Annotated in this window: 455 protein-coding genes, 2 pseudogenes, 4 riboswitches and 2 other annotated features; of the genes and pseudogenes, 99 read left to right on the top strand and 358 right to left on the bottom strand. The window is 36.8% G+C overall.

Annotation, left to right across the window (positions count from 1 at the left end; all coding sequences use genetic code 11):
• Positions 1-148: 148 nt before the first annotated feature.
• Positions 149-790: a TetR/AcrR family transcriptional regulator gene (locus FH508_RS07375; RefSeq protein WP_173478365.1), complete on the top strand. Its 642-nt coding sequence runs from the start codon at positions 149-151 to the stop codon at positions 788-790.
• Positions 780-1,448 carry an MBL fold metallo-hydrolase gene (locus FH508_RS07370; protein ID WP_173478364.1) on the top strand — a complete coding sequence of 223 codons (669 nt, stop codon included), beginning with the start codon at positions 780-782 and terminating at the stop codon, positions 1,446-1,448. Before FH508_RS07375 ends, FH508_RS07370 begins: the two co-directional genes overlap by 11 nt.
• Before the next feature lie 62 nt (positions 1,449-1,510).
• On the opposite strand, the gene FH508_RS07365 is transcribed toward FH508_RS07370, so the two are convergent.
• The 11 genes from FH508_RS07365 to FH508_RS07315 form a co-directional block, all read right to left on the bottom strand.
• Entirely contained in the window at positions 1,511-2,632 is a 1,122-nt protein-coding gene (locus tag FH508_RS07365) for an ABC transporter substrate-binding protein (protein WP_173478363.1), read from the bottom strand.
• Positions 2,633-3,002: 370 nt separating this feature from the next.
• Entirely contained in the window at positions 3,003-7,937 is a 4,935-nt protein-coding gene (locus tag FH508_RS07360; protein WP_173478362.1) for an S-layer homology domain-containing protein, read from the bottom strand.
• 47 nt (positions 7,938-7,984) lie between these two features.
• The gene (locus FH508_RS07355) at positions 7,985-8,509 is read right to left on the bottom strand and encodes a phage tail protein (protein ID WP_173478361.1); all 525 of its coding nucleotides are present in this window, start codon (positions 8,507-8,509) and stop codon (positions 7,985-7,987) included.
• A gap of 20 nt (positions 8,510-8,529) precedes the next feature.
• Positions 8,530-9,027 (bottom strand): phage tail protein, encoded by a 498-nt coding sequence (locus FH508_RS07350; RefSeq protein WP_173478360.1) that lies wholly within the window; start codon positions 9,025-9,027, stop codon positions 8,530-8,532.
• Between the two features lie 12 nt (positions 9,028-9,039).
• Positions 9,040-9,549 (bottom strand): phage tail protein, encoded by a 510-nt coding sequence (locus FH508_RS07345; protein WP_173478359.1) that lies wholly within the window; start codon positions 9,547-9,549, stop codon positions 9,040-9,042.
• Between the two features lie 617 nt (positions 9,550-10,166).
• Complete coding sequence (locus tag FH508_RS07340) at positions 10,167-11,471, bottom strand: opine metallophore biosynthesis dehydrogenase (protein ID WP_173478358.1); 1,305 nt, start codon at positions 11,469-11,471, stop codon at positions 10,167-10,169.
• A gap of 23 nt (positions 11,472-11,494) precedes the next feature.
• Complete coding sequence (locus tag FH508_RS07335) at positions 11,495-12,289, bottom strand: nicotianamine synthase family protein (RefSeq protein WP_228134432.1); 795 nt, start codon at positions 12,287-12,289, stop codon at positions 11,495-11,497.
• Positions 12,290-12,800: 511 nt separating this feature from the next.
• On the bottom strand, positions 12,801-15,581 hold the full coding sequence (locus FH508_RS07330; RefSeq protein WP_173478356.1) for an NEAT domain-containing protein: 2,781 nt from the start codon (positions 15,579-15,581) through the stop codon (positions 12,801-12,803).
• Between the two features lie 423 nt (positions 15,582-16,004).
• Entirely contained in the window at positions 16,005-16,319 is a 315-nt protein-coding gene (locus FH508_RS07325) for a hypothetical protein (protein ID WP_173478355.1), read from the bottom strand.
• Between the two features lie 360 nt (positions 16,320-16,679).
• A complete protein-coding gene (locus FH508_RS07320) occupies positions 16,680-18,770 on the bottom strand; it encodes an MMPL family transporter (RefSeq protein ID WP_228134431.1) in 2,091 nt (696 codons plus the stop codon).
• A gap of 199 nt (positions 18,771-18,969) precedes the next feature.
• Positions 18,970-19,569, bottom strand: a complete 600-nt coding sequence (locus FH508_RS07315; RefSeq protein ID WP_173478354.1) for a TetR/AcrR family transcriptional regulator — start codon at positions 19,567-19,569, stop codon at positions 18,970-18,972.
• Positions 19,570-19,979: 410 nt separating this feature from the next.
• Between FH508_RS07315 and FH508_RS07310 the strand changes: the two genes are divergently transcribed.
• Both FH508_RS07310 and FH508_RS07305 read left to right on the top strand, forming a co-directional pair.
• Positions 19,980-21,587, top strand: coding sequence for a glycosyl hydrolase family 18 protein (locus FH508_RS07310; protein ID WP_173478353.1), 1,608 nt, complete (start codon positions 19,980-19,982; stop codon positions 21,585-21,587).
• A gap of 364 nt (positions 21,588-21,951) precedes the next feature.
• Complete coding sequence (locus FH508_RS07305; protein WP_173478352.1) at positions 21,952-23,232, top strand: hypothetical protein; 1,281 nt, start codon at positions 21,952-21,954, stop codon at positions 23,230-23,232.
• 157 nt (positions 23,233-23,389) lie between these two features.
• Here FH508_RS07305 and FH508_RS07300 read toward each other — a convergent pair whose 3' ends face one another.
• The 3 genes from FH508_RS07300 to FH508_RS07295 all read right to left on the bottom strand — a co-directional run bounded on the left by FH508_RS07300 (position 23,390) and on the right by FH508_RS07295 (position 24,973).
• Entirely contained in the window at positions 23,390-23,773 is a 384-nt protein-coding gene (locus tag FH508_RS07300; protein ID WP_173478351.1) for a type II toxin-antitoxin system HicB family antitoxin, read from the bottom strand.
• Positions 23,774-23,869: 96 nt separating this feature from the next.
• Complete coding sequence (locus FH508_RS23920; protein WP_255639689.1) at positions 23,870-23,995, bottom strand: type II toxin-antitoxin system HicA family toxin; 126 nt, start codon at positions 23,993-23,995, stop codon at positions 23,870-23,872.
• A 243-nt stretch (positions 23,996-24,238) separates the two neighbouring features.
• Positions 24,239-24,973: a hypothetical protein gene (locus FH508_RS07295; protein WP_173478350.1), complete on the bottom strand. Its 735-nt coding sequence runs from the start codon at positions 24,971-24,973 to the stop codon at positions 24,239-24,241.
• Between the two features lie 255 nt (positions 24,974-25,228).
• Between FH508_RS07295 and FH508_RS07290 the strand changes: the two genes are divergently transcribed.
• Positions 25,229-25,972 carry an Ltp family lipoprotein gene (locus FH508_RS07290; RefSeq protein WP_370635709.1) on the top strand — a complete coding sequence of 248 codons (744 nt, stop codon included), beginning with the start codon at positions 25,229-25,231 and terminating at the stop codon, positions 25,970-25,972.
• A 322-nt stretch (positions 25,973-26,294) separates the two neighbouring features.
• Here FH508_RS07290 and FH508_RS07285 read toward each other — a convergent pair whose 3' ends face one another.
• Entirely contained in the window at positions 26,295-27,035 is a 741-nt protein-coding gene (locus FH508_RS07285; RefSeq protein WP_173478349.1) for a hypothetical protein, read from the bottom strand.
• Positions 27,036-27,377: 342 nt separating this feature from the next.
• Here FH508_RS07285 and FH508_RS07280 point away from each other — a divergent pair, with 342 nt between their 5' ends.
• Complete coding sequence (locus FH508_RS07280; RefSeq protein WP_173478348.1) at positions 27,378-28,034, top strand: CatB-related O-acetyltransferase; 657 nt, start codon at positions 27,378-27,380, stop codon at positions 28,032-28,034.
• A gap of 234 nt (positions 28,035-28,268) precedes the next feature.
• Here the strand turns inward: FH508_RS07280 and FH508_RS07275 are convergent, their stop codons facing one another.
• Positions 28,269-28,418, bottom strand: coding sequence for a hypothetical protein (locus FH508_RS07275; RefSeq protein WP_173478347.1), 150 nt, complete (start codon positions 28,416-28,418; stop codon positions 28,269-28,271).
• 237 nt (positions 28,419-28,655) lie between these two features.
• On the opposite strand from FH508_RS07275, the gene FH508_RS07270 reads away from it, so the two are divergent.
• The 5 genes from FH508_RS07270 to FH508_RS07250 all read left to right on the top strand — a co-directional run bounded on the left by FH508_RS07270 (position 28,656) and on the right by FH508_RS07250 (position 33,039).
• Positions 28,656-29,291 carry a hypothetical protein gene (locus FH508_RS07270; RefSeq protein ID WP_228134430.1) on the top strand — a complete coding sequence of 212 codons (636 nt, stop codon included), beginning with the start codon at positions 28,656-28,658 and terminating at the stop codon, positions 29,289-29,291.
• A 340-nt stretch (positions 29,292-29,631) separates the two neighbouring features.
• Positions 29,632-31,059, top strand: coding sequence for a recombinase family protein (locus FH508_RS07265; protein WP_173478345.1), 1,428 nt, complete (start codon positions 29,632-29,634; stop codon positions 31,057-31,059).
• A complete protein-coding gene (locus FH508_RS07260; protein WP_228134535.1) occupies positions 31,043-31,216 on the top strand; it encodes a hypothetical protein in 174 nt (57 codons plus the stop codon). The genes FH508_RS07265 and FH508_RS07260 overlap by 17 nt, the downstream gene beginning before the upstream one ends.
• Positions 31,217-31,584: 368 nt before the next feature.
• Positions 31,585-32,121 (top strand): helix-turn-helix domain-containing protein, encoded by a 537-nt coding sequence (locus FH508_RS07255; RefSeq protein WP_139859916.1) that lies wholly within the window; start codon positions 31,585-31,587, stop codon positions 32,119-32,121.
• A 57-nt stretch (positions 32,122-32,178) separates the two neighbouring features.
• Positions 32,179-33,039: a YitT family protein gene (locus FH508_RS07250; RefSeq protein ID WP_139859914.1), complete on the top strand. Its 861-nt coding sequence runs from the start codon at positions 32,179-32,181 to the stop codon at positions 33,037-33,039.
• 44 nt (positions 33,040-33,083) lie between these two features.
• Here the strand turns inward: FH508_RS07250 and FH508_RS07245 are convergent, their stop codons facing one another.
• A complete protein-coding gene (locus FH508_RS07245) occupies positions 33,084-34,271 on the bottom strand; it encodes a YbfB/YjiJ family MFS transporter (RefSeq protein ID WP_139859912.1) in 1,188 nt (395 codons plus the stop codon).
• Positions 34,272-34,376: 105 nt separating this feature from the next.
• On the opposite strand from FH508_RS07245, the gene FH508_RS07240 reads away from it, so the two are divergent.
• The 7 genes from FH508_RS07240 (at position 34,377) to FH508_RS07210 (ending at position 40,531) form a co-directional block, all read left to right on the top strand.
• The gene (locus FH508_RS07240) at positions 34,377-35,255 is read left to right on the top strand and encodes a LysR family transcriptional regulator (RefSeq protein WP_173478344.1); all 879 of its coding nucleotides are present in this window, start codon (positions 34,377-34,379) and stop codon (positions 35,253-35,255) included.
• Positions 35,256-35,404: 149 nt separating this feature from the next.
• Positions 35,405-35,713, top strand: a complete 309-nt coding sequence (locus FH508_RS07235) for a hypothetical protein (protein ID WP_173478343.1) — start codon at positions 35,405-35,407, stop codon at positions 35,711-35,713.
• 372 nt (positions 35,714-36,085) lie between these two features.
• Positions 36,086-36,982: a hypothetical protein gene (locus tag FH508_RS07230; protein ID WP_173478342.1), complete on the top strand. Its 897-nt coding sequence runs from the start codon at positions 36,086-36,088 to the stop codon at positions 36,980-36,982.
• A gap of 56 nt (positions 36,983-37,038) precedes the next feature.
• Positions 37,039-37,767, top strand: a complete 729-nt coding sequence (locus FH508_RS07225; RefSeq protein ID WP_173478341.1) for an ABC transporter ATP-binding protein — start codon at positions 37,039-37,041, stop codon at positions 37,765-37,767.
• The gene (locus FH508_RS07220; RefSeq protein WP_173478340.1) at positions 37,764-38,780 is read left to right on the top strand and encodes an ABC transporter permease; all 1,017 of its coding nucleotides are present in this window, start codon (positions 37,764-37,766) and stop codon (positions 38,778-38,780) included. The genes FH508_RS07225 and FH508_RS07220 overlap by 4 nt, the downstream gene beginning before the upstream one ends.
• A 145-nt stretch (positions 38,781-38,925) precedes the next feature.
• The gene (locus FH508_RS07215) at positions 38,926-39,804 is read left to right on the top strand and encodes an ABC transporter ATP-binding protein (protein WP_173478339.1); all 879 of its coding nucleotides are present in this window, start codon (positions 38,926-38,928) and stop codon (positions 39,802-39,804) included.
• Positions 39,805-39,820: 16 nt separating this feature from the next.
• Entirely contained in the window at positions 39,821-40,531 is a 711-nt protein-coding gene (locus FH508_RS07210) for an ABC transporter permease (protein WP_173478338.1), read from the top strand.
• Between the two features lie 56 nt (positions 40,532-40,587).
• Here FH508_RS07210 and FH508_RS07205 read toward each other — a convergent pair whose 3' ends face one another.
• The 4 genes from FH508_RS07205 to FH508_RS07190 form a co-directional block, all read right to left on the bottom strand.
• Positions 40,588-41,625 carry an Rpn family recombination-promoting nuclease/putative transposase gene (locus FH508_RS07205; protein ID WP_173478337.1) on the bottom strand — a complete coding sequence of 346 codons (1,038 nt, stop codon included), beginning with the start codon at positions 41,623-41,625 and terminating at the stop codon, positions 40,588-40,590.
• Positions 41,626-41,770: 145 nt separating this feature from the next.
• Positions 41,771-42,472: an HAD family hydrolase gene (locus tag FH508_RS07200; RefSeq protein WP_370635708.1), complete on the bottom strand. Its 702-nt coding sequence runs from the start codon at positions 42,470-42,472 to the stop codon at positions 41,771-41,773.
• A 35-nt stretch (positions 42,473-42,507) separates the two neighbouring features.
• Positions 42,508-43,701, bottom strand: coding sequence for a YbfB/YjiJ family MFS transporter (locus FH508_RS07195; protein WP_139860503.1), 1,194 nt, complete (start codon positions 43,699-43,701; stop codon positions 42,508-42,510).
• 231 nt (positions 43,702-43,932) lie between these two features.
• Entirely contained in the window at positions 43,933-44,574 is a 642-nt protein-coding gene (locus tag FH508_RS07190) for a hypothetical protein (RefSeq protein ID WP_173478336.1), read from the bottom strand.
• Positions 44,575-44,963: 389 nt separating this feature from the next.
• Here FH508_RS07190 and guaD point away from each other — a divergent pair, with 389 nt between their 5' ends.
• The 3 genes from guaD to FH508_RS07175 all read left to right on the top strand — a co-directional run bounded on the left by guaD (position 44,964) and on the right by FH508_RS07175 (position 48,377).
• Positions 44,964-46,331 carry a guanine deaminase gene (gene guaD / locus FH508_RS07185; protein WP_173478335.1) on the top strand — a complete coding sequence of 456 codons (1,368 nt, stop codon included), beginning with the start codon at positions 44,964-44,966 and terminating at the stop codon, positions 46,329-46,331.
• A gap of 114 nt (positions 46,332-46,445) precedes the next feature.
• Positions 46,446-47,798, top strand: a complete 1,353-nt coding sequence (locus FH508_RS07180; RefSeq protein ID WP_173478334.1) for a uracil-xanthine permease family protein — start codon at positions 46,446-46,448, stop codon at positions 47,796-47,798.
• 144 nt (positions 47,799-47,942) lie between these two features.
• Positions 47,943-48,377, top strand: a complete 435-nt coding sequence (locus FH508_RS07175) for a hypothetical protein (protein WP_173478333.1) — start codon at positions 47,943-47,945, stop codon at positions 48,375-48,377.
• An 82-nt stretch (positions 48,378-48,459) separates the two neighbouring features.
• Here the strand turns inward: FH508_RS07175 and FH508_RS07170 are convergent, their stop codons facing one another.
• Positions 48,460-48,804, bottom strand: coding sequence for a winged helix-turn-helix transcriptional regulator (locus FH508_RS07170; protein WP_228134429.1), 345 nt, complete (start codon positions 48,802-48,804; stop codon positions 48,460-48,462).
• A gap of 136 nt (positions 48,805-48,940) precedes the next feature.
• Between FH508_RS07170 and FH508_RS07165 the strand changes: the two genes are divergently transcribed.
• Complete coding sequence (locus FH508_RS07165; protein WP_173478572.1) at positions 48,941-49,567, top strand: nitroreductase family protein; 627 nt, start codon at positions 48,941-48,943, stop codon at positions 49,565-49,567.
• A gap of 718 nt (positions 49,568-50,285) precedes the next feature.
• Here FH508_RS07165 and FH508_RS07160 read toward each other — a convergent pair.
• The 11 genes from FH508_RS07160 to FH508_RS07110 form a co-directional block, all read right to left on the bottom strand.
• Positions 50,286-51,122, bottom strand: coding sequence for a class I SAM-dependent methyltransferase (locus FH508_RS07160; protein ID WP_173478331.1), 837 nt, complete (start codon positions 51,120-51,122; stop codon positions 50,286-50,288).
• Between the two features lie 164 nt (positions 51,123-51,286).
• The gene (locus tag FH508_RS07155) at positions 51,287-51,451 is read right to left on the bottom strand and encodes a class III lanthipeptide (RefSeq protein ID WP_228134428.1); all 165 of its coding nucleotides are present in this window, start codon (positions 51,449-51,451) and stop codon (positions 51,287-51,289) included.
• A 46-nt stretch (positions 51,452-51,497) separates the two neighbouring features.
• Positions 51,498-54,089 (bottom strand): class III lanthionine synthetase LanKC, encoded by a 2,592-nt coding sequence (gene lanKC, locus FH508_RS07150; protein WP_173478329.1) that lies wholly within the window; start codon positions 54,087-54,089, stop codon positions 51,498-51,500.
• A 189-nt stretch (positions 54,090-54,278) separates the two neighbouring features.
• Positions 54,279-54,959 carry an ABC-2 transporter permease gene (locus tag FH508_RS07145; protein WP_228134427.1) on the bottom strand — a complete coding sequence of 227 codons (681 nt, stop codon included), beginning with the start codon at positions 54,957-54,959 and terminating at the stop codon, positions 54,279-54,281.
• Positions 54,960-55,001: 42 nt separating this feature from the next.
• Positions 55,002-55,682: an ABC-2 transporter permease gene (locus tag FH508_RS07140; RefSeq protein ID WP_173478328.1), complete on the bottom strand. Its 681-nt coding sequence runs from the start codon at positions 55,680-55,682 to the stop codon at positions 55,002-55,004.
• Positions 55,683-55,715: 33 nt separating this feature from the next.
• Positions 55,716-56,372: an ABC-2 transporter permease gene (locus tag FH508_RS07135; protein ID WP_139860744.1), complete on the bottom strand. Its 657-nt coding sequence runs from the start codon at positions 56,370-56,372 to the stop codon at positions 55,716-55,718.
• Complete coding sequence (locus tag FH508_RS07130) at positions 56,372-57,226, bottom strand: ABC transporter ATP-binding protein (protein ID WP_173478327.1); 855 nt, start codon at positions 57,224-57,226, stop codon at positions 56,372-56,374. Before FH508_RS07130 ends, FH508_RS07135 begins: the two co-directional genes overlap by 1 nt.
• 1,151 nt (positions 57,227-58,377) lie before the next feature.
• Complete coding sequence (locus tag FH508_RS07125; protein ID WP_173478326.1) at positions 58,378-58,941, bottom strand: 5' nucleotidase, NT5C type; 564 nt, start codon at positions 58,939-58,941, stop codon at positions 58,378-58,380.
• Positions 58,942-58,957: 16 nt separating this feature from the next.
• Positions 58,958-60,043 (bottom strand): FAD-dependent monooxygenase, encoded by a 1,086-nt coding sequence (locus FH508_RS07120; protein ID WP_173478325.1) that lies wholly within the window; start codon positions 60,041-60,043, stop codon positions 58,958-58,960.
• Positions 60,040-61,149, bottom strand: coding sequence for a bifunctional diaminohydroxyphosphoribosylaminopyrimidine deaminase/5-amino-6-(5-phosphoribosylamino)uracil reductase RibD (ribD, locus tag FH508_RS07115; RefSeq protein WP_173478324.1), 1,110 nt, complete (start codon positions 61,147-61,149; stop codon positions 60,040-60,042). Before ribD ends, FH508_RS07120 begins: the two co-directional genes overlap by 4 nt.
• A gap of 20 nt (positions 61,150-61,169) precedes the next feature.
• Positions 61,170-61,895 carry a GTP cyclohydrolase II gene (locus FH508_RS07110; RefSeq protein WP_173478323.1) on the bottom strand — a complete coding sequence of 242 codons (726 nt, stop codon included), beginning with the start codon at positions 61,893-61,895 and terminating at the stop codon, positions 61,170-61,172.
• Positions 61,896-62,167: 272 nt separating this feature from the next.
• Between FH508_RS07110 and FH508_RS07105 the strand changes: the two genes are divergently transcribed.
• The 4 genes from FH508_RS07105 to FH508_RS07090 all read left to right on the top strand — a co-directional run bounded on the left by FH508_RS07105 (position 62,168) and on the right by FH508_RS07090 (position 66,090).
• Positions 62,168-62,803, top strand: coding sequence for a GntR family transcriptional regulator (locus tag FH508_RS07105; RefSeq protein ID WP_173478322.1), 636 nt, complete (start codon positions 62,168-62,170; stop codon positions 62,801-62,803).
• Positions 62,804-63,077: 274 nt separating this feature from the next.
• The gene (locus FH508_RS07100) at positions 63,078-64,277 is read left to right on the top strand and encodes a quaternary amine ABC transporter ATP-binding protein (RefSeq protein ID WP_173478321.1); all 1,200 of its coding nucleotides are present in this window, start codon (positions 63,078-63,080) and stop codon (positions 64,275-64,277) included.
• Positions 64,270-65,124 carry an ABC transporter permease gene (locus tag FH508_RS07095; protein WP_217270254.1) on the top strand — a complete coding sequence of 285 codons (855 nt, stop codon included), beginning with the start codon at positions 64,270-64,272 and terminating at the stop codon, positions 65,122-65,124. The genes FH508_RS07100 and FH508_RS07095 overlap by 8 nt, the downstream gene beginning before the upstream one ends.
• A gap of 87 nt (positions 65,125-65,211) precedes the next feature.
• Positions 65,212-66,090 carry a glycine betaine ABC transporter substrate-binding protein gene (locus FH508_RS07090; RefSeq protein WP_217270253.1) on the top strand — a complete coding sequence of 293 codons (879 nt, stop codon included), beginning with the start codon at positions 65,212-65,214 and terminating at the stop codon, positions 66,088-66,090.
• A 224-nt stretch (positions 66,091-66,314) separates the two neighbouring features.
• On the opposite strand, the gene FH508_RS07085 is transcribed toward FH508_RS07090, so the two are convergent.
• From FH508_RS07085 to FH508_RS07050, 8 genes are all read right to left on the bottom strand, one after another.
• Positions 66,315-66,629: a DMT family transporter gene (locus tag FH508_RS07085; protein ID WP_173478320.1), complete on the bottom strand. Its 315-nt coding sequence runs from the start codon at positions 66,627-66,629 to the stop codon at positions 66,315-66,317.
• Entirely contained in the window at positions 66,629-66,970 is a 342-nt protein-coding gene (locus tag FH508_RS07080) for a DMT family transporter (protein ID WP_173478319.1), read from the bottom strand. The genes FH508_RS07085 and FH508_RS07080 overlap by 1 nt, the downstream gene beginning before the upstream one ends.
• 134 nt (positions 66,971-67,104) lie before the next feature.
• A riboswitch (guanidine-I (ykkC/yxkD leader) is annotated at positions 67,105-67,203 on the bottom strand.
• A 31-nt stretch (positions 67,204-67,234) separates the two neighbouring features.
• Positions 67,235-68,380, bottom strand: a complete 1,146-nt coding sequence (locus FH508_RS07075) for a PstS family phosphate ABC transporter substrate-binding protein (protein ID WP_173478318.1) — start codon at positions 68,378-68,380, stop codon at positions 67,235-67,237.
• Positions 68,381-68,569: 189 nt separating this feature from the next.
• The gene (locus FH508_RS07070) at positions 68,570-69,010 is read right to left on the bottom strand and encodes a cell wall hydrolase (protein ID WP_305068711.1); all 441 of its coding nucleotides are present in this window, start codon (positions 69,008-69,010) and stop codon (positions 68,570-68,572) included.
• An 80-nt stretch (positions 69,011-69,090) separates the two neighbouring features.
• Entirely contained in the window at positions 69,091-69,873 is a 783-nt protein-coding gene (locus tag FH508_RS07065) for a GNAT family N-acetyltransferase (protein WP_173478317.1), read from the bottom strand.
• 67 nt (positions 69,874-69,940) lie between these two features.
• On the bottom strand, positions 69,941-70,123 hold the full coding sequence (locus FH508_RS07060; RefSeq protein ID WP_173478316.1) for a hypothetical protein: 183 nt from the start codon (positions 70,121-70,123) through the stop codon (positions 69,941-69,943).
• A gap of 239 nt (positions 70,124-70,362) precedes the next feature.
• A complete protein-coding gene (locus FH508_RS07055; RefSeq protein ID WP_173478315.1) occupies positions 70,363-70,617 on the bottom strand; it encodes a DUF3953 domain-containing protein in 255 nt (84 codons plus the stop codon).
• Between the two features lie 268 nt (positions 70,618-70,885).
• Positions 70,886-71,746: an aminoglycoside phosphotransferase family protein gene (locus FH508_RS07050; RefSeq protein ID WP_173478314.1), complete on the bottom strand. Its 861-nt coding sequence runs from the start codon at positions 71,744-71,746 to the stop codon at positions 70,886-70,888.
• 271 nt (positions 71,747-72,017) lie between these two features.
• On the opposite strand from FH508_RS07050, the pseudogene FH508_RS07045 reads away from it, so the two are divergent.
• A pseudogene (locus tag FH508_RS07045) lies at positions 72,018-72,260 on the top strand (methyl-accepting chemotaxis protein); the annotation flags it as partial.
• A 177-nt stretch (positions 72,261-72,437) separates the two neighbouring features.
• Here FH508_RS07045 and FH508_RS07040 read toward each other — a convergent pair.
• From FH508_RS07040 to FH508_RS07005, 8 genes are all read right to left on the bottom strand, one after another.
• The gene (locus FH508_RS07040) at positions 72,438-72,755 is read right to left on the bottom strand and encodes a hypothetical protein (RefSeq protein WP_173478313.1); all 318 of its coding nucleotides are present in this window, start codon (positions 72,753-72,755) and stop codon (positions 72,438-72,440) included.
• A 171-nt stretch (positions 72,756-72,926) separates the two neighbouring features.
• Positions 72,927-73,580: a hypothetical protein gene (locus FH508_RS07035; RefSeq protein WP_173478312.1), complete on the bottom strand. Its 654-nt coding sequence runs from the start codon at positions 73,578-73,580 to the stop codon at positions 72,927-72,929.
• 247 nt (positions 73,581-73,827) lie between these two features.
• Entirely contained in the window at positions 73,828-74,589 is a 762-nt protein-coding gene (locus FH508_RS07030) for a DUF4085 family protein (protein ID WP_173478311.1), read from the bottom strand.
• 69 nt (positions 74,590-74,658) lie between these two features.
• Positions 74,659-75,288 (bottom strand): class I SAM-dependent methyltransferase, encoded by a 630-nt coding sequence (locus FH508_RS07025; protein ID WP_173478310.1) that lies wholly within the window; start codon positions 75,286-75,288, stop codon positions 74,659-74,661.
• A 93-nt stretch (positions 75,289-75,381) separates the two neighbouring features.
• Positions 75,382-75,522: a hypothetical protein gene (locus tag FH508_RS24090; RefSeq protein WP_370635706.1), complete on the bottom strand. Its 141-nt coding sequence runs from the start codon at positions 75,520-75,522 to the stop codon at positions 75,382-75,384.
• Between the two features lie 202 nt (positions 75,523-75,724).
• Entirely contained in the window at positions 75,725-76,270 is a 546-nt protein-coding gene (locus tag FH508_RS07015) for a hypothetical protein (RefSeq protein ID WP_173478308.1), read from the bottom strand.
• Between the two features lie 19 nt (positions 76,271-76,289).
• Positions 76,290-76,760, bottom strand: a complete 471-nt coding sequence (locus FH508_RS07010; protein WP_173478307.1) for a DinB family protein — start codon at positions 76,758-76,760, stop codon at positions 76,290-76,292.
• Positions 76,761-77,252: a GNAT family N-acetyltransferase gene (locus tag FH508_RS07005; RefSeq protein ID WP_173478306.1), complete on the bottom strand. Its 492-nt coding sequence runs from the start codon at positions 77,250-77,252 to the stop codon at positions 76,761-76,763.
• A 324-nt stretch (positions 77,253-77,576) separates the two neighbouring features.
• Here FH508_RS07005 and FH508_RS07000 point away from each other — a divergent pair, with 324 nt between their 5' ends.
• Positions 77,577-78,449: a DMT family transporter gene (locus FH508_RS07000; protein ID WP_173478305.1), complete on the top strand. Its 873-nt coding sequence runs from the start codon at positions 77,577-77,579 to the stop codon at positions 78,447-78,449.
• A 74-nt stretch (positions 78,450-78,523) separates the two neighbouring features.
• On the opposite strand, the gene FH508_RS06995 is transcribed toward FH508_RS07000, so the two are convergent.
• Complete coding sequence (locus FH508_RS06995; RefSeq protein ID WP_173478569.1) at positions 78,524-79,261, bottom strand: alpha/beta hydrolase; 738 nt, start codon at positions 79,259-79,261, stop codon at positions 78,524-78,526.
• Between the two features lie 220 nt (positions 79,262-79,481).
• On the opposite strand from FH508_RS06995, the gene FH508_RS06990 reads away from it, so the two are divergent.
• Positions 79,482-80,840, top strand: coding sequence for an MFS transporter (locus tag FH508_RS06990; protein ID WP_173478304.1), 1,359 nt, complete (start codon positions 79,482-79,484; stop codon positions 80,838-80,840).
• A gap of 123 nt (positions 80,841-80,963) precedes the next feature.
• On the opposite strand, the gene FH508_RS06985 is transcribed toward FH508_RS06990, so the two are convergent.
• On the bottom strand, positions 80,964-81,371 hold the full coding sequence (locus FH508_RS06985; protein WP_370635705.1) for a cytidine deaminase: 408 nt from the start codon (positions 81,369-81,371) through the stop codon (positions 80,964-80,966).
• Between the two features lie 207 nt (positions 81,372-81,578).
• Positions 81,579-82,490, bottom strand: a complete 912-nt coding sequence (locus tag FH508_RS06980) for a glycine betaine ABC transporter substrate-binding protein (protein WP_173478302.1) — start codon at positions 82,488-82,490, stop codon at positions 81,579-81,581.
• Positions 82,491-82,844: 354 nt separating this feature from the next.
• Between FH508_RS06980 and FH508_RS06975 the strand changes: the two genes are divergently transcribed.
• Positions 82,845-83,039, top strand: a complete 195-nt coding sequence (locus tag FH508_RS06975) for a hypothetical protein (protein ID WP_173478301.1) — start codon at positions 82,845-82,847, stop codon at positions 83,037-83,039.
• Positions 83,040-83,133: 94 nt separating this feature from the next.
• Here FH508_RS06975 and FH508_RS06970 read toward each other — a convergent pair whose 3' ends face one another.
• The 11 genes from FH508_RS06970 to FH508_RS06920 form a co-directional block, all read right to left on the bottom strand.
• Positions 83,134-83,628: a hypothetical protein gene (locus FH508_RS06970; RefSeq protein ID WP_173478300.1), complete on the bottom strand. Its 495-nt coding sequence runs from the start codon at positions 83,626-83,628 to the stop codon at positions 83,134-83,136.
• 18 nt (positions 83,629-83,646) lie between these two features.
• Positions 83,647-84,303: a DUF3885 domain-containing protein gene (locus tag FH508_RS06965; protein ID WP_173478299.1), complete on the bottom strand. Its 657-nt coding sequence runs from the start codon at positions 84,301-84,303 to the stop codon at positions 83,647-83,649.
• Between the two features lie 95 nt (positions 84,304-84,398).
• Positions 84,399-84,854, bottom strand: a complete 456-nt coding sequence (locus FH508_RS06960) for a GNAT family N-acetyltransferase (protein ID WP_173478298.1) — start codon at positions 84,852-84,854, stop codon at positions 84,399-84,401.
• Between the two features lie 220 nt (positions 84,855-85,074).
• Positions 85,075-85,263, bottom strand: a complete 189-nt coding sequence (locus tag FH508_RS06955; RefSeq protein WP_173478297.1) for a DUF4177 domain-containing protein — start codon at positions 85,261-85,263, stop codon at positions 85,075-85,077.
• A 117-nt stretch (positions 85,264-85,380) separates the two neighbouring features.
• On the bottom strand, positions 85,381-85,866 hold the full coding sequence (locus tag FH508_RS06950; RefSeq protein ID WP_173478296.1) for a GyrI-like domain-containing protein: 486 nt from the start codon (positions 85,864-85,866) through the stop codon (positions 85,381-85,383).
• A 1-nt stretch (position 85,867) separates the two neighbouring features.
• The gene (locus FH508_RS06945) at positions 85,868-86,044 is read right to left on the bottom strand and encodes a hypothetical protein (protein ID WP_173478295.1); all 177 of its coding nucleotides are present in this window, start codon (positions 86,042-86,044) and stop codon (positions 85,868-85,870) included.
• A gap of 34 nt (positions 86,045-86,078) precedes the next feature.
• Positions 86,079-86,516, bottom strand: a complete 438-nt coding sequence (locus FH508_RS06940; RefSeq protein ID WP_228134426.1) for a hypothetical protein — start codon at positions 86,514-86,516, stop codon at positions 86,079-86,081.
• A gap of 114 nt (positions 86,517-86,630) precedes the next feature.
• Positions 86,631-87,494 (bottom strand): protein kinase family protein, encoded by an 864-nt coding sequence (locus tag FH508_RS06935; RefSeq protein ID WP_173478294.1) that lies wholly within the window; start codon positions 87,492-87,494, stop codon positions 86,631-86,633.
• A gap of 10 nt (positions 87,495-87,504) precedes the next feature.
• Positions 87,505-88,464, bottom strand: coding sequence for a DUF2268 domain-containing putative Zn-dependent protease (locus FH508_RS06930; protein ID WP_228134425.1), 960 nt, complete (start codon positions 88,462-88,464; stop codon positions 87,505-87,507).
• A 71-nt stretch (positions 88,465-88,535) separates the two neighbouring features.
• Positions 88,536-89,057 (bottom strand): GNAT family N-acetyltransferase, encoded by a 522-nt coding sequence (locus FH508_RS06925; RefSeq protein ID WP_173478293.1) that lies wholly within the window; start codon positions 89,055-89,057, stop codon positions 88,536-88,538.
• A gap of 331 nt (positions 89,058-89,388) precedes the next feature.
• Positions 89,389-89,754: a cupin domain-containing protein gene (locus FH508_RS06920; RefSeq protein WP_173478292.1), complete on the bottom strand. Its 366-nt coding sequence runs from the start codon at positions 89,752-89,754 to the stop codon at positions 89,389-89,391.
• Between the two features lie 153 nt (positions 89,755-89,907).
• On the opposite strand from FH508_RS06920, the gene FH508_RS06915 reads away from it, so the two are divergent.
• Entirely contained in the window at positions 89,908-90,381 is a 474-nt protein-coding gene (locus FH508_RS06915; RefSeq protein WP_173478291.1) for a YbaK/EbsC family protein, read from the top strand.
• 53 nt (positions 90,382-90,434) lie between these two features.
• On the opposite strand, the gene FH508_RS06910 is transcribed toward FH508_RS06915, so the two are convergent.
• The 3 genes from FH508_RS06910 to FH508_RS06900 all read right to left on the bottom strand — a co-directional run bounded on the left by FH508_RS06910 (position 90,435) and on the right by FH508_RS06900 (position 93,669).
• Positions 90,435-91,706, bottom strand: coding sequence for a glutathionylspermidine synthase family protein (locus tag FH508_RS06910; RefSeq protein WP_173478290.1), 1,272 nt, complete (start codon positions 91,704-91,706; stop codon positions 90,435-90,437).
• Positions 91,707-91,729: 23 nt separating this feature from the next.
• Positions 91,730-92,476 carry a hypothetical protein gene (locus tag FH508_RS06905; protein ID WP_173478289.1) on the bottom strand — a complete coding sequence of 249 codons (747 nt, stop codon included), beginning with the start codon at positions 92,474-92,476 and terminating at the stop codon, positions 91,730-91,732.
• A gap of 149 nt (positions 92,477-92,625) precedes the next feature.
• Positions 92,626-93,669: a DUF418 domain-containing protein gene (locus FH508_RS06900; RefSeq protein ID WP_173478288.1), complete on the bottom strand. Its 1,044-nt coding sequence runs from the start codon at positions 93,667-93,669 to the stop codon at positions 92,626-92,628.
• Between the two features lie 345 nt (positions 93,670-94,014).
• Between FH508_RS06900 and FH508_RS06895 the strand changes: the two genes are divergently transcribed.
• Positions 94,015-94,281 (top strand): phospholipase A2 family protein, encoded by a 267-nt coding sequence (locus FH508_RS06895; protein ID WP_173478287.1) that lies wholly within the window; start codon positions 94,015-94,017, stop codon positions 94,279-94,281.
• A 158-nt stretch (positions 94,282-94,439) separates the two neighbouring features.
• Here FH508_RS06895 and FH508_RS06890 read toward each other — a convergent pair whose 3' ends face one another.
• Positions 94,440-95,303, bottom strand: a complete 864-nt coding sequence (locus FH508_RS06890) for an AraC family transcriptional regulator (protein WP_173478566.1) — start codon at positions 95,301-95,303, stop codon at positions 94,440-94,442.
• Positions 95,304-95,714: 411 nt separating this feature from the next.
• Between FH508_RS06890 and FH508_RS06885 the strand changes: the two genes are divergently transcribed.
• Positions 95,715-96,785 carry a branched-chain amino acid aminotransferase gene (locus FH508_RS06885; RefSeq protein ID WP_228134423.1) on the top strand — a complete coding sequence of 357 codons (1,071 nt, stop codon included), beginning with the start codon at positions 95,715-95,717 and terminating at the stop codon, positions 96,783-96,785.
• Between the two features lie 109 nt (positions 96,786-96,894).
• Here FH508_RS06885 and FH508_RS06880 read toward each other — a convergent pair whose 3' ends face one another.
• Together FH508_RS06880 and FH508_RS06875 are read right to left on the bottom strand one after the other, a co-directional pair.
• Positions 96,895-97,251, bottom strand: a complete 357-nt coding sequence (locus FH508_RS06880; protein ID WP_173478285.1) for a hypothetical protein — start codon at positions 97,249-97,251, stop codon at positions 96,895-96,897.
• A gap of 40 nt (positions 97,252-97,291) precedes the next feature.
• Positions 97,292-97,681: a tautomerase family protein gene (locus FH508_RS06875; protein WP_173478284.1), complete on the bottom strand. Its 390-nt coding sequence runs from the start codon at positions 97,679-97,681 to the stop codon at positions 97,292-97,294.
• A 143-nt stretch (positions 97,682-97,824) separates the two neighbouring features.
• Here FH508_RS06875 and FH508_RS06870 point away from each other — a divergent pair, with 143 nt between their 5' ends.
• Together FH508_RS06870 and FH508_RS06865 are read left to right on the top strand one after the other, a co-directional pair.
• Positions 97,825-98,682 carry a PhzF family phenazine biosynthesis protein gene (locus tag FH508_RS06870; protein WP_173478283.1) on the top strand — a complete coding sequence of 286 codons (858 nt, stop codon included), beginning with the start codon at positions 97,825-97,827 and terminating at the stop codon, positions 98,680-98,682.
• A 460-nt stretch (positions 98,683-99,142) separates the two neighbouring features.
• A complete protein-coding gene (locus tag FH508_RS06865; RefSeq protein ID WP_173478282.1) occupies positions 99,143-99,313 on the top strand; it encodes a hypothetical protein in 171 nt (56 codons plus the stop codon).
• A 204-nt stretch (positions 99,314-99,517) separates the two neighbouring features.
• Here the strand turns inward: FH508_RS06865 and glnA (FH508_RS06860) are convergent, their stop codons facing one another.
• A complete protein-coding gene (gene glnA / locus FH508_RS06860) occupies positions 99,518-100,852 on the bottom strand; it encodes a type I glutamate--ammonia ligase (RefSeq protein ID WP_173478281.1) in 1,335 nt (444 codons plus the stop codon).
• Between the two features lie 866 nt (positions 100,853-101,718).
• Between glnA (FH508_RS06860) and FH508_RS06855 the strand changes: the two genes are divergently transcribed.
• Genes FH508_RS06855 through FH508_RS06845 form a run of 3 tightly spaced genes read left to right on the top strand, consistent with a single transcriptional unit; the run spans position 101,719 to position 104,284 of the window.
• A complete protein-coding gene (locus tag FH508_RS06855; protein ID WP_173478280.1) occupies positions 101,719-102,141 on the top strand; it encodes an ATP-binding protein in 423 nt (140 codons plus the stop codon).
• A gap of 29 nt (positions 102,142-102,170) precedes the next feature.
• Complete coding sequence (locus FH508_RS06850; protein WP_173478279.1) at positions 102,171-103,865, top strand: methyl-accepting chemotaxis protein; 1,695 nt, start codon at positions 102,171-102,173, stop codon at positions 103,863-103,865.
• Between the two features lie 32 nt (positions 103,866-103,897).
• Entirely contained in the window at positions 103,898-104,284 is a 387-nt protein-coding gene (locus FH508_RS06845; RefSeq protein ID WP_173478278.1) for an STAS domain-containing protein, read from the top strand.
• A 148-nt stretch (positions 104,285-104,432) separates the two neighbouring features.
• Here FH508_RS06845 and FH508_RS06840 read toward each other — a convergent pair whose 3' ends face one another.
• The 14 genes from FH508_RS06840 to FH508_RS06775 form a co-directional block, all read right to left on the bottom strand.
• On the bottom strand, positions 104,433-105,779 hold the full coding sequence (locus FH508_RS06840) for a sodium-dependent transporter (RefSeq protein WP_173478277.1): 1,347 nt from the start codon (positions 105,777-105,779) through the stop codon (positions 104,433-104,435).
• 146 nt (positions 105,780-105,925) lie between these two features.
• Positions 105,926-106,513 (bottom strand): ECF transporter S component, encoded by a 588-nt coding sequence (locus FH508_RS06835; RefSeq protein ID WP_173478276.1) that lies wholly within the window; start codon positions 106,511-106,513, stop codon positions 105,926-105,928.
• A gap of 226 nt (positions 106,514-106,739) precedes the next feature.
• Positions 106,740-106,935, bottom strand: a riboswitch (FMN riboswitch).
• A gap of 313 nt (positions 106,936-107,248) precedes the next feature.
• Positions 107,249-108,547, bottom strand: a complete 1,299-nt coding sequence (locus tag FH508_RS06830) for an RNA polymerase subunit sigma (protein WP_173478275.1) — start codon at positions 108,545-108,547, stop codon at positions 107,249-107,251.
• Positions 108,544-109,077, bottom strand: a complete 534-nt coding sequence (gene sigX, locus FH508_RS06825; RefSeq protein ID WP_173478274.1) for an RNA polymerase sigma factor SigX — start codon at positions 109,075-109,077, stop codon at positions 108,544-108,546. Before sigX ends, FH508_RS06830 begins: the two co-directional genes overlap by 4 nt.
• A 190-nt stretch (positions 109,078-109,267) precedes the next feature.
• Positions 109,268-111,043, bottom strand: coding sequence for an ATP-binding protein (locus FH508_RS06820; protein WP_173478273.1), 1,776 nt, complete (start codon positions 111,041-111,043; stop codon positions 109,268-109,270).
• Positions 111,036-111,752, bottom strand: coding sequence for a response regulator transcription factor (locus FH508_RS06815; protein ID WP_024361488.1), 717 nt, complete (start codon positions 111,750-111,752; stop codon positions 111,036-111,038). The genes FH508_RS06820 and FH508_RS06815 overlap by 8 nt, the downstream gene beginning before the upstream one ends.
• A gap of 115 nt (positions 111,753-111,867) precedes the next feature.
• Entirely contained in the window at positions 111,868-113,049 is a 1,182-nt protein-coding gene (ccsB, locus tag FH508_RS06810) for a c-type cytochrome biogenesis protein CcsB (RefSeq protein WP_173478272.1), read from the bottom strand.
• Positions 113,046-114,719, bottom strand: coding sequence for a cytochrome c biogenesis protein ResB (locus FH508_RS06805; RefSeq protein ID WP_173478271.1), 1,674 nt, complete (start codon positions 114,717-114,719; stop codon positions 113,046-113,048). Before FH508_RS06805 ends, ccsB begins: the two co-directional genes overlap by 4 nt.
• 13 nt (positions 114,720-114,732) lie before the next feature.
• Positions 114,733-115,266: a thiol-disulfide oxidoreductase ResA gene (gene resA / locus FH508_RS06800; RefSeq protein WP_173478270.1), complete on the bottom strand. Its 534-nt coding sequence runs from the start codon at positions 115,264-115,266 to the stop codon at positions 114,733-114,735.
• 275 nt (positions 115,267-115,541) lie between these two features.
• Positions 115,542-116,273 (bottom strand): pseudouridine synthase, encoded by a 732-nt coding sequence (locus tag FH508_RS06795; protein ID WP_173478269.1) that lies wholly within the window; start codon positions 116,271-116,273, stop codon positions 115,542-115,544.
• A gap of 348 nt (positions 116,274-116,621) precedes the next feature.
• Positions 116,622-117,125: a hypothetical protein gene (locus tag FH508_RS06790; protein WP_228134422.1), complete on the bottom strand. Its 504-nt coding sequence runs from the start codon at positions 117,123-117,125 to the stop codon at positions 116,622-116,624.
• A 214-nt stretch (positions 117,126-117,339) separates the two neighbouring features.
• A complete protein-coding gene (locus FH508_RS06785; protein ID WP_139859744.1) occupies positions 117,340-118,410 on the bottom strand; it encodes a D-alanyl-D-alanine carboxypeptidase family protein in 1,071 nt (356 codons plus the stop codon).
• 78 nt (positions 118,411-118,488) lie between these two features.
• Positions 118,489-119,082, bottom strand: a complete 594-nt coding sequence (scpB, locus tag FH508_RS06780) for an SMC-Scp complex subunit ScpB (RefSeq protein WP_139859748.1) — start codon at positions 119,080-119,082, stop codon at positions 118,489-118,491.
• Positions 119,054-119,833 (bottom strand): segregation/condensation protein A, encoded by a 780-nt coding sequence (locus tag FH508_RS06775; RefSeq protein ID WP_139859742.1) that lies wholly within the window; start codon positions 119,831-119,833, stop codon positions 119,054-119,056. Before FH508_RS06775 ends, scpB begins: the two co-directional genes overlap by 29 nt.
• 55 nt (positions 119,834-119,888) lie before the next feature.
• Here FH508_RS06775 and FH508_RS06770 point away from each other — a divergent pair, with 55 nt between their 5' ends.
• Positions 119,889-120,392, top strand: coding sequence for a DUF309 domain-containing protein (locus tag FH508_RS06770; protein WP_173478267.1), 504 nt, complete (start codon positions 119,889-119,891; stop codon positions 120,390-120,392).
• Here FH508_RS06770 and FH508_RS06765 read toward each other — a convergent pair.
• From FH508_RS06765 to FH508_RS06710, 12 genes are all read right to left on the bottom strand, one after another.
• Positions 120,389-120,760, bottom strand: a complete 372-nt coding sequence (locus FH508_RS06765) for a GNAT family N-acetyltransferase (RefSeq protein WP_139859738.1) — start codon at positions 120,758-120,760, stop codon at positions 120,389-120,391. The genes FH508_RS06770 and FH508_RS06765 overlap by 4 nt on opposite strands.
• Positions 120,761-120,959: 199 nt before the next feature.
• Entirely contained in the window at positions 120,960-122,279 is a 1,320-nt protein-coding gene (gene lysA / locus FH508_RS06760; protein WP_173478266.1) for a diaminopimelate decarboxylase, read from the bottom strand.
• A 209-nt stretch (positions 122,280-122,488) separates the two neighbouring features.
• Positions 122,489-123,931 carry a spore germination protein gene (locus tag FH508_RS06755; protein WP_173478265.1) on the bottom strand — a complete coding sequence of 481 codons (1,443 nt, stop codon included), beginning with the start codon at positions 123,929-123,931 and terminating at the stop codon, positions 122,489-122,491.
• Positions 123,932-123,946: 15 nt separating this feature from the next.
• Positions 123,947-124,735, bottom strand: a complete 789-nt coding sequence (locus tag FH508_RS06750; protein ID WP_173478264.1) for a SigF/SigG family RNA polymerase sporulation sigma factor — start codon at positions 124,733-124,735, stop codon at positions 123,947-123,949.
• Between the two features lie 10 nt (positions 124,736-124,745).
• Positions 124,746-125,186, bottom strand: a complete 441-nt coding sequence (spoIIAB, locus tag FH508_RS06745) for an anti-sigma F factor (protein WP_173478263.1) — start codon at positions 125,184-125,186, stop codon at positions 124,746-124,748.
• Positions 125,179-125,532: an anti-sigma F factor antagonist gene (gene spoIIAA / locus FH508_RS06740; protein ID WP_173478262.1), complete on the bottom strand. Its 354-nt coding sequence runs from the start codon at positions 125,530-125,532 to the stop codon at positions 125,179-125,181. Before spoIIAA ends, spoIIAB begins: the two co-directional genes overlap by 8 nt.
• A gap of 369 nt (positions 125,533-125,901) precedes the next feature.
• A complete protein-coding gene (locus FH508_RS06735; protein ID WP_173478261.1) occupies positions 125,902-127,152 on the bottom strand; it encodes a thymidine phosphorylase in 1,251 nt (416 codons plus the stop codon).
• Positions 127,153-127,165: 13 nt separating this feature from the next.
• The gene (deoB, locus tag FH508_RS06730) at positions 127,166-128,347 is read right to left on the bottom strand and encodes a phosphopentomutase (protein WP_173478260.1); all 1,182 of its coding nucleotides are present in this window, start codon (positions 128,345-128,347) and stop codon (positions 127,166-127,168) included.
• A gap of 132 nt (positions 128,348-128,479) precedes the next feature.
• The gene (gene xerD / locus FH508_RS06725) at positions 128,480-129,382 is read right to left on the bottom strand and encodes a site-specific tyrosine recombinase XerD (RefSeq protein ID WP_173478259.1); all 903 of its coding nucleotides are present in this window, start codon (positions 129,380-129,382) and stop codon (positions 128,480-128,482) included.
• Positions 129,383-129,557: 175 nt separating this feature from the next.
• The gene (locus FH508_RS06720; protein ID WP_069510924.1) at positions 129,558-130,022 is read right to left on the bottom strand and encodes a ferric iron uptake transcriptional regulator; all 465 of its coding nucleotides are present in this window, start codon (positions 130,020-130,022) and stop codon (positions 129,558-129,560) included.
• Between the two features lie 99 nt (positions 130,023-130,121).
• Positions 130,122-130,634, bottom strand: coding sequence for a hypothetical protein (locus FH508_RS06715; protein WP_228134421.1), 513 nt, complete (start codon positions 130,632-130,634; stop codon positions 130,122-130,124).
• 65 nt (positions 130,635-130,699) lie between these two features.
• Entirely contained in the window at positions 130,700-131,245 is a 546-nt protein-coding gene (locus FH508_RS06710) for an NUDIX domain-containing protein (protein WP_173478257.1), read from the bottom strand.
• Positions 131,246-131,322: 77 nt separating this feature from the next.
• On the opposite strand from FH508_RS06710, the gene FH508_RS06705 reads away from it, so the two are divergent.
• Complete coding sequence (locus FH508_RS06705) at positions 131,323-132,222, top strand: aldo/keto reductase (RefSeq protein ID WP_173478256.1); 900 nt, start codon at positions 131,323-131,325, stop codon at positions 132,220-132,222.
• Positions 132,219-132,683 carry a VanZ family protein gene (locus FH508_RS06700; protein ID WP_173478255.1) on the top strand — a complete coding sequence of 155 codons (465 nt, stop codon included), beginning with the start codon at positions 132,219-132,221 and terminating at the stop codon, positions 132,681-132,683. Before FH508_RS06705 ends, FH508_RS06700 begins: the two co-directional genes overlap by 4 nt.
• Positions 132,684-132,888: 205 nt before the next feature.
• Here the strand turns inward: FH508_RS06700 and FH508_RS06695 are convergent, their stop codons facing one another.
• Both FH508_RS06695 and FH508_RS06690 read right to left on the bottom strand, forming a co-directional pair.
• A complete protein-coding gene (locus FH508_RS06695; RefSeq protein WP_173478254.1) occupies positions 132,889-133,155 on the bottom strand; it encodes a YqkE family protein in 267 nt (88 codons plus the stop codon).
• Between the two features lie 22 nt (positions 133,156-133,177).
• Positions 133,178-134,362, bottom strand: coding sequence for an acetyl-CoA C-acetyltransferase (locus tag FH508_RS06690; RefSeq protein WP_173478253.1), 1,185 nt, complete (start codon positions 134,360-134,362; stop codon positions 133,178-133,180).
• Between the two features lie 251 nt (positions 134,363-134,613).
• Here FH508_RS06690 and FH508_RS06685 point away from each other — a divergent pair, with 251 nt between their 5' ends.
• Positions 134,614-135,585, top strand: a complete 972-nt coding sequence (locus FH508_RS06685) for an alpha/beta hydrolase (protein ID WP_173478252.1) — start codon at positions 134,614-134,616, stop codon at positions 135,583-135,585.
• A 68-nt stretch (positions 135,586-135,653) separates the two neighbouring features.
• Here FH508_RS06685 and FH508_RS06680 read toward each other — a convergent pair whose 3' ends face one another.
• Entirely contained in the window at positions 135,654-136,124 is a 471-nt protein-coding gene (locus FH508_RS06680; RefSeq protein WP_173478251.1) for an S-ribosylhomocysteine lyase, read from the bottom strand.
• A gap of 294 nt (positions 136,125-136,418) precedes the next feature.
• A riboswitch (cyclic di-AMP (ydaO/yuaA leader) is annotated at positions 136,419-136,565 on the top strand.
• Between the two features lie 235 nt (positions 136,566-136,800).
• Between FH508_RS06680 and FH508_RS06675 the strand changes: the two genes are divergently transcribed.
• Entirely contained in the window at positions 136,801-138,069 is a 1,269-nt protein-coding gene (locus tag FH508_RS06675) for an MFS transporter (protein ID WP_173478250.1), read from the top strand.
• A 14-nt stretch (positions 138,070-138,083) separates the two neighbouring features.
• Positions 138,084-139,256 (top strand): M20 metallopeptidase family protein, encoded by a 1,173-nt coding sequence (locus tag FH508_RS06670; protein ID WP_173478249.1) that lies wholly within the window; start codon positions 138,084-138,086, stop codon positions 139,254-139,256.
• A 78-nt stretch (positions 139,257-139,334) separates the two neighbouring features.
• On the opposite strand, the gene FH508_RS06665 is transcribed toward FH508_RS06670, so the two are convergent.
• The 6 genes from FH508_RS06665 to FH508_RS06640 all read right to left on the bottom strand — a co-directional run bounded on the left by FH508_RS06665 (position 139,335) and on the right by FH508_RS06640 (position 145,154).
• Entirely contained in the window at positions 139,335-139,523 is a 189-nt protein-coding gene (locus FH508_RS06665) for a hypothetical protein (RefSeq protein ID WP_173478248.1), read from the bottom strand.
• Positions 139,524-139,613: 90 nt separating this feature from the next.
• On the bottom strand, positions 139,614-141,023 hold the full coding sequence (locus FH508_RS06660) for an NCS1 family transporter (protein WP_173478247.1): 1,410 nt from the start codon (positions 141,021-141,023) through the stop codon (positions 139,614-139,616).
• Between the two features lie 23 nt (positions 141,024-141,046).
• A complete protein-coding gene (locus FH508_RS06655) occupies positions 141,047-141,841 on the bottom strand; it encodes a carbon-nitrogen hydrolase family protein (RefSeq protein WP_370635704.1) in 795 nt (264 codons plus the stop codon).
• A gap of 509 nt (positions 141,842-142,350) precedes the next feature.
• Positions 142,351-142,854, bottom strand: a complete 504-nt coding sequence (locus tag FH508_RS06650) for a cysteine hydrolase family protein (RefSeq protein WP_173478245.1) — start codon at positions 142,852-142,854, stop codon at positions 142,351-142,353.
• Positions 142,855-142,968: 114 nt separating this feature from the next.
• Positions 142,969-143,430: a PH domain-containing protein gene (locus FH508_RS06645; protein ID WP_173478244.1), complete on the bottom strand. Its 462-nt coding sequence runs from the start codon at positions 143,428-143,430 to the stop codon at positions 142,969-142,971.
• A 38-nt stretch (positions 143,431-143,468) separates the two neighbouring features.
• Positions 143,469-145,154 carry a sigma-54 interaction domain-containing protein gene (locus FH508_RS06640; RefSeq protein ID WP_173478243.1) on the bottom strand — a complete coding sequence of 562 codons (1,686 nt, stop codon included), beginning with the start codon at positions 145,152-145,154 and terminating at the stop codon, positions 143,469-143,471.
• A 148-nt stretch (positions 145,155-145,302) separates the two neighbouring features.
• Here FH508_RS06640 and FH508_RS06635 point away from each other — a divergent pair, with 148 nt between their 5' ends.
• From FH508_RS06635 to FH508_RS06625, 3 genes are read left to right on the top strand one after another with little or no spacing between them, the layout of a single operon-like run.
• Positions 145,303-146,181 carry a polysaccharide deacetylase family protein gene (locus FH508_RS06635; protein ID WP_173478242.1) on the top strand — a complete coding sequence of 293 codons (879 nt, stop codon included), beginning with the start codon at positions 145,303-145,305 and terminating at the stop codon, positions 146,179-146,181.
• 11 nt (positions 146,182-146,192) lie between these two features.
• Positions 146,193-146,528: a hypothetical protein gene (locus FH508_RS06630; RefSeq protein WP_173478241.1), complete on the top strand. Its 336-nt coding sequence runs from the start codon at positions 146,193-146,195 to the stop codon at positions 146,526-146,528.
• Entirely contained in the window at positions 146,525-147,529 is a 1,005-nt protein-coding gene (locus FH508_RS06625) for a CobW family GTP-binding protein (protein ID WP_173478240.1), read from the top strand. Before FH508_RS06630 ends, FH508_RS06625 begins: the two co-directional genes overlap by 4 nt.
• A 398-nt stretch (positions 147,530-147,927) precedes the next feature.
• Here FH508_RS06625 and FH508_RS06620 read toward each other — a convergent pair whose 3' ends face one another.
• From FH508_RS06620 to sirA, 3 genes are all read right to left on the bottom strand, one after another.
• Entirely contained in the window at positions 147,928-148,077 is a 150-nt protein-coding gene (locus FH508_RS06620) for a hypothetical protein (protein WP_173478239.1), read from the bottom strand.
• 104 nt (positions 148,078-148,181) lie between these two features.
• A complete protein-coding gene (locus tag FH508_RS06615; RefSeq protein ID WP_024361518.1) occupies positions 148,182-148,400 on the bottom strand; it encodes a YneF family protein in 219 nt (72 codons plus the stop codon).
• 100 nt (positions 148,401-148,500) lie between these two features.
• Positions 148,501-148,926 (bottom strand): sporulation inhibitor of replication protein SirA, encoded by a 426-nt coding sequence (gene sirA, locus FH508_RS06610; protein ID WP_173478238.1) that lies wholly within the window; start codon positions 148,924-148,926, stop codon positions 148,501-148,503.
• A 230-nt stretch (positions 148,927-149,156) separates the two neighbouring features.
• Here sirA and FH508_RS06605 point away from each other — a divergent pair, with 230 nt between their 5' ends.
• From FH508_RS06605 to FH508_RS06580, 6 genes are all read left to right on the top strand, one after another.
• Entirely contained in the window at positions 149,157-149,510 is a 354-nt protein-coding gene (locus FH508_RS06605; RefSeq protein ID WP_173478237.1) for a lmo0954 family membrane protein, read from the top strand.
• A gap of 16 nt (positions 149,511-149,526) precedes the next feature.
• On the top strand, positions 149,527-150,165 hold the full coding sequence (locus FH508_RS06600) for a PspA/IM30 family protein (protein ID WP_173478236.1): 639 nt from the start codon (positions 149,527-149,529) through the stop codon (positions 150,163-150,165).
• A 98-nt stretch (positions 150,166-150,263) separates the two neighbouring features.
• The gene (locus FH508_RS06595; protein WP_228134419.1) at positions 150,264-151,391 is read left to right on the top strand and encodes an alpha/beta fold hydrolase; all 1,128 of its coding nucleotides are present in this window, start codon (positions 150,264-150,266) and stop codon (positions 151,389-151,391) included.
• A 50-nt stretch (positions 151,392-151,441) separates the two neighbouring features.
• Positions 151,442-152,122, top strand: a complete 681-nt coding sequence (liaF, locus tag FH508_RS06590) for a cell wall-active antibiotics response protein LiaF (protein WP_173478234.1) — start codon at positions 151,442-151,444, stop codon at positions 152,120-152,122.
• A complete protein-coding gene (locus tag FH508_RS06585; protein ID WP_173478233.1) occupies positions 152,119-153,156 on the top strand; it encodes a sensor histidine kinase in 1,038 nt (345 codons plus the stop codon). Before liaF ends, FH508_RS06585 begins: the two co-directional genes overlap by 4 nt.
• Entirely contained in the window at positions 153,131-153,763 is a 633-nt protein-coding gene (locus FH508_RS06580) for a response regulator transcription factor (protein WP_173478232.1), read from the top strand. The genes FH508_RS06585 and FH508_RS06580 overlap by 26 nt, the downstream gene beginning before the upstream one ends.
• Before the next feature lie 114 nt (positions 153,764-153,877).
• On the opposite strand, the gene FH508_RS06575 is transcribed toward FH508_RS06580, so the two are convergent.
• The gene (locus FH508_RS06575; protein ID WP_173478231.1) at positions 153,878-154,645 is read right to left on the bottom strand and encodes a sulfite exporter TauE/SafE family protein; all 768 of its coding nucleotides are present in this window, start codon (positions 154,643-154,645) and stop codon (positions 153,878-153,880) included.
• 99 nt (positions 154,646-154,744) lie between these two features.
• On the opposite strand from FH508_RS06575, the gene FH508_RS06570 reads away from it, so the two are divergent.
• Entirely contained in the window at positions 154,745-155,626 is an 882-nt protein-coding gene (locus FH508_RS06570; RefSeq protein WP_173478230.1) for a LysR family transcriptional regulator, read from the top strand.
• A 116-nt stretch (positions 155,627-155,742) separates the two neighbouring features.
• Here the strand turns inward: FH508_RS06570 and FH508_RS06565 are convergent, their stop codons facing one another.
• Entirely contained in the window at positions 155,743-156,255 is a 513-nt protein-coding gene (locus FH508_RS06565) for a hypothetical protein (RefSeq protein WP_173478229.1), read from the bottom strand.
• Between the two features lie 254 nt (positions 156,256-156,509).
• Here FH508_RS06565 and FH508_RS06560 point away from each other — a divergent pair, with 254 nt between their 5' ends.
• On the top strand, positions 156,510-156,977 hold the full coding sequence (locus tag FH508_RS06560) for a hypothetical protein (protein WP_173478228.1): 468 nt from the start codon (positions 156,510-156,512) through the stop codon (positions 156,975-156,977).
• Between the two features lie 324 nt (positions 156,978-157,301).
• Here the strand turns inward: FH508_RS06560 and tkt are convergent, their stop codons facing one another.
• Both tkt and FH508_RS06550 read right to left on the bottom strand, forming a co-directional pair.
• Complete coding sequence (tkt, locus tag FH508_RS06555) at positions 157,302-159,296, bottom strand: transketolase (RefSeq protein WP_173478227.1); 1,995 nt, start codon at positions 159,294-159,296, stop codon at positions 157,302-157,304.
• 218 nt (positions 159,297-159,514) lie between these two features.
• Positions 159,515-159,748 (bottom strand): DUF896 domain-containing protein, encoded by a 234-nt coding sequence (locus FH508_RS06550; protein ID WP_173478226.1) that lies wholly within the window; start codon positions 159,746-159,748, stop codon positions 159,515-159,517.
• A 185-nt stretch (positions 159,749-159,933) separates the two neighbouring features.
• Between FH508_RS06550 and FH508_RS06545 the strand changes: the two genes are divergently transcribed.
• Positions 159,934-160,449 carry a GNAT family N-acetyltransferase gene (locus FH508_RS06545; RefSeq protein WP_173478225.1) on the top strand — a complete coding sequence of 172 codons (516 nt, stop codon included), beginning with the start codon at positions 159,934-159,936 and terminating at the stop codon, positions 160,447-160,449.
• Between the two features lie 73 nt (positions 160,450-160,522).
• Here the strand turns inward: FH508_RS06545 and FH508_RS06540 are convergent, their stop codons facing one another.
• Both FH508_RS06540 and FH508_RS06535 read right to left on the bottom strand, forming a co-directional pair.
• Positions 160,523-161,188, bottom strand: coding sequence for a YneB family resolvase-like protein (locus FH508_RS06540; RefSeq protein ID WP_173478224.1), 666 nt, complete (start codon positions 161,186-161,188; stop codon positions 160,523-160,525).
• The gene (locus FH508_RS06535) at positions 161,185-161,499 is read right to left on the bottom strand and encodes a cell division suppressor protein YneA (protein ID WP_173478223.1); all 315 of its coding nucleotides are present in this window, start codon (positions 161,497-161,499) and stop codon (positions 161,185-161,187) included. The genes FH508_RS06540 and FH508_RS06535 overlap by 4 nt, the downstream gene beginning before the upstream one ends.
• Positions 161,500-161,674: 175 nt before the next feature.
• On the opposite strand from FH508_RS06535, the gene lexA reads away from it, so the two are divergent.
• Positions 161,675-162,292, top strand: coding sequence for a transcriptional repressor LexA (lexA, locus tag FH508_RS06530; RefSeq protein WP_173478222.1), 618 nt, complete (start codon positions 161,675-161,677; stop codon positions 162,290-162,292).
• Positions 162,293-162,329: 37 nt separating this feature from the next.
• Here lexA and FH508_RS06525 read toward each other — a convergent pair whose 3' ends face one another.
• From FH508_RS06525 to FH508_RS06480, 10 genes are all read right to left on the bottom strand, one after another.
• Positions 162,330-163,052, bottom strand: coding sequence for a gamma-glutamyl-gamma-aminobutyrate hydrolase family protein (locus FH508_RS06525; protein WP_173478221.1), 723 nt, complete (start codon positions 163,050-163,052; stop codon positions 162,330-162,332).
• Between the two features lie 12 nt (positions 163,053-163,064).
• The gene (locus FH508_RS06520) at positions 163,065-163,817 is read right to left on the bottom strand and encodes a prepilin peptidase (protein ID WP_173478220.1); all 753 of its coding nucleotides are present in this window, start codon (positions 163,815-163,817) and stop codon (positions 163,065-163,067) included.
• Positions 163,818-163,875: 58 nt separating this feature from the next.
• Positions 163,876-164,586, bottom strand: a complete 711-nt coding sequence (locus FH508_RS06515; protein ID WP_173478219.1) for a potassium transporter — start codon at positions 164,584-164,586, stop codon at positions 163,876-163,878.
• A complete protein-coding gene (locus FH508_RS06510; protein WP_173478218.1) occupies positions 164,583-165,176 on the bottom strand; it encodes a PilN domain-containing protein in 594 nt (197 codons plus the stop codon). Before FH508_RS06510 ends, FH508_RS06515 begins: the two co-directional genes overlap by 4 nt.
• Positions 165,176-166,150 carry a type IV pilus biogenesis protein PilM gene (gene pilM, locus FH508_RS06505; RefSeq protein WP_173478217.1) on the bottom strand — a complete coding sequence of 325 codons (975 nt, stop codon included), beginning with the start codon at positions 166,148-166,150 and terminating at the stop codon, positions 165,176-165,178. Before pilM ends, FH508_RS06510 begins: the two co-directional genes overlap by 1 nt.
• 120 nt (positions 166,151-166,270) lie before the next feature.
• Positions 166,271-166,732 carry a prepilin-type N-terminal cleavage/methylation domain-containing protein gene (locus tag FH508_RS06500; RefSeq protein WP_173478216.1) on the bottom strand — a complete coding sequence of 154 codons (462 nt, stop codon included), beginning with the start codon at positions 166,730-166,732 and terminating at the stop codon, positions 166,271-166,273.
• Positions 166,733-166,836: 104 nt separating this feature from the next.
• Positions 166,837-168,042, bottom strand: a complete 1,206-nt coding sequence (locus FH508_RS06495; protein WP_173478215.1) for a type II secretion system F family protein — start codon at positions 168,040-168,042, stop codon at positions 166,837-166,839.
• Entirely contained in the window at positions 168,039-169,088 is a 1,050-nt protein-coding gene (locus FH508_RS06490) for a type IV pilus twitching motility protein PilT (protein WP_173478565.1), read from the bottom strand. The genes FH508_RS06495 and FH508_RS06490 overlap by 4 nt, the downstream gene beginning before the upstream one ends.
• Before the next feature lie 15 nt (positions 169,089-169,103).
• Positions 169,104-170,774, bottom strand: a complete 1,671-nt coding sequence (locus FH508_RS06485) for a GspE/PulE family protein (RefSeq protein WP_173478214.1) — start codon at positions 170,772-170,774, stop codon at positions 169,104-169,106.
• 18 nt (positions 170,775-170,792) lie between these two features.
• The gene (locus FH508_RS06480; protein WP_173478213.1) at positions 170,793-172,133 is read right to left on the bottom strand and encodes a VanW family protein; all 1,341 of its coding nucleotides are present in this window, start codon (positions 172,131-172,133) and stop codon (positions 170,793-170,795) included.
• Positions 172,134-172,424: 291 nt separating this feature from the next.
• On the opposite strand from FH508_RS06480, the gene FH508_RS06475 reads away from it, so the two are divergent.
• The 3 genes from FH508_RS06475 to FH508_RS06465 are packed head-to-tail and all read left to right on the top strand — an operon-like array spanning position 172,425 to position 175,096.
• Positions 172,425-172,877, top strand: coding sequence for a type IV pilus modification PilV family protein (locus FH508_RS06475; protein WP_173478212.1), 453 nt, complete (start codon positions 172,425-172,427; stop codon positions 172,875-172,877).
• The gene (locus tag FH508_RS06470) at positions 172,864-173,439 is read left to right on the top strand and encodes a PulJ/GspJ family protein (RefSeq protein WP_173478211.1); all 576 of its coding nucleotides are present in this window, start codon (positions 172,864-172,866) and stop codon (positions 173,437-173,439) included. Before FH508_RS06475 ends, FH508_RS06470 begins: the two co-directional genes overlap by 14 nt.
• A gap of 16 nt (positions 173,440-173,455) precedes the next feature.
• Positions 173,456-175,096 (top strand): hypothetical protein, encoded by a 1,641-nt coding sequence (locus FH508_RS06465; RefSeq protein WP_173478210.1) that lies wholly within the window; start codon positions 173,456-173,458, stop codon positions 175,094-175,096.
• 61 nt (positions 175,097-175,157) lie between these two features.
• On the opposite strand, the gene FH508_RS06460 is transcribed toward FH508_RS06465, so the two are convergent.
• The 5 genes from FH508_RS06460 to proS all read right to left on the bottom strand — a co-directional run bounded on the left by FH508_RS06460 (position 175,158) and on the right by proS (position 181,252).
• Complete coding sequence (locus tag FH508_RS06460) at positions 175,158-177,245, bottom strand: DUF2339 domain-containing protein (RefSeq protein WP_228134418.1); 2,088 nt, start codon at positions 177,243-177,245, stop codon at positions 175,158-175,160.
• An 80-nt stretch (positions 177,246-177,325) separates the two neighbouring features.
• A complete protein-coding gene (locus tag FH508_RS06455) occupies positions 177,326-177,577 on the bottom strand; it encodes a phage holin (protein ID WP_173478208.1) in 252 nt (83 codons plus the stop codon).
• 663 nt (positions 177,578-178,240) lie between these two features.
• Positions 178,241-178,417 (bottom strand): competence pheromone ComX, encoded by a 177-nt coding sequence (gene comX, locus FH508_RS06450; protein ID WP_173478207.1) that lies wholly within the window; start codon positions 178,415-178,417, stop codon positions 178,241-178,243.
• A 14-nt stretch (positions 178,418-178,431) separates the two neighbouring features.
• On the bottom strand, positions 178,432-179,289 hold the full coding sequence (locus tag FH508_RS06445) for a polyprenyl synthetase family protein (protein WP_228134417.1): 858 nt from the start codon (positions 179,287-179,289) through the stop codon (positions 178,432-178,434).
• Between the two features lie 526 nt (positions 179,290-179,815).
• Entirely contained in the window at positions 179,816-181,252 is a 1,437-nt protein-coding gene (proS, locus tag FH508_RS06440) for a proline--tRNA ligase (RefSeq protein ID WP_173478205.1), read from the bottom strand.
• Positions 181,253-181,302: 50 nt separating this feature from the next.
• Positions 181,303-181,514: a binding site (T-box leader), on the bottom strand.
• Between the two features lie 227 nt (positions 181,515-181,741).
• Here proS and FH508_RS06435 point away from each other — a divergent pair.
• On the top strand, positions 181,742-182,104 hold the full coding sequence (locus tag FH508_RS06435; RefSeq protein WP_173478204.1) for a YbgA family protein: 363 nt from the start codon (positions 181,742-181,744) through the stop codon (positions 182,102-182,104).
• Between the two features lie 24 nt (positions 182,105-182,128).
• Positions 182,129-182,455, top strand: coding sequence for a BRCT domain-containing protein (locus FH508_RS06430; protein ID WP_173478203.1), 327 nt, complete (start codon positions 182,129-182,131; stop codon positions 182,453-182,455).
• An 80-nt stretch (positions 182,456-182,535) separates the two neighbouring features.
• Here FH508_RS06430 and FH508_RS06425 read toward each other — a convergent pair whose 3' ends face one another.
• The 3 genes from FH508_RS06425 to FH508_RS06415 form a co-directional block, all read right to left on the bottom strand.
• Complete coding sequence (locus FH508_RS06425) at positions 182,536-183,147, bottom strand: peptidylprolyl isomerase (RefSeq protein ID WP_173478564.1); 612 nt, start codon at positions 183,145-183,147, stop codon at positions 182,536-182,538.
• 110 nt (positions 183,148-183,257) lie between these two features.
• Complete coding sequence (locus FH508_RS06420; protein ID WP_173478202.1) at positions 183,258-184,091, bottom strand: metallophosphoesterase; 834 nt, start codon at positions 184,089-184,091, stop codon at positions 183,258-183,260.
• Between the two features lie 453 nt (positions 184,092-184,544).
• On the bottom strand, positions 184,545-184,943 hold the full coding sequence (locus tag FH508_RS06415) for a DUF3992 domain-containing protein (protein ID WP_173478201.1): 399 nt from the start codon (positions 184,941-184,943) through the stop codon (positions 184,545-184,547).
• Between the two features lie 267 nt (positions 184,944-185,210).
• On the opposite strand from FH508_RS06415, the gene FH508_RS06410 reads away from it, so the two are divergent.
• The gene (locus FH508_RS06410) at positions 185,211-186,149 is read left to right on the top strand and encodes a BMQ_0737 family morphogenetic spore coat protein (RefSeq protein ID WP_173478200.1); all 939 of its coding nucleotides are present in this window, start codon (positions 185,211-185,213) and stop codon (positions 186,147-186,149) included.
• Between the two features lie 126 nt (positions 186,150-186,275).
• Here FH508_RS06410 and FH508_RS24040 read toward each other — a convergent pair whose 3' ends face one another.
• The 6 genes and pseudogenes from FH508_RS24040 to FH508_RS06380 form a co-directional block, all read right to left on the bottom strand.
• Entirely contained in the window at positions 186,276-186,575 is a 300-nt protein-coding gene (locus tag FH508_RS24040) for an MFS transporter (protein WP_305068715.1), read from the bottom strand.
• Positions 186,576-186,716: 141 nt separating this feature from the next.
• Positions 186,717-187,390, bottom strand: a pseudogene (locus FH508_RS24035) (MFS transporter); the annotation flags it as partial.
• Between the two features lie 1,019 nt (positions 187,391-188,409).
• Positions 188,410-188,871 carry a hypothetical protein gene (locus tag FH508_RS06395; protein ID WP_173478199.1) on the bottom strand — a complete coding sequence of 154 codons (462 nt, stop codon included), beginning with the start codon at positions 188,869-188,871 and terminating at the stop codon, positions 188,410-188,412.
• 464 nt (positions 188,872-189,335) lie between these two features.
• Positions 189,336-189,806, bottom strand: a complete 471-nt coding sequence (locus FH508_RS06390) for a hypothetical protein (protein ID WP_139860389.1) — start codon at positions 189,804-189,806, stop codon at positions 189,336-189,338.
• Between the two features lie 207 nt (positions 189,807-190,013).
• Positions 190,014-190,403, bottom strand: coding sequence for a hypothetical protein (locus tag FH508_RS06385; RefSeq protein ID WP_139860388.1), 390 nt, complete (start codon positions 190,401-190,403; stop codon positions 190,014-190,016).
• A gap of 366 nt (positions 190,404-190,769) precedes the next feature.
• Positions 190,770-191,216 (bottom strand): hypothetical protein, encoded by a 447-nt coding sequence (locus FH508_RS06380; protein WP_139860386.1) that lies wholly within the window; start codon positions 191,214-191,216, stop codon positions 190,770-190,772.
• 286 nt (positions 191,217-191,502) lie between these two features.
• On the opposite strand from FH508_RS06380, the gene FH508_RS06375 reads away from it, so the two are divergent.
• Both FH508_RS06375 and FH508_RS06370 read left to right on the top strand, forming a co-directional pair.
• Positions 191,503-192,507, top strand: coding sequence for a nucleoid-associated protein (locus FH508_RS06375; protein WP_173478197.1), 1,005 nt, complete (start codon positions 191,503-191,505; stop codon positions 192,505-192,507).
• A gap of 256 nt (positions 192,508-192,763) precedes the next feature.
• Positions 192,764-193,186 carry a hypothetical protein gene (locus FH508_RS06370; RefSeq protein WP_173478196.1) on the top strand — a complete coding sequence of 141 codons (423 nt, stop codon included), beginning with the start codon at positions 192,764-192,766 and terminating at the stop codon, positions 193,184-193,186.
• A gap of 245 nt (positions 193,187-193,431) precedes the next feature.
• Here FH508_RS06370 and FH508_RS06365 read toward each other — a convergent pair whose 3' ends face one another.
• The 9 genes from FH508_RS06365 to FH508_RS06325 all read right to left on the bottom strand — a co-directional run bounded on the left by FH508_RS06365 (position 193,432) and on the right by FH508_RS06325 (position 200,324).
• The gene (locus FH508_RS06365) at positions 193,432-193,875 is read right to left on the bottom strand and encodes a hypothetical protein (protein ID WP_173478195.1); all 444 of its coding nucleotides are present in this window, start codon (positions 193,873-193,875) and stop codon (positions 193,432-193,434) included.
• A gap of 194 nt (positions 193,876-194,069) precedes the next feature.
• The gene (locus FH508_RS06360; RefSeq protein ID WP_173478194.1) at positions 194,070-194,543 is read right to left on the bottom strand and encodes a DinB family protein; all 474 of its coding nucleotides are present in this window, start codon (positions 194,541-194,543) and stop codon (positions 194,070-194,072) included.
• A gap of 145 nt (positions 194,544-194,688) precedes the next feature.
• Positions 194,689-195,939, bottom strand: a complete 1,251-nt coding sequence (locus tag FH508_RS06355) for a DUF4179 domain-containing protein (protein ID WP_173478193.1) — start codon at positions 195,937-195,939, stop codon at positions 194,689-194,691.
• On the bottom strand, positions 195,936-196,436 hold the full coding sequence (locus FH508_RS06350; protein WP_173478192.1) for a sigma-70 family RNA polymerase sigma factor: 501 nt from the start codon (positions 196,434-196,436) through the stop codon (positions 195,936-195,938). Before FH508_RS06350 ends, FH508_RS06355 begins: the two co-directional genes overlap by 4 nt.
• 153 nt (positions 196,437-196,589) lie before the next feature.
• Complete coding sequence (locus FH508_RS06345) at positions 196,590-197,627, bottom strand: threonine aldolase family protein (protein WP_173478191.1); 1,038 nt, start codon at positions 197,625-197,627, stop codon at positions 196,590-196,592.
• Between the two features lie 117 nt (positions 197,628-197,744).
• Complete coding sequence (locus tag FH508_RS06340; protein WP_173478190.1) at positions 197,745-198,293, bottom strand: GNAT family N-acetyltransferase; 549 nt, start codon at positions 198,291-198,293, stop codon at positions 197,745-197,747.
• A 94-nt stretch (positions 198,294-198,387) separates the two neighbouring features.
• Entirely contained in the window at positions 198,388-198,786 is a 399-nt protein-coding gene (locus tag FH508_RS06335; RefSeq protein WP_173478189.1) for a DUF5071 domain-containing protein, read from the bottom strand.
• A gap of 83 nt (positions 198,787-198,869) precedes the next feature.
• Entirely contained in the window at positions 198,870-199,784 is a 915-nt protein-coding gene (locus FH508_RS06330) for a DMT family transporter (protein ID WP_173478188.1), read from the bottom strand.
• 27 nt (positions 199,785-199,811) lie between these two features.
• Positions 199,812-200,324, bottom strand: coding sequence for a GNAT family N-acetyltransferase (locus tag FH508_RS06325; protein WP_173478187.1), 513 nt, complete (start codon positions 200,322-200,324; stop codon positions 199,812-199,814).
• A gap of 139 nt (positions 200,325-200,463) precedes the next feature.
• Between FH508_RS06325 and FH508_RS06320 the strand changes: the two genes are divergently transcribed.
• Positions 200,464-201,384 (top strand): LysR family transcriptional regulator, encoded by a 921-nt coding sequence (locus tag FH508_RS06320; protein ID WP_173478186.1) that lies wholly within the window; start codon positions 200,464-200,466, stop codon positions 201,382-201,384.
• Positions 201,385-201,489: 105 nt separating this feature from the next.
• On the opposite strand, the gene FH508_RS06315 is transcribed toward FH508_RS06320, so the two are convergent.
• The 3 genes from FH508_RS06315 to FH508_RS06305 form a co-directional block, all read right to left on the bottom strand.
• On the bottom strand, positions 201,490-202,482 hold the full coding sequence (locus FH508_RS06315; RefSeq protein WP_173478185.1) for a zinc-dependent alcohol dehydrogenase family protein: 993 nt from the start codon (positions 202,480-202,482) through the stop codon (positions 201,490-201,492).
• A gap of 243 nt (positions 202,483-202,725) precedes the next feature.
• Positions 202,726-203,640, bottom strand: a complete 915-nt coding sequence (locus FH508_RS06310; protein ID WP_173478184.1) for an EamA family transporter — start codon at positions 203,638-203,640, stop codon at positions 202,726-202,728.
• A 290-nt stretch (positions 203,641-203,930) separates the two neighbouring features.
• The gene (locus tag FH508_RS06305) at positions 203,931-204,440 is read right to left on the bottom strand and encodes an RrF2 family transcriptional regulator (protein ID WP_173478183.1); all 510 of its coding nucleotides are present in this window, start codon (positions 204,438-204,440) and stop codon (positions 203,931-203,933) included.
• Between the two features lie 177 nt (positions 204,441-204,617).
• Here FH508_RS06305 and FH508_RS06300 point away from each other — a divergent pair, with 177 nt between their 5' ends.
• Positions 204,618-205,259, top strand: coding sequence for an FMN-dependent NADH-azoreductase (locus FH508_RS06300; protein WP_173478182.1), 642 nt, complete (start codon positions 204,618-204,620; stop codon positions 205,257-205,259).
• A gap of 121 nt (positions 205,260-205,380) precedes the next feature.
• On the opposite strand, the gene FH508_RS06295 is transcribed toward FH508_RS06300, so the two are convergent.
• Entirely contained in the window at positions 205,381-205,818 is a 438-nt protein-coding gene (locus FH508_RS06295; protein WP_228134414.1) for a DUF5412 family protein, read from the bottom strand.
• A gap of 340 nt (positions 205,819-206,158) precedes the next feature.
• Between FH508_RS06295 and FH508_RS06290 the strand changes: the two genes are divergently transcribed.
• Positions 206,159-206,578 (top strand): hypothetical protein, encoded by a 420-nt coding sequence (locus tag FH508_RS06290; RefSeq protein ID WP_173478181.1) that lies wholly within the window; start codon positions 206,159-206,161, stop codon positions 206,576-206,578.
• Positions 206,579-206,671: 93 nt separating this feature from the next.
• Here FH508_RS06290 and FH508_RS06285 read toward each other — a convergent pair whose 3' ends face one another.
• The 8 genes from FH508_RS06285 to FH508_RS06250 form a co-directional block, all read right to left on the bottom strand.
• Positions 206,672-207,745, bottom strand: a complete 1,074-nt coding sequence (locus FH508_RS06285; protein WP_173478180.1) for a phosphotransferase enzyme family protein — start codon at positions 207,743-207,745, stop codon at positions 206,672-206,674.
• Positions 207,746-207,967: 222 nt separating this feature from the next.
• On the bottom strand, positions 207,968-208,381 hold the full coding sequence (locus tag FH508_RS06280; RefSeq protein WP_173478179.1) for a GNAT family N-acetyltransferase: 414 nt from the start codon (positions 208,379-208,381) through the stop codon (positions 207,968-207,970).
• Between the two features lie 33 nt (positions 208,382-208,414).
• Complete coding sequence (locus tag FH508_RS06275; RefSeq protein WP_173478178.1) at positions 208,415-209,632, bottom strand: MFS transporter; 1,218 nt, start codon at positions 209,630-209,632, stop codon at positions 208,415-208,417.
• Between the two features lie 64 nt (positions 209,633-209,696).
• Positions 209,697-209,961, bottom strand: a binding site (T-box leader).
• A 63-nt stretch (positions 209,962-210,024) separates the two neighbouring features.
• On the bottom strand, positions 210,025-210,447 hold the full coding sequence (locus FH508_RS06270) for a stage III sporulation protein AH (protein WP_217270264.1): 423 nt from the start codon (positions 210,445-210,447) through the stop codon (positions 210,025-210,027).
• Between the two features lie 230 nt (positions 210,448-210,677).
• Positions 210,678-211,571 carry an SDR family oxidoreductase gene (locus FH508_RS06265; RefSeq protein ID WP_173478177.1) on the bottom strand — a complete coding sequence of 298 codons (894 nt, stop codon included), beginning with the start codon at positions 211,569-211,571 and terminating at the stop codon, positions 210,678-210,680.
• Positions 211,572-211,872: 301 nt separating this feature from the next.
• Entirely contained in the window at positions 211,873-212,814 is a 942-nt protein-coding gene (locus FH508_RS06260; RefSeq protein WP_173478176.1) for an oxygen-dependent tRNA uridine(34) hydroxylase TrhO, read from the bottom strand.
• Between the two features lie 201 nt (positions 212,815-213,015).
• Positions 213,016-213,513 (bottom strand): P-loop nucleotide/nucleoside kinase family protein, encoded by a 498-nt coding sequence (locus FH508_RS06255; protein WP_173478175.1) that lies wholly within the window; start codon positions 213,511-213,513, stop codon positions 213,016-213,018.
• A gap of 224 nt (positions 213,514-213,737) precedes the next feature.
• A complete protein-coding gene (locus FH508_RS06250) occupies positions 213,738-214,643 on the bottom strand; it encodes an NAD(P)/FAD-dependent oxidoreductase (protein ID WP_173478174.1) in 906 nt (301 codons plus the stop codon).
• 378 nt (positions 214,644-215,021) lie between these two features.
• On the opposite strand from FH508_RS06250, the gene FH508_RS06245 reads away from it, so the two are divergent.
• On the top strand, positions 215,022-215,276 hold the full coding sequence (locus tag FH508_RS06245; protein WP_173478173.1) for a GlsB/YeaQ/YmgE family stress response membrane protein: 255 nt from the start codon (positions 215,022-215,024) through the stop codon (positions 215,274-215,276).
• Between the two features lie 183 nt (positions 215,277-215,459).
• Here the strand turns inward: FH508_RS06245 and FH508_RS06240 are convergent, their stop codons facing one another.
• Positions 215,460-216,077, bottom strand: a complete 618-nt coding sequence (locus FH508_RS06240; protein ID WP_173478172.1) for a hypothetical protein — start codon at positions 216,075-216,077, stop codon at positions 215,460-215,462.
• A gap of 157 nt (positions 216,078-216,234) precedes the next feature.
• Positions 216,235-216,441: a DUF6241 domain-containing protein gene (locus tag FH508_RS06235; RefSeq protein WP_173478171.1), complete on the bottom strand. Its 207-nt coding sequence runs from the start codon at positions 216,439-216,441 to the stop codon at positions 216,235-216,237.
• A gap of 125 nt (positions 216,442-216,566) precedes the next feature.
• Here FH508_RS06235 and FH508_RS06230 point away from each other — a divergent pair, with 125 nt between their 5' ends.
• The 4 genes from FH508_RS06230 to FH508_RS06215 all read left to right on the top strand — a co-directional run bounded on the left by FH508_RS06230 (position 216,567) and on the right by FH508_RS06215 (position 219,842).
• A complete protein-coding gene (locus FH508_RS06230) occupies positions 216,567-216,995 on the top strand; it encodes a HEAT repeat domain-containing protein (protein ID WP_173478170.1) in 429 nt (142 codons plus the stop codon).
• 359 nt (positions 216,996-217,354) lie between these two features.
• Positions 217,355-217,984, top strand: coding sequence for a LysE family translocator (locus FH508_RS06225; protein WP_173478169.1), 630 nt, complete (start codon positions 217,355-217,357; stop codon positions 217,982-217,984).
• A gap of 73 nt (positions 217,985-218,057) precedes the next feature.
• Positions 218,058-219,290: an MFS transporter gene (locus FH508_RS06220; protein WP_173478168.1), complete on the top strand. Its 1,233-nt coding sequence runs from the start codon at positions 218,058-218,060 to the stop codon at positions 219,288-219,290.
• 231 nt (positions 219,291-219,521) lie between these two features.
• A complete protein-coding gene (locus tag FH508_RS06215) occupies positions 219,522-219,842 on the top strand; it encodes a YflT domain-containing protein (RefSeq protein WP_173478167.1) in 321 nt (106 codons plus the stop codon).
• A 367-nt stretch (positions 219,843-220,209) separates the two neighbouring features.
• Here the strand turns inward: FH508_RS06215 and FH508_RS06210 are convergent, their stop codons facing one another.
• A complete protein-coding gene (locus FH508_RS06210) occupies positions 220,210-220,785 on the bottom strand; it encodes a dihydrofolate reductase family protein (protein ID WP_173478166.1) in 576 nt (191 codons plus the stop codon).
• A 353-nt stretch (positions 220,786-221,138) separates the two neighbouring features.
• On the opposite strand from FH508_RS06210, the gene FH508_RS06205 reads away from it, so the two are divergent.
• Entirely contained in the window at positions 221,139-222,233 is a 1,095-nt protein-coding gene (locus FH508_RS06205; protein ID WP_173478165.1) for an NADH-dependent flavin oxidoreductase, read from the top strand.
• Between the two features lie 612 nt (positions 222,234-222,845).
• Here FH508_RS06205 and FH508_RS06200 read toward each other — a convergent pair.
• Complete coding sequence (locus tag FH508_RS06200) at positions 222,846-223,175, bottom strand: four-helix bundle copper-binding protein (RefSeq protein WP_173478164.1); 330 nt, start codon at positions 223,173-223,175, stop codon at positions 222,846-222,848.
• 549 nt (positions 223,176-223,724) lie between these two features.
• Here FH508_RS06200 and FH508_RS06195 point away from each other — a divergent pair.
• Positions 223,725-224,045, top strand: a complete 321-nt coding sequence (locus FH508_RS06195; RefSeq protein WP_173478163.1) for a YflT domain-containing protein — start codon at positions 223,725-223,727, stop codon at positions 224,043-224,045.
• A 169-nt stretch (positions 224,046-224,214) separates the two neighbouring features.
• Here FH508_RS06195 and FH508_RS06190 read toward each other — a convergent pair whose 3' ends face one another.
• On the bottom strand, positions 224,215-224,439 hold the full coding sequence (locus FH508_RS06190) for a hypothetical protein (protein ID WP_173478162.1): 225 nt from the start codon (positions 224,437-224,439) through the stop codon (positions 224,215-224,217).
• 396 nt (positions 224,440-224,835) lie between these two features.
• Between FH508_RS06190 and FH508_RS06185 the strand changes: the two genes are divergently transcribed.
• The 4 genes from FH508_RS06185 (at position 224,836) to FH508_RS06170 (ending at position 227,541) form a co-directional block, all read left to right on the top strand.
• Entirely contained in the window at positions 224,836-225,195 is a 360-nt protein-coding gene (locus FH508_RS06185; RefSeq protein WP_173478161.1) for a GntR family transcriptional regulator, read from the top strand.
• 3 nt (positions 225,196-225,198) lie between these two features.
• Positions 225,199-226,065, top strand: coding sequence for an ABC transporter ATP-binding protein (locus tag FH508_RS06180; RefSeq protein ID WP_173478160.1), 867 nt, complete (start codon positions 225,199-225,201; stop codon positions 226,063-226,065).
• Complete coding sequence (locus FH508_RS06175; protein WP_173478159.1) at positions 226,062-226,757, top strand: hypothetical protein; 696 nt, start codon at positions 226,062-226,064, stop codon at positions 226,755-226,757. The genes FH508_RS06180 and FH508_RS06175 overlap by 4 nt, the downstream gene beginning before the upstream one ends.
• A gap of 64 nt (positions 226,758-226,821) precedes the next feature.
• Entirely contained in the window at positions 226,822-227,541 is a 720-nt protein-coding gene (locus FH508_RS06170; RefSeq protein WP_217270248.1) for a CPBP family intramembrane glutamic endopeptidase, read from the top strand.
• 155 nt (positions 227,542-227,696) lie between these two features.
• Here FH508_RS06170 and FH508_RS06165 read toward each other — a convergent pair whose 3' ends face one another.
• From FH508_RS06165 to FH508_RS06150, 4 genes are all read right to left on the bottom strand, one after another.
• On the bottom strand, positions 227,697-228,821 hold the full coding sequence (locus FH508_RS06165; RefSeq protein ID WP_139860578.1) for a Gfo/Idh/MocA family protein: 1,125 nt from the start codon (positions 228,819-228,821) through the stop codon (positions 227,697-227,699).
• Positions 228,822-228,850: 29 nt separating this feature from the next.
• Entirely contained in the window at positions 228,851-229,681 is an 831-nt protein-coding gene (locus FH508_RS06160; RefSeq protein WP_217270247.1) for a carbohydrate ABC transporter permease, read from the bottom strand.
• The gene (locus tag FH508_RS06155; RefSeq protein ID WP_173478158.1) at positions 229,681-230,571 is read right to left on the bottom strand and encodes a carbohydrate ABC transporter permease; all 891 of its coding nucleotides are present in this window, start codon (positions 230,569-230,571) and stop codon (positions 229,681-229,683) included. Before FH508_RS06155 ends, FH508_RS06160 begins: the two co-directional genes overlap by 1 nt.
• 182 nt (positions 230,572-230,753) lie before the next feature.
• Entirely contained in the window at positions 230,754-232,091 is a 1,338-nt protein-coding gene (locus FH508_RS06150) for an ABC transporter substrate-binding protein (protein WP_173478157.1), read from the bottom strand.
• A 968-nt stretch (positions 232,092-233,059) separates the two neighbouring features.
• Between FH508_RS06150 and FH508_RS06145 the strand changes: the two genes are divergently transcribed.
• A complete protein-coding gene (locus FH508_RS06145; protein WP_173478156.1) occupies positions 233,060-235,165 on the top strand; it encodes a sialidase family protein in 2,106 nt (701 codons plus the stop codon).
• A 74-nt stretch (positions 235,166-235,239) separates the two neighbouring features.
• Here the strand turns inward: FH508_RS06145 and FH508_RS06140 are convergent, their stop codons facing one another.
• Together FH508_RS06140 and FH508_RS06135 are read right to left on the bottom strand one after the other, a co-directional pair.
• A complete protein-coding gene (locus FH508_RS06140) occupies positions 235,240-235,548 on the bottom strand; it encodes a hypothetical protein (RefSeq protein ID WP_173478155.1) in 309 nt (102 codons plus the stop codon).
• A gap of 93 nt (positions 235,549-235,641) precedes the next feature.
• A complete protein-coding gene (locus FH508_RS06135; RefSeq protein WP_173478154.1) occupies positions 235,642-236,082 on the bottom strand; it encodes a DUF4362 domain-containing protein in 441 nt (146 codons plus the stop codon).
• Between the two features lie 95 nt (positions 236,083-236,177).
• Here FH508_RS06135 and FH508_RS06130 point away from each other — a divergent pair, with 95 nt between their 5' ends.
• On the top strand, positions 236,178-236,717 hold the full coding sequence (locus FH508_RS06130; RefSeq protein ID WP_173478153.1) for a DJ-1/PfpI family protein: 540 nt from the start codon (positions 236,178-236,180) through the stop codon (positions 236,715-236,717).
• A 285-nt stretch (positions 236,718-237,002) separates the two neighbouring features.
• Positions 237,003-237,335 (top strand): CotD family spore coat protein, encoded by a 333-nt coding sequence (locus FH508_RS06125; RefSeq protein ID WP_173478152.1) that lies wholly within the window; start codon positions 237,003-237,005, stop codon positions 237,333-237,335.
• A 52-nt stretch (positions 237,336-237,387) separates the two neighbouring features.
• On the opposite strand, the gene FH508_RS06120 is transcribed toward FH508_RS06125, so the two are convergent.
• The 4 genes from FH508_RS06120 to fabF form a co-directional block, all read right to left on the bottom strand.
• On the bottom strand, positions 237,388-238,950 hold the full coding sequence (locus FH508_RS06120) for a sensor domain-containing diguanylate cyclase (protein ID WP_173478151.1): 1,563 nt from the start codon (positions 238,948-238,950) through the stop codon (positions 237,388-237,390).
• A gap of 843 nt (positions 238,951-239,793) precedes the next feature.
• Complete coding sequence (locus FH508_RS06115; RefSeq protein ID WP_173478150.1) at positions 239,794-240,333, bottom strand: PadR family transcriptional regulator; 540 nt, start codon at positions 240,331-240,333, stop codon at positions 239,794-239,796.
• 92 nt (positions 240,334-240,425) lie between these two features.
• On the bottom strand, positions 240,426-241,574 hold the full coding sequence (locus FH508_RS06110) for a YhgE/Pip domain-containing protein (protein ID WP_173478149.1): 1,149 nt from the start codon (positions 241,572-241,574) through the stop codon (positions 240,426-240,428).
• A gap of 408 nt (positions 241,575-241,982) precedes the next feature.
• A complete protein-coding gene (gene fabF, locus FH508_RS06105; RefSeq protein WP_173478148.1) occupies positions 241,983-243,218 on the bottom strand; it encodes a beta-ketoacyl-ACP synthase II in 1,236 nt (411 codons plus the stop codon).
• Positions 243,219-243,337: 119 nt separating this feature from the next.
• Between fabF and FH508_RS06100 the strand changes: the two genes are divergently transcribed.
• Positions 243,338-244,189, top strand: a complete 852-nt coding sequence (locus FH508_RS06100) for a helix-turn-helix transcriptional regulator (RefSeq protein WP_173478147.1) — start codon at positions 243,338-243,340, stop codon at positions 244,187-244,189.
• A gap of 281 nt (positions 244,190-244,470) precedes the next feature.
• Here FH508_RS06100 and FH508_RS06095 read toward each other — a convergent pair whose 3' ends face one another.
• Both FH508_RS06095 and FH508_RS06090 read right to left on the bottom strand, forming a co-directional pair.
• Positions 244,471-244,944 (bottom strand): ASCH domain-containing protein, encoded by a 474-nt coding sequence (locus FH508_RS06095; RefSeq protein ID WP_173478146.1) that lies wholly within the window; start codon positions 244,942-244,944, stop codon positions 244,471-244,473.
• Positions 244,945-245,188: 244 nt separating this feature from the next.
• Positions 245,189-246,073 (bottom strand): LysR family transcriptional regulator, encoded by an 885-nt coding sequence (locus FH508_RS06090; protein ID WP_173478145.1) that lies wholly within the window; start codon positions 246,071-246,073, stop codon positions 245,189-245,191.
• Positions 246,074-246,212: 139 nt separating this feature from the next.
• Here FH508_RS06090 and FH508_RS06085 point away from each other — a divergent pair, with 139 nt between their 5' ends.
• Positions 246,213-246,752, top strand: coding sequence for a flavodoxin family protein (locus tag FH508_RS06085; RefSeq protein WP_173478144.1), 540 nt, complete (start codon positions 246,213-246,215; stop codon positions 246,750-246,752).
• Positions 246,753-247,194: 442 nt separating this feature from the next.
• Here FH508_RS06085 and FH508_RS06080 read toward each other — a convergent pair whose 3' ends face one another.
• From FH508_RS06080 to FH508_RS06050, 7 genes are all read right to left on the bottom strand, one after another.
• On the bottom strand, positions 247,195-247,749 hold the full coding sequence (locus FH508_RS06080) for a CPCC family cysteine-rich protein (RefSeq protein WP_228134413.1): 555 nt from the start codon (positions 247,747-247,749) through the stop codon (positions 247,195-247,197).
• 310 nt (positions 247,750-248,059) lie between these two features.
• Positions 248,060-248,392, bottom strand: coding sequence for a hypothetical protein (locus FH508_RS06075; protein WP_173478143.1), 333 nt, complete (start codon positions 248,390-248,392; stop codon positions 248,060-248,062).
• A gap of 261 nt (positions 248,393-248,653) precedes the next feature.
• A complete protein-coding gene (locus FH508_RS06070) occupies positions 248,654-249,175 on the bottom strand; it encodes a GNAT family N-acetyltransferase (protein ID WP_173478142.1) in 522 nt (173 codons plus the stop codon).
• Between the two features lie 623 nt (positions 249,176-249,798).
• Positions 249,799-252,870, bottom strand: a complete 3,072-nt coding sequence (locus tag FH508_RS06065) for an S-layer homology domain-containing protein (RefSeq protein WP_228134412.1) — start codon at positions 252,868-252,870, stop codon at positions 249,799-249,801.
• Between the two features lie 540 nt (positions 252,871-253,410).
• Entirely contained in the window at positions 253,411-254,745 is a 1,335-nt protein-coding gene (glnA, locus tag FH508_RS06060) for a type I glutamate--ammonia ligase (protein ID WP_228134411.1), read from the bottom strand.
• 81 nt (positions 254,746-254,826) lie between these two features.
• A complete protein-coding gene (locus FH508_RS06055) occupies positions 254,827-255,201 on the bottom strand; it encodes a MerR family transcriptional regulator (RefSeq protein ID WP_228134410.1) in 375 nt (124 codons plus the stop codon).
• Between the two features lie 529 nt (positions 255,202-255,730).
• On the bottom strand, positions 255,731-256,981 hold the full coding sequence (locus tag FH508_RS06050) for a methionine gamma-lyase family protein (RefSeq protein ID WP_228134409.1): 1,251 nt from the start codon (positions 256,979-256,981) through the stop codon (positions 255,731-255,733).
• Between the two features lie 147 nt (positions 256,982-257,128).
• On the opposite strand from FH508_RS06050, the gene FH508_RS06045 reads away from it, so the two are divergent.
• Complete coding sequence (locus FH508_RS06045; protein ID WP_228134408.1) at positions 257,129-257,734, top strand: trimeric intracellular cation channel family protein; 606 nt, start codon at positions 257,129-257,131, stop codon at positions 257,732-257,734.
• Between the two features lie 656 nt (positions 257,735-258,390).
• Here the strand turns inward: FH508_RS06045 and cobT are convergent.
• The 55 genes from cobT to FH508_RS05770 form a co-directional block, all read right to left on the bottom strand.
• Entirely contained in the window at positions 258,391-259,449 is a 1,059-nt protein-coding gene (cobT, locus tag FH508_RS06040) for a nicotinate-nucleotide--dimethylbenzimidazole phosphoribosyltransferase (RefSeq protein WP_228134506.1), read from the bottom strand.
• A gap of 104 nt (positions 259,450-259,553) precedes the next feature.
• Positions 259,554-259,731, bottom strand: a riboswitch (cobalamin riboswitch).
• Between the two features lie 143 nt (positions 259,732-259,874).
• On the bottom strand, positions 259,875-260,177 hold the full coding sequence (locus tag FH508_RS06035; RefSeq protein ID WP_228134407.1) for a rhodanese-like domain-containing protein: 303 nt from the start codon (positions 260,175-260,177) through the stop codon (positions 259,875-259,877).
• 95 nt (positions 260,178-260,272) lie between these two features.
• On the bottom strand, positions 260,273-260,503 hold the full coding sequence (gene hfq / locus FH508_RS06030) for an RNA chaperone Hfq (RefSeq protein ID WP_228134406.1): 231 nt from the start codon (positions 260,501-260,503) through the stop codon (positions 260,273-260,275).
• A 98-nt stretch (positions 260,504-260,601) separates the two neighbouring features.
• A complete protein-coding gene (miaA, locus tag FH508_RS06025; RefSeq protein ID WP_305068708.1) occupies positions 260,602-261,495 on the bottom strand; it encodes a tRNA (adenosine(37)-N6)-dimethylallyltransferase MiaA in 894 nt (297 codons plus the stop codon).
• The gene (locus FH508_RS06020; protein WP_228134405.1) at positions 261,482-262,402 is read right to left on the bottom strand and encodes an alpha/beta fold hydrolase; all 921 of its coding nucleotides are present in this window, start codon (positions 262,400-262,402) and stop codon (positions 261,482-261,484) included. Before FH508_RS06020 ends, miaA begins: the two co-directional genes overlap by 14 nt.
• Before the next feature lies 1 nt (position 262,403).
• Positions 262,404-264,050: a glycerol-3-phosphate dehydrogenase/oxidase gene (locus FH508_RS06015; RefSeq protein ID WP_228134404.1), complete on the bottom strand. Its 1,647-nt coding sequence runs from the start codon at positions 264,048-264,050 to the stop codon at positions 262,404-262,406.
• 17 nt (positions 264,051-264,067) lie between these two features.
• The gene (gene glpK, locus FH508_RS06010; protein WP_228134403.1) at positions 264,068-265,561 is read right to left on the bottom strand and encodes a glycerol kinase GlpK; all 1,494 of its coding nucleotides are present in this window, start codon (positions 265,559-265,561) and stop codon (positions 264,068-264,070) included.
• Between the two features lie 85 nt (positions 265,562-265,646).
• Positions 265,647-267,539 carry a DNA mismatch repair endonuclease MutL gene (mutL, locus tag FH508_RS06005; protein ID WP_228134402.1) on the bottom strand — a complete coding sequence of 631 codons (1,893 nt, stop codon included), beginning with the start codon at positions 267,537-267,539 and terminating at the stop codon, positions 265,647-265,649.
• A 14-nt stretch (positions 267,540-267,553) separates the two neighbouring features.
• Positions 267,554-270,121 (bottom strand): DNA mismatch repair protein MutS, encoded by a 2,568-nt coding sequence (gene mutS / locus FH508_RS06000; protein WP_228134401.1) that lies wholly within the window; start codon positions 270,119-270,121, stop codon positions 267,554-267,556.
• A gap of 328 nt (positions 270,122-270,449) precedes the next feature.
• On the bottom strand, positions 270,450-271,070 hold the full coding sequence (gene cotE / locus FH508_RS05995; RefSeq protein WP_228134400.1) for an outer spore coat protein CotE: 621 nt from the start codon (positions 271,068-271,070) through the stop codon (positions 270,450-270,452).
• A gap of 182 nt (positions 271,071-271,252) precedes the next feature.
• Positions 271,253-271,690 carry a YlbF/YmcA family competence regulator gene (locus FH508_RS05990; RefSeq protein WP_228134399.1) on the bottom strand — a complete coding sequence of 146 codons (438 nt, stop codon included), beginning with the start codon at positions 271,688-271,690 and terminating at the stop codon, positions 271,253-271,255.
• Entirely contained in the window at positions 271,691-273,235 is a 1,545-nt protein-coding gene (gene miaB / locus FH508_RS05985) for a tRNA (N6-isopentenyl adenosine(37)-C2)-methylthiotransferase MiaB (protein ID WP_228134398.1), read from the bottom strand. It abuts the gene before it with no gap.
• Positions 273,236-273,685: 450 nt separating this feature from the next.
• Complete coding sequence (locus FH508_RS05980; RefSeq protein ID WP_228134397.1) at positions 273,686-274,699, bottom strand: histidinol phosphate phosphatase domain-containing protein; 1,014 nt, start codon at positions 274,697-274,699, stop codon at positions 273,686-273,688.
• Positions 274,696-275,481: a DeoR/GlpR family DNA-binding transcription regulator gene (locus FH508_RS05975; RefSeq protein WP_228134396.1), complete on the bottom strand. Its 786-nt coding sequence runs from the start codon at positions 275,479-275,481 to the stop codon at positions 274,696-274,698. Before FH508_RS05975 ends, FH508_RS05980 begins: the two co-directional genes overlap by 4 nt.
• Positions 275,478-276,479: an ABC transporter ATP-binding protein gene (locus tag FH508_RS05970; protein WP_228134395.1), complete on the bottom strand. Its 1,002-nt coding sequence runs from the start codon at positions 276,477-276,479 to the stop codon at positions 275,478-275,480. Before FH508_RS05970 ends, FH508_RS05975 begins: the two co-directional genes overlap by 4 nt.
• Entirely contained in the window at positions 276,476-277,261 is a 786-nt protein-coding gene (locus FH508_RS05965) for an ABC transporter permease (RefSeq protein ID WP_228134394.1), read from the bottom strand. The genes FH508_RS05970 and FH508_RS05965 overlap by 4 nt, the downstream gene beginning before the upstream one ends.
• Positions 277,261-278,103: an ABC transporter permease gene (locus FH508_RS05960; protein ID WP_228134393.1), complete on the bottom strand. Its 843-nt coding sequence runs from the start codon at positions 278,101-278,103 to the stop codon at positions 277,261-277,263. Before FH508_RS05960 ends, FH508_RS05965 begins: the two co-directional genes overlap by 1 nt.
• Positions 278,104-278,156: 53 nt before the next feature.
• Positions 278,157-278,996 (bottom strand): alkaline phosphatase family protein, encoded by an 840-nt coding sequence (locus FH508_RS05955; protein ID WP_228134392.1) that lies wholly within the window; start codon positions 278,994-278,996, stop codon positions 278,157-278,159.
• Complete coding sequence (locus FH508_RS05950; protein WP_228134391.1) at positions 278,986-280,074, bottom strand: ABC transporter substrate-binding protein; 1,089 nt, start codon at positions 280,072-280,074, stop codon at positions 278,986-278,988. Before FH508_RS05950 ends, FH508_RS05955 begins: the two co-directional genes overlap by 11 nt.
• A 255-nt stretch (positions 280,075-280,329) precedes the next feature.
• The gene (locus FH508_RS05945; RefSeq protein WP_228134390.1) at positions 280,330-280,704 is read right to left on the bottom strand and encodes a 2-oxoglutarate ferredoxin oxidoreductase subunit beta; all 375 of its coding nucleotides are present in this window, start codon (positions 280,702-280,704) and stop codon (positions 280,330-280,332) included.
• Between the two features lie 365 nt (positions 280,705-281,069).
• Positions 281,070-281,936, bottom strand: coding sequence for a 2-oxoacid:ferredoxin oxidoreductase subunit beta (locus FH508_RS05940; protein WP_228134389.1), 867 nt, complete (start codon positions 281,934-281,936; stop codon positions 281,070-281,072).
• On the bottom strand, positions 281,936-283,675 hold the full coding sequence (locus FH508_RS05935) for a 2-oxoacid:acceptor oxidoreductase subunit alpha (RefSeq protein WP_228134388.1): 1,740 nt from the start codon (positions 283,673-283,675) through the stop codon (positions 281,936-281,938). Before FH508_RS05935 ends, FH508_RS05940 begins: the two co-directional genes overlap by 1 nt.
• 1,046 nt (positions 283,676-284,721) lie before the next feature.
• Positions 284,722-284,988, bottom strand: a complete 267-nt coding sequence (locus FH508_RS05930) for a stage V sporulation protein S (RefSeq protein WP_010858535.1) — start codon at positions 284,986-284,988, stop codon at positions 284,722-284,724.
• 268 nt (positions 284,989-285,256) lie between these two features.
• Entirely contained in the window at positions 285,257-286,054 is a 798-nt protein-coding gene (locus FH508_RS05925; protein ID WP_173477681.1) for a TIGR00282 family metallophosphoesterase, read from the bottom strand.
• A gap of 141 nt (positions 286,055-286,195) precedes the next feature.
• A complete protein-coding gene (locus FH508_RS05920; protein WP_173477682.1) occupies positions 286,196-287,314 on the bottom strand; it encodes an acyltransferase family protein in 1,119 nt (372 codons plus the stop codon).
• A gap of 89 nt (positions 287,315-287,403) precedes the next feature.
• A complete protein-coding gene (locus FH508_RS05915) occupies positions 287,404-288,912 on the bottom strand; it encodes a lipopolysaccharide biosynthesis protein (protein WP_173477683.1) in 1,509 nt (502 codons plus the stop codon).
• Complete coding sequence (locus tag FH508_RS05910) at positions 288,909-289,946, bottom strand: glycosyltransferase family 2 protein (RefSeq protein ID WP_173477684.1); 1,038 nt, start codon at positions 289,944-289,946, stop codon at positions 288,909-288,911. Before FH508_RS05910 ends, FH508_RS05915 begins: the two co-directional genes overlap by 4 nt.
• Positions 289,947-289,950: 4 nt before the next feature.
• The gene (locus tag FH508_RS05905; protein ID WP_139860767.1) at positions 289,951-291,297 is read right to left on the bottom strand and encodes a hypothetical protein; all 1,347 of its coding nucleotides are present in this window, start codon (positions 291,295-291,297) and stop codon (positions 289,951-289,953) included.
• Complete coding sequence (locus FH508_RS05900; RefSeq protein WP_173477685.1) at positions 291,294-292,475, bottom strand: glycosyltransferase; 1,182 nt, start codon at positions 292,473-292,475, stop codon at positions 291,294-291,296. Before FH508_RS05900 ends, FH508_RS05905 begins: the two co-directional genes overlap by 4 nt.
• A 61-nt stretch (positions 292,476-292,536) precedes the next feature.
• Positions 292,537-293,655 carry a glycosyltransferase family 4 protein gene (locus FH508_RS05895; protein ID WP_173477686.1) on the bottom strand — a complete coding sequence of 373 codons (1,119 nt, stop codon included), beginning with the start codon at positions 293,653-293,655 and terminating at the stop codon, positions 292,537-292,539.
• A gap of 79 nt (positions 293,656-293,734) precedes the next feature.
• Positions 293,735-294,490, bottom strand: coding sequence for a tyrosine-protein phosphatase (locus tag FH508_RS05890; RefSeq protein ID WP_217270154.1), 756 nt, complete (start codon positions 294,488-294,490; stop codon positions 293,735-293,737).
• Positions 294,491-294,529: 39 nt separating this feature from the next.
• The gene (locus tag FH508_RS05885; RefSeq protein WP_173478115.1) at positions 294,530-295,192 is read right to left on the bottom strand and encodes a CpsD/CapB family tyrosine-protein kinase; all 663 of its coding nucleotides are present in this window, start codon (positions 295,190-295,192) and stop codon (positions 294,530-294,532) included.
• A 73-nt stretch (positions 295,193-295,265) separates the two neighbouring features.
• Positions 295,266-295,961, bottom strand: a complete 696-nt coding sequence (locus FH508_RS05880) for a YveK family protein (RefSeq protein ID WP_173477688.1) — start codon at positions 295,959-295,961, stop codon at positions 295,266-295,268.
• Between the two features lie 377 nt (positions 295,962-296,338).
• Positions 296,339-297,898 (bottom strand): ribonuclease Y, encoded by a 1,560-nt coding sequence (gene rny, locus FH508_RS05875; RefSeq protein WP_173477689.1) that lies wholly within the window; start codon positions 297,896-297,898, stop codon positions 296,339-296,341.
• Positions 297,899-298,570: 672 nt separating this feature from the next.
• On the bottom strand, positions 298,571-299,635 hold the full coding sequence (gene recA, locus FH508_RS05870) for a recombinase RecA (protein ID WP_173477690.1): 1,065 nt from the start codon (positions 299,633-299,635) through the stop codon (positions 298,571-298,573).
• A 277-nt stretch (positions 299,636-299,912) separates the two neighbouring features.
• Positions 299,913-301,172: a competence/damage-inducible protein A gene (locus FH508_RS05865; RefSeq protein WP_173477691.1), complete on the bottom strand. Its 1,260-nt coding sequence runs from the start codon at positions 301,170-301,172 to the stop codon at positions 299,913-299,915.
• 17 nt (positions 301,173-301,189) lie between these two features.
• The gene (gene pgsA, locus FH508_RS05860) at positions 301,190-301,768 is read right to left on the bottom strand and encodes a CDP-diacylglycerol--glycerol-3-phosphate 3-phosphatidyltransferase (protein ID WP_173477692.1); all 579 of its coding nucleotides are present in this window, start codon (positions 301,766-301,768) and stop codon (positions 301,190-301,192) included.
• 48 nt (positions 301,769-301,816) lie between these two features.
• On the bottom strand, positions 301,817-302,728 hold the full coding sequence (locus FH508_RS05855) for a helix-turn-helix domain-containing protein (RefSeq protein WP_173477693.1): 912 nt from the start codon (positions 302,726-302,728) through the stop codon (positions 301,817-301,819).
• 25 nt (positions 302,729-302,753) lie between these two features.
• Positions 302,754-303,542, bottom strand: a complete 789-nt coding sequence (locus FH508_RS05850; RefSeq protein WP_173477694.1) for a DUF3388 domain-containing protein — start codon at positions 303,540-303,542, stop codon at positions 302,754-302,756.
• 226 nt (positions 303,543-303,768) lie between these two features.
• The gene (locus FH508_RS05845) at positions 303,769-304,026 is read right to left on the bottom strand and encodes a DUF3243 domain-containing protein (RefSeq protein ID WP_173477695.1); all 258 of its coding nucleotides are present in this window, start codon (positions 304,024-304,026) and stop codon (positions 303,769-303,771) included.
• Between the two features lie 45 nt (positions 304,027-304,071).
• Positions 304,072-304,800: an elongation factor P 5-aminopentanone reductase gene (ymfI, locus tag FH508_RS05840; protein WP_173477696.1), complete on the bottom strand. Its 729-nt coding sequence runs from the start codon at positions 304,798-304,800 to the stop codon at positions 304,072-304,074.
• The gene (gene yfmH / locus FH508_RS05835) at positions 304,800-306,098 is read right to left on the bottom strand and encodes an EF-P 5-aminopentanol modification-associated protein YfmH (RefSeq protein WP_173477697.1); all 1,299 of its coding nucleotides are present in this window, start codon (positions 306,096-306,098) and stop codon (positions 304,800-304,802) included. The genes ymfI and yfmH overlap by 1 nt, the downstream gene beginning before the upstream one ends.
• Positions 306,095-307,366 carry an EF-P 5-aminopentanol modification-associated protein YfmF gene (yfmF, locus tag FH508_RS05830; RefSeq protein ID WP_173477698.1) on the bottom strand — a complete coding sequence of 424 codons (1,272 nt, stop codon included), beginning with the start codon at positions 307,364-307,366 and terminating at the stop codon, positions 306,095-306,097. The genes yfmH and yfmF overlap by 4 nt, the downstream gene beginning before the upstream one ends.
• A gap of 233 nt (positions 307,367-307,599) precedes the next feature.
• On the bottom strand, positions 307,600-308,559 hold the full coding sequence (locus FH508_RS05825) for an ABC transporter permease (RefSeq protein WP_173477699.1): 960 nt from the start codon (positions 308,557-308,559) through the stop codon (positions 307,600-307,602).
• Between the two features lies 1 nt (position 308,560).
• The gene (locus FH508_RS05820; protein WP_173477700.1) at positions 308,561-309,607 is read right to left on the bottom strand and encodes an ABC transporter permease; all 1,047 of its coding nucleotides are present in this window, start codon (positions 309,605-309,607) and stop codon (positions 308,561-308,563) included.
• Positions 309,607-311,154, bottom strand: a complete 1,548-nt coding sequence (locus FH508_RS05815; protein WP_173477701.1) for an ABC transporter ATP-binding protein — start codon at positions 311,152-311,154, stop codon at positions 309,607-309,609. Before FH508_RS05815 ends, FH508_RS05820 begins: the two co-directional genes overlap by 1 nt.
• A 397-nt stretch (positions 311,155-311,551) precedes the next feature.
• Entirely contained in the window at positions 311,552-312,631 is a 1,080-nt protein-coding gene (locus FH508_RS05810; RefSeq protein ID WP_173477702.1) for a BMP family lipoprotein, read from the bottom strand.
• Between the two features lie 53 nt (positions 312,632-312,684).
• A complete protein-coding gene (locus tag FH508_RS05805; RefSeq protein ID WP_139860220.1) occupies positions 312,685-313,413 on the bottom strand; it encodes a GntR family transcriptional regulator in 729 nt (242 codons plus the stop codon).
• 198 nt (positions 313,414-313,611) lie between these two features.
• Positions 313,612-315,906, bottom strand: coding sequence for an FtsK/SpoIIIE family DNA translocase (locus FH508_RS05800; protein WP_173477703.1), 2,295 nt, complete (start codon positions 315,904-315,906; stop codon positions 313,612-313,614).
• 309 nt (positions 315,907-316,215) lie between these two features.
• Positions 316,216-317,883, bottom strand: a complete 1,668-nt coding sequence (locus tag FH508_RS05795; protein WP_173477704.1) for a ribonuclease J — start codon at positions 317,881-317,883, stop codon at positions 316,216-316,218.
• Between the two features lie 292 nt (positions 317,884-318,175).
• Complete coding sequence (gene dapA, locus FH508_RS05790) at positions 318,176-319,075, bottom strand: 4-hydroxy-tetrahydrodipicolinate synthase (protein ID WP_173477705.1); 900 nt, start codon at positions 319,073-319,075, stop codon at positions 318,176-318,178.
• 13 nt (positions 319,076-319,088) lie between these two features.
• Entirely contained in the window at positions 319,089-320,126 is a 1,038-nt protein-coding gene (locus tag FH508_RS05785) for an aspartate-semialdehyde dehydrogenase (protein WP_173477706.1), read from the bottom strand.
• Positions 320,127-320,208: 82 nt separating this feature from the next.
• Positions 320,209-320,799, bottom strand: coding sequence for a dipicolinate synthase subunit B (locus FH508_RS05780; protein WP_173477707.1), 591 nt, complete (start codon positions 320,797-320,799; stop codon positions 320,209-320,211).
• A complete protein-coding gene (locus tag FH508_RS05775; RefSeq protein WP_173477708.1) occupies positions 320,793-321,572 on the bottom strand; it encodes a dipicolinate synthase in 780 nt (259 codons plus the stop codon). The genes FH508_RS05780 and FH508_RS05775 overlap by 7 nt, the downstream gene beginning before the upstream one ends.
• Before the next feature lie 9 nt (positions 321,573-321,581).
• A complete protein-coding gene (locus FH508_RS05770) occupies positions 321,582-321,845 on the bottom strand; it encodes a YlmC/YmxH family sporulation protein (protein ID WP_173477709.1) in 264 nt (87 codons plus the stop codon).
• A gap of 150 nt (positions 321,846-321,995) precedes the next feature.
• Here FH508_RS05770 and FH508_RS05765 point away from each other — a divergent pair, with 150 nt between their 5' ends.
• Genes FH508_RS05765 through FH508_RS05750 form a run of 4 tightly spaced genes read left to right on the top strand, consistent with a single transcriptional unit; the run spans position 321,996 to position 324,479 of the window.
• Positions 321,996-322,373 (top strand): GntR family transcriptional regulator, encoded by a 378-nt coding sequence (locus FH508_RS05765; RefSeq protein WP_173477710.1) that lies wholly within the window; start codon positions 321,996-321,998, stop codon positions 322,371-322,373.
• Positions 322,374-323,222, top strand: coding sequence for an ABC transporter ATP-binding protein (locus FH508_RS05760; protein WP_173477711.1), 849 nt, complete (start codon positions 322,374-322,376; stop codon positions 323,220-323,222).
• A complete protein-coding gene (locus FH508_RS05755) occupies positions 323,219-323,845 on the top strand; it encodes an ABC-2 transporter permease (protein WP_173477712.1) in 627 nt (208 codons plus the stop codon). Before FH508_RS05760 ends, FH508_RS05755 begins: the two co-directional genes overlap by 4 nt.
• A 19-nt stretch (positions 323,846-323,864) precedes the next feature.
• Complete coding sequence (locus FH508_RS05750; RefSeq protein ID WP_173477713.1) at positions 323,865-324,479, top strand: ABC-2 transporter permease; 615 nt, start codon at positions 323,865-323,867, stop codon at positions 324,477-324,479.
• 153 nt (positions 324,480-324,632) lie between these two features.
• Here the strand turns inward: FH508_RS05750 and FH508_RS05745 are convergent, their stop codons facing one another.
• From FH508_RS05745 to recG, 91 genes are all read right to left on the bottom strand, one after another.
• Positions 324,633-325,127: a HugZ family pyridoxamine 5'-phosphate oxidase gene (locus tag FH508_RS05745; RefSeq protein ID WP_173477714.1), complete on the bottom strand. Its 495-nt coding sequence runs from the start codon at positions 325,125-325,127 to the stop codon at positions 324,633-324,635.
• An 11-nt stretch (positions 325,128-325,138) separates the two neighbouring features.
• The gene (locus FH508_RS05740; protein WP_173477715.1) at positions 325,139-325,921 is read right to left on the bottom strand and encodes an ABC transporter ATP-binding protein; all 783 of its coding nucleotides are present in this window, start codon (positions 325,919-325,921) and stop codon (positions 325,139-325,141) included.
• Entirely contained in the window at positions 325,922-326,914 is a 993-nt protein-coding gene (locus FH508_RS05735) for a FecCD family ABC transporter permease (protein WP_173477716.1), read from the bottom strand.
• A 15-nt stretch (positions 326,915-326,929) separates the two neighbouring features.
• Complete coding sequence (locus tag FH508_RS05730; protein WP_173477717.1) at positions 326,930-327,919, bottom strand: ABC transporter substrate-binding protein; 990 nt, start codon at positions 327,917-327,919, stop codon at positions 326,930-326,932.
• A gap of 438 nt (positions 327,920-328,357) precedes the next feature.
• Entirely contained in the window at positions 328,358-329,581 is a 1,224-nt protein-coding gene (locus tag FH508_RS05725) for a M16 family metallopeptidase (RefSeq protein WP_173477718.1), read from the bottom strand.
• 71 nt (positions 329,582-329,652) lie between these two features.
• Complete coding sequence (pnp, locus tag FH508_RS05720; RefSeq protein ID WP_173477719.1) at positions 329,653-331,767, bottom strand: polyribonucleotide nucleotidyltransferase; 2,115 nt, start codon at positions 331,765-331,767, stop codon at positions 329,653-329,655.
• A gap of 385 nt (positions 331,768-332,152) precedes the next feature.
• Positions 332,153-332,422, bottom strand: a complete 270-nt coding sequence (gene rpsO / locus FH508_RS05715; RefSeq protein ID WP_008178982.1) for a 30S ribosomal protein S15 — start codon at positions 332,420-332,422, stop codon at positions 332,153-332,155.
• Between the two features lie 163 nt (positions 332,423-332,585).
• The gene (ribF, locus tag FH508_RS05710) at positions 332,586-333,536 is read right to left on the bottom strand and encodes a riboflavin biosynthesis protein RibF (RefSeq protein ID WP_173477720.1); all 951 of its coding nucleotides are present in this window, start codon (positions 333,534-333,536) and stop codon (positions 332,586-332,588) included.
• A 13-nt stretch (positions 333,537-333,549) separates the two neighbouring features.
• Positions 333,550-334,461, bottom strand: a complete 912-nt coding sequence (gene truB / locus FH508_RS05705) for a tRNA pseudouridine(55) synthase TruB (RefSeq protein WP_173477721.1) — start codon at positions 334,459-334,461, stop codon at positions 333,550-333,552.
• 79 nt (positions 334,462-334,540) lie between these two features.
• Positions 334,541-334,882 carry a 30S ribosome-binding factor RbfA gene (gene rbfA / locus FH508_RS05700; protein ID WP_024361990.1) on the bottom strand — a complete coding sequence of 114 codons (342 nt, stop codon included), beginning with the start codon at positions 334,880-334,882 and terminating at the stop codon, positions 334,541-334,543.
• A gap of 105 nt (positions 334,883-334,987) precedes the next feature.
• Positions 334,988-335,266, bottom strand: coding sequence for a DUF503 domain-containing protein (locus FH508_RS05695; protein ID WP_173477722.1), 279 nt, complete (start codon positions 335,264-335,266; stop codon positions 334,988-334,990).
• Entirely contained in the window at positions 335,266-337,557 is a 2,292-nt protein-coding gene (infB, locus tag FH508_RS05690) for a translation initiation factor IF-2 (protein ID WP_173477723.1), read from the bottom strand. Before infB ends, FH508_RS05695 begins: the two co-directional genes overlap by 1 nt.
• Positions 337,558-337,571: 14 nt before the next feature.
• Entirely contained in the window at positions 337,572-337,880 is a 309-nt protein-coding gene (locus FH508_RS05685; protein WP_173477724.1) for a YlxQ family RNA-binding protein, read from the bottom strand.
• Positions 337,877-338,155 (bottom strand): RNase P modulator RnpM, encoded by a 279-nt coding sequence (gene rnpM, locus FH508_RS05680; protein WP_173477725.1) that lies wholly within the window; start codon positions 338,153-338,155, stop codon positions 337,877-337,879. The genes FH508_RS05685 and rnpM overlap by 4 nt, the downstream gene beginning before the upstream one ends.
• 207 nt (positions 338,156-338,362) lie before the next feature.
• Positions 338,363-339,496 carry a transcription termination factor NusA gene (gene nusA, locus FH508_RS05675; protein WP_173477726.1) on the bottom strand — a complete coding sequence of 378 codons (1,134 nt, stop codon included), beginning with the start codon at positions 339,494-339,496 and terminating at the stop codon, positions 338,363-338,365.
• A 24-nt stretch (positions 339,497-339,520) separates the two neighbouring features.
• Positions 339,521-339,997, bottom strand: coding sequence for a ribosome maturation factor RimP (gene rimP / locus FH508_RS05670; protein WP_173477727.1), 477 nt, complete (start codon positions 339,995-339,997; stop codon positions 339,521-339,523).
• A gap of 243 nt (positions 339,998-340,240) precedes the next feature.
• A complete protein-coding gene (locus FH508_RS05665) occupies positions 340,241-344,572 on the bottom strand; it encodes a PolC-type DNA polymerase III (RefSeq protein ID WP_173478116.1) in 4,332 nt (1,443 codons plus the stop codon).
• 274 nt (positions 344,573-344,846) lie between these two features.
• Entirely contained in the window at positions 344,847-346,553 is a 1,707-nt protein-coding gene (locus tag FH508_RS05660; RefSeq protein WP_173477728.1) for a proline--tRNA ligase, read from the bottom strand.
• Between the two features lie 199 nt (positions 346,554-346,752).
• Positions 346,753-348,015 carry an RIP metalloprotease RseP gene (gene rseP, locus FH508_RS05655; protein ID WP_173477729.1) on the bottom strand — a complete coding sequence of 421 codons (1,263 nt, stop codon included), beginning with the start codon at positions 348,013-348,015 and terminating at the stop codon, positions 346,753-346,755.
• Positions 348,016-348,066: 51 nt separating this feature from the next.
• Entirely contained in the window at positions 348,067-349,212 is a 1,146-nt protein-coding gene (gene dxr / locus FH508_RS05650) for a 1-deoxy-D-xylulose-5-phosphate reductoisomerase (protein ID WP_173477730.1), read from the bottom strand.
• Positions 349,213-349,321: 109 nt separating this feature from the next.
• Positions 349,322-350,122 carry a phosphatidate cytidylyltransferase gene (locus tag FH508_RS05645; RefSeq protein WP_173477731.1) on the bottom strand — a complete coding sequence of 267 codons (801 nt, stop codon included), beginning with the start codon at positions 350,120-350,122 and terminating at the stop codon, positions 349,322-349,324.
• Positions 350,119-350,913 (bottom strand): undecaprenyl pyrophosphate synthase, encoded by a 795-nt coding sequence (locus FH508_RS05640; RefSeq protein WP_173477732.1) that lies wholly within the window; start codon positions 350,911-350,913, stop codon positions 350,119-350,121. The genes FH508_RS05645 and FH508_RS05640 overlap by 4 nt, the downstream gene beginning before the upstream one ends.
• 358 nt (positions 350,914-351,271) lie before the next feature.
• Positions 351,272-351,829, bottom strand: a complete 558-nt coding sequence (gene frr / locus FH508_RS05635; protein ID WP_173477733.1) for a ribosome recycling factor — start codon at positions 351,827-351,829, stop codon at positions 351,272-351,274.
• Complete coding sequence (gene pyrH, locus FH508_RS05630; RefSeq protein WP_173477734.1) at positions 351,829-352,554, bottom strand: UMP kinase; 726 nt, start codon at positions 352,552-352,554, stop codon at positions 351,829-351,831. The genes frr and pyrH overlap by 1 nt, the downstream gene beginning before the upstream one ends.
• A 236-nt stretch (positions 352,555-352,790) precedes the next feature.
• The gene (gene tsf, locus FH508_RS05625; protein WP_173477735.1) at positions 352,791-353,678 is read right to left on the bottom strand and encodes a translation elongation factor Ts; all 888 of its coding nucleotides are present in this window, start codon (positions 353,676-353,678) and stop codon (positions 352,791-352,793) included.
• Between the two features lie 100 nt (positions 353,679-353,778).
• Positions 353,779-354,498 (bottom strand): 30S ribosomal protein S2, encoded by a 720-nt coding sequence (rpsB, locus tag FH508_RS05620; protein ID WP_024362006.1) that lies wholly within the window; start codon positions 354,496-354,498, stop codon positions 353,779-353,781.
• Positions 354,499-354,655: 157 nt separating this feature from the next.
• On the bottom strand, positions 354,656-355,222 hold the full coding sequence (locus FH508_RS05615) for a hypothetical protein (protein ID WP_173477736.1): 567 nt from the start codon (positions 355,220-355,222) through the stop codon (positions 354,656-354,658).
• Positions 355,223-355,231: 9 nt separating this feature from the next.
• Positions 355,232-355,540: an RNA polymerase subunit sigma gene (locus FH508_RS05610; protein ID WP_173477737.1), complete on the bottom strand. Its 309-nt coding sequence runs from the start codon at positions 355,538-355,540 to the stop codon at positions 355,232-355,234.
• A 35-nt stretch (positions 355,541-355,575) separates the two neighbouring features.
• Complete coding sequence (locus FH508_RS05605) at positions 355,576-356,346, bottom strand: FliA/WhiG family RNA polymerase sigma factor (protein WP_173477738.1); 771 nt, start codon at positions 356,344-356,346, stop codon at positions 355,576-355,578.
• A gap of 363 nt (positions 356,347-356,709) precedes the next feature.
• The gene (locus tag FH508_RS05600) at positions 356,710-357,081 is read right to left on the bottom strand and encodes a hypothetical protein (RefSeq protein ID WP_173477739.1); all 372 of its coding nucleotides are present in this window, start codon (positions 357,079-357,081) and stop codon (positions 356,710-356,712) included.
• On the bottom strand, positions 357,081-357,587 hold the full coding sequence (locus FH508_RS05595; protein WP_173477740.1) for a chemotaxis protein CheD: 507 nt from the start codon (positions 357,585-357,587) through the stop codon (positions 357,081-357,083). Before FH508_RS05595 ends, FH508_RS05600 begins: the two co-directional genes overlap by 1 nt.
• A gap of 3 nt (positions 357,588-357,590) precedes the next feature.
• On the bottom strand, positions 357,591-358,223 hold the full coding sequence (locus FH508_RS05590) for a chemotaxis protein CheC (RefSeq protein WP_173477741.1): 633 nt from the start codon (positions 358,221-358,223) through the stop codon (positions 357,591-357,593).
• 10 nt (positions 358,224-358,233) lie between these two features.
• On the bottom strand, positions 358,234-358,680 hold the full coding sequence (locus tag FH508_RS05585; protein WP_173477742.1) for a chemotaxis protein CheW: 447 nt from the start codon (positions 358,678-358,680) through the stop codon (positions 358,234-358,236).
• Between the two features lie 27 nt (positions 358,681-358,707).
• Complete coding sequence (locus FH508_RS05580) at positions 358,708-360,777, bottom strand: chemotaxis protein CheA (protein ID WP_173477743.1); 2,070 nt, start codon at positions 360,775-360,777, stop codon at positions 358,708-358,710.
• Positions 360,778-360,793: 16 nt separating this feature from the next.
• The gene (locus tag FH508_RS05575; RefSeq protein WP_173477744.1) at positions 360,794-361,948 is read right to left on the bottom strand and encodes a protein-glutamate methylesterase/protein-glutamine glutaminase; all 1,155 of its coding nucleotides are present in this window, start codon (positions 361,946-361,948) and stop codon (positions 360,794-360,796) included.
• Positions 361,949-362,824: a MinD/ParA family protein gene (locus FH508_RS05570; protein WP_173477745.1), complete on the bottom strand. Its 876-nt coding sequence runs from the start codon at positions 362,822-362,824 to the stop codon at positions 361,949-361,951.
• Positions 362,821-364,017 carry a flagellar biosynthesis GTPase FlhF gene (gene flhF / locus FH508_RS05565; protein ID WP_173477746.1) on the bottom strand — a complete coding sequence of 399 codons (1,197 nt, stop codon included), beginning with the start codon at positions 364,015-364,017 and terminating at the stop codon, positions 362,821-362,823. Before flhF ends, FH508_RS05570 begins: the two co-directional genes overlap by 4 nt.
• A complete protein-coding gene (flhA, locus tag FH508_RS05560) occupies positions 364,014-366,047 on the bottom strand; it encodes a flagellar biosynthesis protein FlhA (RefSeq protein WP_173477747.1) in 2,034 nt (677 codons plus the stop codon). The genes flhF and flhA overlap by 4 nt, the downstream gene beginning before the upstream one ends.
• 24 nt (positions 366,048-366,071) lie before the next feature.
• Positions 366,072-367,160 carry a flagellar biosynthesis protein FlhB gene (gene flhB, locus FH508_RS05555; protein ID WP_173477748.1) on the bottom strand — a complete coding sequence of 363 codons (1,089 nt, stop codon included), beginning with the start codon at positions 367,158-367,160 and terminating at the stop codon, positions 366,072-366,074.
• 1 nt (position 367,161) lies between these two features.
• Positions 367,162-367,938, bottom strand: coding sequence for a flagellar biosynthetic protein FliR (fliR, locus tag FH508_RS05550; RefSeq protein ID WP_173477749.1), 777 nt, complete (start codon positions 367,936-367,938; stop codon positions 367,162-367,164).
• A 4-nt stretch (positions 367,939-367,942) separates the two neighbouring features.
• Positions 367,943-368,212: a flagellar biosynthesis protein FliQ gene (fliQ, locus tag FH508_RS05545; RefSeq protein ID WP_173477750.1), complete on the bottom strand. Its 270-nt coding sequence runs from the start codon at positions 368,210-368,212 to the stop codon at positions 367,943-367,945.
• A gap of 13 nt (positions 368,213-368,225) precedes the next feature.
• Positions 368,226-368,891 (bottom strand): flagellar type III secretion system pore protein FliP, encoded by a 666-nt coding sequence (gene fliP / locus FH508_RS05540; protein ID WP_173477751.1) that lies wholly within the window; start codon positions 368,889-368,891, stop codon positions 368,226-368,228.
• Positions 368,888-369,559 (bottom strand): flagellar biosynthetic protein FliO, encoded by a 672-nt coding sequence (locus FH508_RS05535; protein WP_228134387.1) that lies wholly within the window; start codon positions 369,557-369,559, stop codon positions 368,888-368,890. The genes fliP and FH508_RS05535 overlap by 4 nt, the downstream gene beginning before the upstream one ends.
• Before the next feature lie 10 nt (positions 369,560-369,569).
• Entirely contained in the window at positions 369,570-369,932 is a 363-nt protein-coding gene (locus FH508_RS05530; RefSeq protein ID WP_004269288.1) for a response regulator, read from the bottom strand.
• A 21-nt stretch (positions 369,933-369,953) separates the two neighbouring features.
• Positions 369,954-371,192, bottom strand: a complete 1,239-nt coding sequence (fliY, locus tag FH508_RS05525; RefSeq protein ID WP_173477753.1) for a flagellar motor switch phosphatase FliY — start codon at positions 371,190-371,192, stop codon at positions 369,954-369,956.
• Positions 371,185-372,180 (bottom strand): flagellar motor switch protein FliM, encoded by a 996-nt coding sequence (gene fliM, locus FH508_RS05520; RefSeq protein WP_173477754.1) that lies wholly within the window; start codon positions 372,178-372,180, stop codon positions 371,185-371,187. The genes fliY and fliM overlap by 8 nt, the downstream gene beginning before the upstream one ends.
• A gap of 33 nt (positions 372,181-372,213) precedes the next feature.
• Positions 372,214-372,642, bottom strand: a complete 429-nt coding sequence (gene fliL, locus FH508_RS05515; RefSeq protein WP_173477755.1) for a flagellar basal body-associated protein FliL — start codon at positions 372,640-372,642, stop codon at positions 372,214-372,216.
• A complete protein-coding gene (locus tag FH508_RS05510) occupies positions 372,632-372,853 on the bottom strand; it encodes a flagellar FlbD family protein (RefSeq protein ID WP_173477756.1) in 222 nt (73 codons plus the stop codon). The genes fliL and FH508_RS05510 overlap by 11 nt, the downstream gene beginning before the upstream one ends.
• A gap of 178 nt (positions 372,854-373,031) precedes the next feature.
• A complete protein-coding gene (locus tag FH508_RS05505) occupies positions 373,032-373,979 on the bottom strand; it encodes a flagellar hook-basal body complex protein (protein WP_173477757.1) in 948 nt (315 codons plus the stop codon).
• A gap of 87 nt (positions 373,980-374,066) precedes the next feature.
• The gene (locus FH508_RS05500) at positions 374,067-374,438 is read right to left on the bottom strand and encodes a TIGR02530 family flagellar biosynthesis protein (RefSeq protein ID WP_173477758.1); all 372 of its coding nucleotides are present in this window, start codon (positions 374,436-374,438) and stop codon (positions 374,067-374,069) included.
• Between the two features lie 15 nt (positions 374,439-374,453).
• On the bottom strand, positions 374,454-375,119 hold the full coding sequence (gene flgD, locus FH508_RS05495; protein WP_173477759.1) for a flagellar hook assembly protein FlgD: 666 nt from the start codon (positions 375,117-375,119) through the stop codon (positions 374,454-374,456).
• A gap of 2 nt (positions 375,120-375,121) precedes the next feature.
• On the bottom strand, positions 375,122-376,414 hold the full coding sequence (locus tag FH508_RS05490) for a flagellar hook-length control protein FliK (RefSeq protein ID WP_173477760.1): 1,293 nt from the start codon (positions 376,412-376,414) through the stop codon (positions 375,122-375,124).
• A 29-nt stretch (positions 376,415-376,443) separates the two neighbouring features.
• Positions 376,444-377,052, bottom strand: coding sequence for a MotE family protein (locus FH508_RS05485; RefSeq protein ID WP_173478117.1), 609 nt, complete (start codon positions 377,050-377,052; stop codon positions 376,444-376,446).
• Positions 377,053-377,056: 4 nt separating this feature from the next.
• Positions 377,057-377,506, bottom strand: coding sequence for a flagellar export protein FliJ (gene fliJ / locus FH508_RS05480; protein WP_173477761.1), 450 nt, complete (start codon positions 377,504-377,506; stop codon positions 377,057-377,059).
• Between the two features lies 1 nt (position 377,507).
• Positions 377,508-378,833 carry a flagellar protein export ATPase FliI gene (gene fliI, locus FH508_RS05475; RefSeq protein ID WP_173477762.1) on the bottom strand — a complete coding sequence of 442 codons (1,326 nt, stop codon included), beginning with the start codon at positions 378,831-378,833 and terminating at the stop codon, positions 377,508-377,510.
• A gap of 5 nt (positions 378,834-378,838) precedes the next feature.
• Positions 378,839-379,624 (bottom strand): flagellar assembly protein FliH, encoded by a 786-nt coding sequence (gene fliH / locus FH508_RS05470; RefSeq protein WP_370635701.1) that lies wholly within the window; start codon positions 379,622-379,624, stop codon positions 378,839-378,841.
• On the bottom strand, positions 379,617-380,630 hold the full coding sequence (gene fliG, locus FH508_RS05465) for a flagellar motor switch protein FliG (protein ID WP_173477764.1): 1,014 nt from the start codon (positions 380,628-380,630) through the stop codon (positions 379,617-379,619). The genes fliH and fliG overlap by 8 nt, the downstream gene beginning before the upstream one ends.
• 15 nt (positions 380,631-380,645) lie before the next feature.
• Positions 380,646-382,238, bottom strand: a complete 1,593-nt coding sequence (gene fliF, locus FH508_RS05460; RefSeq protein ID WP_173477765.1) for a flagellar basal-body MS-ring/collar protein FliF — start codon at positions 382,236-382,238, stop codon at positions 380,646-380,648.
• 149 nt (positions 382,239-382,387) lie between these two features.
• A complete protein-coding gene (fliE, locus tag FH508_RS05455) occupies positions 382,388-382,693 on the bottom strand; it encodes a flagellar hook-basal body complex protein FliE (protein ID WP_173477766.1) in 306 nt (101 codons plus the stop codon).
• Between the two features lie 23 nt (positions 382,694-382,716).
• Entirely contained in the window at positions 382,717-383,178 is a 462-nt protein-coding gene (gene flgC / locus FH508_RS05450; protein WP_173477767.1) for a flagellar basal body rod protein FlgC, read from the bottom strand.
• Positions 383,179-383,181: 3 nt separating this feature from the next.
• Complete coding sequence (flgB, locus tag FH508_RS05445; RefSeq protein ID WP_173477768.1) at positions 383,182-383,574, bottom strand: flagellar basal body rod protein FlgB; 393 nt, start codon at positions 383,572-383,574, stop codon at positions 383,182-383,184.
• A gap of 823 nt (positions 383,575-384,397) precedes the next feature.
• The gene (gene codY / locus FH508_RS05440; RefSeq protein WP_024362040.1) at positions 384,398-385,177 is read right to left on the bottom strand and encodes a GTP-sensing pleiotropic transcriptional regulator CodY; all 780 of its coding nucleotides are present in this window, start codon (positions 385,175-385,177) and stop codon (positions 384,398-384,400) included.
• A gap of 86 nt (positions 385,178-385,263) precedes the next feature.
• Complete coding sequence (gene hslU / locus FH508_RS05435; RefSeq protein ID WP_173477769.1) at positions 385,264-386,664, bottom strand: ATP-dependent protease ATPase subunit HslU; 1,401 nt, start codon at positions 386,662-386,664, stop codon at positions 385,264-385,266.
• Positions 386,664-387,209 carry an ATP-dependent protease subunit HslV gene (gene hslV, locus FH508_RS05430; protein ID WP_024362042.1) on the bottom strand — a complete coding sequence of 182 codons (546 nt, stop codon included), beginning with the start codon at positions 387,207-387,209 and terminating at the stop codon, positions 386,664-386,666. Before hslV ends, hslU begins: the two co-directional genes overlap by 1 nt.
• Before the next feature lie 22 nt (positions 387,210-387,231).
• Positions 387,232-388,131, bottom strand: coding sequence for a tyrosine recombinase XerC (xerC, locus tag FH508_RS05425; RefSeq protein ID WP_173477770.1), 900 nt, complete (start codon positions 388,129-388,131; stop codon positions 387,232-387,234).
• A 285-nt stretch (positions 388,132-388,416) separates the two neighbouring features.
• The gene (gene trmFO, locus FH508_RS05420) at positions 388,417-389,730 is read right to left on the bottom strand and encodes an FADH(2)-oxidizing methylenetetrahydrofolate--tRNA-(uracil(54)-C(5))-methyltransferase TrmFO (RefSeq protein WP_173477771.1); all 1,314 of its coding nucleotides are present in this window, start codon (positions 389,728-389,730) and stop codon (positions 388,417-388,419) included.
• Positions 389,731-389,748: 18 nt separating this feature from the next.
• On the bottom strand, positions 389,749-391,827 hold the full coding sequence (topA, locus tag FH508_RS05415; RefSeq protein ID WP_173477772.1) for a type I DNA topoisomerase: 2,079 nt from the start codon (positions 391,825-391,827) through the stop codon (positions 389,749-389,751).
• A 91-nt stretch (positions 391,828-391,918) separates the two neighbouring features.
• Positions 391,919-392,815 carry a DNA-processing protein DprA gene (dprA, locus tag FH508_RS05410; protein ID WP_173477773.1) on the bottom strand — a complete coding sequence of 299 codons (897 nt, stop codon included), beginning with the start codon at positions 392,813-392,815 and terminating at the stop codon, positions 391,919-391,921.
• 253 nt (positions 392,816-393,068) lie between these two features.
• Complete coding sequence (gene sucD, locus FH508_RS05405; RefSeq protein WP_173477774.1) at positions 393,069-393,971, bottom strand: succinate--CoA ligase subunit alpha; 903 nt, start codon at positions 393,969-393,971, stop codon at positions 393,069-393,071.
• Between the two features lie 17 nt (positions 393,972-393,988).
• A complete protein-coding gene (gene sucC / locus FH508_RS05400; RefSeq protein ID WP_173477775.1) occupies positions 393,989-395,149 on the bottom strand; it encodes an ADP-forming succinate--CoA ligase subunit beta in 1,161 nt (386 codons plus the stop codon).
• Positions 395,150-395,304: 155 nt separating this feature from the next.
• Positions 395,305-395,613, bottom strand: coding sequence for an EscU/YscU/HrcU family type III secretion system export apparatus switch protein (locus FH508_RS05395; RefSeq protein ID WP_173477776.1), 309 nt, complete (start codon positions 395,611-395,613; stop codon positions 395,305-395,307).
• Positions 395,610-397,505, bottom strand: a complete 1,896-nt coding sequence (locus tag FH508_RS05390) for a hypothetical protein (RefSeq protein WP_173477777.1) — start codon at positions 397,503-397,505, stop codon at positions 395,610-395,612. Before FH508_RS05390 ends, FH508_RS05395 begins: the two co-directional genes overlap by 4 nt.
• A 15-nt stretch (positions 397,506-397,520) precedes the next feature.
• On the bottom strand, positions 397,521-398,276 hold the full coding sequence (locus FH508_RS05385; RefSeq protein WP_173477778.1) for a ribonuclease HII: 756 nt from the start codon (positions 398,274-398,276) through the stop codon (positions 397,521-397,523).
• 115 nt (positions 398,277-398,391) lie between these two features.
• Entirely contained in the window at positions 398,392-399,267 is an 876-nt protein-coding gene (gene ylqF / locus FH508_RS05380; protein ID WP_173477779.1) for a ribosome biogenesis GTPase YlqF, read from the bottom strand.
• A 137-nt stretch (positions 399,268-399,404) separates the two neighbouring features.
• The gene (gene lepB, locus FH508_RS05375; RefSeq protein WP_173477780.1) at positions 399,405-399,971 is read right to left on the bottom strand and encodes a signal peptidase I; all 567 of its coding nucleotides are present in this window, start codon (positions 399,969-399,971) and stop codon (positions 399,405-399,407) included.
• Positions 399,972-400,083: 112 nt separating this feature from the next.
• Entirely contained in the window at positions 400,084-400,428 is a 345-nt protein-coding gene (gene rplS / locus FH508_RS05370; RefSeq protein ID WP_139860434.1) for a 50S ribosomal protein L19, read from the bottom strand.
• 126 nt (positions 400,429-400,554) lie between these two features.
• Positions 400,555-401,283, bottom strand: a complete 729-nt coding sequence (trmD, locus tag FH508_RS05365; protein ID WP_139860438.1) for a tRNA (guanosine(37)-N1)-methyltransferase TrmD — start codon at positions 401,281-401,283, stop codon at positions 400,555-400,557.
• Complete coding sequence (rimM, locus tag FH508_RS05360; protein WP_139860436.1) at positions 401,283-401,798, bottom strand: ribosome maturation factor RimM; 516 nt, start codon at positions 401,796-401,798, stop codon at positions 401,283-401,285. Before rimM ends, trmD begins: the two co-directional genes overlap by 1 nt.
• A gap of 230 nt (positions 401,799-402,028) precedes the next feature.
• Positions 402,029-402,262: a KH domain-containing protein gene (locus FH508_RS05355; protein ID WP_004269410.1), complete on the bottom strand. Its 234-nt coding sequence runs from the start codon at positions 402,260-402,262 to the stop codon at positions 402,029-402,031.
• A 15-nt stretch (positions 402,263-402,277) separates the two neighbouring features.
• Complete coding sequence (rpsP, locus tag FH508_RS05350; protein WP_024362057.1) at positions 402,278-402,550, bottom strand: 30S ribosomal protein S16; 273 nt, start codon at positions 402,548-402,550, stop codon at positions 402,278-402,280.
• 94 nt (positions 402,551-402,644) lie between these two features.
• Complete coding sequence (ffh, locus tag FH508_RS05345) at positions 402,645-404,003, bottom strand: signal recognition particle protein (protein ID WP_173477781.1); 1,359 nt, start codon at positions 404,001-404,003, stop codon at positions 402,645-402,647.
• 12 nt (positions 404,004-404,015) lie between these two features.
• Complete coding sequence (locus FH508_RS05340; RefSeq protein WP_173477782.1) at positions 404,016-404,351, bottom strand: putative DNA-binding protein; 336 nt, start codon at positions 404,349-404,351, stop codon at positions 404,016-404,018.
• A gap of 197 nt (positions 404,352-404,548) precedes the next feature.
• Positions 404,549-405,796, bottom strand: a complete 1,248-nt coding sequence (ftsY, locus tag FH508_RS05335) for a signal recognition particle-docking protein FtsY (RefSeq protein ID WP_173477783.1) — start codon at positions 405,794-405,796, stop codon at positions 404,549-404,551.
• Positions 405,793-409,374, bottom strand: coding sequence for a chromosome segregation protein SMC (gene smc / locus FH508_RS05330; protein ID WP_173477784.1), 3,582 nt, complete (start codon positions 409,372-409,374; stop codon positions 405,793-405,795). Before smc ends, ftsY begins: the two co-directional genes overlap by 4 nt.
• A gap of 3 nt (positions 409,375-409,377) precedes the next feature.
• Positions 409,378-410,142, bottom strand: coding sequence for a ribonuclease III (gene rnc, locus FH508_RS05325; protein WP_370635700.1), 765 nt, complete (start codon positions 410,140-410,142; stop codon positions 409,378-409,380).
• Between the two features lie 288 nt (positions 410,143-410,430).
• Complete coding sequence (gene acpP, locus FH508_RS05320) at positions 410,431-410,667, bottom strand: acyl carrier protein (protein WP_024362063.1); 237 nt, start codon at positions 410,665-410,667, stop codon at positions 410,431-410,433.
• Positions 410,668-410,727: 60 nt separating this feature from the next.
• Positions 410,728-411,474 (bottom strand): 3-oxoacyl-[acyl-carrier-protein] reductase, encoded by a 747-nt coding sequence (fabG, locus tag FH508_RS05315; protein ID WP_173477785.1) that lies wholly within the window; start codon positions 411,472-411,474, stop codon positions 410,728-410,730.
• The gene (gene fabD, locus FH508_RS05310; protein ID WP_173477786.1) at positions 411,467-412,420 is read right to left on the bottom strand and encodes an ACP S-malonyltransferase; all 954 of its coding nucleotides are present in this window, start codon (positions 412,418-412,420) and stop codon (positions 411,467-411,469) included. Before fabD ends, fabG begins: the two co-directional genes overlap by 8 nt.
• A 19-nt stretch (positions 412,421-412,439) precedes the next feature.
• On the bottom strand, positions 412,440-413,432 hold the full coding sequence (gene plsX / locus FH508_RS05305) for a phosphate acyltransferase PlsX (protein ID WP_173477787.1): 993 nt from the start codon (positions 413,430-413,432) through the stop codon (positions 412,440-412,442).
• A 2-nt stretch (positions 413,433-413,434) separates the two neighbouring features.
• Positions 413,435-414,007, bottom strand: coding sequence for a transcription factor FapR (fapR, locus tag FH508_RS05300; RefSeq protein WP_173477788.1), 573 nt, complete (start codon positions 414,005-414,007; stop codon positions 413,435-413,437).
• Between the two features lie 132 nt (positions 414,008-414,139).
• The gene (gene recG, locus FH508_RS05295) at positions 414,140-416,185 is read right to left on the bottom strand and encodes an ATP-dependent DNA helicase RecG (RefSeq protein WP_173477789.1); all 2,046 of its coding nucleotides are present in this window, start codon (positions 416,183-416,185) and stop codon (positions 414,140-414,142) included.
• 316 nt (positions 416,186-416,501) lie between these two features.
• Here recG and FH508_RS05290 point away from each other — a divergent pair, with 316 nt between their 5' ends.
• Positions 416,502-416,717: a hypothetical protein gene (locus FH508_RS05290; protein WP_173477790.1), complete on the top strand. Its 216-nt coding sequence runs from the start codon at positions 416,502-416,504 to the stop codon at positions 416,715-416,717.
• A 313-nt stretch (positions 416,718-417,030) separates the two neighbouring features.
• On the opposite strand, the gene sdaAA is transcribed toward FH508_RS05290, so the two are convergent.
• From sdaAA to FH508_RS05250, 8 genes are all read right to left on the bottom strand, one after another.
• On the bottom strand, positions 417,031-417,951 hold the full coding sequence (sdaAA, locus tag FH508_RS05285) for an L-serine ammonia-lyase, iron-sulfur-dependent, subunit alpha (RefSeq protein WP_173477791.1): 921 nt from the start codon (positions 417,949-417,951) through the stop codon (positions 417,031-417,033).
• Between the two features lie 12 nt (positions 417,952-417,963).
• A complete protein-coding gene (gene sdaAB / locus FH508_RS05280) occupies positions 417,964-418,626 on the bottom strand; it encodes an L-serine ammonia-lyase, iron-sulfur-dependent subunit beta (protein ID WP_173477792.1) in 663 nt (220 codons plus the stop codon).
• Between the two features lie 351 nt (positions 418,627-418,977).
• Positions 418,978-420,627 carry a DAK2 domain-containing protein gene (locus FH508_RS05275; RefSeq protein ID WP_173477793.1) on the bottom strand — a complete coding sequence of 550 codons (1,650 nt, stop codon included), beginning with the start codon at positions 420,625-420,627 and terminating at the stop codon, positions 418,978-418,980.
• Between the two features lie 18 nt (positions 420,628-420,645).
• Positions 420,646-421,008: an Asp23/Gls24 family envelope stress response protein gene (locus tag FH508_RS05270; protein ID WP_024362072.1), complete on the bottom strand. Its 363-nt coding sequence runs from the start codon at positions 421,006-421,008 to the stop codon at positions 420,646-420,648.
• Between the two features lie 342 nt (positions 421,009-421,350).
• The gene (locus FH508_RS05265) at positions 421,351-422,955 is read right to left on the bottom strand and encodes a M20/M25/M40 family metallo-hydrolase (RefSeq protein ID WP_173477794.1); all 1,605 of its coding nucleotides are present in this window, start codon (positions 422,953-422,955) and stop codon (positions 421,351-421,353) included.
• A gap of 53 nt (positions 422,956-423,008) precedes the next feature.
• Positions 423,009-424,385, bottom strand: coding sequence for an amino acid permease (locus FH508_RS05260; protein ID WP_173477795.1), 1,377 nt, complete (start codon positions 424,383-424,385; stop codon positions 423,009-423,011).
• 158 nt (positions 424,386-424,543) lie between these two features.
• Positions 424,544-425,305 carry a dimethylarginine dimethylaminohydrolase family protein gene (locus FH508_RS05255; RefSeq protein WP_173477796.1) on the bottom strand — a complete coding sequence of 254 codons (762 nt, stop codon included), beginning with the start codon at positions 425,303-425,305 and terminating at the stop codon, positions 424,544-424,546.
• Between the two features lie 18 nt (positions 425,306-425,323).
• The gene (locus FH508_RS05250; RefSeq protein ID WP_173477797.1) at positions 425,324-426,196 is read right to left on the bottom strand and encodes a dimethylarginine dimethylaminohydrolase family protein; all 873 of its coding nucleotides are present in this window, start codon (positions 426,194-426,196) and stop codon (positions 425,324-425,326) included.
• 203 nt (positions 426,197-426,399) lie between these two features.
• Here FH508_RS05250 and FH508_RS05245 point away from each other — a divergent pair, with 203 nt between their 5' ends.
• Entirely contained in the window at positions 426,400-427,140 is a 741-nt protein-coding gene (locus tag FH508_RS05245) for an IclR family transcriptional regulator (protein WP_173477798.1), read from the top strand.
• Between the two features lie 206 nt (positions 427,141-427,346).
• The gene (gene rpmB, locus FH508_RS05240) at positions 427,347-427,535 is read left to right on the top strand and encodes a 50S ribosomal protein L28 (RefSeq protein WP_173477799.1); all 189 of its coding nucleotides are present in this window, start codon (positions 427,347-427,349) and stop codon (positions 427,533-427,535) included.
• 120 nt (positions 427,536-427,655) lie between these two features.
• Here the strand turns inward: rpmB and spoVM are convergent, their stop codons facing one another.
• From spoVM to FH508_RS05165, 15 genes are all read right to left on the bottom strand, one after another.
• Positions 427,656-427,760, bottom strand: coding sequence for a stage V sporulation protein SpoVM (gene spoVM, locus FH508_RS05235; protein ID WP_103977638.1), 105 nt, complete (start codon positions 427,758-427,760; stop codon positions 427,656-427,658).
• An 18-nt stretch (positions 427,761-427,778) separates the two neighbouring features.
• Positions 427,779-428,432, bottom strand: coding sequence for a thiamine diphosphokinase (locus FH508_RS05230; RefSeq protein ID WP_173477800.1), 654 nt, complete (start codon positions 428,430-428,432; stop codon positions 427,779-427,781).
• Positions 428,429-429,097, bottom strand: a complete 669-nt coding sequence (gene rpe, locus FH508_RS05225; RefSeq protein ID WP_173477801.1) for a ribulose-phosphate 3-epimerase — start codon at positions 429,095-429,097, stop codon at positions 428,429-428,431. Before rpe ends, FH508_RS05230 begins: the two co-directional genes overlap by 4 nt.
• A gap of 2 nt (positions 429,098-429,099) precedes the next feature.
• Entirely contained in the window at positions 429,100-429,984 is an 885-nt protein-coding gene (gene rsgA, locus FH508_RS05220; protein WP_173477802.1) for a ribosome small subunit-dependent GTPase A, read from the bottom strand.
• 11 nt (positions 429,985-429,995) lie between these two features.
• Positions 429,996-431,966, bottom strand: a complete 1,971-nt coding sequence (gene pknB, locus FH508_RS05215; protein ID WP_173477803.1) for a Stk1 family PASTA domain-containing Ser/Thr kinase — start codon at positions 431,964-431,966, stop codon at positions 429,996-429,998.
• 2 nt (positions 431,967-431,968) lie between these two features.
• Entirely contained in the window at positions 431,969-432,718 is a 750-nt protein-coding gene (locus FH508_RS05210; RefSeq protein WP_173477804.1) for a Stp1/IreP family PP2C-type Ser/Thr phosphatase, read from the bottom strand.
• A gap of 6 nt (positions 432,719-432,724) precedes the next feature.
• A complete protein-coding gene (gene rlmN, locus FH508_RS05205) occupies positions 432,725-433,867 on the bottom strand; it encodes a dual-specificity RNA methyltransferase RlmN (protein ID WP_173477805.1) in 1,143 nt (380 codons plus the stop codon).
• A complete protein-coding gene (gene rsmB, locus FH508_RS05200; RefSeq protein ID WP_173477806.1) occupies positions 433,867-435,228 on the bottom strand; it encodes a 16S rRNA (cytosine(967)-C(5))-methyltransferase RsmB in 1,362 nt (453 codons plus the stop codon). The genes rlmN and rsmB overlap by 1 nt, the downstream gene beginning before the upstream one ends.
• The gene (fmt, locus tag FH508_RS05195; RefSeq protein ID WP_173477807.1) at positions 435,225-436,166 is read right to left on the bottom strand and encodes a methionyl-tRNA formyltransferase; all 942 of its coding nucleotides are present in this window, start codon (positions 436,164-436,166) and stop codon (positions 435,225-435,227) included. The genes rsmB and fmt overlap by 4 nt, the downstream gene beginning before the upstream one ends.
• 1 nt (position 436,167) lies before the next feature.
• On the bottom strand, positions 436,168-436,662 hold the full coding sequence (def, locus tag FH508_RS05190) for a peptide deformylase (RefSeq protein WP_173477808.1): 495 nt from the start codon (positions 436,660-436,662) through the stop codon (positions 436,168-436,170).
• Between the two features lie 105 nt (positions 436,663-436,767).
• A complete protein-coding gene (gene priA / locus FH508_RS05185) occupies positions 436,768-439,179 on the bottom strand; it encodes a primosomal protein N' (protein WP_173477809.1) in 2,412 nt (803 codons plus the stop codon).
• Positions 439,176-440,189, bottom strand: a complete 1,014-nt coding sequence (gene coaBC, locus FH508_RS05180) for a bifunctional phosphopantothenoylcysteine decarboxylase/phosphopantothenate--cysteine ligase CoaBC (protein ID WP_173477810.1) — start codon at positions 440,187-440,189, stop codon at positions 439,176-439,178. Before coaBC ends, priA begins: the two co-directional genes overlap by 4 nt.
• A gap of 130 nt (positions 440,190-440,319) precedes the next feature.
• Positions 440,320-440,547, bottom strand: a complete 228-nt coding sequence (gene rpoZ, locus FH508_RS05175) for a DNA-directed RNA polymerase subunit omega (RefSeq protein WP_173477811.1) — start codon at positions 440,545-440,547, stop codon at positions 440,320-440,322.
• A 4-nt stretch (positions 440,548-440,551) separates the two neighbouring features.
• Positions 440,552-441,169, bottom strand: a complete 618-nt coding sequence (gene gmk / locus FH508_RS05170; RefSeq protein WP_173477812.1) for a guanylate kinase — start codon at positions 441,167-441,169, stop codon at positions 440,552-440,554.
• 43 nt (positions 441,170-441,212) lie between these two features.
• A complete protein-coding gene (locus FH508_RS05165) occupies positions 441,213-442,088 on the bottom strand; it encodes a YicC/YloC family endoribonuclease (RefSeq protein ID WP_173477813.1) in 876 nt (291 codons plus the stop codon).
• Between the two features lie 317 nt (positions 442,089-442,405).
• Here FH508_RS05165 and FH508_RS05160 point away from each other — a divergent pair, with 317 nt between their 5' ends.
• The 7 genes from FH508_RS05160 (at position 442,406) to FH508_RS05130 (ending at position 452,503) form a co-directional block, all read left to right on the top strand.
• Positions 442,406-444,100 carry an Rqc2 family fibronectin-binding protein gene (locus FH508_RS05160; protein WP_173477814.1) on the top strand — a complete coding sequence of 565 codons (1,695 nt, stop codon included), beginning with the start codon at positions 442,406-442,408 and terminating at the stop codon, positions 444,098-444,100.
• A gap of 251 nt (positions 444,101-444,351) precedes the next feature.
• Entirely contained in the window at positions 444,352-446,037 is a 1,686-nt protein-coding gene (locus FH508_RS05155; RefSeq protein WP_173477815.1) for a methyl-accepting chemotaxis protein, read from the top strand.
• Positions 446,038-446,870: 833 nt separating this feature from the next.
• Positions 446,871-448,526 carry a peptide ABC transporter substrate-binding protein gene (locus FH508_RS05150; protein ID WP_173477816.1) on the top strand — a complete coding sequence of 552 codons (1,656 nt, stop codon included), beginning with the start codon at positions 446,871-446,873 and terminating at the stop codon, positions 448,524-448,526.
• 139 nt (positions 448,527-448,665) lie between these two features.
• Entirely contained in the window at positions 448,666-449,595 is a 930-nt protein-coding gene (locus tag FH508_RS05145) for an ABC transporter permease (RefSeq protein ID WP_173477817.1), read from the top strand.
• Entirely contained in the window at positions 449,595-450,515 is a 921-nt protein-coding gene (locus FH508_RS05140; RefSeq protein WP_305068707.1) for an ABC transporter permease, read from the top strand. Before FH508_RS05145 ends, FH508_RS05140 begins: the two co-directional genes overlap by 1 nt.
• A gap of 13 nt (positions 450,516-450,528) precedes the next feature.
• Entirely contained in the window at positions 450,529-451,584 is a 1,056-nt protein-coding gene (locus FH508_RS05135; RefSeq protein ID WP_173477818.1) for an ABC transporter ATP-binding protein, read from the top strand.
• The gene (locus tag FH508_RS05130; protein ID WP_173477819.1) at positions 451,577-452,503 is read left to right on the top strand and encodes an ABC transporter ATP-binding protein; all 927 of its coding nucleotides are present in this window, start codon (positions 451,577-451,579) and stop codon (positions 452,501-452,503) included. The genes FH508_RS05135 and FH508_RS05130 overlap by 8 nt, the downstream gene beginning before the upstream one ends.
• Before the next feature lie 97 nt (positions 452,504-452,600).
• On the opposite strand, the gene FH508_RS05125 is transcribed toward FH508_RS05130, so the two are convergent.
• From FH508_RS05125 to FH508_RS05100, 6 genes are all read right to left on the bottom strand, one after another.
• Positions 452,601-454,406 (bottom strand): oligopeptide ABC transporter substrate-binding protein, encoded by a 1,806-nt coding sequence (locus FH508_RS05125; RefSeq protein WP_173477820.1) that lies wholly within the window; start codon positions 454,404-454,406, stop codon positions 452,601-452,603.
• Positions 454,407-454,475: 69 nt separating this feature from the next.
• A complete protein-coding gene (locus FH508_RS05120; protein WP_173477821.1) occupies positions 454,476-456,287 on the bottom strand; it encodes an oligopeptide ABC transporter substrate-binding protein in 1,812 nt (603 codons plus the stop codon).
• Between the two features lie 17 nt (positions 456,288-456,304).
• Positions 456,305-457,207: an ABC transporter permease gene (locus FH508_RS05115; RefSeq protein WP_173477822.1), complete on the bottom strand. Its 903-nt coding sequence runs from the start codon at positions 457,205-457,207 to the stop codon at positions 456,305-456,307.
• A gap of 35 nt (positions 457,208-457,242) precedes the next feature.
• Positions 457,243-458,205, bottom strand: coding sequence for an oligopeptide ABC transporter permease (gene opp4B, locus FH508_RS05110; RefSeq protein ID WP_173477823.1), 963 nt, complete (start codon positions 458,203-458,205; stop codon positions 457,243-457,245).
• 1 nt (position 458,206) lies between these two features.
• Entirely contained in the window at positions 458,207-459,154 is a 948-nt protein-coding gene (locus tag FH508_RS05105; RefSeq protein ID WP_173477824.1) for an ATP-binding cassette domain-containing protein, read from the bottom strand.
• Entirely contained in the window at positions 459,151-460,161 is a 1,011-nt protein-coding gene (locus FH508_RS05100; RefSeq protein ID WP_228134386.1) for an ABC transporter ATP-binding protein, read from the bottom strand. Before FH508_RS05100 ends, FH508_RS05105 begins: the two co-directional genes overlap by 4 nt.
• Positions 460,162-461,373: the final 1,212 nt, after the last annotated feature.

The raw sequence follows: 461,373 nt of genomic DNA, 5'->3' as shown, positions 1-461,373 counted from the left end.
GTTGGCTTTTCCATTTAAACGTAAATTTAATCAAATCACATCCCCTTCTTAATAATACTTATCTGGATTTCCATAAATTATTGACAGTTTACTAACCAATGGTTATTATATAACCATTGGTTAGTAAACGTAGAAAGTAGGTCCTATAATGAAAAGTAAACACGCGGAAAGGTCTGAAGAAACAAAAAAGCAGATAGTCGAATCAGCAGGCAGGTTATTTTCCGAAAAAGGATACGATTCAGTGACAATACGAGCAATTGCGAAGGATGCAGGGTGTTCTCATACAACCATTTATCTTTACTTTAAAGATAAGGAAGAGTTATTACATCAGCTCTCTATGCCTCCTTTGCAAGAGCTACACAAACAATTTCTGTATCTTTCGGACGTAAGTACTTTATCTTCAGAAAGCAAATTAAAACAAATCAGTCTTAAATATATTCACTTTTGCCTACAGAATCGAAATTTGTATGATATTTTCTTCAATGCAAAGTCTACAAGAGTAGATCAAGAGGATCCAAAACTTGAGATTAATAGATTGCGAATTGAAATTTTTGAAATAATGAAAAAAATAATTCAGGAATGTCTTGCTATTTCAAATGAAGAACAATTATTAGCTTTTTCACGTATTTATTACTTCAACCTCAATGGCATTTTAAGCACTTATTCGTATCAACACGAAACGCTTAACGTTCTAATGGAAAGATTAACACCAACTTTTGATCTTGCAATTGAAATTCTTCTTTTAGGCTTTAAAGAAAAATTACAAAGGGGAAATGAAAATGAAAGCTGAAAAAATCTCTGAGCATATTTGGAGCCTAAAATCGTGGATGATTGTTCCGATTCATGTGTGGATAGTCATTGAGGAAGATGGGGTCACTTTAGTAGATGCAGGAATGCCGATGATGGCAAAAGGAATTATCAAATTTATAAAGCAATTGAATGCTGGGCCTTTACGTAGGATTCTGTTAACACATGGCCATTCAGATCATGTAGGTGCAATACAGAAAATATTATTGACTCAAAATAATGTACCTGTATACGCACACGATCTAGAAATACCTTATATGGAAGGTACAGTTCTTTATCCAAAAAGAAAGAAACTTGAATACAACTTGCCTAAACAATTAGCCCAACCTCTCACAAAGAGTGCAAATGGAAAGTTACAAACCATTGCGGGGCTAACACCATATTTAACACCTGGTCATTCTCCAGGACACGTTGTTTACTACCATGAAAACGATAAAGTACTGCTAGCAGGTGACCTTTTCAACTCCAAAAAAGGAAAGCTTCATCCACCAATGTTCACCCCCTATATGGATGAAGTATTACAGAGTAGTTTAATTGTAAAAGAATTAAAACCTGAGCGATTAGAAGTGTGTCATGGAAACACGGTATTTCGCCCTGCAGAACAACTAGCAGAATATATTCAAAAGGCGACAAAAAATTAGAGAGCTAGTATTGGAGAGAAGGAAAATGCCTCGAATTAGAGGCATTTTCCTTCTCTTTGTAGCTAATATTTTGCAGCTTCAGAAGATGGATTTAAAATGTCTTTTATTTGTTCTTCTGTCACATTATAATTGTAAAATTTAGTATAGTAATTTTTTATTTCTTCGGTCATATTATAGTCAAATATTTCTGGATGGTTATGCTGAGCCATCCATTTTAACATTAGTGGTGCATCTCCATTTGGTGGATACCAGCGATAAATACCTAGCGGCACTTTATATACTTGTTTATTTTTTACTGCTTTTAGCTGACTCCAATCTTGGCCATCAATCGTATTATTGAATAAGTCTTCTGGCTGTGTTTCAGTAAAGTTCGTTATATAGATAATATCTGGATCCCAGTTATATATTTGTTCCATATTGACTGCCTTAATACCTTGAACATCCGCTTCTGCAACATCTATACCACCCGTAGCTTTAATCCATCGATTGCCATGCATATTCGAGCCTGCTACCGATATTTCTTTATCGTTATGGTATTGAAGAATCATTACTCGAGGCATATCCTCTTTTTGTACATTGGCTAGTTTATCGTTAATTTCTTGTTGATTCTTTTTGCCTTCTTGAATGATTTGGTCGGGGCGATCTGTTGTCCCTGTGATTTCACCCGTTAATGTTAACCAACGATTTAAAATTTCTAATGGATCATCAGAATCTGCTGTTGCTTGAAGGGCAACTGTCGGAATCCCTGCTTCTTCTAATTTATTAATTGATTTTTCATCCGATGCAATCTCAAAATAGACTTCAGGATTCACTTTCATCAATTCTTCAATATTCACTTCCCCATTTTGAATAAAGGATGTATCTGCTTTCAATATATCAGGTGAAATATCTTTTAATATTGAATGAGACGCTGCATTATAAGAGTTTGGATGCATACCAACGATTTCTTGTGTAGAATTCGTTGCAATATACCATGTTGAGAAATATGGTAGGATGCCCCCTACTACAACACGGTCAGGATTCATTGGGATTGTTACTTTTCGATTTAGCTCGTCCTTAATAATTGCCTCTTCTTTCGTTTCCATTGTTTCATTTGATGCAGATTTATTTGCATTTTCTGACTGATTACAGCCGACTAATAACGCAGAAAGGGCTATAGCTGATAATGGGTATTTCCAATTCATTTGTTTACACTCCTAAAATCTTATATTAGACTTAATTGATAATGATTATCAATATCGTTATATACTCTACAGGATAGTAGTTCTAAGAGTCAACACCTTCTACTAATATTATATTTTTCTATTAATGCCCTCACCTAAAATTTTTTCAACATACCTTTAAAAGGAATATAATGGAGTGAAACATTAGTTGGAAAGAGTAAAAGCCCCCCTGTATGATGCATACATGTCAAAATAATTGACTCTACATCAAACAGAAGGACCCTATTTTTAATTTGTCCTATAGACGACTTAAAAGCTCAAAATCCACTGAGTGAAAAGTAGTTCGCAAATGACAATCCCTGTGCACAATCTGCTACTGCCCATTCGGTTTTCATTTCGATGTAGCTGCTTGAATTTCAAAGAAAGCCCAATGTTCTTTAGGAATATCGATAAAGATTTGTTCCTTTTCTTCAGTTGGTATTGGTCGGTTAAAAATTCGATTTAGTACCTTTACTGCCTGCGCACGTGTTAGATTCTCTTCCGGTCTAAATTGACCGTCGCCTGAGCCAACCATAATGCCCGTTGCGCTTATGCGGTCGATTTCTTTTACTGCCCAATGCGTAGACGCGACATCACTGTACGTTTCGCCATTCACCGCTAGCTGACAGTACGGGTTATCTTTAGGTTCTTCTGCACATTGCTTATCGATCCACCTTACAGCAATAACCGCCATTTGGGCTCTCGTCATCATATCATTCGGTGCAAATGTACGATTCGAACGTCCTTGCATAATTCCTTGTGTCCGAATATACTCAATTTCGTTTTTTGCCCAAGTAGCAGCCGTATCCACATAAAAGAGTTGAGATGCTACTGGTACATCATTATCACTCAAATTTCTTGCCAGCATTGCTGCCATTTGCGCACGTGTGACAAATGCATTCGGACGGAAAGTACCATCTGTGTAGCCTTGTATATATGAAGTAAATGTCCTATCTACCTCTTCTGGTTGTTGTTCTTCTTCCTGCCCTTGTTCTACATATAGTAAAGAGAAAGTTGAAAAATGCTGTACATCGAAGACAATACCTGTTTGTCCTTTCGAAAATTCTACAATACGCCCACGAATTAATTCGACTGTTCCGTTGCTATGCTCTACATATACCTTAATTCGTTCTTGTTGAGCTGATGTTAGGTTTGCGGGTAGAGGCAATAACAATGTCACTGTACGATTTTGAAGGTTTGTGTCAATCGTTACTGGTTGACCGATGAGCTTTACATTCGCCCCATGACTTTGTTGTAAAACTAATTCTGCTTGTTTAGCCCGATCTTCGATAGCTTTTTGAAGTAGTGCATTCTTAATCGGCACAATTCGGAAATAAATATCGTCATTGAAATCATTCATTGACGCAAGCGGAACATCTATGTTGATTATTCCCATATCTATACCAAAATTAGATTTGCCTTCTACTAATCGTTTCGCAGCTTCTCGATCAAGTATGACCTTTGTTTCACTAGCTGGTTGTTCCATATCGGGAATTATAAGTCGAGTTCTCTTTTGTTCTTTGTTCGCTAATTTGCGAAGAAACTCGTTTGCGTTGGCAACAGTAAAATTCACTCTGTCTTGGAAACTACCGTTAATATTTACACGTGTTAATACTGTTTGTATGAGTACCTCATCTGGCATACTTGGGTCTATTACATTCACCATGAATTGATTATTTGGTTCAACAGGGTCTGGACTTGAGGTTGAGGTTCCTCCATCTGCTGGTACATCGTTTTTAGACCATATAGCATACAATAGTAGATTTCCTTTGGCCATTTGAAGCGTTTGTCCAGCTTTATACGTAACACCTTTGCCATCAGCCTTCGTATTCCATCCTACAAATGTATAGCCTGTTTTCCTTAAATTATCGGTATTTCCGAGTACTGTAATTGTTTCGTAACCTTTATACTGCTTAGAGTCTGTTGGCACTTTCCCTCCATCAGCTCCGTTACTGTCATACGTAACGGTGTATGTTGGTATTGCACTCGTCGTAAAACGCCAAGTAGTATTATTCGTAATTCCATCATACATATTTCCAGCTAAATCCTTAAATGCTCCTACATCAATTTGAATACTGTAAACGGTGTTATCGTCCAAATCCACTGTAGGATTTATTGTCACAGTTTCATTAGTGATCGAAACGTTTGCTTGTGAAATACCGATTGTTTCGATAATTTGATTAGTTGAAACATTTCGAATGAGAATGTTTTTACTAGCTACAGGTAAGATTTTTTCATTAAACTTTAACACGAGATTACCTGTAGGCAGCGCATTAGTTGCAAGGTGCGCTGGGTAATAGGTTGTTATTTCAGGAGCCTTTTTATCAAACTCCACCACTGCTCCTGTTGAAATCTCTGTAACCTGTGAGCTATCATTCCCCGCTAAATCTTGAACATCAATTGTAAAGTTAATAGGTCCATCTGTATCTACTGACTTTAGTGTATAGTTTGCTTGCCATGTTTTAGCATCGCCATCACCTTTATCACTTACATTTACTGTTTGTCCTAGAATCGTAACATTTGGTGATTGAATGTCCTCACTTGTCTCAATATCAATTGTAATAATATCGCCCACTTTAGCAACGGCATTGTTGGCATTGGTTGAAGTCATTGTCACCTTCTTTACAGTTGGCTTTATACTATCCACTATGACAAAGCTTCCATCCGTTACGTCCGTTACAGTTGTTGCCGAATTGCCTAGTAAATCTTTAAAGTTAATTGTAAAAGGTGCTGTACCTTCAATATCACCATTGGCTATAACATATGTCGCTTGCCAGTTCTTTGCATTTCCGCTTACAGTAGCTGTTTTTCCTGCAATGGTAACTGTTGGTGTTTGGATATTTTTATTTGTTTTTATTGCTAATATGATAGTGTCGCCTGCCTTAGCTTTTGTCGAATCGAAATTAGTCGATTTGATTGTCACCTCTATAGCTTGTGGCAGCGTTTTATCAATCACAAATGAAATCGTTGAGGTATTACCGGCCCTATCTGTTACAACCAACGTATAACTTCCAATTGACGATACAGTGCTGCCACTTGTAAATGAAGATCCATTCAAGGTAGCCGTTCCTTCATTAAAGCTAATGGTTACATCAGTGTTATAAATACCTCCATTTGTAACCCCTGATATGAATGGAGGCGTTGTATCTACCCCAATTGTATCTGAAAATGCATTCGATATATTACCTGCTGCATCTTTTAGTTGCATATATACGGTTTTACTACCATCCCCGCTTGATAATATCCAACTTTTCGTAGACACTTTTGACTCCCAACTGGACCAAGTAAAACCATCATTTGAAAAGCGCATATCTATCGCTTCTCCTTCTGTATCCGTTGCCGTCATGGTTAAAGTAACATTCGAAGAACTTGTATACGCTGCTCCATTATTAATTAGAATAGTACCTATAGGAGCGTGATTTTTAGTAATCTGGATAGTAAACTCCTTATCAGACGAGTTGCCTGCCTGATCCGTTACGCTTATCGTAATCCTATAACTATTTTTCGTATCATAAGTAAAAAGCGCATTTGTCTTTAATACATTGCCATCAATCGTAAAGAAATTTGTATCTCCAGACTTTAATGCATACCTGAATGTTTGTGCACTTCCTGAATCTGTTGCTGTCAATGTCCCTATAGGTGTCCCTATAGGCGCCTTTTCTTGGACTATCGTATTAGTAAGGTCAATATTAGTAGGCGGTGTAGCATCATAGAATATTTGTAATTCATTGGATGCTTTATTGAATGTACCACTACTGTTCGTCACAACCTTTTCAGGAATTTTAATTTTCACCGTTCCATCAGTAAGAGGTGATATTTGTGCCGTATATGTGGTACCACTTCCTGCCACAGACGTAACATTTCCATTTATTACATTTATATTGGAAGTTGTTAAGCCTGTCACTAGCTCACTGAAAACAATAGTTATAGAAATTGGATTGCTATTTGTTGGATTAGTTTGATTTGATGCTATTGTCACGGTTAGATGTGCATTAACGTTTAAAGTCATCGTATAGCTTGGACTAAAATTTAGACCATCACTTACCATAAATGTAAAAGATGATGCGGTGCTATTGTTGGTAATGTATTTCAATTTACCTGCATCTATGTCAACCTTACTAATCGTCATACCATTTGTAATTGCTTCGACAGCATCAAACTGTTCATTAAGATTGCTATCAACAAAGAGCTGCCCGCTATTTGGGATTGTAACGATTTGTATGGCTTGCATCGTATCTCCAGCATCTTCATCAGAAAATGCAAAAGAAGTACTATTAAATGTATACACTTGACCTTCATTTACATTTACGGTTCCATCACTCGATGTTGGAGGTTTATTTAATCCAACGGTTGTTACCTGTTGCATCGAATAAGCACTTTTATTGCCATCAGCATCTTTGACAATGACATTAAAATAATAGGTTGTATTGGCGGTAAGACCTATAACATTTATGGAAGTAATGTCTTTGGTATAACCGCTTCCTAAAACTGTACCATTCGATTCAATAGTACTAACCGTATCAATATTATTACTACTAGATTGATAGACACGGTACTGTAAATCCCCTTGAGTTGTTAGATCGTCAGATGCTTTAGCCCAGTCCAACTGTACGCCTGTTGCAGTAATATTTGAGGCTGTAATCGCATCATTTGTAACGATTGGTGGATTATTTGGGGTAGGAACATCAATTGTAAATTGAGTAAATGTTAAATCCCATATGCCCGCAGAAATAGTAGGTATATATAGTACATTCGCAGTAATGACAAATGAGTTAATGCCCTCTACATTTATCGGGATATCATAAATAGGGTCATGATTAGCAATTGTTTTAAAGGTTACGGGATTTCCCTTTGGATTTCCGGCTATATCATACCCTTGAATCGATAAGCCGAACACATCGTTTTCCGAATGTGTATATATCGTATCAATCGTTAATGATTTTAAATCGAAGATACCACCAGCAAAACCTTCTCCAGCAGAAATTTTAATTGATTTTGGTGGTGAATGTTCATCTGCATCAATATAATAACCTGCTGGATATGATGAACCATCACTATACTTTAATAAATCAAAACCATCATTACTAGGAATACCACTTACAATAAAGCCATTCGTTGTATCATTTAGCCAGGAAGCTTGCGTTAAATCTTGTGTACACTTTGGAAAATTCGGCGTATTGCAAGTTGCCGCCTCCACTTTTAACGGGGACATTAAGCTTATGCCCGTCAATTGGCTAAAAGTAATTAGCATTACACATAGTGTTATAATTAAAATCTTTTTCCCCATTTTTGTACTCCTTTATAGTTGTCTCACATCCTTCGGTCAATGCAGTCTTAGCTCCTAGAAGGCCACTCTCCAACTAAACAAATAATGAAATTTACTCCCAAATACGGTTGCATATTATTATGTGCTTGACTTCCACCTGCTTGCCCAACCGTTAACGCGTTCATTGTTGTATTCCCTGAAACAGAATAGACAGGGCGAGAACCTCTCCCTTGTTGTTCCGTCCATAATGCTCCTGCTGGCTCAATATTGGTTGTTTGGTCATTGTTGCAAGTAGCGCGATGATTATGACTAGGCATTTGTGTTGTTAATAATGTAACAGTAGCCAAACCTCCAGCTGCGCCTATATTCCTTGTCGTTAATCCTGCACCTGTTCCTTGATGAATCGCTGCCCGTCCATTTAAATTTGGTAAAGCAAAGGTTGTCTTTCCATCTCCTCCATATATGGTTCCTAAAATGGCAAATAAGGCGCTGTTCGACGCAATATTAACTAGCTGACCATTACAAAAAGCCCAGTTTTGAGGTGCAAAATTACCACTAAAAATTCTGATTTCTCCAATATACGCTTCTGACATTTTTTTCACTTCCTTTGTTATTAATTTCTTGGAGGATATATGCCTAATAAAGCAATGCAATAATTTGCCACAATAAAGGGCTGCATATTTTGATGTGATTGCCCATTTCCTGCTGGCGATAACGCTTGTGCATTCATAATCGTATTCAATTGATTAGATGCATACATATTAATATCGGTTGAGCCCCATACATTACCAGTAGCCACTTTCGACGTAGCACTTTCCGAGCTAGCAGTCACAATATGGGTATGTGCTGGCATCTCATTACTTGTTAATGCATGTGTCTCTTGTCCAGCTTTTTGTCCGAGTGCCACACTGTTCCCTACATGAACAGGAACCCTTCCTCGTAAATCAGGTAAGGCAAAAGTTGTCCTTCCATCCCCCCCATAAGTTGTGCCCAATAAGGAAAACAAAGCTTGGTTTGTATTAATTGACAATAATTGCCCGTTACATAATGCCCATCCTCTTGGAACGCGTCCAAAGCTAAATAATCTAATTTCACCTACAAATGGATCCATTTTACATTCCTCCTATTCAAATGATGGGTAATTACCAAAAAGCGCGATGATATAACTAATTGTTAAAAACGGCATCACATTGTCATGCGGTATATTTCCTCCAACACTTGAAACGATTGTTGTATCCAATGTGCCTGTTGGTGGTTGCGTCGAGTATTGCATATTTTTTGCCCATACCGCATTTTTTGGACTAGGTGTTGTGCCTTCTAGTGAAGAAGCATTTACTTGATGCGTATGAGCTGGAAGTTGTGATGCATTTAACGTCACAGACTCTACCCCTCCCATTTGGCCTATTACGTAATTAGTGCCAGTTCCTGGATTCTGTCCTTGGTGTACGATGACCCTACTTTGAAAATTAGGCAAGGCAAACGTCGTCTGTCCATTGCCCCCATACGTAGTACCAATTAGTGTAAATAGCACTTCATTATTAGCAATAGATAATATTTGCCCATTGCACAAACTCCATCCTTCAGGAGCATAATCCCCTGCAAACATGCGAATTTCTCCGATGTATTGTTCCATTACTAACACCATCCTTTAAAATTTTTAACTTAAAACATTCCTTACTGTAAAGATAAATTTAGCTACTCATTAAGCGTGTTTTATACAAAAAATACGCTCCTATATGTAGCGTTGACATCAGCCACATTTCACAACTTCATTTTAACTAAAATAGTATCTCTTGACTTTGATTGATATGTTTGTGTACAGTCACTTCCTTAATAGAATCAAAATTTAAAATGTACCTATAAGTAAATGAGTGCTGTAAAATATGTGATTGTCATCACCAATACAAAAAGTATGATTAAATTTCCTTTCAAAAAGTACACTCAAATTAAAAATACTAAAGAAAGATACCGAATAATACTGACAAATGTTAATGGTTTGAGAATTAACAATTTTAAAAATACCCTTCATTATCTATAGGAGGTTCTATCTTCTTTCATTAATAAGAAAAATACAAAAAAGAAGGATTTCCCGCTTTGCCTGGGATTCCTACTAGTAGGTTTCTCGAAAAAATATCAGCAATAGATGTATCAAGAGAGATCAAAGTACCTTTGTAAATTTCAATACTACATTAAAAAAACCAAGTACCCATATTTCATGAGCACCTGGTTTTCAATGTGTATTCCTCCACATTATCTTGTTTTGCAATAATTAATTTCCTTATAAATCATCTCAATTTCTTGTGAAAAAGATTTGACTTGGAAAGCTTCTGAATAAATTCTATTCTCCGATGATGCCACTACTTGTCGCAGTTTTTCTTCATATGTTTGTACAAAATGATCAAGCGTTGGCGTTTTCAATTTTAGTGCATTGGCAATTCCTTGGATGATTTTTACACGATAATAATCCTCTTTTGGCATTCTAGGAATATCCCATTCTCCGTCGTGATTAATAAAAATTTCTCTAAGAGGGACTGCTGAAAAATCAAAGTACCTTCCTTCTTCATTTGGTATAGAAAATGGATCAATTAATAAGGAGGCATAACGAATATAGAGCAAATATTCTTGATGGATGGGCTCAAGATGATTAAAATTCTCTATGTCTTGTCTAGCTATACTTTTTGGATGTAATGGATAATTATCATCTACCATAAACTGTAATAAATTAAGTGGTTCAATATTGAAGTGTTTGACAATTCCCATCATTTCTTTCCAATAATTTAACAAATGCCGAATTGTTGTATAAGTAATAGGACCTTCAGGATAAAGTTTATAAACATACTTTGTGATATTATTGCCATCAAATATTGCTTTTAATGAAAAATCATTCATAAATAAGGGAGGATGGACGTACAAAGAAATATTTCTTGTCTCAGCTTCAAGAGGAGATGCTAATTTTTTTAATTGAATCCCTAAATGACGAAACAGTTTAGTTAATTTAGCCACTCTATTCGATATTGAGTAAGTTGATCCGATATAAACTTTTTTCTTTACGCCTGTGGTCAATACTTCATTTGATGGAATCCCATCTAACCATCTAGTATCTCCATAATAGGTTGAAAAGCTAATTATCTCAGCCTGAGGTGATATTTTTTTTAAGAAATGAGTTATTAAATGACTAGAGCCAAATGTAGGAGAAATCAAGATAAAACAGTTAGCTCTCTTCAATACTATAGGATCGATTTGCGCTAAAACTGATATATACGAATCTGTAGTAATGCTAAGCACAATGGTATCCCAATTACCAGATACTAAATGATAACCTTTAAAAAAAGCATCAATCTTACATTGTCCTGCAACTGACTGATGTTGTTGATTTTGTACATTTACCTTAAATACAAGGTGATGCTGTACGACTGCTTTAAAGAAAGCCTTGGAGCGTAAAGATTCTCTACCGCCAATCGCTACTTTACTATTAAAATAATTTTTGAAATTTACAGCTAATTGAATTGCTGTTGGCCCAGTTCCTAACAGTAAAACATTATTAAAATCAGTCATTGCCTTCACCTCATCTATATAAGTTATGGTACTTTTTGATATAAAATAACATCAAATACACTTTGAGGGTGTATAATTTCCTCAACTATATGCCACTTGGTTTCGTCTACTTTCTGCATTGGATAATTAAAAAGAGACTTAACCCCATTACCATAACGCATAGCAATGAGTACATCTTCGTTCGTTAAATCATACAATTGCTCTAATATGTCATATTTATTGCTAACAGTCGAACTAAATATTATATGGCTAATTTGTTTAATAACTGTTAGTTCCTCTACTGTCTTCTTCTCAATTTGAATTGATAAATGTCTTCCTAATTTATTTACTACATGTCTTCCCAACCGAATCGCTTCATCATCAATATCAATTCCAAAAACGTCTGCACCTGTTCGTTCCGCAACCATCAATAATGTTAAAGGGAAAGCCCCAGAACCTACCATGAGTACTTTCGACTGACTATTAATTTGAAAATCCCCGAATTCCTTTTCAATGCAGTCTTCTATATTACGAAAATAATCGGTTATCTCCTCGTTTTCTAATCCCAATACTAAAGCTCGATATTTTTCTATGATTTGGATACAAATAGAAGAGTTATTTCTAAGATTTTCGATTAATGTTATTATTTCAATCGATTGCTTTATATGATTCCAATGTTTTTCATTGTCACGGTTTGTAATAAACGAAGAATAATTATTGATTAAATCACTCAACTGTATATACTCGACTTTTCGTTGATTACTATGTTGATTGATTATTAACTTAAATGTTTTATCAAAGTAATGTAAGTTCTCTAAAAACAAATCTACATCCTTCACTTGCCCCACTCCTATGTTTGAGGATTAAAGTTCAATATATGCATTATCTTTTCATCCTATTTCATCGCTTCCTTGGAATATGTTTCCTTTCACGATAAAAACGAGCAATAAAATGTTTTCGCTTCGCCAAATGAAAGATGATATATTTTCTCAATATTAATCACTTACATATCTAGTGGAAGTTGCTAAAGCACAGTCTACTTTGAAACAACCATTAGATGTCCAGCCATTGAAATATACACGTTTTTTTAACGAATTGTCAGAAAGAAATAGAAAAGACTATCGATGGGCTACATAGAAAACTAGCATGTCTAAAAAAGATAAAAAATGCAATTCAAGTTAAACTTGAATTGCATTTTTTTCACGATTGCTGAGGCAATTTGCACAAGACTGCATTGCCCGAACAAAATTCTTATAGCACCACAAGCAAGCATGAAACATAATCACCTCACCCAACTGCTAGAAAGCGTTTCGGGATAGTAATAGTACCTAACTTAAAATTATTAATCTTTTAGATTAAATTTACTAACTCTAGTGAACGTTTTAATATTTTCGCCATTTGTGCACGTGTTAAATTACTTTGCGGGTTTAAATAGCCATTGGATCCCGTCATAATGTCTAGTGCTTGTAATTCTGATACTGCTTGCTTTGCGTAGTCAAATACTTTATTAGCATCTTTGTACGTTAAAGCATTTTTATCCACTGTTACTTTATAGCCTTTATATTCAAGCATACGCAATATAATCGCTGCTGCTTGTTGACGTGTAATATTTGCATTTGGATTAAATGTTGTGGCATTGACACCTTTAACAATACCAATCTCTGCAAGTGCTTGTACCTCTTTTTCATACCATTTGCCTTTCACATCCGTAAATGCAGTTTCTTTATTGGATGAAATATTTAAAGCACGAGCTATCATCACTGCAAATTGCGCACGCGTGATATTTCTATTTGGACTAAATGTTGTGGCTGATGTACCTGTTGTAATGCCAGCAGCATATAAAGCTAGAATTTCATCCTTACTAAATACATTGTCGATATCTGTAAATGGATTTTCAACAATAGTACTATTTACAATATTTGTATCTTCTTCTATGATTGTTGCTTCTTCCTCTAAAGCTGGGACATTAAACGTAAAGAATAATGTGTACGCCCCATAGCCTAAGCTTCCAGAATCGACAAATATTTTCGTTACGCCATTTTTATCTTGCACTAATGGTAAACGGACTACGCGCACTTGATCCAATTTTTCACCTTTAGAACTAATAATCTCGATATCTTGTTGCTTACCTTCTGCATCAATATAAGCAAGTGTTTCGAAACCATACGCCTTACCGATTAGTGTCATTTCGATATAACGTTTATCATCAATCGTCACTAATTCTGCTTTCGTGAAGTAAGGTGCTAGATAGTTCGTAATAAAATCAGGTATTTTACCATTTGGATCAGCTTCCATTTTATATGTGATTGGCTGGCGAGTAATCTTTTCATTTGTCATTGTCTTCGTTGCAGTTACATTTGAGGTAATTGTCTTATTAGCAGTTACCGCTTCAAAAACAAGGTTATCAAGTGTCTCCATTTCAAATGAAAGTGTAGCTGTTTTGTCATTTACTATAAGCACTCGTGATGCTGCTTTATTTGACCATTTTGCAATTTCTTTACCATTCTGTTTCACAATAAATTGTTGCAAATTGTTACCTGTATTCAATGTAAGCGTCACTTTATATTTGTTATCTTCAAATACAGTGTTCGCTTTTTGTAAGAATGCCATTAGTTCTTTTGCATTCTGTTGAATCTCAAATTTCACTGCGCCCTCTTGGATAAAGTTTCCTACAGCTTGGTCTATCTTTGTTTCTTTTTTAGGTAAATCTTTATTCATTGGTGGAGTATCAATTGGGCCACTTGTAATTGGGAAGGTTGAACTATCACTTATCTTTGAAAGGGAACCTTCGTTGAATTGTAAATAGATATTATAGTTATGGTGATATTTTATATCCTCAATATCTACTTTTACCCATGCATCATAACGATCTGCTAAATTTGGTAATGTAAATTGAACGACTCTTACATCATTGGCGTCGCTTATCGTAGTAGGTGTTGAACCGTTCACAGTAAACCCAGTAATCCATGAACTATTTTTTAATGTTAATTGAACTTGATAGGAAGAACCACTTTTCACCACATACGCTGGTTTAATCACATACTGGTCCATCATTGAAGTACCAGAACCTAATCCCTTTATAAACGTATAATCCACTGTATACAGCCCATTAGTTGATTGTGTAGAGCCACCCGTTACATCACCTGTAACCGGCACTGTTGTATTATTATTTTTTTTTGAAGCGGAAGCTTCATCTCTCACTGTAGCTGTTACATTCGCAGATATTAATTTATCAGTCGTTACCGCTTCAAAAACAAGGTTATCTAGCGTGTCAGCTTCAAATGATAATGTTGCTGTGTTTGGCATTGCAACAGGTACTACTGATGCTACTTTGTTGGACCATTTTGCAATCTCTTTTTCATTTTGTTTTACAGTGAATTCCTGTAATTTATTTTGTGTATTTAACGAAAGAGTAACTTTATATTTGTTATCTTCAAATACTGTATTTGATGTTTGTAAGAATGTCGTTATTTCTCTTTCATGTTGTGGAAATTCAAATTGAACTACTCCTTCTTGTTTGAAGTTTGCTGTAGTGTTATTGTTCTCACCAGAACCTGATTCACTGCCGTTGGTATTTCCTTTTTCATTATCTTTATTTTGCTCTAATGTTTCTGGTTGCTTTGGTGCTTCTTTACAAACGCGGTTAGTTTCCTTAACATTCGAGAGTACTAGGTAAACAGTATATCTATTATCGTAAAGAAAAGGTACAGGTTGCTCCAATTTAACGTATATATCAACCCATGCTCGGATTGGGTCATCATGTTGGTCTATTGCGAATGTGTAAACCTCATTCTCTTCCGAATCTTTTTCTTTTTTAATAGCTTCTTTTAACTCCCCACCTGACTCGACTTTAAACCCTCTGTACCAAGTAGAAAATTGTCCTGGCACCGTGATATCTACCGTATATTGACCATTCTCTTTTTGTAATGTAGCTTCTTTCTTTACATAGCCACTCTTAATCATTACTGAATCCTCTGATTTGTCCTCTTTTAAAACATTAAAACTTGCTGAATAGTCTATTGTACAGCTAGCTTCGGTATTCTCCGCCGCTTTTACTTCCATGCCAAAGTAAGGTAATACTGCACCAAAAATGAGCAATGTCATTGCTACATATTGTATAAATTTCTTCATACTACTCTGACCTCCTGAAAATTAAAATTATTTTAAATCACTAGGAATCCAGAATTTTTGATTAGTTTAACCTCTCTTGTGCGTTTCAGCCTCCTTTTAAAGCTTTTACTAGTACTACCCCTAAATGATTACCATTCTCAATTAAGAACAAAATAAAGCATCTATGATTTATTACATAAATGTATCAAATTCTTTAATTGATAATGATTCTCACTATAATTTAATTATATATTTCTCATTATTGTTGTCAAGAAAGTTAAAATATTTGATTAAATATCATTTTGTATCAATAGTCCGACGCTTAATGTCCTCCTTAAAATTTAAAAAGATCGGACACTCACTTTTATGGGTGCCCAATCTTTTATATTTAGAGTATTAATGTAACGGAATTGCTAATACATCTTGGTTTGCGTTAGGAATTGGTTAAGGATAGATAACAACGCTTTCTCCAGCAGATTGATTTATATACTTTTCTGCTTCTTTGTATTGTTGTCTTAATCGTTGTTCAAATTCTTGTAGTGTCATATCTTGGACGCTATTTAAAAATTTATCTTTGTTTTTTTCTGGAATATACATTCTTACCCCATATTCATTACTTAAGTTTTCTAATATTTTTTTGTAAGGTATGAGTAATAGGTCAGGATCGTTGTCATATGTTGACTCAGCACGATAATGAGTAGTTGAACAAAAAACAGAAACCATTAGACAAATCAGTGTGATATTTATTACCTTTTTCATTTCTGTTCTCTCCTTTGTGTTCCTCTCTTTAGTTTATCTGTCAAACTTAGTGAAGCCTATCACCTTTTCCATCTTCACTCGCAGAAACATAGGTAATTAATGATAAAGATATACTTAAACATAAAAAAGACGCAACCAATAACTTTGCAATATTTTTCATAGTATTCCCCTATTTTTAATTTTCCTATATTTAGATTTACCTATATTAAACATGAATTATCTAGTTTTCACCTTAAATATCTTACGTAAATTCTTGAATAAGTTATGATTTTTACCTACTTCTATTATGTTATATAGCTAAATACAGGGATATCCCATCTCATTTTCTTGCTACAAAAGAAGCTGCATTATGCAGCTTTCTTAATTTATATTATTTTTTTCTGTATGTGTAATAGATTCTCCTTCTACATCAATATTCGGTAGAATCCTATCTAACCATTTAGGAATATACCACGCAGTTTTCCCCATTAGAGACATGACAGCAGGAACTATGGTCATTCTTACTATAAATGCATCGAAGAATACTCCAAAAGCGAGGGCCATTCCTATTGATTTAATCATCGCATCAGGATTCATCATAAATCCGAAAAATACTGCCATCATGATGAGAGCTGCAGCAGTTACTACTCCGCCACTATCTCTCATGCCATATAAAATAGCTTTCCGACTATCTCCAGAATGGATATAAATTTCTCTCATTTTACTAACTAAGAATATTTCGTAGTCCATCGCTAATCCGAATAATATTCCGATTGTAATAACAGGTAAAAATGCTAGTATTGGAGATTGTGCTGGGAAGCCAAAGAAATTGACGAAATGTCCGTCCTGCACAACGAATACCATAAATCCTAATGTTGCTCCTAAAGAAAGCAAGAAACCTAAAACAGCTTTTAACGGTACTAATAGTGATCTAAAGACCATTACTAAAAGTATATAGGCTAGCCCAACTATCAAGAATGCAAACAATGGTAGCGCATCATTCAATTGTTGTGATATATCAATGTTCATGGCCGTTGTTCCAGTTACCATTAGTTCAATACCATGTTCATTTTTGGTTTCTTTAGATTTGTCTCTTATAAGATTGACCAAATCCTTTGTCTTTATATCATCTGGTCCAGACTGTGGTGTAATTTGTATCATAAAGATTTTACCAGAAGGGCCTGGAATTGGCGGTGAAACCGTTTTTACATCTTTTAATTCACTTAATTCTTGAACTATCTCACCTGCAGCTAGTTGTGTTTCCTCTGTCAATGCATCTACTTTTGCAGCAACAATTAATTGTGCATTAAAGCCTTCTCCGTACGCCTCGGTAAGTAAATCATACGCTCTTCTTTCCGTCATCTCTGTTGATTTAGCTGTCCCATCAGATGGCAGACCCAAATTCATATGGAAGAAAGGAATTGTAAGAATGGCAAGGAATGCAATCGCTAATAACGATAAAACGACAGGGTGTTTAGTAACTAATCTCCCCCACAAGTCGGCTTTCGTTCCAGCCTTTTTCTTGCTATTACCAGTAATCTTGTTCGATAATAAATTTTTCTTCGCAGGTGACAAACGATGGCCAACCATTCCTAAAATGGCTGGTAAAGTGATAATAGAAATCAGAACTGCTGCAAATATACTGATAGCCGCTGAAACACCCATCAGCGTTAAAAATGGTATTTGGGCTACTGATAAACCTAAAAGACCAATTATAACAGTCAACCCAGCAAATACTACAGCACTCCCAGATGTTCCGATGGCTATAGCGATTGAATTGTTTACAGTATGCCCCTTTGCTAATTCTATTTTAAATCGTGTAATTATAAATAGGGAGTAGTCAATCCCTACTGCTAAACCTAGCATTGCTGCTAGAATGATTGAAATAGAATTTAAATCAATAAAATAAGCACCAAACATAATTCCTAATAAGCTAATACCTAAACCTAATACCGCTATAAGAATTGGTAGGCCTGCTGCAATAAAGGATCCAAATGTTATGGCTAAAACAATAAAGGCAACGACTACTCCAATAACTTCATAAATTCCCTCAAACTCTATATCAGAGAAAACTATATCTCCACCTTTTATTTCTGTTTGAATACCTGCATTTCTTGTGAGATTAATACTATCTAAAAGATGTTCTTTCGACTTCTCTGAAACTTTATCCGCTTCTACTGCAAATGTAACTTGTGCGTAACCAATCGTTTTATCTTCATTTAGATTGTTTAGTTCTAGCGGTGATAACACACTTGCTACTTTAGTATCTTCACTTATCTCCTTTAAAAGGTCCGAAATACTGCTTTGAGCATCTTCTGATTCTAATGTTTCATTATCGGGTGCCTTAAATACAATGTTTAGGGTAGATTGTTTGGCAGCACCTGCAAATTCCTCTTTAATTAGTTCAGCTGCTTTGTCAGCTGGCGTATTTGGAATAGTAAGTTCTCCATTAAATGATGGTTTAAAATACAATACTAACGATACTAGTATAATCAGTATCCCTAAAGTACTAAAAAGAACAGATTTTTTATGTGCCGTTGACCAATTTGCTAATTTATAAAGATACTTTGCTATTGTAATCTCCTCCTGTTGAATGTGCTAAAATACGTAAAATTACTATAATGAACAAACATGAACATATGTTCATTTTTGTTCTAAAAAAATACCCACATTAGTAAATGTGAGACATTTCTTTAAATCGTCTTTCAATACTGTGAAATGATAAAAATATTAGCTGGTCAATGAGCATACCAATTTTTTCACCATTTTCTTGTGTCTTCAAAATGGTATATATTCCTTCTATAAAGTTTGCTGAAAGGACATAGAAAATAAATGGTTCTTTCACAACGCTTTTATCTTCAAAACGAGAGAAGGTTTCTTTTTGAAGTATTTTATGTAGTACATCCACAAGTTCGTCCTTAAAATACTCATATTTAGAACCTTTACTTTTACCAAAAAGTATTAATAGATCTTTACTGTGCCCTTTGAAAATGTCTAAAATTTTATTTTTAATCTCAATCAATTTATCATCTGGGTTAACTTCAGTCATTATAATTTTATTAATGGCAGCAAACAAATCATTATAGACGGGCTCTACTATCGAATTAAATAAATCCTCCTTATTTTTAAAATATTTGTATACTGTACCTAATGCAATATCAGCGTTACTAGCTATATTTCTAATGGATGCACTTAAATAACCCTTTTCTTTAAATTCATCCAATGCAGCTAATAAGATTCGATTTTTTATTTCCTCTTTTAAATATTGCATACGTGAACCTCCGTTCATTTTAGGACTTTTTTAGCTTATCATGCGAAAATCTATTTGTAAATTATTTTAATTATTTTTTTCAGTATACTACACAAGCTCGCAATTGCCCTTCTTTCCCCTATCCAAAATGTCTTCCACAACGATTATTATTTAAATGTTAATCATAAATGAAATTTTTCAAATTCATAATATGTAGATTTTTCTATATACAACTACTATTAATAAAACTTTATACGAAGTGCAAATTCTCAACATGTAAAATATTCCCTGCTTGAAAGCTTGATTTTATTAACCACTTAATATCATAAATTTACAAAACAACTCAATGAAACCATATTTTAATAATTGATATCGTTTACGAAATTAATAGATAATAAAGTGGATAAAATCTAATACAAAGGAAGAAAGAAATGAAGAATACATTAAAAAAATATTTGATAATACCAGCTATGCTCACTACATTATTAGCTACTTCATTTAGTGCTAACGCCTCAGCGAATGATATACATATGTCATATTTATATAGCGGGAATACTAGCTCTTTCATAAAAAATATAGATATGACTCATGGTGCGTTAAATACGGCGACACCCAGCTTTTTTGATTTAAATGCAGATGGTAGTTTAAGTGCTACGATTGATAAAAGTTTAGTCGATGCATTACATAATAGAGGTTTAAAAGTTGTACCATTCATTTCTAATCATTGGGACCGTAAATTGGCACAAATCGCAATGACAAATCGAGATATATTGTCTACTCAAATCGTCAATTCTGTTGTAAAAAATAATTTAGATGGCGTCGATATTGATATAGAAAATTTAAACTATACAAATAAAGATGAGTTTACAGATTTCATCCGATTATTACGTGAAAAAATGCCTAATAATAAAACAATTTCCATAGCAGTAGCTGCAAATCCATATGGGTGGACAACTGGGTGGCATGGTTCTTATGATTACATGAAACTAAGTGAGTATAGCGATTATTTAATGGTAATGGCGTATGATGAAAGCTATAATGGTGGTTCAGTTGGTCCTGTCGCAAGTTTATCATTTGTTGAAAATTCGATTAAATATTTATTAGATAAAGGAATTAATCCCAATAAAATAGTATTAGGCCTCCCTTTTTATGGACGAATTTGGAAGGATGATGTGGAAATAGGAGGTGACGGCATTGCTAATAATGAAGTAAAATCTATTGTGAATAACCATAATGGAAAATTTCTTTTTGATTATACTTCAAAATCAGCATTTGCCAAATTTACTGTAAAAAGCAGTGACTCTCCTACTTATATCGGTGGCAAAAAGCTAGTACCAGGAAATTACACGATATGGTACGAAAATGATTTATCTTTAAAATATAAGTTAAGACTTGTAGAGAAATATCATTTAAGAGGAACAGGTAGCTGGGAGTTACCTCAAGCGGATAATGGTATTTGGAAATTTTATTCTTCGTGGGCGAATGGTGAACATAACTTTATAGATACGGAAAATCATTGGGCAGAACAGGATATTATGGCCCTTTACCGAAAAGGCTGGATTAATGGCAAAAACGAATACACTTACGATCCAAATGGTAATTTAACAAGAGCTCAGGCTACTGCTATCGTTATTAGTGCCATCGGTTTAGACAAAACAAACGAAACTGTACCTAATAATTTCAAGGATGTGCCAGCAAATCATTGGGCAAAACCTGCTATTGAAATTGCCTATAAGTATCATATTGTGAATGGAACAAATGAACACATTTTTGATCCGAATGCCTATATCACAAGAGCACAATTAGCAGGTATTTTATCGAGAATATTAAATTATCCATTACCTACGGATGAGTCCAGTTATTATGATGTTTCAAAAGATTTTTGGGCATATGCAGATATTTTAAAATTAAGTAGTAAAGGTATTATTAACGGAAGAGAAGATGGAGGATTTTATCCATTTGATCATGTCACGAGAGGTCAAATGGCAGCGATGGTAAACCGGGCAAGTGCAGATTTAGAAAAGTATGCAGTAAAATAATAAATCCCTTCACCATAGTTAATAATAACTCAGCTAGAAGCAGCTATTCACCAAAAACGAGGCTGTTATTAAACGATTCCATCCTAAACCTTCAAACTAATCTGTAATATTAAAGACAAGAATTTGTACTTAATGGTTTCTTACATCATTACTTGTTTATAATGTTGCACATATTATCAAAATGTACATTGCTAAATTCAATTTTAATAGTGTACATTTTTTTATTTTGTAAACATAATTCTCATAAAATAAATCTACTGTGTATTTTTATCACATCGACTCTCACCTTTTATTTCCGAAACTGAGCACCATCTAAAATTACTCTCATATTCTATAATTAGACCTATTTTGAGGGGGAAAAATTATGGGGATTGAATTGACTGCTCTCCATTGGATTTATGTTGTGTTTATTGTCTTAATCATTGGCTTTATGGTTAAACGTCGGGATACTACCCTCATTTGCATTCTAGGCATATTCCTACTTGCGATTGTCGCTACTGGTGATCTCACTTCTTCTATAAGTGGTGTTTTTAACAGCTTTATTTACGCGATTACCGAACTGTTATCTACCATATTAATTATTTCCATTATTGTTGCGATGAGTCGTGTATTAATGACTTCTGGTATTAATGAGGTCATGGTTGCACCTTTTACAAAATTCATTAAAACACCAACTCTTGCCTATTGGACAATTGGGATTTTAATGATGATTATTTCTTGGTTTTTCTGGCCCTCTCCTGCAGTTGCACTATTAGGAGCTGTTCTTTTACCAGTCGCTATTCGTGCAGGATTACCAGCATTAGGTGTAGCGATGGCAATGAATTTATTTGGTCACGGAATTGCGCTATCGAGTGATTTTGTCATTCAAGGTGCTCCGAAATTGACTGCCGATGCTGCGGGAATTCCAGTTGGAGACGTTGTATCAGCCAGCATTCCACTTGTCATTACGATGGGGCTTGTTACAACAATTGTTGCTTTTTACTTTTTAAAACGTGATATGAAACGAGGCACACTTCATTTTCATACAGCACACGAAACAACTGATGGTATCGAGCAAGTGAAAGATGAACATTTGCTAACATCTGGACAAAAACGATTTTTTGCCATTCTAATTCCGATCACCTTTTTACTCGATGTTATCGCTATGTCCGTATTGAAATTACAAGGCGGTGATGCCACTGCCCTTATTGGTGGAACAGCTGTCTTTATTTTGTTAGTGCTCTGTCTTGTGGCACACAAAAAACAAGGATTTGAGAAATCGACAAGTTACTTAATTCAAGGATTCCAATTTGGATTTAAAGTATTTGGACCCGTTATCCCAATAGCAGCCTTCTTCTACCTTGGTGACTCAGGATTTACCAAAATCATCGGTGACTTTCTCCCTGCCGCTTCTCATGGTATTGTGAATGATTTAGGCGTCGGCTTAGCCGCTGTTGTACCCTTAACGAAGGAAATTGCAGTCATTACCCTTGCCGTTGTAGGTGCCATTACAGGTTTAGACGGCTCGGGCTTCTCTGGCATTTCGTTAGCTGGTTCTGTCGGTAGTTTATTCGGCAATGCTATTGGTGGAGGTACAGCAACCCTTACCGCACTCGGACAAATCACTGGCATTTGGGTGGGTGGCGGTACACTGTCACCAATGTAAGACATATGATAAAGAGGCTTCTAAAACAAGGCAACAATTTAAAGCAATACGGAAAGAATTCGAATAAAATAAAAAAACGGCTTGAAATGATCAAGCCGAAAATAAAAAGAGAGAGGTTAAATTATTAGTTAATTTATTATGCTACTTTGTATATTTATTATACTAATTTATCTTTTAAAGCATCCGTTAAAGTTTGGGAAAAGTTTATACCTTGTTTTATACCTAAATCGTTTAAATAGCTAGGAATAGTTAACGTTTTCTTTACTGGTGTTAAATCTAAAGCTTTCTTATGTGCCTCTATATCAACATCTACAAGTGTTACAATATCTTCTTCTTTTGCCTTGAAAGATACAGTATACGGTTTATTTATTGCTTCATCTGCAAACACTATGGCATTACCTATATAGTCCCTTGCATATTCAATTGCTTCAGCAATAGTTTCCCCTTGAGTAATCCCGTCAATATCAGGAATTGTCACTAAGTGAAAGCCGTCTGCTGATAATGGTGAAATAACCACAGGATAAACGACAACATTTTTCATTTTTACCCTTCTTTCGATTCTATTTTAATGGGCTTTAAACCACCCCTTTTACAGCTTGTGCTTCTTGATTAGCCCTTTTGCTAAATCTTCATTAACTTATCTATACCTTGGGATTTGTTCTTTCTTGCCAGTTGGTGACACCCATATGTCATGTTTGCCACCATGGGTTAAGAATTTCCACCCTTTAGCCGAGAAGCGTTTCTCTAACTCTCTCTTTTTCATTATTTTACCCCTTTCGATTATACGTATATTATACGTATCAATATAAAAGGAGTAAAGTGATTAATACGTATTTTCTACGTATAGATAAAATTTTATGCAGTAGATGATTGATATATGAAATGGATAATTTCACTTAATCCAACCTTTATAAATCAGATGCAACAAAACAAAGCCCAGGCTCAAAATCTCCGAGTACCTGGGCTTTACACAATATATGCTTGTTTTTCCTACTAATTCAGCACGTTAATAAATCGGTTTTAAAATACCTATTGGAAGCCATTTGCATTGTTCGTCTTTTGCTTCTAGGTCTTCTTTTACACATAGAAAAGCATTAATAGAATCACTCACTGAATAAACTATGCTACCTTTTGGCATCGGTTTTTCCGTTTTAGAACCTTCTAATGGATAGGTTTTCGCTTCAGAGTCTTCCGTTACTTCATAACGAACACCAGCTTTTTTAAATATTGTATCAAGAACTTTCATATCTGAACCAGGATAATGCTTTTCGCACTTTAAGCCATTTCCAGTGTCCCTGCAATATCTCAACATTTGATCACCATTCATATCTGAGATGTTAGTATCACGCCATTCCGTAAAGATTTTACCATATTCGCCGCTATTACGATTAATATTGATATACGTTACATTTGGATAGAAAGATGCGCGAATTTTCATCGGTATTTCTTTAAAAACTACTAGATTTGTTGCTTGTACACGATATGGCCCCATTTGATAAAATGTTTTACCATCATATTTTTCAATTTCATACGTTTTAAAATAATTATTGCGCTTCACCACTAACGAATCAAATGTGCCATCTTCATTTTTCTTATAAATCTTAATATCTTTCGTAAACGTCATTTTCCCCGTTTGGTCTTTATGCACCTCGGCTCCATCAAACCTAATAGCCTCTGATTTTGTTGGATTCACTATCGACAATACAAATGCTGCTAATAGTACAATAAATATTTTTTTCATTATGTTCCTCCTAATCATTTTTGTAGCTCATTTCTTTGCCTACTAATATCGTATTATTTTATCAATAGAATACAATAATGTCAAAAATATAACAAAATTAACTCGTTTTCCCACAACTTTTCGTTGCTCATTCTTTAGCAAACATTTGAAAACTAATATCAATAATAGGCTTTAATAATATAAAATTGTTTATTTTTATATATACTTTTTCCAATTTTACCAATAAAATAGTCAATAAGGAGCGTGGATATATTCATGGATAATTTATTTTTAATTGTAGCAGTGTTAAGTTTTTTAGCTATTATAGTTTTTGCTATTATGGCTATTGTTCAATTTATTAAAAAGGATGTTTCAAAAGCTAAAAAACAAATTAAGTTTACTGGAATATCAGTAGCGGTAATGATTGTTTCCTTTATTGGTTTTGGCATGACAGCAGATCCAGCAGAAATTACAGAAAAAGAAGATACACAAAAACAAGTAGAAACTGTAGCAAAAGTGGAAGAAACGCCAGAAGAAAAAGCTACCCGTGAGGCGAAGGAAGCTGAAGAAAAAGCGTTAGCAGAACAAAAAGCTAAAGAGAAAGCAGAAGCACAAGCTAAGGCAGATGCAGAAGCTAAAGCTAAAGCAGAAGCGGAGGCTAAAGCGAAAGCAGAGGCCAAAGCTCAAGCAGAAGCGAAGGCAAAAGAGGCAAGTGTCCCACGTGAGCATAAGTCAGCGTTAAAAAAAGCAGAGCAATATGCTAAAACGATGCATATGTCAAAGGCAGGGATTTACGATCAATTAACATCGGAATATGGGGAAAATTTCCCTGCGGATGCTGCTCAATACGCTATAAATAATATTGTATTTGATTGGAAAGAAAATGCATTGAAAAAAGCAAAATCATACGCAGATATGATGAATATGTCAAATTCGGCTATTTACGAGCAATTAATATCTGAATACGGAGAAAAATTCACCAAAGAAGAAGCTCAATATGCTATTGATAATTTAGAATAAACTCGACCGCATTTAATGTGTAAGACACAATACAAGTCACTCACCCGAGTGGCTTTTTGTAATAAGGAGATGAATCATTGAGATATATTACTGGATTAATTGGACTTATTTTAGTCTTCTTCGGCAATTTATTAATGAGCATAACCGATAGTGACCTAACTACGAATATAACATTAAAGACATTTGGGTTTATTTATTTTATAATCGGATTAAAAATTTTATTTTCTAACATAAACTCTTTAAAGAAAAGCAATAACCAAGATGACGATTAAGCTATCTTGGTTATTTTAAAGCAACTCCTTAAGTTCTTTAAAAGAAAGCTTTATTTATCTCCGACTAACTTTAAGACATTATCAGGTAGCCAAACATAATAGTCTTTTTCCGTTACAAAGACTAATACATACCCGTTAATAATCAACCCACCTGTGACAAAAATGCTTCCCTTTTCATACATGACATCTGGTTGCGATTCTTTTAATGGAGCGTGTTTTCCTATTGTATTTTCTATTAGCTTATAACGCTTTTCTTCTCCTAGTATCGTGTCAGCAATTTTAAGATCTGTACCAAGATAACGTCTACAAGAATCGTAAGTCCCATCATTAATGTCATCGCAATATTCCACTATTTGTCCATTTGGGGTATCCTTAAAATAAATTGAAAAGGATTCTTCTTTTCTGAAGTACCTTCCATAATTTCCATTCTCACGATTTATATTAATATACGATGGATTTTGATAGAAGGAAGCACGAATTTTTAATGGGACTTCTTTGAACACTACTAAATCTGTTGCTTGTACCCGATATTGCCCCATCTGATAAAAAGTTTTACCATCATATTTTTCAATATCATATGTTCTAAAGAAGTTATTTCGCTTTACTACTAGCGAATCAAATGTGCCGTTTGGATTTTTCTTATATACCTTGATATCCTTTGTAAAAGTCATTTTCCCTGTTTGACCTTTGACTACTTCTGCTCCATCATGCATTACTTTTGCTTCTGTTATGGTCGGATGAATTACTGCTACTATTAATGCAGCTAAAAACACCATAATTAATTTTTTCATTATTCTCCTCCTTCACAGCTTTATATTAATTTCTTTATATACGAATATTGTAGTATTTTATCAATAGCAATGAATTACGTCAAAAAAATAACAAATTTAACGTGTTTTTCCACAACTTAATTTCATCCAGCTACCCATTCACTCAAGTTTTTAAACAAAACGGTTCATCCAATCTCAATATCTCGTTTGACATACTAATTTTTATAAGTTACTATTTCCTCATTAAACGTGAGAGGTTGAGGACGATGATACGTCGTTTAAGAAAACTTAAAAACGTCGCTGTGCGATTAAGCTTCTAAGTAGATACATGAAAACTAATTACTTAGAAGCGAGGTACGCATAATGAACAATCAAAAATATAATCATTGGTCAGAAATTAAATATATTAAGGATTTAGTGACAAATCCGCTCATTGAAGTTGGCGACTATTCATACTACTCAGGTTATTATGGAAATCAAAATTTTGAGGACGGGTGTGTCAGATATCTTTGGGGTGACCATAAATCTCGTGAGTTATTTAATCCTATTAATGATTTTGGTTGGCATTTAGATAAACTGATTATCGGAAACTACGTTTGTATTGCCAGTGGTGTCATCATTTTAATGGGTGGTAATCATAATCACCATTCAGAATGGATAACAGTGTATCCGTTTACGGAACAGATTGAACGTTCTTATGAGCCAAAAGGAAATACGGTTATTAAAAGTGATGCCTGGATTGGTATGAATGCAATGATTATGCCTGGGGTTACTATCGGTGAAGGTGCGATTATTGCTGCAGGATCTGTTGTATTAAAAGATGTTCCGCCTTATACGATTGTCGGTGGGAATCCAGCCAAAGAAATACGAAAACGATTTTCAGATTTACAAATAGATAAATTATTAGAAATGCGTTGGTTTGATTGGGAACGTGAGAAAATTGAAAAGGCTATTCCTTTGTTATCAAACGATTCTATCGATCAATTGTATGATTTCTATTTACATGAAATAAAAATATAATAAATATAGAGAACTACTACGAGTTAATTTAAGTATGTGGGAACGCTTTCCACTTGGTTCGTTCTGAGCAAAATTGCCGCGCTTATGTAATCAACTGAATAAAATGCATTTCAGTTAACAACATCTTGCTGCCTTATGGTGATCCATGAAACTACATCTAATTTAGATGTAGTTTTTTTAATGCCCGCTCACTCGTGCTTTGTTCGAGTTTGTCCTTAAAATTATTAGACTGCACTATTTCGCGCAATCGTCTTTATAAACCGTAATGCCCCCCACGGTTAAGTCCTTTAGTGTTACCTGTCTGCCATATTCCCGTGACAGAATACTTTCAATGATTGGCAACAACTTACGTACCTTTTCTTCTGTCATTTTTACAGCCTTCATACGCACACTCCTTTTTATCAGAATATGTCGAATAGGCTTGTCACTTTCGTTAAGACATATTTCAAATTAAATCCTTTGCAAACGCTCCTTCTTTCTTACTCATTTCAGGCTGTTTTTCACAACATACCATTCCCCCAAATACAAATACTGCCCATGGATGCTGCATACCAACTAAATCCAATTTACTATCTCCATTTAAGCCACTTTCTGTTAAAATGATTTTAGAAAGGAAGGTGATTGAAAATAACGACAGTGGAAAAGGAGAAATTGTCTGTCGGTTTAACACAATTCATTGATTTCACAGTTAGGCAAACAATGTTGGCAAAGATGAACAAAATTACTGAAATTAAAAATCAAGGTGATTATCACCCAGTAAAAGATCATTGGAAACAATTAAGAGAACGGATTAAATTTTGCTATGAGAAAAATCAATCTCTAGAAAATTTAGATGCTTTACTGTCTGAAGTTCATGAAAGAAAAATTAATTCCTATACCCAAGCAATAAAGGCATTTAAAAAATTTACTCGTAACAAAGAAATCGAATGGTTTGATCCACCAAAATCGTTATGGACATCTAATAATGGGTTAATTGTTCGTTCGTCTCCCGAATTAGGTTTAGTTATTGATGGCATTCCTCACTTAATAAAATTGTTTTTTAAAGGAAACACTGAAAAAATCAACGAACGAAACATTCAACCAATCCTCACTTTAATGTTAGAAGCACGATGTAACGACCCTATCCCAGAAAACATTGTATATGCTGTATTAAACGTCAAAACAGCTAAATTACATGTAGCTTCTCAAACAAATTCGAAAATCCTTCAAGCACTTCAACTTGAGGCACAAACATACGAAAATATTTGGCGAAATTAAGCGTCCAATTCATTTCCATTTTAAATTTTGTGCACATTGCTCATACGTCCCTCATTACACTCATGACTTCATTTGAACAAATGCAAAATCCACCCTTTTTTCGTGCTTGCTAAAGCTGGCATCCTTACCATACATGTTGATTAATTAACTAAAGGCTAGAGCCTGAACATACAACAGGCTCTTCCCATCATCAAAATAATACCCAGTTATTGAAAAACGGCTCGTTCTTTTTTAATCAAATTTTTTAATCAACATCCAAATCCATCTACATATAAAAGTATTATTTTTATAGTTAGTAAAATATATAAAAGAAAGGAAGTTTAGAAGGAGTGAAATACTGATGAAGTGCGTCATCTATGTTCGAGTCAGCACAGATGAACAGGCTAAACATGGATTTTCGATTGCTGCACAAATCGAAAAATTAGAGGCTTATTGTGTTTCACAAGGATGGGAAATTGTTGAGGAGCCCTACATCGATGATGGCTATTCTGCTAAAGATTTAAATAGACCCCATTTCCAAGCAATGCTACAGCGCATTCAGCAAGGAGGAATCGATGTCCTTCTTGTGTATAAGCTAGATCGCTTAACTCGCTCTGTCCCTGATCTCCACACAATTTTAGCTGAGTTAGATCAATATGAATGTAAATTTAAATCCGCTACAGAAGTTTACGATACGACAAATGCGATGGGTCGTTTATTTATAACACTTGTTGCTGCGATTGCCCAGTGGGAGCGAGAAAATACAGCAGAACGGGTACGTTTAGGAATGGAAAAGAAAGTGAAGTTGGGTTACTGGAAAGGTGGCACGCCCCCTTATGGCTATCACGTAGTGGATGGTGAATTAGCTATCAATAAAGAAGAAGCTCAAATTGTGAAAGACATCTTTACATTAGCCAAGACATTAGGTTTTTTCTCACTTGCCCGCCAATTAACAAATAAAGGAACCCCCACGCGAAAAGGCGGACAATGGCATGTCGATACTGTGCGAGATATTGCTAATAATCCGACATACGCAGGTTACTTAATGTTTAGCTCTAATCCGAAAGACATTAAAAAGCCTCCTCGGGAACGTGTGCTGTTTGAAGGCATTCATGAACGTATTATAGATCGTGAAGAATTTTGGGAGCTACAAGATTTGTTAGAAAAACGCAGAACCTTTGGAGGAAAGCGCGAATCGAGTAATTACTATTTTTCCTCACTTTTAAAATGTGCTCGATGCGGGCATGCAATGTCTGGTCATAAAGCTGGCAAGAAAAAAACATATCGATGTTCTGGCAAGAAAGCTGGAAAAGCTTGTACTAGTCATATGATTTTAGAAAGCAATTTAGTGCAAACCATCTTTGCAAAATGGGATGACTTGGTCGGTGGCCATTTTCAAAGTAACGAAGGCGACGCAATATTCCCAATGGCACAACTGTCGTCATTACAAAAGGAATTAGCTGTTGTGCAAAAGCTTTCACATAAGAAGAAAACCATGTTCGAACATGATATTATCGGCATCGACGAGTTAATAGAAGAAAGTGAAAAGCTTCGTCATCAAGAAAACGAGTTATACGCAAAGCTAAAAACGTTACAGCAGCAGGATCAGCGTCAACATGTGGAAATCCGAACTGTTATCCGCAATATTGATACACTATGGTTGAATGCCGATGATTACGAACGCAAGCAATTAATGACCACCATCTTCGAGCAAATTATCGTTGATACAAAGGATGATTATACGAGCAGTAAACAAGCCAGGGAAATTATAATTGTTGCAGCTAAATAATATGTCTTTTATTGGTGGCGGTACACTTATACCATGGGCACTCATTCCCGCTGCTGCTATTTGTAACGTCAGTCCATTTGAACTTGCACGGCGGAATTTAATACCTGTAGCGATAGGACTTATTGTTACGACAATTGTTGCGTTATTTTTAATTTAAAAACATCTGCTTGTTTATATTTTTTTACACTAGGCATCAAGAAGTACACCTTGATGCCTTTTCATCTGTTAAATGAGAGCTTTGACCTTTAAGAGAATTAGCCCCAAGTTCCGCATCCAAAACAAATTGGCAGCGTGGGAAGCACTGATACTGAATATCAACAACAATTGTCCCTACACATTACACCCTAATAAAACGCAAAGTTTTTTAACAAACGAATAATATTATCATATTCATATAATAATTTCATTAGCTTTTTACTGTACATCTGTTTAAAAATATATTATATTTTTTGATAATGTTCTCACATTGATAACATTTGCGTTTTCCATTAATACCATCTCTTTTCTACAGATAGGGGGCTCATAATGCTTAATAAAGCGGAGGTTTTAATGCATCCAGTGAGAATGAAGATTTTGCAGGCACTGATGCATAATACAGAAGACGGTTTAAGTACGTTAGAGATGATTTCTTTAATTAAAGATGTACCGCAAGCTACATTATATCGCCATATTCAAATATTAATGGATGAAAACATTATTAAAATTGTGAAAGAACGCAAAGTACGTTCTGTCACGGAAAAATTTTATGCTTTAAATGAGGGAGCAGCAAAAATAGATGCGGAGGAGTGGTCCAAGCTTACGAAAAAGCAAAAGCTAAACTATATTTCTTATTATCAATTAGCACTACTGTCTCAATATCAAAATTACTTAAACTTATTTGAAGAAGAATGCGTCGAGGATCAAGCTACTTTTTCATTACTTGACTTATCTTTAACAAAGGAACAGTTTAACAACTTTCAAAATGATTTAAATGATTTATTAACGAGATACTATAATATGTCCGATTCAAGCAATAAAACGGAAACAAAAACGATCGCATTAAATATTATTCCAAAATCTTAAGTAACAATATGTAGGTACGATCACTGGATTTAAATTGTAAAGAAATGGAGAAGATTTATGAAAAAAGGCAAGTCAGTTGAAAATATAAGAAAATTTATTATGATTATTATAGGCGCAGTCATCGCAGCATATGGACTTGAAGCGGTATTAATACCGAACAATGTCATTGATGGTGGCGTAACAGGTATTAGTATTATGGGTGCCCATTTATTCGGAATTCCGTTAGGGGTGCTACTCTTTGTACTTAATATCCCATTTATTTATATTGGCTACAAACAAGTAGGAAAAACTTTTGCATTAATGAGTAGTACTGGGATAGCGGCTTTATCGATTTCCACAGTTCTATTACATGATGTTAAAACAATTTTAGGTCCAAACGATCCTTTATTAATTGTCTTATCAGGTGGTATGTTACTTGGAATTGGAATAGGAATTGTCTTACGTAACGGTGGTGCATTAGATGGCTCTGAAGTGTTAGCCGTACTATTATCACGTAAAATTCCGTTTTCAGTCGGAGATATTATATTATTTATTAATGCCTTTATTTTCTTAGGGGCAAGCTTTATTTTCGGATTAGAAAGCGCATTATATTCAGCTTTAACGTACTATATTGCGAAAAACGTTATTGATATTATTCAAGTAGGTTTAGAAAAATCAAAAGATGTTCGTGTTGTCAGTGCAAAATCTGAGGAAATTGGTGACGCCATTCAAGCTCGTTTAGGACGTGGTGTTACTTATACACAAGGGCGTGGCGGATTTTCAAACGAACCAACTGAAATTTTGAACTGTGTCATTAACCGTATGGAAGAAAATAAGCTTGTGACAATCATTAAAGATATTGATAGCGGTGCTTTTGTTGTTATTTCTGATGTTTCAGAAGTTCGTGGTGGTAATTTCAAAAAACGAGATATTCACTAATATTAGAAGTAAGCAAGTATCATTACTTGCTTACTTCTTTTTATTTACCGTATTTGTTGGAGTTCACTATTATTTTTTTCATATTTTATTCCGTTTATTAGACAGATTGCTCCTACTAGGACAACAGCAGATGCACCTATTAGCGCATATTGATAACTGTTTGTATAGTTGGCCAATATTCCTGCTAGTGAAGGTCCAAGCAATTGCCCTAGTGCATAGCCTGCTGTTAAAACTCCTAATATTTTATGACTATTTAAAGGGACAATTTGCTTTGCTAAAGTAGTTGCAACCGTTGTAATCCCCATAAATGTCGCACCGAATATAAAAGCACTTGTATAAATTGTAAAAGTGTTTGTGGACAATGCTGGTAACACAATCCCTAATGACTGCAATAACATAGCTATAAATAATGTCATTACATAACCCCAACGCTGTGCAAGTTTTGACCAAATAAAACAAGATGGAATGGCTGCAATGCCAACGACAAACCATACAAAGACTGCATCCCCCTGAAAGCTTGTTGATTCATTTGCAATGGATACGATGAAAGTTCCAGTAATAATATAGCCAAGTCCTTCTAGACTATAGGCAAGTACTAGCCATTTAATCCACCTTGTCGGTAGAGCTTTACGCAATATTGGTGTTTCACTAGTTTGCTGTTGTGTTTTAAGTGTGTTTGGCTTTATTAAAATGACAATAAATATTAGTAAGATACTGCTAAATAATGCTAAGGCAAACCATGTGCCATACCAGTTAAATAAAGCATGTATTGGTGAAACAATTAAAGCACTTAATGCAATTCCTATCCCTACACCACTATAAAAAATCCCTGATAAGTGTGATTTCCTGCTCGTAGCTAATTGATCGAGCACTAGACTTGCAGCAATGACAAAAATAAAAGCACTCATTACGCCAGAAATAAACCGAAGCACATACCAAACAAAAATCACCTTAGTGCACCCCATTAAACCAGTAGTTACAATACTTATAACTAATGCTAGTTGTAAGAAGGGAATCCGTTTTTCTTTGAATTGTAGACGTCCAACAATAATGGCACCTACAAAATAGCCTAAATAATTGCTTGTAGCTAAAAAGCCTGCAGTTGCTCGACTAAACGCAAAAGCTTCTTGCATGTAAGGTAAAATGACTGTATAGGCAAAACGACTAATGCCCATTGCAACGATGAATGCAAAAACGCCTCCAATTAAATAATGAACTGTTTGCTTATTCATAGTTCCCCTCCCCTTCACATTTACTATAACTAATATTTAGGTATCACAAATAGAGCCGATTATTTATAATAGATATCAAATAAATTGATAGCAGGAGGGAATATCTTGAATTTTAATGATTTGCTTATTTTTCGGACGGTCGTACAAGCAGGAAGTTTTTCTAAAGCAGCCGCAGAACTTAATTACTCACAATCTAATATTTCAATGAAAATACAAAATCTTGAAGAATTATATAATGTAACCTTTTTTTATCGAGGACATCGCGGAATCCGTTTAACAGCTAAAGGAGAACAATTTTATGAAATCGTATTAAAAATGCTATATTTGCATGAAAAATCCTTTGAAATGCTCCATGATACGGGAGAAAAAAAGGGTGTTCTGCGTATTGGTTCAATGGAAACTACCGCTGCGCTCCATTTACCAACGCTCTTAACTAATTTTCATAAGTCGTATGCACAGATAGAGTTAACAATTTCAACGAGTACATCGACGGAAAATATTGAACGATTAGAAAATTATGAGTTAGATGGTGCTTTTGTTGTAGGGCCTGTTTATAAAGAGCATGTAATAGCAAAGGAATTTATCAATGAGGAGCTAGTAATCATTTCGTCAATCCAGCATAAACCAATTGAAAACTTGCAAGATATAGAAAATTGCACCCTTATTACTTTCCGTCATGGCTGCTCTTATCGGGCAATTTTTGAACACTGGTTACATGAAGACGGTGTGCAACCAAAGAAAAGAATGGAGTTTGGAACACTTGATGGCATTATCGGCTGTGTAGCAGCAGGACTTGGAGTAACGCTCCTGCCACGTGCAATCGCAGAAAAATATATCGCTTCGCAACCACTCGCTATTCATGTATTGGCTACAAAGCAAACGCATATCCCTACTTGGTTCATATATCGTCAAGATGATTTTCAACCACCTGCACTAACATATTTCATTGATTCGATTTTAGCGTACCAACAGCTTCAGAAGTGAACGTCTGTTTTCAATAGGCAAAAGACATACGATGGTTGCAAGCAACACAATATCAACACCTAAGGCTCTTTCACGACATTCTGAGCAGAAAAAGCTATACTTAAAATAGTTATGAGACATCTTGAATTTACAAAATGAAGGAGATCTAAATGGACTTATTTATAGCTAGTGATCGACAATTGCCAATCCGATATTATGTAAATGAAGCGATTTGGATTCGCCGTGGCTGTTTCTCACCACCACAATTAACATTGCCTTTTTTTGTGGAAGTAGAAATTAAAAATAACGACAATTTATCAATTATCACGCAATATATTCGTGAATTCCAATGTCAATATAAGTACACTGAAATGCAGATTCTCGTTAAGGACAACGTTATATATACTGAAATGGAAGTCATGCTCAACGACCAGCTTTTGAGCAATCATACGATTACTATCCATCCACTATCAAAGTAGTTATTTTTAAAAGTTATGTGGATTTCTCGGCTAACTTTTTCAATTTAACTTTTAGTTAATATGAATAATCGTACTAACGTTAGCTATTTTTTAACCTTGAGTAATGGATTATTTCTCCTGTCCTCTACTATTTTTAGGTGCCCACCTTAGTCATTACATCTAGTTCTACATCTCCACAAATTCGGTAGCAGGATAACGATTAATGTAAAAGAGCAGTTTTTGATATTTCAAACTACTTTCTTTAAAGAAACATTAAAATATTAAATTATCCTTGTCTAAATATGCATACAATTGGGTTAAAAAGAATAGAAACCTAATAGAGAGATAATGCAAAATTTAGCAAATGAAAAATAAAGTGGGGGTGTAGAAGGAATGCTTGAAATAAGTGATGCAAAAGAATTAGTACTCGGAATTGTGCAGCATGATCCATTGTTTGTCGTTCTACAACATACACCATTAGAAGAAACACTTTATGGTGATGCCTATTTAACACACATCCATGAAAAAAAATATTATAGTATTTCAGAAGTTGCAGGTTGGTTTGAAATAACGGATGCTATGCTCCGTTACTACATTAAACCTTTTGACCAGTATATTTTTGATAGTGCCTCTAATCATCAAATCACAAATATTCGGTTGGACCTCCCTGCCATTTTACGACTTCGTATGATACTACTTCTAAAGGACGAATACCGTGTAAAGGGCTTAAAACTTCTTCTAGGAATTGATGATAGCAGTCAGCAAATTAAGCACCAAATTACTGCTACCACTCTTGCTTCATCTGATGATTTAGCCAATAAAGTCGATGTTTTAGGTAGTGTCCTACAGCAAATGATACAAACAGGGTTATTTCATATGGAACCTAATGAAAAGCAAGGGACATTGCACATAACGATTAACGAAGATTTTTTAGCTCAAAATGCGCTATCTTCCGAATCGAGTCGCAAAATCGAAGACATCCAAAATGAAACAAATGAACTGAGACATATAAATGAAAATCTCCAAAAGCAAATGCTAGAGTTACAAGAAGGCAGCGTAAAGGATATTGTAAAAAAAATCCGTGAACGCCATATTGAAAATGAAATCGTTTCAACATTACGCACCGAAGCACTGCAACAATTTTCACTCGAAAATAAGTCAGGATTTTTCGCAAAAATTTTTAGATCCTCACAAATTGAGATGGAAAAGGAACAGTTTGTTTTTGGCTATATTTCACAACATTTAGAACAACGCTTGGAAGCAGCACTCAATACGTATTACGGTGCCTGACACGCAAACAATTCTGAATTGTTTGCGTGTCAGGCACCTCATAAGGAGTTGTTTTTTTGGGAGAGCAGGCAATTACATTAAATGCTGTCGAAAAACGTTTTCATCATAAACAAGTTATTGCCCCACTTTCCTTGGGCATTCCAACTGGTCAGTTAATTGGTTTACTTGGCCCATCTGGTTGTGGGAAAACAACATTAATTAAGCTAATCATGGGCATGTTGAAGCCAGATAGTGGCACTATCCATGTATTCAATTACGTTGTTCCTCACAAGCAATTGTTAATGGATATTGGATACATGGCACAATCCGATGCGCTATATACAGATTTAACAGGTGCAGAAAATCTCCATTTTTTTGCAAAGCTTTATCAATTATCAAAAAAAGAACGAATGGAGCGCGTCGCGTACGCTGCACATCTTGTTCGTTTAACCGACGAATTAAATAATAAAGTAATGAATTATTCTGGAGGGATGAAAAGAAGATTGTCCCTCGCAATTGCTCTGATTCAAAATCCAAAACTTTTGATTTTGGATGAACCAACAGTAGGGATAGATCCTGTATTGAAACAAGAAATTTGGCAGGAGCTTATTCGTCTTAAAGAACAAGAGAACAAAACAATTTTAGTGACGACACACGCAATGGATGAAGCAGAGCGTTGTGATCAATTAGCAATACTTCGTAGTGGCCACATTCTTGCACAAGGCACACCGAACGAGTTGAAAACAAAATATCAAGCTAAAGATTTTGATGAAGTGTTTTTAAAAGCTGGAGGAACAATACTATGAGAATTGGCGCCCTAGTTTTAAGAATTATTCAGCAAATGCGACGCGATAAGCGTACACTTGCATTGCTATTTCTTGCCCCCCTCCTCGTGCTTACCTTAATGTATTTTATTTTTAATAGTAATGAGCCTGTAGTAACGTTAGTTGTATCACATAGTCCGGCAGAGCTTATTGAAAAACTAGAAGCAGCCGATTTTGATGTAATTGAAAAAAATGATTTTACTATTGCCAAACTAAAAGAGCAACAATATGACGGTTGGTTAGCACTTCACAACAATCAAGTGAAGCTTACCTTATTAAATGACGATCCTACTACTGCTAGAGCTGTTATGATGAAGTTGTCACAAGTATTACAACCAGAGCAAGTTTCTAATATGGCGATAATGACCGACTATGTATACGGTGACAAAGATACGGCTATTTTTGATACTTTCAGCCCAATGCTTATCGGTTTCTTTGTTTTCTTTTTTGTTTTCTTAATTACTGGTATTGCCTTATTAAAGGAACGTATGTCTGGAACATTAGAGCGATTACTAGCAACACCTATTAAACGTGCCGAAATTGTAGCAGGTTATCTGATTGGTTACGGTTTTTTTGCCCTTATTCAAACCATTATAATTGTTCTATTCGGAATTTATGTTCTTGATATCGTCCATATAGGTTCCATTTGGCTCGTGTTTCTTATTAATATTTTGATTGCACTTGTATCTTTATCATTAGGTGCACTTTTATCTAGCTTCGCCGCTTCAGAGTTTCAAATGATGCAATTTATCCCCATTGTTATTGTGCCACAAGTATTCTTTTCGGGTATTTTCCCACTGGATCATATGGCGGAATGGTTACAATATATTGGTCGTATCATGCCACTATACTATGCGGCGGATGCCTTAAATGGCGTGATGTATAAAGGATTTTCCTTTAATGAAATTCTAGTAAATTTAGTAATTCTAGCTTGCTTTGCTATTGTCTTTATTATGTTAAATATCATTAGCTTAAAAAAATATCGTTCATTGTGACTTTTAAAAGGTTCTGCTCTTTAGTATGAGCAGAGCCTTTTATTTTTGCTAAATTAGAAAATAAAACCATTTTAAGAGGTATTTTGTGTAGGATTAATTTATAATAGAATCATTAGAATTATCACTCACAAAAAGGTGTGTCCTTATGAATACGATAATGGAAGTAAAAAATATTTCTAAACAATATAAAGCCACAAAAGTTTTAGACAACATTTCATTCTCCATTTATAACGCGGAAATTATAGCATTCGTCGGAAAGAATGGCTCAGGAAAGAGTACGCTACTCAAAATTATTGGTGGTATAGTGGATACAGATAGCGGAACAGTGACCAAACATCGACAATCTTTAAAAATCGGCTACGTACCCGAAGTCACTCCATCGCATCTATTATTTTCCCCTGAAGAGTATCTTTTTTATATGGGTAAAATTAGTGGTATCCCCAAAAAACATTTACAGCAAAAAATAGATCAATTACTAAAGATATTTAATATGGAGGCGTCTCGTTCGACAAGAATTACTCATTTTTCAAAAGGCATGAAGCAAAAAATTATGATTATGCAGGCAATGCTTGAAGAAACACATCTTCTCATCTTGGATGAACCTTTATCTGGACTTGATCCTCGCGCCCAAATTGATTTAGAACAAATTCTTTTGTCATTAAAGGAAAAAGGATATAGTATCATTTTAACTTGCCATGAAACAAAATTATTAGAAAATCTTGTAGACCGAGTTTTATTAATTCAAGAGGGCCAAGTGTTACAACTGGAATCATTTAAAGAAAACCATATTCCATACAATCAAATAATTTTTGAGTTATCAAGTCAAAAATCCCTTGATGCACTTTCTTCTCTTATCCAAATCAAAGAAATGCGTACATTAACGAATGGCAATCAAGTGGTGACCGTAAAAGTTAGTAGTCCAGATACTGATAAAATCCTTCTGACATTACTTCAGCACCAAGCGTCCATTAAACAGCTCATACCTCTAAATCCAAAGAAAGATCAATTCCATAGCCATTTCTAGGAGGTTTACAAGGGAAATGATGAGTTTATTGCACTATCAAATAGTTAACTATATAAGAACGTATAAATATATTCCGCCTTTTTTCATTTTCATTTTATGTATGGTAGTCAATTATGCATTTGTGCCAAATCCAATATTAGATAGTTACTCATTTACTTCGACATTTCTTTTTATGTTAATGGGATGGTTTACCGTTACAATATTTCATGGGGAGGATGAAGGACAAAAAGTAATTACTATACTCCATTCTAAGGGAGAAAAAGCTTATTTTAGGGCACTTTATTTGATTTGTATAATGATCGGCTTTAGTTTAAGCTGTGTTGCAGTATTCTATCCGATAATGATTGATGCATTTGGTGAAAGACCAAGGGCCTTACATATAATATTAGGCTTTCTAGCTCACTTTAGCCTTTCGATCCTTAGTATTGCACTCTCTTCCCTTTTTACAAGGGAACTAGTCCAAAACAGACAAAATTCTTGGTGGGGGGTACTTAGTATCCTAATCATTTCTTTAGCTATCGCTTCGTTGAAAAATGTCATCGTGCAAGTACAAGGTCTTATATGGCTTCTACCTCCTGTACATCTTTCTTTAAAAATGATGAGTGCAGATGATAGTATCCAAACAATACCTGCTGTTTTTTATTGGCAATATATATGGATTTTTATTTATAGCATGCTAGTAATTAGTTTGTACTTCTTTATTTCAAATCGTAAAAAGAAAATGTAATAAGTGCCAGGCACCCAAACAATTCTGAAAATTACGAGTGTCTGGCACCTAAAGAATTAATCAAGTAATTCTTTTAGCTGTTCAATTTCAGTAACTGTTAGTCCGGTTAATTCAGCAATTGTTTCAACATCTGTATTTCTTTTTAATAGTTTCAATACGATTTCCTTTTGCATCTTATTTTCTCCCTGTTTGATACCTTGCTCAATACCTTGTTGAATACCTTGTTGAATACCTTGTTGAATACCTTGCTGAATACCTTGCTCCATTCCCCGTTCTATTCCTTTTAATAGCCCTTCCTGCTCAGCTATATATTTTGTATCTTCAAGCTTCGCCGCCTCATCAAGAATATATTTCAAACGAGATTGGTAAGCATAATAATCTTCAGGGGATTGACTTAAATCTTGCCAAACATTGAAAGCATTTAATAACTCCTCATCTTTCATGGCGAGCTCCTCCAATTCCAAATAGATTTCTTCATAGACTTTACCTTTACGACCATCAACCATTGCCAGCAACATTAACCATCTAGCAAGTACATTTTCCCAAGAATTTAATTGCTTTGCGTACCATTGCTTTATAAATTTATTTATTTCGATAAAATGAATTTCAAGTACATCGTCCATTTTAAACTTCTCATCAAAGTCATATAGTTGGAAAAGAGAATGGTAATTATTTGTTTGTTCAAATAAACTAAAATTACAAATATTGATAGTTATTGTAGGTCGAAGTTTATAATAACCCATTCCTTTTCGAAGCTGAGAGGTATAAATTCGAGACCAATAATACAGTGTTCGTTTCATCATGTCGTATTTATTTGTCAGTTGGATTTCAACATTAATAAATAAATCATCTTGTGTTTTCACTAAAATATCCAAGCGTGACTGCTTATCATCTACATGCTCGCTACCGAATTCTTGCCGCATAAAAGAAATCTCTTTTATAGTATTACGGCCAGTACGTTTTAAAATAGCATTTAGAAAAACCACAGTAATATTTTTATTCTGCTCTGTACCAAAAAATTGTTTAAAAACATAATCTACCTTTAAATCGACAAAACTCTCAAGTGGGATTTTACGTAAAGTCTTTACACTCATTCGCATCACTCCAATTGATTGATTTACTATCTATAATTATAACATTTTGTCGATTTAGGGAAAAATGAAATATAGAAATAAATTGTTTAAGGTGCCAGGCACTCGAACAATTCTGAATGTTTTGTGTGCCTGACACCTTTAAACCTTACTTCATACCCTGCTGAACGAGCGATGGAATTTCACTTAATTCATCGATAATATAATCAGCTTTTTCTGTTGGGCTTGCATCGTTTCTTTTCCAAACTGCTACCATTCCCATATTTTTGGCTGCTTCGATATCATTTATTGCATGATCGCCTACAAACATACTAGATACGGCACGTACTTGTAATTTAGCTAAAGCACGGTCAAATATTTCAAGGTTTGGCTTTTTCAACCCCTCGCATTCTGAAATTAAAATGACCTCAAAATTTTGCTCAATACCAAGTGCTCGGATATTATCCAATTGAAATTGTCCAAATCCATTAGTAATCATGCCTAGTTTGATGTGTTGTTGCTTTAATTCACTAAGCATACGATGCAGATGCTGAAAAGGAATACAATAATGCTTGAAGTTGGAAACATAATCATCAAGTAACTCTTGTACTGAACATGCTGTTATATTAAATTCATTTATTAATTGTTTATAAACTTTATCTTTCCATACATATCCATTGTTATCTAATTCGATAAATCGACTAATGTAATCTTCTTTTGGAATACTTGAAAGTTTAGGAGCTAGACGATCATATTGATGTGAAACAAAAGTAATCAATGACTTCTCTCTGTCTAACAATGTACCATCTAAATCAAACAGCACAGCTTCTATAATGGCCTTTCCCTCCTCTTTTTGGTGCCAGGCACCCAAACAATTCTGAATATTTTGAGTGGCAGGCACCCGCACTATGGTGTGGATTGCACGTTTAAATTCGCTACTTTTTCTTGCTGTTTCATGACAATCCATTTACCGCATAACATCACTATTAACGCTAAAAATACGATGACTCCAGCAAAGATGAGTGCTGCTTTATAGCTGCTGTATACTACTACAAGTTGTCCAGCAATTATTGGTCCGATTATTTGGCCAAATGCATAAAATGTCGTTAATACTGAAACGATTGGACCACTTTGGGTTGGAAAGAGCTGTCTGGCATATGCGGTTGTCAATGTTACAATGCCAACGAATGTTAAGCCAAATAAAAATGAAGACAATAAAACACTCCACACTGTTTGTGAAAATACCGGCAACAAAATCCCTAGCACTTGTAATATGTATGCCACAAACAATATTTTAATTGCTGAAAACTTTTCTAATAAAACTGTCCAAACTGGGGCAGATGGGATTGCCGCCACTCCAACAATGACCCAGCTATAGGAAGAATACGCTTGGAGCGAAGGTATGTTGTGAATAATATCTACTAAAAATGTCCCTGTAATAATATAGCCAAGCCCTTCAAGACCATATGCCGCAATTAGCCAAGGCATAAAACCTCGCGACATTTTTGTATCAGACGATTTAGTAACCTTTACGCTATCGTGAACTTGTAAATTTCTCCATAAGATCAATGTAATAATTAATAAAAGTGCTGATAAAATTCCTAAGCCAATCCAAGTACCTTGCCAAGCAAAACGTACTTCAATGAAAGGTACGAACAAGCCAGATATGGCAATACCAAGTCCTATACCGCTAAATAAATAACCTGACCACTTTGTCAGTGATTGTTTAGCTAAATAATCCATAATAATACTGGATGTTAAAACAAATATTAGCCCTCCTGTAATCCCCGCAACTAAGCGCAGGACAAGCCAAACACTATAAATTTCAATTAGCCCCATAAGAACTACAGAAATAACATTTAACACTACACTTAACAGCAAAAAATTTTTCTTTTGGCGATAAATAAATCCAGCCCATAATGCACCAATAAAATAACCAATATAATTACTGGATGCTAAAAAGCCGGCCACATTAAACGAAAAGCCGACATCCTCCCGCATAAATGGCAAAATGGGCGTAAAAGCAAAACGGCTAATCCCCATTGCTACGACAAGTAATAATACTCCACCAAATAAGACCCCCACGTGTTGACGATTCATCACATCCGCTCCCCCTTTTGTTAATAAAAGGATACTTAATACACATTCAGAAAGCAATTATATTTATAAAATTTTACCAATATTCTAAAAACAAGCGTATTACAAGCTACAAAAAAGACTCAAGCAATTATACTTGAGTCTTCTAAATTTTATTTAGCTTCTAAATTCATAATAATAAATAAAATGAGCAAAAAAACGAGCAAACATATTCCTGTTATGACGATAGCCTTTCTACCAAGCATGCCCATTCACATTCCCTCTATAATCAGAATTTAACTCGATGTTAAAGGTTCTTGGACGCACCCCAATAACATTATCTCCTATTTTTGCACCTACAAAAGCTGTAAATGCAGCACTCGCATAAAATTTACCATCACTAACATATGCATCTAACGAAGTTCTTTCAAAACCACTTAAAGGAACAAAGTTCTGAACAATGTAAGCATTTTTATACTGTACAGAGGTTACTCTTTGATTACTATATTCAAATCTACCTTCTAATCTAATTTTCACAAAGGTTATCCCGAATAATCTAAAATCTGCATCAAATGATACTGGTCTAGTTTGTACGGTTGCTCTAGTATATCTATGTTTTTCATTGCTTTGTATACTGTTTTCAGTAAGCTCTACGTCAAAATTACCACCATTTTGTAAAACATCTAAAATTACTTCTTGCTTTTCTTTCGATAATTCACTATATTGCTGAATGAATTCATCGTACGTATCACCAAATGACTTTAGATAGGAAACATATTTTTCTGGGGTTTCAAATGGATTATCTTGCTCATTCTCACGTGCTGCCAAAGCAAAATTAGGGATTACTAGTCCTATAACTACTACAAATAAAATGAATACACTACTTATTTTTTTCATAGTATGCTCCTTTCTCTGTTTAGTAAGTATAGAGATTCTAGCAGTGAACGTTAGAATAACCTAATTACCATTTTTATACCTTGCTAGATTCAAAAGGCCATACTGCCACCTCCCTTTTTTGCGCGAGATTTTTAATTGAAAATAATTCTCAATTATATTTTATTCAAAAATTTTTAAGTTGCCAACCCCCTTTTTTCATTTTTCATTCCTTCAACCACATATTCCCACTGCGTTAAATTGTTGTAAAAAACTTTTCATTTTATGTTAATTTCTCTTATATCTCTATCAAATCCAGCAGCAATTTATTCGTTTTTTTTATAGACTTCACAGTTTTTTTGTCCTATAATATTCCCTACCGATACTAAAATACGAACATTGAGGTGCGAAACGTGTTAGAATATACGCAAATTTTCAAAGGTACTGCTTTTTCGAGTCAGTCTCCAAAAGAAGTACAAATTTTAAAAGATTATCTATTTTGCATTAACGCTGACGGTATGATTGAAAAGGCTGTTGCGCCAGAACATCCTGATTATCAAACATTACTAACTACATACGAAGGAAAAGAAAATTTCCACCAATTATCTGATGGACAGTATTTCTTACCCGGCTTTGTCGATTTGCATGTACATGCACCGCAATGGGCACAAGCTGGAACTGCTTTAGACATTCCTCTTAATGACTGGCTGAACACATATACCTTCCCTATTGAATCGAAGTTCTCGGATTTAGCATTTGCCAAAGAAGTGTATGAAGATTTAGTTAGTACCCTCCTTGCGAATGGCACAACTACATCGTTATACTTTGCAACTGTCCATAAAGAGGCGAGCCTATTATTAGCTGAAATATGTGCTACAAAAGGACAACGTGGTCTAGTGGGGAAAGTTGTCATGGATGACCAAGAACAAAACCCAGATTTTTATCGAGATGCGAACACAGATACAGCGTTAGCAGATACAGAAGAATTTATTTTAGCTGTTAAAGAATTAGCGAAAACTACTAAACAAGGTGTCTATCCTGTTGTAACGCCTCGCTTTATCCCAAGCTGTACAGATGTTGCTTTAAAAGGTTTAGGAGAATTAGCTGCTAAACACGATACGCACATTCAATCTCACTGTAGCGAAAGCGATTGGGAGCATGGTTATGTACAAGACCGCTTTAACAAAAATGATGCCTATGCTTTACATGACTTTGGTCTATTAGGTGATAAGTCTGTTATGGCTCATTGCAATTTTTTAAGCGATGATGATGCAGCTTTATTTGCTGAAACGGGTACAGCAATTGGTCATTGCCCAATCTCAAATGCTTATTTTGCTAACAGTGTTATTCCAATTGCCCATTTCCATTCAAAAGGGGTGGATATTGGTTTAGGATCAGATATTTCGGGTGGCTTCTCTCCGAGTCTTTTTGATAACGCAAGACAAGCTGTTATGTCATCTAGAATGTTAGAAGATGGTGTTGATACGGCGCTTCCTGCAGACAAACGTGGTGTACCAAATTCACGTATTACGATTAATGAAGCATTCTACTTAGCAACAGCAGGTGGTGGCGAAAGTTTAAGCCTTCCAGTAGGTCGCTTACAGGAAAACTATACGTGGGATGTTCAAGTAATCGATACAAAAATAGTCTCTGCCAAACTTCCAATCTATGATAACAATGAAGCATTGATTGATATTTTCCAAAAAATCATGTATCTTGTTCGTCCTGAAAATATTCGTGAAGTGTGGGTGCAAGGCACTAAAGTTCATGAAAGAGCTTAATAATTTAACGCAAACAATGCCCTCCCCTTTGCTGTAGCAGTTGGAGGACACGAACCAATGTAAGATTCAACCTAATCATCATATAAAAACTTAAACTTTGAGGTGTACATCTTAGTGGAAACGCAAAAAAACAATCTAGCAAACGATAAAAGTAATACCACGCATTTAACTGTTTTACCCGATGAAAAAGTGCCATTTAGCCAATCAGTTCTTCTAGGTTTACAGCATGTTATGGCAATGGACGTCTATGTAGTTCCCTTCCTTATTGCGATGTTAATTGGTTTGCAATCAGGTCAATCAAGCGCATTGATACAATCGACTTTTATTGCAGCAGGGATTGCGACAATTGTTCAAACACATTTCTGCATGAAGCTACCGATCGCACAAGGGCCGTCTTATGTACCACTAGGTGCGATTGTAGGTATTTATGCCGCTAGTGGCAGTGGCGAACTTGGTTGGAGCTCTGTGTTAGGAGCAAGCTTAATTGGTGCCATTTTTGTCATTATTTTAGGCTATACAGGTATTTTCAATAAAATTGTTAAAACTTTTATTCCTCCAATTGTAGGAGGTACAATTATTTTCGTTGTTGGATTATCGCTAATGCCTGTTGGTATAAGTAGTAATATTTTTGAAGGCGCTGGTGCGACGATTAACCAAAATATTTATTTAGCGCTTATTTCAGCTATCGTTTTAATTGTGTGTGTAATGCTAGGCTCTGTGTTCCGTCAAAAAGGTCGTGCATTTCGTATTGCATCTGTTATTATCGCGTTACTTATAGGTTGTATCGCTGCTAATATAATGGGTGTATTAGATTTATCAGCAGTTGGAAAAGCAAAGTGGTTTAGCTTACCACAAATTCCTTTTGCAGACTTTGGCTTTACATTTAACTTCTCAGCAATTTTAACAATGATTATTATTTATATTGTTTTACTGGCTGAAACAACAGGTACATGGTTTGCAGTTAGTAATGTTATTGAAAAACCATTGACAGATAAGCAAATTAATCGTGGGGTTATCGGAGAAGGTATCGGCTGCTTCATCGCCTCATTATTAGGTTCTACTCCAGTAACTGGCTATTCAACGAATGCAGGTGTGATTTCCATTACAGGTATTGCAAGTCGTCGTGTCTTTATTGCTGCAGGTGCTTGGTTTATTTTGTTCGGTTTTTCTGGTAAATTAGCTGCATTAATTTCTGCCATTCCTTCTGCAGTTATCGGCGGTGTTTTCGTTATCGTTTGTGGCATCATTGCAATTAGTGGGTTACAAGTAATGAAAAATGAACGTATCGGTGAAAAAGAAATGTACGTTATCGCTGTGCCAATTATTTTAACATTAGCACTAACGTTATTACCGAAAGATTTCTTATATTCTTTACCAACAACGGTTCAATATTTATTTGGTTCTCCAGTAGCGACCGCTGCAATAGTTGCCATTCTTTTAAATAAAATTTTACCGACTGTTAAATAGATTAATAATAATGTGAGAGACTGTAGATAAACTCAATGTGAGTTTGCCTACAGTCTCTTTTTTTTTTGTTCTACTGGTATATAGTAAAATTTTACAAAAAAGGTATAATAGTATTGCCTAATTCATAAAAAGGAGAATAGTCAAATGAATAAAGTAATTATACCAATACTAATTGTCATTATTATGACCGGATGCAATGCATTTCCTAAGGGTGTTTTTAAACAACCAGTGGGCCAAGTTATTTTGGATGGTGCGCAATATAATATGCTTCCAAGTAAATTTGAATGGAAAGAAGACGATGTTGAAATGAGGCTGAAAGGGTCCCCTGATATTAATGAAATAGCAGATAACTTTGAAACATTAGATGTCAAAAAAGGAGAGATACTAAAATTTAATATTGAACAAAGTCCAATCGCCATTACTGCAACTAAAATGAATGAAGATGGCACAATTGAAAATGTTGAAATTAAAGAGGAAAAAATAACGATGCCTTCTAAAGAAGGATATTATATTTATGAACTGGATGCCTTATGGAATAACGGAAAAGAATCATTTATTTTTGATGTTTATGTAGAATAAATAGGATCGCTTCTTACGATTTATAGACAAAAAGACAAAATACCTTAAGAGAGTGGTACTCTCGAGGTACTTTGTCTTTTTTTTAGATTGACTCTTTCGTAGTTTGTTCAAAATCACATAAATCAATCCATTTTTGAATAGACAGGATGACTTCCTGAAACGCTAAGCCGTTCGGTGTTAACGCATATTCTACTTTTTTTATCGATGAATCAATATATTTTTTCTCGATTAGTCCTGCTTGAACAAGCTCATATAGACGTTCTGTTAGCAAACGATCAGAAATGCCAGGGATAGTGGCATGTATTTCATGATACCTTTTTGGACCAGGCAATAACGTATAGATGATCATGCCCATCCAACGTTTTCCTATAAATTCAATTGCCTGATGGTAGCTACTACATATATGTGAACAATTAGATTTAGTCATATAATAACCTCCCATTTTTAAATTCCGTATTTCTATTGTAACACACAAATTTTTTTATTTGACGTATAAACTTACTAATGGTAAGATTCTAATTATCAACTTACCATTAGTAAGTTTTAAGGAGGACATTATGTCAATAACAAATAACAAAGCGAATCTATATACAATTATGGAGGATCGAAAATCAGTGCGTGTTTATGATCCTACTTTTAAAATACCTCAAGCAGAGCTTGAAAAAATCATTCAAGAAGCAACAAGTGCACCGTCATCTAGCAATCTACAAGCATGGAGATTTCTTGTTATTCAAGATGAAGCAGTGAAAACAGAGCTCCGTGCGATTGCCAATAACCAAGAACAAGTTGAAACATCATCAGCAGTTATTGCGGTGTTAGGAAATGCCGAAATGTATCAACAAGTTGAACAAATTTATACACAAAATGTCGCAGAAGGTCATATGGGTGATGCACAGAAGGATTTAATGATTGCGAATACCCTGCGCACTTACCCATCTGCCCCATTAGAAGTACGAAAAAATATTGCTACATTTGATGCAGGTCTTATTTCAATGCAACTTATGCTTATCGCCAAAGAAAAAGGCTATGATACTGTGACAATGGGCGGTTTTGATAAAGCGAAATTTGCTGAACGATTTGAATTACCAGAGCATATTTTCCCTGTAGTCCTTATTGCTATCGGTAAAGGTGCTGCACCTGCTTATGGCTCGTCTCGTTTACCGTTAAAAGATATTGCTCGTTTTATTTAAATAAGTAAATACTTGATCACCCCCGCACATGTATCCCTATGCCAGCTTAGCCGCTGCTTAAATAATAACAACCAAGAGAACATATTGTCTCTTGGTTGTTTTCGTTACACGATAAGATTAAAAATATTACTCTCAGTATGCTAAAGTCCGATTGTTCATGGACTCAAAAAATGTTTGTTGGTGACACCTCCCCGCTTTATACAGTTGCATCATAGGACGATTTGTTCCAAAGAGCAGCTATTAAACGAACTCCAGCAAATTCGCGTGCAGCGTTTTGCCAAAAGTAATAGCGTGCGAATGTGGGCTCATGTTCTGTATCAGCGCCAATTTTTAGCGCTTCTCGTCAAATCATCTTTCTTTACAATCGTTATATCGGGAGTCCGCTACAATGATTACGCTGATTGCCACCATTCAAAATGTCACTACAGACATAGATAAAAATCATGTTAGTTAATTAAAAAGGAATGTTAATACGACTTTCCTTTTCCTTCTACCATTTTTTATTGCTTCAAAAATGCAGATTTTACTTTCTGCCAGGATTCATTTGCTCCTCGAATGCTATGTTTGCATTATCATATTCATGCTTATAAATCCTCTTAGTCTACGCTTTTAAATTGGCTTCTGTATCAGGTCCATTCATTTTTTTAATAAACAACAATAATTTTATTTATAATTCCGTCGAACTTCCCGTGTACATCCACTGAATATTTATGTACCCTCAATAACATTTCTTTAAAACAACTGCAAAGGAATCACTTCCAGCAATATAATCTACACCATTTACATCTGCATAAACCTTTTCAAGTGTAAATCCAGCCTCATTCACTTCTTTTTCTAAACTTTTAATGCTGAAATGCTGATTCCAATAATTATAATTCACAATCTTACCATCCTCAAAAACGAGAACATTTTTCGACAATGACACGTGGTTAGGATATTTTATTGAAGCAAATAAAACTAAATGTTCTTTGTCAGACATTGGACTATCTCCTTGAGATAATGACCACATTAAATTTTCTTCAAAATTTTCATAATTTGTCTCTGATAATACATCCAATAGAATTAATCCACCTGGCTTTAATCCACGGTGGACATTACGAAGTATTCTTCTTCGATTCTCTGGACTAAAGACACAATAAATTTGATAGATGAGTAGTGCTAAATCAAACTCATTCTCAATTTCAATATTCGTAATATCTTCAATTCTATAGTCAATGGATAAATTATGTTTAACAGATTCATTGATGGCATATACAATTGAAGTTTTATTAAAATCTATACCAACAACATCATATCCCTTCTCCGCTAATTTATGGGAATATAAACCTGGGCCACAACCTAAGTCAATTACTTTCTTAAATTTATCCACTGGGGCAAATTGAGTAATAAAATTAACAGTTTCGTCAATAAATTTGCTCTCCCTACTCCCCCCGGGTATAGTCTCGTCAAAATGAGCTTTTAAAACATAATCTGCTATATCTTCATCAAGCCAGAGTTCTTGCGTACCTGGTTCAAAGGGCTGAGGATGTTTTGCTAAAGCTAATAATTTATTCATTTCTATACCCTCCATTAAAAATTTGATAATTTATTATTACGATAAATCAACACCTGACTGCATAGTTGTAGATGGACGATTCAGTCAGGTGTTAATTATTAATTAAGATTGGTCAAAAATTAATACTAAATATAACTTGTTTATTTTAAATAAATCTACTATAGTTATTTCCTATAAGTTATAGGATATTTTTTACAGATAAGACTTACAGACGATCTACCTACAGTTGTTGTAACTGTCGTAATTGTTGTGATGGTTGCATTTAACGCTTGGTCTTTACCTTCTGTGTCAGGTACTAATTTTTGCAAATCTAATACTGTATTCATCATTATCACCTCCTTTACTTTAATTAACCGTATTCAATCATCCATTTCATTAATTTTTAGCTTTTGTTCTTGCTAAAAATTTTTCTGAATTAATCAGCGGTAACCAATAAAGTGGGTTTCCTTTCACTACTCCCATCAATGCTAAAACAATTCCTGAGCTACCCGTATAAACATCATCGGCTAATCTATAAGAAAATTGTCCTGGATATATGTAATAATCATTTTTTTCTATTAAAAAGAGATGAAGTAAATTCAATACATCGTTCAAGATTTCTTGACGATATTCCCCTTCCTTTACCATAGAGGGAATTAACAGAAAGCTTCCAGCACCGTCAAATAAGCTTCCACTAATTGTACAATGTACCTTTGATGTTTTTAGAATCGCATCCATTTCTTGTCGATATAGATTTTGACCACTTACATGATTGAAAAACCAAATTGAAATTGCAACTCCGATAGATCCCCCAGAAAGATAAGGTAATAGCCTATTTTCACTATCCAAAATCTGTAACATTCCAAATACATCGTCTTTTTTTGCTGATTTCAAATCCTCTTTTAGAAGTAACTCAGCTTTTTCTAAATACTTTTTATTATGTGTAGCTGAATAAAGTGCCGAATAAAACAAAGATACACCGGATAATCCATCAATTATACCTTTATCAACCGCCATCCAGTCCGTAACTTTTAACGATTCATTTTGCAATCTATTTATTTCAATCGATTTTTCTAATCCCTTAGAAAAATCTAAATACTCTGTATTTTCAGTCTCTAAGTATAGACTTATTAAAAATATACCTATTCCTGAAAGACCAGACCTCAATGAAATATCTGTTTTATTAATCGTATCTTTTAACATTTTCAGCTCACTCAAAACAATATCTTGATACCCTTGTTCATACAGCAAAGCCAATATACCTGTTTTCCCAGTAAATAATCCATTGTCTTCAATTTGGTGTAAATTATCTAATAAAAAAGTTTTAATCCAATTATCTATTTCTTCCATACTAGAACGATTTTTCATTAGTGTAAATGCAGCACCACTTCCCCCAGTTAAAAAATTAAATTTCCCTCCACTCATTTCATATTGACGAATATCACCATTAATAAATCTTTCATCTTCTGTTAAACCATTTTCAATACCAATTATTAACTTATTTATTATAGAAGCTATATTAAAGTTGCGTATCTGATGATTGAGAATTATTTTTTTTGGTGAATACTCTTGATAAACTTTTATTCTTTCGTCACACTTTTCTTGTAAGTCTAGAAGAAAATGATAAAATTCATACCCGTAAGTATTTTTTATCCAATTAAGGTGATTGCAATGCAAATAACTCTCTAAATCTTCTGAAACTAAAATTGGGAGTGCTAAATAATTTATTAATTTCTTTAATCCATACCAATCTCTTGCTGCACTAATTGTTATGTCCTGTGAAACAAATCCCGGTGTAGCAAGTTTAGGTTTTTCTTTGGATTTTACAGCCATTGCAGTTTCAAAATCTATTATTCTTACAGTTAAGTCTTCAGTTATTATAATATTGGCAGGTTGTATATCTCCCATAGCGACCCCAGCATGATGCATTTTATCTATTAACGTATAAAGTTGTAATAGAATTTTTTTAGCAGCTTTAACATGGCTATGCATATTACTACCTTTATAAAGCGGGAAATTTTGAGCAATCCATTTCTGTAAGTCTATCCCCTCGATAAATTCCTCTACGAGAAAATAATGTTCCCACTCTTGAAAATGCTCAATCAAATTAACAACGTTTGGTATACTCTCTAGTTTTTTCAAAGCATCATACTCAATTTTTTGCCTGGCTAAAGCATCCTGAAATTCACTATCTAAACCAGCATTTGGTCTAGCTTCCTTTATAATGACTTTCTGATAATCTTGCTTTCGAGTCGCAAGATACACCCCACCAGCGTTACTAAAGCTAAGTACCTTTTCAATGTTGTATTGTTCTAAACGCTTGTCTCCTGCTATATCTATATCGCTAACAATATTGATTGTATTTAAATAATCATCGAAATCTTTCACAAAATGAGGCACCTGATAAAATGGATTTCTTTGATCCTCAATCAAATTCCCTTTATTATCTTTAATACAATATTTTCCGTGTTCATTAATAATACTTTTAAATCCTCCATATCTATAAAACACATTGCTATTTTTCCATCTCTTATCACTAAGAATATACGGGCCTTTTTTAAAATCTTGAAGTGTTGTAGAAATCTGTTCTAACAATTCAACAAAGATTTCATTATTCATTGGATAAATCGTTATAAACTTTCCAGATGAAGCACGATTCGCATTTTTTGAATTTAACGCTAACATACTATATTTGTCTTTAAGATGCTTAAACTCAATATTTTTAGCTATGCATAATCGCGCTACCTTTTCTAATATAATATTTGAATCCTCTAATAAGGACGTTACATGAATTTTCCAACCCTGTTCTGGAAGTATTGCGTCTTTCACATGATAAAATTTCCAAATCGAGTCACTATCTGATATAACAGAATAATTATCCGGAATATCACTCAATTGGTATGTATCTTCCTTTTCTTTTATCTCCATTTCACCGTAGTATTCAGAATTGGGCTTCAAATACTTGAAATAGTGCAATAACCCTTCCATTTAAATCCCCTCCATTTAGTTTAATACTACATTGATACATACTCACTATTTAGATTTTTTCATATAAAGTAGATTATGGTGTATTTTTCAATGTGCTAGGATAGAATTTAGGACTATAATTCCTCTGCATAGCACTTTATTATCCATATATAAGGAGCGCAATAAACCCTAAATATTATGTTAAGTAGCTTAAAATTCTTTCTTACGATAGATACAGAGTGATATAAGAGAAGATAGTATAAATAATAAAATACCTACTAGGAACAATAAAAATGGCAGATATATTGATAGATTTAAATTAAGATTTGACAACGGTGGCCGTTCCAGCAAGTAGTGTATCTCGCTTACATTATTTATAGAAATAAACGATCCAAATACCCCTGCTATTATAATAACGTCAGACTTTTCTACTCCATAGTTATAAAGAAGGGGGAATACTATTGCTCCCGCTAAGAGCAAAGCAACAGCATCAACAGCAATCAACTCAACAACGTTATTACTATTAAAGGGAAGCTGGAACAATAGTGTATATATATATACGACGCCATAGGATAGTATGACTCCGATAGTGATGAATAAAAAGTAGAATAGATAATAACTTTGTACAATAGTACTTCTACGCACTGGTAAAGTAAGCACATACTTATCATAACCGGACTTAGCCTCAATTTTTGACAATTCTAATATTGGTAACATCATAAGCAGCATTATAAACCGAATGGCTAACCACTTACCGCCCTCACCCAATACGAAAGACTCTGAGACATCTGAAATCCACAAAGAAATACCAGATAATACTATACTTGTTGCTGCGTACATCAACACACTTCGATAAACCATAAAAAAGTTTGTATATTGAAGACCTAGCATACGCATAATCTCTATTCACACTTCCTTTTTTAAAAGTATGACTTAAAATTCTTTCTTTTTATTGATAGTTACAGAACAATAATAAGAAAGAATATAGATTAATAAACCAATTAAAATAAATATTACAGAAAAACCAATAAGTATATTAAATTTATGTAAATTTATATTCATTAAACCAGCTATATACTGCATTGCCTTACTTATTAAACCAACAACATAATACGAAGCAAAGAAAGTTAACAAAACAAAAATATCTGACTTTGCTGTACCAAACAGATAGATAAGTGGAAATGTTACCGAACCAGTTAAAATAAATATAGTAAACATAGATATCACCTCTTGATATAAAATAATATCCAGCGATATCCAAGAAAGTAGACTGAATATATAAAGAGCACCCAGAGCCACCATTATCCCTACAACTGTAATAAAAGCAAGAAAAATATATTGACTTTTCACAATAGTACCTATTCGAACTGGAAAGGTAAGTACATACTTATCATAACCGGACTTGGCTGCAACTTTTAACACTTCAAATGCAGGAAGTATACTTAACAGAAATATAATCCTAGGAACAAAGAACTCTGCATCAATTCCAAAAAATGTATCATCTCCAATATACATAAAAAGAATAGCGCCTGTTACTATTGCTCCAACCATGTATATTATCAAACTTCGATAAACCATATAAAAGTTTGTCAATACCAAACCTGTCATTTTCATTACTTTAATCACCTCTAATTTAAATAGCATAAGTCAAAATTCTTTTTTACTATAAATAAAGAAAGAAATAAAAAAAGATATAAGAAAAATTAAAATACCTATTAATAAGAATATGAACGGAACTTGTTTTAATGGATTGAGATTAAACTTTAACAACGGTAGTTGATCTAATAGGTAGCCCACTCCCAAGCGGAGTGAATTTACTACTAAACCCATAAATAATAGACTCAGCAGTAGAATAAAATCTGACTTCTCTTCTCCCAGAATAAAAATTAATGGGAATATTATTCCCCCAAGTGTTAACATCGAGAGAATAGTAAAAGCAATAGTTTGAAATAAGCTAAGTTCAATTGAAACCTCTGAAAATAAACCATAGATATAAAGGATACCAACAAATAGTATTACACCTATAACTACTACTAAGAAATAGACTAAATAATAACTTTGTATTATATTTTTTCTACTAACCGGTAAAGTGAGTGAATACTTGTTATACCCGGACTGAGCCTCAACTTTTAGGATTTCCCATACAGGCATTGTTATTACTATACACAACGTAATAGCACTAAAAACTGCGTATGCCCCTCCAGTTAGCTTTAAATAAAAAGCAGTGAGCCCTATTCCTATCAATGTGTACACAAAAATACTTCGATGAACTAAATATAAGTTTGTAAACAATAACCCTTTCATTATTTCGCACTTCCTGTTAAAAATACACTGATTTCTTCCATAGAAACTTTTCGGGCAATCAAGCCACTTGGCAATTTTTTCTTATCTGATATAAGTAACGTGAAAGAAGCACCATGTTTTCTTCGAGCGACAATAATATCCTTATTTATTAGTGTTAGTTGTTCACTATCATTTAAATCTACAAAAGCATATTTCTCAAATACTATGTCTTTCTCTTCATTTAAAGTTATTTTACCTTCACTAATAAAGACAAGATGACTTGCTATTCTCTCAATATCACTCATAATATGAGATGAAAGTACGATACCATGATCCGCTTCTTTCGCAAAATTTTCCAATTCATCTAATACCACTTCTCTTGAAGAAGGATCAAGACCGCCGGTTGCTTCATCTAGGATTAATAATTGCGCATTATGAGATAATGCCACAGCTATTGAAATTTTCATTGACATTCCACGTGAGAATGAACTGACTTTTTTATTTCTAGGTAAAGCGAAAATATCTACTAAGCGATTAAATTCATTTTGATTCCAAGAAGAAAATAACTTAGAAAAAGCTTTTCCTAATTGCTTTATTGTAAGATTAGACGGCAGATTAATCGCGTCAAATACCACCCCTATCTTTTCTTTAAGTTTGACTTCTTTATTTAGATTTTCTTTACCAAATAGCTTTACTGTACCACTCTCTTTATGAACTAATTCCAATACCGCTTTAAATGTTGTCGATTTACCAGCCCCATTATTTCCGATAAATCCAACGATTGCGCCTGGTGGCACATTAAAAGAAACATCGTCTAAAACAACTTTGTCACCATATGACTTTCTAAGATTATTAATTTCTAAAAGATTTGACATTATTTCGTCCTCCTTTATTAATATTAAAATTAGTATGTCAACAGTTATCTACACCTAATAAGTTATAATATTCAGAAAAATATGTCTTTAATTTTTAAAAATGGTATTCCTCCCCATTATTTTCTATATAAATAGAAATAAATCTTAGGTGTTGCACAGAATTACACATTGCTAACATTTTAATCGTTGTCGTCGTTTGATGAATGGTGTTTATTTCCGAATGGGGGTGACGGTGCTGAATAATATAATTGTAATTGCTAAAAAGACTTCAGCTTTATTAAGTGAATTGAGGTATTATTTCATGGAATAAAAGACCTTGACGTTTCCTCCTATTTAGAAAACTATTTAGCCCTTTTTTTCTGCCTAGAAGTATTTTGCAAAAATGCGACGTATGTCGAATCTCGTTCTATTTGTTTCATTGCGTGGATGTTTATATGATGTGGGAGAATCGACTTCTGATATGTAACGGAATAATCGTTGCGTTAACGATTTCTAGAACAGAATCACAGTATTCAAGTCCGTCAGTTTTACAATATTTCAATAAATTATTTTACAAGTGCTCTCGTTTATAGAGAAATATAGCTATTTTGTTTGTATCATAATGATAGGAAACCGCTATATCTCCACTTACTATTTAAAGTTATTACTAGTTTATCATCCCCATAACCGCCATTTCAACCGACATTTTTTCTGTCGGTAACCGTCATTTTGCTGTCGGTTGATGTGTAATTTTTCTCTTCTTGACTGAAAAAAAACTTAGAATAAACGTCTCTTATATTGAAATAGAAAATGACGGTACATCAAAAAAATGTCATACTTTGCAATTAAATAGGGTAGGAAAGCTTTTCTTTAAAAGTTTGTGGGGACAGAATTGATATCTTAAGTCAGAAGTACACAGCTTTGACACCTTTATAAAATAGCTTCATTAAATCTTACAATCAACAATACATCCAATTAGAAAAGCACTACTAAAAATGATACTCGAATAGTAACTAACAATGAATCCACCTTATCCTGAGCTAACTTCATATTTAAAGCCACTTAAACTAACTATCAAACATTTATTTATAACTAGTCTTTAAATTCATACAATTACATTACGAAAATAATTAAAAAAGATTGGTACAACGAAACTCGTTATACCAATCCTTTCAGTCATTAATTATTCTTAAAAACTCATGCCAATGATTTAAACGTGGCAATGCTACAAGCTGATTATACGATTGATTTTTTAATATCACTTTCGTCTTAATACCTTGTAGCGTTTCTAACACTGCTGGTTTGTCATCAACGTAAACATCTAAATCAAGTTCTTTAATAATAGCCACTTTCTCCACATCTTGCATACCACAATAGAAATGCCCTTCTTCCACTGGGAAACCTTGCGCTTTCATCCATTGTTGCGTTTGTTGACAATGTTGTTTTGGACGTGACGTAATATAATAAATTTCATGCCCTTGCTGATGTAATGTTTGCAATGTTTCAAGAGCAGCTTCAAAAATTGGACAATCCGTAAAATATATTTCATCTAAAGAACTGTTCCACATGGCAGAGCCTTCTGCGTCCGTTAAGCCAAATGGTTCGTGAATCTCTACTCTATTCAATGCATGAAATGCTTCAATTGTAATATTTTTGCCTAGTTTTTTATTATAAAGTGAAAAGGCATGTGCACGTAAATCGATCAGCGTATCATCAATATCAAAGCCAAATTTCATCTATATCTTCTTCCTTTCAAGATGCCTGGTCTATAAAGTGAAAGGCAAAAGTTTGTTCTTTTTCAATTTGCTGCGCTAATACATCTTCAATGGCCTGTTCTCGCAGTTGCTGAAAATCTCTCACATTAAATTGTTGTATAGCGTCCTTATTGAGTAATGACGCAAGACAATCAGCATCCTTTAGCGCGCTATTTAAGCCGAATGCGCCAGTAGGTGTCATCGTATGAACGGCATCGCCTAAAAGGACAAGTCCTTGTGTCCCCCAACAGTCACAATGACTACTAAACACATCAAGTAAGACAAAATCTTGCCATGAACGAATATGGTGAGGAACGGTTTCCTCTAATTCAGGAAAAGCCTTTATAAGCTGGCTAATAAACGGAGTAATTGCCTGTTTTCGAAGTTGAGGAAAATCACCCTGTTTAATATTCCAACCAATTTGAATATAGCCCCCTGTCTGTGAGAAAAGAGACAATTGCATACCATCGATTAGCGCCATTTTAATAGCAGGCTCCCAGCCTGGAGGAGCAGGAATTTTTGCCCAGAGTAAATCAAAACCATGTTTCTGTTTTTGAATGGCGATGTGTGCTCGTTTTCGAATAGTTGAGTATCGACCATCCGCTCCTATGATAAGCTGGCTCTTGATTTCAATTACTTCTTCATCCCTTGTTGCAATAACGCCGACATATCGTCCTGCCGTATCCGTGATAAGTGATGTCACCTTTGTATTTAGGAAACACTTAAAATTTTGAAAGTGCGCTGTATGTTGGAGTATTCCTTTAAGCAAATGTGCTTGAGGAACATGAATCCCTAAATGTCCTACAGATGTATCAGGAAAAATCGTTTTAAACGCTTCGCCCTTCGCATAATATTCTAGTTTTTCCATTCGTAATAAGCCAAGTACTTCTATCGCTTCAAAAAGATGATGATTTTTGAGAACAGCTTCGCCTTCTTCATTTAAATGTTCACCACGAAAAGCCTGCCCAAGTGCTGCGCTTTGTTCCAGCAGTATCACAGACAGACCCTTTTTCGCTAGCAAATGCGCGAGAAGTGTACCACTTGGTCCAGCCCCTACTATACATACATCCGCTTGAAAATTCACTTACCTTCACCTTTTTTCGGATAAGCAATAATGCGTAAATCTTGCCCTACCTTATCAACTGAATCAAATACAACATCCCACGCCTCATCCATTGTTGGCGCATTATAGCCCGCAAAAGGTGTTAAAGATAAACTCCCACCTAAAACTTTAGGCGCTACGTAAACAACGTATTTATCGATGGCGGCATTTTGTAAAAATGAAGCATTGATTGTACTTCCACCCTCTACTAAAACATCAGTAATACCAAGTAAATATAGTTTTTCTAACATATCATCAATATGAAGACCTTCATTACCTTTTCGAACAGGTAGGACAGTGACACCTTTAGCCTCAAACGTGTCGATTTGCGCTTGCTTAACATCCTCACTGCAAACAATAATCGTTTTCGCTTCTTCTACATTCAAAACATTGGCATCTGTCGGTGTACGAAGAGAGCTATCCATAATGATGCGTATTGGGTTTTTGCCCTGGCGATCGTGAAGTCTCGTCGTTAAAGATGGATTATCAGCCATTACTGTTCCTACACCAACTAATATTGCATCTACTTCGTGGCGAATATGATGGACATCCTCTCGAGCTTCTGCACCCGTTACCCATTTAGAATGCCCCGTATGCGCTGCGATTTTCCCATCTAATGTCATCGCATATTTGGAAATAACAAAAGGTCGTTTCGTGAGCATATTATGGATAAAGCGCTCGTTTAAACGGCGAGACTTTTCCTCTAATACGCCTACCTCAACTTCAATGCCTGCATCACGCAATAATTGGATACCATTACCCGCTACAGCTGGATTAGGATCTTGCATCGCTACTACAACTCGGCTTACTTCTGATTCCTTAACTAAATTAGCACAAGGAGGCGTTTTACCATAATGTGAACATGGCTCAAGTGTTACATAAAGTGTAGCACCTTTTGCATGCTCTCCTGCCATGCGAAAAGCATGCACTTCCGCATGAGGTTCTCCCGCTTTTCGATGTAAGCCAGTGCCTACGATTACATCATTTTTTACAATAACAGCTCCGACAAGAGGATTGGGGTTCGTATTCCCTCTTGCACTGGCTGCTAAATCTAATGCTAATTGCATATATTTTTCATCTGTCGTCATCTTTGTACCCTCCACCTACTTCACTTCCGTATATGACCAGATTTCTCCACTTTTGTATCTAAATAAAAACGATTTGTTTCCGTTATACCTCCCCATAAAGGGATATGTCCGTCTGCTGCTAAGCCGTGCAACTGCAAAGCAGTAAGCTTCTTCGGATTATTTGTAATCAATGTGACAGGCTTCGCACGAAGAGCTGTTAATACAGTAACCGCATCTTCATAAGAACGCGTATCATCTTGGAAACCTAGTGCAAGATTTGCTTCTACAGTATCTAATCCTTCTTCCTGCAATAAATAAGCAAGCGATTTAGAAAATAGACCGATGCCACGTCCTTCATGATCAGCTAAATAGAAAATCGCTCCACACCCATGTTCGACAATCATTTTCATAGATTCATGTAATTGATAGCCGCAGTCGCAGCGTTGGCTACCGAATATATCGCCAGTATGGCAAATGCTATGCATACGAATTAAAGCATCTTCTTCATTGGCGAAATCACCGTAAACTAGTACGGATGATTGCTGAGAAAAAGCTAAATTTGCCGTTGCTAGCCCATCCATAATTTCTTCTTTCGTTAAATCGCTACCAACCTTTAACCAGTTATACCATTGAAAAGTTGCTGAAAAATCACCTTGCTTAATAGGTAACTTTACTGGACCTACTAGACAAATATTTTCTGTTTCAGATTGCTTAACAATTGTCATTTTGTCCTTCACTATATCCACTACTTTAGTAGTAATTGTCATATTTATCGCCAACTTTCTATTCTAAACATTTAGTTGTATTTTCCAAATTAATGCTTCTACATACATAACTTACTTAACGTAACTTAGTTTATAATAATAACTAAAAACTGTCAAACAACAGCTCTTTTTTATTAAAATATCATATCTCAATAAAAAGCTGTTAAATGATGCTTAAATCATATACTAATAGCTTATGGAGGTGCTATTTTTTCTGTGCAGGCTAGTCTATAATAAGCGAAGGTAGGTTTGTTATGACGAAAGGAAGTTTAAGCATGAACTTAGAAAAAAATGTGCAAGTAAGGCAGCCCAAATACCAGCAAATTGCGGTGGATCTTGCCTCAAAAATTGTAGAAAAAAAATATCAAATTGGTGATAAAATTTATGCAAGATCTTCGTTAGCTAGCCAATACAATGTTTCAGCTGAGACAGCGAGAAGAGCAATAGCCGTTTTGCAAGATTTAGAAATTGTCGAGGCTTCTAAAGGTAGTGGAGTTATCATTAAATCGTATGAAATGGCTGCACGCTTTGTCCGACAATTCCATGATGTCCAATCCGTTCATGAGCTACAAAATGAACTTTTATTAAGTATTCAAAAGCAACAACATGAATTGTTACATTTACAAGAAAAAACGAAACAACTTATTAGTCGTACGGAACATTTCCGCTCGGTCAATCCCTTTATCCCATATCAAATTGAAATGACAGCTGAAAGCCCATGTATTCATCAAACTTTGCAAGCATTAAATTTTTGGCAAAATACATCTAGTACAATTGTTGGTATTCGTCGTGGAAACGAATTATTACTTTCACCAGGCCCATATGCTTCATTTGAAGAAGGAGATATTATTTATTTTATCGGCAATGACGAAAGTTTAGGCCGTGTTCAAAGTTTTTTATATCCAAATTAAAATCCGCATAAGCGCTGATATAACAGCGTTTATGCGGATTTTTTCTAATTTCTCAATTTGACAAAAGTAACAACCTTTTGTTAGTGTTAAGTTGTTACTTGTTTATTTTTGGTATCATTATCCTCACATAGTGTAATAAAAACGAAATAATTGTCATATGGAATTTCTTCATCCATTTGATGTTTCTTTTTAAGAGTAACTAGATTCAGCAACACTATATGAGAGACATCTCACGCTTTTACAAGTGGGATTAGAGCACGAAAGGAGTGGTTCTATGGAAAAAATAAAAGTAGAACATGTTTCTAAAGTATTTGGTAAACATATTCCCCAAGCTTTAGAACTCGTCAAACAACAAAAAAGTAAGACAGATATTTTAAAAGAAACAGGTGCAACAGTTGGTGTATACGATGCCAGCTTTACTGTAAATGAAGGGGAAATTTTCGTCATCATGGGCTTATCAGGTAGTGGTAAATCGACGCTGATTAGACTATTAAATCGACTTATCGAACCTACAAGTGGCAATATTTATATTGATGGAGAAAACATTTCTAAAATGGGGAAAGAAAGCTTACGAACCGCCCGACGAAGTAAAATGAGTATGGTTTTTCAAAACTTCGGTTTATTCCCTCACCGTACACTTCTACAAAATACCGAATACGGCCTTGAAATTAGAGGTATCTCAAAAGAAGAGCGCAAAGCAAAAGCGGAACAAGCTCTTGCAAATGCAGGCTTACTTGCCTATAAAGATCAATATCCAAACCAACTTTCAGGCGGGATGCAACAACGTGTAGGCTTAGCACGTGCACTCGCAAACGACCCAGAGATTTTATTAATGGATGAAGCCTTTTCCGCTCTCGATCCTTTGATTCGTAAAGAAATGCAAGATGAATTGCTAGATTTACAACGAACATTGAAAAAAACGATTTTATTTATTACGCATGATTTAAATGAGGCACTTCGTATTGGTGATCGCATTGCCATTATGAAAGATGGTTCCATTATTCAAATTGGGACTGGGGAAGAAATTTTAACGAACCCAGCTAATGATTACGTAAAAACATTCGTTGAAGATGTCGATCGCTCTAGAGTTTTAACAGCTGAAAACGTGATGGTTCGACCTGTCTATGTCAATGTCGACCTTGACGGACCAACAGTAGCGCTAAAAAGAATGCGCCAAGAAGCTGTCAGTTTACTAATAGCTGTTGACAAAAACCGACATTTAAAAGGGTATATTACCGCTGATGACGCACTAGCGGCTGCTAAAAAACAGGAACAAACGGTACACTCAATCGTTCAATCCGAGATGTTAACCGTTCCACCAGATATGCTTTTACAAGATATTTTAGGTTTAATTCATAATTCCCCTACTCCTATTGCAGTTGTTAAAGATGAACGCTTGCTTGGTGTTCTCATCCGAGGTGTTGTTATCGAAGCACTTTCAACATTCACTGAGGAGGAAGTAACACATGAATAAATTTTTAGACAATATTCCAACCTTACCACTTGCCCCGTGGGTAGAGTCAGCTATGGACTGGTTGACGAGTAATTTTTCAGCATTCTTTGATGTGATTCAAAAATACGGAAAACTACTCATGAACCAGGTCACTGATTTATTAATTAGCATACCGGCTATTATTCTCATTTTGCTTATCGTTATATTAGCGTTTTTCGCTGTAGGCAAAAAATTGGGGCTTGCTAGCTTTACACTAATAGGCCTGTTATTTATCTATAACCAAGGCTTATGGGATCATCTCATGGAAACCACAACGCTTGTTTTATTCTCTAGTGTAATTTCTATCATCATAGGCATACCACTTGGTATTTTAATGTCCAAGTCAAACATTGCCGAAAATATTATTAAACCAATTCTTGATTTCATGCAAACGATGCCTGGCTTCGTTTACTTAATTCCAGCAGTTGCCTTTTTCGGCATCGGCATTGTACCAGGTGTATTTGCTTCCGTTATCTTTGCATTACCCCCTACTGTTCGTATGACAAACCTAGGAATTCGACAAGTACCAAAAGAATTAGTGGAAGCAGCTGATTCATACGGCAGTACTGCAGGACAAAAATTATTTAAAGTAGAAATTCCGCTTGCTAAATCAACAATTATGGCTGGCATTAACCAAACCGTTATGCTATCACTTTCAATGGTTGTTATCGCTTCTATGATTGGGGCACCAGGTCTTGGTCGTGAAGTATTAACAGCATTGCAACGTACACAAGTAGGTAATGGTTTCGTTGCAGGTTTAGGACTCGTGATTTTCGCGATTATTATCGATCGCTTAACTCAAAGCTTTAATAGAAAGAAAGTGCTTTAATTGAGCATTTAAGGATATACATGAACGCACTTCGACGTTTTGTGTATTACTAGAATGCTAAATAACCAGAGAAGAAAGGAAGATTTGATGAAACTGAAAACATTATCTAAATTAGGGATGGCTTTAGGGCTTGGCTTTATGCTAGCTGCATGTAGTGAGAGCGATTCGTCTAAAAGTGAGGACTCGAAAGATGTAAATTTAACCTACGTTGAGTGGGATACAGAAATCGCTTCGACGAACGTTGTCGGCCAAGTTTTAGAGGACTTAGGATATGATGTTACATTAACACCGCTTGATAACGCTATTATGTGGGAAGCTGTTTCTAAAGGAGAAGCAGATGGCATGGTCGCTGCTTGGCTTCCACATACACATGCAACACAATATGAAAAATATAAAAAAGATTTAGATGAGCTAGGTGAAAACCTTGCTGGTGCGAAAATTGGCTTAGTTGTACCGAGCTATATGGATGTCAATTCAATTGAAGATTTAACAAATGAAGCAGACCATACAATTACAGGAATCGAGCCTGGTGCTGGCATTACAGCGGCAACTGAAAAAGCACAAGAAGAATATGATAACCTTTCAGATTGGAATCTATTAACTTCATCTTCAGGTGCTATGACGACTGCTCTTTCAAAAGCAATTAAAAATAAAGAAGACATTATCGTTACTGGCTGGTCTCCACACTGGAAATTTGCTAAATATGATTTAAAATATTTAGAGGATCCAAAAGGTGTTTATGGCGGAGAAGAAACGATTAATACATTTGTTCGTAAAGGCTTAAAAGAAGATCAACCAGATGTATATTCTGTATTAGATAATTTCCACTGGACATCAGAAGATTTAGAAGCAGTTATGTTAGATATTTTAAATGGTGATGATCCTAAAGATGCAGCAAAAGAATGGATTAAAAATAATCCAGATAAAGTTGCTGAATGGACGAAAGATGTAAAAGAACAAAAATAAACAAAATTGTTTGTGTGCCTGACACTTAGTATGTGCACCTAGCAAAATATAAGTTTACTATGTAGTAAAAATCCACTTCGCTTTCAGCGGACACGATACAAGCTGCAACAAGCGCTAGCGCGGTTTGTTGCGACTTGCGGTACGTGCAATCCCGCTGGAGGCTTCGTGGATTTTTACTTTGTTATACATAAAATAATTTACAGAATTGTTTGTGTGCCTGACACCTAAGATAATAATTTCAAACAAATGGCGGCACCTAAAACGAGGGCAATACAAACGATTCGTCGCCAGTCTTTAGACTCGTTGAAAAACAGCATACCTAACAACGCTCCACCTGCTGCCCCTATTCCTGTCCAAATGGCATAGGCCGTCCCCATTGGCAATGTTTCCATTGCGAAGGCAAGCCCTAAAAAACTAACCGTAAATGCTACAATCATTAAAGCTAAATTTTTTATGGATTTTTCATCATTGTATTTACTAATCATAAAAACACCCATCATTTCACAAACTCCTGCAATTACTAATGCTACCCATGCCATTATGCTTTCACCTCTTTATCCTTCGGTTCACCTGTTACAAGCTTCAAACCAACAACACCTGCAAGCAACACGACAATACATAAGATTTTAGCGAGCTTCCATGGTTCTCCGAACAGCAGGCTATCTGCGCAAACCGTACCAGCTGTTCCCAGTCCTACAAATACTGCATAGACCGTCCCAACAGGTAAATGCTCACCAGCTTTAATTAATAAATAGAAACTAATAAAGATGGCAATTGCTGTTCCAAGCCATTCTAATATGCTTGTTGCATGCTTTAAGCCGATTACCCAGCCTACCTCAAAAAAAGCGGCAACTAAGACACTAATCCATTGTTTGTTCATTTGTATTCCTCCATTTCATTTTAGATATGAGACACAAAATAGCTTCAAAGTTCTTTCCTAGTTTGCAGCAAAATCTAGGGCAGTAGCATTGAAGGCAAATAAAAAAAGCCTAAGAAACACTGTTTTTCAACAGTATCTCCCAGGCTTTTATCCTTCCGTGTCACAAAAATGCATTTTGTGGTTTTCTCTCGGACCAGACTAGCTATCGCTACGGAACCCTAGAAAACTATCATATCTAATTGTCATTTTAGTATAGCAAATAATTTAAAAACTTTCTACTGGAACATAGCCCACCTTTTCAACTAATGCCTGCCCCTCTGGTGACACAATCCAATCAATAAAATGCTTAACATTAGGATTGTCTGTCCCCGTCGTCACTGCATAAAATTCCGATGTAAGTGGATATGTACCATTTCGAATATTTTCCTTTGTTGGTGCAATACCATCAATGGACAGTAATTGAATTTCCTTATTGCCGACCATTTCAGTTGAATAGTACCTAAATGTAAAACCAATTGCATTTTTATAATTACGATATTGAGAAACCTCATGGATAATGCCGCCCATTCCAGATGCTACATCTTCTGCTGGCGCCTCCATTAGTGCAGTATCACCCATCATTTTTTCTAGTGTCGTTTGACTACCGCTATCAGCAGGTCGTTGGAATGCACGAATCGAGTCATTAGCTCCTCCAACCTCTCGCCAGTTTGTTATTTCTCCAGCGTAAATTTGTTTAATTTGTTCTAGCGATAAATTTTCAACATTATTTTTATGGTGGACAAAAAAGACAAATGCTTCACGCCCAATCGGTGTCATTTCAAATGTCAGCCCATTGATCTCCGCTATCTTAATTTGTGACTCAGAAGGAGCCGCAGCAAAAATTACATCAACATCTCCTGAAATTAAATTTTGATAAGCCTCTGGCGTTCGACTTACTTTAACCTCACTATCATAGTACGGGTATTCCTTTTTAGGATATGTCGCTTCTACAAAAGCTGCATATAATGGATACATTGCCGTTGCGCCATCTAAGCGCGGTAATGGGTCCTTCAATTGTAATGAAGCTTTTGTATCGTTCTTCACAACTTTATTGTGGTCTACGAATGGTTCGTAGGCATACGCATCGATTTCAGCATCGACAGTAGCCATACTCATTTTATAATGATACTGAATGGGTGCAATAGAAGCGATTAAAACAGCAACCCCAATAATTGTCGAAACCACTACTTTGCGCTTCTTTGTCTTAAACCAATCTAACAATAGAAACGTATAGAGTAAAAAGAAGCTTATCGATAGCACGAAGAGTAGAGTTAAATAATGAATAGCACCATTTAATAATAAAGTAAAAGCAATTATTCCAGTAAAAAATAACACGCCGATGAACACGAATATTAATTGCAAAACTATCATTGCCTTGTCCTCCTCTCATATAAAAGTGTAAAATTACACTATTTATATTTACCTTATAAGATTTTAGAGAAAAAGGCAACAAAATATTGGAAAATTAAGTGAATGCAACAGCAAAATGCACACGCATGGCTTATACATCATGTACAGAAAAAAGGAGCTAATAAAAGCTCCTCGATTCGAAACTGTTGCTTATCCAGTGTAAACCCCTTCACATGTATCTGGTGCTGGTTCATAGAAACAATGATTTTTAAATTGACCAGTGAACGGTTGGCCATACCATGTTGGAGGGCACGGTGCATATGGATTAAAGTACCAGAGGGCAAATTTCGCTGGGTGCTCTCTCCAATAGTCCAAGTTCTGTTTCGCCAATCTTTTCTCGGTTTCCCTTGCTCGTTGATAAAACATATTCCCTTTTTGCACCGCTTCAAAAGAATAATTTCCGCCCTGTACTTGAAAAATTACATCGTCAATCGATCTTAAATCTTTAAAATCTAAACAATTTGATACAAGCCGATTAACAATGACATTTCCAACATACAACATACCTTGTTTACCTTCACCTTCGGCTTCTGCTCTCATCATCCTCGCCATCAAAGCGACATCTGCATCACGGTATTTTGCTCTTGGCAATTTAATCACCCCACGATTATTGTATGACAGGAAGACGAAAATAGTGTCACGGTGAAAAATGAACAATGCTTATTAGCTTATCATTGGACATTGTGACTATTTTTAAAATAAACGTTATATTTGCTCGCATTTGTAAAACCTAATTTACTACCTAAGCGAATGGAAGCACTATTATCAACATCACAATCCCAGCGCGGTTGAATTTGGTTTGCAAGGCAATAATCTATAAACTGTTCAGCCACAATGCTTGCTAAGCCTTTTCCTCTATAATTCAAGTCGGTAACGATATCAATTTCTGCATATCGTGTAGACTTAAATATCGAAACACATTCACTAATTACCTTTCCTTTATCCTTCACACAAAATCCAATGCCATTTTCAATGAAATTATCTATAGAATCCCAATATTCATTGTAGTATTTTTTATCAAACTCCAAACAATGTTGCATATCAAATTGCTCTATTTTTGCTACATCATACTCGCAAGTATCGCTTCTTCTCTTTTTATATTTCATTGCATCAAAAGAAAAAGCATATCTTTGAATTTTCCCTACATTCTTATGAAGGCATTTTTCAATTGCCTGATCCCAACAAGAATTTGCAGAAAATAATGTAAAGCGTTTCGCTTGATTTACAGATGCCTCAAAAAATTTAACAAGGTTCTGTATTAATAGCTCATCTATTGTCTGCCCTGCAATATAGTACAATCCAGAATCTGTTTGAATAAGCAATGATTTATAATCGGTAGAATCAGCATAAACAGTACCTTTAATAGTAAAATCCAAGACACTAAATACAAACGTTGGTGCGTCTTCAAGTTTGTTCTTTATTAAACGATAATGCTCTTTTGGTGCTACAATCATTTTCCTATAACTCCTCTATCTATATGTCAAATTGAATTCATAAACGTACATTTTGAAATGTTGTCTGCTAATATAATGTTAAAAAGAATAATAAAATCGATAATGTAAAGCAAATGCTCCAAAGAGAACCAAGTATTTTTTGATTTTTTATATTTTTATTTAGTTTAAGTTTTTCTAATAACTGAACTAAATTCATAAACCATAAAAAAGAAAATAATAACGGTAATAACATAAAAAATGTATAATCCATTGCCTCCTCCTTTATCCTTTAATTAATAGTTTTCTTTTTTCTTCTATTCCTTAGGAAAAATAAAATAAGCACAATGCACCCTACAATTCCGATAATGTCATATATACCTAAATCAATAACGAAGAAATAGCTATCATGTATCTGATATTGCTCATTCCCTAAATGCATTCAACCACTCCTAAATTTAAACATTCCCTTACCCTCATCGTTGGAGCAAAGCAACCTTAGTTAAACAATCTTTAATTCACAATACCTTGGGCTGCAACGAATAACATGAATAACGCAGTGCCTAAAAAGAAAATTCCCCACCATAAATTTTTTGTTCTTTTATATTCTCGTAGCCCTATTATTAGGAACATAACTCCCATCAAAACAAATAAAAGCGGGAATAATTGATAACTTTCCGTAACATTGACGTAAATACTAATTCCCAAAACGAGGAGTCCAAACATTAAGTGCAATAACAATAAAATATCAAACTTTTTTTCTTTCATTTTTTATACCTCCTGCAAAAGCCATTCCAATTTTCTTTTTAATATTGGAACAATTTGATATCCGTCAGTTGGCAGACGAGTGTAGGGTTTATACAGTTTTAGATACTTAATCAAAACAAACATAGAAAGATGGAAGTTATTAATCCCATTTATAAAATTATGAATAGCAACGGGGCAAGACCTAGCGCCACAGTACTGATAGGCATACCTATTAAAAAAGAATGAATGAAATCATGCACTGGCCCCGTAATGAAAATTGCACATAGCATTATTTTAAAAATTTTTTCAAAATCGCTAAATTCTTTTCAAAAAACAAAGCATTTTTTTCCATACCACGACGTTTACACCATCCGATACTATTGAAGGCATCTGTAAATTGATAAAAAGGTAATACAACTTCTAAATCAATTAATGGTCTAACACTGTTATAGCCCTGTTGATAAGCATGGTACAATGCCGAATCAAAGCGTAGAAAATCACGATACAATTTTGTAAAATCCATTTCTGTTGAACCAAATCGTACGGACTCAAAATCGATGGTGCCTGTCACTGTATGACCATCAACAATGATATTTGCTGGACGAAAATCCATATGTATAAAGCTAGGTCCATCAGGAGAAGGGAGCTGTTGCTTCAATCTTTCAAAATTTTCAATGGCATGTATGTATAAACGTTCATCTAAAACATCTTTTACATCCTCGGCAAAACTATAAAATTGCCGTTGGACAAAACTAGACCAATTAGGAAATTCATTTTGAATACCAGAAAGCTCTTGTGTTGGCGGTTCAATGGAATGCATTGATGCTTGAAGAACTCCTACTTGATACGCTACGGATGGTGAAGCATCCGAAAGTAATGGCTTTCCTTTTAATTCGGATAATACAAATGCACCTGTACATACCTCATCACCTGACCAATAATCCAACATTTCTGGAATCGCTACTTTTCCTTTTAAAATTTCATAAGCTCCTAATTCACGCTGGCACTTTAATTTTGAATAAGGAATCTTCAAAAAAACATTTTCCCCATTAAATAATGTGCATTTATAAACCGTAGAACTATAGGAATCTGCCACCTCATTAACTGATTCTATGGGCAATCTAAATTGTTCAAGAACTCGATTTAACATATATGGCCTCCCTTTTATTAAGGACGTTAGTTTGACTAACTCGAACAACAGCTAAAAGTACGTATGGAAACATTTAACTTTATTCTATTATCTATTAACACATGCTTTATATGCAAATGCATTTGTATACCGAGCAGATGAGCTTAACGTTCCTGATTGATAAGTAAAAACTGCTACCCGAAATGGCTATATCCGAAAGTAATATAAATAAAATCGAAGGTTCAGTGGAAAATTCGATAACAAAGGGGAAAGAGATAGAGAAAAGAACGACAAAATAAATGAAATCATCGTTGTTATTGCTAATATCTCAGTACAAACTAATTTATTGGCGTTAAATGTAGCAGTTGAGGCTGCAAGAGCAGATGAAAATGGAAAAGATTTTGTTGTAGTAGCTGACGAGGGAAAAATGCTTGCAGAAGAGGTGAAATTTATTGTCAATGACATGACAAACATCGTCAACTCTGAACAACAAGCATCTGCCGAAGTCGCCTCATCACTAGGTAAAACAATTTAAAATGGTTCCTCTCAAATAAAAGAAACAGCCGTTAATTTAATAGCCGACCTTTCTTTTTTGTTTATTAAGGGATATCGGCGATTCTTGCTGATTTATCGGCGGTTTTTTTTATTTTAGCGGCGATTCATACGATTCTATTGGCGATTGCTCGTATCTTATCGGCGATTCTTCATTTTTTTATTGACCCCAAGGCTGTTCGCCATATCTTTTAAGTGCTACAACTTCACCCTCATTATTTTTCAAGCGATTATAGACATACTTAATTTTGTATTCGTTGTATTTATCTAATTCGAGTTTATCGTAATACTTCTTCGATAATAGCAACTCGCGATTATCAATGAACAAATAGTGTTCGCCATTTCTTTCTATAATACTTTGCTCATTAAGTTTATAGGTGCTTTCAATTTGTACATCATTAATAGTGTAAAAACCCGCTACAATCAGTCCTCCAAAGATGACTAAGAAAAAGATTGCAAAGATTTTCCTTCTACTCATGTGCCTTCACCCCCATTAACTTCTGTAGTTACTATTTATACGATTCACTTATCACAAAGTTTCAAAAAATAACCAAATATGCATAAATACTGATGAAACTTTAGAGATAACATACCCCTCAAGAAAGCTCTTAATCGCAGTACACACAGTCAATAATCCATCTCAAACGACTTACAGCGTTCGCTTTGTCTCTCCGTCAATTAAATTAACATGCACATTAAAAGATGTTCCACTTTCAATATGTTTAGGAATTCCTGATAAATCGAGTAGTTCCTTTATATAAATTGATTTTTCTTGATTTGCTTCGATTGTTATACTATATGGACCAACTACATTCATAAGTGATTCCATTCGCATACCATCTTCCATGAAATAGGAGTCTAAAAATTCTAATTCAAATGTCACCGCTTCGTTGCTTCGATTATGTAATATCAAGTTACATTCACCATTTATTAAGTCTTCACTTACATTTTCAAAATTACACTGGCCCTCCCCATCGTATGAAATGGCCATAATGCCACTCGCTAATGTTTCTTGGTAAGTCATAATGAGGAAATTTGGTAAAAATGTATAGACAATGACGACTAGTACGATAGTCCAAAAATGATATTTCTTCATGCCTATCACCAGTAATATAATAGCAATTAGAAACATTGCAGAACCGATTATTCCAAGCACTATGTATCCATCTTGATTGCTAATAGGAAACGACATGAATGTAGAATAAGCATCTAACATGTCATTGTTAGGAAACGGGAAATATAAATACATGCATATACCTAAAATAACAATTGAACAAATAAGTACGATTTTATTTCTTATCATCTAATCCCTTCTCTATTTACGTCTTTTAAGCATTTAACTGTTCAGATAATGATTGCAAATCCATTTCTATTGTTACAGGTCTTGTTAACTCCGATTGCCCAAAGGATTTCCGTATTACACATAACCTTTAAATAAATTCATATCCAACCATAAACATACAGTATGCAATTCCCTTTATTTTACCATAGAGCACATTTTATGATTAAAGAAAAGAGCTCTACTCTGGATCAGAGTAAAGCCCTAATTTTTAATCTTCGTTATCGTTACATTTAAAGGAAACGTAATCTGCACAGATGATAAAGTCAATTAATTCCATATCGCTATTTTGAAGTAAAACGTGAAATTCGTATTTGTCATTTTCTTTATATATTTCGTTATACAGCCACCAAGAATCTTCCAACAAACCCTCTTGTTTTATAATCTTATAATTTTCAAAAGTGACTTCCTCTATATTTGTAAAACCCCCTGAATTATCTAGGTATAATGTTAAGGACATGTCATGCTGCACTGATTTTGTAACCGTACAATCATGAAATCCAAAGTGTTCAACTATGTCTTTTTCAAATGAAAGAGAAGCTTCTTTAAAATATTTTCTATACGTGGCACCTGTTGCGGTAACAGACCGTTCATTTTGCTCACAAAATTTCGTTAAAGCGTTTATAACTTTACGCGTTGCTTTATATAAAGCAAAAACTCGTATATCTGCTATCTGTTTCAGTATCATTTCTGGTAAATCGTTTTGTAAACGATGTTGATTATAAATGAAACCATCATGAAATTGTTTAATGGCCAAATTTCTATTAAAAGGTTCATATTCGTTATGATCATCATTTGTTGCCAATATAGAAGAAATTTCTTCTTGTAATTCAAGCCAGTTATTTAATTCGTAATTGAAAAGTTGCTGAAAATATTCTTCAGAGAATGTTTCCGCTTGCTTTTCTTCCTCCAAATTCAAATGAAAGCTTGTTTTTTGACACAGCTCGTACCATTCTTTTGTAAAATATTTCATTGAAACTCGCCTCTCTCAAATGGAATAGGGGTAGATTTTTTATCGACGATTTACAATGTTCCGATGTACTTATAATACTTTCTTACATGTTATCATTATAAATTTTATAGGCGGTTTATTTTCCGCATGCTTCGTTGGCTCGTCCAATTCTGATAACTCTACGAGCCCATATTGTTCAAATTCTTGTTGTATAGAGTTAGCATCATAAAAGAACATTTTAACGCCTTCCATTACCTCGTAATAGTCTTTAGCTAATTGTTTCCCCTTGCCATACATAGGTGCTTTTTGAGAAACTGTTGTAAAAATCATATATCCATTTGGCTTTAGCTGATTATAGCAATCTTGTATAAACTTCGCACGCTCTTGAGGATTCAATAAATGAATTAGCGCATAGCAAAATATCCCATCATATTGTTTATGATTAAAAGGCATATCAGTTACAGAACCATGAAAAATAGTAAAATCTATTCCATTTTGTCTCGCCAAATCAATCGCTGTTTGTGAAATTTCGATTCCTGTTACATCGATCCCATTGTCAGTAAAAACCTTTGCATTTCTACCGTATCCAACACCTGGTATTAGTATCTCCTTAACATTTCTTTCAAGGAAAAAATCCTTTACGATGATTGCTGAGTCAGTCGGTTCAAATCCCCACATCGTTTGCTTTTCTATAAAACTTAATTCCCAAAATTCTGTCATCTTGCATCTCCTAGCTAGTTTCATTTGTAAGATTAAGTTTCCCTCAGCTATCCTGTTAATTCAACTAATTAGCTTTACAGTATTCATATGTATTCAATAGGATAGATTCTTCTTTTTATTATTGATTAGATAAACAGTCCACCAAACAAGTAAATAAAAGAATCCTGTTAGGACATAAATAGTCCAAGTAGAGCCTTGTTGTAAATGTGTAATAAAATGTTCGAACTCATCCACGCCTTTTTCTCTCCCCATGCTATTGATAATACTAATTATCGGTATGGTCATTGTAAGAATTATTGTAATAGTAGATCTAATGATTAATTTCTTTTTTACTATACTAACTATTGCAGTTCCCAATGTTGCTAGTATAAAAGTGTAATAAATAATCCAAACCCAATTAGGAAGGGTTTCCCAATACATGTTGCCACCTCAGCGATTAGTTAAATTTAAGTCTGAATTTAAATAGCTTTGTAACGTATTTAAACGGTAGTTGAATTCTAGCCCAGAGGACAAAAAATACTGCACTTATCGTAAACAGTCCAATCGGGAATACATAAAACCAATCGGGAAAATAGCGATGGACAATATAATAATTTCCTGCTTTAAATCCTTCAATGACATAAAATGATGTAGTTAGCAAATTCGCTTTATTATCCGCATCGAAAGGAAACACATGTTTCGCTTCTTTAAAATCTAAATTTAAATATTGAACATTATCAATGTCGTCTCTTTTGTCGTAAATTGCAATGCTTTCTGACGTATGAAATTGTTCATTCATCGCTTGAAGCGTATGCTCGATATTTATAATATCCTTGTCGCTAAGGTTTTTTCCATTAAACTCATTGATAAAGTGATTACGAGCATCTCTATAGTTCGATTTAGCATAGTCTGCCAAATTCAAGCTTATGAATGCCAAAACTAAAAACAAAATAAACCCATAAAATAAACGTTTTGTTTTCTTATTTATACTAATATATTTCATTTTCATCCCTCCGCTTTTACTATTCAAATAATGAAACCTGTAAATCGATTCTATAACAATGTACAAGCATGGCATGTAGTTGTCCTCTATGATGGTAAAGGTGTGCAACAATTTCTATCAACCATTCATAGCGTGAATAAGTAACACCCCAATAAGAAGTCACTTCCTCTAGCAGTTCTTCCTCAGTAAACCTCTCATATTTTTCTTCTAAAATTTTATAATTTTTTATCAACCCGTCTTTTAATTCATCCAGACTGTTATAGGAGACATTCGTATAATATTCATCCATCTTGGCTTTGGAAGATCCGTCTGAAATAAGAGAATCCGCTTCACAAATCAAAGCAATATGTGTTAATAACTCACCAATAGAATGCTTATTCTCTGTAGGTCTTTTTTGCAAGTCTTGTACTGCTAACCTATCTATCATTTGAACAATTGTCGTGACAGCGACTTTGATTTGATGTAATGTGCTCTTACAATAAATATTCATCTAAACTCCCTTAACTCTATAAATCATTGTCATGGACGTTCCTATTAATTCATAATCCTCAAAACCTAATTTTTTATAAATATGTACCGCCTGTCTATTTTCAAGGTCTACACTTAAAGAAATGGATTTATAACCGTCATTCATTGCTTGCTGAATGATTGCCTTCATCAGCAAAGTTCCTATTCCTTTTCCCCTAACTTCTGGAGTCAATGCTATTCCTAATTCAGGCGTATGATTATCTACATAGCCATATCCTTTATTACTCTCGTTAAACAAGCGATACCAAACAGCGCCTACAGGTTGGTGATTCGTATTTACTGCAATGAATGCCGTATCTCCATTTCGCCCCCAGCCTTCATGATATTTTTTAATATGACTTGAGTTGATTAAATCCTCTTTTTTAGGTTTGTTCTCAAGAATATGGATAGATTCATAAAGCATATCCGTCAAAAAATCCAATTCACTTTTTTCAACATTTTTAATTGTAATCATGCCAATCCCCCTGATACTTTTTATTTTCTTTTATGTACAATTGCTTTTTCCCTCAGCAACTAAAATACACTACGTAAAAATCGAAATATTATAAATAATCCCTTACCTATATTTAGTATAATAAATAAAGAATAAAATTTTAAGTGAAACAGGAGGAATTTTTTATGTCATTATCCAAAACAAATGTTTGCATTTGGAAGCCATTTTCAACTTCACCACCACCGTTTACTCCTGCTGCTCAGGTAGCACTGAATAGGCTTATATACAAAACAGATTAAGAATCTGCGAGATATAAGCTGTTTCGCAGATTCGAAGGAGTAAACAATGCAATCTAAAATTCAGTTTATTTTATCCATGATTATTTTCGGTACAATCGGTTTAGTTGTACGAAATATTGATCTTTCTTCGAGCGAAAGAGCTTTACTAAGCAGTCTTATAGGATGTTTATTTTTAACCGTACTTTTCTTTATGATGAAGAAAAAAATATCATGGCAATTAATGAAATCCAATGCATCCATTTTGTTATTTTCCAGTATTGCATTAGGGGGAAATTGGGTTTTTCTTTACCAATCCTATGACCATACGACCATTGCCAACGCAACACTTGGCTACTATTTTGCACCAGTGTTTGTGATGATTCTTTCTCCAATTATACTGAAAGAACAATTGTCACTGAAAAAAGTAGTTTGTATTTTGGTCGCAATTATGGGGTTAGTTTTAATTGTAGGGGAAGGTGTGAGTGCATCTAAAACGGATGATCTCCTCGGACTTTTTTATGGATTAGTTGCCGCTGCTTTTTACGCTGCTTTATTGCTATTAAATAAATTTATTAAAGGGATGGAGAAACTGGAGCTGACAATTATTCAGCTCGGTACAACTGCAATTTTTCTTATGCCCTATGTTCTCTTAACTTCTGGCTTTGGCATGTTTAACGTATCGAGAGCATCCATTCCTTTTATTTTTATTTTAGGGATTTTTAATACGGGGATTGGATTTTGGTTATTCTTTTCTGGTATGGAGAAACTTAAAGGGCAAAGTATTGCGATGTTAAGCTATGTTGATCCATTTGTAGCTATCCTGATTTCGGCTTTAGTACTGCAGGAGCAAATGACAATGCTTCAAATGCTCGGTGGTGCATTACTATTAGCCTCAACCTTCATGAGCGAAATTAAATCACTTACATTTTTGAAACAATAAATATCGCCCTATACAGTGGGAAGTATTGATTTCCCACTGTATTTTTATTTTCACGCGTTTCTATTGATTAAAAATTACCAAAGTAAATCATTTAAAAATGTCAGAATATCTTCGTTCACGTCGTTTTGGTCTGTGCCTAATGTCATTAAATGCTTAGCGTTCGGATACCCTTTCATCGTTTTATACGGTGTCGCAACGTTTTGAAAAATTACCTCTGCACTGTCTTTATATAACGAATCATCTAATACACCATATAAAATACTAATTGGTGAGGTAATAAGTGCTAATTGTTCCATCGTTCTTTGAATGAGGTGTTGGAATTCAACTAATGAGTTGATAGGCATCTGTTGTAGACGTGTTATTTCTAAATTTATTGCGTCTTCATTTTTTCCTTCGAGCTGTTTATAACCTTTTGCATAATGAAAAACACGCTGTTGAAGAAAAGTTGCTTCTCTATGTATGGGTACAGACATTGTCACAACACCAGTTACCGATAACTCTTGAGCTACTTTTAATGCAAATACACCACCAAGCGAAAGACCAACTACAGCTATTTTTTCATAGCCCTCATTCTTCAAAAATTGATAACCATCTAGTACATCTTGCCACCAATCAGTCGGTCTAAAAGTGAGCAGTTTTTCTGCTGTTAAACCATGTCCTTTGTACAATGGTGCGTAGCAAGTATAATTGTGCTTCTGCAAAAACTTCCCTAACTTTTTCATATCAATCGTATTACTTGTAAAAGAGTGTAATAGTAAAACAGCCTTGTCTCCACCTTTATAGAAAAAAGGCTTAGGGGGTATTATTTTCATCACGTTTTTATACCTCGCTAACATATGCTTTTTCTTCAATTCCATTTCGGAACGTCCAATTTCTTTTAAGGATAATTTTCATGCTTATTTACCAAGTCTATCAGCAATTCCAATTTCATTTCAACCTGCTAAAGGAGATTGAGCAGGCGAGCAATTTAAAACTTTGATATAATTTATGCGTACTATTGGAAATTTCAAATGTTAGAAAGAAGGAATAATAATGTCAGTAAGAAACAACGATAATTTGGTTAAATACCCCAAATTATTAGTTGCTGCTATCGTGTTGGGAGTCGTTTTAAACCCATTAAATACAACTATGATTACGGTAGCTTTGCCAGCCATCCAACATGAATTTCAACTTACAGCACATGATATTTCTTTATTAATATCTTCCTACTTTATTGTAAGTGCCATCTTTTTACCTCTTGCCGGAAAATTTAGTGATCATTATGGTAGGAAAAAAATCTTTCTATCAGGATTAATCCTAGTTTCTATTTCTTCCTTATTAGCACCATTATCCCCTAATCTCATGTTTCTAATAGGAATGAGAACCATCCAAGCCATTGGAACCTCAGCTCTTTTTCCCGCTGGAATAGGGATTGTCCGTTCATATATTGATAAAAATCAAAATAGAGTAATCGCAACTTTAGCTGTATTTTCCACTACTTCAGCTGCACTCGGTCCAACAATTAGTGGATTATTAATTCAGTATGCTGGTTGGTCGGTTATTTTTTATGTTAATTTCCCTATTATCATAACTTCAGCAATATTCGCTTTAGTTTGTATACCAAAAGATAGTAGTATGGCCAGTCAACCTTTCAAATGGGATTTACTTGGCATAATCTTATTTGGCACATTACTGTCATGCTGGATGATGTTTTTCCAATCATTAGAAAATGGTTTCAATGTAGGAATGTTAGTCTTATCGATTTTAACTTCACTTTTGTTTTACTACTACGAAAAAAAGAAAAAAGAACCATTTTTAAATGTGGTGTTTTTAGCAAAAAACCCAAAAATATCATTAGTATATATTCAGTTTATACTAGTAACACTGGTCTTTTTCTCTTTAATTTTATCTATGCCTACTTACTTACAAAATGTGATTATGCTTGACTCCAAATCAGCAGGAATCATGTTGCTCTCTATTTCATTGTTTGCTATGCTGATGACACCTATTGCAACGCGCTGGATTGAGAAAGTAGGATTTAGAATTCCATTAATGTTTGGAGCAATTGTAGGAATTTTAGGTGTTGGATTATTGTTTGCCTTTAATCACACTTCAGATTTACTATGGGTGTTCACCGTGTTATCAATTATAGGGATAAGTAATGGTGCATTATCAATTGGTACACAAAATTCCCTCTATTCGATTGTTTCAAAAGAACAAAGTGGCATTTCTTCAGGTTTACTACAGACCTCCAGATTTATAGGAAATATTCTTGCATCTAGTTTATATGGTGTTATGTTTGCTTCTGGGGTAAATGATGCAAATAAAAATGCTATTTCCTTCGTTTTACTAATTGTTTCTTGTTTGATAATACCCGCTATTCTTTTTATTACAAAGCGAGATAAAGGTTAATCCGATAAATGAATATGTAGAGTAAAAATTTTAAAATAGATCCATCAATACTACTAACTCTAAGCTTCTCTAAATAAAAAACCAATCTCCTGTCTCAGGAAATTGGTCAGTGTATTTCTATTTTTACATTTCTAAATCTGTAAATGCGTATGGTAGTAATTCCTTTAAAGTCAATTCTAAAATATCTTTATTTTCGTTTGTTAAATATACAGGCATGTCAGGTAAACAAAACTCTGCTAAAACTTGTCTGCAAATGCTGCAGGGCGGAAGAAAATCAACCGTATCACCTGCTACAGCAATAGCCTTGAAATCACCTTTTTGATAACCATTTGCTACTGCCGTAAAAATAGCGGTTCTCTCTGCACAGTTAGTTGCACCTAGAGAAACATTTTCTACATTTACTCCATTAATTACAGTATCATCTTTTAGCAATAGTGCTACTCCAACTGGGAATTTGGAATAAGGTACGTAAGCTTTTGCCTTCATCTTGCGCGCACTTTCCATTAATACTTCTTTATTCATAATATCCATCCTTTTTTCTAAGAATGAACTTTTTAAAGTTCCCTTTACGTCAACATATAGTTGACAGGACTATTAATACTATATGTGAAATAGGTATCTGTCAATATAGTAGATGTAACAAAAAATACTTTTAAAATAAACAAATGTTTAAGTAACCTTAAAAGTAAAAATGCCTCGATCAGATAGACAACGAGGCATTTTCTGTGTCAAAATTAATTACTTTTTAGGCTGTAAATCCTCTATGGAGTCTATATCCATATATTCAGGTACTACAAATCCATTTTTTGTCCCTTTTAAGTTCTCACCTAAATCATCTAAGTCATCCTTATATTTTTCATAAAATGAGCTATGTGTTGTTGGTAACCAAGCAGCTACTGTTGCATCAGCTACCCCTGTAGCGATTGCTTGAAACATAATGGCAGGATCTACGGGTGTAATTGTGACAGTGTATCCTAGTTCTTCAAATACTGCCTGTAGTACACTACTTGAAGCTCTTTCTGAATCCCATGGCGTAGAAGCTAATTCAATTTCTGTTCCATCTACTTTTTTCGCATCTTTTGTCCAATCTTTTACCTTGTCTTGGTTTTCTTCTATCCATTTGTCTGCTGCTTCTTCAAATGAACTCGTTTGTGCTTCAAACATTACAGCTTCCATATCTTCTGGTTCCCAATAGAAATTGTCGAGGATTTTATACGCATCAGGTAAATCTTTTTCCAAGTCTTTACGTGCAAGTGTATTAATGTTTTCCTCTCCACCTAATGTCCCTTGAGGATCTTCTAAAAATTTCAAATCATAAGATGAAAACATCCAATGTGGTGTCCATCCAGTAATAATAATTGGATCTTCATTGCGAATAGCCTGTTCTAAAGAACCTAACATCCCAGGTGTTGAACTTTGTTCAAGTTCCCATCCTTTTAAGTTATCATATTTCTCTAAAGTTTTTTCCGCAAGATCAGTCAACCCAGCTCCTGGTTCAATTCCAATAATCTTATAATCTACTTGCTCCCCTATGTTTGGCGCATTGCCTGTTGAATTGCCCTCGTCTTTTTTACTATCTCCATCACCACACCCCGTTAAAAGTAGCATAGTGGCTAATCCTAAAGTGAGTCCTACCGATTTCAATTTCATCTTTTTTCTTCCCCCTAGTTTGAAAACTTAGAGTTTCAGTATCTTCCTAAGAAACCCTTTATTTTAATTTTTTTACTCAGCTACCAAAAGTAACAACTTGATTTTAACAACAGGTTGTTACTTTTGTCAAACGACTCCCTTTCTAGAGATACCCCTCTTTGCGTATTCACTAACATCTTTTCTCAATAAAAAAATAGCCCTTTCTTCAGTTCTCACTATTATCCTTAAAAAATAAAAATCGCATTTTTAAGGCTAATTTTTCTTACTATATTTCCATAATTTATTTAATAAATGAAGTGAATGTATTAAAATTAAGGTAAAAGTTGGTTTGAAGAAAAGTGAGGAGCGGAAGATTTGAATAAAAATTTATTAGCAAATATATTTTTATTTATGGGAATCATTTTGTTGTTATTAAAATTATTCATTGTAATGGGGTATTTAAAAGAAGTTCGCGGAAACTACGGTACGTATATGGATGTATATTTGTTTTTCTTTTTCATTGGGGTCGTCTTGAAGTCATCGAGAAAGGGGAAAGGGAGCAACGCTTAAGGAAATGCCCCGATACAATATATCAAGGCATTTCCATAGCTAAGGAGCCTATCGGTAAAACATTTATTATCTACAGCCATGTCATCCCCCTCCATTAAAATGGACCACCTTCAAAACCAATAGGCCAACCATCTTCTTTGAATTTTACTTTATACTGATATTCTTTCGGATGCTCACTATAAAAAGCTATACTAAAACCTGTGAAAATTCGATCATCAAAATTAATGATCTTGCCAAATGTTATGGTGGATAAATAGAAATCATCCACTTCTTGAGCAGGAAAGAAATTTTTTAAATACATGAAAGCACTGCTAACATGTTGATGAAGTTGATCGATTATTCGTTCCGCCAAGTCAATAAATTTTGCACAAGGCTTATCATTATCTCCTTGTACAAATATTTCAACATCTTCCCATTGAGCTATAGCCAAACTGCAAAACCATTGTTTTGGAAGGAAATTTTCTTCTTCATCTTCTAAATAGGTATTAGAAAGGTTCAATCGTTTTGCATCATTGTTAGTTAATGGTTTAGAAAGAATAAGATTCATATGCAAAAAATCTTTCACATCTTTTATTTCGAAATAATCCACTTTTTCACCTCATAGTTCTTATTTAAAATAGTTGACCATTTTATCTCGTGAATACTCATCGAGCCAATCGCTGTATTTTTCATATATGGGTAATATCGTTTCCTTATTTGTTGCAATGACTTCGCAGCCTCTATCATCATAAATAAAAAAGATAACATTTTTAGTGATGTTTATAAAAAACACATCTGGATAGCTCGCAGCCGATCGAAATTTTGGTTTTAGCGGGAAATCTTCGTTACACGCTGCTTTAATAAGTAATGGATATTTAATGTCTTGTTTATAGCACTTTAAGGAGAATCTGGAAATAAAATAATTATCCGCTTCCTCATCATCAAATACATTGGGCAATGTTTCTTGCCTCAAACTGAGTTTTACATCTTTATTTTTTATATAGTGATGATAAACATTCATTTTCTTAGATTCGAAAGACTTGTGCTGATAAACATTCGTAACAAGAAACAGCTCATCTGAATCAGAGAAAAGTTCATTGAAAATAGCCATCGCCTGACTATATACGTAGTCGAACATCTCAAGATGGAGACGACCATCGTCTTTAAATTGATACATCCCTGCTCCTAGTTCAAAGTGCATACCTATATGCCATTGATGATAAAGACTAGGCACCAATGTTAGTCCTGGAAATGTATTCGTTAAATAATAATCTAAATCTATCATTGTTCACTCCACTCTTTATATCTTTTAGCCCTTCGTCAGGACAATAAGAAAGGACCAATAATTGGTCCTTTCTTGTCGCAAATATTTACAACTTGTTACACTGTAATATGTTTAACTACAGCCATTTCCTTACCGAACCGATGACCTTCATCGATAAAGCCTAGACTCGCGTATAGCTTATGTGCTCCCACATTTTCAGGATGATAACCGACAACAATGTTTTTGAAGTTCGGTAATGTAGCCATCTTCGAAATCATTAACTTAGTTGCAGCTTTACCTATACCTTTGCCTTGGAAGTCCTTATCCACCATAATTCTATATATCCAATAACCATCCAGTTCTTCTTGAACAGAATTGTACATTAAAAAACCGACCACTTTTTCTTCAAAGTAAATAGCATACGGCTTTAAAGTAGGCTCAAACTTTGATTGAGCTATTGATATGGCATTGGGTTCAATGTATTTTTGTTGCTCCATAGAAATCTCTAACGTACAACATTCGTACCAGTTTTCAGCATTTAATTCTACAATTTTTACATTTTCATTCATCATTATTTTCCCCTTTCAAAATACGGGGAAACGCCAGTTAATGAGTCGTTATCCCCTTGTTGCCATTAAGAATATAAAATCTTGTATTTGTCATAATGAACGCCTCCTCTAACAACGATTACCTAAAATAGTATGCGTGCATTTTTAGGCTTTTTAATTATACCATTTTTTTCATAAAAAAACTTTTTGTAGTGAACCTATATTATTAATTCCAAAAAGAAATCTATTCTTCTTCTTCATATTTTTCAAAAACTAAATCATTTGCTTTAATCTGACCATATGACCCGCTACTTTTAGGAATAGCGGCAACAAATCTCCAGCCTTCTTTACTATACTTATCGATTAATTCTCTATGACTCTCCATTGTTAATAAACTAGCAACCTTGGCTTCTACATACTTATATTTATACATTTTTATACACCTCATCTTTTATGTAATTATAAACATGAACAATGTGAACCATAGTTTAATTATTTAGCTCAATACATAAAGAAAGAGCACAATTGTGTATTCGAGAATTGCGCCCATTTATTTTTTTACAATTGGTATATAAATATCAAAATGCGGATGATTCGGGACATGGTCAACTGGGTAGTGTTCGTGTTTAATCGGCATGTTTAGATCATAGTAAACTACTCCAGCTTCTTTGTATGCGGTATAGTCACTATTGAATAACCATTGATGTAAATCCGTATAGGTTTTTTGAACATCTTCCCCTTTGCAATGTGTCGTCTTCACATACGTCCATTCAGGAACTCGTAGTTCAATCATGCCATCAGGAATTTCCTGCTCTTCACTCACTTGATACACCGAGTAATGTACGAACCCATTCTCAATCACATGATAAGATAAACCTAATAGAACATGAGGGTTGATCTTATTCCCTACCTCATCAGCACAGTCTTTAACTTGTTGAATGACGTTTTTTAAATTCGGCACAATTTCAGAAAATGTCCCTTCCCATTTTAATCCTACTGTCCGATAGGCTGGTAATGTTACAATTTCATAACTCAATTTATTTTCTCCCATTTAATTGTTTGGCATTAATAAAAAACGTTGATCCAATTAAAAATAAGCCTAAACAAATGAACATCGATATCCCTGAATATTTATCATCAAATATTGTTGTGCTTACCAAAATAACTAGCATCATTAGTGCAAGCGTTACATATAAGCCTTTCATATATTTCATAAGTAATACCTCCTCATAGTTTTAAAGAGTACACCTATTGTTCATGATTTTTTCTAGTTTGAATAAAGATAATAAATCCGACAATTAAAACCGCAAATGCTCCCAAACCTCTATAGATATAGTAGATGTTACTTTTTTGGTAAGTATACTCGCCTTCTCTAATTGCTTTTATATAAAGACCATTTCCTATGTGGATTGCAATTGCAGTGTCTGTATCTATCCCATCAATTGAATAATATTTCGTCCCTTTTGGATAGACATTTGAAAAGTTGCCTTCATATTGTTCCATATCTGAATACTTCGTGACTTCTCCAATTTCCTTATTAATCTTTTCTACATATTCATCACTAATGACATAAATATAATCGTCCCAAACAACGAAAGGATATGCCCAACTTGTTGCCATTACATGACATGGAAATAATGAAAAAACGACAATTGCAGTAAATAAGAAAAGTCTTGTATACCTCAAGTATGACACTCCCTCAATATATTTACTGATTAGACGATTAAAGTCCAATATAGTTACAAATATTCACATAAATACAATTAAGAGTTATATATCGTAGGTTAAATAACGCAATTATTATAGATATTTTCTCCACTCTTGCCATGCTTCCAAGTAGGCATCTAAGTCGTGCGGATGTACTTTAAAGCAGACGCCAATCCGTGTGTGTAACTGAAAAAGCACTTCATCTATAAGCCGTTCCTTTGAAAAAGAAGAATCGCTGTTCCACAACGCAAACGATGACAATAATGTCTTCATATTTAAGCTATCTGGCGAAGAGCAAAAGGCATAGGTAAAATCATAAATTTTTGGTCCAATTAACGGTGACGGATCAATCACACCGTTGATCTTATTATCCAAAAATACAAAATTGTGAACACCTGTATCTCCATGTAAATAATATTTCTCTTCTTGAATATGATAAGCACTTAATTTTTTTACCAATATCTCTACTCTTTTATGGTCATCGAATGGTAGTATGTCTTCTAAGTTCTTTTGAGCAAATGCTAGACTACTCTCATTAAATTCTGACCAACCATTTCTATGAAGTCCATTGACCCGTCCCCATGGAGTGTCCTGATCCACCCGCTGGTATTGATTGAATAACTCTTTTATGATAATTTCCAGCCATTCCAACTTGGACCCTCTACTAAAATGCGTCTCTCCAGAAATATAAGAGTAGACAATAAATTCTTTGTTTACGTCTGTATAAAGTACATCAGGCAATAACTTTACATCACGATAAGCGGATAGAAAATCGTTAGTGGCAGTAATACTAGCTGGGTTATCAATTTTTATTACAAAGGTTGGCGTATTGTTCATGCAGAGAGTATATAATACGCCACTTGTCGTTCCACTTTTTAACGTTTCTAATGTTAGACGATTGTTACTTATCAAACCTTTATTTATTAGTATTTCAATGACTTCATTTATTTTCTCCATCTTCCATCCCTCATTGATAATGTTCGATGTAATTGCCCTTTTCAAAAATTTCATTTGCGTTTAGGGCGGTCCATTCCTCTGGCGTTACATTCGGGTGTAATTTAAGATAGGATTTAACCATTTTATAGCCCTCACTGTAGCCATATGAATATGGTAGGTCATCCCCTCCAAAATTAATTTCCTGTGACCGCTCTAAGTTAATACTATTTAAATCTCCTACAACTTTTGACCAATTTTCTCTGTTGTATTCAGAGTACATTAAAGTGTCATAATTATTAGGATATTCAGGATAAACTAATTTACTAAACATAACCGCCTTTCCTTCAAAAACTAAGTTATCCAAAATCGTGAATTTCATATCTTTTTTCACATACTTCTCAGCCCAAATACTATGATGATATTCGTGAGATATGCCAATTCTTATATCCTCTTCTGTATAATCTTTATTGTATAGCACTGTGATTTTCCCCGCCCCGACCGTTACCATATAAGCGTTTACATTAGTGGCAGGAAAAACACATACAGTCGTTTCTTTTTCGGATGGAATAAGGTCTGAAGATTTGAAAAGAGCTTCTTTTATAAGCTTTTCTGTTTCTTCCCTATCAATTTTTTCACTCAATAATTGATTTTCTGTTAATTGGTCGGGCGCTACGTTTAGTGCATAATGTGCCATATGAAGATATTCGCCCTTGTCAAAACAATCACTATAGATAGGTTCAATAACCTCATCTTGATAAATTTCTCGTTTTGATTGGTTTTGGTTACTTTCAACCTTATCTTGATAGTTGTCATAAAGTTTAAAGGCATTGATTATTTTATACTTTTGCTTTGATTGAGGGTGTTCAAAAGATGTAACGATACTTTCAACATCTTCTTTTTTATGAGATTCCTCTGTTTGTGTACAGGAAGCAAGCGTTAGAATTGTGCATATTAGTATAAATACAGCTATTATTTTTGGTAATTTTATCAATAAAATACAACCTTCCCAAAACTTATATTTTACCATATTTTTCATATAATTTTATTATTTCTTATGGATAATTAATATATATTCCGAATATCTTCCCAACCATAAACGAGTTCCGCGAGTTTTTTGCCTGCAATCTGAATTTCAACAGTATCTATCATCTTCCCCCCAAGTGTTTCATAAAAATGACGTGAAGGATTATCTTTCAAGACAAGCACAAGCATAGAACGCAATCCCAGCCCTTTCAATTCTTCAACGATTGCTGTAACAAGTGCTCTCCCAACACCTTGTCCTTGGTATTCTCTTAAAAGATAAATGGCATATAATTCACCCTCGAAATCAATATAGTTACCGCTTCTTTCTTTACCGCCAGAAGAAAAACCAATAATTTGCCCTACGTTATTTTCCGCTACAAATACAGCGTCATTTGAAATATTTTTTATCCATAGCTGTTCTCGATTTTCATACGATAAATTTGTTAAGTATTCATTAGGAACGATGTTAGCATATGTTGTTCTCCAACTGTCGACATGTACTTTCGCTATTCCTTTTGCATCTGATGTGACTGCTTCTCTAATTTTAAAATTTTTATCCATACGATACGTTCACTCCAATGGAGGTTGATATAATCTTATAGTAGTGATTTGCACAGATTTTGTGGCGATTTGACCACGGGTATCGGCGATTCTCAGGGGTTTATCGACGTTTTACTCCTAGCTAGCGGCGATTCCCGAGGCTTTATCGGCGTTTTACTCCGAGCTAGCGGCAATTCCCAGGGGTTTATCGGCATTTTACTCCGAGCTAGCGGCGATTCCCGAGGCTTTATCGGCGTTTTACTCCGAGCTAGCGGCGATTCCCGAGGCTTTATCGGCGTTTTACTCCGAGCTAGCGGCGATACACATTAGCCGTTAGCAAAATTTTTTCACTTTAAATCCACACATCATTTTCAGCAGTCATTTCGCTATTTGTATCACCTGTATTGACAACGCCTCTAGGCTCCACTAGCATTATTTGGCATTCCTTTTCAGCAAAAGGCTTATGCTCTACGCCCTTTGGTATGACGTACATTTCTCCTTTTGATAGTTTGACCTCACCATCTCGAAATGCGATTACCATCTCTCCATCCAGTACGATAAATACTTCATCTGTCTCTTGATGTTGATGCCATACAAAATCCCCTTGAATTTTGACTAGCTTAAACTGATAGTCATTCATTTCAGCAATGACTTTAGGAGACCACTGCTCAGTAAACTTTGATAACTTTTCACTTAAATTAATAGGTTGATAATCCATGTAAATACCTCCTTTTTTTCCTTATATTATATTTTATCAGATATTCTCAGTTTTTAATTTCAAATTTTCTATCTTTTCTCATATTAGCAATTAGAGGCCTTAAATTCTGAAAATTATGTTAAAATAGACGAAGACTGCAAGGAGGTTTTACATATGGCAATTGAAAAAGTACGCGAACATTTCGCACAATGGAATTTACAGCATAAAATACAGGAATTGAGCGAAAGCTCTGCAACCGTTGAAATGGCAGCACAGGCACTTGGCTGTGAACCAGAGCGTATCGCTAAAACATTATCTTTTCTAGTGAATGACGGCGCTATTTTAATTGTAGCTGCGGGCGATGCTAAAATTGACAATGCGAAATATAAGGTCGTTTTTGGAACGAAAGCTAAAATGCTGGCTAAGGAAGAAGTCAATGAACGGATTGGTCATGATATCGGGGGAGTTTGCCCGTTTGGTATCAATGAAGGGGTTGCTGTTTACTTAGATGAATCGCTCAAGCGTTTCTCAACGGTATTCCCTGCCTGTGGTAGCAGCAATTCTGCAATTGAACTTACCATTCAGGAACTAGAAGCATATACACCTTACCAGCAATGGATTGATGTTTGTAAAGGGTGGAACGATTAATAAACTAAAAAATCCACTTAGCCTCCTACGTATATGGAAAGCTAAGTGGATTTTTACTTTAAAAGGACAGCTTTATAGCCGACAGCTAGCCAATGGGAATCCCATTCTGTAATTTGATTGCCTACTCTACAAGACAAGCCACATGCACGATTATCTGCAATAAAAGAACCGATTAGCCATTTCTTAGAATGGAAACCATCTGCTTGTTGAATGTTGATTGAGGGCATTTCTACGTATTGCTGGTAAATAAACAAATTATCATCATAATGATTGTACGCAGAACCATTTGTTTTAGAACCATTACTCGCATAAATTTCAACCGTATTTCCTTCACGAGAATAGACTGGCTTTTTTACATAAGGCACTCCATCTGCTAAAAATGGCTCTGCGGATATAAACGTTGGTAACATATATTTAGTAATTGCAGCACGCTCTTCCGCAGTAAATAGTAGCGGATCATTTTTACGCTCCCAAATTAGCCACAACAAAATTTTCGATTGTAGAACATATGCCGCTGGAGCATTTATAATCGCAAGCTGACGATCTTTCACAAGGTCCAGTAATTGCAAACCGATTCTTTCCCCATCAGGTGATAAATCATCTATAATAAATTCTACGGGATGTGCAGGGCGATACAAAATATCAATTCTGTCCATTGAAGGCGTATAGAGCCCTCTCTTTGCGTCGGGCGTATCCTCTGAAAAAATAATTAGCTTGTCGATAGGTACATATTCAATATCAAATGGCACACATGTTTTCAAAAACTGCACCTGACAATACTCCTCATAATCCTGTTGTGCCGTTTTACCTGTAATGACGATTGTAGGCTTTTTCACATCATCTAAATAATGCATAGCAGCAAAAAGTGCACCAGATAATGTTTTATGTAGTGCAGTCACATCATTAGGATTTACTAATTGAAAGTGTTGACAAAGTTGGTCATTCATTTCAAACGTTTCTTGTACAAGAAATGGCGTTTCACCATTCAGTTCAAGACATTTAATGTTGCCATCCTCAGTACAAATAAAATCAAAGCGAGCAAGTATAGACTGCTGTTGTAAATAATCTAACCCAATATACGGTATCATTTCTGAACGAATGCCAAGAGCAACAAGCTGTTCAGCTGTTAAATGTTTAAATTGCTTTCCCACTTTTAAAAATATTTGCCAAAGAATGTTTGAAGCATAATAAATCTCATCAATTTTCTCCTTCGGCAGCTCCATCACATCATATAACGCGTACTCTAAATCTTCAAAATCAGAAAAGAAATTTGGAAATTGGCAATAGAATAATTGCCGTTGTTTACAATAAATATCATGTTCCATCGAGAATTCTCCTTTTTCAATCGTTAAGACGAAGAAGAGCCTCCCCTAGATGCGCCTCCTGATCCAAAACCTGATTTTCCAGATGATGAGCTATTCGAATACGAATTAGATGAACTCGTATTATTTGAAGATGAGCCTGAACTATTCGAATACGAACGCTGACCACTTGAATATGAATTCGTGTTATTCGTATTAGTATTCGTGCCACTAGACGTTGAGCTATTTGATGTCGAACTATTTGTAGTAGATTCCTTAGTAGTAGAACTAGAACCACTTGTTGTTATACCAGTTGAAGTTGAAGAGGAGCCCCCCGTTGTAATGCCATTTGAATCCGCTTTTGGAGTGTTCGACTTATTGGTAGTCGTTGTCGCAGCTCCTGCCGAACCCCTACTATAATCGTCTTTATCCGTTCCATTTTTTAAATTGCGGCTTTTATAAATGGCACTTCCAATCATCGCACCAGCAGTAGCATACATTAAGCCATTAAAGAAATGCTGGGCGTAATACGGTGAATTTTCATCTAAACATTCAAACGAACCATCCTCACCTTCTTGCCATTCATCACACGCATCAGCCATTTCGCTGTTATGTACATTAAGTAAATCCTCATCACTAGTAGGTTGATTATTATTTTCTGACGTATTCGTTGTCTTGACTGGTTCATTAGATTCTTCAATTGCTTGTGATTCCGTGTCGCCACACGCTGCTAATTGCATGACCAGAAATGATGCAGTGGTCACTGCCATATATTTTTTTACTTGTTTTGCCATAATCGTACGCTCCTTATTTTCCAATACCTATTTTACGAATAACCTAACATTTAGTTTCATTTAGCTTACAAATTTATACTATAAAATAATAGCACAATACTATTCCGATTAAAAAACGCCAAAGCAATGGTGCTCTGACGTTAAAATTATTATTTTGTTGGTATGTTTTTTCCGTATGTCATCCATCTCCACATTTTTTCCAATGGTCCTATTTTAAAAAACTTAAACCAAATGACACTAAAGAGGATTTGAATTATAAAAATCATCATGGCTATAATGACAATATAGGAAGTCGAGGGCACTTCAAGCCCCAATAGAGCGATAATAGCTAACCCTATAAAACTTTGAGCAATATAATTTGTGAATGCCATTTGTCCGACACGACCAATCGGCTTTAAAAAAGTTACTATTTTTCTATTTTCTAAAATAAGGAATAAACAAGCTAAATAAAAGTACGTAGTCGGGACTACTCCTAAACCTAATAGTAAATGAAGTTTCGGATCCTCATTTTGAGATGCAATCCAAATCCAACTAGATATAGCGATTACTATAGGAAAAGTTACATAGAGCACCGCTTTTATTTGTTTAGCATGCTGTCTTACGTTGCTTATCCAGTCTGCTTTTGCAACTAGAAAACCTGTTAAAAACATAATAAAAATAGTTAAAATATCATTTCCGAATATATTAAAAATTGATGAAAGGATACGTAAGTTCGGCAAAAACATTTGTCCAAGTATGCTGATAATGTATACAGCAATAATGCCAAAAAGCCAGTTGCGAATTGTAGAAATCTTCGCCCGATAAAATGGTAATAAGAAAAGACCAATGACTGCATATATAGACAAAATGGAGCCCCAGAAAATAAAGATATGAACAACCCCAATAACAAATAGCGCTAGTAAACGTCTTGCAAAACGCAACCGCGGCTTATCACCTCTTGCTTCAGCACGGGAAGCAAAAATATAAAAACCGACACCGAAAAGAAATGAAAAAATGGAAAAGAATTTTTTCTCAATGAAAATATCAATAAGCGTATCAATTATACTATTGAATTTACTATATGGAGGCAACGCTACGCCCTCAACTATCAATTGGTAGGCACCTACATTAATAAATAAAATCCCAAACAATGCTAAACCACGAATAATATCTAAGGCTATAATTCTTTCTTTTTGCGAAACGGATGGATTCATGCTGTACAACTCCTTATTTTTACTACTTTATTTTCATTCGTCTTGGCTATTATAGCTACGCAACCTTACAGCAGTTTTTTGATTAGCTTACAAAAACCTTAACTGCAGGATTTTCATTCATTTTAACGATTTATGTAAAATGGTAGTTTCTTATTCAAAGAATAAAAATGGTCTGTTTTCATTTCCTAGACCTTATACTTATAAGCACAATCGAATACACCAATAGCTAGTTGAATGGGAAAGTCCTTTCATTCTTTTTTGCGTTGTCACTAGTTTTTCATCCCTTTTCAAAAGTTAAGTCAACATAATTTATAGTAGATAAACTATTTCTGAAAAGAGGTGACCATGGTGAAGAGGAATAGAAGATTAAGATTTTGTTATCCTGGCTATAAATATTGCGGACCTGGATGTTCAGGACCTGGTTCACCAACAAATGCTGTTGATTCTTGCTGCAAAAAGCATGATGAATGTTATTCAAAATACGGCAGAACAAAAAACTGCGATGAATTGTTTCAGCAATGTTTATTAGCACATATGAACACAAACAGTAAAATGGGGAGAGATGCTAGACTTTTCCACAAAGTTTTTAATTTACGTAATAATTTTTTATAGGTGTTTTGTTTTCAGAATTGTTTGCGTGCCTGACACTGCTACGGGCACACACGAAAGCCGCAACTCACGCTAATGCGTGGTATGTTGCGGCTTTTGTTTTGTGCTATTTTGTAAAAAGTCTACTAATTGTTTGAGTGCCTGACACTCCACGGGTACTTTTACTTAATCGGGATCCAAATTTCCGAATAAAGATTTTCGCTTGATGGGTCCTCCTCCGTATAAACCTCTAATTCTGCTGTACCAGCAGGCTCATACGGATTGGATGGGAACCATTCAGAGAAAATTTGCTTCCATGCATTTTGCATCGCATCTGGCATCGGACCATGTACTTCAAACACAACCCATTTCGATGCTGGCACTTCCATCGCAAATAAATTTTCTGGTACATCCCCTATGTGATCTGTCCCAATCCAATAATCCATTAAATTATTTTCTTTATAGTTTTCGTCGGGAACACAAACACCAAGTACCCCTTTAATTTGTCCGTCATTCAGTGCAAATAATTGCTCGTCTATTCCTTGACGATTCACTTCATCCCAAAATAGAGGTATGCCCTGCAAATTCTCGCCATTTTGGCAATTATACGTTCTTTTCATTCCTACAACTTGGAACTTCTCTTTTTCTACAATATTATATTTCATTGGTTCTGCTCCCTTCAGACTCACCTGGATTACGAGGCGGTTATATGATTGTAATGGTCCTTGCTGTTTTCGTGCTTCACTCGGTGTTACATTATGTTGCTTTCGAAATGCTTTTGTAAAAGCTTCAGGAGAGTCGTAGCCATATTGGAAGGCGAGATCGATTACTTTGATGTCAGTATTAATTAACTCCTGTGCTGCTAATGTCAACCTTCTTCGTCGAATATAATCTGCAATTGACATATCCGTTAAAATAGAAAATGTTCGTTGAAAATGAAAAACAGATGCATTCACTTCGTTTGCAATTTGCTCCATTGTAATCGTTTCTTGTAAATGCTCTTCTATATAATTTATTGCCTTTTGAATCGACTCAATCCAACTCAAACTCAAATGCTCTCACTCCTTGTTTAAAGAATATCGAATTTTAGTTTTTTCTTCCTGTCTTTTTATGCTATCTTTGGACTGGTTCCCTCGGTTGTATGCATAGTCTACTACATATCACCCATTTTCCAAACCTTTACTTAAAAGTGCTACTGCTTCAATCATAATTTTTTATAAGACCCAATAATATCAAAATTTTAAGTAGAAGGATAAACATTTTAGTGAGCTGAAAGTGACAGCCTATCGCAAATCACTACGGTTTAAAACTTTTCAATGTGGATATTTATTGAGGAAAGTATATAAATGAGCAATTTTATTAATTATTAGTAGATTCTTAGTATTTAATTAATTCCAAATAAACAGTATTATTAAGTATTATAGATATTTCATCTAATGACACAATACGCGGAGGATATGACGATGTTAGAGATAACAAAAGAAATAACAACAAACCCAAAAGAAAAACCAGCAGTAGACCAATTAGGTTTTGGTCAATTTTTTACAGATCATATGTTTATAGTCGATTATACAGAAGGCAAGGGCTGGCATGATCCACGCATTATCCCGTATCAGCCGCTTTCTATAGATCCTTCTGCAGCAGTTTTCCATTATGGACAAGCTGTATTTGAAGGATTAAAAGCATATGCAACAGTGGATAATGAAGTACTTTTATTCCGTCCTGACCGTAATTTTAGCCGCTTAAATCATTCGAATGAGCGTATTGTCATTCCAGCAATTGATGAAGAATTGGCGTTAGAGGCGTTAAAGCAGTTAGTAGCATTGGATCGTGAGTGGGTTCCTAAGGCACCAGGAACATCTCTTTATATCCGTCCATTTATTATTGCTACGGAGCCACACTTAGGCGTACACCCTTCTAATAATTATAAATTTATTATCATTATGTCTCCATCAGGCTCTTATTATAAAGAGGGCATTAATCCAGTAAAAATCATGGTGGAACAACATTTTGTACGTGCTGTTGCTGGTGGAACTGGCGAAGCAAAAACAGCTGGTAACTATGCGAGTGCGCTAAAAGGACAAGAAATTGCCCATAAGGAAGGCTACTCTCAAACATTATGGTTAGACGGTAAAGAACACCGTTACATCGAAGAAGTAGGCAGCATGAATATTTTCTTCAAAATAAATGGAACAGTTATCACACCAGCATTAAACGGGAGCATCTTACCAGGAATTACACGTAATTCAATGCTTCAAGTATTGAAGGCGAAAAACATTCCAGTCGAGGAGCGTCGCATTTCAATCGACGAAGTGGTAGAGGCTTATCATAACGGCACTTTGGAAGAAGCATTTGGTACTGGAACAGCAGCGGTTATTTCGCCAGTCGGAGAATTAAAATGGCAAGATGAAAAAATAGTCATTAATAATGGTGAGATTGGTGAAGTTTCTCAGATGCTTTACGATACATTAACAGGCATCCAAAATGGCACGCTTGAAGATACATTTGGTTGGACGATTAAATTATAAAAATATACAAAAAGTGTTAGATTGGCCGCGGTCAATCTAACACTTTTTTACTGTCGTTTTTGTAGCACAACATAAGCCACTAATATAATCATCTCCCCTTTTTTGACCTTTAATGATATTGAAATAATACCAAAATCGTTGTACCTTTTTCGCTTTCCCAAAGCTCAACAAAAAAGCAATATCCATTTGGGAAATCATTTAAAGATGCCTCATCATCAAGGCAAATGTTATTTTTATACTTAGTATTCCATTCTGACTTAACATCCTGTATGAATAAACGCTCTAATGTACTTTTTCGTTCCGTTTGATAGTTACAGATAAATATGTCTTCTACTACGCCATTAAAAATCATTTGTCCAAGTTCCTGTAACGTAATATTATTAGAGTAGACTTTACTTGCCACTACTACTTCATTGTTATAAATCTGATTTTTTTCCTTGTCTATGAAGTAGCCTTTTCTTAGCACAATGTTCACCTCTTCTAGTTTATTAATCGTCTAAGAAAAATCAAACATTAACTTTATAATTCAATGCTAACTCATCCCCAGGTAGTCCTCTTATCCCCCAGTTATGCTTTGGTGTTTCAAAAATAGTAATTTCTATATCTTGAGGAGCTATACTCAATTGATTGTTAATTTTTTCAAATAGCAATGCGAGTAAATGTTTTTTCGTTTCCATCGTTCGACCTTCGAACATACTAATTTCAATAATGGTATAGGCTTCAGTTCTTTCACTTGGAAAGTAAAAATCTTCTTTGTCCATTGGGAAAAAACGATGAAATTTCTTATCTGCTGGATATGCTAATGCCTCCATCATACAAGAATGAATAATAGTCGATAACGTTTCCTTAATCGGATTTAATTTGTCCTTAACACCATAAATCTTAATTTGTCCCACCCTTATCTCACCTTTCTATTTTAACCTTCTCATTTCTATTCTATAAAAAATTAAGATATTCCTTTATACCCTTTTGCAAGCAATCGTGTACTATTTATTGTTAAAATAAAATTACGAAATAATTATTAAAAGGGGAAATAGATTTGTTATATTATGTAATCGATGCTTTTACTGAAACAATGTTTAGCGGGAATCCTGCTGGTGTCGTTATCCACGAAAATTTAAATGAAGTGTTTATGCAAAAATTCGCGACTGAAGTTCGCTTTTCAGAAACAGCCTTTATTAAAAAAATAGACAATAAAAATTTTGAAATCAAATTTTTCACTCCGACTTCACAGGTGAATCTTTGCGGGCATGCAACAGTTGCCTCCTTCAAAGCACTACTTGATAGCAAAGCAATTGAAGATAACAATACTTACTATATGAAAACACTCGCTGGCACTCTTGCCGTTGAGCTAAAACAATCATTCATTATGATGGAGCAAGCTGAACCTAAGCTTGGAAAAATATTTGATGATTACGATTCCTTATCAGCGCTTTTCAAAATAAATAAAAGCCAAATAGGCGATCAAACGTTTAATTTAGTACCTCAAGCCGCAAGTACAGGACTTTGGGATATTATGCTTCCAATAAAAACAAAAGATGCTTTGCATGCGTTAAATCCTGATTTTAAAGCACTTGCTGATTTTTCAAAAATTAATAACATAGGAGGAGTCCATGCATTTACGCTCGACACAGCAGAAGGAATTGCGGAGAGTCGAAACTTTTGCCCACTCTATGGGATTGATGAAGAAGCTGCCACAGGTACTTCAAATGCTGCATTAACCTATTATCTTTTCCATAACCAAGTATTAAACGAATTTAATCAAGAGTACAAATTCTTGCAAGGGGAAAGCATGGGCAGACCTTCTACGATTATGACTAAATTAATACATAAAAATAATCCACGTGTAATGGTCGGTGGGAATGCAGTTATATTAACAAAAGGTAAGCTATACTAAGCGGGAACTATATGGACTAGAGAACGCCACTAAACTGCGTAATGGAATTTGCAGATCGACTCCATTACGCGTTACTTGGTTGTTTACCCAATCTTGAATAAATCGAGCTTGATGAATGTTTAAATGCGGTAGGTTATTACAATCAAAGAATCGATGCTCGTGACTTTCTTCAGAGCGTTGAATTAATTCCCCTGAAAAACGGCTTGTATGAAAAAATAAGACCTTTTAACCTGTAGAGTTACAAACTGAAGTAGTCATGATTCCTGAGAAAGTGCGAAATTCTATGAAGTAAACAATGGGGCGTTTATCCAAGAAGGATTAACGCTCTTTTTTGTGGTTGACTTCATTAATCCAAGTGCACAGGTTACTTCAGTAACTTTACTTTTTTGATTTTTGCATTGAATATACAGTCATACTTTAGGGCAAGAATAACTTATCAAAATCTATTATGAGGTGAACTATGAAAAAATTAATTATCGGTACTTTTACAGCAATTTTAACAACAGGATTACTGTTCGGTTGTGGTACATCGAAAGAAGACAAAACAGAACCCAACGATACTGAAGCACCTTCAACACATAAAGATCACATGGATGACGAAAATAAAACGGATGACACTTCAAAGGAGTAAGACTTCCTTAAAATTCATTAGCCATAAAAAACCAGCTCAAATAACTAGAGCTGGTTTTAAAACGTTGAAATCATCGTAGTAATCACTGGTTACCTCTTGTCAATCGCCGATAAAACTCAAGAAATCGCCGGTTACCCCGTGTCAATCGCCGATAAAACTCAAGAAGTCGCCGGTTACCCCGTGTCAATCGCCGATAACCCCTTCCTAATACATCGTCAAATATTCATCACGTTCCCAGTCGTGGACGCGTGTGCGGTATTTGTTCCATTCGATTTCCTTCGCTTCTGTGAACTTCTCAAATATATGATTGCCAAGTGCGTCGCGTACAGTATGATCCATCTCTAGTTCAAGTAGGGCGTATTCTAGAGAAGAAGGTAAACTATCTATGCCATTTAATTCACGATCCGCGCGATTCATTTTATAAATATTTCGATCCACAGCATCTGGAGGTGTTAAACCTTTCCGTATCCCATCAAGTCCAGATGCTAAAATAACAGCCATCGCTAAATAGGGGTTCGCCGCGGGGTCAACAGAACGTAATTCGATACGAGTTGAAAGTCCTCGTGCTGCTGGGATGCGAATAAGTGGTGAGCGGTTTTGAGCTGACCAAGCTACATAGCATGGTGCCTCATAGCCTGGGACTAAACGTTTATATGAATTTACTAGAGGGTTTGTCACTGCTGTAAAGCCGTGAACATGCTTCATAATCCCTGCCATAAAGCTGCGAGCCGTCTCGCTTAATTGTAATTCTGCATGTTCATCATAGAAGGCATTTTTATCTCCTTCAAACAATGAAAGATTGAAATGCATCCCTGAGCCATTCACACCAAATAGCGGTTTTGGCATAAAGGTTGCATGTAATCCATGCTGTGCTGCTACTGTCTTTACGACTAGTTTGAACGTTTGAATATTATCGCACGCTTCAATAGCACTTGCATATTTAAAATCAATTTCGTGCTGACCAGGTGCGACTTCGTGGTGAGACGCTTCAATTTCAAAGCCCATGCCCTCTAACTCAAGCACAATATCACGCCGACAGTTCTCGCCTAAATCAGTAGGTGCTAAATCGAAATACCCTCCGCTATCATTTAATTCAAGCGTTGGATGCCCTTTTTCATCCAGTTTGAATAAGAAAAATTCTGGCTCTGGACCAAGGTTAAACGAGCTAAAGCCTAACTCTTCCATTTCCTTTAATACGCGCTTAAGATTGGAGCGTGGATCACCTTCAAACGCTGTACCATCTGGTCGTGCAATATCACAGATAAAGCGCGCTACCTTACCTCTTTCTGCTGTCCAAGGAAAGATAACGAATGTATCTAAGTCAGGGCGTAAATACATATCAGACTCCTCAATACGAACAAACCCTTCAATTGATGATCCATCAAACATGACCTTATTGTCTAATGCTTTCGCTAATTGACTAACTGGTACTTCCACATTTTTTATTGAGCCCAATATATCAGTAAATTGTAGGCGAATAAATTTCACATTTTCTTCTTTCACCATGCGGATAATATCATCTTTTGTATGATGTTTCATTCTTCACCACTCCAATTTGTCATTTTTCTTAACGTGTTTTTTTATAACTGCTTTTAAAGTACACTAAAACAACAAACAAGCGCAATGGGCATGTAAGGTTTTCTTACATACATTTTTTCGAATAAAACTATCTTTATTTTAGATGTATAGATATATTAGATTAGACCTACATTTATCTTTCCGCCAAAATAAAACTTAATGATTAATTAAACAATCCTCATATAGAACATTAGCCTTGCATTATTTATATTTTACTGGTACATTATAAGCGAAATATAATTTAAATAGTACCTTACAGGATATTTTCACTATTTTATATATCAATCCCTATTAAAGTAATTGAATTATTCGAAAGTAGCTTTTATAATAATGACGTCGGTGGATAAAGGCCTTTTGATTCCATCCAGTACCAAACAAAACTCCGTTTCAAATGGTCTAAACTACCAAATTGAAGTAAACTTCGCAAACTCCAGGCAAATGAATGCGCATCGCCTTAAAATTCCACTGTCACCAACATTAAGTATCCATATATTCAGAAGATACATAGACTTACAAGCTTTTTACTGCTATAGGGGTGACACAAACCATAGGGTGAAAACCGTATTAGTCAACGATATTCATTCCTTTATCACACATAACTATTTTTTATAGAAATGACATTAACTCTCAGTTAGTAATCTTAAAATACGTGAATTTCTTAAACACCGCTAATGTATAGAAAACACAATACCTATTATACTGGTTGGGTTTAGACATGCGTTTTCATTCCTATTCTTTCTCAATATAATGGCGATGACCTATTTAACTTTACTTACATCATTTGCGAAAATGTAATGTAATTTCACGTACAAGATAGGTGATTGGTAATGAAATTTACACTGCGAGTTCAAGCAAATCGACAAGCAGTTCATTTTATCGATAAGGTAATGGAAATTTATACAACTCATTATAATTTACCCTTTGGTAGAGAATTACGATTTGTTTTACATGAACTAGTCATTAATGCAGTTGAAGCGACGGAAAAAATCGGTACAACCCCTCTTTTAAACACAATTGAAGTTCATGTTACACATGGTGATGAGGAGATTATGTTAACTGTCACCGATGAAGCGAATGGCATTACCAAACATGATTTAATGAAGGCTTTACAATTCGATTTTAACCAATATAATTACACAGATCGTGGTCGAGGATTATTTTTTGTTAAAAATATGGTCGATCATATTTGGTTTAAACATATTTCGAACACAAAATTTTTAGTCGGTGTTTCAAAGAAAATTCATGGATAAGTACATCTGAAATTTGGAGGGACTTTTAAATGAAATGGACGATACGAAAAAAAATTAATTTACTCATCTTTACCTGTATGTTTCTAATGGTATCCATACTAGCAATCATTAATTATATTGGAGCAAAAAAGAATTTTTTAGAAAGTGCGGATGCGAAAATTTTATCCGACTTGCAGTTAAGCTTTAAGTATTTTGATGTAATCGCACCTGGCGACTGGACTATCAAAAATAACGAATTGTTTAAAGGTGATATTAAAATTAATGATAATTTCGCCATTGTGGATGAAATTGAAGAACTAGCAGACGGTAACATTGTGACCATCTTTCAGCACGATACACGAGTAAATACAACGGTAGTCGAAAATGGTGTGCGACAAGTAAACACAAAGGCTCCTGAAGAACTTATTACTACGGTATTAGAGCAGAAAGGACGTTATATCGGCTCAGCAAATGTATTAGGGATAATGTATCAAATAGCGACCGAACCGATTATGAACAGCAACGGTGAGGTCATTGGGATGTGGTCGACTGGCACACCATCAGCGCCCTATATTAATATCGCTAAAAAATATGTAATGGAAAATATTTCTATTTTAATAGGTATTGCCATTTTAATGTTTGTCAGCATTAGTTGGCTTTTACAGCGCCAAATTATTGCACCAATTAATCAATTAAGTTTGAATGCTAAAGAACTTGCTAATTTAAATTTAAACGTAAAAATAGTAAAGCCTAAAGGAAATGATGAAATCGCCAATTTAGCCCAAGCCTTTCATCATATGAAACAACGTTTAACAGAAACTATAACCATTGTCTCGCATAGTGCAAATCAAATAGCTACATCCTCGCAAACATTAGCCGAATCATCACACCAAACAAGTGCAACTTCAAACCAAATTGCTTTAACAATGAACGACATTTCAAATGGTACCACCATTCAATCTGATCAGGCTGAACGCATTGTCATAATGATGAAAAAAACGATCGAGGAAGTAACCAATAGTTTAAAAAAGGCAGAAACAACTTTAAATAGGGCGATTCAATCTACTTATATCGCTCGAAAAGGAGAAGATGCAATTAATGAAGCAATCAAACATTTAAATACAGTCACTCATACGGTTTCATATGCTACCGATTCGATTCAAAAACTAGGCAAACGCTCTGAAGAAATAGGTGGTATTATAACTGTCATCACTGGTATTGCGGAGCAAACAAATTTATTAGCCTTAAACGCCGCCATCGAAGCTGCTCGAGCTGGAGAGCAAGGAAAGGGCTTTGCTGTAGTCGCCTCTGAAGTTCGTCAGCTCGCTGAGCAGTCAAGTATGGCTTCTGGTCAAATTACAGATTTAATTAAAAACATACAAGCCGAAACCGCTGTGACCGTTCGAACTATGGAAAGTAATTTACTTGCAGTAGAGGAACAAGTGAATATCATTAGCAAAGGTGGACATGCCTTACAAGAAATCGTTGAACATGTTGTTGAAACAGAACAAGGTGTGAACCAAATGAAATCCGCATTCACGCATGTCAGTGACAATTCATTAGCTGTTCAACAGGCAATACAAGATATCTCACGCATTCTTGAAGATTCTGCGGCGGCTTCTGAAGAAATGGCCGCTACGTCTGAAGAGCAACATGCAACTGTAGCTGAAATCTCATTAAAATCAGAGGAATTGGAAGAAATTTCTACAAAACTTCAAAACGAAGTGAATAAATTTAAATTTTAATCGATCACTAAATACTATGGAGGAGCACTAATATGAGTAAGAATAATATGATAAATATTAATTCGAAAGCCGATTACATTTCAATTGCTTTTACAGGTAATTTAGAATATGGATTAATCGATGAGCTAAAAGAAGAGCTTCATGCTATTAGTTTAGAACCAAAGCATGGCTACATAATTGATATGCAAAATGTCACGAATATTGATAGTACTGGTTTTGGTATGATTATTAATTTCGCAAAGAAAGTTATGATTACCGAACGGAAAATCGCCATTATTGTGACAGATGAATTTATTCGAAAACTGTTCGCTATCTCCCAATGTGATAAAGTATTCCCTATTGCAAAAAGTGAACTACAAGCACAGCAAATGATTAAAGAAAAAAGCTGGTCAGGTGAACTCACACTAAGTGAATATTAGATTAGGTGCCAGGCACGCAAACAATTCTCAATTCTTCTAGTCCTCTGCGAGAACCCAAAACAAAGCCGCAACAAATCGCGTGATAGCGAGTGTTGCGGCTTTCGTTGCGCGCACGAGTGCCAGGCACTCACACAATTTTACTCTTCAATTATTTTTGTAAAAGCATATTTAATAAAACAACGATAATAACGATCGGTACGACCACTAACATTAATATGCGATATGTCTTATAAAAACCCTGCCCCATTTGACTTCCCATTAACAATTCCTTTTTCACAAAGCTTTTATCAACTACATAAGCAATAAATATCGCAATCAATAAGTTGCCCATTGGTAACATTAAATTGGACACTAAATAATCAGTAGCATCAAAAATCGACTTCCCGAAAATAGAGACATCTGCTAACAAGCTAGACGATAAAGCCGACGGAATGGCAGCAATAAAGACAATAACTCCTAGTAACAACGTTAAGACTGAACGTGACATATGCCACTTTTCTATAAATGCTGCAACAATAATTTCATATAAACTAAATGATGACGTTAACGTTGCAAATAAAAACAGTAATAAAAACAGCGCTAAAAATACTTCACCAAAAGGCATTTGACTAAATGCAGTCGGTAGCACCATAAATAATAAGCCAGGTCCAGCTTGTGGCTCTAAATCAAAAGCAAACACTACAGGGAAAATAGCTAGTCCTGCTAAAAATGACACAAGCACCGTCAGTATAACTACTGAACCTGCTGAGTTTGGTAAACTAACATCCTTTTTCAAATACGAACTATATGTAACTAAACAAGAGAACCCGACTGCCAAACCAAAGAATGACTGCCCTAATGCTTCTAATAGCGCCTTACCCGTTATATTTGTAAAATCTGGCCATAGGAAGAATTTCACACCTTCCATTGCCCCATCTAATGTTAATGCTCGAATAACAAGAACGATGAACATCACAAATAATAATGGCATCATCCACTTATTTGCTTTTTCAATACCATTTTGCACACCGAGCGAAATGACGAGTACATTTACCAGTGTAAATAACGCTAAACCTAATAACGTAATCCACGGCGTGCTAATAATTTTTCCAAATAGTTCACTCGGATTAACCGTAGAATCAATAACAGCCCCTGATACACCTAGGCCACTATATATAAATATCCAGCCCCCTACAACACTGTAAAAGGTTAATAATAAAAAACAGCCAAGTACACCCATGCGTCCAACCCAAGCCCAAGCAGGTTTCGTTGGAACTACCTTTTTATAGGCTGTAATCGCCTCCGATTGCGTACCACGCCCTAAAATATACTCAGATAATAACATCGGTAGGCCAATTAACAAAGTGAACACCACAAATATAAGGAAAAATGCGCCTCCCCCACTTTGACCTGTGACATAAGGTAGCTTCCAAATAGCCCCTAGCCCAATCGCAGCACCCGCCGATGCTAAAATAAACCCTAACTTACTGGACCATTGTCCATTGTTTTCACTCATCTCTTCAATCTCCTCAAATCTAACTAATCTCACATTAATTGTACATTAAAATAGTAATTTAGACTAGTCAATTCCCAAAGATTTCACATGCTAATGGATCTATAAACAAAAAACCCCGAGTAAGAATAAACTCGAGGCTTAATTTATTATTTTGATAAATACATTGTACGTTGTTGCTCAATCCATCTGCGCATCGTTGTGAACAGTAACGCCATAATCGCTGTTAAGAGCACACCTTTGACGATATTAAATGGCAAAATACCTGCAATAATCATTTTATATAATGAATCGCCAACTACTGGCTCCATGCCTAAGAAATACGTGTACATCGGTAAAAATACTGCGTAATTTAAAACGCTCATACCTACTGCCATAACGATTGTTCCTGTTGCCAAACCTCCAACGAGACCTGCAATTGTTTTAAAACGATTAAACACAAATGATACTGGTAAAATAAATAATATACCCGTTACAAAGTTTGCAATATGACCGACTGGAACCCCTGTAGGCGTACCTGAGAAAATCCAATCCAATATATTTTTAAATAGTTCTACTAAAATACCCGCTACTGGACCCATCGTAATAGCAGCAAGTAAAGCTGGCATATCACTGAAATCCACCTCTAAGAATGCTGGGAACGGCGGAATTGGGAAATTAAATAGCATTAATAAAAACGAGATACTGCTCAGCATACCAATCGTAATAAACGATTGCAGTTTGATATTTTTCTTCATTGAAAACTCTCTCCTCTTTGCTGATTCAATCTTGCAAGAAGAAAGGTTACGACGTAATCGATTGTTTTTTCACGAAAAAACCCTTATGCACATCAGCATAAGGGAGAAAAGGCATGATTAAATAGCGCCATTACTAGCTTTTTTTGTGCAAACAGTGCAATCCATAGACACACTGAAAAAAACGTTCGCACATAGCTTAATTCGTAACAACGAATGACGATCGTACCTTCATCTTCTCCCATCCAGACTATACTGTCGGCCTTGGAATCACACCAAGTCAGCCATGCAAAAAAATCTTTGCACAGGTCGCGGGCTGAAGAGCCATGTAGTAAATCTTACGAGCTAATGTAGTTTGTAATACACTAGCGATTTACAACTCTATTACCGCCGGTCGGGATTTTCACCCTGCCCCGAAGATGAATCAATATTATTTTATAAATTAACTATAATGTTTTATCGCACAAAAGTAAATACTTCTGCTTAAAAAATTCCGATTAAATTTGTATGTTTTAATCTGTGTGCGATGAATTCCGTTTTAGCATAAGGATTCCGCTTTCTAACACTGGAATTCCGCGATTCAGAGCTTGATTTCCGCGTTATAGCACTCGAATTCCGCGCTTCGACATCAAGATTCCGCGTTCCAGCACCCTGATTCCGCGATTCACCCTCCAGCATTATTCCGACACGGAGACACACAAAAGCAGCTATCTCCCAATAGATAGCTGCTGTACTTTGTTACTGCATCGTTTGTTTATTTGCCCCTACAGGCATGGGTAAAAACTTTGTTAAATCAAAGCCTTCCCAACTCTCCTGTACGACGTTATCTAAGCGCAGTTTTTTATCGAAGCTTGAAGCTGTCAGCATCATTGCTTCGATTAATTGCGTAGCTCTTACTGCATCCATTGTCGTCAAATCAAGCGGTGCGTCAAATGTGATGACAACGCCCCCCTCTTCTTCTTTCACTGTATATGTTACATTTTCAGGGACAACGGGTACATAAATATCATCTCTTTTATCACGCATGGCAATAAGTGCCTCTGTAACAGTTGGATACGTTTGGTGGAAGTCGGGCGATAAATATTCAGTCCCATTTTCTTCTGTATATAAATAATAGTTGTAATGATGATCTTTCGTTAACTGAATAGGCTCACTTGGCTCACCAGCCTGTGAGAATTCATAAGGAGTACCATCTGCATTTTTTAACGAAATCGCTTTATATTCTGAGTCGGTAAACGTATCCTTTAACGAGCTTAAATATTTTGTTACGGAAGCTGACGCTACATCGTAATCATTTTTTTCAGGTAAGACGTGAACTAGCGTCTCTCCTTCTTCTTTCAACTCACCTTTGTATGGATGATAATTAGCAAAACCTAGCGCTTCCTCATCAATTTGTGGTGCGTATTTTTCATACATTTGTAGTGTTGTCGGCTTTTTCTTTCCAAAATCAGCCGTTATTTTTTCATTCGGGATAACATAGGTCATAGGTATGCTATCAGCATTGCCACCTGGTAAGCCGATTCTAAATACGACTGCATTTGCTAAATCTTCTTCGTAAACCGATGTACGAAGGGATAGCATTCTTGCATGTTCGGCACCGATATTTGCTTTCATCACACCATCTGCATTTTCACTTTCTGTTACTGCTTGATCCTCTTGCATCGTAGAAAAGTTTTCAGGGGGGGCGTTTGCCTCGTCCTTCACTGGATTATTATTTGATAAAAACACGTACCCTGCTACGGATAGTACAAAAACTGCTGCAATACTGCTAAAAATAGGTAGTTTACTCTTTCTACGCTGCTTCACAGGCTTCATACTTTCATTTTCTTGAACAGCGATAGACTGCTCTTGTTCTTCAAGCACTTTTGAATCTGTCGGTTGTTGCATTGCTTCTTGAAGATGTATATTATCTTGCAGACGGGCATCTGCAAGCAATCGCTTCAGCACTTCTTCTTTCGAACGGTCATCAGTCAGCTTCGGGGCATTCTTCAACATTTGTTCTAGTTGTTCATCGTTGTCAAATTGTTTATGAGTCATTGCCTTTTCGCCTCCTGTTCCCTTACCTGTTGTAGCTGTTGCCTTAAAAACTTAATGGCTCGATGTTGCGTCGTTTTAACCTTCGCTTCTGTCCAATCAAGTATTTGCGCCGTTTCAGCAATCGATAAATCTTGGAAATAGCGCATAATAATAACCATTTTTTGATCTCCTGTACAAATTTCAAGCGCAGACTCTATCTGCATTAATTCATCACTGGCCTGTAGCATTTCTTCTGGTGATGGTGTGGTTGAATGTAATTGTTCCGTTTCCCAGTCAAAAAAATCGAGCGAATGTTTTTTCCGCACTGCCTGCTTTCTAAAATGATCGATTGCGACATTTTTTGCAATGGCAAAAAGCCATGTTTTTTCACTGCTATTTCCTGCAAATTGTTCATAAGAACGCAGAACACGAACGTACACCTCATGTGATAGATCTTCAGCAAGTGTACGATTTTTTACTAGATAAATAAGAAACTGGAACACATCTTGATGGTATGAATCGTATAATCGATGGAACACGGAGTCATTCAAAGCACTCCACCCCCGTTCTCATAGTATTTGTCGTCTAACGCTCGCACAAGTTACATCGTAATTAATGTTTTGCTTTAAAATTTCACTATGTGCCAAATACCTGTATAAACCTCCATGCAAAAAGCTTACAGGCATTGGCATTAAGTCAGCTAATACACTTTTCAAATCAATGGGTTTTTATCGGACAAAGTTAGTCAAAGGGTAAATAGAAAGTAAAGGTTGTGCCTTCTTTTAATACACTGTCGACCATAATATTCCCAGAATGAGCTTTTACAATATTTCGAGCAATGGCAAGCCCTAAACCCGTTCCCCCTTTAGAACGTGTACGCGCTTTATCTGCCTTGTAAAAACGCTCAAAAACATACGGCAAATCTTCCTGTGGAATTCCGTGGCCCGTATCCTGAACAGAGATTTTGGCAAAAGTCGGCTCCTGCTCTACTTTCACAAAGACAGAGCCTTCATCTGTATGACGCAGTGCATTATCTACTAAATTCGTTAACACTTGTTCAATACGATCCTCATCCATGCTTATTACCGCATCTTCATCAAACTCACTATTAAATAGGAGCTGCACATGCTTCTCTTTTGCTACTTGGGCAAATTTTTGTGTAATGCGCTCAAATGTCGCGTTAATCGGCACTTCATCTTTGTATAGTGTCATATGTCCAGATTCCATGCGTGCTAAATCCAATAAGTCTGTAACTAAACGTCCCATACGCTTTGATTCATCATAAATAATTTTTGTAATCTCATTACGCTCTTCTTGATCTTGAATAAAATCATCATCCATTAGTGCTTCTGAGTAGCCCTGAAGCATGGAAATAGGTGTCCGTAACTCATGTGATACATTGGCAATAAAGTCTGAGCGAAGCTTTTCTAGACGATGCTGCTCTGTCATATCACGAATAACAGCAACAGCTCCTCGTATCAATTCCCCACTATAGAGCGGACTAATCGTAAATGTATAATAATTTCCATCCATTTCAATTTCTTCTTCTAGCTTATCCTCAAACATTAATACGTGATCAAGCATATGATATAGCTCAGGTGGAATAGGCTTCGCACTTTGAGAGCCTTTATTAACAAACCATTTTTGCATTAAGCGTTCCGCAGGTGGATTGCTAAGTAAAATAGTACGATCACGATTAAACGTAATAACAGCGTCAGTCATAGAAGTTAAAATATTGGACAATTGCTCATTCTCTTGATTGATTACCTCTAAATTGTGCTTTAATTGGCGTCCCATTTGATTGAATGCAACTGCAAGCTGCCCAATTTCATCGTTTTGCGTTGTCGGCATTTTAGCCTCGAAATTCCCTTTAGCAATTTCGAACGCAAGCTCGCGCATTTTTCGTAACGGCGAAGTAATACGTGATGATAGGAAAAAGGCAAAGAATGTCGTTAACACAAAAGCAATAAACGCCGCTAAAAAGACAATTTTCGTAGTCTCTTTTGACGTTTTATGTAACGCATCTGGACTTTGGTAAATAAAGACCGCACCATGCACTTCATTTTCCACGTTTAGTGGGAAACCTAGCACGACATACGATTCCATTTTTTCTTTATCAGTCGACGATGGCATCATCATTTCCTTAATGATAGGATCATCTGATTTAAATACTTCATGGAATGCTTTATTCGCTAAAATCGCATCTTGTATTTCTTCTTTATTAACGCCTTCTTGCATCGCAAATGTTACTTCCAGATGATTAATCGCAATAAGTGCATTTGTCCCATCAGGTAAAATATCTGTTAATAATTGCGAAGTCGATTCTGCTGTCTCATTGTCGTCCACTATACTCGCTATTGTTGCAGCCGTTTGACGCAATGAAATTTCCGCTTGCTGCATGTGATAGTTTTGAAGAAATTCGAGCATTAAAACCGTGAAAACAAATAATACAAATGAAACGAGAAGCAATATGGTTACCCATAGCTTCCCGACAACACTGTTCCATATTCTATTCATTGACAACCTCAAATTTGTAGCCAACGCCCCAAACAGTGACAATCATTTTTGCAGCGTTTTCTGAAACACGATTAAGCTTCTCACGTAATCGCTTCACATGTGTATCTACTGTACGAAGATCGCCAAAGAAATCGTAATGCCAAACCTCTTTTAGTAATTGTTCACGGTCAAATACTTTGTCTGGAGATTTTGCAAGGAAATACAATAATTCATACTCTTTCGGTGTTAAGTTTACTTCGATTCCCTCTGCAGTTACACGGTGTGCATCATGATCTATCATCAAGTGTTGGAATACCACTAAATCTTTAGATGAAGATGCATTTGTTGTAGGTGAAAATGCTTGTGAGCGACGTAAAATAGCTTTTACACGTAGCACTACCTCGCGAGGACTAAATGGCTTTACAATATAATCATCTGCCCCAAGCTCGAAGCCTTGTACACGGTTTGCTTCCTCACCCTTTGCAGTTAATAAAATAATTGGCGTAGCAGCACGTTCTCTAATTTCTGCACAAACTTCTAGCCCATCTTTTTCAGGCATCATAATATCTAGTAAAATACAGTGATATTCTTTTTCTAAAGATTTCTCGATCGCTTCTTCACCATTCTCTGCTTCGTCGACTTGGTATCCTTCGCGCTCCAAATACATTTTTAATAAGCGGCGAATACGATCCTCATCGTCTACTACTAATACTGAAATATTCTCTGACACTTTCACGATCCCTCTCTTCCAAACTTTCTCTACCCTCTATTGTACATGGTACACAACGTCTTGAAAAGAAAAGAAAGCCCTTTCGCCGCAGCGAAAAGGCTTTTCGTTCCCATTGTTACGCGTAGGAGTGTAAACCCGCAAGAATTAAGTTAACAGCTATTAGGTTAAATAAAATAATACCAAAGCCGATTAATGCTAACCAAGCCGATTTTTCACCTTCCCAGCCCTTAGATAGACGTAGATGTAGGAATGCTGCATAGAATAACCATGTAATAAGAGCCCATACTTCTTTCGGGTCCCATCCCCAGAAACGACTCCATGCAAGTTGTGCCCAAATCATCGCAAAGATGAGTGCGCCTAACGTGAAAACTGGGAAACCGATAATTACAGATCGATAACCAATTTCATCTAATAATTGTAGATTTACACGTTTAACAAGCGGCTGGAATATTGCGCTAATTCGTCGACGTGCAATCAGGCGAATTAATAAGTATAGTAATGACCCTACTAATAATGACCAAACGACTGTTGTTAATTTTTTCGCATTAATGAGTGCAGGCATTTCTACTAATGGCGACATGCCATGTTCCTCAACTGCCTCATAATCGTGCATACCAAAAATCGGTGGCAAATTGTAAGTAATTTGACGAGATACACCTTCTTTATCAAGATACGTGTATTTCGATTCGTAATGCATAGCACTAAATGTAGATGACACAATAACAAACCCAATAACAACAACTAAACAGTACATAACCGCTTCAAGCCAGAAACGTTGCTTTGAAGGTTTCTTTAAATCAACTACTTTTAATAAATAAATTAATCCTGCAACTGCACTAATTGCTAATATTGATTGCCCCATTGCAGCTGTAATTACGTGAATTGTTAACCAATAACTTTGTAATGAAGGTACCAATGGACTTACTTCGCTCGGGAACATCGACGCATATGCAATAATTAAAAGCGCTACAGGTAACGCTACAAATCCTAATGCTGTCAGACGATAAATAAAGTAAATTAAAATGAATGCTGCAACGATAAACATCCCAAAAGCAGTCGTAAATTCAAACATATTACTTACAGGAGCGTGCCCTGTATGAATCCAACGTGTAATAAAATAACCAAGTTGTGCAAGGAAACCAATAATCGTAACTGTGATTGCTAGTTTACCCCATTTATCAGTATTTTTACCTGAAGCATTGGATTGTTTAATTGCACCGCCAAATAATAAGGTTGCTACTAGATAGGCTACAAATGCAACAAATAATAGATTCCCACTTAAGTCAATTAAACTCATAAGGTGTTGTCACCTTCCTTTTCATTTTTGCCACGGCTTGTGGACGCTTCGTCCTCTTCTGCGGTATCTAACTGATCTTGATATTGTGGTAGACCAGCAAATGCAGTCACGGCATCTAAATCTTTTTTCATGCTAAACATGTTTTTGTTTACGTGGGCAGCCATCAGTAATTTACCATCTGGCTCTACTTGTAACCAAAGACGACGGTGATTCCAATATGAACCAATCGCAACGCCAATCATGAAAATAATACCACCAACAAATAAAATAGGGATTGTGCGGTCTTTACGTATCGTAAAGCCTGACAAATCTCGTGTTTCTACACTTGTAAATTTCATTTTGTATTGATTTTCGCCTAGTGGTTCTAGTGTTTGTTTAATCGCAACAAAGCTTGTTTCACCCTCTGGTGTTTCTGGTGTCGTCATTTTAAATAGAAATGCTGGATTATTAGGAACAGACGTCGCAGTTTGCGGTACACCATTTTCAAAACCAGAGAAGTCTGGTGTGTAGACAAGTAGTTTAACAGATGTACCATTTCCTAAATCGTAGTCCTTTTTAGGATTTGTTAAATCGACTTCTACTGTACCCAGTGATTGCTCAGTTGTTTTATTGACTAGTTCAAAATTCATTTGCTTTAATTCATTTAGACGATAATCCATTTGATATAATGCGTAGCCTGCTTCTTTTAACGGATGGTTCACTCGAACAGAATAATCTTTTACCTTCTCTAGATTATCTATATCACCTGCGATGGCATCTTCAGGCTGTTTGTATAACGTGACATTTGTTTGGAAGTTTTTCGCAACGACGTTTACACCTTGTTTTAGCTGTTCGCCTTGTGGTGTATTATCATGTGTTTCTAAAATAAATTCATGATTTTCAATAAAATAACCTTCCATGCCAGTGATTGCACGTTTTTCACCTTCACGCACCCAAATTGATTCATCGACATAAAAACCAGGAACTAAACGCAACATAACCCCTGCTAAAAAGATAATGAGGCCTACATGATTTATGTACGGACCGTAACGAGCGAAACGTCCTTTTTCTGCTAACAAAGCACTTCCATCGCGACGAACTTTATATTTCATCTCAGTCATTTTCTTTTCGACCTTATTAAGCGTCTCTTCAGGGCTTTCCGTCACTTGCCCTTCCGCAATAATACGTTGGCGCTTCATAAAGCTTTCATGGCGCTTTACTCGTTGATTTTTCAATGATTTATAAAGTGGTATACCACGGTCAAGACTTGCAACAATAATCGAAACTGCAAGCATCCCTACTAAAATTTGGAACCACCAAGAGCTATATAAATCAGAAAGACCTAATGTATAATAGATTTTCCCTAAGAAACCATAAACATCCTCGTAATATGCTCCTTTTTCTATGTCAGAAGCTTTTACGTAAAATTCTTGCGGTAGTAACGTACCGATTGAAGCTGCTATTAACGTGATAATAATTAAAGCGATTCCAACTTTAACACTAGAGAAAAAATTCCAAATTTTATCGACAATTGTTTTGTTGTACGTTTTTGAGCGAATAGCCGTACCATCATAGCGCATATCGACAACTTTATTTTGTTTTTCTTCTTCGGTTAAAGGACGACCACATTTCTCACAGAGCTTCGTGCCAAACGGATTACTATGTCCACAAGCACAAATAATATTCTCCATCGTCAATTACCCCTCATTTTGGCTTTATTAATTCCATGTAAGAAGCGATATTCGCCTCTGTCATTTCTCCAGTAGTAATTTTAACTACCTTACCATCTGGATCAATTAAAACAGTTGCAGGTAAATTTCCAACATTATAGGCAGTCATAACACTTTTTGTTTTGTCAATTACTACAGGAAATGTAAGACCGTACTTATCGACAAAATTTTGCACTTCAAAATCTGTTTGTGCAATATTGACAGCTAATGTTTGAACACCTAGGTCTTTAAAGACTTGATATTGATTGTTCATCGCAGGCATTTCCTTCTCACATGGCTTACACCAAGTTCCCCAGAAATTCAAAAATACCCCCTGCCCTCTATAATCAGACAGTTTGTGTTTCTCTCCATTTAAATCTACTAACGTGAAGTTCGGTGCCTCAGAGCCAACTGCTACTAACTCTACCTTATCCTTTGTCGCTGTCCCGTAAACAGTGTACCCTATGGCAAGCGCCAAAATAACTAAAATAATGGTACGGGTTACAAGACGTTTTTTCTTTTTCTCCAAGTTAATAAACCCCCTACTCAAATACGCCTCGAGGTAATTATGTCGATATTTCGCCTTTTTGCAAGAAACATCTGTTATATCTCCCCGAGACTTACTTTGTTCAGCGTCTGCTGGATAAATTTAAAACTGGTGGACTATTCTCACCTATTATAGCAAAATGATACAAATTAACTTAGTTATTAATTATGAATGATTTATGAACGTTTTCACACGAGGAAAGTGAAAAACTCACTATACGGATAACCGTATGTTCACTTTCCATCGCTAATGTCCGTTTAGCCGATTTGTCCCGTTTCAGCTAACACACGCAGTTGCTTGACTTCATGTTTCGACAATTCACGGTATTCTCCTGGTGTTAAGCCATATAAATCTAAAAATGCAAAACGTTCACGTTTCAGTTTAACGACTGGTGTGCCGATTGCCTCAAACATACGACGCACTTGACGATTTCGCCCTTCGTGAATCGTAATTTCACAAATCGCCTTGCCCGCTTGCTCATCAAAAGAAGTCATACTCACTTTTGCTGGTGCTGTTTTACCATCTTCTAGTTTAATACCACGTTGCAGCTTTTTTAGCCCCTCAATTGTAGGTATACCTTTTACTCGTGCAATGTACGTTTTATCAATTTTAAATTTTGGATGCGTCAACATATAAGAAAACTCTCCATCATTTGTCAGTAATAATAATCCAGATGTATCATAATCTAGACGACCAACAGGGAAAATACGTTGCGGAATATGCTTAAATAAATCTGTGACAGTTTTGCGTCCTTTATCGTCTGTTACAGCAGAAATTGTTCCGCGTGGTTTGTATAGTAGGTAGTAGACTTTATCTTCTTTCTCAAGCTTTACACCTTCTACTTCAATTGTATCCGAGTTAGATACTTTTGTTCCTAGCTCTCTTACAACAACACCGTTTACCTTTACTTTACCTTCTACAATTAATTGCTCTGCTTTACGCCTTGAAGCGACACCAGCATAGGCAATAACTTTTTGTAATCTTTCCATTCTTTCACCTCTAGTTAAAAATGTAACCTTTTTAAGATTATTTTTCCCGTCAATCTGTGAAAATTATGTCATACTTTTGTGTAATATAAAAGAGAAACTAATTACGCATTAGTAATACGATAATTCTAAATAGTGTATTATTTGCTAGTTTTTCGATTATTTTTCTGTCCGTAGCCTAAAGATTCTTCGATATACACTATTTATTTCTAATATAGACCAATCAACAAAATGCAAATCGTATTTAGTCCGCATATTAAAAAAAAGTGCCAGGCACTCACACAATTTTTCCGCATATAGTATATTTTATAACCTAATTAAAAAAGCTGCCCTCCTTGGACAGCTTTTTAATTATTCATTTTCACTATATACATTTTCGATGGCCATGCCTTGTTTACTTAATTCATAATTAATATATGTTTTCGCTTTTGATAACTTCGACGATAAAGATTGTTCGATTGAAGAACCATCGTTTACCGTAAAAATAAGCTTATCTGGTTTTGTAACGCCATCTTTTTGCACATTTATTTGTTCGACTTTAACAATCTCATCCCAGCTTGTCGAGTCTTCTTGTAAACTAAAAAATTGATTCATATGTAAGCCTTTTTCGTCAATAATTTGATAATGATTGATACATAAAAATAAGATTACAAGAACGAGCAGCCAAGATGTTCCAACGATCGTTCGTTGTACATATCTTCCCTTTTTCGTAGTTGTAGTAATCAAAATATTTATTAATAGAATTATGGCCATTGCAATTAAGGCAAACATTAAAATAATATATGCTTTAAAAACGGTCTCAAAAAGGTAAAATTCTTGCGGTCGATAAAGTAACTCCTGAATGGGAAATAACAAAATAAAGGGTGCTGTAAAGCTTGAAAGAAATAAAATAATGATGATAGCGATTTGCGTTTGCTTACGATTTTTTTCACTAGTAGCGATAATTGTTTACCTCCTAATGCTTCTCTATTACAACTCTCATTATTTTACACTATTTACAATAAATATAAAATACTTTCAAGTAAACAATTCACCCTATCAGTCATTATAAAAAATCAGCGCATCGCTTTTAACGATCCGCTGATTCTACTTTTACAGGCGTTGCATAAATACGCTCTTCCCCAATAAATATCGAAAGCACTGCTTCCTTTCTTTTTCTGGATACCTGAAGTACTTGCCTAACTATCTTTTTTTCCTCTTTGTTTAATTGCAATTGAATTGGTTGCTCTAGACGGATAGCCAGTTTATTGTTGACATTGTATTTGCCCTTTTTCACAACTGTCTCCATATCATAATTTTGCCAAACCTCATTTGCTAAACCTCGATGGATATTCCAGTCATCCGATGCATTTAAAGTGACTACAATACATGTTTGCCCATCTTTATGAAAAGCGGTTGCCAATGTTCTTCCTGCTACCTTTGTAAATCCAGTTTTTCCAGCAAAAGCCGTACCCGTTGCTGATTTTAATGAACTAACAGGTTGCTCTGTTTCATCATCTATATCTGCCGCGACTCCTGAGCCTTCTCGTAATAAGCGGTGTTTATTTTCCCAAAGCATGCCGTTTTCTGTGTCAGCTCGATAAAGGATAGTAGATGCAATTTTTTCAAACGTTTTGTTTTGAAGTGCTAATCTCAACATCTCAGCTGTATCCCTTGCAGATGATAAATGCTCGTCATGATGCAAGCCAGATGGATTCATAAAAACTGTATTTGTGAGACCAGCAATGACCGCTCGTTCGTTCATTAATTTGACAAAGCCTTCAACTGAACCGCCAGCATGTTCAGCTAATGCTGTTGCAGCATCATTGCCCGATCGCAGCATTAAGCCATAGAGCAAAGTTTCAACTGTTACCGTCTCACCCGCTTGCAGATAAATAGAAGAGCCTTCAGCCATTGCAGCCCTTGGAGAAATTACTACCTCATCTTGTAAATCACTGTTTTCAATAGCAACGAGAGCTGTCCAAATTTTTGTTAAGCTTGCGATTGGGAGCCTTGCATCACTATTAGTACCTGATAATACACGACCTGTGTCGCCGTCTAACACAACATGGCCGCTTCCGCCTCTTGCCAAACCGTTTTGTGGAAAAACTAAAATCCCCACTACAATCATGCACAACAATACTCGTAGTAACCGTAGCAACAAGCCACTCCTTATTATAAGTGATAGATAAGTATAACGATGAACCTAAAAAGGAAAGCGATTAGCACATTTCCTCAATTACTTAACGCCGTTAAAAGTTTCTTGGAATTTGGTCATAAATAAATCCGTTTCTTGCTCTGCATCTCCATTTTCCTCCTCAGGTAATGGAGGCATTTCTTCAATACTATTTAAGCCAAAGTAATTTAAGAACTCTTTCGTTGTACCATATAAAATAGCACGTCCAGTTCCTTCTGAACGGCCAACCTCTTTCACTAGCCCTCTGGAAGCGAGTGTTTGCAGTGGGCGTTCACATTTTACGCCACGTAAATCTTCAATTGCCACCCTTGTAATAGGTTGTTTATACGCCACTATAGCCAACACTTCTAAGGATGCCTGAGATAATGATTGTGCAGTGGGATTCTCAACTAATTTTTGAATCGTATCTGCAAGCTCTTGCTTTGTAATTAACTGATAAACACCAGCCATTTCTTTAATTGTAATTCCTCTATTTTCATCTTTCTCATATGCTGCACATAAAGCATCCATAGCTTGTGCAACTACTTCCTCTGCATCACCAAGTAGCTGTGCTAATTGCTTAATCGTTAAGCCATCGTCACCCACAACAAATAATAAAGCTTCAATTCTACTTTGTAGGATCATTGTTTTCGTCATCATCCCATTCCTCCTTCTGTAATGTGACCGTTAGTTCTTCAAAATTACCATCTTGCTCAACAAGGACAATCTGACGTTTCATCAGTTCCAGCAGTGATAAAAACGTTAAAATCAATGTTGGTTTATCCTCATAGGGAAAAAGCTCGAAAAATGACGCACGTCCACCTGTGGAACGTAAAGAATTCACAACAGAACGCATTTGATCCTTAACGGAGCGCTCCTGTCTCGTGACAGTTGTTTTCAATGGCTTTTTCAATTTTTTTCTGCGCATCAGCTTTTGGAAGGCGCCAAGCATATCATATATATTGACATTCATATCGAACAACGCCATTTGTTCATCTGAAGCCAATCCCGATAAATCTGAAGGTGGTCTTGTAAACACCTGCGCTCTATCCGATTCAAGCTCCTGTAGATTGCCTGCCGCTTCTTTATATTTTTTATATTCTATTAAACGTTGCACCAGTTCCTCACGAGGGTCAGGTCCATCGACTTCAATTTCCGCATCCTCTAGCTCTCCTTCATGTATCGGTAGGAGCATACGGCTTTTAATGGCTAAAAGTGTAGCAGCCATCACTAAATACTCACTCGCCTCATTTAATTCCAGAACCTGCATTGCATGAATATGATCTATATATTGTTGCGTAATTTCTGCCATTGGAATATCATAGATATCAATTTCCAATCTGTGAATTAAGTGCAATAATAGATCAAGAGGTCCTGAAAAGGCTTCTAATTTTACTTCATAAGACATTATTTTACCACCCTGATATTCAATGTTCTTTTAGTATAGTGGAAAGGAGTCCAAAATGCATCCACAGCACCATACTTTATTTATAGATTACTGTGCCTATTTCAATGGCAATGGGGATTTTTTTGAATGCCATGAAGTACTTGAGGAATATTGGAAGGACCTCGCGCCTGGCAATAAAAATCATCCTCTTGTAGGTTATGTTCAATTAGCGACAGGATTATATCATTGGCGTCGCGGCAACGCAACGGGTGCTTTCAAAATCCTACATAAAGCACTCAACAATTTTCAACTTAATAAAGGCAATGTATTTTTTAATGAAATAGACTACACCACTCTTCTCGCACAATTAACGGAAACACTAGACCATATTCAAACAGGCAAGTCCTTTCAAGCGTTTCAATTACCGCTAATGCCTGCTTTACATGATTTAGTGATGGCACGCATATTGCTTTTACCTGAAAGTAGCTCTGACTATCTTCTTCATAAACATATGCTACGTGATCGCTCACATATTCTTGCTGAGCGGCAAGAAAGCAAACAAAGAAAAAGCAGACGTTAATTTTCGTCTGCTTTTTCTTCATTACATTGTATACATTTTTGCACAAATTCACGGGTTTCATCCGTTGCACGTACTTGTTCGTACTGACCAAGATCTGCTACTTCTTGTAGCATCTCTTTAGCCACACCTTCACCTCTATAGGATGGAACTACAGAGACGTGCTGAATAGTTGCCGTGTTATTGTCTACTACAAGCCCGACGATCCCAACATACTCATCGTTCTTTTTCCATAAATATAATACCCAATTCTCATCATTTTCATAAGATTGGATTGTCTCTGTGAGCTTTTTAATGTCTTTTTCGTTAGGCATAAACGAGAGTAGCCCCATCGCTATTTTCTCGAAAGCTTTTTTATATCGAATTAACATAATTGTCTATTCCCTCTTTTTCTAGCTGTACATAATCTTTGACTATCCTACACGATTTGTACTATTACCGCAAGCCAATTTCTGTCTTACGAACCAGGGCCGAGAATACCTTTTGATGCTAACACCCAATAGACAACGCCCCACAATAAAATAAATGTCGTCATGGACGCTAATAAAACCCACTTATTTTTTCTCAAATTCATTCACCCTTTTTTAACGTTAACGGGAGATCATTTTGTACAATATCTTCATAACTTTCACGTTTAATAGCTAATTGGTGCTGTCCATTTTCTACAAATACCACCGCTGGACGTGGTACACGATTGTAGTTGCTCGCCATCGAATAGCCATATGCCCCAGTACAGAAGATTGCTAGTACATCACCTGAAGCTGCTTCTTGTAATTTTGCATCGATAATCAATTTATCGCCCGATTCACAAAGTTTTCCAGCTACAGTGTACGTCTCTTCTTTTGGTGCATTGGCTTTACTTGCAATAACCGCCTCGTATTTCGCATCGTAGAGTGCAGGACGAATATTGTCACTCATTCCGCCATCAACTGCAATGTAGTTACGTACATCTGGTACTGTTTTTTGAGAACCAATTGTATAAAGTGATGTGCCTGCATCGCCAACAAGTGAACGACCTGGTTCAATCCAGATTTCTGGCATCGTTAGACCAAGTACTGTTGCTTTGTTTTTCACAACTGTAATCATATCCTCAACATATACTTGTGGCTCAAGCGGTGCATCTTCTTCTGTATAGCGAATACCAAAGCCCCCACCTAAGTTTAACACAGTACACGTAAAACCGTGAGTCTTGTTCCAACTAGAAATTTTGTCGATTAATTTTTCTCCCGCTAAACCAAAGCCCGCTGTGTCAAAGATTTGAGAACCAATATGGCAGTGTAAGCCTAAAAGTTGTAAGTATTCATGTTTAAATGTTTGCTCAAACGCTTCATCTGCTTGGCCGTTATTTAAATCAAAGCCAAATTTAGAATCTGCTTGCCCTGTCGTAATGAAATCATGTGTATGTGCCTCAACACCTGGTGTGACACGCAACAAAATACGCATGTTTTGCTGACGGCGCTCTGAAATTTCTTTTAAAAGCTTAATTTCATAGAAGTTATCTACTACAATACAACCAATTTTTGAGTCAAAGGCTAGCTCTAATTCTGCAATACTTTTATTATTGCCATGGAAGTGAATGCGCTCTGCTGGGAATCCTGCTTTTAATGCTGTAAATAATTCTCCACCCGAGACAACATCCAATGATAGATTTTCCTCTGCTGCTAATTGGTACACCGCTACACATGCAAATGCTTTTGAAGCATAAGCTACTTCTGCCTTTACACCTAGTTTTTTGAATGTATCGATAAAGCCGCGTGCGCGTTTACGTATAAGCGCTGTATCGTACACAAAAAGTGGTGTACCGTATACTTTTGCAAGCTCTAGTGTGTCTACTTGTCCTATTGTTAAATGTCCATCTTCAGAAATCGCTTGTGTTCCATATAAATGCATTTGCATCTCTCCCTTTTTCACGTTTCCATTTTGTGAATTTGCGCCTCGTGGTATGTTTAAAAACCTAGTTTAAAAACATCTCCATCGAGGCATTATTTTTCATTAGCAAGACCATTACATGTTGGCATGCTAACAAAAGTAATTTTTGCAAAAATCACAAAATACTATAGGTGAACTTTATCACATGAAAAAAGTGAGTGCAACGGCTCCTATGATCTTTTTCGCTGTTTGGAATCGACGATAAATGGTCTTAATGCATCCGACGTCATTGGGAAACGGATAATTACCCGAAGCATTGCTGTCGGGAAAAATGGTACGAGCGGCCATAAATACGGCGCTTGTAACGGACGCAATGAACATAAATACGTAAATAATATAAATATCCCAATGAATAATCCATCCGCCCCCCAAATGCCAGTCATAAGGAGCAAGAAAATCCTAAAGAGCTTAATGGAAATACTTAGCTCATAAGATGGAATAATAAATGTAAATATTGCTCCTACGGCTGTATATAACACAACTTCCGATGAGAAAACACCAACATCGATGGCGATTTGTCCAATGATGACCCCTGCTACTAATCCCATTGCAGTGGATAATGGCGTAGGGGTATGAATGGCGGCCATCCTTAAAAATTCAATTCCTATATCAGCTATTAGGATTTGCAGTAATATTGGAATATGTGATTTTTCCTGACTACCTAAAAAGGACAAGGAATCAGGTAATAACGATTCGTTCGTTACAAATAAATACCATAATGGTAATAATAGTAACCCCATAACCGTTCCGAAATAACGCATAAAACGAACAAATGTCCCAACGATTGGCGCTTGTCTGTATTCTTCAGCATGCTGCAATAAATGAAAAATTGTAATAGGTACTAAAATAACAGAAGGTGACGTGTCCACCATGATGGCCACATGCCCCTCTAATAAATGAGCAGCGACAATGTCAGGTCGTTCTGTATAACGAACAAATGGTATGGGGTGGAACTTTTGCTTAAATAGCCACTCCTCTAGAGATTTATCGGCCATCGTCAAACCATCATGATTAATTTGACCAAGACGCTGTCGCAATTTATCGAGCATTTCCTCATTTGCAATATCCTTCATAAACGCAATTGCGACATCGGTCTGACCGATTTTGGATATTTTATGTAGCTCGAAGCGTAAATTACTGTTGCGAATGCGTCGACGCACTAAAGCTGTATTTTGTGAAATCCCTTCCGTAAAGCCATCCCTTGAACCACGTATTACCTTTTCATTATCAGGCTCCTCAGGTGATCGCCCTGGATAATTTCGGAGCTCAGCAACATAACAGTAACCACTTTTCGTAATAAATGTTACTTGTCCACTTAAAATGGCGAGCAGGTAGGCTTTACGCTCTGTTTCTTCAGAACGGCCATGGAAGTTAAAAAGTGTTTCAAAATATTCTTTCTCATCGTCAATATCGATGTCTTCTTCAGGTAACATACTTGATAGTAACTGTGTTAAGGTTTCCCCATCTACAAGTCCACTAATATATGCACAAAGAACCGGCAAATCTTTGACAAATAAATGCTTAATGCCAACGTCAAATGATTCGCCGTCCCCAAATTGCTCTTTAAGAAAATCTTCGGCTTCTTCTAAGCTGTTAAATAGTTTATTTGTCATGCTGTCACCATTTTCTTAGATGTCTTTTTCTACTCCATGCTCAACTGTGGCACTTGTGGCCATCCAGCTTTTTAACTGCGCTAAAATCTTTTTCTCTAAACGAGATACTTGTACTTGTGAAATACCAAGCCTGTTGGCTATTTCCGTTTGTGTACAATCTGAAAAATAGCGTAAATAAATAATGGATTGCTCTCGAGGATCTAATCTTGTAAGCACTTCTTTGAGCGGAATATATTCAAATGGTTGCTCAGACTTTTCATCCTTCATTTGGTCCATTAACGTAATGGAATCCCCTTCACTTTCATACAATTGCTCATGTAAGGAAGCAGGATCCCTTAATGCATCCGAAGCAGTGACGATTTCCTCCGTCGACACCCCAAGTACTTGTGCTAAATCTTGAATGGTCGGTGGATGCTCATTGTTCTTAATAAATTCGTCAGTTGCATGGCGTATTTTAAAGTTAAGCTCACGAATAGAGCGGCTAACCTTCACCATGCCATCATCTCTTAAGAACCGCTGTATTTCACCGATAATCATCGGCACCGCATATGTGGAAAACTTCACATCGTATGCTAAATCAAACTTATCTACAGATTTCATAAGCCCTATACAGCCAATTTGAAATAAATCTTCGAGCTCCACGCCCCTTGTAGTGAAGCGTTGGACGATGGACCATACAAGTCTCGTATTCCCCTCAATCATTCGTTTACGAGCTTCATGGTCGCCCTGTTGTGAACGCGCAATTAAATCACGCATTTCCTCCTGTGACAAAAGCTTATCGGACGACTGTTCTATCGGCTTCACGATAGCAACCTCACATTACCGCTGTGCGAACCGAGTAAAATTTTTTCGTAAACGTTACTGTTGTGCCTTGTTGCCATTGAGACATGACTGTCAGCTGATCTGAAAAGCTATCCATAATTGTAAAGCCCATTCCCGAACGTTCCATTGCACTTTTCGTTGTAAACAAAGGTTCCATTGCTTGACTTACATCTGCAATACCAACCCCTTTATCCATTACAGATACGGTTACAATATCATCCTCACGTTTTGCATGGACTGTAACAACACCTTTACCATCCTCTTCATAACCGTGGATAATCGCATTGGAAACAGCTTCCGAGACAACTGTTTTAAATTCTGATAGCTCATCAATTGTTGGGTCTAATTGTGCGATAAAGCCTGTAATGGCCACACGTGCCAAAGCTTCATTTTCGCTAATTGCTAAAAAAGTTAATGTCATTTCGTTATCCATTTACAATCCCCCTAACTCGATCAATCGCTTCTTCCTCTGTTGCATCCATCATCCACGGCCCTAAACCAGAAAATTGAAATACTTTTCGCATTGTCGGCGATGGATTTAATAAAATTGTTCGTCCAGCCACTGCTTCTAATTCACGCATTCGACCAAGGACAAGGCCAACACCTGAACTATCCATAAACGATAGTCGTTCAAAATTCCAAATGATGGTCGTTACTGCGCCTTGAAATATTGCTGCAGAAATTTTAGCTCGAATTTGCTCTACTGCATGATGATCGAGCTCCCCAAATAAACGTACAACCACTGTCTCTCTTGTTACCATTTCTAATTGAAAATGCATGAACATCGCCTCCTCCTCGTGCAATTCCACATTCCTTTTGACAAATCCTTGCTGTTGACAGAACTAGTGCCAAGTCTTTCGAAATAGTGTAAAATCGACATTCTTATTGCTTTAAGGTTATGTGCAGTATGGGATAAATAAGAAAGTTTTAAACGTGGTCTACATTTTTTGTAAGTGTAACTGTGAAGGATGCTTTTTTATGTAGTTATTTAGTAAAAAGGCAACCGAAAAACAAAAGAAAAAGTGTTCGATTGACGGCCGTCAATCGAACACTTTTTGCGTTGTCGTTGATGTTTTCTAAAGCGGATGTTCCCGTATAGAGGCCCGCCTTTTCTATCTTCAACTCATGTATTCTTTTTATTTGATTAATTAAGCAATTGTATAAGCTTGCTGTACTTTATCAACTGTTTCCTCGTTGATTTCACTGTTTGAATAAAGATATGCTATCGTTTCGCCAGTTGATACACGGTCACCTTTTTTCGCAACTAGCTGAATGCCCGCATCATAATCAAGAGCAGATTCCTTCGTTAAGCGACCTGCGCCGAGACTTACGCTTGCTTCACCGATCATCAATGCATTAATAGACTCTACAACGCCATCAGAAGCCGCTGTGACAGCAATTTTATGAGCAGTATCATTTTGCACGATATCCGCTAAATCTCCGCCTTGTGCCACAATAAACTCCTCAAACTTAGCAGCTGCTGTGCCATCCTCCAGCACTTTTTTGACTGCCGCATTTGCTGTTGTTTCATCTACTCCTGCTGCAATCTGATACATAAGTGAGGAAATAATGATACACTCCTCTAGTAAATCAGCATGTGTCTCTTCTAAGCGACCACTTAGTAAAGCATAAGCTTCTACTACTTCAAGCTTGTTACCAATCATTTTTCCTAGTGGATTATCCATATCACTAATATGCGCGACTACTTTACGCCCTAGTTTTTCACCAATCGCTGTCATCGCCTCAGCTAATTTTTTAGCTTCTTCTTCCGTTTTCATAAATGCACCAGAGCCACATTTCACATCTAGCACAATGCCATCTGCGCCACTTGCAATTTTTTTACTCATAATAGACGCAGCAATTAACGGAATAGAATCGACCGTACCCGTTACATCACGCAATGCATAAAGTTTTTTGTCCGCTGGCACAAGATTACCCGTTTGACCAGCAACAGCAATTTTATGTTTATTAACATTATCAATAAATTCTTGTGAAGACAGCTCTGTTTTTAAGCCTCGAATCGATTCTAGTTTGTCAATTGTACCACCTGTAATACCAAGGCCTTTACCACTAAACTTCGCCACTGGAATGTCTAGTGAAGCAATGATTGGCGTAACGATTAACGTTACTTTGTCACCGACACCACCTGTTGAATGCTTATCTATTTTAAAGCCTTCAATCGAAGTTAAATCAATGACATCTCCAGATTCAATCATTGCCTTCGTTAAATAAAACGTTTCTTCATCTGTCATACCGATTAAACGAATGGCCATTAATAAAGAGCTAGCTTGATAATCCGGAATAGAACCTTTTGTATAGCCTTCAACAAAGTATTGGATATCTGCCTGCGAAAGCTCCTTACCTTGTTTTTTCTTTTCAAATAGTTGCACCATATTCATCGAAAATTCCTCCTTATTTTAAATCGTTTAAGAAACTTTTACCGAATGGTGGTGCTTCTACATTGAAGTTTTCAGCGACAGTTGCGGCAATATCTGCAAAAGTCTCACGTAGAGCTAGCTCGCTACCACCTTTAAAACGTGGTGAATAGATAATTAATGGTACATATTCACGTGTATGATCTGTGCCAGGGAATGTCGGATCATTTCCGTGGTCAGCCGTAATCATCAGTAAATCATCTTCTGTCATTGCCTCTAAAATTTCAGGAAGGCGTGCATCAAATTCTTGTAATGCATTACCATAGCCAAGTGGATCACGGCGATGGCCAAAGTTTGCATCGAAATCTACTAAATTTAAGAAGCTAATCCCGTGGAAATCACGACGTGCAACTTTTGCAAATTGATCCATACCGTCCATATTATTTTTTGTGCGTACTGCATCCGTAACACCTTCACCATTGAAAATATCAGAAATTTTACCGATTGCAATGACGTCTAACCCTGCATCCTTTAATGCATTCATCGTTGTGCGACCAAATGGCTTTAACGCATAATCATGACGATTTGGCGTACGTGTAAAGTTGCCTGGTGTACCGATAAATGGTCGAGCAATTACGCGTCCTACTAAGTACTCTGGCTGCAATGTTAACTCACGTGCAATTTCGCAAATTTTATATAGCTCTTCAAGTGGAATGATTTCTTCATGTGCTGCAATTTGTAATACAGGGTCAGCAGATGTATAGACAATAATTGCCCCTGTGTCCATATGTTCCTGTCCAAAGTCATCAATCACTTGCGTGCCACTTGCTGGCTTATTACATAGAACTTTTCGTCCTGTACGTTGCTCAAGCTCCGCAATCAGTTCAGCAGGGAATCCTTCAGGATACACTTTAAATGGTTTATCGATGTTAAGACCCATAATCTCCCAGTGCCCTGTCATTGTGTCTTTCCCAACAGATGCTTCCTGCATTTTACCGTAGTATGCTTTTGGTGCATCTACTGCTTGCATTCCTTGAAGTGGCTCAATATTTGCTAAGCCAAACGATTCCATATTGGGCATTGTAAGCCCATTCATTTTTTCAGCGATGTGGCCTAATGTATGAGCGCCTACATCTCCAAATTGAGCTGCGTCTGGTGCCTCACCAATCCCAACTGAATCCATTACAACGACATGGATTTTTTTAAATGGTTTATTCATAATTGTTGCCTCCTAATCTCACGACTCCATTTTACCAAAAACAAGCTAAAGGATAAAGGTCAGACATCCGACTAAGGTAAATATTTATTCTTTTATACGGGGTAGAGACTCTATCCATCACTTATTTTTGCGTTAAGCACGTGGATGGTACTGCTTATATACTTCCGATAGTCTCGTTTTACTAATGTGTGTATAAATTTGGGTTGTAGAAATATCTGCATGACCTAACATCTCTTGTACTGCACGTAAATCTGCCCCATTTTCCACTAAATGGGTAGCAAAGGAATGTCGTAAAGTATGTGGTGTTAGTTCCTGCTGGATGCCTGCCTTTAATGCGTGCTCCTTCATTAATTTCCAACAACCTTGTCTAGTTAAACGTTTTCCACGTTGATTTATAAAAAATGCATCTGTTTTTGGATATTTCCCTTGTAATGTTCCTCTTGCGCAATCTAAATAAACACTTAAAGCAGACAGAGCGCTTTTTCCTAGTGGAATGATACGTTCCTTGCCGCCCTTTCCAAACACACGCACAAAGCCCATTGTCAAATGAATATCAGCTAAATCAAGTGCAATTAGCTCACTAATACGCATACCAGAGCCATATAACAGCTCTAGCATCGCCACATCACGAATACCCTGCGGCTTACTGCGGTTCGGTGCTGCCAGTAAAGCTTCAATTTCTTCAATAGAAAGTACGTTCGGAAGTTTTTGTTCAATCGTTGGCATTTCTAAATGGACTGTAGGATCAGATTCTGTTCGCTTTTCTCGAAGTAAAAATTGGTGAAAACTACGAATGGACGAAATATGGCGTGCAATTGTACGGCTTGTCTTTCCTTGCATGCGTAGTTGCTCTAAATGCCGTAATATAGTTGTCCGTTCTACTTTGCGAAAATCGGACATTCCTTCAGCTTCTTGTAAAAAATGAACATAGTTTTCTAAGTCTCGGCGATAGGATGCTAATGTATTAACGGATAATTGCCGCTCTACCTGGATAAAATGGATATAATCCTCTATTGCATATTGAAATTCATTCATCACAACGCCCCCTAACTGTCAATTATTCTCTATTTTAGCACGCCTATAAAAAAAGTGCGAAAGGGCTCACTTCAATCGAATTGACTAGTTTAATAGAAAGGTACAGCAAACAAACTAAAAAACAAAAAACTGCCTAATGCAATCTATACATAAGATTTCATCAGACAGTTCCTCGTTATTGTTCTTCATTCGTTTCGTCGTTTTTATCATGACAACGCCAGCAAATACCGTGGAAAGTTAGTCGGTGATCTTTTATAATAAAGTTCCAACGTTTCTCAACAACGGCTTCCACATCTTCAAGTAAGTCCTCTTGAATTTCATCTACAGCACCGCACTCGATACAAACTAGATGATGGTGGAAATGTGCAGCTCCTTCTTGGCGCAAATCATAGCGTGATACGCCATCACCAAAGTTGATTTTGTCGACGATTTTAAGCTCTGTTAGTAATTCTAATGTTCTATAAACAGTAGCCAGACCAATTTCAGGTGCCTTATCTTTTACTAAAAGATAGACATCCTCTGCACTTAAGTGGTCCTCTTCGTGCTCTAGCAAAACAGCAACTGTTGCTTCTCGCTGCGGCGTCAGCTTATAACTAGCACTATGCAACTGTTTTTTTATACGATCAATACGGCTTTCCATGTGACGCCCCCCTAAACTCATTTCATTATACCAAAGGAGTAAATCCTATTACAAGATAGTGATTAGATTTCAAGTACATTTATGCTTTTAGCTGTTACATTACTTGAGTACATACGATATTACGATAAACTCAGCAACTATTATGATGAAAAAAGCGATAAAATTCAACAAAATTGTCCGTCCATTCATCTTTTTCCCGATTTTTCGCTTCGACCAGGAGGGTACAAGTAAATTACATAATACTAGCAACAATATACAATAGATAAGCTGAAATGGAAACCACCAAATCGTATATAGCCAAAACGCCTCAAGTTTTTGTAGTAAAAATACGGAGCTAAATCCAAAAAAAGTTGCGCGTATTGCGACTGTAACACGTACTAAAACTTTTAAGACACTATGTGTAGCAAGTAACAATACAATGCCGACTGAAGCGGCGACAGGTAGCACTAAACGGAAAATAGATTGCCTGTCCACATCTGCTAAACGAGGTTCTATAAATAAAATAAAAGGCTCTGCGTTCGCCCCTCCAATAATATGAAAGCAGATGACGCCACAAACGAAGCTCACTGCAACAATTGATGCGTGATAAAATAGAGAAACCGTACGAGACATTAGCATGCTCCTTTTCTATCAAGGTTTTTACAGCTTATGCTCGTCCGCTTCTATTATGCTAAACTTTATTTATCTTGTTGCAAAGCAAACCAAAGTACTGCAAACGCTGTCTTGGCGTCATAAATACGTCCATCCGCGACCATCGCTTGTGCCTCTTCCAACGAAACTTCTAGTAATTCGACAAATTCATCTTCATCGAGTTCTGCTCTATTTTCAATCTGATATAAATCGGTCGCAACAAATAGGTGAATCACTTCATCCGCAAAGCCAGGTGAAGTAGCAAATGCTTGTAAATACTCAAATTGATGTGCGCCATAACCAGTCTCTTCTTCAAGCTCTCGACGTGCAGTATGAATCGGTTCTTCCCCTATTTCAAGTTTACCAGCAGGAATTTCTACAATAGAACGCTCAAGCGCTTTACGGTATTGTTCAACCATTACAAGCTTACCTTCGTTGGTGATGACAATGACAGCTACTGCTCCTGGGTGCTTAATAATTTCACGCTTAGCCGACTTGCCATTTGGTAATGTGACATCATCGACCTGTAACTTTACAATTTTCCCATCATAAATGGATGTCGTTTGTGTCGTTTTTTCTTCAAACTTTTTCATTGCCTATAACCTCGCTTGTTCTTCAGATATGTTCATTGTACCATTACAAGTAGAGAAATCGAAGGAGGGGCATTCGTATGAAAAAAAGACAGCTCGGTTCAAGTAATTTATATATTTCAGAAATTAGTTTAGGAGGTATGTCTCTTTCGACAGACAAACAAAAGGCAGCAGCCATCGTTGATATGGCTTTAGATGCTGGTATTAACTATATTGACACTGCCGATTTATATGATTTTGGTGCCAACGAACAAATTATTGGCTCCATTTTGGGTAAACGTCGACAAGATGTAATTGTAGCAACGAAAGTAGGCAATCGTTGGACAGAAGGTGTGGAAGGCTGGCATTGGGATGCCTCCCCTGCTTACATTCAAGAGGCGGTTTATAAAAGCCTAAAAAGACTCGGTACAGATTACATCGATGTCTATCAACTACATGGCGGCACAATAGAGGACGATTGGGATGGCATTATGGATACTTTTGAAAACTTGAAAAAAGAAGGTGTCATTCGCGAATATGGTATTTCCTCTATTCGACCAAATGTACTTAAACGTTTTCTACCTGCAAGCGCTGCAAAAAGTGTCATGATGCAATATAGTGCGTTAGATCGTCGCCCTGAAGAATGGCTAGATTTTATTGCGGGTGAAGGTGCTTCAGTAGTAACACGCGGTACCGTTGCAAAAGGCTTACTAACAAACACTTGGAAAGAACGCTTGCAACGCGTTGACGGTTATCAAACCTATACAGCAGATGAATTAACAGCGACATTAACTGACTTAGCAAACCACTATGAGGATTTACATGCATTCGGGCTTGCCTTTAATTTGAAGGAACATGCTATTGCTTCCACTGTGATTGGTGCTAGTTCACAGGAACAACTTGCCCAAACACTGACAGCCTATGAAAAAGTCAATGCCATTACCAACTTTGAAGTAGCCAACACGCTGACAAAAGCGGAACAATACGCAGATCACCGATGAAAAAATGGCTCGTTTTATTGCTCCTTTTAGTTATTCTCGCCATTTCCTCTAGCATGAGCTACGAACAACAGTCTATTATTCCTGAGCTAGAGGAACTGTTGGCTAATAAACCTTTTGAGGCACAACTGTCAGTATTAAAAATTCCATATTGGGATACCGTAGTGTCTGTTGAGGAGCGAGGCTACTTTGAATTTGTAGAATTTCTAATTCGAAAATTCACCCATTTTATAGGTTTTGGCTGTATTGCGCTCGGAATCTACTTTGCATGGGGAAAACGACGTTTTGCTGCGGGTGTCGCCATTGCTCTAACGGCAGTAATTGCAATGCTAGATGAATTCCGCCAAAGCTTTACACCTGGACGCACAATGAACGGGCAAGATGTCCTAGTCGATACAGCTGGCGCTATTGTTTTTATTAGCCTCGTCTTAGCCGTAAAGAAAATACGGATGCTTAAAAAATAAATTTCGTTGGGGCTATCGGCGATTTTAAGCATTCTATCGGCGATTCTCACGGGGCTATCGGCGATTCTCACGGGGTTATCGGCGATTCTCACGGGGTTATCGGCGATTCTCACGGGGCTATCGGCGATTCCTGCCATTCTATCAGCGATTAACTAAAAAACAGTGAATCTCCCAAAAGAGATTCACTGTTTTTACTAATCTAAGACTAAAATTTAGAGCCTTTATCACCGTATTCGTTTAATAATTCTTCAAACGATTTGTTTTTCTCACGTTGCTTACGCTCAAAGGCTAGCTGTGCTTGACGCTCTTCCTCCGCTGCCTGTTCTTTTGCAGATAATGCTTGTTTTGCAGCTTTTAACTTCGCTAACACATCGCCACCTAGCTGATCGGCTAATGTAACAGCTTCTTGCTTTGGTAAACTAGCTGTGTGACGATTATCTACATGCTGTTGTTGTTTTCGTTTTTTTCCCATTGCTTTCACCTTCTTACTTACATTAAGGGCGTTGAACAATTGTTGCTACTCCTTGTCCACCACCGATACATAGTGTAGCAAGGCCTGTTTTTACATCACGCTTCTCCATCTCATGAAGAAGTGTAACTAAAATACGCGCCCCACTTGCACCAATTGGGTGACCAAGAGCAATCGCTCCCCCGTTTACATTTAGTTTATCATGATTGAATGCTAGTTCGCGATCTACAGCAATTGACTGTGCTGCAAATGCTTCATTCGCTTCAATTAAATCTACATCTTCTAAAGATACATTTGCCTTTGCTAATGCTTTTTTCACCGCTGTTACTGGACCAGTACCCATAATGGACGGATCGACGCCTGAGCTCGCATTTGCCGAAATTTGGGCCATTGGCTTAAGCCCTAACTCTAATGCCTTTGCTTTTGACATCACTACAACTGCTGCTGCACCATCGTTAATGCCGGAAGCATTAGCTGCCGTTACTGAGCCGTCCTTTTTAAATGCAGGACGGAGCTTTGATAAAGATTCTGCTGTCACGCCTGCACGCGGAAATTCATCTCGATCAAATATAACAGCGTCGCCTTTTCGTTGTGGAATTTCTACAGCAACGATTTCATCATTAAATTTACCAGCAGCAATAGCCGCTTCTGCACGTTGCTGAGAACGTGCTGCAAAAGTATCTTGCTCCTCACGTGTAATTTCATACGCATCACATAAATTTTCCGCCGTAATGCCCATATGATAATCATTAAATGCACACCATAAACCATCATGAATCATCGTATCCACGACTTTTTGATCGCCCATGCGGAAGCCTTCACGTGCATTTTTCAGTACATACGGTGCTTGGCTCATATTTTCAAAACCACCAGCAACAATAATATCAGCATCCCCTGCTACAATTGCTTGTGCTGCTAAATGTACTGCTTTTAAGCCTGAGCCACATACTTTATTAATTGTTAAAGCAGGAACTGTATTTGGTAATCCTGCTGCTATTGATGCTTGACGAGCCGGATTTTGTCCAAGTCCAGCAGATAAAACATTCCCCATAATGACTTCATCGACTTGTTCACCTGCTACGCCAGCGCGCGCTAATGCTTCTTTAATAACGATACTTCCAAGAGTTGTTGCTGGCACATCCTTTAATGTTCCTTGGAATGAACCGATTGCAGTACGCACGGCACTAACAATCACTACCTCGTTTGTCATAATCATTCTCCCCTTTTCCCCGTTCAAAAATCAACACTGCATGCATATGCTACTAGCAGATAACTATATTTTAACAAATGTTTTGACGATTTTCGATAACAGAAATAATCGCAGTATTTCACAAGTTGTTGTAAAATGTTGTCGTGTTTTAAACAAACGTAGTTGGGAACATTACTATTAAGAAACGTGCATTTCCCTTTTAAGGACAAATGCCTAGACATACAAAGAAAGAAGTCGTGGAGGTATTGAAGATGAAAAAGAAAATGCTTTTATTTTCAGGTATTACAACGACGCTCGCCGCTGCTGCAACAGGGTTGTTCGGCTTTGCGCTTTCCAATAAATTAATGTACATTCAACAAAAAGACCCTGAATTTATTCGTGAACGCGAAACAACTGCCAAACGTTTTGACGAAGCTTGGTACAATAAAAATTTTAAATGCGAATTAAATATTGACTCCCCCAATGGTTACTCCATTCGCGGTATTATGTTCCAACCTCTGCAAACCAATAATACAATGATTATTTGTCACGGCGTTACAGAAAATAAAATCAACTCAGTCAAATACGCACGTCTTTTTGAACGACTAGGATACAACTCCGTAATTTTTGACCATCGAAGACATGGGGACTCGGGTGGTAAAACAACAAGCTATGGCTACTATGAAAAAAATGACTTAGATGCTGTTGTAAAAACCGTCAAAGCGATGATTGGTGATAATGCTATCCTTGGTATTCATGGCGAATCAATGGGTGCGGCAACAATGCTGTTGTATGCGGGAACAGTTGAAGATGGGGCAGATTTTTATATTGCTGATTGTGCTTTTTCAGATTTTTCCATGTTACTTAAACAAATTGCCAAGACAGAATTTAAATACGGTTCAATTATCCCGATTCGCTTCGCCGATTTCTTTATACGACTACGTGATGGGTATTCTTTTAAAAGTGTAACGCCTTCTGAAGCTGTATCACACATCGAAAAGCCCGTTCTCTTTATCCATAGTATTCCAGATACATTTATTCCTGCTTCCATGTCACTCGATTTATATAATAAAAAGACGGGACCGAAAAAATTAAAGCTTTTTGACAAAGGTGCACATGCTCAGTCCTTTAATGAAAATATGGCTGAATACGAAGATCTAATACATGACTTTTTAGAAAGTTTTATTTATCAAAAAATTAATTACGATTCTTCCTCTTCCAATGTCATCCCTTTTCATCGTTAAATGAAAAACCTTGCAAAGCAAAATGTCCATCTACATAACGGACATTTTACAATTTGCAAGGTTTTTTATTATTCTGCAAAAACGATATGCCATTCATCACGTTTTGCCAAAAATTCTTTTGCAAGCGCTTTTGCACCTTCAAGACTATGGCTTGCCGCCCAGCCACATTGCACTTCATTACATGCTGGTACAGCCGTTGCATTCGTCACATCAGTAAATGTTTTTTCTAAAATCGTAAGTAAGTCGTCATAATCATTATGATTAATCAACGATACATAAAAGCCTGTTTGACAACCCATTGGACTGAAATCGACAATATGGTCGGAATAATTGCGAATAAGATCTGCCGATAAATGCTCTAAAGAATGGAGTGCTGGCATTTCCATATGCTCCTTATTAGGTTGTTTGAAGCGAATATCGTATTTATAAACTTCATCGCCACTTTGTCCTACTTTTACACCAGCTAAACGTACATAAGGTGCTTTTACCTTCGTATGGTCTAAATCAAAACTTTCCACATTTGTTTTTTCGCGTTCCATTGCTAACAGCTCCTTTTCTTACAATACTAACTATTATAACGGGTTTTCTATGAAATGTGTAAATTTTTAAAATAGAATGATAATTAAATAGAAGTCTTACACCATTTTTCTAATTAATAACAATCTAAATCTTCTCCTTTTTGAAAAAATATTTTCTTTCTTTTATTTATCGTTTATCTAATACCCTATTTATAAAAGGTTTTATTATGTAAAAAAATTTTTCTTCTCATTTGGCAAAAAAATTTTCTGTATTTACTAACTTTTCTTGTAATAGTAGTATCATAGCAGTTTCAACTTTCTAGATCGCTGAAACCAATGGATGCGGGGGAACCAAATTTTTTGGATGAACATTCAATCCAAGGGGTGAATCCTTGTTAAGGTAGGGCTACTCAAAGGCCCGAATCCGTCAGCTAACCTCGTAAGCGTTAAATGAGAAGGAAGATGGAGCTTGTACTATTTGAAAATGATGTATCTACAGGTCTTAGGGCTTTAAAATACTTATGATCAATACAACCTCCAAAACTCCCCATCATTACTTTTTAATGAATTAGAAAGCGTGATGAAACAATCGTCGGTATCGCCATTTATTATGTTAGAGATAATTGAAAACGGATTCAACGTCACTAATCTACTAGCGGAATGCCCCGATTACTAAGTAAAAACGGAGGAAACCGATATGACTACTCAACAAGAGAAAAAAGGCATCTTTTATGGTTGGTGGATTGTAGTGGCATGTGTCATGATTATGACATTTTTATATGCACCAATTATTAATTTAGTGTCACTTTATACTGTCCCAGTAACGGAAGAATTGGGAATTGGACGGACTGAATTTATGACGTATTACACGATCATGGCTTTAGTATCCATGATTTTTTGCCCAATTGCTGGAAAAGTAATGCGGAAAATGGACATTCGTCTTTATTTGACGATATTTACAACGCTCGGCACCCTTTCCTATGTAGGATTTTCATTTGCGACGACTGCGATGCACTTTTACTTATTCGCAGTGCTAATGGGGGCTTCTTTGGCTGGAGCTGCTCTTATTCCAGCACCAGTATTAATTACAAATTGGTTTAACGAAAAACGTGGATTATGTTTAGGGATTGCACTAGCAGGGAGTGGTCTTGGTGGTGTCATTCTTAGCCCTATTCTAAACTGGCTTATTACAGATTACGGTTGGAGAAGTGCTTACCTCATTACAGGCATTTCAATGTTTGTGTTAATCGTACCTATGGCGTTGTTTGTTATTCGACTTAAGCCTGCAGATAAAGGGCTTGTTCCACTAGGGGAAATAAAAAATAGTGCGACTCCTTCACAATTAGTAGATGGGCTTTCACAAAGAGAAGCACTTAAATCTGTATCATTTTGGGCACTTTGTGCGGCAATTGTTGTCGGTGGTGTTGTCGTCAATGGGATGATTATTAACCTTGCGCCTTATTTAAAGGATATTGGTGGCACACCTCAACATGCTGCGTTATTACTCTCTTTAGGTTCAGCAATGGTAATTATCGGAAAGTTATTAGTCGGTCGCTTATACGATAAATTGGGTACCATTACGACATTACTTATTATTTGTGGTTCTGGTTTAGTAAGCTTTTTATTTTTAATGAGAGGTGACCTATTAATACCTGGTATCCTGTATACGATATTTACGGGATTTGGTGCGACGGCCGTTACAGTTACACCTGCTTACTTAACTTCATCACTATTTGGGGAAAAAGAATATAGCGCGAAATTCGGGATTGTGTCGTTATTCTCCTCACTAGGCGCTGCACTGACACCAATTGTTTCAGGGGCCATTTATAATATTAATCATTCCTATGGATTACTGTTAAATGTCTTAATTGTACTTTCAATCGTTTTATTTGGATTGTTTGTCATTGCCATTAAAACAAAACCTAAAGTTAATACGACTTCAGATATAGAATATTCATTAGACTAGAGAGGTGTATTCATATGACGAAACATGAAACATTACTAATGGCGGAACATTTTCAAGAAGAATTCATTCAGCATCGTAGACATCTACATCAACATCCAGAGATTGGATTCGAACTACCGAATACAGTCGCTTACGTTGAAAAAACATTACTTTCTATGGGTCTAACACCTCAAAAAGTTGGGCAAGCGGGGCTTGTTGTGACGATTGGTAATGGCAATGGGAAAACAATTTTACTAAGAGGCGATATGGACGCATTACCGATGGAGGAAAACACGGATTTACCGTTTAAATCGACAAATGGATTTGCTCATACTTGTGGCCATGACATCCATACGACGTTCATGCTCGGCGCTGCGAAGCTTTTAAAAGAGAAAGAAAAAGATATCAAAGGTACTGTCAAAATCATGTTCCAGCCCGCCGAGGAAATTGGTCTTGGTGCAAGGAATATGATAGAAAATGGCTTACTCGAAAATCCAAAAGTCGATGCTGCCCTTGCCCTCCATGTCACGCCAGATTTAGAAGTAGGGAAATTTGGCTACAAACCAGGCATCGCCGCTTCATCATTAGATGGCTTCTTTCTAAAAGTGCAAGGTAAAGGTGGACACAGCTCTGAGCCGCAAAATGCCATTGATCCATTAATGATTGTCAATGCGATTTACAATCAAATGAATACACTAGTTAGCAAGGAAATCGATCCTAAAGAAAGAGCGGTCCTCGTTATTGGTAAAATGGGTGGCGGCACAGTAGCAAATATTATTCCAGATACAGCACAGTTAGAGGCTACATTACGCTCTTTCAAACCAGAAGTTAGGGATCATCTATTTAATCGAGTTCAAGAAATTATAGATGCGACAGTGAAAATGATGCGCGGAACATATGAATTAAAGACTATCTCTACCCCATCACTATATAATAATGAAGCACTGTGCGAACAAATCGTACCTTTTGTACAAGAAATTGTTGGCGAAAATCATTTACAAGTGGACGCTGAACCATTAGCTGGCACAGAAGATTTCTCTTACATTAGCCAGCAAGTGCCAACAATGTTTATGTGGGCAGGCTCCAATGGGTTAGGTGACAACAACTACCCATTACACAACCCTAATATTATTTTAGACGAAGGTGTTATTCCATTAGGGGTAGCAGTCGTTGTGCATAGTGCGATTAGCTGGTTAAATCAAGCTTAAAACTATCAACTTTCAAAAGTGTAGAAGGTAGACAAACTCAAAATATTTGAGTTCATCTACCTTCTTTTTCTAAAATGGTCATTGTATTTCCATAGGATGAATAGATATGTTTAGGAGCAATACGACAACAAAGCTGATTGCGACTAGTATTGTCACCGCCTTCCATTGGATTTTAAAATCACTCTTTTTCAGTAACAACAATTGATTGATAAAATGAAGGAAAAAAACGATTAGCAACACTACAACAAACTGAAATAGATAATTCATTTTTGTCACTCCTATCTTGAAAAACTGTGCGAAACCCTCTAATGTCTAGTCTTTATTTATATCGGACGTTGCTATCTCTTCTCGACAGTTCTATCTAGCAATTTCCCAATCACGGTTCGCAGATGTTCCTAAATATTCATCAGAGTAATTAGATTCTATTTCTTGTTGCGGGAATTTCTTTAAATACCATTGTTTCATTAGCACATAGTAAATAATTGCCGATAGAGGGAAACCAACGAAATACATATAATCAATAAAGACAATCGCGAGTACACTACTAATGAGCCAAGCAAGCATACCTGCCACGTTTACGCCTCTATTGAATGTAAATTGCCCCTCCTGCCTATACAAATCTTTGACATGTAAACGGCGCTTTCGAAGGATATAGTAATCACAAATAATAACACCTGCTACAGCCGACATAATGGCACCGGAGTACCCTAAGAAACGGAATAACTGCTCTAAAATAATCCAAGGTTGAAACAATGTGCCGATAATTCCCGCTAATATGACACCCCATGTATAGGACAAATGAATGCGCGCACCGGCATTGACAAATGTTAACGACGCCGGAATTAAATTAGAAGCAGTATTCGTTGACCATTGCGCCAATATAACGAGCAATAAGATCATCACCATCACCCAACCTGTTGCAATTTGTTGCACGACTTCAATCGGATTCCAGTTGCCAGTGGCTAAAAAACTAACGGCACCAATAATACCGATAAAGGTTTGGACAGTTGGTAACGCTAATAAGTGAGGAATATAATTATTTTTATTGCGCCGGAACCAATTGCGCTCATTGACTGGTGCTTTTACGTAGCGCGTAATATTCGGAATATCTACGGCAAGTAAAGACCAAAAGCCCATATTTGCCGCCATAATGAGCAACCATGTCGTTTCAGCTGTACTTCCTTCATACGTAAAAATATTTAACCCCTCTTCAGTAGCAATGCTCGATATTTTCACAAAAATCCAAATCGAAATTAAAATAATGGAAGGCGCAGCAATAACAGCAAATCGATCGATTGCTTTAATACCAATGGCCGTATTCGCGATTTGCACAGCTGCAAATACAACATACCAGACAAACCAAGAATCAAAGCCTGTTAAATCTGCTACGATATAGTTGATGGCTGTGGCCCCAAGATATGTTTGAATACCAAACCAAATACAAGCAACGATCCCCCTTATTAACGACGGTATATGTACACCTACTGTGCCAAAGGGTGCTCTTAAATAAGCCGCAAACGATAAACCATGTTCAATCCCAATATCCCCGGTTAAACTAGCAACAATGGCGATTAATACATTAGCAACAAAAATAGCGCCTGCTAATTGCCAGAGTGTCATTGATTCAATACCATTAGCGCCAATTTGGAATGTGGCAATAATAACCGCCATCCCCACCCAAATATTAAAAAATCCTAGTCCTGTAATGATGCGATGCCTTCTTAAAGTGGGCACGATATCCTTTGTGATTAATGTGTTACGTTTCATAAATCTTCCCCCTGATTAAAACTTTATTCGCTTGGATGAAAAATGGCTTTATTTAAATCTCTTAAGTAAGGTACTTCTCTTCGTTGTTGAATGACTCGTTGTAAATCAATTGTTGCGACGATGCATTCATCTTCCTGTACAGCTTCGACTAAAACTTTGCCTTGTGGATCAATAATTCTACTTTTCCCACCAAATTGCGTTGATTGTTTTTCAATTCCTGAACGATTGGCTGCAATAACGTAACAGCCGTTTTCGATTGCTCTTGCTTTACTCGCAGTATCCCAGATGTAGTAACGCTGTTCGCCAAATGCCGAAGGGTAGATAAGGACATTGGCGCCTTGTAACGTTAATATTCTTGCGCCTTCTGGAAACCCGATTTCATAGCAAATTTGTAAACCAATCTTCAAATCTTCTTGATGGATAACAGCTAGTGCATCGCCTCTATTAAATCTAAGATTTTCTTGATCCCAAAGATGTGTTTTTCGATATTTGCCCAATATGCCATTTTTCGCTATAACAAAAGCGGTATCAAATATTGTGCCTTCGATTTCACCCCGTTCTAAAATACAGCCAATAATCTTGACTTCGTGTTGAGTCGCCATACGCTGTAAAAACTCGGTCGTTTCCCCTGGAATCGTCTCAGCATATTGCCAATCTTGTTCTTCCACCCGATAACCTGTATTAAATAATTCGGGTAATACAATGAGTGTTGCCTGTTGTTCAAGTGCTTGTGCTATTAATGTTTGCGCTTTTTGTAAATTGCCTTCTTTATTGCCTAGTTCACAATTCATTTGAATAGCTGCTACTACATGCTTCAAAGTCATCACTCCCCTTTAGTAATTTTTAGATTGCCGATATCATTCAATAATCCTCCTTTCCGATATAAAATTTCGAAGCAAAAATCGTGCCAACTTTTCATCAATTGACATATTGTTAAAGATGCACTTATACTGCGAATTTTTTAAAGGGAAAAATGGAAACTTTGTACCGAAGTTATGCATTTTGGCATAGTAGTAATGCAAATTCGTGTTTGTACTGGTAGAATATCTTGAATCGCGGGTAAAACTCGGGGTATCGAGGGTAAAAGCTCCTAAATCGCTGATAAAACTCGTCCTATCGCCGATAGATGCGTCTAAATCGCTGGTAAAACCTGTGATATCGCCGATAGAAGCTCATGAATCGCTGATAAAACTCATCGTATCGCCGATAGAATAACGTATAGCCTGCACTGAGCGGAAAGTGACCGACATAAGGCACACCATCAGCACAACAAAAAAGTGTTAGATTGATCGCAGTCAATCTAACACTTTTCCTCTAACTATAAAATTCAATCTATAAATTTCAAAAATCTGTTATTCCATATATTTTCATAAAAATCAATTGTCTCTTGTGCTGACATAAATGGGTTATTAAGCGTAGAAGTCGCTTTACGTACCATAAAGTTTTCGTATCCTAAGCCATGGGCAAATTTAATCGTTGCATCCATACAGTACTCAGTTTGGGCGCCGCAAAATTCAATACGCTGTACAGCTAATTCGTCTAACATCGTTTTTAAGTTTGTTTTGTAAAATGAATTGGCATGTTCTTTTCTAACCAAATAGTCTTGCTCTTGCACATCTAAGTCGGCATGAATCGCCCAAAGTTCCTCTTCAGGTACGAGTTCTTCATCACAATGCTGCACAAAAATAATCGGTTTTTGCAGTTCCCGGTAGCACGCAATTCGATTATTTACTTTCGTAAGTAAACTTGGTAGTTCAACCAAATGCTCTGCACTAAAACATACACCATTTTGTAAATCGATGACGATTAAAACATCTGCATTAGCTTTCATTATTTTGCCTCTTTCATATTTAATTTATTGTTTAGGGACGTTATTACTAATAAATTTTCAATTGCGCCAAACTCCTTCTTACTCGGTCGTAATCGGCGTAAGTATTTACACATTTTAAACGTCATTACCTGCCCATGCCTTAACGTTTTCAAATTGGGCATGCGGACAGCGTTTTTTTAATTCTTCAATAAACCCCATTTTATTCTCCGTTAAAATCTTAATACGGCCAAAGCTTGTAGATTCCACACATAGCTCAAGTCCAATATCAGATGGTGTAATGCGATAGCCCGTAAATTTATCTTTTGTCGGCGCAACTTTTCTTATCGTGTGATAAGGTACGCGTCTTTTGAAGGGCCCACCTTTTATTAATAAATACTCCTTATAGAAAATACATTGAAGCGAAGTGCCGTACCACCAAACAATACCTCCAGCAACAAGAAAGAGAACAACAATCAACAGTAAAATAGGTAATGGTAATTGTTTATACAATGAAAGCAATGGAATTGAACCCATGATGACAACGACTAAAAAGATACCGATTAACAAAACCATGTTTACCTTTGTGCGAAAAACCATTCGTCCCTCCCCCTTTCTCCTTCCATTATATAGCATGTTTATCGAATATTAAATTTGGCCATTTTCCTACTAATGGTAGATTGATTCACTTCTAATAATTTTGCCATATCAACAGTTGATTGACATGTTGCAAAAGCCATTTGCAATAATTCCATTTCGGCATATTCTACACATTTTTTTAAAGGCATGATGTCCTTTACGAGAACAGACTTCTCCTTTTTATTTTCGTTTAGTGCCATTGCTAGTGTTTCACTTGTTAGATAATCGGAGTCACTCATGACATAACATCGTTCAATGACGTTTTGTAATTCTCTAATATTTCCAGGCCAGTTGTACGTTGTTAACTTATGTGCAAAGCTTGTATTGAATGTTTTGGCTGAATAATATTTGTTATTTAAATTCGTTAAAAAATGACTTGCTAAAGGCAGTATATCTTCTTTGCGATCACGTAACGGCGGTACATGAATGGGGATAACATTTAATCGATAATATAAATCCTCTCTAAAATTTCCTTTTGTCACTTCTTCAGCAAGATTTCGATGGGTTGCTGCGATAAACCGAACATTAATAGGGATTGTTTTGGCGCTACCAATTCGCTGTAGCGTTTTTTCTTGAATGACGCGAAGTAATTTTATTTGGAGTGCAGGTGGCATATCGCCAATTTCATCTAACAACAACGTACCGTTATGTGCTAGTTCAAATAAGCCGATTTTGCCTTCTCTATTTGCGCCAGTAAATGCACCTTTTTCATAGCCAAACAACTCGGATTCTAATAAATTTTCTGGAATAGCACTACAATTGATTTTCAAAAAAGGCTTCGTTTTACGCTCGCTCATGTCATGAATATAATTGGCAAAAACCTCTTTGCCGACACCTGTCTCTCCTAAAATTAAGACGGTCGAATCTACTGCTGCCACTCGTTTGGCAAGCGCTACTACCGCTTCGAGTTGCTTACTTTGATAGATAAGCGGGCTTATTGATTGGCTATCCTGTTGGCTCAGTTCATGTTGATAGTTATGAATTATACTTGTCAAATGATGGATTTCTTGTTGTAAATTTTTTATATTTGTAATGTCTCTAGAAGCATTGATTACCCGCATAATTTCGCCCTGCTTATTTTTAATAGGCGTTCCGACAACTAATAGCCTTTTATTATTTTTTGTTTGTTGGACCGTCGAAATTTTCTTGTTGTTTTCTAACACTAATCTTGTAATCGAAGGTTGGTACACCCCCTCCCTTTCCAACTCTAAAACATTTTTCCCTATTAGCTGTTCTTCACTTACCCCCCATAGTTGTTTACAAGCTGCACTTACCCGTAATGTTTTTCCTTGATGGTCAGATATATAAAGAGCATCATAGGTACACTTAAATATCGCATTTAATCCTTCACTCTCTTCTTTGTAGCGTTCATATTCATGTTGGTACGGCCATGTTAAATTGATAGAAACTAGTATGTAATATTTATCTTTGTCTACAATCCTTGAAAAGAAATATTGATAGCTTTTGCTGGCACAAATAATATATTTCATTAACGGAATATCAGTCGACATGGATTTTCTTAATAACGGAAGTAATTTCCTATGGTTGATTATTTGTCGATTAAATTGAATGGCTTGTTGTGCTTTGGTATTTAGCATTTTAATAGAAAAATTTTCGTCGTAAATAATGGATGCCAATGGCAGCTTTTCGATCGTTTCGGCAGAAATTTTTATATTTCCTAGCATAGTACCTCTCCATTCTTTAATTTTTTCAGCATTATAACATAAGCCCTATGCATTTGTGCATATTTTCTAAATTTTTTAAAAACTATATTACAAGCTTTCTTTTTTTCGTTAGACTAATGATAAAAATTTATAAAGGGATGGATGTAAGATGCGAAAAGAGATTTTAGTTGCCTATGGTATTGACGTGGATGCTGTTGCAGGTTGGTTAGGGTCTTACGGTGGTGAAGATTCCCCTGATGATATTTCACGTGGTTTATTTGCTGGGGAAGTTGGTACGCCAAGACTGTTAGATTTATTCGATAAACATAATATTAAAACGACTTGGTTTATTCCTGGCCATTCAATTGAAACGTTCCCACGGGAAATGAAAGATGTTTTTGAACGAGGGCATGAAATTGGCGCACATGGCTACTCCCATGAAAATCCTATTGCCATGACACCGAAACAAGAAGAACAAGTATTACTTAAATCAATTCAACTTATTGAAGAATTAACAGGAAAAAAACCGACCGGCTATGTGGCACCTTGGTGGGAATTTTCCAATGTAACGAATGAATTATTAATTAAGCATGGCATACAATACGATCACAGTTTAATGCACAATGATTTTACACCGTATTATGTACGTGTCGGTGATAAATGGACAAAAATTGACTATAGTAAACAAGCAGAAGAATGGATGAAGCCGTTAGAACGAGGCAAAGAAACCGATTTAATTGAAATTCCCGCCAACTGGTATTTGGATGATTTACCGCCGATGATGTTTATTAAAAAATCACCAAACAGTCATGGCTTTGTGAATCCGCACGATATCGAACAAATGTGGAAAGATCAATTCGATTGGGTTTACGAAAATATGGATTATGCTGTCTTTACGATGACAATCCATCCAGATGTTAGTGGGCGTCCACAAGTACTCCAAATGCATCATCGCCTTATCACTTATATTAATTCCCACGAACATATTCGGTGGGTTACATTTAATGATATTGCAAACGATTTCGCAAGACGGTATCCGCGCACATAAGGAGCAAGTGTATGTGTATTTTTTGCGGTGATTTTATTGCAAATGTTCATTGGACGGAGTTCAACAATGCTGTTACATCAGAAGTTATCGTAGGTGAATTACAACGTGTTCGACAGCAAGCGAGAATAGAGCGCGTTCATTTCATCAATAAAATTTTAGTTTTCTATCAGTTAAAACTAACGGATTGGAATGGCAGTAAATTTATTCTTAGCGATTTAAAAGGCACTACGTCCATCGTCCATGATTTAGGTTCGTTATGGGCGGAAGTAGAAAAACGGATTGGCTATGCCATTGACCCACTGAACACTAACTTAATGGAAAAAATCGAATTGAGTGATGATAGATGAAAGCAACAAAAAAAGCCGTGACAATTATTACTGGTAGCTTAGGGAGCGGTAAAACGACATTACTGCAAAACTTATTAACGCATCATCGACTAACGGAAAATATCGCAGTTATCGTCAATGAGTTTGGCAAAGTTGGCTTAGATCATTATTTACTAAGACAAGCAGAAGAAAAAACGACATTACTTCAAGGTGGTTGTATTTGTTGTCAAGCGCGTGAAGATTTAGCGGAAGAATTGCAAAATTACTTATTTCTCTATGAACAAGGGGGTATTAAGTTTGATCGCATTATTATTGAAACAACGGGCTTAGCAGATCCCGCTCCGATTTTATTTACGATTATGACACATCCCATTTTACAGCATCACTTTGTCGTAGATGGAGTTATTACGACCGTCGATGCGAAAAACGGAGCGATGCAAGTACGCAATCACGAAACAACTGTAAAGCAAATCTCAGCAGCTGATACGGTCGCACTAACAAAAATCGATTTAGTAACGCAGGAAGAACTGGATTTTATTCGTGCTGAAATCGTAAGGATTAACCCAAGCTGTACAATACTTAATGTGGAAAAGGGCGATGTAGAGCCATCGATTTTACATGTAGCAAGAAAATATTCTAGCAACGTGTTACCTCGTAACGATCAGCTAGCACCACATACTTTACAATCGCATATTCAATCGATTTCTTTTGCTTTTTTACAACCTTTAAATTGGAATAGTTTTGGTGTATGGCTGAGCTTATTGCTCTACGCAAGAGGCGAAAACATTCTGCGCGTTAAAGGACTACTCGATGTCGGTGAAGCAGGGCCAATCGTCTTAAATGGCGTACAGCATATTATTCACCCTCCTATCCATTTACATGAATGGCCAGAAAATACGCAAGTTTCATATATTGTGTTCATTATGAAAGATATTTCTACTGAGGTATTGCAACAATCATTATTATCCTTCCAAACATTTCTCGGTACAAAAGTCGATTTACTACATGTTCACTCCCTATAGAATCCAAGAAAAAACGTGCTTAGCTAAAAATTGCTACTTTTAGTTAAGCACGCTTACTGTATTAGCCATTTCACTGTTAACTTCAAAGTAGACATAACCTGCAAAACATCTGTTTCGCTTTTAAGTACCATCAATTTATATTCGTGCTTAATCTCTCTATTATTGTAGTGGCATCGTAATATGTCCCTGGAAACGCTTCATTATGTAATTTTTCAAATTGCAGAAAATGATCTTGCGTAAACGGAGTACTTTTTATGTCACTTGCTTTGTTAAAAGCGTGTTCTGTTATTCACAATAACCGATATGGGACGTTTTTTGTTTATTCATACCCGCTAAAAACTGCGATAATTCCTCAATATCTTGTACTTTTTCGATTGTTGCATACATTCCATTTCATCTCACTTTTTATGCTTTAGTTCCTCTTTTATTTCTTCTAAAATGTCGATGACTCGACTATTTTGTTTTTCAATATTTTTTAATCTTTTCTCTACGATATTTGATGAAAAAAACACAAGAAGTATAAGTGCGATGCCGATCATTATGTCCATATGTCCCCACCTTATATGCCAATTATATCCAATTTATAATTAGTAGACAAGAAAACGAAAAAAGCAACCAGTTTACAAAACCAGTTGCTCCTTAAAAATTCCAATTATTTCTGGAATTTGTTCATTTGAGTCATCATTTGGCGTACTTGCTTTTCAGACGGCGTACGACCCATTTGTGCCATCATCATTCGAATCATTTGTTCGTTAATTGGTGGGTTTTCTTTTAAATATTTCATCATAGCTTGACGTGCAAAGTAGAAACCAAGTGCTGCACCAGCTGCTAATGCGATAATTACAATAATAATCCAGCCCCATGTAGGCATACAACCAACCTCCTCCACTACAATATACCGAGAAAAAAACTCTCCACGCTCCATTATACACCAAATACTAGCGTGTTACTATATATTATAGTGAAAAATCCTAGTGCATTGTATACTTCATCGGCTTTAACCAACCACACTCATTATCTTGTTTATTAAAGGCAATAAAACGCTCACTCATTTTTGCTAGCATTTGAAATAAATCCAAATCAAGCATTCGTGAACCTTCACAATAGACACAGATTTTACGATCTACTAAATAAATCGCCATCTTCCCTTTTATCGGATGCTCTAAAAATAAAGCATTCCGCGCCCGTTCTAAATGAGCATATTTAGAATCTAGCTGTGCTTCTAGCATTGCAGCAATTTCATCGAAGCGGACAGTTTCACATATATACGCGAGTTCTTTTAAGGATTTCTCATTGGCATCTTCACAGCCCTGCATCATTTCTAATAACTTACGCTCTCTGCCGAAAATAAACGTTAAATGCTCTTCTTTTATTTTATATATGGAATAGGTTCTCACCAGAAATCCCCCTTCGCTCAGTTTCTTTAACGTAAGTATAGCGGATTGAAACATGTTAATTTGTCAAACGAAGGAGGTAACCATCTTCTATTTTTGTCGAAAAGCTTCTAGTTTCAGCTTATAAAAAAATGGCTCAGCCTCAAGACCTAGATGAAAATCCATTTCCAGTCCGTTTTAGATGATCTTTCAAACAGGTAACATAAAGGTACAAACGAAAGGAGCTAAAACATATGAAAAAATTTCTTTTACTAACTGGAGGTATTATTGCAGCATGTGTTGCACTTGCCTTAATCGGCCCAATTACAGGCTTATTATTTTCAGGTGTACTCGTTGCACTAGGCATGCATTTCTACATTGGCAGTAAATCGACATTTGCAAAAATCATTTGGTTTACTGTTGGATTAATTGGTGTGCTTTCAGCTGTTTCTAATATTCCAGCAATGATTGGTCTTGCCGCAATCGCCATTATTTATGTTATCTATAAAAAATGGAATGGTGAAGACGTTAAAATCCCAACAGTGGAAGCGAAAGAAGAAGACCCGTTTACTAACTTTGAAAAAGAATGGTCAAATTTAACAAAATAAAAGGAGCGAATTACTAATGAACTTATTCCAACGTTTTAGATACACAATTGAGGCTGATTTACATCAAGTATTTGATAAAAAGGAACAAAAAAATCCTATCGCTATGTTAAATCAATATATTCGCGAGGCAGAGAAGCAAACAGAGCAAACAGGCAAATTATTAGAACGTCAAGGTAAGCTAAAAGAAAAAATGGAACTTGAGCTTAAACAAAATGCCGAATTACTCGCTAAACGTGAAGCGCAACTTCAATTAGCATTAGGTAGTGGCGAACAAGACTTAATCGATTTCGCATCTGACGAAGTAGCTGCTTATACAACTCGCAATCATACGTTGCAGGCGAGCATTGAGGCGAGCACGCAAGAATACTTTGAGCTAGAGCGTAAATTTGAAACAATGAAGCATAAAATTAAAGATATGAAAGTTCGTCAATTACAGCTAATGGGGAAAGAAAATGTTACGCGTGCGCACCATCAAATGGACGGTATGCTAGCCAACAACAATAAAGCTAATTTCGAGGATTTAGAATCTTATATCGATAAGCTTGCTTACCGTATCGACAAAGATCATGAGGTAACAACTTTTGAGGCACGCCTTGCCGCACTAGAAAAAAATTCAGCCGAAGCTACTTCACCCCTACTCATTGAAAAGAAATAACATGTTATAATGAAAAGAAATAAGGGATGCCTCAATTATTGAAGCATCCCATTTCTTTGAGCATAGGGGGAAGAAAAAGAGATAAAGGATAATGATTCATGAAAAAGAATAAAAAAAGGAAACGGTTTAATCTATTGATTACTATATGTATTTTTACTTTTCTTATACTTCTATTTATGACCTTTCTATTATGTAGTTATCGTTTTATCGCACAACAACACATTAAACAAAAAAGTAGTGAACTAATGGATAATGGCGGGATTAGTGAGCTAAAAGAAGTAAATGTAAATGGAGACAGACAGTTTCTATTAGTTGAAGGGAAAGATAAGAACAACCCATTTTGTTTATTTTTACATGGTGGTCCTGGCTCTCCTTTCCCATATGGCGTCAGCGCTCGAACATTGTATTCGGAAATAACCGATAACTGTGTGGCTGTGTATTATGATCAAAGAGGTTCAGGTAAAAGTTATAACAAGGAATTATCTATTTCTACAATGAACCTTCGTCAATTCACAGATGATGCAAATGTTATCGTTGATTATATTAGAGAAACCTATCATCAAGAAAAAATATTTGTCATTGGTCAATCATTTGGTACAGTAATTGGAACTCAATTAGTAGCCAACTATCCAGAAAAAATTCATGCCTATATGGGCATAGCTCAATTAACGAATAGTAGTAAGGGGCAAGAACTTGGTTATCATTGGTTAAAAAGTGAAGCTATTGCGAATGATGATAAAAAAACACTGCAAGTATTAGAGACTTTAGGAAAAGGACCGTATTTTGCAGACGAGGAAGATCAATTTAGCGATCTTATCAATCAATATAAAGGCATGAATTATTATGATGATACAATCAAAAAAGTGAATGTCATTAATTTAATAAAAGGGGCGTTTACTTCCCCTGATTACTCACTACATGATTTATATAAAGCATTTATTTCAGGTCCACAATTTAGTTTAGTAAAAAGCACTGAACTAAAAAAAGAAATTTTAGAGACGAACTTTTTTGAGTCTACCAAACGTATTGATGTCCCTGTATATTTTATTCAAGGTAAATACGATAAACAGACTAATTATGAATTGGCACAACAGTATTATGAATTATTAGATGCACCAAATGGTAAACAGTTTATTACATTAGAACATTCTGCTCATTATCCGAATGCCCTCGATGCTGATATAATACCGAATGCCATTAAAACGATGGTAGAAGCACATGACTAGAATTCTAATATTTCTCGGAATTTAATTTAGTAGAAAGAAGGGTGACCCTCTTGCAAAACTTTACAACAAATAAACTGACATTTTGGGTACTATGCTTCTTTTTACTCGTTTTTGTAGAGCTCACAATTTTCAATAATGGTGGTGCTTTTTGTTTAATCATTGGGGCTATTTTGCTCTATTTAAGCTTTTCGAAAAACATACGATTTTTAAAATGGACTGGGATTTTCTTTATCGCCATCTCCCTCTTTACGATGTGGAGTTTGCGCCTATTTATCGTTATCTTGCTCTTATACATGCTCTATCAATACTTACAACGAGAAAATGAACCGAAAATCGTTACTTTAGAATTCGAAAAGCTACCAGCCAGCAAAAATGAACTATTTGGTACAATACCTGCACCTGTAGATGCCTATAAATGGCAAGATGTGCAAATTCAACGTCTTGCTGGTGACATTACGATTGATACAACCCAAACGATTTTACCTGCTGGCCAGAGTCTAGTTACTATTCGACAAGGCATTGGCAAAGTACAAATTTATGTTCCTTATGAAATTCCGTTTCGATTACACTACACGACGTTATTTGGAGATTTTACATGTCTACAAGGTAGTCCACAGCGGCTCATGAATGAAAGTATTGTGTTCTCAGATGGCAACCCTGAAGATGCAAAGCGTACCCTCGTTATTCATGTTGCTACATGGCTAGGAGATTTGGAGGTGCTACGTAAATGATTGCATTTCTTTCGCGAGTCTTTACTTTATTTTTTATATTAATTGGGGCAGCATTCGGCCTTCTCTTCGCTGTCTGGGGCGAACCAAATGAAGAAGTGTGGCAGCCTTTATGGCAACAAAACTATGATAATATCCCGTTAGGTGGCGTTATTTTAATAAGTCTATTTGCACTTAGTTTCATCATTTCATGCTGGATTAGTATGACAGCTCGAGCGCGCGAAGCACAAGCTACCCGCTTTGTGAAGGAATTAATCGAGCCTGATTTTGTACTTCCTAAAAAACAGGCTCTACCGAAGCCACTAAAAAAAGCACTTGTGCAAACGAGCGAGCTAATTGATACACAACGAAAAAGCTTACAGCGTCTTTCCAATGAACGCGCTGAAGCGAACGATAAAGTCATCCAAGAGCGTATTATTGCTGAACGACAACGTCTAGCACGTGAACTGCATGACTCCGTTTCACAGCAATTATTTGCCGCTTCGATGTTACTTTCTGCCTTAACAGAAAGCAATGAAAATGCTAAAAGTTTAAAGCAAGTAGAAAAAGTTGTACAGCAGGCACAGCTTGAAATGCGCGCATTATTATTACATTTACGCCCTGTTGCCTTACACAATAAAACCCTTGCTCAAGGCTTAGAAGAATTAATTATTGAGCTTCAACAAAAAGTCTATTTTCATATTGAATATGAGCTAGAGGAAATATCTTTATCAAAGGCAGAGGAAGATCACTTATTCCGCATTGCGCAGGAAGCTTTATCAAATACGTTACGCCATTCAAAGGCAACAGAGGTTGAATTATTGCTTGTTGCACGAGATGATTTGGCGATTTTACGGATACAAGATAATGGCCTCGGCTTTGATGTGGAAGCAGACAAATCGACTTCCTATGGACTACAAAATATCGCCGAGCGAGCAGTTGAAATTGGCTGTACGTATAAAATTGTTTCTGTACCTGGAGAAGGTACGATTGTAGAGGTAAAAGTTCCCCTACAGAAGGAGGTTGTTGAAGTTGATACAAGTACTAATAGTGGATGACCATGAGATGGTCCGAATTGGCGTATCTGCCTACTTGTCAGCACAGCCTGATATTACGGTTGTTGGCGAAGCGGAAAATGGTGTAGAGGCTGTAGAACGTGCCCTTGCCCTTCGCCCCGATATTATTTTAATGGACAATGTCATGCCTGTCATGACAGGCGCAGAAGCAACTGCAAAAATATTAGAAGCATGGCCAGAAGCAAAAATCATGATGGTCACAAGCTTTTTAGATGATGATAAAGTTTATCCAGCTTTGGAGGCTGGTGCAATTAGCTATATTTTAAAAACATCCAACGCTAAGCAAATTGCTGACGCCATCCGAAAAACCATCGGCGGCCAGACAGTATTAGAGCCAGAAGTCACATCTAAAATGATGCATCGTATGCGCTATGGTTCGAACACACCGCTTTATGAGCAATTAACAGACCGAGAAATGGAAGTTCTTCTATTAATGGCAAAGGGCAAAGCAAATCAAGAAATCGCCGATGACTTATACATCGCATTAAAAACGGTGAAAACCCATGTCAGCAATATTTTAGCCAAATTAGATGTTCAAGATCGTACACAAGCCGTCGTCTACGCCTTCCAAAATGGTTTAGCAAAGTAATTGTAGTGCTGTTTTTGTGGCGATTTGAGTGCTTATAGTGGCGATTCATCTGGTTCTATCAGCAATTAAAGGATAACTGAACATTTGATTCAGCTATCCTTTTTTACATATAATTTAGAACAATAAATCCCGCACAACTTGTGCAATCAACAAAATAAAGATAGCAGGCAGTGTAATTTGAAGCCATTTCACCTTAATATATTGCACCATTCTCATTCCTACATGAGAGCCCAAAATCGAACCAGCCGTAACTGGAATCGCAATCCCCCAATCGACAATGCCAAAAAGATAATAAAATACAAAAGCGCTCATACAACTGGAAAACATCACGAAACGCGTTAATTCAACTGCCTTTACATAGCTATGTTGCCTCTTAATAAAATACATAATATTCATTAATGCTGAGCCTGGACCAAAACCACCATCATACATACTAATAAAAAATGGCGTGATGGATGATGGCTTTTTTTCCTGATCGCCTTCTGTAACCATCCCTAGCTTTTTATTATTTTTTAGCACAATAAAAAAGGAAAAAGTAAGAATAATACAAGCCATAATATTCATTATTTGTTCGGACAATCGTGTTGCTAAAAATGCACCAGTAACTCCCCCAAAACATGCCATCAACATAAATGGCAACATCTCTTTGAGAGAAATGTCTTTTTTAAATAATAGTGTCAGGACATTTGTAAATGAAGAAATACCTGTTGCAAACTTATTCACTGCCACCGTAGCATGAATTGGTACACCAACTAATAACATAGCTGGGAGTAAGACAAAGCCCGCTGCCCCAAACATAACACCAATCATCGCAGCAATTATTCCGATAGAAAATAACATCAATCCATTTACTGAAAACCATTCATTTAAGAAAATTACCATTTCGCTCACCTCTCTTTCTAAATTACTGCTATAATTTACATAAAACAAATATATATTTTTTTCCTAATCATAAAAAAAATTTATAATATGGTGATAACAATGAATTTACATGCACTAAGAATTTTCACAAAAGTTGCAGATTTAGGGAGCATAACGGCTGCAGCAAATGAATTACGGTTAAGCCAACCTGCTGTGACAATCCAAATTCGTAATTTAGAAAAAGAGTTGGGTTTGCAGCTAACGAAAAGTAAAGGACGAGGAATTCAATTAACAGAAGAAGGGCGCTTTGTTTATGAACAAGGACAACGCTTGTTCCACTTAGAAGCCCAAATTGAAGATAAGCTGAAAGCATTTGTCGCAAAAGAAGAAAAAATTCATATTGCGACTTCTTACATTCCGATTAATTATGTCCTACCTGAATATATCGCAAATTACAAATTAATGTATCCTGGTGTAGAATTTTACGTATCATTAGGAAATGTAAAATCAGTGGAAGATAAAATTCGAAATTACGAAGCAGACTTCGGATTTGTTGTACAAAGTAATATAGGACACGAAGATCTTTATTTTGAAAAATTAATGGAGATCGAATTTGCATTTATAGCCCATCCATCACATCCATTAGCTAATCAAAGTGTCTCGTTAAGTGCATTATCCAAGGAAGAATTAATTTATCGCGAAGAAGGAAGTTCGACACGCGATTTATTAGAGGCTGTTTTTTATGCTCAAAATTGTCCATTGCCTAAGATTGGCTTACAGATGCAAGGGCTATTTGAATCTTTAAAAGCTGTAGAAGCTGGCTATGGTATTGTCCTCGCCCCACTTCTTAGCGTAACTAACAGCATAGAAACGAAGAAATTGGCCCCTATCTTTATAAAAAATGTAGAGATTAAGCAAAGTTTATTTATTTGTACTAGAAAAAGCGAATTGACAAACCCAAAATTTGTAAGTTATTTACAAGAACATTTTATATCGAAATAACAATAGATGCTATTCCGATACATTTTAAGGTCAAACAAAAAGTACACCACTATATACGTGGTGTACTTTTTGTTTACTTGTGCTTTCACTTTTATCACTGTTTTTTTACATCTTTTTTACTTATTTGTTTGTTTTAATCTATCTAATAAAGCAAATAAACTCCAATAACCATTTATTAAATCTTCATTTGTATTTCCATTCAAAGCAACGCCAAAAGTAGTACCTTTATAATAACCAATAAAATAATCTTGAGCGTGATTTTCAAATGTATTTTGGTAAGTGTGGTTAGGAATAATAAAAGCTGAAATAGCTTTGTCAGACTGCACAAATACAATAGGTATAGAGGAATCTAAATAAAATTGTGAATATTGTTCATCGGAAGCTTCTTGTAAATAATCTTTTGTAATCATAATAGCATCAAAAGAGTCTTCATTTTTTTTATGTAAATCCTGTAAAGTAATTTTTTTAAATTTTATACTTTTGTCTTTAATTAGTGTAGGAATTTCACCTACAATTCCAATTTCTATATTTATTATTTCAGGTTTTTTGACGCTATTTACATCTTCTTTATTTGAACACCCAACTAATAAGAATAAAAAAAGTAAGAGAAAAAAAAGATTTTTAATCATTTACTATCACCTTTTACATTTTTTTATGCCTTATGATAAAATTTCTTTAAATAATATTATCATATTGAAAGGATTGAGAATATGAAAAAAATATTGTTATCGCTTTTAATAGTAGTTTCCATTTTTGGTTATCAACTGATGTTTTCAGGAAAAATCGCAAATGCACAAGAGAGTTCGAGTTCAATTGAAAAATTATTGATGGGACATCTTTAAGTGAATCCGATTTAGAATCTATTCGTGAAAACGACGAATATATGATAGAACTTACATATGAACAGGCTTTAGAGAGAACGGCTGAAGTTTCTGGGAAGTCAATAGAAGAATTAAAAATGCAACACCCTCCTTATAGTTTCAGAACTCAAGCAGCTTGTGGTTGGATGGAAACAGCAACAACACTTTCTGTCAAAAGTTACAGACCACAACTAATTGTTATCGTTGAAACTTGTCGACACGGTTCTTTTGGCTGGGTAACTCAAAAACAACCTTTTTTACAAGAGTTTAAAGCGGGTAGTAAAAAATTTGACGGAACAATTAAAGTAGATTTGGATAACACAGGATATACTTATGTAGTAGATGGTTCATTCTATGATCACGGAACAGTAAGTCATACTGGTACTACAGGACTTGATGCAGTATTTACTGCAACTTATGCTGTATCTTATGCGAGCAATTGGTATGGAAGCCTTTATACTGGTCTTCAGTATAAAAGAATAATTAAATAAAATTCCGTAGCTTTTGCTACCCTCAGACTGTTGCTTTTTTCACTTTTTCAAAGACACTAAATATATTTTTTGACAAATTGAATATAGGTCATCAAGAACACTCTTTCAATTAAGCGGCTTGCTATGTACATGTAGCAAGCTTTTTTTATATTCATTGCTGCAAAAATTAGCACCTCCCGCAACGGAAATCAACAATGGTAGTCGACTTTATCAATATTTTAAATAAAAAAAGGACTGTAGACAATCTCGAAAATCTCCGAGTTTGTCTACAGTCTTGCCGCAGTGCTCCCTTAGAGCATTGCAGTTTTTTTATGAAAGCTAATCTTATAGCGCTTTTACTTTCGCTACAACATTTTCTACTGTGAAACCGTATTTTTCCATTACTAATTCGCCTGGTGCAGAAGCGCCGAACTTGTCGATAGCAAGAACGTCTCCTTCGAAGCCAGTGTATTTATGCCAACCGAATGATGCACCCATTTCGATTGCAAGACGTTTAGTGACAGCTTTCGGAAGAACGGATTCTTTATATGCTGCATCTTGTTTTTCGAAGCGATCCATTGATGGCATTGACACAACTGCTACGTCCATACCGTCAGCTTTTAATGCTTTTTGTGCTTCAATTGCAAGTGAAACCTCTGAACCTGTAGCAATTAAAATGGCATCTGCCACTTCTTTAGAAGCAGGTGATACAGTGTAAGCTCCTTTTGTAACACCTTCGCGAACTGTTTCGATTGACGCGTCAAGCACTGGTAAGTTTTGACGAGATAATACTAAGACAGTTGGTGTGTTTTCAGAAGATACAGCAAGCTCCCATGCAACTGCAGATTCATTTGCATCTGCAGGGCGTACTACAGAAAGATTTGGCATTGCACGTAATGAAGCTAAATGTTCGATTGGTTCATGCGTCGGACCATCTTCCCCTACAGCAATTGAGTCATGTGTGAATACATATGTCACAGGAAGACCCATTAATGCAGAAAGACGTACAGCAGGACGAACGTAATCTGAGAATACGAAGAATGTTCCGCCAAAGACGTTTAGACCACCGTGAAGTGCCATACCGTTCATTGCTGCGCCCATTGCAAATTCACGCACACCGAACCAAATATTGCGACCAGCATAATCGTCTGCTGAGAAATCGCCTGCGCCTTTCATCGTTGTTTTGTTTGAGCCTGCAAGGTCTGCTGAACCACCGAAGAACGATGGTGTTTTCTTTGCAATCGCATTAATTGCATCACCTGAAGATGAACGTGTTGCTACAGATTTACCTGCTTCATATACTGGTAATTCTGCTGCAAAATCTTCTGGTAGCTTACCATTCATTGCATTTTCGAATTGAGCTGCTAATTCAGGGAACTCCGCTTTGTATGCTTCAAATTTCGTATTCCATGCTGCTTCTGATTGTGCCCCTTGCACTTCAGCGGCTGCATTGAACGTATCGTATACTTCAGCAGGGATTTGGAATGGCTCATGTGCCCATTCGTATGCTGCTTTTGTTAATACAACTTCATCAGTACCTAGTGGCGCACCGTGAGAATCAGATTTACCTGATTTGTTCGGTGAACCGAAACCGATTACTGTTTTCACTTCAATCAGTGTTGGTTTGCCAGTAGATTTTTTCGCTTCCTCGATTGCTTTGTTCACAGCATCTACATCTGTACCGTCAGCAACCTTTAAATAGTTCCAGCCATATGACTCAAAGCGTTTTTGTACGTTTTCAGAGAATGATTTTTCTAAATCACCATCTAATGAAATATCGTTTGAATCGTATAAGACGATCAATTTCTCAAGTTTTAAGTGACCAGCTAATGAAATGGCTTCAGCTGCAACACCTTCCATTAAGTCACCATCGCCACAAAGTGCAAATGTATAGTGATCGACAATATCATGTCCTTGTTTATTATAAGTAGCTGCTAAATGACGCTCTGCCATTGCCATACCAACCGACATGGCAATACCTTGTCCAAGAGGACCTGTAGTTGCCTCTACTCCAACAGTATGACCGTATTCTGGATGTCCTGGAGTTAATGAATCCCATTGACGGAAGTTTTGAATTTCTTCCATTGGAAGGCCGTAACCTCCAAGGTGAAGTAGGCTATATAAAAGCATAGAGCCGTGACCTGCTGAAAGTACGAAACGATCGCGGTTATACCACTTTGGATTAGCTGGATTGTGGCGAAGTTGTTTTGTCCAAAGCGTGTAAGCCATTGGCGCTGCCCCCATCGGTAAGCCTGGGTGACCTGAATTTGCTTTTTCAATTGCATCAATTGACAATGTTCGGATAGCATTAATCGCTAGTTGATCCGCATGTTGAGTCATTATGTTGTGACATCCTTTCTCGTCCTATATATTGTTCTACTACAGTTTAGTAAACATTGTCTTAGAAAACAATGCTTTTGTTATACTATTTAAGATTTATGTCATACTTTATCATCGTTCTGTAACTTGCAATTAAAAATGTAAGAACGAACAACGAATATTATCTAGCAATAACAATAGAAAATTGACTTTTCTAGCACTCGATTAAATGTGACATATTAATTTAAGAATTTATTTTTTTTCGCTTGTTTTACCTTTTCAGGTGTAACATCATTGCCTTCTTCATCAACAATTTTAACATTTTCAATCGTATCACGCATTGATGCTCTAAATGTATCTAAATATTCTTTGCGAAGAGAAGTGCGTTCTTTCGCCTCTTCCTCAGTTAAATTGCCTGCTTTCGCTTTTGCTGCTAATTCATTAATTCGGTTAATTTTTTCTTTTGATAACATTGTTACACACCTTTCAATACCTTTATTACTTCAGTATGCAAAGTATAGCATGGTTTCCCTTAAAATGCAGTTATACCAACCCTTAAAAACACTTCTTAGCCATAATTTACATGACTTCCAGATGTTAGTCGTGTATAACTAATTATACAAGGAAAAAAATATACAATTTACTGGAGGGAAATAAGGTGAACATTACAACTAAGCGATTACATATCCGCAAATTTGAATCACATGATTTACCAGCGGTTTATAGCTATATGTCCGATAAAACGGTAATGCACTACATGCCTGAAGGTGTTCTCTCTGAAGAGCAGGTACAAAAGTTTATAACTGATAATAGCGGAGAGCAAGCACAACATTTTGCTATTGTTTTACATGATCAGCAACAAGTCATTGGTCATCTAGTTTTCCATCCCTACTTTGGCGAACATACATATGAAATTGGTTGGGTGTTGAATCCTGCCTTTTATCGTCAAGGCTATGCTTCAGAAGCAGCGCACGCCCTATTGGATTACGGGTTTACCAAAATGAAGCTTCATAGAATTATTGCAACTTGCCAGCCCGAAAATATTGCCTCCTACCGTGTGATGGAGAAAATCGGTATGCGCCGTGAAGGATACTTTAAAAAATGTATTCCGTATGGTGACGATTGGTGGGATGAATACTATTACGCTATTTTACAAGATGAATGGCTAGCTTAAATGGAAAATTAATTCATACTATCTATCTTATTCAGGAGCGTTTTTACCCATAAAAAAAGACTAGCAGTGCAAATTAATTGCCCGCTAACCTTTCTTGATATTCTTGATATCGCCTATGTACGGTTGCTTTACTTACATCGAAGCCAAGACCTCTAAGTGTCGTAGCAATTTCCTCATAAGTAAAGCCCCGATTGCGAAGCTTCACAATTTCTTCTATCGGCACTTCCTTACGCTCCTGACCATTCGGATTGCCGCGATTGGAAAGGTTGTTTTCAGGACGATAGCCATTTTCTACTGCACGGCGCATGCCACGACGAATTTTCGCATTATGGATTTTACGTTGATATTCCTCAACAATCGCTAAAATTTCGAGCAACATCGTATCCATCTCATTTAATTGTACTGGCCCTGCATCACGCATGGAAAAAACATCTGTTTCAGTTTTTTGCAATAAATGAAGGACAGCCATTCGTGCATTACCACGCCCTAAACGTGTTTCATCCTGCACAAATAATGCATCTATTTCTTTTTCTTTAATAAAATCGAGCATTTCAAGCAATCCTTCGCGCTCAACATCATACCCACTATGCTTATCCAAAAAAACATTTTTCACATCGTAGCTTTGTTCTTTAGCATACCGCAGTAATTCCTCTTGTTGTCGCTCCAATGAAGAACTTTGTGTCTCTTTTTCGGTACTCACACGGCAGTAAATAACTGCCGTTTTTTGTTTATTCATCATCTTTCACTTCTCGCAATTTCAATTGAATTGGTGGGTATCTTATTGTCACCCACTACTGGGATAACGAGTGATTTTCCTGCAACTATTTTCACGCTATGTAATTCGTTCTCGGCTTTCACAAGTTTTATCCAGTCATCCGTACCCATTTTACCACGGTATTGCTCTGCTAACGACCATAAGCTATCGCCATGTTCAATATTAATTTCAGTGTAAGTAATGTCTCCAGGATCAGTTATCACAAGATAACCTGCAAAAAGTAAAAATGCGCCTAATAAAATTGAAATATGTGTATTTTTTTTAAACCAATTCATTCATCATAACCCCTTTTTAGAATGTTTGTTCGGAATGTATGTTCTTATGATAAAGCGAACAGACGTTTTTGTCAAACACTTTTCGAACCTATGTTTGCATAAGTGTTCGCATTCTGCTATACTATTTAGTAAGAAGATAGTAAGAAGAATGATATAAAAAAAGAGGTGAGCAATCATGAAAAAAGTTTCGAAAAGACAAGAGGATATACTAGCATTTATCAAAGAAGAAGTACGTGCAAAAGGTTATCCGCCATCTGTACGTGAAATTGGTGAGGCAGTTGGACTTGCATCAAGTTCAACGGTTCATGGACATTTAGCTCGTTTAGAACAAAAGGGCTTTATTCGACGAGACCCTACTAAGCCACGTGCCATTGAAATTTTAGAGCCAGAAGATTCGATTCAAAAGCAAAGCGTCATCCACGTACCGCTTGTTGGTAAAGTGACAGCTGGATCACCGATTACAGCCATCGAAAATATCGACGAATATTTCCCTTTACCTGATATTTACGGTACTAGTGAAGATCAGCTATTTATGTTAGAAATTATGGGTGAATCGATGATCGAGGCTGGCATTTTCGATGGAGATTTAGTCATCGTTAAACAAAAAGCAACAGCTGATAACGGTGATATTGTTGTCGCAATGACAGAAGAGGATGAGGCAACCGTTAAACGCTTCTTTAAGGAAAGAAATCATTTCCGCTTACAACCAGAAAACGCTACAATGGAACCAATAATTGTAGACCAAGTTTCGATTTTAGGACAAGTTGTCGGCTTATATCGCCGTGTACATTAAGGCATTCTCATACTTAGCAAACAAAAAAGAGAAGCACTCACGCTTCTCTTTTATATTTTAAGCTCTCACTAGTGAAGGCGGCAAAAAGCTTCTGTGCAGCTAAATCGCCTACAATTGCTTGTTCTTCAGGATGCCACTGTACTGCTAAACAAAACGGGTATTCTTCATGAACGAACGCTTCGATTAGACCATCGCTCGATTTTGCTGCAACGATTAGCTTTTCTGCTAATACATTTACAGCTTGATGATGAAAAGAATTCACAGCAATTTTTTCTTCCTCGATAATTGATTGTAACAACGTATCAGGTGTTATCTGCACATAATGTGTTGCTACACCGCGAGCTGCTTGTTGCGTATGTTTTAACAGCTTACTACTATGATATTCGCTATCAATATCTTGGTACAAAGTTCCACCTAGCGCAACATTAAGTATTTGCATGCCACGGCAAATCCCTAAAATCGGCATTTTCCTCGTAAAGGCTGCATGAATTAAAGCAAGCTCGACCTTGTCACGTTCTGGATGTATTTGTCCGAGCTTCGGTAATGGCTCAGCGCCAAATTCAAATGGATGAACATCATGCCCACCAGATAATAATAAGCCATCTGTTAGCGATAAAATTTGTGCTACATCCTCCTCTACCCCAAGTGGAATAATAAGCGGAATGCCACCAGCTTCAATAACACTTTTGCTATAGGCTACATTCAATCTTGACGATAAATCATCCTCTGCAAATGCTGTAATACCAATAATCGGTTTCATCCATATCCCCCCTTACCATAATCCTACATACCAATCAATAATGACATCCCCATAGAAATACACGATAACTGCCGCTAAAGCAATGGATGGTCCAAATGGAATCGGCGTTTTCCGCCCTTGTTGTCGTACTTTAAGCACGAAGATGCTGACAATCATACCAATTACCGCTGCTACAAATAATGTCAATAATGTATTTATTGTACCAAGTACAAGTCCAAGTAAAAAGAATAATTTAATATCGCCACCACCCATACCACCGCGTGATACAACAGCAATACAATATAATATGCCAAAGCCAACAACGGCACCTACGATACTATCCCACCATGGTGTTACAGGCGATAACACTCGCCCTATAGCTAATAAAGGTAAAAAAAACAAAAGCACTTTATCAGGAATAAGCATATACGCTATATCCGAAACAACAAGGATTACTAATAATGAAATGAATACTATCGCTACGAAAAACTCCTCACTAAAGCCCAGTTGCCAATATGAAAAGGCAAATAATACGCCTGTGAGCAACTCCATTAGCGGATAAATCCAGGAAATTTTTTGCCCACAACTCCGACATTTACCTGCTAAAAAAACATAAGACAAAACGGGCACTAAATCAATTGCGGTTAGTTGTCTTTGACAGCTTGTACAATGCGATGGCGGCTTAACAATTGACTCCTTTAGCGGCACACGTAAGCCTACAACATTAAAAAATGATCCAAAAACTAGTCCAAATACGAATACTAGTATTGTATAAGCCATTTCCATTTTTATTGCCTCCTAAACTAACATAGCGCCCATACGTTGGAGTATGCGCGCCATTACATCATTGTTCACCCTCATAATAGAAGGTTGTTACCTGAACGGTAGCTTTAATGGATGAATCTGCATCCTCCTCAAATACAACCTCTTCCCCAGTTAAGGTAATATCCAATGTGTCGATCTTCATCACACGTTCAATTTTTTCAATTTCCTTTAAAAATTCAAGCATTGTCTTCGTATCAATAGCGATGACATCAATACTAAATGTCACTAGCTTCAACTCTGCTGGTAATGATTCTTTAGCAATAGTAGAGGTTGGTAGTACATTGTCCCCTTCTTCACTATCTGCTTGCTCGCTATTTTCAGTAGGTTGTTGTGCTGTGACCGCTTGCTCCTCATTTGCTGGCGAGTTTGGGTCAATAATCGAAGAGTCCATCACGAGGGAATCATAATTATTAAATTCTACAGCTTCAACCCGTGTTCCTGTTACTGCTTCTATTTCTTCGATATTTCGGATGACTCCTTCAATGGCACGGGTTTGAGGTACCTTTTTACGCAAAGATAGCACACTTGCCCCATGTGATGGCTGTACCGTATCTAATGCCGTAATTTGCTCCTGGATTGTTGCAATTTCTTGTTGCAGTGCACGAACGTCTCGATCCTTCGCCTCTACCTCTTCCAATTTAGGTGTTAATAGATAGTAATAGAGTGCAAATAACAGTGCTGCGACTAATGCGGTAAGCAGAAGAATCGCTGAGTTTTTGCTGCTTGTCATGATTCTCTACCTCCAGCCAAATAAATAAAATCAATTGCCAACGTGATGGTTACCGAATAACGCGGTATTTCCTGATATTTATCTTTCGAATTACTTTCGTTTTGCTCTCCAATCGATAACTCAAAATTTTCAATTGTTCCAACTTGAATATCCGTGAAATAAGGGCTTACGTTTAGTTTATCAAGATAGTTTGAAATAGCTGACATCGTTTCAAAATCTGCGGTAATTTCTATATTTGTTTCACCAAATTTATAATTACGTAAATATGTCTGCTCTGGTAACAACGCTTGCGTCTCATCAATTAATGGTGTCACAGGATAAGAGACATGATGAACAAATTGCACCGATTGCTCAAGCGAGCCTGCGTTCATATTTCGTAAACCATCTAATTCGATTTGTAGCTGCTCTTGCTGTGACGTCAACTCTATTTCCTGTGCATTTAATGTCGCTACCTCGCCTCTCGCCTGAAAGTATTGAATTATCATGAATGCTAAAACGATACTAACGAGTACAATAATGACTATATATAACAGTATTGGGGCTGATTTCTGTTTTTCTAAATTCGGTAAGAGGTTTATTTCAGGTACCATCAGTGCACCTCCTTCAAAGCCAGCCCTATGAGACTCGCAAACTTCTCTGAAAATTGAGGGAATGATTTTTGCACCATGTCATCATTTAACACAGTAATTGGCATCGTAAAATTATTACTTAAAAACTCAGTAATCGTAGGCAATAAAGGATTATCGCCTAAAAGGAAAATATCATCTACACTTTTCTCACCTTTATGTAACGAGAATTTAAAAAAGTTCATAATACGATCAATTTCAAGAATTTGATCCGTTAGTGTTAATTGATAATTGTCTTGATCATCGATTAAATGAAATGAGTAGCTAAACTCTTCCTGTTCTTTTGGTTGCCATTTTGCTAAGTTTGTCTCAAACGATTGATAGCGTAAAAACTCTAGTTGCCCGTACGAATAAATGCTAATCGACAATTCGTTTATCGACCAATCGGCTATTAAATAAGTTCTGTCCATTTCAAGTAAATTCATATGCTCTAATAGACGAATATTACACAATGCTCGAATATCGGCAGCTTGCGGTTCTAGCGAAACATCGAGCAACAAGCCAATCGTTTTATTTACTTCTTCTGATGGAGCCGCAAATAACATCGCTTGTCCATCATTCGGTGTTGGATCATACACATCTATAAGGGGCTCGTGAAATGGTAAATGAATCGTTTGCCCAAGCTCCATTTCCGCGTAGCTTTTCAACTCTTTTGACTCCACATCATGCGGATGCTCAAAGCTTTTTAGCAACACAGAAGTATCAGGCACAAAAATACGCGCATTTTGCTTTTTGCCTGCCCATTTAGCAACATGCGTTTTCATCATTTCAAACAATGCGATTTCATCATTAATGATGGAACCTTCGACTATTCCTTGCGCCAATGGCAACTCATAGCCCTTCCACTGCGATGGATCAGCACCTTTTGCCACAAGCGCACGCAAAACATAATCCTTTATTTCAATCGACACATGCGAATTTTTTTTCTTTTTAAACATGTGAAAAGATGCCTCCTTTTGACTGCATGAAGTGTCTAAACAATTAACCATCCATTTCCCAACCAGAAGCGCGGTATTGGCTACGCTTCTGAGTGAGTTGGGAGGGTTAGAAATATATAATTAAGGTGTAGTTGTAGTTGTATGTGTTATTGTTACGTCTTTACCTTCAGGCTTTCCATCATGGTCATTTATATCTTTTAATGTTGCCTTTGTAACTGTAATAGTAATTGAACCATTAGTTCCTGCTGCATCCACAGTGTTTCCACCAGCAGCATATGTTACTGTAGCACTAGTTAATTTACCCTCTGATTCTAAATAACCGTCTTTTTTTAATGTCTCAAGATCAACAGATGGTTTTTTATCATCAGCTGGATTATCAGTAAAATAAATATTTGCCGCATTCATTACATTAACTACATCTGACTTTAATGCTTTTCCACGACTGTTATCAATAATGCTACCAATAGCAGGAATCGCAATGGCTGCAACAATCGCTAAAATCACGATTACAGCTAGTAACTCGATAAGTGTTAAACCTTTTTGGTTTTTTAATAGTTTTTTGTTCAGTAATTTTTTGAACATCGATGTGTTCCTCCTTTAATAATTCAATATAATTAGTGCGAAAACACGTACACCCGTAACGACCTAGCTTTTTTCTCCATCACCTCCTTTAAATCATCAATTGTTTACATACTTTCATAGAGTGCGAACATCGGTAGGAAGATTGCTGCTACAATTACACCAACTACCCCTGCTAAAACGAGAATCATTAATGGTTCGATTAACGATTTTAAAGTATCGACCGAGCGATCGACTTCGTCCTCATAAAAATCAGCTATTTTTTCTAACATGTAATCGAGGGAACCTGTTGTTTCACCGATCGATGTCATTTGTGTTACTAAAGGTGGAAATAGCCAGCTTTTTTCTAATGGCTCTGATAATGTACCACCCTTTTCGAGATTTTCCCGCGCCTCCAAAACAACCTTCCCTACTACTGGGTTGCCTACAACTTTTTCAACAATCGTGAGTGCATGTAATATCGGCACAGCACTACTGAACAAAGATGATAATGTTCTCGTCATCCGAGCAATGACATTTTTTTGCATTAGTACACCAAAGACAGGGATTCGTAGTGCCACATAATTCACATTGTAATGAAAGAGCTTATTATGGTTATAGAAATACCTAAAGAGAAAGACTGCTAACAATAAAATACCAATCACTATATACCAAAATTCAACTAACCAATCTGACACGCTAACGACAATTACCGTTAATAATGGCATTTCTAAATCCATATCCTCAAAAGTTGCCATAAATGTGGGAACGATAAAAATCATTAAAAACATGCCTACTGCGATTGTTAGCACCGACAAAATAGCTGGATATGTTAATGCTGATTGCACTTTTTTCTTTATTTTAAATTGCTTTTCTAACGTTCCTGCTAGTCGCTCTAAAGTATCATCAACATTTCCCGTCGCCTCTCCAGAACGCATCATATTGACGAACATTACTGGGAAAACTTTTGGATGTTTGGCCGCAGCATCTGAAAATGAAGTACCGCTTCGAATGTCCTCTTCAACTTGCTCCAAAGCCTTTTTTAGCGGCTTACTTTTCGTTTGCACACCTAAAATATGTGTCGCTTCAACGATTGACACCCCAGCACGGATAAGCGTTGCATATTGACGACAATAAATAACGAAATCTTGATGTTTCACTTTGCCGCCGAAATTTAATTCTTTATGCAAAAGACTTTTTGACTCTTCTAGTTCTCGTGCATTAATACCTTGCGCACGTAATTTTTCGAGTGCTGCCTTTTTATTGATTGCATCAATAATTCCCTTTTTCTGTGTACCAGTTTTAGTACGTCCGCTATAGCGAAAAACGGTCACTGATACTCACCCGCATTCATATATGGTCTTGCATCCTCCAGTGAAATTTTCCCCATGGCAATTAACTGCTGCATCGAGGACTCCAATGTATGCATGCCGAGCGCACGGCTTGTCTGCATGACACTTGGAATTTGGTGGACCTTTTCATTGCGGATTAAGTTCGCAATAGACGGTGCCTGTACTAATATTTCAGTTGCTGCAATTCGCCCCTTTGCATCTTTTCGAATAAATAAACGCTGCGAAATAATACCTACTAACACATTGGCTAACTGTACACGAATTTGTCCTTGCTGATGTGGTGGAAAGACATCAATAATACGATCAATCGTTGTTGGCGCACTACTTGTATGCAATGTTGCCATCACTAAGTGACCTGTTTCAGCGGCTGTAATAGCAGTTGAGATTGTTTCATAGTCACGCATCTCACCGACTAATATCATGTCAGGGTCCTGACGTAGTGCAGCACGCAAACCATTGGCAAAGCTTTGTGTATCGACACCTACTTCACGTTGATTGATGACCGATTTTTTATGTGTATGTAAATACTCAATTGGGTCTTCAAGTGTAATAATATGCTTTGATTTTGTTTCATTAATGTAGTCAATCATCGCCGCTAGTGTTGTCGATTTCCCAGAACCTGTAGGACCTGTTACTAAAATAAGTCCCTGTGGTTTTTCAGCAAGCTGATACAACACTTGAGGCATATTTAACGATTCAATGGACGGAATTTTTGCTTCTATTAAACGTGCGGCGATTGTCATTTCATTTCGTTGATGATAGGCATTTACACGAAAACGACATTTCCCGGGCAATGAATAGTTAAAATCTGTTTCACCTTTAGTATGAAATTCTTGTCGTTTATGTTCAGGTAAAATAGCTTCCACCATCGTTTGTAATTCTTCTGAAGTAAGCGGTTCAGTTCCGTAATGCTCCAACTGACCATGGATGCGATATACAGGAGGAATACCTTTTGTTAAATGTAAATCTGACGCCTTTTCCTCAAATGAACGTGTCAATAGCTCTTCTATATTTCTTGATGTTGTCATCATTCGGTTCACATCCTAGTCTGCATTTGCTACACGTAATACTTCAGAAGTTGTCGTTTGTCCTTCAACCACTTTTAACAATCCATCTGCTAGTAACGTGTAATAGCCTTCTTGTTTCATATAGTCACGAATAGCACTATCTCCACTACGATTTAAAATCATCTCTTTAATCGTCCGATCGATTGGTAAAATTTCATGGATGGCCATACGCCCGCGATACCCAGTTTGGTTGCATGAAGGACAGCCCCTTCCACGTCTGCCATGTGTTACCCCTTCAATGCCGTTTTTCTGCATGATTTCTAATTCGTGATTCGTAAATGCATATGTTTCTCCACAATCACGACATACTTTACGTACTAACCGTTGTGCCATAATCCCGACTAATGATGACGATAGTAAAAACGGCTCTACCCCCATGTCCTGCAAACGTGAAATGGATTCCACCGCACTATTTGTATGCAATGTACTTAACACTAAATGCCCTGTTAAGGACGCACGCACAGCAATTTGTGCAGTCTCTAAATCTCGTATTTCACCAATCATTACTATATCTGGGTCTTGGCGCAAAATAGAACGTAATCCAGTGGCAAATGTTAGCCCAACTTCTTCTTTCACTTGGATTTGGTTAATGCCATCGAGCTGATATTCCACAGGATCTTCTACTGTAATAATATTGACGCCCTCTTCGTTCAAGTTACTTAAAGCAGCATACAGTGTAGAAGACTTACCTGAACCCGTAGGACCAGTGATAAGCATAATGCCATTCGGATGTGCAATCATTTTACGGAAAAATGCTTCGTTACGCTCTGTGAAGCCCAACTGATCTATTGAATTTGCGACATTGCTTAAATCCAAAATACGCATGACAACTTTTTCTCCATAAACAGTTGGTAGCGTAGAAAGTCGAATATCCACTGGCTTGAAATTGACATTTGTTTTAATACGTCCATCTTGTGGAATACGATTTTCTGTAATATTTAAGTTGCCCATAATTTTAATACGAGCTAAGACAATATTTTGCATATGCTTAGGCAAAGACCGTTCCGTTCTCAACACACCGTCTACACGATAACGAACCCGTAAATCCGTTTCCTGTGGGTCAAAGTGAATATCACTTGCACGCTGCGCAACACCATTTGCAATAATTTGATTGACGAGTCGCACAATCGGTGAATCTTCACGTTCGATTTCTACTTGTGTTTCTCCAGCAGTCGTCCCAATATCTTGCAATGCCGCTTCCATTGACTCCTGTAAATCATAATATTTCGTAAGTGTTCGATATAAATCATCTTTTGCAGCAATACTTGTTTCGATTTGACAGCCCGTTGCCATGCGGACCTCTTCAATTGCAAAATAGTCCATCGGGTCAGCCATCGCGATAAATAGCTTGTTTTTCTCCCGTCGAATTGGAATAATATTTGCACGTTTTGCTAGCTCCGCGGGCACGAGTTGAAGTAAATCAGGGCTTATTGAATATTGATTTAAATGAATATGTGGAATGCCTAATTGAAACTCTAGCACCTCGATTAATTGTTGCTCTGTTAAGATATTTTCTTTAATAAGAAAATCCCCTAACCTTTCTTCCTTTGTTTTCGTCGTAAGAGCATATTCTAACTGCTCATTCGTAATAACTCCCGATTCAACTAGTAAATCTCCTAGACGTTTACGCCCTGTTCTTACAGCCATTCGCATATGCTCCTCTCATTACGGACTTGTTTGTACAAAATTACCGCCTTTATCGTAGTAACCATAAACAATTTCAGGATCATTCGTAGTTACTGGCGTTGTTGTGTTTGATGAAGTGTTGCCATTTGTAGATGGAGGTTGTACAGGTGAATCTGCCAACCCATCCCCATCTAAATCCACCTGTAAATCCGCATCATTGGAAGTATTACTTGTTCCATCACTGACATCAGGTTGTCTAGAAGATTGAACGACAATTCGATTGATTGGTGCGTAGTAATCACGGCTCACCAATTCTTCCTTAGAAATGCCGTTTTCCACGATTGAACGGTATACTTCTACTCGCACACCCTCTTGTCCATTTTGAATAATCTCTTCTTGTCCCATGGCTAAGTCTTTAGAATAACGAGTAATGATTCTCGGCTGTACGATTTTATCTTTACTTACACGAACTGTAATCTCTTTTTCTTTGGTTTGAGCTAATAATTCTACTTTTAATGTGTCATTTTCAATCATTAGTTTTAATTTAGTCGGTTGGGTAGCATAATTGATAAATTGCAAATCTTTATTTAATACACTATTGACTGCTGCATCCAAGCCTTGCTGTAAATAGTCCATCTTTTTGTCTTGTGCATGGCGCTCTAAAATCTCAAATTCTGTTTGTAGTACCGTATGATAAATTAAAGAAGCTACAAAATTTACCCCTTCACTATTAGCTTCCTCTACTTTTTCTCCTAAAACGTTTAATAATGAGAACGGCTCATTTGGAGCAATAATGTAGTCATTTAACGTATTTACTAATGCTAAAACACCTTTTGCATTTGTCGGTATTTGCTCGATTGATAATGCCAATCGCTCTGCTTCCATAGAAGTTGTATCTGCAACGGTTGCTTCAATGCTATGTTTATTTAAATAAGATGCTTGCGCTATAACTTCATTTAAAGTCGTTTCTGCCTCCCATACCCCCATCGATTCAAGCTGCTTTATCAGCTGCTCGTCCCCTATGACTTGTAAAGGAAGATGAACTGTTCGTTTTCCTTCCCAGAAGGCAAACCAAGGCTTATCCGTTAATGTGCGATATTCAGCTACCGAGCTTGCGACGTCAAATACTAACATTTTTGGATCGACTGTTGCTGTGACACCTCCACCTTCAACAGTAATCGGTGTATCCTGCCAAACACGAATAGCTTCTTGTATAGCTACCTCCATCGCATCTTCATCTAAATTTTTTACTAGTACGCCCCCAATCGTGGAGCCATCACCTTTTGCTAGCGCACGATCTATGATTAGGTTCGGAAGCCATATAGCTAACAGCACAACTATTCCTACTATTATCGCACCCAACTTCAAATATAATTTCATAGCCTCACGACCTTTACTAATTTATTGAAAAAATGAATGTCTATTATATTACTAAAAATCATTACTATATATCTATATTTTTATAATACTACAAAATCTACCTGTTTGAATATATCTTTTAACCTAAAAATTGTCACATTTTTGTACATTATATATACAAAGTGTGTAATTTCATTCATTTCATTATATTGTAAATGTGTTTTTTAACCTATATAATTAGGCTGAAACTACCTATCAATCTGTAACATAACGGAATTTTTGGATAAAGCACTCTTTAATCGAGGTGAGTAGATGAAAAGGATAAAATCTCAGCGAGGATTTTCTTTAATAGAAGTTGTGGCATCTATTGTATTAATATCTATTATTTTATTAAGCTTTGCTCAAATTTTCGTTCAAGCAAATAGTACAGCAAACATTAATAATGAAAAGTTAGTTGTTATTAATTTAGCCGATGCCTATTTAGAAAGGTTAAAGGCTACAGGACTTGAAGAAAAAAGGATTACTACACTAGAAGATTATTTTAAAGATTACCCGAAAACAGTAAAAATAATAGACGATTCGAAATCGCCTACCTATACAGTGAGCATTAAACCGTCAAATACGAATGTAATTTCGAATGCTATTACAACGGAAATTAATCAAAATAAAATTAATATAGTTGTAACAGTAACTTCAAGTAAAAAAATAAATAACAGAGTAATCTCAAGCACCACAGAGGGGTATGTTCAAATTGAAAAAAAATAAACTTGATGAATATGGTTTAACACTAATAGAAGTTTTAGTAACTATAGTATTGACGGTCACTATTGCCATTTTTTCTTTCTCATTTCTTACAAATAGTATAAACACCCAAAAAAAAATAATAATAGAAAACAACATTCGAGACGAAGCTGATTTAATCATGAGTAATCTTGTGAAAAACTTTTATACATTAAAAGAAAACGAAGTACGAAACACTGAGTTTGATGACATTAACAAAAAATATTTGATCTATACTTCAATACTTGAATCTTCCTGCTCAAAGCCAACATCAGTAGAATACAAAAATAATTGTTTAATCACAGGCTTTTCTCCCGCTACTGTCGATGGAAATACAATTATGAAATTGAACATAAAAAATCAAGAATACCTTGTTTCCAATCCCTATATAACGATCCACAAAGATTCATATATAAAGAGCAGCACCAGTACAAATAAGAAAGTAAGTTACCATATAAAATTAGCGCTACAATACGATAATAAAAAGTTTTCAAAAGTATATTATTTTGAAAACCAAATACAAAGTATTCCGGATATAAAAAATTAGTACAAGGAGTGCGCCAATGAGAAAACTACTCAGTAATCAAAATGGATACGCGTTATATATTGTTTTTTGCTTGATTATTATCGTTTCAATTTTAGGTATAAGTTTACAAGTAATTACAACTAGTGGCTACACTAAAAATCATAAAAGGGAAGAGGTCGTTCTTGCCCAAGATTTATCTACCAAAGGCATAGACTATATTCAAACGGAAATTGACACATATTTTAAACAAAAAATTGGCACTACTGGAGTAACTATTTTAGAATTTGAACAAATCCTTAAAGACTCGCTCGAAGATCCAAGTAAGTCTAACTATCTATGCCCTAAAACCATCAATATTAAGGGGAAATTAGGGAATACGAATATATGTATTCAAAAAACCGAAAAATTTTCTGATAAACAAGAAGATCGTTTAAAACGAATCATTACTGTAAAAAGTGAAGGAATTACAAATAAGTCAAATCAACATAATATTAGTTATGCAAAAATTGTAGTTGGCTCTAGTTCAGTCCCAGAGCAACTTAACTATGCCATCTCGACAAATGCAGATGAAAAAGGAAATGGTGGGAATTTATTTCTATTTGGTGGTATTGATGTGCTAGGTGATATAAAAGCTGATGGAGATATTTACTTAAATAAATCTGCTTTTAGTGGCTATTTAAATAGTCCAACTTGGAGAGATAGTACGTTTGCAAAACTTACTGCTGCTGAAGGAAATTCATTTCCAAAGATAATTGTAAATCCTAAAAAAAATATTATCGAAATGAAAAAAAATATAACTGGTACTTCATTTGATAGTTTTATAAAAGCTCCATCTTTGAGCTATTTAAGTAATAACTATACTTTATTTAAAGTTAATGAAATGGATGCAAATGAACAAAGCAAACTTCAAAAATTATTTAAAGACTATAATCTTAGTGAGAAGAACAAACCTAGAGTTATTGTTCAAAATGTATTGCAAGATACAATAAATATTAAGGAGGAAGTGAACCCAAGCGGAAAAACGCTATTAAAAAGCTGCGATAAAAACACTGATGCCTGTAATACCATTACTATAAAAGGTGAAAAAAATAAAAATACAACTTATGGTAATAAAAAAGATTCCTATTATATTAAGGGAAATTTATTAATCGGTCCTTATGCTGGAACAGATAATTTAGAAAATAATCAAAGCAATTATTACAATATTACTTTACAAGGAAAATATTATGTTGAAGGTTATATTGATATTAAAGGTGCTAAATTATATGGCGATGCTACTTTTTACTCTTTAAAAGATATTGATATTACATCAAGTGTTATTAATGGCTACAACGGAGGTACCAATTTCTTCTTTGCAAATGACTTTATAAATATTTCAAATATTTCCTCCGAAACAGCTATTAATAATTACAGTAATATTGATGGTTTTTTCTATACAAAAGGTCATTTTTTAATGTATGGTTTTGGGTCTAATATTAAAATAAATGGAGGAATTTCTGCAAATAGAATTGTCCTAACCGCATTAAGGGGAAAAGCAAATACAGGGGATTTAACTTCTGAATCTAGATTACGTGTAAATTATGATTTCGAAATGATTAAAAAGTTTATCGAAACACGGGATCAAAATACAATAAAAATAACGACAACAACCGAACCAATGATACTAGAAAATTTCTAAGCTATTATTATTAAAAAAATAAATCACAGGCAAACATCTTATGTTAGCCTGTGATTTTTCGTTATTTCCTCAACAACCGCCCCGACAGTAGCATGCCTATTCCACCAATTGCAATGAATAGCACTGCTCTTATTAATAAGTCTAGTGCCGATAAGTCGAAGAAGATAAGCTTTATAAATGCTATGGCAAGTATGGCAAAGCCAGAAAGTCGAAGTATTCGTAAGTGACGCACAGTGCCGAGCCATAATGACAGACTTGCCGATAAGAATAGTGTAACGGTTGTTAGTGCAACGCTAAGCTTCCAATCCATCAGGTCGTTGTAAGCTAGTTGGGACACTAGACCGCAAAGTGCAATCATTGTGAACACTACACTTGCACTGACAATTAGGTCTAAATATTTCGGCATAAGCTGTTGATAAATTTGATAAATGCGCCCCTTCATCAGTAAATCAAGGATAATCGCTACAAATGCTGCAATATAGATTAATCTAGTACCAATATTTAGCCATTCAATCCCTTGTATATTATAAGGAATCACATTAAGCATGAGCGTAACAAAAAGGAAAAACACACCGACGACTGGCGTTAATGCCCTACCTTTATATTTTTCTGGTAGTAATAGCGAGCCGACAAACAGGATGACGATGCCGATAGTCATCATATGTGGGAAATTGCTCACACTTGTAACATAAACACTATCAAGCTTAGCAATATAAGCAAGGAAGTATCCAGCGGTCATAACAGCTAAAATATCAGTCACGTATAAATCCTTCATAATCTTCTCAAAAGTATTTAATGTTTCCTTCTCACGTATTGTATATAGATAAATAATTAATAGGTATACGCCAGGCAGTATTAAGCTAATATGTTCAATGCTAAAAAACGGAGTCGGCTCGTGGACGATATAGCTTAAAATAAGTGCCATTGCAAACCCAAATGAACTGACGATCTTCATTAAACTTGCTCGTAGACGTAAGCTCATCATAACACCTGCAAATGTCATGAATGGTAAAAGTAAATCATCAACCTTTTCTGGTAAATTCATAATCAATACCGTATTACAAAGTGTAATAAATGCGAGTGTTACAGCACTATCAAATGCCTCCTGCCATTTTTGCTTATAGCTATAACCCGCTACAGTTACAAACAAAATACATAGTCCAAGCAGAATTATTTCATTATATTCAAGTCGACTACTGACAAGGTTCAGAAGTAATAAACTAAAGAGCCCTAAACTAAATTGTAGCCCAGCATGAATATGCTTCCATTTTGATTCTGCATTATATAAGCGACACCAACTCAAATAAAAGATTGCAAGTGTAATGAGCAGTCCTATTGCAAAAATTACTCGATTGTCACTATTCATAAACGCTACAATACTTACTGCCATAATAGAGAAAAAGGTCGTGACATAGAGCGCAATTTTTTGCTTATGCTGAAGAATAACGAATTGCAGCATTGTAAATAGGATGATGACAAAAAATAATATAATGAACGCGCTAAAATCCATGTACTCTAGTAAATAAGGTAGTAACAACGAGGTAAAGGCTACAAATAAAGTTAGCACCTCATTTTTCTTTAGGTAGCTAATAGCTATCCCATAGACAATAAACACAAAGGCGATGAACAATGCTAAAGTTAAACCTAATACCTCGTATAAAATAGCACCAGCGGCAGTTGTTAAAATTCCTACGATAAATGCTCCACCGTATAAGGAAATAGTTACGGCTGGTGATGCCTTCTTTTTATGTTCTAAAACATAAGCTATAGCCCCTAATGCGATTGATAATAAATAAGCGAGGATGATTTTCACCTCGTTCGATAAGTAGCCATAATCACTAACTAGCTTGAGCCCCCATAACACGCCCAGCACTAAAATAACCATAAATACTTTCGGGAGCGCCCACATAATTTGCTCCTCAAATGAACGCTGTGGCTGAACATTTGTTTTCGGTATTTGTTTCGGTGTTGGTGTAGGCTTTGGTGTTGGTAATGCAGGTTGTACAGTGATGGATCGGTTCACATTTTTTACAGTTGTCTTTTGTTGTGGTTGTTGTTGCTTTAACACGTCCATTTCCTGTCGTAACGCTTCCATTTCCTTTTCAAGCTTAGCGATTCGCTGCTCCATTTCAAGCGACAAGTTAATCATCCCCCTAGCTATTAGAATTTTCTTACATTATATCATATTCATTCTATTGTAAAATTACACTTTTTACATGTAATGAATGCTTATCTTGGTCTGCGATACATTAAAGCACGTTCACTATCACTGGTGCCACTTGTAGTCGGGTCCACAACAACCCCCATCAATACAAGAATCGATAACACTGTATTCAATATGGATGTTAGTTGCTCGCTCATCCCGCTAGTTAAATCAAAGCCGAACAAAGCTCCTACTTGTTGAGCGAGTAGTAGCAGCATGGAAAACAACGCTAATACAAACGGCTTATGCATAAATCGTACCTTCCAGTTAATTCTCATATTTCCTCACCTCCCCCCTTCCTCACTACAGTATATGCGCCTTTACAATTTGGCACATATGCAAAAATATAGCTTTAGCAAGACGAATTTATGATTTCATCCCAATAAATTTGTCGTATCAATTTCTATCAATATAGTTACAGGTTTATCGGCGATTTGCCCGAGCTTATCAGCGATTTACATTGTTTTATCGGCGATTGGAACCAGTTAATCTTTGATTACAGCCATTTCTATGAACGAAAATATACAGCATGACATAATATAGAAATGAACTATAGAATAAAGGGTGATGACAAAAATGTCTTACAGTGAAAGACCTGAAGTGTGGGACGAAGAAGGAAGGGATATTGATCGTTGGGAAAATGACGGTGGTCGAAGTCATGTGATAAAATAAGGCATTTCCAGCCTACCACTTGTCTGCATTACAGAAGTAGTGTATCTAAATGGGCTGTCTATTTTTTAGCTAGCCCATTTAGATTTGTTTCGAATATGTATGAATTAAAAAAAGAGATGAGCTATTGATAAATAGCGTCATCCCTTTATTTTTTTCTTATATGTCATGAATTCGTAAAATCTTCCCTTTTTGTGTTTAAGCAATTACTCCTGAAGACAGGAGGATTATCCACATTGAAAAGACAATACAAATGACCTTTATTTTAATTACTACGCGCGCCAGTAAGCAGAGAGAGCATTCTTCAATACTTTCTTTTCACCTTGTTCAAAAGACTCTAATATTAAATTTTTTTCAAATTCATTGATGTTTAAAAGCGATATTTTATTCTCTTTTAAAAGGTCTAAAATGTTACGGTTTTTTTGAAGATATTGAGTAATTTCTAACATGTCCTTCACCTCATCTAAATGTATTGTTTGAATATTTCAACATTTTTTGTTGGATAAACTTCTTTTAATAAATCTAGTGCAAGATTAAGATATTTAGATTGCATTAGATGCACGTAAACGTGTAATCCAGAATCTACAATCTGCTGTTTAGTTATGCAAATCTTCGTACTTGCCTCCCTCTGCTGTCTATAATACAATCGCAATTCGTCAAATGCCGAATCTTCGAATTGTAATAGATATAGTAATGGCAAGGTTCTTTTTTTGACTTGTAAATCTCTTTGTGAATTTAATAAGTCGTGATAATCATTTTTTAATTGGGCAACAATTGCGATATAGTACGCACTCATTTCAAGCTTTGATGTATACTTTCCAGTCGCTAATACTGCTCCAAGGGTTGATGAAAGTGCGATTAATGAACCTGATTTCTTTTTAACAACATCTATATACATTTCTTCAGATGTTATCTCGTTCATTAAGTCATGATGCTGTCCGTCGACCGCTTGTAGTAAGTAATGGCAAAATAAACGGGTAACCTCTCTTTTATAAGGTATCTCAAGCTTTTCTAGCTCCAACAATACGATACTTACTATAGCTGTCGAAGCATTCAGCAATATGTTCCCATCTATTCCCCACTTTGATTCATCACCGTCTTCAATATCATCAACGATATCTGTAAAAAGAATCCATAATTCTAGAAGATTAAAAACTTCTTCTATCGATTTCGTTAATGTGCCACCATTCATTTGAAAATGCAATTTACTTAAATCACTGAAATCACCACCTTCATGTTGATCTAATAAGTCGTTTAAACAGCGATTAAACTCATCTGATAGTTGATAATTATCGACAATTATCTTTAATGATTGCTTCATTTCCTCCATCATTCACCCTACCAATTAATTATTTTATTGAGATTTCACCTTAAGTCTTCTAACGATTAAAATGGTCGGTTAACAAAGTAAGATATCTAGGTAATGGACAACAGATTATACTTAGCATATAATTCTATGTCTCTCCCAATAACGTGAAAGCGCTTACTAAAGTGACCTGAAAAATACTAAACATGCATGAAATTGAACTTCCATATGTATCATTATTGTTAAACTAGCAGAATAAAAATAATGTGTCTTCCATGTCCATCCGTTATGATGGTTCTACTTTTCCTACTAATAATTAGTATATCATATATCCTTAAAATGTAAATATATACATATTTTAAACTATTATCATTTTAAAACCAATTATTATTAAAATTATGTATTATAATACCAATTTTCTTCATTGAATCCATATTCATGTTACGAAGTACGTTCAAGTTATAGAATCATGAGTAGAAAGTCATAAAAAAAGCGTTCAACAAAATTGTTGAAACGCTTTTTATTTATATTAAGTCTTCAATTAGTATGCACGTGCAAACCAAACAGTATGCTTTGCTTCTTTCCCACAATGGATGCAAGTGTCCTTTGTTACTGGTGGATTGAATGGGATATTACGTGTTGTGAATTTTGTCTCTTCTTTTACGTTTTCTTCACAAGCATCGTCTCCACACCAGCCTGCTAAAATCCAACCTGGAATTGTTTCATTTTGTTCAGATTGTGCTAAATGTTGCTTTAACTGCTCCATTGAATCAATATGTGTATGCGAATTGTTCGCACGGAAAGCTTTTGCTTTTTCGAACAGACGTGTTTGCATCGTTTCAAGCTCTGTTTCAATGCTTTCAACTATAGTTTCTAACGCTACAGAAACTTTCTCCTCTTCATCACGGGCTTTCATTAATCCTTGTTGATTTTCTAAGTCACGTGGTCCTAATTCAATACGTACTGGTACACCTTTTAGCTCCCACTCATTAAATTTATAGCCTGGCGATTGATCTGAGTCATCAAGGCGAACACGAATTCCTTTTGCTTTTAACGCTGCAAAAATTTCATCTAATTTCTCGATAATAGCAGGGTTCTTTTTCCATGGTCCAACAGGAATTAATACCACTTGCGACGGTGCAATCTTTGGTGGTAAAACAAGACCTTGCTCATCGCCATGCACCATAATGACAGAGCCGATTAATCGTGTCGATGTACCCCAAGAAGTTGTATGGACATAAACATGTTTATTTTCTTTATTTAAATATTTAATATCAAATGCTTCAGCAAATTTTGTACCTAAGTAATGGGATGTACCTGCTTGAACAGCCTTTCCATCCTTCATCATTGCTTCAATAGAGAAAGTATCAACCGCTCCAGCAAAGCGTTCAGATGGTGTCTTTTGTCCATCATATACTGGAATTGCTAGTAATCCTTCTACAACTTCTTTATAAATCGCCAACATTTGCATTGTTTCTTTACGTGCATCTTCTTCATCAACATGAGCAGTATGGCCTTCTTGCCATAAAAATTCAGAAGTACGGATAAACGGAAGTGTTTTCTTTTCCCAACGGAATACATTTGCCCATTGATTAATTAAAACTGGAAGGTCACGATAACTTTTTATCCAATTTGAATACAAATGTCCAATCATTGTTTCAGAGGTTGGACGTAAAGCCAAGCGCTCCTCTAACTTCTCACCTGCCGCTTCTGTGACCCATGGAAGCTCTGGAGAAAATCCTTCGATATGATCCTTTTCCTTTTGAAAAAATGATTCTGGTATTAACATTGGGAAGTATGCATTACGGTGACCTGTTTCCTTAAAACGCTTATCCATCTCCGCTTGAATGTGCTCCCATAATTCATAGCCGTCCGGTTTAAAAGCAATACAACCACGAACTGGCGTGTAATCCATTAAATCTGCTTTTTGAATTGTCTCTACATACCATTTTGAAAAATCGTTTATTTTTTGAGCCATCTTCTTTTCCTCCTATGTTTTAACTAATAAAAAAAGCATAAAGCATCCTCATAAAGGACGTCTTTACGCTAATTGACGTGGTACCACCTTAGTTCGACTTAAATAGATAAGCCCTCTAAACGTTTGTAACGAAACGACTCGGTTAGTTGTTAACTGACATCTCCGTGGTAGGTTTCAATAAGAAGAGGTGATATAGCTCTCAGCCTAGGCTATATTATCTGTTTCACAATACTTATTTACTTGATCACATCATCGATTTATTATTTATACATTAATATACCAATTTGCTATATGTAATTCAATCATTACTATCAATCCATGTCCAATTATTACTCTACCAGCGAAGGAAATCCAGCTCGCATTTAATAAATTGGTCAAAGGCCATAGGGTACAGGATTCAGCTTAAAAATATCATAGATATGTCGTTACTCAACATGAATGATGTTTATACTGTAATAGACTTAAACAATTATAAGAGAAGGTGCTTGTATGAATCGTCAACAAACTGAACAATTATGGCGTGAAGAAAAATATCGTGTTATGTTTCATAGCCAAAAACATTACAATCAGCTTCGGCAAGCAATGCGCGATTTACTCCCCCATGAACAAATTGAACAATTAATCGAAGCAGCATTACAACAAACACCTACTGATGGCAGCATGCGCAATGCGTGCCAGCATATGTGGGGTTATTTCCGTAAAGTTGCCACAATAGAAGAAAAGCAACAATACGAGCAACTGCTCATCACTGGTAAAATAACGGCGCTTCTTTACTTTTTACAGCAATTAGCGATACAATATAACATTACATATTTACGAGAAAGTACTATTTTAAATATTACATTTCTCTAAAATGAACCTCTTAGGAGAACCGACATGAACAAAAATCAAGACAATACAGAAGTTATCTACCTATCGAATCCATCCGAACGTATAATGCATCCATTCTATCATAAACAAATCGTCTTTACAGGGGCCCTCTCCACGATGACACGTTCTGAAGCTGCAAAAAATGCGCGAGCTTATGGCGCAATAATGCAAGGAGCCGTAACAAAAGAGACAGATTTCCTTATCCTCGGCAAGAACCGACGAGAGAAAAGCACAAAACATTTAAAAGCCGAACGCTTAATTCAGCTTGGGCATGACATTCAAATTATTGCAGAAGATGATTTTATTTGGCTTATTTCAATGCAAAAATTTTAGCGCCTCCATACAAAAGCACGTTGACCCACCGCATCCCCGCGGTCAATCAACGTGCTTTTTAATAAAAAGAGTATGAATTATTATTTTTTCACTGCTGGTGCAGGATAGTCAAAGCCCTTTGTATCCACTTCGACCTTTTTCATTTTTTGTTCTTCTAACGGCTTATCTGTCGCATCTCGATCAACTGCTACAATCTCATCGACCGTTTCCATACCTTCAATGACTTTTCCAAAAGCAGCATAGTCGCCATCAAGATGAGACGATGCTTCAGTCATAATAAAAAATTGTGAACCCGCAGAATTTGGATTGCCATTCGTCCGTGCCATTGATATAACACCACGTTCATGTTTTAAATTATTTTCAAAGCCATTATTCGTAAATTCGCCCGCAATCGAATAATCAGGACCACCAGATCCATTTCCTGCAGGGTCGCCTCCTTGAATCATAAAGCCAGGAATTACGCGATGAAAAATAAGCCCATCATAAAAACCATCTTTTACTAAGGAAATAAAATTCGCAACTGTATTTGGCGCTACTTTAGGCTCTAGTTCGATCACAATTTTTTTATCATCATCCATTGTAATCGTTACAATTGGATTTTCCTTCACTTTAGATGCATATTCAACATTTTCTTCAGCTGTCTTCTCCTCTTTTGATGTTCCACAACCTGTCAGAACAAAAACGAGTGCCATAAGGCTAACGACAAAATACAATACTTTAGATCGTGCCAACGCTTTTTCACTCCCTATCTAGTCAGTTAATTGAATTATATATCTATAAGATAATGACCGACAACTTTATCTTACAAATAGATATTAAAAACAGAGATTTCAGGTGGAACCATAAAACGAGCAGGGATTCTAGACGTGCCAATTCCTGTATTTACATAAAGCTGCATACCTGTACTTTTGTTAATGGTATAAAAGCCATCATTATATTTTTCAGCCAATGCAGTAGTCTTTGTTTTTATAAATGGTATTTTAATTTGTCCTCCATGACTATGCCCTGCTAATATCAAATTAATAGACGTATCTTTTAGAAGGTCTGCCATATCTGGCTCATGCATAAGGACTATTTGGTAATCATAGTCAACATCCATTGTCGATAGTAATTGATCTGCGTCTGGATTGCCCAGCAAGCCATCATCCAATCCACCGATAAATAGCTTCTTACCATTTAATACAGTGACATTCACTCCACGATTACTTAATAGAGTAAAACCTGAATTCGTTAATAAATCTTCATATATTTTAAATGCACCACCACCGTAATCACGGTTTCCCCACACTGCATATTTCCCGACCGTAGCCTTAAGCTTCGATAAACTTTCAGTTACTTCTTGTTTATGTTGAAACGCAGAAAAATTTTCGAATAAATCCCCTGTAAAAACAATAATATCAGGTGATAATTGATTAACCTTTTCGACTAACGCGTTCAATTGGTTTACCGTATAAGTTTCACTAACTTGAATATCGGACAGTTGAACTACTTTCAATGCTTGTCCTTTGTTTTCATGTAAATCATATGTATGAACGACAAGTCTAGTTGGTTCAATTTTAAAAGCATATCCTACAAGTAACGCTATTAATACTATAAGTAATAAAACTATTTTCACAATCCTTTTAACACTCTTCATTCGAATGTAAATGCCCCTTTCAAACCGATAACCGTTTTTATAAAGGTGCGTATTATTGTCCTTTTATGATAGCCGCAAAAGTATTCAATAAATAAAAAGAACGTGCACTACATAGATGCTCGTTCTTTGTTTTATTTTGATTCAAATTATTTAAACCACAACGTAAAACGAATATACGAGTCCACTAACACCACTTCATACTGTATATCATTTTTGGCTACGATGCTAGTACGACTCTCGTATTTTTGAAGATAATCTTTATTTCGATATGTCGATAAAAGAATTAGGATTTCCCGAAAGTCATAATATGAATCTGATCCAGTGCAAAGCCAAAGAATTATTATATATGTAAAGGCACAGTTCGTAATTTAGTACATCTAGTAATGCTTCATTAGAAAAAGATTAATAGCCAGCTTTCAGCGAACTACCGTCAACTGGCTACAAAATACTTTTTTAAGAAAGTTCATAACGTGGTGTGATACAGAATTCTCCTGCAGCAGGTAGTACTTCTGTTGCACCTGTGGCAAATACACGAATCGTATCGAATCGTGAAATTGTAAAAGTAAAAGCACCACCAATTGGGATAGCAGTTTGTCTTACGACTGTACCACCAGTACCTGCAACAGGGTCAGCTCCTTTAACAAATTGTATTGTAAGTGGAAAGTTACCTATATTTTTTATAAACCCTGATGCGAAAATAACCTCGTTTGCATTAGTAGCGTAAATGATTTCAGCGCCAACTACATCGTCACCTGCAACTGTGAAACTATTACATACTTTATCTTGTACATATTTTTTAGGTTCACAACAACTGAAATTACCAACAATATTTCCATTAGAACCTTGACACATAAATTATATTCAACTCCTTACTCACCTGATTTATTCGTTCTCTATAGTAAATGCTTTATGTTCGAAAGAATTTAGACTACTGTAACGCTAAATTAAATAGATAAAAAGTAATTAAAAGCCCATAATTTTTTTTGAATTGCCTATTCTCTCAACTACTTCTGTATAAATAATTGACAGACGAATGCTCGAACATGGCCGTGACCACATTTATGGTAAAAACATAGTCTAGATAAGACTATTACTTTGAAGGGAGGAACAAGGGGAATCATGCAAAATGAGAAACCATCCGTTCATTGTGTAAAGGTATCTAAAATATATGATTGGGTTAATAATTCCACGGTTATAAAGTTAAGAGAAATGATTCAACTAGAGCAAAAAAAGTTTGATGATTATATTTGTTGTGATTTTTCGGTTCCGAGTGGACAATTGGAACGCACCATTTTATGGACAACATACGGCATTAATCAAATCGGTGGCTCTATTTGCATAAACTTTAAAAGCGGCTATGGTAATATTTTATCTGTATTTGTAAATGGTGAAAAACAAGCAGAAGTTAACGAAGGTAGTTCATTTTCAGCAACCTTTACACATCTTGACTCGATAGAAGTCCAATGTATTGGAAATACACCAAACTGCCATGGGGAATTTAAAATTATGTTCCATTATCATCCAGGCAATGATTACAAACTAAATTCACCGAGAGATATTAAGCAAACAATTTGTTATGTATCGGATTGTCATGGGAACCCTATTTCTTCTGATAGTGGTAGCTCAATTACATGCAAAGAATTGACTTGTTCAGATAATAGAGAGTGCGTTCATGTTACAGATGAGCGAGGAGAAACTATTTTATTGCATATAGTCGATTTTTTAGTAGAAGGTTTTATTTGTGTTCAATTTATGAATAATCAAGGAGAAATTTGTTCTAAATGTATTTTTCCCTTTTCTGAGGTTGAAACAGTCGCTTTATGTGCACCTCCAGGGACAGAAATTAATTTTAAAGTTATCGATGTTAATTGTAGAACTCATATTATTCCATCATCATCATTTCATAATAAGACTAATTGCATAGAGTTGGTGATCATGCTATCCATTTGTCAAAGCATTTATTCTTTTAATAAGGTAATCATTGAACTTATCGCCGCTCTTTGTCAGCCACGTAAATGTACTGACTGTCATTTAGAAGTTCATGAAAGTGTTCCATAAGTAGGTTTTTTTAATTCCTATCCTATAATATTAAAATTTAATATAGCCGTTATTATCGTTAAATTCGAAAGTTAACAAAGAATATCCCTCTTGTTCAAACTAGTTGAGCAGAGGGATATTTATCGCTTAACGAATATTTTTTTTAAACATAACTGCCCCAATAGCTATAAGAGCTACAAAGGAGCAAACAATAAACATCATGGCATACGATGACAGTTGCACGACTATCCCCATAGCCAAGCTCCCAGCCGAAAATCCTAAATCATAGGTTGCAAGAAAGACTCCAAGCAATATATGTTTTTTCTTTTCTGGAATGGCAAACGATATGTAGGTCATAATTGTTGGATATAGCATGGCAGATGCTAACCCATTAAAAATAGCTGATAAATAAATGAAATTGCCGAGCTGCTCTCCAAAGGCTAGCATTGTTGTTCCAATAGTTGATGACAAAAGCACAAGGACAATGAAATACGGATGCCAATGTCCGTCAGAAGGAATCTGTTTACGCAAAATAAACCGACTTCCTACAACGACAAGTGCTTGGATAAATAAATAAACTGCTATATTACCAAGATTGAACTTCAACATATATAGAGGTAAAAACGTCGATATAGCACCAATTATTGTCGAACCTAATATGATTGTCATTGATGCAATAACAAGTCCTTTATTACTTGTCGATTGTTTTACTGCACTTAATAATTCTCGAAACGAAAAAGAAACCAATATCTTTTGTTGTTGTGGTAAAGGGGCACCAATAAGTAAAAGTAGCGGCAAAATCGCTAATAAAATGATACACCCTATTAAGTAGTTACCATTTAATTGTTGCCAAAGTAGTATTGCCACAACAGGGCCATAGAGAGAAGGCATAACCGTTGAAAGTGTATACATTGCCATGCCTTGTCCACGATCTTCATTTTTTAACATATCGCTTATACCTAGTTGCATCGACATTGAAAAAAAGCGAGCACAACACCCTGCAACAAACGCACAACATAAATGCTATCGATGCCAAATAATACATAAAGCGTCAGTGTAACTGCATGCCCTACTAAAAGCCATTTCATCATCACTTTCACACTATACTTCGCTATCATCTGTCCTGCCCACGGTCTTAAAACCATACATACAAACATAGTGATGCCCATAATAAAGCCAATTTCACCTTCAGAAATACCACTTTTTTCTGCTTGCAATGGGAAAATAATTGTTAAAATGGAAGACGCCGTGAAAAATAACATAGATAATACATATAGTTGAAGCATTGCTACAGACAGTGGTGTAAAAGGACGATTCATTAAACTACTATTTTTACCTGTCATCCGATGTTACGCCTACCTTTTGCTTTATCTCCTTATGTTCTTTTTATATGATAATGATAATCATTTTCGTTTAACGATATAGTAGTCTATTCTTTTTTTTTCGTCAATATTATTTTTTAATTGTTTTGGGAGTAGACAAAGCACCTCATTAAAGGCGCTATCAAGGTACATATTTACGTTTCATTTTCTTCTCTTATTTACTATTTTCCAAGATAAATAAAACAGTTTTGCCTCGTTTCTTTTCAATTTACAAACAAAGATCTATGTATTTAAAATAGATAAAAAAGTAGTTATGGGGTGACGTAATGCATAACAGCAATAGTTCATTCATTGTAGCGTCAACAAATATTATCATTATATCTTTAGCCCAAATTTTTTATTGGACAGTTCTAGAAGACTCAATAAATATGATGATTTATCAATTTTTATTTTTCCCTTTTACTTTAGTGCTGATTAATATAATTTTTTGGTTTAGCAAATTTAGACTACAGTTTTATCAACACGTCCTTTTTGCTTATGCTGCGTTTTTTAGTTCGATTATTATTACGTTTATTACCGTTCTATCAACTCCTGCTCAAGAATTGCCACCTGGCGAAATTGTATTATTTGCAGATGTGTTATTTGTTGTTATTACAATAACAATACAGATGATTATCTTGTTGTTATTAAATTCCATAGTTTATGTGGTTTATAGAATCTATCATTCCCGAAATAAAATTTTTAATTAAGGTTGATAATATGTCAATAATGTTCCTTTAGTATTAAAGGCATTAATACATAAAAAAAGCACCCAATAAAGCAAGATATGCTCCCAGGTGTAGGTATAAAAAAAAATAAAATTTTGAGAGCATATCAATTGTGATAGTGAGGTACTTTCAAATTAGCCCCTCTTTACTTCCAAAAGGTTATTTACTTTTTCTTACATAGCAGTTGTATTTTTAATGGAGGACATCATTATTATTCGTAATTACAATATTTTCTTTATTAATAGTTGCACCAACAGAATCTTGTTTGAAAACATTGATGATTCCATCTACGACGTTTTGAATGATTTGGTTATCAAATGTTGACTCCGTGCGCAGTACAACGGAACATGCTATTTCTTGATTCTTTGTAGCGTCTACAGTTGATTCAGAGGTTGCCGATACTAGAACATCTTCACCTTTTAAACCTGTTTGTTCTGCTATGAGTGATTGTATATTTGCTTTTTTTTCGTCAAGCCACTTCATTGTTTCTTCATCGACTTTTTTCATAATTGATACCTTCATTTCACCATTTGGCAATATCTCAGTCAATTCACTTGTAACCTCGGGTTTTGGTTGTCCAATAAGATAGTACGATACAGCAAAAGTCACAGGAAGCATCGAAAATAGTATTGTTTTTTTAGATTTGCTATTCATCGATATCACACCTTCTTCATTTACTTGTTTTAATTAGTAAACTTCTAAAGTTCCTCCCAAAGGCTTTCAAAAATAACAATTTTGAAATATGTAATCGCCCCACCCTTTTTAACGATAGGATACTTAAATTTACATCTATTTCAACCCCCTCCATTTATTTTTTAATAATTTATCAGAATTTTTTAGTTTTTTCAATTAAAAATAGAACATTTTTTTCATTGGATATTCCATCTATAAAAATATCAATTTCATCCAAATATCTCTCTTAAAAAAACGATTTCTCCAGTAAATTTATCGAAAATTCCTAAGAAAATTTAATCAAATGTATAAGTTGATTTTGTTTCAAGAAGAGTCCTCAACGACAGGGGCCACTACTTTGACGATCCCTGTTTCAGCAATCGCTACTCGATACCACTTCTCATCGTAAGCGCAAATAACCCCCAGTCTATAATAGGCAGGGGTTATTATTGAATAGCTTGTTCTAAAGTATTAAAAAATTCATCATTGTTTAGTATTTTAAAATACCTAGTATCGCTACTAAAACATATTTCTTTTTCGTCTTTGAATATATAAATGTAGTAATCCTTATTAGATTTTATTTTAACCCAATAATCGGCATCACTTAACATATATATATTGTTCGATATTTGTAAATGTAAGTTTTGTACAAGGTGGACAATTTGTTTTAGCTGTTCTTCGTCTTCTATAAAAACCGTTTCATATTCCTCTATATTCCCATTTATAATCCCTATTCCTAGCTTCATTTTTTCCGTGCTAAAATCCGCATCCTTAAATATGTCCGACACAGTATAAACTTTTTCAGCTTCCGCCTTAAGAGCAACTTCTCTTGTTTTATTTTCATAAATATCTAATCCCATTAAAGCTATACTGACTAAAACTACAAAAATGACTATTAAAATTGTCCGTTTCCGCATAGAGTTCCTCCTCACTTTTATTTTTTAAAAATTATATCAAATTTCATATATTTTCACTCTACTTAACTATATATTCACATAATATTATCCTTTTTCTGTATAAGTGAATTTTGAACGTTGGATGTTCCTATTATAGTTGGCAAACAACAAAAAAAGACCGTTTTTACGGTCTTTTTTGGCTATGGTTTGTTTTAGTTAGACAAATCATTAAGAGTGATTATTTAATCGCCATTTATAAAAAACTTTCAGCAAATAATCGGAAATCACAAATATTGTTATATATATACTACTTATTGAAACAGTTAAATAAATGCTATCGTTGAACATCGCTTTGCTATTAGACATGACCAAACTAAATATTAAAGAATAGGTCAATGCACAAAGTAAATGCTTAATATACATGACAATTATATTCTTAATTTTACTATAGTGTTCAATCAGGATAGATATCAGTACGGCTACAAGCATTGCAGGTCCAGTAAATGTAATACCATAAATACCGTATGATATGCTGTATGATGAGCCAATAAATAGCGGAACAATAAATATTCCAATTACTAGTGTAACGGCTGCTGCAATCAATTTATTTCTCAACAACTTTTCCACACCCTTTAATCACTTTTTTGTTTCAAAATGCCAGAGTCATTGGATTTGATGACCATATGTACAAACTATTTATATTACAACATACAATTCATAGTATTGCGTTTATATTAATACAAAAATTATCAATTTGAAATCCTTTTAAATTACTTATATTTAAATTCCAAGTTCCTTTTTGGTAAATATTTTTTATAATCGAATACATATAAAGGCTATGCTAAATCTTTCAAACCTATAGCATAGCCATTTCAAATTTAAATTGTACGTTTACTAAAGGAGTAACAGGAGTGGGAAAAATCCACGCCTTTTACGATAAAAAAGGTAATCGATTCCCTGTATAAAATAATGAGGTAGTCGAATTTATTTGACTACCTCATTATTATGTATATAACTTTGAACAAACGGGAAAAATTCAGAACTATCCTCCAAAATGTATTGCTTCATCATCTTGGGCCTTTCGATAATTCCAATTATATTTCTTTCATAGTCTAAAATTATTGTATAGGATTGATTTGAATTTGCTGATTTAAAGTAAATATAAGTATCCTCATTAAAAGCCGGTCTATTAGGAATTATTTTCTTTTTCATCAAGAGGCTATCTAGTATTGAGATAAATCGTTTTGTCTCCTCTTGTTCAATATAATGCGATTGTCTCATATCTGAAATCAAAACATTATTGATGCTCGCAATATCCAATTCTGGTACAGCCTCATTAAAAGTAATTAGTGGTCTAGTGTAAAACCATATTAGCCAAATCACAACTACTATCAACAATAACCATATTTTTTTATTGCGAATATCCATCATCCTCCGTTCCTATTAACCTTATTTTCTACTTTTAATTATAACAAATCACTAACATTACATTAAAGAGAAGTCTGAATATTATGCGATTTAATCTATATATTAAGAATGTGAACACTAGATTTCACCGCTTTCTACCACACACATGGATAGAATCCACCTTCACCTCAAGTGAATCTTTATTTACACCTCACCAACTCCTGGTCTATCAACATATAAAATCCATGTAAATTTTGCGTGGGGTGTGCTATGGTAAATTATCGAGACAATTAGATAAAGGTGGAAAATTATGTTAGAGGTAAGCGATAGTAAGTTAGCACAATATGTTATGCATTATGTAAGTGAGAGTCTTGTTTTCGGGGAGGAAGCATTTTCGCAGCCAGAGGTTATGTTAGAAGCAGCATTTACACAATTAGCCTTTAACAAACTAGACTTTGAACAGCAATATGAATTTTTTCATGAATCCAATATTGGTTTAAATGAAGTATATACGTATGTCAAAGCCATTTTTGATGAGGAAGGTAGTTTCCTTGAACAGTCGAAGCATATTGCCACGCATTTACATAGTGCATCTGGGCATCCAAATATTAAAAGTGGTGAGTTGTTTATCGGCTTATTTGACAATTGTTTGATGTCGACAGAAGCCAAAAAAGTCATAGCCATTGTGAAAATTGAAGAAAAAGAAATGTTTTTAGATGTGAAAAATGAACAAAATAAAATGACTGTCAATGGCATTGACGGCATTAATGTAAAGAAAATCAATAATATGGCCGTCATTGTAGATATGGGGGCGGATGAAGCGCCAGTTGTCTTTATGAAAACGAAAAAGAAAGAAGATGTCGTTTACTGGCAAGAGCGTTTTTTGAAAGTGAAAGTAGCTGATGAGCATTATCATAAAACAAACTTAGCATTAACTGAATGTAAAAAGTATATTTTAAAAGAAGAGAGTTATACCAATCCCGAAAAGTTGGGTCTTTTAAACAAAACGCTCGATTATTTCCGTAGTGAAGAAGAATTTGAAGTAAACGACTATATTGAAACTGTATTTGAAGCAGTTGATTCAACGCAAAAAGATATTATCGTCAATTCAGTCAAGCCCTACGAAACAGTGATTTCTGAAAGTGCTATTGCAAAGGCTGAAAAAAGCTATAAACGGAAAATCAAACTGGATTCCGCAATAGAAATTCAGGTGAACGTCCGTGATATTGAGCAAATGGATGAGCTAATTGAAGTGGGCTTTGATGAGGAAACGAATCGCAAATATTATAAGATCTATTTTAATGAAGAAGTGTAATGAAGGTGTTCTATTGACTGCAATCAATAGAACATTTTTTCATTTCTGTTGAAGTTCGCTTTGAGGGCCTTCCTTCCGAAGTCTTAGTGGAGATTCATAGGTTTTTAGTGGCGTTTTCCTCCGGTTTTATGGCGGTTTCTTTGATTTTAGTGACGATTCATAGGATTCTAGCAAAAATAGCGAGAAATTATTAACATTAATTTTTTCACTTTGCTAAAATTAATGTTAAGTATACTAGTCTATAGGAGGTTTAAAAATGACAAGTAAGCAATTACGTTTATCCATCTTTTCACTTGTTTGCATTGTTTTTTTATCTTTCTACACATTGAATTTTTTTAAAACGACATCACTAGCTAAGGACCTATTGACAGAGATTGATTTCAATAAAGTCAATTCAGGTTTTGTTGTTGATGCTGCTAATGAAACAATACGCGATTTAAACGAGGAAAGTTTAACTACTATTTTATCCACTCTAAAAACAATTGAATTAGAGTGTGTTCAAAAACGCTCAGAAACCAGAGCTATTGATTATATAGTTTCACTTAGCGGTAGTGGCGGTGCATTTAAATTATATCTTTCAAATGACGGTTCTTTGTTCATTGATGGAAAGCTAGAAGAAACATATCAAGTTGTTGATAACCAAGTATTTAATACATTATTACATTTAATATTGCATTAAAACTCAAAAACAGCATCTCCGATTATCTAATCGGTGGTGCTGTTTTTGAAATGAACAAATATTTATTAAAAACCAAAGGTCACAATAATTTTAATATCAATTCGATTTTCCATTATACATTAACCCGGGATACTTCCCCCAATGGTATTCCATTTAACAACAGAACCCTTACCAGATATAAGTGTTGACACTTCACCTGTCGCTGTTTTTTCGAATCCCAGTATAAAATAATGAGGTAGTCGATTTTATTCGACTACCTCATTATTACTTAAATAACTTTTAACAAACGCAAATAGCTCAGAACTATCCTCAAGAATATATTGCTTCAACATCTTTGGCCTCTCGATAATTCCTATGATTTTTCTTTTATAATCTAAGATTATTGTATAGGATACTTCTGAATTTTTGGAATAAAAATAAATATAAGCATCCTCATTAAAAGCCGGTCTATTAGGAATTATTTTCTTTTTCATAAAGAGGCTATTTAGTATCGAGATAAATTGTTCTGTTTCCTTTTGCTCAATATAAAACGACTCTCTCATATCTGAAATCAAAAGATTATTGATGCTCGCAATATCCAATGCTGGTACAGCCTCATTAAAAGTAATTAGTGGTCTAGTGTAAAACCATATTAGCCAAATCACAACTACAATCAACAAAATCCATATTTTTTTATTGCGAATATCCATCTTCCTACGTTCCTTCCAAAAGCTCATTTTCTTTTTTAAATGATATCAAAACCAAGCAATGCAATAATATTGAATCAGAATCTCTTCACGGATCTCTATCGGCGATTTCCATGAGGTTACCGGCGATTCATAGGCTTCTATCGGCGATTTCATCAAGTTTATCGGCGATTTCCCCTGCTTTATCGGCGATTTGCTTATCGCTGCCAGCTCTTCTGTATCTTCCGAATATAAACAATTTGCCCAATATGATAGGCGTTATGTGTCGTTACATTCCCCACTACTTGCCACCAGTTTGCATTAAAGTAGCCCTGAACTTCACTTTCTAATTGCTGTGCCGTTAATAATTCTTGCCAATGTAATAGCACTTCTAAAAGTTGTTGTTGCAGTTCTGAAAATGTTTTATTTTTTGGAATAGTAAACGTACTGTCATTACTTTCTACCGCCTGAACTGCATGTATACTCGCTTCTTTATATCTCGTTTGCCATGTCTCATTCCAATAGAGCAAATGTTGTACTATTTCAGCAATACTATTGCTCTCATCATTTACCTTCCAGAGAGCTTCTTCTTCTGTCAGATTTTTAATCGACTCTGTAAATGGGACGTACCAACTTGGATCGTTTGCATTTGCTAATAACTGATCAGATAAAACATCTTTTGGGTGAAACACTTCTCCCCACTCCTTTTCAAAACGTTAATTATTGTTAACATTCTCTTTTAATGAATATTTCCCTCTTTATAACCTTTCAACTTTGAGGGCAACCCCCAAAAAAAGATGTTCAAAAAGGACCAACACCCTTTTGAACATCTGTAATTTATTTTAACGGAATCTTCAATTCAATATTTTCCCCAATAGGATTGAAGTAATAGTCTATTAATATTTTGGCTTTCCCATCGTAATTTTTAAAGGTCTCCGTTGCGTATAGATACTCATCATCATCTGAGTATGAGCCCCCTGCAAATTCTAACACCGTGCCATCTGCTTTTAGAGCATTCTGAAAGAACATATGGCGCTCGCGATTATCCCATTTCTTTGCAGCAGTTTTTAGACTTTGTTGCTCTATAGATATATCCCAATCTAAATAATCTGGTTTTGAGATTATTTTCTGTGTTCCAAAATCAACTTCAATAAAGTCCTCACCCTTTGGCACAGCTTGTACAGCGCCAATCATAACTGTCAATGACTCTGGATCATCGAAATAATTACTTTGCAAGTATACCGTGAATTTTCCATCAGAATTATTTCTGTATATTGATGAGCGATTTCTAACTGTTTCTCTACGCTCACCACTTTCCGTCATGACAGCAATATCTTCCAATGCTAATATTTGCATTGTATTTTCCTCGTCTACTTCAATATCCAGTGCCAATTTTAGTGGAGTACGGCGAATTTGTTTAATCGTAAGTTTCTGACCTTGGACATCTATAGTACGATTCGCATTAAAAACTTTTTCCTGTGCGATTTCATTTTGTAGTGAAAACGGTATAGTTATTTTAATGTTCCCTTTTTCTTTATCATTAAAATGAAAAATAGCTTTAAAATCCTTTGAAGTATAGGCGATTGGCTCTGAAAAACCAAACTCAACTGAAGAAGATATGTTTGTTTGATTACTTGCATTGTGCGTGAAGGAACAACCGCATTCAATTTCATCCTCTCCCTGGAACAATTGCACTTTCTCCAAAAATAATTCAAACGGAGCATTAGCATCATAGTACAGGACAAAACCCGAATGATCTGCAATTACGCCTTGCAATGTAAGCGATAGGTCATTTTTTGTCTGGGTCGCATTGATTTCTTCATAGTAATTATTATCCACAATATCCTTTATCCCTTTATCTCTGGCAACCGCTGAGACAATCGCTTGAAAGCCAGGTATTTTTGCAATTTGACTTGCAATTGTTGGCGATACACGAATAGAAAATAAAAGACTTAGACAACACAAAAATACGATGGCAACCGAAACAATGCGCTTCTTTTTTCTTTTTTCTCGCTTCACTTTACGAAACGTATCCATTCGAATTTGTTGAAGTTTGTCCTTTGGAACGTCAATCGGTAGTTTACTCATAACCAGTCCTCCTTTTCTCTTGCGAAGGTTCTAAGTTTTTTTAGAATGTGATGAAGCTTCGACTTTACAGTACCCTCAGGAATTTGATTGAGCTCGGCAATTTCTTTGTTTTTAAGTTGCTGGAAATATTTCATATAGACGAGTTGCTGCTCTGATAAGGTTAATTGCTCTAACAATTTCTCAATATCTGAGTAAATGGCCCATTCAAATAAGTGATATTCTTCAATTTGAATTGTTTGTTGGCGTTTACGTAAATGATCTTTACAACAATTGATTAAGACGCGCACGAGCCATGTTCTGGCATATTCGTGCTGTTGAACGGTATGCATTTTTTTTAGTGCCTTATAAACTAGCTCCTGCATTACGTCTAAGGCGTCTTGCTCATTTTTCATGTATGTAAAAGCCATGCGATATAAAATATCTTCATCCATTTCAATCAGAGAAAGTATCGCTTGATGATCGCCACGTATAGCACGCTGTGTAATTTCAAATTCCATCCTTTTCGCCTCCTTCCTTCATTAGACTGTAAAATACTTCATTTCGTTCAAAAATTTTAAAATATTTATAAACTATTATGTAAGATAAATAAACTGTTCGCTAAATAAAAAGAATCCATTTTAAATGGATTCTTTTTATTTAAAACACATTTATTATTTTAATTTCTTAATATCCTCAATGAGCATTTCAACATCTGCCTTTTTCGTTGCCCAGCTCGTACAAAATCTTACGACACTTTGCGTAGCATCGACCTGTTCCCAAAAGGAAAATGAATATTTCGTACCTAATTTAGTTAACACATCATTCGGTAAAATAGGGAACTGTTGATTTGTTGTGGAATCATATCTTAATGCATAACCTTCTGCAACAAACGCTTCTCGAATCATCATTGCCATTTCCACAGCATGATTAGAAATCTCATAGTATAAGCCATCTTCAAATAACGTCTCAAATTGAATTCCTAACAATCTCCCTTTAGCGAGCATGCCGCCATTTTGCTTAATAAAATAGCGAAAATCTTTTTTAAGGTTTTCATTTATAATGACTACCGCTTCCCCAAACATTGCACCTACCTTTGTTCCACCAATATAGAAGACATCACAAAGTTGAGCAATATCTTCTAAGGATAGATCGCTATCTTTGGACACAAGACCATATCCTAATCGAGCTCCATCCATCATTAACGGCAAACTACATTGTCGGCAAACTTTGCTTAATTCCTCCAATTCGGATTTACTGTAAGTCGTCCCATTCTCGCTAGGATGAGATATGTAAACTAAGCCTGGCTGAACCATATGCTCATGCGTGACATCATTCCAATGTGCATCATATAATTCTTTTACTTGCTGTGCTGTAATTTTGCCATCATCACTCGGTAAAGTAAGTACTTTATGACCAGTAGCTTCAATCGCGCCTGTTTCATGTACTGCAATATGACCTGTAGTTGCTGCAACTGCACCTTGATGTGGACGCAAAATCGACGCGATAATTGTCGTATTCGTTTGTGTTCCACCAACTAAGAAGTGGACATCTGCATTTTCAACGCCACATGCTTTTCTAATATACCCTCTAGCTTTTTCGCAATGTTCATCCATTCCATAACCAGGTGTCTGCTCTTCATTCGTTTCAATTAGTCGGCTCAGTATTTGCTTATGAGCACCTTCCGCATAATCACTTTCAAAACGTATCATTGATTGTTCCTCCAACATATTAAATTTCTCAATTTGTTCATCTGTATTTTCATTGAGTTGATGAAAAAAGAGCTGCCTAGGCAACTCAACGAATTACTACCTCTTTTTTATATAAAATTACTTTGCATTTATAACGTAAACTAGATGATCTGTCCAATGATTGTTCTCGAAGATGAAACCTTTCCTTGTACATTCATAAACCAGACCAACACTTTCTGCCAATTTTATAGACGCCACATTATCAATATTAATGTGAGCTTCTATTCGATGATAATTTAATTTTTCAAACGCTAAATCAATCGCTGCTTTTACAGCCTCTTTACCATAACCATGTTTCCAAAATTGATTATGTATTGTGTAACCGAATCTAGCCCATTGAAATTCTCTTCTCATAATTGTCGAAAAGTCTACAAAACCAATATGAGCATTATCGTCTTTTCTAAACACGCCAAATATATAAACTTTGTCATCAACAGCCATTTGAAAATGTTCAGCCACTAAATCACGAAACCACTCTTTTGTACAAATGCTCATATCTATTTTACCTTCATCGTATTTATGCTGAGAAGGTAGACGATTTTCATATTGCATAAGCCACGAAGAATAATCTTCCTCTTCTAATAAACGGATAATGAGTCTATCTGTTTCAGTTCTTATCTTATTCAATAGAACACCTCATCTAATATTATTTCTAATAGATATATAAGTTCTGCTGAAATATGATAAATCCTTCTTCCCATATACTGCTCCTATAAGAGGCTTATTCATATAAGCTGAGCGTTGCTAAAATTTCCTTTGCGATTTCATCCAGTTCTTCCGCACGTTCCATATTTGTAGGATTTTCGGCTACCTTCGATAAATAATCTTTAAATTGAACTTTTGACGCTACAGGCAATTTAATCACTAGAAAGTGGAGAAGAAACCACTTCCAATTATCATCCTCTGACGATAATACAGCTTGCACATGGGGGACAATTTCCTCGGGGAAAGTTAAGAGAATTTCTAATACACTAGGTGCAACTGGCCAGTTCATATCCTGCGTAAATACGAGAAGGTCCTGCAATAAAGACATTTGTGTATCTCTATCCAGTTTTTTAATTTCTGCTACCTTATCAACATCGTATACGCTCCTTGGTAGAAAATCGTCATATCCTTTCAACTTCAGCACTCCTTTTTTAAATGGTAATCATGCTATCATATCAATATCATATTACTAAAGTGAAGTGTTCCGTATGCTACGATTCAAGTTGTACCGCTTTGTGATACAATTCCATCATTTGTTGTTTCAGTCTTTTTTGCAAAGTATGAAAATAAATAACATCCACCTATTGCAATAATACTCCCCATGCCTTGTAACCAACTCATATTTTCTCCCAATAGAAGAAAAGCTAAAATGGCAGTAAATATTGGATTAAAATTTAGGAAAACACCTGATGTTGTTGAGCCTAAATGGAGAACACACATATTCCAAAATAACATACATAAGACCGTTGCTAATACACCTGTATAAAGAATTCCCAAAATGAAAGCAGTATTGATATCGGCAACAGTAAATCTTGGTACGCTTATCGGTAAAAGCATTATTAGGCCAAAAATAGCTGAGTATAAAGTAGACATCAAAGCCGATGTTTTAGTCATTGCCCACTTACTACAAATCGTATATAGTCCCCATATACATACTGCAGCAAGCATCCATAAATCACCTGTATTAAACTTTAATGATAGTAAGTAGTCTATTTTCCCTTTAGATAGTACAAGTAGGACGCCACAAAAGGAGATACTCATGGCAAAGAATTGTAGCATTGTTATTTTCTCTTTTAAAAATATTACTGAACAAATAGCAATGGAAATCATATTTAATGTTGATATTAAGCCAACATTTGTTGCGGTAGTCCGCTCTAATGCTAAAAACTGTAGAACATTAAATAGTACAACACCTGTTAACCCCATGAAAGCTAAAGGAAGTATTGCATTTTTGGGAGGCAAAATCTTTTTCTCTTTCCACCATACAATAGGCACAAGACAAAAGACAGCAATGAACCACCTTAAAGTCGTCAAGGTGATAGGTGAAGCATGTTCAACGAGCGTTTTACTAACAACAAAACTTCCAGCCCATAATAAACAAGTTAAAAGCAACAAGCCATAATACTTCTTCACCTTTTGTTCCCCCACTTTCAAACAGATTTATTCTTCTACAGGATTTTTAGGACCTTGCAATTCTAATTGGTAAAAATCCAAGTCAAGCCAACGATTAAATTTAAAACCTGCTTTTTTTATAGTTCCTGAATAGACAAAGCCAAAGTTTTTATGCATATCAATACTTTTTTCATTTTGAGCATCAATTCCAGCAATTAATGTCATGTATTCTCTTTCTGTTGCAATCGCAATTAATTCTGTAAGTAATGTCGTTCCAATACCTTTTTTTCTATAATTTTTATCTACATAAATAGAATGCTCAATCGAATATTTGTAAGCTGGCCATGCTCTAAAAGGGCCAAATGTCGCAAATCCTACCACTTTCTTCTCTAATTCGTATACTAGTATTGGATTGCCCTCTTGCATCTTTTGATCATACCAACCTTGTCTATTTTCAAGAGTTTGCGGTTTATACGTGTAGACAGCAGTCGTATGGACAATTGCATCATTATAAATGTTTAAAATGTCCATTAAATCATTTGGCGTTGCTTCTCTTATCATGTTTTTCTTCCTTTCTTAAGCAATCAATTTGTATTGCTCCTTTTATATTAAAACTCTTTATATACAAGGTAAAATTGAACTTTTTAACTCCTTGCTATAGACTAAAGTTATAGCAAGAAAATCGAGAGTTGGTGAGGAAATGACATTTCAGCAATTTCGCTATCTTGTAGAGATAGCCAAACATAATTCAATTAGTAAAGCCGCTTCGGCACTTTACATAACACAGCCTAGTATTAGTAAATCAGTGCGTGATTTGGAGACTGAGCTAGGAATTACAATTCTAGACCGAACGAACAAAGGGGTTTTTTTTACAAAAGAAGGAACGGAATTATTGTTTTATGCAAAAATGCTACTTGAACAAACAGAGGCTGTTAAGCATCATTTTGATAAAGACAAAAAAATTGGTCTAACGAAGTTTTCCATTTCATCACAACATTATAGTTTTGCCATAGAGGCTGTTGCGAATTTAATGGCGCATTTGAATGAACGGAAATATGAGCTAGCAGTTCGGGAGGGGAAATCCACTGACGTTATTGATGACATATCTTCAAGCAGGAGCATTGTTGGTATTTTATCTGTAAGCGAATTAAATAAACACTTTTTTGAGCGCCATTTCATCTCAAAAGCATTAACGTTTACACCACTGGCTTCATTGAAGCAGCACGTCTTTTTACGCAAAGAACATCCTTTAGCTCATTATGAAACGATTACTTTTGAACAATTACGCGACTTTCCTTATTTAAGCTACCAGCAGGATGATATGCTTTTACATTTTGCAGAAGAAACGCTCCATGTTAACAATATTGAAAAGCTAGTCTATGTGACAGATCGTGGCACGATGAATAACCTGCTCTCTAATACGAATGGCTACAACCTTGGAACAGGTTGCATTGTGAACAATTGCATGAACCCTAAAATCTTCTCGATTCCATTAGAAGAAAGTCAGCTCATTCAAGTTGGATATGTGAAACGAAATGATGTCTTTTTGCCAGAAGAGCTTCTCATTTATCTCGATTTTGTTAAATTAGCATTGGAAAAATCAATGCCTAAAGTAAATTAAAGCACTCTTTACGCTGAAAGAGCGCTTATGTATATAAATCTTTGCAAACGTAGCACCTATACTAATAAATCAATTAAACGGGGATGTTGAACAGGCATTACATCATCAGTAGCTTGTTAAAAATATTTTTCCATTAGCTTTTTTAGAAGATTCTACTGCATCTATTGCCTTGTTTAACTCTGATAAGTCATACGTCGAATCGACGGTCATTAAACGTAATTTTTTTTCATCGATTAGCTTTATTAAATGATTAAAAGTTTCTTGCCACTTACTTGTTGAGACACTTTTATTCCAATGCCGTAAATGAAACATATTTGCTTTCACTTTCGCTTGATTTACTATAGCTGCCCAGTTTACTTGTATCCCTGATAAAAGCCCAATGGTTAAAAACTGTCCATTTGGACGAACACTAAAAGCTAAATCATTACCATCCGCACCACCAATTGAATCAATTGCGGCATCTGCCCCCCTTCCGTTTGTTAATTCCATAACAGTATTAATTAAAGCACTTTTAGAGGTATCTATAACATAAGACGCGCCAAGTTGAAGTAATTCATCTGTATATTTATTACTTCTTGTCACAGCAATTAATTGAAAGCCTATAATCTTTGATAATTGAGCAAAAATATGTCCAATAGCAGAACCACCTGCATTCACTAATAAAACATCATCTGGTTTTAATTTTAACACTTCCGTACAAACTACCCATGCAGTAACTGGATTAATATACAGTTGAGCAGCTGTAAAATCATCAATTGAATTCGGTAAAGAAACGACAAAATCTGCTGATGTCTTTACAAATTCTTGCCATGTCCCTTCCCCTCGTAAAGGTAAAACTCGTTTACCAATAAGATTCTTTGAAACAATTGAACCTACATCTTCAACAATCCCAACTCCTTCATAACCAGGAATGCTAGGTAATGATATGCGATGAGCATACGACCCTCTAATTGGAATTAAATCAGAAGGATTGATAGGACGGGCAAGCATTCGTACAAGAACTTCATTATTAATTGGTGGTTCAATTGTTTTATAGTCAATGTTCAATACATCTTTGGGACAGCCAAATTCGCTAAATTTAATATATTTTGCTTTCATAGAATAATGCTCCTTACTAGTAAAATAATTAATTAAATTATAGCATTTCGAACTAAATCGCATTGACAGTATATTTTTTCGCAATCTTTATCTTGACCTAAATAGAAAGAACCTTATAAAAAATCCTCTCATCTGAAATGATATAGAGATGAGAGGATTTTTAAATTTATCAGTATTAAAGATTTGTTCAACTTATTATCAGTCTAATTTAACAGGTTATACTAGGGTGTTTTAGAGAATACTTTAAACCTTTGTCGTTTCATAGTCAAAACGGGTTAGTCTCTTCTCTTTCCGTACTTCTAATATTTGCGGTATAAAAATCCCTAATAAAATACACACAATTCCAAACCATCGCAAAGGAGAAACGACTTCATGAACAAGTGTAATAGAAGCGATAACCGCTGTTGGTAGTTCGACAGCTCCTAAAATGGTTCCAAGGCCTGTCCCTACTTTTGGTATACCAACAGAAAAACAAATGACAGGTATAACAACACCAAAAAAACCAAGTATTAATGCATATTTCCATAATCCTGCCTGCAGTGTACCATCAATCAAGTATGTCGGTGGGAAAACTAAACAAACAAAAAGAGTTGCACTCGTTGTCATAAGAAAGCTTTTTGAATAAATTGGTACTTCGGTGGAAACTCGTCCACTTGCAAAAATATAGAGTGAAAAGGTTATAGCTGCTAGTAATCCAAAGAGTATACCTTTCATCGATAATTGCTGTCCTAAACCTTCAAATATACCTCCAGCAAACAATGTTCCTACAAATAAAATAATAATTGAAATTACCTTTTCACGACTTGGAACAGTTTTATTTGCAATTGCTTCAATGAGAACGCCCATCCATGTGAATTGAAATAACAACACAATCGCAATAGAGGCGGGTAGTTCTTTTACAGAAAACCCGTAAAAAATGCTTGTTAAACTCATTGTGATCCCAACCGCTAACAGCGATAGTATATTTTTCAAAGATACTTTATGACGAGAAAAAATAATAACGAGCAATAATAGTCCAAACCAGCCAAATACATATTGTCCACCTAAAAGTTCAGGAAAGGTAAAGCCATTTGAAAATCCAACTTTTAGAATAGAAGATAGGACCCCGTAGCTACAGGCACCTAATAAAACGACTAAAGAAAACTTCAATTTTTGCAAAAAAACCCCTCCAAAAAATAAAAAATCTCGTCGACTATAAATAGACGACGAGCGAATGAAACAGAGCTAAAACTCTACAAAATTCCGCCACTCACGAACTCGTGAGTGTTTGCTTATAAAATTAGGACTATTATATGAAAATATTATATAAGTGTCAACACTATTTGCGATTTTTTTGCAATTTAAATAGTATTTCTCAATAGCTTTAATAGCATTAACAAGTTTTATAAAACATTTATTTATTGGAAAATACAAAGTGCTTTATACCCAATAGACCGATAAGAAACACCTTAAATACTAGTACCTCTTTTAATAAAATATTTCCTTGAATCTTCTCTCATTTTTTCCGATAACGCTGAATCGAGTACCTGATTCAACCAATCAAGTGTCTTTTTTTGAAGAAACAATCTCATTTGATTTTCTGCTTCTAACATAACCATGTTAATTGTACAAGTAGAGTTAGTTGTACACGATTGGCATTTCTCATCGTCTTGATACATCACATTATTTTTTAAGATATTTTTGCATTGAAAAATTGGCTTAATACCTTCGACTGCTCGAATGACATCCCAAAAAGAAATATTAGTTGGTTCCTTAGCCAGTTTATAACCACCATTCACACCAGGAACCGAAATTACAATGCCAGCCTTTGATAATTTACTGAAAACTTTCGATAAATAGGTTTCTGATAATCCTTGAAACTCTGCTAAATCTTTAATTCCAATTGTTTCATCAGAAGGTATATCGATCAAATACACCAAACTATGTAAAGCATATTCCACCATTACACTATACTTCATATTTATTCACCTACTCCTATAAGAAGATATTTTAATATTTCGCATAGAAAAATACAATAAGTCCACATCATTGACGGAAAAAGAAAAAAGCTATATATTAATTACAGACAAATTCTATCCACGATTAAAATTGTCTACAATCGATATTATATAGGAATTTTTAGGAGGAACACAACTTTGAGTAAACTTTTAGTCATCAATGCGCATCCTGAATTCGATTCTACAACTTCCGTTAGTTTAGTTGGCTTACGCAATTTTATGGACTTTTATCAAGAAGAAAATTCTGATGAAGAAATCATAGAGCAAATTAATTTATATGACGATTATATTCCCCAGTTGGATAAAACTATTTTCACCGCTTGGAATAAACAAGCAAACAACGAAAAACTAACTGATGAAGAATTACATGCTATCTCACGAATGCATGAGTTAGTCCAGCAATTTAAAAGTGCCAATAAATATGTCATTGCATATCCATTGCACAACTTCAATGTACCATCAAAATTGAAAGATTATATGGATAACATTTTGATTGCAAGAGAAACATTCAAATATACTGAAAACGGTTCAGTTGGATTATTAAATGACGGTCGAAGTATGGTTATTATCCAAGGAAGTGGTTCTATTTATACAAATAACGATTGGTATACAGAAGTAGAGTACTCACATAAATATTTGAAATCTATGTTTAATTTTATAGGCATAGAAGATTATAAAATTATGCGTGTTCAAGGATCTTCTATAATAAATCGTGAAGAACTTTTAAAAAATGCTGCAACTGAAGCACAGCAATTAGCGTCACAATTAGCTACTAAATAATGAAATTAAAAAGGGAAGAAAGCGATATTTTCTGCTTCTTCCCTTTCTACTATTTATTTCCGAAAGACATTATCATTCGACACTTTTTCGATTATGGCTCTTGCAGGTTGTTTAGGGGATATTAATCTTGATAACAAGTGTCATAATCGCCTTTCATTAACAAACTTTTACAAGCCAATCCATTTTCGTGATAAATCTCTTTACCTACTTTTAATTTAATACTTCGATTTGAATTTGGAAAATCTGGGTCAACATTTATAATAGACAAGATATCCTCATCAAGCCATTTCATAGAAAAATTACTTTTTGCATCACTATAATAAATTGTATGTACATTATTATTCTCACTATTGTTTTTAATTTCTACCCAGACATTCACTCCACCTGCTGCACCACCGTATGGCTCGTAATAAGCATTGGCAGTATACTTTTCTGTTGGGGATACGACAGGGCCAGGTCCCTTTTGGACGAATTCTCGATCTATATCATTAAATGTAAAAAAATATGTTTCATATAGATAGATTGTAGATACTAAAGCCATCCCACATAGCGTTGCCATTAGCATTTTTTTAGGAAAGGGTTTCTTTTTAATGACGGAAATTAAGACATTCGTACAGAAAATGAAAAATAAAAGAATAGTAATAAATGCAATTAAGATACCAAATAAAATGAGTATAATAATTCTCCCTTTCTGAAAGTGAAGTACATGAAACTAAAATATTTTAAAGTAAATGTTCATTGAATGGTTATGTAATTTTTTTCAGAAAAAAACTATATATCTATCTATAAAGATGCAAATTGATCTGTTTTGGTTCCCACATAATTTTAAATAATAATAGCAGCTTTTCTTCGTGGTTTTTGAAAAGTTGTGCTATATTCAAAGTGTCAGGAGTGAGTGAATGAAAAAGTTTTTAACAATTACCGCGATAATGCTTGTTTTACTCGGAGCAGCTGGCTATGCTGTGTGGCATTTTGGGACAAATATCGCTTCCGAAAAAATAATTGAAAAAGTGGAATCTAATTTAGATGATGCAAATTTAGAAGAAGTAAAATCGTATATCGAGAATGATTCGATGGTTCAAGAAATTGTAAGTGAAGCAGCAACTACAAATCCAGAAACTCTCCCCTTCCAAACTAAGGAAGAGGCGACACGTGTGTTAATAAAAAAAGTAGGCATTAATCGTATACTTGAAATTCAGGAACAAGTGCAAAACGGATCTATTAGTAAGGATGAAGTATTATCTGAAATTGAAGGTAAACTATCTGAAGAAGAAATTTCTGCTTTAAAATATGTATTATATAAGGAATTGAATAAATAAACCTAGCCATTAATAATATAGACTCGATTCCCCTTTAGTGGAATCGAGTCCTTTTTTCCTTACATATTGAAATTAAAGGCTACTACACAATGTTTAAATGCGTTGTTTTTCATACTCAAAGGGTTCTTCACACGAATAGATTTCATTGAAAAATCCCTTATACGGAATATCATCTTCCAAGCATTTTATGAGATATGACAGCCCCTCATCACACTCCCGCTCTTCGCCATTATTCTGCATTATTTCAAATCTATCTAGAATATTCTCCATAAGAGTTGCTTTTATAAATAAGGGTAATTGATCTACCATCGTATTACTAATATGAGTTTCGGAACGATATCCTTCAAGGACGATTTTAAAATAATCATCCATAAACTGTTTACGTTCATGAGGATCTTGTTCAAATTGTATCCAACCCACTCCTTGTGTCCAAAGATCAGCCAAGTCATACATATACCAACCGAAACATGCATTATCAAAATCATATACAGTGATTTGTCCACTATCAAAATCTATCGAGTAATTCCCATCATTAAAGTCAAAATGGATCATACCGAATGACTCACTGTCCCTGTCCAATCCTTTTAAGGTTTTAAGTAGCTCTACCATCTTTTGCTTAAGCAAAGTAAAGGAGCCTGGTATCAAGCTATTGATATATTCGACATTATATTTATCAAGAAAACTATACCGACGATGGACGGGATTATATTCTTTCGATAATTGGTGCAATTTCCCGAGGACTTTACCGCAGTTATAATAATATTCGGTAATCGAAACGCCTTCCCTGTACCGATAATTATTTTCCACAAGCATTTTTCCCTTAGCCTTTTTAAATAGACAGATAAAAAAGGTATGATTATTATGAGTAAGCTCTTCCAAGAGGTTCCCCTTCATAGAGTTGACTACATCTGAAACACTTCCGCCATGTTCGAATAAATATCTGATATACTCAACTTCACCAAGGAAATCTTCCCTGCCTCTGTCATTTAAGTAGGCAATTCTGAGTATTTTGGCGTCCGCACCCTCTTTTTCACATGTATAGACAACATTACGCCCTCCAGTATGTGCTTCTATCGGCTTGATTTCATAACCTTCCAACTGGTACAACTTTGATATTAATGGAAGTAAATATGTCTCACCGATTTTAACAACCTCATTATAAGTCATAAACCCTCTCCTCTCTGAGTGACTGAAATAATTAGAAACTTTGTTAGTATTGATTGGAACAATCCCATCCTTTTCATTTAATCCAATTAATTAACTTATAATGACAAAGCTTCATAAGTTAATTAATATATTCTATATATTACCATATATACCTTTTTTATTAAAACAGTTGTTTGACAAGTATCCATACTCACTCCCATGAATAATGTAGCTTAGTAAATCTTAAAGCGTTTTTGTGTAATAATATCGCTTCCCCGTTAGCGGATAATGATTGAGGACAAATTCTTCTTGATAGCCTAGCTTGATATAAAAATCGGGTGCTTGAAAACTAAACGTATTTAGGAAAGCATATTTGCATCCTCTGTTCATAGCAATCTTCTCAGCTTTCATCATCAATTCGGTACCAATATGCTGTCCACGAAGTTCTTCACTTACCCATAAATACTCAACTTCCAACCAATTTCCATGTGTATCCCCAATCAAACCCGCAACCCTTTTCCCCTTTTCATCTTCTACAAATAGACCAATATCTCTTATTAGCTTTTCTTCAATACTTTCAAGATTGTATTTTAATAGTTCTTGAAAAATATATTCTTTTTCCTGTTTAGTCACATTATCTGATTCAATATATTTCATTTTTCCGCCTCCTATTTGTGTGTCACTAATTGTTTAAAGTAGAAACTCTTTTTTAAAATACTTCTGCCTTTTTGCACCTGTTACAGCTTTCAATGCCAATAAACCTAATAATAAAAAGGCAAATGACCCCATTAATCCAACAGGACGGATGGCAGTCCATTCAGCAGCTAACCCTATTACAATTGTTAAAGCTACAATGCAACCCGCTTCAATGACACTAAAGATGCTGCCAAATCTCCCCATCATCTTCACAGGAACATGATTTTGGTAGAACGTCAAAAATCCTGTATTTGCAAATGTAACTGCAAACCCTATTATAAATACCCCTGTTGCTGCACTCATAAAGCCACTCGAACTATAAAGGACGACATAACCTATTGAGGTAAAAATAGTCCCCATACCAATTAATAAATTCACTGCAAGTTGTTTTGAAAATACTGAGTTAATAATTGATCCTATTATAATGCCCGCTCCAAAGATACTTAATAAAAAGCCATAATTGGTGTCTGATATGGAAAGGATGCCTTTAGCAAACGCTGCCTCAAGGGAATCAATCGCAGTCATAAATATCGTAGTCCCACTAAATATTAAATATATTTTTGTGATATAGGTATCGTTCTTACTAAAATGATATACCATGCGAAAATCTTTTTTTATCAAGTCCCATGTAAATCTTTGCGCCTCTGTCTCGTTGAGTCTTGTATCAACATTCGGTAGCATCATAATTATGAATGCTGAAAAAAATAAAGCCACTGCATTAATATGAATGGCCGTATAAGGAGTCCCCATCCAAAACAAGATTCCAGCGATGACAGGGCCAATTAGTGAACCACATGAGTTAATAAAACTACGTAGCGCATTAAAACGTTGCCGATCGTTTTCTGGTATAAGTTTTGTCATATACACCATAGAAGTAGGCTGAAAAATAGCACTGCCCATATTAATGATAAAAGCTAGTACATAAACATAAATAAATGAAGGTAAAAACGGAATTAACGCAATACAAATTGCTCGAAAAATATCTAAACACATCATAAGTCGTCTTGTATTTATCCGATCAATTAAACTACCTGCCCAAGCATTCGAACATATTGTTGCAATGGGACCTAATATATATAAAATAGCAATTGCAAGTGGAGAACCTGTTTCATTCAATATAATTAAGTTTAGTGCGATTAGGTACACCCATGCACCGACATTTGAAATGCCTATTCCCCCTAAAAGGATTAAAGGATATTTCCATCTGGACATCTTCACCACTCCATTTTTATTTTTAGTCAAACAAAATAAAAAAACTCACCCCCAAGATTTTCATCTTGGGGGCGAGTCATATCGCGGTGCCACCCCAGTTCATTTCTACATCGCTGTAGAAGTCTTATCGAGTACGGCATTGTGAAATAAAACACCTGCGATACTCTATCTCGTTAACGTGAGAATACGTTGCATCATCATTGCTTTTACAAACAAATCCAATGCACAGCTCCGAGGCTTGTTTCAACATATTTCCTATCCCTCCTTTTCAGCTTCCAGAGGTCTCTGTAGATAGTACGTATATTTACTCTTCTTTTCATAGCTTTTTATATGTAATTTTGTAAATCTTATACTATTTCAAATTAAAATTCAATACATACACGGCTTTTTGTTCATGCATCATTAAAACTATTCCATAAATTTTCATCAACGATAAAAAAACCTTCATGCGAACATGCTGCTAGTAAACATTGATCATCTTGATAAAACATCAAATCCTCTGGTAATTTTGGAGTAATCCAACCAAAAAGTGAGTTGCTTCGCTCCTTTAAAAATTGTGTCGTAACGTTATTTAAATGAAAATAAAAAACAAATGCTGTACTTTCACCAAGTATCGTTGTCTCCCACTGTCGTTGAATTTTCCTGTCGATAATTTGGTCTTTTATTTCTGCCATTATTTCATCGACAAAGGCTAGCCTCAGTTTTTCATCATCCATTAATTGTCTGTTCTCTACAAACGCAAAACGGTTACATCTCGTTGCAAGAAACTCAATAAGCTGTTGGTATCGTTTCCCTTCAACTTTTTCTCTAATCATAATCAATAGTAAAACCTCCTCACTTCAATATCCAAATTATAGCATTGATACTATATCGTACGAATAGGATGTAAATAAAAAACAAGTTGCAGTAAAATTTGAATTATAAAAAGAACACAGCTTGGTTATGAAACATACCAAGCTGTGTTCTTTTTTAACTTTTACGGATCATAACAGTAGAGGTTACGTGAGACACAAATCACCAACTGTAGAGAGCGTAGTGATTAACATTACAAGTCTATCGGCTTGCCACCTGTCACCCCATAAATCTGACCAGTAATATAACTTCCTTCATCAGAAGCTAGAAGAACATATACTGGCGCAAGCTCCACTGGTTGTCCTGCACGACCGAGTGGCGTATTTTGCCCAAATTCAGGAATTTGTCCTTGCAATTGTCCATTATCTAATTGCAATGGCGTCCATATTGGTCCTGGCGCGACACCATTGACGCGCACACCCTTAGAAGCAAAGTATGTGGATAGCGATACCATAAAGTTGCTTATCGCACCTTTTGTAGCGGCATAATCCATTAAAGATGGGGACGGATCGAAAGATTGAACTGAGGTGGTGGTAATAATCGCACTTCCAGGTTCCAAATGTTCTTCAGCAGCTTTTACGGTCTCAAACATGCTGATGATGTTTACTTTGAAAGTGTCTTGCACTTGTTTGATTGTTAAATCACTTAGGGAAGGCTGTGCGATTTGTTGCGCAGCATTCAATACAAGCGTGTCCAATCCGCCAAAAGCTTCCACTGTTTTTGTAACAATCTCTGTCGCTGAGCCATCTTCTCGCAAGTCATATGGTAGCAGTAAGGCTTTTCTACCTGCTTTTTCAATGTATTCTTTGACTTCGTTAGCATCTTCCTCTTCGCCAGGGAAGAATTGGATGGCTACATTAGCTCCTTCACGTGCATAGGCAATGGCGGCGGCACGACCAATACCAGAATCGCCTCCAGTAATTAAGGCATTGCGCCCTTCTAACCGATTGTATCCTTTATATGATTCTTCTCCACAGTCAGGTTTGGGTCTCATTTCATTTTGTAGCGCTGGAGTGTTCTGTTCTTGATTCGGGAATTTTCTCGTTTGAAATTTCTTACGTGGGTCTGTTAGATGTGGGTTTCCCATCAATTATCATCTCCTATTTTGTATAATTTTTAAATTGTCATAAAAAAATCGAAAACACTTTGTGAGCTTACACTCACCAAATCCTGTTACATTGTTTGAATACCCTGTGACTATTTACTTTAAACAGCTTCAGTTCTATTCCTCCCTATGCTTTAGCTATTTACTTATTCTTGCAAAAGAAAAAACACCTCATGTAAGCGAGCAGACTAGTCCATTTTGTAATGGATAGTTTGAACACTTACAGAAGGTGTTTTAAGTACCTCTATAATGATGTTTATAATGGTTAGACAAATGTTTGTGCTTATGCTTGTAACGCCTTAATTGCTTGAGCTACTTGCTCTTCTGTTAAATTGTGACGCACGATGTAGCGATTACGCTCATGCTTCGTACATTCGATTGTACAGCCACCTAAATGCTTTGCTTCATTTTCTTCAGATGCGATGATTTGCTTGTTACATTCAGGGTTTGCACAGTTAATGTAACGTTCACAAGGTTCACCGTCATAATGATCACGACCGATAATTACATGCTCTACTTGATTGATTGGCACTGTTAAACGCTCATCAAAGACGTACATTTGACCGTCCCATAATTGACCTTTCGCAACAGGGTCTTTTCCGTATGTTGCAACACCGCCATGTAATTGACCGACATTACCAAAGCCTTCACGTTTCATCCATCCTGAAAACTTCTCACAACGAATTCCACCCGTGCAATATGTTAAAACATTTTTCCCTTCGAAAAGCTCACGATTTTCACGTACCCATTCTGGTGTGTCACGGAAGTTTTCTACATCTGGTCGAATCGCGCCACGAAAATGGCCGACATCGTATTCATACGTGTTACGTACATCTAATACTACTGTATTTTCATCTTGCATTTCAGCAAGGAATTGTTCTGGTGACAGGTAGCGACCTGTTAATTCATGTGGGTTAACGTCTTCCTCTAAGCCTAAGTTTACTAACTCAGGACGTGGGCGTACGTGCATTTTTTTGAATGCATGGCCATCTGCCGCATCTATTTTGAAGACTATGCCCTCAAATAAAGCATCAGCTTGCATATTTGCCATGTATTGTTCTGTTTGCTCAATCGTACCTGAAACAGTACCGTTAATGCCCTCATTTGCTACTAAAATACGACCTTTTAAACCGATTTCATTACACATTGCTAAATGCGTTGTAGAAAATTCAGCTGGATCTTCAATCTTCGTGTAATGGTAATACAATAAAACTTGATAATTCATACTTTTCACCTATCATTTCATATATTTGCAGGATATACCTGATAGTCTCTTTTACGACCTATTAACCATAAATGATAATCACTTAATATGCTATCGGTAATTAGGCTGAAATGTGTATAATTACATTTTTTAATAATTCAGAAAGTCTGGGAGCGATTAAAATGCAATACATGCTTACGATACTCGATTTTAAAGTCGATGTTATTCTTTTTCACTAACCTCTAAAATTTTTAAACCCTCGGATGCTTCTGGCGCTTCAAAAAATTTTGTCACTTGTATAAACGTCGCTTCCGTATCAAAAACTGCTCTTTCAGGCTGTTCGTTACGTCTTTGTGCAATTTGACGTAAGCATTGCTCGTTATTTAAATTAAGAAAAATTAGTTGATGATTTGCATTGACCTCTGACGCGATATCCAAAAACCACTTTCGCTGTTTTTGCGTGTTACCTGGAAAATCCATCACTACATCTGTACCAACACTTAATATATTTTGGACATGCTTTTTCAATATCGGCTTGAGCTGTGCTGAAAATTTTAGATAGTCCTCAAATGAATTGATCTGATTGGGATAAAGAGATGACAGCCATTCGTCCTCAGATAACAGTACCGCATGTTTTTCTATAGCCAATTGTTTTGATTTAGTTGATTTCCCTGCCCCCATTTTTCCACAGAAAAAGTATAGATTTCCTAATTTTTTCATATTTTTATTCCTCCGAGCTTTTTTTATTTGTTGTTGCCCTACCTTGTAAAACTATAATTTACAAATGAGCCGATAGTTCAAAAACTTCATTCCTTTTTAAGCAACAGAAAAAAACGAATTCTAAAATCAAAATCCGTTCTTCATAAATTCTTATATTAACTCTAACATAATGTTTATATGTGACAACACATTGGTACAGAAGTGTTTAAGCTGTTAAGACGTTATCAAAAGCGTTCCATCGTTAAATCAGTATTTACTGAAACCCCAGCTTTATTTCCTTTAGCAGCTGAAATCATTAAAGAGGATGGTTTAGATCTTTCGGTTTCCCCTGCAATATATACGTTTTTTTGAGTTGTCCTACCAACACCATCAGTTATAACTTTTCCATCTTCATGAATATCACAGCCAAGCCTCTCAGCAAAATGATTTGGACGATAATAAGATGGGGCAACAAATCCACCTGTTCTTCTAATTGTTGCTCCTGTTTCAAACTCTATTTTTTGTAAGTAACCGTCATTTCCTATTAAGTCTTTTATCTTTTCCGATATCATTTTGATATTGTGTTTTTGCAACTCCATTGTACCTTCTTTAGATAATTGAGCTCCATTCGTTAAGACAACCAAATCTTGCGACCAATTATAAACTAACTTAGTCAAATGCAGTACATGCTCTTCTTTTTCCGCAATAACTACTAATGGCTTATCTTTCTGCTCCCAGCCATCACAATACGGACAACTGAATAGACTTTTCCCATAAAACCTTCTTATACTTGGAATAGTAAATATTTCTTGAATACCTGTGGCGAGTATTATTTTTTCAGAAACAAATTCCTCACTATTAGATGTTTTGACTATAAATCGCTCATTACCAAAATCCTTAATAATTTCATTCACTGTTGCAGTAAAATATGATACGGTCGGATAATTCTCCAACTCTTTTAACGCTGTTTCTTTAAACGCTTGTGGTTTTATCCCATCACGGGTAATAAATCCATGTGACGCTTGTGTCACACTATTCCTATTCGTGCTATTGTCAAATAATGCAATATTTCTTCTAGCCCTTCCTAAAGTTAAGCTAGCACTTAACCCAGAAGGACCCCCACCTATAATGATACAATCGAGGATATTCATTTTTTACCTCCGTATTGAATTGGTTTTATTGTGAATTGTTCTTTCATAATAGAACTACATTATTTCCCACATTATAGATTTCCATTCTTTACACCACTATTATAGGTTTTCTTGTTTTTATAACGAAGAAGTTTTGTTTATTCCACTATTCTGACCCGTTAGCTGAATGCACCAATTGTTGAACACAAGTGCTACTTAATGAATAAGACCAATCTTGAATTTTAAAATTAGCCATAAATGCTACCTTGAGATCTAAGAATGTCCACCATACTTCCACTAATTTTTATCTTTTTTTCTCTTTTAAGTTTGAAGAGGTTTAATAAAGGTTATTAAACACTATAGCGAAATATTTAAAATACAAAATAGGAGATGGACAGTATGAGTTTCATTTGGTTTTTAATAATTGGCGGGATTATCGGTTGGCTTGCAGGTATAATTTTAGGACGAGATATCCCTGGTGGAATTATTGGTAATATTATCGCAGGTATTATCGGTGCATGGATTGGCGGTATGCTTCTTGGTAGTTGGGGTCCTAAAATTTCTGATTTCTATATCTTCCCAGCACTCATTGGAGCAATTATACTAGTTTTCATTGTGAGCGTAATTTTAAAATCAATGCGTAAAGCATCGTAAGCTAAATAGATTTTTTAGTTATACGGTGAAGAGTGATTGTGTAATAAAAAAGGCGATCTTCCACAAACAAATTTGTGGAGGACCGCTTTTTTTATATTTATTTACTTAACAATCCTCGGCTCTCTGATTTAAGAAGAATAGCACGGTCTCTTCAATAATCAAGCACAATTAATGAAAATTGAATCAATTTTTTGGCGGAATATATTCTCCTGTTGTTACATTAAATCCTACTGCTGTCATTTCTGTTTGATCGCGATTCCAACCGATTACTAACATTAAGGAAATATTTGTCTCTGTATCTTTTCTCAGCATGAAATTGTAACCTTTTGCCCAATCCTTACCTGGATAAATATTGCCCATTTTTAATGCTTTTTTTAGTAATTCAGGTGAATCATATTTGATATCATTAACACCTATAAACTCCTTTTTAGGATAAGGGGAAGTACCTTCTGTTGTTAAATCATTTAGTCCATCTATTTCTCCATTATGGATAGTTACTAAAAAATATTTATTCGTGTCTGGCACTCCAAACGATATATTCCAATTTTTTCTTTTACCGTTTGCACCAATTCCCTTACCAGGTTTATCTAAATCTATATTGATTGCATCTAATAATTGCGCATTTTCATTCCATTTTATTGCTGAAGGATATGCTAATTCAATAGCTTGTTTTATGGATAATTCTTGGTGTTCACTGACTACTAACGTTTTTCCAGTTGATTGTGATGTACGAGCTGATACTTTCTCAATAGTACCTATTAAAGTTAATAATATTAAGACAGAAATAACTATTTTTTTCATTTTCTTAACCTCCTTTTTAGAGGTATTCTTTCCAAAGCTTTTTCAATTATCCTGCCTCTTTAATTTAAGTGTAATCCATCACGTTCTCGCGTTTTAATTGTGAAAACTTAAAATTCATTAAGTTTGTCTACTGTTTAAAAGTGCTCATTATTGACCACTATTCTCTGGTTTTAATGGTTTTGTAAAATGAAAATTTGATGTGCGATTTTTCTTCTTCGGGCGTTAATAAACGAATCGCCTTTCCAACCTCTCCATTTTGCATTTCCCAAATAGAATTATGGTCATCAACAGCATTTGAAAAATCGCCTACCGACCATCTCTCCAGTATTTTTACATATGCATCCCCATTGTCGTAATTTTTCATATTGAGCTTTGCTATTTTTATATGCTTACCCTCGATTCTTCGCTTTTTTCAGTAAGACAACGTATAATAAAAGAAGCAGAAGAAGAATTCATTTTTCCTCTAGTTAAAAAAAGAGGTGCAATTACTTGAAACAGTTTGAAGCAACATTACCTGAGCATTATGAAACATTAAAAAAACAGGCCAATTATACATCTAGCTGGCGAGAGCGTTTAGAAGCAGTCGAAATATTATCGGCTTATCATCATGACAAAATCATAGATTTATTAAAAAATCGTATGCAGCATGATACTGTCCACAAAGTGCAATTAGCAGCCTATGAAGCACTTGTTGCGCTTGGCGAGGACGTAGAGAAACCATCACCTGCACGTTTTGATATTATCAAAGGAACAGACAAAATTTTCCTTCGAGTTAAAAAGAGCTTGCCGAAGGACCATACAGTGGCAGACTTTGCGGATAAACTAAAACGTATGCGTTTAGATGTCTTTGATGCGTATGAAGGCGACAAAGGTGTTCAATTTATGAGTTGGTTAGAAGAACGTTGGGCAAAACTGTAATCAATAGTATTACGATTTATAAAGGAAAGTCATTCTCTCCGCTTGTGGAGGGAATGACTTTTTCTTATTTTTCGCTGCGGCTAATCTTAATAAACTTACCTTTTCCGTTAGTTCAATAAATAGATAGATTTGAGTCTTTCAAGCTTTTTCAGCTAGTTTTTTTATAACCTGTATAAGATGTTTCATCAAATCACTTCGTTACTCTCTTCATATACATCTGAAAAAATTATATTAAAAATATACCTCTAAAACAGAGATTACCAATCCAATAATGCTATTAGAATTGCACTTTGAAATTGTCCTAAAAGTCATTGCCTTCGAATAAAATGCAAATACATCTGATAATTGGAGGCTATTTTATGGATTCTATAGTTACCTATATCTTTTTAGGTATATCAATGGCTGCAACGATTGGACCTGTTAAGTCTATCCTAATAAATACAGGTTTAAAAAATGGCTTTTTTCATGCATGGTTTTTTAGTCTAGGTGCCATAACGACCGATATTATCTATATGTTTATCGTATATTATGGAATTGGACAATTTATCAATTCCATCTGGCTAAAAACAATTCTTTGGTCTTTCGGCTGTTTTGTTCTTTTGTATACAGGAATCGAAAGTTTACTGTCGTTACATAAAATTGAAATAGATTCGAAAACGGGTAAAAGAACAAGACTGAGACACTCGATTATGTCTGGTTTTTTCATGTCTTTTTTGAATCCGTTAACCATCCTTTTTTGGCTGGGAATTTACGGCTCCATACTTGCAAAAACGTCTGATATTTCAACAGGGTATGAAATCATTTTAGTCAGTACTTCTATTTTAATTGGCATTATTTTTATAGATTTTATTTATTCTTTTTTATCCAGTGTCGCTCGAAAATTACTATCCATAAAGCTTTTGAAAACAGTCTCTTTTATCTCAGCCTTATTAATGATTGGTTTTGGAATCTACTTTGGCAAGCAAGCTTACCAAGCATTATTCCAATAAAGTCAACAACAGCGCATAAAATGAACACGAAAGGAAACCATACCTTAAAAAGAATATTAGACGAGGTGTGGTAATGGACAAAGAGAAGGTTAATGTTAGTGTCTGGTGTATTGTAAGTTTGACTTCCATTCCACTTATCATGACATTGGGAAATTCGATGCTTATTCCCGTGCTCCCAAAACTGGAAGATAAGGTCGGGATTACTTCATTTCAGTCCAGCATGATCATTACAAGCTATTCAGTCGCAGCGATTTTTCTTATCCCAGTAGCGGGCTATTTATCGGACCGCTTCGGCAGAAAAATAGTAATATTACCGAGCTTAATTTTAGCTTTAATCGGTGGTCTAATTGCTGGATTTGCTTCATGGAAAATGGATGACCCTTATACAATGATCATTGTGGGCAGAATTATTCAAGGAATAGGTGCTGCTGGTGCCATGCCAATTGTATTGCCTCTTGTAGGTGATCTTTATCAGGATGATGACGAAAAAATAAGCTCTACATTAGGGATAATTGAAACGTCTAACACGTTTGGGAAAGTGTTAAGCCCCATTCTAGGTTCAATATTTGCAGCTTTTTTATGGTTCCTTCCCTTCTTCTCCATTTCAGCGCTTAGTCTGATTTCGATTGTACTTATTTTTTTCTTCGTTAAAGCTCCGAAAGATGATGATGAACCATTGAAGTTCAAAGAGTTTTTACAAAATACTAAAAAAGTTTTCAAGGAGGAAGGAAAATGGTTGTATACCGTATTCCTTAACGGGATCCTTGTGATGCTCATATTATTTAGTATGCTATTTTTCTTGTCCGAAAACCTCGAAAAAGTTCATGATATAAAAGGTATTAAAAAAGGGTTTGTCTTGGCCATCCCGCTATTATTACTTTGTATAGCTTCATTTATATCTGGGCGGAAAATTAAAGGAAACCTTGGAAGAATTAAAAAAATAATCATTACCTCCTTAATCGCAATGTCTGTCGGTATTATCTTTGTTGGGTTTACAAGCAAAAAGCTGATTCTTTTATTAGTGGTCACAAGTATAGTGGGGATTGCTATCGGTGCCCTATTACCTGCACTTGACACAATTATTACTGACAATATTAGAAAAGAATTAAGGGGAACAGTATCCTCTTTTTACAGTTCGGCACGATTTATAGGCGTTGCAGCTGGCCCTCCCATTATGTCACTAGTCATGAAAAACTATCTCAATGCAAGCTATATTACGGCAAGTGTATTGGGATTTATTCTCCTGTTCGTTGTCTTGAAGTATATCAAAGTAGAAGATATTGAAAAAACCAATAAAATGGCATAAAAATAAGGACCTGACAGCTATTGCAGCCAAAGATCTTTTTTTGAATTCCAGAAAAGCGGCCGATTGTAGATGATTGTTTTTCAACTATCCTCCTGTAATTATGAACGATAAAAAATGCAGGTATACAGCTTAAGTGATTGCCTTTTATCACATAAGGTGACTTTTTCCATGTTTTATTTATTCAATTTTGTGGAATAGATTAAATGTGAACATAAATAGGAGGGATATATTATGACAGTCAAATTAACAGTAGAAAACGTCGTACAAGCGAAACAAGAAGTGGAGAAATTAGAAGCGCAAGGATATCTTCGAGATAACATTTACATCTTTGCACACTATGAAGATCGTGAAGATGATATTAACGAAGCACTGGGGACAGAAGAAGCTGGTATTAGCGAGCAAGGGTTCCTGACTTCTATGAAGAACTTGGTGAATTCCCGTGGAGATGAACTCCGCAATAAGTTAGCTTCTGTTGGATTAAGTAAATCGGAAGCTGCTCACTACGAAGAGGAACTGGATACAGGTAAATTAGTTCTAGTTGCCAATAAGTAAAAACAAACCCAGGAATCCAATCCTGGGTTTGTTTTTCATTTTACAAGTCCTCCTCGTATTGCTAGAATTCTGTCTTCCAGATGGCCTTTCAAGCAATCAGAATAAAAACCCATCCTTCTTTATTGGAATATGGCCCTTTAATGAAAACGAGCGTGGATTCTTGCTACAGAATCGGATTCTTATATGGAAGACTTGATTTCAAGATAATACAATTACAATTTCAAAGTTTGTCTATCACCCGACAAACTGAATTAGACTAACTCGTAAAAAAAGCAGTGACGGCCTAGGAACTCGAAAGACCTAGACTGCCGCTGCTTTTATTGTGCTAACGTAATCTTGTTAGCGTAATCTATTTTAGGTGACAAGGTCATCTAACCGTCTGGTAAACGAGACCTATGGCTCCAGAATCAAATGTCTTGTTTTCGATAAGTTTAAGATTGACCTTCTCCTTTAGACCTTGGAATAACGGCAACCCGCTGCCGACAAGGACGGGAGAAACCGTAATTTTATACTCATCAATTAAATCAAACTGCATAAGGTAGTGTGCGAATCTAGGACTTCCTAGGATGACCATATCCTTGCCTGGCTGCTGTTTGAGGTTCTTGATCTCTTCCTCGACATTTTCTTTCACCAGACTAGAATTGTTCCATTCGACTTTCTCCAGCGTCGTAGAAAAAACGATTTTGGCTGTCTTTTCGATCCACTCGGCATGATTCCGTTCGTACTGCGAAGCTGATGGGTTCGAAGGCACAGATGGCCAGTAACTGTGCATCATCTGATAAGTCCCACGTCCCCAAATAACAGTGTCGGCAGTACTCAGAATTTCTTTCGCATGTTTCTCCAAATCAGAATCGTAGGAAACCCAACCAATGTCCATTTCACCGTTTGGCCCTTCTACAAAACCGTCAAGCGATGTGTGCAGAAATAGAACAAGTTTTCTCATTTTCAGTTCTCCTTTGTTCATGAGGGATGTCACATTATACTTTGCAGTTTTCATTAATGTCATGTGCAAAGTCAAGTATAGCACACATAACAATCAATAATTTCTTCTAGATTGCAAAATCTCTTTATTAAACAATTTGGTCCTATAATAAAAAAACACCCATTTCTACATGAGTGTCTTAATTGAATGGAAGTTCTTTACTTCATGTAACCATCTAAATAGTGATTTAACACAACGATCCCTATGTTCTACTGCTTTTTATTATGATTCAGGAAATAAAATATAGTAGTCAAGCGCAATCTTTGACTTTTAAATCCTATAAATTTACTCTTGTTTTAGAAGGAGTGAATAACATGACAACTTATTTAACACCATTTACTTTTAAAAACGGCGTCACAATTCGTAATCGTTACATGATGGCGCCCATGACAACTTACTCAGCAAATGCTGATGATACAGTATCAGATGCGGAGATTACATATTACCGTGAGCGCTCATATGGCGTCGGTATGGTGATTACAGCATGTGCGTACGTAATTCCTAATGGGAAAGGCTTCCCAGGTCAAATATCTGCGCATAGCGATGAATATATTCCGAGCTTAAAACGTATTGCTGATGCGATTCACGATGGTGGAGCAAAAGCAATTTTACAAATTTATCATGGTGGACGCCAAGCAGTACGTGACCTTGTGCCAAATGGCGATGTCGTAAGCGCAAGTGAAACCGTTGCAGCAGATGGCGGTGTGGCTCGTGCATTAACGGTAGAAGAAATTGAGGAAATAGTCTTTGCATTTGGTGAAACGACACGTCGTGCAATTGAAGCAGGATTTGACGGTGTGGAAATTCACGGTGCCAATACGTATTTATTGCAACAATTCTTCTCAGGCTTTACAAATAAACGTACAGACAGTTACGGTGGCTCTGTTGAAAAACGTATGACATTTTTATTAAAAATCATCGATAGTATAAACCGTGCAAAAGTGCAATATGCTGATGACCAATTTATCGTTGGTTATCGTTTTAGCCCAGAAGAGCCTGAAGATGACGGTATCACTCTAGATGAAACGGTTCAACTTGTAGATCGTTTAGCAGATGAAAAGCTCGATTACTTACACATTTCATTAGGTGATTTCCGTGCAGAAGCGCGTCGTTATAGCGGTGAAAAAGAAAACCGTATTAAAATTATAAAACGCGTGATTGACGGTCGTGTCCCGTTGATAGGCGTTGGTTCTATTTATTCACCAGAAGATGCGAAAGAAGCGATGAAAACGGGTGCTGATTTACTTGCACTTGGTCGCGAGCTATTAATTGAACCACACTGGGTAGAAAAAGTAGCAGCTGGTGAACCAGTTATTACTGAAATGGATATGAGCCGTGATAATAACATTCCAGAACCGCTAATGAACATGATGAAACGTAATGTCGGTTGGGTGCCAGGCGTAAAATAATTGTAAAAAAAGGAACATCTAAGGCGAACTGACCTAAATACTGATGCTAGCGATTGTCCAAATCCATTGTGGGCGTTCTTTTTAATTAAGCGTCTTATGCCATTTTCATTAATTATTTTTATGTCACTATCTGTAAATTTGGTGATGTTCCATTTATTTTTTAGAGCTATTCACAGGCTTCTGCAAACTCCCTTTTCTTAATGAAAGTTGTATTAATGGTGAAGCATTTACTGATTTATCGCAGGTTATTACATGCAAAAAACAGTAGTTTAATATTGGTATAGTTATAGGTAAGAAAAGTTTGATCATTGAAACAGGTAGAACTAGTATTATTTATTGATACTGTCCTATCTGTTTTTTATTTTAGGGCCTTCCCCTATTTCAGGAAAGCGCCAGATTGTGGAATATCATTTTACATTCAAAGGTGCTGTGCGGTAATTGAAGTATAGAAAAGATAAAAATGCCGATTGCTTTAAATCTTGAGAACGATGCCGAAACTGTCCACATATGCTTAATATGCAAAAAAACAAAAAGACGCCCAACAATTGGACGTCCCCGCTCGTGAAAAAATACTTTATGCTTGAATAAAGTATCTTTCAAGTAAGAAAAAAATTAAGCAGCTAGCTTTCTGCAAGCCTCTGCACATTTGAAGCAAGCTTCCGCACACTGCTGGCAATGTTCATGATCATGTTTCTTACACTCATTGCCACACGCCTCGCATACTGTCGCACATACTGATGCAAGCTCTGAAGCAAATAGTGTATTTCGTGCTAACGCCTGCTCTAAAAAGTTACAGATATCTGCACATTCTCGGTCTAATCTGATGCATTCAGCCATCATCTTTACATCGTCTTCCTTTAGACAAGCATCAAAGCAGTGATTGCAGGCAGCCATACATTGGTGTAAAGCCTGGATTAATTCTTGGTGTTGTTCATGTGACATATTCTATTCCTCCTAAATTTTAAATGGTACTCTCTATACGTATACCCCTACAGCGTATCTCTAAACATAAAATTAAATAACGGATGAAGAAGAGGACCTTTTGGGGATATTTCTTTGCTTACGTTGTAAATCCGTATAAATTTGGCTAGACCCCTTATACAGAAGTGGAATCACAAGTCTTATCATCATACCCTCCCTCCTAATGGTAATAGATTTCTTTTGATTATTTTACAACATTTATTCCACAATCTGGCCCTTTAACGAGTGCTGAGCCTTATTACAGAATCGCGCCCTTTAATGAAATAACTAAAATGTCACTAAAATTGCTTATAGGAAGATGAACTATCGCTACCGTTAGTTCAACTAGACGAATACATCGCTTTTGCAATTTTCCCTAAACTTTCTTTAAATGGAGCACTGCGTTTACTACCTAATAGTTTTTAAAAGCATAAAGCCTCACCACATATAGAAGGTGACCCTCTCCTTATGTTTTATTTATTCACTTTAGTGGAATAGATTAAATGTAAACATAAATAGGAGGGATATATTATGACAGTCAAATTAACAGTAGAAAACGTCGTACAGGCGAAACAAGAAGTGGAGAAATTAGAAGCGCAAGGATATCTTCGAGATAACATTTACATCTTTGCACACTATGAAGAACGTGAAGATGATATTAACGAAGCACTGGGGACAGAAGAAGCTGGTATTAGCGAGCAAGGGTTCCTGACTTCTATGAAGAACTTGGTGAATTCCCGTGGAGATGAACTCCGCAATAAGTTAGCTTCTGTTGGATTAAGTAAATCGGAAGCTGCTCAATACGAAGAGGAACTGGATACAGGTAAATTAGTCCTAGTTGCCAATAAGTAAAAACAAACCCAGGAATCCAATCCTGGGTTTGTTTTTCATTTTACAAGTCCTCCTCGTATTGCTTGGACTCTGTATTCCACATGGTCATTCAACCAATCAGAATAACAACTTACAATGTTTTCGAGTTGTTCATTCGTATTCTATTAGTTGTTATGCCACGCTAACATAATTAAAAACTAAAAAGAGCCATCGCAATAATTAACAAAGATCCTATTATAAGAATCAGTCCCCAACCATTTTTTCCTTTCATTTTATATTCTTCAATTCCCATAATTGCAAAGAGCATTCCAAGCAATAAAGATGATATTGGAGCATATGAAAAATCCTTTGTCATTAATCCGTACATTGAAATCGCTACTACAATTAAAGCAAGCATTACTTTAATAATTTTCAACTTAGTTCCCCCCTTGAGGACAGACTTTAGTTTTAGTTTATTATTTATAACTTTATATATTTTAACATTAATCCGTAATTACGAAGTATATTGTTATTCCACAATCTGGCACGATTGTTGCAGATTAAAAGCGTAATATAATCCCTTACTAAATAGTAGAACGGGATTATATTTATTTTTTTGAAAAAGGATAATTCTAGAAAAGAACATTTGAAATGCCACACCTTGGTAGTCCTGTCCATCTTCTTTTCCATAACAGTAAACCTTATTTACTGATTCCAACTTTATCGTTCCGCACATTCAAAGAAAAATTTACCAACTATAAATTGACAATTTTATTATTACGTTGTATGGTTAGTTACATAAGTAATGAACCAATTAACTAGGAGGTGGATTGTGATTTATTCTTTAAGCAATGAAAAACCAATTTTCCAACAAATTCGTGAACGGATTGAAGATGCAATACTTGATGGGCAACTACAATCTGAAGATCGCATTCCATCGACAAATGAATTTGCAAAAGAATATCAAATTAATCCTGCAACTGCAGGAAAGGGCGTGAACGAATTAGTGGAAAAGGGTGTCATTTATAAAAAACGAGGTGTAGGTATGTTTGTTAGTCCTGATGCACGGAAAATTTTAATAGCCGAACGGAAGGAAATTTTCTTTGCTCAACATATTGAACCATTAAAAAAAGAAGCAATCCGTTTAGGTATCTCAGATGAAGAATTACAAAATATGTTACAGAGGGGATAACGTATGAAGATCGAAGTGAGTAATGTAAGTAAGTTGTATAAGCAAAAGTATGCTTTAAAAAATGTATCATTCACTCTAGAAGGGCCTAAAATTATTGGCTTGTTAGGTCATAATGGCGCTGGTAAAACAACATTCCTCAATCTTTTAGCAGGGCTTATTGCGACAACCGAAGGACAAATTTGTTTCAATGGCGAGAATGTTTTTAATGCTCCAGTGATATTGCGAGACATTTGTTATGTCGCTGAGAGTAGGAATTTTCAAGAAGATATGACAGTTGCGCAAAGTTTAAAAGCCAATAGTTTTTTCTATCCAAAGTGGGATGGTGAGCTTGCAAATGAGCTTCTGCAAGTGTTTGCTCTTCATCCAAAATATAAGGTGCGCAATCTTTCGAAAGGGATGGTCTCTGCACTCGGTATTATAACAGGGTTTGCTAGTAATGCAACAATCACAATATTTGATGAGCCCTATATTGGATTAGATGTTGCTGCAAGAAATACATTTTATGATTTATTAATAGAACAACAAATAGAAAACCCAAGGCTATTTCTTTTATCGACACATTTAATAGATGAAGCTAGTGAATTGTTTGAGGAAATTCTTATCCTGCACGAAGGTGAAATATTGCTTCAAAAAACCGTAGAAGAATGGGAAAAATATATCGTTGCAGTTAAAGGCAGCACACAAGATGTCGAGCACGCAATCAAAGACTTTGAAGTAATTTACATGCACACTTTTATGCAGGAGATGACCGCCATTGTATATGCTGATGGTCATGTTATTGAAGGAGATAACATCACGCTAGAAAATGTATCGTTACAAGACCTATTAGTGTATTTAAGTAAGCAGCAGAAAGCGAGGCTAGCGAAATGAAAACAGTACAAGGTAGCTTATACGTTTTATTTCAAAGCTATAAAAAAAGTAATATTATTTTTTGGATGATTGTGTTTTCAATCGTCATTTTATCTTTTTTCATCGACGCCTTTTTTGGACAGTATGTATCCTTTGCTATGACGATTTCAATACCTGTTTATATTTTTTACAGTATAAAGGGAGCAAAAATTTTAAATAACACTTTGCCTTATTTTTTGAAGCTTGGTTTAAGTCGTATGCAGTATATGTGCAATGTTGGCATATTTTTCATCGTATGGAGCCTTGCTGGTGCATTTGTAATCGCTTGTACACATAAAATCATAGCCCTCATTTCTAACCTATTAAATTATGACAATATGATTATCGTCCACCCTATTTTATTTTTCAGCAATTCTGATTCATTTTTATTAACAATGTCGATGGATACCGTGTTACTTCTATTCTGTTTAACTTCAAGCTTGCTTTTAAATGTCATCTTTTACCGCTTTGGTACATTAGGTGGCTATAGCTTTATTGGATTACTTGCGTTGATTCCGATCATGATGGTTATTTTCGAATGGTATACACCGCTGTTTGATTTAGTTTCGAACACTTCTGCTTTTTCTATCATCGCTAGCTTACTAGCTATTATCATTTTTATCTATATCTTAATCTCTAGTGCGTTACGAAAAGCTTCTGCAATCCCATCATAAAACCGTGCATTCAAACATTAAATAAAGAAAAGTAAAATCATTAACTTTGAAGGGAATCGACGAAATGAAAAAAATCATTTTGAAAATTATTGGTTTAGAAATGCTTCTTATAATTTTTTATGTTGTAAATGGGGCATTCGTATCCATTCAACAGCCATCAAGCCCTTTTTTACAATTTGCTTTGTTGATTCCTTTGGCAATTGGCCTCTTTCTTTATATTGCTATCAAAAAGAAATGGCGCCATTACTTCTTCATTGGCATCAATAAAGAAAATATTATCGTATACTCACCGCTCCTTATCGTGTTATGTATTATTTTAATTGGTACAAAAGGTTTGAATTTTGCATCCATTAGCGATTTACTACTTATGTTGTTGATGCAAATGTTTATTGTTGCGTTTATTGAAGAAACCATTTTTAGAGGCATCCTACTTCGTATGTTACTACCTAAGGGAACCTTTGTTGCGGTATGGATTTCGAGCATACTGTTTGGCATCACCCATGCATTGCAGCTAATTGGGGGGCAATCTATTGAGGATACAATCATTCAAATTATTTATGCACTTCTTGTAGGTCTTGTCCTTTCATTACTTATTATCGATGGTCAATCTATTATTTTGACAATTCTCTTCCATGGTTTGAACAATTTCTTTAACTTTATGGGAAATGCAGAAAGTTCTATGCTAACTGCGTATATTATCATTTTTGTTCTATTTGTTTATATGTTGGTTTTATGGCGACGTGTTAAGAAAAAGGCAGCCATCCAACCGTTGCCAACTTTATAATCTTATAAAATAGCACCTTCGATGAGGAGGTGTTTTTTTGATTAATAAGATACAGATTGTTGTAGTGAAAGGAATAGGGCATTACTATGGGCTTGTCCTGTAAAGGATGCCCGCTAATAATGCCCGAATTAAATCATTTTATTCAACATTAAAAATTACTTTTGATAAACACCTTTAGATGTAATCTCGTCAACACTAACTTTTCGATCTTCATTCAATGATAATGTAAGGGCATCTGCTGTCGCAATAGAGGCTCTCGCTGCTGTACCGTCCAATAGAGGAATAAATTCTTCTTCTACCTCTGCACCTTGCATAATGCTATGGAAATACTTCATTTCTTTTTCCATAATCGAGTTCAGCCACATTGGTGGTGTTTGATTTGGTTTACCATAGGCAATCGCTTGATCAGACTTTAACCCACTATAGATTCTTGTACGATCCTCATCTTCTTCTTTCGATTCATGCAGTAAATATCTTTCTTCTTTTTCTGGCGTTTTTAAAACGACTTTTACATCTTGCAAATCGATTAAAATGGCACCTTTTGTTCCTTGGATTTTTACAAAATGATCGCTCCATCTAAAGGCAGATCCATATTGTAATGTTGCAAATCGTTTATTTTCAAATTCAAGCGTGATTAGCAGCATATCATCTTCATCACCAAATTGTTCCCCTTGATGGGCAACATTTCCGCCAACCATCGATACACGTTTAGCTGGACCCATTAAAAACTGAATAAAATCAAGTTCATGAATATGATGATATAAATGACCGCCTGAAAGTTCTCTTTGTTTTTTCCAGCTTACTTCTTTTTGTGCTTCTTCCCAGCCATTTCGTTCTGCATGGCAGAAAAGAATTTCGCCAATTTCACCTTCATTAATCAATCTTTTCGCTGTACGTACCCCGTTCATAAAATTCATAACATGCCCTGCCATAAACGTCACGTCGTTTCGCTTCGTAGCTTCAATCATCTCATTGCAATCTTCATAGGATAAAGCAATTGGCTTTTCACAAAATACATGTTTGTTATTTTGAGCAGCACTTAACACGGGATGCTTATGAAATCCATTTGGTGAAGCGATAATAATCGCATCTATATCTGAACGTTGACACAATGCTTCAACATCAGGTTCAACTTCACACTCTAGCTCTGCAGCTACAGCTTCTGCATTATTTGGATCATATACCGCTACAATTTTTGCATCTTCTAAACGGTTCAGTATTCTTGCAAGACCAGCGCCAAAATAGCCAGTCCCTACTACTCCATAGTTGATTTGACTCATAATTAATCTCCTCTCAATTTAAACAATTATTATTTTCCTGCTCCATCCGATAAACCGCCTGCAATCTTATTTTGGATAATCATGAAGAATATAATAGAAGGTAAAATGACAATTACCGATGCGGCCATCATTTCTCCCCAGTCCAAAACTTCTGAGCCTGTTAAGGAATACAATGCCACTGATATAGGCATCTTTTCAGAACTATTTATAAGAAGCAAGGCAAATAAAAACTCATTCCACGTATTGATAAAAGTATAAATAGCAGTTGCCACCACACCTGGTGCTACAATTGGCAGCACGACTTGCAAAAAGGTGCGCACTATTCCAGCTCCATCTACCTTTGCCGCTTCCTCTATTTCTAACGGCACAGTTTGAAAGAATCCAATAAGCATCCATATCGCATAAGGAATGGAAAAGGAAAGATATGTGATAACTAGTCCTGTCCATGTATTTACTAAACCTACTGATACGATAATAATCGAATATGGAACAGCCAAAAGAATAGGCGGGAACATATAAGTAGTAATTAAAATTTTCGTCATTTTCTTTCCAGCCTTTGGAAAGAAACGGACAATGCCGTATGCCCCTAATGCGGACACTACGATGGTAATGAAAGTCGCTGAAAATGATACTAATAAACTATTTTTTATATTGGTAGTAAACGATAAGTCATTTAATACTCTGAAATAGTAATCAAATGTTATATTTTCAGGAAAGAATGAAAGTGGATTATTAGCCATTTCCCCTGAGGACTTTACTGACGATAAAATAATCCACAGTAACGGGAAGACCGACACGATGGCTAATAAAGTCAAATAAATATAATTCAATGTTGTAGATAGTTTGCTTTTTCCTACCATTATCGATCCTCCCTTTCCCATTTATCGAGTAATTTAAAGTATAAGAAACAAATACCAAGTAAAAACAATAATAGAATAACAGTAATGGCAGAAGCGACACCAAGCTGCTTCATTCCCCATCCTGCTTTAAATGCGAAGATTGGTAGCGTTGTCGTAATATCTGAAGGTCCCCCACCAGTAATTAAGTATAGGATATCAAAGTTATTAAAGACCCAAATCGTTCTTAAAACTAACAGTAACCCGATAACGACACGAATATGTCTAAGCGTAATATGCCAAAATACTTGGAAGGAGGATGCCCCATCCATTTGGGCTGCTTCGTACTGTTCTGATGGAACTGTCTTTAAGGCTGATAAAATATTTACCATAAACAATGGTGCACCAAACCAAATATTGATTAATACTACAACAATAAAAGCTAAATCTGGATTAGCCAGAAAGTTAATATTTGCGTCTGTTATTCCGAGCTTCGTAAGTAAATTAGGTATAAAACCGTATACATCGTTTAGAATATACTTCCATGAAAAGGCAATGACGATTGCTGGAAATGCCCACGGAATAATCAATAAAGTTCGGTAAAGTCCCGTGAATTTTGGAATTCTATTTAAGGCTAACGCAGCAGTGAAACCAACAAATAATTGCCCTGCTAACGACAAAACAGTCCATTTGATTGAATTGAGAAAAGCCCTATAAAAATCTGGATTAGTTAAAACAAATTTGAAGTTATCTAACCATACAAAATCATAAAATGGACGGATTAAATTTTTCGAAGTAAAACTAAAATAGATACTCGAAAAAATCGGATAGATTAATAGTAAAATAACGATTAGTACAGAAGGTAAAACGAACAGCATACCTGTCCAATTAAAAGACTTAAGCTTTTTTTCCATGTCACGTCTCCTTTCCTGTTATGTAATGACCTGTTACTGCAGTTACACTTTAGCTAAATTGCTTCCACTTTATTTCGAGACATCACACATTGAAAAAGTGGAGAACTTCTGCAAAACAAGTTAAAAAACAAACGCTCTCATCATTTATGAGAGCGTCGTAAGTTGTGTAGTCCGAGCTCTGCTTATTTACCTAACATCTTAAATAAGTCATTTAATTCCTTTTCGGCCTTTTCCGCAGCTTCGTTTACAGGTACATCTTTCAGTACAATATCTTGGAACATTTTCTCAATAACGCCTTGACTCACGATAATACCTGATTGTAAGGTTGGACCATTCTCCATACCGATTGCAGTCCCTTTATCTACGGCTGCGCTAATTACTTTAACGGCATGATCAAATTTCTGGATTGTCGGATTATTTAAGAATGCTGGGTCCTCCGCAATGTCTTTTAAAGCTGGTAACATACCCGCTGGTACTGAATGTAAAAACTTAATGTATTCTTCTTTTTCATATAAGCTTTCTACAAATGCCTTAGCAATTTCAGGATGCTTACTATTTTTCCACACTACAACTGGAATGTTTGATGTTTCAATTCCATTTTCTGGATCATTCGCATTTATTTTTGGCATAGGTGCAGCATCAATTTTATCCAGCAACTGTGGAGAATTCGTTTCTACTCCGCCGATTTGGAAACCGCTATTAAAGTCAAATGCAGTTTTTCCTTGATAGTATAAATTAGCCTGATCTAATACTTTGTAATTGACTGAGCCTTCAGGCGATGTCGTTTTATACATATTGATCCAATAATTGATACCATCAATTGCAGCTTTACTCGTTAAGTTTGCTTTTCCATCTTTCGTTATTAACGTTTCACCAGCAGAACGCACATAAAAATTTAGGAATCGTGTTGCCATCATATCGCCCGATCCCATCGGCACTGATAATCCATACACATCAGGCGCATTATTTAACTTTTTAGCAGTTTCATATAGCTCATCCCATGTTTTTGGAACTTCCAATCCTGCTGCTTCTAATAAATCTTTTCTATACCACATAACTTGGGCATGAGAATACAGTGGTATCGAGTAATTATTTTCATCCACTGTTCCTTCTTGTAATGGAGCTTCATAAAAACGATCTCTACCAATGTTATCAATAACATCATTCAATGGTACAAGCGCATCAACATCGATTAATTCAACGACATGGTTTGGTAATGCTGTACTCACATCTGGAACTTGTCCAGATTGCAAACCTGTCGTCCATTTCGTATAAAATTCAGGCCATGCAAACGTTTCAATTTTTATTTTTACTTTCGGGTGTTCTTTCACAAATGAATCTGCAGCTGCTTGCATAAATTCAAGTCTCGGCCCTTGTGTAAAGGAATGCCAAACTGTAATTTCCCCTTCAAATTCCCCTGAAGAACTTTGGCTGGTTGTAGCTTCTTTTTCTCCACTGCTACAAGCAGTAATAATCATCATAGCTAATACGGCAAAAAGCACTAATAATTTCTTTTTCATTCAAATACCTCCCATTAAATATTTTTAAATATGAAAAGAACAAATTTATAACAATGCTTGTATTACGATTAGCAATTGCTCCATCAATTCAATTAGTATGTAATTCCTTGCTGGAATTTCTTCAATGGAGCACTTACACTTCCCACGAGAAAATAGAATGCACCAATACCTGTTTTAATTTCTATCAACTTCTTACTAGATAGATTAGGTAAGCCATAAGACTGAACTTTCAGAAATATCCAGTTAAAGAAAAGCGTGCAACGCCATACATTCCTCTGTTAACGATGTTCCTAGGTATGCAAATCATGTAAGTTTTTATTTAAGATCCCAACTTCACTAAACTATAGTTCCCAGTTCTCTTACAGCAGAATACATGTATACACCATCGTCACAACAAGCATAAAAAGCTGGAAAAATTCATTTTAATCTCTCTAATGTCATTTTTCACCCTCCCAATATTCATTTTTTATCTGTTACCGCTTTCAACTGAAATATACCAAATTAAAATTTAATTGTAAATAATTTTCTTTATATTTTAAAATTTTGAAAAAAAAATCCACCAAAATTCAGCATCTTTTCATCCATTGCTTTTAAGGAAAATTGTAAGCAATGTATGGTTTCATAGCGTTTTTAGTATGAATAATTATGTGCTTTTATTTAAGTATTTATTAAAAATGTTAATGTTGAGAATTTTCGGAATATATGTATAATTCACTTGTGTACGCATTTCATTTGAGAAAAATATATTCCTATTTTGCAATATGTAGGTTTAAATACTTATTACTCAATATGTTTCATGCGTTAATTTTATATGGAGGTGGTACTATTCTTTTTTGTCTTTTTACTGTAAAAACACAAAACAAATCTAGTAACTTACAGCTAAAATGTTCTAACTTTCGCTTTACAAATTTAGCCTGTAGGAGTATAGCGTAAATCTTGGAAAATCTAAAAATTTGAGGAGGCTTAATATGAAATATCCTTTTAAAGTAATCGGTATCTCTACACTGCTTTTAGGGCTAGGCTTTAGCCAAATAAGTCCAACTTATGCAAGTGCAGAAACTAATGTTATTAATAATCAAGTGCAATCTGTTAGTACACCCATTTTTGAAAGAAATAATATAGTGTTAAATAACCAAGGTTTAGATGTGACAAATGACCTGCAACAAGCCCTGACATCGGATAGTTCCACAATAATTATTAAGTTTAAGTCTAATAATCAAAATGCATTACAAGCTTTGTTTGGCATATCAAATAAAAATACTGGTTATAAAAATAATTATTTTGATATTTTTTTACGAAATAACGGTGAATTGGGTGTTGAAGTTAGAGACGCTAATGCAAATATAAATTATTTGATTGCAAGGCCTGCATCGCTATGGGGCAAGGACGAGAATGGAGAAGTGTCTAACACGGTAGCATTTGTTTCTAACGCACAACAAGGTAGTTACGCGTTATATGCAAATGGTGAAAAAGTTGTAGAGAGTAAGGTTTCATTGTTTAAAGCGATTAACAACATTACTGGCGCAAATTCCATTGTTTTAGGTGGCGTTAATCGAGCAGGGGCACTAGACTTTAAATTTAATGGAGAAATAGAGTCACTCAAAATCTATAATGAAGCACTACCTGATGCCCAACTACTAAATGACACAACCAATGCGACTACGGACAATTTGATTTTCAAGGCTGGGGATGCAACAAAAGCGAATTATTTCAGAATTCCTGCTTTATATACGCTAAGTAATGGCAGAGTTCTGGCAAGTGTGGATGCTAGATACGGAGGGACACATGATTCTAAAAGCAAAATAAATATTGCTACCTCTTATAGTGATGATAATGGGGTAACTTGGTCCAATCCTAAACTAGCCTTAAAATTTGATGACTATGCAGAACAAACAATTGATTGGCCTAGGGATGATGTAGGAAAAAATATTCAGATAAGTGGTAGTGCTTCTTTTATAGATTCCGCATTAGTACAAGATAAACAGAATAATAAGGTCATTTTAATGTCTGATTTTATGCCAGCAGGAATAGGAAATCAAAATGCATTAAAAACGGATTCAGGCTACAAATCTATCAATGGACAGTTCTATCTAAAATTAAAGTATGGCTCTGAAACTGCCTATAATTATTCGATTCGTGAAAACGGTATAATTTATAATGATACTTCAAATACACCAACTGAATATAGTGTGGATAATTACTACAATTTAAAAAAGAACAATGAATATTTAAATGTGGAGCAGTACTCTGTTAAATTTGAAAATGGTAATCTCATTGAGTACAAAAATGGCAATCAAGTGAAAATGAATATCTTTTATAAAGATTCCATCTTGAAAATCACACCTACAAATTATATTGGGTATACGACAAGTGATAATTCAGGGGAAACTTGGAATGCACCTGTATTATTACCGCCATTCCTTGGCGTAAATTCTAACGCTTCGTACTTAAGCCCTGGACAAGGTTTGGTCTTAACAGACACGAATCGTATAATTTTTTCCTCATATGCAAGTAAGCAAATGGTCTATATTATTAGCGACGACAACGGACAAACTTGGACACATAAAACCGCTCCACTACCGTTTACTAATGCCACGGCTGAAGCACAAATGGTGGAAATTCAACCAGGTGTTATTCAAACGTATTTAAGAACAACAACAGGTAAAATTGGCTATATGACGAGTTTAGATAGTGGAGATAGTTGGAGTGAAGTGAAATATCTCGACATCGTGCAAAATACCTCTTATGGTACACAACTGTCAATTATTAAATATTCTCAGCTCATCAATGGCAAAGAAGCAGTAATATTAAGTACGCCGAATTCCACAACTGGCCGAAGAAATGGACAGTTATGGGTAGGTTTTATTGATAAAGCTACAAACACAATCGACTGGAATCACAAGTATGATGTCGATTATCCGCAATATGGCTATTCGTATTCCGCACTTACCGAGTTACCAAATCATAAAATTGGCTTATTGTATGAAAAATATGATGCGTGGTCTCGAAATGAGTTACATTTAAAAAATGTTTTAAAATACACTACTTTAACTATAGATGACATTATGAATTAGCTCAACTATTCTTGATCCATCGAGACAGAGTAAAAGCATGTCAAGGCGCTTTTAAAGCCCTTGACATGTTTTAACTAATTGGTAGCTCCTATTATTTGAATCAGTTTGCCATTATGAGCATCTATCACGACTGTTGGATTTCTATTATCAAATTGCAGCATAATCACCCATTCTTTACGATTAAACATTTGATTTAACATGCCTGTTTGATGATGTAATTGAGTATTTATTTGTTCAGCAGTCAGTTCCATTACATTCACATTCAATTGCTCAGTATATGTCTGTTGAGGAGGATTATTTAAATACATTTCTGCCTTTAAAACGGCATCTTTAGTATCTAAAATTGGTGTTTTATAAAAAAAAATAGAAATAGTAATAGGCACATCAAAGTTAAAATGTTTTTCAATAACCTATCTCCTTTGTTCTCATATATAATTGCCGTTCCCCCCATTTTTATGGTGATTTCTTCGCCCCTCTCAGCGATCATCTACCTGGAATAAGGAAGAGTCCATATTGTCTGAACAACCTGCAATATAGTATTCTATTTCCCCATTTACTTTACCTTTGCTCGTTATCCCTGTACAAATTTCAGTTTTAATTCCTTTATCTTGTCCACCAAAAGCATCATTTGTATTATCATATACATATTGAATGTTCTTTCCATCATAATGTAGATCTTTAAAAATAGGATCACCTTCGAGTGTATAAGATGTCACCCGAATAGTATCTTCTTGCTGCTTTGATATACTCTGCAAAAATTGCTCAAAACGCTCCAAGTTGTAAACATCACTCGGCGTAACGGTAATATCCCCTTTTTCGATGGCATCTGCTGTGCGATAAGCACTACTTTTTAAACAGCCAGTTAAAACAAGTATACTTATAAAAACAAACGTTAAAAATACACCCTTTTTCATCATCGATTCCCTTCTTCTTTTTTTATATTATACAACTAATTTTCAATATATTGTAAAATAGATACTGTATCCTTAAGTATATTGGAGATGTGATAATCGTGAAAAAAACTGCCGTATTGTTATACCCCTTGTTTAGTGAATATGAATTAAGTGTAGCATTATCAATATTAATGCAAGGTAATAAACCAATTGTGACAGTTGGTTTAAATAATAATAGTATTAAAGGAGAGTCAGGTTTATCTTGTTTAACGGATATACAATTGAGCGAGGTCAAATTAGAAGAGTTTGATAGTCTGTTATTACCTGGCTGTTTGGACATTATGACATTAGTAGATAAGCAAGAGCTAATTGATTTTATTCGAAAAATGAGTGCTAACGGGGCAATCATTGCGAGTATTTCAAGTTCTCCTTACCTTTTAGCTAAAGCTGGTGTCTTGAAGGACAGAAACTATACGGTTGGCTTATCACTTGAAGGTATGAAGCAATTAGGGGTTTTTGACCTTACCTATTACTCTGATGATTTAATTGTCCAAGATGGTCCGATTATTACTGCAAGAGGAAGAGGTTTTATTCAGTTTGGAATCGCTTTTGGGAAAGCGTTACAGCTTAATTTTGATGAAAATTGGTATCGACCATAAAATAAAGGATAGTTCTTTCGCCAAGCTATTGACGAGAACTATCCTTTTTCTCTAGGCATTTTCATATCTACAATGAAAAAGAATTTTTCACTTTTTGGCTGGATGCATCAAAAAATGATTTAGCCTTTCATTTTGACAATTAAACATTGTATGGTACGAAATTTCATTACTTTGTGGCAGTTAAGAGATTTAACTAGCCCTTAATAGGCATACAAATAGACCACTTAGTCTTACATCTCATATGTTAATTATGAACCACAACTTATCAAAACAGGAGGTAATAACATGTTTAATCGTAAGCGTCACCATGGAAGAGGACCACAATGCTGCCCACCACAAACAATGCCAACACAATTTGACCCGCCACAATTTTTACCACCAGAGCAATATGTTCGCACAAATTATATCCATACAGTTGTACCACACGTTCAGCCAGCACATATTACAACAGTTAACAAACATATCATTGATCATCAATACTACTTCCCATGCACTGAAAACGTAGTAAATGAATGCTGTGAAAACCACACACTATGCGGTATGCCACACAATCACTGCCATATGCCACAGCACCATATGGGTCACCATAAACATATGGGCATGGGTATGGGGTATTAGTTTTTTGTGCGATGAGACACTTTTTGTCTCATCGCTTTTCTCATACATTACTCTATTCTTTTCCCGCAATCTTCACTTGGTTTCGACCCGCTTGCTTAGCAAGATACAGTGCTCTATCTGCAGCTTCAATTAATGCTTCTGTTGTACTAGCCATTTTTGGATACTCCGCAACCCCAGCTGATAAGGTGACTGGACGACTACATGGACTAACTGAGTTTGCTAATTGTTGTCTTAAATTTTCTGCTACAATAGCCGCTTCTTCAACAGTTGTATTAGGCAATAAGATAATAAATTCTTCACCACCATACCGACAACAAATATCGTGTTCACGGGCAACAGCTTTCATATTTTTTGCTAAAAATTGCAGTACTTTATCTCCTACTGCATGACCATACGTATCATTAACGCTCTTGAAGTGATCCAAATCAAGTAAAATAATCGAATGCATCATATGTTTTTTATGCCATTCAGATAACATAGCATCCATTGTTCGTCGGTTTGTTACACCAGTTAATGGATCTGTTGTTGATTGGTCTTTAAAATAGGAAACTTGCCCTTGTAAAAAGGACAAACTACGGATTAGTGCACTCTTTAAATAATACGCTTCAAAGTACCAACTGCGTACGGATTTTAACCCTTCTACATTTCTTGAATCTAAACTTTCTTCTGTTAATGTTGCTAATTGTTGCAATGGACGAGCAATCCTCGCCGCTGTCCATAGTAAAATGATGATAGATAAAAGCATAAGTGGGATAGCCTTAATTGCAACACTTTGTACACGATCGAATGAAGGCTCTAACGCTACATCTAACGGTCTTTGAGAAACGACTCCCCAACCTGCTAGTGGCACTGCACTATAGCCTGCCAGCATCTCTACCCCTTTTGTATTCGTAATTAGCTTCGCGCCATTTTTTCCAGAAACTACTTCTTGTACAGCTTTATTTTTTATTACAACATCATTAACGCGAGATGGGTCTTGATGGTAGATAATACGTCCGTCCGAATCCACCACAAAAACATATGAACCGTCGTGATAATAATGCTCTCCTAACAGCAAATTAAATACATTTTTTTCCTTCAAATAAATTGTGCCAGCTACCATTCCTAAGTATTCATTTTCCGCTGAAAATATAGGATATGAAATAAAGATAATTAGTCTTCCAGTAATACCTTCATACGGTTTGGATACAAGGGGTATTTTTTTAGATAATGCCTCTTTCCCACCTTCAGAGGTTAAATACTTTCCTTTAACATCAACAGAAGGCGGTGATACTGACAATACTAAACCTTCCGCGTTGGACACAATAACTGAGTTAAACATATTATTTTGCATTTTTAATCGGTCCGTTTCCCGATCTAAGGCAGCCTCATCATCCATTATTGATTCTATATTGCTCGCACTATAACCTAAAATTTGAAAGGCTTCTTCTAAGTATGCAGTTGCGGTAGTTGCCAATTTTTGTGCATATACACGATTGGTTTCAAGCGAATTTTCCTTTATCGAATCAACATTCATGCCATAGCCACTCCATAAGCTACCGATACTTGTCAGGAAAAATGCTGCCATAGCTAAACCCATTATTAAATGCTTTAGCCTTAATTGTGTTGATTTCATTGTTTTTTATTACTCCTATTTATGTATTTTGCCCATCTTATAACTTAAGTTTAAAGACTCACTTTCCACTATCTATTAAAACACAAATTTCTTGTATATATTAAAAGTATTTGTAAAAGATGTGTTGTTAAAGACCTATACTTTATTTGTAAAACTAAACTTTTAATCATTTTTCTGGTTTAAATATATAACTATAAACTTAATATTTTATAATTTTTAATATATTTCTCTAATTTAATGTATATATTTACGATTATTGATATCGCTTTTACAATTTAATACGTTATTTGGAACTCAACTATTCTATTATATAGCAACGGGAATTTATGTACGAGATGATTATTCCATTACATTGGAGTGGAGGGGGACGACTCCTGCTCAGAACGCACAATACGTAAGACGCGGGCATTCCTCGCGTTAGCGAGGGTTGCGGCTGACGATGTGCCCGCGGAAAGCGACCGCCCGTAGCGGAAATCAACGGCAGTAGTTCTCTAATTTATTTAATGATTCATGCAGACGACTATCCTATATAATCATAAGTGCAATAATTGTACTGTATTTTAACTTTTTCCTTCGAAAGAGCGTGTTGACACTAGTTGATTGGAGTGAAGGGCGGACGACTCCTGCTCAGAACGCACAATACGTAAGACGCGGGCATTCCGCGCGTTAGCGAGGGTTGCGGCTGACGTAGTGCCCGCGGAAAGCGACCGCCCGTAGCGGAAATCAACGGCAGTAGTCTTCACTTATATTAATTTTAAATAAAAAAGGACTATAGACAAACTCCAAAATCTTCGAGTTTGTCTATAGCCTGAGACTATTTATAAATTGCAAATAGTCTTTTTCTTATATTTCTTCTTTTCGAACATGCTCAATTAATCTTTCTAAATACTGGATAGAACCTTGTATTCTAAAATTCGCATAGTCACTAACAAAATCCGCCAGTACTTCTACGCCTGGTTTAACCAAATGTTTTCTTTCTGATTTAAAAAGCAAATCCCATTTAGAATGCATTCCGTTTAACTTTTTTTCTAAAATATGAACGATTTTATCACGATCAACATATTTCATATTTGCTAAACCGATTACCATATCACCTATTGTATTAGCACTTTCAAGGGATTTATAAATCTTTTTTGGTAAGGCTTCGCGCCCTTTTTCCGTGATGGAAAATACATGCTTATCTGGTCGATTATCTTCTTTAATAACTTCTTTCGTCTCAATTAAACCTTGCTTCGCTAATGATTCAATATGATAATATAGCTTACTTTCCGTCAAACCATTTATCGAATCGAGGGATTGTAATTCTGAGATCTGTTTTTTTAAATTATAAGGATAATTATCTCCGTCCATAAGCTTGCTAAGAATGAAAATTTGAATTGCCATTGTTTCAGCTCCTTAGGCAAATATTAGTTCTATTTTATCAAAACTAACGATTTACTTCATCAGAATTTTAAGCCTTTGATAAATTCTTCAAACTACTTCTCTACTGCAACTGGTAGTGGTTTATGAAGTACCCAAACAATAAGAACATTAATGACCATTGCTACAAAGCCCACTGTTGTTAATCCTAAAACGAACGGAGCCGCACTCACACTACCAAAAATACTGTTAAAGTATGCTTGAACAGAATAATACATTGGTGAAATATGACTCATCCATTTATACGGTAAATACATCATATCACGATTGATTGTTGCACCATTCGCGATTGTTTGGATTAATAGAATTGGAATATTTAAAATCATACCTGCTTCACCAATTAATAAAACGAAAACTGCAGTGAAGTTAAAGCATGCCCAATAGTTTAGAATTTGTTGACCCCAAATTTGGAAGAATGAATCTACTCCAGATAAATCATTGATGGCAAATGACATGACTGTCGATACTAAACCAGCTAACATACCGATAATAATCGCTGTGAATTGCATGTAGATAAATAAACGTGTTTTCGTTGCTTTCCCACGACTCGCTTTAAATGCACCTACTAATTGCATCGCACCAATCATAGCCCCAACATAAATTGCCATTGTTAAGAACATTGGCAGCATATTGTTGTGCATACCATCAGGCACATCATTCTTTATAACAATATTTCCTGCATAACTATTTTCAATTTGTGCCGCTAATTCAGCTGCTTGCTCTTTCGGAACATGTAAGTTCATTAAAATTCCTTGAGCTGTTTGTTGTGAAAATTGAGAGCTTAGTTGTGCATTAATTTGCATGACGATTTGTTGCATAGAAGATGACACTGCCGTTGCACTAGCTTCATTGATTGAGAAATCAATGCTTGATGATACATCTCCTTTTTGTAAATCCGCTGAAAACGTCTCTGGAATGTGAACAACTAATGCTAAGTCGTTTTTTTCTAAATCTTTTATTGCTTCTTTATTTGAGATGTCTGTTTGAATATCCTCGAATGGTAGCTGATCTGTTAAACTATCCGCTATTTGAGCGCCATATTCCCCTTTATCATCATTAATAATGGCAATCGGTAATTGATCAATATTGCCCGGTATTGCTGTATACCCTGGTAAAAAGATACCCAACATACAGACGGCATATAAGATCCCCATAAAAATAGAGCCTTTTGCACCCTTCGTTTTCATAAACTCTTTAAACTTCATTAAATTAGTACTCCCCTTCTACAAACCTTTTTCCAAATTTATAATCTAAACAAAATAGTTTAATTTAAGTAGTTTAATTAAACCGTGAGTGTAATTCTACAAAAATACGATTTACTTTGCAATCAATACATATAGCCTACTAATATTAATTTTTATAATTTGTCCAAAGTGTGAAATAGAATCTCTTTGATAACGTTTACAAGTTCAGACCTAGAAAATTAGGTATTATTTGTAACAAATCAACATGAATTGGGCCAGTTACATTTTGTTTTTCAATCTGAAAGAATGTCCTGTAAATTTGCACAATAAAAAGCGTTGGCCATATAGCTCCAACGCTTTTTGTTTATTAGATTTATTCGATTCCTATCTCATTTTTAAAAAATAATTTTACTAATGCGTTATATACATTCACTCATATTGTTTTAAAACGATCGCTGCGTTATGACCGCCAAAGCCAAATGAGTTCGATAATCCTGTAGTAATATTCACATGACGAGCAACAGCTGGTACATAATCCAGATCGCATAATGGATCGGGATGCTCTAAGTTGATAGTAGGAGGAACGATTCCCTCCTTTAAGCTCATTGCTAATGCAATTGCCTCCGCTCCACCAGCTGCCCCCAGCATATGACCAAGCATTGATTTATTTGCTGTTATTGGGATTTGATAAGCATGTTTGCCAAATAACTGCTTAATAGCCATCGTTTCAGAGATGTCCCCTACTTTTGTACTTGTCGCATGTGCACTAATAACATCAATTTCATCAGGTGATATATTGGCATTTTTTAATGCTGACTTCATTGCGTGATAGGCACCTTTACCTTCTGGATGTGTTGCGACGATATGATGTGCGTCTGAACTAGCACCATAGCCAATGACCTCTGCATAAATTTTTGCCCCTCGTTGTAACGCATGGGATAAAGACTCTAAAATTAAAATGCCTGCCCCTTCTGACATAACAAACCCATCTCGGCTATCATCAAATGGCCGACTAGCCAAAGCGGGTTCATCATTTCTCGTAGATAACGCTGTAGCATTCCCAAAGCTAGCTATCGATAAGTCTGTTATCGCAGCCTCTGTTCCCCCTGCAAACATAACATCAACTTCACCGTAACGAATTAATCTAAAGGCTTCTCCGATAGCTGTATTTCCAATAGCACAAGCTGAAACAGGTGACATGGATGGGCCCATTGCTTTCCACTTAATACTAATTTGTGCTGCTGCAGCATTAGCCATCATGGCAGGTACTAACGTTGGGCTAACTCTTCTGGGTCCTTTCTGTCTAAGCGCATCAATATTTTCAATGAAAGTTTCAATTCCACCAATACCTGAGCCGACGTATACGCCTAATCTTTCAGCATCTATTTGATTGAGGTCTAAATTGGCATCTTGCCAAGCCTGTTCTGCCGCAACTAAGGCAAATTGAGCAAAACGATCTAAACTTCTTGCTTCTTTCTTACCTAACGCTTCCTCTGCATTGAAGTCTTTGATGAGTCCCGCAATTTTTGTCTTTTGGTTTGTAGTATCAAATGTATCAATCGTTGAAATGCCAGATTGTCCATTCATTAAATTATTCCAAAATGTTTGAACGTCGTTTCCTAGAGGCGACACTACTCCCATTCCAGTAATCACTACTCTCTCCATTTTTCATTCCCCCAAATCAATATGATAGTTGTATTTTACATCGTTTATATCCTATTACAAGACACTGTTTATCCTGGTATAATAACTACTAGGTAAAATGAAATGAAGGGGTTTTTAATTTGAATGATAAAAATAGGCTTGAAGCGTTGTCTTCATTTTTAAAATCGAAACGTGCCCAATTAAAGCCCGAGTCTATTGGCTTGCCAGCTGGAACTCGTAGAAGGACACCAGGATTACGTAGAGAAGAAGTTGCCCAATTAGCAGGTGTAAGTACCACTTGGTATACATGGCTAGAGCAAGGAAGAGATATTAAAGTATCTGCCAGTGTGCTTGATTGTATTGCTACTGCTTTGCAATTAAGTAATGATGAAACAGACTACTTATACAATCTTGCATTAGATGTAAAATCTGAAATGACAACGATAAAAAAAGAATCATCAGAGCTTAGCCCTTCTTTAAAACGAATATTAGCTGAATTAACATATTGTCCAACCATTATTACGGATCGCCATTGTCATATTGTCGGTTGGAATGCTGCTGCTGCACATGTTTTTTTAGATTTTGAACAGGTGCCGTATAATGAAAGAAATTTGATTCGTTTAGTGTTCACTAGAAAAGAATTTAAAGCGTTAGCCGTCAATTGGGAGCATTTCGCGAAAGGTTTCCTTGCTATTTTCCGTACCTACTATGGTCACTATTTAGGGGATGAATGGTACAACCAATTTATTGAGGAAATGAGTCAATCCCATCAAGAATTCCGAGATTTATGGCAAGAAAGTCAGGTGAGTAAGGCGCCAGAAATGATAATCGAGTTCAGACATGCCAAAGCAGGCAAAATGTTGTTTAATCTAACTTCACTTCAAGTTCAAGGAGATATGGATTTACGGTGCAGTATTTATACACCTGTAGAAGAAACAGAAACAGAGGATAAGTTAAGGCGGTTAATGAAGAAGATATCCGCTGAAAAATAAAACGTAAAGAGCTAATACAAATCTACCTTGCCACTTACTACGTATATCGCCAGTATTTTACTAATTTAGAGAAACAATTATTTTTCCAAATAATTACAATATTAGGTGTAGGTAAAGTAAATGGGCGATAAAAAAAGCAGGATTAATCGTTAATAAATTGTTTCAATCAATACTCAAAGGAAAAGCCCAGAAATATTGTTTTCATAGCATTTTTGGGCTTAAAATTTCTTTCCAAACTTTGATGGGAACGTTTAGGTTTAGTTATGTATATGTTATAAATATTATAATCTATCTTTATAAATATCCATTACCTCAAACGTTTGACAAACTAGCAATAAGTCTGGAGTAAACGTAAGTCCATACTGGTTTAATTCCCAAGTGAAAAATTTAACATGTTCTCTATACCAAAAATCATAGCTTAAATCCCCTTCGCCCTCAGACCTTGCGAAATCACTTGTTACTTCATTCATTTTAATAACATCAATCTTTGTATATTTTATAATGGCTAATGGATTTTTGTCTCCATCCAATACAATATCGTACTGACCAACTTTTTGAATTTCTTCTCCTTCAAGCTCATAGACACAATGTGCAGCACATGTTCCAGTTTTGATCCCTTTAACAACTAAACTTCCTAAATCATCTCCCATTTCTTTGGAACCATCTCCAAACATCCATGCATCTGGAATACTCATGTTGCACTCATTTTCTCTAGTGTACATATGCCAATATTCCTCTATCTTATTAACTGACATTCACTTACCCCCTAATATGTTTTGAATATAATTATAACATATCTTAATTTTCACATATTTCACTTTTAATTCATGCTTATAAAACATTTCTTTCTCCGTTAGTTGAAACAGATAAATGCCCCCAAAGCATCGTTTGGGGAAATTTCTTTGCTTATCGTTGGTGAATCCGTAGCTAGACCTCTTTAATGAAAAAACATGCGCTGATTCTTGTTACAGAATCGCGACCGATTGTTGAAGACTTACTTTATACTGACTGAAACATCTTACGAGTTAAGCTTATAAATTCAGCTAAAGGTGGTGTTATCCATTTATCTTTATGCCAAGCAATTTGAGTATAAAGTGGAGGTACGGAAGATTTCCACGGCAATTCCTTCATTCGCCCCTCTTCAATATCTTTTTTAACTACCATTTCAGGCAGTAGTGCCACTCCTAATCCTGCAACTACACACTGTTTAATGGCCTCTATACTAGCAAATTCAATTTTATCTAATGAATAAATTCCAAGTAAATTTAGAGATTCTTCAAACATATTTCGATAAGAACATCCAGCTTCTGTAAGCAAAAGAGTTTCATGTTTCAGATCATCTATTGAAAAGTCTGATTTAGATTGGTTTGGTGAGGCAACTAATTTTAACTCTTCTTTGATAAGTCGCTCTACCTTTAACGATCCGTCAGGTTTGCTTTCATCCATAATAAAGGCAATATCTAATAAACCTTCCATTAGCTGCTTTCTCGCCATTTCATCAGAATGTGCAGGTTTAAATACTAGCTTTACTTTTGGGAAGGCAGTCTTGAACTCTTTAAGGATTAGTGGTAATCGATAAGTACACTGACTCTCCTGCGCACCTATTGTTAACGTACCAGATAATTCTTCCTCTCCTTTTGCAGCTGTAATTGCTTCTTGGCTTAAATTAATCATTTTTTCTGCATAGCTTTTAAATTGATGTCCAGCTTCTGTTAAAATCAGTCGTTTACCTAAACGCTCAAATAAAGGTTTCCCAATCTCATCTTCAAGGGATTTGATTTGTGCAGTAACACTTGATTGAGCAAAATTCAATATTTTTGCTGTTTGGGTAAAATTCAGATTTTCAGCAGCATGTTTAAATGTAATCAACTGTTTAATTTCCATTTATATCAACCTCTTTTAAATCGGTTTTTCCGATTTATTTAATCGAAATAATCGTCTGTATCGATTTATCAACTTATTATAAGATATTAATATCAGAAGAACAATAATAGAAGATTTCGAGGAAAAGGAGTTAATTCACATGACAATAGCAGTTATTTACGGTGGAAACCGCCAAAACGGAAACACAGAAACGTTAACAAAGTTAGCCATCCAAGGTTTAGATGTAGAAGAAGTATATTTAAAGGATTATTTAATTAAACCTATAATTGATAAGCGACATGCGGAAGAAGGTTTTTCTGAAGTCAATGATGATTATAATTCCATTATTAATCGTATCCTTCCACATGATATTCTTATTTTTTCTACCCCAATTTATTGGTATAGCATGACAGGCACAATGAAGAACTTTATTGATCGTTGGTCACAGACTTTAAAAGATCCAAATTATCCTGATTTCAAGTCTATAATGGCTTCAAAAAAAGCATATGTCATTGCAGTGGGTGGAGATCAACCATATATCAAAGGCTTACCAATGATTCAACAGTTTCAACATATCTTTGACTTTGTAGGGACAACTTTCGAAGGATATATTATTGGGGAAGGAAACAGACCAGGTGAAATTTCACAGGACTTAAAAGCACTGTCTGCAACGGAACAGCTAAGAAAGGAAATACAATAATATTCCAATCCGCAAGCTATACAAGAAGGATGGGAGTTTATGAACCTACAGACATTGGCAAATATGTTATTGATAGTTATAAATGCTTTTTGGGGGCTATCATATGTTTTTATGAAATTAGGGCTTGGTTCACTCCAAGCCTTCAACAATGTGGGGCTTAGATTTTTACTTACTTTGTATTCACTTCTTCGGTCATATTTTCTCCTCCAACGCGTCAATTTGGCAGTTACTTCCCAGTATATTGAAAATAGCAGCAGCTCAAAAGTACTTATTCGCGAAACCCGTATCATATGCTTCACTTGATGCCACTTTTCATCAAAATATTCACACAATTCTTGGGGCTTTCCAATAAATTCAGAACGAATCATTGTACTGGTATCTCATTTGCTGCATGGCCCATCATATACTACTTTTGAAAAATCTCTTTTTTCAAAGCATCCTTTTATTCAGCCTTGTTATAGATTTCAAATCTGTTGGAAGCTACAAATGTAACTTCTTTTTCTGAACAAGCTCCGTACTTTTCAAAGTTTCCTCTACCTTCTGACAAGGTCATATGATTAGGGCCACTATATTGGCTTGGATTATCGCTACCATCATCCTCCCAGAAGCAAACTGGGCAAATATCATATTCCCCTCGCTGTACCAAGGTTTCATAATTACAGCAGGGACAAGGTACTAATTTTTCTACATAGCCTTCAACTACAATATTGCTCCCTACTATTTTCGAAACGAGTTTAGATAAATATTCGTTTGGAATTCCGTAGAAACTACCTTCTGCACCTATAAGCAATAATTTATTATAACGGAAGTCCATTACGTCATTTGTTGGTCCATCTGAAGTTAATAGTTCATGCTGCAACGACTTTGAGAAAAAATGAAATTCAGGATCAAGTTCATCCATTCCCCAAGAGTTCAATATCAATGCCTCACGTTCATCCCTAGTTAGTTTAGTAATATCATTTTCTAAGATAATTTTTATAGCTTCCTTCCTTAACACTATATCACTCCAATCCATATTCCCTTATAGTCCAATCGTATTAAAAGGCAAATTCCTTATTACAAAAACCCTTTTTTCTTATACATTCATTCAGGCTTTCTTAGTTAAAGTATAACCTTAAATAAAAGAATGTTATTAAACAATATGGCCCTTTAATAAAAACTCTAACTTTAAGGGGTCACTACCGAATCGTACCCGAATGTTGAAGATCTAAATTCCAATTCCTTGTTGAACTATAGCTTCCGTTAGTTGAATAGTAATGTCTATTCATTACTCATTTTAAGAAATCCTCTGGATACAAATAGTCATCTTAAACATCTACATCTGAGTATCGAGTAAAAACTGACTCAAACTCATCATTTTCAATAAGGAAGTCAATAACTTCATAAATTCGTTCTCTACTTGCAATATCTATAAGAAACATATCGCTTGACCAAAGATATGCACCTTTCATACATTCGCCTGTATTTACATTCTTCTCTCTCAATGTCTGTATGTTTGTGTAGGTAAAAAAACTCGCAATCCATTTAGAACGGTCAGAGAAAGTTACGATGACATCAAGGTTAGCATCTTCAGCATTCCATTCACCTTCAGTCCATTCTTCTGCTTCTATCCATATGTGTTTATTGTTTGTTTCTTTCAAAAGAACACCACCTTAAATTAAATATATTATAGCTTTTTTCTCAATAGTTATTGAACTAAACTGTGCCGTTAGTTTAAGTACTTCTCTTCACAATCACCACTTCAAATTTAATTCTTATATTTTATTCAATTAAATGGCCCTTTAATGAAAAATGCACTTTCCTTATTCAAGGAAAGCGCCCTTTAATGGAATAACTGTAAAGCTTATGAAGCTTTTTTTAAAAGCTTCATTATATAAAGGTGAGATGATGTAATTCTATTACTACAAATCGGAGGATAACATTCCATATACAAAGCTATCTGTCCATTCATTTTTATTCCAATAATTTTGGATGAAATGGGCTTCCTTTCTCATACCTATTCGTTCACACAATTTTTGTGAAGCTGTATTCCGTGCATCAAGATTGGCTTGTATACGATGTACATTAAATTCACTAAATAATTTATTAACCAAAGTACTAACCGCTTCTGTTGCCAAACCTTTTCCAGCTACTTCATTAGAAAAACCATAACCAATCTCAACAGTGTCTTTCATATCTGTATACCATACGGATAGATCACCAACTACTTTAGTCTCGTATATAACTGCCAAACTTAGCTTTGATTCTTTAGAAAGTACACTGTTTGCTAGCTTCTTATTAAATCTTTCCTGCATATCTTCTTGAGTCCATTTATTATGTAATAGGAATTTACATGTATCCTCATCATTATAAATAGCAAATACATCCTGTAAATCAGTACTCTGAAAAGGTCTAATTGTTAATCTTTCTGTTGTGAATTCCAAGTTAATTCTCCTCCCTTATATTCATTCTACAAAACATTTTTTCGTTAGTATGTAACCCCCCCTTCTTAGATTTTACTTGGATTACATATCATAGTAAATTCATATCCTTCTTCTTCTAAACTGCTTCGTTAGTTTAAGTACTTTTCTCTACAATCTCCACGTTCAATTAAATGACCCTTTAATGAAAACGAGCGCTGATTCTTATTACAGAATCGCACCCGATTGTTGAATAACAAATTGAAATTTTAATTATCGACTAGAATATAAATGAAACTCAATAAGCTATAAAACTTTAAAGAATCTATTCATAAATGCGAAAAAATCTCTTGCCAATATTTTATTGACAAGAGGTTTTTTTATCAGTCTTTTTACGTATTATTAATCTTTATTTTTTGATTAAAAATGCTCTAAAAAGGTTGGTTATATATATGAAACCCATGCGTTTAGAACACAATTGGATCAAAATAAGTGGGTTCGTTTTGTTTGAATGTCATTTTTATAAAAAAGATGGATTAAAACTTTTCGTTTTAGGAAAGCTGATTTTCCTGAGTTAGGCATTCTCCCAATAAAAAACTACACACGTTACGGGGCATCTGCCCAACCGTACATGTGTAGTTTCCTTTTTATTGTTTGACCATTCTTTCTGTTGCAGCTGCCTCGATTTCCCCAATAGCCCAATGAGTAGAAAGGACATCGCTAAATGTCGATGTTGTAATGTCTTCTAAAGCAGGACGTTCGAATAATTGGTTGAGCACTTTCACCGCCTGTGCGCGTGTTAAGGAACCGTTTGGATGAAAGGTCGTTTCACTATTCCCCGTCATAATCCCCCATGTACTCACTTGTTCAATTGCACGTGCAGCCCAGTGGGTTGGCGAAACGTCTGTAAATGATTTACCTTTGCCAGAGGCTTGACAGATTGTTTTTGAAGGATCTTGTGCACATACGGTTTCGATCCAATTAGCCACGACTTTTGCCATTTGTGCGCGTGTAATCGTGCCATTTGGATTGAATGTCGTTTCCGTTTGGCCATTAAATAAACCAGCTTGCTTCACCACTTCAATCGCATCTTTTGAAGGGTGATTTATTGTATCCTCAAATGAACTATTCGTCGTTGTTGGCATGTCACCATTTGTTAAGAAACGCGCTAACATCGTGGCCATTTGTGCCCGTGTTACTGGGGCATTTGGTTTAAATGTGCCATCTGGGTAACCTTGAATATATGGTGCTAATCGCTTCACTTCCATTTGTCCTTCCTCTTCTTGCACTTCAGAAGCATAAAGTAGACTGAATGTTGAGAAGTGGTCTACTTCAAACTGAAATCCTTTCACGCCTGGTTCAAATTCGACCATATGCCCTTGCTTTACTTCAGTTGTTGCGTCACTATGTTCGATGTAAACGACTAATGAAGCCATTTGTTCTTCTGTTAGTTCAGCCGAAATTGGTAACGTAATCGTTACAGGGCGATTTTGTAGATTTGTTTCAATCGTTACAGGTGTTCCTATTAGCGAAATAATCGCTCTTTTTGGCATACCTTGTTGGATTTGTTCATTTTTTAGCACTTTCGCCTGAATCACTTCTTGTTGTTGTGCCTTTACTGGCACAACACGGAAGAATACATCTTCTGTCACGCCATTGAATGAAGTTGATGGCAACGTCAATTGGGCTAACGCTGTTTGCATGAAGAAATTCGTCTGTTGCCTATTTAAAAATAACCCTGCATTGCTTGAAAGACTCAAATGTGCCTCTGCCGTAGCTGTTTCCACTGGGTATACAAGGCGAATTGTTCGTGCCTCTTGATTCGATAGTTGTGGTACTAATGCTTGGACATGATTCAATAAAATGTCTGCTCGATACTTCACGATTTCTTGCTCTACCGTACGAATGATTTTTATCTCATTTGATGGCGTCGAATCTACTGGATAGACTGGCTCTGGTGTCGGATTTGGTACTATTGGTAGTGGATTTACTGTAATCGTAGCCGTATCAGACATATTACCATGGATACCCGTTACTGTTACAGTACCTGGCGCAATCGCTGTTAATTTATTATTTTGCATCGTAGCGATGGTTGGATCGCTTACCGTAAAGGTTGCATTAGCCGTTTGATCTCGGCTTGTCCCATCCGATAGATTTTCTACTAGCTGGAAGTTCTCTGTGCCTCCAACAATTAGTTGCCCTGTTTTAGGTGATAGGACTATGCCTGTTGTTATTACTGGTACTGCATTCACCGTAATCATGGCCGTATCAGACGTACTATCATAGGCTGCCGTTACGGTCACTGTTCCTGGTGCAATTGCTGTTAAGGTATTTCCTTGTATAGTAGCGATGGTTGGATCACTTACCGTAAAGGTTGCATTAGCCGTTTGATCTCGACTTGTCCCATCCGATAGATTTTCTACTAGCTGGAAGTTCTCTGTGCCTCCAACAATTAGTTGCCCTGTTTTAGGTGATAGGACTATGCCTGTTGTTATTACTGGTACTGCATTCACCGTAATCATGGCCGTATCAGACGTACTATCATAGGCTGCCGTTACGGTCACTGTTCCTGGTGCAATTGCTGTTAAAACATTCCCTTGCATCGTGGCAATGGAAGAATCACTTACCGTAAACGTTGTGTTTGCTGTTTGGTCTTGACTCGATCCATTTGAGAAGATCTCTGTCAGTTGGAAACTTTGCTTTCCTCCTACAATCAACTGCCCCGTTTTTGGTGAAAGATCAATACTTGTAGCGTTAATCGAGCCGTACCACCTGTTCAGGAAATGGCCATCGCCATCGAACTTTTGTACTTGATTATTTCCAGCTTCCGTTACATAGACGCTACCGTTGTTGTCAATCGCTACACTATTTGGGAAGTCAAATTGTCCATCGCCGCTCCCCGTGCTGCCCCATTGACTCACATAATTCCCTTCCAAATCAAACTTTTGGATTCGGTTGTTCTGCGCATCAGGGACGTAGAGATGACCATTTCCATTGTCTACCGCAATACTAAAAGGATACCGAAACTGACCATTACCAGTCCCCTGAGTTCCCCATTTGCTTATGAAAGCACCATCGGCATCAAATTTTTGAACTCGATGCAATTCACTATCCGTTACATAAACGTGACCTTGTGTATCAATCGCAAGACCATAGGGGAGGTAAAACTGCCCGTCTCCATTGCCATATCTCCCCCATTCGCTTAGAAAGTTTCCTTTGAGATCGAAACGTTGGATTCGACGGTTATCACGATCTGCCACATACAAGATATCGTTATAAGCAATCGCGATACCTGAAGGATTGAGAAACTGTCCATCACCATTGCCCCTTGTCCCCCATTGCGCCAGATAGCTACCATTCGCGTCGAATTTCTGGATTCGGTGGTTCCCTCTATCAACAACATAAACATTGCCATGCGAATCGAAGGCGATCCCGCTTGGGTAGTTGAATTGTCCATCGGCGCTTCCCTGCCCGCCCCACTCAGCCACGTATCTCCCGACAGGATCCAACACGACTATTCGGTTGTTTGCGTAGTCCGCAACATAGATCATTCCTTGGTCATTAACGGCTACAGCTACAGGTCTATCAAACAAAGTAGAACCTTGGGCTATAGCCGAGCTAACGTTTGCCCTAGATATGGAATAAGTATTGAAGAATAGCATTATGGCAACTAATAAAATTAACCATATTTTTTTGTTGAATATCCTCTTTTGACGCATGTTACAATCTTCCTCCTTGCCTGATTTTAATATAATCTTGGTTAACAGCCAGGCGCCACAGATAAAAGCCTGGGAATAGGTTAGATAGTTCTTTCATTATAGTAGTCTCTCTTTCTCTTTTTTTCTATGTAGTAGTAATCACCACTAAATGGGTAATTCAATTACACATCACTTAATTGTACTAGGGGTTAAAAGAAGACGATACTAACAAATGTTAACGATATGACAATTAACATTCAAAATGATTCCTACAGCGAATAAACAAAAGGACTATACACCCAAAGGATATATAGACCTAGATTTGGAATGGCTTTCTCTAGATGAAATAATTGTTGCTCGAGCAAAAGAAAACAAAGCGTGGAAATTGGGACGGGTTCCAACTATGTTTACAGCGCTATATGTAATAAATCTTGAATCAGGAGAACAAAGGCAGATTAATACAATAAAAAAGGTATTACATTATTAAAATGTAATACCTTTTTGGTAGTTTGATTATAAATATTTCACCCTAAGTAACCTTAAGTCCCAACACTTTTTTGATTAATACATTTTTAAATATTGGTCGCGTTCCCATTGGTGTACTGTTGTACGGTACATGTCGAACTCGATTTCTTTTGCTTCTTTGAAGTTTGCGTAAATGTGCTCACCTAAAGCAGCTTGAGCTACTTTATCTTGCGCAAGTAATGTTAACGCATCGTCAAGCGCTGGTGGTAAGTTAGCAATACCGTTTGCTTTGCGCTCTTCTTCTGTCATTACATAAATATTGCGGTTAATTGCCGCTGGTGGTGTTAATTGTTGGCGAATACCTTCTAGACCCGCTTCTAAAATAACAGCCATCGCTAAATATGGATTAGCTGATGGGTCCACTGAACGTACTTCTACACGAGTTGAAAGTCCGCGTGCAGATGGGATACGAATAAGTGGTGAACGGTTTTGTGCAGACCATGCAACGTAACATGGCGCTTCATAACCAGGAACTAATCGTTTATAAGAGTTAACAGTTGGGTTTGTTACAGCTGTAAATCCTTGTACGTGTGCAAGAACACCTGCCATGAATTGCATTGCTGTTTCAGAAAGACCTAACTCAGTAGATTCATCATAGAATGCATTTTCTTTCCCTTTAAATAATGACACGTTAAAGTGCATACCAGAGCCTGCTTCACCAAATAACGGTTTTGGCATGAATGTTGCATGTAGGCCGTGTTTACGTGCAATTGTTTTAACAACTAGCTTGAACGTTTGGATGTTGTCACATGCTGTAATGGCATCTGCATATTTAAAGTCAATTTCATGTTGACCAGGTGCTACTTCGTGGTGAGAAGCTTCGATTTCAAAGCCCATTTCTTCTAGCTCTAACACGATATCACGACGGCAGTTTTCACCTAAATCAGTTGGTGCTAAGTCGAAATAACCACCGTGGTCGTTTACTTCTAACGTAGGTTCACCTTTTGCATCTAATTTGAATAAGAAGAATTCTGGCTCAGGCCCTAAGTTGAAGCTTGTAAAGCCCATTTCTTCCATTTTTTTAAGGATGCGTTTTAAATTGTTACGTGGGTCACCAGCGAATGGTTCGCCTTTAGCAGTGTATACGTCACAGATGAAACGTGCTACTTTCCCTTTTTCTGAAGTCCAAGGGAACACTACGAAAGAATCTAAATCAGGATATAAATACATATCTGATTCTTCGATACGCACGAAGCCTTCAATTGATGAGCCATCGAACATCATTTTGTTTTCTAGTGCTTTATCTAGTTGACTAACAGGAATTTCAACGTTTTTAATTGTACCTAGAATATCTGTAAATTGTAAACGTATGAAACTTACATTTTTTTCCTCGATTAAACTCTTGATGTCCTCTTTTGTGTATTTACCCACAGTTTTCCACACTCCTATAAATTGTCTAGCTTATATCTTTACCCTACCCTATTAAATAATAACCATCTAATAGTAGTTATTTTAATAGAATCGGGATAAATCCCCACGTCGGATAGATGATTTTTGCATGCGCTGTGCTTGACGCATTTCTTCGCGCATAATTTGACGTAATTCTGTGTCAGTTAAATCAGGTTCTTCAGCTGCAGCAGGATCCAATTTTTTAGCAAATAATTTTTTAATTTTCGCCATATTCATACCCTGCTCCAAGTAATCTTTTATTTCAAGAAGCGTATCGACGTCATTTAATGAAAACATTCGACGATTACCTTCAGTTCGGTGTGGCTCAATTAAATGGTGTTCTTCATAATAACGAATTTGGCGTGCCGAAAGCTCGGTCAATTGCATCACGATACTCATAGATAATAACGGCATCGTTCGTCTAATTTCACGACTCATTTAAGTCCCCCCAATACCCGCTTATCATATAACGAAAAATTTTCACTGTCAACAAAGATGTAAGGTTTCCTAACATGGATTTTTAATTTTTTTTTGAATTGATGAAAAATTGTTAAAAACTATAAAAAGATAGTCCAAGCTTTAGCCAAACTCGAAATATTTTACAGTTCATCTTTAGTCTTCAATATAAGATTTCTGCGATTGGTTTCCGCCTCGGACCGACGCTTTTCTCGGGGCAAGAAAGTCGAAAACAGCATTTGACACTTTTTGTATACAATCTTTTTAGATTCAATCATATGAAAATATAGAATGCTGCATATGCTCCTTTTTAGCATGCGTAACTTCAACAGCTCTTTATGTATGTCACTACAATAAAATGGCGTTTCAACTCGTTCTGTTCCTGCTGACCTATTGAGATATTGCTTTAATTCACTAGCTTTAGTATGAAAGCAAAACAGCTAGCATTCATATTGCGATAAAACCCCCACCACAAATCTGTGATGGGGGTTGTCTAACATCTATATATAGCTTATTTTCGTAAGCTTTGGACCGCGCTACAAATGGCAAATTTCACGTGCTCGTATGTCAATCCACCTTGAATAAATGCTGTATATGGGGGACGAATTGGACCATCTGCTGTTAGTTCAATGCTTGAGCCTTGAATAAATGTACCCGCTGCCATGATGACATCATCTTCATAGCCAGGCATGTATGCAGGCTCAGGGGCATAATGCGCATTTATCGGTGAGTTTGCTTGAATTTCACGACAGAATGCAACCATTTGATCTGCTGTTTTAAACGATACTGATTGAATTAAATCTGTACGCTCAGCATGATAGCTAGGGAATGTGTTCATGCCCGCTTCCTCTAGCATAGCTGCTGTGAAAATGGCGCCCTTTAACGCTTGACTAACAACATGCGGTGCTAGGAAAAACCCTTGATAGAAATCACCAAGTGTATTTAATGTTGCTCCTGCTTCTGCTCCAATACCTGGTGATGTCATTCGATAAGCACATTTTTCAACTAAATCAGCTCGACCTGCAATATAGCCTCCTATTTTGGCTAAGCCACCACCTGGATTTTTAATAAGAGAACCTGCCATTAAGTCTGCACCTACTTCTGTAGGTTCCTGTGCCTCTACAAATTCACCGTAGCAGTTATCAACAAAAATAACGGCATGTGGGGCCAATTCTCGTACTTTCTCACACATTTCTGCAATTTGTGAGATCGTAAAGGATGGACGCGTTGCATAGCCCTTTGAACGTTGAATCGCTATCATTTTAGTATTAGGCGTTATAGCTGCAGCGACTGCCGTCCAATCAATCGTTTCGTTATCGATTAAATCTACATGGCGATAGCCAATTTTATAATCTTTCAGTGAACCTGTATCTTTGTCACCACCATCGACAATTGATTGTAGCGTGTCATATGGTTGACCTGAAATATAAAGTAATTCATCACCTGGTCGTAGCACACCGAATAGACTAAGCGTAATCGCATGTGTACCAGATATAATTTGCGGACGGACTATCGCTGCCTCTGCTCCGAAAACTTGTGCATATACACGCTCAAGATTGTCACGTCCCTCGTCATCATAGCCATAGCCATTAGAAGGGTGTAAATGATAATCACTTACTTGATGTGCTCTGAAGGCGGAAAGTACTTTTTGCTGATTGAAGAACGCCATATCCTCTACTTTCTTGTGATAAGGTCGCACCTTTTCTTCTATTTTTTCCGCTAATGTTAACGTCTCTGCTGTTAAATGGGTTGTAAATGTCATTGTTTTCGTCTCCGTTTCAAATTGTTCTTTCCTATCTTATCAATTTGTTTGCAACCCTGCAAAAATTGCTATTGTGTCTAGCTGTTAAATGCGCTAAGCTAAGGGGCGGACTTACTACAATTTATTCTCGTTTAAGGAGGGAAAGTGATGGCTTGGGAAGTTTTTAGCATCATTGGGACAATTGCCTTCGCTATTTCCGGAGCAATAATAGCAATGGAAGAAGAATACGATTTATTCGGTGTATATATACTTGGCATTGTAACTGCTTTTGGTGGTGGGGCCATTCGTAATTTATTGATTGGTCTACCTGTGACAACATTATGGGGGCAAGATATGATGTTCCAAATTGCGATTGCTGCTATTACTATATTTTTTATTTTTCCACATCATCTTATACAGCATTGGCACCGTTGGGGCAATTTCACAGATGCTATTGGTTTATCGGCTTTTGCGATACAAGGTGCATTGTACGCTGTCAAACTCAATATGCCTATTAGTGCCGTAATTGTTGCTGCTGTTTTAACTGGTTCAGGCGGTGGTATTGTTCGTGATTTATTGGCAGGACGTAAACCACTTGTTCTCCGCGATGAAATTTACGGAGTATGGGCAGCACTTGCTGGCCTACTTATTGGACTGGAGTTACTGCCAGGAGACATCTTCTTATATGCATTATTCGGAGTCATTACGATATTACGAGTTCTTTCTTATATGAAGAAATGGCGTTTGCCATTACGGAAATTAAATCGAGCATAAGCAATACCTTCTATTCATTCTTTTGCAGTATATAAAGAAGAAAATACGAGTTGATGGTAGCGAAGGCGGTGACTCCTGCGGGAACTGCACGCTTAGTAAGACGCAACAAACGACGCGATAGCGACGGTTGCGGCTTACGGTGTGCCCGCGGAAAGCACCGCCGCAGCGGACATCAACGGCGCAGTAAAAAAGGGCTAGTTTCATTCTTTTGCAGTAAATAAAAAATTAGAAAAGAGTACGAGTTGATGGTAGCGAAGGCGGTGACTCCTGCAGGAACTGCACGCATAGTAAGACGCAACAAACGACGCGACAGCGACGGTTGCGGCTTACGGTGTGCCCGCGGAAAGCACCGCCGCAGCGGACATCAACGGCGCAGTAAAAAAAGGGCTAGTTTCATTCTTTTGCAGTAAATAAAAAATTAGAAGAGAACACGAGTTGATGGTAGCGAAGGCGGTGACTCCTGCGGGAACAGCACGCTCAGTAAGACGCAACAAACGACGCGACAGCGACGGTTGCGGCTTACGGTGTGCCCGCGGAAAGCACCGCCGCAGCGGACATCAACGGCGCAGTAAAAAAAAGGGCTAGATTGATTCCAGTCAATCTAACACTTTTTCTCTTTTGTCCTCGCTCGAAGCTTTGACCTCTCAAATGCCCCATCACTTCTCTTCAACTAGCGCCATCGTTTCTGCTAATGTAGCCATATTGCTCATCATCGAACAAGCTGCATCTAGAATTGGAAAGGCTAGTGCTGCACCAGAGCCCTCTCCCAATCGCATATTCATATGAAGCATCGGCTCAACTCCTAGCAATTCGGCTGCTATTTTGGCACCCGGCTCTTCAGAGGCATGTGAAGGTATAATATAGTCTTGTACTTTTGGTTCAAGTTCATATGCTAATAGTGCTGCTATTGTAGAAATAAAGCCATCAATCACAACTGGTTTCCGATTTGCAGCTGCAGCTAGGATACTACCCGCCATCGCACCTATTTCTAACCCTCCCACTTTTGCAAGTATATCCAGCGCATCATGACGATTAGGTTTATTTATTTCAATGGCCTTTTGAATAATCGCTACTTTATGTTCAATTCCTCCTGCCCCAAGCCCTGCACCGAATCCCGTCACTTCCTGTGGATGACAACCACGAAGTACTGATAATATAGCCGCACTCGGTGTTGTATTGCCGATGCCCATTTCACCTGTACCAAGAACATTTGCCCCTTTTGCTATTTCTGCTGTTGCAATTTCAATACCTACTTCAATTGACTGGATTGCCTCTTCCCTTGTCATTGCTGGACCTTTTGCCATATTGTCTGTACCATGCTTAATTTTTTTCATTAACACCTTTGCATCAAGCGGTATATCCTCTTTGACTCCAACATCTACCGTTACAATTTTTGCATTTGTTATTTTGGCAATTGCACAAACACCTGTTACCCCTTTTGGGAAATTTAATGTTTGTAAAAACGTGACATTTTGCGGATTTGATGTTACCCCCTCTTCACAAACACCATGATCAGCTGCACAAACAATGATTACTTTGTTATCAAGTTTTGGATATAGTTCTCCCGTAATACCAGCTAATTGTATAGCTAGCGACTCCAGTTTCCCTAAACTGCTAGGAGGCTTGCTAAGTGAATCAATACGTTCCTTAGCTTTTTCCTTCATTGTATTATTAGTAGGTTGAATGCGTTGAATCGTTTGTTGTAATAATTGCATCATCATCTCTCCTTTTTTTAGCCATTTACATATAGAATGAAAAAAAATAGAAAAGCCTGTAGTTTATTTCATAACAAATAAACTACAGACTTTTCCATCGTCTATATCATTCAAAGCAATTAGGCAGGTCTCCTGGCTCAATTTCAACATTTTATAGAACCTTCCCAGCATAACGCTAGTGGTATTTTCTATAAAACTCCATTTTACAGTGGTGGGACCGCTAAAGCATTTCACTTTATTCCCTATTCTCCCATAATGGGCACCTAATGCTTTTATGTAATTACTTTAAATTTACGATAAAGTTTTTTTCGTGTCAATATTGGATAAAGTTTGCGTGACAGCATTTTGTGCACTGCCAATGTTAAGTATAAACTAAATAAAATAAGGTATTTAACAACTGAATTGTTAAATACCTGTGACCTACATTATTTAAATTCTAATTCCCCATCATAAGCAAGCATGCCGCCTTCTAGGTTTGTTACATCAAAGCCTTGTGCTTCTAAATATGCACATGCATTTGCTGAGCGTCCGCCAGCTTTACAGACGATAATGTAAGGTTTAGATCTATCTATTTCTTCTAAGCGCTCAGGGATTGTTCCAAGTGCAATATGCTTAGCGCCTGGAATGACACCTTGTGCTACCTCGTCATCTTCTCGCACATCGATAATGTATAAGTCCTCGTTCGCATCTAGTTGTTCTAATAATTGCGTTGTATCCATCGATTTCATCTTTACAGTCCTCCAATATATCAATTTCCTATTACATTATAGCGTGAACGAAAAAAAACAGCTAGTGATGTAACACTAGCTGCCTAAAAATGACTCTATTCTTCTGTCTCTAAAAATTCGACTTGCTTTGCTGGAACGAAAGTAGAAATTGCGTGTTTGTAAATGAGATGCTGTTTACTTTCAGCATCGACTAGTAATACTGTAAAGTTATCATAGGATTTCACTGTTCCTTTTAGCTGGAACCCGTTTAACAGAAACACAGTTACAAAAACACTGTTTTTACGTAGATGGTTCAAAAACGTATCTTGCAAATTGATTGATTTCATAGAATGCGCCTCCCCTACTCTCTTTCTACCTCTTCATTCCTATAGTAGCATGTTATCCCAATTTATCAATTAGTAATTTTTAGAAATTATTAAAGTTTTTAGTCTTTTTCAATAAAATGAATATCCATCTTATTGCGGAAATAAGTAAGTTGTCTTTTCGCATAGCGACGAGAATTTTGTTTTAAATTTTCAATTGCTTCTTCTAAAGTGCATCGACCATCTAAGTAATCATATATTTCCTTATAGCCAATTGCCTGAATTGACTGTACGCCTCGAATATTTTGCTGCCACAACCCTTGTACTTCTTGCAACAGCCCTTTGTCCATCATCAAATCTACTCTGCGATTTATGCGATCATATAACGCATCGCGTGACATATTTTCACCTAACCCTATAATTAAATGGCGATAAAGGGGGGTTTCTCCTCGATTGTGTTCTTCTGAGGCTTTTGAAACACCACTTAATTCAATCATTTCTAATGCTCGAATGACGCGTCGCGTATTGTTAGGGTGAATTGTTTCCGCCGTTTTCGGATCCAATGCTAATAGTTTTGCATGCATTGCTTCAGGACCTAACTTTTCTAGCTCCTCATAATAAGCCTTTCGTGCTACCTCATCTACTTGCTCCTCGGTAAATTGGAAATCATAGAGCACGGCTTGTACATATAACCCAGAGCCTCCAACAATAATTGGTAGCTTTCCTCGTGCTTGTATTTCACTAATTTTGGCACGTACCAATTTTTGATAATCTGCTACCGAAAAGGATTCTGTAGGCTCCTTGAAGCTTAATAAATGATGTGGGACACCTTGCATCTCTTCCGCAGTAATTTTCGCAGTACCAATATCTAGGCCTTTATAAATTTGCATGGAATCGCCGTTAATAATTTCACCATTAAACTTTTTTGCTAACTCAATGCTCAGTGCTGTTTTACCAGAGGCTGTTGGTCCTACGATTGCTACAACCTCTGCTTGCTGTATTTTATTTTGTATCATACTTTTCTAACCACCGTAATAAAACTTGATGAACCGCCTGATGATTGTCTTCATTTAAAATTTCATGTCGCTTATCTTCAAATAAATAGACTGTAACATCCTGTACACCTGCTGCTGCAAAGCGCTCTGCCACATTATACACACCGTGACCACTATCTCCAACAGGGTCCTTGCTACCACTTATCAAAAGGATCGGTAAGTTTTTATTTATTTTTTCAATCTCATTTTTTCGATTCAGTACCATAAGACCCGCCGTTAAATCAACAAAAAATTGATTGGTTGGTATAAAGCCACAATATGGATCATCAATATATTTTTGCACCTCGTGCTCTACAGAACATAACCAATCATATGCTGTTTTAGCATTTGGAACTTGCTTATTGAAGCTCCCAAAGCTCAATTTGTTTAGTAAAGGGCTCTCCATCTCTTTGCCTCGTTGCATTGCCAATACTTGTGCGACATAATGCCCAATCTTATGCAGTGTTGAGACATTACCTGTTCCACAAAGTATAACGTTATCCACGTCATTGCTGTAAAGTTGAATATACCTTCTAGCAATGAAAGAACCCATACTATGTCCGAACAAGATGAATGGCACATCTGCAAATTGAGCATGCATAGCTACAATCACTTCATGAGCATCTTCTACAACACGATCAAAACCATTTTTTTCAGCGAAAAAGCCTAATGTGCCGTTGTAAGATGCCGTTTCTCCATGCCCACGATGATCATGCATCGTCACTGCATAACCTGCTACACATAATTTTTGAGCAAATTTTATATAGCGACCACTATGCTCTGCCATGCCATGTAAAATATGAATATGACCTATGCATGGAATAGTCGGCGTTAATGTTCGCGTAAACACAAAATGTCCATCTGACATTTTCATATAACGCTCTTCCATATTACACCTCCACATCCGCAAAACTTGTCGCATCGATTATGGCTTGTTCTAATTGCGCAACATAGGTATTTCTTTGAGATTCTGAATAGTGAAAACGCTGTTGCATTACTTGAATTACTTGCTCCTTATATCGTTTCACTGCATCAATATCAAAGTATAATAATCCCGTGCGACGAATAAAGAAATCACAAGGTGTGTACACCATTTCCGCTTCTATACCATAGAGCAGCATCGCATGTAACACGAGAGGCATTGTACTGCCATGCTCATGTAAATACTTCACCTGATCAAATAAAGCGTCCACATTCGTTCCATACTTTTGCACAAGATGCTTCGCTTCATCATAGTTCAGGCCATACTGCACACCTTCTCTTGCTTTATAGGCAGTGTAATCTGGGAAATTAATGGCATTAATGCCCTTTGCACCAGATAGAGATAGTTCACGTGTCATACATGGACTAGCATGCTTAAATTTATGAGTTTTGACGATTTTATCAACGATTGTTTCTGCCATTTGGCGGTAGCCTGTTAACTTGCCACCTGCAATCGTCATCAAACCACTTGATGCTGTCCAAATCTCATCTTTACGCGAAATTTCAGAAGGGTCTTTCCCCTTTTCGAAAATAAGTGGACGTACACCTGCCCAAGAAGATTCAATTGTTTCTCTTGTAATTTCGGCTGTAGGAAATATATTTTTAGCAGCTTCAATTAAATAATCTACATCTTGTTGTGTTGCAGTAGGGTGTATAGGATTTCCTTCATAAACTGTATCCGTTGTCCCTATATAAGTTTTACCATCACGAGGAATAGCAAAAGCCATCCGACCATCTGGAATATCAAAATAGACGGCCTGTTGTAATGGGAAATGCTTTTGATTGAGGACGATATGGACACCTTTTGTCAGGCGTAATTGCTTTTTGTCCATCGCTTTATCCTTTTGTCGTACTTCATCTACCCAAGGGCCAGTAGCATTGACAATTTGCGCAGCATGAACTTCCACTACTTTTCCTGTTACATGATCTTTTACTTTTGCGCCAATTAGCTTTTTCTTGTTATATAAAAATCCTGTCATTTCCGCATAGTTTACACAAAGTGCGCCGTATTCAACCGCTTTTTTTAGCACTTCAATCGTTAACCGTGCATCATCTGTACGATATTCGACATAATAGCCACCTCCAACGAGCTCATCTCGCTTTAATAGAGGCTCAAGCGCTGCTGTTTCTTGTGCACTTAGCATTGTGCGGCGTTCTTTCTTTTTGACACCTGCTAATCGGTCATATACTTTTAATGCAATTGAAGTCGTTAAAGGACCAAGTGAACCATGCTTATATAAAGGCAACAGCATTTTTTCAGGTGTCGTTACATGAACAGCATTATCATAAACGATTTCGCGTTCACGTCCAACTTCAGCCACTACCCCCATATCAAATTGTTTTAAATATCGAAGTCCTCCGTGGATAAGCTTTGTCGAACGGCTTGATGTACCAGCAGCAAAGTCCTGCATCTCAATTAGTGCGACTGATAATCCTCTTGACGCGGCATCGAGTGCAATTCCAGCACCTGTAATACCACCTCCAATTACTAAAACGTCAAAGCTATATTGCTCTAAATAATCGATAATTTTAGGTCGATGCTCAAATGAAAACATACTTTCTCCCCCATTAGCTATGATTTAAATATACGTGTAGCCTCCACAGCTCTTTGCCAGCCCGCATATAAATTTGCGCTTTGCTCTGTGGTCATTTTAGGTTGATAGGTTTGCCCATTTGCCCATAATGCAGCTAACGCCTCTTTATTTTCCCAAAATCCTGTTGCAAGTCCTGCTAAATAGGCTGCCCCGAGTGCAGTCGATTCATTAAGCTTTGCTAACTCCACCTCTAACTGTAAAATATCACTTTGAAATTGCATTAAGAAGCCGTTACTTACAGCTCCTCCATCTACCCGCAATACTTCAATTGGCATGCTCGCAGCTTCCTTCATTGCATCCAGTACATCTTTCGTCTGGTAAGCCAATGATTCAAGCGTTGCGCGGATAAAATGCTCTTTAGAAGTCCCCCGCGTCAAACCAAAAATAGCGCCACGAGCATCCGTATCCCAGTATGGTGTTCCTAATCCTACAAATGCAGGTACTACGTATACACCATCTGTATCAGCTACCTTTGTTGCATATTTTTCAGATTCCTTAGCAGTGCGAATCATTCGAAGACCATCGCGCAACCATTGAATTGCTGAACCTGCCACAAAAACACTGCCCTCTAACGCATAAGTCACCGTGCCATCAATGCCCCAAGCAATCGTTGTAAGCAAGCCATTTTCAGAATGGATTGCCTGTTCGCCCGTGTTTAACAACATAAAACAGCCAGTGCCATACGTATTTTTAGCCATGCCTTTCGCAAAGCATGTTTGACCAAAGAGTGCTGCCTGCTGGTCACCAGCAATGCCTGCAATTGGCGTTTCCTCACCAAAAAATATACTTGGTGCTGTTTTCGTATAAATCTCTGACGAATTTCTTACTTCTGGTAACATCGTCATTGGAATATTTAATAGTTCACAAAGCTCTTCGTCCCATTTTAGTTCATGGATGTTATAAAGTAATGTCCGCGCCGCATTTGAATAATCCGTAATATGTGCCTTCCCTTTTGATAATCGCCAAACAATCCAAGAATCAATCGTGCCAAATAGTAAATCGCCATTTTCTGCCTTATGACGTGCCCCTTCAACATTGTCTAAAATCCATTTAATTTTTGTTGCAGAGAAATAAGAATCGAGACGTAACCCTGTCTTTTGCTGAAACATTTTTTCATAGCCTTGTTCCTTTAGCTCTGAAACAATATCCTGCGTTTGTCTTGATTGCCAAACGATAGCATTGTAAACAGGCTGACCAGTATGTTTATCCCAAACTACCGTAGTTTCCCGCTGATTTGTAATGCCAATTGCATGGACCTCACTTGCTTCATGACCACTTTCAGTTAACACAGCTGCTATAACTGCGAGCACTGATCCCCAAATTTCATTGGCGTTATGCTCCACCCAGCCTGCCTTCGGAAAATACTGCTGAAATTCCTTTTGGGCAACATGGACAATTTCACCTTTATGATTGAATAAAATCGCTCTTGAGCTTGTCGTCCCTTGATCAATTGCTAAAATAAATTCACCCATTCATTCTCCCCCTTAGGTTTTCACACCAGGCTCTTGATCGCTGTAGCTTTTCTTTATTTACTGCGACCACATTGCTTAGCTATTACTACATTACCCGTTTGAACATTTTTTCCACTTCATAGGTTGTAAAATGAATTAGTACTGGCCGACCATGCGGACAAGTAAATGGATTATCTGCTTCACGTAAATCATCTAGCAATGCAACCATTTGCTCTTTCGTTAAATAATGATTAGCCTTAATAGACTTTTTACAGCTCATCATAATAGCTGCCGCCTCACGCATTTTTTTAACATCCGCTTTTTTTGTCGTCAACACTTGCTCAATTAAATCCTCAATAATGTCTTGCTCCTCGCCATTCGGGAACCAACTAGGGTGCTCACGAATCACAAATGATGACTGTCCAAAATCCTCTAAAAACACGCCAACTGCCTCTAGCTGCTGTTTATTTTCACGCAGTATAAGCGCCTCATCTGCTGCGTAATGGAAGGTCAAGGGAAGTAATAATGTCTGTCGTTCGTTCGGATTAACTTGCCCAACCTTTTCACGGAAAAATTCGTATTTAATACGCTCCTGTGCGGCATGTTGGTCGATTAAATAAAAGCCGTCCTCCATTTGCGCCACAATATATGTCCCATGAATTTGTCCTACAACCTCAAGAGCAGGGAATGGTTCTTTTTTAGGCTCTTCTATTTGAGTTTCTTCAATGTGAGGCTCCTCATTTAAAATTTCGCTATGCGCTATTGGTGCCTCTACTTCAACCTGATTAGTTTCTAATTGTTGCATTGGTTGCCAGCTCTCTTTTGTAACAGTAGCTGGGGCTAAAGGCTCCTCGTCGGGCAATATGCTAGATTCCTGAACAGTTTGCGCATCATAAAGCTTTTCAACGATAGCATTCATTTTTTCGACGTCCAGCTTCGGGGTAGGCTTCCATATATTTAACTGTTCTGTTGCGGGTTTCGGAATTTTTTCTTTCTTTTCCATTAGAGGTACACGCATCACTTCTCGAATTTTGCCACGAATCGTTTCTTCGATTAATTTTAGTAGCTCTGGTTCTTTACTTAAACGGATTTGATGTTTCGCTGGATGGACATTTACGTCTGTTAAATAAGGATCGCCTTCAATATAAAGTGCTACAATTGGAAAACGTTCAATGGGTAAATACGTATGATACGCATCGATAATTGCCTTTTGCACCAAATAATGCTTCACCCAACGACCATTGACAAACAGCGACATATAATTTTTAGAAGCACGTGTCACCTCTGGTAAAGATACAAAGCCCGACACCTTATAGTCATGGGATTCCCCTTGAAACGGCACCATTTTTTTCGCATTATGCACGCCATAAATTGCGGCCAGTACTTGCTGTACATCGCCTCGTCCATTTGTCTGTAATAACTGCTGACCATTATGTAGCAATCGAAACGCAATTTGGGGATTACCAAGCGCTAGACGGTTCATAAGATCAATTGTATGTCCAAGCTCTGTTTGTATCGTTTTCATATATTTTAAACGTGCAGGTGTATTGAAAAATAGCTGTGCCACTGTAATATCTGTTCCTTTACGTAAAGGCCCAGGCTTTTGCATTTTTACATGGCCTCCCTCTAATTCCACATACGTCCCTGATTCACCAGTTGAAGTTATCATCGTCATTTTAGATACCGATGCAATGGATGCTAATGCCTCCCCACGAAATCCTAATGTACGAATACGAAATAAATCATGCTCCTGATGAATCTTACTTGTTGCATGGCGGGAGAAAGAGATCAGTGCGTCTTCCTCATCCATCCCACTACCATTATCAATTACTTGAATTGAAGTGAGGCCCGCTTCTAGTAAAAAGACATCAATGGACGTACTACCAGCATCAATCGCATTTTCGACTAATTCTTTCACTACAGACGCTGGTCGTTCTACTACTTCCCCCGCGGCAATTCTATTGGATAGCCACGCGTCCATAATTTGAATTTTCCCCATGGCGCTTCACTCCTTTATTTTTTAGCGTTAACTAATTGCTGTTGTAATTCATATAAAATATTAATAGCCTGCATTGGTGAAGTGCCTAAAATATTCACCTTCTCCAAGCTTTTTAACACATCAGTCTCAGCTGAAGGCAACGCCGCTTCTTCTGTAAAGAGCGACATTTGTACTGGTTGCTCCACAACCTGTTGAGAAACAGGCACTTCATTACCCGCCTCAAAGTTTTCGAGCAATATACGAGCTCTCTCTAAAATTTCCTCAGGTAATTGGGCTAGCTGCGCAACATGAATACCATACGATTTATCTGCCGCTCCCTTTTTCACCTTGTGTAAAAAGACGACTGTGCCATTTTTTTCAGTGGCAGATACATGCACATTTTGTAAGCGTGGCAGCTCTTTTTCCAATGCTGTCAATTCATGATAATGGGTTGAGAAAAGTGTATTTGCGCCTATTTTGTCATGAATATATTCCATCATAGATTGTGCAAGACTCATCCCATCATAGGTAGATGTTCCACGACCAATTTCATCAAACAGCATTAAGCTATTTTTAGTAGCATGCATAATCGCATGCTGTGATTCTAGCATTTCCACCATAAACGTGGATTGACCTGCCGCTAAATCATCTGCTGCACCGATTCGTGTAAAAATTTGATCCGTAATTGGTAATCTTGCCTTTTCCGCAGGCACATAGCATCCCATTTGTGCCATTACTACTATTAAGGCAACTTGGCGCATATACGTACTTTTACCGGACATATTGGGCCCTGTAATAAGCATCATATTGTGTTTTTCCTCAAGCACACAATCATTTGGTACATACATTTGCTTATTGAGCATTTTCTCCACAACTGGGTGACGTCCTTCAATAATTTCAAGCGCACGTCCCTCATGAAACTCTGGCTTCGTAAAACGATATTTTTCAGAAACGCTTGCAAAGCTAAGCAATACATCTAACTCACTAATACTTGCTGCTAATGCTTGTACACGTGGAATAAATGATTTTAATTGTTCACGTATTTCAACGAATAACTTGTACTCCAATGCCAAGCTTTCTTCTTCAGCATTCAAAATAAGCGACTCTTTCTCTTTCAGTTCTTGCGTTATATATCGTTCTGCATTTGCGAGCGTTTGCTTCCGTTCATAGCGTGTTAAATCTGCTAAATGAATATTAGATTTTGTAATTTCTATATAATAGCCAAAAATACGGTTATAACCTATTTTTAAGTTTTTAATACCCGTTTTCGTACGTTCTGCTTGTTCTAATTGGGCAATCCAGTCCTTGCCATTGCGAGATGCATAGCGTAGTTCATCTAATCGTTCATGATAGCCATCTCGGATAACATCACCTTCTTTAATCGTGATTGGTGGGTTATCTGTAATAGCACTTGCCAATAATGTCTCAACGTCAGCACATGTATCGAGTGCTGCACCTAACTTGTGCAATGTTTCTTTATTTGCTCCAAGTAACTGCTGTTGGATAACGGGAACTTGTCGCAATGAATCACGAAGCTGCGCTAAATCACGCCCGCCTACATTACCAAATGCCACACGGCCAGCTAAACGTTCTAAATCATATACTTGTTTTAGCGAAATTTGTAATTCTGATCTTACAAAATATTCTTCTAACAAATCACTAACCATTGCAAGTCTATCTTCAATAGCTGTGCGTGATGCTAACGGTTGATGGAGCCACTGCTTCAGCTTACGTCCACCCATCGCTGTAACGGTGTCATCTAATAGCCATAACAATGTACCTTTTTGGTCGCCGCCACGAATTGATTGGATAAGTTCTAAATTACGCTTGGAGCTCGAATCGATACGTAAATAGTTTTTCATTTCATTGAAGGTAAACGCTTGGATATGAGAAAGTGAACGCATTTGTGTCTTATCAATATAATGAAGTAAACGAAGGCAAGCTACCTGTATAGTCACTGGCACCGCTTCTAAATAATTCGCCGCTTTGTCCATTGCCATTTCATCTTCTTCAACAGATAGAACAATACCAACATTCATAGCATGTTCTGCTAATAAAAGCTGTAAACTTTCTGTCACGATTAATTCTCGAATACCATAAGCTTGCATCTGCATCAGTAGTGCCTTGCCGTCCCCTTCAATTGTTGACGCAATTGCCTCACCTGTAGATAAATCCAAGTAGGCATAGCCAAATGTCATGGCATCCAACTGTTCTGCTGCCCCTATAAAATGATTGGTTTTACCATCTAGCGCCTTACCTTCCATAATAGTACCTGGCGTAATAAGTTGGACTACTTCACGTTTGACTACACCTTTTGCTTGCTTTGGATCCTCCGTTTGCTCACAAATTGCAACCTTATAGCCTTTTTGCACAAGTGTTTCAATATAATTTTTTGCTGAGTGATGAGGTACGCCACACATCGGAATACGCTCCTTAGCACCTGCATCTCGGCTTGTTAATGTAATTTCTAAAATTTGTGATGCATTAACCGCATCTTCAAAAAACATTTCGTAAAAATCACCTAATCTAAAAAATAAAAAGGCATCCTTATAATCTTCTTTTACTTGCAAATATTGTTGCATCATTGGTGTATAAGTTGTCATTTAAAAATTCCCTCGCTCTTGCCATTTAAATCAAATACGCATAGTATATTTGCGTTTAGATATTTTATATTTTGTGCTTAAATATGCAATTTGTAGTTACACGTTAACAATTGCACTAAATACATACAGCTTGTAAAGGCTGCAATATCCATTATGTGTGCTTTGTTTTCATTCAACCAAAATGCTAACCTACTATTATTTTTTGCTACATAAGTCTTCATCCATTGATCGTTATATTTATTATAACAAAAGATACATGCGAAACGCTTATTTCACCTTTGTAAAGATGCTAGCATTTCGCATGTATCAAAAAATATTATCTTGGTTTTTATCTAGGACGTTCATCAGGAAACGACGAGGACTCTAAAACAAATCTTCCTTCACTGCTTGAGCTGCTAGAAGAACTGGAGCTTGAACTAGAACTTGATGAGGAAGATGAGCTTTCATCATTAAAATTCCATTCCTCTTCGAAATCTAGCGGATGTACACTAATACAAATTGTCATTTCACCCATTACTTCAACAACAGTCTCGCGTTCTACTACAATTTCAAATTTTGTTCCACATGGAGAAATTACCGCTTCCATGCAATTTGGTTCTTGTATTACACGCACACGCACATCATCGCCAACTGTAACTTCGCCATCTCTAAAATTAAGTTTTACCTTGTCTTTATAGTGAACCGTTTCTGAAAACACTGCTGTTTTCGAATGATTACTATAAGCATACCATACATTCACATCAAACTTTCCTGACACTTCTACAAATTTACCGACTTTTTTTGCTGAACAAGTATGGTTGATTACCCAGCAACCGAGAATACTCGTCGGTTTATTTGTTGGACATAACGTTACACGTTCTTCCGTTCTCTTCTTCCCTTTGGCAACTACTGCTTTCGTCACGATTTGTCGTAAACGTTTCAGCGCAATTCCTCCTTCGACTCTTTTCACTCCATCATATGCAGGGGGCGCCCATTGGGTGAACGTATTTCATAGAATCGAATCGACTTCCTTTCTACATCTTTTCATTCAACAGCTTTCATATAGGCTTTTTTTATGTATAAATCCTTACCTAAAGTTCGGCATAAAAATAGCCCGAATGCAGTTATTCGGGCTATTTCTTCTATATTTAATTATGAACAGCTACCTGGTTGAGAATTTTGTACAGAAGATCCAGTTTCACCGCGCAATACATCGCCACCTGTTGAACGCACAATTTCATTTGTAACGTTATTGGCAATTGTATTCGACACTAATTGTAATAAGTCATTTACATCACCTTGTGATTCTTTAAATTGCTGCACAACAGGAATAGCATTAATTTCTTCTTCAATTTTTTCAATTTTGTCTTCGATCATTTTTAATGCTTTTTCTTTACCTAAGTGTTGAAAGTTAACTGCTTGTTTTTGTAAGCTTTTTAAGCTAGCAATACGTTCACGAACAAGTTGGTTTTCATTAATTTGTGCTTCAGCTTTTTTAAAAAAATCGACTTCTGGTGTATTCGCAATCATATGCGCAATTTCATGGGATTTTTTAATTAAATCTTCTTTTGTATACAATACTTGTGTCATTTACGCTTCCACCTTTTCATTTTTTACTACTTCCACAAATTCTCCAGTTAATGAATAAGAAGTAGCTTCCGTTATTTTCACTTTCACTAACTGTCCAATCAACTCTGTTGGCGCTTTGAAATTCACTAGGCGATTTTTACGTGTATAGCCCGCAAGCACATCATCACGACGTTTACTTGTGCCCTCCACTAATACTTCCACAATTTCGCCTTTCAAGCCTTCTAACGCTTTTCTAGAATACTCTTGTACGACCGCATTTAAACGATGTAAACGCTCTTTTTTAACCTCTTCTGGTACATTATCGACCATCTTCGCAGCTGGCGTACCTTCTCGAGGAGAGTAAATATACGTAAAGGCCATTTCAAAGCCTACTTCACGGTATAACGAAATAGTCTCTTCGAATTGCTCCTCTGTTTCGTTTGGATAACCAACAATAATATCTGTTGTTAACGTTACACCTGGGATTGCTGCTTTAATCTTATCTACTAAGCTTAGGAAATGCTCACGACTATATTTGCGTGCCATAATTTTCAACACTTCATTTGAGCCTGATTGTACTGGTAAATGAATGTGTTCAACCAAGTTGCCACCTTTTGCTAGTACTTCAATTAAATAATCATCAAAATCACGTGGGTGACTCGTTGTAAAGCGAATACGCGGAATATCGATTTTTCGCAATTCATCCATTAAATCACCTAAACGGTAATCAAGGTCCTCAAAGTCTTTGCCGTAAGCGTTGACATTTTGACCGAGGAGCATTATCTCTTTATAGCCCGCCGCAGCTAGCTCACGAACTTCAGCAATAATTTCCTCTGGACGTCGACTGCGTTCTTTTCCTCGCGTATATGGCACGATACAATACGTACAAAACTTGTCACAGCCGTACATAATATTGACCCAAGCTTTAATGGACCCTAAACGTTTCTTCGGCAAGTTTTCAATAACGTCGCCCTCTTTAGACCAAACTTCTACAACCATTTCCTTCGACATGTAAGCTTCTTTTAAAATATTTGGCAGACGGTGAATATTGTGCGTTCCAAATACCATATCGACGTGTGGGTATGTTTTTAATATTTTATTTACTACAGATTCTTCTTGTGACATACAGCCACATACACCAATTAACATTTCTGGATTTTTACGTTTATATTTTAGCAGGAAACCAAGCTCTCCAAATACTTTGTTTTCTGCATTTTCACGGATTGCACATGTATTCAGTAACACCACATCTGCTTCCTCGATAATCTCTGTTGAAGTATAGCCAAGCTGCATAAAGATCCCAGCCATCACTTCCGTATCATGCTCATTCATTTGGCAACCATATGTACGGATATAGAATGTCCGTCCCTCACCCATGCCAGCAAATTGTTCTGCAATTTGGAAGTCTTTATGGTATTTCACTTCTTCTTTGCCACGTTTTTTTGCATCTTTTAATGAAGGTGCTGTAAAGACCTTCTCAAAATATTTACTATAATCCTTTTCAGGCTTGTCTTCTTTTTTTGGTTGATTGACTTGTTGACTAGTTAATCGTTGTTCCTCATTCATTGCAGGTCAGGTAACTCCTTTCAAACGAAATCCGTGCATTCGAATTCCCATTTTACTATTATACTGAATGATTACTACTTCCTACAAGGTTTGTGTACTAAATGTCGTGGTTTCGACTTAAATACACTTCTTATTAAAAATATTCCGTCGTTCTTGTCTATTGCTTCATAATAAACAAGGAGGCTGGGACAAAAGAGAAAAAGTGTTAGATTGACAGTAATCAAACTAACACTTTTTGGCAATGTCGTTTGTCCACTACGGCGGTGCTTTCCGCGGGCACACACGTAAGCCGCAACCCCCGCTATCGCGTGGTCTGTTGCGTCTTACGCTGGGTGCATTAAAGTAGTCACCGCCTTCGCTACCAACAACAAGTATAACTGTTTAAATGCATGACACTTAGCATAGATACCTAGAAAAAATCACCGATGACATTATCAACGGTGATTTTTGTTATAACGCTATATATTTTTTTGTACGTTGATTGAATCCTACAAGATGTTGAACACCTAAGCTTTTTAGTAAATCGGCATTATCAAATGTATATTTCCCTAAATCATCAGGGAAGTGGGCGTCCGAAGAAACGGTAAACTCTACACCATGTTGCACTAAAACTTGCAAAAACAATGGCCCAGGGCACATTTCTTGGACGGGATAGCGATAATATAATCCTGCATTAATTTCTGTAGCTGTTTGTGTATGGACGAGCGCTTGTGCAATTTGTTCATACCATTGAAGATTAAATGCCTCATCCTCAACATAATAATTAAAGACTTTAAAGTTATCCAGGTGAGCTACGAAATCAAACATATTAGACTGTATCATTTGCAAGACCGTTGTAAAAAACTGCGCATAGTTCATCTGCAGTGTTGTGGGCGCCATATTAGCAAACAGATGCTCCGTTTGTGGATTATCAAAGCCCCAGCCATCTACAAAATGAACAGAACCAATTACATAATCCCAATGTTGTCCTTGTAATAGTGACGTCAATTCTTTCTCGCCACCTACAAAGTAATCCGCTTCAATACCTAGCTTTAACTCGACACCATGCTGACGCCATCTTTTTTTTGCTTTTGCTATCGCTAATACGAAATCGTCCATATTTTCAGTCATCACACTATCTAGCCAGTATCGTTGCAGTTGACCGATTTCTTGTGAATCATCTAATTGCATATATTGTTCAAAATAGGCACGTGCTTCCTGAAAACGATACAAATGATCGACAATCCCAACCTCTTGTAAACCAAGTTGTTTTGCCTTTTGTAAATACAGATCGAGCCAGTCTTCACTATAACAGCCATTGTGTAATCGACTAGCCAACGCTGACACTTGCCATTCGACCAGCGCTTTTGAACCTTTAGCAGCACTGTTAGCCTCATGAAAGTGCGATATCGCACGTGTAGTTCGCTCCAGCCAACGGAAAGAATATGGCCCCTCCTCTAAATGTACATGGTAATCAATTGTCATCCACTTTTCCCTCCACTACATACAGTCCATTGTTCTTCATATTCGTGCCAGTCTTCTGGGCAAGCAATATCACACATGATTTCCGTACATTGAGCTAAATGACAGATTTGATAAAATGATTGACCATTAATTTTTGATGCATCAGCTAAAAGTATTGATTTCTTACTTTGCTGTAGCATCTTTTTGGAAATCAGTGATTCATCTAAATCATAATCATATACAATGCCATTCTTCATGCCGCCGCAAGATAAAAATGCTTTGTCAAAATTCATATTGCCTAACCATTCTAATGTCATTGCACCAGCAACCGAAGCTTGTCTAGGGTTTGTTGTTCCACCCAGTAATATAACTTTCCCTGTCATCCGTCTTTCTTCAATGGCAAGATTAAATTGTGCAGCAGCTGCTATGGAATGCGTAACAACAGTAATATCATCAATTGCCATTAAGTAATCTGCTATGTGTACTGTTGTTGTTCCTGTATCAACTGCTATCGTATCGCCATCACATATTCGCATCGCTGCCTGCCGAGCAATTGTACACTTTGCCTCTTTTTGCATTTGCAATTTCCGCAAAAATGCAGGTTCTGTTCGCACATTTGTATACTTAATTGCTCCTCCATGCACTCTCGTCAATAGATGCTGCTGCTCCAGCTCATCCAAATCCCGCCGAACCGTTTCAGGTGCGACGAACAGTGCTTCTGCGATATTTGTGACAATAATTTTTCCATCAAGCTCTAATTGCTTTAAAATAAATTCAAAGCGTTCAATTTTTGCATACGTCATGATAGTGCAATCACATCTTCCTTCGCCACGTAACACGCATAGTTTCTACCGAGTTCAAGCATTTGTCCTCGTTGATGTAATTGCTCCATTGTAAATACACAGTTACCTTCCAAAGTTGTACGAACGATATTGCCACTCATTAACGACTGTGTCGCAACACCTAAAAGACAAAGGTCTCCATCTTTCTTCTCGACATGAATAGCTTCAGGTCGAATGGCAAACTTCCCACTATCTCCAGGCAATTTTAATCCAACCATCGTCTCTAACACTTGGCGTGGAAAAACATTATAATGACCAATAAAGTTTGCAATAAACTCACTTTTTGGATTCATATAAATTTCTGTCGGTGTGCCACTTTGTGCAATTTCGCCATTACTCATAACAAATATTTTGTCTGATACTGCCATCGCCTCATCCTGATCATGGGTTACTAAAATCATTGTCATCCCAAGCTGTCGTTGGATTGCTCGTAAATCACTCTGTAATTTTTTCCGTATTTGCGCATCAAGCGCACTTAGTGGTTCATCTAAAAGTAACACTTTAGGTCGTACAACGAGCGCACGTGCAAGCGCAACACGTTGCTGTTGACCCCCAGACAATTCCTTTGGAAATGCATTCGCCTTTTCTGTCAAATGTACGATCGCTAGAATTTCCTGCACACGGTGCTCCACTTCAGCATTATTTATTTTGTGCATTCGTAAGCCAAAGGCAATATTTTCTTTGACGGTCATGTTCGGAAATAATGCATAGGATTGAAATACCATTCCAACCTGGCGCTCTTTCGGTTGGATGCCACCCATATTTTTTCCTTCAATTTGTATTTTTCCTGCTGTAGCATCCGTTAAGCCCGCAATAATTCGCAAAATAGTACTTTTCCCACAACCACTTGGCCCTAAAAGCGTAATAAATTGACCTTTTTCAATCGTGATATCGATATTTGATAAGACAGTTGTTTTTTCATATTTTTTATGAAGTCCTTCAATAACAATATAGCTCATACATTTGTCGCACCTTTCGAACGTTTCGTTAATATCGCAATCGCGAACGTTAATAAGCCCATAAGTACGATATAAATAAAGACGACCGCACTAGCAATATGACCACTCGTACTTAGCTTTTTCATTAAATAAATTTGTACAGTTTCAAAGCGCGAGCCTACTACTAAATTAATAAGTACAAATTCGCCAAATAGCACTGAAAATGATAATAGTGCGCCAACGAACAAGCCTGGATAAACGGTAGGTAACAGTATTTTCGTAAATGCCTGCATTTTCGTTGCACCTAATAATTGTGCGGCGTCCAACAGTTGCCTTGCATCTACATTACGCAAGCTATTGCGAGTCCCTTGATAAATATAAGGCAAAATACCAATTACGTAGGCACCCAATACGACCACTATCATCGGTACGCCTACTGTTGAATACACGCGGATTAATCCAACGGCTAATATAATGCCTGGAAATGAATACACCATAACGACTGCCACTTGAATCCATTTCTCATACTTTGGAAAATATAAAACTATGACAAATATCGCAGGGACAATAACGAATAATGCAATGGCGACCGCACTTCCTGCAAGGAAGACAGAACGTCCAAATGCCTGCATAAATGCTGCATCCTGAAATAGTGTAGCAAGCCACTTGAATGTCAGTCCCTCTGGGAAAATCGTTTTATGCCATTTTGATGAAAAGGCATAAAGCATTGTCGCTACAATTGGTAATAGCAAATACAACATTAAAAGGAGGAAGACGATATTAGCAAAGCCTCTTTTTTTCATCACAATTTCCCCCTTGTTTTCTTTATGCTCCATTCACTTATTAGCATTGCGGTCACCATCGTTACCGCCAGTAAGACGGCAATAGCACTTGCTAACTCGGGTTGTGCAAAAATATCTCCCTTAATCAGTGCACCAATACGGATAGCAACTAAATTATAATTACTACTAGTTAGAGCGTATGCAGATGCATAGGCTCCCATTGCATTGGCAAATAACACGCTAAAGGTTCCCACAATACCTGGTAACATAACGGGTATTCCTATTTTCATCCAAAACTGAAAAGTCGAAGCACCTAAAAGCGCAGCCGCTTCCTTCCATTGCTGCTGTATGCCATCATAAATCGGATACAGTAGCATTAGTGCTAACGGCAGTTGGAAATATATATAAATGAGCAATAAACCACTCCAGCTATAAAGGGAAAAGGACGATAAAGCGCCTATTTCCCATTTTTCAAATAGCAATGTAAATAGCCCACTATTGCCAAGCAAGACAATAAACGCAAAAGCTAAAGGAATACCTGAAAAATTCGAAGTTAAATTTGTTACTATTAATATTTTCTCGCGTACTGGCTGTGAAAAGTTGGTCATCGCAAAAACTGCAAACAACGTAACTACTAGCGCTACTACAGCAGAAATGACCGATAACGTCACACTATTTTTAAACCCTTGTAAAATATAATTATTTGTTAATACAGATTTATATTGCGCCAACGTAAAACCTTCGTTATTACTAAAGCTCGTTACAAGCATGTACAGTAATGGCACTAGGAAAAATAACAATACAAGTAACAGGAAAGGTGTAAGCCAGGCAAAAGATTGCCGCTTGGATATCAAAACTATCACTTCTTTCTAACTTATAAATATATAAACTTTAATGCTAAAGGGCATGAATTCAACTAATTCGTTTGTTTTAATGTCTGTACACCTTCTAATAATAGAGGGACCATCTCTTCAGAAGGCTCTATATTCATTAAATGACAACAGAGGGGTGCGACTTGCAGCTGAGACACCACGCCATCCTTCACACCTGCTTTTACAGCTTGGGAAATGACAAACATTGGTACATGTCGATCCTCAATCGTCGACCCGCCATGATTGCCATCACTTGTCATCCCATGATCTGCCGTCACAATTACTTCGTACCCCTGTGCCATACATTTTGGTATAAACAGCGACAATAGTGCATCTACAGCCAATACGCGATTACGATATGGCGCTGAGTCTGCTGTAAACTTATGCCCATCATCATCTACATTCATCGGGTGAATATATAAGAAATCGGGTTGCTTTTGATCCATTAACCACGCTGCCTCTGCAAACAAATGACTATCTGGGTAATGGTCTTCAAAATAGAACAAGCCATTTTCAATCGGGAGCTTTGTATCGAACTGTAAACGGTCCTCCATATGCTGGAATGGCGCTCGATTGTATAGCTCACTTACCCAATAGTAAGCAGCTGCTGCTGTAGATAAACCATTGGACTTCGCCAAATGAAATAAACTAGTTTGTGTCGATAAGCGCACCGATATATTACTTGTTACACCATGAACGATTGGTGGAGTTCCCGTTAAAATCGTTTCATATAATGGTCTCGATAAAGACGGTACTTCAGAACGAACCTCGAAACGTGAAGCCAAATTACGTTCTACTAAATGTTGCATAAATCCCATATGTGTACATGCTGTATCAAATCGAAGGGCATCAATGACAATGAGAGCGACTTTTTTATTTGGCATGAATTAATACCTGCTCTTGATACATTTGTGGAATTTGTTTTGTCGTTTCTTCCCACTGCTTTTGATCATTAACTGGTTGTGCATTTTTATACATTTCTGCAGGTAGTAATAAATCCTGTACTTGCTGTGATAACTTCACATTCTCACGAATTGGTCGTGCGTAACCTTTTGCTAAATTTTCTTGTCCAGCATCCGATAAAATATATTCTCGTGTTAACATGGCCGCATAAGGGTTTTTCGCATACTTATTTATTATCGTGGCATAGCCTGATGTTACAGAGCCTTCTGAAGGAATTACCACATCAAAGCGTTTTTCATCAATTTGATGACGATAGCCTAATGCATTAAAGTCCCATAAGATTGCTACATCAATTTCGCCTTTTTCTAAATTAGCGACTGATGGATCTCCCTGCAAACGCCCTTGTTGCGCTAATTCCGCAAAGAAATCAATACCTGGTTGAATATTCGATTCATCGCCTCCGAAAGCCATTGCTGCGGCTAAAATCGCAAATTGTGCTTGGTTTGCTGTTAAAGCATCCCCTATGCTGACATGATAATCTCCATTTTTAAGATCCTCCCAAGAGGTTGGTGCATTTTTCACATTGTTTGTGTCTGTTAAAAATGAAATTGTGCCTGTATAGCCAACAATCCAATGGCCTTCATCATCTTTCGCCCATTCAGGAATATCATCCCAATACGATGTTTTGTATGGCAATGTTAAGCCTTTATCTTTGGCAATTGGTCCAAAGGCAATCCCTACATCCCCAATATCAGCAGTAGCATCATCTTTTTCAGCTTCAAATTTTGCTAGTTCTTCCGCACTCGACATATCTGTATCCTGATGCTTGATGGCATATTCACTATCAAGCTCTTGCCAAGTCTCTACCCAGTTTGCCCATGTATCTGGCATTCCGACTGAATGAACAGTTCCTTCTTGTTTCGCTTGTTCCGTAATTTCTTCAAGTGTTGCATCACTATTTACCTCATTTGAAGTAGAAGAACTGTCTGAGCAAGCCGCCAACATTGAAATTGCTAATGCACCGATTAAGCCTTTCTTCCATAACTTTTGAATTGCCATGAGTTGGACCCTCCATTTGTTTGTGTTTATTTTTATTTGCTTACAACAGTAATCTTATAAAACAAACATTAAGCAAGTATGGATGGCTTAAAAATATTTCGTAAACATTATTGAGAGATTATAAATATATGTGAAGTTTTTGAAGTATTAGAGGAATTGTAAAGATGATTGTATTCTTTTGATGTAAAAAGAGGAATCTAGTTGTGTATGCGCACGTTTGTTTAGTCTTTCAGACGTGCACACACCCCAGATAAATCAAGATAGTCCTAGAAAATCTGCATATGTATGCGGTTCATTTTCCTTTAAAATCGTTAAAAATGTAAAAGCAAGCTGAACAACCGACCACCATTTCATGTTGTAGGCTATTTCAAAACGGCTTGGTTCTAATGAAAAAACGTCCTGAAAGATATGAAGCGGCTCTATTTGTTCATCTTTTAAAATTGATAAGAAACCTAAAAAAAGTGTATGATCTTTCACTTCAATTACTTTACCATCAACAAGAGCGTCTATGTTTTCTGGCTGATGAAATTTACATTGAGTCGCAACATAACGTTCTAAATCTTGTGCACGCTGCCGTTCTTCACGTTCCTTTTTCTTCGCAATAAAATCAATGATATTATTCACGAACATCGCCTCTTTTTTTTCTTTTATTGTATCATTTTTCCCTTTAATTTTACCCGCGTACGCTCCCTATTAATCATTGATGAATTTTCACTATTAAAAATGTAAGTTGATTTCCGCCGCGTGTGACGCTTTCCGCGGGCACGACGTAAGCCGCAACCGTCGCTGTCGCGCCGCCTGTTCTGTCTACCATTACATGCGTTCCCGCAGGAGTCTGCGCGGATTTTTACTTAGTTAGTAATAGAATGCAAATCTAGAAATTGTTTTTGTACCTGACACAACATAAGGCATCAAGAGTGAAAAACTCTTCTTGATGCCTTTTATTTACATACTAAAAGCCACAATATTAAAATTGTGGCTTTAAGCAATCTTATTTACATAAATTCTTGCACAAGTGCATCGAATTGATTTTCACTCATTTTAATATCAATATCCGTTAGTGGTAACTCAGCGTAACCAGGAACTTTTTCTTGATAAGAAGTTGTTTCTTTATCTTGATAAATAATACCTGTTACTAAGCCTTCATGCTCCATTACTGTGCGCATTGCCATGCCACGGTCAGCATTATCATAACCTTCAATATCAGCAAGCTTTGTTAAGTTTTCTTTAAACCAATCATACGTATTCACTTTGTTGTATGTGACACATGGTGAAAATACGTTGATAAATGAAAAGCCTTTATGATTAATGCCCGCTTCTATTAAAGCTGTTAATTCTTTAATATCCGTTGAGAAACCTTGTGCCACAAATGTAGCGCCGCTTGTTAATGCGACTTCTAACGGTTTTAACGATGGCTCAATTGCACCACCTGGCGTAGATTTTGTAATAAATCCAGCGGCCGAGCGTGGAGATGTTTGACCTTTTGTTAAACCGTAAATTTGGTTATCCATAACAACATATGTGATGTCGATATTACGACGAATGGCATGAATTGTATGCCCCATACCAATCGCAAAACCATCTCCGTCACCACCAGAAGCGATAACATTTAGATCACGGTTCGCCATTTTTAATCCTTGTGCAATCGGTAATGCACGACCATGAATGCCATGGAAACCATATGAATTAATATAGCCCGAAATACGACCTGAACAACCAATACCAGAAATAACGGCTAGTTCGTTCGGCTCTATTCCTACATTTGCTGCTGCACGTTGAATGGCAGCCTGTACAGAGAAGTCGCCACAACCTGGGCACCAGTTTGGTTTCACTGTATTACGAAAATCCTTAAATGTTGCCATTAGCGAGTCAACTCCTTCACTCTATTTTCTAATTCACCTGGTAAAAACGGTGTTCCGTTATATTTTGTAATCATCTCAATCTTACCGTGACCACCAATATTCATTTTCATGATATTCGCTAATTGACCTGTGTAGTTGTTTTCTACAACGATTACTTTTTTCGCGTTCGCCACAAGAGGTGCCATATCAGCAGATGGGAATGGGTGAATTAAGCGAATATGTGCATGGTTCACCTTCATACCTTGAGCGTTTAAGCGCTCTTGTACTTCTTCAATAGCGCCACGTGTTGAGTTAAAGCCTACTAATAAAACATCTGCTTCTTCATGTGGTGCATTTTTATAAACAGGTGTATCGAATTTCAATGCTTCGAGCTTACGGAAGCGTTTGTCCATTTGTGTACGACGATTGCCAGTAGCTTCAGATGGCTTCCCTGTTTCATCATGCTCAACGCCTGTTACATGGTGGATACCGTTTAAATGACCTGGTAGTACGCGTGGCGAAATACCGTCTTCTGTATCTTCATAACGTTTGAAGTAAGCTTTATCTGCTGATGCTTCAAGATCGTCTGTAACAATTTTCCCACGACGAATTTCAATTTTGTTGTAATCGAATGGTTCAACCGTTTGTTTACCAAGTGATAACTGTAAATCAGTCATTAAAATAACAGGCAATTGTAATTCCTCTGCAATATTAAACGCTTGGATTGTGTCAAAGAACGCTTCTTCCATCGTTGAAGGTGCAATGACAACTTTCGGAATTTCACCATGCGTACCGTAAAGCATTGCCATTAAATCTGATTGTTCTTGTTTCGTTGGTAAACCAGTAGATGGACCGCCACGTTGTGTGTCCACAACAACTAGTGGTTGCTCTGTCATACCAGAAAGCCCGATTGCTTCCATCATAAGAGAAAGACCAGGACCTGCTGACGCTGTAAATGAACGTACACCACCAAAATTTGCACCAATTGCCATAGTCGCTGCAGCAATCTCATCTTCTGTTTGAATAACCGCGCCACCAAATTTAGGTAATTTTTTAATTAAGTATTCCATAATTTCTGACGCAGGAGTAATCGGATATGCCGCCATAAAGCGTGTCCCAGCAGCTAATGCACCAAGCGCTACTGCATCATTCCCAATCATAAACATACGGCGTTTACCATCAGCTGGAGCTAATGCCCACTCACCAATACGATCGCCTAATAGTTCATTCATCATTTCATGACCGCGCGCGATTGCTTCCATGTTTTTCTGAACAACTTCTTCCCCTTTTTTGCCGAAGATGTCATCTACAACATTTTGGAACACAGCATCTTCTAGGTTTAGAAGAGATGCAGTCGCCCCGATAGCTACCATGTTTTTCATTAACGTAGTACCGAGCTCTGCCGCCACCTCTGTAAAAGGTACTGCAAATAATGGTGCTTTTGAATCCTCTGGTTTTACAGGTTCAAATTTTGCATCGGCTAAAATAATGCCCTTTTCTGTTAATTCTTTATAATTGACGTCGATTGTTTCTTGATCGAACGCCACTAAAATATCTAAATCATCCGCAATGGAACGTACTTCTGTTGGACGAACTGTAATTTTATTATTAGTGTGGCCACCTTTTATACGAGAAGAGAAGTGACGATAACCGTAAAGGAAATAACCTAAACGATTCATTGCCATCGAGAAAATCTCACCTGTACTCTCAATCCCTTCACCTTGCTGCCCACCGACTTTCCACGAAAGCTGATGTAACATCTCAACAACTCCTTAAATCCAATGTATACTATTATTTTTTTCCTTCATAAGTTTAACACGAAGAAACGGTCTACACTATTGTTATTCAATGAATTGGGCGAAATTCAGACCTTTGACTGAAAATGTTGTTCAAAATGTTGTAATTTTCAAACCAATAAAGTCTAAAAAATTAACTTGCTGATTTCAAGTGCATTAATGGACATTTATTTTTGGATTTAGGCAATGCTAATTGCTTAATAACGGCTTCTTATAGCGTAAAATTCCACTTCGCTTTCCGCAGGCACGATGTAAGCCGCAACCGTCGCTAGCGCGCCGTCTGTTGCGTCTTACATTACGTGCGTTCCCGCAGGAGTCTTCGTGGATTTTTACTTAGATAGTTTGAATTGGCAAAGTGAAAATTGTTTGCGTACCTGGCACTTTGGCTTAAATTGTTTGTGTGCCTGTCACTATACCGTGGGCAACTGGCATATGCTCTGCTCCTATTTCGTAAAATTCCACTCTGCTTTCCGCGGGCACGATGTAAGCCGCAACCGTCGCTAGCGCGCCGTCTGTTGCGTCTTACATTACGTGCGTTCCCGCAGGAGTCTTCGTGGATTTTTACTTAGATAGTTTGAATTGGCAAAGTGAAAATTGTGCGTGCCTGGCACTTTGGCTTAAATTGTTTGTGTGCCTGTCACTATACCGTGGGCAACTGGCATATGGTCTGCTCCTATTTCGTAAAAATCCACTCCGCTTTCCGCGGGCACGATGTAAGCCGCAACCGTCGCTAGCGCGCCGTCTGTTGCGTCTTACATTGCGTGCGTTCCCGCAGGAGTCTTCGTGGATTTTTACTTAGTTAACACTACTGGCTTTGTCATGAAATTTCAGAATTGTTTCGGTGCCTGACACTAAGATAGGCACAAAGAAGCCCTATCACATTAACTCCTAGAGGAAAGAAGTAGTGATAGGGCTTGTACTTTTTAACATTCTTTATAGTGGAATAAAAATCACCACTGTCTAACTAATAATCGGTGGGGTCACCCCCCACCGATTAAAGTTCTACTTTATTATCGAACACGTTTTTCTACTAGCAGCTTTAAGGCTGTACGTTCTTCACCAGCAATTAAAATATCGGCAAACGCCGGTGCGCAAATTAAATCTGTGCCACTTGGCGCTACAAATCCGCGTGCGATGGCCACTGCTTTCACGGCTTGGTTAAGTGCACCTGCCCCAACTGCCTGCATTTCTGCTTGCCCTTTTTCTCTGATTACCGCGACTAATGCACCTGCAACTGAATTTGGATTAGAGCGTGATGATACTTTTAATGAATCCACAATTATTCCTCCCCGTTTCGCGAATAGTGTTTACGCTCAATAACTCGTGTCCCCCTTTTTGAACCTCAAGTTATTGTCCGTAGGTCATTTTATGCTCAGCAAAATGAAAATAGACTATTTTCATTTCTGATATATTGTAAACTAATGAAATACTTGATGTTTTTATTCGTTTAAATACATTTTGAATACTAATAAACTCATATTTAAAGCGGAGTAAACAGCAAATAAAAAAAAAACACTGTGCATGAATTATGCACAGTATTTTTCATTACGCTTGGAACGGATAGTCCTCATTAATATATATTCTTTCACAATGAACAGCTTTCCCTGTCTTGTCATCAATATCAACATAAAAGCCACTTAACACATCGCGACCCTTTTTTGGTACTTCAAAACGAGATGGCATATTAGTTTGGAATTTGTAAATAACACTTTCCTTTGTCATCCCTAAGATTTCATCATACGGTCCTGTCATGCCGACGTCCGTAATATAAGCAGTACCATTCGGATAAATACGTGCATCAGCTGTTTGCACATGCGTATGTGTGCCAACAACTGCCGATGCCTTGCCATCTAAGTGCCAACCAAGTGCGATTTTTTCACTTGTCGCTTCTGCGTGGAAATCCACGAATACTAGTGGTGACGTTTTATGCGCTTCTTCGATTAATTTCTCTGCCATTGCAAACGGATCTTCATGCGGTGGTAAAAATACACGACCGTGTAAATTAATAACCGATAACGTTACACCATTTTTCGAAATTTGTACCATACCCTTACCTGGTGCCTCTGTTGAAAAGTTTGCTGGTCGAATTAAGTAATCTGCATCATCAATAAAATCAAAAATATCTTTATTATCCCAAGTGTGGTTACCCATTGTAATAACGTCTACACCCATTTGTAACAAATCATTATAAATATTGCGTGTAATCCCACGACCTGCTGCAGCGTTTTCACCATTTGCAATAACTACATTTGGATTATATTTCCTTTTCAATCGTGGTAAATATTTTTCTACCGCATCTCGGCCAATTGATCCGACGATGTCTCCAATAAATAGTACTTTCATTTTTACAAAACCACTCTTTCTATCAATAACACTCATTAGAGTTTACCATTTTTTCTTCGACAATCGCAAAAATAACAAGAAAAATTCGTTTCAAGGTTTATGTTCTATTTATTTGTTTTTAACAACAAAGCTAATACGTCCTTAACGATGATTGACCAAATGCTTTGTTTGGCTCAGTTTCATTTTATTATCTGATTTTTCTTTTGCATACACTTGACCAACTAAATAAGGACCGAATTTCCATTTATTGAGCAAAAATACGACACAAATGGAGCTTATCGTGCTGAGTAAAAATGTGCTGACGATAACAGTAAAAGGATTTAATATATCGATATATTTCACAAAAAAACCTTTTAACATGATGTTAAAAATGGGGTGTAGTAAATAAATGCCGAAAGAGTAACGACTAATGAAAATAATTAATTTAGGCATTGTTTTTATTTTACTGGCAATGAAAAACAATAGAAAAGCTACACTCAATGTGTAAAAAATAACATCAATCCTCTTTGAGTGAACTTCTGTAATTAAGCCAGACCATTGGCTAGTAAGTAACATAGCTAGCATGAGTAAACAAACAGTTGGTAATACATAACGCAGTCGATGGAGTAACGAAAGAAACTGTTCATAATTTTTCCCACAGTAATAAGCAACGACAAAATAGGCGATCCAAGCAGGAAATGGCATCTTATTCAATACAGTCCATTCCACTTCTATATAAGGTAGAAAATACAAATACTTAAATGGGTCAAAAAAATTGAAAACAGCAAGGTAAATAAAATTAATGAGACATGCTGTGACGATAACTTGGAAGGCTGAATATTTCGCAACAATAAATTTTACAAATAACGGATGCAAAAAATAAAACTGGAAAATGATGATAATAAAATAGCCGTGAAAATCCCCTTCAAAAAAATTTAATAAAAGCTTTTTTTCAAAATCAACACTATTTATATGAATGGAATGAAGGGCCGCATCTACAATGCCAATAAAAATAAAAGGAAGAAAAATATAAGAAAAACGTTTTTTATAAAATCTTTTTGGCAATTCATCAGAATAGGAATACGCCATTACAAATTCTGAAATAAATATAAAGACAGGTGTCCCAAACATTAAAGCTAATTGAAGGGATGTCAGTACAAAAAATAAAGTATTTTCTTCTATATCGTATATGTCCAATACTAAAGTGACACTATGCATTAAAACAATTCCCAAACAGGCTACAAACCTTAGTAAAAATATTTCCTTAACTACTGGCTTCATTTTCCCACCTGCCATTTCTAAGCAATTCAACTTATTTTCTATTTGGTAATTTAGCTTATCTCACTTACTTAAAAACGAAGGAAAAGCTTTTAGTCGTTGGAAATGACACGCTTTACGTGCAGCAAAATTTCTCGCATCGTTGTAGGTTGGAAAATAAAATTTCCAACAAAAACAACAGTTATTGTCCATATAGCAATACATATAGCTGCTAAAAACCATGTACTGATACTGACGATAGGTAGTTTGATAAAAAATAGAAATGGGGATGCTGCGATGAATGCCAAAACACTATTAAGTAAAATCTTTTTAACGGAAACGTATACTGAAGTTTTTAATATTTCTTTAGACGTATACAGCAGTAAGTCGCATGTACGATAGGCATAAGAACAAAGTGCACCAATTAAAATGCCTTCAACACCGATAAATTGTACTAGAACGAAAGAGACACTAAAGTTTATGGTCGCTTCAATAATGGCACGAATTTTCGTCTCTTTAAAATGCCCCGCCGAATTGACTAATGTATTTGCAGGAATTCGAATAGCATTGGCAATGCCTACAACTACAAAGAGTGCTGCTAACCACGGTCTTATATAGTTTGCATCCTCAATCCCCGCTGTATAAATTGTTATAAATGGCAAAATTAGAATTGCTGTACACGAATAGCCGAATGCAACGACTGCAAAAAAAACGTATTCGAAATGATGAAAATGTTTTTGCAATGTATCTCGATCTTCTTTTACAAGTATGTCTCCAAAGGCTGCTAACATCGCACCTGAAAAAGCTGAAATAAACAATGTAACAGCATTAAATACCATATTGTACACCGTAAATACACTAACTTCTGCAAGACCAAGGAAAATAGTAATTAAAATAAACGGCGTATTAAATACAACTAATGAAGCAATTTGATGGATTAACGCATCCCACTTTTTTTTAATTGCTGGTGTATTTGGCTTTACGTTACTATTGAAATACGGATATTTTTTTTGGACATATACTTTTAAAAAAAGAATATCTAGTAGTAACAGCATGCTGGAACTACCAACCACAACAACAATTGAAAAACCGAGCGTTAATAAAACTAAAGATAAAATTGTACTAGCGATCAATAAGCATGTTTGTATACGAAAAATAATGTAGCTTTTTTGATCTGCAGTTAATAGTACTAAATATTTTCCGATTAAAAAATACTCCCATACACCACTAATTCCTAAAATGAGTACCAAATAAAAAGCTGTAAGTGGACTCACTTCTTTGCCAACAATTAATGGATAGAAAATAGCTAATAAGGCTACTAAAACAACAAATATAATACCTGACCGTCTGTAAAAATAATGGGTTGCTGATAGAATGCCATTTATTTGTTCTTTATCCTTCATCGCCAAAGGTTTGTACAGCGCTGCAATGGAGGCACTACCTACTCCCGCTTCTACAATTTTTAAATAACTTAAAAATTGCTTAATAGACGTCACAAGTCCATTCGTCGCGGATCCATACGTTGACATAAATAATCGAGGCAAAATAAAATTAATGACCGCTGAAACAATTTGCAACATAACATTAGAAAATAAATTTAACATGATTTTCTTTGTTCTCATTCGCCACTTCTACTTCGTTTCATCTCAATCAATGTATAGAGTAATAAAATGTGTTGCTTCTTCAGTAACCAAATATAACATTTCACTTTGTATGGTAAATCATTTATACGAATTGTCTGTAATACCTCGTTAATATCTTTTTGTTTCATCATTTTTTTTATAAAGGCTCTTTTCTCACGCAAGCTCTTCTCATTTTTCGGATTAAATTCATTATTGACTCCAGCTATAACTAAATAGGTAAAATAATACTGTAGTTGATATGCAAAATTGGGGGCTGTTTTTTCATTACTACGTGTAAAATGTTTTAAATGTCCATATAAAATGAGGATTTTTTCAAAAAAATTCTGATCATAGCTTGCTGTTATAGAAGAGGGATTTTGGCGATAATGATACAAATATTGTTTGTCTAATATATAAATACTGTTCGCATCAAGTAAGCTAGGATATGTACAAGCTACATCTTCGCCCATGCGAATTGTCTCATCCACATTCAATTGAAATTTTTGGATAAGCGTTTTTTTGAAAATTTTATTCGAGACAGAAGGAAATAATCCAAACTGATAATATTCACCTGCATATAGCATAATCGGATAGACTTCTTGTTCCATCCCGTTTTTCTCATACAACCCAGGTGCAACCATTTGTGTGCGTCTTACTTCTTGATTTGGATAATTTTCTACAATATCACAAATAACGATGTCTACATCATATTTATGTGCTGCGCCACATAATGATTGGTACATATCCGCTTCAATCCAATCATCACTATCCACGTAGCCAATATACTTGCCATATGCGACCTTTAGACCCGCTTTTCGCGCACTGACAAGCCCTCCATTTTCTTTATGAATAACTACAATTCTTGCATCGTATTTGGCATAGTCGTCACATATTTTGGCACTATTATCCGTTGAACCATCATTCACCAATATGAGCTCAAAATCTTCATATTTTTGATTCAAAATGCTATCTAGACATTCTTTTAAATAGTGCTCGACATTATAAATTGGCACAATAATGCTTAAAAATGGCATTGCCTCACCCCCCAATCTTACTTAGCTCCTGATTTTTCTGAAGCGTTAACGCAAACATTATTAACATAATATGAAAAGGGAAATAATCCATTATGAAAGAGTCAAGTACTGTATTGGCAATTAGCATGATATAGAGTGGAATAGCGTTGACCGTTAATATTTGCAAATGTGTTTTTCCACTGTTACTAATGTTTTGGCGGAGAACTTTATGTAAGCTTAGAATATAAAGTAGTGCAAGAACAATTCCTACTAAGCCAAGATAATAAGGCGTTGATAAATACATCGTATGGGCCATTTTCGCATTGGAAAAACTTGTGCCAAACCCTGCCCCCATAACAAATATTTTCGTACTTTGCAAAATTTCCGCCGCAAACATATTCCAGCTACTTAATCGCCCCGTCGTAATAGCATCCGTTGATGTTCCTGCTCCAAAAAATCGAATCCAATAAATTTCGAATAACTTCTCGTAAAAAAAAAATAGGAGAACACTACAAATCGCTAGCATAAACGAAGCGAACTTGAATGCTGTTTTTATATTGGTTTTAACAAACATGATAAACGTCAATAAAATGAATGCAATAAAAGTGATAATAAACATTTTGGAATAAGTAAATACCCCAAATACCGCTAATACAATGATGAACATAATCGGCTTAACTTCCATTTTTTTATCGTAATAACAAAGTACTAATAAACAAGCAATTGCTATAAGAATTTGCAAACTGAAATAATTCGGATCTAAATCTAAACCAGTAAATCTTGTATTAATGGCACTTGTCGTCTTCACGGTATTGACAATTGTCATGGACTCAATAAAGCTATCAATCGCTGGAACAGAAAAACTAATCCAGCGAACGATTGCAGCAGTTAATAAGCCTAACGCATAAACATACGTATACCTTCTAAAATAAGTATTGTCATCGATGAACAAAACTGCAAAAAGGATAACGCTATAATTTAATACAAAGCCCAACACTTCGATTACATTACCGCTATTAAGTAGCGTTCCCATGACAGCAAAGCATACAAAAAGCACATAGGTGATGACAAGCTGTGTTGACATACCTTTATTTTGCATAAAAAGCGTTAGGACACTTAACACAATATAAACAAAACTTAGCACAACAAAAAGGGAATAACTTGTTAAATCAAACTTAATGACGTACACCCATGAAATAAAAAACAATAAATAATCAATTCGATGTTGTTGTTTATCTAACAACATCGCTATAATTACTAGACTACTAAAGATCACAAGAAATTGATTACTACCTGTATACATTTTTAATACGACAAAAATACTGGAAATAATACAGATCAACATACTGAAATTTTTGTTTGTTAATTTCATATACGATCAAACTCCAATACTAATTGCTCTTGTGCTTTACGATTTGTATAGCGATTTTCTTCAATATATTTTTTCATCTGCTGGAGGCATTCCGCATTATTGATTACATTGGCAATGGCTACATACATATCTTCTACTTCTCCACTCGTTATCAAACCGTTGCAACCATCGTGTATTTGTTCATTCGCTGCCGCAAAATTTGTAGTAACAACAGGCGTCTCTAGTATTAATGCCTCCCCTACTACCATCGGATATCCTTCATATGCTGAGGTTACGATGAGTACATCGCTCTGTTTCATAAACGGATAAGGATTATTACATTCACCGACAAATTCAACTACATCTTCTACACCTAATTCGAGCGCTAATCGTTTATTATGAAGTAAATCTGGCCCATCGCCAATAATTCGCCAATGAAAAGAATTAAATGATGACTCCTTTAACAGTTTACATATGTGCAAAATGAGATCGAACCTTTTAGTTGCATTATCCATTCGTCCAACAGATATTAAGTCCATTGGTCCTTTTTCAAATGGTATGTATTGCATTGCTAGTTCAGTTATTTCGGCTAGTGGAAAGAAATTATAGACTACTTGCATTTTTTGTTGATATTGTGGGAGAAATGTAAGCAAATTTTGCTTACATGCTTCAGAAACACATATTAATCTATCGAAATTTTGATAGGTTTTGACACATACTTCATAATTAAAGTTTGCTCTTAATGGATCTGTATGTATCCATGCAAATTTTTTATCCGCTCTTACAAATTTATCTACAAATAAATTTGTGCCTTGGTTAAAGTAACTAGTTGGTGCATCATTAAAATAAGAAATGGCTATATCATATTGTTTTGGATGGGAATGCATTTTAAAAAGTAATGTATAAAAGTTCGTTGATCCTATTAATCGTACAATCAACATACAAAATATTCGTAAGATGATATGCCACCAATTTTTACTTTGTCTTACAACATAAAATGGAGTAGCAATGAGCTGTAATAATAAGCCTCCAACATTGACATGTACATTAGGGGGGATGTCCGTAAAGAGTTCACCTTTACCGAACGTAAAAACATCTATTTTATATTGCTTATCCACACTAATTTCTTTCAACGTATTAATTAATGCTTTTTGAATACCACCCATTTGAAAATTTTGTGCAACAAATAATATCTTCATCTCTTTTATGCCCCCCATAGAAATACAATATTACTGTGAAATTTTCAAAAAGCTTCTACAGCTATAAATGGCTATACAATGTCACAATCCGATTTTCCATCTCATTCCAACTATAATGTGATTCATATAATAACTTCATTTTTCTAGAAATTTCTGGCCATTCTTTTTTACGCTCTATTAGCTTTTCAATACCTTTTTGTAGGCTCTCTTGATTAAAATCAATTAGCTCCCCCAGGTTATGCTCCGCCACTACTTCCGACATACCTGTGTCTTTCACCATAATTAAAGGCTTTCCTAGCATAAGTGCCTCATAAAATTTATTGGGCGCAGCGTAATAATGGTTGGACACTTCAGGATCATAAATGGCAGTCATAATATCACAACTCTTTTCTAATGCTAAAGTTTTTTCATAAGGGATTTTTCCGTAAAAAAGTATGTTGTCATATTGCTGTGCTATTTGTGCCAATTCGTCTGCATACTCCCCAAACCCGCCAATATGCAATTCGTAAAGAGGATTATGTTTGACGATATCTACCAGTTCCTTAATAAGCCTTTCAGGTGCAAGTATACCGACATAGACGATTTTTACTTTATCTCGATTCAACTTTAAATCACTATTTAAATCAACATGTAGTGGCGTATTATAAATAACTTCAATTTTTTTAGGTGAGGCTTTAGCTATTTGCCCTCTTCGCTTTTCTGTACAAATAATGACCGCATCCACATTATTCAATAGTGCTATATCTACTTTTTCGACTATCTTCCCTATAATGGCGGGGCCATGGAAGGGCGCCGTAACGGAATCAAACATATCGTAAATAACTTTTTTACGAAGTATTTTCGCACAGACTGTACCTACAAACGCTGTATCAAAATCACAAGCATGAATAATATCATACGAATTTTTATGTTGAAGTAGCCATTTGAATAGCTTTAGCTGAAACCGTAGTAATGGAAAGAAATTTTTTTTAAATCCTCCACCAAATGTAGCAGGGATGCCAAACCTTGTAATTTTAATAGTGTGAGCTCGCTTTAGAAATTCCACTTTTGCTTTATATTTACTATCTCTATCCCATGCTAAAATTTGAACATCCCAGTTGTTTTTTCTTAGGCTGTCCACTTCTTTTTCAACTCTCGGATCTGGAGAAATTGGATTACTTCTCATAAAAACGACTCTCATCCCAAACTGTCCCCTTATATGTTTAATACCTACTGTCGTTATAGCATCTTTCCTACTACTTGCACGCTTGACGTCACAATTAAAATAACTTCCACCGTTTTTTTGTGAAGTTATTTTCTGGCTCATATATGATGAAAGGCTGATTATTAATGATTCGTTTATTATTTTCTAAAAAGGTATCTATCGCATGTAATTCTTTTTGCTTTTCTAAAAAACTAAGCCCTTTTTCAAATAGGAATGGTCGAGCTTGTAAATTATGCACATCCGAACCATATGTATGGACAAGGTTCGATCGAACTAACTTTAAAGAAAGCTGTTGAATGTCCTTGCCAAACAAACCAGCTAAACTTCCCGCTGTTATTTGTGCAAGTGCACCGTCACGTATGAGCTTCTCTAAGTGGCTTGGATTTGCTGCTATCACTTTATTTCGTTCGGGATGCGCAATAATTGGCGTTATACCAGCTGTTAATAAGTTGTAAATAATTGTTTGTGTATAGGTAGGAATAAAACCAGAGGGAAGCTCTAGTAACAAGTAATTTGAATGTGCTAATGTAAGAAGCTGACCTTTTTGATAAAGCTCTAAAATATTCCCCGCTAAACGTACCTCTTGTCCTGGATATAGTGTTAGCGGCATGTTACGGTTGTCAATTTCTTGCTGCAATTGTGCAATTTGTTCATGTATCACTTGTGTATGGACATTATATTGAGGATGTAGCGCATGTGAAGTAGAAATAATTGCTGTAATCCCTTCCCTAACAGCTTGTTCAAATAACTGGAATGTCTCTTCTACTGTTTCGGGACCATCGTCTGCATTTACTAAAATATGACTATGCATATCTATCACAATGTTTCACTTCCCTATCTATGCCAATCATTATCGGTAATATTGATCATAATATTCGCCAAGTGGTAATTTATAATTATTCAAAACGACTCCTAAAATATTCGCCTTTGATGCTTCAAGGCTTACTTTCGCTTTAAGTACACTTGCATTTTCTACTACACCACTATTCACAATGAGTAGTGTTCCTTGGCATTTATTTGATAAAACTTGCGCATCAGTTACAGATAACAATGGTGGTGCGTCAAAAATTATGATGTCAAAGTCTGCTATCAGTTGCATCATCACATTATCCATTGTTTTAGAAGAAAGCAATTCCGCTGGGTTAGGTGGAATGGGCCCACTCGTCAGAACAAAAAGATTAGGAATATCTGTACTATTTAAAACCTCTGACATCTCATATTGTCTTGTCAGTAAATTTGATAGACCCTTTATATTTTGTAATCGAAAGGTATAATGCATTGTTGGCTTACGTAAATCGGCATCGACAATTAAAATTTTTTTCCCTTCTTGTGCAAATACCACGCCTAAATTGGCGACATTTGTAGACTTCCCTTCACCTGGCGTCGCCGAAGTGACTAAAATGGTTTTTATATCTTGGTCTGGCATCGCGAAAGTAATGTTTGTTCGTATTGTACGAAATTGCTCAGAAACAATTGAATTACTATTGCCAATGGTCACAAGCTTTCTACCCATTTTTACTAGTTTTTTTTTATTAGTTCTTTTATGTTGAAACACGGTGACTCCCTCCTTCTGTTACGGGATTTCATTATATGTTTTTATAGTTCGTACTATTAATTTTGCTGATTATTCCTATAATAGGTAATCCGATGATTTCTTCAATATCCTGCTCTGTCTTAACCGTTGTATCTAAGCACTCTAACAATAAAGCAACACCAGCGCTTAGTATGAACCCAATCATTGCAGCCGCTACTATATATAAATTTTTATTTGGAGCTACTGGCTCAGGCTTGTCATCTAATTTCGCGACGGACAAAATATTAATATTGTCAATTGTCATTAACACTTGTATTTCCTCTTGAAATACGCCTGCTACTGTATTGGCAATTTCGACTGCCGTTTCTGGCTTTTTATCGCGGACAGCAATATTGACAACTTGAGAATTACTGGCGTTCGATACAGTAATCTGTTCCTTTAGTTTTTCAGGCGTACTATCTAAATGAAGTTGGCTAATCACTTTAGATAATATAGCAGGGCTTTGAATAATAACATTATACGTATTAATTAAGCGTAAGTTTGTTTCTACTTGCTGTACCCCTAATAGCGCTTGATCGGTATTTTTTTGATTGACTAAAAGCTGTGTCTGCGCCTCATAGGTTGGCTTTATAATAAAGTAACTGAGAAACGCCGTGACTAATGCTAAGAAAAGTGCAAAACTGATAATATAGAGCAGTTGCTTTCGCACTATTTTTAATACATCCTGTAATGTGATAGTTTCTTGCAACGACTTTCACCCCTCGACATAACATAGGCTAGCTAATCTATATTCCCTAGTTACAGTAAAAATTTATTCAAAAAGTTTTATGGCCTATTATATTATCGATATCGCTCTTTTATTCATGGTTGATAAAGAGACATAGTTGTTATTTAAGCTTATAACTTCTGTGCGTAATAGGCGGTTTTCAAAAACAAAAAGCATATCCATTTTTTAGGTGATTCGCTTCATAAATGAACTATTAATTTTACTTAAATGACTATTAGTATAAGACCACAATTGGAATGACATATTTTTTATGTACATACGTCCCAAGTATAATCTTGCATGACGACAAATATAAAAAGACTCCCCTTGATAAAAATCAAGAGGAGCCTCTTATTTTATTATTTTGCATACTCCACTGCACGTGTTTCGCGGATAACAGTTACTTTAATATGACCTGGATAATCTAGTTCTTCTTCAATACGCTTACGAATATCACGTGCAAGACGATGAGATGCTAAATCGTCAATTTTTTCTGGTTGTACAATAATACGAATTTCACGTCCCGCTTGGATGGCATAAGATTTTTCAACACCATCATAGCTTTCAGAAATCTCTTCTAATTTTTCTAGTCTGCGAATATAGTTTTCCAGTGTTTCACTACGAGCACCTGGACGCGCTGCTGATAATGCGTCTGCTGCAGCTACTAATACTGCAATAACAGATGTCGCTTCTGTATCACCATGGTGAGAAGCAATACTATTAATAACAACAGGATGTTCTTTATATTTCGTAGCTAATTCCACGCCGATTTCAACATGGCTTCCTTCAACTTCATGGTCGATTGCTTTTCCTATATCATGCAATAAGCCTGCACGACGAGCTAATGCTACATCTTCACCAAGCTCAGCAGCTAGTAAGCCTGCCAAATGTGCAACCTCCACAGAATGTTTTAGGACGTTTTGCCCGTAGCTAGTACGGTATTTCATGCGGCCCAAAATCTTCATTAAGTCTGGATGTAGATTGTGAATGCCGATTTCAAATGTCGTTTGTTCCCCTGTTTCACGAATTTGTTCATCCACCTCACGACGAGATTTTTCAACCATTTCTTCGATGCGAGCAGGGTGAATACGACCATCCTGTACTAGCTTTTCAAGTGCAAGTCGAGCCGTTTCTCGACGAATTGGATCAAAACCAGATAAAATTACTGCTTCTGGCGTATCATCGATAATTAAATCAATACCTGTTAACGTTTCGAGTGTACGGATATTACGACCCTCTCTACCAATAATACGACCTTTCATTTCATCATTTGGCAAGTTCACAACAGAGACTGTTGTTTCTGCAACGTGGTCTGCAGCAAAGCGTTGCAGTGCCAATGATAGAATTTCACGTGCCTTTTTATCAGATTCCTCTTTCACACGCATTTCAGATTCCTTCGTCATTACAGCAATATCAGTCGCTAGCTCTTTCTCTACTTCACTTAAGATAATAGTTTTAGCTTCATCTCTTGTTAATGCAGAAATGCGCTCTAGTTCTGTTTTTTGCGCTGCAACGAGCTCGTCCACTTTGCTTTCCATCTGTTCAATATGCTGTTGTCTTTCAGCTAGAGCTTGTTCCTTACGCTCTAAGCCGGCTTCTCTCTTATTCAGAGCATCATCCTTGCGATCAAGATTCTCTTCTCTTTGCAATAAACGGTTCTCTTGTTTTTGAAGTTCTAAACGACGATCACGAATGTCATTTTCTGCTTCAGTGCGAAATTTGTGAGTTTCATCTTTGGCTTCAAGTAGTGCTTCTTTCTTTAATGCCTCCGCTTCTCGTTTTCCTTCTTCAACGATTGTTTCAGCGACATGCTTAGCACCAGTGATTTTTGAGTCATTCACTTTTTTCATGTAGATATAGCTAACAGCGGCACCAACGATGAGTCCAAGCAAAGCGGAGATGATAGTAATTCCATCCATATGAACACCTCCTCTTGCTATTTGGGTAATACAGGTTCAGTCGGCGCATACAAAAATTGTACTGCCTATTTTAAAGTCATAATTCAGAAATTATACATATTTAATTGTATAGCTAGCCTCAAGCTCTGTCAAGGATAGACGGGCATCTGTTCGCCTATCCACAAGAAAAAAAGTAAGTCATATCCATTAGATGTATATATTAACTATTACTTTTGAGCTAGAAAAAATACCTTCTTAGATGAAAATTCTTTTTATCAGGACGAAGGTTATAATACAATTATTACCACAATCACTGTCATCTTAATACAATTATTTTAACTTTCTTTACAAATAAACATATAGTTTATTTCTAAGCTAGTAATCAGTCACTTTTTTACAAAATTCTACATATAAAATTCTATAATGACGTTTACTAACTAATTAATTAAACGCTCACTTCATTCTATTTATCTAGTAATGAAGACAAAAAAATCGTTCTCACTCTAAAAGAGTGAGAACGATTTAGCTTATAGAGAACGTCCATCATTCATTTTTACTGCGTACGGACGCTTTCCGCGTAAGCCACAACCTTCTCTTATCGGTAGTAAATTACGTCTTACGTGCGTGCGTTCCCTGAGAAGTTGCCGCCCTCAGAATCATTCTAACGTTTGTTAGAAGAAAGAACGATGTCTATTATTTTTCATCTTCAAGAAGAAGCATTAACTCTTCATCCATTTCTTCATCATCATGTGCTGCAATTGTATACGATTGTGCTGCAATGCCATAAGAAGAGCGAATTTTATTTGCAATTTCTTCTAAAACTGCAGGGTTTTCTTTTAAATATTGTTTTGCATTTTCTCGACCTTGGCCAAGACGTTCATCACCGTAAGCGTACCAAGAGCCACTTTTTTGAACGATGTCTAATTCAACACCTAAGTCGACAGTTTCGCCTTCTTTTGAGATACCTTCACCGTACATAATATCTACTTCTGCTGTACGGAATGGTGGGGCTACTTTGTTTTTTACAATTTTAATTTTTGTACGGTTACCCATAATGTCATTACCTTGTTTTATCGCTTCTGCACGACGAACTTCTAAACGGACAGAGCTGTAGAATTTCAGCGCACGACCACCAGGTGTTGTTTCTGGATTACCGAACATAACACCAATTTTTTCACGAATTTGGTTAATGAAAATAGCGATTGTTTTTGATTTATTGATAGCACCTGAAAGCTTACGTAATGCTTGAGACATTAAACGAGCTTGTAAACCAACGTGAGAGTCACCCATGTCACCTTCAATTTCAGCTTTTGGTACTAATGCTGCAACAGAGTCAATAACGATAATATCAATAGCACCACTACGTACTAAAGCTTCTGCAATTTCAAGCGCTTGCTCACCAGTATCTGGTTGTGATAATAAAAGCTCATCAATATTAACGCCTAATTTTTGAGCATAAATCGGATCTAATGCATGCTCAGCATCTATAAATGCTGCTTGTCCACCTTTAGCTTGTACTTCCGCAATAGCATGTAGCGCAACTGTTGTTTTACCTGATGATTCTGGACCATATACTTCAATAATACGTCCACGTGGATATCCACCAACACCCAATGCTGCATCAAGCGCTAGCGAACCACTAGAAGAAGTAGCAATTTCTAAATCTGTTTTTTCGCCTAGCTTCATGATAGAGCCTTTACCGAAATTCTTCTCAATTTGTTTTAACGCCTGTTCTAAGGCTGCTTTACGATCACTCATTTATTTTCCTCCTTCGAAAAACTGTTCACTGTTATTGTCTATCTCTACTATACTTGTTTTTTTGAGAACACGCAAGAAAAAAGCGAACATTTATTCGATTTTAATCAAAAATAAAAATTTGGATAAGTTTTTCCTACCCAAATTCCCATTTTCAACTATAAACAATTATGCTAATCATAATTGCGCTACATGTTTTCAATCATACATACTGCTCAGTAATAGTTGCATCTTAGTCCTGAACTACATGCATTTTTTATATCATTCTTGCTGCGGCTAATTAAAAGCGTTTTATATAACCTCGTTCTTCTAATTGCTGCATTAAATAATGGAATGTAAATTTAACTGCACGTAAACGATTTGTATTGCGCATACCTGATAAATGCAGTAAATATGTTATTGGCTCTTCATCACCTATAGCAATCCCAATCCAGACAGTTCCAACTGGCTGATGGTCATGTGCTGTAGGACCAGCCGCTCCTGTTAACCCAATACCAATATTCGTGCCGAATCTTTCCCGCACGGCGCTAGCCATTGCCGCAGCACATTCACTGCTTACAATACCATAAGTATCTAATAGTTGTTGGTCGATACCTAGCTGCTTTACTTTAGCATCTTCTGTATAGGTAACTACGCCTCCGATAAGTGAATTGCCAACACCTGGAATCTCAGCTAGCTCTGATTGAAATAAGCCTGCTGTTAAGCTTTCGGCTGCAGAAATCGTTAAATTATTATCTTGCAACATTTCTACCGTTTTTGAGGCAAGTGAATCATCATTAATGCCATATTGGAAGTCTCCTACAATAGCACGAATCTCCGACACTTTACCAGCAATCAGCTGTTGAGCTTCCTGTTCTGATTGCGCCTTAGCTGTGACACGTAAAGTTACTTCTCCATCAGCAGCGAGTGGAGCAACTGTCGGATTTGTTTGTGAATCTAATATATCCTGCACACGCACTTCTAGCTCGGCTTCTCCAATGCCATAAAAGCGCATTACATGAGACACGATGACTCCGCCATCATTTAACATTGTACCAAGCTTTGGCTTTGCTTCGAATTGGAACATTGGCTCCAGTTCTTTTGGCGGCCCAGGAAGTAAAATGTAGGTACGTTTATCCTTTGTCAATATCATCCCTGGAGCCATACCATGATGATTAGCTAGCACCTCGCTACCTGCTAATACTAGCGCCTGCTTACGATTATTTTCTGTCATTGCGATGCCTCGTTTAGCAAAAAATTGCTCAATGTATGACAATGCAACTTGATCGATAACAAGATCTAGCCCAAGATGACGAGCAATGGTCTCCTTCGTTAAATCATCCTTTGTAGGACCTAAACCACCTGAAAAAATGATAAGATCAGCGCGCGATTCCGCTATAGTGATTGCTTCCTCTAAACGTTTTGAATTATCCCCAACAACCGTATGATAATAGACATTGATGCCTAATTCAGAAAGCTGATTAGAAATAAATTTCGCATTTGTATTTGAAATTTGTCCAAGTAATAACTCTGAGCCAACTGCAAGGATTTCAGCATTCATGATTCACAAGACCTTTCTTATTTAGACTCAAGTAATACACGTCGATTTAGATAGAAGTAATCCCATCCAGACCAAAGTGTAAAGAACAATGCAATATATAGCATTATTGTATCAAATGGGATACCGAAAATCACAAAAATTGTATTGTGTAAAAGAGCAGCTGCAATAGCTACAATTTGTGCCCATGTTTTAATCTTACCAAGCTGATTCGCCGCTACGACTTCTCCGCCACCTGCAAGAATTAAACGTAAACCTGTTACCGCAAATTCACGGCTAATAATAACAATAATCACCCAAGCTGGTGCCATACCAAGCTCTACCATTAAAATAAACGCTGCAGAGACAAGTAATTTATCCGCTAAAGGATCTAAAAATTTACCAAATGTCGTTACAAGATTATACTTTCTCGCATAGTAACCATCTACCCAATCCGTCGTTGATGCAATGATAAAAATAAGAGCTCCTACAAAATGATGGACTGGCATTTCTGCACTAAATAAGTTCATTGTTCCCCAGCCGAAATCAAACATCATAACAATTACAAAGAACGGAATAAGTAAGATACGTGAAATGGTAATTTTATTTGGAATGTTCATTTTTCTAACACCTTTCATGATGAAAGAAAGTAGTCATCGATAGGATGACTACTGTTCTTTATTGAAATTGACGACAATATTTTGCGTTACGATTTGCTGTGCGTACGTTAAAAGTTCGTCATTAATATAAACCTTAGCTTGAGTTGAATTGCCTAAACGAATACGCGCATAGTTTTGTGCTGTTGCATCAAACTCAACAACTTCACCTGCGTTATAAACACGCGTATCTGCTAGTAATTCTTGTTGTTGTTGGTCGCGAATACCAATAAAAGTAGGACCTGATACTTCAATGCGAATTTTAAATGTATCAGCACCTGTTAACGTATAAGATGTTGTAGCACCATCTGATTCGATTGTTCCTGCTGAAACCGTTTGCTTAACTTCTTCTTCAGTTTTATCAGTTTTATCTTCATCTGATGTTTCATCTGTTTGATCTTTCGTCGCATCTGCTTGTGCCTTTTTATCTTCTTCGGCTTTATCTTTTTCACTATCAATTGGTTTTGGTTTTTTATCGTACTCCACTACTGGTGTTGTATCATCATATTCATTTGTTCCTGTTTTACTTTTTGATTGTAAAAGAACCCAAATTGCAACAATGATTACGATAATAAATAAACCGACAATGACTTTGGGCATAGCCTCCATCATTTTATTTGAAGGGCTTTTTGAAACTTTTCTTCTAGTTGAAGTTTGAGTCATCGATTGGCTTACTTGGTCGTTCTTTGTGCCTGGTAGTTCGCTTTTATACGTCTCTAAAATTTCCTCTGGATTTAACCCAACAGCTTCAGCATATTGTTTAATAAATGCTCGTACATAAAACGAGCCTGGCATAATGGAATAATTGCCTTCTTCAATACCTACTAAATAACGTTTTTGAATTTTTGTTATTTCTTGTAAATCGTCTAAGCTGTAGCCTTTAGACAGTCTCGCCTCTTTCAGTCGAGTACCTAATTCTGCCACTCATAACACCTACTTTAATATCAAATTAAAAATTAAATCCTCCAAATGAATCGGATTCGGACATCATATGATTTTTTTCCATTATTTCATAAGTAATTTCTTCATCTGGGTGATGACGTAGTTCAATGATATAATCAAAATCCTCAATCTTATATTCAGAATGCTGAACAAACATATCAGGATGCTCTACTACTTTAATAGATGGCATATTCATCATTTCACGTACTAGTTGCAAATGTCGCTCATCCTCGGAACGCCTTGTAACAATACCGTCCAAAATAAAAATATTATTGTCACTGAATTCATCGCCTGCGAGTTTATTACGAATAGTTTGCTTAATCATTGTAGACGATAAGAAAATCCATTTTTTATTGGCACAAACACTTGCCGCAACAATAGATTCTGTTTTACCAACCCGAGGCATCCCACGTATTCCAATGAGCTTATGACCTTCCTTTTTAAAGAGTTCTGCCATAAAGTCCACTAAAATCCCTAGTTCATCTCGTACAAAGCGGAAAGTATTTTTTTCGTCTGCATCTCGTGGAATATAATGACCATGCCTGATAGCTAAACGATCACGGAGTTTTGGTTGTCGAAATTTAGTAACGTGGATATGTTCCATTGTCGAAACAATTGTACGAAAACGCTCAATTGCTTCATCATTGTCTGTATGCACTAACATACCACGTCGATCTTCATCGACACCATTTATTGATATAATATTGACTCGAAGCATCCCTAAAAGTGAAGCAATATCTCCTAATAATCCAGGGCGATTCACCTGAATTTCATATTCAAAGTACCAATCGCTCAAACACACTCGTTCCCTTCCTATTAGTTAACGTAAAAAATCTTTTATAAGTTCCATCATAGCTGATTTTTTATGTAATGGAAAGTTAGAATACATGGAATTATAGCGTTATTTTTAAATTCTTACTAATTTTTTTTGGTAGTATTGGAAATAGACTTACATACGTTCCCTTTTCCGTACTAATATCGATTTTTAATAGAAAAAAGAGGAGATTAGCTCTCCTCTTTTTTTATTGCACATGTTTATTTTGCACAAGTTTTACGACACAATTCGCCAATGCATGTTTTTCATCATCAGAGGCAACGCCCCATAAATCCGACAGCACTCGCTCTTGTTCATTTTTAGGATCGACATTAGTCGCCAAATACTCACCGATTTGGACAGCAGCCTGTTGAATCATTTTCTTCGGCATACCGCTTGATTCAGCTTGCATTACGTTTTGTCCTAAAAAAGATGTCCATTTTTGCCAGTTTTCTAAAATGGTCATATGTTTCCTCCTCCTTTACACATGTAGTATGTGCAAAAAGAAATATTATATGTACCAGCCACCATTTAATCGGATGATTTGTCCTGTCACATAGTCTGCTTTACCTGATAGATAAAACCGAACCATCTCCGCTACATCCTTTGTTTGACCGACAAATCCTAAAGGAATCTCGTCTAAAATATATTGCATTTCCTCTTCACTTAAATGGCTATTCATTGAAGTATTAATAAAGCCTGGCGCAATAGCATTTACACGAATGCGAGACAATGCAGCCTCTTTAGCATAGGACTTCACAAACGCATGCTGTGCGCCTTTTACCGTTGCATATAGTGCTTCACCTGCAGAACCTGCCTCGCCCCAAATAGAGCCGATAAAAAGTACATAGCTCACATCATGGGTACGTAGTTTCGGAGATAATAAAGCCGTTAAATGCATTGGATTTTGCACATGAACACGCCATAATGCATCCATATCTTCTACAGTTGTGTCTTCCAGCAAGGAATAATGCGCTTGACCATTAGCAAAAACTATTGCCTGTACGCTAAATATTTGTGCAGCTAACGCTTGCGCCGCTCTTATACTTGTAAAATCACCTTGTACAAGCATAAATTCCTGAGTAGGAAAATGGCTTATAAGGGAATCACATAATGTTTGAGCCATTTGCTCATTGTTTGAATAATGCACATAGAGAGACCAGCCGTCCTCTGCCAAGCTGTGGCAAATAGCACGACCGATCTCACCTGATGCACCTAATATAAGGGCAAACTTTTTCACTAGGCGCCCTTCTCTGTTGGTAAAACTTTAAATACAGTTTGTTGAGACTCACCTTGAATAGACGCAAACGCTTTCGTTAAGTCTTCAATTGTTAGCTCTTCTAAAACAGGTACTACATCAAATAAATTCATTTCATTAAACGAATAACGCGTAAATTGGTTCGCAATAAATTCAATTGAATTTAATGCACGTAAGAAGAAGCCTATTTTTTTACGCTTAATGCGTTCTAAGTCTTCACTTGCAAATTGTGCGTTTTTTTCGTATTTTTCTAATTCGGCTTTAATCGCTTTCTCCAATACATCTGGTTCTGTAGAATCTGAACCAATTAACGCAAAGCCAAAACCTTTTTCTAAAGTAAAATCAAATGCATACGATTCATCAATCAAGCCTTCTTCATATACATGCTCATAAAAATTAGAAGTTCGCCCAAAAATAAGCTCTAAAGCAATTTGAACTGATAGCTCATGTTTTAACATTTCACGACCAGATAAATTCGTTTCTCTCGCCTTCAAACCGATATACACCTTTGGTTTTTGAACATCCATGTGTAATGTACGGTCTTTAATGGCAACATCTGTTGGCTCTTCATCAAAGAAGCGTTGTATAGGTGTTGGCTCTGGAAACTCCTTTTTACCTTGGTTCTCGCGAATGAACGCCATCATCTCTTCTGGATCAACAGCACCAATTGCAAATAACAACATATTAGACGGATGATAAAACGTATTGTAGCACGTGTATAAATGATCAGCCGTAATGCCGTCAATAGATTCGATTGTGCCCGCAATATCAATTTTTACAGGGTGATGATGATACATATTTTCAATCGTACCAAAGTATAGACGCCAATCAGGTTGGTCATCATACATTGTAATTTCCTGACCAATAATCCCTTTTTCCTTATTTACAGTAGCTTCAGTAAAGTAAGGTTCTTGGACAAAATTTAATAACGTTTCGGTGCTTTTATAGATATTATCTGTTGATGAAAATAAATATGCAGTTCGAGTGAAGGAAGTAAATGCATTGGCTGATGCACCGTATTCACTAAATTTTTGGAATACATCTCCGTCTTCCTTTTCAAACATTTTATGCTCTAAAAAGTGTGCAATTCCATCTGGCACAGTAACGCTATCCGTTTCACCAAGTGGGACAAATGTACGGTCGACTGAGCCGTACTTCGTTGTGAACGTGACAAATGTTTTTGAAAATCCTTTTTTCGGCAGAATATAAACATCTAGTCCGTTTTCTAATTTTTCATAGTAAAGTGTTTCATCTAATTGTTTGAATTCAATTGTTTTCATTGTGCAGCTTGCTCCTTTCCTGATAAGAAATAGACCGCTTCTAACTGCACTTGCTTCGCCATTTCGATTACATCTTCTTTCGTGACAGCACGCCATTTAGTTGCCCATGCTTCAACAGAGAACTCCTCAGGCAAATCTTTATATTGGTCAAAAATTTCAATTTGACCACGCGCTGAATCAAGGGATTCTTTTAACTGGTTCGTTAACATCGCCTTTGTTTGTTCTAATTCTAAATCTGTAATTTCCCCTGCTTGCATCACAGCAAGTTGCTCTTTAATTAGATTGAGTGCCTTTTCTTCATTTTTCGCCTCAATACCTGACACAACGAATAATAAGCCGTAATGTGATGCATAGGAGCTAGAAGCATAGTACGCAAGACTTTCTTTTTCTCGAACATTCATAAATAACTTGGCATGCGGATAGCCACCGAAAATACCGTTAAAAATCTGCATTTTCGCAAAATCTGCATCACCAAATCGAACTGGAGTACTAAATCCTATATGCAGCTTACCTTGTTTCATTTCTTGCTGTTCACGAACATAATCATTTTGTGGGTGTTGTTGTGGCGATACAGCTGGGATTTCCTCAGGAATACGGTCCTTAAAAGGCAGCGCCTCTTTTAATTTTGCAACAAGTTCATCCTCATTGATGTCACCTGCAACATAAATATCAATTTTGTCCGTCGTTAGCATTGATTCGTAGGCTGCCAACAGCGAGGACGGTGTGATATGATGAATGTCTTCTACTGTACCGTTTGCTGAAATAGAAGCTGGCTCATTTGGGCGTAATATTTCTTGCAGACGCATTTGTGCATAACGAGATTTGTCGTCAAAAATGGATTCAATACGTTGGATAACCATTTTCTTTTCACGTTCTACGATTGATTCTTTAAATACACCATTTTCTAAATTCGGCTCAAATATTGCCGCATGCATGACACCGAGCACGTCATTTAAGACACTTGTATTAGCCAAATATTGATCATTTACGGTTTCCATATTCATCAATACCGTATGCTCGTTACCGCGCTTCGATGTATCAAAATACAATACTGTCCCGTATAGGTCATCTAAAAAACTACGAAATGCGGCAGTTGTTGTATATTTTGCATTGCTGTGTTGCAATACATTTGTTAACACCGTACGCTCAGACGCACATTTGGCCGTTAATGCTCTTCTCCATTTAATTGAGAAATTTACTGTTTTAAATTGGGTCGTTTGTCGGATATGCAAATTGACACCTTTTGCAAAAGGTATTGTTTTAAACATATGAAACCCTCCTATCTTTCTTAATATAACAATGTACTACAAATACTATACATGTCTATTGTCTATAATTGCAAAAAGAATCCAAAGTATGTATTAGGAAAGTGAAAATAAGCTTGTCAATTGTTATTTGTATAAGGCAAAAGACTGGGCTTGATTGCCCAGTCTTTTGTTTACTCGCTTCATTTCTTTCGACTTTGTCTAGTAATTCGACGAATAAACATGCTGTCTTAGACTTATCGTTTGCCTTTAATATATGGTTGACCACTTGCTTTTGGTGCATTTGCTTTACCAATAAATCCTGCTAACGCAAAAATCGTTAACACGTAAGGTAATATTTGTAAATACACTGCTGGGATTTCTTGCACATATGGAATTTGGTTCCCTGCAATACTTAATGTTTGCGCTAAACCAAAGAACAATGCTGCCCCAAGTGCACCGATTGGATGCCATTTACCAAAGATCATTGCTGCAAGTGACATAAACCCTTGACCAGCAATTGTTGCGTGAGAAAAATCATGTGTAATTGTTTGCGCATAAACCGCACCACCAAGACCACCAAGTGCGCCTGAAATAACTACGGCAATATAACGCATTTTATTTACTTTAACACCCATTGTATCTGCAGCCATTGGATGTTCCCCTACTGCACGTAAGCGTAGTCCAAATGGTGTTTTATAAATAACAAACCAAGCACCTATTGCCACAGCAAAGGCTAAAATCGATGTGCTATAGACATCATGGAATAATAAACGTCCAAAGAACGGAATATCCTCTAAATATGGAATGCCAAATCGACGGATCGGTTGGTCAATCATATCTGTTTGACCTTTATCATAAATCAATTTTACTAAGAATACAGTAACAGCTAAACCAAGTAAGTTGATTGCTACCCCTGATACCGTTTGATCGGCACGGAAAGAGATAGATGCCACCGCATGTAGCAAGGAGAAGATTCCACCTACAATAACAGCTGCCAGCATAGCTACCCATACTGTTGCAGAACCTAATTGTGCTGCAAACTCTAAATTGACAAAAATACCAACAAATGCGCCGACAATCATTAAACCTTCTAGCCCGATGTTAACAACACCTGAACGCTCAGAGAATACACCACCAATAGCAGTGAAAATTAATGGTGTCGCATAAAGGATTGCAGAAGGGATGATGAAATATAACATTTCTAAAAAGCTCATGTTATTGTCCCTCCTTTTTCTTACTTAACTTTTGTAATCCAACCCGAATGACGTAACCTGATGCTACAAAGAAGATAATTAAGGCAATAATGATAGACACAATTTCCTCTGGAATTCCTGCAGCATTCGGCATGTTAAGAGCACCGTATTTTAATGAGCCAAATAAAGAAGCCCCAAATACTACGCCAAGTGGTGTATTGGCACCAAGTAAGGCAACGGCAATACCGTCAAAACCAATACCTGTAAAGCCAGCTTTAATAGATGCATTTTGGAATGTACCAAGCGCCTCCATCGCACCACCAAGACCTGCAAACATGCCTGAAATTGTCATAGCTAAAATGACATTTTTATTGACACTCATACCAGCATAATCTGCTGCATTTTGGTTAAAGCCTACTGCTTTAAGCTCATAACCACGTGTTGTTTTTTCTAAAATGAACCACATTACAACTACCATAAGAAGTGCAACTAGGATCCCATAGTGAAGACTTGAGTTGTCTGTAAGCTCTCTTAAAAACGGAGAACGTAATGAAGCGGATTCAAGAACACGTTCTGTTTTAAAGCTTCCATCTGACAATTTTTTAATTACAGCGTTTGCAATATAAAGCGCTGTATAGTTTAACATAATTGTCGCAATTACTTCATGAACTTTAAATTTCGCTTTTAAGAAACCTGCAATAAAGGCCCAAAATGCACCCGCCGCCGCTGCTGCTAGCAACGCTAATGGTAAGTGAATAATTTTTGGTAAATCAAAAGCATAGCCTACCCATGCTGCTGCAAGCCAACCTAAAATTAATTGACCTTCAACACCGATATTGAATAACCCTGTACGGAAGGCAAATGCTACCGCAAGACCTGCCAAGATATATGGTGTGATTTGACGGATCGTGTTCCCTATGGAATATGAATCTCCAAAAATACCTGTCCAAAGTGCACTATATCCTAATATAGGATCATAGCCGCTGACTACCATTACGATAGCACCTACAATTAAACCGATAATAATAGAGATGATAGGAACGAGTATATTAATGACACGATTTGACATTAGTCGTTCCCCTCCTTCGCTATATTTGTGCTATTTTTTTTACTTTGTCCCGCCATTAATAGACCAAGCTCTTGCTCTGTTGTTTCTTTTGGATTTAATTCATCCACAATTTGACCATCATAAATAACAGCGATACGGTCGGAAACATTCATTACTTCATCTAATTCAAATGAAATTAATAATACGGCTTTTCCTTTATCACGTTGCTCAATTAGTCGAGAGTGAATAAATTCAATTGCCCCTACGTCAAGTCCACGCGTCGGTAGTGCAGCAATTAATAAGTCAGGATCTCGGTCAATTTCACGACCAATAATCGCTTTTTGCTGGTTACCACCTGATAGCGCCCGTGCAGGCGTCATTTCGCCATTACCTGTACGCACATCGTATTCTTTAATAATTTGATTCGCTTTTTCTGAAACTTTTTTATAATCCATAACAATGCCTTTTGCAATTGGCGATTGGTAATATGTTTGAAGTACAATATTATGACCAATTGGGAAGTCTAATACTAAACCATGCTTATGACGGTCTTGTGGGATATGTCCAACACCCTGTTCAGTAATTTTACGTGGTTTCATGTTTGTTACATCTTTGCCGTTAAACTTCACGAGACCGCTTTTCACTTTACGCAAGCCTGTAATAGCCTCGATTAACTCCGATTGACCATTGCCATCGATACCAGCGATACCAACAATTTCACCTTTACGTACATTGAGGTTAAGACCTTTTACTTTATCGATATTACGATAGTCAGTTACGACTAAATTCTCAATTGTCAGTACTTCATCAGTTGGATTCGCATCGATTTTTTCTGTTTTAAACTCAACTTGACGTCCAACCATTAACTCAGCTAAGTGATTAGGGTTTGTCTCTTCTGTAACAACCGTCCCAATGCCTTCACCTTTACGAATAATTGTTACGCGGTCAGAAACATCCATAATTTCTTTAAGCTTATGCGTAATTAATATAATCGATTTACCTTCAGCGATTAGTCGACGCATTATTTGAATTAGCTCTGTAATTTCTTGTGGTGTTAAAGAAGCAGTTGGTTCATCGAAAATTAATATTTCTGCACCACGATATAGTGTTTTTAAAATCTCCACACGTTGCTGCATACCAACTGTAATATCTTCGATTTTAGCATTTGGATCTACATCTAAACCATATTTCTCAGAAAGCGCTTGCACCTTTTTAGCTGCGTCTTTAATATTGACTACGCCCATCTTAGTAGGCTCTGAACCTAAAATAATGTTTTCTGTTACTGTAAAGTTTTCCACCAACATAAAGTGTTGATGCACCATGCCAATCCCTAAATCATTGGCAACATTCGGGTTTGTAATTTTAACAGCTTTCCCACGAACACGAATTTCTCCACCTTCTGGCTGATACAGACCAAAAAGGACGTTCATTAAAGTCGATTTACCCGCACCATTTTCTCCTAATAGCGCATGGATTTCGCCTTTTTTTAGTTGGAGGGTGATATTATTATTTGCTACGAAATCACCAAACTCTTTGCGGATTCCAAGCATTTCAATCACGTATTCCAATATTGTCACTCCCTTATAGGCAATTTTCTCTAAAACAATTGTACTCTAGTGTATTTCTACCTGCCTCTATTGCAATACAGCCTAAGGTTTAGCATAGTTCAAAAGCGTTGCAATTTCTTAAAATAAAAAAACACCTGTATTGAACCCCACCTAAAGGTAAGGCATTTTCTAACAGAAATATAAATTAATACAGGAAAGGTCATCGTTAGAAACCTTTCTTCTATTAACTTGGTACCATCATTATCTTAAGCTTACGATAATATAATAATCTTATTTTAAAAATACTATAAAAATAAAATATATCCAACAGAGTATTACAAATAGTCTAAATATAACGATAGATTGAAAAATCATCATAAGGGCAGTTGTAAAGCCCTTATGATGATTCAGAGATGAATTATTTTTCCACTTTTTCTGGAACTACGATTTCACCGCTAGCAATTTTTTCTTTATATTCGTCAATAACAGCTTGTACGTCTGCTGGAATTGCACCACGAGAGTCAGCAAGTTTAACGCCGTCTTCAGCTAGACCGTAAACAACTGTTGTACCACCTGGGAATTCACCATTTTTCGCTTTATTAGAAATATCTACTACTGCTTCGTTAACACCTTTTAACATAGAAGTTAAAGTAATGTTTGTTTTATCATCTACTTTACCTTCATCGTATTGGTCAGCGTCTACACCGATTACCCAAACATTGGCATTAGGATCTTTAGCTTTACGTTCTTTAGCTTCAGAGAATACACCGTTACCAGTTGCACCAGCAGCGTGGAAGATAATATCTACGCCTGAAGAGTACATGCTGTTTGCAGCGATTTTACCAAGATCCGCTTTGTCAAATGCACCTGTATAGTTGCGTTGAATTTCGATATCAGGGTTAACAGCTTTAGCACCTTCAACGAAACCAGCTTCAAAACGATTGATTACTGGAATATCTACGCCACCTACGAAACCGATTTTACCTGATTTAGACATTTTAGCAGCAGCTACACCCGCTAAGAATGCGCCTTCTTGCTCTTTGAAAAGAACAGATACAACGTTTTCGTCTTTTACTTCAGCATCGATTAATGCAAAATGATTGTCTGGGTTTTCTGTTGCTACTGCTTCAATTGCATCAGCCATCATGAAACCAATACCGAATACTAAGTTAAAGTCACGACGAATTAAGTTGTTTAAGTTTGTTTCATAGTCAGCGTCAGAAGCTGATTGTAAGTAGTCGAATCCATCACCTTTTTTCAGGTTGTGCTCTTTACCATAAGCTTGAACACCTTCCCAAGCAGATTGGTTAAATGATTTGTCATCAACGCCACCTACGTCAGTAACCATACCTACTGAGAAAGTTTCCTCAGTGTTTTTGTCTCCTGATGCCGCATTGTCTTTTGCAGGTTTTTCTTCGTCTTTCGCACCACATGCACCTAAAATTGCACTTGCAGCTAAAACTGAAGATAATACTAAACCAAATTTACGTTTTTTCATTTTGTTAACCCCCCGAGGTATTGTAATTAGCAGGAAAATAATTTAGAAATGTTCTACACCCGTTTACGTACTACATGGAAGCTGAATTTATCAGCTCGGAAATAATTTTTTGAATACAGCACTACTTGATCATTATCATCATAATGGAGCTGTTTCAATACTAAAAGAGCAGTTTCACGACCACAATTTAATATCGGTGATGCTTGTTCATGATACCCAACTGGATCAATATAAGTTACAGCATAGGCAACATGAATTTTACCCGATTGTTCAAGTGCAGAGAAAAGTGAAACTTCTTTTTTGTCAACAAAGTCAGTAGGCAGGAAGCTGGCTGGTAATTTGTCTATACAATAAACTACTGGCTCACCATCCGCAGTTCTGACACGTTCAATCGTGAGTATTTTATCCTCGCCATCACATTGGAAGCGTTTTAAATCTTCATCAGAAGGGATATTCTCCGTTGCCTTTAAAAAACGAGACCCTGGTTCCATACCTGCTGTTTCGATCATAGAAGAAATACTGGATAAATGCTCGATGCCTGAAGTAAACAACGGCTTAGGATTTACAAAAGTACCAACCCCATGTCGACGCACAATCACATTTTCCTCTTCCAACAGTCGAAGCGCTTCCCTAAGTGTTGCTCGACTTACCCCTAGTGATTTCGATAATTCAAACTCTGAAGGAAGTTTTTCATTTTCTTTAAAAACGCCCGTCTCAATGTCAGACTTTAAACGATCAATTACTTGAAGATAGAGATGACGATGATCTGCTTTTATAGTCACATAAATCACCACCAAAATCAGAGATCAGACATCTGATGTACAACATTCCTACTAATCGTTCATAAATATAACATTTTTGCAGAATGAAATAAACTATTTTAAGCAAAATCAATTATAGAAATCATTTTTTCCTTCTTTTTGTTGCAAACATTTGGACATAAATACTGAAAAAAATGATTATTTTTCCTTTTTCAGGAATTAGTTATCGTACTGATGGATAAGTACTTGGCGAGGCTTACTGCCCTCTGGAGGCCCGACAATACCGCGTTGTTCCATCTGATCGACTATGCGAGCAGCGCGAGAATAGCCAATACGGAAGCGACGCTGTAGCATGGACACCGAAGCTGTCTGCATATTGACAACTAATTGGACTGCCTCGTCAAATAATTCATCTGTTTCTTCTAAAATTGTTTCTTCTTCACTCGGAATCATCTCTTCTTGATACTGCGCTTTTTGTTGTTCTATAACAAAATCAACAACTGCTTCAACTTCCTGATCAGATAAAAATGCCCCTTGTACTCGTTTAGGTTTAGAAGCACCCGCAGGTAAAAATAACATATCGCCACGGCCAAGCAAACGTTCTGCCCCACCCATATCTAAAATTGTTCTCGAATCAATCGCTGATGACACAGCAAATGCTATTCGTGAAGGAATGTTTGCCTTAATAACCCCCGTTAAAACATCGACGCTTGGTCTTTGAGTCGCTAAAATTAAATGAATACCTGCTGCACGAGCCATCTGCGCTAAACGTGTAATGGAATCCTCGACGTCATTTGAGGCTACCATCATTAAATCTGCTAACTCATCGACGATCACAACAATATACGGCAACTTCGGATGCTTTTCTTCTGTTTGCTCATTTACTTTTTGGACATGGCCATTATAGCCTTCAATATTTCGAGTACCCGTATGTGAAAATAAATCATAGCGTCGTTCCATTTCCGATACTACTTTTTTAAGTGCTTGTGACGCTTTTCGAGCATCAGTTACAACTGGCGCTAACAAATGTGGAATCCCGTTATAAACATTCAATTCCACCATTTTAGGGTCAATCATCATCAGTTTCACTTCATGTGGCTTTGTTCGCATTAGTATGGATACCACAATGCCATTTATACACACACTTTTCCCACTGCCCGTTGAACCCGCTACAAGTAAGTGCGGCATTTTATTAAGCTCTGCTAACACGGCTTGTCCAGTAATATCACGGCCAAGCGCTACTTGTAACAATGCATCTGGTTTCGCTCCATCCTTTGATTCCAGCACTTCTCGCAATGTCACAATTGCTACCTCACTATTTGGTACTTCAATACCTATTGCCGATTTACCAGGAATAGGTGCCTCCATACGAATATCCTTCGCTGCAAGTGCTAAAGCTAGGTCGTCCTGAAGGTTAACTATTTTACTTACTTTTACGCCGATATCTGGCAATATTTCATATTTCGTAACTGCAGGTCCTAAATGGACTTGCGTAACTTTTGCCTTCACTCCGAAACTTTGCAATGTTTGCTCTAACTTTTTCGCATTTGCCTGAATTACGGAATATTCACCACTCTGGTCATGCTGAGGAGGCATTTGTAAAAGATTAAATGAGGGAAGCTGATAATCTGCATTTTCTACAGCATCTGCACTGCCAATATGGACGTCATCCATGCTTTCTCCCTCTTCCACTTCCACGTGCTCAGCTATTGGCATCGTCTCTTCTCGTTCATGTGATACATTTTGTGTAAAGGCTGAGATGATGGGCTCATGAGAAATTTCTTCTTCTTCATGTACATCATGGGCATGGTCAACAGCCGCAACTTCGTCGGCCGTACTTTCTGCTCTTGAACGGCGACGTTTTGGTTTCTTTGGCGTATTTTTTTTCTTTTCTTTATGTTTTTTTTGCCATTTCCCAAAAAGTACAGGCATTTTTTCAGCTAAATATGGAACGAGTGCCTTGCCCGTCACTAAAATTAAGCCGATAAAGAAAATAACCCAAGCAACTACTTTCGCACCTGTCGCTTCAAATAATACATGGAGGCCACTAAATAGCAAGGCGCCTACCATTCCGCCACCAAGGGCATCACTGCGATGAATCACACCCTCTGAATTAATTAATATTCGCCACGACTCTCTCAAAACCGACTCAGATAATAAGCCACCTGATTTGGATAATTGCTCAAATAAAATCCCATGACTAAAAATAGTTAAGCTCATGACAATTAACAGCATCCCTAAAATTAGTCGATCCTTCATGCTTACTTTTTTCTGCCCAATCATTAGTAGCAATGCAACAAATATCAGCATAAATGGCACTGCAAAATGTAAATTCCCTAAAAGGAACATGGCAATTGTTTGTAAAATACGTCCAATCATGCCATATTCAAAAATCATAATGACCGCAATTGCGATTAAGATGAGCCCTAAAATTTCGTACATGAGTGGATGCATTTCTTTTTTGTCAGATGTTGGTTTTGATTTTGTTGTTTTTCTTCTTTTACTACTTGCCATCTTTTTCACCTTCTTTTGCAATCCATTCTATATATGTAGCGAATAATATCATGTAGAACCCGATTATTTCAAAAAAAGGATTTTCCACCGTTTTTATCGGCTAGAAAATCCTTTCTCCTTCGCTACTTTTCCATACCTTGCTCTAAAAACAACTTTCACCAGTGGGCAAGACCTTTTTCAAAGGTTACTTGCATAGGTAATGTCGTATTTTCATATTAGACATTCAGCAAACCTTTTGAAAATTCAATCGGCAATGCTACGTAAATGTCACGTTATTAGCAACGTGCGTAAAGATAGTCATTTAAAATTTTAATATTCCATAATGATTGGGATAATCATTGGGCGGCGCTTCGTTTTTTGGAATAAATAAGTATTCAATGTATCTCGAATTTCTTGCTTAATGTTTGTCCATTCAAATGTATCTTTTCCAACGTATTTTTCAATGACGTTTTTCGCAATTTCCGATGCTTCCACCATCAGTTGCTCTGATTCACGTACATAGACAAAACCTCGCGATAAGATTTCGGGACCTGATGCGATTTTCTTTTGTGCGCGGTTTAATGTAACAACAACAATGAATATACCATCTTGTGATAGTAATTTACGATCACGTAACACAATGTTTCCAACATCGCCTACACCAATACCGTCAATTAATACATTGCCAGCTTGTACACGACCACTCATGCGCATTTTACCATTTTTATATTCTACAATATCACCTTTATCGGCGATGAAAATTTGTGATTTTTGCATCCCTAATTGTTGAGCTAGCTTAGAGTGTGCAATAAGCATACGATATTCACCTTGAACAGGGATAAAGTACTTTGGCTGCATTAAATTCAGCATTAGCTTTAAATCTTCTTGGCTGCCGTGCCCAGAAACATGGACATTTTTGCTTGATGTTAAAATTTCAGCTCCTGCTTTTGCAATGGAGTTCATTGTGTTAGCCATTTGTACTTCCATGCCTGGAGACGGAGTAAACGTAATGAGTACTGTATCATTTTGTTTAATCTTAATATCTCGGTGATGCTTGCGAACGATTTTTTCAAGCGCATCTAGCGGTTCGCCTCTATTACCTGTTGCGATAATAATAATTTCTTCTTCTTGATATTTTTGTATCTCAGAGATAGGAATAATAGTATCTTCTTCAACCGTTAAATAACCTAACTGTACACCTAAATCAACAGCTTTTTCTAAAGGTTTTCCTACAATCGCCACTTTACGGAATGATTTTTGAGCTTGCGTTAATACTTGTTGAATACGAATGAAGTTCGATGCGTATACAGCTACTAAAATACGACCTGGTGCTGAATGGAAAGTTTTTGATAGTTGTTCCTCAATCACAATTTCAGATGTCGTATAGCCTGGTCGCTCTGCTTCACAAGACTCAGAAAGTAAAATAAATACGCCTTCTTCACCTAACTGCGCCATTTTTGCTAAATCTGGCTTGAACTTACCTGTCGCAGATTGGTCGAATTTAAACTCTCCTGTATGAACAATCGCCCCTTCAGAAGTATGGAACACAACCCCTAATGAATCGGGAATACTATGTGTTGTATGGAAGAATGTTACATACGTAGAATTAAAATTCATACGGCTTCGGTTTGTTACTTCAAAGAACTTCACCTGATGTGGTGCAGGTAGTTCCTTTAAATGTTCTTTTGCTAGTGCAATCGTTAATTTTGATCCGTACACTGGCGCTTTCACTTTTTGTAAAATATAAGCAATCGAGCCAATAGCATCCTCGTGACCATGTGTTAAGAAAATCCCTTTCACACGCTCTTTGTTTTCTTCTAAATACGTAATATCAGGAATTACGATGTCAATGCCCAGCATCTCGTCTTCTGGGAACATTAAACCGCTATCTACTACAAATAGCTCTTCGTCAATTTCTACTACGCACATTGCTTTTCCGATTTCGCCCACGCCACCTAGTGGAATGATGCGAATAAGTTCATTTTTCTTTTTCGTCAATTTGTTTCCTCCTAAAAAATATCCCGAACAGCAACCACTTATTTTCATTATACGGTTTGCAAAGCTTTTGCACAAATTAAAAATGTAGGTTTTACTTAGAAACGTAGTGCCAGTCACTCAAACAATTCTGAATTCTGACAATTTATCTATTTAATATCATGTAAAAATCCACGAAAACTCCTCCGTGCCCACGGAAAGCGAAGTGGATTTTTACGTAGTGAATGGCATCGCAATGTTAAAAAAACTATAGACAAACTCATATTGCTGAGTTTGTCTATAGTATCATCTATCACTATCTAAAACTTTTTGCTTTTTCTTGATAGGTTTCCCATACTAAATCAAAGTTTGCTTTTTCTTCATCTGTCATTTCTACCATTGGTAGACGAACATTTAATGTATCAAAGCCTAATTTAGTCATTGCGTATTTTACTGGTGAAGGATTTGGTTGCGCAAACAATGCACGTACTAATGGTAATAATGCTCTATGAATTTTTGCAGCTTGTTGATGGTTACCTTCTTCAAACAATTTAATCATTAGCTGCATATCATTTCCAACAACATGCGACGCTACTGAAATTACACCAGCGCCACCTATTGCAAGCAAAGGTAATGTTAATCCGTCATCTCCACTATATACAAAGAAATTATCAACAGCTTCAACGTTTTCTATAATATCGCCCATTTGATCTAAATTCCCGCTCGCCTCTTTAATCCAAGAGATATTAGGAATTTTACTTAAATCAACTGACGTCTCATATGCTACGTTTACACCTGTGCGTCCCGGTACATTATAAAGCATTACAGGTAGCCTAGTTTCTTTTGCAATAGTTTCAAAGTGCGCGTAAATCCCTCGTTGATTTGGTTTATTATAATATGGTGCTACTAACATAATACCATCAGCACCATTTTCTTCGGCTTTATGCGTCATTGCAATAGAATAAGCCGTTTCATTATCACCTGTACCTGCAATAACTGGTACACGGCCTGCTACTTTCTCTACTGTAAATCTTACAACTTCAATTTTTTCTTCTGTGGTCATAGTTGGGTTTTCGGAGGTTGTGCCACATGCAACAATGCAATCAGTGCCATTATCTATTAAGTAATTAATAATACGTTCTAGTTCTGGATAATTAATCGTACCATCTTCCTTAAACGGCGTTATCATTGCCGTTCCAATTCGACCTAAATTCATCCTTACACCCCTCTTATAGTAAGTTATCCTCAAGCATTGCTTCTGCAATTTGGATAGAGTTCAATGCAGCGCCTTTTAATAAATTATCTGATACGATCCATAGATGGAATCCCTTTTTATTGTCTAAGTCTTGACGGATACGTCCTACAAAGGTAGCATCTTCCCCTTCAGCGTAAATTGGCATTGGGTAAGTTTGTGTTGCGATATCATCCTGTAAAACAATTCCAGGTGCATGACGTAATACTTCGAAAATCCCTTCAACTGTTGTATCTTTTTCTACTTCAATATAAACAGATTCAGAATGTCCTGAAACGACTGGTACACGTACGCAAGTAGCAGCCACTTTTAACTCTGGTGCATGCATAATTTTTTTCGTTTCATTAATCATTTTCATTTCTTCGTATGTAAAGCCATTGTCTGTAAATTTATCGATTTGTGGAATGACATTACGAGCAATTGGGAAATGACGTTTGTCGCCACCACTTGGTAAAATATTTGCTTCTACATCTTTACCTGCATCCCAGTTTGCGCTTTGTGCTTTTAATTCTTCAATTGCAGAAATCCCTGCACCAGAAACTGCTTGGTATGTTGATACTAATACCTTCGTTAAGCCAAATGTCGCACGAATTGGTTCAAGTGCTGCAACCATTTGAATTGTAGAGCAGTTTGGATTGGCGATAATCCCATTATGTTTAGCAAGATCGCCGCGATTCACTTCAGGTACAACTAGCGGTACCTCTGGATCCATACGGAAATGGCTCGTATTGTCAATAACTACTGCCCCGCGTTTTGCCGCTTCAGGCGCTAGTACTGCCGATACAGAACCACCCGCAGAGAATAAAGCGACATTGACGCCTTCAAAAGCTTCTGGTGTCGCTTCTTCAATTGTATATGTCTTACCATTAAATTCGATTGGTTTTCCTGCAGAACGTGCAGAAGCTAAAAATTTAATGTGTCCTATTGGAAATTTTCGTTTAATTAGCTGTTCCATCATTTTTGAACCTACTGCTCCTGTTGCCCCTACAACTGCAACTGTTAACTGCTTAGTCATCTGTCATCTCTCCTTGAATACAAGTTCCATAATGTGTGCTATTGTATCATAAAAATACTGAAAATTGTGTGCAATTAATGATTTATTTGAAATATTGTATCAACAATGGCTGTAATTGTTTTTTATGCGTAATTGCTGCATCAACCGTCTCGACCATTTGAGTAAAATCAGCTATTAAAGAATTCGGTTTTCCATGTGGAGAATCCTGACCGAATGGGATAAAGTAGATATTTTTTGAATTGAGTAATTTCATAATATTGATGCCGTTAAGTCCAAGCGCATCGTTTGTGGAAATGCCTAGAACGACAGGCGAACCATTTCGTAACGTTGCCTTTGCCGCCATCAACACAGGGCTATCTGTCGCTGCATTGGCAAATTTGCTAATACTATTACCTGTCATTGGCGCTATAACCATTGCATCCAATGGATTGGATGGTCCAAATGGTTCTGCTTCTTTTATAGAAGAAATAACTTTTTCTCCTGTCAGTGCCTCAATTTTTTCTATCCATTCTTCTCCTGTACCGAAACGTGTCGCGGCATGTAATACCGAATGGGTAATAATCGGGATAACTGTAGCCCCTGCATTAATAAAGTTTTGAATTTTGGGTACAACATCCTCATACGTGCAATGTGAAGCCGTAATACCTAAACCAATTCGTTTACCCGTCAGCAATTTTCTTCCTCCTCTATTGCCTTGCACAAAATTTCTGCCGCATTATGTGCAAAGTATTTCCCAGGTAATGATGGCAATAGTACATATGTCTGTAACTGGTCAGCATCAATATCTAAGCAGCCTGGCTCTGATGCTAAATCATATAACACGGCAGGCACATAATCTTGAAACGATTCTGTAATCCACTTAGCAGGAATCGTATTGATGAAAATACCATCATGTACCGACCATTTGCGATCATCTAAATCAGACGCTTTATAGCCATAAGCTTTCGCTTCACTCACTTGTACCACTGAACGCGCAACAATATGGACATTAGCACCCATTTTTACGAGTAAAGAAGCGAGCATTTTGGCGATGCGCCCAAAGCCTGCGATAGTAAAGTTTTGTCCGTAAATACATTTCTGCTCGAGTCCGTAAAACGTTGCGATAAATCCCTCCGCTGTCAACCTTGCATTTTGCCAAATAAAGGACTCTTGCTGTAAATAACAATTGGTCTCATTTTTTTCAAGCAATTGTTTCCAATGCATTGTCAATCGCCCAGTATAAAACTTAACTTGTGATATGCCATATAATTGTTCTACTTCTATCTTCAAAGGAAGTATAGGCAGAATAATTTTATTGGGCTGAAACTCTAAAACAAGTTTATTTAACTCCTCATTCCAAACAGAAGTTCTTTTATAGAATACTGTACGTGAAGGACTACGTAGCATCGTTGCTAATTCTTTCAATCTTGAGTCCTCGCCGATCACCAGCCATTTTTCGTTTTCCAAAAGCTCACCTCACTGTAAAAATTCGGACTGTACCGTCGTTGTTTTGTTAAATAAAATACGATCTTCCCCAATTAATATAATTTCATGCCATGGAATCATTTCGCTAACTTTCACTTTCTTCTTTTGGAATGGTAATTTTTCTTTAATAATCTCAAATCCATGTATCTTTCCTGTTTGCACATCTAATAGGCATTCTGTGTGGGCCAGTATGCCAAAATGTACACCACCTTCAACTTGAATTAACTCTTTATCCACCATTTCAGATAATAGCATGCCTCATCTCCCTCCTTGAGCCGTTAACCCAATATATGCCGAGTTTTTGCAAATCGTGCCCGATATTGAAAGTACTTCAATGTTGCAACTTTCGACTGAACTGTGTATAGTGTATATATACAGTTTTAGAGAAATAAGAGGTGAAGATTTGTGCATATCCATTTAAGTAATGCGAGTGATAAACCAATTTACGAGCAAATTACTATACAGCTAAAAGAGGCAATTTTAGCTAATAAATTACAAGCTGGCGATGCACTCCCCTCTATTCGTGCACTCGCAAAGGATCTTAAAATTAGCGTTATGACAACAAAACGGGCATATGCAGATTTGGAGCGAGATGGCTTCATTGAAACGGTCGCTGGGAAGGGCAGTTTTGTCACTGAACGCAACCAAGACTTTCTTCGTGAGGAATTATTGCGTCAAGTAGAGGAGTATTTGCACAAAGCCGTAAGAACAGCTAAAACTGCAGGGCTTACAAAAGAGGAATTAGCAGACTTACTTTCGTTAATTGTAGAGGAGGACCACTAAATGAATGCCATCGAAATTCACGATGTACACAAAAGCTTTGCAGGTTTCTCATTAAAGGATATTAGTTTTTCAGTACCTCAAGGAACTGTTATGGGCTTTGTTGGAGAGAACGGTGCAGGTAAGTCAACTACCATTAAATGCATACTCAATTTATTAAAAAAAGAATATGGCGAAATTTTTCTTTTCGGCAAAGATATTGTCGAACATGAGCTTGCGATAAAAAACGACATCGGTGTCGTTTTCGACGACTTGCACATACCTGAAACGCTTAATGCGACGCAGCTCGACAAATTCATGAAAAAAGTATTTAAAACATGGGATTCTACCTATTATTTTGAGCGACTGGCTCAATTTAAAGTACCTGAGCGAAAAAAAGTAAAGAAGTTATCCCGTGGAATGAGGATGAAGCTGTCGATTGCATTAGCGTTATCGCATCATCCAAAATTATTAATTTTAGATGAACCGACAAGTGGACTAGATCCAATTATACGTGATGAAATTCTCGACTTATTTTTAGATTTTATGCAGGACGAAACACATAGCATTTTATTTTCATCACATATAACGAGTGATCTGGAAAAGATAGCGGATTATATAACATTCATTCATAATGGAGAAATTTTATTTAGTGAAAGCAAGGATATTTTGCTGTATGACTACGCTATTTTCAAAGGCAATAAAGAGGAAGTAAGCGATTTACCTGAGCAAGCCATTATCCGCAAACGTAATGGCGCTTTCGGGCTAGAGGTACTTGTTCTAAAAAACGAAATAAGTGAAGCATTTACCGTTGAAAGGCCTACTATTGAAGATATCATGCTATTTTACGTGAAAGGTAGTGTTCAATTATGACTGCTCTTCTAGTGAAAGATTTAATGACCATTCAACGGCAATTAAAGACACAAGTCCTTTTTCTTTTACCTATTCTTTTTATATCCTTTGTATTTGGGCAAGGATATTTTATTTTTCCCTTTCTTTTATTTATCCTAATTATTCAAGCAGTCACTGCTCTTACTTATGATGAACTATGTGATTTTGATAAATATGCCAATACATTACCCATTTCAAAGAGCGAAATTGTTCTTAGTAAATACATGCTCGGCCTATTACTGATGTTTATTGGTTTGATTATTGCGTTACCTATAGTTTTGATAATTAATCACTTCACCAACAATTGGGAAACAGTTAATTATTTCCTTACATTTAACCTTATTATTGCGGCAGCATTATGTATGCTTGCTTTATTATTACCAATCTATATAAAATTCGGCTCTATAAAAGGAAGATACGTTCTTATTTTCCTATGCTTTATTCCAGGCTTGATTATCGGTATGTTAGATGAGTACTTTGCGAATATTTTGCTAGTTGTTTCTAAACTACAACATTTGAGCTATCTCGCACCTTTTATCGGACTTTTTATTTTATGGATATCTTCTCTTATTTCAACAGCAATCTATAAACGTAAGGAATTTTAGGAGGGAGGTTGTATGTACTATGGAAGCTTTAGTATGGCATAGATTGTCTATGCAAAAGTGGTATATTTTAATCGTGCTAACTATTAGTGTGACCATTACTTTCGTAAACGTCCGTTTTTTCAGTAACTCTTCTATCGTCATGTTTGCGTTAATTTTTTCTGTGACGATAGTCGAAAGCATGTATACGCAAGATCATAAAGCGAAGTGGGAACTGTTTGTTAATAGTCTTCCTTTAACGAAAAAGATGCAGTTACAAGCGGATTACCTTTATTGTTACGGCTTAATTGCACTACTTTTTATCACATCTGCTCCTATTTATTTTTCACCGTTTTTCGTACATAGCGATAGCTACGAACATTTCGCTATTTATTTCGCAAATATTAGCTGCGCTATTTTGCTTGTTTGTGCGCAATTTTATTCACATCATATAGAGGAAACTAAAGGGATGCGGTCCTTTAGAATGATCATTTATGTATTACTTATTTTTTCTATCAATTTTCCGATCCATTATTATTTATCAATGGTAGCTGCTAATTTGTCAGTCATGTTCATACCAACAGTCATTAGCGCCATCATCAGTATTTTCGTTTTTCGAAAATGCCATGTGCTGTATAGAGCAAAAGAGATCTATTAAATATAACAAGCCCCACCACGAGAAGAAAAGTGGTGGGGCTTACGATGTACATATAAGGTGCAAGCTATTTTGTTTACGGGTTGCCGCTCCGAGTAGACACTTTTCGCGGGCATGGCTTCACTTTAGCTACACCTTGTAGCAAGTCATTAAAAACTATTTTTTATCAATTACTACATGTTTTAATGTATCAGTAGTTACATCAATATCAAACGCTTTACCAAAGCCGACAACGTAACGACCTTCTAATGGCGTTAGCTCAAATAACGAAAAATCAAGTGTACGTAACAGTTGCATCATTTTTGCATTATGCACTTCATCGAATAATGCAAATACTTCTTCATAGCCTTCATTACCTAATAAAGTTGGTGTACATTGCCAACGTGCACGCTCTGTAGCAAATGGGTTCGCTGTCACGGCCTCATCTGCCACACAAATTAAATCTACAAATTGAGACTGCTCCATCAATTTAAAATGCTCAGCGATTCGACTAATGTAAACATAGAATTTCCCATTTAGTCGCACAAATGGTGTAGTACTGCTGAACGGCTTACCTTCTGCATCTACAAGACTAAGCACACAACTTTTTTTACCTTGTAAAAACGTTTCATAATCTTGTTTAATTTGGTCCATGTTCATTTCTTTTTGCATCCTATTTCCTCCTATGCCTTCACAGTACTTTTTAATTGAATTCGTGGAGCAGAATCCCATGATACATATTGAATTTCCGCTTCCATCCGATAAATTTGCTGAATCATTTGTTCTGTCATCACATCTTCAGGTGTACCAATTTGTGCTCGGTATCCGTCCTTTACAACGACAATTTGGTCGCTATAACTAGATGCTTGATTTAGATCATGGAGCACCATGACAACCGTCATCCCCATTTCACGATTAAGCTCTCGTACTAATTCCAGTACTTCATGTTGATGGGCAATATCTAAATAGGTCGTAGGCTCATCCAATAATAAAATTTGTGGTCGCTGTGTCAATGCCATCGCAATCCATGCGCGTTGCGATTCTCCACCAGATAACGCTGCTATAGGTTGATCTCGATAATGCATTAATTGCGTTTTCTCTAATGCCCAATCAATGATTGCTTCATCTTCAGCATTTAAACGTTCAAACCATTTTTTATGTGGGTAACGACCATATGCGACTAAATTACGAACTGAAATATCTGCTGGTGCTTGATTTCGCTGACTAAGTATGCACATTTTCTGTGCAATTTCCTTAGACGAAAGTCGACGTATGTTTTCGCCATCGAAGGTAATTGTCCCACCACTATAAGGCTGCAAACGTGCAATGGCCTTTAGTATTGTAGATTTTCCAGAGCCATTAGGACCGATAATGGATAGGACCTCTCCTTTTTTGACATCAAATGAAAAATTATGGACAACTTCTTTTTGCTCATAACGGACAGATAGCTCTTCAATTATTAACAATTAAAACGCCTTCTTTCGCATTAAATATAAGAAATATGGTCCACCAATAACAGCCATAATTATCCCCGCTGGAATATCTAGAGGGGCAAATAATGTCCGACCACCTGTATCTGCAATAAGTAATACAATCGCTCCCATCGCCATACTCATTGGTAGCATGTACTTATAGTCTGAGCCTACAAGCATGCGTGCCATATGTGGAACGATTAAGCCGACAAAACCAATCATGCCGATTGCCGCTACTGAAATAGCAGCTAAAAATACAGCTAAAATTGATAACATAATGCGAATACGTGTTACATTTTCACCGAGGTTCACAGCAACTTGGTCCCCTAGGCGGATAATATTCGCCTTTCGGATAGCAAAGATTGATATAATCCAACCGATAATCGCGTAAGGATAAATCATATGGAGCGAAGCATTTCCCTTCGCGGCAAGACTACCATTTAACCATTGCACAGCAGATGGAAGACGATCGCTATACATAATGGAAAGGAAACCAATGATTCCGCCACCTAGCGCATTAACAGCCACACCTGACAAAATAATGGTAATTGGAGAAATACCTGAACGACGCCAAGCTAATGCATAGACAATTGTTGCTGCAAGTAAGCCTCCTACAAATGCTGCTATCGGAATATAGTTTGTGAATTCTGGATTTGCTAACATAATTAGTAACACAAAGGCAGCAGCACCACTTGTTACACCTGTCAATCCTGGGTCAGCTAGTGGATTTCCCATTACCGCCTGCAATAGCGCCCCTGAAATTGCAATATTTGCGCCAATAATCAATGCTAGTAACACACGCGGCAGTCGAATATCCCAGATTATCGTTGTATACACACCTTCATTTGTTCGGCCATTTAATATCGTCGATAGTATTTCTGGAATTGTAATATGGACACTTCCAAGTCCAATGGCAACAATTGCTGCTATTAATGTCAGCACAAAGGTAGCAATTACGATTATGCGACTTCTCGTTGTACTAATCATAGTTAAACCTCATTCTTACTTGTAGAAATAATCTGCAATTGTTGTAAGTGCTGTTTCTACATTGGCAATAGATGTTACACCAAATGTACTATAATCAAGCATATAGATTTTGTCATTTTTATAAGCTGACAATTGCGTCCATGCACTATTTTTTTCAATTTCTTGCTTAAATTTATCTTCATTTGCTCCGTGATCACCTGATGCTAATACAAAAATCATATCTGGATCAGCTACTACAATGTCTTCTAAGTTCATTGGTGAATATGTTGATTCTGCTTTTAACACTGATTGTGCAATATTATCAGCACCTAAACGCTCAACTAAACTACCTAAATAAGATTTTTCGTTCATTACCATGAATGAATCCGATGTACCAATGACTAACATTACAGATGGAAGTTCCTTGCCTTTCCCCTGTTCTTCTAGTTCATTTTCTTTCGCTACAATACTTTGTAGCACTTCATTCATTTTTTCTTCTTTCCCAAAGTATGTACCTAGTACTTTGAAACTTAATTTTAAATCGTCATATGACTCTGTCGGTAAATATGCTGATGGAATATTCATACCTGTAAGTGCTTGATCTAATGAGCTTTGAAGAGCTGATGCCCCAATAATTAACTCTGTTTGTAAACTTGAAATTACTTCTAAATCAGGTGCCATCGGTGAGCCAATCTTCGTAATTGCTTCAAAATCTTTAGGAAGTGGATTTGTCGATGTTGGAACTCCCACTGGTGTAATACCTAATAGGTTAAGCATTTCTGTTAATGGGACAGATGTTGTGACGATCTTTACAGGCACCTCTGTCGGGAAACTTGCTAACGCTTTTTGAAATGCTTCCTCATCTACGCCGTCGTCAAATGCCTTTGATGATGCATCCTCTTTTACATCTGCTGTTACATCTTGTTGTTTATCTGTTTCTTTTTCTACACTTTTTTCTTCTTGCTTCGCACATCCTGCTAATGCACATACAATTACTAAAAGACTAATCCATATCCACTTTTTCATTTTTCTATCTCCCTACTAATTGATAATGATATTCAATGTCATTTATAATATCAGACTTCATTGATAATATCAACGCCTAATTGATAATATAATTTCCAATTGGAAATTATACCTAGCTTTTTGGACACCCTCCATAATTGTTTGAGTGCCAGGCACTTTGTCGCTAAATAGGTTTATTTTCATCTCAATAATTAGTTGATTCTGTGCCCGTGCAAAGCGACCGCACGTAGCTGAAATCAACTGAAATAGTTTAATGCTATACGTTTTAGCCACTCTTTATGAAAGGCGAGATAGGTTATTTTCACTTCAACATTTAACACGCAAGTCAGATTATCTAATCAATTTGAGGACGCCAAACTAAAACGAGGCATCCAACGATTGAACGTTAGAAGCCTCGTAATAAAATATGAATTTTTTGTGACCGCGCTTTAGACTCTTTTAAGCTTCAGGTCCGATTATAGCAATTGCCGGCTCTGCTTTTAAAATTTTGGCAATGAGTCGATCTATTGAATCCATCGTAACAGCATCAATTGACGCCAATACTTCATCTACTGTACGATGGCGTCGATGAACTAATTCACTTGTCCCATTCCGATTCATACGCGCACCCGTTCCTTCAAGACCAAGCACAAAGCTTCCTTTTAGCTGTTCCTTAGCATTATCTAACTCTTCCTCAGTCACGCCTCCCGCTACAATATCTAGCAATGTAGCATCAATTGTATGCTGCAATTGCGCTAGTTGTTGGCGACTTGCACTGCCATAAATCGTAAATGCCCCAACGTCTGCATAGCATGATTGATAGGAGAAAATTGTATAAGCTAAGCCACGCTCTTCACGTACTTCTTGGAACAGACGGGAGCTCATGTTGCCACCGATAATATTATTTAAGGCAATAAAACTATACATATCTGGATCTTTGACTCCAATTGCAGGATAGGAAATCGCTAAATGAGCCTGTTCCGTATCACGCGTTTTCATAATTTCTCCTGGTTGGAACTGTGGATTTGTCAAGACAGGTACCACAGCATGCGGTGAAGCCTCATATTGTCCAAATAAGTTTTCAATTGTCGTTAATAGTGACGGTGAAATATTGCCAGCCACGGAAATGACAATCGACTCTGGTCCATAATGTTTAGCCATATACTGTCGAATCACATCTGCAGTAAATGTTTTTAATGTAGCAGCAGTCCCTAAAATTGGACGGCCTAGTGCATCATTTGGATACATTACTTCCCAAAGCTTTTCATGCACATCATCATCAGGAGCATCTTCACTCATGAATATTTCCTCTAGTACTACTTGACGCTCTTTCTCCAATTCTTCTTCCGTAAAAGTCGAATGAAAGAACATATCAGCAAGAATTGTTATGGCAAGCTCCGCATGATGATCTAAAACTTTTGCATAATAGCATGTATTTTCCTTTGAAGTAAAGGCATTTAGCTCCCCACCAATACGATCAAATTCTTCTGCTATTTGGCGAGCAGTTCGCGTTTTTGTCCCTTTAAAAAGCATATGTTCGATAAAGTGTGTAATCCCATTCTCTTCTGGAAGTTCATAGCGAGAACCCGCATTGACAAATATGCCCAGCGCAACAGATCTTACATGATCAATTTGCTCGGACACAATACGCACACCGTTTTGACATGTATGTACTTGTACCAAATAATTTCCTCCTTTTTAACCGTTTTATTTGAAAAAGGCTGCGCATCATACGCAGCCTTTAATTTATAAAATTATTTACCTTGTTCTGCGCGTTCTTTTTCCTCTTGAATAACTACTTTACGAGATAAGTTTACACGACCTTGCTTGTCGATTTCAATTACTTTCACAAGTAATTGATCGCCTAGCTTTAATACATCTTCTACTTGCTTAGTACGCTCTTCTTGAATTTCAGAAATGTGTAATAAGCCATCTTTACCTGGGAAGATTTCACAGAAAGCACCGAATTTCTCGATACGTTTAACAGTTGATAAGTAGTATTCGCCTACTTTTGCTTCACGTACGATATCTTCAATAATTTGTTTTGCACGTGCGTTCATTTCTTCGTCTGCTGAAGAAATATAAATTGTACCATCTTGCTCTGTATCAATTTTTACGCCTGTTTCTTCAATAATTTTGTTAATTTGCTTACCACCTGGTCCAATGACATCGCGGATTTTATCTGGATTAATACGCACAATTACGATTTTCGGTGCATAAGCAGATAGTTTCTCACGTGGTTGTGCAAGTGTTGCAAGCATAGATTCTAAAATATGCATACGTCCAATTTTTGCTTGAGTTAATGCTTCTTCTAAAATATTGCGAGATAAACCGTCAATTTTAATATCCATTTGAAGTGCTGTAACACCTTTAGCTGTACCAGCTACTTTAAAGTCCATATCACCAAGATGATCTTCCATACCTTGGATATCCGTTAAAATTGAGTAATGCTCACCTTTTTTAATAAGTCCCATTGCAATACCAGCAACAGGTGCTTTTAACGGAACACCAGCATCCATCATAGCTAAAGTAGAAGCACAGATTGAAGCTTGTGAAGTTGAGCCGTTTGATTCAAGTACTTCTGATACACAACGAATTGTATATGGGAATACAGATTCATCAGGAATTACTGCTTCGAGTGCACGCTCACCTAAAGCACCGTGACCGATTTCACGACGACCTGGACCACGAATTGGACCAGTTTCCCCTACAGAGAATTGAGGGAAATTGTAGTGATGCATAAAGCGTTTAGATTCTTCTACACCTAAACCGTCGATAATTTGTACATCGCCAAGTGCACCTAAAGTACAAATTGACAGTGCTTGAGTTTGTCCACGTGTAAATAATGCCGAACCATGCGTACGTTGTAATAGACCTGTTTCTGAAGAAAGTGGGCGAATTTCATCGAGTTTACGACCATCTGGACGGATTTTATCTTCTGTAATTTGGCGACGAACTTCGTCTTTCACCATTTTATCTAAAATTGTATGCACTTGTTTCATTGTTGTGTCATCAGCTTCTTGTTCTTCATAAGAAGCGATAATACGGTCTTTCACTGCTTTGATAGCTTCATCACGTGCATGTTTTTCAGCAGTTTGAATCGCATCATGCATTTCCGTTTCACACGCTGCTTTAATATCAGCTTGAATCGCTTCATCAATTTCAAACAATGTTACAGGTATTTTTTCTTTCCCTACTTCAGCAATAATTTGCTCTTGGAAAGCAATAATTTTTTTAATTTCTTCATGACCGAACATAATAGCTTCTAACATTACTTCTTCTGGTACTTCTAAAGCGCCTGCTTCAACCATGTTAATAGCATCTTTGTTTCCAGCGACAGATAAATGAACTGTTGAAATTTTAGACTGCTCAACTGTTGGGTTCACGATGAATTCACCGTCAATATATCCAACTTGTACACCAGCAATTGGGCCACCGAATGGAATATCAGAAATTGCTAATGCTAATGATGAACCGACCATAGCTGCCATTTCAGACGTGCAATCAGGATCATTAGACATAACCATTGAAATTACTTGTACTTCATTACGGAAACCATCTGGGAACATTGGGCGAATTGGACGGTCAATTAAGCGGCTTGCTAAAATCGCTTTTTCCGATGGACGTCCTTCACGTTTAATAAAGCCGCCAGGAATTTTACCCGCTGCATATAAACGTTCTTCGTAGTTTACTGTTAATGGGAAGAAATCTAGTGGTTTTGGTGATTTTGACATTGTTGCTGTTGCAAGTACAGAAGTATCACCATAGCGTACTAATGCTGCTCCATTTGCTTGTTTTGCTAACTGTCCTACTTCAATTACAAGTGGACGGCCAGCCCATTCGTAGGAATAGACTTTCTTTTCGTTCATTCAATGAACCCCTCTCTATTATAAAAACACTTACTCGTCTGTATGTACTAATAGTAAGTGTACCAAAAATGCTTGTTCTATGCTAAATATTTCATGAAATAATCATACATTTAAATTCAGTTATTGCCAATTTATTTAGGATTTATTTCTTAATTTGGTTTTAATGGCGTTTTAGCTTGCTTTTGTGCTTATATTTGTATTATATTTGGCTAATTTTTTCTATTCATGATAATAGTTGCCAACATCTACACGATGTTTCGTTTCATTTGCACTTCGTCATGCGCTTTCCATTTGGAAGTACCAAACTAAATGAATACTTTAAATAGCTTAAAAGTTTTATAAACATAAAGAAAAAGCGGGAATAATCCCGCTTTTCGATTGTCAATTAGCGACGTAAGCCTAAACGATTGATTAGTTCACGGTAACGTTGAACGTCAGTTTCACGTAGATATTTAAGTAAGTGACGACGACGACCTACCATTTTAAGAAGACCACGCTCAGAGTGGAAATCTTTTTTGTGTGTACGTAAGTGAGTGTTTAAAGCGTTGATTTCAGCTGTTAAAACTGCAACTTGTACTTCTGGAGAACCAGTGTCACTTTCGTGAGTACGGTACTCAGCGATAATTTCGTTTTTACGTTCTTTTGTAATAGCCATTTGTATTGACCTCCTAAATAATTGTTTAATCCCCATTAGCACAGTAAACGTTGGAGTCTTCGGTATACCGAGCTAAGGTTAAGCACTTTATGCACTTATGAATGTTACCATAAAATAAAGGGGCAAGCAAGTAATAACGTAGTCCTGCCAAACATGGCAACGTCTATTCTATTACGTTAAAAAAGTGAATAGCCTCTTGCTTGTCTTTTTCTATTTGTGTTTTTAACGCTTCGATGCCATCAAATTTACGCTCACTTCGAATACGTTTATACCAAGCAACATGTACTTCTTCGCCATAAATATTTTTATCGAAGTTTAAAATATGAACTTCAATAGACAGTTGCTTGTCATTAGGATCTTTAAATGTTGGTTTATAGCCTACATTACATACACCATCATACCAATTATTTTGTACAAGTAATCGAACAGCATACACACCACTTGCTGGAATATAAGTACCTTCTAATGCTTGCACATTAGCGGTAGGGAAGCCTATTGTACGTCCACGTTTATCACCATGCACGACTATTCCTTTGATGTCAAAAGGTCGCCCTAGAAGCATTCTTGCTGCCTCCATATCCCCTTCTTGCAATAACTTACGAATACGCGTGGAGCTAATTTTCTCAGTCGCATCGGTTTTCTTATCGACAACTGTTACACCATACTCCCCATTACTTAATGCGCGCATATCTTCCATTGTGCCTTTTCCAAATGCACCAAATGAAAAATCAAAGCCAGCTGTAACGTGTTGAATGTTTAATCCTCGAATAAATGTATCAATAAAAGCAGCAGGTGACAGCTTTGCAAAGTCCGATGTGAAATGTACAACAAATACAGTATCTACACCTTGTTCTTCAAACAACTGCAATTTCTGCTGTAATAATGTAATATAAAATACTTTTTCATTTCGTCCGCCTAGCACTAAAGATGGATGCGGATCAAATGTCATAACGGCAGTTGAGATTTGTCGCTTTTCCGCCTCTTGCTTGGCCGCATCAATAACCGCCTGATGTCCAATATGTACACCATCAAAAAAGCCAATAGCCAATGAGTAAGGCGGTATGCTTTCTCGTTGCTGTAATTGGTGTGGGTATTTTAAATGAATAACCTCCATACAAAAAATCCTCCTACTCTATCGTCGGAAACATTTTATGTGGTTTCATGTACCCTTCCTTAGTCGGATGGGCTTGATAAACCGCAAATGCTTTCCCTTTGATTCCAAACACAATTTTATCATGCACCTTTAATAATGCATCTGCTGGAAGCACTTGTCCATTGAAAATTTCTTTTTCATTAGCGGAAGTTATTTCAATATATGGATAGTCAGATAAGGCATATTCTACAGGTAGAATACATGTATTAATTTGTTCAGTTTCCATTAATTCGGCAACTTGTGCTAGTGTAAAGCAATTGTCTTGCGTAAAAGTACCTGACGCTGTTCGAACAAGTGCTTGCATATGTGCAGGATAACCAAGTGCTTCACCAATTTGCACAGCAAGTGTACGAATATATGTCCCTTTGCTACATGAAATCCTTACAGGGAACGTAATGTCCTGCCCTTCGTATACTTCCTGATCGTCTAGTAACTCTAAAGCATAAATTGTTACCTGTCTTGTTGGTCTTTCAACAGTCTCACCTTTACGTGCATATTCATATAAACGTTTACCATTTACTTTGACAGCTGAAAACATCGGTGGTGTTTGATTAATGATACCAGTTAAAGACGCTAATACATCGAGTAATTCTGCACGTGTAAACGACTTAATTGTGTTATCTTCTGCAACTGTTTCTCCTTCGGCATCTTCAGTTGTCGTTGTTCGCCCAATTGAAATTACTGCCTCATAAGTCTTCCCTGCATCTGTTAAATATTCTGCGATGCGGGTTGCCTGTCCGATACAAATTGGAAGAACACCTTCCACTCCTGGATCTAATGTGCCCGTATGGCCAACTTTTTTTGTACGCAATATTTTTCGTAATTTAAATACGCAATCATGACTTGTCATGCCACGTTCTTTCCAAAGCGGTAAAATACCGTTCATAAAAATCCTCCTTAAACAAAATTGCATAAAAAAAGTCTGCCTGCATGAAAATGCATGTGGCAGACTTTTACTGATTTGCTTATTCTTTGTGTAAACCACGTAACAATGAATCAATACGGTTACCGTATTCAATCGATGAATCGAATTCAAAGATTAACTCTGGTGTTCGACGTAAACGGATACGAGAACCAATTTCTGAACGGATAAAGCCAGCAGCTTTTACTAAAGCTTTTAACGTTTCCTCACGTTCGCGTTCATTGCCTAAAGATGTAATATAAATCGTCGCTTGTTGTAAATCACCAGTTACATCTACACCAGTAACAGTAACGAAGCCAACACGCGGATCTTTAATTTTACGGCCAATAATATCACCAAGCTCTTTTTTCATTTGCTCAGCAACACGGTTTGAGCGTAGAGACATAATTAGTCACCTCAATTTCGATGTTCAAATATTTGCGCTAAAGGTGCTGTTAGCGTTTGTTGATACGCTCAACAGACATCCTGCATTCACAAATATTTTTACTGCTTATAAATAGTCTCGCCACACATTAAGCTGTTCCCATGAAGGATTTGACTCTAAATAATGTAGTGCATGATTGATTTCACGCTCCGCTGCTTCTTTCGAGGAAGAAACAGCAACTAGCGCTAATTTCGTACGTTGCCATACATTTTGGTGGTCAATTTCTGCAATGGAAACATTAAACTTTTGTTTTGTGCGAGTAATCATACGCTGTAAAACAGCGCGCTTTTCCTTTAACGAATGGGCAGTTTGAATAATGAATTCTACCTCAACGTATACAATCATTATGCACGTTTAACTTCTTCCATAATGTAGGCTTCAATAATGTCGCCTTCTTTAATGTCATTGAAGTTTGTAATTGTAATACCACATTCGTATCCTCTTGCAACTTCTTTTACTTCGTCTTTGAAACGTTTTAATGTATCTAATTCGCCTTCGAAAATCACAACGTTATCACGGATGACACGAACGCCTGAGTCACGTGTTACTTTACCTTCTGTAACATAAGAACCAGCAATTGTACCCACTTTTGATACTTTAATTGTTTGACGAACTTCCGCTTGACCAATAATTTTTTCTTCAAATTCTGGGTCTAGCATACCTTTCATCGCTTGCTCGATTTCTTCGATTACTTTATAAATAACACGGTGTAGACGAATATCTACGCCTTCTTCTTCCGCTGCACGTTTAGCGTTAATATCAGGTCGTACGTTGAAACCGATAACGATTGCATTCGATGCTGCTGCAAGAGAAATATCTGATTCTGTAATTGCGCCAGCGCCTGTATGAATAATTTTCACATTTACGCCTTCAACATCAATCTTCATAAGTGAAGCAGCCATCGCTTCTACAGTACCTTGAACGTCAGCTTTAACGATTAAGTTTAACTCTTTCATTTCGCCTTGGCTCATTTGTTCGAATAAGTTATCAAGCGTTACACGTTGTTTTTCAGAACGTTGTGCTTGAATAGCTGTCATTGCACGTGTTTCCCCAACTTGACGAGCTGTTTTTTCATCTTCGAATACAACGAAGCGGTCACCAGCTTGTGGCACATCGTTTAATCCTGTAATTTCAACTGGCGTTGATGGGCCAGCTTCTTTCACGCGACGACCTTTATCGTTGACCATTGCACGTACGCGACCATAAGCGTGACCAACTACGATAGGGTCTCCAACTTTTAACGTACCATCTTGCACTAATAGTGTTGCAACAGAACCACGACCTTTATCAAGTTGTGCTTCGATTACAGTACCAAGTGCTAAACGATCTGGATTTGCTTTTAACTCTCCAACTTCAGCAACAAGTAATACCATTTCTAACAATGTGTCAATACCTTCACCTTTTAATGCTGAAATAGGGACGAAAATTGTATCGCCACCCCAAGCCTCAGGTACAAGTGCATGCTCAGTTAATTCTTGCATTACACGATCAGGGTTTGCTGATGGTTTATCCATTTTGTTAACAGCAACAATAATTGGCACTTCTGCTGCTTTAGCATGGTTAATTGCTTCAACTGTTTGAGGCATTACACCATCATCAGCCGCTACTACTAAAATTGTTAAGTCTGTTACTTTCGCACCGCGCGCACGCATTGTTGTGAAGGCAGCATGCCCAGGTGTATCAAGGAAAGTAATCTTTTTGTCGCCTTCAGTTACTTGGTATGCACCGATATGTTGTGTAATACCACCTGCTTCTCCAGCAGTTACTTTTGTATGACGGATTGAGTCAAGTAACGTTGTTTTACCATGGTCAACGTGACCCATAATAGTTACTACAGGAGGACGTTCTGATAATTCAGCTTCATTAGCTTCCTCTGTTTGTTCGAAGTGCGTTTCTAAATCCGTAATATCTACACGAATTTCTTCTTCAACTTCTACACCGTAGTCTGCGCAAATTAACTCGATTGCATCCTTATCTAATTCTTGGTTAATTGTAGCCATTACACCAAGCATAAATAATTTTTTAATGATTTCAGATGGCTCACGGTATAATTTTTTTGCTAATTCAGCTACAGAAAGTGATTCTACAAATGTAATTTTTTCTGGTAATTCTTTTTGTTTCATTGGAATTGATGGTTGATGCGTTTTTGGATGACGGCGTTTACCGCCGTGAATTCCTGGTTTTGGACGTTGGTTGTATCCACCGCCGCCTCTACGATTATTATTATTATTGTTATTATTATTATTTTGTGTCATATTTCGATTTTGATTACCTTTTGTATTCTTAGATTTTTCGTTAGACGAATTTGAGTTTTGTTGCGTTTGTTGATTGTAATTATTCGCTTTCGGCTTAGAAGTAGCAGACTGCTGCTTTTGTCCATCTTGCTTTTTCACCGATTGCTGTGGTTTTTGTTGTCCATTCGCTTGAGATCGTTGTGTTACATTTTGAGTAGGTTGTTTTGCGTCTCTTTTATCTGTTGGTGCTTTAAATGATTGGTTTAACTTCACCACTGTATCGTTCTCCAACATAGACATATGATTTGTTACACTCACATTTAATTTACTTAGCGCTTCAATAACCTCTTTACTCGATTTATTCACTTGTTTGGCATATTCATGAACTCTGATTTTGGTCATCTGCTCACCCCCGATTATTTTTCGTTGAGTAGACTAGACAATTTACTTGCAAAACCTTTATCGGTAATAGCTAAAGCCACTCGGGCCTCCTTACCTGTAGCATGTCCTAGATCATAACGATCGCCAATTACATGATACTCAACGTTGTAATAAGTGCATTTATCTTGAATTTTTTTATTAGAGTTTTTAGAAGCATCGTTTGCGAGTAATACTAGCTTAGCATTACCATTGCGAACTTCCTTTACTACTAACTCTTCACCTGAAATAACTTTACGGGCTCTAGCCGCTATACCAAGCAAATTAAACACTGCTTGATTGGTCATAAAATAGCCTCCCGACGAATGAGCATTAAAAGCTCTTCGTAAATCTCTTCAGGAATTTTTGCTTCAAGCTGATGCCCTAATACATTTTTCTTACGCGCGATGTCAACAGCCTGCTCAGACTTGGAAACATAGGCGCCACGACCAGGTTTTTTCCCTGAAACATCAACGCTTACCTCGCCCTCTTTCGAGCGAACAACACGAATCATTGCTTTTTTTGGTAGCATTTCTCCAGTAGCTACGCATTTTCGAAGTGGTACTTTTTTACTAATCGCCATAAGAATCACCTTTCCTCTCTGAAGCTTCGTAAGAGGTGGACTAGCCATAACCAATACAGCAAGGTGGCATTTTGTGATTTGCCCATTGTGGAGTACAATCACGCATCTCAAAATCCTGAACCTTTGCCTCAGCTTCTGGCTTTATTCAGTCGGCCTGGGAACGCCCACTGAATAAAGCCAGGTGACCAGTCACACGGGCTTTCTTACTTATTCTTCGTCGTCTTGATATAAGTCAACTGCAGCTTCTTCGTAGTCGCTATCTTCAGCAGGTACGAATGTGCTTGTTGCAGATGGATAAATACCTAACTCACGTGCATCTGTTTCACTTTTAATATCAATTTTCCAGCCAGTTAATTTTGCAGCTAAACGAGCATTTTGACCACGTTTACCTATTGCTAACGATAATTGGTAATCTGGCACTACAACAGTTGTTGATTTTTCTTCTTCATTTACTTGCACATCTAATACTTTTGAAGGGCTTAGTGCATTTGCTACAAATACAACAGGATCTTCTGACCATTCAACGATATCGATTTTCTCGCCGTTAAGTTCATTGACAATTGTTTGTACACGCGCACCTTTGGCACCAACACATGAGCCTACAGGATCCACTTCTTCGTTATGTGCATGGACGGAAATTTTAGAGCGATCCCCTGCTTCACGAGCAATAGATTTGATTTCGACAATGCCCTCATAAATCTCAGGCACTTCCATTTCAAATAGACGACGTAATAAGCCTGGGTGTGTACGTGAAACGATTACTTGTGGTCCACGCGTCGTACGTTCAACTTTTGTAATATAAACTTTAATACGATCATGCGGGTTGTACGTTTCACCTTGAATTTGTTCGTTTTGAGGTAATGCAGCTTCTACTTTACCAAGACCTACGTAAATGTTACGTGCATCTAAACGTTCTACAACGCCTGTTACGATATCATCTTCTCGATCTACGTATTGCTCATAAATTAAACCGCGTTCTGCTTCACGAACACGTTGTGTAACAACTTGCTTCGCTGTTTGTGCAGCAATACGTCCAAAATTACGAGGTGTTACTTCTTGTTCAACAATATCTTCTAATTGATAAGCAGGGTTGATAGCCTTTGCATCTTCTATTGCAATTTGTAAACGGTCATCGTCAACTTCTTCAACAACATCTTTACGTGAAAACACACGAATTGAGCCTTTGTCTAAATTTAAGTCTACACGAACATTCTGAGCTTGGTTAAAGTTACGCTTGTAAGCTGTTACTAATGCAGCCTCAATTGCTTCAATTAACACATCTCTTGAAATTCCTTTTTGTTCTTCCAGCGCCGTTAGCGCATCTAACAAATCACTACTCATTTTATTTTCACTCCTAAATATGCATTATGCTGAAAAATCGATGGCAAGTCGTGCCAAAGCGATTTTTTCTTGTTCAATGGTTACTGTAATTTTTCGGGTTTTAACGGGTACTTCCATCACTAATGTATGTTCATCATAAGATGTTAAGTAGCCTTGGAATTCCTTCATGTCCTTAATAGGCTCATAAGTCTTCACATAAATATACTTGCCAACGGCTTTTTTAAAATCAGTATCTTTTTTTAATGGACGTTCTGCACCTGGTGAAGATACCTCTAAATAATAATTTTGTGTAATAGGATCTTTTTCATCCAACAGTAAACATAGTCGTTCACTAACTTGAGCACATTGGCCAATGTCAATTCCACCCTCGGGTGTATCTACATAAACACGTAAAAACCAGTTACGTCCTTCTTTCACAAACTCAACATCCACCAACTCAAGATTTAACTCTTCGACAATCGGCGTAGCAAGTTCTTCAATTAAAGATGGTACTTTGCTCATTGTTTCCTCCTGCGTTTTTCAATTTCAGGCGTAATAAAACAGAAATTCCACCAGTAAGGTTGGTGAAATTTGACGGTCTTACCTGCTGTTAGTCTAAAAAATTTGCTTTGCTTCGGTATAACAACAGAAAAGAGCGGGAATGCCCCACTCTTTTGCTGGAAAACTATCAACAAATTATTACCATAAGAATAGCACAATTCACGCTACAATGCAAATGAGCTTAATTTACGTTTCGAGCGCTTCCTAGAAAAGCGATAACTGATTCGCATCAGGCATGCCTTCCAGACAACCTAATTGATCCATATACTCAATTAATGTTTTCGACACACGACCTCGTTGTTGTAAATCTTCTTTCGATAAAAACTCGCCATTCTCACGTGCAGCTACAATTGTTTTGGCAACGTTCGTTCCGAGTCCTGGAATCGCATCAAAAGGTGGGATTAAGGAATTGCCATCAATAATAAACTCACTAGCTTGCGAACGATATAAATCAACCTTTTGGAAGTTCATGCCTCGCTCACACATTTCTAGTGCAAGCTCCATTACCGTCAGTAAGTTTTTCTCTTTTGTAGAAGCATCTAGGCCTTTGATGTTAATTTCATCTATTTTTGCACGAATCATTTGTGAACCTTGTGTCATCGAAATTAAATCAAAATCATCTGCTCTTACTGTGAAGTAGGCAGCATAATATAAGATTGGAAAATGCACTTTAAACCAAGCAATACGTACTGCCATTAAAACGTAGGCAGCGGCATGGGCTTTAGGGAACATATATTTTATCTTTTTACAAGATTCGATATACCATCCAGGTACTTTATTTGCTAGCATTTCTGCTTCAAATTCTTCTGATAAGCCTTTCCCTTTACGAACTGACTCCATAATTTTAAAGGCTAAAGACGGTTCAAGTCCTTGGTATATTAGATATACCATAATGTCATCACGACAGCCGATTACTTCTTTTAATACGCATGTTCCATTTTGGATAAGCTCCTGCGCATTACCTAGCCATACATCCGTACCGTGCGAAAGTCCTGAAATTTGGACAAGCTCTGAGAATGTAGATGGCTTTGTATCTTCTAGCATTTGACGGACAAATCGTGTACCGAATTCTGGAATACCTAATGTACCCGTCTTACACCCAATTTGTTTTTCTGTCACCCCTAGAGATTCAGGCGAGCTAAAAATTTTCATAACGAACGGATCATCTGTTGGGATTGTTTTTGGGTCAATTCCAGATAAATCTTGTAACATCCGAATTACGGTCGGGTCATCGTGCCCAAGAATATCGAGCTTTAAAATATTGTCATGAATAGAGTGGAAATCAAAGTGCGTTGTTTTCCATTCAGAATCCTGTGCGTCTGCTGGGAACTGTACTGGCGAGAAATCATAAATATCCATATAATCTGGTACTACAATAATCCCACCTGGATGTTGCCCTGTTGTCCGTTTAACGCCTGTACAGCCCTGTACTAAACGGTCTACTTCAGCACCACGGAAATGCAGATTGTTGTCGCTCGCATAACCTTTCACATAGCCGTATGCTGTTTTTTCCGCAACAGTACCTATCGTTCCTGCACGGAATACATAATCTTCACCAAACAAAACCTTCGTATAGTTGTGGGCTTGCGGTTGGTATTCGCCTGAGAAGTTCAAATCGATATCAGGAACTTTATCCCCTTTAAAACCAAGGAACGTTTCAAACGGAATATCTTGCCCATCTTTTTTATATGGTGTGCCACATTCAGTACAATCTTTGTTTGGCAAGTCATAGCCCGAGCTAACCGAACCGTCATTGAAAAACTCGGAATGCTTACAATTTGGACAAATATAATGTGGTGGTAATGGGTTTACCTCTGTAATTTCCATAAAGGTTGCTACTAATGAAGAACCTACCGAACCACGCGAACCTACTAAGTAACCGTCAGCAAGAGATTTTTTTACGAGCTTTGCGGAAATTAAGTAAATAACACCAAATCCATGGCCTAAAATCGACTTTAATTCTTTTTCAATACGTGCTTTTACGATTTCAGGTAATTCCTCACCATATATACGATGTGCCATTTCATACGTTAAATTTGTTACTTCATCATCGGAGCCTTCAATTTTTGGCGTATATAAATCGTCCTTAATCGGCTTGACATCGCCAATCATATCAGCGACCTTTTGCGTATTTGTCACAACTATTTCTTTCGCAAGATCAGGACCTAAAAAGTCAAAGTCCTTCAGCATCTCATCAGTCGTTCTAAAGTGTACTTCAGGAAGCTTGGATTTATTTAATATATTGGCGCCCCCTTGGGAACCAATTAATATTTGTCTAAACATGCCATCGTTCGGATCTAAATAATGAACATTGCCAGTAGCGACTACAGGCTTATTCATTTTTTTCCCCAATTTAACAAGCTTGCGTATTATATCTTCAATTGTCCACTCATCACGAACGACATTACGTTCAATTAAAGGTGCATAAACAGCCTTTGGTTGCACTTCGATATAATCGTAAAATCTTGCAACTTTTTCTGCTTCCTCTGGGGATTTATTCATCATTGTCTCAAACACTTCACCGTTACTACAGCCTGAACCAATTAGTAGCCCCTCTCTATACTGTTCCAGTGTAGAGCGTGTTACCCGAGGGACACGGTAGAACGTTTTTGTGTGAGAATGGGATACGATTTTAAATAAATTTTTCAAACCGTCATTATTGACTGCTAAAATCGTACAATGCATCGGTCGCGCCTTTTTATATGCATCGCCACCACCAACATGCTTATTGAAATCATCGTGATATTTTATGCCTAGTTCATCGGCTTCTTTTAACAGATGCAGCAATAAATAGCCTGTCGCTTCCGTATCATAGATCGCACGGTGATGCTGCGTTAATTCAATACCGAATTTTTTACAAAGTGTATTTAAACGGTGATTTTTCATTGTTGGATGGAGCAAACGGGCAAGTTCTAGTGTATCAATTACTGGGTGAATTGTGTCTTCAAGTCCGTATTTTTTATAGCCAGTATATAAGAAGCCCATATCGAAAGATGCATTGTGTGCCACAACGATAGCGTCCTCAATAAAAGCATGGAACTCATGGATAACTTGTTCCACTTCAGGTGCATTGCGTACCATATCATCTGTAATGCCCGTCAGTTCGATAGTCGTTGCTGACAGTGCATGATGTGGATTGGCAAAACTTTCGTATTTATCAATGACATGGCCACCTTTAATTTTTACTGCTGCGAGCTCAATAATTGTATCGTAGGCAGTAGAAAGACCTGTCGTTTCGACGTCAAAGACCACATAAGTTGCTTCGTCTAATGCACGATGCTCAGAAGCATATGCAATAGGTACACCGTCATCCACTAGATTTGCTTCCAAACCGTAAATAACTTTAATGCCATGTTTTTTCCCCGCTCCATATGCATCAGGGAAAGATTGCACTACAGCATGGTCTGTTATCGCAATCGCTGGATGGCCCCATTTAGCAGCCTGTGCCACTAATCTATCTACTGGCGTCACTGCGTCCATTTGGCTCATCGGTGTATGCAAATGTAACTCTACTCGTTTTTCACCTTCTGGCGCTTTATCTTGTCGTGTTTCTTTTTTTATTTCATTAATATCATTTGCCATCACAATTAAATCACGAATAAAGGTATCGGTTTGCACCGAGCCACGCACTTTTACCCACATACCTTTTTTCAAATGTTGCATCAGTTCTGCATCGTCATTATCACGCGAGAACATTTTGACAACGATTGAATCGGTATAGTCGGTAATTTTAATTTGAAGAAGTGAGCGGCCACTTTTTAACTCTCTGATTTCTGTATCAAAAACAAAGCCTTCAATAATGACGCGTCGTTCTTCTTCCACAATGCGCTTAATTTCCATAATTTCATCATCTTTAATTTGCATACCAAGCTGGAATGGACGATCGCCAAGCGCTGCCAATGCTGGATTGTCCTTTTTCTCCTGCTCACGTTTTTGGAAGTCTTGCATCGCTTGCTGTGCCATTGCTGCTTCCTCTAAACGTTTTTGCTCGATAAAGGCTTGCTGCGCCTCACGCATCTCATCCGTTTCCTCTTGGAGCATAAAATCGAACGCTATTTGCGGAAAACCAAATTGACTGTAACTCATTGCAAGCTTTTCTGCATATTTTGTTTTCAGCATCATTAGCTCCATGTCCTGCTTGCAGGATACCATAATTTTTTGCCCATTCCACATTGGGATTTGCGAAACAAGGCAGTTTTTTAACGGTGGTGCCATATCGTCGATTTGCTCAATTACTGTTAGCCAATACGTTTGGATAAGTTCTTCCGTAACATTTTTTTCAACTGTTTCAAAGGTTGTTTCAATTTGCGCAATAGCAGCGAATTTTTCAGCTAGATGTGTACGAAATAGTTGATATAACGGAAATGGAAGTATGCCACGTAATTTAATATTAAAATGCCAGAGTCTGTTCTTTTTATGCACCGTTAGACGTGATAACTCGCCTTCTTCAAAAAAAGACATATATACATCATCTGTTAACTCTAGTTGTTGCAAGAGCATTCGTAATCTCTGTCTTGCTTCTTGTTGCTGTTCCAATCGGTCGACACCTACTTTCATTTAAAGAGAAGGAGGCAGCCCTAATAGCCTCTTGTTCTATTTTTATCTAGCGAATACTATTCAAATTTGAAGCAAAAAAATTCGCTCCCTTTCCACGGGCAAATCCGCAAATCTCACATTGTTTTGTTCAGTGAGATTTGCTTGGCTTCCCGTAGGAGTGTCGCGAATTCGTTTGCTTAATCCTCATTCTTCATTAAAAGATGCTATTCGTATAAGCATCTATATCTTTTGAGTTTAACCTTCCCAAAGGATATTAATTTTTACGGAAAAATTCATTTAAGCGATCAATGACCTCTTCTTTTTTCCATTCAAAAGTTTCGCCTGTTTGACGGAATTTTACTTCGACAACGCCTTCAGTTGCCTTTTTACCAACTGTTACACGAACTGGTAAGCCAATTAAATCTGCATCAGCAAACTTCACGCCTGCACGTTCAGCACGATCATCTAAAAGTACATCATAACGATATGATTTTAGTAAGCCATATAACTCATTTGCTAATGAAACTTGTGTTTCATCTTTCGTATTAACAGGCACTACATGAATATCATATGGCGCTAATTGTGTAGGCCAAGTGAAACCATTCTCATCTTGGAAATGTTCCGCTACAGCAGCTAATATACGTGATACCCCAATACCATAGCATCCCATAATAAACGGCTGTGCCTTACCTTGCTCATCTAAAAATGTTCCATTCATTTTTTCAGAATATGTTGTACCTAATTTGAAAATATGACCAACTTCGATACCTTCTGCAAATTTAATGATACCTTGTCCATCAGGAGATGGGTCTCCTTCTTGAATAAAGCGAATATCTAAGTATTCATTAATGGCAAAATCTCGCTCTGGGTTTACATTAACAAGGTGGAAGCAGTCCTCATTTGCACCAGCTATACCGTTACGAATTGATTTAATGGCATGATCCGCAACAACTTTTACGTCTACTGGTAATTTTACAGGTCCGATAGAACCTACGCCACAGCCTAGTAACTGACGAATCGCCGCTTCATCAGCAAGCTCTACAGAACCAGCATTTAGCGCATTTTTTAATTTAATATCATTTATTTCATGATCACCACGAGCAAGGACAACAACTAATTCATCATCTATATTAAATACTAATGACTTAATAACATTTGATGGTGCTACTTGTAAAAATGCAGATACTTCTTCGATTGTTTTTTGATCTGGCGTTGCTACTTTTTCAAGGTCTTTTACTTCTTCGTTAGTTGGTTGATACTCTACAGTCACTTCTGCCATCTCGATATTTGCTGCATAATCTGAAGTATCAGAGTAAGCAATTGTATCTTCTCCAATTTCAGAAAGCACCATAAATTCATGGGTACCTTTACCACCGATTGAGCCAGCATCCGCAATTACTGCACGATAGTTTAAGCCTAGGCGTGAGAAAATATTAGAGTATGCACGATACATATCTTCATATGTTTCATCTAAGCTCTCACGTGAAGCGTGGAAAGAATATGCATCCTTCATAATAAACTCTCTTCCGCGCAATAAGCCGAAACGAGGACGTTTTTCATCACGGAATTTTGTTTGAATTTGATAGAGTGTTAATGGCAACTTTTTATATGATTTTATTTCATCACGCACTAAAGTAGTTATTACTTCTTCATGTGTTGGTCCTAAGGCAAAGTCACGATTATGACGATCTTTTAATCGCATAAGTTCTGGACCGTATTTTTCCCAACGGCCTGATTCTTGCCACAGTTCAGCAGATTGCAATGCAGGCATTAATAATTCGATTGAGTTAATGGCTTCCATCTCTTCACGAATAATATTTTCGATTTTTGTTAACACACGTTTTGCAAGCGGTAAATACGAATATACCCCACTTGTATTTTGACGAATAAACCCTGCACGTAATAATTGCTTATGTGATTTTACATCTGCATCCGCAGGTACTTCACGTAGCGTTGGGATAAATGTTTTACTTTGCTTCATTCAGTGTTCCACCTTTTTAATAAATAAATTTATACTCTAATTAGCATAAACAAATTTAGCTTTGAACGCAATGTTTCAAAAAAATTGCGTTCAAAGCTATTTTACAATTTAATTTCACTTTAGCAAAACCTTGGCTCAAGTTTATTTTGTATAAGCTTAAGACATTGGAAATACGAAAGCAAACTGTCGTTTAATTTTGCTAGAAGAAGAATCGTTGAATATCGTTCCATGTTACAACGACCATTAATATCATCAGCAATACGATGCCGACGAAGTGAACCATTCCCTCTTTTTGACGATCAATTGGTTTACCCCTTACAGCTTCAAAGCCAAAGAACAAGAGCCGTCCGCCATCTAACGCTGGAAGCGGTAAAAGGTTCATAATACCAAGGTTAATGCTTAACATAGCTGCGAAATTCATTAATGCGAAAATGCCCCACGCTGCAACTTCCTCAGTCGTTTTATAAATACCTACTGGTCCTGATAATGCATCAATTGTAAATTGCCCCGTAATGAGCATACCTAATAATTCAAAAATCCGAACTGTCATATTATACGTTTCTTGTGCTCCGTAAACGACAGCCTTTATAGGATTAAATACACGAGGACTTTCATACTTAACACCAATTTGCCCGACAGTCTCGCCGTTCTGCTTAACGCCTTTCACTGTCATGTTAAGATTTTCTACTTGTCCACCGCGCTCAACAGTTACATTAATATTTTGGTCAGGGCGCTTTTGTACAATGGCAGCTAAGTCTTGCCATTTTTCAACAGCTTGTCCATCGATAGATGTAACCTTATCCCCCGCAAGCATCCCTGCCTGTGCTGCTGGATCGTTTGCAACTACTTCTGTAATAATAGGCTCATATGTTGGGACACCATTTAACAAGCCAATTAGTATATAGATGAAAAAGGCTAGTATGAAGTTAAATAATGGTCCAGCAAAAATTGTCATTGCACGTTGACCAACTGTTTTTGCGTTAAACTGACGATCATATGGCGCAATTACTGTTTCTCTACCATTTTCTACAACTACACAATCTCTTGCCACACTATAACGAACTAAATTTTCCTCTTCATCATAGCCTTCAATAAATAACTCTCGTTCTAAGTCAGCACGTTCCACTTCTAAAAATAATAAATCTGGCAATTGTTTATTATTTTGATTAAAAATGATTTTATTCACGATATTATCTTCATTGACAATTATCCCTACACGGTAACCTGGCTGTAATTCAACACCATCCATGTCCTCTCCTGCCATGCGGACATATCCACCGATTGGCAATAAACGGACTGTATAAATTGTTTCACCATGCGTCTTACCATAGATTTTCGGACCCATACCAATTGCGAATTCACGAACCATAATTCCTGCACGCTTCGCAAAAAGGAAGTGACCAAGTTCATGGAAAAACACGAGCAAGCCAAATATTAAAATAAACGCAACGGCTGTTTGCATAATACCCCACCTCTTTTAAAACGAATAGTTAACGATAGCTTTCTGTCTTAATTATTTTACCATGTCTAACACTATTTTTCTTGTTTCTCTGTCCACATGTAAAATTGTTTGTAAATCTGGAACTAAAATATTATTGTGTCCCTGCATAATACGTTCAATTGTTTCATCAATTTCAAGGAAAGTTATTTTTCCTTGTAAAAATGCTTCGACTGCTGCTTCGTTTGCCGCATTCATCGCAGTTAAAATCGTACCTCCTGTACGCCCTGCTTCAAAGGCTAATCGCAAAGCTGGGTAGCGTTCAAAATCCATTTCTTTAAAATGAAGCTGACCAATTTGCGCTAAATTAAGTCGTTGACCATTATGAAGCGGTATACGGTCTGGATAACTTAAAGCGTACTGGATAGGGACACGCATATCTGGTGTACCAAGCTGAGCAATAACACTAGTATCATGATACTCAACTAGAGAGTGAATAATACTTTCTCTGTGTAAAAGTACATCAATTTTATCATAAGGCATATTAAACAAGACATGTGCTTCTATGACTTCAAGCCCTTTATTCATCATCGTAGCGGAATCTATCGTTATTTTCGCGCCCATCGACCAGTTTGGATGATTGAGTGCATCCGCAACCGTCACATGTTTTAACTCTTCACGCGTTTTGTCGCGGAAACTACCACCAGAAGCTGTAATAATTAAACGCTCAATATTTTTTGGATTTTCACCATTCATTGATTGGAAGATAGCAGAATGCTCACTATCAACTGGTAATATTGGAGCATTGTATTTTTTCGCTTCTGCCATCACTAAGTGTCCTGCCGTTACAAGCGTTTCCTTATTGGCAATGGCAATAGTTTTGCTCATGCGAATTGCAGCTAGTGTGGATTCAAGACCAACGCTACCGAGCACTGCATTGACAAGTATCGTCGAATCAGGATGTGTAGCAACCTCTACAAGCCCCTTTGCACCGAATGTGAAATGTACATGTGGGTAGTCTTTTGCTAGCAAACGTGCATCTTCCTCCAGCTGAACAGATACAAGTTCAGGCTGTAAGGTTTCAATCATTTCACGTGTTTTTTCTATGTTTTTTCCTGAAGAAAACGCTACAAGTTGAAATGCATCACGTTGTTCTTTTAAAATATCATAGGTTTGCCAACCGATAGATCCAGTTGCACCCAATAAACTAATTTTTTTCACGACAAAACGTCCCCTTTTTCTATCTAAGCGAATTAATGTCTTTATTCGCATATTCATCAATCACATTGAAATCATTTTTCATGAAATAAACTCAACTCAATTTGCTTATTTAGCTACCGAAGAGATGTAAAAAATGGAGTAAAGGCACTACGAATAGCAAACTGTCAAAGCGATCTAAAATCCCGCCGTGCCCTGGTAAAATATTGCCCGAATCTTTCACGTCAAAGTGTCGCTTTATAGCTGACTCCACTAAATCACCCATTTGTCCAATGATGGAAGCAAAAATCGTAATAAATATTAGTGAAACATATCCATTGGCAAATGGATAAATTGCTTGCATCGCAATCGCAAAAATAACTGCAATCACAATCCCACCAATAAAGCCTTCAATCGTTTTCTTCGGTGAAATTTCTGGCCATAGCTTATTTTTACCTAATTTTCTACCTACAAAATATGCGCCAGAATCTGTTGTCCATACAACAAGTAAACAATATACAACAAATTCAAGACCGTAGCTTCTCGTTTCAATTAAATAATGGAAGCCTAATCCTACATAAAACGCGCCAAGTAAAATAAAGCCAACTTCGTCAAATGTAATTTTATTTTTTACTAGGACAACATAAATCAGTAAAAGCATTACGAGTCCATAAATAACCATTAATACAGATGAGTAGCCAATTGCATGTACTACCTCATTTGCCCAGTTATTTGGTATTACGAGCATAATAAGGGTTAGTAAGCCAACCAACCCTGGTACAGAAAAAATCGAAATACTTTTCATCTTTAGTATTTCATAAAAGCCTACAACAGCCATTGCAAGCACAAGTAGTGTAAATGGCACTTTTCCATAAATGACAAATGGAATAAACAGTGCCGCTGCAATGATTGCTGTAATTATTCGCTGTTTCAAGATGTTTCTTCTCCCTTCAACCCACCGTAACGGCGATTACGTTTTTGATAGTTTTCCACCGCTTCCAGAAAGTTTTCCTCGCTAAAATCTGGCCACAATGTATCTGTAAACCAAAACTCTGTATAGGCGAGTTGCCATAACATAAAGTTACTTAATCGTACTTCACCACTTGTACGAATTAGTAAGTCAGGCTCTGGTAGATGAGCTGTCATTAAATGAGATGTCATACATTCCTCATTTATGTCTTGTATTGTTAATTGACCGTCTTGAATTTTTTGAAGCATCGCTTTCATGGCGCTCACCATTTCTGAGCGACTGCCATAATTCAAAGCAAAATTTAAAATTAACCCTGTATTATGCTTCGTCTCCTCCATAGCCTCATACAATGCTTTTTGTGTATGTGCTGGTAAGAGCGACGGATCCCCAATCATTTCAACACGCACATTGCGCTCCATCATTTCCGGTAAAAAAGAACCCAAAAATTCAACAGGTAAACGCATCAGAAAATCGACTTCTGGTTTTGGTCGTTTCCAATTTTCAGTAGAGAACGCATACACTGTTAATACTTTTATTCCAAGATCAGATGCAAATCTAGTTACCTTCCGTACCGTCTTCATACCTTCATGGTGCCCAGCAACACGTGGCATGGCGCGTTTTTTAGCCCAACGTCCATTTCCGTCCATAATAATCGCTACATGGGCAGGAATCGGCTCGCTTTTCGAAAGGGCAACACGTTCCTCCAATGATAGTATATCCATATTTACTTGTTTACCTAATAGCTTCTTAAACATGCTAACTCCCCCACTACAACTAATCGGACGTATACTAACCTATCATAACAAACAAAAGTGCCTTTTGTCTTTTTTTTCCCTCTAATTGACTATGTATGAACTACCTTATTTTAGAACAACATATATCTCAAAGAAAATCATGTCTTTCTACATTCAACAGCTGCTAGTAAGTCTGAAAAAACGGTAACTAGTTTACTAGTGTTACTTCAGTAAACCTTACAGCTCATACATTTCAAGTGAGAATTGTAGCATCGATAAGAATGAATACTTTTATAATAAAAGAGAAAAGACGTCCTGTAATATATAGGACGCCTTCATCTCATCAAAAAGTTCCATCTTAGAAATGTAAAGCGCCTGCTTACACTTCTAGAATTTCTTTTTCTTTTTCTTTCGCTACTTGATCTACTTTCACGATGAACTCATCTGTTAATTTTTGAATATCATCACCATATCCACGTAAATCGTCTTCTGTGATTTCGCCAGCTTTTTCAAGTTTTTTAAGATCATCATTTGCATCGCGACGAACATTACGTACTGCGATTTTTGCATCTTCTGCTTCTTTTTTCACTTGTTTTACAAGATCTTTACGACGTTCTTCTGTTAATGCAGGAATCATTAAACGAATAACAGAACCATCGTTAGTCGGTGTAATACCAATATCTGATTTCATAATTGCTTTTTCGATTTCACCTAAAATTGTTTTATCGTAAGGTGTAATCACTAGCAAACGAGCTTCTGGTACAGCAACACCCGCAAGTTGGTTAATCGGTGTTGGTGCTCCATAATAATCTACAGAAATACGATCTAGTAGAGATGCGTTTGCACGACCAGCTCGGATTGATGCTAATTCACGGGAAAAAGCAGCAATTGATTTATTCATTTTTTCTTTTGCTTGATCTAATACTTGTTTAGTCATTATGCATTCCTCCTAACAACTGTTCCAATTTTCTCGCCTTGTACGGCACGTTTAATATTACCTTGCTCCGTAATTGAGAAGACAATTAACGGAATATCGTTATCCATACATAATGTAGAAGCGGTAGAGTCCATTACTTGTAACCCTTGCTGAATAACGTCTAAGTATGTGAGTGTATCATATTTGATGGCAGTAGTATCGACTTTAGGATCTGCAGAATAGACACCATCTACATTATTTTTCGCCATTAAAATAGCATCTGCGTCAATTTCAGCTGCTCTTAATGCAGCTGTTGTATCTGTAGAGAAGAACGGGTTACCTGTACCTGCAGCAAAAATAACAACACGTTTTTTCTCTAAATGACGAACTGCTTTACGACGAATATATGGCTCTGCTACTTGTGTCATCACAATAGAAGATTGCACGCGTGTTTCGATGCCTAATTTTTCAAGAGCATCTTGTAATGCTAATGAGTTCATTACCGTTGCTAGCATTCCCATATAGTCAGCTGCCGCACGGTCCATGCCCATTTCACTACCTATTTTTCCACGCCATATATTACCGCCACCTACAACAACAGCAACTTCTACATCAAGATCTACTACTTCTTTTACTTCTTCTGCAACAGACTTGATAATTTTTGGTGATAAACCGAAGCCAGCCTCTCCTGCTAACGCTTCACCACTTAGTTTAATAACTACTCGTTTATATTGTGGCACACTCATTGTAAACCTCCGTCAGACATTTATTTAAAACATTTCTTTTCCTTTTCCATTATAGTATATCTAACAATAATTGCTAGCTGTGAATAATGGTAATAGAAAATTCTTGCGTTTTCTCGCTCTTTTCGGAAAAATAGGGAACACGTTATGTTGTGTTCCCCATTTTTGTCTAGAAAATCTAGTTATTATTTGATTAGGATCAAATGTAAGCCAATCCATCAAGTGAACTAGTCTACAAATTAGTTACCTTTAACTTGGTTCATTACTTCTTCAGCGAAGTTATCTTCACGTTTTTCAATACCTTCACCAACAGCATAACGTACGAAGCCAGTTACAGTACCACCAGTTGTAGCAACGAAGTCACGTACTTTTTGGTCTGAGTTTTTAACGAATGATTGGTCAAGTAAGCAAACGTCTTCGAAGTATTTACCAAGACGACCTTCAACCATTTTTGCAACGATGTTTTCTGGTTTACCTTCGTTAAGAGCTTGTTCAGTTAACACTTTACGCTCACGTTCAACTTCTTCAGCAGAAACTTCTTCACGAGAAACGTAAGTTGGGTTAATAGCTGCGATATGCATAGCGATATCTTTTGCAGCTGCTGCATCTGTAGAACCTTCTAAAGATACTAATACACCAATACGTCCACCCATGTGTAGGTAAGAACCGAATGCATCTGCATCTGTTTTTGTTTTAATTTCGTAACGACGAAGTGTAATTTTTTCACCGATAGTTGCAACTGCTGTTGAAATTTGGTCAGAGATTTTTACACCTTCTGCATTTTCAAGCTCTAAAGCTGCTTCTACTGATGCTGGTTTAGCAGCAAGTAATTGCTCAGCTAAAGAAGAAACTAACACTTGGAATTTATCGTTTTTCGCAACGAAGTCAGTTTCAGCGTTTACTTCAAGAATAATTGCTTCGTTACCTTTTTCTAGAATATAAGTAGTACCTTCTGCAGCGATACGGTCAGCTTTTTTAGCAGCTGAAGAAAGACCTTTTTCACGTAGGAAATCGATTGCAGCTTCTAAGTCACCATCAGTTTGTACTAACGCTTTTTTACAATCCATCATACCAGCGCCAGTTTTTTCGCGTAATTCTTTTACTAATTGTGCAGTAATGTTTGCCATTTAGTGTTGCCTCCTCAAATTGGTTAAACTATTTTAGTGATAGGTTCTAAAAAAGGTGATAAGGGTTCTGAGCCACTTATCACCTTTTTGTAAACGTGAATTACTCAGCAGCAGCTTCTGTAGCTGGAGCTTCTTCTTCACCTTGTTTTGACTCGATTAAAGCGTCAGCCATTTTAGCAGTTAAAAGTTTAACAGCACGAATAGCATCGTCATTAGCAGGGATAACATAGTCGATTTCATCTGGATCACAGTTTGTATCAACAATACCTACTAGAGGGATGTTTAATTTACGAGCTTCTGCAACAGCGATACGTTCTTTGCGTGGGTCAACCACGAACATAACGTCTGGAAGATCGTGCATATCACGGATACCGCCTAAGAATTTAACTAGACGTTCGTGTTCTTTTTTAAGTTGGATTACTTCTTTTTTAGGAAGAACTTCGAAAGTTCCTTCTTCTTCCATTTTTTCGATAGCTTTCATACGTGCAACACGTTTTTGGATTGTACCGAAGTTTGTAAGAGTACCACCTAACCAACGTTGGTTGATGTAGTAGTTGCCTGAACGTTCAGCTTCGTCTTTGATCGCTTCTTGTGCTTGTTTTTTCGTACCAACGAAAAGAACTTTACCACCGTCTTGACCAACTTGACGCATGAAGTCATAAGCTTCCTCTAATTTTTTAACAGTTTTTTGTAAGTCGATGATGTAGATCCCGTTACGTTCAACGAAGATAAATTTCTTCATTTTTGGGTTCCAACGACGAGTTTGGTGACCGAAATGTACACCAGCTTCAAGTAATTGTTTCATAGAAATTACTGACATGTGAATTTCCTCCTAGAATGTTTGGTTTTTTTCCTCCGCATTTATCGTTTGCAACAAGCTACCCTAATCTTAGAGCACCACTTACTACATCAAAATGCGTGTGTAGTAATAACACCATTTGCAACTATATCACAGCTTTATAGCATTCGCAACTGTTTTAACTATGAAATTTCAATAATAGCTCGATTTCTGTCTTCCCTTTTTGAAGCTTTTTCGCAATTTCCTCCGCTGTTTTCCCTTGCTTTGCCATTTGCACAATTTGTTGTTCCAATGTTATCGGTTTTTGTTCTTCCTTTTGTACCGCAACTGGCGTCGAGGCAGTGGCTTGCATCGGTGTCCCTGCTCCTTGTTGTTGGCGTGAGTAAGCGTTTGCTACAATAGTTTTCGGCATTAAAATGCGTGGCTCGCTAACATCCTTTTGTACACTTTCCGCCTGTGTCAAAGGCTGTCCTTGATCTTTTTGCACAGTAAGCGGCTTTTGGTGTTGTCCTGTACCATTTGTTCTTTCGGGCTTTGGTACGACTTGTAACGCTTGAATAAGACGGTTATTTTCATCCTTCATTTCGGTTAAATATAGACTGATGGAGTCATCCATTTCCCGCATTAAACGTTCCTGCTTTTTTTCTAAATCTTTGAATTTCGCTAATTTCGTATTTAATATAATAATGAAATAAAATGATAGTAGCTGCAATACAAAGAGAACGACTATTAGTATGGTTGTCATAGTAAACTCCTATCCACTAAAATCTACGAAATTACCTTTGAAAGGATGCTGAGCTTGTTTTTCTAGTTTTTCGTTAGGATGTTTTTTCTTTTTGCGAGTGCCTTTTATATATTCGCCACCCGCTTCTTCCTCTTCACTAATCTCAGCCATCCCTTCTGAAGTATTTACAGCTTTTTGCTTGCGCTCTATTTCCTTTTTTAGCGCTTCATTTGCGTGTGCTTGTTGAGCTAAAGTTTGTTGTTGTGCCTGATCTGCCATTTTACCCGCTTCAAACGTTTTTGGTAGAGCAATTTGTAATTCGACACCTTTTAAACTCATATTATTTCCTCCCTCAACAATACTTTCTAGAATGCTTACGCATTGATAATTTCACTAGATAATAGCTTACGTAACTTAAATAATGCCTTTGAGTGAATTTGTGAAATACGCGATGTCGACAATTCGAGCATTTCTCCAATTTCAGTTAAAGTTAATTCCTCCGTATAAAACAAACTCAGTACGAGCTGTTCTTTGTCGTTTAGCTTTTGTATATTTACCGCTAAATCATCGAGTAATTCTGATTTTATTACGACCTGCTCAGGGGTCTTTGTCGTATCGTCACGAATTACAAAGGACTTTCCCTCAGCTTCCTCCTGGTCTTGTTGCTCATTTATAGATAGTACATTCGAGAAGAAATGCTCCTGTACAGTTTGGTAAATATCATCCACAGGGAGCTCCATATGTTCTGCAAGCTCCTCAGGAGTCACATGACGCATAAATTGTTGTTCTAATTGTTCAATTTTGGCATCCAACTTTTTTGCCTTTTCTCGCGCAGAGCGTGGTAACCAATCTTCTTTCCGTAAGCCATCAATTATTGCGCCTCTCACTCTAAAAGAAGCATATGTATCAAATTTTAAGTCTCGATTTATATCAAATTTATTTAATGCATCAAAAAGACCTAACATACCTAAGCTTGTTAAATCGTCTCGAGATACACTCTTAGGTACACCTGCACCGATGCGTTGTACATGGTAGGTTACAAGAGATGTATATTTTTTTATTAGTAAATCGCCCGCATCTGGATCCCGTTCATTAATCCATCGATTCCACAGCTTTTGTTCATCGTTTAGATTTGGTTGTGTCATAAAATCCACCTCTCTTTTAAAAGCATGTTGCACCTGTTTGAACGGACTTTTGTGGCCCCTGAATGCTCCAAGGCGTGTTTATTGCCGTCGCTGTAGTAAGTGCTTTGCATTATGAAAAAACAGCATGTATATCAAAAGAATCATACTTATCCTATTTTGAGTAGTCTGCTTACAATGACTGACAAACGTAGATACAAACCTATACCATTCTTTCCTTTTATTATAACAAGATTCGACTATAATTTCATATGATTCTCTAACACTATTCTATTATTAACAGCTCTATCATTTTTGGGCATAAGAAAACTGCCCCTAATCATTAGTCTATTGCTAACGTTAGAGGCAGTTCAAAGTGTTTTTGCTTTATGCATTTACTTGTTGTTCATCTTCACGATTCAGCATCGTTCGGACAACTTGTGCAATATCTTCCGTGCTTTCATCTTGAAACTCAACCGTCGAGCTTGTAGAAGCCGTTTCTTCACTTTCCTCGTCCGAGTGGGTAGAACTTTTTTCTTCAAGATCGCTATCCGCTAGTGATTGATCAGCATTGGGCGTAAATAGCACATACGCAATTATAAACCTAACAATGTACATAACAAAAAATACGATAATTGCTACTACAGATGAACCTATGATGATACGCAATGGCGTTAATGGTTGTTGCAACGTCAAAAAGAAATAAATAGAAAAGGCAATTAACGCCCCCCACAGGTTATAAAAGATAGAACCAAACATTATATTTCACTCACTCCTTGGTTAACTGTTCGAATATGTAATATCGACGTAGCAGGATTAAACTCAATAGTTCGACCGCTATTACCGCCTGTATTTTCGGCAATTAAAGGAATTCCATGACGCTTTAATTCAAACTTGACTGCCTCTACATTCCGAGGGCCAATGCGCATTGAATCTTTGTCTGATGTAAATTGAAACATTTGCGCACCCCCAGCTATTTTAGCTTTTAGTTTAAATTTTTGAACACCCTCTAGTTTTAATAAATCTATCATGGCTGCAATGCCTGTATCCGCAAATTTCGCTACGTTTATCGACTCTGATCTCCCAAGACTAGAGTCAGGTAGCATCACATGTATTAAACCAGCTATTTTCTTTGACTCATCGTATAAAATAACGCCTACACAAGAACCAAGCCCTGAGGTTCTAATTGTGTTTGGCAATTTTGCTACATCCATTTGAGCAATTCCCACTTTTATAACTTGACCATTCGTGTTTGTGTTTAGCATAGGCTATGAAACTCCTAATGCTTTAAAAATAGCATCAAAAGAATCAGGATCAGGTAATAAGAAGAAGTGTCCTCTTACGGTTTCATGATCCTCTACACCGTCTTCAAAAATGGATGTATTTATTACGATAACATTATCACTGACATGTGATAATTCAATTAAGCCAATACTGATAATAGCCCCAAACATATCTACACTTAGACCTGGTACAGTAGGATAAATTTTTAAATTTGTAAAATCTGATAAAGCTGATAAATAAGAACCAGATAAAATATTCCCCATTTCCTGCATAGCAGATAAACCTAATTCAGAAACAGGTGTTTTTTTAAAGTCGAATGATTCATCCTGTATTAGACGACGAATAAAACGATTAGCTTGTTCGATAGGAAGAATGAAGAACATGCTTCCTTCAGCATCACCTTCGATGCGTAAAAAAATCCCAACAACGACGTTTTCAGAGCCACCAGCTAGTTCCATCATGTCGTTAAACGACACCATTTCAACCTTTGGTACACGCATATCGATTTTTTTACCAAGCAAATTGGAAAGTGCCGTTGCAGCATGTGCGGCACCAATATTTCCAATTTCTTTTAATACGTCTAAATGTAGTGATGTAATCTTTTGATTAAATGTCATAATCGTATCCCTACTTTAGTGGATTTAATACTTTCTCTAAATGCAATAAAATTAATAATCGCTTGTCGATTTTCGCTACACCTGAAATAAACTCTTCTTCTAGAGATCCTACTACTTCTGGTTGTGGCTCAATAGAGCTCGCTGGAATATCTAACACATCATTAGCTGAATCTACAACAAAGCCTACTTCCATGTCTTCTAATGAAATAATAATAATACGAGTCGTTTCTTCATGGTCAGAAATTGGTAACTCAAAACGTTCCCGTAAATCAATAATCGGCGTTACGACTCCTCGTAAGTTAATAACGCCTTTTACATATTTTTCTGTTTTAGGTACTCGTGTAATATGCATAAGTTTCTCGATACCTTGAACATGTGATACAGGAATCGCATATTCCTTATCTGCTAATTGGAAAACAATCACTTTTATATTTTCTTGTTCAACTGCATTTGTCATGGTTAACACCTCTCTTATTCATTCACCTTATTTAATTAGTGCATTGCAATCTACAATTAAGGCTACTTTACCGTTACCTAAAATTGTTGCACCTGAAATTGCAAAGATATTCGTTAAGTAGTTTCCTAAAGATTTCAGTACAATTTCTTGTTGGCCAATGAATGAATCTACAACTAAACCAGCAAGTTTCTCGCCTTTACGAACAATTACTACTGAATGGAATTCATCATCTTGTAGCTCTTTACGAGGAACCTCAAAGATTTCCTCTAAGAATACAAGTGGTACCACTTTGCCACGGAAGTCGATTACCTTTTGGTTATGAGCATTCATAATATCCGATGAACGGATAATTGAAGTTTCAATGATTGATGAAAGTGGTATTGCATAAATTTCCTTTTCGATTTCTACAAGCATTACCGAAATAATTGATAATGTTAGCGGCAATTGAATAGAGAAAATAGAGCCTACATCTTGTGTAGATTCAATCGAAATGTTTCCACCTAAAGATTCAATCGTTGTTTTTACAACATCCAATCCTACACCACGACCAGATACATCAGAAATAACATCTGCTGTAGAGAAACCTGAGGCTAAAATGAGCTCATTAATTTGATTATCTGTCATTGCAAGTGATTGTTCATGCGTAACGATTCCTTTTGAAATCGCTTTTGACAGCACTTTATCACGATTAATGCCCGCACCGTCATCCTCAATTTCGATAAAGACATAGTTACCGCTATGATAAGCACGTAATACTACTGTACCTTCTTCTGGTTTCCCCTTCGCACGGCGTGCAGTAGGGTTTTCTATACCATGATCGACAGAGTTACGGATTAAGTGCACAAGTGGATCTCCGATTTCGTCGATTACTGTACGATCAAGCTCTGTTTCGGCACCAATAATTTCAAGGTTAATTTTCTTATTAAGGTCACGAGATAGCTGACGAATCATTTTAGGGAAGCGATTGAATACCGTTTCAACAGGTACCATGCGCATCGTTAAAATGATTGTTTGTAAGTCACCCATAACTCGACTCATTCGTTCTACTGTTTCGTTTAGCTCACCATGATTTACTTCTGTCGAAATGGATTGTAGGCGTCCACGATCAATTACGAGCTCTTCAAATAAATTCATTAAAATATCAAGACGTTCGATATTCACACGAATTGTTTTGTTTCCTACAGGTGCATGACTTTTATCAGCTTTTGCAGGTGCTGTAGATTTTGCTGATGCAGGTTTTGCTGTTGTTGCATCTGTTGTTTCGACTGCTTCAACTGTCGCTATGGCAGTAGCTGCAGCTTCTTGGCTTGCCTCATATTGTTGTTTTTCACTGAATTGTATTTGATTAATTGTAGCAACGTTAACTTCCTCAACCTCAGAAACCTTCAGTAACTTCTTCTGCATATCTTCTGCTGATTCTTTTGTTACGAATGCTACATAAAACTGCTGATCGAATTGTTCATCTTCCAGCTTCTCAACGGATGGCGTTGATTTAATTACATCACCATCTTTTTCAAGTATCTCAAACACCATAAATACACGCGCTGCTTTTAATAGACAATCTTCGCGTAGGCTTACTGAAATTTCAAATGCATTAAATCCTTGTTCCGCAGATTGTGTAATAACCGTTTGCTCAAAACTGTCGTATTCTAGCACACTTGATACTTGTTGTTTATCTTCAGTTGCAACAGTTGCTACAACCTCAGGAGCTGCTTCCTCACCAGATTCAATACGCTTCAATTGCGCTACTGTGGAGGATACATCACGTTTACCATCTCCACCATTCGCAATATCCATTACCATTTCTTCTAAATGATCAACAGATTCAAATACGATATCTAAAATTTCTGGTGAAACATGGATCTTTTCATTTCGAATTGCATCTAGCACATTTTCCATTTTATGTGTCAAGTCTGCTAAGTCTTCAAAGCCCATAGTCGCTGACATCCCTTTTAATGTATGCGCTGAACGGAAAATTTCTCCTACGATTGCCAAATCATCAGGGTTTTTTTCTAGTTCTAATAAATGCTCACTACATGCTTGTAAATGCTCTTTACTTTCTTCGATAAACATCTCTAAATATTGATTGACTTCCATTAAGAGGACACCCCTTTTAAGGCAAATATTTCATAATTGTTTGTGCAATATCATCTACATCAGCGACTTCATCGACAAGCTGCGTTTCCACCGCAGCTTTCGGCATACCATACACTATGCAAGTTTCAGCTGACTCTGCAATAGCAATCACATTTCCAGTATTTTTTAAAGCTTTCAGTCCATTTGAACCGTCATAGCCCATACCCGTCATAATGACCGCTACCTTATCAAAATCTTTAAATTGACTTACATCTTCAAACATCACATCTACAGATGGGCGATGGCCAGAACGTGGTGGTTCTTGATTATCTAGAACGATGCCATACGAGATACCTACTTTTCTTAACCTTAAATGGTATCCTCCAGGAGCGATATACGCCACGCCATTTTGTAAAATATCGCCTTGCTCTGCTTCCTTAACTGTAATCTCGCTCAATTGATCTAGACGAGAAGCTAATGATTTAGTAAAACCAGCTGGCATATGTTGGACAATTAAAATCGGCGCTTGAATAGATTTTGGAATTTTTGTAATAACTTCCTGTAGCGCACGTGGTCCACCAGTAGATGTACCAATTAACACTATTTTTTTGCTTACTTTACTCCATTCACTATGAGGCTTCGTCACATGTGTTGCTGTTGAAGTCCCATTAAATGATGGCAATACTTTTCGTTCATTCAATAAATCTTTTCTTATAGTAGACGGTGATACATTTGGTTCTGGTTGTCTTTTACTACTCGAATGTTTTTTAAGTTTAGCAATAGGTACCAACGATGCTTGTTCCACTTTATGGACAAGTTCAGATTGGATTTTATGTAAATCAAGTGAAATTGTGCCGCTAGGCTTTGCAACAAAATCAACTGCTCCATACTCGATTGCAGTTAGTGCATTTTCAGCACCTCTTTGGGTTGTACTTGAAAGCATGACGACAGGCACGGGACAAATTGTCATAATTTCATTTAATGCATCGAGTCCATTCATTTCAGGCATTTCAATATCCATTGTTACGACTGTTGGTTTTAATGTTTGGATTTTCTTTATCGCATCTTTTCCGTTTCTTGCTGTTCCAACTACTTCAACCTTCGAGCTACCAACAAAAAAGTCACTAATTAGCTTTCTCATAAAAGCAGAATCATCGACAACTAACAGCTTGCTTTTATGTAAAAAGTCCAATTAATCACGCCCTTTCGAAAAAATATTTCTAAGTTTTGTTAAGAATTTACTTGCTGACTGTTCATGTGCATGCACTTCCTCCATACGTTGTTCCATAAAACGAGCCACTATCAGTTGAAGTGTCTTAGAAATAAGTGCTTCTGGATATGCGATTGAAAAAGGCACTTGCTCGCGTACAGCTTTACGCACAACAGGATCCTCTGGTAACGAGCCCAATATTGTAACCTCTTTATCAAGAAAACGTTTCATCGTAAGCCTTAAACGTTCAATCGTTTCGACTCCTTCTTCTTTAGAAAAAGCACGATTACAAAGTATATAGAATTGCTTCTCCATATCTCGTACATGAATATATTTCATCATCGAATAGGCATCTGTAATAGAAGTTGGCTCAGCTGTGGTAATGACAATAATTTCATCAATGGATGTCAGTAATTCTAATGACCAACTAGTTGCCCCCGCGCCCATATCAAACAAAATATAGTCGAAGTTTTTTTGGAGTTGTTCAAATGCATGAATTAATCTTTCAAACATCTCATCCGTCCACTCCAGCACACTCGACATACCAGAGCCCCCTGAAATACATTGTAAACCATGTGGACCTTCAAAAATTACCTCATCTAGTAATTTGTTTCCTTCTAAGTAATCTTTTAAACTATAAGAAACATTTTTTCCAATTAGAATATTAATATTTCCCATACCAATATCCATATCTACAATCGCTACTTTTTTGTCCTTACTCGCTAAACTAATTGCAAAGTTCATAGAAAAATTGCTTTTACCAACTCCACCCTTACCGCTCACTACAGCAATGGTTTTGCCTAATTCACCTTGCCGCTTAAGCATTTTCAAGCGTAATGTTTCTGCTTGGTCCCTCATTTTTCTTCACCTTGGAAAAACAAATTAAGCACTGCTTCTAACTCAGCTTCTTCAATATCTTCTGGTACTTCTTGACCATTCGTATAGTAAGCAAGTCCTTTATTATATTTAATCATTAAATTAATCATTGTGCCAATAGAATTTGTTTCATCGATCTTCGTAAAAATAAATTTTTCGATTGGTACGCTTTTAAATTGCTCAATAATATTGGTCATATCCTTCTCTTTTGCTGTCATAGCAAGCACTAGGAAAGATTCCGCCTGATCATCAAACTTAATAAGGCGCTGTAAATCATCTACATACTTTACTTCTTTATAATTGCGTCCAGCGGTATCGATAAAGACTAAATCTAAATGGGACAATCGTTGCACAGCTTGTTCAAAATCCGTCGAGTTATAGGCTATTTCGACAGGTGCTTGCAAAAGACCAGCATACGTTTTTAACTGCTCAATGGCAGCTATTCTGTAAGTATCTGTTGTTATAAAGCCAATTTTTTTCTTTTTTTCTAAAACCGCTCTTGCTGCCATTTTAGCAATTGTCGTTGTTTTGCCGACACCAGTTGGTCCGAGAACATTAATAAATTTACGTTCATACGATAGACCACCAATCGGCAATTCCTCTAGCTCTTTTCGTAACAAGTTTTTTGTAATTAACTTGCATTGTGAAAAATTAATATCTGAGGCTTCTCTAAAATGCGTAAAAAGCTCATCACCAATCGTTGTGATGAGCTCCTCATTTAGCTCTTGCTGTCTTAAGTATTCAATGAAGGGTAAGAGTTCATCCGGATATTGAGCTTGGCTAGCCTTCTTGTGCATTAATTGCATTAACGATTTTAAATCTGCAATTTCCTTCCGCAGTTCTTCAGACATACCTGTCTCATCTTTGGAAGATGGTTCATACTTAGGCTGAGCATGTTGAATTTTAGCTTGCACAGCATTTGTAATCTCTTGTAAACTAGCATTTTCTTTTTTAGCAGGTATTGTAGGCACATTAGCAGGAGCGGGAGCCGTATAACTCGGCTCCATGGAGTCAATCCCTGCAACTACCTCAAAATTTTTCTTCTTTACAAGCCCAAAAAGTTTCTTTGTAACTACTACTTTTGAATTCAAAATGACAGCGTCCTCGCCTAAATCAGCTCGTACTAGCTTCATTGCTTCAGGTATGGAAGATGCATAATATTTTTTCATTTTCACTCAACATTCACCACCCCAACACTTTGAATTTCAATAGAAGCATCTAGTTCATTATAAGATAGCACAGGAATCTGCGGGAAATAACGTTCTGTCAGTTGGCGTAAATACATACGAACGGCTGGAGAACATAGAATAATAGCAGATTGTTCCATAAAGGACACGCGTTCTACCTCAGATGCAATGGTCTCTAAAACAATTTGAGAATCTTGTGGATCCATCGCTAAATAATTTCCATGATCCGTTTGCTGAATACTATCAGCAATCATTTTCTCTACTTTACCCGATACAGTAATGACTTTCAATGACGAGCTGCCACCTACATATTGTGATGTAATCTGACGTGCTAATGATTGACGAACATACTCTGTTAATATATCGGTATCGCTAGTTAATTTTGCATAGTCTGCTAATGTTTCAAAAATAATTGGTAAATTACGTACTGAAACATTTTCTCGAAGAAGCTTGCCCAATACTTTTTGGATTTCACCTGTAGACAATGGAGCAGGTGTCAACTCCTCGACTAAAATTGGATGTGTTTCTCGTAAATGGTCGATTAATTGTTTTGTTTCTTGGCGTCCTAAAAGTTCATGCGCATTCGCTCGAATAATTTCAGTTAAATGAGTTGATACAACACTTGGTGGGTCAACAACTGTATAGCCCGACATTTCAGCGTCTTCTTTTACTTGTTCCGTAATCCATTTTGCAGGTAGACCAAATGATGGCTCAACAGTATCAATACCTTCTATTGAATCGTCATCTCCAGGGCTCATTGCTAAATAATGATCGAGTAAAAGCTCTCCCCGAGCCATTTCATTACCTTTAATTTTAATACGGTATTCATTTGGCTGTAATTGAATATTATCGCGAATACGAACAACTGGTATGACAATACCTAGCTCCAATGCTAGTTGACGACGAATCATAATAACGCGATCCAATAAGTCTCCACCTTGAGCAGCATCTACTAACGGTATTAACCCGTAGCCAAATTCAAATTCAATTGGGTCCACATTTAATAAATTCACAACATTTTCAGGGCTCTTCATGCCGTCTGTTGCCACTTCTTCCTCAATTTCAAGTAACTCTTCCTCATCCTCTGGTTTTTTACGATCCATCATGTAAGCACCTGCAATTAGTGAAATACCGATTGGTAACGTTACCCAGTTAGGAATTGGCGTGAATAAACCTAGTAAAATAATAGTACCCCCAGCAACATAAAGAAGCTTTGCTTGGGCGAATAATTGTCCTGTAATATCTTCTCCTAGACTTCCCTTTGAAGATGCACGCGTTACAACAATCCCTGTTGCTGTTGAAATAAGAAGTGCAGGGATTTGCGATACAATACCATCGCCAACAGTAAGCTTAGAGAAATGGGTTGCCGCTTCTGCAAATGGTAAGCCCATTTGTACAACACCAATGATAATACCAAATAATAAGTTGATGATAACCATCACCATAGAGGCGATTGCATCCCCTTTTACGAATTTCGTAGCACCATCCATCGCTCCATAGAAATCCGCTTCACCCGCAACTTTATCACGTCGTTCACGCGCTTCTCGTTCAGAAATAACACCTGCATTTAAGTCTGCATCAATACTCATTTGTTTACCTGGCATCGCATCTAGAGTGAATCGAGCAGCTACCTCTGCAACACGTTCCGCCCCTTTTGTAATAACGATAAACTGAATTAATACAAGAATTAAAAACACTACTAAACCTACGAGAACATTCCCGCCAACTACGAAATCCCCAAAGGTTTCAACAACTGAACCAGCATCTCCATTCGCTAAAATTGCACGCGTTGTGGAAACACTCAATCCAAGTCGAAACAGGGTCAACAGTAATATAACGGAAGGGAATATAGAGAAATCTAATGCTTCCTTCATACTCATTGCTGTTAAAAGTACTATTAATCCTAATGTAATATTAATGACGATTAAGAAACTTAGCATCCACGGAGGAAGAGGGATGATGAGCATCGCAACGATTAAAATAACCGCACCTAAAACCCCTATATCGCGAACCTTCATTTGTGTCCCTCCTACAAAAAAGCTTTAAATTTTCCGCTTAATACGATAAACATAAGCGAGTACTTCTGCTATTGCTTTGAAAAACTCTTCTGGTACTTGATCGCCTATTTCTACCTGATCATACATGGCGCGGGCTAATGGTCTATTTTCTACCATTACGACATCATGTTCTTTAGCAATCAGTTTAATTTTTTGAGCTACAAAGTCTGTTCCCTTTGCCACTATACGTGGGGCATCCATACTTTCCTCATCATACTTCAGAGCGATCGCATAGTGCGTTGGGTTGGTAATAACGACATCTGCGTTCGGAACCTCTGACATCATTCGACGCATCGCCATTTCACGCTGACGTTGTTTGATTTTTGATTTAATGAGCGGATCGCCCTCACTATTTTTATATTCATCTTTAATGTCCTGCTTAGACATTTTAAGATTTTTTTCATACTCATGTTTTTGATACATCCAGTCCAATAAGGATACACATAGTAACACAAGAGAAGCCGCAATTCCCATAATGCCGACTAGTTTGCCAACTGTAATAAGGGTCATCCACGGACTTTTAAAGGATAGTGCTAATACTTCATGTAAATTTGACCATATGATAATTGTTGTTACCCCACCAATAAAGGTGATTTTTAATACTGATTTTAAAAGCTCTACTATGGCTTTTACTGAAAAAATTTTCTTTAATCCTTTAATAGGATCCATCTTTTTTAAATCGAATTTCATCGGCTCTAATGTGAATAAAAAACCAAATTGTAGAAAGTTACCCGCCAATGCTCCTACGAAAGCAATCGCCATTATCGGTACGATAACATAAGCCATTTCTACTAATGTTTCGGTAAAGAGATGCATTACACTGTCTATCGTAAGTGTTTCTACACGTATGTTATGGATAAATGTTTGCCTAAAAAAAGATAAAAGCTCGTCTCGCAATGATCCCGCGAAGAAAAAAAGAAAGATAAACACCATGAGCATAACAATCGCACTAGATATGTCCTGACTCTTTACGACCTGCCCTTTTTTTCTAGCATCTTGTCGTTTTTTAGGTGTCGCCTTTTCCGTTTTTTCACCTGCAAAAAACTGTAAATCTAAGTCCAGTAGTAGCAACATGTTATCCACCACCTAATATTGCCATTAAATCGCGCATACCGTAAATCATAATCGTAATCAACTTTTGTATGACTTGTATCATAACCGCCATCATCGTGAATAGCACTAAAAAACTAACACCAATTTTAATGGGAAAACCGACAACAAAGATGTTAAGCTGTGGGACAGTTTTCGCCGTAATCCCTAGTGCTAAATCAACTAAAAACAACGTTGCTACAACAGGTGCTGCCATTTGAAAAGCTATGGCGAAGACTGCAGTAAAGGTTGTTATAACAAACTGGATATAGTCATCTTTCGCGAAATCTGGAAATCCTTGATCTATAGGTAAAAACTGATAACTATAGTAAATTCCATCTAGAATCATATGATGGCCATCTATTGCTAATAGAAATAGTAACGCCAATGTATTAAAAAATTGACCAATAAGTGGACTTTGTGCCCCTGTTTGCGGATCAATAATATTGGCGATGGCAAATCCCATTTGGAAATCGATAAAGCTTCCGGCAATTTGAATTGCCGACATGATGATATAGCCTACTAGACCTAGTAACAATCCAATAAGGGCTTCTTTCATCACTAAAAGTATGTAATCACCATTAAAAAGAAATGGCTCTACGTCGATTGTATAATACATCATCCAAGCTAAAACGAATGCGAGGGCAATACGTACTTGCTGCGGAATCGTTTTATATGAAAAGAAAGGTACTGTAACGAAAAAAGCCGTTACACGCACAAGCACTAATAAGAATACCGTTATTGGGGGGACTAGTTCATTCATGCACTCACCCTATATAACGCGTTAAATTCTCAAAAATATCTCTCGCATAGCTTGTTACTTGAGATAACATCCATGGACCAAAGAAAACGATGCCCACTAATACTGCGACGATTTTTGGAACGAATGCTAATGTTTGCTCTTGAATTGATGTTGTTGCTTGAAATATACTTACCGCTAGACCTGAGATTAAAGCAATTAATAATAGCGGTCCGCTTGTTAGAAGGATAATCATAATGGCACGCTCTGCAATTGAAATAACCATTTCACCTGTCATACTGTATCATCCCCTAAAAACTTTGTAGTAATGATTTCATTACGAGGTACCAGCCATCGACGAGTACAAATAATAAAATCTTAAACGGTAATGAGATCATAACCGGTGGTAACATCATCATCCCCATCGACATCAATGTACTTGCGACAATCATATCGATTACTAGGAATGGAATAAAAATCATAAAACCAATTTGGAAAGCTGTTTTAATTTCGCTTAATGCAAAGGCAGGTACAAGCATAGTTAGAGGAATTTCCTCCACCGATGCTGGTTTTTCTGCTTGATTGTATTGTAAAAACAAATCTAAATCTTTTTGCCTCGTTTGTTTACTCATAAATTCTTTAAAGGGCACACTAGCTTTCTCGTATGCTTCTTCTAGCCCTATTTCTTCAGCGAATAATGGCTGTAATGCCTCTTTATTGACCTCTTGAAAAGTAGGAGCCATGATAAAAAACGTTAAAAACAAAGCAAGACCAACAATAACCTGATTTGGTGGCATTTGTTGTGTCGCTAAAGCTGTACGTACAAACGAGAGCACAATGACAATCCTTGCAAAGGACGTCATTAAAATTAATATGCTCGGTGCAAGTGACAGTACGGTTAATAATAATAGGAGCTTAACAGAGGTTGAGACATTTGTCGGATCGCTGTTGGAAAAATAATTGACTATATCATTCATTTATCATCATTCTCCTTTTGCTTCCATCTCTCTAGTTCTTCACTGCGCTCCTGTTTAATTTCGGAAATTTTCTTTTCAAAAAGTTCACCAAATGAATCTTGGTTTTGAACTTTTGAAGCATTTTGGTTATTTTTTCTCTTAAACTTTGAAAATACTTCTGCTATATAAGGTGATGTTGCCGCATATTCCTGTTTTTCGTTATATAGTGAAAGGAGTGCTTCAACTTCCTGCGGATCGGTAATCTCACGTAAAAGTTGGACATCATCACCGACACCAACTAAATAAAGTGATTTTCCTATTTGCAAAAGTTGAACAGACTTTTGTGCACCTAACGATAAACCGCCTAAATTTTGTACCATTTGATTTCGTTGAAAAGTTAAATTTCTTTTATTAAGAAATTTCATCAACCCATAAAATAAAGCTACAACAAAAATAAGCGCCAAAACCATTTTTATGTATTCCCATGCAGAAACATCTCCAGCTGCTGAAACAACCGTATCTTCCTTCGCAGCTGGATCTGTATTATCCTTACATTCCTCTGGTTTTTTCATACAATACTCAATACTATTTGTATCAGAGTCAGCATAAACAGAAACTGTTGGCGGGTACACAAATAGGAAGGTTAATAGAAATGCGAAAATCATCGTTACACGAAATGATTTTAACATTTGCATGAAATCATCCTAGTGCTTTTTGAATCGCTTCAATTACACGATCTGCTTGGAAAGGCTTAACAATAAAGTCCTTCGCACCAGCTTGAATTGCATCGATTACCATCGCTTGTTGTCCCATTGCTGAACACATGATTACAGTTGCACTTGGATCAGTACCTTTAATAGCTTTAAGAGCTGCAATACCATCCATTTCAGGCATTGTAATATCCATTGTTACTAAATCTGGCTTTAACTCGTTGTATTTTTCAACAGCCTGTAGACCATCGGCAGCTTCTCCTACAACTTCAAATCCGTTTTTCGACAAAATATCCTTGATCATCATGCGCATAAATGCAGCATCGTCTACAATCAAAATTCTTTTAGACATGGTTAACTCCTCCAATTGAAACTATCTTAAATTATTTAAACGCTCTGCTTGACTTAAAACATCTGTAATGCGTACGCCGAAGTTTTCATCGATAACAACAACTTCGCCCTTTGCAATTAAACGACTATTTACTAGAATATCAACTGGTTCCCCTGCTAACTTATCTAATTCAATAATCGATCCACTAGCTAGTTCTAAAATCTCTTTAACAGAACGTTTCGTACGTCCTAACTCTACAGTAACTTGCAATGGAATATCAAGTAGCATATTTAAATTTCTAGCCTCAGATTGAGAGATTACATTTGGATCAAAGCTAGCAAACTGTGCCTGTTGAACATTTACAGGTTGTACTGGTCTTTGTTGCGTATGAATTTGTTGCTGCTCTTGATACATTGGTTGTTGCTGTTCTTGATACATCGGCTGTTGTTGCACTGGCGCTGCTGGCTGTTGATATACAGGTTGCTGTGCTGGTGGCGGTGTAGGTTGAACAGGCGGTGGTGCGATAGGCGCTTCTGGAGCAATTGTTGCTGCAACTGGCTCTTCAATCGCCTCTGTTTCTCCTAATAATGACTTAACAATGTTTTGACTAAACTTAAGCGGTAATAATTGCATTAAGTTTGAATCGATTAAATTACCAATTCGAAGTCGGAAAGAAACTTTTACAAGTAAATCATCTTCTGGAATATTATCTCGACCTTCATTTTGAGAAATATTCATTAAGTCAATCGTCGGTGGCGAAATATCCACCTTTTTGTTGAATACTGTCGACATCGATGTAGCAGCTGAACCCATCATTTGGTTCATTGCTTCTTGCACTGCGCTTAACTGAATTTCGCCTAAGTCAGGTTTAGGATTTAAGCCGTCCCCACCTAACATTAAATCAGCAATAATGGCAGCATCTGATTGTTTAATAACAAGTAAATTCATACCTGTTAAACCGATTGTATATTCAACTTGTACCGCTACATATGGATGAGGAAATTCCTCTTCTAATTTATTGCGGTTAATCATTGAAATACTAGGAGTAGTAATATCTACTTTTTGGCCTAATAATGCAGATAGAGCAGTAGCTGAACTTCCGAAAGATATATTTCCTACTTCACCTAGTGCGTCTTGAGCAAACGAATCAAGGTAATCCTCTACTCGTATTTCATTTGTTTCTTCTTTTGTAGAAGCTTCGCTGTCGTTTATTCTATCCTCCAACGTTTCGCCCCTTAATAACGCTTCAATTTCTTCTTGGGAGAGCATTTCATCACTCATCTTCGTCTCCTCCTTTCAAAGGGTCGATAATCTGGATTGCTAATTTTTTACCCTGTTTACCAGGTTGTACTGTGAATTTAGGCAATGTACCTACTTTCAGCAGTAATGGATCATCAATTTTTTGTTCTAATTGAATAACATCACCAATTTGCATCATTAGGAAGTCTTCAATAGTAATGTCTGTAATACCTAACTCTACTGAAAGAGGTAATCTTGCTTGTTTCACACGTGTTTCGAGCATTTTTGTTTGCTCAGGTGACATCTCTTTCGTATTTGTTTGCATCCAATAACGTACAGATAGATTCGGTACGATTGGCTCCAATACAACATGCGGGATACAAATATTAATCATACCGCTTGTCTCACCAATAATTGTATTCAATGAAATAACGACTACCGTTTCATTTGGTGAAATCATTTGTAAAAATTGAGGATTTACCTCAAGTTCTACTAGAATTGGGTCAATTTCAGCAACATTTTCCCATGCTTCGCGTAAATTGTCGAATGAACGTTCGAAGAGGTTTGTCATAATTTTTGTTTCAATCTCAGTTAAGTTATCAACATTACTATGACTCGCTCCACTACCGCCCATTAAACGATCCAACATCGAATAGGCAATGTTTGGGTTTATTTCCATCAATATATTACCATCAAGTGGTGGCACTTCAAACACATTAATGAGTGTCATATTCGGAATTGAACGAACAAACTCTTCAAAGGGTATTTGGTCTACTGATGCTACTGTAATTTGCACGTAGCTTCTTAACTGTGCAGAAAAGAAGGTCGTTAGTAATCGCGCAAAATTTTCATGTATTCGGGTCAAACTTCGGATTTGATCTTTAGAGAAGCGCAACGCTCGCTTAAAGTCATAAACTTTAACCTTTCGTACCTCGTCCTCTTTCTTCATGTCATCCGCTGACATTTCTCCGGTCGAGATTGCGGAAAGTAGCGCATCTATCTCCGATTGGGATAACACATCTCCTGCCATTTGCCCACCTCCGTTTCAAGCAGTTTCTAATTTTTATTGAAAGATGTAGGAGGTAATATATACTTGTTGAATTTCTCCCTCTTGCATCAATTCATTTAACTGTGTTTTTAATGCCTTTTCAAACATTACTTTTCCTGCCTTGCCATCTAAATCTTTCTGTTCCATTTCTGAAAGCTCTTGAATAATTAAATTATTCGTTTGGAAATCACGCTTCTTTAACTCTTCGGCAGCGTCCTTGCTAGAAGTTTGGATTTTCAGCGTCATGCGCACTACCCTTTTATCAGCAAGATTAGTCATAATTTCAGGAACATCAACAGATGCTTCGACAATATCGTCTATTGATGGTTCAAGTGATGCTGCAGGCTTATTGAATTGGGTAAATAATACAAACGCAATAACTCCAATAAGTATAATCGCCACTAGTACGATGATGATCATCGTTAACACTTTATTATTCTTCATCTTCTTCACCTCGTAGATGCGGGTTTGATAGTACTTGTATATTGTTATAAAAGGCAGTTACCTTTTGTCGCACCTCATCTTCACTCTGTAACACAATAATTTTTGTTCCAGTTGTTAAAGTAATTGTCGTATCTGGAAAAGATTCAACTGTTTCTATGTATAAAGCATTCAGTGTAAATGCTTTGCCATTTAGTCTTGTTAGTTCAATCATTGAAATAGGGCCGGTCTAGCGTGAGAGCCGGCCCGACCCTCCCTCATATTGAAAATTATGTTTTAGAACGCATCCATTGTGGATTCGCTATAATCACACTAGCATACATTGAGAAGTTTCATATATTAGCGTGTAAAACTTATATATTCTTGCTTTTATAACTAGAAGAAACTTATTACTAGCGTTTTAAGTTTACTAGTTCTTGTAGTACTTCATCTGAAGTCGTAATAATACGCGTATTCGCTTGGAAACCACGCTGTGCAACAATCATCTCAGTAAATTCTTCTGAAAGATCGACATTGGACATTTCAAGCGCCCCTGCCGTAATTGAACCCATACCAGCAACTGTCGCTACTTGGCCATATGGTTGACCTGAGTTTGCTGTTGCTTGGAAGTAGTTACTTCCTACTTTTTCAAGTCCACCAGCATTCGGGAACTTAACCATGACAATTTGACCTGCATATTGTCTATATCCGTTTGCATCTACATATTCAACCGTTCCGTCTTGACCGATACTTATAGATTTAGCTGTTGTTGGGATTTTGATTGGGTTATTATCTTCAAAAGTAAATGTATCATTTTCCCCTAATAAATCCTCAGTTTCACCATTCAGCGGACTTGCTTCTTTATCTCCCTCAGCATTACTTTCAGTAGAGTCTGTTTCATACAATGTATCATTTGCATGACCTACTAAATACTTCCCTTCTGCATTGACTAAATAACCTTCGCTGTCCATGTAGAAATTACCTGCACGTGTATATACAACGTTTGTATAGCCTTCTGCAACGCCATCAGTATTTGATACAGAGTCAGCTACCATAAAGAAGCCTTCACCTTGAACAGCAAGGTCCAATGGGCGATCTGTCGTTTGACGTGAACCAGAACCGTGAACCGTATCAATTGCAGCAAGTGTAGAACCAAGACCTACTTGCAATGGGTTTGTACCACCACGAGTAGTAGTTGCAGCTGAAGCACCTGCGCTTGTTTGAGATAGGATGTCTTTGAAAATAACACGTCCTTTTTTAAATCCATACGTGTTAACATTGGCAATATTATTCCCAATAACATCTAGCTTTGTTTGGAAGTTTTTAAGACCTGAAATACCTGAATACATAGAACGTAACATAAGTTGTCGTTCTCCCTTCATTTTTTGAATTGTGTGCCTCTATCAGTCAGCAACACATAGGCTTCCTTACATAAAGAAGGTCCAGCCTTAAAGCACGATTGTGCCATCAATATTAGTAAACAGTTGTTGTTTTGCTTCCGTGCGATCCATTGCTGTAATGACAGTAGCATTTTTAGCACTGACAATTAGAGCCGCTTGATCCATCAAGACTAATGGTTGTTTGACACCTTTTGAATGTGCCTCAAATACCTTGTCAGATACAACCCGCCATTCCTGTTCAGAAATCGCAATATTACGCTCTTTAATGCGTTCATTTGCATGCTTACTTACTTTTAGCTCCTGTTGATTCGTTGCTTCCTGTAAATGAGCACTAAACGATTGCTGTGTATTAATAGGTGTAGGCTGCGTTTGGCGAATAGTTGGATACAATGGGACACGATGAATCGAAAATTTATCCATCTTTCTCCACCACCTTTATTCGCTTATTACTGTAAATTCTTTCCCAGCAAGTTTTTTACCATTATCTAATTCGTAGTAAATATTGCCATCTTTGTTTGATACAGAGACAATTCGTCCTTGCACATCTTGCTCTCCGTCATTGTAAGTGACATTTTTGCCGATTAACTTACTTGCTTGTACAAGAGGCGATTCAGTTGATGTATTACTTTCACCCGTGCTTGTTTCTTTATTACCTAAAATTGCAGAAATGTTTCCAGGATAGATTTCCTTACCGTCAGCTAAAATGAATACGGCTTCTCCATCAACAAATTTTAATGATTGGATAACACCCGTACCTTCATTTATAACTGGCTTATTATCTGCATCTACTTCCTCTGTCAGTTCATGCCATTTTACTTCTTTTCCAACAAATGATGTATAGTTCATAAGCTGCGTTTGCTGTTGAGACATCAGTAATGACTCCATAGCCTTCGTCATATTTTGCATTTGCTCTAAAGATGAGAACTGCGCCATTTGTGCAATGAAATCACGGTCATCCATAGGATTTGTTGGATCCTGATGTTGTAATTGTGTAATCAGTAATTTTAAGAATGCATCTTTACCAAGTTCACTATTGCCAGTTTGTTTTGTTGGTGCAGTATAGTTGGAATAGTAAAGGTCATTTGTAATTTTATCTGCCACGTTTACACCTCCTCATTTTCTAAAAAATCATTAAAGGACAATCCGTCTTCGCTGTCCTCATTTGCTTGTTCTTGCTCTTCTTGCTGTTGTTGTCTAAAGAAGTTATTAAAGAAGTTTTGATCACGTTGTTGTCTATCAGCATCTTGCAATGATTGCGCAATATCTAGTCGATCAACTTGGATGTTTTGCTGGACAAAAGCTTGTTTTAATTGATGCGCTTGACTGTCAAGAAGCTCTCGCCCATGGGCAGTCGAAGCAAGTAAACGAGCTGTTAAAACACCGTCATTTTGTACAAGTTCGATTCTAATGGTACCTAGATTTTCAGGATACAATTTTAACGTTAAACGCGTAATCCCTTGTGCATTTGAAATTTGAGCTTTATTGATGATAGCTTGCATTTCTTTTAGTAAAGCTTCTGATTGTGCGGGTTTAGCCGCTGGTAAAGTAACTTGGAATGTGTCGGCTTTTGTTTGTACTGTATTAGCAGTCACCATTTCATTTGCACTTGTATCCGATTGTTTTGTCACTTGCACTTGCTGAATTACTTGCTGGAAGCCTTGCAACGGTAATGTAACGGTCGTTTTTGTAGTAACTTGCTGTGCAGTTTGAATAGTCTCAACTTGTGTTTGTAACGCTGTTAAAAAATTATTTACGTTTGACAGTGCGTTTTCTTGAGACATCGTTAAATCCGATTTTTGACCAACTAACTGTGCTAATTTTAATACTTGCAGTAGCTTCGTAGCATCTTCTGAAGGTACTTGTCCTTCACCTTGCAACGCCGATACTAACTGCGTCTGTAACAATGGTGCTTGAGCGTCTACTAAAGCTAAAAGCTCCCATACATCGCTCGCTTGCTGATCTTCATCTAACAGTTGCTGAACCAATTTTTGTATTTGCTCTTGATCTACATTCAATGCAGCCATTAAATGCTCTAAATTTAACATTTCATCCATAGCTACTGCCTTGCCATCTTCCCCCACTTGAAGCATTAATAAGCCTTCATCATGTGGAATTTCTAATAAATCTAGTAATTCTTCAATAGATTGACTATTTAAAACTTTATCTAGCTCAGCTAGCTTATCGTCACCTTGAGAATTATTAGTTTGAGCTGTTTTGTTTTGTTGATTTGTTGAAGCAACAGCTTGTCCAAATACAGAGCCAAATTTAGATATTTTATCATTTGCAGCCCCACTATTTGTTTTCATATCAGACTGACTAGTTGATACAGCTTTTGAAGTATTAGTACTAGCCTTTGGAGCACTTGGAGCACCTATATTCATCATAGCAATGTTCATGTTTTCACCTCCTTTTTAAAAAATGTTTATTATTGTTTCGCCATCATTTCTGTATATTTTGCAGCATCTTGCGGATCCATTTTTTCTAAAATCGCCGCTAACTTATCTGGTTTTAAGCTTGATAAAATACGAAGTGCCTGTGCATCACTCATTTTTATAAGTACAGGCGCTGCCGCTTTCGGAGACATCTTATCAAAAGTAGACAAAATATCATTAAAGTCACGTTTGACCTCATCTTGCTCTCTTTTTAATTTTTCAATTTCAAAGAGTAATCGTTCTTGCTCCGTCAGTAACTTTTCTTTTTCATTTGTAGTTGTATCTAACTTATTTTGCAATTGTGCTATTTCGGCTTCTTTTTCTTGTATTTCTGCCTGTAAGCCTACTACCTTGGAATCATCCATAACAATGGCATCTTTTGCTTGCTGCTCTTCCGATTCAACAAAAGGTAAATTACTTACTGCCTTTTTTCCTAAATCAAAGACGTTCGTATCCATTAACGTTGCCACAACTAGCAATACCGCTACCACGAACATAATAGGTATCAATATCCATATGAAAAACTTTTGGAAACCTCCTGATTTACGTGTTGGCTGTTGTACTTCTAATTCAGTTTTAATACGGCTTTCTCTTTTCGCCATGAAATCACCTGATTTCTTTCTTGAAATACGTAAGTGAAGAAATTTCATCTAAAAATATGCTTTCAATGCGATCTTGTTCTTGTTGAAAAGACTTATAATCATTTTCACGCATTTTTTCAAATTTACGTACTTCCAAGTTTTTTTCTAATAGTTTTTCTTCGTGCCAATTCATTTTCGAACGTGCCTGCACAACCTTTTGTTGCACATCTGCAATTGTTTTTTCAAGGCTATCAATAAAACGAGCATAGTGATGAATTTCCTCTATTGATGACCCTACAACTAAACGTTTCTGCTGAAATTCTATTAAATCTTCTTTCTTTTTCAGCAAGTCATAGAGCTTTGTTGCAACTTCTTCAAAAGAACGAACAGATTCCTTATAGGCAATTTCAGTCTCGTTTTTTTCTTGCTCTCGAATGGTTAATACCTTTTCAAAACGATACATATAACTGACCATCCTACCTGCCACCACCGTTCGATAATGTAATTAACTCATTCTTACTTTCCTCAAGCGTCACCTTATCTAAATATCCTTGCTTTAAATAAGCTGTAATGAGCGGTTCATAATAAATTGCTTCATCAATTTCTTTAGAAGTGCCTCGTTTATATGCTCCGATATTAATTAAATCCTCTGATTTGTCATAAGTATAATAGAGTTCTCGTAAACGCTCAGCAGCCCTTTTGTGCTCTGGCTCTGCCACATGATTCATCAAACGACTGACGCTTTTCAGCACATTAATAGCTGGATATTGGCCTTTGTTTGCAAGGTTTCGATCAAGTACAATATGACCATCTAAAATACCACGAACAGTATCAGCAATAGGCTCGTTCATATCGTCACCATCAACTAATACTGTATAAAAGGCTGTAATTGAGCCTTTTTCATTTGTCCCAGTCCGTTCTAATAACTTTGGTAAAATTGCAAATACAGAAGGTGTATAACCCTTCTGAGCAGGTGGTTCTCCTGTTGCAAGTCCGATTTCACGTTGAGCCATTGCAACACGTGTTACGGAGTCCATCATCAACATCACATTTAAGCCGCGATTTCTAAAGTATTCTGCTATCGCTGTTGCTGTAAATGCTCCTTTAATACGCATAAGTGCAGGTTGATCTGAGGTCGCTGCGACGACAATGGAACGGCTTAAACCTTCAGGTCCTAAATCACGTTCAATAAATTCACGTACCTCACGACCACGCTCTCCAACTAATGCAATAACATTTAAGTCAGCTTGTGTATTACGCGCAATCATACCAAGTAGTGTACTTTTACCGACACCAGAGCCCGCGAAAATACCTACACGCTGTCCATTGCCGACAGTTAGCATCCCATCAATTGCTTTTACACCAACCTCAAGTCTTTCATTTATCGGCGGACGAGTAAGTGGGTTAGGCGGATCTTGCTCAGTCGGTACTGACATTAATCCTTTCGGTAACAAAGTACCATCGATTGGATTCCCCATTGAATCAAGTACTTTACCAATTAGCTCTGGTCCGACTTTGATTTCAAGAGGTGCCCCTGTTCCTTCCACTAAACAGCCAATTGATATTTCACGGAGCGAGGTGAAGGGCATTAGAACTACAATTTCATCTTTAAACCCTACAACCTCTGCTAAAATGATTTGATGTCCGTTTTTCGACGTTTCAACATGAATTTTACATACATCACCGATGGAACTATCAGGACCTTGCGACTCAATCATTAAGCCGACAACTCTCGTTACTCTACCAAACTTTTTAAAAGTTGGTATATTAGGAATTTGTTCGATTAATTGAGCCGTTTTCATCTAGATCATTCCTTACTTTCTAATATTTCATGTAGCTTTATTCTCAATTCATTTAATTGCTCGTCAATACTAACAACAATCCGACCGTGATTTGTTTCTATATAACAATCTGTTTCTTTTTCAAAATCCTCATCTACAAAAATCATAAATGGTACATCTGTTGGGAACATTTCAGCCAATTCATCGCGATTCGATGTAATTAAACCATAATATGTAGGAGAAACGTAGATTTTTATTTCCTTCATCTCTCTCGCTTCTTTAAGCCCTCTTTGAACTATTGATAAAAACAGTTCGTCATTTTGCTCTAATGAAGTCCCAATAATACGTTGTGCAGCAGTTAAGCCTAATTCCAAAATAATCGCTTCTTGGTCATCGATATATTTTTTTGCATTTTCCCCTGCTTGCGCGATAATTTCATTCGCTGTTTGAAGGGATTGTGCCATTGCTTCAGTGGCTCTATTTGTACCATCCTCATAACCTTGACCATACCCTTCATCATACGCTTCTTGTACGCGATTAGGGCGTTCTTCTTCCCAGCTTTGTTTCAAATGCTCAATTTCTTGAAAATGCATTTGCTTCTCTTGTTCAAAAGCTTCCCGTTCTGCCTGAATCTTGGCTCTTGCCTCTTCAAGCAATCGATCGCGTTCTGTAAAAACATCTTCCATCGTCATATGATGATGGGATGTTTCATCTGTCTCCATTTCGGGTAATTCAAACATATCACGAATTTGTATCTTCTTTACATTATCGCCATTGGACTGTGTATATACAGAACGGATGATTCTAGACAATGACGTCATCTCCTCCACCACGTGCAATAATAATCTCACCAGCATCTTCTAAGCGGCGAATAACAGCGACAATTCGTGATTGAGCTTCTTCTACGTCACGCAAGCGAACAGGTCCCATAATTTCCATCTCTTCTTTGAAAGTATCGGCCATACGTTGTGACATATTTCGGAAGATAATATCTTTTACTTCTTCGCTGGAAACTTTCATTGAAAGAAGTAAATCTTCGTTTTCGCAATCACGAATAACACGCTGAATTGAACGATTGTCGAGCGTCACGATATCTTCGAATACAAACATGCGTTTTTTGATTTCTTCTGCAAGCTCTGGATCTTGAATTTCGAGCGCATCGAGAATCGTTTTTTCTGTTTGTCGATCAACACCATTTAATACTTCAACGACTGCATCAATACCACCAGTTTCTGTGTAATCTTGCGTAACAGTTGATGATAGTTTGCGTTCCAATACAGATTCAATTTCACTAATTACTTCTGGTGAAGTTGATTCCATCATTGCAATACGTTTAGCAATATCCGCTTGTACTTCTTGCGGTAATGAAGATAAAATAACACCCGCTTGCCCTGCTTCTAAATAAGAAAGAATAAGGGCAATTGTTTGTGGATGTTCATTTTGAATAAAGTTAAATATTTGAGCAGGATCTGCTCTACGTGCAAAATCGAACGGTCGCACTTGTAACGAAGAAGTCAAACGATTAATAATTGTTTGTGCTTGCTCCATACCTAATGCTTTTTCTAAAACCGTCTTCGCGTAACCAATACCACCTTGTGTAATATAATCTTGCGCAAGAGCAATATTGTGGAATTCTTCAATAATTTCTTCTTTAACATTTGCTTCTACTTTTTTAACACTTGAAATTTCTAACGTTAACCGTTCGATTTCTTCCTCAGTTAAATGTTTATAGACAGAAGCTGAAACCTCAGGCCCTAGTGAAATTAACAAGAGAGCGGCCTTTTGTTTTCCGGTTAATTCCTTATCTTTCTTGGACACAGCAGAACCTCCTAGTTAGTCTTCCGCAATCCAACTACGCAGTAACTTTGCAAAATCATCAGGCTTATCTTTCGCCATTTTTTCAAGTTGTTTACGACGCATTGTAGCTTCCGTTTCAATTTCTTCATTAATATCATCGATAATCAATTCTTCTTGTTCTTCTAGGATACTAAGCTCTTCTTCTTCTTTCGCACGTTTACGTGAACGGATGATGAAGAATGCAAGTAATAGAATAACAGCCAGTAAAATGCCTCCGACTACCCAAACCCACCATGGAATGACAGGTGTCTCAGGAGCAGTATCTGCTACTTTACCATTTAAAGGTTGGACTGAAACAGCCACTTTTTCATCAATTTGATCTTGTGTAAGTTCAGCAGCTACATCTTTTGAGATCGTTGTACGAACAATAGTACTTAAAATTTTCTCGATGTCTTGACGAACGCCATCTGGTAGAGATGCTGCGTCTGTAGCCGTTGGTGGCTCTACAATTACTTGGATACCGATATCTTGTATTTTATAAGGTGCCTCTTGAATGTCTTTACGAATGCGGTTGACGTCATTGTTGATTGTTTCTTCCGTACGTTCGTAATCTCCGTCCCCTGAAGTACCTTCATTGTACGTAGTAAAGTTATCTGTTGTTGTTTCAGCTTCAGGTGTGCCTGTTGCTGGGTTGCCAGTACCAGAATATTGCTCTGTAATACGTTGGGCGCTAATCGCAATCCCTTCCATATTCTCTTCATCAACTGGTGTTACTAAATTCTCTTCACGATTTTCCTTTTTAAAGTCAATATCTGTCGTAACAGAAACGATGACTTTATCTTGTCCCATCAAAGTACCTAGCATATTTTGCACTTGACGTTGCAAGTCACGTTCTACCAATTTCTTCATCTGCAATTGGCCTTCAGCTGTTGTTGTAGAAGTGCCATCTGTTGTTGCAGCATTTAAATCAAAGTACTCGGAGTATTGATTAGAGATAACAATGTTATCTGTATTTAAGTTCGGGATACTTTTTGCTACTAAGTTGTACATAGTGGCTATTTGTTGCTCTGTAAATTTATAGCCAGGATCTGTGTTCAATACAATGGATGCAGTTGCATCTTCTTTTACATCCTTTATGAAGACTCCTTCTTCTGGAAGAGTAATCATAACTTTTGCATCTTTAACGCCTTCAAGATTTTTTATTAGCTTAGCAATTTCTGTTTCAGTCGCAGCTTTTTTCAATAAATTAAATTCGTTGTCTGTCATACCGAAACCAGAGCTATTAGCAAATGAGTAATCGATCGTTCCAGTTTGAGGATAACCATCGGATGCTAGCTGCACCAATAATGAATCGACTTGTTCTTCGGGTACTAATATGGACGTTCCTCCTGGAGCAATCTCATATTTTACGCCTTGCGAATCCAAAGCTTCTTTAACTTGGCCGATTTCTCTTGTCGATAAATCTTTATAAAGCGGAACATATGTAGTTTTTGTTGCAAAAAATGTAATGAGCGCTGCAAGTACTATTACACCTACTAAAGAACCTATCATTACTATTTTTTGTGTTTTACTCCGACTTGTCCAAAAATGGCTGGTGTCGTTTTTTATTTTCGTCAATCGTTCATTCATTATGAATCCTCCGGTTATAGTGAATAACCTAGCAATCAATAATTCGCGATAATAGTGGAATCCAATGAAAACAAAAAGTCATAAATATTTTGTCTTCATTGGAAGCCTAACGAAATGAATTGGTGTCTTTCTTCACCAATTCACTCTAATTAGACACTCATTCGCATTATTTCTTGGTAAGCTTCAATCACCTTATTGCGAACTTCAATTGTTGCGTTTAATGTAATGCTCGCCTTTTGAGATGCAATCATTACTTCGTGCAACTCCACATCTTCACCAGTTATTAGCTTTTGTGTAAGATTATCAGAAGTGATTTGCTGATCATTCACTTTCGCTATTGCCTCTTTTAATGAATTCGCAAAGCTTTGCTGGGCTTCGTAAGGTGTTGTATTTAGTTTGTTTGTTTCATTTACAACCTGAGTAGGTGTCATTAGTGAAACGGACGAAATTGCCATTATGTATCATCCTTTCTATTTTATTATTTACCGATTTCTAACGCTTTTGTCAGCATCGACTTATTTGCATTTAAAACAGTTAAGTTCGCCTCATACGAACGAGTGGCAGACATTAAATCTACCATTTCTTTTAATGGGTCAACATTTGGCATGTTGACATAGCCATCTGCATTTGCATCTGGATGTGTAGGATCATACACTAGTTTGAAAGGTGTATCAGTATCTTCTTTAATTTGCGTAACTTTCACACCATTCCCAACACCGCTTTTCGCATTTTTACCAATAGCCACATTTAAAAAGTTTGAAAAGCGTCCTTCTTGCGCAGAAAAAGTAACAGACTTCCGTCGGTATGGCTCCCACTCTCCATTTACTTGTTTACCGCGAGTAGTATCTACGTTTGCCATATTCGAAGAAATAACATCCATTCGTAAACGCTGTGCCGTTAATGCAGAGGCTGTAGTATTCATTCCATGAAAAATAGACATTTATTACTTACCTCCTTTAATAACAGTATTTAGCGTATTTAACTTGCCGTTAACACGATCAATTAACGCATTGTAGTAGATTTGATTTTCTGCCAATTTCGTTTGTTCTGCATCCATATCTACAGCGTTACCGTTATTTCGATATCGTAAGTTTGTAACGTTATTGACACCTGGTGTCGATTGTTTAATTTCGAAATCATAATGTCTATTATCTGTTCGATATGCTGATATAGAAATTTGTTTTTCATTTTCCAACATATCCTTAAAACTTACATTTTTCGCCTTATAATTTGGTGTATCGACATTCGCAATGTTATTTGCGATTGTTTTATGATTCAAAGTTGCATAGGAAAGTCCGTTTTCCAGGCTACTAATAGTTCCTCCAAATAAGTTCAAAACCATTCACCTCATTTAATTTCAATCTATGTACTTCTTAATTTATCCAATAATACAATTGTAATTAAGATGATACGTAGTGTCTATTGTCTTTTGTCATTTTTTAATAGTATATACGCCCTATTTTTCATGTTAAACAACCAGGACAAATATGCCCCATCCCTACAGCCACGTGAATTCGTAACGTTTCGTCTTTTTTCTAGTTATTTTACACTATTTCGACAGTGTTTACTGTATTAGTATCAAATATATCCCTTTTTATTACTTCAGAGGGTTGGATTTAAATGACAAATAGGGGTTTTTTGGTAAAATAAAGTTCCTTTTTACTATTCTAGACGTGACAATATAATAAAACTCCCTTTATTTTAGTTGAAGCGTCTATCCCTTTCGACAAAAGGGCTAATCATTTAGATATTTCTTAATGGCAATGATTTTCACTCCAAGTGGACGCATTTTTAAAGGTTTAGTTTCAATCTTGTCTAAAAGCTTTTAGCTTTAGTACCTAAGGGCGTGTGCTTTACACGCAGCATATATAAGCATTTCTCGCTCGTCATAGGTCAATTTTCTAAAGTTTATAGCCCTCAAGTAATAAGAAGTACTTTTTAAAGATTAATTATGTATCATTTTAACTACAAAGCAAGCCCTACCACTTAGTATTTTGTAGAAACAAGACATTGGATATTCACAGAAATGACACAAGTGCCAGTAATGAATAACCTACGCTCGCTCGCACAAAGCAGAGTGGTAGGGCTTGCTATATGAAAAATTTACATCGTATATGCTCACAGAAAAAAAGCTCCCTTAAACAGGGAGCCTTTGTTCATTATTTCATTTTAATTTCAGCAAGTGCGTTTAAGAATTTATCGTTTAATACTTTAATGTAAGTCCCCTTCATACCTAGAGAACGCGATTCAATTACACCTGCAGATTCAAGTTTACGTAATGCATTTACGATCACTGAACGTGTAATTCCTACGCGGTCTGCAATTTTTGAAGCAACTAATAAGCCTTCGTTTCCATCTAGTTCTTCAAAGATGTGTTCAATTGCTTCTAATTCACTATAAGAGAGTGAGTTAATTGCCATTTGTACAACAGCTTTGCTACGTGCTTCTTCTTCAATTTCTTCAGATTTTTCACGTAAAATTTCCATACCTACTACTGTAGCACCATACTCAGCTAAAATTAAATCATCATCCTCAAATTGAGCTGATAAACGAGCTAAAATTAATGTACCTAAACGTTCACCACCACCAACGATTGGTACGATAGTTGTTAAAGCACTTTGGAATAAGTCTTTATTTTCAACAGGGAACGCAGTATGTTCATTGTTAATGTCTAAATTTGAAGACGTTTCAGAAATTGTAAACAAGCTATGTGTATATTCTTCTGGGAATTGACGCTCTTCGAACATTTTTTTCATACGTTCGTTTTCAATTTGTTGGTGAATTGAAATACCTAAAAGTTTCCCTTTACGGCTTACAATATATACGTTGCTATCAATTATATCCCCTAAAGTGTCAGCCATTTCTTTAAAGTTTACTGGCTTACCTGCCGATGCCTGGAGCATTGAGTTAATTTTTCTTGTTTTTTCTAATAAATTCATTATATGTTCCTCCTATAAATTATCCATACCGTATTTAATTAATATTCTAAAGTTTTTTACAATTGAATGGTACTATCAAGCCTTGCCTACAAGATAAACTGTGACAAATCTTTGTTCTTTACAATACCCGCCAATTTTTGGTCAACATAAGCAGCAGTAATTTCAATTTGCGCTGGCGCAATTTCAGACGCTTCAAACGATAATTCTTCTAGCAAGCGTTCTAAAATTGTGTGTAATCGACGTGCCCCGATATTATCTGTTTCTTGATTGACCTCTGTAGCGATTTCTGCAATTCGTTCAATTGAATCTTCTGCAAAATTGATTGCTACACCCTCTGTTTCTAATAACGCTTTATATTGCAAAATAAGCGATTGATCTGGTTCTTTTAAAATACGAACAAAATCTTGCTTCGTTAATTTTTCAAGTTCTACACGAATCGGGAATCGTCCTTGTAACTCTGGAATTAAATCTGACGGTTTAGACATATGGAAAGCTCCAGCAGCAATAAAAAGCATATAGTCTGTTTTAACTGCACCATATTTTGTCGTAACAGTTGAACCTTCTACGATTGGTAAAATATCGCGTTGGACACCCTCACGTGAAACACTAGCAGACGTATTCGTATCTTTGCTCGCGACTTTATCTATTTCATCAATGAAAATAATTCCAGACTGTTCTGCTCTAGCAATAGCTTCTTGTGACACTTCATCTGCGTCAATAAGCTTATTCGCTTCCTCAATGATTAAAATACGACGTGCATCTTTTACTTGGACACGACGCTTTTTCTGCTTTTTAGGCATTAAGCTCGATAACATATCTTGCATACCGTTATTGGCAGACATATCCATTCCCGTACCTTGTAAGGCATCAAAAATCGAAGGATTTTGCTCAGTAACTTCAACAGTAACCCATTCATTTTCTAATTTGCCATTGCGTAAATCAATAGCGATTTGCGCACGCTTTGAGCGTACTTCCGTTTCCTCAGAAGATGTATCATCATGCGTTTGTTGTTCTTTGCCACCAAATAACATTTCAAACGGATTTTGCATAGCTTGTTTTTTACGTAAAGAAGGGACAAGTAATTTTACAATGGCTTCATTTGCCAACTCTTCCGCTTGTTCCTTCACAGACTCCATCATTTCTTCCTTCACGAGGCGATGAGAAGCCTCCACAACATCGCGGACCATTGACTCAACATCACGTCCAACATAGCCCACTTCTGTAAATTTCGTTGCTTCAACCTTTACGAACGGCGCATTCGTTAGTTTTGCAATTCTCCTTGCAATTTCAGTTTTCCCAACTCCCGTTGGTCCAATCATTAAAATATTTTTAGGAATAACTTCAGCCTTCATTTCATCCGCTAGCAGAGAACGACGATAGCGATTTCGTAGTGCAATAGCTACCGCTCTTTTCGCCTCATTTTGCCCTACGATAAAACGATCCAAATGCTCAGTAATTTGTCTTGGGGTTAAGTTTTGTGGTGTCATTAGTTAAGTGCCTCCACGATAATATTATGGTTTGTAAATACACAAATTTCAGCGGCTGTTTCTAATGCTGCCTCCGCAATCTCACGGGCAGTCATTGTTTCACCTGCATATTTTTTTAGAGCACGACCTGCTGATAATGCATAATTTCCACCAGAACCAATCGCTAATATACCGTCATCAGGTTCTATAACTTCTCCTGTACCAGACACAAGGAGTAGTGTACTTTTATCCATCACAAGTAACATCGCCTCTAATTGACGTAGCATTTTATCACCACGCCATTGTTTTGCTACTTCTACAGCAGCTCGCTGTAAATTCCCATTATATTCGTTTAATTTCGCTTCAAACATTTCAAAAAGTGTAAAAGCATCGGCTACAGAGCCTGCAAAGCCAGCTAGCACCTGCCCATTAAACAGACGTCTGACCTTCCTTGCAGTGCCTTTCATGACAACCGCATTCCCAAGTGTCACTTGACCATCGCCAGCCATAGCGCACCCGCCATTGTGATGTACCGCAAATATCGTAGTCGCATGGATTTGTCCCATTTGCCTTCCTCCTTAGCCTCTATTATGCCCTTGGATGGGCATTCATATATGTTTGACGAAGATGCTCATTTGTTACATGCGTATAAACCTGTGTTGAAGTTAAATGCGCGTGCCCTAGTAACTCCTGCACAGTCCGTAAATCCGCGCCATGATTCAGTAAGTGTGTAGCAAAAGTATGGCGAAGCATATGTGGGTATATTTTCGTATGGAGTGAGGTATTATTAATCATTTCATTTAAAATATGACGTACCCCACGTGGCGTAAGTTCCCCGCCGCGCATATTGACAAATAATTGCTGATGATTTGTTTGTTTCATCAAACGTGGACGAGCCTGCTCTATGTAGTGCTGTATAGCCACACTCGCAAATTGACCAAATGGTATAATGCGTTCTTTTCTTCCTTTACCCATTACTCGAACAATAGAATAACGGAAATCGATATCCGCTACCATAATGGATGTAAGCTCACTCACCCGAATGCCCGTTGCATATAATAACTCTAAAATAGCCATATTGCGCAACGATTTCAAATCATCTCCTACATTCGCTTCAAAAAGCTGCATCAATTCTTCTTCATAGAAAAAACTTGGTAAACGAGATTCTTTTTTCGGATGATAAAGCGATCGAAAAGCACTATCATCCATGCCGTGCTGTTTATTTAGAAAGCGAAAAAAGGAGCGGATTGATGAAATTTTTCTTGATACAGAAGTTCTTGCTTTCTTTTCATCATACAACTTCGTTACATATAGTCGTGCATGTATATACTCAACACTGGCTAAATCATTAACGCCTTCTGCCTGTAAAAACGCTAAAAAATCTAGTAGGTCTGATTCATATTCTCGCACAGTATGAACAGAGAAGTTTTTTTCTACCTGGATGTAAAGCATAAACTGTTCAAGTGCTTCTTGGGACGAAACTAACATGAAAGATTCACCACCAATGAATTATTCGTAACCTTCTCTCATTACTATTACCAACAAATTCAAATGGTAAAACAACTGTTGCCATTTAATTAAATTTGTCGTTAAAGTAATCCTTAAAAAACATACATATTGACACTATACCTATCTTCGTAATATAGCAAGTGAAAATGGTTATATTTTGAGAAAATCACTATACAAAATAATAAAATACGTGTAATCAAGCATTTTGTCTACACAAAAGAAAAAGCCTCTAAGAGTATATCAACTTTTAGAGGCCTTTGGCAATTAAATTGTTTGTGAATTCACAAAATTTCGAATTGTGCTCATTGCACGATTTGCATGCATTTCCGCACGCTCGGGTTTTGAACGACGTCCAGGTGGTAATTCAGGGAATATACCAAAGTTAACGTTCATCGGTTGGAAATTTTTCGATTGTGCTTCTGTTATATAACGCGCCATACTACCTAATGCAGTTTCAAATGGGAAAATAATTGGCTCTTGTCCTAATGCTAAACGTGCCGCATTAATCCCTGCAATTAACCCACTACCTGCAGATTCAACATATCCTTCTACACCAGTCATTTGGCCAGCAAAGAATACATTTTTTTGTTCACGTAACTGATATGTTTTTTCTAGCACTTTCGGTGAATTAATGAAAGTATTTCGGTGCATTACGCCATATCGTACGATTTCAACGTTTTCTAGGCCTGGTATTAGTTGCAGCACTTCTTTTTGTGGTCCCCATTTTAAATGAGTTTGGAAGCCGACAATATTATAAAGTGTACCTGCAGCGTCATCTTGGCGCAGTTGTACAACAGCATAAGGTCGTTTTCCTGTTTTCGGATCTTCAAGACCTACTGGCTTCATCGGTCCAAATAACATCGTTTTTTCACCGCGTGCTGCCATTACTTCAATTGGCATACAGCCTTCGAAATAAATTTCTTTTTCAAATTCTTTTAATGGTACAACTTCTGCCTCGATTAATGCTTGGCGGAAACGATCAAATTCTTCCTTTGTCATAGGACAGTTTAGATAAGCCGCTTCCCCTTTGTCATAACGAGATTTTAAATAAACTTTATCCATATCGATGCTATCTTTTTCAATAATTGGAGCTGCTGCATCATAGAAATACAAATAGTCTAGACCTGTTAAACCTTGAATTTTTTCAGCTAATGCTTTTGAAGTTAGTGGACCAGTTGCAATAACTGTAATACCTTCTGGAATTTCAGTAACTTCTTCATGAATTACTTCCACTAAAGGATGATTTTTCACTGCTTCCGTTACATAGCCAGCAAATTCGTGGCGGTCTACTGCAAGTGCTCCACCTGCTGGTACGGAGCAAGCATCCGCCGCTTTTAAAATAACAGAATCTAATAAACGCATTTCTTCTTTAATTACGCCTACAGCATTTGTTAGCGTATTTGCACGTAGCGAGTTTGAGCAAACAAGCTCTGCAAATTTATCAGTATGGTGGGCAGGTGTTTGCTTTACTGGACGCATTTCATAAAGTTTAACTTTTACACCACGCTTAGCAATTTGCCAAGCCGCCTCACTTCCCGCAAGGCCTGCTCCTATTACATTTACAACGTGTTCAGTCATGTTCTTACCATCTTCCTATCATTGAGTTGGTGTCTCTTCATAGTCACATTTCGTACACTGAATTTGCACACCTTTTTTTAATTTTTTCTCTACTAATAATGCACTACATTTCGGACATGGTCTACTAATCGGCTTGTCCCATGAAACAAATTCGCACTCTGGATATTGATTACATCCATAAAACAAGCGCTTAGTTTTACTTTTGCGTTCCACAATTTCGCCCGTTTCACAAGAAGGACATTTAACCCCAATTGGCTTCATAATGGCTTTTGTGTTACGGCAATCTGGGAAGTTCGAGCAGGCCATAAATTTCCCATAACGACCTAGCTTGAATACCATTGGTGAACCACATTTCTCACAATCCTCACCAGCTGGCTCATCTTTAATGACTACTTTCTCCATTTCAGCATCTGCATGCTTAACATGAACCTCGAAGTCTTTATAAAAATCATCGATTACTTCAACCCATTTACGACTACCTTCTTCAACATCATCCAGATCTTGTTCCATTTTTGCTGTAAATTCGATATTTATTATATCAGGGAAAAATTCCAGCATTTGTTGATGGACGATTTCACCAAGCTCTGTCGGCATAAATCTTTTGGCATCGAGCACAACATAGCCACGGCGTTGAATCGTATCAAGAGTCGGTGCGTATGTCGATGGTCGCCCTATTCCTAACTCTTCCATCGTTTTCACAAGTCGCGCCTCAGAATAACGTGGTGGTGGCTGCGTAAAGTGTTGCTTTGGCTCAATTTCAAGTGATTTCACCTGATCGCCAATTTCCATTTCAGGTAGAAGTTTCGTCGTTTCCTCTGTTTGATCATCCGTACCTTCTATATATAGTTTCATAAATCCAGCAAATTTGACTTGTGAGCCATTTGCTCGGAATAAAACATCACCATGTTGAAGGTCTACTGCAACTGTATCTAATACAGCAGGTGCCATTTGACTTGCAATAAAGCGCTCCCAAATCAAACGGTATAAACGTAGTTGATCGCGACTAAGTACTGTTTTTAACTCTTCTGGTGATCTCATCGTACTTGTAGGACGAATTGCTTCATGGGCATCTTGTGCATTGGACGCCTTTTTAACCTGCTTTGTTTCTGTCGAAATATATTCTTTTCCGTACTTTGTCTCAATATACGAAACCGCTTCCGCCTTAGCAGTTTCTGATATACGCGTTGAATCTGTACGCATGTAGGTAATTAAACCGACAGTACCTTCTTTTTTACCAATATCAATACCTTCATACAATTGCTGCGCAAGCATCATCGTTTTTTTCGCACGGAAATTTAGCTTACGCGCTGCTTCTTGTTGTAAAGAAGATGTAGTAAAAGCAGGTGCGGCATTTCGTTTACGCTCTTTTTTCGTCACATTTACGACTTCAAATGCTGTTCCTTTAACATTTTTTAAAATGGACTTTACTTGCTCTTCATTCGTTAATTTTATTTTATCTTTGCCGTTACCGTAGTATAGTGCGTCAAATGTCTTCTTGCCCTTTTCAAAAGAACCTTCAATTGTCCAATACTCTTCTGGCTGGAAGTTTTTAATTTCGTTTTCACGGTCAATAATCATACGTAATGCTACGGATTGCACACGCCCCGCAGATAAGCCCTTTTTAACCTTTTTCCAAAGAATTGGGCTTATATTATAGCCTACAAGTCGATCGAGCATACGACGAGTTTGCTGTGCATCTACTAAATCCATATTTATAGCACGAGGATTTTTAAAGGATTCTAAAATTGCATCCTTTGTAATTTCATTGAAAACTACTCGACAATCCGAGTTAATATCAATATTTAATGCAGTCGCAAGGTGCCAAGCAATCGCTTCTCCCTCGCGGTCTGGATCGGCCGCTAGATAGACTTTCTTCACTTTTTTAGCCGCAGACTTAAGTTCCTGTAATACAGGTCCTTTACCACGAATTGTAATATATTTAGGTTCATAATTATTTTCAGTATCTACGCCCATTTGGCTACGTGGTAAGTCACGCACATGCCCGACTGATGCTTTTACTTTGTATTTTTTTCCTAAATAACGTTCAATTGTTTTTGCTTTTGCTGGTGATTCTACAATCACTAAATAATCCGCCATCTATGTCTCCCCCTTAGCGAGGTCTATTGCTAATTTTTTAAGTTACCTGTTGCAAAATGTATAACAGATTTTAAGATAATGCAACTTTTTTTCAATTTTTGCTAGAAAAGAGCGAAAGTGTTTCAACGATTTGGTGACCATCGCACACGGGAATAGCTCCTTCTAAAAGTAATTTATTTGTCCCTTTTGACTGCTCTGCATGAATTGGTCCAGGTACAACAAATACATCTTTTCCTTGCTCTAATGCACATTCTGTCGTAATTAACGTTCCACTTTTTAGTGCCGCTTCCGTAACAACTAAAGCTTGAGACAGCCCACTTATTAATCGGTTACGCATCGGAAATTGCCATTTTGTCGGTTTCATGTAAGGTGGATACTCTGTAATAAGTAAATGGCTCTCTGCCATTTTATTAGCAAGCGCTCGGTTTTCTTTTGGGTATAGAAAATTAAATCCATGCCCAAGCACTGCGATTGTATGGCCTCCAAACTTAATTGCTGCCTCATGAGCCATTGTATCTGCACCTCGTGCAAGCCCACTCACGACCGTGTACTCGTTTTCAACAAGCGAAGGGACGATTATGTCTATTGCAACTTTAGTATAGGCTGTAGCCTTTCTTGAGCCTATAATAGCTATCCGCTTATCTCTTTCCAGCAGGGCGCGTTGACCTTTCACATACAATACAGTAGGTGGACTAGGTATTTCAAATAATTGCGCCGGGAAATATGGGTGATTAAAAGGTATGGGGAAAATATTTGCTTGTGCGTACACCTCTTTGAGTGGCAAGTTCATTACGCGCTGGAAATTTTGAGAAATTTGCAAAGCTTTTTGCCTCGTTATTTGCAAAGTGCTTGCAATCTCGTTAGGGTGTGTTTCTTCTAAATAACTTAATACATCCACCGGGGACAATAACTGTTGAAGTTTTTGGAGTGGTAATGGATATACATAATGCATAGCTAGCAGTCTCTGAGTATCTACTGAGAAAATCATTTAAAAACCTCCTTTATAATAGAAGAAATTAAATGACCGCAAATTCATTTCATCACAAAAAAGTAGAAAACAATGTGTGTATACACTCATATGCACACAAGAGAGCGCCCTGTCTTGCCGCTTTATCTACTCGAATTTTCACACCCGAGTTTCTAGTGTTAAATATTCCAAAAGGGAGGGAGCAATTCAAACACTATCATTTAAACAGAGAAAAAGAGAAAAGATGTAGCCACAATGTGCTACATCTTCCATTTTAATGGGTTTTACATTTTTCGTATAGCCCTTTTTCTTTAATTACTTTAATAAGTGTTTCACCGATAACAGATGGCGTTTCAGCTACTTCAATACCAGCTTCGTTCATCGCCTTAATTTTTTCAGCTGCTGTTCCTTTACCACCAGAAATAATGGCACCTGCATGTCCCATACGTTTTCCTGGAGGTGCAGTTTGTCCACCGATAAAGCCAACGACTGGTTTTGTCATATTCGCTTTAATCCATTCCGCTGCTTCTTCCTCAGCCGTACCACCAATTTCCCCAATCATGACAACTGCATATGTGTCAGGGTCATTGTTGAATGCTTCAAGTGCGTCGATAAAGTTAGTCCCATTCACAGGGTCTCCACCGATACCTACAGCTGTTGTTTGGCCAATTCCAGCTTGCGTCAATTGGTGAACCGCTTCATATGTTAATGTTCCTGAACGAGAAACAACCCCAACATGACCTTTCGTATGAATATAACCAGGCATAATACCAATCTTACATTCATCTGCTGTAATAACACCTGGACAGTTTGGTCCAACTAGGCGTGTTTTTTTGCCTTCCATAAAGCGTTTTACCTTAACCATATCAAGGACAGGAATATGCTCTGTAATACAAATTGTTAATTCTAGTTCAGCATCTACAGCTTCTAAAATTGCATCTGCTGCAAAAGGTGCAGGTACATAAATAACTGAAGTCGTCGCACCTGTTGCCGCTACAGCCTCAGCTACAGTATTGAATACAGGTACGCCTTCAATTTCAAGACCTCCCTTTCCAGGTGTTACGCCTGCTACGATTTTTGTACCATAATCAAGCATTTGCTTCGTATGAAATAGCGCCGTTTCGCCTGTAATCCCTTGTACAATTACCTTTGTATCTTTATTAATAAATACAGCCATTGTTCTCCCTGCCTTCCTTAGCCTACTAGTTCCACAATTTTTTGTGCACCGTCAGCCATTGAATCTGCTGCTACGATGTTTAATCCAGATGCATTTAAAATTTCTTTACCAAGCTCTACGTTCGTACCTTCTAAGCGTACTACTAATGGTACAGATAAACCAATTTCTTTGGCTGCAGTTACTACACCATCAGCTATAATGTTACATTTCATAATTCCACCGAAAATATTAACGAAAATACCTTTTACATGTGGATCTGAAAGAATAATTTTGAAAGCTTCCGTTACTTTTTCAGCTGTTGCACCGCCCCCAACATCAAGGAAGTTAGCGGGACTGCCGCCGTAGTAACTAATTGTATCCATCGTTGCCATTGCTAGACCTGCACCATTTACCATACAGCCAATGTTGCCATCTAGAGAGATATAGCTAAGATCGTATTTAGATGCTTCGATTTCTTTTGGATCTTCTTCATCAAAATCGCGCAATTCGACAATATCTTTATGACGGTATAATGCATTTGCGTCAAAATTGAATTTAGCATCTAGTGCCACCACTTCCCCTTGTCCAGTAACAACAAGTGGGTTAATTTCTACAATAGAAGCATCTTTATCGATAAATGCTTGATATAAACCTAACATTAATTTAACAGCTTTACCTACTAGGTTCGCTGGAATATTCATATTAAACGCCATGCGACGTGCTTGGAAGCTTGTTAGTCCGATTACTGGATCTACAACTTCTTTGAAGATTTTTTCAGGATTTGTTTCTGCTACTTCTTCAATATCCATGCCACCTTCTTCTGAACCCATTACAGTTACACGAGATGTAGCCCGGTCTAATACTAAACTTAAATAATACTCTTTTTGAATATCAGAGCCCTCTTCAATATACAAGCGCTTTACTTCTTTTCCTTCTGGACCTGTTTGATGAGTTACTAAAACTTTACCTAATAACTCTTTTGCGTACGTACGCACCTCATCAAGGTTTTTTGCGATTTTGACACCACCCGCTTTACCGCGTCCACCTGCATGAATTTGCGCCTTGACTACAGTAACATTTGAGCCAAGTTCCTTCGCTACCTTCACTGCTTCATCAGGGGAAAAAGCAACTTTTCCATTTGGTACTGCTACACCATATTTTCTCAGAATTTCTTTCCCTTGATATTCATGGATATTCATAATACATCCTCCCATCAAACATTTGCATAAAATTGTTTTACTAACATAATCTATTCTAACGAAAGATTCTGATAAAGTCTACACTTTGTCTTTCGTTCAAAAATTCTCTAATCTTATGACGTTTTCTTCTACTTCGTGTACTAAAACAGAGAATTCTAAATATCAGAATACTTTATTTTTTCTATATTTTTGCTATGTTCTTGGTCTAAATGATATATAAATGCAAAAACTTCTGCCACAGCTTGGTATAATTCTTCAGGTATGGACTCATTTAAATCTAATTGTCCAAGTAATTGGACAAGGTTTGGATCCTCATAAATAGGCACATTATGCTCATTTGCCCGTGCCAATATATTCTCCGCCACCTTGCCTTTACCTTTTGCCACGACAGAGGGGCTATCTAATTGTCCTAGCTTATAAGTTAGAGCAATTGCTTCTTTACGAGTCTTTTTTTCTTCACTCATATGCGGAAATCCACCCCACTATTTTCCTCCTGCTGTTGTACTACAGGGGGTGTTTTTTCTAGTTGGGCTTTTTCAAATTTTTTAATAAAGACTCCTGAAAGCTGATAATTTTTTTTAGCTAGACCTATTTTTAATGCATCTTTTAGTGGATCAGCAAGCGGAATAATATTTGTTTGCTCATTAAATACAGTGACCGTTACGACACGATTTTGAACTTGCATATCAATAACGGTTTCCTTCATTGATTCCATTTGTAAATAAAATAATATACGCGCATAGTTAGCATCAATCTTTCCATCTTCTTTCATTCGCCCATTCCACTGTAATGTCGCATCCATTTTCTTACCGAAAAACTCAAGTGGTACTTGCATCACAAGTTGATGTTGATGACCATTTTCTCCAGACACAAGCTGCATGCCATTCATACGTGTCATTAACATTTCAGCAGCTTCTTTTAGCTGTGGTGTAATTTGCGCCTCCTGAAGCAATGTATGGAGCTGAGGCTTTAATTGGTGTGCAATCGTTTGTAAATCTGCAGATTTACTACTAAGTGCAGCCTCATAGCTAATACCCAGACTTTTCAAAACCGTTTTGAGCGCATGTTCCATTGCCTTACTATCCATCGAATTGCGGACATGTGCATCAGCTTCTGTCAGCAGTTGCTGAATCCCTGGCTGTGGCGTTTCAATACTAGTCTTCACAAGATTGCGCAATAGTGCTTCATTTTGTGCTGGTAAAGTTGTTTGTTGCTTTACCAACGATAATAAATGTTCCTTTACAGAAAGACCATTCGCATCTTGTGTAAATAATCGCTCGGGTATATTTTGAGTAAAAGCTTTGATTAATTGCTCCTGCATTTGCTTTGCAAATATGTCTAATGTTTGTTTATTAATTGGTAGTTGGTTCAATCTATCAATCATTTGGTTAAGTTGTAACTTTTGCTCATTCGTCAATAAACCTTGACTCGCTGTCCAAGCTTTTAGCTGGTCAATAAGCTGGGCTTTATTTTCTGGGTTTGTCGCTAAAATCGTTTGAATTACTTGGCCAGCCTGTTGTTGTTGGCCTTGTTGCACAGATTTTGTATCACTTAATGACGCCCAATTTTGTAAAGTTGCCTGTTGCGGTAAAATCCCTGCTTCCTTTAACAAATTTAATGCTTGTAATCGCTCGCTCACAGATGCAGCATTATTCGTTAAAAGTTGTATTGACTTTGATAGCACTAACGCTCCCGTTTCTGCTTCAAACGGCTTTGCAATCGCTGTCACTTGTTGCATCAAATTTTGCTTCATATTTTCTTGCAATACCGTATCCTTCGCTAATAACTGTGTAAAGGTATCCATAATAGCCGTCATGCCTGATGTTTTTTGCCCACTAACGAGCGCTTGGAACACATCTTGAAGCATCGGCATTTTCAGTTCGACCATTTTTTGTAATGCTTGCAAAGCATCCATCTTTGTCACACCTTCGGGTAATGCCTTCATCCACATCTCTGCCTGTAGGAGCTGCTCCTTAGATATCGGGATTTGCGCCTTTATAAAATGCGCTAATACTTGCTGCATTTCCGTCGTTTTTTGCAAATTCATCGAATCAAGTAGCTGATTTATTTGCTGACTCGCGGAAGTTTCTTGTCCCATTGGTCCTGTAACAACCTTTAACTCTGTTTGTGGACTTGTCCCTGTTACTTGAAAGAAATGTGCATCCCCTGCTTTAAGTGGTACTTCAAGTTTAGCAATGAGTTTTTGATTACCAACCTGAATTTCTGCTGTTTGATCTGGATATAGTTGTTTAATTGTGCCATGAAATACTTGTCCTTGCTTTAACGCAAGTGGTTGATTCGCTTGCATTAAAGTAGTTGATTGCGCTTGTATCGGATTAAACGATGTAGCTGTCATCTAAATACTCCTTTCTCACATGGATTTTATAGGCTCAAATGACTTTCGATGGTGTATTGTTGGTCCGAATGTTTCAAGTGCCTCTAAATGTTGTTTCGTACCGTAACCAGCATGCTGTGCAAAGCCATACATAGGGAAATCTTTATCCAATTGTTCCATATAATCATCCCTAGCCGTTTTTGCTAAAATAGAAGCCGCTGCAATCGCTAAGCTTTTAGCATCTCCTTTAATAATGGAATCCTGAGGAATTGCTATTGGTAATGTCATTGCATCAACTAATACATAATCAGGCATAATAGACAATGATTCCACGCTTGTTTTCATCGATTGCTTCGTCGCTTCGTAAATGTTCAGTTCATCAATGGTTTTTGCTGATTGAAAATGAATAAAATAACTAATAGCATGCTCTTTTACCAATGTTGCAAAGGCATTACGTTTTTCCTTTGTTAATTGCTTCGAATCATTTAATCCAACAAGAGCATCACAGTTTTTTGGCAAAATAACAGCCGCCGTTACAACTGGTCCAGCTAATGGCCCACGTCCAGCTTCATCCACACCTGCAATCAATGCATCTTTGCCACCGTAGCGATGATCGAAATCTATTTTAGCTTGATGTTCGTCAATTAGTTGTTGTTTTTTGTCCTGCCGTTTTTTCCAACTAAGCCACGCTTTCTGCACGCCTGCACGTTCATCATCTGCAACTGCTGTCATCCATTCTTGCCAATCCTCAGCTATTTTTAATGCTGCTGTAATCTCTTTAATCGTTTTCATCATTTTACTCCCTTTTTCTCACTCTATATCCTTTATCGGCAACAACTACTATTTCCTAAAAGAAAAACTGCCATGCTCACGTTTTATTGCGTGAGCATGGCAGTTTTTTCGCACATTATTGCTGTGTTGCTTCTTTTTCAAGCTGTTCGTCAACAAAGTCAAATGTTAGCTTCCCTAAAAGTAACCCACGAATATCTCGAACGATAAGTTGTGCTACTTGATCATAATCGATTTCTCCACCTGCACCAAAAACACGACGAAGCTTGCCGATATGGTCAAAAGTTTCTACTAAATCCTCATGCATAAATCGGAAACCATAACGTTCCTCCATGCGTGTTGGATAATGCGTCGATAAAAACCGCAATCCGTAAACAGCTAAATCTTCCATATTTGTAATAGTATCTTTAATAGCGCCTGTTAATGCTAGCTTGTAGCCGACTTCTTGATCTTCAAACTTTGGCCATAAAATCCCTGGAGTATCAAGCAATTCTAGTTCCTTGCCGACCTTAATCCACTGTTGGGCCTTCGTTACACCTGGCATATTGCCTGTTTTCGCTATATTTTTCTTCGCTAATCGATTTATAAGTGTTGATTTGCCAACGTTCGGAATCCCTACTATCATTGCACGGATTGCTCTTGGCTTCATTCCACGAGACTTCATGCGGTCAAATTTTTCTTTTAAAATTTCCTGAGCTGCCTTTGTAACGAGTTGCAACCCTTTCCCTTCAAGAGAATTAATGGCCACCGCCTTATGACCATGCTGCGCAAAGTACTCTACCCATTTGCGTGTTTCCTGTTCATCTGCCATATCTGATTTATTTAAAATAAGCAATCGTGGCTTTTGATTGATAACTTCATCAATCATTGGATTTCTAGAAGATAGAGGCAAACGTGCATCAATCAATTCAAAAATAATATCTACTAGCTTTAATTTTTCTGTTACTTCACGGCGGGCCTTCGCCATATGCCCTGGAAACCATTGTATAGTCATTTCTATACCTCCTAAATAAGAAAAGCGCATTCGCCTCCTGTACACGTCATTAACGCGCAGTGCAAATGCTAAAATCGAATAAGATAACTTATGTTCTTAGACGTTAAGAAAGGGAGGGTTCGCCTCCCTTTCAAACATTACTTCACAATTTTTATATCGCTATACGGCCAGAAAATAAGGCTCGTATTACCTATTATTTCTTTCTGATCGACGATTCCAATATGACGGCTGTCCTTACTATAACGACGATTATCGCCCATGACAAAAACATAGCCCTCTGGGATTACATCATTAAGTGATACATCAATGTCATTTAACGTAAAATCTTCTGTTAATGTACCCTCTGTAATTTTGGCTTTGTAGGCATCTAAATAAGGCTCGTCTATCGGTTCACCGTTAATGTATAACTGATCATCTTTATATTCTAACGTTTCACCTGGTAACCCAATAACACGTTTAATGTAGTTTTTTTGTTCTGGTGCATGGAACACAACAATATCAAAGCGCTTTGGTTCACCAATTTTATAACCAATTTTATTAACAATCATTCTGTCGCCATCTTCAAGGGTTGGCATCATGGACTCTCCATCAACTGCAATCGGTGTAAATAAAAAATAACGAATAACTGCTGCAATCGCAAATGCAATTAATAGCGCCTTTGTCCATTCCCATAATTCATTCTTTTCTTTCACTTGTTTTTCCATTATGAATTGCCCCCTTGTCTATCCTCATCCTCATTTTAGATGATTATTATTTAAGATGACAAGCAAAAAGAAAAGGAGCTTGCAATACAAGCCCCTCACTTTTAAGTCATAATTATCGAATTTCTTTAATACGAGCAGCTTTACCACGTAGGTTACGTAGGTAGTAAAGTTTAGCACGACGTACTTTACCACGACGTACAACTTCTAAGTTAGCGATTTTTGGTGTGTGTACAGGGAATGTACGTTCAACACCTACACCGTAAGAAATTTTACGAACTGTGAAAGTTTCGCTAATACCGCCACCACGACGTTTGATAACTACACCTTCGTATACTTGGACACGTTCACGTGTACCCTCTACTACTTTCACGTGTACCTTAACAGTATCACCAGGACGGAAAGCAGGTAGATCAGTACGAAGCTGAGCTTTAGTAATTTCTGTAATAATGTTTGACATTGTTTTCTCTCCTTAGACAGATGCTCTTGCACGCAATCTATGCCACAGCGGAACACCGTAATTCAGCACTTCACATAGAAGTACAGAATAGATGTTATCACATATACTGCATGCAAGCAAGTATCTTTATAGTTCTTTTTTAAGTTTTTCTAAATACAATTTTTGCTTGTCTGTTAATGGATAATGCTCGAGTAGATCAGGGCGACGCTCGAATGTTCTTTTTAACGATTGTTCTTCACGCCATTGCTCAATTTTTGCATGATTGCCTGATAATAATACTTCAGGTACTTGCATACCTCGAAATTCAGCAGGTCGCGTATAATGTGGGTGTTCTAACAAACCAGTTGAAAAGGAATCTTGTATATGAGAATCTGCTTGTCCTAAAACACCTGGTAAAAGTCGTACAACGCTATCAATAACCGTCATCGCACCTAACTCTCCACCTGTTAATACAAAGTCTCCAATAGAAATTTCATCGGTTACTAGGTGCTCACGAATGCGTTCATCGTAGCCTTCGTAATGCCCACATAAAAATACTAATTCGCTTTCTTGCGCAAGTTCCTCCGCTTTTTTTTGAGTGAATCGTTCACCTTGCGGACACATTAAAATGATGCGTGGTTTTCTGTCTGCTGTAATCGCCTCCACAGCGCTAAACATCGGTTCTGGCTTCAACACCATCCCTGCACCACCACCATATGGATAATCATCTACTTGTTTATGCTTGTTGCCTGAAAATGCACGAATATCGGAAACTTCTAGCTTTACCGCACCTTTTTCCTGCGCTTTTTTCAGAATCGATGCACCAAACACACCCGAAAACATATCAGGAAATAGACTTAACACATGAATATTCATCATAGCAAGCCTTCCATCACATGAATGACAATTTTCTTTTCTTCCACATCAATATTTTTTACGATGTCTTCGATATAAGGAATGTAGTGTTCTTTTTTAGCACCTTTCACTACCCATACATCGTTTGCGCCTGTTTGTAGAATATCTTTCACTTCACCAATTGTTTCGCCTTCTTCAGATACAACTGTACAGCCAATAATTTCATGGAAGAAAAATTCATTTTCTTGCAATAAATCATCAGTCATTTGATCTTTCGTTATTTTCAGCATGCCTTCTTTGAACGGTTCGACAAAGTTAATATTATCCATGCCCTCAAATGTTAATAAAATAAAGTTTTTATGGCGGCGTACTGATTGAATTGTTACCCACGTTGGCTTTTTATCGTCTTTTTTAAACGCTGCAAGCTTATTTCCAACCGCAAAGCGCTTTTCTTCAAAATCTGTAGTCGATAATATACGTACTTCCCCACGGATACCGTGCGTGTTGACAATACGACCTACATTAAACCATTCCATCCATTTCACCTCTATACCGTTATATATCCGTACTATATAAAAAAAGGAAGGAACCAGCAAGCTCCCCCCTCTTCTATCCAGATTTTACGCTACACATTTACTGACCCCGTCGAATTCTAGCAACGTATGTATGCATACTTGTTAGAATTGTTCAGTGCAAAACGGCGACAAGTTGCATAGTTGCTACATTGTTACCTTCTCGCGTGTAAACGAGCGTGAAAATCTTTTTATTAATCCAATATATCGACGTAAGTCTTTTTTTGATGGTGACTACCTGCCGCTGAATAAACAATTGTACGAATCGCTTTCGCCACTCGCCCTTGTTTGCCTATGACTTTCCCTCGATCCTCTGGATGAACAAAAAGTTTATAAACAATTCGATTTGCATTTTCGTCCGTCTCAATACGAACTTCTTCTGGATAATCGACTAACGGTAAAACGATTGCTTCAATCAGCTGCTTCAAAGACGTCTCCCCCGATTATTTACTGAATTTTTGGTTATGGAATTTTTCCATGATACCTTGTTCTGAGAACAAGTTACGTACTGTATCTGATGGTTTTGCACCGTCAGCTAACCATTTAAGAGCTTTCTCTTCATCAATGTTTACAGTAGCTGGTTGAGTAAGTGGGTTGTAAGTACCAACTGTTTCGATTGAACGACCGTCACGTGGTGAACGAGCGTCTGCAACTACGATACGATAGAAAGGAGATTTTTTAGCTCCCATACGTTTTAAGCGAATTTTAACTGCCATTTTAATAGCACCTCCGAATAAGTTTCACACAAGATAGTATATTATCAATGTTTATGTTGTTTGTAAAGTGTTTTTTCTTAACACCTATAAAATATTATTTAAACAATGAATCAAAGCCTGGTAATTTCATCTTTTTCTTACCTTTACCAGTCGCCATACCTGTCATTTGTTTCATCATTTTTTTCATTTCATCAAACTGTTTTAATAAACGATTTACCTCTTGAATAGACGTACCTGAACCTTTTGCAATACGTTTTTTACGGTTGCCGTTAATAATTTCAGGATTTGTCTTTTCAGCCTTTGTCATCGAGTAAATAATGGCTTCTACACGACCCATTTGCTTATCATCCACTTTGACATTGTCTAAGCCTTTAATTTTGCCTGCACCTGGTAGCATTTTTAATATTTCGTCGAGTGGGCCCATTTTTTTCACTTGCTGTAATTGCTCAACAAAATCATCGAGTGTAAAGCTTTGCGTTTTGAACTTTTCTTCTAGTTCTTTCGCTTTTGCTTCGTCGACGTTTGCCTGCGCCTTTTCAATTAGTGATAAAACATCACCCATTCCTAAAATACGAGATGCCATACGCTCTGGATGGAATGGTTCAAGAGCGTCCATTTTTTCACCCATACCGACAAATTTAATCGGCTTCTGTGTTACAGAACGGATAGATAATGCCGCACCACCACGTGTATCCCCATCAAGCTTAGTTAATACAACACCTGTGATGCCGACAGCCTCATTAAAGCTTTCCGCCACGTTTACGGCGTCCTGACCAGTCATAGCATCTACTACTAAGAATACTTCATCTGGCTCTTTAAGCGCACGAATATCCTTTAATTCTTGCATTAAATCCTCATCGATATGCAAGCGACCTGCAGTATCAATAATTACGACATCATGATGCTCTTCTTTTGCTAGTTCAATTGCCTGGCGAGCGATTTCAACTGGTGATACGTCTGTGCCTAAAGCAAAAACAGGTAAAGATAGTTGCTTTCCTAATGTTTGTAATTGTTGAACCGCAGCTGGGCGGTAAACGTCAGCAGCAACTAATAATGGTTTACGATTATATTTTTTACGTAAAATATTTGCTAATTTCCCAGAAGTTGTTGTTTTACCCGCACCTTGCAAACCGACCATCATAATGACAGTTGGGGGCTTTGTATTAAATTTAATCGGGCTTTGTTCGCCGCCCATCAGCTCTGTTAATTCGTCTTGAACGATTTTAATGACTTGTTGCCCTGGTGTTAAGCTTTGCATAACATCTACACCGACAGCACGTTCACTTACCTTTTTAACGAATTCTTTGACTACTTTTAAGTTAACATCCGCCTCGATTAAAGCAAATCGGACTTCACGCATCATTTCTTTTACGTCTTGTTCCGATACTTTTCCTTTACCTTTAATCTTTTGGATCGTTCCTTGGAGTCGTTCCGCTAATCCTTCAAAAGCCACTGCTTTCGCCTCCTAATCCCATTCTTTCAACTGCTCAATAAGCGCCAACTGCTCCTCAACCGTCATACTTTTTTCCGTAATCCCAGCTGTAAGTCGCGCAAGCATTTGCGTGCGTTGTTGAAATTTTTCCAGTAAACATAGTTTTTCTTCATATTCTTCAAGCATCGCTTCAGTTCGACGAATATTATCATAAACAGCTTGACGTGAAACCCCATATGATTCAGCGATTTCTCCAAGTGAGTGATCATCTAAATAATAGAGTTCCATATAACTTCTTTGCTTATCTGTTAATAATGCTTGATAAAAGTCGAAGAGAAAGTTCATGCGTGTTGTTTTTTCAAGTAGCATCGAGTTTCTCCCCCCGTTGTTTGTCATTTGTATCATAACGAAAAGCGCCCGTCTGTGTCAAGGTAATCTCCTTGTCTAAAAGCCTTCTATTAGCCGATTTAAGTATTCTTCCATCATTAGCTAGTATTTCTCTTTTAAACACGCATTTTACCTTTATACAGTCGAGCGCTCATTCTATCCACTACAAATCGCTATTATTATTCTTCGCTATTTTCTAGCTCTTTATCTAAGCCTTCTGCAAACAAGCCATATACATAACGTTCTGCATCAAATGGCTGTAGATCGTCCATCTTTTCACCTAGACCAACGAATTTCACAGGAATATGCAATTTATTTCGAATGGCTAGCACAATACCACCTTTTGCAGTCCCATCAAGTTTCGTCAAGACAATACCCGTTACGTTTGTTACTTCTTTAAACGTTTGTGCCTGCACAAGCGCATTTTGACCAGTAGTCGCATCTAATGCTAACAATACCTCATGTGGCGCATCTGGTATTTCCCGCGAAATAACACGATGTACTTTTTCTAACTCGTTCATTAAGTTCACTTTGTTTTGTAGGCGACCCGCAGTATCACAAATTAAAACGTCCGCTTTACGATTTTTCGCTGCGCGTATTGCATCATACATGACTGCTGCTGGATCCGAGCCTTCAGACTGCTTAATCACTTCACAGCCAACACGGTCTCCCCACACTTGTAATTGATCAATCGCACCTGCACGGAACGTATCTCCCGCTGCTAATACGACCGTTTTTCCTTCTGATTTAAGACGACGTGCCAATTTGCCAATTGTTGTTGTTTTCCCAACACCGTTTACGCCAACAAATAAAATAACAGTTAGCTCACCATTAGGTTGCATATTTAGTTCAATTAAATCTTCTTCACCTTGCTCATAAATTTCCACAAGTTTCTCAGAAATAATGGTTTGGATACCGTTTGTATCTTTAATATTTTTACGTTGAACCTCGAAGCGTAGTTTATCCATAAGTTCCATCACTGTTTCAAAGCCAACGTCTGCTTGTAATAATAAATCTTCTAGCTCTTCAAAGAAATCTTCGTCTACTTTACGATAACGTGCAACTAAATCATTGACCTTAGAAGTAAATGAATTACGTGTTTTTTCAAGACCTGCTTTAAATTTTTGTGTAATGGACCACGCAGAAGGTTTTTTTTCAGATACTACTTCCTCTACAACAGCAATTTCCTGCACTTCTTCCACTTTTTCTTCCTCTACTACATTGGAAGTCTCTACAACAGCAATGTCTTCATTTGTTGATTGCTCTTGCTTTTCTTCTACTTCTACGTTAGATGTTTCAAGTAGAGCAGGTTCTGCTGTGTCTTCATGCTGTAAATCGGCTGATTGCTCTTCGCCTATCGATTCTACTTTTTCTTCTTCTGTTGGATTTCCAACCAACTTATCTTTTAAACGTTTAAAAAAACTCATGCTTGTTCGCTCCTTTGCTCCGCAAGTACGGGTTCATCTTCTAATTTTACTGATACAAGTTTTGATACACCTGATTCCTGCATCGTAATACCATACAGTACGTCAGCCCCCTCCATTGTACCTTTACGATGTGTAATGACAATAAATTGGGTATTGCGACTAAACTTCTTCAAGTATTCGCTGTATCGAACAACATTTGCCTCGTCTAATGCCGCTTCTACTTCATCGAGAATACAGAACGGCACAGGTCTTATATTTAAAATCGAGAATAGTAAAGCAATTGCAGTAAGTGCACGTTCACCACCAGAAAGCAAGCTTAAGTTTTGCAGCTTCTTCCCAGGAGGTTGGGCAACAATTTCAATGCCCGTTTCAAGCATATTGTTTGGATCTAATAATACTAAATCCGCCTGACCACCACCAAATAATTCGCGGAAAACAAGTTTGAATTGCTCTCGAATGGCAAAAAACGTCTCACTAAAGCGCAGTGTCATTTCTTCATCCATTTCTTTAATCGCTTCGTGTAACGTGTCTTGCGCTGCAAGTAAATCTTCACGCTGCTCTGTTAAAAAAGAATGACGCTCTTGGACACGCTCAAATTCATCAATCGCACTTAAATTCACAGGACCTAATTCTTCAATAGATTTTTTCAATAGCTTGACACGACGTCTCATATGCTCTTCATCTTCAATTGATAAAGCGACTTCCATTGCTTCCTCAAACGTTAGTTGATAGTTTTCTTCGAGCTGATCATTATAATTATTCATCTCAAATTCTACGCGGCTTCGCTTCAATTCATTCGCACGTATTGCTTCTATGAAGCCTTTATGTATACGTTGCAATTCCTTTAGCTGCTCTTCTAACGTTGCTAGCTCTTGTTGTTGGGCTGCTTTTTCATCTTTTTTCTGTGAAATTGTAACTTGTAATGTTTCTCTTCTAGCCTTCCACGTAGCAACTTGTGCCTCTACCTCTTCATCACTCAACAATTTTGTCGATTCATCAGATTGAAGCCATATTATTTCCTGAGAAATATTGTCGACTTTTTGTCGAGCTTTGTTTAACTGTAGCGCAAGTTCTGCAGTTGCAATTTGTACTTGGGACATTTGTTCCTGCATTACCGCCAATTGTGAACGTTTTTCAGCAGTTTGTTCACGAAGAACATCCTTTTCCGTTTCACTTTGTAATTTCACTTTACCTAGTTGCTCTACCGTTTCATTAATCTCCACTAACTCTAATGCAAGAGCTGCTAAACGTAGCGTTGCTGCTTCCTTTTGAGCAAGCAGTGATTCTTCACGTGTCTTAACATCCAGCGTTTCATTGGAGGCAAATGACACTCGGGCTGACAAGCTTTTTTCAACAACTTCTAATTCCCGAATACGACTTGCCTGTTGCATCTCTTCTTTACGTAACTGATCGCCTTCAAGTTTTAATTGTTCCAATGTGTCTCGCAACGATGACAATGTTTCCTTTTCCGTTGCTACAGCCTGCTCTGCGCTATAAATCGATGTCTCTAACGCTTCGAGTTTGGCAATTAAACCATCTAACTCCGCTTTTCTCGTAAATAATGAAGATTGTTGTTTTGCAGCACCACCTGTTAAAGAACCGCCAGCATTAACAATATCTCCTTCGAGTGTTACTACACGATAACGGAAACCACATAAACGTGCTATTTGACTAGCACCTTCTAAATTTGATGCCACGATCACATTGCCAAGTAAATTTTCTACGATAGAGCGATAATTTTCATCAAATGTCACAAGTGCATCTGCCATTTGCACGAATGCAGGATGCTCCGTTGCAAGCTGAATCGAAGATAAATTTATTTTGCGTGATTTCATGACCGTTTTCGGTAAAAATGTCGCTCGGCCAGCTCTTTTTTGTTTTAACCACTTGATGGCCTGTTGAGCGTTCTGTTCATTCGACGTCACAATATGCTGTGATGCAGCCCCTAAAGCTGTTTCAATCGCTTGTGAATACTTCCCATCGACCTGAATTAATTCTGCCACTGCACCTTCAATGCCAAATAATTCACCTTTGTCACGAGCTAATAATACTTCTTTAACGCCGTGGAAGAAGCCTGAAAAGTCTGCTTCTAGCTCTGCTAATGTGTCTTTTCTAGCTTTTAACTGTTGCTGATGCTGATAAGCTTTGTATAGCATTTCCTGCTTTTCGTTAAATGAACTATTCACATTTTTAAATTGAATTTGTAACGCTTCATATTGCTCTAGCTTTTTTTGCAGCTCCGTTGTCGTTGCTATATGTGTACCAACAAGCGACTCTTTCTCTGTGACAACTTCAATAAGCTCTTGCCCAATTTCATCCGTTTGGTCTGTCATACGCGCGGCCATTGCTTTTTGTTGCGATAGTTGTTGATCAATATTTTTTAGTTCATTTTTTACTGTTGCTTCTTCATTTAACGAATCGATATAACGGTTTTTATGCCCTTCAATTTCTTGTTCTATTTCTGTAACCGAACGATTTAATGATTGTTCTAATTGTTTAATAATTTGCTTTAAAGTTGAGACTTCCTGTTGCTTTTCAGTAAACAACTGTTTTTTCTCAAGCTCCTGTGCCGTTAGATCTTCTACTTCACTTTTCGCTTCTTGCAATGATGCATTCAACTGCTGTAATTGATTCGTTGCATTTTGTCGCTTCTCAGCCATTAAAGCTTTACGACCATCCCAACGCTCCATTTCCATTGTGGCATCGACAAGCTCTGATTGTGCCGCATCCAATACAACATCAAGCTCTTTTAAATGTTTACGAATTGCAGCAGATTGGGTTTCAAAAGCTTGAATATTACTAGCATGTTTTTGCTCTGTTTCAGCTAACTGCGTATATTCTTCTTTCAATGCATGCAAAGATTGTGCACAATTTTTTAAATCGTGCACAAGAATCGCAATATCAAAATCTTTTAGCTCCGTGGACATTTGCACATAATCTCTTGCACTAGAAGCTTGTATTTGCAAAGGCTCCAAACGGCTATCTAACTCATGCAAAATATCTAAAACACGGTATAAGTTTTCATCTGTTTCTACAAGTTTATGCTCAGCTTTTTTCTTTCGCAGCTTGTATTTTAATACACCAGCCGCCTCTTCAAATATAGAGCGACGGTCGTCAGGACGGCTATTTAAAATTTCATCGACACGGCCTTGGGAAATTATCGAGAAAGCCTCTTTCCCAAGTCCTGAGTCCATAAACAAGTCCGTAATATCCTTCAGGCGACACTGCTGGTTATTTAATAAATATTCACTATCACCTGAACGGTATACGCGTCTTGTTACGCTTACCTCTGTGTACGAAAAAGCAAGCTGTTCATCAGTATTATCTAAAATTAATGTTACCTCTGCAAAGTTTAGTGGCTTTCGAGAGTCACTCCCAGCAAAAATAACATCTTCCATTTTTGCCCCACGCAACGACTTTGCCGATTGCTCCCCGAGTACCCAACGAATAGCATCAGTTACATTACTTTTCCCACTGCCATTAGGTCCAACAACAGCTGTAACACCTGGTACAAAATCAATACCAATGCGCTCCGCAAAAGATTTAAAGCCAATCACTTCGAGTCGTTTTAGGAACATCTATTAAGCCTCCTCTTTAGCAGAATGCTCACGCATCATACGCATAGCGCATTGTGCTGCTTGTTGTTCAGCTTCTTTTTTCGATTTCCCTCGACCGATACCAAGCTCTTGTCCATTTAATAATACGCTCGATACAAAGGTACGATTATGCGCTGGGCCCTTTTCATCGATAATCTCATAATGAAGAAGACCGTTGTTTGTTTGCTGTACCATTTCTTGTAACTGGCTTTTAAAATCCATCACATGCGAAAAAGCACCGACTTCTACTTTTGGGAACACGATTCGTTCTAAAAATGTCACGACCGTTTGCAAATCCTGATCTAAATAAAGGGCACCTACAAATGATTCAAAAACATCTGCAAGTAGCGCTGGGCGTTCCCGTCCTCCTGTTAACTCCTCACCTTTTCCAAGCAATACAAAGCGACCAAAGCCCAACTCATTTGCAAAAATAACAAGTGATGGCTCACAAACGATCGATGCGCGGAGTTTTGTTAATTCACCCTCGCTCATATGCGGGTATTTCTCAAAAAGGTATTTAGAAACAGATAGTTCAAGTACTGCGTCACCTAAAAATTCGAGACGCTCATTATCCGTAAACAATTTACGGCGATGCTCATTCACATAAGATGAATGCGTGAATGCTTGATACAATAAATTTTTATTAATAAATGTGATATTTAATTCATGCTGTAACAGCTCGAATTGATTGCGTACCTTTTCAGGAAGTACGCCTGATTTCTGCATATTTCCTTTTCTTCTCATAGCCATTGAACAATCTGCCTTCCTAATAGTTTCTACCGTCTTAGTGTACCTTTTTCAAGGCATTTATGCAAAAGTATTTCGGCTAAAATACAATGTTTTGGAAGTTTTAACGTAATTTTTTTACAAAAATAAAAAAAGGCACGCAAATCGTTCGAAAAACGAACCATTTCGTACCTTTAAAATACATCAAAGCATAAACGATTATGCTTTGATGAAAGTATTCAATGAAATCAGATTTTTATTATGCAATCTTAAAAGGTTGCAATTGAAATCTGTAACATCTGCCAGAGGCGATTAGTTAATTTTACCTTCGATGTATGAAATAGCAGAACCTACTGTTGAGATTTTTTCAGCATCTTCATCAGAAATTTCCATATCGAATTCGTCTTCAAGCTCCATAACAAGCTCAACAACGTCTAATGAGTCAGCACCTAAATCATCACGGAAAGAAGCTTCTAATGTTACTTCACTTTCTTCAACACCTAAACGGTCCACGATTACTTTTGTTACGCGTTCTAATACTGTAGTCAAAACTTTCACCTCCCCTCAAATGATTATACAAAAATTTTATATTTATGCTATAGCATAATATTACATCACCATGCCGCCGTCAATATGTAGCGTTTGACCCGTCATATAGTTTGCTTCATCCGAAGCTAAAAACGCAACGGCTTTTGCAATATCCTCTGGTTGCCCAAGTTTAGCAAGTGGAATTTGCGTAAGCATACCTTGTTTTATCTCTTCTGGAAGCTGTTCAGTCATTTCTGTTTCAATAAAGCCTGGTGCAATTGCATTCACTAAAATATTACGTGATGCAAGTTCCTTAGCAGTTGTTTTTGTTAAGCCAATTACGCCCGCTTTTGCTGCTACATAGTTAGCTTGCCCAGCATTACCTGCTACACCAACGATAGAAGAAATATTAATAATACGTCCTGCACGTTGCTTCATCATTTGACGAGTAACAGCTTTTGTACAAAGGAATACACCTTTTAAGTTAGTATTAAGAACATCGTCCCATTCTTCTTCCTTCATTCGCATTAATAAATTATCGCGTGTAATACCTGCATTATTCACTAAAATATCAAGTGAGCCAAATGTTTTAACTGCAGCATCCATCAGAGCAGTAACTTCTTCTGTTTTTGAAACACTTGCCTGTACTGCAAGCGCCTCACCACCATTTGCTTGAATTGCCGCCACAACTTCTTCCGCTTTTGCTTGTGAGCCACTATAGTTTACAACTACCTTTGCACCTTCATCAGCAAGCTTTAACGCAATCGCACGTCCAATTCCTCGTGAAGCACCTGTTACAACTGCAACTTTCCCTTCTAATTTACGCATTGATTGTCCACTCCTTCGACGCTTCTAATACTGCTTCTAATGAAGCTTCATCATATACACAATACGTTGCCACTGAACGATCTACTTTCTTTACTAAGCCACTTAGCACTTTGCCAGGTCCACACTCGATAAATACATCGACACCTTGCGCAATCATTTCACGTACTGATGCTTCCCATTGTACTGCACTATATACCTGTTCCACTAATTCTTGTTGAATAGCTGGCACATCTGACAATTCTTTAGCTTTAACGTTGCCGATTACTGGAATTTGCGGTGCCGATAAAGTAATATCCGCTAATGTTTCCTGTAATTTACTAGATGAAGGTCGCATTAATTCTGAATGGAAAGGTCCACTTACAACTAATGGAATAGCACGTTTAGCGCCCGCTTCTTTAGCGGCAACTGAAGCCTTGTCAACGCCTTCTTTTGTTCCAGAAATAACGATTTGTCCTGGACAGTTGACGTTTGCAACTTGTACTACATCGCCATCAGCTGTTACTTTTTCAGTCACTTCATGCAATGCATCTAGCTCCATACCAAGAATAGCAGCCATAGCCCCTTGCCCTGCTGGCACAGCTTCGTTCATAAATAAACCTCGTTTATGAACAATTGCAACAGCATCCTCAAACGATAAAACCCCTGCGATAACTAATGCACCATATTCTCCAAGTGAGTGACCAGCTGCAAAATTCGGTGTAATACCTGCAGCGCGTAATTTCTCAGCGACCATAACACCTGTCGTTAATAACGCTGGCTGTGCATGATATGTTAGTGTTAATTCTTCAGCAGGTCCCTCTAGCATTAATTTAGATAAGTCAAAACCAAGTGTTTTATTAGCACTTTCGTAAAAGGCTTTACTTTCTTGTGAGTTGCTTACAAATTCTTGGCCCATACCAACCGCTTGAGAGCCTTGGCCTGGAAATATAAATGCGATTTTCGTCATTTCTTATTAATCCCCTTTGTTAGTCAATTTCTAAGTGACGTACTGTATCTGTTATCGTTGAAATAACCGTATGCTCTACCATCGTATTCGCTTGACGTATTGCACTAAAGATTGCTTTTGCATTCGATGATCCATGCGCTTTAATAACAGGCGCTTGCAAACCAAACAAACCTGCCCCGCCATACTCTGTGTAGTCCATTTTATTTTTCAAGTCACGTAAATTATTCTTCATAAGTGCTGCTGAAATTTTTGTTTTTGTAGAAGACATAAATGCCTCTTTTAACATCTTAAATAATGCGCCTGCTGTTCCCTCAATCGACTTTAGCACCATATTGCCCGTAAATCCATCTGTTACAACAACATCAGCGACCCCATCGAGTAAATCACGCGCTTCGACATTGCCGACAAAATTTAAGTCGGCTTCTTTTAGTAATTCAAAAGCAGCCTTCGTTAAATCATTTCCTTTTTTATCTTCAGTCCCGATATTTAACAATCCAATACGAGGCTTTTGTAGACCGCCTACTTTTTTAGCGTAAATATCACCCATAATTGCATATTGCAGTAAATGCTCTGGTCGTGCGTCCGCATTGGCCCCTAGGTCGAGCATTAAAAAGCCTTTACCATCAAGCGTCGGTAATGTCGTTGCTAAAGCTGGTCGCGCAATTCCTTCGATACGACCTACTTTAAACAAACCACCTGCCATTAGTGCGCCTGTATTGCCAGCTGAAAGGCAAGCGTCTGCTGTACCTTCTTCAACCGCATCCATCATTTTCGCCATTGATGAATCCTTTTTACGTCGTACAGCACGTGCAGGATCATCTGTCCCTTCAACCACTTCTTCACAATGGATAACTGTTAAGCGATCGTGCATTTTTAAAAATGGGTCGAGCTTTTCTTGCTGTCCATATAATTGTATTTCCAAATTTGGAATTTGTTCTAATGCTAATAATGCACCTTCCACTACTGATTTCGGTGCATTGTCGCCACCCATTCCATCAAGTGCTAATTTCATACTTATTCACCCTTACCTTTCGTGCGGTACATATCAAATTCACCAACAAAAACAGTTTCACCATTCACAGTCGATATAATCTCAACTTTTGTACGATGGCGTTCATCATCTCTTCCGACAACGACCGCCTTAGTTATAACACGATTTCCTGCTTTAACAGGTTTCACAAATGTAATATTGGAGTGCACTGTTAAAGCAAGCTCATCATCTATAACCGCTACAGCTAATGAGTTTGCCTGGGCAAATAAATGATGTCCACGCGCGATGCCATTGCGCTGAAATACATGCTCTTCTTTTACATCAAATATAGATATTGCACGATTATCTAGTTCTATATCAATAATTTCACCGATGACTTCATCAATCGGTAATGATTTTACTTCATTTTCATATGTTTTCGAAGCTACATCTTTAATTCGTTCGCGCAATTCTGGAATTGCTAGTTCCATGCGATCTAAACGAATTGTTTGTACACTTACCTGAAACTCCGACGCTAATTGTTCATCTGTGACGAATGGGTTTTCCGCAATCGTTTCAGATAATAATCGCTGTCGCTCTTTTTTCGTTCGTCTCAACGTCATTCGCCACCTTTTGAGTTGTTATTAGCACTTGGTACTAATATCAGTATATAGAGTATAAAAAAAGAATGCAAGACTTGTTTTCAAAAACAAGCACTCGCATTCCTTGTCGTACAACACGTAATTATACTAATCAAAACGTTCACCTTGTAGAACACCAGACTTCTCAAGCATATCACGTAAAATTTGATACGTTTCATCATGCCAAAATGCGTCTGTTTCAATCATTTCAGTTGCATCTTTTCGCGCCGTCTCAAGCGTCCTATAATCATGTACTAAATCCGCAACTTTAAAATCAGGTAAGCCACTTTGCTTCCGTCCAAAGAAATCACCTGGTCCACGTAGCTCTAAATCTTTTTCTGCAAGTCGGAAGCCATCATTTGTTTCAGTCATAGACTGCATCCGCTCTTTACCTTCATCAGATTTAGGATCAGCGATTAACACACAGTAAGATTGGTGCTCACCACGCCCTACACGACCTCGCAGCTGATGTAGCTGTGCTAGTCCAAAGCGTTCTGCATCATATACAACCATAAACGTTGCATTCGGCACATTTACTCCGACTTCAACAACAGTCGTAGATACTAAAACTTGTATTTCTCCTTCACTAAAGTCACGCATCACAGCATCTTTTTCATCCGCTGGTAAGCGACCATGCATTAAACCAACTTTATAACGTCCATTAAAATACGATGCGAGCTGCTCATAAATTTCCACTGCGTTTTGGACATCCAATTTATCCGATTCTTCGATTAATGGACAAATAGCATAGGCCTGTCTACCTGCTTGAAGCTCTAGCTCTAATTTGGACAACACAGAACCAAGTTGTTCTTTTTTCATCCAATGTGTTTCAATTTCCTTACGCCCTGCTGGCATTTCATCAATCAACGAAACATCCATTTCGCCAAAGGCTGTAATCGAAAGTGTTCGAGGGATAGGCGTAGCGGTCATAAAGAGCACATCAGGATTTTCCCCTTTATCACGTAAAATTCTCCGTTGTTCTACGCCAAAGCGATGCTGTTCGTCCGTTATAACAAAGCCTAGTCTATTAAAAATTACATCTGGCTGTATAAGTGCATGCGTTCCTATTACAATATCTATTTCACCAGCTGCAAGTGCAGCTAATAATAGACGTCGCTCCTTTGTTTTTGTTGAGCCCGACAATAACGCTACACGGACTCCAAATGGCTCGAACCAAGCAAGTAAGTTTTCCGCATGTTGTTCGGCTAAAATTTCAGTTGGTGCCATTAACGCTCCTTGAAACCCTGCAGTCACAGCGGCATATAAACAAATTGCCGCAACTACCGTTTTTCCCGAACCAACATCCCCTTGTAGCAAACGATTCATCCGATGCGGTTCTTTTAAATCCTTACAAATTTCATTGACAACTCGCTTTTGTGCTCCTGTTAATTCGTATGGAAGTGAAGCGATAAATGCCCGTACCTTTTGCAAGTCAAATTGTATAACTGTCCCCCGTTCATTATCCTTACGTATTTTTCGTAACGCTTGAATACGAAGTTGAAAGTTTAATAATTCTTCATAAGCAAATCGTCTTCTTGCTTGTTTAGCGTGTTCAGCATCTTGCGGAAAATGAATACCTTCAAGACCATCGCGAATTGAGACAAGCTTATAAGCTGCTTGCAAATGTTGCGGAATTGCATCAGGTAATTCTGCGCCAAAATCATCTAACACTTGTCGCATATATTTGCGAAAACGTTTTTGCGGAATTAAACCTTTGAGACTATAAACAGGTTCAAAATCTACTTGGTCTATTTTCGGACCAAATGTGACCGTCGTACCATTAATTACTTGTCTACCTCTATCCCATTTCCCCGTCACTGTCACAATAGTACCTGGTATTAGCTTTTGTTTTAAATAGTTTTGATTGAAAAACACTACCTTCACAAGATGACGGCCAGCGAGTACAGTCACTTGCAAGCGAGATTTATTTCGTCCTAAAAATAACACTGTCGGCTCACGTTCTACTTTACATTCAACAGTAACACGCTCATTATGAGGTGTTTGTGCTAAATCCTTTAAGCGAAAATCCTCATGTCGATGCGGGAAAGTCCACAACAAATCTTGTATCGTCTCAATACCTAATGTTTCTAAATGCGCAGCAGTTTCTTTCCCAACTCCTTTTAATTCAGAGACAGGACTGGTTAATTCAGTCACCTTTCATATCAGCCCCTTCAAATAACGTCCATTCGCATACTGTTGCTGTCATCGAGTACATTCTTAAACTTTTGTTACTCAAAAGAGCCTACCTCCCTTCTATTCAAATCCTCGTTATCTTTTATAGATTGTTAGTATTATATTGCCTATATACAGCACTTCTCTTGTCAACTTTATCATAAAACTTTTAATTCGTGTCGTCCCAATGACTAGGAAATGGCGGTACACTGTCGTTTATTTGAAAATTAAATCATAAATAGTTAATATTGGAAATATAATTAAAAATAGTGCAGGAAATAATTGTAGGGAGGTTCATATGAATTTGACTATAAAAACGCATCTTAATAGCATTATGTGGCTAGTCGCTATACTTTTGCTCGGCATTTCCTTTTTAGTACATGCAACAAGTTACTTTCATACGAAAGAAATAAATACAGCAAGTTCTCGATGTTATGAAATCGGTGGCGAAGTCATTTTAAAAATTTACAACAATGTCACAAATACATATTATTTTGAATGCAAACGAAAATAACTGTCGATAGCGAACTAAAAAGTCGATTGACTAGGCTTCTATTCGGAGAATTCTTCAGGGTAACCGGCGATTCACGGGCTTCTATCGGCGGTTTCTTCGGGGTTACCGGCGATTCACGGGCTTCTATCGGCGGTTTCTTCGGGGTTACCGGCGATTCACGGGCTTCTATCGGCGAATTCTTCGGGGTTACCGGCGATTCACGATGTCCGCCACCAACAGAGTACTCTCTGTTAAATTTTATCTATAACAAAAAAGTGTTAGATTGATTATTGCAATCAATCTAACACTTCCTCTTTTCAATCATTTTTGAGCCTTACTCTACTGCTAATTTTGCTTTTAGTATACTTTGTAGATCACCATTATTAAGAATAGCATTGCTGATTGCTTTACCTGTCGGTGTTGCTGCTAAGCCACCACGCGCTGTTTCCTTTAAATTCGGGCTCATCGACTGACCAATACGATACATCGCACCAATAACTTCATCGCACGGAATACGACTCGTTACACCTGCTAGCGCCATATCTGCTGCAACAAGTGAGTTTGCTGCACCCATCGCATTTCGTTTAACACAAGGCACCTCAACTAATCCAGCTACTGGATCACAAACAAGGCCAAGCATATTTTTCAATGTAATAGCGAATGCTTCTGAACATTGCTGTGGCGTACCACCTGCCATCTCCACGATTGCAGCCGCAGCCATACCAGCAGCTGACCCAACTTCCGCCTGACATCCCCCAGCGGCACCTGAAATGGAAGCATTATTTGCTACAACAAAGCCAAATGCACCTGAAGTAAATAAATATCGAATCATTTGTTCACGCGTTGGATTTAGCTTATTTTTCACCGCAAATAAAGTACCTGGCACGACTCCCGCTGAACCCGCTGTAGGCGTTGCACAAATTGTACCCATAGCAGCGTTTACTTCATTCGTTGCTACGGCTTTACTAACAGCATCTAATAATAAATCGCCTGATAGCGATTTACCTTGTGCAATATAATTTTGTATTAGTACGGCGTCTCCACCCGTTAAGCCTGTTACAGACTGCACACCTTTTAAGCCTCGCTCAACCGCTTCCTCCATCACCGTTAAGTTTTGGTCCATCTGTTGCATAATTTCTTCTCGAGTTCGTCCACTTATTAACATTTCCTGCTCAATCATAAGCTCAGAAATTAGCTTTTCTTCCTGTTCTGCTCGTTCCACAAGCTCACGTACATTATGGAATAACACTTCCATAGAGACACCCCCCTAGTTATTAATTCTCGACACTTTCGTAATATGTGGTATTAATGAAATTTGCTGAAGTACTTTTTCCTCAATATTTTGATCAATCTCAATGACCATGAGTGCCGTTAAACCACGTTCAATACGGGAAACCTCCATATGCCCAATATTGACATTGTGCATCGCTAAGCAATTCGCAACATTAGCAATACAGCCAGCACGATCATCGTGAACAACAAGAATGGCTGGCATACCACCTGTTAAACGAAGTTTGAAGCCATTGACCTCGCTTACTTCAATTTTTCCGCCACCAATTGAAATGCCGACAATAGACATTTCTCCTTCATCATCACCAAACACTAGTCTAGCTGTGTTCGGATGCTCTGTATTCGCTGTTTCTGGAATAAACTCATATTCCAATCCAGCTTTTTCTGCATGTTCAAATGCCGTTTTTATTCGTTCATCAAATGTATCAAAATCTAATAAACCACCAATTATCGCTACATCTGTCCCATGCCCTCTATACGTTTCAGCAAATGATCCATAAAGATGAATTTTCACCCATTTCGGTTGTCTACCAAATAAATCTCTTGCTACACGTCCAATACGCGCTGCACCTGCTGTATGAGAAGAAGATGGACCAATCATAACGGGTCCAATAATATCAAAAACCGATGTAAACTTCATACAAGCACACCCCTCTATTCTATTCGTATAATAATTTATAATTTACTTATATCATGCTTGATAGTTACTATAAAAGTAAAGCACTACTTTATCAACTTTCAGAAAATTAACACGACTATAATTTATAACGTATTTATATTATTTCTTCTTTGTCCATTCTATAAACACACTCTTTCCAACATGCTGATATTCCAGTATTTTCAAAACATCTGTCCTCTGTAGAAATACACAAAACTATCTATTTTGTTTCATTCAAGTAATTTTCTACACGTTGTATTCCTTTTACCATAAACAAAAGCAGTACACACATTGTGCACTGCTTCGCCTACTTGTTAACTCAATCACCTTACATTATTCTACTGAAATAATATATGGGTATAATCCTTGTTTACCGTTAAATAACTCCACTTCTACATCTGGATAGTTGTTTTCGATAAATTGGATTAATTCAGAGGCATTTTCTTCAGAAGTATCTGCTCCATAAATAACCGTAACGATTTCAGTATTCGCATCTACTAAATCCGTAATTACTTTCTCAGCAGCATCTTTTAATGCTGGTGTAGATAGCACAATTTTCCCTTCAGCAAGTGCCATAAAATCGTCTTTATGAATTTCTACGCCATCGATAGACGTATCACGCACTGCATAAGTTACTTGGCCTGTTTTTACATGAGCAAATGCTTCTGTCATTGTTGCTTGGTTATTCTCAACAGTTGCTTCTGGATTAAATGAAAGAATGGCTGCCATCCCTTGAGGAATAGTTTTTGTTGCTACAACTGCTGCTTCAATATCCAATAGCTCTACAGCTTGTTCTGCTGCCATTACAATATTTTTATTGTTCGGTAAAATGAGTACTTTTTCTGCGCCAATTTCCTGAACAGCTTTCACAATGTCTTCAGTTGAAGGATTCATCGTTTGGCCGCCTTCAATAACATAAGAAGCGCCGATTGAGCGTAACAATTCAGCTACACCTTCTCCCATTGCAATCGTTACAATGGCATATGGATGCTTCTCAGCCTTTTTCGCTGGAGTAGATGCTTTGTGATCTTCACCCACAATAGCTGAATGTTGCTCGCGCATATTATCAACTTTAATTTTAATAAGACTTCCGTATTTTTGCCCCATCGCTAAAACTGCACCTGGTTGCTCTGAATGAATATGCACTTTAGCAATTTCTTCATCTGAAATAACAAGTAAAGAATCGCCTAGTGGATTTAATTCATTACGGAATTGCTCCTCACTAAATGGCTCTTTTCCTTCTTCCAAACGAACCATAATTTCCGTACAATAGCCAAATTCAATATCAGCTGTATTCATAAAATCTTGTGCTCTATGATGTTCTGCATTAATTAAATCGTCTAATGTTGCATCATTTTTTTTCGGTAAAGGCTCTCCCTTTAAAGAAGCTAAAAAACCTTCATAAACAAATAGCAATCCTTGACCGCCACTATCTACTACACCCACTTCTTTTAAGACAGGTAAAAGGTCAGGTGTACGCTGTAGTGAAGCCTTTGCTTCTTCAGTAAATGCTTCCATTACAGCGATGATATCGTTTTCACTTTCAGCAACTTCAACACCTTTTTTTGCTGCTTCACGCGCAACCGTTAAGATTGTTCCTTCAACTGGCTTCATCACCGCTTTATAAGCAGTATCTACACCAGCTTGAAATGCACCAGCGAAAGCTTTTGCATCAACCGCTGCATCTTTTTCCACAAATTTTCCAAAACCTCGGAAAAGTTGTGATAAAATTACACCCGAATTCCCACGTGCGCCCATTAGTAACCCTTTAGATAAAGCTTGTGCCGTTTTACCAATATGTTCTGATGCTTGTAGTTCCGTTTCTTTTGCACCAGATGTCATCGATAAGTTCATGTTTGTCCCTGTATCCCCATCTGGTACTGGAAATACATTTAAAGAATCTACATAATTTGCATTTTGATATAGGTGATGGGCACCCATTTGCACCATTTCAGCAAATTTTAATCCGTCTAAAGACTGCATTCGATTTTGTTCCTCCTCTTACTCATTCGCTACACGAACGCCCTGCACAAAGATATTGACAGATTTTACGCTCATACCTAATGTTTTATCTACTGTATATTTCACTTTCGATTGTACTTGATAAGCAACTTCCGAAATTTTAGTCCCGTAACTAACAATAATGTACATATCAATATGTAAATCTTCTTCTTGTTGTCGAATTACAACACCTTTTGCAAAGTTCTCTTTACGTAAAATATCAGTTAGACCATCACGAATTTGATGTTTTGATGCCATGCCAACAATACCGTAGCATTCTATAGCAGCGCCACCAGCAATCTGTGCTAGTACATCAGTTGAAATATCAATTTGGCCGAATTCGTTATTTAATTCAATTGACATAGAAATGCCCCCTTGGCTCTTTTTGACTAAATTCTATTGTACCACTTTGGGTATACATTAGGCAACCTAAGTTGCCTTGAAAGCGCTTTGTGTCAACGTTTTTAGCGATTCATTCCAATCTTCATCGTTCACACTATTTGTTTTGAACTTATGTTTATCTACTCTTACCTCTAGCTTTGCCTGAAGTTATTCTGTCGAAACCTATTCAAACTACTATTCATCGAATATCTTTTCCAAGCATAAAAAAAGCTGATGTAATTATACATCAGCTTTAGGCGTGAATTGTTTGAGTGCCTGGCACTGCCATAGGACACCGCCATCTCCGTTTTGTGGATCAAATTATCAATATAAGCTTTTAATTAATGTTTCAATCATAACAGGCATTTCTTTAAATGCGCTATCCACATGTAACCTTTCTGTCTTTTGATGTGCGTCTTTGCCGAATGGGCCAACATTTAGCACTGGTCCTTGCAAATCAGCCATCGCTTCAAATGGAATACTATACGTATCACCATAAACAGGCGTGTTTCGCTCAAATGCAGTCCAACCGTTTGAGTCATCTGTGTAATTTACATAACTTAAATCACAAATACCATTGAAATAATGAATTTGCTCAATTTCAATATCAAACGTTTTAGCTGTTTTCTTCATTAATTCGATAGATTCCTTTACTAGCGGATGATCTGATGAATTGATTGCAGGATAATATGGTGGTGCATACAACAGCACAGTTGCTGGTGTTAGCTCCTGACATCGAATCATTAATTGATCGACAATACGAATCGATTTTTCACGATCATCCCACGATGTATTTTCTATAACTTGCTTTTTAATGTGGTTCACTTCTTCAGCACCAAGTTTATTTATGGCATGCTCTAACACTGTTTCGTATCGAAGTACTCTTACTTCACCAACACCTTGCACTTTTTCACGCGCACAAATTTTATTATATTGCGTGTTACAAGCGGCCATTGCCTCTAATGCGACTTGTTCAAAAATTTCCATTACCTCTGTTGCTGTCCGCTTCAACAAAAATACATTGTAAAGCGCAGCTGCACGATATGGTGTTTGTGTCGAATACTCCATTTTTAAATCTTTTAATTGTAATGATACAGGGAGTGGTGTGCTTTCGCCTAAATCCGTTTCACTGAACACTGGATTCCATTCCATATGCTGCGTCATATAGGATGCAATATAGTTGGCTGTCATGCCTTTTAACGGTTCACCTACATGCGTTTCTTTCCCATAAAATAAAGCTGCTGGCATAATTTTCCCTATTGTACCCGAATAAATATATTCATTTATATCCGAAGGTCCTTGCGAGAACGATGGCTCACTATTTAAAAATAACTTATAGGTTAACCCATATTGTTCACGTAGTCTGACTAGCTCAACTACTGCTGCACGCATACCAGCTGAGTTCACTTCTTCATCTGGTACCGCTGTTAAAATAAGATTGATAGGCCATTGTTCAATACTTGCTTTCTCTATCAATTGCATATGCAATGCAAGTCCCATTTTCATATCCATTGTTCCACGACCAAATAAATAATTGCCCGATTCTAAATCTATTCTTGCCGCTTCTGGTAAATCTTTTTTATATTTTGGCTCCATTAGCTTGCTCGTTAATTCTTCTGGGCGACAAGCAAATGGCTCAAGCTCTCCATATTCCTCCGTATGAACAGTATCAAAGTGACTAATAAGCACTACCGTTTCTGTTGCCGTCGGATGCTTGTACAATGCTGTTACCGCATGGCGACCTAGCCCTGCATCATGTAGTTCTATATAGTTAGGATTGTCTTGAAAATAAGAAAGCGTTTGCAATGTGTCTCTTAATTTATAGGCAAATTCATTTTCGCCTGGTGTTAATGTTCTGCTTTCCCAGCTAACAATTTCACATAATAATGCCCGAAGATTTTTCGGCGTATTCCATAAATATTTACTCATATTTAAAATCTCCTTTATTCGATAAATGCTTTTCCTATATCAGGAGCATTTCATTATGAATTTATTTTTGCCGTCTCCTCAATTTCTGAAGAAACTGTACTTACTTTACTCAATTTCAGTTTATAAAATAGCAGACAAGCTATAAAGAACCCTATACCGTATAGTAAACCGATTCGTTGAGTTGGATCGAACGCTAAAAACACGAGAATAATGATACAAAAGACAATACAAAATAGTGGAATTAACGGGTATAGTGGCGTTTTAAATTTCAAATCTGCCACATTGCCTCCCCCTTTAACATAACGATATCGGAACATTAATTGGGACATCGCAATACCCATCCAAGAAATCGTTACCGAAATTCCCGCAATCGACATGAGCAACACAAATACTGCATCTGCTTCCATAACACTTGTTAATAAAGATAGCAGCGAGAATAGCATAGTGAAAATAAGCGCATTTAATGGCACCTTGTTTTTTGTTAAACGTCCAAAGTATTTTGGAGCCATTCCTTCTTTTGACATCGACCATAGTAATCGTGTTGATGCATAAAGGCATGAATTTCCTACAGATAATATTGCTGTCAAAATAACGAAGTTCATTATGCCAGCTGCATATGGTACACCAGCAATTTTCATCAATGTTACAAATGGACTTTCCAGTAGCCCAAGCTCAGATGATGGGAAAATCGCAGAAAGCACAATAATTGAAGCAATATAAAATACTATGATTCTAAAAAGGATTGTCCGTATTGCTCTTGGAATGTTTTTCTCTGGATTTTCTGTTTCACCAGCAGCTATACCTACCAGCTCGGAGCCTTGATAAGAGAAAATAACATTCATCATCGTTACAAAAATAATCGCGATACCAGCAGGGAATAATCCTGTCGGTGCTAAATTTGTTAAATGCGGAGCTGGACGATCAGCCAGAGGGATCCAGCCAAATATTGCAGCGGCACCAATAATAATAAAGGCAATTACGGCAACTACTTTAATGCTCGCAAACCAGAACTCTGCCTCTGCAAAACCTTTCGTTGTTAAGGCGTTTAATGTAAACAAAAGCACCATGAAGACCGCACACCATATCCAAATAGGTACATTTGGGAACCAATGTTGCATTAATATCCCTGCTGCGGTAAACTCCACCCCTGCGGTGGCGGCAGAACCTACAAAGTACATCCATCCTAAAGAAAAGCCTGCTGAGGGACTAATAAAACGTGTTGCATATGTTTGGAAAGAGCCTGTTACAGGCATGTACACTGCCAATTCTCCTAAACAGTTCATTACCATATATAAAATAAAACCGCCAAACAAATAGCCAATTAATGCGCCACCAGGGCCTGCTTGATTGATTGTATAACCTACATTTAAAAATAACCCTGTCCCAATCACTCCACCTAGTGATAGCATCAATAAATGTCGACTCTTCATAGAGCGTTTCAATACATTATTATGCTGTTGTTCCCCTTTGCTCAAAGTGTTTCCCCATTTCCATATGTTGTCATTATATTAAATATTCAGATATTTAGAGGATTAAAACACCCAATCAATTTTTCCCCTACAAATTGATTGGGCATATATACATTTAATTAAAAACGAAGGGATAAGCAGCTCAAGCCGCCGTCATGTTTTCTAAACTCAGACATTTCAAGTTCAATTGTTTTATAACCTAAATCATTTAATTTACGATTTGTGTCAGGGTAACCTGCTGGAATAATGATATAATCATTTACTTGAATACAGTTCGCTGAATATTCATCTTCTTGTGGAATAACAATTTTCTCATATGATGCAAAAGTAGGGTGATCGATAAACTCTCCTGCAACGACCATACGATTTTGTCCAACGTAAGCGATTCCCGTTTTTAAATGGAAGAATTCTTTTAATGGAATAATCGTAGCTTCATAACCTTCTTTTTCTACGATTTCTTTGAATTGTCGTGCACCTTCCTCGTTTGTACGATCAGAAATACCTACATAAAATTTCTTTTCTGCTTGTAAAACATCCCCACCATCAAGAGTTCCTGGTGCTTCGATATAATAAAGTTTGTCATAGAATTTTTTAACTGCAGGTTCGATATCTTCAATTTCGCGATTACGTGCATCTGCTCCTGGATTTGTAATAATAGCAAATTCAGAAGTTAGTACTGCCGTATCTTCTACAAAAGTAGCGTCAGGGAATGCTTCATCTGCAGCTAGTTGTGTAACTTCTACGCCACATTTTTTTAAAGCTTCTACATACTGTACGTGCTGTTCAAATAATTTTTCTAAAATAGGTTTTCCTAGATCACTCGTTGTTAAACCGTTTACAAAGCTGTTACCTGGATTTTTCACAATGACATTTTTAAACATTTTTATTCGTCTCCTTTTTTATCCTCTGATTACTGGACAAGTTAGACATGTTGGTCCACCTGTTCCTTTTACTGTGATTTCTTCACCTTTATATTCATAAACAGTTGCGCCTGCATCTAATAACTGTTGTTTTGTAGCTGGATTCCCTTCAGGAATAACGCATACTCTTGGAGCGAGTGCCAAAACATTACAGCCTAGCGTGTCGTATTCATCTTTAGGTACTTCAACGAACTGAATCCCGCGTGCAATAAGAAGCTGACGGAAAAATACGGGCATTAAACGAGAGTGTACTACAGCCAAATCCTTGTCCACCATACTAATAAAGGACATTAAATGTAAGCACTCCGCTTCACCTAAGTCATGCGGTAGCTGTACAACGATAAATTCATCGACAACATCCGCTGTCATCTCTTTAATTTGACGAATGGCTTCATCATTCGTACGGTACCCTCGGCCGACAACAAGTGTACGGTCGTCAAGCCAAACAATATCCCCACCATCTGAAACAGCATCTCCAGTCAATTCTCCAATGATAGGAATCCCTTTACTCTGTAAAAACTCCTTATATACAGTTGCTTCAGGTTGTCTTAATTTCTTTCCAGATTTCAATATGATTGCACCGTGTGGTGTGAATTTAACAGGATCATGTGCATAAAGAGAATCTAACCCTACATCATTTGAAGCTGGTAAATAATCAATTTGTTCAACGTATTTTTCTAGAATTGCTATAAACTCAGCATATTCTGTAAGAGCCACATTATAGTTAGGTTCTGATAAATAGTTGAAAGTTTTCCATTCATCCGTAAGATGCTCTTGGCTTATAAAAGCTTCTTTTGGATGTTTGACAATTACGTGTTTTAAAGGTGCATACATGGATGAACAATAATGCATACCTTTCACCCCTTTTCCGTGTAGTGGAAAACGTTTCCGTTAAGAGGAAAGTTTATATAAAAAATATATGCGTTTTATGTTATACTGTCAATATATTTAGAAAATTTTAATATTAAACTATTTAAAAAGTTCTTACTCACCCAGAAGGAACTAGACGTAAACTGAGAATAAAAATACAATAAGATTAGAGGAGGTGGGACAAAATGCAGTTATTAGAACGAGCAATGACCATTGCTAAAGTGTTAGCTTCAGAAGCAGCAGAAGGCAGTTTGTCTATTTCAGAGCTATCCACCAAATGCGATTTACCACTAAGTACATTACATAGAATTTTAAAAGCGATGATTGCACAAGGAATGATTGAACAAGATGAGCAAACGAAACATTACCGCCTAGGAACGATATGGATGGAATTAGGCTTACAAGTGTATGATACGATGGATTATATAAGCAAAATCAGACCTGAATTAGAGCGCCTAGCTAGAGAAGTCGAGGAAAGTGTTTATTTAAGCAAGCCTGCTGGGTTAGATACTATAATTATCGAAAGAATAGATAGTGCAGCAAATCCAATTCGAATTTATGATCAACTCGGTATTCGCATTCCAATGCATATTGGAGCTGCCAATAAAGCATTGCTAGCCTCCATACCTACTGAACAAGCTAAGGAAATAATAAATCAACTAGTCCCTATTGAAGAGATGGCTGATTTAGAAGGTCAGTTAGAACAAATACGGTTACAAGGCTATGCTATAAGCCACGGTGAACGAACTGCTGGTACTTCCTCAGTCGCTGTAGCTGTTATTAATGGGTTCGGAGAAACTATAGGCGCAGTTAGTATAGGCTTTGTTAGCTTTAACGTTAGCGACGATCATATCAACTTCCTTATCGAAAGTCTTAAAGAAACGGGAAAACGTGTTTCAACGAAGCTTGGCTACCGAGGGAAGTAGTTTATAAAAATGCACTGCACAATGAATCTAGTGACCATTGTCCAGTGTTTTTTCATAGCAGTTTTTTGCCTGTAAAGGTTTTTTTCTTGAAAGGTTATGTGAAAACTGTTGCACTGAACGATTTCGTATGTTAAATTATTATGGTATGTGAAATACCGAACTGAAATAATAATCTTTCAGCATCAACTGTAAGGAGGGAATACAACATGCCAAAACAATGTGTAATCACTGGACGTAAAGCTCGTACTGGTAACAACCGTTCCCACGCTATGAACGCTAACAAACGTACTTGGGGCGCTAACCTTCAAAAAGTTCGTATCCTAGTTAACGGTAAACCAAAACGTGTATGGGTATCTACTCGTGCTTTAAAATCAGGTAAAATCGAGCGCGTTTAATAGCCGCTTCTAAAAAATCGATTTCGCATTAAGCGTAAATCGATTTTTTTCTTTCATTTCTCAAGGCAAACTACCAACCGCCTTTATATAGCTATGAAAAAGTAAAAAATCCGACTGGCATCAGTCGGATTTTTTAGCTTCTTTCTTATCTTTTTTAAATAGGTTAATACACGTACGCGTAATGCTACTAACAAATTTCGGCAGTTGGAACGTATATACTTTCAGGACTCTCTCCCCCTTACGCTAATCTATGCTTCTTATCATTAAACATATGCCTTGCGTGAAGGATATAGACCCTAAAGTGCCTATTATTTCATTACTTGTAAAACGGGTTGAACCTAATGAAATTTCTTCATTCGTCGTTTCATATTTAACATGCCTTAATGTCACACCTTGTATAGGTTGCTCATGCGCAAAAAAGGACAAATAGCGATAGCGATCATCCGCTAGAATTGTGTGAGTGCCTGGCACTAAAAATTGTAACATATTAGCATGATTTATAATTTTCAACACAAGTTGAGGATGTTCTAGCTGCAAACGATATATCGAACGAACAGCTGCCTCATAGTGATCTAAACGACCACCTGTCACACCTGTTAACACAATTTCGTTAGGGGCATAGGTTAATGCCTTTAATAGTGCTAAATCCGTATCCGTTTCATTCTTCTCTTCTTGAAAACGCTGAGCATCATCTGCATGCTCCATAACATATTTGTATTCCTCTTGTGATAACGAGTCAAAATCGCCAACAATGGCATGTGGTGTCATTCCTTGTTCAATTAAATACAGCGCTCCTCGGTCCGCACCGATAAATAAAACATCATTGCGCTTATTATACGGTTCAAAGGAACAAAGCTCCTCTTTCGGACCGCCTGCACAAACGACAACAGTGGTCATTCTTTAATCGCAGCCTCACCAGCAGCTAAAATCTCTTGCAATGCAGCTGTTCGGTCTTCTTTGCTGTATATCGCTGAGCCTGCAACAAATATTGTTGCTCCTGCTTTTGCACAAGGAACGATTGTTTCCGCATTAATACCACCATCGATTTCAATCGCAACGTCTAAGTTTCGTTCTTTAATAATTGTTGATAACGCTTCAATTTTTGGCACAACAGAATGAATGAACTTTTGACCACCAAATCCAGGATTCACTGTCATAAATAACACCATATCAATATCCTCTAAAATATGTTGAATAGATTCAATTGGTGTATGCGGGTTTAAAACGACACCTGGCTTTACACCATAAGAACGAATCAATTGAATAGTACGGTGTAGATGGCGACAAGCTTCTACATGTACTGTAATATAGTCTGCTCCCGCTTTTGCAAATTGTTCAATATATTGATCAGGGTTTTCAATCATTAAATGAACATCTAACGGTAAATCAGTTAAAGGACGAATGGCATCCAACACAATAGAGCCAAATGAAATATTCGGTACAAAATGACCGTCCATCACGTCGATATGAATAAGCTTTGCACCTGCTCGTTCTACATCCTTCACTTCTTCTCCTAGTTTTGCAAAGTTTGCTGCTAAAATTGATGGTGCTATTTGTATCATGATTAATACCTCGGCTTTCGATCCATAATTTCTTGCATAAATTGTTCGTAATGCTTGTAGCGGTACTCGCGAATTTCTCCTGTTTCGACCGCTGCCTTAACCGCGCATTTAGGTTCCTTCAAGTGCAAGCAGGCTCTGAATTTACAATCTTCAGCGATTCGTGAGATTTCTGGGAAACATGCACCTAGCTCTTCTTTTTCAATTTCATCAAAATCAAATGAGCTAAATCCTGGTGTATCTGCCAATAAACCGTCACAAACTTCTATTAACTCAACATGACGAGTCGTATGCTTGCCTCGTCCTAGGCTTTGCGAGATAATGCCCGTTTTTAAATTTAAATCAGGGATTAACGTATTAAGTAATGTCGACTTGCCAACACCCGATTGCCCAGCAAGCACCGATGTTTTTCCTTTTAAAATTGGCTGAAGTCGGTCCATTAGCTCTTCCTCATCTTTATAAGTTTGAAGCACTGTATAACCCATGTTTTCATAATCTTCGATATAGCCCTGTAATTCCTCACGCTCATTGTCTTCTAATAGATCCATCTTTGTCAGACAAATGATTGGGTGGACATGAAATGACTCTAAAACGACTAGGAAACGATCCAGTAAAATCGTATTAAAGTTAGGCTCCTTGACAGAAAATACTAGAATGCCTTGGTCGATATTGGCAATCGGTGGACGAACAAGTTCATTTTGGCGTTCAAGTATTTTTTGTATTGTACCGTCGGAGCCTTCTGTTTCAAGTGTATACTCAACAAAGTCACCCACAAGTGGGGATTCCCCGCGATTACGAAATACCCCACGTCCTCGACATTGTATGAGCTCTTCGCCATTATAAACATAATAATAGCCACTTAATGCTTTACGAATTTGGCCTTGCGCCATCCAATTCCCCCTTATTTAACATCATCATAATTAAAGCTTTCTGACTCAATAATTTCTGAGTCACGGATTATTTTATAAGCCGCTTCTTCACCTTCTACGATGACAAGCTGTATTTTATATTGTCGGTCACTCGTAATAGTAAATTCATCAAAGGCTTTTACCATTGTATGGGTTTTATCTTGAATTTCAATGCGAATAACTTGCTCGTCGCCTTCTTCTGCAGGCTCATATGGAATTAAAACATTTTTAATAAATGTTTTTACAGGTTTTTCGGCAGGTCCTTTACTTAAAACAACTGCAATTGTATCGCCTTCCATTAAGCTAGTACCAGGTTTTGGCGTTTGTGAAATAACACTACCCGCTGGTACGGTATCGTTGTAATCTTCTCGAACAGTACGCCATTTTAATCCTACTCGATTTACGTAATCATCCATTTGCGCTTTCGTGTAATTTGCCACGCTATCTACTGTAATCATTTTTACACCTTGGCTTATCGTAAATGTAATCGTCGCATCTTTAGCGATGATTTCCGCACCCTCTGCAGGATCTTGTTCAATAATTTGACCTTCAGGCTGTTTGGAATGCACATAATTTTTTTGGATTAAAAGTTTATCTTTTAACAAAGACTCTACTTGACTAATTTGTTGCCCCGTATAGTCTTCGATTTTAATCGTTTCTACACCAATACTGACAATTAGCTCTACTTCAGTTCCTTTTACTCGCTTCGAACCTTTTGCTGGGTCTGTCTCAATAACTTTGTCTTTTTCAACTTCTTCAGAGTTACGCTCTTGTTTTTGTTCAGCTACAACAAAGCCTTGTTCTTGTAATTTTTTTGTCGCTTCTTCAACCGTTAAATTCGCAACACTAGGCACCTCAATTTTTTTCGGGCTAAATAAATCTGTTGCAAATAAAAAGAATAGGAACATGGCAATAACGACTACTAATAGCCCTGCCACATAAACTGGCCACTTTTTCTTTTGTTTAACAGGCGCCGCTTTTTCAACAGGTTTCTTCGCTTCCACTTTAGATGGGGTAATAGCTTCCATTGACCTTGTTTGCGTTAAATCCTCATCTTTGCGTTTTGGCTGTTCCTTTATAATTGGAATGGCTCTTGTGGCATCATTATCAATAGGAATCGTAAACTTTGGTTCATTAATACGTGTTGATGATAACACCGTATCTAAGTCCTCTTGCATTTCTTCTACGGTCGCATATCGATGGGATGCATCTTTGGCAGTAGCCTTTAATACCACATTTTCTAGACTTTGTGGAATTGTACCGTCAAATGCTCGCACAGATGGTGTCTCTGTTTGCAAATGCTTAAGTGCAATGGAAACAGCTGATTCACCTGAAAACGGCAATTCTCCTGTTAGTAATTCATACAACACAATGCCTAGTGCATAAATATCTGATTTATATGTTGCTGTTCCACCACGCGCTTGCTCTGGTGATAAATAATGTACAGTTCCTAGCACAGAATTAGTTTGCGTAAATGATGTTGCACTTAGCGTCATAGCTATTCCAAAATCCGTTATTTTCACATTCCCATCCGCATCCATTAAAATATTTTGCGGTTTAATGTCACGGTGAATAATATGATTTTCATGGGCATTGGCAATTGCTGACGTTAATTGCTTCATAATATGCACACTTCTCGCAGGCGAAATTGGTGCATATTCCTGTATGTACTGCTTTAACGTCTTTCCTTGAACATATTCCATCACAATATAATGCAGATCTCCATCATCACCTACATCATAAATACTTACAATATTCGGATGTGTAAGGCTTGTAACTGAAAGTGCCTCACGTTGAAAACGTCGATGTAATTCATCCTCATTGGTAAAATCATAACGTAATATTTTTATCGCTACGTCCCTATTTAATATCATATCATGCGCCAAGTATACATTGGACATGCCTCCGCCACCAATGAGATCTAAAATTTTATAGCGGTCACTAATTCGTTTTCCTACAAGCATACTTACACCTCCTCATCTTGCCTTGTGAGTAACACGAGGGAGATATTATCTTCTCCCCCGCTTGCATTGGCTAATTCCACAAGTTTTCGTCCTTTTTCTTCAATTAAATCTGGATAGGTAATGATAGATGCCATTTCGTACACTGACAGTTTATTGCTTAAACCGTCTGAGCAAATGAGTAAATACGATTCTGGCGCTAGCTCTACTTCATAAAAGTCTGGCTCAATAGTTTCCTCTGTTCCAACAGCTTTTAAAATGAAATTTTTCTTCGGATGCGTCATTGCTTCCTCTTCGCTAATTTCACCATTTTCAAGTAGAACATTAACATAAGAATGATCTCTTGTTATTTGTTGTGCGCCATCATCAAAGAAATAATACACACGACTATCACCAACATGCGCAATGAAGCAATAATTCCCTTCAATTAACACGGCAATAAACGTCGTACCCATTCCTTTACAGTCTTCGTGTGATAAAGAATAGTCGAATATATTTTTATTCAATTGCTTAACTGCTTGTCGTAACCATTCTTTTTTTGATGTCATAGTTGCAAAATGATGTGTCTCTGCTTGTAAAAAAACGGTCTCCATTTGTTTCATTGCCATATCACTCGCCACATCGCCAGCATTATGTCCACCCATGCCATCCGCTACAAGTGCTAGTGCAAGTCCATCTGGACGTTTAAAAAATGCAGCTCGATCTTCATTAATTGCTCGTTTTAAACCAATATCACTTTCGACTGTGTATTCCATCACTGGTCACCTCGTTTCTTCAGATCTCTCTTTCGCACGTAATTGTCCGCATGCCGCATCGATATCAGACCCTTGCTCTCTACGGATTGTTACGTTTATACCATTTTTCTTTAATGTTTTTTCAAAAGCAAAAATTTTACTACGAGATGTGCGGATATAATCGCGTTCTGGTACGTAGTTTACAGGAATTAAGTTTACGTGGCATTTAATTCCTTTTATTAGTGCAGAAAGTTCTTCTGCCACTTCTACTGAATCATTTTCACCTGACATTAAACCATACTCAAAACTTACACGTCGGCCCGTTTTTTTCGTATAGTAACGAACTGCTTCCATTAATTCTTCCAATTTGTATGCGCGTGCAATAGGCATCAGTTTTTGACGTGCCTCCTGGTTTGGCGCGTGCAATGATACAGCAAAGTTAATTTGAAGCTGTTCATCTGCAAATTGATAGATTTTAGGTACAATACCCGAAGTTGAGACAGTAATGTGACGTGCCCCAATATTTAAACCTTTTTCATGATTTATGACTTTTAAGAAGCTCATCATGGCATCATAGTTATCGAAAGGCTCACCAATACCCATAATAACGATATGTGACACACGTTGATTTACTTCATCTAAAGCTTGCTGTACTTTTACAACTTGCTCTACAATTTCACCTGCTAATAAATGGCGCTTTAAGCCCCCTAAAGTTGACGCACAAAACGTACAACCAATTCGACAGCCCACTTGTGTCGTGACACATACTGAATTGCCATATTCATGGCGCATTAACACTGTCTCAATTGAGTAACCATCTTGTAGTTGGAATAAAAATTTAATCGTACCATCTTTTGATTCCTGTTTAATGATCGTTGATAGTGTTGTTAATGCAAAACTTGCCTCTAACTTGTCACGCAATGCTTTTGAAAGGTTAGACATGTCTTCAAATGTTTTAACACGTTTATTGTATAACCAGTCAAAAATTTGTGCTGCGCGGAATGGTTTTTCACCATTTTCTTTTAGCCACTCTTCTAATTGATGTGGTTGTAGTGAGTAGATTGATTCTTTTAAATTCGGCTTTTCTTTTTTCGCTCGTCGTACGGGCTTTTCTTCAGCTTCCTCGACTAAGTCATTAATACGTTCATTAAATTGCTCTTGATCCACCATTAGTTGGATTCTCCTTTTTTACGAAAGGCTGCGACGAAGAAACCATCACTGCCGAAGTCTTGTGGAAAGACTTGAAGCATGCCATTTGCTTGCTTTTCCGCTAATTTTGTTGGTAAAGATTCTAGTTGTATCGCTTCCATTTCTGGATGCTCTCTTAAAAAGGCATCAACAGTGCCTTCGTTTTCTTGTTTATCGACTGTACATGTACTGTATACAAGCTTGCCTTCTTTTTTCAGTACTTTAGTTGCTGCATCGAGTAGTGCTAATTGGATTTTTTGAAGGTTTTCTAAATCTTCTTCACGCTTCGTATATTTAATATCAGGTTTACGACGCATTACACCTAAACCACTACAAGGCGCATCGACTAACACCGCGTCAAACGATTCTGGTTGTAAAAACTCTGGAGCTTTACGTCCATCAATTGGAGCGGTTTCTACAATATCAAGTCCTAGACGTTCTGTATTATGGTCGATTAAATCTAATTTATGTGGATGCAAATCCGTTGCCAAAATGGAACCTGTATTGTTCATTTTTTCGGCTAAATGTGTTGTTTTGCCACCAGGTGCCGCACACATATCTAAGACGCGCATTCCTGCGGAAGGATTCAAAACATTTGCAGGAATCATAGAACTTTCATCCTGAATAGTAATAAGTCCATCTTGAAATGCCTTTGTACGGGCAGGTTGTCCATTTGTCACATGTAGACATTCTGGCATTAAATCACTTTGCTGTGCAGTTAAGCCTTCAGCTTGTAAGCTTGCAATCGCTTGTTCTATAGTTGCCACTGTCGTATTGACACGAACCGTTTGTACTGGTGGAACGTTATTTTCATGAAGCATTGCAGTAGCTACTTCTACGCCATAATTATTAACAAAACGATCTACCAACCATTGTGGATGACTTGTTTCAATAGCAAGACGTTCTACAGGATTTTTTATTTCCTCTAAAGATCGTACACCCTGACGCAATATAGAACGTAAAATACCATTGACTGTAGAGGCAATTCCTTGGTGTCCACGGCGCTTGGCAATTTCTACCGCCTCGTTCACTGCTGCATGAGGTGGAATACGCGTTAAATAATGCATTTGATATAGTGACAAACGCAACAGCCAACGCACCCAATGATCTAGTTTACCACGAATAAATGGCTCTAAATAGTAGTCGAGGGTCATTTTATATTGAAGCGTACCATACGTAATTTCAGTTAAAAGTGCACGATCCTTCGCTTCAATTTTATGGCGTTTTATCGTTTCATGTAAAAGTAAATTACTATACGCTTGGTTTTTATCTACTGCTAATAGGATAGATAGTGCGGCATCTCGTACATTACCATCCCAAATTACTACGCTTTTTTTACTCATTTAAACTGATCCCCGATCTGTAATTTTGAACCTGTACCTCGCAAATAATCCTCTGCTGTCATACGTTTTTTCCCAGCTGGTTGAATGTCATATAATGAAAGTGCTGTGCCATTTCCAGCCGCAACTTCAAAATGGTCCTTTGCAATTGCTACGACTGTACCAGGTGCAGCATTATGTTTTGCTTGTCCTACTTGTGCCCACCAAATTTTAAAGTTTCCATCTTCAAAAGTTGTATAAGCTACTGGCCAAGGATGAAGTCCTCGCACTTGATTGTATAAAGTCGTTGCATCCTTTGTCCAATCAATTCGTTCTTGCTCGCGCGATATATTGCTCGCAAATGTCACTTGCGTTTCATCTTGTACAGTGCGGTTATTTGTTCTATTTATAATAGAAGGTAGTGTTTCTTTTAACAGATCACAGCCTACAACACTTAGTTTATCAAAGAGGCCACCTGTATGGTCGTCTTCTTCAATAGCTATTGCCTTTTGAGATATAATATCGCCTGCATCTAACTTCTCTGCCATATACATAATCGTTACGCCAGTCTCTTTTTCACCATCTATAATTGCCTGGTGAATAGGAGCTCCTCCACGGTATTTCGGTAAAAGTGATGCATGGACATTAATACAACCAAGTGGTGGGACATCTAGCAAGTCTTTCGGTAAAATTTGCCCAAATGCTGCTGTAATAACGATATCTGGCTGTAAATCAAGTATTTGCTGTAATTCTTCAGAGCCACGTAGCTTTTCAGGTTGAATAACTGGTAAGCCTAATTCCAAAGCCGCTGCCTTTACAGGTGGCGGTGTTAGTACCCGCTTGCGTCCTACTGGTCGATCTGGTTGTGTCACAACTGCTTTAATATCATAGCCCTCATTGTGTAGCATACGCAAAATTGGCGCGGAGAAATCAGGTGTTCCCATAAAAATAATCGACGTCATTTTATTCCTCCTCTTCTGCGTACATTTCTTCAAGCTCTTCTTCTGTAAGAATACGTTTAATTTTAGAGTCAAACAATATACCATCTAAATGATCAATTTCATGTAAAATTGCTCGTGCTTCAAAGCCACCTGCCTCAAGCTCATAAACACGCCCTTCACGGTCACATGCTTCAATTTTTACATAGTCAGGACGTTCAACTTCTCCATATAGACCTGGGAAACTTAAACACCCTTCGACATCAACTTCTGCACCGTCCGTTTTAATAACAGTAGGATTAATCATCTCTAAAATATCTCTTTCCTCGCCAAGCTCGACAATCGCCACACGCAAGCCTACATTTATTTGTGGTGCTGCAATACCTACACCATCATATTCCACCATCGTGTCATATAAATCATCTAGTAATGTAATAATATCTTCATTAATTTCTGTAACTTCCGCACATGGTGTTGATAAAACTTTTGCTGGATGTTCAATCACTTTTTTAATCGCCATTTCTCGTTCCTCATTTCTAATATTTAAGACGTCTACGCCTTTATTGTTATGTCAGGCCAATAACTAATAAACTGAACTTGCATGCAAGCATATCTCATCGCATTCCTATATAGTAGACGGGTCTAAATCAACCGTCATTAATATGCCCTGTTTTATCCATTCTGCTCGATACATTGCAAGCAATCGTTGCAATACAGGTATCAGATTTGGTTCAATTTTATATTTTATCAAACATTGATAGCGATATCTATTTTGGAGACGGCTAATACTTGCAACTGTTGGGCCTATAATAGACACTTGATTTGATAAATTCCCTCGAAGCCAATCCCCAGCTCGCCCAGCATACTCGGCTGCCATCATTACATCTTCATGCGATACTTGTATAAGCGCAACGAAATAGTAAGGTGGGTAGCCTGAACGACGACGTAAAAACATTTCACGTTCATAAAATGGCTCGTAATCTTGTACTTTAGCTAATTCAATTGCATAATGCTCTGGCGTATACGTTTGAATAACGACCTCACCTGGTTTATCATGGCGTCCTGCCCTACCACTTACCTGTGTAAGTAACTGAAACGTCCGTTCCGCCGCGCGGTAATCTGGTAGATGCAGAGATGTATCAGCACTAAGCACACCAACAAGTGTAATATTAGGAAAATCAAGTCCCTTTGCAATCATTTGCGTACCGAGTAAAATGTCGGCTTGCCCCTCACCAAATGCTTGCAAAATCTCTTCATGTGCCCCTTTGTGCTTTGTAGTGTCCACATCCATTCTTAGCACCCTAGCCTCTGGAAATAGCTTAAAAATTTCTTCTTCCACTTTTTGCGTCCCTGTTCCAAAATACCGTATATGATCACTTTGACATTGCGGACAAATTTGTGGCACATGCTCTTCATACCCACAGTAATGACACTTCAGTTTTTCAGTAGTGCGATGGTAGGTTAGTGAAATATCACAGTTCGGACATTGTACGACAGTACCACAATCACGACATAGCACAAATGACGAATACCCTCTTCGATTTAAAAATAACACCATCTGTTCCCGTCGTTCAAGTCGAGTACGAATCCCTTCAATAAGCAGTTCAGAAAACATAGAGCGGTTTCCTTTTTGAAGTTCTTCTCGCATATCTGCTACATAGACAGTCGGCATCGCCTGGTGTAGTGCACGTTGTTTTAATGTAAGTAGTGTGTATACACCTTTTTTTGCACGGGCATATGACTCAAGGGCAGGTGTCGCACTACCTAAAATGACAGGACATTGATAATATTGGCTACGCCAAATTGCTACATCTCGCGCATGATAGCGTGGAGAGTCCTCCTGCTTGTAGGTAGATTCATGCTCCTCATCTAAAATGATAAGTCCCAAATTTGTAAAAGGTGCAAAAATAGCTGAACGAGCACCAACTACTACTCTTACTTTACCCTGTTGAATTTTTCGCCATTCATCATACTTCTCACCTACAGATAACCCACTATGCATGACCGCAACCATCTCACCGAAGCGGCTACGGAAGCGTTCTGTCATTTGCGGTGTTAAAGAAATTTCAGGTACTAGCATGATCGCTTCTTTACCTTCATTTAAAACTTTTTGAATCGCCTGTAAGTAGACTTCCGTTTTACCACTGCCTGTTACACCTTGCAATAAAAAAGTTGTAGCGGCATGTGTTTCAAGAGCGTGTGAAATTGCATTTAATGCAACAGCCTGCTCGTCTGTTAATTGTAGTGATTGTGTACGCGCAACTTCATTTGTAAAAGGATCTCGATATACTTCTTCTTGTATAAAGCACGCAGCTCCTTTATCAATGACCGCTTGTAATACAGCAGCAGATACTGCTGTTGCCTCATAAATTTGCTGGGGCGTGAATATTTCTCCAAGATGTGAAGTCATCCATTCAATTAAAGACCGTTGCTTTGCAGCTCTCGATGCTTCTATCAGTGCTTTACTAAGAGCTTGTTCGTCTTCTGCAATTTTGACCATGCGCACTTCTTTCACATTGCCTTGTTGCTTTACAACATTTTCTATCTTTACGATTTTATCTGCAATCAGTTGCTTTAATAACGGCAATAAGCCCGCACGTTCAAATTCTTTAAAGTTTGCCTTATGGCGTTTTCCAAAAATCTCCTGAACTTCTAATGGCAACGAAGCTTGCTCTACTTGTAATGTTACTATTTTTTCATACTTTGCCCGAAGTGCAGAAGGTAGCATTACTTGTAAAGCATCAATTTCATAACAAATTGTTTCGTTTTTTAACCACTTTGCCATCAACAGCATTTCTTCAGTGAAAACAGGCTCAATATCTAAAATTTGTGCGATTGGCTTTATTTTGTTTTCAGGAACATCTGTATCGTTTTTTAAACCTACAACAAATCCTAGTACATTTCTCGGTCCAAAAGGTACTTTCACACGACAACCTTTTTCTATTACAGCTAGCCACTCTTCAGGAACAGCATAGTCAAATGTGCGATCTACATGGTATGTCGAAACATCCACTATAATCTCAGCATATAAACTCATTGCGTCTCACCTTGTAATACAAGCTGCCATAGCTCTTTCGCAAATTGTGCGGCGTCTGAGACATCCAATTCTTCACCATTTACGTTCGCTACATGACTAAAATCAATCCATTCGTTTGATATAACTCGTACAATCGGCTCCCCAACCACTTTTTGTCCAAAAGTTACTGCAGTCGTACCATCAACAGACATGATAGGGGCACTTTCTATAGTTGGTATATTAGCCGCGTGAAGTAAAAATGCCTGTGGATATTGTTTTTTTAATTGTTCGACTTGCGCTATCAGTTCATTAGCATTTGATGCTTCTCCACCTAATAGAATCGCATGTGCTCCAAGTGTTTGTGCCTCGTTCACTAACGCATGTCCAATCCTACCATTTGCATTTGTACTAATGACATGTTGTTGATCGTCCATAGGGATATACCATGCACCCGCTGTAACAAGCACCGTTTTGCCTGCAAGTGGTTTAACCTTGGATGAAAAATAATCTTGCACAAGAGCTGTAATCTTTTCTGGTTCCTCTAAACGACCTTTGCCAACATAGCCACACGCTAAAAAGCCTTCAGACGGTTCAATAAACTGATAGCCATCAGCTGCTAGCTGTGCCAAATTTCGCTTTACTGCTGGATGATCATACATATGAACATTCATCGCTGGCGCAATCCAAACAGGCGCAGTTGCGGCAAGTAAAGTCGTTGTCACCATATCATCAGCAATTCCGTTTGCGAGTTTACCAATGACATTAGCAGTTGCTGGTGCAACTATAATTAAATCTGCCCAATCTGCTAAATCTATATGGGCAATTACCTTTGAATCCTTTTCATCAAAGGTATCGAAATAGACATCATTTTTTGACATGACTTGAAAGCTTAACGGATTAACAAACTGTCGCGCCGATGCTGTCATAATGACCTTTACGTTGGCACCTGCCTGAGATAGTTTACTCACTAGTGCTACAGCTTTATAAACAGCAATACCACCTGATACACAAAGTAAAATATTTTTGTTCATCTACAATGTCGTCCTTTCAAACGATAAGCTCCCAAAGGACAATTCCTCGGGAGCTCTCGGCATTCTTGTATAATCAAAAAATCACTGCAGATTTTAACATTAACTTGGCAAAAGCTTTATACCATCAATGTTAGATTTCGTCTTCGTACACAGCTGACTCATCTTGTGATACTTTCGTAAGTACGCCTGCTGCTACCTCTTCAAGCGCTTTTCCTACATATTTATAGGAAACATATTTGTGCAAGCGCTCAGTACCTTCGATTTCTTGCATTTGACGAGCACGTTTTGATGCTAAACTTACTAAAGAATATTTAGAATCTATCTCTTTTTTTAAGGCATCTACTGATGGGTATAACATTGGTTTATTCTCCTCTCAACATTGACAAATATCTTTTTTCAACACGTTCTCTACGACAATGCTCGGCTTTAATAATCGCATTTATACGATCACAGGCATTCGTCACTTCATCATTTTCAACTACATAATCATATAAGCTCATCATTTCAAGCTCTTCACTTGCAGTTGCGATGCGCTTTGCAATAACATCTGCTGTTTCCGTCCCACGACCAACTAAACGATCTTTTAATTCCGTTAAACTCGGAGGGGCTAAGAAAATAAATAAGGCATCCGGTGCTTTTTTACGAATTTGTGCTGCTCCTTGTACTTCAATCTCCAAAAATACATCACGACCAGCATCAAGTGTTTCATTTACATACGTTATCGGAGTGCCGTAGTAATTTCCTACAAATTCAGCATGTTCTAATAAGCCACCTTGTTCAATTAACGTTTCAAACTCTTCACGCGACTTAAAAAAATAGTCTACACCATCTACTTCACCTTCGCGAGGATTTCGTGTTGTCATTGAGATGGAATACTCATAATTCGTATTCGGTTGAGAAAATAATTCTTTTCGCACTGTCCCTTTTCCTACACCAGATGGGCCAGACAGAACAATTAATAATCCACGTTCTTTTATCATTTATTCTCTATATCTCCCTTAATTTATAACAGATGCAAGCATGTTATTCGATATTTTGAACTTGCTCTCGCATCTTTTCTAAAATTGTTTTTGCCTGAACTACTGCAACGGCTGCTTCTGTCGATTGATTTTTTGAACCTATTGTATTAATTTCGCGATGAATCTCCTGCATTAAAAAGTCTAATTTACGTCCGATTGAAACTGTTTCTAATAGTGTTTCTTCCAGCTGGTTAAAATGACTATCTAATCGATCTAACTCTTCTGTTATGTCCACTCGTTCTGCAAATATTGCTACTTCCGCGAGCAAACGATCTTCTAAGAGCGCTCCATCTGCTATTTCAGCAATTCGTTCTAATAATCGTGTACGATATTTTTCAACAGCAAGTGAGGAATAAGAGCGAATTTGATTCACTTGTTCCATTAACTGTTCCTTATATTGTACAACAACATCTTGCAATTCTTGCCCTTCACGCTCACGCATTTGGATCAACTGTCGAGTAGCTTCTGCTACCGCATGTTCAACTGCCCCCAATAAATCCTCTGGCATTAATTGCGGTTTTTTCTGTACTAACGCTTGCTCTAGCGCTAGTAGCTCCTGCATTGTCCATTTTTCTTCTAGTGGTACTTTACTTGCTAATTGCTCTTTTGCCTTACGATACGCTTCAATTAATGACCAATTAATTTCAATAGATTGCTCGACGTTTTCTAAATCCTTCACATATACCATCACATCAATTTTCCCACGTGATAAAGCTTGTGAAATCAATTTCTTAGCAAAAATTTCTGCTTCTAGCCATTCTTTTGGAAACTTTGCATGAATTTCTAAAAAACGATGGTTGACCGAGCGTATTTCTACGGTTAACTGAAAGTCTCTTGTTGTTGTGACACCTCTGCCAAAACCAGTCATACTACGCACCAAGGTTCGTCACACCTTTCTTTGCATACTGGGATTATTATAACATAAGCTCCGTCATTTATGACGTCTCTCCACAAAAAATTCGCTAGTGCAAAAATTAATTCTACCACATCTGAAGCTATATTTTAATATTCACCTAAAAAATGCTATGATAAACATACAAAAAATGCATTCATGCGTAAGATGGCTATTTGAACACACCTTAAAATAGGAAGAATTCCATCCTATCTGTTCATACACACTGCCAATGCATGTGCAAAGATTACTATTTATATACGAATACACAATGATGCAATAAATCGTTGGAAAGAGGAACTAAAATGGCATTCGATGGCTTATTTACTTATTCAATGACAACAGACCTGCAACAATTAGTAACAGGTCGTATTACTAAAATACATCAACCTAACGCTCAAGAAGTTGTTTTACAAATTCGTGCAAATGGTGGCAACCATAAATTATTGTTTTCTATCCACCCTTCCTATGCACGTGTACATCTTACTGAGCAAACAATAGAAAATCCCTCAGAACCTCCTATGTTTTGTATGTTATTACGTAAACATATAGAAGGTGGTTTTATTTCTTCTATTAAACAGCATGACCTAGATCGCATTATTATAGTAGAAATCCAAAGTAAAAATGAAATTGGCGATCCAATTGTACGAGAATTACACGCAGAGATTATGGGTCGACATAGTAACCTGCTATTAATAGATAAGGAACAAACTAAAATTATCGATAGTTTAAAACATTTATCACCATCGATGAATAGTTTCCGCACTATATTACCAGGGCAGCCTTATATCGCACCACCTGCACAAAATAAATGGCAACCACTAACGGTAACAGATGAGCAGCTAACTGTATTTTTTAATGAGCCGAAAACAGCAAAGGAAGTAGTTTCACAATTTGTTGGCTTTTCGCCATTACATGCCGAGGAGTTATTATTCCGTTTAGCATCTACAGCTAATAAAGTTATATGTTTCAGAGACTTTATGGCTGCCTTTCGTGATGGTGGCACAGAACCGATGTATGTATTTGCTAATAACAAAACCTATTTCTCCCCTATCGCTTTAACCCATTTACAAGGAGAAAAAACCGTTTATCCGAATTTACATGAGCTGCTTGATCGCGTATTTTTCGCGCGCGCGGAGCGAGATCGAGTGAAGCAACAGGCAGGAGATTTAGAACGCTGGCTACAAAATGAAATTGATAAATTGTCATTAAAAATAAAAAAACTGACAAAAGACTATGAACGTGCATCCAAACTAGATCAATTCCAATTGTTTGGGGAACTGCTTATGGCCAATATTTACGCTTTCGAAAAAGGTGTGAAGGAAGTAACAGTAACTAACTATTATAGTGAGTCCGCTGAAGAAATTACGATTCCTGTAAGCGAACGTAAAACACCTATTGAAAATGCGCAAAGTTATTACACAAAATACACAAAAGCTAAAAATGCCCTTATTATGGTACAAGAGCAGCTTGAAAAAACAAAAGAGGAAATAACATATTTTGAAATGCTAGCGCAACAGGTTCAACAGGCATCCCCAGGTGATATAGAAGAAATTCGTGAGGAATTAGCCGAACAAGGCTATTTAAAATTACGTCACGCTAAGAAAAAGAAAAAACAACTAAAGCCTGAGCCAGAACGTTATATATCATCTACAGGGACACCGATTTCAGTAGGTAAAAACAATAAACAAAATGACATGCTAACATTTAAAATTGCGAAGCGGACAGATACATGGCTACATACAAAGGACATACCAGGTTCGCATGTAGTCATTCACGCTACTGAGCCAGATGAAACGACATTGAGAGAAGCCGCAACACTTGCCGCGTATTTCTCCAAAGCTCGCGACTCTTCCTCAGTTCCAGTAGACTATACAGAAATACGTCAAGTCAAAAAGCCAAATGGTGCTAAACCTGGATTTGTTATCTATTTCGAACAAAAAACATTATTTATCGATCCAGATGAAACTGTCATTTTACAGTTAAAAAAACAGTCTTAAAGATAGGAATACGATGCATTTCGCATCGTATTTTTCTTTTTCTAAAATCCTCCTCCGCAATGTGTACTATAAATAGATAAAAATCCATGACATTTGTGATTTTCACAGACTATGTTCCCTATATCGGCATTTTAAGATTGCCACAATGAACATTCTGCACTGTTTCTACCTTCTGTTATTGACTTCTAGCCTCCACGATGTCTTAATTTAACTATAAAAATTTTTCTCAATTCGGAAAGGGCGTATTCACTATGTCTGTAGGCAAAAAGTTAAGCTTCGGTTTTTTCTCGATAATCTTTACCTTATTCCTGTCTTTGCTTATTTTATTTATCCAATTTACTAAAATTGAAAATAAAGTAGAAGAAGCTTTAGAAAAACGTGTCTCTTTAGTTGAACTATCAGATAATATTAAAATTGAATTGGCAATGCAAGGTCTTTTTATTCGTGCAATATTTATAGAAGATACTCCATATAATAAGGAGAGTTTTGAAAAATATGCATTAATGCTTGATGAGCATGTTGACGAAATTACAGAAAAAGCAGATTCACCTGATATGATTGAGTACGCTAAAGAGCTTAATACATATAACAATGATTTTAACAAAGCAGCTGATGCTGTTTTGGCTTTACACGAAGAAGGTAATATAGAAGAAGCTTTAAAAAAAGTAAATGGTGAAGCCCAACAAGCGAACAGAGGACTATCAGATGTCTCTGATAAAATTGTAGACTATCAAAAGAATCAATTAGAAATTATTACGAAGGAATCGAAACAGGCAGTAAAAAATTCTCAAATTATTTCTGTCATTGCAATTATTATCGGTGTAACACTCGGTATCTTCCTTATGTTCTATGTACAACGCAAAATTACTCGTCCTTTAAAATCCGTTGTAGCCGCAGCTAATAATATTGCAAATGGTGAATTATATCATCAAGATATCGCGAATCAATCGAAAGATGAAATTGGCCAACTTGCAATATCTTTTAACACGATGAAAAGCAACGTCCGTAATTTAATGACACATATACAAGAAAACTCTGAACATTTAACAGGTGCAGCTGAGGAGTTAACAGCCTCTACCGAAGAAGTTTCAGCTACAACCGAAGAGGTAACTTCCCGTATTAATGAAACCGCTACTTCAGCCGCAGCTGCAACAATCGCTGCAAAGGAAAGTGCTGCTGCTATGGATGAAACTGCTACAGGTGTACAACGTATTGCAGAAGCAACACAACAACTTCACCAAAATGCTATTGCTACATCGGAAACAGCCAACAGTGGTAACAACATTATAGAAGAAGCTCAACAACAAATGAATGTTATCAATGATTCAACACAACTAATTAACACGCTCGTTCAAAAACTGAGTAAACAATCAGTAGAAATAAGCAATATTACAGAAGTCATAACAACAATTACCGATCAAACAAATTTACTTGCACTTAATGCCGCAATCGAAGCAGCCCGTGCTGGTGAACACGGTAAAGGCTTCGCTGTAGTAGCTGATGAGGTCCGCAAGCTAGCGGAAGAATCAAAACAATCTGCCAATCAAATTGTCGCTTTAACACAAGACATCCAGCAAGATACTAAAAATGTTGAAAAGGCAGTATTTGATGGCCTTCATTCTGTAACAGATGGTGTTAAAATGATAGGAAATGCAGGGCTAGCCTTTGAATCCATCGTACAAGCAATTAATACAATGTCAGATCAAATTGAAGATATTTCTGCAACTTCTGAAGAAATATCCGCTAGCGCTGAACAAGTTGCTGCATCGGTTGCTGAAATTGCTTACGGTGCTTCTGCAAGTGCTGACAATACACAAATTATCGCTGATGCAATGATAGAACAAGCAGCGACAATCCAACAAGTAAACTTTGTAGCTACAGATTTAAGTGAAAAGGCTCTCGATTTACAAGATCAGATTCATCAGTTTAAGTTATAAACTTTAAAGAAGCACTCCAGGCATGAAGTTTGCCTGGGGTGTTTTTATATCTATATATTTATCAATCATTCAGTTATGTAGACGAACATCAAATAAAAAGTTAGTAAAACATCTTTTTTATACAAATTACATATGGCTTTGTAAATTTTTGCTGAAAAATAGAAAAATAAACTTAATATTGATTTCTAAAAGTTCCAAAATCACTCCTTTTCATATCTGCAGCATCTTTCTAAAGCGTCGTTGTATTATTTTAAAAAAATATTAGACTACTATTTTGCACTCCAATGGTTCTATTTTATCTATTAAATTGCATGCTATTTCATACATATTTCTCTCCTTTTCCCTTTTTTTCTCTCTTAAAGCTAAATACTAGATAAATACAAAACAAAATTTTTATATATCATTTATAGATAGTATTATTCATATTTTTAGATTAGAAATTACAAGAAATTCCCTTATAAAAAATCATATTCACTTAGTTTTACGATGATTTTCTACAAAACTATGTAAATTTCTTAATGTATAACAACCGTGACTTTTGAATCATTTTTTATTTGGTCGTAATATTATCAAAAAAATAGGAATTTTCCGTATAGTAAATCATTTTTTCGATTTTGTTTTATTTTTGATATTTTTAGCTGTTTTAAATCAAATTCTCATTATTTAAACACTTTTGTACACTAAAGTGATAGACCGAAGAAAATTATTATTCTTGTAAATGTCAGATAATACTATATAAATTTGAATCTTTTTTATTTTGTGCACAATGACTTTTTTGGTATATTAAATAGGAGCTTCACAAAAGGCTTAAAAATTGTATAAGGGGGATTCACATGAATAAGAACAAAAAGTTTTTATTACTAACAGTCCTTGCAGTATTTTCACTAGTACTTGCTGCATGTGGCTTCGGTGGAGATTCGTCTGACAAAGCAAAAGACGATAAAAAAGATTCTGGTTCTTCAGAAACAGCTTCTTCAAAAGAGTTGAATGTAGTTGTAGCTTCTGAGCCGCCATCTTTACATCCACAACTTGCAACAGATACAACTTCTGGAGCAATTCTTCAAAATGTATTTGAAGGTTTAATGGTTTTAGACCTTGATGGAAAACCAGCTCCTGGTATGGCAGAAAGCTATACAGAGAGTGAAGATTTATTAACTTACACTTTCAAATTACGTGATGCAAAATGGACAAACGGAGATCCAGTAGTTGCTGGCGACTTCGAATATGCTTGGAAATGGGCTTTAAATCCTGAAAACTTATCAGAGTACGCATCTTTACTTTACCCAATTAAAGGCGCTGAAGCTTATAACTTAGGCGAAGGTTCTGCTGATGATGTTGGTGTTAAAGCTGAAGATGACAAAACTTTAGTTGTAACTTTACAACAACCAACTGCTTACTTCTTAGAGTTAGTTGCATTTAAAACATATGCTCCTTTAAATCAAAAAGTAGTTGAAGGCAATGAAAACTGGTACACTGATGCTGGTGAAAACTTCGTAACGAACGGACCATTCACATTAGATACTTGGAAACACAATGATTCAGTTGTATTAAAGAAAAACCCTGAGTATTGGGATGCTTCTAGTGTAGCTCTAGATACTGTAAACATCGGTATGGTTGAAAATGAAGCAACAGCTTCAACAATGTTCAAATCAGGAGAAATCGATTATTTAGGTTCTCCTTATCAAACAGTTTCACTTGATGAAATTGATGGCTTTAAAGCAGACGGTTCTTTACAAATCGCTGACTACGCTGGTGTATACTGGTACAAATTCAATACAACAGACAAAATTACTGGAAACGCTAACATTCGTAAAGCGTTAACTTTAGCAATCGATCGTCAAGGCTTAATTGACAACATTACTAAAGGTGAACAAAAACCTGCTTTAGGTATGGTTCCATCTGCAATTAGCGGTTTTGAAGAAGACCGCGGTTACTTCAAAGATAACGATATCGAAGGTGCTAAAGAAGCACTTAAAGCTGGTATGGAAGAACTAGGTATTAAAGATCCTAAAGATCTTAAAATTAACGTTTCATTCAATACAAGTGAAGGACATGCCTCTATTGCTCAATATATCCAAGAAGGATGGAGCAAAAACCTTGGTATTACTGTAGGTCTTGAAAACTCTGAATGGCAAGTGTATTTAGAAAAACTTAACGTTCTTGACTACCAAGTAGGACGTATGGGTTGGATTGCTGACTACAACGATGCTTATTCATTCCTTGAAATGTATGATACAGCAGCAAATGGTAACAACGATACAGGCTGGGAAAATCCTAAATACAAAGAATTGTTAAAACAATCTATTGCTGAAGGTGACTCTGCTAAACGTTTAGATTTATTAAAACAAGCTGAATCTATCGCAGTTTCAGAATTCCCAGTTGCGCCAATCTACTACTACACAAACCTTTCAGTAGTTGATAAAAAAGTTAAAAACATGGTTCCAGATATTTTAGGTAACATTAAACTTAAATATGTTGATGTGGAATAATTTCCACTACTGAATCTTTTATCTTTTAAGCTCTACAACGAAGAGCTGCCTCGTGGCCACTTCGGCGCGAGTCAGCTCTTTTTAAAATACGAAGGCATTTATTTGTCAGAAAATTGACAAATAGAAGGAGGAGTTTTATGTGATTAAATATATTTTGAAAAGGCTGATGTATATACTTCTCGCGCTTTTCGTCATCGTAACGGCTACGTTTTTCTTAATGCGTCTTGCTCCAGGTAGTCCTTTTGCAAGTGAGCGTAATTTCCCTCCTCAAATTGAGGAAAAGTTAAACGAAACGTATGGATTAAATAACCCTTGGTATATTCAATATAAAGATTATTTAATCGATACGGCCTCATTTAATTTCGGTGAGTCTATGAAGTATAAAGCGCGTTCTACAAATGATATGATTAATGAGAGCTTCCCAGTTTCGTTAACACTTGGGATTGAAGCTATGCTACTGGCGATTGGATTCGGTGTATTAATAGGCGTAGTTTCAGCGCTTTATCATAATAAATGGCCGGATTATTTGGCAACGACCTTTGCGGTGCTCGGTATTTCTGTACCATCATTTATTTTAGCAGGCTTAATGCAGTATTTCTTAGCATTTAAATTAGGCTGGTTCCCTGTAAGTGGATGGAAAGGCTTCAGCTATAGTATCTTACCTGCCCTTGCTATCGCGTTCTCGCACATGGGCTTTATCGCAAAATTAACACGTTCAAGTATGCTTGAGCAAAATAGCAGTGATTATGTAAAAATGGCACGTGCTAAAGGAATTGGCAAATGGACAATCGTTTTCCGTCATACTTTACGAAATTCCTTACTGCCAGTTCTTACTTACCTTGGACCATTAACAGCTGGTGTTGTAACAGGTAGTTTCATCGTTGAAAATATATTTGCAATTCCTGGTCTAGGTAAACACTTTGTACAAAGTATTACAAACCGTGACTACACAGTTATCATGGGAACGACAGTGTTCTATTCAATCATCCTTTTATTTGCGGTATTAATTGTCGATATTCTATATAGCATTGTTGATCCGCGAATTAAGTTGAAGGGAGCGAAAAAGTAATGACTCAGCAACCGATTAACAAAGATATGTTTAAAATTGTCGGTGGAAATCATGAAGCAACAGATAAATTAGCTGATAAATCCGTTTCCTTCTGGAAGGAAGTATTTATTCGCTTTTCACATAATAAAATGGCAATATTCGGTTTAATTACACTGATTATCGTTATTATCATGGCGATTACTGTTCCAATGCTTTCACAATATAAATATAGCGATCAACTTGGTGTCTACAACAGTCCCCCATCTGCTGAATTTTGGTTTGGGACAGATGATTTAGGTCGTGATATTTTCGTACGTATTTGGGCAGGTGCTCGTATTTCCCTATTCATCGGGATTACAGCGGCTATTATTGACTTAGTGATTGGTGTTCTTTGGGGAAGTATTTCAGGATTAGCTGGTGGACGTGTTGATAATATTATGATGCGTATTGCCGACGTATTAACAGCTGTGCCTTACCTTTTAGTTGTAATCGTTTTATTAGTAGTTTTACAACCAGGTTTATTCCCTATGATTATCGCTCTTTCGATTACAGGCTGGATTAGCATGGCTCGTATCGTTCGTGGTGAAGTATTATCCATTAAAAATCAAGAATATGTATTAGCTGCACGTACTTTAGGTGCGAGCACAATGCATTTAATCTTAAAACATTTAATTCCAAATGCACTTGGTGCTATTTTAGTAACAATGACTCTAACAATTCCGTCTGCTATTTTCACTGAGTCATTCTTAAGTTATTTAGGACTTGGTGTTCCTGCTCCGCATGCTTCATGGGGTACAATGGCATCTGAAGGGAATAAAGCCATTACAAATGCTCCTTGGCGTTTAATTTTCCCAGCAGTATTTATCTCGCTAACAATCTTTGCGTTTAACGCTGTTGGTGACGGCTTACGTGATGCACTAGATCCAAAACTACGTAAATAAGGAGGTGGCCGAAATGAGTAAAACAATTTTAGAAGTAAAAGATTTAAAAATTAACTTTAAAACATATGCAGGACTTGTCCATGCTGTGCGTGGTGTAAACTTTGATTTAAAAGAAGGTGAAACACTAGCAATCGTTGGTGAATCTGGCTCTGGTAAGAGTGTTACGAGTAATGCCTTAATGAAATTAATTCCACAGCCACCTGGTATTTATGAGTCAGGACAAATTTTATTTAACGGTCGTGATTTAATTCCACTTACTGATAAAGAAATGTCAAAAGTACGCGGAAATGATATTGCTATGATCTTCCAGGATCCAATGACAAGTTTGAATCCAACTATGAAGGTCGGACGTCAAATAACTGAAGTAATTTTGCAACATAAGAAAGTTTCGAAGGCTGATGCTAAAAATCGCGCAATCGAACTTTTAACGCAAGTAGGTATTCCATTCCCTGAAAAACGTTACAATCAATATCCACATGAGTTTTCAGGCGGGATGCGTCAACGTGTTGTAATCGCTATCGCACTTGCTGCTGATCCTAAGCTGTTAATTGCCGATGAGCCAACAACAGCATTGGACGTAACAATCCAAGCACAAATTTTAGAATTAATGAAAGAAATTCAAAAAAGTTCTAAAACTTCTATCATTTTCATTACGCATGACTTAGGCGTTGTAGCCAATGTGGCAGACCGCGTAGCCGTTATGTATGCTGGTCAAATCGTCGAGTATGGTACAGTAAATGATATTTTCTATAATCCAAAACATCCTTATACATGGGGATTACTTGGTTCTATGCCTGATTTAGATAGTAATGAGGACGAGCTATTACGTACGATTCCTGGTTCACCTCCAGATCTTACTAACCCTCCAAAGGGAGATGCTTTTGCTGCTCGTAACGAATTTGCAATGGCGATTGACTATGAGCAAGAGCCGCCAATGTTCCAAGTAAGCGATACTCACTTTGCAAAAACTTGGTTGTTACATCCTGATGCGCCAAAAATTCCACTTCCAGATGCGGTTGCTAAACGTATTGAGGGCTTTTTAGCGAAGGAGGCAGAATTCAATGACTAAAACAGGTGCAAAAAAAATTCTTGAAATTAAAAACGTAAAGCAATATTTCGGTTCATCAAACAACCCTATTAAAGCTGTTGATGGTATTAGCTTTGATGTTTATGAAGGTGAAACACTTGGACTTGTTGGAGAATCAGGCTGTGGTAAATCGACGACTGGTCGCTCAATCATTCGCCTATATGATATTACAGAGGGTGAAATTATTTTCGACGGTGAAAATGTCCATGGTAAAAAATCGAAGAGCGATTTAAAGAAATTTAATCGTCAAATGCAAATGATTTTCCAAGATCCATACGCATCGTTAAACCCTCGTATGACAGCTGGAGAAATCATTGCAGAAGCTTTCGATATTCATGGTTTATATACGGATAAGAAAGAACGTCGCGAAAAAATCAACCAATTGCTTGAAGCTGTAGGTTTAAACAAAGAGCACGCAAATCGTTACGCACATGAATTCTCAGGTGGTCAACGTCAACGTATTGGTATCGCTCGTGCGCTTAGCTTAGATCCTAAGTTCATCATTGCCGATGAACCAATCTCTGCACTTGACGTATCGATTCAAGCGCAAGTTGTTAACTTATTAAAACAACTACAAAAAGAACGTGGCTTAACATACCTTTTCATTGCCCATGACCTTTCAATGGTTAAATACATCAGTGATCGTATCGCTGTTATGTACCGTGGTAAGATTATGGAAATTGGTAAAGCTGATGATATTTACAATCATCCTGTTCATCCTTATACAAAATCATTATTATCAGCAATTCCGCTTCCAGACCCAATGTCAGAAAAACGCCGTCAACGTATTCCTTACAAGCATACAGAAGTTGATGAAAGCGCAACATATCATGAAGTTGGCGAACAACATTATGTATATGGCACTGCTGACCTTGTGAAAACTTGGGTTGCCAATAAATAATATATGATCCATCCATTGAAAATATGCAATGGATGGATCTTTTTTTGTTGATTCCATTACTTAAATTGTAATAAATACTATTTTTACCATTATACACTTATTTTATCGGCGCATCAGCTATTAGTTCAAGATCTTGAATCTCTGTACCCGTTTCACGATCAATATTATAGCTTTTTATGCGTTTATTGATTGCAATCGTTGATGTACTGAATAACATCGGAACAACCATTGCCTTGTCAGCCATATACTCTTGCCAAGCACGGAATGCTTTTGCACGATAAGTTACATCTAATGCTTCTTCTGAATCTATATCATTTAATAGCTTTGTTAAATCATCAGAAACAAAGCGACTAAAGTTAAATGCGGCACCTTTACTATACAATCCCGCTGGCGATGGGTTTGTCCCTGTACTCCACGCACCAATAAACATATCAATTTCAGGATCATCTGCTTGTACTTTATCGTAGAAGTTGTTGAATTCAATTAAACGCCCTGTCGTTAATTGCACATCTAAGCCAACCTCTTTCCAGTTTTGACGATAGTACTCAATGATTGCTTCAGCCGTATCAGAGCCTGACATCGCCGCTAAACGAATGGTAAACTTATTGCCATCTCTATCTTCACGAATACCGTCACCATCTATATCTTTATAGCCTGCTGCATCTAATAATTCTTTCGCTTTTTCAGGATTGTAGTGATAGCCCTCAAGCGCACCATCATAGTAAGTTTTAAATGCTGGTGGAATTAATGAATTGGCACGCACGCGTAACCCTTGATAAAATCGATCTGTTACGGTTTCAATATCCATTGCATAGGCAATCGCTTTACGTAAATCAATATCATTCATTTTTGCCTTGTCATCATAAATATTTTCGCCTTTTTCTTTGTCATATTTCCCTAATTTAAAGCCTAAATAGCTGTATGATAATTCTGGACGTCCTAATATCGAAATATTCGATAAATTTTTTATAGAATCATATTGAGTGGCTGGGACTGAAGCGATATCAAATTGTCCTGCTTTCAATGCTTCACTAATAGTTGAAGTTGAAACGACTTGTACAACAAGCTTCTCTATTTTCGGTTTCCCTTTAAAATAGTGCTCATTTGCTACAAACTGCACGGATTCACCATTTACGATTTGGTCAAATTTAAATGGCCCAAGTGTAATCGGATTTTTTCTGACGGCATCCGAAGAAATCAAATCTTTTACGGCAATCGAAGCTAGTTGATGCTTCGGTGCTGCATAGCCCCATAAACCATCACCACCAGAATAAATAGCTGGTGACACTTTCTTTAACGAAATTTCTATCGTTTTATCATCAATCTTTTTAATACCAGAAATTGTAGTAGCTTTGCCATCATGGTATTCTTCTGCGCCTATAATATTTTTGAAGTCATCATCATAACGCACACCTTCATAATCGGGATGACCAATAATTTCATACGGGTAGATTAAATCCTCTGCCGTTAATGGTGTGCCATCCGACCATTTCACATCGCTTTGAATGGTGATTGTTGCCTTTTTATTATCAGTATCCACGTCCAATTTAGCTATTCCTTCATCCGTAAGCAAAAAGTCGCCATCGACCTCAAATAGACCATTTGAAGCATAACCTGTAATGGATCCGTCTGTGGCATCCGCAGATAGCTCAGCAAGGAAAATCCCTTTGAATGGTGAATCTGAGACAAGCCCTACGTGTAATGTACCTCCTTGAATAGCATCTCCCTCATTTGTTACTTCAGTAGGTAGTAAACTTGTATCTATTTTAGTATCTTCTGTTTGAGCTGGCTTATCATCGCTGTCTTTAGAACTGTTGGTCTGCTCTTTATCGGTAGAGTTGCAAGCAGCCAATAGCAACACGAATGCTATCATTACGGATAGTATTGTCCACTCTTTTCTCATCGATATTTCCTCCTCATTTCATCCACTGAATCTCACTTCACTTTTAATAGTTTCATCATAAACATGGCTCTATTTAATAGCTGTATCTGCAATAAATTCAACGTTTTGTAGCTCTGTAACATTTCCGTATTGAATAGCATAGTTTTTTATGCGTTTATTGACAGGAATAATTTCAGTACGGAAATACATTGGTATTATCGCTGCCTTTTCATGCATATATTCTTGCCATGCACGGAAAGCTTGGGCACGATAATCTGCATCTAGTGCTTCCTCCGAGTCAATATTATTTAATAATTTTGTCAGCTCTTCTGAGACATAGCGACTGAAGTTAAATGCTGCGCCTTTACTATATAATCCTGCTGGAGATGGGTTTGTTCCAGTTCCCCAAGCCCCCATATACATATCAATTTCAGGATCATCTGCTTCTACCTTATCGTAGAAGTTATTGAATTCAAGTAGACGCCCTGTCGTTAATTGCACATCTAAACCAACCTCTTTCCAGTTTTGACGATAGTACTCAACGATCGCTTCATCCGTATCAGAACCCGCTATCGCCGCTAAACGAATGGTAAACTTATTGCCATCTTTATCTTCACGAATACCGTCACCATCTGTATCTTTATAGCCTGCTGTATCGAGTATTTCTTTCGCTTTTTGCGGATTATAATGATAGCCCTCTAGCGTTTCATCGTAGTAGGACTTAAAAGCTGGCGGGATTAGAGAATTTGCACGCACACGTAGCCCTTGATAAAATTTATCTGTTACAGTTTCAATATCCATTGCATAGGCAATCGCTTTACGTAAGTCAACATCATTCATTTTTGCCTTTTCATCATAAATATTTTCGCCTTTTTCTTTGTCATATTTCCCTAACTTAAAGCCTAGATAGCTATAAGATAATTCAGGTCGCCCTAATATCGAAATATTTGATAAATTTTTTATACTATCATATTGATTGGCTCTGAATTCTGACGTTAAATCAAATTTCCCTGTTTTTAATGCCTCCCCTACTGATGTTGAGGGTACAACTTGCACAACGACTTTATCAATTTTTGGTTTGCCCTTATAGTAGTGTTCGTTTGCTACAAACTGTACAGACTCACCATTGACTATATTGTCAAATTTAAATGGCCCAAGAGTAATTGGATTTTTACGCACGACATCAGAGGAAATTAAATCTTTTACAGCAATCGCTGCAAGGTGATGCTTCGGTGCTGCATAGCCCCATAAACCATCACCACCTGAATAAATAGCAGGTGATACTTTCTTTAACGAAATTTCTATCGTTTTGTCATCAATCTTTTTAATGCCTGAAATCTTGTCTGCTTTACCTTCATGGTATTCTTCTGCCCCTACAATATTTTTAAAGTCATCATCATAGCGCACACCTTCATAATCGGGATGACCGATTATTTCATACGGATAGATTAAATCATCCGCAGTTAGAGGCATGCCGTCCGACCACTTCACATCCCCTTGAATCGTAATCATTACTTTATTATTGTTCGCATCAACATCCAACTTGGCGATGCCTTTATCAGTTATTAAAAAGTCTTCATCTACGACAAATAAACTATTTGTTGCGTAGCCCATAATTTCTGCATCATAAACATCTGCATAAAGCTCCCAGGAGAAAACACCTTTGAATGGCGAATCTGCTACAAGTCCTACTTGTAATGTGCCTCCTTGAATAGTATCCCCATCGTGTGTGACTTCAAATGGAAGAGTATTTGTATCTACTTTGTTATCTTCTGTTTGTGCTGGCTTATCGTTGCTGCCCTCAGCTTCATTTGACTGCTCTTTTTCATTGCGATTGCAGGCGGTAGCTAATAGCAATATGATTGCCAACGTAATAACATTCATCAACCACTTTTTCCTCATTGTTATTGCCTCCTCTGTTATCCCAATCTTTGTTTTGCATCAGCGGCACGACGGAATGCTTGTCCGATATAATTAATACCGAGCATTAAAACTAAAATTAATAAAGATGCTGGTAGCCAAACCCACCATTTGTCTGCTAAGACGAGCGGATTTCTTGCATAGCTTACTAAAGTTCCTAAACTTGGCGTCGAAGGTGGTAGCCCAAATCCTAAAAATGATAGCCCTGTTTCAATCCCAATATTACCCGCAAGACTTAATGTAAACTCTACTATTAAAATCGAACTTAAATTTGGTAATAGCCCCTTAAACATAATGGCTATATCACTCGTCCCCATTGTTTTAGATGCACTTACATAATCCCGTCGCCCTTCTGATAAAGCTTTACTTCGAATTAACCGTGCAATTCCTATCCATTGAAATGCACTAATAATAATAACGAGCTCAAGAACGCCATATTCTGGAATGATAGAAACAAGGACAATAAAAATCATAAGTGTCGGTAATGTAATAATAAAATCAATTATTCGCATCATCACATTATCCACAATACCGCTGTAATAGCCCATAATAATTCCCATAGCTATGCCTATAATATTGGCTATCACCGTTACCCATATAGCAATTAAAAGCGAATTTTTCGCCCCAATAATTAACTGACCTAGCACATCACGTCCTGCTTCATCTGCTCCAAGAATGTAACCATTAACACCTGGTTCGGTATAGCGTTCTAGCAAATTAATTTTCAATACTTCTTCTTGATTGAGCATCCATGCTGCAATAAAAATCGTTAACATAATAATCGTGACACCAAAAAAGGAAAACATCGCTACTTTATCTTTTTTAAACTCTCGTAAAACGACTTGTATACCTGTCGGCGGAGAGTTTTCCATCATATTCGTCTCGTAAGTTTGTTGCGTCATTCGTATTCACCTCTTCTTACACATTATGTTAGTCGTTAGTCTATACGGATACGAGGATCCACAATGCTCATAATAATGTCCGACAGCAGACTACCTAATAATGCTAAGAAACCATACAGCATGATAAGAGCAGTAATGACACTATAGTCGCGACTCGTTATTGAACTAATAAATAATTCCCCCATACCTGGGTAGCCATAAATAGTTTCTATGAAAATCGAGCCACCTAATAAACCTGTTATTGTAAACCCTAAAAACGCTGCAATAGGAAGAACTGAATTGCGGAAAATATGTCGCGCATATATTCTACGGATTGGAATGCCTTTACTTCGAGCTGTTTTTACATAATCTTGTGTTTTAGCATCAATAATTTCCGAGCGTAAATATTGGATAATCCCTGTAGTACCTAAAATAGCTGCCGTCATAGCAGGCAATAGCAAGTGATATATTTTATTCCAAAAATAGGCCATCGTTCCTGATTCAAGTCCAACATCAACGGTTCCACTCGTTGGGAACCACATGAAGCGATAACCAAAAACGAACAAGAAAACGAGAGATAATACAAAAGTGGGAATTGCGAAGCTTATAAAACTGTATAGGATAATCGATTTATCTAAAAATGTATCTTGCTTACGTCCTGCAAGCATTCCCAATGGTATGGCGAGCAAGTAGACTAGTATGACACTAAGTAATGAAAGCCAAAATGTATTAAGTGCACGCTCACCAATAAGAGTGGACACCGCAATTTTATATGTATAGCTTTGTCCAAAATCACCTTGAAAGGCATTCGTAATCCAGCGATAATATTGAACATACCAAGGATCATAGAAGCCCGCTTGTATGCGTAGTTCCTCAATCCTCGAAGGATCTGTCTCTGGTGTAATTAATCCTGTAAAAGGATCGCCAGGCATTTGTTTTGCCAATATAAATATAATTAAACTTAATATAAACATTTGGGGAATCATTACAATAGTGCGTCTCACAACAGTTTTCCACATTTTAAAATCCCTCCTGCTCAATGTCAGACATCGCTACTTTATGAGTCTCTGAAATGGATTTTAAAGGGTATACTTTACCATTTTCATCATAATAATGATGATGATCTGTGCGATATTTCTCTTCGACTTTTTGCCGAACTTCTTTGCGTGCCATCCTCGTTTCAGGCTCAATATGTGGAATAGCTGACAATAGGCGATTTGTATAAATATGCTGTGGATTTATGTAAATATCCTGACGGGTACCCGTTTCAACAAAGCGCCCTTTGTACATGATTGCAATGTAATCACACATATGTTTTACAACCCCAAGGTCATGAGAAATAAACAAGTAACTTAGCCCATATTCTTGCTGAATATCTTTCATAAAATTTAGCACTTGTGCCTGAACTGATAAATCAAGTGAGGATACAGGCTCATCAGCAATAATCAATTTCGGATTACAAGCAACTGCCCGTGCGATTCCAAGGCGTTGCTTTTGCCCTCCAGAAAATTCATGGGGATACTTTAACAGAACGTCCTCTGACATACCGACAATGGCAAGTAACGCTTTAATGCGCTTGCGTTCCTCCTGATCACTAAGCTTCAAAAAATTACGCATCGGCTCTGCCAGAATATCTAGTACACGCTTTCTTGGATTCATACTTGAGTGAGCGTCTTGGAAAATCATTTGAATATCTCTGTTATATGCCGAATTGCGTTTACGTCTTTTATTGGTAACATCGTGCCCTTCATAAATGATTTGGCCAGACGTTACCTTTTCGAGACCAATGATTGCTTTACCTGTAGTTGATTTACCAGAACCCGATTCACCGACTAAACCATATGTTTTTCCTTTTTCAAACGCCATCGTCACACCGTCAACCGCATACACTTTATCAATGACGGTATTAAAAAAGCCACCTCGTATTGAATAATGGACGTTTAAATCTTTAATGAGCATAAATGTCATACTGTTCCACCCCCTAGTTCCCCTTTAAAACGAAAGTGTTTCCAGCAAGTGCAGCGAACAAAATGCCCAGGTGCAATTTCATGTAATTGGGGGGCACTTTCATGTGCTGATTCATCAATCCACGGTATGCGGGCTGAAAAACGACAGCCTTCACGTGGCAAATGCATGAGCGAAGGCACCATGCCGTGTATTACCTCCAGTCGCTCGTTTTCCTTATGTGTTTGCGGAATGGAATTTAATAAGGAACGGGTATATGGATGTTTGGCATCATTAAACAATACTTGGACGGGCGCCTCTTCAATAACTTGTCCTGCATACATAACAGCTACACGGTCTGCAATTTCTGCAACAACGCCCAAGTCATGTGTAATTAAAATAATGCCCGCTTGTGTCTCATCTTGCAGCGTTTTTAAAAGGTCTAGAATCTGTGCTTGAATCGTTACATCTAAAGCTGTAGTCGGTTCATCAGCAATAATAATGGCTGGTTTACTGGATAGCGCTATCGCAATCATGACACGCTGGCGCATACCACCTGATAATTGATGCGGGAATTGTCTAGCAACCCGTTTAGGATGAGCAATCCCTACTTGTTCAAGCAATTCTAAAACACGTGCTTCACGTTGCTTTTTAGTTAGTGTTGTGTGATAAATAAGACCTTCCGCAATTTGTTCATGAATGCGCATTAATGGGTTTAAAGCTGAAAGAGGATCTTGAAATATAAAGCCAATATCATTGCCTCTTAATTGGTTGAATTGTACTTCTCTTAACTTTGTTAAATTTTGTTGATTGTAAAGTATTTCCCCAGTCACTTTTGTATTCCCATCATTATGTAAGCCAACAATAGTTGTGGCTAACGTACTCTTCCCACAGCCCGACTCTCCTACTATCGCTAAAATCTCATTTTTTCTTAGTGAGAGCGAGACATCTTCTACTGCTGCGTGGTATGTGTCTTTAATACGAAAACTCGTTGTTAAATTGTTAATTGTTAATAAGTTATTTGTACACAAACAATCTCCCTCCAACATTCAGTTTTCTGCTAAATGTATTTATCTTTATTTTAAAATTATAATTCCGTTGAATGAACACCTCCCTATTGACACTCACATTATAGATAGAATTATCTGATAATTTATTATAACGCTATTTTATCTAGTACTTATATGCAAAATCAAGCGTTTTTTTCAAATTATTATCATAAAATATAATGTTTCTACCTACTTTTTATCTAGATGAACTTACTATTTCATCTGCTAATTTTTATAATTTGTTATATAAATAAAATAAGTGAGTTAATGCCAAATAATTATTTTAAAATAAAATAAAAAAGAAGTTATTAACTTCACATTCAACTTTTTTCAATAATTAATAATAAAATTTGCTCGTAAATAAATTTTATTTATATGTTTTTATTTAAGTATTTTTGCGCTGCTAAATGCTTTGCTTTCATAACTTCTTATTACTTTAAAAAAATTTTGTTTCTACCATTAATTTATATTTATTTTTTTATTTTCCACACAATAATTAGTTTTTAAATTAGCAACCTTTTACATAAAAATAGTTAGTTTCTACGCTTCAAATTCTGCTTCCATGTACAATTTTGATATTTCTTTCTACATGTTGCTTGGTAAAACCGTTTTATTTCTTTTTTCCCAAGGATTACTGCATCGCTCCGCGGAATCACATCCTCGTTTCGCGGAATTACACCCTCGCTCCGCGGTATCACTCCCTCGCTTCGCGGTATCACACCCTCGCTTCGCGGTATCACACCCTCGCTCCGCGGTATCACATCCTCGCTCCGCGGAATCACACCCTCGTTCCGCGGAATTACTCCCTCAACCCGCGGAATCACACCTCTTCGCGGAATTACTCCCTCGCTTCGCGGAATTACTCCCTCGCTTCGCGGAATCGGCCCCTCGCTCCGCGGAATTACTCCCTCGCTCCGCGGAATTACACCCTCAACCCGCGGAATCACACCTCGTTCCGCGGAATCACACCTCGTTCCGCGGAATTACTCCCTCGCTTCGCGGAATCATTCCCTCGTTCCGCGGAATTACACCCTCGCTTCGCGGTATCAGCTCCTCGCTCGCTGCAATCACACCCTCACCCCGCGCAATCACACCTCTTCGCGGAATTACTCCCTCAACCCGCGCAATCACACCCTCAACCCGCGGAATCACACCCTCGCTCCGCGGAATCAGCACTCACCCCATGATATCAGC

This window comes from Lysinibacillus sp. CD3-6, from assembly GCF_006351725.2.
Classification (GTDB): domain Bacteria; phylum Bacillota; class Bacilli; order Bacillales_A; family Planococcaceae; genus Lysinibacillus.
Note: the sequence above shows the minus strand (reverse complement) of the source record. Positions and strands in the feature narration are given on the sequence as shown.

Coding starts and splice junctions, on each gene's coding strand:
- hslV (WP_024362042.1), bottom strand. CDS start 387,209: ATGGGACAAATCCATGCGACTACGATATTTGCGGTACATCACAATGGC.
- FH508_RS06915 (WP_173478291.1), top strand. CDS start 89,908: ATGGCAATTGAAAAAGTACGCGAACATTTCGCACAATGGAATTTACAG.
- FH508_RS06425 (WP_173478564.1), bottom strand. CDS start 183,147: ATGGCACTCGTTTTTGTTCTGACAGGTTGTGGAACATCAAAAGAGGAG.
- FH508_RS07055 (WP_173478315.1), bottom strand. CDS start 70,617: ATGAAAGAAAAAAAGTTTGATATTTTATTGTTATTGCACTTAATGTTT.
- nusA (WP_173477726.1), bottom strand. CDS start 339,496: ATGAGTAGTGATTTGTTAGATGCGCTAACGGCGCTGGAAGAACAAAAA.
- fmt (WP_173477807.1), bottom strand. CDS start 436,166: ATGACGTCGATTATTTTTATGGGAACACCTGATTTCTCCGCGCCAATT.
- FH508_RS05900 (WP_173477685.1), bottom strand. CDS start 292,475: ATGAAGATATTATTTGTTGCACAAAATTTTCAAATGGGTGGTATTCAA.
- FH508_RS05530 (WP_004269288.1), bottom strand. CDS start 369,932: ATGTCTAAAAGAATTTTGATTGTAGACGATGCTGCATTTATGCGCATG.
- FH508_RS07005 (WP_173478306.1), bottom strand. CDS start 77,252: ATGATTACAATTAAAAATGTTGAAAAAAGTGAATTGGATTTTTTGACG.
- FH508_RS05580 (WP_173477743.1), bottom strand. CDS start 360,777: ATGGAAGTCAATCAATATTTAGAGATGTTTATCGAAGAAAGTAAAGAG.
- FH508_RS05755 (WP_173477712.1), top strand. CDS start 323,219: ATGACTGCTCTTCTAGTGAAAGATTTAATGACCATTCAACGGCAATTA.
- fliL (WP_173477755.1), bottom strand. CDS start 372,642: ATGAAGAATAATAAAGTGTTAACGATGATCATCATCGTACTAGTGGCG.
- FH508_RS07290 (WP_370635709.1), top strand. CDS start 25,229: ATGGATAATTTATTTTTAATTGTAGCAGTGTTAAGTTTTTTAGCTATT.
- FH508_RS07300 (WP_173478351.1), bottom strand. CDS start 23,773: ATGAAAAATGTTGTCGTTTATCCTGTGGTTATTTCACCATTATCAGCA.
- FH508_RS05895 (WP_173477686.1), bottom strand. CDS start 293,655: ATGAGAGTCGTTTTTATGAGAAGTAATCCAATTTCTCCAGATCCGAGA.
- FH508_RS06710 (WP_173478257.1), bottom strand. CDS start 131,245: ATGAAAAAGTTTGAAGAAAAAACGACACAAACGACATCCATTTATGAT.
- recA (WP_173477690.1), bottom strand. CDS start 299,635: ATGAGTGATCGTAAAGCAGCCTTAGAACAGGCGTTAAAACAAATTGAG.
- FH508_RS07310 (WP_173478353.1), top strand. CDS start 19,980: ATGAAGAATACATTAAAAAAATATTTGATAATACCAGCTATGCTCACT.
- FH508_RS06305 (WP_173478183.1), bottom strand. CDS start 204,440: ATGAAGTATAGTGTAATGGTGGAATATGCTTTACATAGTTTGGTGTAT.
- FH508_RS06895 (WP_173478287.1), top strand. CDS start 94,015: ATGGTGAAGAGGAATAGAAGATTAAGATTTTGTTATCCTGGCTATAAA.
- FH508_RS05800 (WP_173477703.1), bottom strand. CDS start 315,906: ATGGCAAGTAGTAAAAGAAGAAAAACAACAAAATCAAAACCAACATCT.
- FH508_RS07040 (WP_173478313.1), bottom strand. CDS start 72,755: ATGAGTAGAAGGAAAATCTTTGCAATCTTTTTCTTAGTCATCTTTGGA.
- FH508_RS05950 (WP_228134391.1), bottom strand. CDS start 280,074: ATGGCAATTCAAAAGTTATGGAAGAAAGGCTTAATCGGTGCATTAGCA.
- FH508_RS05255 (WP_173477796.1), bottom strand. CDS start 425,305: ATGTTTAAAAATGTCATTGTGAAAAATCCAGGTAACAGCTTTGTAAAC.
- FH508_RS05265 (WP_173477794.1), bottom strand. CDS start 422,955: ATGAGTAAATATTTATGGAATACGCCGAAAAATCTTCGGGCATTATTA.
- FH508_RS06995 (WP_173478569.1), bottom strand. CDS start 79,261: ATGAAAATAATACCCCCTAAGCCTTTTTTCTATAAAGGTGGAGACAAG.
- FH508_RS06245 (WP_173478173.1), top strand. CDS start 215,022: ATGAGTTTCATTTGGTTTTTAATAATTGGCGGGATTATCGGTTGGCTT.
- FH508_RS07175 (WP_173478333.1), top strand. CDS start 47,943: ATGAATAAAGTAATTATACCAATACTAATTGTCATTATTATGACCGGA.
- fabG (WP_173477785.1), bottom strand. CDS start 411,474: ATGCGTAAATTAGAAGGGAAAGTTGCAGTTGTAACAGGTGCTTCACGA.
- FH508_RS06145 (WP_173478156.1), top strand. CDS start 233,060: ATGAAATATCCTTTTAAAGTAATCGGTATCTCTACACTGCTTTTAGGG.
- FH508_RS06460 (WP_228134418.1), bottom strand. CDS start 177,245: ATGATTAACTTGTCGCTTGAAATGGAGCAGCGAATCGCTAAGCTTGAA.
- FH508_RS06175 (WP_173478159.1), top strand. CDS start 226,062: ATGAAAACAGTACAAGGTAGCTTATACGTTTTATTTCAAAGCTATAAA.
- FH508_RS07010 (WP_173478307.1), bottom strand. CDS start 76,760: ATGAATATTTATTGTAAGAGCACATTACATCAAATCAAAGTCGCTGTC.
- glpK (WP_228134403.1), bottom strand. CDS start 265,561: ATGGGTGAATTTATTTTAGCAATTGATCAAGGGACGACAAGCTCAAGA.
- FH508_RS06935 (WP_173478294.1), bottom strand. CDS start 87,494: ATGGAGAAAATAAATGAAGTCATTGAAATACTAATAAATAAAGGTTTG.
- FH508_RS06695 (WP_173478254.1), bottom strand. CDS start 133,155: ATGGGAAAAAAACGAAAACAACAACAGCATGTAGATAATCGTCACACA.
- rny (WP_173477689.1), bottom strand. CDS start 297,898: ATGGATGGAATTACTATCATCTCCGCTTTGCTTGGACTCATCGTTGGT.
- FH508_RS06900 (WP_173478288.1), bottom strand. CDS start 93,669: ATGAATCCATCCGTTTCGCAAAAAGAAAGAATTATAGCCTTAGATATT.
- FH508_RS05955 (WP_228134392.1), bottom strand. CDS start 278,996: ATGCCAAATAAAAAAGTCGCTCTCATTGTCATTGATGCCCTTCGATTT.
- miaA (WP_305068708.1), bottom strand. CDS start 261,495: ATGATACAAAATAAAATACAGCAAGCAGAGGTTGTAGCAATCGTAGGA.
- FH508_RS06200 (WP_173478164.1), bottom strand. CDS start 223,175: ATGTCACATGAACAACACCAAGAATTAATCCAGGCTTTACACCAATGT.
- lanKC (WP_173478329.1), bottom strand. CDS start 54,089: ATGGAAGGGTTATTGCACTATTTCAAGTATTTGAAGCCCAATTCTGAA.
- FH508_RS06275 (WP_173478178.1), bottom strand. CDS start 209,632: ATGTCCAGATGGAAATATCCTTTAATCCTTTTAGGGGGAATAGGCATT.
- FH508_RS07000 (WP_173478305.1), top strand. CDS start 77,577: ATGCAATCTAAAATTCAGTTTATTTTATCCATGATTATTTTCGGTACA.
- topA (WP_173477772.1), bottom strand. CDS start 391,827: ATGGCGGATTATTTAGTGATTGTAGAATCACCAGCAAAAGCAAAAACA.
- FH508_RS05865 (WP_173477691.1), bottom strand. CDS start 301,172: ATGAATGCTGAAATCCTTGCAGTTGGCTCAGAGTTATTACTTGGACAA.
- FH508_RS06665 (WP_173478248.1), bottom strand. CDS start 139,523: ATGAATTATCTATTTCAGTTTGTTGTAGTGTTGCTAATCGTTTTTTTC.
- FH508_RS06675 (WP_173478250.1), top strand. CDS start 136,801: ATGACTACTCAACAAGAGAAAAAAGGCATCTTTTATGGTTGGTGGATT.
- def (WP_173477808.1), bottom strand. CDS start 436,662: ATGGCGATTAAAAAAGTGATTGAACATCCAGCAAAAGTTTTATCAACA.
- tsf (WP_173477735.1), bottom strand. CDS start 353,678: ATGGCAAACATTACTGCACAATTAGTAAAAGAATTACGCGAAAAAACT.
- ribD (WP_173478324.1), bottom strand. CDS start 61,149: ATGACGACAGATGAAAAATATATGCAATTAGCATTAGATTTAGCAGCC.
- FH508_RS07075 (WP_173478318.1), bottom strand. CDS start 68,380: ATGATAGTTTTGCAATTAATATTCGTGTTCATCGGCGTGTTATTTTTT.
- fliF (WP_173477765.1), bottom strand. CDS start 382,238: ATGAATGAACGATTGACGAAAATAAAAAACGACACCAGCCATTTTTGG.
- FH508_RS05685 (WP_173477724.1), bottom strand. CDS start 337,880: ATGACCAATCAAGCAGTGTTTAATTTGCTTGGTATAGCGGCTAGAGCC.
- FH508_RS07100 (WP_173478321.1), top strand. CDS start 63,078: ATGGAAAAAATAAAAGTAGAACATGTTTCTAAAGTATTTGGTAAACAT.
- FH508_RS06020 (WP_228134405.1), bottom strand. CDS start 262,402: ATGGAAGAGCGTTATATGAAAATGTCAGATGGACATTTTGTGTTTACG.
- FH508_RS07365 (WP_173478363.1), bottom strand. CDS start 2,632: ATGAATTGGAAATACCCATTATCAGCTATAGCCCTTTCTGCGTTATTA.
- FH508_RS06640 (WP_173478243.1), bottom strand. CDS start 145,154: ATGCTAGGAAATATAAAAATTTCTGCCGAAACGATCGAAAAGCTGCCA.
- lysA (WP_173478266.1), bottom strand. CDS start 122,279: ATGCATTTATATGGAACACAAGCGATTTCTGAAGATGGACATTTAACA.
- FH508_RS06090 (WP_173478145.1), bottom strand. CDS start 246,073: ATGGAAATTAAACAGTTGATTACATTTAAACATGCTGCTGAAAATCTG.
- sdaAA (WP_173477791.1), bottom strand. CDS start 417,951: ATGGAAGTGTTATTCCATAATGTACGTGAGCTTGTGGAACGAGCAGAA.
- FH508_RS06535 (WP_173478223.1), bottom strand. CDS start 161,499: ATGAATTGGTTTAAAAAAAATACACATATTTCAATTTTATTAGGCGCA.
- FH508_RS06265 (WP_173478177.1), bottom strand. CDS start 211,571: ATGGGAAACCCACATCTAACAGACCCACGTAAGAAATTTCAAACGAGA.
- flhB (WP_173477748.1), bottom strand. CDS start 367,160: ATGTTGCTACTACTGGACTTAGATTTACAGTTTTTTGCAGGTGAAAAA.
- FH508_RS06220 (WP_173478168.1), top strand. CDS start 218,058: ATGGACAAAGAGAAGGTTAATGTTAGTGTCTGGTGTATTGTAAGTTTG.
- FH508_RS06620 (WP_173478239.1), bottom strand. CDS start 148,077: ATGGACATAATGATCGGCATCGCACTTATACTTCTTGTGTTTTTTTCA.
- rpsO (WP_008178982.1), bottom strand. CDS start 332,422: ATGGCTATTACAAAAGAACGTAAAAACGAAATTATCGCTGAGTACCGT.
- FH508_RS07030 (WP_173478311.1), bottom strand. CDS start 74,589: ATGAAATATTTTACAAAAGAATGGTACGAGCTGTGTCAAAAAACAAGC.
- FH508_RS07135 (WP_139860744.1), bottom strand. CDS start 56,372: ATGAAAGGGTTATTGTTTACAAACTTATATTTAGTTCATCGAAGTATT.
- FH508_RS05125 (WP_173477820.1), bottom strand. CDS start 454,406: ATGAGAAAAGAGTGGACAATACTATCCGTAATGATAGCATTCGTGTTG.
- fliP (WP_173477751.1), bottom strand. CDS start 368,891: ATGAATGATATAGTCAATTATTTTTCCAACAGCGATCCGACAAATGTC.
- FH508_RS05750 (WP_173477713.1), top strand. CDS start 323,865: ATGGAAGCTTTAGTATGGCATAGATTGTCTATGCAAAAGTGGTATATT.
- FH508_RS05595 (WP_173477740.1), bottom strand. CDS start 357,587: ATGCTAAACACAAACACGAATGGTCAAGTTATAAAAGTGGGAATTGCT.
- FH508_RS06720 (WP_069510924.1), bottom strand. CDS start 130,022: ATGGAAAGCCGTATTGATCGTATAAAAAAACAGTTGCATAGTGCTAGT.
- sucC (WP_173477775.1), bottom strand. CDS start 395,149: ATGAATATCCATGAATATCAAGGGAAAGAAATTCTGAGAAAATATGGT.
- FH508_RS06475 (WP_173478212.1), top strand. CDS start 172,425: ATGAAAAGGATAAAATCTCAGCGAGGATTTTCTTTAATAGAAGTTGTG.
- FH508_RS06205 (WP_173478165.1), top strand. CDS start 221,139: ATGACAACTTATTTAACACCATTTACTTTTAAAAACGGCGTCACAATT.
- rpe (WP_173477801.1), bottom strand. CDS start 429,097: ATGATACAAATAGCACCATCAATTTTAGCAGCAAACTTTGCAAAACTA.
- FH508_RS06410 (WP_173478200.1), top strand. CDS start 185,211: ATGCAAAATGAGAAACCATCCGTTCATTGTGTAAAGGTATCTAAAATA.
- hslU (WP_173477769.1), bottom strand. CDS start 386,664: ATGACACCACAAAACTTAACCCCAAGACAAATTACTGAGCATTTGGAT.
- FH508_RS07345 (WP_173478359.1), bottom strand. CDS start 9,549: ATGGAACAATACATCGGAGAAATTCGCATGTTTGCAGGGGATTATGCT.
- FH508_RS06990 (WP_173478304.1), top strand. CDS start 79,482: ATGTCAGTAAGAAACAACGATAATTTGGTTAAATACCCCAAATTATTA.
- yfmH (WP_173477697.1), bottom strand. CDS start 306,098: ATGAAAACAATTGAATTCAAACAATTAGATGAAACACTTTACTATGAA.
- rpsB (WP_024362006.1), bottom strand. CDS start 354,498: ATGTCAGTAATTTCTATGAAACAATTACTTGAAGCTGGTGTACATTTC.
- FH508_RS05590 (WP_173477741.1), bottom strand. CDS start 358,223: ATGACATTTAATCAAAAGATTACATCACTACATTTAGACGTATTAAAA.
- FH508_RS07350 (WP_173478360.1), bottom strand. CDS start 9,027: ATGGATCCATTTGTAGGTGAAATTAGATTATTTAGCTTTGGACGCGTT.
- FH508_RS06670 (WP_173478249.1), top strand. CDS start 138,084: ATGACGAAACATGAAACATTACTAATGGCGGAACATTTTCAAGAAGAA.
- rnc (WP_370635700.1), bottom strand. CDS start 410,142: ATGGCTATGAGAAGAAAAGGAAATATGCAGAAATCAGGCGTACTTCCT.
- fliJ (WP_173477761.1), bottom strand. CDS start 377,506: ATGGTCAGTTATATGTATCGTTTTGAAAAGGTATTAACCATTCGAGAG.
- coaBC (WP_173477810.1), bottom strand. CDS start 440,189: ATGAACAAAAATATTTTACTTTGTGTATCAGGTGGTATTGCTGTTTAT.
- FH508_RS06585 (WP_173478233.1), top strand. CDS start 152,119: ATGATTGCATTTCTTTCGCGAGTCTTTACTTTATTTTTTATATTAATT.
- fabF (WP_173478148.1), bottom strand. CDS start 243,218: ATGGAGAGAGTAGTGATTACTGGAATGGGAGTAGTGTCGCCTCTAGGA.
- FH508_RS06615 (WP_024361518.1), bottom strand. CDS start 148,400: ATGCCTACATGGGGCTGGATTATTATTGTAATTATCGCATTAGCAGCT.
- FH508_RS06770 (WP_173478267.1), top strand. CDS start 119,889: ATGCATCCACAGCACCATACTTTATTTATAGATTACTGTGCCTATTTC.
- FH508_RS05275 (WP_173477793.1), bottom strand. CDS start 420,627: ATGCAGTCTTTAGACGGATTAAAATTTGCTGAAATGGTGCAAATGGGT.
- rnpM (WP_173477725.1), bottom strand. CDS start 338,155: ATGGCGATTAGTAAAAAAGTACCACTTCGAAAATGCGTAGCTACTGGA.
- FH508_RS06370 (WP_173478196.1), top strand. CDS start 192,764: ATGACAAGTAAGCAATTACGTTTATCCATCTTTTCACTTGTTTGCATT.
- FH508_RS06500 (WP_173478216.1), bottom strand. CDS start 166,732: ATGTTCAAAAAATTACTGAACAAAAAACTATTAAAAAACCAAAAAGGT.
- FH508_RS06840 (WP_173478277.1), bottom strand. CDS start 105,779: ATGAGTGAAAACAATGGACAATGGTCCAGTAAGTTAGGGTTTATTTTA.
- FH508_RS05115 (WP_173477822.1), bottom strand. CDS start 457,207: ATGACGCAACAAACTTACGAGACGAATATGATGGAAAACTCTCCGCCG.
- ccsB (WP_173478272.1), bottom strand. CDS start 113,049: ATGAGTTTAATTGACTTAAGTGGGAATCTATTATTTGTTGCATTTGTA.
- rpoZ (WP_173477811.1), bottom strand. CDS start 440,547: ATGTTATACCCATCAGTAGATGCCTTAAAAAAAGAGATAGATTCTAAA.
- FH508_RS06985 (WP_370635705.1), bottom strand. CDS start 81,371: ATGGATATTATGAATAAAGAAGTATTAATGGAAAGTGCGCGCAAGATG.
- rpmB (WP_173477799.1), top strand. CDS start 427,347: ATGCCAAAACAATGTGTAATCACTGGACGTAAAGCTCGTACTGGTAAC.
- FH508_RS06765 (WP_139859738.1), bottom strand. CDS start 120,760: ATGTTAATTCGATATAAAAAAGCTTTCGAGAAAATAGCGATGGGGCTA.
- FH508_RS06355 (WP_173478193.1), bottom strand. CDS start 195,939: ATGAGTAAACTACCGATTGACGTTCCAAAGGACAAACTTCAACAAATT.
- FH508_RS05155 (WP_173477815.1), top strand. CDS start 444,352: ATGTCTGTAGGCAAAAAGTTAAGCTTCGGTTTTTTCTCGATAATCTTT.
- sucD (WP_173477774.1), bottom strand. CDS start 393,971: ATGGCTGTATTTATTAATAAAGATACAAAGGTAATTGTACAAGGGATT.
- FH508_RS05510 (WP_173477756.1), bottom strand. CDS start 372,853: ATGATTGAACTAACAAGACTAAATGGCAAAGCATTTACACTGAATGCT.
- FH508_RS07140 (WP_173478328.1), bottom strand. CDS start 55,682: ATGAAAATGACAGGTTTGGTATTGACAAACTTTTATATGGTTTATCGA.
- priA (WP_173477809.1), bottom strand. CDS start 439,179: ATGAGTTTATATGCTGAGATTATAGTGGATGTTTCGACATACCATGTA.
- FH508_RS05965 (WP_228134394.1), bottom strand. CDS start 277,261: ATGAAAAAAAGAGGCTTTGCTAATATCGTCTTCCTCCTTTTAATGTTG.
- FH508_RS06565 (WP_173478229.1), bottom strand. CDS start 156,255: ATGATTAAAAATCTTTTTTTTCTCTTACTTTTTTTATTCTTATTAGTT.
- FH508_RS06805 (WP_173478271.1), bottom strand. CDS start 114,719: ATGGAGAATATTATTTGTGCTTGTGGACATAGTAATCCGTTTGGCACG.
- FH508_RS07090 (WP_217270253.1), top strand. CDS start 65,212: ATGAAACTGAAAACATTATCTAAATTAGGGATGGCTTTAGGGCTTGGC.
- FH508_RS06085 (WP_173478144.1), top strand. CDS start 246,213: ATGACAATAGCAGTTATTTACGGTGGAAACCGCCAAAACGGAAACACA.
- FH508_RS05825 (WP_173477699.1), bottom strand. CDS start 308,559: ATGAGCTTTTTAGAAATGTTATATTTCATCATCCCTTCTGCAATCCTT.
- FH508_RS06485 (WP_173478214.1), bottom strand. CDS start 170,774: ATGGCTGTAAGAACAGGGCGTAAACGTCTAGGAGATTTACTAGTTGAA.
- FH508_RS07325 (WP_173478355.1), bottom strand. CDS start 16,319: ATGAAAAAGGTAATAAATATCACACTGATTTGTCTAATGGTTTCTGTT.
- rsmB (WP_173477806.1), bottom strand. CDS start 435,228: ATGAGTAAAAAAAGCGTAGTAATTTGGGATGGTAATGTACGAGATGCC.
- FH508_RS06180 (WP_173478160.1), top strand. CDS start 225,199: ATGAAGATCGAAGTGAGTAATGTAAGTAAGTTGTATAAGCAAAAGTAT.
- FH508_RS06835 (WP_173478276.1), bottom strand. CDS start 106,513: ATGAAGAAAAATATCAAACTGCAATCGTTTATTACGATTGGTATGCTG.
- rplS (WP_139860434.1), bottom strand. CDS start 400,428: ATGTCAAACATTATTACAGAAATTACTAAAGCTCAGCTTCGTACTGAT.
- FH508_RS05600 (WP_173477739.1), bottom strand. CDS start 357,081: ATGTTTGGTTCTATCTTTTATAACCTGTGGGGGGCGTTAATTGCCTTT.
- FH508_RS05890 (WP_217270154.1), bottom strand. CDS start 294,490: ATGCATAGTCATATTTTAGTAAATGCAGACGATGGTCCCGAAACAGTA.
- FH508_RS06715 (WP_228134421.1), bottom strand. CDS start 130,634: ATGTCTCGTACGGTTTCTCTATTTTATCACGCATCAATTGTTGCAGTG.
- FH508_RS05395 (WP_173477776.1), bottom strand. CDS start 395,613: ATGAGTGAAGAAAAAAAGACTCGTAAAGAAGCAATTGCTCTAACTTAT.
- FH508_RS07065 (WP_173478317.1), bottom strand. CDS start 69,873: ATGATTGTAGCACCAAAAGAGCATTATCGTTTAATAAAGAACAAACTT.
- lexA (WP_173478222.1), top strand. CDS start 161,675: ATGAAAAAAGTTTCGAAAAGACAAGAGGATATACTAGCATTTATCAAA.
- FH508_RS06195 (WP_173478163.1), top strand. CDS start 223,725: ATGACAGTCAAATTAACAGTAGAAAACGTCGTACAGGCGAAACAAGAA.
- FH508_RS06250 (WP_173478174.1), bottom strand. CDS start 214,643: ATGAATATCCTCGATTGTATCATTATAGGTGGGGGTCCTTCTGGGTTA.
- fliE (WP_173477766.1), bottom strand. CDS start 382,693: ATGGCAATTTCGTCCGTTTCACTAATGACACCTACTCAGGTTGTAAAT.
- xerC (WP_173477770.1), bottom strand. CDS start 388,131: ATGTTAGTTTCGTCCCAAGAAGCACTTGAACAGTTTATGCTTTACATC.
- FH508_RS06690 (WP_173478253.1), bottom strand. CDS start 134,362: ATGACAAACGAGGTAGTGATTGTTAGTGCCGTGCGTACTGCAATCGGT.
- FH508_RS07205 (WP_173478337.1), bottom strand. CDS start 41,625: ATGAGTGTAAAGACTTTACGTAAAATCCCACTTGAGAGTTTTGTCGAT.
- FH508_RS05925 (WP_173477681.1), bottom strand. CDS start 286,054: ATGAAAGTACTATTTATTGGAGACATCGTCGGATCAATTGGCCGAGAT.
- lepB (WP_173477780.1), bottom strand. CDS start 399,971: ATGGAAAAACAAGTGAAAGAAAAGAATGAATTATGGGAATGGACAAAG.
- FH508_RS06680 (WP_173478251.1), bottom strand. CDS start 136,124: ATGGAACGCGAAAAAACAAATGTGGAAAGTTTTGATTTAGACCATACG.
- FH508_RS06435 (WP_173478204.1), top strand. CDS start 181,742: ATGAATCGTCAACAAACTGAACAATTATGGCGTGAAGAAAAATATCGT.
- FH508_RS06235 (WP_173478171.1), bottom strand. CDS start 216,441: ATGAAAAATTACGACAATGGGGATGCATATGTAAAAATACTGGAGAGA.
- FH508_RS06625 (WP_173478240.1), top strand. CDS start 146,525: ATGAAAGCAACAAAAAAAGCCGTGACAATTATTACTGGTAGCTTAGGG.
- FH508_RS06480 (WP_173478213.1), bottom strand. CDS start 172,133: ATGAAATTATATTTGAAGTTGGGTGCGATAATAGTAGGAATAGTTGTG.
- FH508_RS05290 (WP_173477790.1), top strand. CDS start 416,502: ATGAATTTGACTATAAAAACGCATCTTAATAGCATTATGTGGCTAGTC.
- FH508_RS05885 (WP_173478115.1), bottom strand. CDS start 295,192: ATGGGTAGAAAGCTTGTGACCATTGGCAATAGTAATTCAATTGTTTCT.
- FH508_RS06325 (WP_173478187.1), bottom strand. CDS start 200,324: ATGATAAGAGAAGCAACGCCAAATGATTTAATGGACATTTTAAACATT.
- FH508_RS07340 (WP_173478358.1), bottom strand. CDS start 11,471: ATGACTGATTTTAATAATGTTTTACTGTTAGGAACTGGGCCAACAGCA.
- FH508_RS05120 (WP_173477821.1), bottom strand. CDS start 456,287: ATGAGGAAAAAGTGGTTGATGAATGTTATTACGTTGGCAATCATATTG.
- FH508_RS05990 (WP_228134399.1), bottom strand. CDS start 271,690: ATGACACAAGTATTGTATACAAAAGAAGATTTAATTAAAAAATCCCAT.
- rimP (WP_173477727.1), bottom strand. CDS start 339,997: ATGAGCAAAGTACCATCTTTAATTGAAGAACTTGCTACGCCGATTGTC.
- FH508_RS07375 (WP_173478365.1), top strand. CDS start 149: ATGAAAAGTAAACACGCGGAAAGGTCTGAAGAAACAAAAAAGCAGATA.
- FH508_RS07210 (WP_173478338.1), top strand. CDS start 39,821: ATGATGAGTTTATTGCACTATCAAATAGTTAACTATATAAGAACGTAT.
- spoIIAA (WP_173478262.1), bottom strand. CDS start 125,532: ATGCATTTTCAATTAGAAATGGTAACAAGAGAGACAGTGGTTGTACGT.
- FH508_RS06855 (WP_173478280.1), top strand. CDS start 101,719: ATGAAATTTACACTGCGAGTTCAAGCAAATCGACAAGCAGTTCATTTT.
- FH508_RS05105 (WP_173477824.1), bottom strand. CDS start 459,154: ATGACATTTATGCTCATTAAAGATTTAAACGTCCATTATTCAATACGA.
- FH508_RS06110 (WP_173478149.1), bottom strand. CDS start 241,574: ATGAAGTTTAAAGAGTTTATGAAAACGAAGGGTGCAAAAGGCTCTATT.
- flhA (WP_173477747.1), bottom strand. CDS start 366,047: ATGAAGGTTCGCGATATAGGGGTTTTAGGTGCGGTTATTTTAATCGTT.
- FH508_RS06735 (WP_173478261.1), bottom strand. CDS start 127,152: ATGAATATGGTGCAACTATTTGAAAAGAAAAAACAAGGTAAGGAGCTT.
- FH508_RS06280 (WP_173478179.1), bottom strand. CDS start 208,381: ATGAAATATATTGAATCAGATAATGTGACTAAACAGGAAAAAGAATAT.
- FH508_RS06150 (WP_173478157.1), bottom strand. CDS start 232,091: ATGAAAAAGAAATTATTAGTGCTTTTTGCCGTATTAGCTATGATGATT.
- FH508_RS07095 (WP_217270254.1), top strand. CDS start 64,270: ATGAATAAATTTTTAGACAATATTCCAACCTTACCACTTGCCCCGTGG.
- fliY (WP_173477753.1), bottom strand. CDS start 371,192: ATGAGTGATGAAATGCTCTCCCAAGAAGAAATTGAAGCGTTATTAAGG.
- FH508_RS06160 (WP_217270247.1), bottom strand. CDS start 229,681: ATGGTAGGAAAAAGCAAACTATCTACAACATTGAATTATATTTATTTG.
- FH508_RS06395 (WP_173478199.1), bottom strand. CDS start 188,871: ATGAATAGCAAATCTAAAAAAACAATACTATTTTCGATGCTTCCTGTG.
- FH508_RS23920 (WP_255639689.1), bottom strand. CDS start 23,995: ATGAAAAAGAGAGAGTTAGAGAAACGCTTCTCGGCTAAAGGGTGGAAA.
- FH508_RS06570 (WP_173478230.1), top strand. CDS start 154,745: ATGAATTTACATGCACTAAGAATTTTCACAAAAGTTGCAGATTTAGGG.
- FH508_RS07195 (WP_139860503.1), bottom strand. CDS start 43,701: ATGAATCGTCAACACGTGGGGGTCTTATTTGGTGGAGTATTATTACTT.
- FH508_RS06120 (WP_173478151.1), bottom strand. CDS start 238,950: ATGAAATCAACACAATTAAGGCTAAAGCATTTAATAATGGGTTTAGCT.
- FH508_RS06955 (WP_173478297.1), bottom strand. CDS start 85,263: ATGTATAAATATAAGTATGTAGAAGCCAAGGTTGCTAGTTTATTAACA.
- FH508_RS07215 (WP_173478339.1), top strand. CDS start 38,926: ATGAATACGATAATGGAAGTAAAAAATATTTCTAAACAATATAAAGCC.
- opp4B (WP_173477823.1), bottom strand. CDS start 458,205: ATGTGGAAAACTGTTGTGAGACGCACTATTGTAATGATTCCCCAAATG.
- ylqF (WP_173477779.1), bottom strand. CDS start 399,267: ATGACTATACAATGGTTTCCAGGGCATATGGCGAAGGCCCGCCGTGAA.
- FH508_RS05845 (WP_173477695.1), bottom strand. CDS start 304,026: ATGACCATTTTAGAAAACTGGCAAAAATGGACATCTTTTTTAGGACAA.
- comX (WP_173478207.1), bottom strand. CDS start 178,417: ATGTTAGAAATTACTCAATATCTTCAAAAAAACCGTAACATTTTAGAC.
- FH508_RS06415 (WP_173478201.1), bottom strand. CDS start 184,943: ATGTGTCAAGGTTCTAATGGAAATATTGTTGGTAATTTCAGTTGTTGT.
- fliR (WP_173477749.1), bottom strand. CDS start 367,938: ATGAATGAACTAGTCCCCCCAATAACGGTATTCTTATTAGTGCTTGTG.
- plsX (WP_173477787.1), bottom strand. CDS start 413,432: ATGAAATTAGCACTTGATGGAATGGGTGGCGACAATGCACCGAAATCA.
- FH508_RS05130 (WP_173477819.1), top strand. CDS start 451,577: ATGACTAAAACAGGTGCAAAAAAAATTCTTGAAATTAAAAACGTAAAG.
- FH508_RS05485 (WP_173478117.1), bottom strand. CDS start 377,052: ATGGCGAAAAGAGAAAGCCGTATTAAAACTGAATTAGAAGTACAACAG.
- FH508_RS06705 (WP_173478256.1), top strand. CDS start 131,323: ATGAAAAAAAGACAGCTCGGTTCAAGTAATTTATATATTTCAGAAATT.
- FH508_RS06645 (WP_173478244.1), bottom strand. CDS start 143,430: ATGGTTTTTCGCACAAAGGTAAACATGGTTTTGTTAATCGGTATCTTT.
- pilM (WP_173478217.1), bottom strand. CDS start 166,150: ATGTTTAAAAAGAAAAAAAATTCGCATGTGTCGATTGAAATAAAGGAT.
- fliI (WP_173477762.1), bottom strand. CDS start 378,833: ATGAAAACGGCTCAATTAATCGAACAAATTCCTAATATACCAACTTTT.
- FH508_RS06155 (WP_173478158.1), bottom strand. CDS start 230,571: ATGGAAAAAAAGCTTAAGTCTTTTAATTGGACAGGTATGCTGTTCGTT.
- fliM (WP_173477754.1), bottom strand. CDS start 372,180: ATGGCAGGAGATGTGTTATCCCAATCGGAGATAGATGCGCTACTTTCC.
- FH508_RS05905 (WP_139860767.1), bottom strand. CDS start 291,297: ATGAAATTAACAAACAAAAATTTCAGTATGTTGATCTGTATTATTTCC.
- hfq (WP_228134406.1), bottom strand. CDS start 260,503: ATGAAATCAATCAATTTGCAAGATACGTTTTTGAACCATCTACGTAAA.
- FH508_RS06630 (WP_173478241.1), top strand. CDS start 146,193: ATGTGTATTTTTTGCGGTGATTTTATTGCAAATGTTCATTGGACGGAG.
- FH508_RS06850 (WP_173478279.1), top strand. CDS start 102,171: ATGAAATGGACGATACGAAAAAAAATTAATTTACTCATCTTTACCTGT.
- FH508_RS06595 (WP_228134419.1), top strand. CDS start 150,264: ATGAAAAAGAATAAAAAAAGGAAACGGTTTAATCTATTGATTACTATA.
- FH508_RS05535 (WP_228134387.1), bottom strand. CDS start 369,559: ATGTTAAAATCATTTCGTGTAACGATGATTTTCGCATTTCTATTAACC.
- FH508_RS07130 (WP_173478327.1), bottom strand. CDS start 57,226: ATGTCAAATCTTTTAGAAATTAATAATCTTAGAAAGTCATATGGTGAC.
- trmFO (WP_173477771.1), bottom strand. CDS start 389,730: ATGACTGAACACGTTGTAAATGTAATAGGAGCAGGCCTTGCGGGAAGT.
- FH508_RS07235 (WP_173478343.1), top strand. CDS start 35,405: ATGGACTTATTTATAGCTAGTGATCGACAATTGCCAATCCGATATTAT.
- FH508_RS06960 (WP_173478298.1), bottom strand. CDS start 84,854: ATGATGAATGAAAATGTAAAAATTGTAGAATTAAATGCTGAAAACTGG.
- FH508_RS06380 (WP_139860386.1), bottom strand. CDS start 191,216: ATGATGGATATTCGCAATAAAAAAATATGGTTATTGTTGATAGTAGTT.
- FH508_RS06260 (WP_173478176.1), bottom strand. CDS start 212,814: ATGAATTATCAAGTTTTATTGTATTACCATTACACGAAGATTGAAGAT.
- FH508_RS05785 (WP_173477706.1), bottom strand. CDS start 320,126: ATGACTAAGCAGTTAACAGTTGCAGTTGTAGGGGCAACAGGAGCAGTA.
- FH508_RS06165 (WP_139860578.1), bottom strand. CDS start 228,821: ATGAGTCAAATCAACTATGGAGTAGTAGGGACTGGCTATTTTGGCGCT.
- mutS (WP_228134401.1), bottom strand. CDS start 270,121: ATGACAACTTATACACCAATGATGCAACAATATTTGCAAGTAAAAGAA.
- FH508_RS07050 (WP_173478314.1), bottom strand. CDS start 71,746: ATGTTAAATCGAGTTCTTGAACAATTTAGATTGCCCATAGAATCAGTT.
- FH508_RS05975 (WP_228134396.1), bottom strand. CDS start 275,481: ATGACGTATGCAAAAATTGAACGCTTTGAATTTATTTTAAAGCAATTA.
- FH508_RS06455 (WP_173478208.1), bottom strand. CDS start 177,577: ATGAGAATTAACTGGAAGGTACGATTTATGCATAAGCCGTTTGTATTA.
- rbfA (WP_024361990.1), bottom strand. CDS start 334,882: ATGTCTCTACGCTCAAACCGTGTTGCTGAGCAAATGAAAAAAGAGCTT.
- FH508_RS05935 (WP_228134388.1), bottom strand. CDS start 283,675: ATGTTACATCAGCTTTCGTGGAAAGTCGGTGGGCAGCAAGGTGAAGGG.
- FH508_RS06285 (WP_173478180.1), bottom strand. CDS start 207,745: ATGACTTATAATGAGGTTGTTAAAATCGGTGAGACATATTTACTTCCA.
- FH508_RS06660 (WP_173478247.1), bottom strand. CDS start 141,023: ATGAAACGTAACACATTAATCACAAAGGATATCGTGCCCACTTTAAGA.
- FH508_RS06255 (WP_173478175.1), bottom strand. CDS start 213,513: ATGAAAAAATTAGGAAATCTATACTTTTTCTGTGGAAAAATGGGGGCA.
- FH508_RS06240 (WP_173478172.1), bottom strand. CDS start 216,077: ATGAAAAAAATAGTTATTTCTGTCTTAATATTATTAACTTTAATAGGT.
- FH508_RS05980 (WP_228134397.1), bottom strand. CDS start 274,699: ATGACAATTGATTACCATGTACATTTAGAGGAGGGGCCATATTCTTTC.
- FH508_RS06515 (WP_173478219.1), bottom strand. CDS start 164,586: ATGACAAGCAGCAAAAACTCAGCGATTCTTCTGCTTACCGCATTAGTC.
- FH508_RS05490 (WP_173477760.1), bottom strand. CDS start 376,414: ATGAACATTGCTATGATGAATATAGGTGCTCCAAGTGCTCCAAAGGCT.
- FH508_RS06050 (WP_228134409.1), bottom strand. CDS start 256,981: ATGACATTTACAACCCATTTAACAGCAGAGACGTTAACATTAGCGGAA.
- rlmN (WP_173477805.1), bottom strand. CDS start 433,867: ATGGTGGATCAAGAGCAATTTAATGAACGTATTAATGACTTAGTCGAG.
- FH508_RS07145 (WP_228134427.1), bottom strand. CDS start 54,959: ATGCTAGGTCTTCAATATACAAACTTTTTTATGGTTTATCGAAGTGTG.
- FH508_RS06560 (WP_173478228.1), top strand. CDS start 156,510: ATGATAGAACTTACATATGAACAGGCTTTAGAGAGAACGGCTGAAGTT.
- frr (WP_173477733.1), bottom strand. CDS start 351,829: ATGACTAAACAAGTATTAGATCAAGCAAAAGAAAAAATGAATAAATCA.
- FH508_RS06390 (WP_139860389.1), bottom strand. CDS start 189,806: ATGCGGAAACGGACAATTTTAATAGTCATTTTTGTAGTTTTAGTCAGT.
- FH508_RS05135 (WP_173477818.1), top strand. CDS start 450,529: ATGAGTAAAACAATTTTAGAAGTAAAAGATTTAAAAATTAACTTTAAA.
- flgC (WP_173477767.1), bottom strand. CDS start 383,178: ATGTCTATTTTTCATGGAATGAATACTACAGCCTCTGCATTAACGGCA.
- FH508_RS06315 (WP_173478185.1), bottom strand. CDS start 202,482: ATGAAAGCAAAATATATTAAATTTAGCGAATTTGGCTGTCCCAAAGAT.
- FH508_RS05605 (WP_173477738.1), bottom strand. CDS start 356,346: ATGACACAACCAAATCTAAACGATGAACAAAAGCTGTGGAATCGATGG.
- FH508_RS05660 (WP_173477728.1), bottom strand. CDS start 346,553: ATGAAGCAAAGTAAAACATTTATCCCAACGCTACGTGAAGTACCTGCG.
- FH508_RS05160 (WP_173477814.1), top strand. CDS start 442,406: ATGGCATTCGATGGCTTATTTACTTATTCAATGACAACAGACCTGCAA.
- FH508_RS06925 (WP_173478293.1), bottom strand. CDS start 89,057: ATGGATAAAAATTTTAAAATTAGAGAAGCAGTCACATCAGATGCAAAA.
- FH508_RS06270 (WP_217270264.1), bottom strand. CDS start 210,447: ATGATTAGAGAAAAAGTTGAAGGGAAACGATACCAACAGCTTATTGAG.
- FH508_RS06920 (WP_173478292.1), bottom strand. CDS start 89,754: ATGGATTATCAACCTATTAATTTAAGTGAAAAGTTATCAAAGTTTACT.
- FH508_RS05640 (WP_173477732.1), bottom strand. CDS start 350,913: ATGTTTAAGAAGCTATTAGGTAAACAAGTAAATATGGATATACTATCA.
- rsgA (WP_173477802.1), bottom strand. CDS start 429,984: ATGGCGCAAGGCCAAATTCGTAAAGCATTAAGTGGCTATTATTATGTT.
- FH508_RS07265 (WP_173478345.1), top strand. CDS start 29,632: ATGAAGTGCGTCATCTATGTTCGAGTCAGCACAGATGAACAGGCTAAA.
- FH508_RS07255 (WP_139859916.1), top strand. CDS start 31,585: ATGCTTAATAAAGCGGAGGTTTTAATGCATCCAGTGAGAATGAAGATT.
- FH508_RS06650 (WP_173478245.1), bottom strand. CDS start 142,854: ATGAAAGCTAATGCAGATGTTTTAATCGTCATCGATTTACAAAATGGT.
- FH508_RS05820 (WP_173477700.1), bottom strand. CDS start 309,607: ATGTCAAATCGTGTCATTAATATACTCGTTCCTATCATCTCTATTATT.
- FH508_RS07370 (WP_173478364.1), top strand. CDS start 780: ATGAAAGCTGAAAAAATCTCTGAGCATATTTGGAGCCTAAAATCGTGG.
- FH508_RS06465 (WP_173478210.1), top strand. CDS start 173,456: ATGAGAAAACTACTCAGTAATCAAAATGGATACGCGTTATATATTGTT.
- FH508_RS06575 (WP_173478231.1), bottom strand. CDS start 154,645: ATGGTAATTTTCTTAAATGAATGGTTTTCAGTAAATGGATTGATGTTA.
- FH508_RS05270 (WP_024362072.1), bottom strand. CDS start 421,008: ATGTCAATTGAATTAAATAACGAATTCGGCCAAATTGATATTTCAACT.
- FH508_RS07245 (WP_139859912.1), bottom strand. CDS start 34,271: ATGAATAAGCAAACAGTTCATTATTTAATTGGAGGCGTTTTTGCATTC.
- FH508_RS05610 (WP_173477737.1), bottom strand. CDS start 355,540: ATGAGTTTAAAAGGTGTCGAATTACAAATTGCTCTACCAAAAACGTTT.
- FH508_RS06945 (WP_173478295.1), bottom strand. CDS start 86,044: ATGAAATATATGAAAGGCTTATATGTAACGCTTGCACTAATGATGCTA.
- trmD (WP_139860438.1), bottom strand. CDS start 401,283: ATGAATATTCATGTGTTAAGTCTATTTCCTGATATGTTTTCGGGTGTG.
- FH508_RS06445 (WP_228134417.1), bottom strand. CDS start 179,289: ATGAAGCAATCATTAAAGATAATTGTCGATAATTATCAACTATCAGAT.
- FH508_RS07025 (WP_173478310.1), bottom strand. CDS start 75,288: ATGACAGAATTTTGGGAATTAAGTTTTATAGAAAAGCAAACGATGTGG.
- FH508_RS06775 (WP_139859742.1), bottom strand. CDS start 119,833: ATGTCTTATGAAGTAAAATTAGAAGCCTTTTCAGGACCTCTTGATCTA.
- FH508_RS05910 (WP_173477684.1), bottom strand. CDS start 289,946: ATGCCATTTTTAAGCATTATTGTGCCAATTTATAATGTCGAGCACTAT.
- FH508_RS05730 (WP_173477717.1), bottom strand. CDS start 327,919: ATGAAAAAGTGGATATGGATTAGTCTTTTAGTAATTGTATGTGCATTA.
- gmk (WP_173477812.1), bottom strand. CDS start 441,169: ATGATAAAAGAACGTGGATTATTAATTGTTCTGTCTGGCCCATCTGGT.
- FH508_RS05695 (WP_173477722.1), bottom strand. CDS start 335,266: ATGATTGTATACGTTGAGGTAGAATTCATTATTCAAACTGCCCATTCG.
- FH508_RS06525 (WP_173478221.1), bottom strand. CDS start 163,052: ATGAAACCGATTATTGGTATTACAGCATTTGCAGAGGATGATTTATCG.
- FH508_RS07250 (WP_139859914.1), top strand. CDS start 32,179: ATGAAAAAAGGCAAGTCAGTTGAAAATATAAGAAAATTTATTATGATT.
- ftsY (WP_173477783.1), bottom strand. CDS start 405,796: ATGAGTTTTTTTAAACGTTTAAAAGATAAGTTGGTTGGAAATCCAACA.
- FH508_RS05970 (WP_228134395.1), bottom strand. CDS start 276,479: ATGAGCTATATTGTTATTGAAGGACTTCATAAAAAATATGAAAAAACA.
- FH508_RS07330 (WP_173478356.1), bottom strand. CDS start 15,581: ATGAAGAAATTTATACAATATGTAGCAATGACATTGCTCATTTTTGGT.
- FH508_RS06885 (WP_228134423.1), top strand. CDS start 95,715: ATGACGATGTTAGAGATAACAAAAGAAATAACAACAAACCCAAAAGAA.
- FH508_RS06055 (WP_228134410.1), bottom strand. CDS start 255,201: ATGAGTCGTGAAATTAGACGAACGATGCCGTTATTATCTATGAGTATC.
- FH508_RS07285 (WP_173478349.1), bottom strand. CDS start 27,035: ATGAAAAAATTAATTATGGTGTTTTTAGCTGCATTAATAGTAGCAGTA.
- FH508_RS07360 (WP_173478362.1), bottom strand. CDS start 7,937: ATGGGGAAAAAGATTTTAATTATAACACTATGTGTAATGCTAATTACT.
- infB (WP_173477723.1), bottom strand. CDS start 337,557: ATGACCAAAATCAGAGTTCATGAATATGCCAAACAAGTGAATAAATCG.
- FH508_RS06795 (WP_173478269.1), bottom strand. CDS start 116,273: ATGGAAAGATTACAAAAAGTTATTGCCTATGCTGGTGTCGCTTCAAGG.
- FH508_RS06845 (WP_173478278.1), top strand. CDS start 103,898: ATGAGTAAGAATAATATGATAAATATTAATTCGAAAGCCGATTACATT.
- FH508_RS05745 (WP_173477714.1), bottom strand. CDS start 325,127: ATGCAAAAAGAAATGAACATGGACCAAATTAAACAAGATTATGAAACG.
- FH508_RS06170 (WP_217270248.1), top strand. CDS start 226,822: ATGAAAAAAATCATTTTGAAAATTATTGGTTTAGAAATGCTTCTTATA.
- FH508_RS07280 (WP_173478348.1), top strand. CDS start 27,378: ATGAACAATCAAAAATATAATCATTGGTCAGAAATTAAATATATTAAG.
- FH508_RS06125 (WP_173478152.1), top strand. CDS start 237,003: ATGTTTAATCGTAAGCGTCACCATGGAAGAGGACCACAATGCTGCCCA.
- tkt (WP_173478227.1), bottom strand. CDS start 159,296: ATGACTCAACATGCGGATCAACTAGCGATTAATGCTATCCGAACATTG.
- FH508_RS06905 (WP_173478289.1), bottom strand. CDS start 92,476: ATGGCAAAACAAGTAAAAAAATATATGGCAGTGACCACTGCATCATTT.
- rseP (WP_173477729.1), bottom strand. CDS start 348,015: ATGCAAACAGCCGTTGCGTTTATTTTAATATTTGGCTTGCTCGTGTTT.
- FH508_RS06290 (WP_173478181.1), top strand. CDS start 206,159: ATGAAAAAGTTTTTAACAATTACCGCGATAATGCTTGTTTTACTCGGA.
- FH508_RS05945 (WP_228134390.1), bottom strand. CDS start 280,704: ATGTTCGTGAATAATATCATTGATTTTATTGCGAAGAAAAAGGAACGT.
- FH508_RS07305 (WP_173478352.1), top strand. CDS start 21,952: ATGGGGATTGAATTGACTGCTCTCCATTGGATTTATGTTGTGTTTATT.
- FH508_RS06210 (WP_173478166.1), bottom strand. CDS start 220,785: ATGAGAAAACTTGTTCTATTTCTGCACACATCGCTTGACGGTTTTGTA.
- FH508_RS07155 (WP_228134428.1), bottom strand. CDS start 51,451: ATGATGAATACAGTATTAGATTTGCAAAAATTAGTACCTGACACAGAA.
- FH508_RS06095 (WP_173478146.1), bottom strand. CDS start 244,944: ATGTCAGTTAATAAGATAGAGGAATATTGGCATATGTACACTAGAGAA.
- FH508_RS06350 (WP_173478192.1), bottom strand. CDS start 196,436: ATGGAATTTGAAATTACACAGCGTGCTATACGTGGCGATCATCAAGCG.
- FH508_RS05210 (WP_173477804.1), bottom strand. CDS start 432,718: ATGGAATACACAGTCGAAAGTGATATTGGTTTAAAACGAGCAATTAAT.
- glnA (WP_173478281.1), bottom strand. CDS start 100,852: ATGAAACATCATACAAAAGATGATATTATCCGCATGGTGAAAGAAGAA.
- FH508_RS05245 (WP_173477798.1), top strand. CDS start 426,400: ATGCAGTTATTAGAACGAGCAATGACCATTGCTAAAGTGTTAGCTTCA.
- smc (WP_173477784.1), bottom strand. CDS start 409,374: ATGTTCCTAAAACGACTCGAAGTGATTGGCTTTAAATCTTTTGCGGAG.
- FH508_RS05150 (WP_173477816.1), top strand. CDS start 446,871: ATGAATAAGAACAAAAAGTTTTTATTACTAACAGTCCTTGCAGTATTT.
- FH508_RS06980 (WP_173478302.1), bottom strand. CDS start 82,490: ATGAAATTGAAATCGGTAGGACTCACTTTAGGATTAGCCACTATGCTA.
- FH508_RS05250 (WP_173477797.1), bottom strand. CDS start 426,196: ATGCATTATTGTTCATCCATGTATGCACCTTTAAAACACGTAATTGTC.
- FH508_RS06540 (WP_173478224.1), bottom strand. CDS start 161,188: ATGATGAATAAACAAAAAACGGCAGTTATTTACTGCCGTGTGAGTACC.
- fabD (WP_173477786.1), bottom strand. CDS start 412,420: ATGACGAAAATCGCATTTATATTTCCAGGCCAAGGCTCTCAAGCGGTT.
- pyrH (WP_173477734.1), bottom strand. CDS start 352,554: ATGAGTGTGCCACAATATAAACGAGTAGTTATTAAACTAAGTGGTGAA.
- FH508_RS06035 (WP_228134407.1), bottom strand. CDS start 260,177: ATGAAATCGATGGATACAACGCAATTATTAGAACAACTAGATGCGAAC.
- FH508_RS06015 (WP_228134404.1), bottom strand. CDS start 264,050: ATGTTTTCATTTGAGCATCGACCTAAAATTATCGATTATTTAGAGCAA.
- FH508_RS07085 (WP_173478320.1), bottom strand. CDS start 66,629: ATGGCATGGGTAGCATTAGTAATTGCAGGAGTTTGTGAAATGATGGGT.
- FH508_RS07190 (WP_173478336.1), bottom strand. CDS start 44,574: ATGAAAAAAATAAGTAGTGTATTCATTTTATTTGTAGTAGTTATAGGA.
- cobT (WP_228134506.1), bottom strand. CDS start 259,449: ATGCAATTATTACAACAAACGATTCAACGCATTCAACCTACTAATAAT.
- FH508_RS06550 (WP_173478226.1), bottom strand. CDS start 159,748: ATGTTATCAAAAGAAAAAATTAACCGAATTAATGAATTAGCAGCAAAA.
- FH508_RS07125 (WP_173478326.1), bottom strand. CDS start 58,941: ATGAAATTTGGCTTTGATATTGATGATACGCTGATCGATTTACGTGCA.
- FH508_RS06320 (WP_173478186.1), top strand. CDS start 200,464: ATGACATTTCAGCAATTTCGCTATCTTGTAGAGATAGCCAAACATAAT.
- sdaAB (WP_173477792.1), bottom strand. CDS start 418,626: ATGAAGTTTACATCGGTTTTTGATATTATTGGACCCGTTATGATTGGT.
- FH508_RS06830 (WP_173478275.1), bottom strand. CDS start 108,547: ATGACTCATAAACAATTTGACAACGATGAACAACTAGAACAAATGTTG.
- pnp (WP_173477719.1), bottom strand. CDS start 331,767: ATGAACGAAAAGAAAGTCTATTCCTACGAATGGGCTGGCCGTCCACTT.
- FH508_RS06700 (WP_173478255.1), top strand. CDS start 132,219: ATGAAAAAATGGCTCGTTTTATTGCTCCTTTTAGTTATTCTCGCCATT.
- FH508_RS06295 (WP_228134414.1), bottom strand. CDS start 205,818: ATGGCAACGCTATGTGGGATGGCTTTAGTATCTACAATCTATCTATAT.
- FH508_RS06910 (WP_173478290.1), bottom strand. CDS start 91,706: ATGGAACATGATATTTATTGTAAACAACGGCAATTATTCTATTGCCAA.
- spoIIAB (WP_173478263.1), bottom strand. CDS start 125,186: ATGGATAACGAAATGACATTAACTTTTTTAGCAATTAGCGAAAATGAA.
- FH508_RS06375 (WP_173478197.1), top strand. CDS start 191,503: ATGTTAGAGGTAAGCGATAGTAAGTTAGCACAATATGTTATGCATTAT.
- FH508_RS07160 (WP_173478331.1), bottom strand. CDS start 51,122: ATGAATAAATTATTAGCTTTAGCAAAACATCCTCAGCCCTTTGAACCA.
- FH508_RS06225 (WP_173478169.1), top strand. CDS start 217,355: ATGGATTCTATAGTTACCTATATCTTTTTAGGTATATCAATGGCTGCA.
- FH508_RS06345 (WP_173478191.1), bottom strand. CDS start 197,627: ATGATACGTTTTGAAAGTGATTATGCGGAAGGTGCTCATAAGCAAATA.
- FH508_RS07355 (WP_173478361.1), bottom strand. CDS start 8,509: ATGTCAGAAGCGTATATTGGAGAAATCAGAATTTTTAGTGGTAATTTT.
- FH508_RS07315 (WP_173478354.1), bottom strand. CDS start 19,569: ATGCAATATTTAAAAGAGGAAATAAAAAATCGAATCTTATTAGCTGCA.
- mutL (WP_228134402.1), bottom strand. CDS start 267,539: ATGGGGAAAATTCAAATTATGGACGCGTGGCTATCCAATAGAATTGCC.
- FH508_RS07295 (WP_173478350.1), bottom strand. CDS start 24,973: ATGAAAAAAATATTTATTGTACTATTAGCAGCATTTGTATTGTCGATA.
- FH508_RS05230 (WP_173477800.1), bottom strand. CDS start 428,432: ATGACCACTGTTGTCGTTTGTGCAGGCGGTCCGAAAGAGGAGCTTTGT.
- FH508_RS06065 (WP_228134412.1), bottom strand. CDS start 252,870: ATGCGTCAAAAGAGGATATTCAACAAAAAAATATGGTTAATTTTATTA.
- FH508_RS06820 (WP_173478273.1), bottom strand. CDS start 111,043: ATGAATAGAATATGGAACAGTGTTGTCGGGAAGCTATGGGTAACCATA.
- FH508_RS07060 (WP_173478316.1), bottom strand. CDS start 70,123: ATGGATTATACATTTTTTATGTTATTACCGTTATTATTTTCTTTTTTA.
- FH508_RS05570 (WP_173477745.1), bottom strand. CDS start 362,824: ATGAGGGACCAAGCAGAAACATTACGCTTGAAAATGCTTAAGCGGCAA.
- FH508_RS06635 (WP_173478242.1), top strand. CDS start 145,303: ATGCGAAAAGAGATTTTAGTTGCCTATGGTATTGACGTGGATGCTGTT.
- FH508_RS06685 (WP_173478252.1), top strand. CDS start 134,614: ATGAAAAAGAAAATGCTTTTATTTTCAGGTATTACAACGACGCTCGCC.
- dprA (WP_173477773.1), bottom strand. CDS start 392,815: ATGATTTTCTCAGTAGATACTCAGAGACTGCTAGCTATGCATTATGTA.
- FH508_RS05260 (WP_173477795.1), bottom strand. CDS start 424,385: ATGAAGAGTCGACATTTATTGATGCTATCACTAGGTGGAGTGATTGGG.
- FH508_RS05500 (WP_173477758.1), bottom strand. CDS start 374,438: ATGGATAAATTTTCGATTCATCGTGTCCCATTGTATCCAACTATTCGC.
- FH508_RS06600 (WP_173478236.1), top strand. CDS start 149,527: ATGAACTTATTCCAACGTTTTAGATACACAATTGAGGCTGATTTACAT.
- FH508_RS06865 (WP_173478282.1), top strand. CDS start 99,143: ATGAAAAAATTAATTATCGGTACTTTTACAGCAATTTTAACAACAGGA.
- FH508_RS06965 (WP_173478299.1), bottom strand. CDS start 84,303: ATGATAGATTTAGATTATTATTTAACGAATACATTTCCAGGACTAACA.
- miaB (WP_228134398.1), bottom strand. CDS start 273,235: ATGAATGAGGAACAACGATTAACTAGTCAACAAGTCAATCAACCAAAA.
- FH508_RS05940 (WP_228134389.1), bottom strand. CDS start 281,936: ATGGCAACATTTAAGGATTTTCGTAATACAGTGAAACCAAACTGGTGC.
- FH508_RS06215 (WP_173478167.1), top strand. CDS start 219,522: ATGACAGTCAAATTAACAGTAGAAAACGTCGTACAAGCGAAACAAGAA.
- FH508_RS05810 (WP_173477702.1), bottom strand. CDS start 312,631: ATGAAAAAACGTAAATTTGGTTTAGTATTATCTTCAGTTTTAGCTGCA.
- pgsA (WP_173477692.1), bottom strand. CDS start 301,768: ATGAACATTCCAAATAAAATTACCATTTCACGTATCTTACTTATTCCG.
- FH508_RS05760 (WP_173477711.1), top strand. CDS start 322,374: ATGAATGCCATCGAAATTCACGATGTACACAAAAGCTTTGCAGGTTTC.
- FH508_RS05385 (WP_173477778.1), bottom strand. CDS start 398,276: ATGAAAACGATTAAAGAGATTACAGCAGCATTAAAAATAGCTGAGGAT.
- FH508_RS05915 (WP_173477683.1), bottom strand. CDS start 288,912: ATGAGAACAAAGAAAATCATGTTAAATTTATTTTCTAATGTTATGTTG.
- FH508_RS06490 (WP_173478565.1), bottom strand. CDS start 169,088: ATGACAACATCAAGAAATATAGAAGAGCTATTGACACGTTCATTTGAG.
- FH508_RS05770 (WP_173477709.1), bottom strand. CDS start 321,845: ATGCTATTATCTGAAATGGTGGATAAAGAGTTAATTCAAGTTGAAGGT.
- FH508_RS05505 (WP_173477757.1), bottom strand. CDS start 373,979: ATGTTACGTTCTATGTATTCAGGTATTTCAGGTCTTAAAAACTTCCAA.
- ribF (WP_173477720.1), bottom strand. CDS start 333,536: ATGGAGGTTATTCATTTAAAATACCCACACCAATTACAGCAACGAGAA.
- FH508_RS07170 (WP_228134429.1), bottom strand. CDS start 48,804: ATGACTAAATCTAATTGTTCACATATATGTAGTAGCTACCATCAGGCA.
- FH508_RS05390 (WP_173477777.1), bottom strand. CDS start 397,505: ATGACAGCTACATCGTTTAATCCGATACAAGCGCAATCAACTACTTTA.
- rimM (WP_139860436.1), bottom strand. CDS start 401,798: ATGGAATGGTTTAATGTAGGTCGTATTGTCAACACGCACGGTATCCGT.
- deoB (WP_173478260.1), bottom strand. CDS start 128,347: ATGAATAAACCATTTAAAAAAATCCATGTCGTTGTAATGGATTCAGTT.
- FH508_RS05615 (WP_173477736.1), bottom strand. CDS start 355,222: ATGACAACCATACTAATAGTCGTTCTCTTTGTATTGCAGCTACTATCA.
- proS (WP_173478205.1), bottom strand. CDS start 181,252: ATGGCTCAAAAAATAAACGATTTTTCAAAATGGTATGTAGAGACAATT.
- FH508_RS07110 (WP_173478323.1), bottom strand. CDS start 61,895: ATGACAATTACTACTAAAGTAGTGGATATAGTGAAGGACAAAATGACA.
- truB (WP_173477721.1), bottom strand. CDS start 334,461: ATGAACGGTATTTTACCGCTTTGGAAAGAACGTGGCATGACAAGTCAT.
- yfmF (WP_173477698.1), bottom strand. CDS start 307,366: ATGTTTAAAACAATACCTTTTGCAAAAGGTGTCAATTTGCATATCCGA.
- FH508_RS05920 (WP_173477682.1), bottom strand. CDS start 287,314: ATGAAGCCAGTAGTTAAGGAAATATTTTTACTAAGGTTTGTAGCCTGT.
- FH508_RS05140 (WP_305068707.1), top strand. CDS start 449,595: ATGACTCAGCAACCGATTAACAAAGATATGTTTAAAATTGTCGGTGGA.
- FH508_RS07275 (WP_173478347.1), bottom strand. CDS start 28,418: ATGAAGGCTGTAAAAATGACAGAAGAAAAGGTACGTAAGTTGTTGCCA.
- FH508_RS06520 (WP_173478220.1), bottom strand. CDS start 163,817: ATGGAAATGGCTTATACAATACTAGTATTCGTATTTGGACTAGTTTTT.
- scpB (WP_139859748.1), bottom strand. CDS start 119,082: ATGACGAAAACAATGATCCTACAAAGTAGAATTGAAGCTTTATTATTT.
- pknB (WP_173477803.1), bottom strand. CDS start 431,966: ATGCTTGTAGGAAAACGAATTAGTGACCGCTATAAAATTTTAGATCTC.
- FH508_RS06420 (WP_173478202.1), bottom strand. CDS start 184,091: ATGAAGAGTGTTAAAAGGATTGTGAAAATAGTTTTATTACTTATAGTA.
- FH508_RS06365 (WP_173478195.1), bottom strand. CDS start 193,875: ATGGATATTCGCAATAAAAAAATATGGATTTTGTTGATTGTAGTTGTG.
- xerD (WP_173478259.1), bottom strand. CDS start 129,382: ATGAATGAATTTCAATATGCAATAGAGGATTATATCCATTTTATCCAG.
- FH508_RS07230 (WP_173478342.1), top strand. CDS start 36,086: ATGCTTGAAATAAGTGATGCAAAAGAATTAGTACTCGGAATTGTGCAG.
- FH508_RS06430 (WP_173478203.1), top strand. CDS start 182,129: ATGAACAAAAATCAAGACAATACAGAAGTTATCTACCTATCGAATCCA.
- fliQ (WP_173477750.1), bottom strand. CDS start 368,212: ATGACAGGTGAAATGGTTATTTCAATTGCAGAGCGTGCCATTATGATT.
- FH508_RS06045 (WP_228134408.1), top strand. CDS start 257,129: ATGGCTTGGGAAGTTTTTAGCATCATTGGGACAATTGCCTTCGCTATT.
- FH508_RS06510 (WP_173478218.1), bottom strand. CDS start 165,176: ATGGTACCTGAAATAAACCTCTTACCGAATTTAGAAAAACAGAAATCA.
- rpsP (WP_024362057.1), bottom strand. CDS start 402,550: ATGGCAGTTAAAATTCGCTTAAAACGTATGGGAGCTAAAAAATCTCCT.
- FH508_RS05735 (WP_173477716.1), bottom strand. CDS start 326,914: ATGATTAGTACAACGAGAAGTCGCATAATCGTAATTGCTACCTTTGTG.
- FH508_RS06115 (WP_173478150.1), bottom strand. CDS start 240,333: ATGGCAATTCAAATTTTCATTCTTAGCAAGCTTATGGACGGAGATAAT.
- FH508_RS07015 (WP_173478308.1), bottom strand. CDS start 76,270: ATGAAATATATTAGTATAAATAAGAAAACAAAACGTTTATTTTATGGG.
- FH508_RS07105 (WP_173478322.1), top strand. CDS start 62,168: ATGAACTTAGAAAAAAATGTGCAAGTAAGGCAGCCCAAATACCAGCAA.
- FH508_RS05340 (WP_173477782.1), bottom strand. CDS start 404,351: ATGCTACTTGAAAAAACAACACGCATGAACTTTCTCTTCGACTTTTAT.
- codY (WP_024362040.1), bottom strand. CDS start 385,177: ATGAATTTATTAGAAAAAACAAGAAAAATTAACTCAATGCTCCAGGCA.
- FH508_RS07080 (WP_173478319.1), bottom strand. CDS start 66,970: ATGAACAAACAATGGATTAGTGTCTTAGTTGCCGCTTTTTTTGAGGTA.
- FH508_RS24040 (WP_305068715.1), bottom strand. CDS start 186,575: ATGCTAGCCTTTGGAGAGCAGCTCGGCAATTTCATTTATTTATCAGCT.
- dapA (WP_173477705.1), bottom strand. CDS start 319,075: ATGAATTTAGGTCGAATTGGAACGGCAATGATAACGCCGTTTAAGGAA.
- FH508_RS06755 (WP_173478265.1), bottom strand. CDS start 123,931: ATGACAAATAAACTATTTAACAGCTTAGAAGAAGCCGAAGATTTTCTT.
- FH508_RS06135 (WP_173478154.1), bottom strand. CDS start 236,082: ATGATGAAAAAGGGTGTATTTTTAACGTTTGTTTTTATAAGTATACTT.
- FH508_RS05585 (WP_173477742.1), bottom strand. CDS start 358,680: ATGACAAATGCAGTTGAACAAGAAAATATAAAAGTGATTGTTTTCCAA.
- FH508_RS07035 (WP_173478312.1), bottom strand. CDS start 73,580: ATGATAAGAAATAAAATCGTACTTATTTGTTCAATTGTTATTTTAGGT.
- FH508_RS06605 (WP_173478237.1), top strand. CDS start 149,157: ATGAAAAAATTTCTTTTACTAACTGGAGGTATTATTGCAGCATGTGTT.
- FH508_RS07220 (WP_173478340.1), top strand. CDS start 37,764: ATGAGAATTGGCGCCCTAGTTTTAAGAATTATTCAGCAAATGCGACGC.